Source organism: Streptomyces umbrinus (assembly GCF_030817415.1).
Taxonomy (GTDB): domain Bacteria; phylum Actinomycetota; class Actinomycetes; order Streptomycetales; family Streptomycetaceae; genus Streptomyces; species Streptomyces umbrinus_A.
This window is the reverse complement of sequence record NZ_JAUSZI010000002.1, coordinates 10,684,352-11,139,821: the sequence shown is the minus strand read 5'-3', so window position 1 is coordinate 11,139,821 and position 455,470 is coordinate 10,684,352. Positions and strand designations below refer to the sequence as shown.

406 protein-coding genes, 18 pseudogenes and 1 riboswitch (2 of these 425 cut by a window edge) are annotated in these 455,470 nt (G+C 70.7%); of the genes and pseudogenes, 200 read left to right on the top strand and 224 right to left on the bottom strand.

The window, feature by feature from the left end; all coding sequences use genetic code 11:
• Window positions 1–74, bottom strand: the start of a protein-coding gene (locus QF035_RS49465) for a CsbD family protein (RefSeq protein WP_189839150.1). The gene continues 100 nt to the left of window position 1, outside the view; only the first 74 of its 174 coding nucleotides appear in the window; its start codon is at window positions 72–74; its stop codon lies beyond the left edge, outside the window.
• A 229-nt stretch (window positions 75–303) separates the two neighbouring features.
• Between QF035_RS49465 and QF035_RS49460 the strand changes: the two genes are divergently transcribed.
• Window positions 304–684 (top strand): ANTAR domain-containing protein, encoded by a 381-nt coding sequence (locus QF035_RS49460; RefSeq protein ID WP_307529058.1) that lies wholly within the window; start codon window positions 304–306, stop codon window positions 682–684.
• A 182-nt stretch (window positions 685–866) separates the two neighbouring features.
• On the opposite strand, the pseudogene QF035_RS49455 reads toward QF035_RS49460, so the two are convergent.
• A pseudogene (locus QF035_RS49455) lies at window positions 867–1,652 on the bottom strand (RNA polymerase sigma factor SigF); the annotation flags it as partial.
• Window positions 1,653–2,018: 366 nt separating this feature from the next.
• On the opposite strand from QF035_RS49455, the gene QF035_RS49450 reads away from it, so the two are divergent.
• Together QF035_RS49450 and QF035_RS49445 are read left to right on the top strand one after the other, a co-directional pair.
• Window positions 2,019–2,456 carry a DUF6479 family protein gene (locus QF035_RS49450; RefSeq protein ID WP_307529056.1) on the top strand — a complete coding sequence of 146 codons (438 nt, stop codon included), beginning with the start codon at window positions 2,019–2,021 and terminating at the stop codon, window positions 2,454–2,456.
• A 117-nt stretch (window positions 2,457–2,573) separates the two neighbouring features.
• Window positions 2,574–2,944: pseudogene (locus tag QF035_RS49445) on the top strand (VOC family protein).
• A gap of 60 nt (window positions 2,945–3,004) precedes the next feature.
• On the opposite strand, the gene QF035_RS49440 reads toward QF035_RS49445, so the two are convergent.
• The 3 genes from QF035_RS49440 to QF035_RS49430 form a co-directional block, all read right to left on the bottom strand.
• Window positions 3,005–4,186, bottom strand: coding sequence for a DNA gyrase subunit B (locus QF035_RS49440; RefSeq protein ID WP_307529054.1), 1,182 nt, complete (start codon window positions 4,184–4,186; stop codon window positions 3,005–3,007).
• Between the two features lie 282 nt (window positions 4,187–4,468).
• A complete protein-coding gene (locus tag QF035_RS49435) occupies window positions 4,469–5,209 on the bottom strand; it encodes a DUF1963 domain-containing protein (RefSeq protein WP_307529053.1) in 741 nt (246 codons plus the stop codon).
• A 67-nt stretch (window positions 5,210–5,276) separates the two neighbouring features.
• Window positions 5,277–5,888 carry a dihydrofolate reductase family protein gene (locus QF035_RS49430; RefSeq protein ID WP_307529051.1) on the bottom strand — a complete coding sequence of 204 codons (612 nt, stop codon included), beginning with the start codon at window positions 5,886–5,888 and terminating at the stop codon, window positions 5,277–5,279.
• 161 nt (window positions 5,889–6,049) lie between these two features.
• On the opposite strand from QF035_RS49430, the gene QF035_RS49425 reads away from it, so the two are divergent.
• The gene (locus tag QF035_RS49425; RefSeq protein WP_307529049.1) at window positions 6,050–6,676 is read left to right on the top strand and encodes an alpha-ketoglutarate-dependent dioxygenase AlkB; all 627 of its coding nucleotides are present in this window, start codon (window positions 6,050–6,052) and stop codon (window positions 6,674–6,676) included.
• 40 nt (window positions 6,677–6,716) lie between these two features.
• Here the strand turns inward: QF035_RS49425 and QF035_RS49420 are convergent, their stop codons facing one another.
• The gene (locus QF035_RS49420; protein ID WP_307529047.1) at window positions 6,717–7,112 is read right to left on the bottom strand and encodes a DUF6114 domain-containing protein; all 396 of its coding nucleotides are present in this window, start codon (window positions 7,110–7,112) and stop codon (window positions 6,717–6,719) included.
• Window positions 7,112–7,804, bottom strand: coding sequence for a DUF6230 family protein (locus QF035_RS49415; RefSeq protein WP_307529045.1), 693 nt, complete (start codon window positions 7,802–7,804; stop codon window positions 7,112–7,114). Before QF035_RS49415 ends, QF035_RS49420 begins: the two co-directional genes overlap by 1 nt.
• A 685-nt stretch (window positions 7,805–8,489) precedes the next feature.
• On the opposite strand from QF035_RS49415, the gene QF035_RS49410 reads away from it, so the two are divergent.
• The gene (locus tag QF035_RS49410; RefSeq protein WP_307529043.1) at window positions 8,490–9,155 is read left to right on the top strand and encodes a Tat pathway signal sequence domain protein; all 666 of its coding nucleotides are present in this window, start codon (window positions 8,490–8,492) and stop codon (window positions 9,153–9,155) included.
• A gap of 73 nt (window positions 9,156–9,228) precedes the next feature.
• On the opposite strand, the gene chvE is transcribed toward QF035_RS49410, so the two are convergent.
• Both chvE and QF035_RS49400 read right to left on the bottom strand, forming a co-directional pair.
• Window positions 9,229–10,326, bottom strand: a complete 1,098-nt coding sequence (gene chvE, locus QF035_RS49405) for a multiple monosaccharide ABC transporter substrate-binding protein (RefSeq protein ID WP_373466859.1) — start codon at window positions 10,324–10,326, stop codon at window positions 9,229–9,231.
• Between the two features lie 544 nt (window positions 10,327–10,870).
• Window positions 10,871–11,692, bottom strand: a complete 822-nt coding sequence (locus QF035_RS49400) for an aminoglycoside adenylyltransferase family protein (protein WP_307529038.1) — start codon at window positions 11,690–11,692, stop codon at window positions 10,871–10,873.
• 339 nt (window positions 11,693–12,031) lie between these two features.
• Between QF035_RS49400 and melC1 the strand changes: the two genes are divergently transcribed.
• Both melC1 and melC2 read left to right on the top strand, forming a co-directional pair.
• On the top strand, window positions 12,032–12,403 hold the full coding sequence (gene melC1, locus QF035_RS49395) for an apotyrosinase chaperone MelC1 (protein WP_307529036.1): 372 nt from the start codon (window positions 12,032–12,034) through the stop codon (window positions 12,401–12,403).
• Between the two features lie 27 nt (window positions 12,404–12,430).
• A complete protein-coding gene (melC2, locus tag QF035_RS49390) occupies window positions 12,431–13,255 on the top strand; it encodes a tyrosinase MelC2 (protein ID WP_307529034.1) in 825 nt (274 codons plus the stop codon).
• 68 nt (window positions 13,256–13,323) lie between these two features.
• On the opposite strand, the gene QF035_RS49385 is transcribed toward melC2, so the two are convergent.
• Window positions 13,324–16,542 (bottom strand): amidohydrolase family protein, encoded by a 3,219-nt coding sequence (locus tag QF035_RS49385; RefSeq protein ID WP_307529032.1) that lies wholly within the window; start codon window positions 16,540–16,542, stop codon window positions 13,324–13,326.
• Window positions 16,543–16,621: 79 nt separating this feature from the next.
• Window positions 16,622–17,824, bottom strand: a complete 1,203-nt coding sequence (locus QF035_RS49380; RefSeq protein WP_307529030.1) for an FAD-dependent monooxygenase — start codon at window positions 17,822–17,824, stop codon at window positions 16,622–16,624.
• Window positions 17,825–18,014: 190 nt separating this feature from the next.
• On the opposite strand from QF035_RS49380, the gene QF035_RS49375 reads away from it, so the two are divergent.
• Window positions 18,015–18,290, top strand: coding sequence for a YkvA family protein (locus tag QF035_RS49375; protein WP_307529028.1), 276 nt, complete (start codon window positions 18,015–18,017; stop codon window positions 18,288–18,290).
• 61 nt (window positions 18,291–18,351) lie between these two features.
• Entirely contained in the window at window positions 18,352–19,098 is a 747-nt protein-coding gene (locus tag QF035_RS49370; RefSeq protein ID WP_307529026.1) for an MBL fold metallo-hydrolase, read from the top strand.
• A 5-nt stretch (window positions 19,099–19,103) separates the two neighbouring features.
• Here the strand turns inward: QF035_RS49370 and QF035_RS49365 are convergent, their stop codons facing one another.
• On the bottom strand, window positions 19,104–19,502 hold the full coding sequence (locus tag QF035_RS49365) for a MerR family transcriptional regulator (protein WP_307529024.1): 399 nt from the start codon (window positions 19,500–19,502) through the stop codon (window positions 19,104–19,106).
• Between the two features lie 64 nt (window positions 19,503–19,566).
• Here QF035_RS49365 and QF035_RS49360 point away from each other — a divergent pair, with 64 nt between their 5' ends.
• Window positions 19,567–20,772 (top strand): MFS transporter, encoded by a 1,206-nt coding sequence (locus QF035_RS49360; protein ID WP_307529022.1) that lies wholly within the window; start codon window positions 19,567–19,569, stop codon window positions 20,770–20,772.
• 129 nt (window positions 20,773–20,901) lie between these two features.
• Here QF035_RS49360 and QF035_RS49355 read toward each other — a convergent pair whose 3' ends face one another.
• The gene (locus QF035_RS49355; protein WP_307529020.1) at window positions 20,902–21,885 is read right to left on the bottom strand and encodes an aldo/keto reductase; all 984 of its coding nucleotides are present in this window, start codon (window positions 21,883–21,885) and stop codon (window positions 20,902–20,904) included.
• A gap of 61 nt (window positions 21,886–21,946) precedes the next feature.
• Window positions 21,947–22,882: an SDR family oxidoreductase gene (locus QF035_RS49350; RefSeq protein ID WP_307529018.1), complete on the bottom strand. Its 936-nt coding sequence runs from the start codon at window positions 22,880–22,882 to the stop codon at window positions 21,947–21,949.
• 120 nt (window positions 22,883–23,002) lie between these two features.
• Between QF035_RS49350 and QF035_RS49345 the strand changes: the two genes are divergently transcribed.
• The 5 genes from QF035_RS49345 to QF035_RS49325 all read left to right on the top strand — a co-directional run bounded on the left by QF035_RS49345 (window position 23,003) and on the right by QF035_RS49325 (window position 27,543).
• Complete coding sequence (locus QF035_RS49345) at window positions 23,003–23,683, top strand: TetR/AcrR family transcriptional regulator (protein ID WP_307529016.1); 681 nt, start codon at window positions 23,003–23,005, stop codon at window positions 23,681–23,683.
• 106 nt (window positions 23,684–23,789) lie between these two features.
• Window positions 23,790–25,337, top strand: coding sequence for a CAP domain-containing protein (locus QF035_RS49340; protein WP_307529014.1), 1,548 nt, complete (start codon window positions 23,790–23,792; stop codon window positions 25,335–25,337).
• Window positions 25,338–25,476: 139 nt separating this feature from the next.
• Window positions 25,477–26,481, top strand: coding sequence for a cation diffusion facilitator family transporter (locus QF035_RS49335; protein WP_307529012.1), 1,005 nt, complete (start codon window positions 25,477–25,479; stop codon window positions 26,479–26,481).
• 117 nt (window positions 26,482–26,598) lie between these two features.
• Window positions 26,599–27,033 carry a hypothetical protein gene (locus tag QF035_RS49330; protein ID WP_307529011.1) on the top strand — a complete coding sequence of 145 codons (435 nt, stop codon included), beginning with the start codon at window positions 26,599–26,601 and terminating at the stop codon, window positions 27,031–27,033.
• Window positions 27,034–27,105: 72 nt separating this feature from the next.
• Window positions 27,106–27,543, top strand: a complete 438-nt coding sequence (locus QF035_RS49325) for a helix-turn-helix domain-containing protein (RefSeq protein WP_307529010.1) — start codon at window positions 27,106–27,108, stop codon at window positions 27,541–27,543.
• Between the two features lie 45 nt (window positions 27,544–27,588).
• Here the strand turns inward: QF035_RS49325 and QF035_RS49320 are convergent, their stop codons facing one another.
• From QF035_RS49320 to QF035_RS49305, 4 genes are all read right to left on the bottom strand, one after another.
• On the bottom strand, window positions 27,589–28,197 hold the full coding sequence (locus QF035_RS49320) for a ClpP family protease (RefSeq protein ID WP_307529008.1): 609 nt from the start codon (window positions 28,195–28,197) through the stop codon (window positions 27,589–27,591).
• A gap of 1 nt (window position 28,198) precedes the next feature.
• Window positions 28,199–28,840, bottom strand: a complete 642-nt coding sequence (locus QF035_RS49315; protein WP_307529006.1) for an ATP-dependent Clp protease proteolytic subunit — start codon at window positions 28,838–28,840, stop codon at window positions 28,199–28,201.
• Between the two features lie 159 nt (window positions 28,841–28,999).
• Entirely contained in the window at window positions 29,000–29,752 is a 753-nt protein-coding gene (locus tag QF035_RS49310) for a GntR family transcriptional regulator (protein WP_307529004.1), read from the bottom strand.
• Window positions 29,753–29,805: 53 nt separating this feature from the next.
• The gene (locus tag QF035_RS49305; protein WP_307529002.1) at window positions 29,806–31,980 is read right to left on the bottom strand and encodes an alpha-N-acetylglucosaminidase; all 2,175 of its coding nucleotides are present in this window, start codon (window positions 31,978–31,980) and stop codon (window positions 29,806–29,808) included.
• Between the two features lie 175 nt (window positions 31,981–32,155).
• Between QF035_RS49305 and QF035_RS49300 the strand changes: the two genes are divergently transcribed.
• The 4 genes from QF035_RS49300 to QF035_RS49285 all read left to right on the top strand — a co-directional run bounded on the left by QF035_RS49300 (window position 32,156) and on the right by QF035_RS49285 (window position 36,050).
• Window positions 32,156–32,890: a sugar isomerase domain-containing protein gene (locus QF035_RS49300; protein WP_307529000.1), complete on the top strand. Its 735-nt coding sequence runs from the start codon at window positions 32,156–32,158 to the stop codon at window positions 32,888–32,890.
• Between the two features lie 54 nt (window positions 32,891–32,944).
• On the top strand, window positions 32,945–34,291 hold the full coding sequence (locus QF035_RS49295; RefSeq protein ID WP_307528999.1) for an ABC transporter substrate-binding protein: 1,347 nt from the start codon (window positions 32,945–32,947) through the stop codon (window positions 34,289–34,291).
• A gap of 98 nt (window positions 34,292–34,389) precedes the next feature.
• On the top strand, window positions 34,390–35,226 hold the full coding sequence (locus QF035_RS49290; RefSeq protein WP_307528997.1) for a carbohydrate ABC transporter permease: 837 nt from the start codon (window positions 34,390–34,392) through the stop codon (window positions 35,224–35,226).
• Entirely contained in the window at window positions 35,223–36,050 is an 828-nt protein-coding gene (locus QF035_RS49285; RefSeq protein WP_307528995.1) for a carbohydrate ABC transporter permease, read from the top strand. Before QF035_RS49290 ends, QF035_RS49285 begins: the two co-directional genes overlap by 4 nt.
• A gap of 61 nt (window positions 36,051–36,111) precedes the next feature.
• Here QF035_RS49285 and QF035_RS49280 read toward each other — a convergent pair whose 3' ends face one another.
• Together QF035_RS49280 and QF035_RS49275 are read right to left on the bottom strand one after the other, a co-directional pair.
• A complete protein-coding gene (locus QF035_RS49280; RefSeq protein ID WP_307528993.1) occupies window positions 36,112–36,345 on the bottom strand; it encodes a hypothetical protein in 234 nt (77 codons plus the stop codon).
• 124 nt (window positions 36,346–36,469) lie between these two features.
• The gene (locus QF035_RS49275) at window positions 36,470–37,630 is read right to left on the bottom strand and encodes an ROK family transcriptional regulator (RefSeq protein WP_307528991.1); all 1,161 of its coding nucleotides are present in this window, start codon (window positions 37,628–37,630) and stop codon (window positions 36,470–36,472) included.
• A gap of 164 nt (window positions 37,631–37,794) precedes the next feature.
• Here QF035_RS49275 and QF035_RS49270 point away from each other — a divergent pair, with 164 nt between their 5' ends.
• From QF035_RS49270 to QF035_RS49255, 4 genes are read left to right on the top strand one after another with little or no spacing between them, the layout of a single operon-like run.
• Window positions 37,795–38,763: a carbohydrate ABC transporter permease gene (locus QF035_RS49270; protein ID WP_307528989.1), complete on the top strand. Its 969-nt coding sequence runs from the start codon at window positions 37,795–37,797 to the stop codon at window positions 38,761–38,763.
• Between the two features lie 17 nt (window positions 38,764–38,780).
• Complete coding sequence (locus tag QF035_RS49265) at window positions 38,781–39,704, top strand: carbohydrate ABC transporter permease (RefSeq protein ID WP_307528987.1); 924 nt, start codon at window positions 38,781–38,783, stop codon at window positions 39,702–39,704.
• A 10-nt stretch (window positions 39,705–39,714) separates the two neighbouring features.
• Window positions 39,715–41,064, top strand: a complete 1,350-nt coding sequence (locus QF035_RS49260; RefSeq protein WP_307528985.1) for an ABC transporter substrate-binding protein — start codon at window positions 39,715–39,717, stop codon at window positions 41,062–41,064.
• A 44-nt stretch (window positions 41,065–41,108) separates the two neighbouring features.
• Window positions 41,109–42,311 carry a Gfo/Idh/MocA family protein gene (locus QF035_RS49255; protein WP_307528983.1) on the top strand — a complete coding sequence of 401 codons (1,203 nt, stop codon included), beginning with the start codon at window positions 41,109–41,111 and terminating at the stop codon, window positions 42,309–42,311.
• 52 nt (window positions 42,312–42,363) lie between these two features.
• Here QF035_RS49255 and QF035_RS49250 read toward each other — a convergent pair whose 3' ends face one another.
• Window positions 42,364–43,059 (bottom strand): L,D-transpeptidase family protein, encoded by a 696-nt coding sequence (locus QF035_RS49250; protein ID WP_307528982.1) that lies wholly within the window; start codon window positions 43,057–43,059, stop codon window positions 42,364–42,366.
• A gap of 231 nt (window positions 43,060–43,290) precedes the next feature.
• On the opposite strand from QF035_RS49250, the gene QF035_RS49245 reads away from it, so the two are divergent.
• The 3 genes from QF035_RS49245 (at window position 43,291) to QF035_RS49235 (ending at window position 45,783) form a co-directional block, all read left to right on the top strand.
• On the top strand, window positions 43,291–43,473 hold the full coding sequence (locus tag QF035_RS49245) for a hypothetical protein (protein ID WP_307528980.1): 183 nt from the start codon (window positions 43,291–43,293) through the stop codon (window positions 43,471–43,473).
• Window positions 43,474–43,734: 261 nt separating this feature from the next.
• Window positions 43,735–44,301 (top strand): hypothetical protein, encoded by a 567-nt coding sequence (locus QF035_RS49240; RefSeq protein ID WP_307528978.1) that lies wholly within the window; start codon window positions 43,735–43,737, stop codon window positions 44,299–44,301.
• 87 nt (window positions 44,302–44,388) lie between these two features.
• Complete coding sequence (locus QF035_RS49235; RefSeq protein ID WP_307528976.1) at window positions 44,389–45,783, top strand: pyridoxal phosphate-dependent decarboxylase family protein; 1,395 nt, start codon at window positions 44,389–44,391, stop codon at window positions 45,781–45,783.
• On the opposite strand, the gene QF035_RS49230 is transcribed toward QF035_RS49235, so the two are convergent.
• Window positions 45,770–47,032, bottom strand: coding sequence for an MFS transporter (locus QF035_RS49230; protein ID WP_307528974.1), 1,263 nt, complete (start codon window positions 47,030–47,032; stop codon window positions 45,770–45,772). The two genes, QF035_RS49235 and QF035_RS49230, sit on opposite strands and share 14 nt — an antisense overlap.
• Window positions 47,033–47,226: 194 nt before the next feature.
• Between QF035_RS49230 and QF035_RS49225 the strand changes: the two genes are divergently transcribed.
• Window positions 47,227–48,207 carry an SGNH/GDSL hydrolase family protein gene (locus QF035_RS49225; protein WP_307528973.1) on the top strand — a complete coding sequence of 327 codons (981 nt, stop codon included), beginning with the start codon at window positions 47,227–47,229 and terminating at the stop codon, window positions 48,205–48,207.
• On the opposite strand, the gene QF035_RS49220 is transcribed toward QF035_RS49225, so the two are convergent.
• The 4 genes from QF035_RS49220 to QF035_RS49205 all read right to left on the bottom strand — a co-directional run bounded on the left by QF035_RS49220 (window position 48,176) and on the right by QF035_RS49205 (window position 53,074).
• A complete protein-coding gene (locus QF035_RS49220; RefSeq protein WP_307528972.1) occupies window positions 48,176–48,442 on the bottom strand; it encodes an AMP-binding enzyme in 267 nt (88 codons plus the stop codon). The genes QF035_RS49225 and QF035_RS49220 overlap by 32 nt on opposite strands.
• Complete coding sequence (locus tag QF035_RS49215) at window positions 48,342–49,727, bottom strand: AMP-binding protein (RefSeq protein ID WP_307528971.1); 1,386 nt, start codon at window positions 49,725–49,727, stop codon at window positions 48,342–48,344. The genes QF035_RS49220 and QF035_RS49215 overlap by 101 nt, the downstream gene beginning before the upstream one ends.
• Window positions 49,724–52,069 carry a CaiB/BaiF CoA-transferase family protein gene (locus QF035_RS49210; RefSeq protein WP_307528969.1) on the bottom strand — a complete coding sequence of 782 codons (2,346 nt, stop codon included), beginning with the start codon at window positions 52,067–52,069 and terminating at the stop codon, window positions 49,724–49,726. Before QF035_RS49210 ends, QF035_RS49215 begins: the two co-directional genes overlap by 4 nt.
• 120 nt (window positions 52,070–52,189) lie before the next feature.
• The gene (locus QF035_RS49205) at window positions 52,190–53,074 is read right to left on the bottom strand and encodes an alpha/beta fold hydrolase (protein WP_307528967.1); all 885 of its coding nucleotides are present in this window, start codon (window positions 53,072–53,074) and stop codon (window positions 52,190–52,192) included.
• 51 nt (window positions 53,075–53,125) lie between these two features.
• Here QF035_RS49205 and QF035_RS49200 point away from each other — a divergent pair, with 51 nt between their 5' ends.
• Both QF035_RS49200 and QF035_RS49195 read left to right on the top strand, forming a co-directional pair.
• Entirely contained in the window at window positions 53,126–53,899 is a 774-nt protein-coding gene (locus QF035_RS49200; protein ID WP_307528965.1) for an IclR family transcriptional regulator, read from the top strand.
• A gap of 88 nt (window positions 53,900–53,987) precedes the next feature.
• Window positions 53,988–54,359, top strand: coding sequence for a hypothetical protein (locus QF035_RS49195; protein WP_307528964.1), 372 nt, complete (start codon window positions 53,988–53,990; stop codon window positions 54,357–54,359).
• Between the two features lie 51 nt (window positions 54,360–54,410).
• On the opposite strand, the gene QF035_RS49190 is transcribed toward QF035_RS49195, so the two are convergent.
• The 6 genes and pseudogenes from QF035_RS49190 to QF035_RS49165 all read right to left on the bottom strand — a co-directional run bounded on the left by QF035_RS49190 (window position 54,411) and on the right by QF035_RS49165 (window position 62,493).
• On the bottom strand, window positions 54,411–55,091 hold the full coding sequence (locus tag QF035_RS49190; RefSeq protein ID WP_307528961.1) for a TetR/AcrR family transcriptional regulator: 681 nt from the start codon (window positions 55,089–55,091) through the stop codon (window positions 54,411–54,413).
• A pseudogene (locus tag QF035_RS49185) lies at window positions 55,058–57,092 on the bottom strand (CocE/NonD family hydrolase). Before QF035_RS49185 ends, QF035_RS49190 begins: the two are co-directional and overlap by 34 nt.
• A gap of 205 nt (window positions 57,093–57,297) precedes the next feature.
• Window positions 57,298–59,055, bottom strand: a complete 1,758-nt coding sequence (locus tag QF035_RS49180; protein ID WP_307528959.1) for an ATP-binding cassette domain-containing protein — start codon at window positions 59,053–59,055, stop codon at window positions 57,298–57,300.
• The gene (locus QF035_RS49175; protein WP_307528957.1) at window positions 59,055–59,954 is read right to left on the bottom strand and encodes an ABC transporter permease; all 900 of its coding nucleotides are present in this window, start codon (window positions 59,952–59,954) and stop codon (window positions 59,055–59,057) included. Before QF035_RS49175 ends, QF035_RS49180 begins: the two co-directional genes overlap by 1 nt.
• The gene (locus QF035_RS49170) at window positions 59,951–60,907 is read right to left on the bottom strand and encodes an ABC transporter permease (RefSeq protein ID WP_307528956.1); all 957 of its coding nucleotides are present in this window, start codon (window positions 60,905–60,907) and stop codon (window positions 59,951–59,953) included. The genes QF035_RS49175 and QF035_RS49170 overlap by 4 nt, the downstream gene beginning before the upstream one ends.
• Window positions 60,908–60,909: 2 nt before the next feature.
• Window positions 60,910–62,493, bottom strand: coding sequence for an ABC transporter substrate-binding protein (locus QF035_RS49165; protein ID WP_307528955.1), 1,584 nt, complete (start codon window positions 62,491–62,493; stop codon window positions 60,910–60,912).
• Between the two features lie 225 nt (window positions 62,494–62,718).
• On the opposite strand from QF035_RS49165, the gene QF035_RS49160 reads away from it, so the two are divergent.
• Complete coding sequence (locus QF035_RS49160; protein WP_307528954.1) at window positions 62,719–64,491, top strand: ABC transporter ATP-binding protein; 1,773 nt, start codon at window positions 62,719–62,721, stop codon at window positions 64,489–64,491.
• A 122-nt stretch (window positions 64,492–64,613) separates the two neighbouring features.
• Here QF035_RS49160 and QF035_RS49155 read toward each other — a convergent pair whose 3' ends face one another.
• Window positions 64,614–65,096 (bottom strand): VOC family protein, encoded by a 483-nt coding sequence (locus tag QF035_RS49155; RefSeq protein ID WP_307528952.1) that lies wholly within the window; start codon window positions 65,094–65,096, stop codon window positions 64,614–64,616.
• Between the two features lie 322 nt (window positions 65,097–65,418).
• On the opposite strand from QF035_RS49155, the gene QF035_RS49150 reads away from it, so the two are divergent.
• Together QF035_RS49150 and QF035_RS49145 are read left to right on the top strand one after the other, a co-directional pair.
• On the top strand, window positions 65,419–66,657 hold the full coding sequence (locus tag QF035_RS49150) for an epoxide hydrolase family protein (protein ID WP_307528950.1): 1,239 nt from the start codon (window positions 65,419–65,421) through the stop codon (window positions 66,655–66,657).
• Window positions 66,654–67,454, top strand: coding sequence for a class I SAM-dependent methyltransferase (locus QF035_RS49145; RefSeq protein ID WP_307528948.1), 801 nt, complete (start codon window positions 66,654–66,656; stop codon window positions 67,452–67,454). The genes QF035_RS49150 and QF035_RS49145 overlap by 4 nt, the downstream gene beginning before the upstream one ends.
• Window positions 67,455–67,503: 49 nt before the next feature.
• On the opposite strand, the gene QF035_RS49140 is transcribed toward QF035_RS49145, so the two are convergent.
• Window positions 67,504–68,016: a hypothetical protein gene (locus QF035_RS49140; protein WP_307528945.1), complete on the bottom strand. Its 513-nt coding sequence runs from the start codon at window positions 68,014–68,016 to the stop codon at window positions 67,504–67,506.
• A 209-nt stretch (window positions 68,017–68,225) separates the two neighbouring features.
• Here QF035_RS49140 and QF035_RS49135 point away from each other — a divergent pair, with 209 nt between their 5' ends.
• Window positions 68,226–69,695, top strand: coding sequence for an FG-GAP-like repeat-containing protein (locus tag QF035_RS49135; protein WP_307528943.1), 1,470 nt, complete (start codon window positions 68,226–68,228; stop codon window positions 69,693–69,695).
• A gap of 21 nt (window positions 69,696–69,716) precedes the next feature.
• Here the strand turns inward: QF035_RS49135 and QF035_RS49130 are convergent, their stop codons facing one another.
• Window positions 69,717–71,027: a DUF6777 domain-containing protein gene (locus QF035_RS49130; protein ID WP_307528941.1), complete on the bottom strand. Its 1,311-nt coding sequence runs from the start codon at window positions 71,025–71,027 to the stop codon at window positions 69,717–69,719.
• A gap of 164 nt (window positions 71,028–71,191) precedes the next feature.
• On the opposite strand from QF035_RS49130, the gene QF035_RS49125 reads away from it, so the two are divergent.
• The gene (locus tag QF035_RS49125) at window positions 71,192–72,469 is read left to right on the top strand and encodes a streptophobe family protein (protein ID WP_307528939.1); all 1,278 of its coding nucleotides are present in this window, start codon (window positions 71,192–71,194) and stop codon (window positions 72,467–72,469) included.
• 30 nt (window positions 72,470–72,499) lie between these two features.
• Window positions 72,500–73,147, top strand: coding sequence for a class I SAM-dependent methyltransferase (locus QF035_RS49120; RefSeq protein ID WP_307528938.1), 648 nt, complete (start codon window positions 72,500–72,502; stop codon window positions 73,145–73,147).
• Between the two features lie 82 nt (window positions 73,148–73,229).
• Here QF035_RS49120 and QF035_RS49115 read toward each other — a convergent pair whose 3' ends face one another.
• The 4 genes from QF035_RS49115 to QF035_RS49100 all read right to left on the bottom strand — a co-directional run bounded on the left by QF035_RS49115 (window position 73,230) and on the right by QF035_RS49100 (window position 77,820).
• A complete protein-coding gene (locus QF035_RS49115) occupies window positions 73,230–74,228 on the bottom strand; it encodes a serine/threonine-protein kinase (protein WP_307528936.1) in 999 nt (332 codons plus the stop codon).
• On the bottom strand, window positions 74,228–74,968 hold the full coding sequence (locus QF035_RS49110; RefSeq protein ID WP_307528933.1) for a hypothetical protein: 741 nt from the start codon (window positions 74,966–74,968) through the stop codon (window positions 74,228–74,230). The genes QF035_RS49115 and QF035_RS49110 overlap by 1 nt, the downstream gene beginning before the upstream one ends.
• 19 nt (window positions 74,969–74,987) lie before the next feature.
• Window positions 74,988–77,324: an ABC transporter ATP-binding protein/permease gene (locus QF035_RS49105; protein WP_307528930.1), complete on the bottom strand. Its 2,337-nt coding sequence runs from the start codon at window positions 77,322–77,324 to the stop codon at window positions 74,988–74,990.
• Window positions 77,325–77,409: 85 nt separating this feature from the next.
• Complete coding sequence (locus tag QF035_RS49100) at window positions 77,410–77,820, bottom strand: hypothetical protein (protein WP_143633933.1); 411 nt, start codon at window positions 77,818–77,820, stop codon at window positions 77,410–77,412.
• A gap of 426 nt (window positions 77,821–78,246) precedes the next feature.
• Here QF035_RS49100 and QF035_RS49095 point away from each other — a divergent pair, with 426 nt between their 5' ends.
• Together QF035_RS49095 and QF035_RS49090 are read left to right on the top strand one after the other, a co-directional pair.
• On the top strand, window positions 78,247–78,630 hold the full coding sequence (locus tag QF035_RS49095) for a nuclear transport factor 2 family protein (protein ID WP_307528928.1): 384 nt from the start codon (window positions 78,247–78,249) through the stop codon (window positions 78,628–78,630).
• Between the two features lie 95 nt (window positions 78,631–78,725).
• On the top strand, window positions 78,726–79,013 hold the full coding sequence (locus QF035_RS49090) for a DUF1905 domain-containing protein (protein WP_189839064.1): 288 nt from the start codon (window positions 78,726–78,728) through the stop codon (window positions 79,011–79,013).
• A 49-nt stretch (window positions 79,014–79,062) separates the two neighbouring features.
• Here QF035_RS49090 and mgrA read toward each other — a convergent pair whose 3' ends face one another.
• Window positions 79,063–80,064: an L-glyceraldehyde 3-phosphate reductase gene (gene mgrA / locus QF035_RS49085; protein WP_307528926.1), complete on the bottom strand. Its 1,002-nt coding sequence runs from the start codon at window positions 80,062–80,064 to the stop codon at window positions 79,063–79,065.
• A 113-nt stretch (window positions 80,065–80,177) separates the two neighbouring features.
• On the opposite strand from mgrA, the gene QF035_RS49080 reads away from it, so the two are divergent.
• Entirely contained in the window at window positions 80,178–81,089 is a 912-nt protein-coding gene (locus QF035_RS49080) for a LysR family transcriptional regulator (protein WP_307528924.1), read from the top strand.
• Between the two features lie 68 nt (window positions 81,090–81,157).
• A complete protein-coding gene (locus QF035_RS49075) occupies window positions 81,158–82,654 on the top strand; it encodes a carotenoid oxygenase family protein (RefSeq protein ID WP_307528922.1) in 1,497 nt (498 codons plus the stop codon).
• 55 nt (window positions 82,655–82,709) lie between these two features.
• Here QF035_RS49075 and QF035_RS49070 read toward each other — a convergent pair whose 3' ends face one another.
• Both QF035_RS49070 and QF035_RS49065 read right to left on the bottom strand, forming a co-directional pair.
• The gene (locus QF035_RS49070; protein ID WP_307528920.1) at window positions 82,710–83,774 is read right to left on the bottom strand and encodes an adenosine deaminase; all 1,065 of its coding nucleotides are present in this window, start codon (window positions 83,772–83,774) and stop codon (window positions 82,710–82,712) included.
• 56 nt (window positions 83,775–83,830) lie between these two features.
• Entirely contained in the window at window positions 83,831–84,262 is a 432-nt protein-coding gene (locus QF035_RS49065) for a VOC family protein (protein ID WP_307528917.1), read from the bottom strand.
• 175 nt (window positions 84,263–84,437) lie between these two features.
• On the opposite strand from QF035_RS49065, the gene QF035_RS49060 reads away from it, so the two are divergent.
• Window positions 84,438–85,148 carry a dienelactone hydrolase family protein gene (locus tag QF035_RS49060; protein ID WP_307528915.1) on the top strand — a complete coding sequence of 237 codons (711 nt, stop codon included), beginning with the start codon at window positions 84,438–84,440 and terminating at the stop codon, window positions 85,146–85,148.
• A 100-nt stretch (window positions 85,149–85,248) separates the two neighbouring features.
• Here the strand turns inward: QF035_RS49060 and QF035_RS49055 are convergent, their stop codons facing one another.
• Window positions 85,249–86,346, bottom strand: a complete 1,098-nt coding sequence (locus tag QF035_RS49055; protein WP_307528913.1) for a winged helix DNA-binding domain-containing protein — start codon at window positions 86,344–86,346, stop codon at window positions 85,249–85,251.
• A 146-nt stretch (window positions 86,347–86,492) separates the two neighbouring features.
• Window positions 86,493–87,071 carry a DinB family protein gene (locus QF035_RS49050; protein WP_373466856.1) on the bottom strand — a complete coding sequence of 193 codons (579 nt, stop codon included), beginning with the start codon at window positions 87,069–87,071 and terminating at the stop codon, window positions 86,493–86,495.
• A 101-nt stretch (window positions 87,072–87,172) separates the two neighbouring features.
• Between QF035_RS49050 and QF035_RS49045 the strand changes: the two genes are divergently transcribed.
• Window positions 87,173–88,195: a helix-turn-helix transcriptional regulator gene (locus QF035_RS49045; protein ID WP_307528910.1), complete on the top strand. Its 1,023-nt coding sequence runs from the start codon at window positions 87,173–87,175 to the stop codon at window positions 88,193–88,195.
• Here QF035_RS49045 and QF035_RS49040 read toward each other — a convergent pair.
• From QF035_RS49040 to QF035_RS49025, 4 genes are all read right to left on the bottom strand, one after another.
• A complete protein-coding gene (locus QF035_RS49040) occupies window positions 88,183–89,547 on the bottom strand; it encodes an RICIN domain-containing protein (protein ID WP_307528908.1) in 1,365 nt (454 codons plus the stop codon). The two genes, QF035_RS49045 and QF035_RS49040, sit on opposite strands and share 13 nt — an antisense overlap.
• 178 nt (window positions 89,548–89,725) lie before the next feature.
• Complete coding sequence (locus tag QF035_RS49035) at window positions 89,726–90,610, bottom strand: glycoside hydrolase family 19 protein (RefSeq protein WP_307528906.1); 885 nt, start codon at window positions 90,608–90,610, stop codon at window positions 89,726–89,728.
• A 196-nt stretch (window positions 90,611–90,806) separates the two neighbouring features.
• The gene (locus tag QF035_RS49030; protein WP_307528904.1) at window positions 90,807–92,186 is read right to left on the bottom strand and encodes an aldehyde dehydrogenase family protein; all 1,380 of its coding nucleotides are present in this window, start codon (window positions 92,184–92,186) and stop codon (window positions 90,807–90,809) included.
• Between the two features lie 131 nt (window positions 92,187–92,317).
• Entirely contained in the window at window positions 92,318–92,764 is a 447-nt protein-coding gene (locus tag QF035_RS49025) for a MarR family winged helix-turn-helix transcriptional regulator (protein WP_373466855.1), read from the bottom strand.
• 203 nt (window positions 92,765–92,967) lie between these two features.
• On the opposite strand from QF035_RS49025, the gene QF035_RS49020 reads away from it, so the two are divergent.
• From QF035_RS49020 to urtE, 6 genes are all read left to right on the top strand, one after another.
• A complete protein-coding gene (locus QF035_RS49020; RefSeq protein ID WP_307528902.1) occupies window positions 92,968–94,083 on the top strand; it encodes a substrate-binding domain-containing protein in 1,116 nt (371 codons plus the stop codon).
• A 297-nt stretch (window positions 94,084–94,380) separates the two neighbouring features.
• Window positions 94,381–95,604 carry an urea ABC transporter substrate-binding protein gene (urtA, locus tag QF035_RS49015; RefSeq protein WP_307528900.1) on the top strand — a complete coding sequence of 408 codons (1,224 nt, stop codon included), beginning with the start codon at window positions 94,381–94,383 and terminating at the stop codon, window positions 95,602–95,604.
• Between the two features lie 72 nt (window positions 95,605–95,676).
• Window positions 95,677–96,573 (top strand): urea ABC transporter permease subunit UrtB, encoded by an 897-nt coding sequence (urtB, locus tag QF035_RS49010; RefSeq protein ID WP_055610439.1) that lies wholly within the window; start codon window positions 95,677–95,679, stop codon window positions 96,571–96,573.
• On the top strand, window positions 96,570–97,697 hold the full coding sequence (gene urtC, locus QF035_RS49005; RefSeq protein ID WP_307528898.1) for an urea ABC transporter permease subunit UrtC: 1,128 nt from the start codon (window positions 96,570–96,572) through the stop codon (window positions 97,695–97,697). The genes urtB and urtC overlap by 4 nt, the downstream gene beginning before the upstream one ends.
• A gap of 19 nt (window positions 97,698–97,716) precedes the next feature.
• Window positions 97,717–98,538, top strand: a complete 822-nt coding sequence (urtD, locus tag QF035_RS49000) for an urea ABC transporter ATP-binding protein UrtD (protein WP_307528896.1) — start codon at window positions 97,717–97,719, stop codon at window positions 98,536–98,538.
• Between the two features lie 7 nt (window positions 98,539–98,545).
• On the top strand, window positions 98,546–99,241 hold the full coding sequence (urtE, locus tag QF035_RS48995; protein ID WP_307528894.1) for an urea ABC transporter ATP-binding subunit UrtE: 696 nt from the start codon (window positions 98,546–98,548) through the stop codon (window positions 99,239–99,241).
• Between the two features lie 39 nt (window positions 99,242–99,280).
• On the opposite strand, the gene QF035_RS48990 is transcribed toward urtE, so the two are convergent.
• The 6 genes from QF035_RS48990 to ssuE all read right to left on the bottom strand — a co-directional run bounded on the left by QF035_RS48990 (window position 99,281) and on the right by ssuE (window position 104,836).
• Window positions 99,281–100,477, bottom strand: coding sequence for an RNA polymerase sigma factor (locus QF035_RS48990; protein WP_307528892.1), 1,197 nt, complete (start codon window positions 100,475–100,477; stop codon window positions 99,281–99,283).
• A 27-nt stretch (window positions 100,478–100,504) separates the two neighbouring features.
• On the bottom strand, window positions 100,505–100,858 hold the full coding sequence (locus QF035_RS48985) for a YciI family protein (RefSeq protein ID WP_307528890.1): 354 nt from the start codon (window positions 100,856–100,858) through the stop codon (window positions 100,505–100,507).
• A gap of 92 nt (window positions 100,859–100,950) precedes the next feature.
• Window positions 100,951–101,655, bottom strand: a complete 705-nt coding sequence (locus QF035_RS48980; protein WP_307528889.1) for a nucleotidyltransferase domain-containing protein — start codon at window positions 101,653–101,655, stop codon at window positions 100,951–100,953.
• A 157-nt stretch (window positions 101,656–101,812) separates the two neighbouring features.
• Window positions 101,813–102,958: an LLM class flavin-dependent oxidoreductase gene (locus QF035_RS48975; protein WP_307528888.1), complete on the bottom strand. Its 1,146-nt coding sequence runs from the start codon at window positions 102,956–102,958 to the stop codon at window positions 101,813–101,815.
• Window positions 102,959–103,046: 88 nt separating this feature from the next.
• On the bottom strand, window positions 103,047–104,279 hold the full coding sequence (locus QF035_RS48970; RefSeq protein ID WP_307528886.1) for an SfnB family sulfur acquisition oxidoreductase: 1,233 nt from the start codon (window positions 104,277–104,279) through the stop codon (window positions 103,047–103,049).
• A 2-nt stretch (window positions 104,280–104,281) separates the two neighbouring features.
• Window positions 104,282–104,836 (bottom strand): NADPH-dependent FMN reductase, encoded by a 555-nt coding sequence (gene ssuE / locus QF035_RS48965; protein WP_307528884.1) that lies wholly within the window; start codon window positions 104,834–104,836, stop codon window positions 104,282–104,284.
• 212 nt (window positions 104,837–105,048) lie between these two features.
• Here ssuE and QF035_RS48960 point away from each other — a divergent pair, with 212 nt between their 5' ends.
• Window positions 105,049–106,251, top strand: a complete 1,203-nt coding sequence (locus QF035_RS48960) for an IS110 family transposase (protein ID WP_307519482.1) — start codon at window positions 105,049–105,051, stop codon at window positions 106,249–106,251.
• Between the two features lie 66 nt (window positions 106,252–106,317).
• On the opposite strand, the gene sfnG is transcribed toward QF035_RS48960, so the two are convergent.
• Entirely contained in the window at window positions 106,318–107,454 is a 1,137-nt protein-coding gene (sfnG, locus tag QF035_RS48955; RefSeq protein ID WP_307528882.1) for a dimethylsulfone monooxygenase SfnG, read from the bottom strand.
• Between the two features lie 151 nt (window positions 107,455–107,605).
• Window positions 107,606–107,683, bottom strand: coding sequence for a putative leader peptide (locus QF035_RS55990; RefSeq protein WP_356543944.1), 78 nt, complete (start codon window positions 107,681–107,683; stop codon window positions 107,606–107,608).
• 143 nt (window positions 107,684–107,826) lie between these two features.
• Between QF035_RS55990 and QF035_RS48950 the strand changes: the two genes are divergently transcribed.
• Window positions 107,827–108,747 (top strand): LysR family transcriptional regulator, encoded by a 921-nt coding sequence (locus QF035_RS48950; protein ID WP_307528880.1) that lies wholly within the window; start codon window positions 107,827–107,829, stop codon window positions 108,745–108,747.
• Between the two features lie 48 nt (window positions 108,748–108,795).
• On the opposite strand, the gene QF035_RS48945 is transcribed toward QF035_RS48950, so the two are convergent.
• A complete protein-coding gene (locus QF035_RS48945; RefSeq protein ID WP_307531944.1) occupies window positions 108,796–108,984 on the bottom strand; it encodes a hypothetical protein in 189 nt (62 codons plus the stop codon).
• 162 nt (window positions 108,985–109,146) lie between these two features.
• Between QF035_RS48945 and QF035_RS48940 the strand changes: the two are divergent.
• Window positions 109,147–110,328, top strand: a pseudogene (locus tag QF035_RS48940) (DUF2867 domain-containing protein); the annotation flags it as partial.
• 54 nt (window positions 110,329–110,382) lie between these two features.
• Here QF035_RS48940 and QF035_RS48935 read toward each other — a convergent pair.
• Window positions 110,383–110,505 (bottom strand): annotated as a pseudogene (locus QF035_RS48935) (MerR family DNA-binding transcriptional regulator); the annotation flags it as partial.
• Between the two features lie 172 nt (window positions 110,506–110,677).
• On the opposite strand from QF035_RS48935, the gene QF035_RS48930 reads away from it, so the two are divergent.
• Both QF035_RS48930 and QF035_RS48925 read left to right on the top strand, forming a co-directional pair.
• Entirely contained in the window at window positions 110,678–111,451 is a 774-nt protein-coding gene (locus QF035_RS48930) for a sigma-70 family RNA polymerase sigma factor (RefSeq protein WP_373466854.1), read from the top strand.
• On the top strand, window positions 111,423–111,863 hold the full coding sequence (locus QF035_RS48925; RefSeq protein ID WP_307528878.1) for an SPW repeat protein: 441 nt from the start codon (window positions 111,423–111,425) through the stop codon (window positions 111,861–111,863). Before QF035_RS48930 ends, QF035_RS48925 begins: the two co-directional genes overlap by 29 nt.
• Window positions 111,864–111,947: 84 nt before the next feature.
• Here the strand turns inward: QF035_RS48925 and QF035_RS48920 are convergent, their stop codons facing one another.
• Complete coding sequence (locus tag QF035_RS48920) at window positions 111,948–112,766, bottom strand: ArsR/SmtB family transcription factor (protein ID WP_373466853.1); 819 nt, start codon at window positions 112,764–112,766, stop codon at window positions 111,948–111,950.
• 138 nt (window positions 112,767–112,904) lie between these two features.
• On the opposite strand from QF035_RS48920, the gene QF035_RS48915 reads away from it, so the two are divergent.
• From QF035_RS48915 to QF035_RS48895, 5 genes are all read left to right on the top strand, one after another.
• A complete protein-coding gene (locus QF035_RS48915; protein ID WP_307528877.1) occupies window positions 112,905–114,140 on the top strand; it encodes an aminoglycoside phosphotransferase family protein in 1,236 nt (411 codons plus the stop codon).
• Window positions 114,141–114,193: 53 nt separating this feature from the next.
• Window positions 114,194–114,754 (top strand): GNAT family N-acetyltransferase, encoded by a 561-nt coding sequence (locus tag QF035_RS48910; protein WP_307528875.1) that lies wholly within the window; start codon window positions 114,194–114,196, stop codon window positions 114,752–114,754.
• Window positions 114,755–114,809: 55 nt separating this feature from the next.
• Complete coding sequence (locus QF035_RS48905) at window positions 114,810–115,355, top strand: hypothetical protein (protein ID WP_307528873.1); 546 nt, start codon at window positions 114,810–114,812, stop codon at window positions 115,353–115,355.
• A gap of 84 nt (window positions 115,356–115,439) precedes the next feature.
• On the top strand, window positions 115,440–115,706 hold the full coding sequence (locus tag QF035_RS48900) for a GlsB/YeaQ/YmgE family stress response membrane protein (protein WP_190228400.1): 267 nt from the start codon (window positions 115,440–115,442) through the stop codon (window positions 115,704–115,706).
• Between the two features lie 169 nt (window positions 115,707–115,875).
• A complete protein-coding gene (locus QF035_RS48895; protein WP_307528870.1) occupies window positions 115,876–116,757 on the top strand; it encodes a GNAT family N-acetyltransferase in 882 nt (293 codons plus the stop codon).
• A 10-nt stretch (window positions 116,758–116,767) separates the two neighbouring features.
• Here the strand turns inward: QF035_RS48895 and QF035_RS48890 are convergent, their stop codons facing one another.
• The 5 genes from QF035_RS48890 to QF035_RS48870 all read right to left on the bottom strand — a co-directional run bounded on the left by QF035_RS48890 (window position 116,768) and on the right by QF035_RS48870 (window position 121,968).
• Window positions 116,768–117,553, bottom strand: a complete 786-nt coding sequence (locus QF035_RS48890; protein WP_307528869.1) for a GNAT family N-acetyltransferase — start codon at window positions 117,551–117,553, stop codon at window positions 116,768–116,770.
• Window positions 117,554–117,651: 98 nt separating this feature from the next.
• Window positions 117,652–118,371, bottom strand: a complete 720-nt coding sequence (locus QF035_RS48885; RefSeq protein WP_307528868.1) for a 2OG-Fe(II) oxygenase — start codon at window positions 118,369–118,371, stop codon at window positions 117,652–117,654.
• A 20-nt stretch (window positions 118,372–118,391) separates the two neighbouring features.
• Window positions 118,392–118,895 carry a methylated-DNA--[protein]-cysteine S-methyltransferase gene (locus QF035_RS48880; RefSeq protein ID WP_307528866.1) on the bottom strand — a complete coding sequence of 168 codons (504 nt, stop codon included), beginning with the start codon at window positions 118,893–118,895 and terminating at the stop codon, window positions 118,392–118,394.
• A gap of 106 nt (window positions 118,896–119,001) precedes the next feature.
• Window positions 119,002–120,309 carry an SGNH/GDSL hydrolase family protein gene (locus tag QF035_RS48875; protein WP_307528863.1) on the bottom strand — a complete coding sequence of 436 codons (1,308 nt, stop codon included), beginning with the start codon at window positions 120,307–120,309 and terminating at the stop codon, window positions 119,002–119,004.
• Between the two features lie 180 nt (window positions 120,310–120,489).
• Window positions 120,490–121,968, bottom strand: coding sequence for a sialidase family protein (locus QF035_RS48870; protein ID WP_307528861.1), 1,479 nt, complete (start codon window positions 121,966–121,968; stop codon window positions 120,490–120,492).
• Between the two features lie 179 nt (window positions 121,969–122,147).
• Between QF035_RS48870 and QF035_RS48865 the strand changes: the two genes are divergently transcribed.
• Both QF035_RS48865 and QF035_RS48860 read left to right on the top strand, forming a co-directional pair.
• Complete coding sequence (locus QF035_RS48865) at window positions 122,148–123,446, top strand: MFS transporter (RefSeq protein ID WP_307528859.1); 1,299 nt, start codon at window positions 122,148–122,150, stop codon at window positions 123,444–123,446.
• Window positions 123,436–123,903: pseudogene (locus tag QF035_RS48860) on the top strand (nucleoside deaminase); the annotation flags it as partial. The gene QF035_RS48865 and the pseudogene QF035_RS48860, both read left to right, overlap by 11 nt.
• Here the strand turns inward: QF035_RS48860 and QF035_RS48855 are convergent.
• A complete protein-coding gene (locus tag QF035_RS48855; protein ID WP_307528857.1) occupies window positions 123,903–124,856 on the bottom strand; it encodes an SDR family NAD(P)-dependent oxidoreductase in 954 nt (317 codons plus the stop codon). The pseudogene QF035_RS48860 and the gene QF035_RS48855 sit on opposite strands and share 1 nt — an antisense overlap.
• A 140-nt stretch (window positions 124,857–124,996) precedes the next feature.
• Here QF035_RS48855 and QF035_RS48850 point away from each other — a divergent pair, with 140 nt between their 5' ends.
• Window positions 124,997–125,635, top strand: a complete 639-nt coding sequence (locus QF035_RS48850) for a TetR family transcriptional regulator (protein ID WP_307528856.1) — start codon at window positions 124,997–124,999, stop codon at window positions 125,633–125,635.
• A 61-nt stretch (window positions 125,636–125,696) separates the two neighbouring features.
• Window positions 125,697–126,809: an acyltransferase family protein gene (locus QF035_RS48845; RefSeq protein WP_373466852.1), complete on the top strand. Its 1,113-nt coding sequence runs from the start codon at window positions 125,697–125,699 to the stop codon at window positions 126,807–126,809.
• On the opposite strand, the gene QF035_RS48840 is transcribed toward QF035_RS48845, so the two are convergent.
• Window positions 126,806–127,663 (bottom strand): GNAT family N-acetyltransferase, encoded by an 858-nt coding sequence (locus tag QF035_RS48840; protein ID WP_307528854.1) that lies wholly within the window; start codon window positions 127,661–127,663, stop codon window positions 126,806–126,808. The genes QF035_RS48845 and QF035_RS48840 overlap by 4 nt on opposite strands.
• A gap of 192 nt (window positions 127,664–127,855) precedes the next feature.
• Between QF035_RS48840 and QF035_RS48835 the strand changes: the two genes are divergently transcribed.
• Window positions 127,856–128,380: a GNAT family N-acetyltransferase gene (locus QF035_RS48835; protein WP_307528852.1), complete on the top strand. Its 525-nt coding sequence runs from the start codon at window positions 127,856–127,858 to the stop codon at window positions 128,378–128,380.
• Between the two features lie 345 nt (window positions 128,381–128,725).
• Here QF035_RS48835 and QF035_RS48830 read toward each other — a convergent pair whose 3' ends face one another.
• Window positions 128,726–129,496, bottom strand: a complete 771-nt coding sequence (locus QF035_RS48830) for a chaplin (RefSeq protein ID WP_307528850.1) — start codon at window positions 129,494–129,496, stop codon at window positions 128,726–128,728.
• A 285-nt stretch (window positions 129,497–129,781) separates the two neighbouring features.
• Between QF035_RS48830 and QF035_RS48825 the strand changes: the two genes are divergently transcribed.
• From QF035_RS48825 to QF035_RS48810, 4 genes are all read left to right on the top strand, one after another.
• Window positions 129,782–131,368, top strand: coding sequence for an alpha/beta hydrolase (locus QF035_RS48825; protein WP_307528848.1), 1,587 nt, complete (start codon window positions 129,782–129,784; stop codon window positions 131,366–131,368).
• Window positions 131,369–131,475: 107 nt separating this feature from the next.
• Window positions 131,476–132,573 (top strand): baeRF3 domain-containing protein, encoded by a 1,098-nt coding sequence (locus QF035_RS48820; RefSeq protein ID WP_307528846.1) that lies wholly within the window; start codon window positions 131,476–131,478, stop codon window positions 132,571–132,573.
• A gap of 146 nt (window positions 132,574–132,719) precedes the next feature.
• Complete coding sequence (locus tag QF035_RS48815; protein WP_307528844.1) at window positions 132,720–133,349, top strand: hypothetical protein; 630 nt, start codon at window positions 132,720–132,722, stop codon at window positions 133,347–133,349.
• 313 nt (window positions 133,350–133,662) lie between these two features.
• Entirely contained in the window at window positions 133,663–135,156 is a 1,494-nt protein-coding gene (locus QF035_RS48810; protein WP_307531938.1) for a PP2C family protein-serine/threonine phosphatase, read from the top strand.
• A 65-nt stretch (window positions 135,157–135,221) separates the two neighbouring features.
• On the opposite strand, the gene QF035_RS48805 is transcribed toward QF035_RS48810, so the two are convergent.
• Window positions 135,222–136,721, bottom strand: a complete 1,500-nt coding sequence (locus QF035_RS48805; protein ID WP_307528842.1) for a DNA-binding protein NsdB — start codon at window positions 136,719–136,721, stop codon at window positions 135,222–135,224.
• 233 nt (window positions 136,722–136,954) lie between these two features.
• Between QF035_RS48805 and QF035_RS48800 the strand changes: the two genes are divergently transcribed.
• Complete coding sequence (locus QF035_RS48800) at window positions 136,955–138,097, top strand: aminoglycoside phosphotransferase family protein (protein WP_307528841.1); 1,143 nt, start codon at window positions 136,955–136,957, stop codon at window positions 138,095–138,097.
• Window positions 138,098–138,398: 301 nt separating this feature from the next.
• On the top strand, window positions 138,399–140,384 hold the full coding sequence (locus tag QF035_RS48795; protein WP_307528839.1) for an N-acetylmuramoyl-L-alanine amidase: 1,986 nt from the start codon (window positions 138,399–138,401) through the stop codon (window positions 140,382–140,384).
• A 4-nt stretch (window positions 140,385–140,388) separates the two neighbouring features.
• Here QF035_RS48795 and QF035_RS48790 read toward each other — a convergent pair whose 3' ends face one another.
• Both QF035_RS48790 and QF035_RS48785 read right to left on the bottom strand, forming a co-directional pair.
• Window positions 140,389–140,751 (bottom strand): VOC family protein, encoded by a 363-nt coding sequence (locus tag QF035_RS48790; RefSeq protein WP_307528837.1) that lies wholly within the window; start codon window positions 140,749–140,751, stop codon window positions 140,389–140,391.
• Window positions 140,752–140,888: 137 nt separating this feature from the next.
• The gene (locus QF035_RS48785) at window positions 140,889–141,746 is read right to left on the bottom strand and encodes a (2Fe-2S)-binding protein (protein ID WP_307528836.1); all 858 of its coding nucleotides are present in this window, start codon (window positions 141,744–141,746) and stop codon (window positions 140,889–140,891) included.
• A 177-nt stretch (window positions 141,747–141,923) separates the two neighbouring features.
• Here QF035_RS48785 and QF035_RS48780 point away from each other — a divergent pair, with 177 nt between their 5' ends.
• From QF035_RS48780 to QF035_RS48755, 6 genes are all read left to right on the top strand, one after another.
• On the top strand, window positions 141,924–142,151 hold the full coding sequence (locus tag QF035_RS48780) for an iron chelate uptake ABC transporter family permease subunit (protein ID WP_307528834.1): 228 nt from the start codon (window positions 141,924–141,926) through the stop codon (window positions 142,149–142,151).
• A gap of 79 nt (window positions 142,152–142,230) precedes the next feature.
• Window positions 142,231–143,412, top strand: coding sequence for an ATP-grasp domain-containing protein (locus tag QF035_RS48775; protein ID WP_307528832.1), 1,182 nt, complete (start codon window positions 142,231–142,233; stop codon window positions 143,410–143,412).
• Window positions 143,409–145,268, top strand: a complete 1,860-nt coding sequence (locus tag QF035_RS48770) for an IucA/IucC family protein (RefSeq protein WP_373466851.1) — start codon at window positions 143,409–143,411, stop codon at window positions 145,266–145,268. The genes QF035_RS48775 and QF035_RS48770 overlap by 4 nt, the downstream gene beginning before the upstream one ends.
• Window positions 145,265–146,467: an MFS transporter gene (locus tag QF035_RS48765; protein ID WP_307528830.1), complete on the top strand. Its 1,203-nt coding sequence runs from the start codon at window positions 145,265–145,267 to the stop codon at window positions 146,465–146,467. Before QF035_RS48770 ends, QF035_RS48765 begins: the two co-directional genes overlap by 4 nt.
• On the top strand, window positions 146,455–148,278 hold the full coding sequence (locus QF035_RS48760) for an IucA/IucC family protein (RefSeq protein ID WP_307528828.1): 1,824 nt from the start codon (window positions 146,455–146,457) through the stop codon (window positions 148,276–148,278). The genes QF035_RS48765 and QF035_RS48760 overlap by 13 nt, the downstream gene beginning before the upstream one ends.
• Window positions 148,275–149,537: a type III PLP-dependent enzyme gene (locus QF035_RS48755; protein ID WP_307528827.1), complete on the top strand. Its 1,263-nt coding sequence runs from the start codon at window positions 148,275–148,277 to the stop codon at window positions 149,535–149,537. Before QF035_RS48760 ends, QF035_RS48755 begins: the two co-directional genes overlap by 4 nt.
• Before the next feature lie 46 nt (window positions 149,538–149,583).
• Here QF035_RS48755 and QF035_RS48750 read toward each other — a convergent pair whose 3' ends face one another.
• From QF035_RS48750 to QF035_RS48735, 4 genes and pseudogenes are all read right to left on the bottom strand, one after another.
• On the bottom strand, window positions 149,584–150,081 hold the full coding sequence (locus QF035_RS48750; RefSeq protein WP_055610485.1) for a hypothetical protein: 498 nt from the start codon (window positions 150,079–150,081) through the stop codon (window positions 149,584–149,586).
• 422 nt (window positions 150,082–150,503) lie between these two features.
• A pseudogene (locus tag QF035_RS48745) lies at window positions 150,504–153,502 on the bottom strand (ATP-binding protein); the annotation flags it as partial.
• A 110-nt stretch (window positions 153,503–153,612) separates the two neighbouring features.
• The gene (locus QF035_RS48740) at window positions 153,613–154,035 is read right to left on the bottom strand and encodes an ACT domain-containing protein (RefSeq protein ID WP_307528824.1); all 423 of its coding nucleotides are present in this window, start codon (window positions 154,033–154,035) and stop codon (window positions 153,613–153,615) included.
• Between the two features lie 9 nt (window positions 154,036–154,044).
• Window positions 154,045–154,638: a CGNR zinc finger domain-containing protein gene (locus QF035_RS48735; RefSeq protein WP_307528823.1), complete on the bottom strand. Its 594-nt coding sequence runs from the start codon at window positions 154,636–154,638 to the stop codon at window positions 154,045–154,047.
• Window positions 154,639–154,705: 67 nt separating this feature from the next.
• On the opposite strand from QF035_RS48735, the gene QF035_RS48730 reads away from it, so the two are divergent.
• Window positions 154,706–155,386: a pyridoxine/pyridoxamine 5'-phosphate oxidase gene (locus QF035_RS48730; RefSeq protein WP_307528821.1), complete on the top strand. Its 681-nt coding sequence runs from the start codon at window positions 154,706–154,708 to the stop codon at window positions 155,384–155,386.
• 209 nt (window positions 155,387–155,595) lie between these two features.
• On the opposite strand, the gene QF035_RS48725 is transcribed toward QF035_RS48730, so the two are convergent.
• The 5 genes and pseudogenes from QF035_RS48725 to QF035_RS48705 all read right to left on the bottom strand — a co-directional run bounded on the left by QF035_RS48725 (window position 155,596) and on the right by QF035_RS48705 (window position 160,054).
• Window positions 155,596–155,838: a DUF397 domain-containing protein gene (locus QF035_RS48725; protein ID WP_055617755.1), complete on the bottom strand. Its 243-nt coding sequence runs from the start codon at window positions 155,836–155,838 to the stop codon at window positions 155,596–155,598.
• 83 nt (window positions 155,839–155,921) lie between these two features.
• Window positions 155,922–157,088: a thiolase domain-containing protein gene (locus tag QF035_RS48720; RefSeq protein ID WP_055617756.1), complete on the bottom strand. Its 1,167-nt coding sequence runs from the start codon at window positions 157,086–157,088 to the stop codon at window positions 155,922–155,924.
• Window positions 157,085–158,150: pseudogene (locus QF035_RS48715) on the bottom strand (thiolase domain-containing protein). Before QF035_RS48715 ends, QF035_RS48720 begins: the two are co-directional and overlap by 4 nt.
• Window positions 158,151–159,092, bottom strand: coding sequence for a Zn-ribbon domain-containing OB-fold protein (locus tag QF035_RS48710; RefSeq protein ID WP_307528818.1), 942 nt, complete (start codon window positions 159,090–159,092; stop codon window positions 158,151–158,153).
• Window positions 159,093–159,253: 161 nt separating this feature from the next.
• Window positions 159,254–160,054, bottom strand: coding sequence for a crotonase/enoyl-CoA hydratase family protein (locus QF035_RS48705; protein ID WP_307528817.1), 801 nt, complete (start codon window positions 160,052–160,054; stop codon window positions 159,254–159,256).
• A gap of 187 nt (window positions 160,055–160,241) precedes the next feature.
• Between QF035_RS48705 and QF035_RS48700 the strand changes: the two genes are divergently transcribed.
• Both QF035_RS48700 and paaK read left to right on the top strand, forming a co-directional pair.
• Window positions 160,242–161,864, top strand: a complete 1,623-nt coding sequence (locus QF035_RS48700; RefSeq protein ID WP_307528815.1) for an acyl-CoA synthetase — start codon at window positions 160,242–160,244, stop codon at window positions 161,862–161,864.
• A gap of 199 nt (window positions 161,865–162,063) precedes the next feature.
• Window positions 162,064–163,359: a phenylacetate--CoA ligase PaaK gene (gene paaK / locus QF035_RS48695; protein ID WP_307528813.1), complete on the top strand. Its 1,296-nt coding sequence runs from the start codon at window positions 162,064–162,066 to the stop codon at window positions 163,357–163,359.
• A 77-nt stretch (window positions 163,360–163,436) separates the two neighbouring features.
• Here paaK and QF035_RS48690 read toward each other — a convergent pair whose 3' ends face one another.
• Both QF035_RS48690 and QF035_RS48685 read right to left on the bottom strand, forming a co-directional pair.
• Window positions 163,437–165,647 (bottom strand): sulfatase, encoded by a 2,211-nt coding sequence (locus QF035_RS48690; RefSeq protein ID WP_307528811.1) that lies wholly within the window; start codon window positions 165,645–165,647, stop codon window positions 163,437–163,439.
• Window positions 165,648–165,849: 202 nt separating this feature from the next.
• The gene (locus QF035_RS48685; RefSeq protein ID WP_307528809.1) at window positions 165,850–167,352 is read right to left on the bottom strand and encodes an acyl-CoA synthetase; all 1,503 of its coding nucleotides are present in this window, start codon (window positions 167,350–167,352) and stop codon (window positions 165,850–165,852) included.
• Window positions 167,353–167,637: 285 nt separating this feature from the next.
• On the opposite strand from QF035_RS48685, the gene QF035_RS48680 reads away from it, so the two are divergent.
• Window positions 167,638–168,993, top strand: coding sequence for an acyltransferase family protein (locus tag QF035_RS48680; protein WP_307528807.1), 1,356 nt, complete (start codon window positions 167,638–167,640; stop codon window positions 168,991–168,993).
• A gap of 48 nt (window positions 168,994–169,041) precedes the next feature.
• Here the strand turns inward: QF035_RS48680 and QF035_RS48675 are convergent, their stop codons facing one another.
• Both QF035_RS48675 and QF035_RS48670 read right to left on the bottom strand, forming a co-directional pair.
• Window positions 169,042–170,592 (bottom strand): acyl-CoA synthetase, encoded by a 1,551-nt coding sequence (locus QF035_RS48675; protein WP_307528805.1) that lies wholly within the window; start codon window positions 170,590–170,592, stop codon window positions 169,042–169,044.
• On the bottom strand, window positions 170,589–171,698 hold the full coding sequence (locus QF035_RS48670) for an NAD(P)H-dependent flavin oxidoreductase (protein WP_307528803.1): 1,110 nt from the start codon (window positions 171,696–171,698) through the stop codon (window positions 170,589–170,591). Before QF035_RS48670 ends, QF035_RS48675 begins: the two co-directional genes overlap by 4 nt.
• Before the next feature lie 208 nt (window positions 171,699–171,906).
• On the opposite strand from QF035_RS48670, the gene QF035_RS48665 reads away from it, so the two are divergent.
• Window positions 171,907–173,694 (top strand): serine hydrolase, encoded by a 1,788-nt coding sequence (locus QF035_RS48665; RefSeq protein ID WP_307528801.1) that lies wholly within the window; start codon window positions 171,907–171,909, stop codon window positions 173,692–173,694.
• A gap of 71 nt (window positions 173,695–173,765) precedes the next feature.
• Here QF035_RS48665 and QF035_RS48660 read toward each other — a convergent pair whose 3' ends face one another.
• A complete protein-coding gene (locus QF035_RS48660; RefSeq protein ID WP_307528800.1) occupies window positions 173,766–175,331 on the bottom strand; it encodes a phytoene desaturase family protein in 1,566 nt (521 codons plus the stop codon).
• Window positions 175,332–175,520: 189 nt separating this feature from the next.
• Entirely contained in the window at window positions 175,521–177,746 is a 2,226-nt protein-coding gene (locus QF035_RS48655; RefSeq protein ID WP_307528798.1) for a serine/threonine-protein kinase, read from the bottom strand.
• Window positions 177,747–178,281: 535 nt separating this feature from the next.
• On the opposite strand from QF035_RS48655, the gene QF035_RS48650 reads away from it, so the two are divergent.
• Entirely contained in the window at window positions 178,282–179,526 is a 1,245-nt protein-coding gene (locus QF035_RS48650) for an MFS transporter (protein ID WP_307528796.1), read from the top strand.
• Window positions 179,527–179,697: 171 nt separating this feature from the next.
• On the opposite strand, the gene QF035_RS48645 is transcribed toward QF035_RS48650, so the two are convergent.
• The 3 genes from QF035_RS48645 to QF035_RS48635 all read right to left on the bottom strand — a co-directional run bounded on the left by QF035_RS48645 (window position 179,698) and on the right by QF035_RS48635 (window position 182,110).
• A complete protein-coding gene (locus QF035_RS48645) occupies window positions 179,698–180,888 on the bottom strand; it encodes an acyl-CoA dehydrogenase family protein (protein WP_307528794.1) in 1,191 nt (396 codons plus the stop codon).
• Between the two features lie 197 nt (window positions 180,889–181,085).
• The gene (locus QF035_RS48640) at window positions 181,086–181,856 is read right to left on the bottom strand and encodes a CbtA family protein (protein WP_307528793.1); all 771 of its coding nucleotides are present in this window, start codon (window positions 181,854–181,856) and stop codon (window positions 181,086–181,088) included.
• A 29-nt stretch (window positions 181,857–181,885) separates the two neighbouring features.
• On the bottom strand, window positions 181,886–182,110 hold the full coding sequence (locus QF035_RS48635) for a CbtB domain-containing protein (protein ID WP_055611616.1): 225 nt from the start codon (window positions 182,108–182,110) through the stop codon (window positions 181,886–181,888).
• 37 nt (window positions 182,111–182,147) lie between these two features.
• Window positions 182,148–182,307, bottom strand: a riboswitch (cobalamin riboswitch).
• A 111-nt stretch (window positions 182,308–182,418) separates the two neighbouring features.
• On the opposite strand from QF035_RS48635, the gene QF035_RS48630 reads away from it, so the two are divergent.
• Window positions 182,419–183,045 carry a histidine phosphatase family protein gene (locus QF035_RS48630; protein ID WP_307528791.1) on the top strand — a complete coding sequence of 209 codons (627 nt, stop codon included), beginning with the start codon at window positions 182,419–182,421 and terminating at the stop codon, window positions 183,043–183,045.
• A gap of 73 nt (window positions 183,046–183,118) precedes the next feature.
• On the opposite strand, the gene QF035_RS48625 is transcribed toward QF035_RS48630, so the two are convergent.
• Window positions 183,119–183,511 (bottom strand): ferredoxin, encoded by a 393-nt coding sequence (locus QF035_RS48625; protein ID WP_307528790.1) that lies wholly within the window; start codon window positions 183,509–183,511, stop codon window positions 183,119–183,121.
• A gap of 277 nt (window positions 183,512–183,788) precedes the next feature.
• On the opposite strand from QF035_RS48625, the gene QF035_RS48620 reads away from it, so the two are divergent.
• Together QF035_RS48620 and QF035_RS48615 are read left to right on the top strand one after the other, a co-directional pair.
• Entirely contained in the window at window positions 183,789–184,934 is a 1,146-nt protein-coding gene (locus QF035_RS48620) for a right-handed parallel beta-helix repeat-containing protein (protein WP_373467027.1), read from the top strand.
• A gap of 192 nt (window positions 184,935–185,126) precedes the next feature.
• On the top strand, window positions 185,127–186,455 hold the full coding sequence (locus QF035_RS48615) for a glycoside hydrolase family 43 protein (RefSeq protein ID WP_307531935.1): 1,329 nt from the start codon (window positions 185,127–185,129) through the stop codon (window positions 186,453–186,455).
• Between the two features lie 87 nt (window positions 186,456–186,542).
• Here the strand turns inward: QF035_RS48615 and QF035_RS48610 are convergent, their stop codons facing one another.
• From QF035_RS48610 to QF035_RS48580, 7 genes and pseudogenes are all read right to left on the bottom strand, one after another.
• Window positions 186,543–188,723, bottom strand: coding sequence for an MMPL family transporter (locus QF035_RS48610; protein WP_307528788.1), 2,181 nt, complete (start codon window positions 188,721–188,723; stop codon window positions 186,543–186,545).
• A 6-nt stretch (window positions 188,724–188,729) separates the two neighbouring features.
• Window positions 188,730–188,945 carry a hypothetical protein gene (locus QF035_RS48605; protein WP_307528786.1) on the bottom strand — a complete coding sequence of 72 codons (216 nt, stop codon included), beginning with the start codon at window positions 188,943–188,945 and terminating at the stop codon, window positions 188,730–188,732.
• A gap of 152 nt (window positions 188,946–189,097) precedes the next feature.
• Window positions 189,098–189,768 (bottom strand): annotated as a pseudogene (locus tag QF035_RS48600) (response regulator).
• A complete protein-coding gene (locus QF035_RS48595; protein WP_307528784.1) occupies window positions 189,765–190,928 on the bottom strand; it encodes a sensor histidine kinase in 1,164 nt (387 codons plus the stop codon). The pseudogene QF035_RS48600 and the gene QF035_RS48595 overlap by 4 nt, the downstream one beginning before the upstream one ends.
• 137 nt (window positions 190,929–191,065) lie before the next feature.
• Window positions 191,066–191,686 carry a hypothetical protein gene (locus tag QF035_RS48590; protein WP_307528782.1) on the bottom strand — a complete coding sequence of 207 codons (621 nt, stop codon included), beginning with the start codon at window positions 191,684–191,686 and terminating at the stop codon, window positions 191,066–191,068.
• On the bottom strand, window positions 191,653–192,849 hold the full coding sequence (locus QF035_RS48585; RefSeq protein ID WP_307528780.1) for a hypothetical protein: 1,197 nt from the start codon (window positions 192,847–192,849) through the stop codon (window positions 191,653–191,655). The genes QF035_RS48590 and QF035_RS48585 overlap by 34 nt, the downstream gene beginning before the upstream one ends.
• 32 nt (window positions 192,850–192,881) lie before the next feature.
• Window positions 192,882–194,402, bottom strand: coding sequence for a carboxylesterase/lipase family protein (locus tag QF035_RS48580; RefSeq protein ID WP_307528778.1), 1,521 nt, complete (start codon window positions 194,400–194,402; stop codon window positions 192,882–192,884).
• 182 nt (window positions 194,403–194,584) lie between these two features.
• Between QF035_RS48580 and QF035_RS48575 the strand changes: the two genes are divergently transcribed.
• Window positions 194,585–195,943, top strand: coding sequence for an MFS transporter (locus QF035_RS48575; protein WP_307528776.1), 1,359 nt, complete (start codon window positions 194,585–194,587; stop codon window positions 195,941–195,943).
• Window positions 195,944–195,987: 44 nt separating this feature from the next.
• Window positions 195,988–196,272: a hypothetical protein gene (locus QF035_RS48570; protein WP_307528774.1), complete on the top strand. Its 285-nt coding sequence runs from the start codon at window positions 195,988–195,990 to the stop codon at window positions 196,270–196,272.
• 116 nt (window positions 196,273–196,388) lie between these two features.
• On the opposite strand, the gene QF035_RS48565 is transcribed toward QF035_RS48570, so the two are convergent.
• Both QF035_RS48565 and QF035_RS48560 read right to left on the bottom strand, forming a co-directional pair.
• Window positions 196,389–197,021, bottom strand: coding sequence for a hypothetical protein (locus QF035_RS48565; RefSeq protein WP_307528773.1), 633 nt, complete (start codon window positions 197,019–197,021; stop codon window positions 196,389–196,391).
• A gap of 126 nt (window positions 197,022–197,147) precedes the next feature.
• Window positions 197,148–197,960, bottom strand: a complete 813-nt coding sequence (locus tag QF035_RS48560; protein ID WP_307528771.1) for a class II aldolase/adducin family protein — start codon at window positions 197,958–197,960, stop codon at window positions 197,148–197,150.
• Between the two features lie 163 nt (window positions 197,961–198,123).
• Between QF035_RS48560 and QF035_RS48555 the strand changes: the two genes are divergently transcribed.
• The 4 genes from QF035_RS48555 (at window position 198,124) to QF035_RS48540 (ending at window position 202,260) form a co-directional block, all read left to right on the top strand.
• Window positions 198,124–199,728, top strand: coding sequence for a PucR family transcriptional regulator (locus QF035_RS48555; RefSeq protein ID WP_307528769.1), 1,605 nt, complete (start codon window positions 198,124–198,126; stop codon window positions 199,726–199,728).
• Window positions 199,729–199,761: 33 nt separating this feature from the next.
• Window positions 199,762–200,313, top strand: a complete 552-nt coding sequence (locus QF035_RS48550) for a GIY-YIG nuclease family protein (protein WP_307528766.1) — start codon at window positions 199,762–199,764, stop codon at window positions 200,311–200,313.
• A 101-nt stretch (window positions 200,314–200,414) separates the two neighbouring features.
• Window positions 200,415–201,275 carry a LysR family transcriptional regulator gene (locus QF035_RS48545; RefSeq protein ID WP_307528764.1) on the top strand — a complete coding sequence of 287 codons (861 nt, stop codon included), beginning with the start codon at window positions 200,415–200,417 and terminating at the stop codon, window positions 201,273–201,275.
• A 118-nt stretch (window positions 201,276–201,393) separates the two neighbouring features.
• The gene (locus tag QF035_RS48540) at window positions 201,394–202,260 is read left to right on the top strand and encodes an NAD-dependent epimerase/dehydratase family protein (protein ID WP_307528762.1); all 867 of its coding nucleotides are present in this window, start codon (window positions 201,394–201,396) and stop codon (window positions 202,258–202,260) included.
• A 78-nt stretch (window positions 202,261–202,338) separates the two neighbouring features.
• On the opposite strand, the gene QF035_RS48535 is transcribed toward QF035_RS48540, so the two are convergent.
• From QF035_RS48535 to QF035_RS48520, 4 genes are all read right to left on the bottom strand, one after another.
• Window positions 202,339–202,698, bottom strand: coding sequence for an ANTAR domain-containing protein (locus QF035_RS48535; RefSeq protein WP_307528760.1), 360 nt, complete (start codon window positions 202,696–202,698; stop codon window positions 202,339–202,341).
• Between the two features lie 39 nt (window positions 202,699–202,737).
• The gene (locus QF035_RS48530; protein ID WP_307528758.1) at window positions 202,738–203,094 is read right to left on the bottom strand and encodes a PRC-barrel domain-containing protein; all 357 of its coding nucleotides are present in this window, start codon (window positions 203,092–203,094) and stop codon (window positions 202,738–202,740) included.
• Between the two features lie 40 nt (window positions 203,095–203,134).
• Complete coding sequence (locus QF035_RS48525) at window positions 203,135–203,494, bottom strand: ANTAR domain-containing protein (protein ID WP_307528756.1); 360 nt, start codon at window positions 203,492–203,494, stop codon at window positions 203,135–203,137.
• A gap of 83 nt (window positions 203,495–203,577) precedes the next feature.
• Entirely contained in the window at window positions 203,578–203,856 is a 279-nt protein-coding gene (locus tag QF035_RS48520) for a hypothetical protein (RefSeq protein ID WP_307528754.1), read from the bottom strand.
• Between the two features lie 379 nt (window positions 203,857–204,235).
• On the opposite strand from QF035_RS48520, the gene QF035_RS48515 reads away from it, so the two are divergent.
• The 3 genes from QF035_RS48515 to QF035_RS48505 all read left to right on the top strand — a co-directional run bounded on the left by QF035_RS48515 (window position 204,236) and on the right by QF035_RS48505 (window position 205,455).
• On the top strand, window positions 204,236–204,445 hold the full coding sequence (locus tag QF035_RS48515) for a hypothetical protein (protein ID WP_307528752.1): 210 nt from the start codon (window positions 204,236–204,238) through the stop codon (window positions 204,443–204,445).
• Window positions 204,446–204,566: 121 nt separating this feature from the next.
• Window positions 204,567–204,731, top strand: a complete 165-nt coding sequence (locus QF035_RS48510) for a hydrophobic protein (RefSeq protein ID WP_307528750.1) — start codon at window positions 204,567–204,569, stop codon at window positions 204,729–204,731.
• 100 nt (window positions 204,732–204,831) lie between these two features.
• Window positions 204,832–205,455: a hypothetical protein gene (locus tag QF035_RS48505; RefSeq protein WP_307528748.1), complete on the top strand. Its 624-nt coding sequence runs from the start codon at window positions 204,832–204,834 to the stop codon at window positions 205,453–205,455.
• Window positions 205,456–205,522: 67 nt separating this feature from the next.
• Here QF035_RS48505 and QF035_RS48500 read toward each other — a convergent pair whose 3' ends face one another.
• From QF035_RS48500 to QF035_RS48470, 7 genes and pseudogenes are all read right to left on the bottom strand, one after another.
• Entirely contained in the window at window positions 205,523–206,653 is a 1,131-nt protein-coding gene (locus QF035_RS48500; RefSeq protein ID WP_307528746.1) for an HTTM domain-containing protein, read from the bottom strand.
• A complete protein-coding gene (locus QF035_RS48495; RefSeq protein WP_373466849.1) occupies window positions 206,643–207,368 on the bottom strand; it encodes a DUF5819 family protein in 726 nt (241 codons plus the stop codon). The genes QF035_RS48500 and QF035_RS48495 overlap by 11 nt, the downstream gene beginning before the upstream one ends.
• A gap of 139 nt (window positions 207,369–207,507) precedes the next feature.
• Window positions 207,508–208,242, bottom strand: a complete 735-nt coding sequence (locus QF035_RS48490; protein ID WP_307528742.1) for an ice-binding family protein — start codon at window positions 208,240–208,242, stop codon at window positions 207,508–207,510.
• A 44-nt stretch (window positions 208,243–208,286) separates the two neighbouring features.
• Window positions 208,287–208,367, bottom strand: a pseudogene (locus QF035_RS48485) (ice-binding family protein); the annotation flags it as partial.
• 35 nt (window positions 208,368–208,402) lie between these two features.
• Window positions 208,403–208,831: an ice-binding family protein gene (locus QF035_RS48480; RefSeq protein WP_307528740.1), complete on the bottom strand. Its 429-nt coding sequence runs from the start codon at window positions 208,829–208,831 to the stop codon at window positions 208,403–208,405.
• Window positions 208,832–209,498: 667 nt separating this feature from the next.
• Window positions 209,499–209,738 carry a hypothetical protein gene (locus QF035_RS48475; protein ID WP_307528738.1) on the bottom strand — a complete coding sequence of 80 codons (240 nt, stop codon included), beginning with the start codon at window positions 209,736–209,738 and terminating at the stop codon, window positions 209,499–209,501.
• Between the two features lie 166 nt (window positions 209,739–209,904).
• Entirely contained in the window at window positions 209,905–210,726 is an 822-nt protein-coding gene (locus tag QF035_RS48470; protein WP_307528736.1) for a hypothetical protein, read from the bottom strand.
• A gap of 619 nt (window positions 210,727–211,345) precedes the next feature.
• On the opposite strand from QF035_RS48470, the pseudogene QF035_RS48465 reads away from it, so the two are divergent.
• Window positions 211,346–213,110: pseudogene (locus QF035_RS48465) on the top strand (hydroxysqualene dehydroxylase).
• A 128-nt stretch (window positions 213,111–213,238) separates the two neighbouring features.
• On the opposite strand, the gene QF035_RS48460 reads toward QF035_RS48465, so the two are convergent.
• From QF035_RS48460 to QF035_RS48425, 8 genes and pseudogenes are all read right to left on the bottom strand, one after another.
• Window positions 213,239–214,021, bottom strand: coding sequence for a pectate lyase (locus QF035_RS48460; protein ID WP_307528735.1), 783 nt, complete (start codon window positions 214,019–214,021; stop codon window positions 213,239–213,241).
• Window positions 214,022–214,067: 46 nt separating this feature from the next.
• Window positions 214,068–215,060: a pectate lyase family protein gene (locus QF035_RS48455; protein ID WP_307528733.1), complete on the bottom strand. Its 993-nt coding sequence runs from the start codon at window positions 215,058–215,060 to the stop codon at window positions 214,068–214,070.
• Between the two features lie 282 nt (window positions 215,061–215,342).
• Window positions 215,343–216,302, bottom strand: coding sequence for an amidohydrolase family protein (locus QF035_RS48450; RefSeq protein ID WP_307528731.1), 960 nt, complete (start codon window positions 216,300–216,302; stop codon window positions 215,343–215,345).
• Entirely contained in the window at window positions 216,283–216,408 is a 126-nt protein-coding gene (locus QF035_RS48445) for a hypothetical protein (protein ID WP_307528729.1), read from the bottom strand. Before QF035_RS48445 ends, QF035_RS48450 begins: the two co-directional genes overlap by 20 nt.
• Window positions 216,405–217,434, bottom strand: a pseudogene (gene dmpG / locus QF035_RS48440) (4-hydroxy-2-oxovalerate aldolase). The gene QF035_RS48445 and the pseudogene dmpG overlap by 4 nt, the downstream one beginning before the upstream one ends.
• Window positions 217,431–218,418, bottom strand: a pseudogene (locus tag QF035_RS48435) (acetaldehyde dehydrogenase (acetylating)). The pseudogenes dmpG and QF035_RS48435 overlap by 4 nt, the downstream one beginning before the upstream one ends.
• Before the next feature lie 88 nt (window positions 218,419–218,506).
• The gene (locus QF035_RS48430) at window positions 218,507–219,295 is read right to left on the bottom strand and encodes a 2-keto-4-pentenoate hydratase (protein WP_307528727.1); all 789 of its coding nucleotides are present in this window, start codon (window positions 219,293–219,295) and stop codon (window positions 218,507–218,509) included.
• Window positions 219,292–219,924, bottom strand: a complete 633-nt coding sequence (locus QF035_RS48425; RefSeq protein WP_307528725.1) for a TetR/AcrR family transcriptional regulator — start codon at window positions 219,922–219,924, stop codon at window positions 219,292–219,294. Before QF035_RS48425 ends, QF035_RS48430 begins: the two co-directional genes overlap by 4 nt.
• A gap of 140 nt (window positions 219,925–220,064) precedes the next feature.
• Here QF035_RS48425 and QF035_RS48420 point away from each other — a divergent pair.
• The 3 genes and pseudogenes from QF035_RS48420 to QF035_RS48410 all read left to right on the top strand — a co-directional run bounded on the left by QF035_RS48420 (window position 220,065) and on the right by QF035_RS48410 (window position 223,204).
• A pseudogene (locus tag QF035_RS48420) lies at window positions 220,065–221,564 on the top strand (alpha/beta fold hydrolase).
• Window positions 221,561–222,574: a VOC family protein gene (locus tag QF035_RS48415; RefSeq protein WP_307528723.1), complete on the top strand. Its 1,014-nt coding sequence runs from the start codon at window positions 221,561–221,563 to the stop codon at window positions 222,572–222,574. The pseudogene QF035_RS48420 and the gene QF035_RS48415 overlap by 4 nt, the downstream one beginning before the upstream one ends.
• 114 nt (window positions 222,575–222,688) lie before the next feature.
• Complete coding sequence (locus QF035_RS48410) at window positions 222,689–223,204, top strand: DUF6174 domain-containing protein (protein ID WP_307528721.1); 516 nt, start codon at window positions 222,689–222,691, stop codon at window positions 223,202–223,204.
• Here QF035_RS48410 and QF035_RS48405 read toward each other — a convergent pair.
• The 5 genes from QF035_RS48405 to QF035_RS48385 all read right to left on the bottom strand — a co-directional run bounded on the left by QF035_RS48405 (window position 223,201) and on the right by QF035_RS48385 (window position 227,285).
• Window positions 223,201–223,809, bottom strand: coding sequence for an MFS transporter (locus QF035_RS48405; RefSeq protein ID WP_307528719.1), 609 nt, complete (start codon window positions 223,807–223,809; stop codon window positions 223,201–223,203). The two genes, QF035_RS48410 and QF035_RS48405, sit on opposite strands and share 4 nt — an antisense overlap.
• Window positions 223,810–224,052: 243 nt before the next feature.
• On the bottom strand, window positions 224,053–224,586 hold the full coding sequence (locus tag QF035_RS48400) for a hypothetical protein (protein WP_373466846.1): 534 nt from the start codon (window positions 224,584–224,586) through the stop codon (window positions 224,053–224,055).
• 218 nt (window positions 224,587–224,804) lie between these two features.
• Window positions 224,805–225,446 (bottom strand): DUF305 domain-containing protein, encoded by a 642-nt coding sequence (locus tag QF035_RS48395; RefSeq protein ID WP_307528717.1) that lies wholly within the window; start codon window positions 225,444–225,446, stop codon window positions 224,805–224,807.
• 85 nt (window positions 225,447–225,531) lie between these two features.
• The gene (locus QF035_RS48390; protein ID WP_307528715.1) at window positions 225,532–225,960 is read right to left on the bottom strand and encodes a DUF6153 family protein; all 429 of its coding nucleotides are present in this window, start codon (window positions 225,958–225,960) and stop codon (window positions 225,532–225,534) included.
• Between the two features lie 224 nt (window positions 225,961–226,184).
• The gene (locus tag QF035_RS48385; protein ID WP_307528713.1) at window positions 226,185–227,285 is read right to left on the bottom strand and encodes a DUF418 domain-containing protein; all 1,101 of its coding nucleotides are present in this window, start codon (window positions 227,283–227,285) and stop codon (window positions 226,185–226,187) included.
• Window positions 227,286–227,617: 332 nt separating this feature from the next.
• Here QF035_RS48385 and QF035_RS48380 point away from each other — a divergent pair, with 332 nt between their 5' ends.
• A complete protein-coding gene (locus tag QF035_RS48380) occupies window positions 227,618–228,283 on the top strand; it encodes a response regulator (protein WP_307528711.1) in 666 nt (221 codons plus the stop codon).
• Window positions 228,284–228,327: 44 nt separating this feature from the next.
• Entirely contained in the window at window positions 228,328–229,440 is a 1,113-nt protein-coding gene (locus QF035_RS48375) for a sensor histidine kinase (protein WP_307531932.1), read from the top strand.
• Window positions 229,441–229,478: 38 nt separating this feature from the next.
• Here QF035_RS48375 and QF035_RS48370 read toward each other — a convergent pair whose 3' ends face one another.
• Window positions 229,479–230,198: a DUF5134 domain-containing protein gene (locus tag QF035_RS48370; protein WP_307528709.1), complete on the bottom strand. Its 720-nt coding sequence runs from the start codon at window positions 230,196–230,198 to the stop codon at window positions 229,479–229,481.
• A 112-nt stretch (window positions 230,199–230,310) separates the two neighbouring features.
• Window positions 230,311–231,309 carry a hypothetical protein gene (locus QF035_RS48365; RefSeq protein ID WP_307528708.1) on the bottom strand — a complete coding sequence of 333 codons (999 nt, stop codon included), beginning with the start codon at window positions 231,307–231,309 and terminating at the stop codon, window positions 230,311–230,313.
• A 197-nt stretch (window positions 231,310–231,506) separates the two neighbouring features.
• On the opposite strand from QF035_RS48365, the gene QF035_RS48360 reads away from it, so the two are divergent.
• The 10 genes from QF035_RS48360 to QF035_RS48315 all read left to right on the top strand — a co-directional run bounded on the left by QF035_RS48360 (window position 231,507) and on the right by QF035_RS48315 (window position 242,474).
• Window positions 231,507–231,797 (top strand): heavy-metal-associated domain-containing protein, encoded by a 291-nt coding sequence (locus QF035_RS48360; protein WP_307528706.1) that lies wholly within the window; start codon window positions 231,507–231,509, stop codon window positions 231,795–231,797.
• 77 nt (window positions 231,798–231,874) lie between these two features.
• Window positions 231,875–234,133, top strand: coding sequence for a heavy metal translocating P-type ATPase (locus tag QF035_RS48355; protein ID WP_307528703.1), 2,259 nt, complete (start codon window positions 231,875–231,877; stop codon window positions 234,131–234,133).
• 96 nt (window positions 234,134–234,229) lie between these two features.
• The gene (locus QF035_RS48350; RefSeq protein ID WP_307528701.1) at window positions 234,230–234,586 is read left to right on the top strand and encodes an NADH-quinone oxidoreductase subunit A; all 357 of its coding nucleotides are present in this window, start codon (window positions 234,230–234,232) and stop codon (window positions 234,584–234,586) included.
• A complete protein-coding gene (locus QF035_RS48345) occupies window positions 234,577–235,866 on the top strand; it encodes a hypothetical protein (RefSeq protein ID WP_307528700.1) in 1,290 nt (429 codons plus the stop codon). The genes QF035_RS48350 and QF035_RS48345 overlap by 10 nt, the downstream gene beginning before the upstream one ends.
• A complete protein-coding gene (locus QF035_RS48340) occupies window positions 235,859–236,803 on the top strand; it encodes an NADH-quinone oxidoreductase subunit H (RefSeq protein WP_307528699.1) in 945 nt (314 codons plus the stop codon). Before QF035_RS48345 ends, QF035_RS48340 begins: the two co-directional genes overlap by 8 nt.
• A 32-nt stretch (window positions 236,804–236,835) precedes the next feature.
• Entirely contained in the window at window positions 236,836–237,396 is a 561-nt protein-coding gene (locus tag QF035_RS48335; RefSeq protein WP_307528697.1) for an NADH-quinone oxidoreductase subunit J, read from the top strand.
• Window positions 237,393–237,698 (top strand): NADH-quinone oxidoreductase subunit K, encoded by a 306-nt coding sequence (locus tag QF035_RS48330; protein WP_189838816.1) that lies wholly within the window; start codon window positions 237,393–237,395, stop codon window positions 237,696–237,698. The genes QF035_RS48335 and QF035_RS48330 overlap by 4 nt, the downstream gene beginning before the upstream one ends.
• Window positions 237,695–239,548: an NADH-quinone oxidoreductase subunit 5 family protein gene (locus tag QF035_RS48325; protein WP_307528694.1), complete on the top strand. Its 1,854-nt coding sequence runs from the start codon at window positions 237,695–237,697 to the stop codon at window positions 239,546–239,548. Before QF035_RS48330 ends, QF035_RS48325 begins: the two co-directional genes overlap by 4 nt.
• 5 nt (window positions 239,549–239,553) lie before the next feature.
• On the top strand, window positions 239,554–241,059 hold the full coding sequence (locus QF035_RS48320; protein WP_307528691.1) for a complex I subunit 4 family protein: 1,506 nt from the start codon (window positions 239,554–239,556) through the stop codon (window positions 241,057–241,059).
• Window positions 241,056–242,474, top strand: a complete 1,419-nt coding sequence (locus QF035_RS48315; RefSeq protein ID WP_307528689.1) for an NADH-quinone oxidoreductase subunit N — start codon at window positions 241,056–241,058, stop codon at window positions 242,472–242,474. The genes QF035_RS48320 and QF035_RS48315 overlap by 4 nt, the downstream gene beginning before the upstream one ends.
• A gap of 82 nt (window positions 242,475–242,556) precedes the next feature.
• Here QF035_RS48315 and QF035_RS48310 read toward each other — a convergent pair whose 3' ends face one another.
• The 4 genes from QF035_RS48310 to QF035_RS48295 form a co-directional block, all read right to left on the bottom strand.
• Complete coding sequence (locus QF035_RS48310) at window positions 242,557–245,778, bottom strand: glycosyl hydrolase family 95 catalytic domain-containing protein (RefSeq protein ID WP_307528687.1); 3,222 nt, start codon at window positions 245,776–245,778, stop codon at window positions 242,557–242,559.
• Between the two features lie 254 nt (window positions 245,779–246,032).
• On the bottom strand, window positions 246,033–246,929 hold the full coding sequence (locus tag QF035_RS48305; RefSeq protein WP_307528685.1) for a S1 family peptidase: 897 nt from the start codon (window positions 246,927–246,929) through the stop codon (window positions 246,033–246,035).
• 333 nt (window positions 246,930–247,262) lie between these two features.
• The gene (locus QF035_RS48300; protein ID WP_373466845.1) at window positions 247,263–249,635 is read right to left on the bottom strand and encodes a M4 family metallopeptidase; all 2,373 of its coding nucleotides are present in this window, start codon (window positions 249,633–249,635) and stop codon (window positions 247,263–247,265) included.
• Window positions 249,636–249,899: 264 nt separating this feature from the next.
• A complete protein-coding gene (locus QF035_RS48295; RefSeq protein WP_307528682.1) occupies window positions 249,900–250,799 on the bottom strand; it encodes a LysR substrate-binding domain-containing protein in 900 nt (299 codons plus the stop codon).
• Window positions 250,800–250,951: 152 nt separating this feature from the next.
• Between QF035_RS48295 and QF035_RS48290 the strand changes: the two genes are divergently transcribed.
• Entirely contained in the window at window positions 250,952–251,965 is a 1,014-nt protein-coding gene (locus QF035_RS48290; RefSeq protein ID WP_307528678.1) for an aldo/keto reductase, read from the top strand.
• Between the two features lie 48 nt (window positions 251,966–252,013).
• Window positions 252,014–252,445, top strand: a complete 432-nt coding sequence (locus QF035_RS48285) for an SRPBCC family protein (protein WP_307528676.1) — start codon at window positions 252,014–252,016, stop codon at window positions 252,443–252,445.
• Between the two features lie 23 nt (window positions 252,446–252,468).
• Here the strand turns inward: QF035_RS48285 and QF035_RS48280 are convergent, their stop codons facing one another.
• Window positions 252,469–253,005 (bottom strand): AAA family ATPase, encoded by a 537-nt coding sequence (locus QF035_RS48280; protein WP_307528675.1) that lies wholly within the window; start codon window positions 253,003–253,005, stop codon window positions 252,469–252,471.
• Window positions 253,006–253,166: 161 nt separating this feature from the next.
• Here QF035_RS48280 and QF035_RS48275 point away from each other — a divergent pair, with 161 nt between their 5' ends.
• Window positions 253,167–253,604 (top strand): ester cyclase, encoded by a 438-nt coding sequence (locus tag QF035_RS48275; protein WP_307528673.1) that lies wholly within the window; start codon window positions 253,167–253,169, stop codon window positions 253,602–253,604.
• A gap of 30 nt (window positions 253,605–253,634) precedes the next feature.
• Here QF035_RS48275 and QF035_RS48270 read toward each other — a convergent pair whose 3' ends face one another.
• Window positions 253,635–254,360, bottom strand: a complete 726-nt coding sequence (locus QF035_RS48270; RefSeq protein WP_307528671.1) for a TetR/AcrR family transcriptional regulator — start codon at window positions 254,358–254,360, stop codon at window positions 253,635–253,637.
• Between the two features lie 113 nt (window positions 254,361–254,473).
• Here QF035_RS48270 and QF035_RS48265 point away from each other — a divergent pair, with 113 nt between their 5' ends.
• Window positions 254,474–255,040 (top strand): cysteine hydrolase family protein, encoded by a 567-nt coding sequence (locus tag QF035_RS48265; protein ID WP_307528669.1) that lies wholly within the window; start codon window positions 254,474–254,476, stop codon window positions 255,038–255,040.
• Window positions 255,041–255,102: 62 nt separating this feature from the next.
• Here the strand turns inward: QF035_RS48265 and QF035_RS48260 are convergent, their stop codons facing one another.
• The gene (locus QF035_RS48260) at window positions 255,103–256,632 is read right to left on the bottom strand and encodes an MFS transporter (RefSeq protein WP_307531930.1); all 1,530 of its coding nucleotides are present in this window, start codon (window positions 256,630–256,632) and stop codon (window positions 255,103–255,105) included.
• 434 nt (window positions 256,633–257,066) lie between these two features.
• Between QF035_RS48260 and QF035_RS48255 the strand changes: the two genes are divergently transcribed.
• Window positions 257,067–259,055: a TerD family protein gene (locus QF035_RS48255; RefSeq protein ID WP_307528668.1), complete on the top strand. Its 1,989-nt coding sequence runs from the start codon at window positions 257,067–257,069 to the stop codon at window positions 259,053–259,055.
• A 78-nt stretch (window positions 259,056–259,133) separates the two neighbouring features.
• Here the strand turns inward: QF035_RS48255 and QF035_RS48250 are convergent, their stop codons facing one another.
• The 3 genes from QF035_RS48250 to QF035_RS48240 all read right to left on the bottom strand — a co-directional run bounded on the left by QF035_RS48250 (window position 259,134) and on the right by QF035_RS48240 (window position 263,770).
• The gene (locus tag QF035_RS48250; protein ID WP_307528666.1) at window positions 259,134–259,523 is read right to left on the bottom strand and encodes a hypothetical protein; all 390 of its coding nucleotides are present in this window, start codon (window positions 259,521–259,523) and stop codon (window positions 259,134–259,136) included.
• A 111-nt stretch (window positions 259,524–259,634) separates the two neighbouring features.
• The gene (locus QF035_RS48245) at window positions 259,635–261,572 is read right to left on the bottom strand and encodes an FHA domain-containing protein (protein ID WP_307528664.1); all 1,938 of its coding nucleotides are present in this window, start codon (window positions 261,570–261,572) and stop codon (window positions 259,635–259,637) included.
• Between the two features lie 242 nt (window positions 261,573–261,814).
• Complete coding sequence (locus QF035_RS48240) at window positions 261,815–263,770, bottom strand: serine/threonine-protein kinase (RefSeq protein ID WP_307528661.1); 1,956 nt, start codon at window positions 263,768–263,770, stop codon at window positions 261,815–261,817.
• 422 nt (window positions 263,771–264,192) lie between these two features.
• Here QF035_RS48240 and QF035_RS48235 point away from each other — a divergent pair, with 422 nt between their 5' ends.
• Window positions 264,193–266,163, top strand: coding sequence for a potassium transporter Kup (locus QF035_RS48235; RefSeq protein WP_307528659.1), 1,971 nt, complete (start codon window positions 264,193–264,195; stop codon window positions 266,161–266,163).
• A 151-nt stretch (window positions 266,164–266,314) separates the two neighbouring features.
• Here QF035_RS48235 and QF035_RS48230 read toward each other — a convergent pair whose 3' ends face one another.
• Entirely contained in the window at window positions 266,315–267,292 is a 978-nt protein-coding gene (locus QF035_RS48230; RefSeq protein WP_307528658.1) for a Ppx/GppA phosphatase family protein, read from the bottom strand.
• Between the two features lie 382 nt (window positions 267,293–267,674).
• On the opposite strand from QF035_RS48230, the gene dhaK reads away from it, so the two are divergent.
• From dhaK to QF035_RS48215, 3 genes are read left to right on the top strand one after another with little or no spacing between them, the layout of a single operon-like run.
• Window positions 267,675–268,667, top strand: coding sequence for a dihydroxyacetone kinase subunit DhaK (gene dhaK, locus QF035_RS48225; RefSeq protein ID WP_307528655.1), 993 nt, complete (start codon window positions 267,675–267,677; stop codon window positions 268,665–268,667).
• 59 nt (window positions 268,668–268,726) lie between these two features.
• Window positions 268,727–269,326, top strand: coding sequence for a dihydroxyacetone kinase subunit DhaL (gene dhaL, locus QF035_RS48220; RefSeq protein WP_307528653.1), 600 nt, complete (start codon window positions 268,727–268,729; stop codon window positions 269,324–269,326).
• Window position 269,327: 1 nt separating this feature from the next.
• Window positions 269,328–269,753 carry a PTS-dependent dihydroxyacetone kinase phosphotransferase subunit DhaM gene (locus tag QF035_RS48215; RefSeq protein WP_307531929.1) on the top strand — a complete coding sequence of 142 codons (426 nt, stop codon included), beginning with the start codon at window positions 269,328–269,330 and terminating at the stop codon, window positions 269,751–269,753.
• An 11-nt stretch (window positions 269,754–269,764) separates the two neighbouring features.
• On the opposite strand, the gene QF035_RS48210 is transcribed toward QF035_RS48215, so the two are convergent.
• Window positions 269,765–270,493: a glycoside hydrolase family 75 protein gene (locus QF035_RS48210; RefSeq protein ID WP_307528651.1), complete on the bottom strand. Its 729-nt coding sequence runs from the start codon at window positions 270,491–270,493 to the stop codon at window positions 269,765–269,767.
• A 360-nt stretch (window positions 270,494–270,853) separates the two neighbouring features.
• On the opposite strand from QF035_RS48210, the gene QF035_RS48205 reads away from it, so the two are divergent.
• From QF035_RS48205 to QF035_RS48195, 3 genes are all read left to right on the top strand, one after another.
• On the top strand, window positions 270,854–271,852 hold the full coding sequence (locus QF035_RS48205) for a fibronectin type III domain-containing protein (RefSeq protein WP_307528649.1): 999 nt from the start codon (window positions 270,854–270,856) through the stop codon (window positions 271,850–271,852).
• A gap of 81 nt (window positions 271,853–271,933) precedes the next feature.
• Window positions 271,934–272,875, top strand: a complete 942-nt coding sequence (locus QF035_RS48200) for a LysR family transcriptional regulator (RefSeq protein WP_307528647.1) — start codon at window positions 271,934–271,936, stop codon at window positions 272,873–272,875.
• Between the two features lie 199 nt (window positions 272,876–273,074).
• Window positions 273,075–273,635 (top strand): hypothetical protein, encoded by a 561-nt coding sequence (locus QF035_RS48195; RefSeq protein WP_307528645.1) that lies wholly within the window; start codon window positions 273,075–273,077, stop codon window positions 273,633–273,635.
• Window positions 273,636–273,729: 94 nt separating this feature from the next.
• On the opposite strand, the gene QF035_RS48190 is transcribed toward QF035_RS48195, so the two are convergent.
• From QF035_RS48190 to QF035_RS48180, 3 genes are all read right to left on the bottom strand, one after another.
• Window positions 273,730–274,284 carry a PadR family transcriptional regulator gene (locus QF035_RS48190; RefSeq protein WP_307528644.1) on the bottom strand — a complete coding sequence of 185 codons (555 nt, stop codon included), beginning with the start codon at window positions 274,282–274,284 and terminating at the stop codon, window positions 273,730–273,732.
• Between the two features lie 46 nt (window positions 274,285–274,330).
• Complete coding sequence (locus QF035_RS48185; RefSeq protein ID WP_307528642.1) at window positions 274,331–276,346, bottom strand: NADPH-dependent 2,4-dienoyl-CoA reductase; 2,016 nt, start codon at window positions 276,344–276,346, stop codon at window positions 274,331–274,333.
• A gap of 142 nt (window positions 276,347–276,488) precedes the next feature.
• Window positions 276,489–277,271, bottom strand: a complete 783-nt coding sequence (locus tag QF035_RS48180) for a putative protein N(5)-glutamine methyltransferase (protein ID WP_307528640.1) — start codon at window positions 277,269–277,271, stop codon at window positions 276,489–276,491.
• A 284-nt stretch (window positions 277,272–277,555) separates the two neighbouring features.
• On the opposite strand from QF035_RS48180, the gene QF035_RS48175 reads away from it, so the two are divergent.
• Window positions 277,556–278,014 carry a MarR family winged helix-turn-helix transcriptional regulator gene (locus QF035_RS48175; RefSeq protein WP_307528638.1) on the top strand — a complete coding sequence of 153 codons (459 nt, stop codon included), beginning with the start codon at window positions 277,556–277,558 and terminating at the stop codon, window positions 278,012–278,014.
• A gap of 106 nt (window positions 278,015–278,120) precedes the next feature.
• Here the strand turns inward: QF035_RS48175 and QF035_RS48170 are convergent.
• Together QF035_RS48170 and QF035_RS48165 are read right to left on the bottom strand one after the other, a co-directional pair.
• Window positions 278,121–278,841, bottom strand: a pseudogene (locus tag QF035_RS48170) (GNAT family N-acetyltransferase).
• Window positions 278,838–279,758 (bottom strand): NADP-dependent oxidoreductase, encoded by a 921-nt coding sequence (locus tag QF035_RS48165; RefSeq protein WP_307528636.1) that lies wholly within the window; start codon window positions 279,756–279,758, stop codon window positions 278,838–278,840. Before QF035_RS48165 ends, QF035_RS48170 begins: the two are co-directional and overlap by 4 nt.
• Window positions 279,759–279,968: 210 nt before the next feature.
• Between QF035_RS48165 and QF035_RS48160 the strand changes: the two genes are divergently transcribed.
• Together QF035_RS48160 and QF035_RS48155 are read left to right on the top strand one after the other, a co-directional pair.
• Window positions 279,969–280,574, top strand: a complete 606-nt coding sequence (locus QF035_RS48160) for a sulfite oxidase-like oxidoreductase (RefSeq protein ID WP_307528634.1) — start codon at window positions 279,969–279,971, stop codon at window positions 280,572–280,574.
• Window positions 280,567–281,358 carry a ferredoxin reductase gene (locus QF035_RS48155; protein WP_307528633.1) on the top strand — a complete coding sequence of 264 codons (792 nt, stop codon included), beginning with the start codon at window positions 280,567–280,569 and terminating at the stop codon, window positions 281,356–281,358. The genes QF035_RS48160 and QF035_RS48155 overlap by 8 nt, the downstream gene beginning before the upstream one ends.
• 44 nt (window positions 281,359–281,402) lie before the next feature.
• Here QF035_RS48155 and QF035_RS48150 read toward each other — a convergent pair whose 3' ends face one another.
• Window positions 281,403–282,290: a universal stress protein gene (locus QF035_RS48150; RefSeq protein ID WP_307528631.1), complete on the bottom strand. Its 888-nt coding sequence runs from the start codon at window positions 282,288–282,290 to the stop codon at window positions 281,403–281,405.
• Window positions 282,291–282,594: 304 nt separating this feature from the next.
• On the opposite strand from QF035_RS48150, the gene QF035_RS48145 reads away from it, so the two are divergent.
• A complete protein-coding gene (locus QF035_RS48145) occupies window positions 282,595–283,179 on the top strand; it encodes an Rv1733c family protein (RefSeq protein ID WP_307528629.1) in 585 nt (194 codons plus the stop codon).
• A gap of 33 nt (window positions 283,180–283,212) precedes the next feature.
• Here QF035_RS48145 and QF035_RS48140 read toward each other — a convergent pair whose 3' ends face one another.
• A complete protein-coding gene (locus QF035_RS48140; RefSeq protein WP_307528627.1) occupies window positions 283,213–284,571 on the bottom strand; it encodes an 8-oxoguanine deaminase in 1,359 nt (452 codons plus the stop codon).
• 112 nt (window positions 284,572–284,683) lie between these two features.
• On the opposite strand from QF035_RS48140, the gene QF035_RS48135 reads away from it, so the two are divergent.
• From QF035_RS48135 to QF035_RS48125, 3 genes are all read left to right on the top strand, one after another.
• Window positions 284,684–285,652, top strand: coding sequence for an acetylxylan esterase (locus QF035_RS48135; protein ID WP_307528625.1), 969 nt, complete (start codon window positions 284,684–284,686; stop codon window positions 285,650–285,652).
• Between the two features lie 10 nt (window positions 285,653–285,662).
• On the top strand, window positions 285,663–286,067 hold the full coding sequence (locus QF035_RS48130; RefSeq protein ID WP_307528623.1) for a nuclear transport factor 2 family protein: 405 nt from the start codon (window positions 285,663–285,665) through the stop codon (window positions 286,065–286,067).
• 189 nt (window positions 286,068–286,256) lie between these two features.
• Complete coding sequence (locus tag QF035_RS48125; RefSeq protein ID WP_307528621.1) at window positions 286,257–287,411, top strand: serine hydrolase domain-containing protein; 1,155 nt, start codon at window positions 286,257–286,259, stop codon at window positions 287,409–287,411.
• A 108-nt stretch (window positions 287,412–287,519) separates the two neighbouring features.
• Here the strand turns inward: QF035_RS48125 and QF035_RS48120 are convergent.
• Window positions 287,520–288,077, bottom strand: a pseudogene (locus QF035_RS48120) (MMPL family transporter); the annotation flags it as partial.
• On the opposite strand from QF035_RS48120, the gene QF035_RS48115 reads away from it, so the two are divergent.
• Window positions 288,066–288,428 (top strand): hypothetical protein, encoded by a 363-nt coding sequence (locus QF035_RS48115; protein WP_307528619.1) that lies wholly within the window; start codon window positions 288,066–288,068, stop codon window positions 288,426–288,428. The pseudogene QF035_RS48120 and the gene QF035_RS48115 overlap by 12 nt on opposite strands.
• 42 nt (window positions 288,429–288,470) lie before the next feature.
• Here QF035_RS48115 and QF035_RS48110 read toward each other — a convergent pair whose 3' ends face one another.
• Both QF035_RS48110 and QF035_RS48105 read right to left on the bottom strand, forming a co-directional pair.
• Window positions 288,471–289,445: a sensor histidine kinase gene (locus QF035_RS48110; protein ID WP_307528618.1), complete on the bottom strand. Its 975-nt coding sequence runs from the start codon at window positions 289,443–289,445 to the stop codon at window positions 288,471–288,473.
• 48 nt (window positions 289,446–289,493) lie between these two features.
• Window positions 289,494–290,381 (bottom strand): MEDS domain-containing protein, encoded by an 888-nt coding sequence (locus tag QF035_RS48105; RefSeq protein ID WP_307528616.1) that lies wholly within the window; start codon window positions 290,379–290,381, stop codon window positions 289,494–289,496.
• A 170-nt stretch (window positions 290,382–290,551) separates the two neighbouring features.
• On the opposite strand from QF035_RS48105, the gene QF035_RS48100 reads away from it, so the two are divergent.
• Window positions 290,552–292,624 carry an ATP-binding protein gene (locus QF035_RS48100; protein WP_307528614.1) on the top strand — a complete coding sequence of 691 codons (2,073 nt, stop codon included), beginning with the start codon at window positions 290,552–290,554 and terminating at the stop codon, window positions 292,622–292,624.
• Between the two features lie 122 nt (window positions 292,625–292,746).
• On the opposite strand, the gene corA is transcribed toward QF035_RS48100, so the two are convergent.
• The 4 genes from corA to QF035_RS48080 all read right to left on the bottom strand — a co-directional run bounded on the left by corA (window position 292,747) and on the right by QF035_RS48080 (window position 296,474).
• The gene (corA, locus tag QF035_RS48095; RefSeq protein WP_307528612.1) at window positions 292,747–293,829 is read right to left on the bottom strand and encodes a magnesium/cobalt transporter CorA; all 1,083 of its coding nucleotides are present in this window, start codon (window positions 293,827–293,829) and stop codon (window positions 292,747–292,749) included.
• 143 nt (window positions 293,830–293,972) lie between these two features.
• Window positions 293,973–295,310 (bottom strand): diaminopimelate decarboxylase, encoded by a 1,338-nt coding sequence (gene lysA, locus QF035_RS48090; protein ID WP_307528610.1) that lies wholly within the window; start codon window positions 295,308–295,310, stop codon window positions 293,973–293,975.
• A gap of 20 nt (window positions 295,311–295,330) precedes the next feature.
• The gene (locus QF035_RS48085; RefSeq protein ID WP_307528608.1) at window positions 295,331–295,714 is read right to left on the bottom strand and encodes an SAV_915 family protein; all 384 of its coding nucleotides are present in this window, start codon (window positions 295,712–295,714) and stop codon (window positions 295,331–295,333) included.
• Between the two features lie 346 nt (window positions 295,715–296,060).
• Window positions 296,061–296,474 (bottom strand): VOC family protein, encoded by a 414-nt coding sequence (locus QF035_RS48080; protein ID WP_307528606.1) that lies wholly within the window; start codon window positions 296,472–296,474, stop codon window positions 296,061–296,063.
• A gap of 195 nt (window positions 296,475–296,669) precedes the next feature.
• Between QF035_RS48080 and QF035_RS48075 the strand changes: the two genes are divergently transcribed.
• Together QF035_RS48075 and QF035_RS48070 are read left to right on the top strand one after the other, a co-directional pair.
• Window positions 296,670–298,709 carry an APC family permease gene (locus QF035_RS48075; RefSeq protein WP_307528604.1) on the top strand — a complete coding sequence of 680 codons (2,040 nt, stop codon included), beginning with the start codon at window positions 296,670–296,672 and terminating at the stop codon, window positions 298,707–298,709.
• Between the two features lie 158 nt (window positions 298,710–298,867).
• A complete protein-coding gene (locus QF035_RS48070) occupies window positions 298,868–299,431 on the top strand; it encodes a hypothetical protein (protein WP_307528601.1) in 564 nt (187 codons plus the stop codon).
• A 34-nt stretch (window positions 299,432–299,465) separates the two neighbouring features.
• Here QF035_RS48070 and QF035_RS48065 read toward each other — a convergent pair whose 3' ends face one another.
• The gene (locus QF035_RS48065; RefSeq protein ID WP_307528599.1) at window positions 299,466–300,194 is read right to left on the bottom strand and encodes a class I SAM-dependent methyltransferase; all 729 of its coding nucleotides are present in this window, start codon (window positions 300,192–300,194) and stop codon (window positions 299,466–299,468) included.
• Between the two features lie 137 nt (window positions 300,195–300,331).
• Here QF035_RS48065 and QF035_RS48060 point away from each other — a divergent pair, with 137 nt between their 5' ends.
• The gene (locus QF035_RS48060; protein ID WP_307528597.1) at window positions 300,332–301,927 is read left to right on the top strand and encodes an alpha-amylase family glycosyl hydrolase; all 1,596 of its coding nucleotides are present in this window, start codon (window positions 300,332–300,334) and stop codon (window positions 301,925–301,927) included.
• On the opposite strand, the gene QF035_RS48055 is transcribed toward QF035_RS48060, so the two are convergent.
• The 6 genes and pseudogenes from QF035_RS48055 to QF035_RS48030 all read right to left on the bottom strand — a co-directional run bounded on the left by QF035_RS48055 (window position 301,888) and on the right by QF035_RS48030 (window position 307,987).
• Window positions 301,888–303,387 carry an MFS transporter gene (locus QF035_RS48055; protein ID WP_307528595.1) on the bottom strand — a complete coding sequence of 500 codons (1,500 nt, stop codon included), beginning with the start codon at window positions 303,385–303,387 and terminating at the stop codon, window positions 301,888–301,890. The two genes, QF035_RS48060 and QF035_RS48055, sit on opposite strands and share 40 nt — an antisense overlap.
• 3 nt (window positions 303,388–303,390) lie before the next feature.
• Window positions 303,391–303,588, bottom strand: coding sequence for a hypothetical protein (locus tag QF035_RS48050; RefSeq protein WP_307528593.1), 198 nt, complete (start codon window positions 303,586–303,588; stop codon window positions 303,391–303,393).
• 49 nt (window positions 303,589–303,637) lie between these two features.
• Window positions 303,638–304,930, bottom strand: a complete 1,293-nt coding sequence (locus tag QF035_RS48045) for an RNA polymerase sigma factor (protein WP_307528591.1) — start codon at window positions 304,928–304,930, stop codon at window positions 303,638–303,640.
• On the bottom strand, window positions 304,927–305,268 hold the full coding sequence (locus QF035_RS48040; protein WP_055616712.1) for a YciI family protein: 342 nt from the start codon (window positions 305,266–305,268) through the stop codon (window positions 304,927–304,929). Before QF035_RS48040 ends, QF035_RS48045 begins: the two co-directional genes overlap by 4 nt.
• A gap of 114 nt (window positions 305,269–305,382) precedes the next feature.
• Window positions 305,383–306,622, bottom strand: a pseudogene (locus tag QF035_RS48035) (cytochrome P450 family protein).
• 135 nt (window positions 306,623–306,757) lie between these two features.
• Window positions 306,758–307,987 carry a flavin-dependent monooxygenase gene (locus QF035_RS48030; RefSeq protein WP_307528589.1) on the bottom strand — a complete coding sequence of 410 codons (1,230 nt, stop codon included), beginning with the start codon at window positions 307,985–307,987 and terminating at the stop codon, window positions 306,758–306,760.
• Between the two features lie 353 nt (window positions 307,988–308,340).
• Here QF035_RS48030 and rho point away from each other — a divergent pair, with 353 nt between their 5' ends.
• Window positions 308,341–309,483 carry a transcription termination factor Rho gene (rho, locus tag QF035_RS48025; protein WP_307528587.1) on the top strand — a complete coding sequence of 381 codons (1,143 nt, stop codon included), beginning with the start codon at window positions 308,341–308,343 and terminating at the stop codon, window positions 309,481–309,483.
• Window positions 309,484–309,608: 125 nt separating this feature from the next.
• A pseudogene (locus QF035_RS48020) lies at window positions 309,609–310,448 on the top strand (D-alanyl-D-alanine carboxypeptidase); the annotation flags it as partial.
• 62 nt (window positions 310,449–310,510) lie between these two features.
• Here QF035_RS48020 and QF035_RS48015 read toward each other — a convergent pair.
• The 12 genes from QF035_RS48015 to QF035_RS47960 all read right to left on the bottom strand — a co-directional run bounded on the left by QF035_RS48015 (window position 310,511) and on the right by QF035_RS47960 (window position 322,120).
• Window positions 310,511–311,908: a glycosyltransferase 87 family protein gene (locus QF035_RS48015; RefSeq protein ID WP_307528584.1), complete on the bottom strand. Its 1,398-nt coding sequence runs from the start codon at window positions 311,906–311,908 to the stop codon at window positions 310,511–310,513.
• The gene (gene mptB / locus QF035_RS48010; RefSeq protein ID WP_307528582.1) at window positions 311,905–313,314 is read right to left on the bottom strand and encodes a polyprenol phosphomannose-dependent alpha 1,6 mannosyltransferase MptB; all 1,410 of its coding nucleotides are present in this window, start codon (window positions 313,312–313,314) and stop codon (window positions 311,905–311,907) included. Before mptB ends, QF035_RS48015 begins: the two co-directional genes overlap by 4 nt.
• Before the next feature lie 131 nt (window positions 313,315–313,445).
• Window positions 313,446–314,378: a glutaminase gene (locus QF035_RS48005; RefSeq protein WP_307528580.1), complete on the bottom strand. Its 933-nt coding sequence runs from the start codon at window positions 314,376–314,378 to the stop codon at window positions 313,446–313,448.
• Window positions 314,379–314,712: 334 nt separating this feature from the next.
• Window positions 314,713–316,110, bottom strand: coding sequence for an aspartate ammonia-lyase (gene aspA / locus QF035_RS48000; protein ID WP_307528579.1), 1,398 nt, complete (start codon window positions 316,108–316,110; stop codon window positions 314,713–314,715).
• Window positions 316,111–316,167: 57 nt separating this feature from the next.
• Complete coding sequence (locus tag QF035_RS47995; RefSeq protein WP_307528577.1) at window positions 316,168–317,193, bottom strand: asparaginase; 1,026 nt, start codon at window positions 317,191–317,193, stop codon at window positions 316,168–316,170.
• Complete coding sequence (locus QF035_RS47990; RefSeq protein ID WP_143633531.1) at window positions 317,190–318,641, bottom strand: amino acid permease; 1,452 nt, start codon at window positions 318,639–318,641, stop codon at window positions 317,190–317,192. Before QF035_RS47990 ends, QF035_RS47995 begins: the two co-directional genes overlap by 4 nt.
• Window positions 318,638–319,381 carry a FadR/GntR family transcriptional regulator gene (locus QF035_RS47985; RefSeq protein WP_079053222.1) on the bottom strand — a complete coding sequence of 248 codons (744 nt, stop codon included), beginning with the start codon at window positions 319,379–319,381 and terminating at the stop codon, window positions 318,638–318,640. The genes QF035_RS47990 and QF035_RS47985 overlap by 4 nt, the downstream gene beginning before the upstream one ends.
• Window positions 319,382–319,470: 89 nt before the next feature.
• Window positions 319,471–320,301, bottom strand: coding sequence for an undecaprenyl-diphosphate phosphatase (locus tag QF035_RS47980; RefSeq protein WP_307528573.1), 831 nt, complete (start codon window positions 320,299–320,301; stop codon window positions 319,471–319,473).
• A 112-nt stretch (window positions 320,302–320,413) separates the two neighbouring features.
• Complete coding sequence (gene crcB, locus QF035_RS47975; RefSeq protein WP_307528571.1) at window positions 320,414–320,788, bottom strand: fluoride efflux transporter CrcB; 375 nt, start codon at window positions 320,786–320,788, stop codon at window positions 320,414–320,416.
• Window positions 320,785–321,174: a DUF190 domain-containing protein gene (locus QF035_RS47970; RefSeq protein ID WP_307528569.1), complete on the bottom strand. Its 390-nt coding sequence runs from the start codon at window positions 321,172–321,174 to the stop codon at window positions 320,785–320,787. Before QF035_RS47970 ends, crcB (QF035_RS47975) begins: the two co-directional genes overlap by 4 nt.
• Before the next feature lie 23 nt (window positions 321,175–321,197).
• Entirely contained in the window at window positions 321,198–321,674 is a 477-nt protein-coding gene (gene crcB / locus QF035_RS47965) for a fluoride efflux transporter CrcB (RefSeq protein WP_307528567.1), read from the bottom strand.
• Window positions 321,675–321,724: 50 nt separating this feature from the next.
• On the bottom strand, window positions 321,725–322,120 hold the full coding sequence (locus tag QF035_RS47960; protein ID WP_307528565.1) for a nuclear transport factor 2 family protein: 396 nt from the start codon (window positions 322,118–322,120) through the stop codon (window positions 321,725–321,727).
• Window positions 322,121–322,234: 114 nt separating this feature from the next.
• Between QF035_RS47960 and QF035_RS47955 the strand changes: the two genes are divergently transcribed.
• Entirely contained in the window at window positions 322,235–323,746 is a 1,512-nt protein-coding gene (locus tag QF035_RS47955) for an AMP-binding protein (RefSeq protein ID WP_307528563.1), read from the top strand.
• 70 nt (window positions 323,747–323,816) lie between these two features.
• Here the strand turns inward: QF035_RS47955 and QF035_RS47950 are convergent, their stop codons facing one another.
• Both QF035_RS47950 and QF035_RS47945 read right to left on the bottom strand, forming a co-directional pair.
• Entirely contained in the window at window positions 323,817–325,385 is a 1,569-nt protein-coding gene (locus QF035_RS47950; protein ID WP_307528561.1) for a glycoside hydrolase family 53 protein, read from the bottom strand.
• Between the two features lie 309 nt (window positions 325,386–325,694).
• Window positions 325,695–327,716, bottom strand: coding sequence for a beta-galactosidase (locus tag QF035_RS47945; protein ID WP_307528560.1), 2,022 nt, complete (start codon window positions 327,714–327,716; stop codon window positions 325,695–325,697).
• Window positions 327,717–328,027: 311 nt separating this feature from the next.
• On the opposite strand from QF035_RS47945, the gene QF035_RS47940 reads away from it, so the two are divergent.
• Genes QF035_RS47940 through QF035_RS47925 form a run of 4 tightly spaced genes read left to right on the top strand, consistent with a single transcriptional unit; the run spans window position 328,028 to window position 332,200 of the window.
• The gene (locus QF035_RS47940; protein WP_307528558.1) at window positions 328,028–329,350 is read left to right on the top strand and encodes an ABC transporter substrate-binding protein; all 1,323 of its coding nucleotides are present in this window, start codon (window positions 328,028–328,030) and stop codon (window positions 329,348–329,350) included.
• The gene (locus QF035_RS47935) at window positions 329,347–330,270 is read left to right on the top strand and encodes a carbohydrate ABC transporter permease (RefSeq protein WP_307528555.1); all 924 of its coding nucleotides are present in this window, start codon (window positions 329,347–329,349) and stop codon (window positions 330,268–330,270) included. Before QF035_RS47940 ends, QF035_RS47935 begins: the two co-directional genes overlap by 4 nt.
• Window positions 330,267–331,172 (top strand): carbohydrate ABC transporter permease, encoded by a 906-nt coding sequence (locus QF035_RS47930; RefSeq protein ID WP_307528553.1) that lies wholly within the window; start codon window positions 330,267–330,269, stop codon window positions 331,170–331,172. The genes QF035_RS47935 and QF035_RS47930 overlap by 4 nt, the downstream gene beginning before the upstream one ends.
• Window positions 331,169–332,200, top strand: coding sequence for a LacI family DNA-binding transcriptional regulator (locus tag QF035_RS47925; RefSeq protein ID WP_307528551.1), 1,032 nt, complete (start codon window positions 331,169–331,171; stop codon window positions 332,198–332,200). The genes QF035_RS47930 and QF035_RS47925 overlap by 4 nt, the downstream gene beginning before the upstream one ends.
• A gap of 10 nt (window positions 332,201–332,210) precedes the next feature.
• On the opposite strand, the gene QF035_RS47920 is transcribed toward QF035_RS47925, so the two are convergent.
• Window positions 332,211–332,621: an SseB family protein gene (locus QF035_RS47920; protein WP_307528549.1), complete on the bottom strand. Its 411-nt coding sequence runs from the start codon at window positions 332,619–332,621 to the stop codon at window positions 332,211–332,213.
• A gap of 356 nt (window positions 332,622–332,977) precedes the next feature.
• Here QF035_RS47920 and QF035_RS47915 point away from each other — a divergent pair, with 356 nt between their 5' ends.
• From QF035_RS47915 to QF035_RS47905, 3 genes are all read left to right on the top strand, one after another.
• Window positions 332,978–333,559 carry a TMEM165/GDT1 family protein gene (locus QF035_RS47915; protein WP_307528547.1) on the top strand — a complete coding sequence of 194 codons (582 nt, stop codon included), beginning with the start codon at window positions 332,978–332,980 and terminating at the stop codon, window positions 333,557–333,559.
• 170 nt (window positions 333,560–333,729) lie between these two features.
• Window positions 333,730–334,080 (top strand): VOC family protein, encoded by a 351-nt coding sequence (locus QF035_RS47910; RefSeq protein WP_307528546.1) that lies wholly within the window; start codon window positions 333,730–333,732, stop codon window positions 334,078–334,080.
• Between the two features lie 95 nt (window positions 334,081–334,175).
• Entirely contained in the window at window positions 334,176–334,610 is a 435-nt protein-coding gene (locus tag QF035_RS47905; RefSeq protein WP_307528544.1) for a MarR family winged helix-turn-helix transcriptional regulator, read from the top strand.
• Window positions 334,611–334,688: 78 nt separating this feature from the next.
• On the opposite strand, the gene QF035_RS47900 is transcribed toward QF035_RS47905, so the two are convergent.
• A complete protein-coding gene (locus tag QF035_RS47900; protein ID WP_269651301.1) occupies window positions 334,689–335,546 on the bottom strand; it encodes a LysR family transcriptional regulator in 858 nt (285 codons plus the stop codon).
• Between the two features lie 334 nt (window positions 335,547–335,880).
• Between QF035_RS47900 and QF035_RS47895 the strand changes: the two genes are divergently transcribed.
• The 9 genes from QF035_RS47895 (at window position 335,881) to QF035_RS47855 (ending at window position 345,008) form a co-directional block, all read left to right on the top strand.
• On the top strand, window positions 335,881–336,591 hold the full coding sequence (locus QF035_RS47895; protein ID WP_307528541.1) for a lysophospholipase: 711 nt from the start codon (window positions 335,881–335,883) through the stop codon (window positions 336,589–336,591).
• Window positions 336,588–337,460, top strand: a complete 873-nt coding sequence (locus QF035_RS47890; protein WP_307528539.1) for a sulfurtransferase — start codon at window positions 336,588–336,590, stop codon at window positions 337,458–337,460. Before QF035_RS47895 ends, QF035_RS47890 begins: the two co-directional genes overlap by 4 nt.
• A gap of 53 nt (window positions 337,461–337,513) precedes the next feature.
• Complete coding sequence (locus QF035_RS47885) at window positions 337,514–338,398, top strand: ABC transporter permease (RefSeq protein WP_307528537.1); 885 nt, start codon at window positions 337,514–337,516, stop codon at window positions 338,396–338,398.
• Between the two features lie 2 nt (window positions 338,399–338,400).
• The gene (locus tag QF035_RS47880) at window positions 338,401–339,198 is read left to right on the top strand and encodes an ABC transporter ATP-binding protein (RefSeq protein WP_307528535.1); all 798 of its coding nucleotides are present in this window, start codon (window positions 338,401–338,403) and stop codon (window positions 339,196–339,198) included.
• Window positions 339,195–340,175 carry an ABC transporter substrate-binding protein gene (locus tag QF035_RS47875; RefSeq protein ID WP_307528533.1) on the top strand — a complete coding sequence of 327 codons (981 nt, stop codon included), beginning with the start codon at window positions 339,195–339,197 and terminating at the stop codon, window positions 340,173–340,175. The genes QF035_RS47880 and QF035_RS47875 overlap by 4 nt, the downstream gene beginning before the upstream one ends.
• A gap of 87 nt (window positions 340,176–340,262) precedes the next feature.
• A complete protein-coding gene (locus tag QF035_RS47870; protein WP_307528531.1) occupies window positions 340,263–341,363 on the top strand; it encodes an LLM class flavin-dependent oxidoreductase in 1,101 nt (366 codons plus the stop codon).
• Between the two features lie 98 nt (window positions 341,364–341,461).
• On the top strand, window positions 341,462–342,466 hold the full coding sequence (locus tag QF035_RS47865) for an ABC transporter substrate-binding protein (protein ID WP_307528529.1): 1,005 nt from the start codon (window positions 341,462–341,464) through the stop codon (window positions 342,464–342,466).
• A complete protein-coding gene (locus QF035_RS47860; protein WP_307528528.1) occupies window positions 342,463–343,623 on the top strand; it encodes an acyl-CoA dehydrogenase family protein in 1,161 nt (386 codons plus the stop codon). The genes QF035_RS47865 and QF035_RS47860 overlap by 4 nt, the downstream gene beginning before the upstream one ends.
• On the top strand, window positions 343,620–345,008 hold the full coding sequence (locus QF035_RS47855) for an FAD-binding oxidoreductase (RefSeq protein WP_373466843.1): 1,389 nt from the start codon (window positions 343,620–343,622) through the stop codon (window positions 345,006–345,008). Before QF035_RS47860 ends, QF035_RS47855 begins: the two co-directional genes overlap by 4 nt.
• A gap of 142 nt (window positions 345,009–345,150) precedes the next feature.
• Here the strand turns inward: QF035_RS47855 and QF035_RS47850 are convergent, their stop codons facing one another.
• Together QF035_RS47850 and QF035_RS47845 are read right to left on the bottom strand one after the other, a co-directional pair.
• Complete coding sequence (locus QF035_RS47850) at window positions 345,151–345,558, bottom strand: SseB family protein (protein WP_307528527.1); 408 nt, start codon at window positions 345,556–345,558, stop codon at window positions 345,151–345,153.
• A gap of 121 nt (window positions 345,559–345,679) precedes the next feature.
• On the bottom strand, window positions 345,680–346,921 hold the full coding sequence (locus QF035_RS47845; protein ID WP_307528526.1) for an acyl-CoA dehydrogenase family protein: 1,242 nt from the start codon (window positions 346,919–346,921) through the stop codon (window positions 345,680–345,682).
• Window positions 346,922–347,146: 225 nt separating this feature from the next.
• Between QF035_RS47845 and QF035_RS47840 the strand changes: the two genes are divergently transcribed.
• Entirely contained in the window at window positions 347,147–348,412 is a 1,266-nt protein-coding gene (locus tag QF035_RS47840; protein ID WP_307528524.1) for an alpha-L-fucosidase, read from the top strand.
• Between the two features lie 25 nt (window positions 348,413–348,437).
• Here QF035_RS47840 and QF035_RS47835 read toward each other — a convergent pair whose 3' ends face one another.
• The 9 genes from QF035_RS47835 to QF035_RS47795 all read right to left on the bottom strand — a co-directional run bounded on the left by QF035_RS47835 (window position 348,438) and on the right by QF035_RS47795 (window position 360,666).
• Window positions 348,438–348,719, bottom strand: coding sequence for a metal-sensitive transcriptional regulator (locus QF035_RS47835; RefSeq protein ID WP_055616905.1), 282 nt, complete (start codon window positions 348,717–348,719; stop codon window positions 348,438–348,440).
• Between the two features lie 140 nt (window positions 348,720–348,859).
• The gene (locus tag QF035_RS47830; protein ID WP_307528522.1) at window positions 348,860–349,420 is read right to left on the bottom strand and encodes a cysteine hydrolase family protein; all 561 of its coding nucleotides are present in this window, start codon (window positions 349,418–349,420) and stop codon (window positions 348,860–348,862) included.
• Complete coding sequence (locus QF035_RS47825; RefSeq protein WP_307531925.1) at window positions 349,417–350,913, bottom strand: purine-cytosine permease family protein; 1,497 nt, start codon at window positions 350,911–350,913, stop codon at window positions 349,417–349,419. The genes QF035_RS47830 and QF035_RS47825 overlap by 4 nt, the downstream gene beginning before the upstream one ends.
• 128 nt (window positions 350,914–351,041) lie before the next feature.
• Window positions 351,042–353,261, bottom strand: a complete 2,220-nt coding sequence (locus tag QF035_RS47820; protein WP_307528519.1) for an NADP-dependent isocitrate dehydrogenase — start codon at window positions 353,259–353,261, stop codon at window positions 351,042–351,044.
• 121 nt (window positions 353,262–353,382) lie between these two features.
• A complete protein-coding gene (locus tag QF035_RS47815) occupies window positions 353,383–354,873 on the bottom strand; it encodes a hypothetical protein (protein ID WP_373466842.1) in 1,491 nt (496 codons plus the stop codon).
• A gap of 285 nt (window positions 354,874–355,158) precedes the next feature.
• Window positions 355,159–357,540, bottom strand: a complete 2,382-nt coding sequence (locus QF035_RS47810) for a bifunctional salicylyl-CoA 5-hydroxylase/oxidoreductase (RefSeq protein WP_307528517.1) — start codon at window positions 357,538–357,540, stop codon at window positions 355,159–355,161.
• Window positions 357,541–357,551: 11 nt separating this feature from the next.
• Window positions 357,552–359,231, bottom strand: a complete 1,680-nt coding sequence (locus tag QF035_RS47805; RefSeq protein WP_307528515.1) for an AMP-binding protein — start codon at window positions 359,229–359,231, stop codon at window positions 357,552–357,554.
• Window positions 359,232–359,272: 41 nt separating this feature from the next.
• A complete protein-coding gene (locus tag QF035_RS47800) occupies window positions 359,273–360,184 on the bottom strand; it encodes an acyl-CoA thioesterase (RefSeq protein WP_307531921.1) in 912 nt (303 codons plus the stop codon).
• The gene (locus tag QF035_RS47795) at window positions 360,184–360,666 is read right to left on the bottom strand and encodes a cupin domain-containing protein (protein WP_307528513.1); all 483 of its coding nucleotides are present in this window, start codon (window positions 360,664–360,666) and stop codon (window positions 360,184–360,186) included. Before QF035_RS47795 ends, QF035_RS47800 begins: the two co-directional genes overlap by 1 nt.
• Window positions 360,667–360,831: 165 nt before the next feature.
• On the opposite strand from QF035_RS47795, the gene QF035_RS47790 reads away from it, so the two are divergent.
• Window positions 360,832–361,251, top strand: coding sequence for a RidA family protein (locus QF035_RS47790; RefSeq protein ID WP_307528511.1), 420 nt, complete (start codon window positions 360,832–360,834; stop codon window positions 361,249–361,251).
• Window positions 361,252–361,348: 97 nt separating this feature from the next.
• Here QF035_RS47790 and QF035_RS47785 read toward each other — a convergent pair whose 3' ends face one another.
• The 4 genes from QF035_RS47785 to QF035_RS47770 form a co-directional block, all read right to left on the bottom strand.
• On the bottom strand, window positions 361,349–362,383 hold the full coding sequence (locus tag QF035_RS47785) for a hypothetical protein (protein WP_373467026.1): 1,035 nt from the start codon (window positions 362,381–362,383) through the stop codon (window positions 361,349–361,351).
• A 256-nt stretch (window positions 362,384–362,639) separates the two neighbouring features.
• On the bottom strand, window positions 362,640–363,074 hold the full coding sequence (locus tag QF035_RS47780) for a DUF7144 family membrane protein (protein ID WP_307528507.1): 435 nt from the start codon (window positions 363,072–363,074) through the stop codon (window positions 362,640–362,642).
• A gap of 52 nt (window positions 363,075–363,126) precedes the next feature.
• Window positions 363,127–363,591 (bottom strand): SHOCT domain-containing protein, encoded by a 465-nt coding sequence (locus tag QF035_RS47775; RefSeq protein WP_307528505.1) that lies wholly within the window; start codon window positions 363,589–363,591, stop codon window positions 363,127–363,129.
• A gap of 121 nt (window positions 363,592–363,712) precedes the next feature.
• Window positions 363,713–364,417, bottom strand: a complete 705-nt coding sequence (locus QF035_RS47770; protein WP_307528503.1) for an HdeD family acid-resistance protein — start codon at window positions 364,415–364,417, stop codon at window positions 363,713–363,715.
• Window positions 364,418–364,729: 312 nt separating this feature from the next.
• On the opposite strand from QF035_RS47770, the gene QF035_RS47765 reads away from it, so the two are divergent.
• Window positions 364,730–365,224 (top strand): potassium channel family protein, encoded by a 495-nt coding sequence (locus tag QF035_RS47765; protein WP_307528502.1) that lies wholly within the window; start codon window positions 364,730–364,732, stop codon window positions 365,222–365,224.
• 54 nt (window positions 365,225–365,278) lie between these two features.
• Here the strand turns inward: QF035_RS47765 and QF035_RS47760 are convergent, their stop codons facing one another.
• The 4 genes from QF035_RS47760 to QF035_RS47745 all read right to left on the bottom strand — a co-directional run bounded on the left by QF035_RS47760 (window position 365,279) and on the right by QF035_RS47745 (window position 370,786).
• Window positions 365,279–365,476, bottom strand: coding sequence for a hypothetical protein (locus QF035_RS47760; RefSeq protein ID WP_307528500.1), 198 nt, complete (start codon window positions 365,474–365,476; stop codon window positions 365,279–365,281).
• Between the two features lie 196 nt (window positions 365,477–365,672).
• A complete protein-coding gene (locus QF035_RS47755; protein WP_307528498.1) occupies window positions 365,673–366,191 on the bottom strand; it encodes a hypothetical protein in 519 nt (172 codons plus the stop codon).
• A 39-nt stretch (window positions 366,192–366,230) separates the two neighbouring features.
• A complete protein-coding gene (locus QF035_RS47750; protein WP_307528496.1) occupies window positions 366,231–367,859 on the bottom strand; it encodes an MFS transporter in 1,629 nt (542 codons plus the stop codon).
• Between the two features lie 230 nt (window positions 367,860–368,089).
• Entirely contained in the window at window positions 368,090–370,786 is a 2,697-nt protein-coding gene (locus QF035_RS47745) for a LuxR C-terminal-related transcriptional regulator (RefSeq protein WP_307528494.1), read from the bottom strand.
• Between the two features lie 525 nt (window positions 370,787–371,311).
• On the opposite strand from QF035_RS47745, the gene QF035_RS47740 reads away from it, so the two are divergent.
• From QF035_RS47740 to QF035_RS47715, 6 genes are all read left to right on the top strand, one after another.
• Complete coding sequence (locus tag QF035_RS47740) at window positions 371,312–372,082, top strand: response regulator transcription factor (protein ID WP_307531919.1); 771 nt, start codon at window positions 371,312–371,314, stop codon at window positions 372,080–372,082.
• Window positions 372,069–374,180, top strand: coding sequence for a sensor histidine kinase (locus tag QF035_RS47735; protein ID WP_307528492.1), 2,112 nt, complete (start codon window positions 372,069–372,071; stop codon window positions 374,178–374,180). Before QF035_RS47740 ends, QF035_RS47735 begins: the two co-directional genes overlap by 14 nt.
• 123 nt (window positions 374,181–374,303) lie before the next feature.
• Window positions 374,304–374,663 carry a hypothetical protein gene (locus tag QF035_RS47730; protein ID WP_307528490.1) on the top strand — a complete coding sequence of 120 codons (360 nt, stop codon included), beginning with the start codon at window positions 374,304–374,306 and terminating at the stop codon, window positions 374,661–374,663.
• Between the two features lie 131 nt (window positions 374,664–374,794).
• Window positions 374,795–375,433 carry a class F sortase gene (locus tag QF035_RS47725; protein WP_373466840.1) on the top strand — a complete coding sequence of 213 codons (639 nt, stop codon included), beginning with the start codon at window positions 374,795–374,797 and terminating at the stop codon, window positions 375,431–375,433.
• A gap of 229 nt (window positions 375,434–375,662) precedes the next feature.
• Complete coding sequence (locus tag QF035_RS47720; protein ID WP_307528488.1) at window positions 375,663–375,836, top strand: hypothetical protein; 174 nt, start codon at window positions 375,663–375,665, stop codon at window positions 375,834–375,836.
• A gap of 476 nt (window positions 375,837–376,312) precedes the next feature.
• Entirely contained in the window at window positions 376,313–377,710 is a 1,398-nt protein-coding gene (locus QF035_RS47715; protein WP_307528485.1) for an MFS transporter, read from the top strand.
• Between the two features lie 77 nt (window positions 377,711–377,787).
• Here the strand turns inward: QF035_RS47715 and QF035_RS47710 are convergent, their stop codons facing one another.
• The 4 genes from QF035_RS47710 to lnt form a co-directional block, all read right to left on the bottom strand.
• The gene (locus QF035_RS47710) at window positions 377,788–379,713 is read right to left on the bottom strand and encodes a helix-turn-helix domain-containing protein (protein ID WP_307528482.1); all 1,926 of its coding nucleotides are present in this window, start codon (window positions 379,711–379,713) and stop codon (window positions 377,788–377,790) included.
• A 58-nt stretch (window positions 379,714–379,771) separates the two neighbouring features.
• The gene (locus QF035_RS47705) at window positions 379,772–380,572 is read right to left on the bottom strand and encodes a 3-hydroxybutyrate dehydrogenase (RefSeq protein WP_307528480.1); all 801 of its coding nucleotides are present in this window, start codon (window positions 380,570–380,572) and stop codon (window positions 379,772–379,774) included.
• Between the two features lie 60 nt (window positions 380,573–380,632).
• The gene (locus tag QF035_RS47700) at window positions 380,633–381,106 is read right to left on the bottom strand and encodes an NUDIX hydrolase (protein WP_307528478.1); all 474 of its coding nucleotides are present in this window, start codon (window positions 381,104–381,106) and stop codon (window positions 380,633–380,635) included.
• Between the two features lie 77 nt (window positions 381,107–381,183).
• Window positions 381,184–382,797: an apolipoprotein N-acyltransferase gene (lnt, locus tag QF035_RS47695; RefSeq protein ID WP_307528476.1), complete on the bottom strand. Its 1,614-nt coding sequence runs from the start codon at window positions 382,795–382,797 to the stop codon at window positions 381,184–381,186.
• Between the two features lie 221 nt (window positions 382,798–383,018).
• On the opposite strand from lnt, the gene QF035_RS47690 reads away from it, so the two are divergent.
• Window positions 383,019–384,092 (top strand): O-antigen ligase family protein, encoded by a 1,074-nt coding sequence (locus QF035_RS47690; RefSeq protein WP_307531915.1) that lies wholly within the window; start codon window positions 383,019–383,021, stop codon window positions 384,090–384,092.
• A gap of 79 nt (window positions 384,093–384,171) precedes the next feature.
• On the opposite strand, the gene QF035_RS47685 is transcribed toward QF035_RS47690, so the two are convergent.
• The gene (locus QF035_RS47685; RefSeq protein ID WP_307528474.1) at window positions 384,172–384,729 is read right to left on the bottom strand and encodes a hypothetical protein; all 558 of its coding nucleotides are present in this window, start codon (window positions 384,727–384,729) and stop codon (window positions 384,172–384,174) included.
• Window positions 384,730–384,825: 96 nt separating this feature from the next.
• Window positions 384,826–385,611, bottom strand: a complete 786-nt coding sequence (locus tag QF035_RS47680) for a glutamate racemase (RefSeq protein WP_307528472.1) — start codon at window positions 385,609–385,611, stop codon at window positions 384,826–384,828.
• Window positions 385,612–385,669: 58 nt separating this feature from the next.
• Here QF035_RS47680 and QF035_RS47675 point away from each other — a divergent pair, with 58 nt between their 5' ends.
• Window positions 385,670–386,845 (top strand): glycosyltransferase, encoded by a 1,176-nt coding sequence (locus QF035_RS47675; protein ID WP_307528470.1) that lies wholly within the window; start codon window positions 385,670–385,672, stop codon window positions 386,843–386,845.
• Between the two features lie 33 nt (window positions 386,846–386,878).
• Here QF035_RS47675 and QF035_RS47670 read toward each other — a convergent pair whose 3' ends face one another.
• Window positions 386,879–388,174: a TerD family protein gene (locus tag QF035_RS47670; protein WP_307528468.1), complete on the bottom strand. Its 1,296-nt coding sequence runs from the start codon at window positions 388,172–388,174 to the stop codon at window positions 386,879–386,881.
• A gap of 306 nt (window positions 388,175–388,480) precedes the next feature.
• On the opposite strand from QF035_RS47670, the gene QF035_RS47665 reads away from it, so the two are divergent.
• From QF035_RS47665 to QF035_RS47650, 4 genes are all read left to right on the top strand, one after another.
• Window positions 388,481–388,915: a DUF6643 family protein gene (locus QF035_RS47665; protein ID WP_307528466.1), complete on the top strand. Its 435-nt coding sequence runs from the start codon at window positions 388,481–388,483 to the stop codon at window positions 388,913–388,915.
• Between the two features lie 45 nt (window positions 388,916–388,960).
• Window positions 388,961–389,785, top strand: coding sequence for an MOSC domain-containing protein (locus QF035_RS47660; RefSeq protein ID WP_307528464.1), 825 nt, complete (start codon window positions 388,961–388,963; stop codon window positions 389,783–389,785).
• A 161-nt stretch (window positions 389,786–389,946) separates the two neighbouring features.
• Window positions 389,947–390,552: an Rv1733c family protein gene (locus QF035_RS47655; RefSeq protein WP_307528462.1), complete on the top strand. Its 606-nt coding sequence runs from the start codon at window positions 389,947–389,949 to the stop codon at window positions 390,550–390,552.
• A 177-nt stretch (window positions 390,553–390,729) separates the two neighbouring features.
• The gene (locus tag QF035_RS47650) at window positions 390,730–393,165 is read left to right on the top strand and encodes a right-handed parallel beta-helix repeat-containing protein (protein WP_307528460.1); all 2,436 of its coding nucleotides are present in this window, start codon (window positions 390,730–390,732) and stop codon (window positions 393,163–393,165) included.
• A 58-nt stretch (window positions 393,166–393,223) separates the two neighbouring features.
• Here the strand turns inward: QF035_RS47650 and QF035_RS47645 are convergent, their stop codons facing one another.
• Window positions 393,224–395,617, bottom strand: a complete 2,394-nt coding sequence (locus QF035_RS47645; RefSeq protein ID WP_373466839.1) for a hypothetical protein — start codon at window positions 395,615–395,617, stop codon at window positions 393,224–393,226.
• 291 nt (window positions 395,618–395,908) lie between these two features.
• Here QF035_RS47645 and QF035_RS47640 point away from each other — a divergent pair, with 291 nt between their 5' ends.
• Together QF035_RS47640 and QF035_RS47635 are read left to right on the top strand one after the other, a co-directional pair.
• Window positions 395,909–396,745, top strand: a complete 837-nt coding sequence (locus tag QF035_RS47640; RefSeq protein WP_307528458.1) for a DeoR/GlpR family DNA-binding transcription regulator — start codon at window positions 395,909–395,911, stop codon at window positions 396,743–396,745.
• A 188-nt stretch (window positions 396,746–396,933) separates the two neighbouring features.
• Entirely contained in the window at window positions 396,934–397,416 is a 483-nt protein-coding gene (locus QF035_RS47635) for an SRPBCC family protein (RefSeq protein WP_307528455.1), read from the top strand.
• A gap of 94 nt (window positions 397,417–397,510) precedes the next feature.
• Here QF035_RS47635 and QF035_RS47630 read toward each other — a convergent pair whose 3' ends face one another.
• Complete coding sequence (locus tag QF035_RS47630) at window positions 397,511–398,644, bottom strand: PLP-dependent cysteine synthase family protein (protein ID WP_307528453.1); 1,134 nt, start codon at window positions 398,642–398,644, stop codon at window positions 397,511–397,513.
• 362 nt (window positions 398,645–399,006) lie between these two features.
• Here QF035_RS47630 and QF035_RS47625 point away from each other — a divergent pair, with 362 nt between their 5' ends.
• Together QF035_RS47625 and QF035_RS47620 are read left to right on the top strand one after the other, a co-directional pair.
• The gene (locus tag QF035_RS47625) at window positions 399,007–399,330 is read left to right on the top strand and encodes a hypothetical protein (RefSeq protein WP_307528451.1); all 324 of its coding nucleotides are present in this window, start codon (window positions 399,007–399,009) and stop codon (window positions 399,328–399,330) included.
• A gap of 227 nt (window positions 399,331–399,557) precedes the next feature.
• On the top strand, window positions 399,558–400,091 hold the full coding sequence (locus QF035_RS47620; RefSeq protein WP_307528449.1) for an ATP-binding protein: 534 nt from the start codon (window positions 399,558–399,560) through the stop codon (window positions 400,089–400,091).
• A gap of 179 nt (window positions 400,092–400,270) precedes the next feature.
• On the opposite strand, the gene QF035_RS47615 is transcribed toward QF035_RS47620, so the two are convergent.
• The 3 genes from QF035_RS47615 to QF035_RS47605 are packed head-to-tail and all read right to left on the bottom strand — an operon-like array spanning window position 400,271 to window position 403,975.
• Window positions 400,271–402,832 (bottom strand): ABC transporter permease, encoded by a 2,562-nt coding sequence (locus QF035_RS47615; protein ID WP_307528446.1) that lies wholly within the window; start codon window positions 402,830–402,832, stop codon window positions 400,271–400,273.
• 43 nt (window positions 402,833–402,875) lie between these two features.
• Entirely contained in the window at window positions 402,876–403,655 is a 780-nt protein-coding gene (locus tag QF035_RS47610; RefSeq protein WP_307528444.1) for an ABC transporter ATP-binding protein, read from the bottom strand.
• Window positions 403,652–403,975 (bottom strand): SHOCT domain-containing protein, encoded by a 324-nt coding sequence (locus QF035_RS47605; RefSeq protein ID WP_307528443.1) that lies wholly within the window; start codon window positions 403,973–403,975, stop codon window positions 403,652–403,654. The genes QF035_RS47610 and QF035_RS47605 overlap by 4 nt, the downstream gene beginning before the upstream one ends.
• Window positions 403,976–404,155: 180 nt before the next feature.
• Between QF035_RS47605 and QF035_RS47600 the strand changes: the two genes are divergently transcribed.
• From QF035_RS47600 to QF035_RS47590, 3 genes are all read left to right on the top strand, one after another.
• Entirely contained in the window at window positions 404,156–404,734 is a 579-nt protein-coding gene (locus QF035_RS47600) for a TetR/AcrR family transcriptional regulator (RefSeq protein WP_307528442.1), read from the top strand.
• 74 nt (window positions 404,735–404,808) lie between these two features.
• A complete protein-coding gene (locus tag QF035_RS47595) occupies window positions 404,809–405,393 on the top strand; it encodes a DUF4865 family protein (protein ID WP_307528441.1) in 585 nt (194 codons plus the stop codon).
• Window positions 405,394–405,488: 95 nt separating this feature from the next.
• Window positions 405,489–406,343 (top strand): phosphotriesterase family protein, encoded by an 855-nt coding sequence (locus QF035_RS47590; RefSeq protein ID WP_307528438.1) that lies wholly within the window; start codon window positions 405,489–405,491, stop codon window positions 406,341–406,343.
• 115 nt (window positions 406,344–406,458) lie between these two features.
• Here the strand turns inward: QF035_RS47590 and QF035_RS47585 are convergent, their stop codons facing one another.
• Together QF035_RS47585 and QF035_RS47580 are read right to left on the bottom strand one after the other, a co-directional pair.
• Window positions 406,459–407,700 (bottom strand): ROK family protein, encoded by a 1,242-nt coding sequence (locus QF035_RS47585; protein WP_307528437.1) that lies wholly within the window; start codon window positions 407,698–407,700, stop codon window positions 406,459–406,461.
• Between the two features lie 85 nt (window positions 407,701–407,785).
• Entirely contained in the window at window positions 407,786–408,436 is a 651-nt protein-coding gene (locus tag QF035_RS47580) for an alpha-ketoglutarate-dependent dioxygenase AlkB family protein (RefSeq protein ID WP_307528434.1), read from the bottom strand.
• Between the two features lie 75 nt (window positions 408,437–408,511).
• Here QF035_RS47580 and QF035_RS47575 point away from each other — a divergent pair, with 75 nt between their 5' ends.
• Entirely contained in the window at window positions 408,512–409,681 is a 1,170-nt protein-coding gene (locus tag QF035_RS47575; protein WP_307528433.1) for a methyltransferase, read from the top strand.
• Window positions 409,682–409,715: 34 nt separating this feature from the next.
• Here QF035_RS47575 and QF035_RS47570 read toward each other — a convergent pair whose 3' ends face one another.
• Window positions 409,716–410,492 carry an AraC family transcriptional regulator gene (locus QF035_RS47570; protein WP_307528431.1) on the bottom strand — a complete coding sequence of 259 codons (777 nt, stop codon included), beginning with the start codon at window positions 410,490–410,492 and terminating at the stop codon, window positions 409,716–409,718.
• Window positions 410,493–410,649: 157 nt separating this feature from the next.
• On the opposite strand from QF035_RS47570, the gene QF035_RS47565 reads away from it, so the two are divergent.
• Window positions 410,650–411,429, top strand: a complete 780-nt coding sequence (locus tag QF035_RS47565; protein ID WP_307528430.1) for a phytanoyl-CoA dioxygenase family protein — start codon at window positions 410,650–410,652, stop codon at window positions 411,427–411,429.
• Complete coding sequence (locus QF035_RS47560) at window positions 411,426–411,701, top strand: hypothetical protein (RefSeq protein WP_307528429.1); 276 nt, start codon at window positions 411,426–411,428, stop codon at window positions 411,699–411,701. The genes QF035_RS47565 and QF035_RS47560 overlap by 4 nt, the downstream gene beginning before the upstream one ends.
• Before the next feature lie 4 nt (window positions 411,702–411,705).
• Here the strand turns inward: QF035_RS47560 and QF035_RS47555 are convergent, their stop codons facing one another.
• Both QF035_RS47555 and QF035_RS47550 read right to left on the bottom strand, forming a co-directional pair.
• The gene (locus tag QF035_RS47555) at window positions 411,706–412,563 is read right to left on the bottom strand and encodes a class II fructose-bisphosphate aldolase (protein ID WP_307528428.1); all 858 of its coding nucleotides are present in this window, start codon (window positions 412,561–412,563) and stop codon (window positions 411,706–411,708) included.
• An 11-nt stretch (window positions 412,564–412,574) separates the two neighbouring features.
• Window positions 412,575–413,459 carry an SIS domain-containing protein gene (locus QF035_RS47550; protein ID WP_307528427.1) on the bottom strand — a complete coding sequence of 295 codons (885 nt, stop codon included), beginning with the start codon at window positions 413,457–413,459 and terminating at the stop codon, window positions 412,575–412,577.
• Window positions 413,460–413,640: 181 nt separating this feature from the next.
• Between QF035_RS47550 and QF035_RS47545 the strand changes: the two genes are divergently transcribed.
• Entirely contained in the window at window positions 413,641–414,420 is a 780-nt protein-coding gene (locus QF035_RS47545) for a DeoR/GlpR family DNA-binding transcription regulator (protein ID WP_307528426.1), read from the top strand.
• A gap of 19 nt (window positions 414,421–414,439) precedes the next feature.
• Here QF035_RS47545 and QF035_RS47540 read toward each other — a convergent pair whose 3' ends face one another.
• Entirely contained in the window at window positions 414,440–415,180 is a 741-nt protein-coding gene (locus QF035_RS47540) for a response regulator (RefSeq protein WP_307531911.1), read from the bottom strand.
• A 5-nt stretch (window positions 415,181–415,185) separates the two neighbouring features.
• Window positions 415,186–416,847, bottom strand: a complete 1,662-nt coding sequence (locus QF035_RS47535) for a sensor histidine kinase (RefSeq protein WP_307531909.1) — start codon at window positions 416,845–416,847, stop codon at window positions 415,186–415,188.
• Between the two features lie 286 nt (window positions 416,848–417,133).
• Here QF035_RS47535 and QF035_RS47530 point away from each other — a divergent pair, with 286 nt between their 5' ends.
• From QF035_RS47530 to QF035_RS47475, 12 genes are all read left to right on the top strand, one after another.
• The gene (locus QF035_RS47530; RefSeq protein WP_307531907.1) at window positions 417,134–418,120 is read left to right on the top strand and encodes a Bug family tripartite tricarboxylate transporter substrate binding protein; all 987 of its coding nucleotides are present in this window, start codon (window positions 417,134–417,136) and stop codon (window positions 418,118–418,120) included.
• A complete protein-coding gene (locus QF035_RS47525; RefSeq protein WP_200400258.1) occupies window positions 418,117–418,659 on the top strand; it encodes a tripartite tricarboxylate transporter TctB family protein in 543 nt (180 codons plus the stop codon). Before QF035_RS47530 ends, QF035_RS47525 begins: the two co-directional genes overlap by 4 nt.
• Before the next feature lies 1 nt (window position 418,660).
• The gene (locus QF035_RS47520) at window positions 418,661–420,154 is read left to right on the top strand and encodes a tripartite tricarboxylate transporter permease (protein WP_307528424.1); all 1,494 of its coding nucleotides are present in this window, start codon (window positions 418,661–418,663) and stop codon (window positions 420,152–420,154) included.
• A 213-nt stretch (window positions 420,155–420,367) separates the two neighbouring features.
• Window positions 420,368–421,135 carry a class I SAM-dependent methyltransferase gene (locus QF035_RS47515; RefSeq protein ID WP_307528422.1) on the top strand — a complete coding sequence of 256 codons (768 nt, stop codon included), beginning with the start codon at window positions 420,368–420,370 and terminating at the stop codon, window positions 421,133–421,135.
• An 81-nt stretch (window positions 421,136–421,216) separates the two neighbouring features.
• Complete coding sequence (locus tag QF035_RS47510; RefSeq protein ID WP_307528420.1) at window positions 421,217–422,362, top strand: FecCD family ABC transporter permease; 1,146 nt, start codon at window positions 421,217–421,219, stop codon at window positions 422,360–422,362.
• Entirely contained in the window at window positions 422,363–423,178 is an 816-nt protein-coding gene (locus QF035_RS47505; RefSeq protein WP_307528418.1) for an ABC transporter ATP-binding protein, read from the top strand.
• Window positions 423,175–424,182: an ABC transporter substrate-binding protein gene (locus QF035_RS47500; protein ID WP_307528417.1), complete on the top strand. Its 1,008-nt coding sequence runs from the start codon at window positions 423,175–423,177 to the stop codon at window positions 424,180–424,182. The genes QF035_RS47505 and QF035_RS47500 overlap by 4 nt, the downstream gene beginning before the upstream one ends.
• 71 nt (window positions 424,183–424,253) lie before the next feature.
• A complete protein-coding gene (locus QF035_RS47495; RefSeq protein ID WP_307531906.1) occupies window positions 424,254–425,357 on the top strand; it encodes a pyridoxal-phosphate dependent enzyme in 1,104 nt (367 codons plus the stop codon).
• Entirely contained in the window at window positions 425,354–426,631 is a 1,278-nt protein-coding gene (locus QF035_RS47490) for an ATP-grasp domain-containing protein (protein ID WP_307528415.1), read from the top strand. The genes QF035_RS47495 and QF035_RS47490 overlap by 4 nt, the downstream gene beginning before the upstream one ends.
• The gene (locus QF035_RS47485; protein ID WP_373466838.1) at window positions 426,628–427,899 is read left to right on the top strand and encodes an MFS transporter; all 1,272 of its coding nucleotides are present in this window, start codon (window positions 426,628–426,630) and stop codon (window positions 427,897–427,899) included. Before QF035_RS47490 ends, QF035_RS47485 begins: the two co-directional genes overlap by 4 nt.
• Before the next feature lie 211 nt (window positions 427,900–428,110).
• Window positions 428,111–428,722, top strand: a complete 612-nt coding sequence (locus QF035_RS47480) for a cinnamyl alcohol dehydrogenase (protein WP_307528413.1) — start codon at window positions 428,111–428,113, stop codon at window positions 428,720–428,722.
• 28 nt (window positions 428,723–428,750) lie between these two features.
• Window positions 428,751–431,057: a glycosyl hydrolase family 95 catalytic domain-containing protein gene (locus tag QF035_RS47475; protein ID WP_307528412.1), complete on the top strand. Its 2,307-nt coding sequence runs from the start codon at window positions 428,751–428,753 to the stop codon at window positions 431,055–431,057.
• Between the two features lie 104 nt (window positions 431,058–431,161).
• On the opposite strand, the gene QF035_RS47470 is transcribed toward QF035_RS47475, so the two are convergent.
• From QF035_RS47470 to QF035_RS47460, 3 genes are all read right to left on the bottom strand, one after another.
• Window positions 431,162–432,847 carry a thiamine pyrophosphate-binding protein gene (locus tag QF035_RS47470; protein ID WP_307528411.1) on the bottom strand — a complete coding sequence of 562 codons (1,686 nt, stop codon included), beginning with the start codon at window positions 432,845–432,847 and terminating at the stop codon, window positions 431,162–431,164.
• A complete protein-coding gene (locus tag QF035_RS47465; RefSeq protein WP_307528410.1) occupies window positions 432,844–433,629 on the bottom strand; it encodes a cyclase family protein in 786 nt (261 codons plus the stop codon). Before QF035_RS47465 ends, QF035_RS47470 begins: the two co-directional genes overlap by 4 nt.
• A gap of 70 nt (window positions 433,630–433,699) precedes the next feature.
• The gene (locus QF035_RS47460) at window positions 433,700–434,071 is read right to left on the bottom strand and encodes a hypothetical protein (RefSeq protein WP_307528408.1); all 372 of its coding nucleotides are present in this window, start codon (window positions 434,069–434,071) and stop codon (window positions 433,700–433,702) included.
• Between QF035_RS47460 and QF035_RS47455 the strand changes: the two genes are divergently transcribed.
• Both QF035_RS47455 and QF035_RS47450 read left to right on the top strand, forming a co-directional pair.
• Window positions 434,070–434,384 carry a hypothetical protein gene (locus QF035_RS47455; protein WP_307528406.1) on the top strand — a complete coding sequence of 105 codons (315 nt, stop codon included), beginning with the start codon at window positions 434,070–434,072 and terminating at the stop codon, window positions 434,382–434,384. The genes QF035_RS47460 and QF035_RS47455 overlap by 2 nt on opposite strands.
• Window positions 434,385–434,533: 149 nt before the next feature.
• Complete coding sequence (locus QF035_RS47450) at window positions 434,534–434,920, top strand: hypothetical protein (RefSeq protein ID WP_307528405.1); 387 nt, start codon at window positions 434,534–434,536, stop codon at window positions 434,918–434,920.
• A 52-nt stretch (window positions 434,921–434,972) separates the two neighbouring features.
• On the opposite strand, the gene QF035_RS47445 is transcribed toward QF035_RS47450, so the two are convergent.
• The 6 genes from QF035_RS47445 to QF035_RS47420 form a co-directional block, all read right to left on the bottom strand.
• Window positions 434,973–435,434 carry a DUF3662 domain-containing protein gene (locus QF035_RS47445; protein ID WP_373466836.1) on the bottom strand — a complete coding sequence of 154 codons (462 nt, stop codon included), beginning with the start codon at window positions 435,432–435,434 and terminating at the stop codon, window positions 434,973–434,975.
• 169 nt (window positions 435,435–435,603) lie between these two features.
• A complete protein-coding gene (locus QF035_RS47440; RefSeq protein WP_307528403.1) occupies window positions 435,604–436,767 on the bottom strand; it encodes an MFS transporter in 1,164 nt (387 codons plus the stop codon).
• Entirely contained in the window at window positions 436,745–437,350 is a 606-nt protein-coding gene (locus QF035_RS47435) for a GNAT family N-acetyltransferase (RefSeq protein WP_307528402.1), read from the bottom strand. The genes QF035_RS47440 and QF035_RS47435 overlap by 23 nt, the downstream gene beginning before the upstream one ends.
• Window positions 437,347–438,633 (bottom strand): type III PLP-dependent enzyme, encoded by a 1,287-nt coding sequence (locus QF035_RS47430; RefSeq protein ID WP_373466835.1) that lies wholly within the window; start codon window positions 438,631–438,633, stop codon window positions 437,347–437,349. The genes QF035_RS47435 and QF035_RS47430 overlap by 4 nt, the downstream gene beginning before the upstream one ends.
• The gene (locus QF035_RS47425; RefSeq protein ID WP_307528401.1) at window positions 438,567–439,886 is read right to left on the bottom strand and encodes a DUF6271 family protein; all 1,320 of its coding nucleotides are present in this window, start codon (window positions 439,884–439,886) and stop codon (window positions 438,567–438,569) included. Before QF035_RS47425 ends, QF035_RS47430 begins: the two co-directional genes overlap by 67 nt.
• Window positions 439,868–440,935: a phytanoyl-CoA dioxygenase family protein gene (locus QF035_RS47420; protein WP_307528400.1), complete on the bottom strand. Its 1,068-nt coding sequence runs from the start codon at window positions 440,933–440,935 to the stop codon at window positions 439,868–439,870. Before QF035_RS47420 ends, QF035_RS47425 begins: the two co-directional genes overlap by 19 nt.
• Before the next feature lie 535 nt (window positions 440,936–441,470).
• On the opposite strand from QF035_RS47420, the gene QF035_RS47415 reads away from it, so the two are divergent.
• Window positions 441,471–442,991 (top strand): glycoside hydrolase family 3 protein, encoded by a 1,521-nt coding sequence (locus QF035_RS47415; RefSeq protein ID WP_307528399.1) that lies wholly within the window; start codon window positions 441,471–441,473, stop codon window positions 442,989–442,991.
• A gap of 126 nt (window positions 442,992–443,117) precedes the next feature.
• Here QF035_RS47415 and QF035_RS47410 read toward each other — a convergent pair whose 3' ends face one another.
• Entirely contained in the window at window positions 443,118–444,311 is a 1,194-nt protein-coding gene (locus QF035_RS47410) for an epoxide hydrolase family protein (protein WP_307528398.1), read from the bottom strand.
• A 60-nt stretch (window positions 444,312–444,371) separates the two neighbouring features.
• Window positions 444,372–444,803 (bottom strand): helix-turn-helix domain-containing protein, encoded by a 432-nt coding sequence (locus QF035_RS47405; protein ID WP_307528397.1) that lies wholly within the window; start codon window positions 444,801–444,803, stop codon window positions 444,372–444,374.
• Between the two features lie 85 nt (window positions 444,804–444,888).
• Between QF035_RS47405 and QF035_RS47400 the strand changes: the two genes are divergently transcribed.
• Window positions 444,889–445,761: a class I SAM-dependent methyltransferase gene (locus QF035_RS47400; RefSeq protein WP_307528395.1), complete on the top strand. Its 873-nt coding sequence runs from the start codon at window positions 444,889–444,891 to the stop codon at window positions 445,759–445,761.
• Between the two features lie 27 nt (window positions 445,762–445,788).
• Here QF035_RS47400 and QF035_RS47395 read toward each other — a convergent pair whose 3' ends face one another.
• Window positions 445,789–446,703: an expansin EXLX1 family cellulose-binding protein gene (locus QF035_RS47395; protein WP_307528392.1), complete on the bottom strand. Its 915-nt coding sequence runs from the start codon at window positions 446,701–446,703 to the stop codon at window positions 445,789–445,791.
• Between the two features lie 401 nt (window positions 446,704–447,104).
• On the opposite strand from QF035_RS47395, the gene QF035_RS47390 reads away from it, so the two are divergent.
• Window positions 447,105–448,205, top strand: coding sequence for a M23 family metallopeptidase (locus QF035_RS47390; RefSeq protein ID WP_373467024.1), 1,101 nt, complete (start codon window positions 447,105–447,107; stop codon window positions 448,203–448,205).
• Window positions 448,206–448,257: 52 nt separating this feature from the next.
• Here the strand turns inward: QF035_RS47390 and QF035_RS47385 are convergent, their stop codons facing one another.
• Window positions 448,258–449,043, bottom strand: coding sequence for a carbonic anhydrase (locus tag QF035_RS47385; RefSeq protein WP_307528389.1), 786 nt, complete (start codon window positions 449,041–449,043; stop codon window positions 448,258–448,260).
• Between the two features lie 368 nt (window positions 449,044–449,411).
• Here QF035_RS47385 and QF035_RS47380 point away from each other — a divergent pair, with 368 nt between their 5' ends.
• The 6 genes from QF035_RS47380 to QF035_RS47355 all read left to right on the top strand — a co-directional run.
• Window positions 449,412–450,500, top strand: a complete 1,089-nt coding sequence (locus tag QF035_RS47380; protein WP_307528387.1) for a substrate-binding domain-containing protein — start codon at window positions 449,412–449,414, stop codon at window positions 450,498–450,500.
• A 145-nt stretch (window positions 450,501–450,645) separates the two neighbouring features.
• Window positions 450,646–451,734, top strand: a complete 1,089-nt coding sequence (locus tag QF035_RS47375) for a mandelate racemase/muconate lactonizing enzyme family protein (RefSeq protein ID WP_307528386.1) — start codon at window positions 450,646–450,648, stop codon at window positions 451,732–451,734.
• A complete protein-coding gene (locus tag QF035_RS47370; protein ID WP_307528384.1) occupies window positions 451,731–452,795 on the top strand; it encodes an ABC transporter permease in 1,065 nt (354 codons plus the stop codon). Before QF035_RS47375 ends, QF035_RS47370 begins: the two co-directional genes overlap by 4 nt.
• Window positions 452,792–453,865, top strand: coding sequence for an ABC transporter permease (locus QF035_RS47365; RefSeq protein WP_307528381.1), 1,074 nt, complete (start codon window positions 452,792–452,794; stop codon window positions 453,863–453,865). The genes QF035_RS47370 and QF035_RS47365 overlap by 4 nt, the downstream gene beginning before the upstream one ends.
• Entirely contained in the window at window positions 453,862–455,415 is a 1,554-nt protein-coding gene (locus QF035_RS47360; protein WP_307528379.1) for a sugar ABC transporter ATP-binding protein, read from the top strand. Before QF035_RS47365 ends, QF035_RS47360 begins: the two co-directional genes overlap by 4 nt.
• Window positions 455,412–455,470 carry the 5' portion of an L-rhamnose mutarotase gene (locus QF035_RS47355; RefSeq protein WP_307528377.1) on the top strand. 265 nt of this gene lie beyond the right edge of the window, so the window shows 59 of its 324 coding nt (coding positions 1–59); the start codon lies at window positions 455,412–455,414; the stop codon falls past the right edge of the window. Before QF035_RS47360 ends, QF035_RS47355 begins: the two co-directional genes overlap by 4 nt.

Below are 455,470 nucleotides of genomic sequence, written 5' to 3'. Positions count from 1 at the left end.
TCGCCCATCGCCCGGCCGGCGGTCTCCTTCATCTTGCCCTTCATCTGCTTGGCCTTGCCCTTTGACTTACCCATGGTTTCCGTCCTTCGATGAGGGTTGGACTGGCGTAACCACCCTGCGCCCTACACTCACCCTTCGCAATCCGTGAGCATTCCGTCACCACGTGTATTCAGGTGGATGCTGGGTAGGCGCCGCGCTGGCATGCGCCCGGTCGAGTGGTGACGATGGACTGGAGCCACGCAGTGACACAGAGAAGCGACGACGTAGAGCCCTTGTACGTGTTCCGACCTCGGAGGGGAACGGATGACCTCGGACGCCGGCTCGAAGGCGGAGGAGCCGGGGCGCGACCTGCCCGACCGGGCCGCGCCCGATGAGGACGCACCCCGGATCGCCGAACTGCAGGAGGAGATCGGCCAGTTGAAGGAGGCCGTGACCTCCCATGCCGTCGTGGACCAGGCGATCGGCATGATGGTGGCACTCGGGCGGGTGACGCCCGACGACGGCTGGGCCGTGCTTCGGGAAGTGTCCCAGCACACCAACATCAAACTGCGGAATGTCGCGGAGATGATCCTTGTCTGGGGGCAGAAAGGCGATCTCCCGCCGGATGTCCGAGCCACGCTGGAAGACACGCTCGACCGCTATGGGCCCACATCACTTCCAGAAGATTCTCCGCCACTGCGATGAGGGTGTTTTATTCAGCTCGCACTGGTTAGTTCGAGAGGTGGCAGTTGACTGGCAAACCGCTCCCGGGAGGGTTCGGCAGTGAGCTCGCCACTCAGCCGCCCGGCCCGGGAAGTCCCGTGACGGGCGGTTGAGTCACCAACTCCGCCTCCATCCGCCGCAACGACTTCTTCCGCTGCCACCACGGCCTCCGAGAGAGCTTCCTCGCGCACCTTGGCGCAGCAACCGTTGAGCAGCCGGGAGACGTGCATCTGCGAGATGCCGAGTTGCTCCGCGATGCGACTCTGGGTCATGCCACGGAAGAAGCGCAGGTAGAGGATGGTTCGCTCGCGTTCGGGGAGCGCCGCCAGGCACGGTTTCACGGCCTCCCGGTCGATGACGAGGTCGAACCCGGAGTCGGACTCCCCCAGGGCGTCCCCGAGCGCGTAGCCGTCGTTGCCGGGTAGCTCGGCGTCCAGGGAGAGGGCGGTGAAGCTGTCGAGGGCCTCGAATCCGGCGCGTACGTCGTCCTCGGTCATGTGCGCGTACGCGGCGATCTCGGCGATGGTGGGGTTGCGGCCCGGTGCCGTCTGTGACAGCTCCTTCACGGCGGCGCGGACCCGGTTGCGCAGGTCCTGGACCCGCCGCGGCACGTGGAGGACCCACATGTGGTCGCGGAAGTGGCGCTTGATCTCACCGGTGATGGTCGGGATCGCATAGCTCTCGAAGGCGTTGCCACGCTCGGGGTCGTAGCGGTCGACGGCCTTGACCAGGCCGAGAGCCGCCACCTGTCCGAGATCCTCGACGGATTCGCCGCGTCCCCGGTACCGCAGGGCGATGCGGTTCGCCATGGGCAGCCAGGCCTGGACCAGCTCGTCACGCAGGGCTTGTCGCTCGGGCCCGTCCGGCAGGGCGGCGAGGCGTACGAATTCCGCGGCCGAGTCGGGGGCGTCGTCGTGCGGGTGCTGCTTCGTTCTGACGGTGATTCGCATGGTGCGTCGCATCTTCCTCAGAGGGTGCTGACGGGACAGTCACCATGGGAGTGAGCGCGCGCACGGACCGTTCTGGACACACCCGCGATCTGGCGGAGCCAGCTCCCACGGACGTGCCTCCTGTCCGAAGCACTAATAAACAACTTCCCGCACTCGGACATTTCAAAACGAAGCACCGAATATTGGGGGCCCACAGCGACAATCAATAATCGACTGGTCGCGCAAAGTGACAAAGCGGCAGGTGGCGAAGCCGCGAAGTGAACCGCATCGGCGGGATACGAATTTCGGCGGGGTGCCGACGGAGTCGCCATGAAACACGCTCCCGTGAATTTGCCCCGCAGATATCAAAAACCGATTCGGGAAGGCATGCGACACGCGCGTACGGGCGGCGGCCGGGACCCTGTTTCGGTCGGCGGCGCCGGGTACTCGCCGGGGATGGACAACGACACGACACAACTGGCCCTCTCCGGCGCGGTGGTGGGCGGAGTGGTGCCGTTCCTGGTGGGCGTCGTCATCGTCGGCGCCCTGATCTGGGCCGTGTGGTGGGGCCGTCGGATCCGTGCCCAGGAGCCCGGCCCGCCCCGCCCCGAGGAACAGCCCCGGCTGCCCGATTCGGGCCCCGTGGGCGAGGTCCGCGAACGGCGCGACCCCGCCGAGATGCCCCGCGGCAACCATCGGCTGACCGCGCACCGGCTCCCGGGCCATGGAAACAGCCCGACCCGCCGCGCGGCGAAGCAGAAGCCCCCGGCCTGGAACGAGAACGACCGCGGAGGCTTCGACAGCGAAGGCCCCGGCCGAACCTGACACGGGCGACACGCAACGCACACCCCACCCCCACCCACGCCCACACGCAGCCGCAGCCGAATCGGGACGCCAAAAAAGAGAGCCCCCTCACCGGCAGACATCTGCTTCACTCGGCGCATGCTGAAGATCGGATCCGTGGTGTTGGGCGTGTGGGATGTGCGGCGTGCGACCGCGTTCTGGATGGAGGCTCTCGGGTACGTCCCGCGCGACGAGCCGGAGGACGACTGGGTGGTGCTGGTGCCCGCCCAAGGGACCGGCCCCCAACTGGCGCTCGGCCTGAGCGGGACACCGGTACAGGAGCATCCGCGCGTCCATCTGGACCTCTACGCCGGGAACGCGGCGGATCGGGCCGCCGAGGTCGACCGGTTGGTGTCTCTCGGCGCCCCCAACGCGTCGACTGGGACCTGTATCCCGACGACCCTGATTTCGTGGTGCTGGCCGACCCCGACGGCAACCGCTTCTGCGTCATCGACACCAGCCGGGAGTGACATCCTCGGCCGCTCCGAGTACAGGGCGAGGGCCGGCCGCCGGCAGGGTCGCCGAGCTGCTCAGTCCTCGTGGATGCCCCGGAGGATTCGGGCGACGAACTCCGCGGCCCGCTCCGGCTCCTCCTCGAACCAGATTCCGAGGTGTTCCCGGACAGCGTCCCCCACACAGTCCCGCACCTCGCTGTTGCCCAGCAGCCCGCGTGTGGCGCCGAGGAATTCGGGATGGTCGAGTTTCACCGACACAACTGCCGTGAGGCTCCTGCAGATCCGGTCGTCGCGGGGGTCAAGGTCCCTTGTCGGCAACCCTCGCTCCCGTGCGTACGCGATGACCGCGGCCGCCACTCCGTCGCGGAAGCCGTCCACGTGCGTGCCGCCCTCGCGAGTGGCCCGGCTGTTGGCGAAGCCGAGTATCCGTTCCTTGCGGGAGCCGGTCCACAGCAGGGCCACTTCCATCGTCCCCGCCATCCGCGGGTCCTCGTGCTCGAAGCCGATGACGTCCGGCTGGACGCCCGACCCCGTCTCCGCGTCAAGGGCGGCCACGAAGTCCCGAACTCCCTCCGGGAACCGGAACGACACCGCCCGGGCCCCGCCCGCCGGGCGTTCGTCGGTCAGCGAGATCCCCAGGCCCCGGTTGAGGAAGGCCACCTGCCGGAAACGCTCCGCCAGCACGGCGAACGAACACTGCGTCGTCTCGAAGATCTCACTGTCGGGCCAGAAGGTGATGGTCGTCCCGCTGCCGGTCGCCGGCTCCATGGCGGCTGGCGGGGCGACCTCGACGCCGCGCGCGTACTCATGGACCCGGCGGGCCTCCTCGCCCCGCGCCTCGGCCGTCAGCCGGCTCGACAGGGCGTTGACGACGAAGAGCCCCGCCCGGAACTGACCCACGTCCGTGATCTGCCGGCCACTGAGCTCTGGCCCGGCGTGGAAGCTGGTCAGCAGCGCTTCGAGGTCCGGGCCGCGTGCGTCCCCGGCGGCCTCGAAGGGACCCGCCGGCCCGTCGTCGGCGACCCGCACGCCGCCGTCGGGCGTGAGAGTGACATCGACGAAGCCGCTCCCACTGCCGCTGCCGCTGCCGCCGACCAGGACCTGGTTCACCGCCCGGCCGACGACCTCGAACACCATGTGATGCGGACCGCGTTCACCGGTCGAGCCGACCCACATCCCGGGCCGCTTCCGAACGGCTTCCCGCCCCTCCAGCACCTCGATGTCGGCAGCGTCGTACCCCGTGTTTTCCCCACTCACAAAGACCCCTCCCATGGCGTCCGGCTGACCTCCCCAGCGTAGGCGGAATCCAGGAAAACGCCAGGTCAGAGCCTTTCTGCCAAGGCCGCGGGCGGGCTGGTGAGGGCACATCCGGAGGCGGTCGACCCAGGGGCCGCGCACTACGCCCGGAACGCACCCGAGGGCTCACCGAAGCCGCGTACGACCCCGTTCACGGCGCCTCTGAGGCCCTCAATTCCGGTACGCGGGAAAGGAACTTGGAGCCCTGCAAGCCGGGGGGGATGCCCCACGTCCGAGGCTGCGTCAGCCGACCATGTCGAAGTGGGCCCGGGCCCGGTCGAATTGGCGGTCGGCCAGGTCGTCCCGGCGAATCACCCAGTGAACGACGCCCAGGTCGCCCTCGGTCACGCCCTCGCCCCCGACCTCCGCGAGCAGCACCCAGTCACCCGGTCCGTGGTCGTGGTCCGTGAGGGGATCCGCGTTCCAGACCCAGGGGCAGCCGCCCAACTGCACAGGTCCGTCCGTAGTCATCTCGCCGCAGGTCTTCCACCACACGGAGCCCAGCTCGCTGCCGTGCGGAAACTCCTCGGTGTCCGAACCGCGGTTGGGCAGCGAGGGCGTGATCGTCAGATGCAGATCCCGGGCCGGGCGGACCTCCGGCAGCCACTCGCAGCTCGAAGCGCGTTCGGAGACGGGCGTGCCGACCGGGACGTGGACGAGCCGGTGCCAGTCGTCGTCGCTCCACGGGTCCTCCGTGTCCGCGAAGAAGAGCAACGTGCCGTCCTCGGGCAGCGGGAGGTCCGTCGCACCCGGCGGGACGGCCGCGAGGTCGACCGAGGCGAGGAACGGCAGGTCCGGAACGGGCTCGTCATCGGGCATCGGCGGCAACCCGCCGAGCCGTCCGGCCGGCGGGTCGTCGGGCGGTGTCTCACCGGCGAGGTTCAGCATCGCGCTGCGACGGGCGGTGTCGAGCCACCGCTCGACCTCGTCCTCGGGTAAACCACGGCTGCGGGCTTCGTCGCGGAACGGATCCATCGATGTCATTCGCGGAGTATGCCAGGGTCGGTCAGCACGCCGGAGGGCTGCCAGGGGCCGCCTTGTCCGCGCCCGGTCACTTCACGAAGCGGTACTTCAGGTGGGTGGCCAGTGGCGTGGCGACCACGCTGACGGGCTCCAGGCGCCGCCCGGCACCCAGTCCCTCGAAGAGCCGCAGTCCGTCCCCGAGGAGCGCCGGCACCACGTGCAGCTGCAGCTCGTCGATGAGCCCCTCCCTGAGGTACTGCTGCACGGCGCCCGCCCCACCCGCGATATCGACGTTCCTGTCCCCCGCGGCTGCCTTCGCCCGGTCGAGCGCGCTGTGGATACCGTCGGTGACGAAGGTGAAGGTGGTGCCGCCCTCCTTGACGAGGGTCGGCCGGGGCCGGTGGGTGAGGACGAAGACCGGGGCCCGGAACGGTGGGTTGTCACCCCAGAACTCCTCGCCGGTGTCGTACATCATCCGGCCCATGACCACCGCTCCGGTGGCGTCGAACCACTCGCGCATCAGCTCGGAGTCGCGGTTCTCCTCCCCGCCTGTCATGCCCTGGCGCTCCCGCCAGCTCGCCAGGTTGTGGATCCACTCGAAGAGCGGCTCGGCGCCGTCGCCTCCCGGGTTGTCGATGGCGACGCCGGTGCCGGCGACGAAGCCGTCGAGGGAGATGGCCATATCCGCGGTCACGGTCACGATGGGTGCTCCTGAGTCCTGGAGGTGCTGCCTTCACCCTTACGTCGATCAGGGCCCGGCGCATTCGACAAGCTTCCAAAAGTCAGCGCGAGACACCCTGACACAGCCCGGCCACGAACCCACATAGCACACACATTCGAATATGTGGGTACCCTGGAAGCATGTCCACGCACCTCCAGGGTTCACTGTTCGACCAGACCGACGAGATCCGCCTCGGCCCGCTCGACGGGCGGCGCCGGACCGTGCTCGGCGACGGGGCGTGGATCGATCTGCTGCCCGGCTGGCTGCACGGGGCGGACGCGCTGTTCGCACGGCTGGCCCACGATGTGCCCTGGCGGGCAGAGCGGCGGCAGATGTACGAGCACATGGTGGACGTACCGCGACTGCTCGCGTTCTACGGTGCCGACGACGCACTGCCGGACCCCGTCCTGGACGAGGCCCGTGATGCCCTGTCCGCGCACTACGCCCACGAGCTGGGGGAGCCGTTCACCACCGCCGGGCTCTGCTTCTACCGGGACGGCCGGGACAGTGTGGCCTGGCACGGGGACCGGATCGGCCGGGGCGCCCGCGAGGACACGATGGTCGCCATCCTCTCCGTGGGCGCTCCGCGCGACCTGCTGCTACGGCCCAGGCGGGGCGGCACCCCGGTGCGGCGCCCTCTCGGTCACGGCGACCTGATCGTGATGGGCGGCTCCTGCCAGCGCACCTGGGAGCATGCGATCCCCAAGAGCGCCCGGGCGGCGGGTCCCCGGATCAGCGTCCAGTTCCGCCCGCACGGCGTGCAGTGACCCTCCGCAGGGGCGCCGCCTGTCACGGCGCCCCGACGCACTACGGATGAGGGACCGGCTCCTGCCGGCGACGCCGCCACGAGCGGGCGCGCCGCGGTTCCTGGTCCGGCAGCCAGCCGAAGGCCAGGCAGCTGCCGACGACTCCGAGGACGAGCCCGATGAAGAAGCCGCCCAGGTTCGAGGTGACCCAGGTCCCCAGGGAGAGCAGGGCACCCAGGATCGAGTAGAAGAGGCGCTGTGCGGGGTTGAAGAGGATCAGCAGGCCGAGGATCAGCATCAGGGTCGGCAGGAGGTAGCCGGCCAGGCCCTGCATGCCGATGTGCATGACGACCTTCAGTGACGCCTTCTCCGTGACCAGGATCTCCGCCCCGCCCAGGGCGAGCAGCAGCCCGCCCCAGAAAGGACGGGCCGCACGCCAGCGCCGGAAGGCGAGCATCAGCAGCCCTTGTCGCTGAAGCTCAGCTTCAGACCGGGAAGCTTGAACACCGCCGCCGTGGTGGCGTAGTTGGTCTGCCGCAGGTTGCCGATGTGGACGGTGTCGGCCTGCTGGCTGAAGACGCCCTTCGGGCCCTGCGCATGGGACTTGTCGAGCGTGCTGGCGTCGTTGCCGATCTCGATGTTGTCGAAGGACGCGTCGCCCGACAGTTCGGTGGAGTCGGTGGTGAGGTTGACCGCGGACACCTTCTGGCTGCCCTCGCCGGCCCTGATGAGCAGGTTCGTGCCGCCGAGGTCGACGCTCTGGCAGAGCTTGGTGAGGGTCGCCTTCTTGATCGCGGAGACCACCACCAGGACCTGGCCGCCGGTGTCACCCTCGTTGGGGCTGCCCGGGGCCATCTGGTCGAGACCGCCGAACTGTGCGAAGCCCTCGCCGTCGAGGTTGGTCGCGGTGACGGTGAACGGCATGCCGGAGATCGCGAACTGCACGCCCAGGGCCCCCTGAGCGGTCAGGATCATCAGGCCGGCCGCGACCGCGGTGGCAGGCACCGCCATCACCGCGGCGCGGCGCAGACGGACCCGCCCGCGTCTCTCGGAGCCGTCGGGGCTCTCCGGGATGGAACCGCTTTCCGACACTTCGGAGGGCTCGGGGGTGGAACCGGCTGACGAGGTGGCGTCCGAGGACGAGGCCATTTTCTGCTCCCAGGGGCATGTATCAGTGCGGGTAGGGCTTCAGTGGCACGTTGTCCTGGCGCGGACAGCGCATACGGCGCACGCCTCCTCACACCTCCCGGCGGGTGCAAGGGCTTTCTCGTTACGCAGCAGTAACCGCGACGGAAGTTACCCCCGGTAAGTGATGAGGGTCAAGCACCTTGTGGAAAAAGGAAGTCGGAGATGTGACGGAGCCGTGGAGGGCGGTCCCCACCGCCCGACCCAACGTCAACTGCCTTGCTGCGCAAGGGCATTGAATATTAGTCAACTTCCTTGCTGCACCTTGACGTTGAACATCACTCAGGTCTACAACTCTCCCTGGCTAGCACGGATCCGTGGCGCCGGATCCGTCCTGCGGCGCACGTCGACTCCCGGGCTCCATCCCGTCACACGGTCGGCAGGCCGGTCACGTGGTCGACAGACCCGACACACGACCGGCCGACCGCACGTGCGGTCCGCATCCACTCCTCCATGGCACCGGCACGGTCGCATCCCCCCTCCTGGGCCGCGTCCGGTCGCCCTACCGCCGGTCCCGCGCCGGAGGCCGTCCATCGACGCCTCCGGCCAATCTCCCGGCAGCCACCGCCGGTCCGTCGCGTACGGAGAAGGCGCGACGGGCCGGTGGCGGCCCAGCTCCCCCACCCCACTCTCGGAATGAGGCACCCGCATGCGCACTCGGACTTCCCTCGCACTGGCCGCCGCCGTCACGGCGCTCGCGCTCTCGGCGGCCGGCCCGGCCTCCGCGGCCGACGGCTCGGTCCTGACCACCGGCGGCGCCGGCGGCACGGCCGTCGCGAACGGGGCCGTACTCAACTCCTCGCTGGCCGCCGGCACCAGCGCCACGCTCTACTCCAGCAGCACCGGCACGAGCGGCCTCTCCTGCACGTCGTCGAAGTTCGTCGCCTCGGTCGTCGACAACCCGACGGCGCCCGGTACGGCCACCGAGTCGGTCACCGAGCACACCTTCGACAGCAGCAGTTGCACCAGCAACGTCGTCGGCGTGCTCGGGGTCACCAGCATCAAGGTCGACAACCTGCCCTACACCTCGGCCGTGGGCTCCGACGGCTCGGTCACCATCACGCCGGCCGCCGGCTCGTCCATCCAGACAACCGCCGTGCTGCGTACGCTCCTTGGCAGCATCACCTGTGTCTACCGGGCACCCAGCCTGTCCGGCACGGCCGACAACGCCGACAACAGCATCTCGTTCAGCAAGCAGCAGTTCACGAAGTTCTCCGGCTCGTCGCTGTGCTTCAGCAACGGCTACTTCACCGCCAAGTACGCCCCGGTCACGGACACGACGCAGGCCGACAGCCCGGCGGTCTTCGTCAACTGACGCCGGCCGGCAGCCTTCACACGAACGCCTGTGGGGCGGGGAGATCTCTCCCCGCCCCACAGGCGTTCACGGTTCACTTCAGGTCGCTCTTCTTCATGTAGCCCGAGTCGATGAGCACCTGCTCGTAGTTGCCCTTGTCGACACTCACGGGCTCCAGGAGGTACGCGGGCACGACCTTCTTGCCGTTGTTGTACGTCCTGGTGTCGTTGACCGCCGGCTTCTTGTCGTGGACGACGGAGTTGACCATGTACGAGGTGACCAGTGCCAGCTCGCGGGTGTCCTTGTAGACGGTCTGGGTCTGCTCGCCCTCCACGATCGACTTGATGGAGGGCGCCTCGGCGTCCTGGCCGGTGACGATGGGCAGCGGCTTCCCTGCACCTCCGTACCCGTGCTCCTTCAGCGCGTTGAGGATGCCGATGGACATTCCGTCGTACGGCGAGAGGACCGCGTCGATGGTCTGGCCGTTGTACTTCGAGTCGAGAATCTTGTTCATGCGCTTCTCCGCCGTGGGGCCGTCCCAGCGGAGGGTGGTGACCTGATCGAGATCGGTCTCCCCGGATCTGACGATCAGGTCGCCGTTCTGGATGTACGGCTTCAGCACTTCCATCGAGGCGTCGTAGAAGTAGCGCGTGTTGTTGTCGTCGGGCGATCCCGCGAAGAGCTCGATGGTGAACGGGCCCTTGCCGCTGCCGTTGACGAGTCCCAGCGACTCCACGATGAAGTCGGCCTGCTGCGAGCCGACCTTCACGTTGTCGAAGGACGCGTAGTAGTTGACGGCGTCGCTGCCGAGGATCAGCCGGTCGTAGGAGATCACGGGGATGCCGGAGTCCTTCGCCTTGCTCAGGACCTTGGTGAAGGCACGCCCGTCGACCGAGGCGATGACGAGGGCGTCCACGCCGTCGTCGATCATGGCCTCCACCTGCGCGACCTGGTTCTTCGGGTCGTTGTCGGCGTACTTCAAGGTGGTGTTGTATCCGAACCCCTTGAGCTCGTCGACCATGTTCCGACCGTCGTCGATCCACCGCTGCGACGTCTTCGTCGGCATGGCGATGCCCACGGATGCGGTCCCGTCACCGCTGCCGGCGTCGGAACCCTCACCGCATGAGGCGAGAGAGAGGGTCAGGACCGTGGATATGGCCGCAGCTACGGTGGTGCGGGCGCGCATGCTCATTGTTCCTCACTGGGTGACAGGCAGTCGGTGGGACTCGGCGGCCGCGTGTGCACCGGGCGGCCGCCGTCGACGCCTGCCGGAACGGCAGATCGTGAGGGAGACGTCCGCTGCGCACGGTTCCAGGGCGGAGGCCGTTGTGCGTTGTTCGGTGCCGAGGTCGCGCCGAGGCTGCCTTGACAAGGGGGTTCGGGGCGCCGCACCGGAAGGGCTCGTACTACGCGTACGTACCGGTGGCGGACGCCGGGGGTCGGCCGGTGCCCGGGCGCGTGGAGCCTTCCGGGATCGGCTGGTCTCACCGGGTCGCGGTGAGGGGTGGAGCGTCAGACCGGACGGTATGTCTCTCGCGTTTGGGCTCCGTTGAACCCGCACACGACAGACCGGGGATGACCGGCCTCCACGGGCGCGGACTCGAACGTGGGTGCGCGGGGAGCGTATCCCGGCGTACGCCCCCTGTGGCGCTCTTTCAGCACATTAGTTGCGACGGCGCACGATCGGCCTGGCCAGGCTTATCGCCACTTGCGACCTTATGTGGACGATCCGGTTCCTAGTGGCCGTCGCGCGCGGCTAGTTGCTCGATCGCGCGGACAACGAGATCGGCGTGCCCACGGACCTCCAGCATCTCACCGTCCCACGATTCGCTTCCGGGTGCTACGGAATCAGCGGGCTCCGCGAGGCTGTCCCGGCCCCCGAGATAGAGAGAACGCGCACGGGCCAGTACGGGCCGGTGCCGGGCGGGGAGGCGGTCGAGCGCCCAGGAGGCCGCCGCATCCTTGGAGGTGACGGTGCCGGTCGCGAGCGTCATCCAGACGCGGGCGAGGGTCAGCAGGACGTTGCGGGTGTCCGACTCGAGGCCGGCCAGTAGCTCTGGCACCCCGGCGACGGTCGCGCGCCGGAGGTCCTCGTGCGGCACGGGGTCGAGGAGTCGCGCGGGCGGCGGTCCGAAGAGCGGGGTGTCCCCGAGGAGCACCATCGTGATCACCGGCGCCAGATCGGGCATGACCGCCGGGGCGGGCACCTCTCCCCGCTCGAACTCCTCACGCAGCCACTCTCCGTAGAGGAACTCGCAGCGCGGCGGGTACCGCCAGGGCCGGACGTCACCCTGGGCGACGACGATCAGTTCGACCGGCCGGGCCGGCTCTCCGTTCCGGGCGCCGCGGCCGGAGATCCCCAGCAGGCCATGGAGCAGGTTCCGTCGCTCGCGGTCCGTCATGCGTCGCCGGGCGACGACGAACACATCGAGGTCACTGTCGGGCCGCAGGCCGCCGAGGACGGCAGAGCCGTGCAGACAGACGCCGGCGACCTCCGCGCCCAGCACGTCGTGCACCAGGCGGAGGACCTGGTCGAGCTGGGCTTGGTGGTCGCTCACGGCACGGATCGTAGACGGACCGAACGTGGGCATTCACGTCAGTTTCCGGGCGTGATCGACACCACGGGATGTGCGGGAACCCGCAAGATCGCCACCACAGGCCCCGTCGAGGATGCGAAGTTCCCTGGCACGAGCTTCCACAAGCCCTTTCCCCAGCAAGATCACCCTTGTTCAACCTTGTATGACATGTAGTCAATTGTCCGGATCACGGCCAACCAGGTCGCTGCGGTTTCCCCGCTCCGCCAAGGGCCCGATAGGCATACGAACCGTCAATTGATCCAATTCCGGCGGCATATGCGACACCGCATGCCGCAGGACCGAGTACGAGGACGTATCCGCATGCCCGATCCCACTCGCCGCCTCGCTCTGCGGGGCGCGGCCGGACTGGCCGTCACCGCCGGCGCGTTCACCGCGCTCTCGCCTTCGCCGGCCTCCGCCGCGGACCACCACGGCGGGCCCGCCCCCGCGCCCTTCGACTTCGACGAGGTCTACCGGGGTCGTCGAATACAGGGCCGGCCGTCCGGCGGAGGCCATCACCACGGCGCCGGTTACTCGGTGTTCGTGGACGGCGTCGAGCTGCACGTGATGCGCAACGCCGACGGGACCTGGATCAGCGTCGTGAGCCACTACGACCCGGTGCCGAACCCGCGCGCGGCGGCACGTGCCGCCGTGGAGGAGCTCCAGGGCGCACCCCTTATCCCGTTCAACTGACCTACACAGCACCGGAGTTCATCCGCAATGACCGTACGCAAGAACCAGGCGAACCTGACCGCAGACGAGAAGCGCAGGCTGGTCGCCGCACTGATCGAGCTGAAGCGCAGCGGCCGGTACGACGGCTTCGTCACGACCCACAACGCGTTCATCCTCGGCGACACGGACAACGGGGAACGGGTCGGCCACCGTTCGCCCTCCTTCCTGCCCTGGCACCGCAGATTCCTCCTGGAGTTCGAGCGGGCACTGCAGTCGGTGGACGCCTCCGTGGCGCTGCCGTACTGGGACTGGAGCACCGACCGCACCACCAGGGCCGCCCTGTGGGGGCCGGACTTCCTCGGCGGCACGGGCCGCTCCGTCGACGGACGGGTGACCGACGGTCCGTTCGCCGCGTCCACCGGCAACTGGCCCATATCCGTACGCGTCGACACACGCACGTATCTGCGCCGCTCGCTCGGCGGCAGCGGCCGGCAACTGCCCACCCCCGCCGAGGTCGAGTCCGTACTCGCCATGTCCACCTACGACATGGCGCCGTGGAACAGCGCCTCCGACGGCTTCCGCAACCACCTGGAGGGCTGGCGGGGCGTCAACCTCCACAACCGCGTCCATGTGTGGGTGGGCGGGCAGATGGCCACCGGCGTCTCCCCGAACGACCCGGTCTTCTGGCTGCACCACGCGTACGTGGACAAGCTGTGGGCCGAGTGGCAGCGCAGACACGCTGGCTCCGGCTATCTGCCCCTCGCGGGCACCCCGGACGTCGTCGACCGCGGCGAGACCATGAAGCCGTGGAACGACTCGACGCCCGCCGACCTGCTGGACCACACGAGGCACTACACCTTCGACACGGCCTGACCGCCGCAGCCTGACGACAGCGCGGGCCCGCCTCAGGCCTCACGGCACGGGCGGGCCCGCCGCGTCGGTCAGAAGCCCGGGTCGCAGCACCCGTCCCGGCGCATCAGGCGTCCGACGTCCAGCCAGTCGTCCTCGCCCGCCGCGTGGCGTGCCGCGCGCTCGGGGACCGGCTCGTATGCGGCGACGAGGTCGTCGGTCGTGTACGGCATCCCGCCCCGGAGTACGGAGACGGTTCGTACGAGCGTGTCGAAGTCCTCGAACGGGTCGCCGTCCACGATGGTCAGGTCGGCGAGTTTGCCGGGCTCGACCGTGCCGAGGTCGTCCTCGACACCGAAAAGGCGGGCGGGCAGCACGGTCACGGTGCGCAGGGCCGCCGCCGGGGACAGGCCGCCCCGGTGCAGCGCGCGCAGACCGATGTGGAGGGAGAGGCCCACGGCGACGAGCGGCTGGTCGGTGCCGAGGGCGACGATGCCTCCGGCGGCCAGGATCCGCCGGTAGATGTCGGTCTCCGTGCGCAGCGTGGCGAGTTGGGCCGGAGTCGGCGGCACGCCCGCCCCCTGCCGGACCAGAGCGGCGTCCCAGGGCGGCATCACGGCGGTGACCCGGGGGTCGTCGGCGAGCCCGGGGTCCGCGCCGAGGAGCGGTGCGGAGGTGAACGGCGTGGCGATCAGGCCGAAGTTGACGCCCCGCGCCGTGTAGATCTCCAGCAGGTCCTGGTAGGCACGCCCGGACGCGGTGATCGCGTGCCCGGACTCGTAGCGCTGGGTGGCCTGCAGATGGGTCGTCAGATCCTGGCCCAGTTGCACGCCGGGCGAGAGCAGATGGCTGCCCGAGCGCACGCCGAGCCGCTCGTGTCCGAACCGGGCCGCCTCCTCCATCACCCAACTCGGCGCCCGTACATAGGTTTTGACGAAGTCCCAGTCAAGTGCGGCACCCCGTTCCAGTGAGCGCCGCAGCCCGTCCCTGGTCCGGTGGGCGCGTCCCATGCTGTACGCGACCCGGGAGCCGTCGAGCAGTTCGCCGGTGGTCAGCAACCGGGGTCCGGCGAGCTGACCCGCCGTCACCGCCTCGCGGATCCGGGCCTGTTCGTAGGCGAACCCGCCGAAGGACACGGCGGTCGTGATGCCGTACGTGAGCTGGCCGACGGTCTGCCGGCCGCCGTAGGTGACCTGCCACGGGTGGGTGTGCGTGTCCCACAGCCCGGGCACGACGGTCCGCTCGGAGGCGTCGATCAGGCGGAACGCCGTGCGTCGGCGGTGCGGTTCGACGGCGGTGACGCGTCCGCCGCGTACGACGATGTCGACGTCGTCCCGTACGGACTCGCCCGTGCCGTCCCACAGTCGCCCGGCGTGCACCACCGTGTCGGCCGGTGCGGGTCTGCGCTGGTCGAGCGGCACGCGGACGGTACGGGCCGGGCCGCCGTCGACGCCGATGAGCCGCAGCTTGGTACCGGAGAGGTACAGCAGGGTCTTCGAGTCACCGGACCAGGACGGATGGTCGGCCGGTTCGGTCGTGAGGGTGCGCAGGGCGCCGCGCGGGGTTCCGTCGGGAGCGACGGGCAGCAGGCACAGCGCGGACTCGACGATCACCGCCATCCAGCGCCCGTCGGGCGACCAGACGGGCCCCGAGTCGTACCGGTCGGAGAGCGAGACATGCGAGCCGACCGTGTGCAGACGGTCCGTGCCGGTCGTGGTGTCGACGACACGGACGAGGTTGTAGCCCTCCCGGAAGCGGAGGTTGAGGCGGTTGCGGTCACAGAGGGCGAGGTAGCGGCCGTCCGGTGACCAGCTGGGCCGGCCGGGCAGACCGCCCCCTCCGAGCGGCGTCGCCAACACCTGTTCCGTACCGGCCGCGAGGTCTCGGACGACGAGCCGCCCGCTCATGTCGAGGCAGGCGAGCCGTCCCCCGTCCGGCGAGAGTGCCGGATGGACCCGGCCGCCGGTGGCGAGCGCAGTCTCCTCGCCGGTGGCCAGATCTCGCCGGTACACGCCGAGCAGCCCGTCACGGTCGTCCGCGTACAGCAGTGAACGTCCGTCGCGCGCCCACGAGGGGCCGAGCAGGTAGCCGGTGGGTGCCATCCGGCGCAGACGCTTCGGCGCCCGGCCTCCCGAACTGTCGGCCAGCCAGAGAGAGTTGAGGGCGGCGAAGGCGATCCTCCGCCCGTCGGGCGAGAGCGCGGGCAGATGAATGCCCTGCACCGGCCGCGCCCGTCCCGCCTCCCCCAGGTCGTACTCCTTGACCTGGTAGCGCGGCCGGTCCACGGGCAGTACGCCCTCGAAGGGGATCGCGTCCGCCTCGGCCGGCTTCTCCGGCCGCACGACGGTGAAGCGGCCGTCCACGGTGAGCAGCAGCTCGCCCTCCGGCGTCCAGCGGTGCGGCACCGGCGCGATGTCCCCGGCGACCGCGACGGGTTCACCGTCGACGACGAGCGTGCACGAACCGTTGGGTGACGCGGTGGTCCGCAGATACGCCAGGCGGCGGCCGTCCGCCGCGAGGGCGGGGGCCAGGATCTGGGCGGCCGCGGTCTCGGTGTGCTCCACGACGACCGGGCCCGCGCCCGAGGCGGGGACGGCGGCGACCGTCCGGGCGTCGAGGCCGAGGCCGTTTGCGGTGGTGACGCCCTTCGCCCGGACGAAGAGGATCCGCTTCCCGTCCGGCGACCAGGTGGGGTCGAAGTCCTCCCACACCCCGTCCTGCGAAGGACCCTCCTGGCCCGGCAGACCGGTCACACGGGCGATGTCACCGGTGCGCAGGTCCAGTACCTGGATGCGGTACGGACTGCCGGTCACCTGGTCGCCGCCGCGCTCGGAGGCGAAGGCGATCCGGGTGCCGTCGGGCGACCAGACAGGACCCCGGTCGTCCCAGGGCCCGTCGGTGCGCTGTCGTACGTCCGAGCCGTCGGGCCGCATCGTCCAGATGTGGAAGCCGCCGCCCCGGTAGGCGCAGAAGGCGACGAGCTTGCCGTCGGGGGCGTGCACGGGCCGGTTCGGTTCGAGGTCCGCGGAGGTGAGCGGGACGGCCTTGCCGCCGGTGCGCGGGAGGGACCAGAGCACGTTCTGGACCTCGGCGATCAGCCGGTCCCCGCCCGGCGCGAGGGTCGCCGAGCCGTTGGTGGCCGCCGTGAAGGACAGCGAGAGCTCGCCGGGCGGCTGCGCGGCGGCCGGCGCGGCACCTACGGCGGTGACGGCACCGGCGGCGCCCGCGGCCGCGAGGAGTTGACGACGGGAAAGGGAGAGGGGGAGGGAGAAGGCAGGAGTGAAGGCGGCGTTGCTCCGGTCACGGTCCATGACTCAGAACGCTCGCGCATCTCCCGGCGCGTGAGCAACACCGCCATTCTCGCCAAAAAGGTGGGATGTTGACGAGGCGTCAGCCCCGCTTGGCGTGCAGGGTCCGCGCGACCTTCGGACCCAGCCAGCGCTTGAGTCTGCGCAGCGCCTCGAGCTGCCCTGCCGCCCGGTCGATCCGGTAGTAGAGCTGCGGCGGGATGTACGGCAGCAGCGGGGAGTGCCGCTGGCCCAGGAGCGCGAACATCTGCGCCGGAGGCAGACCGATGTAGCGCGGCAGGCTCTCGTACCACTGGGCGCTGTGCCGGGCCGCGCTCTGCACGGACAGCAGCTCCGCCTTGCGCTTCTTCTCGTACGCGACGAGTGCGGGGGCCAGTTCGGGCTCCGCGCGCAGCGAGTGCGCGAGTGCGATGGCGTCCTCCAGGGCGAGGGTGGTGCCCGCGCCGATGGAGTAGTGCGTGGTGTGGGCTGCGTCGCCCAGCAGGACCACGTTGCCGTGGGACCAGGCGCGGTTGGTGAGGGTGCGGAAGTTCAGCCACTGCGCGCTGCCGCCGGTGTTCGCCCGGCCGATCAGCCGGTGGCCGTCCAGCAGCTTGACGAAGAGCTCTTGGAGGCGGACGAGGCCCTCCGTCTCGTCGGCCCGGTCGAGGCCGAGGCCCGTCCAGGTCTCCGGGGAGCACTCGACGACACAGGTGCTGTGGTCCGCGCTGAACCCGTAGGCGTAGCACCAGATCCAGCCGTGCGGTGTGTCCACGAAAGCGAAGGTGAACGCGTCGAAGACCTTCGTGGTGCCCAGCCAGATGTACTTGTTCCGGCCGAGCCCGACCTCCGGGCCGAAGTGGTCCGAGTGCCGCTCGCGCACCCCGCTGTGAACGCCGTCGCAGGCGACGACCAGGTCGGCGTCGGGCAGCCGGTCCCCGTCGGCGATCTCGTTCTCGTACTCGACGCGTACACCCAGGGACCGGGCGCGCTCGGCGAGGAGGTCCAGCAGCTGCCGGCGGCCGATGCCGAAGCCCTCGTCGCCGTGGTGCGTCGTCGTGCGGTCGCCGACGTGCGCGACCCCGTCGCTCCAGCGGACCGAGTTCTCCTTGACGGCGCGCGCCGACTCCGGATCACCCTCGTGCAGTTTGTCGAGCAGGCTCCCCCAGTACGTCACCCCCCATCCGTAGGTCGAACCGGCCGGGTTCCGTTCATGGACCGTGATGTCGTGGTCCGGGTCCTGAAGCTTCATCAGGATCGAGAAGTACAGACCGGCGGGCCCACCGCCGACGCAGGCGATCTTCACACGCGCACCCCACTGTTCACTCTGTTCGCTCCGTTCACCTGTTCGCTCAAGGTGATCAATCGACAGCACAGAGTAGGGGTCGACCGGACACGTCGGCGTCCCGCGCCGCGTGTCGGACCGGCTCGCCGGTGGTGAAGCGGGCGAACCTGGGCATTCGAAGAGGAGCAGCGGACGAGTCGGGGAAGGGCTGATGGACACCAACACATGGATTCTGGTTCTCGCCGTCGCGGCCGTGCTTGCGGTGGCCCTCGGGGCGGCGGTCGTACTGCTGGTCCGGCTGGTCCGTACGCGGCGGGACCTCCGCCGGGCCGGGCTGCCGACCGGTCCCCGCTGGGTCTTCTGGGGAGCGGTCGCCTATGTCGTGCTGCCGACCGATCTCATGCCCGACCCCGCCTATTTCGACGACATCGCCGTACTGCTCCTGGCACTGCGGTCGATGCGCGCTTCGTCCGACCCCCTGCGCTGAGGTGCCCGCGGATCTGCTTGGCTGTGTCCCATCAGGCAGGGACCTCCAGGTCGGGACGACCATGCAGGCAGACATCCATCAAGTCGCCGACGGTATCCATCTGGTACACGGCAGCAACACCAACTGGGTGATTCTCGCGGAAGGGGACGCCGTCACCCTCGTGGACACGGGCTACCCCGGAGACCGCGAGAGCGTCCTCGCCTCCCTGTCGGCCGTGGGCAGTACGCCCGAAGCGGTCGCGGCCGTACTCGTCACGCACGCCCACAACGACCACATCGGCTCGGCGGAGTACCTCAGCCGTACGTACGGCACGCCGGTCTACGCCCACGAGGCCGAAGTCCCGCACGCGCGCCGGGACTTCCTCCATCAGGTGACCATCGGCAAGGTGCTGAAGAACGCCTGGCGGCCCGGTGTGGTGACGTGGGCCCTGCACGCGCTGCGCTCCGGCGGCACCGCCCACGTCCCGGTCACCGAACCGCGGCCGTTCCCCGGTGAGGGCGCTCTCGACCTGCCCGGCCGCCCCGTTCCCGTGCACACCCCCGGCCACACGGCGGGCCACTGCGCCTTCCATCTGCCGGACGCGGGCGTCGTCATATCGGGCGACGGGCTGGTCAGCGGACACCCCACCTCACGCGCGAGCGGCCCGCAGTTGCTGCCCACGATGTTCCACCGGGACCTCCCCGGTGCGCTGTCCTCGCTGGACGCCTTCGAGGCGCTCTCGGGTGACGTCCTGCTGCCCGGTCACGGTCCCGTGCACCGCGGTTCCGTAAGCGAGGCGGCCCAGCGGGCCCGGGAACGGGCGGCCTGACCCGATCAGCCGTCTACGGACGACCGCCCGTCGTCCACGGACCGACCGTCGCCGCGTACCACTTCGAGGTACGCGGCGATCGCGTCCCGGTTGCGGGCGAGGCAGTCGATGCGCCGGGTCATGCGGTCGAGTTCGAGCTCCAGCGTGGTCAGCATCTGCGGGGTCGGATCGGGGAAGTGGATGGTGCCCGGTCCGTCGAGGCAGGGCAGGATCTGCTTGATGATCCGGGTCGGCAGTCCGGCGTCGAGCAGTCCTCGGATCTGCTGGACCCGGTCCACGAGGCGTTCGTCGTAGGAGCGGTAGCCGTTCTCGCAGCGCTCGGGCGTGATCAGCCCCTGTTCCTCGTAGTAGCGCAGCAACCGCCTGGGGATGCCGGTGCGCTCCGACAGCTCTCCGATCCGCATCCGACCGACCTCGCACTTCGCCGCTTGACCTTCACATCAATGTGAGGGTTCGAGCATACGCGGCATGAGCACCCACACCACAGAACCGACCGGTTCCTCCAAGGCAGCCGAGAGCCGCGGGCTCCCTCTCGCCGCGCTCCTCGCCCTGGCCACGGCCGTCTTCGTCACGAGCCTCGCCGAGACGCTGCCCGCGGGCGTCCTGCCCGCGATGAGTGCCGACCTCGGCGTCGGTGAGTCCGCGATGGGGCAGTCGGTCACCGTCTACGCGATCGGCACCGCACTCACCGCGATCCCCTTGTCCGCGGCCACCGCCGGATGGCGGCGCAAACGGCTGCTGCTCACGGCGATGGCGGGGTTCGCCGCCGCCAACACGGTGACCGCGGTCTCCACCGACTACTCCCTGACCATGGCGGCCCGGTTCGTCGCCGGTGTGGCCGCGGGCCTGGCCTGGGCGCTGCTCGCCGGGTACGCCCGCCGACTGGCGCCCGTCCGTCTGCAGGGCAGGGCGATCGCGATCGTGATGACGGGCATCCCAGTCGCATTGTCGCTGGGAGTGCCCGCGGGGACCTTCCTCGGCGAAGTACTCGGCTGGCGGGTGACGTTCACGCTGATGACCGTGCTCGCGGTCGCCCTGCTCGGCTGGATCGCGGCGGGCGTTCCGGACCAGCCGGGGCACCGGCGGGAGGGCCGGGACCCGATCCTGCGGGTCCTGACGGTTCCGGGGGTGGCACCGGTCCTGTTCGTCACACTGGTCTTCGTACTGGCCCACACGATCCTGTACACGTACATCGCCACGTTCCTGGACGGGCTGGGCATGGGCGGATCGACGGATCTGGTGTTGCTGGTGTTCGGCGTCGCGTCCCTGGCCGGCATCTGGTTCGTGGGTGCGCGCGTCGACCGGCGCCTGCGCGCCCTGACGCTCGCGAGCGCGCTGCTCGTCGCCGTGGCGGCCGCGCTGCTGGCCGTGCCGGCCGACAGCCCCGCACTCGTCTACACCGCGGTGGCGCTGTGGGGGCTCGGCTGGGGAGGCGCCCCCACGCTGTTGCAGACGGCCGTGACCGACGCGGGTGGTGACGCGGCGGACGCCGCGCAGGCCGCGCTCGTCACGCTGTGGAATGTAGCGATGGCCGGCGGCGGGGTGGTTGGGGGCGTCCTGCTCGACCACCTCGGCACGGGTTCGCTCCCGTGGAGCGTGCTGTTGCTACTGATTCCGGTGGTGATGGTGGTGGCCGCCCGGACCCAGGAGTTCCCTGCCGGGGGCGAGCGGTAGGTGCCAGACTGCGGGCCGTCCTGGGCTTGTCGCGCAGTTCCCCGCGCCCCCTACGGGGGCGCGTCCGCCGAGCCCCCTCAGGGGCGCGGGGAACTGCGCGACAAGCCACCGACGGCCCACAGCCGACAACTACCAGCGGGATTCCACCTGCTCCTTGATCCGCCGCTCGTAGAGGTCGGAGATCGCGGCCAGCGTCTCCGCGGAAAGCGGCGCCAGCTTGCCGGCCGCCGCGTTCGCGCGGGCCTGCTCGGGCGAGCGGGCGCCGGGGATGACCGTGGTCACGCCGGGCTGCTGGACGATCCAGGCCAGCGCCAGCTGGGCCGGAGTGACGCCCTCGGGGGCGAGCGCGGAGAACTCGGCGGCAGCCTCGACCCCGGTGGCGTAGTCGACGCCGGAGAACGTCTCGCCCTGGTCGAAGGCCTCACCGTGGCGGTTGAACGTACGGTGGTCGTTCTCCGCGAAGACCGTGTCCTTCGTGTACTTGCCGGAGAGCAGCCCGGAGGCGAGGGGTACGCGGGCGATGATGCCGACGCCGGCCTCCCGCGCCGCGGGCAGGACCCGCTGAAGGGGCTTCATGCGGAACGGGTTGAGGATGATCTGGACGCTGGCCACACCCGGCCGGGCGATCGCGGTCAGCGCCTCGTCACAGGTCTCGACGCTCACGCCGTACGCGGCGATCCGCTCCTCCTCGACCAGGGTGTCTAGGGCGTCGAACACCTCGTCCGACGAGTAGACGGGGGTCGGCGGGCAGTGCAGCTGCACCAGGTCGATGCGGTCGACACCGAGGTTGCGGCGCGAACGGTCGTTCCAGGCGCGGAAGTTGTCGAGTACGTAGTTCTCGGGGACCTGGTCGACCCGGCGGCCCATCTTGGTCGCGACCAGCACATGCAGGTCGGGCCTGCTCTGCACGAAGGTGGCGATGGTCTCCTCGCTGCGCCCGTCCCCGTACACGTCGGCCGTGTCGAAGAACGTCACGCCCGACTCGGCCGCGGCCTCCAGGACCGCGAGGGCTTCCTTGTCGTCCACGTCGCCCCAGTCGGCACCGAGTTGCCATGTGCCGAGTCCCACGACCGATGCCTGCTGTCCTGACCTGCCGAATACGCGCTCATCCATGGGGGCAGTCTGGCACCCGGTTCCGGATTCCTCGGACTCAGCCCCCGTACGGCGGACCCGTTCAGGCGACGGCCGCGGTGAGGGCGACTCCGGTGAGGCGTTCGGACTCGGCCCACAGCCGGCGGTTCGCCTCGGCGTCGAGGGCGCGGCGTGCGATGCGGGCGGTGATGGTCGGGCCGACCAGTCCGAACCTGCCGCCCGGGCCGTAGTACGCGCCCGCCGTGGCCTCGGGGCTCGTGGCGGCGTACAGCAGCGGTTCGGCGCCCTCCTCGACCTGCTGCTTGGGCAGGAAGTCGAGCGCGGTGAGCAGGGATCGCTTCGGCTTGTCACGGCCTAGGCTCGCGCCCGCGCTCTGGAGGTTGGTCACGGTGTAGCCGGGGTGGGCGGCCGTGCTCAGCAGGTTCCAGCCGCGCTCCGCGGCGATGTCGGCCAACTGCCGGGCCATCATCAGGTTGGCGAGCTTGGACTGGGCGTACGACAGGTTGGAGCTGTAGCGGCGACGCTCCCACTGGAGGTCGGCGTAGTGGATGCGGCCGTAGTTGGCCGTGCCGCTGCTCATGGTCGCCACGCGGGGCGCCGGTGCGGCGAGCAGGGCGGGCAGCAGCCGGACGGTGAGGGCGAACGGGCCGAGGTAGTTGCTGCCCATCTGGAGTTCGAAGCCGTCGGCGGTGGTCATCCGGGTGGGCGGAGCCATCACTCCGGCGTTGTTCACGAGCAGGTCGAGCGGGGTGCCGTCTGCCAGGATCCCGTCGGCGAACGCCTCGACGGAGGCCAGGTCCGCCAGGTCGACACGCCGGACCTCCAGCTGTGCGTGCGGGTGCCGGGCCAGGATCTCGGCGCGGGCCTGCTCGCCCTTGGCGACGGTCCGTACGGCCAGGACGACACGGGCGCCGGCCTCCGCGAGGCGACGTGCGGTCTCCTTGCCCGTGCCGCTGTTGGCGCCGGTGACGACGGCGAATTTTCCTGTCTGGTCGGGGACGACATATGAGGTGGCCACGATGACTCCTTCGGTTTGCGCACGGCACTCCCAGGGATAGGAGACCGGCGGTCTGTTGTATTTCAAGCTAGCAGACCGCCGGTCCGATAACAACAGACCGGGGGTCTGTAGACTGTGTGCATGGCAAACACCTTCCAGCGCGCCCGCAGCGAGGAGCAGCGCGCCGTGCGCCGCACGGCGATCCTGGACACCACGGCCGCGATGCTCGGCGAGATGCCCGTGGCGCAGGTGAGCCTCAACGAACTGAGCCGCCGCGTGGGGCTCGCGAAGTCGAACGTGCTGCGTTACTTCGAGTCCCGCGAGGCCGTCCTCCTGGAGCTGCTCGGCACCGCGTCGCAGGAGCTGCTGGAACACCTCGACACCGCGCTTCCCGAGGCCGTCGACGCCGACGCGCCGGTGACCGAGCGGGCCGACCGGCTCGCCGCGGTCATGACGGACGCGTTCGCCGAGCGTCCGGTGCTGTGCGACCTGATCAGCGCACAGGCCGCGGTCCTGGAGCGGAACGTGTCGACGGAGGTCGCCGCCCAGTACAAGCGCTCCTCCATCGCGCACGTCTTCGCCCTGGCGCAACGAGTCCGCACCCATGTGCCCGAACTCGACGAGCGGGACGCCGTACGGTTCGTCGCCGCCGCGCTCATGGTGGTCACGGCCGCCTGGCCGCACGCGCACCCGTCGCCCGCCGTGCTCGCGGTCTACGAGTCCGACCCCGAACTGGCGGTCCTGCGCCTCGACTTCGCCACGGTCCTGCGGGAGTCGCTCGAGGTCCTGCTGTCCGGCCTGCTGGCACGGGCGGCAGGCTGACAGAACCGGGGGCCGGGGCTCAGGAACCCGCGCGCACCCGTGGGACGTTGTCCGTGCAGCGCCCCTCGGGGCGGGCACAGTGACCAGCACCCCGACAGGCGGCACGATGAGCGAGTTGGTTCCCGGCGGCAATCTGCCCCTGCCCGGCGGCACCCTGACCCTTCATGTGCCCGGCCCGTTCGACGTGTCCGCGCTCATCACGGACGACAGCGGCAAGGTGCGCGGCGACGGCGACTTCGTGTTCTACAACCAGCCGACCGCACCCGGTGCGCGGCTGCACGGCGAGACGCTCACCGTGGATCCGCCCGCGCTGCGGACCGGGGCGAGCCGCGTCACCATCGTCGTCAGCCCCGCCGAGCCCGGCACCGCACTGGGCCGGCTGCCCGCTCCGACCCTGCGCGTGACCGGCCCGGGCGGCGGTGTGCTCGCCCGCTTCACCCCGCCGCGCCCCCAGCAGGAGACCGTGCTGCTGCTCGCCGAGATCTACCGCCGGGGGACCGCCTGGAAGCTGCGCGCCCTGGGTCAGGGGTACGCGGACGGCCTCGCCGGGATAGCGCGGGACTTCGGGGTCGAGGTGAGCGAGGACGCCGGCGCGGGGGCGGGGCCGGGCGGCGGGGCCGTTCCCGGGAGCGCTGGTGTCCCGGGATCCAGGGGTGCCGGTGTCTCGACGGCCCTGAACGCAGCGCGTGCCGGGCTCGGACGGCTCAGGGGCTCGGGTCGCACTCCGGCCGGGAGCTCCGGTCGCGCTCCGGCCGGGACCACGGGTCGTCCCCCGGCCGGGAGCACCGGGCGCACGCCCGCCGGGAACACTGCCTGGAACAGCGGCAGCGCTTCGCACGGAGGGGCCTCTGCCGCCGCTCCCGCCGTCGCAGGGCCCGCCCCCGACGGCTTCCTCCGTCTCGTGAACTCCGCGCGCGCCGCCGTCGGCGCCCCGCCCGTGTCCCTCGACGCCCGTCTGACCGCCGCGGCGCACACGCATGCCGCCGGCATGGCGGCGCGGGGCAGCCTGGGCTCCGAGGGCGCGGACGGGCTCTCGGTCTACCAACGCCTCACCGCCAGCGGCTACGCGTACCTCACGGTCGGCGAGCACCTGGTCTCCGGGCCGCGCGACGCCGCGGAGTTCGTGGAGTACTGCCTGTCCGGAGAGCAGTCCCGGCGCACGATCCACGACCCGGCGTTCACCGAGGCCGGTGTGGCGTACGTGCCCGACGGCCGCTCCGGCACCCTCTACTGGACGGCGCTGTGGGCCCGGCCCCTCACTCCCGGCGGGCTGGCGCAGACGGCCGCGGAGGTCGTGGCGCTCACCAATGCCGAGCGGACCCGGGCCGGTCTGCGACCACTGGCCGTGGACACCCTGCTCACCAATGCGGCGCAGGCGCACAGCGCGGACATGGTGACGCGCGCGTTCTACTCCCACACCTCCCCCGACGGCAGCGAGCCCTGGCACCGGGCCGCGGCCGCGGGCAGCACCCGCCGCACCATCGGCGAGAACATCGCGTGCGGCCAGCGCTCCGCCGCCGAGGTCGTGCAGGGCTGGATGGACAGCCCCGGCCACCGCGCCAACATCCTCAAGCCGGCCTTCACCCACATAGGCGTCGGCTTCGCGGGCGGCGGCTCGGCGGGCACGTACTGGACACAGCTCTTCGGCGCCTGACCCGACCCCGCCGCACATTCTTCGCCGCAGGTCAGAGGCCTGTTAACGATGATGACAACGGTCACCGGTGCAGCCTTTGCCGATCTCCGCGAGGTGCGCTTCACTGCGGGAGTCGGACACCGCATCGAGGGGGACACACATGACCAGCGCGCACCACGACCACCACGAGTCGGACGGGCACGCGGGGCACTCGCACGGTGTGTCGGCGGACGCGGACCGCCGCTGGCTCGCGATCGCGCTGACGCTGATCACCACGTTCATGGCGGCCGAGGTCGTCATCGGCATCCTCGCCCAGTCGCTCGCCCTGATCTCCGACGCGGCGCACATGCTGACGGACGCCGTGTCCATCGTGCTGGCGCTCATCGCGATGCGGCTGGCCGCGCGGCCGGCCCGCGGCGGCTTCACGTACGGCCTCAAGCGCGCCGAGATCCTCTCCGCGCAGGCGAACGGGCTCACGCTGCTGCTGCTCGGCACCTGGCTGGCGTACGAGGCGGTGCGGCGGCTGATCGACCCGCCCGAGGTGGAGGGCGGGCTGGTGTTCGGCACAGCCCTGGCGGGGATCCTGGTGAACATCGCGGCGGCCTGGTGCATCTCCAAGGCCAACCGCTCCTCGCTCAACGTCGAGGGCGCCTACCAGCACATACTCAACGACCTGTTCGCGTTCATCGGTACCGCGATCGCCGGTCTCGTCGTGGTGCTGACGGGCTTCGCGCGGGCCGACGCCATCGCCACACTGGTCGTGGTGGTCCTCATGTTCAAGGCCGGCTACGGGCTCGTACGGGAGTCGGGGCGGATCTTCCTGGAGGCGGCGCCCGCGCACCTCGCTCCGGACGACATCGGCGACCAGCTGGTCGCGCACCCCTCCGTCTCCGAGGTGCACGACCTGCACGTATGGACCATCACGTCCGGACAGCCCGCACTGTCCGCGCACATCCTGGTCGAGCCCGTCGCGGACTGCCACACGGTGCGCCGGGACCTGGAGAAGATCCTGCAGAGCGACTACGAGATCAGCCACACCACCCTCCAGGTCGACCACGCCCCCGCCGAGGTCCTGGAGGTCCGCACCGGAGCCGCCTACGACGACGGCTCCCACTGCGAGGCCCCGCACGGCCCGGTACACCGCGACGAGCCACACGCCCACTGAACACCGGGGGCGCGGGCGGGAGTTCACGAGGGCGGTGCCCCCGCGCCTGGGAAATCCGGTCGCGCCCGGCCGACGTGATCGTGCACGATGCCCGCATGACGTCGACCCGAAAGGGCCGTGCCGCGTAGGCGGCCCGGTGCCGTCCGCGCCGAGCGGTGGCAGCCCTCCAGACATGTGACCGTCCGCCGGATCGGCGGTGTCTCCTCGCGCACCCGGGCGGCCGTCCGCCGGGTGGAGGCGGAGCATCTGTGGCGCGACGCCGTCGCGAACGCGCTCGTCACATACGAGTCCGCCCTTCGCCTGCCCGGGCAGGACCTCGCCGCGTGGCTGATCGACGTGAACTGCCCCTGCTGCTGTCCGCTCGAAGCCAGGGACACACTGGAGGACGCCCTTTACCGGCTGCCGGCCGGCGCCCGCTCGGATCTCCGGCGCCGACTCGCCCGCGCCGACGAGGAGTTGGCTCGGCGGACCCTTCCCGAACCGCTCAGGCGCGAGACCCCTCAGTGGCAGCCGCCCGGAGCCTGGTGGCGGCAGCGGCTTCTGGAACGGTGAGGGGCCAGGGCTTCGCCGAGGGCAGAACGCGATGACCTCCCCGAATCGCGCCGCGCTTTCTAGGGTGGAGAGGTGAGCAGCCACGCGTCCGACGAAGCCCGTGTCATTCCCCTGCGACCCGTACCGGCCGCGCCGGCGAAGCCGGAGGAGCCGGCGCCCAAGGAGCCGTTGTGGCGTGACGTCGTGGGCGACGTCCTGCGGCGCGAGCGGCTCGCCCAGGAGCGGACGCTCAAGGACGTGGCCGACGCGGCCCGGATCTCGATGCCGTACCTCTCCGAGCTGGAGCGGGGCCGCAAGGAGGCCTCGTCCGAGGTCCTCGCGGCCGCCGCACACGCACTCGGGCTCGGCCTCGCCGATCTGCTCGCCCTGGCGCACGGCCGGCTCGCGCGACCGGCCCAGCCGCTCCGGTCCCAGCCCCTCACCTCCCAGCCCCTCAGGTCCGGGTCCCGCACCGCGCCCCGGCGCACCGAGGCGCGGTCCCGGCTGGGTGACATCCGGCTCGCCGCCTGAGGCCCGAGACTCCGAGCCCGCTGAGGCTCCGCGGCGGCGACACCGTCAGGCCGCCGCGGGCACCAGCCGTCGGCTGAGCACTTCGTCGGCCAGTCCGTACTCCACCGCCTCCCGAGCGGTGAAGACCTTGTCGCGGTCCATGTCGGCGCGCAGGGTCTCGACGGGGTGGTGGGTGTGCAGGGACAGGACCTCCTCGACCTGGGAGCGGATACGGATCATCTCCTTGGCCTGCAGGCTCAGGTCGGAGACCGTGCCCCGCGCGCCGCCGCTCGCGGGCTGGCCGAGCAGCACCCGCGCGTGTTCCAGGATGAAGCGCCGGCCGGGGTCTCCCCCGGCCAGGAGCACCGCGGCGGTCGAGGCGGCCTGGCCGACGCAGAACGTCGAGATGGGCGCGCCGACGTAGCCCATCGTGTCGTAGATCGCCATGAGTGAAGTGAAGGATCCGCCGGGCGAGTTGAGGTAGATCGCGATCTCGCGCTCGGGAGCGGACGACTCCAGGTGGAGCAGTTGCGCAATGACGACGTTGGCGACGCCGTCGTCGATCTCGGTGCCGAGGAAGATGATCCGCTCGGACAGCAGCCGGCTGTAGATGTCGTACGCGCGCTCGCCCTGCGGGGTGCGCTCGACCACGTTCGGGATCGTGTACTGGCTCATGTCAGAGTCCCATCCGTCGCTTCGAGGAGGCCGGGCGGACGTCGTCGAGGGACTCGACGACCCGGTCGACCATGCCGTACTCCCTGGCCTGTTCGGCCGTGAACCAGCGGTCGCGGTCGCCGTCGCGGCCGATCGTCTCCACGCTCTGGCCGGTGTGTTCGGCGGTGATCCGCTCGATGCTCTCCTTCGTGAACTGGAGGTTCTCGGCCTGGATGGCGATGTCGGCGGTGGTGCCGCCGATACCGGCCGAGGGCTGATGCATCATGATCCGCGCGTTCGGGAGCGAGTAGCGCTTGCCCGGGGTGCCGACGGTGAGCAGGAACTGCCCCATGCTCGCGGCGAAGCCCATGGCGAGGGTCGACACGTCGTTCGGGATGAGCCGCATCGTGTCGTAGATCGCCAGGCCCGCGTGCACCGATCCGCCCGGGCTGTTGATGTAGAGGCCGATGTCGGTGCGCGAGTCCTCCGCGGAGAGCAGGAGCAGCTGTGCGCAGACGCGGTTCGCGGAGACCTCGTCGACCTGCGTGCCGAGGAACACGATGCGCTGGTTGAGGAGTTGGGCGGCGAGGTGGTCGTCGAACCGGGACGACGGGGTGTCCCCCTCCTCGGCCCTGGGTTCCAGGGTGCTGCTGAATCGTGCCATCGCTCCTCCTTGTGGTGACGCGGCCAGGATCACCGCGGTGTCTCCACCCTCGGCCGGACGACGGCAGCGCGGAAGGAATCTCGGCCCGCAGCAGATTCGCCAACAGCAGAGCCGCCGCCGAGCCCGCCGAGGCCACAGAGCTCCCGGAGCGAGCAGGGGCTACTTCGTCACCACCAGCGAGAACTCGTACAGATCGCCACGGCACAACGACTCGCCGTACTCCACTACATGCCCCGTGTCGTCGAACGCCGTGCGTCGTACGAGCAGGGCGGCGGAGCCCTCCTTGACGCCGAGGAGGCGGGCCTGGCGGCCGGTCACGTTCACCGCCCGGATCTGCTGGGTCGCCCGGACCACCCTGACGCCGTGGGTGTTCTGCAGCGCTTCCGACAGCGAGCCCTTGAGGAGCGACTCGTCCAGGCTCGGGAAACGCTCGGCGGAGAGGTAGACGGTCTCCAGGCAGATGGGGAAGTCGTCGCCGAGGCGCAGCCGTTCGATGCGGTGCAGGGCGGTGCCGGGATCGACGCCGAGGGCCGTTGCGTGGTGCAGGTCGGCCTCGACGACCTCGGCGGCGAGGAGTTCGGCGCTGGGGTGGTAGCCGCGCGAACGCAGGTCCTCGGAGAACGAGGTGAGCGTCGACGTCTTGGTGATCTGGGGGTGGGAGACGAAGGTGCCCACGCCGCGCACACTGCGGATGAGGCCGTCCTCGCGCAGCGCCTGGAGCGCGCGCCGGGCGGTCGCCCTGCTGACGTCGTACCGCTCCGCGAGCTGCCGTTCGGTGGGCAGTGCCTCGTCGGGCCGCATCCGGGCGATGTCGGCCTGGAGCAGCCGCCGCAGCGCCTCGTGCTTGAAGGACTCCGTCTTGTAGGAGTCCGCGCCCGGGCCGTCGTCCCTGCGCCTGTCTTTGAGCGTCACAATCAGCGCCTGTCCTTGAGCATCACGATCACTCCGCGGTTCGCACGTGTCCGCTAGCCCCGAGAGGCGCGGTAACGGGGCATCAGCGTACGCACCACGGCCAGGGTCGCCCCGGCGGTGTCCTGGCCGGGCGTCGCCTGCTCACTCCGTTCGGTGGTCCAGCGCTCCTCCCATTCGATCAAGGACACCTCGAACTCCTGGGCCCGGTAAGGGGATCCGGTCTCGAGTGCCTCGGCGATGTACTCGTACCAGCGTCGCCAGCGCGGGAGGTAGAACGAACGGACCAGGCCGGCCCAGTGGCGGCCCGAGTAGTCGTGCAGCTCGCTGCGGGAGTGTCCCCAGACCGTGAGGATCCGTCGCGCGTCGGCCTCGTACAGTTCGGCCTCGGCGGGGGTGGACGCCCAGCTGCCGGTTTCGGCGAGCCAGGTGTCCAGCCGGTGCTCGGGGCGGGTGGCCAGCAGTGTGTCCAGGTCCTCGATGGTGGTGAGGAGTTCGCCGGCGGCGGCTCGGAAGCGGTCGGTGTCGCGTGCCAGGGCCGCGTCCGCCGCCCGCCGCTGCTGATCGCACGCCACGTGGGTGAGCACCTGCGCGGTGACGTCGCACAGGTCCCGGCCGAGCGGGCCCGCGCTGTCCTCCTCCGTCGCCTCACCGGCCAGGAGCGTCCACGCCTCGGCCAGACCGGGTGGCACGGACGGCGAGGGCGGCGCCGCCAGATGAACCGGCAGCTCCGGGCGCAGGTCGCCCTCCAATGTGGGGCGGCAGACGACGACGGAGCCCGGTGGTCCGGGGCCGTCCGCGTCGTAGACGGTGGCGTGGAGCAGTTCCCAGGCGCGCAGCAGGCCGGGGGTCCGGCGTCCGTACCGGGCCTCCGCCCAGTCTTCCAGCCATGCTCGTACGTCCTTGACCGAGCCGTTCCAGGCGACGTCGGCCAGCAGTTCGTACAGGACGGGGTCGCCGCCGAATGCCTCCATGCTCGCGCCGATTCCGGAGAGCGAACCGCCGCGTGCGTCGGCGCTGGCCTCGGCGGGGCCGGCGGCGATCTCGTCCAGCTTGCCGTAGAGCCCGGGCCGTCCGCCCAGGCTGTGGAGCATGCACCACACCCAGGGTTTTCCCCGGTAGCCGTCGGTCTGCCGCCAGACCGGCTTGTGCTCGGCCCACAGGTCCAGGATCAGCATGCGGTCGTCCGGGATGGCGTCGAGGAAGGCCCGGGTCCGGTCCGGTGTCCAGTAGTCGGATCGGTAGGAGAAGGGCCATGCCTGGAGCACCCAGGTGGCCTCGTCGTCCACCGCGGTCATGGCGCCGTGCACGGCGCGCGCGACCCGGGCGATGTCGGCGGGGTCGGTCACGGGCGGAATCGTCTCGATGAACGGATCGGCCGCGTAGAGGTGGTCGGTGCCGAAGAGGCGGGTCTGCTCGGTCAGCAGCGCGGCGCCGAACTCCGCGAACAGCGGGTCGCGCGGGTCCAGGACTCCGACTTCGAAGTCCCACCAGGGAAGGGTTGTCGAGCGGGTGCCCCGGTCCGCGATCAGTTCGCGGGGCACATGGCCGGAGAAGCCCTGGAGGACGGGGCGCATGCCGAGCGCGCGTTCCCGGTCCAGGATGCGGCGGCCCAGGTCCGCGTGACCGTCGATCCAGCTCTGCGGCAGTGGTCCGCCCCAACTGTCCAGCGAGGCCAGCCAGTTCCACGGGAGGTAGGCCGGGCCGCCGAGGAAGCGCCGGGCGGTCCCGTCGTCCAGGCCGGTACGCAGGAGGGCCTGTTGCCAGGCGGCCTCCGCGCCGGTCATCGCCAGCGGTGTCGTCACACCGTGCAGCGCCATCCAGTCGATGTGGCGCTCCCAGCGCGCCCAGTCCCAGAACGCCGTGGTGTAGCCGAAGGTACAGACGTTGAAGTGGTAGCGGTGGAGGTAGGGGGAGGTCGTCCGGGCGGCCGTGCCGGTGCGGGGCAGGCGGTCCGGCAGCCGGGGCACGGGGGCGTCCCAGGTGATCTGCGTCCGGCAGGCGGTCCGCAGGTACCAGCGCAGCGCCGAGGCGACGGCAACGCCGCTGGACCCGCGCAGCGCCACTCCGCCCGGCCCGGCGTCGACCTCGAACCAGTCGGGCCCGCCGACGTCGTGCCCGTCCCCGCCGGGCACGACGTCGGCGGTGAACTCCGCGGCCCTGTCCCCGAGGAGCCGCTGGAGGAGTTGTCGGGCGGTCTGGTTCTCCGATGCCTGTGGTCCGTACCACATGCGGCTCAGGTTAGGACGGGTGTGCGGGGTGGTCAAGGAACAAAGCTGTTGTGACAGCACACTTGTCCGGAGGGCTGGGCAGTCGCACGGCCCTCTGGTACGGTCCACAGCCACGCAGACGGCCCCACAGCCGTGCAAACGGCTCCCGCTCGACACCCCAGGTGGTCTCGACACGATGAACGCCGATCTCGCCTACTTCGCCGCTCTCCAGGAGAACCTCACCGCGCTGGCCACCGCCGAGCGGCCCGCGATGGAACGCGCCGCCGCTGCCATCGCGGACAGCATCGCCGCCGGGGGCGTCGTCCACTACTTCGGCAGCGGCCACTCGCAACTCGTCGCGATCGAACCGCTGTTGCGCGCGGGCGGCCTCGCGCCGGTCAACGTGATCGCCGACCCGGCGCTGTCGCCCGCCGCCCCTCGGCACGCGGGCGCGGCCGAGCGCGTCGGCGGTTACGCGGCGGCGATCCTCAGTACGACGGACATCCGGGACGGCGAGGTGGTGGTCGTCGTCTCCAACTCCGGCATCAACGCCGTGCCGGTCGAATTCGCCCTTGGCGTCCGAGCATTGGGTGCGACGGTCGTCGCCGTCACCAGCCGAGCCCACTCGCTGAGCGCCGAGTCCCGGCACACCGACGGGCGGCGCCTGCTGGACGTTGCCGACATCGTCATCGACACGCACGGCCGCCCGGGTGACGCGGTGGTGCCCCTGGGCGACCTCACCGTGGGCGCCCTGTCGACCGTCGTAGGGGCGGCGATCGTGAACGCCCTGACCTGCCGGGCGGCCGAGCTGCTCGTCGAACTCCACGGCCAGGCACCGCCGTTGATCGTCAGCCAGAACACCGGCGACGACGCCGAACGCCACAACAGCGCCCTGCTGGAGAAGGTCAAGGACCGCTGTCCGCGGGGCTGACGCACCGATCCGCACACCGAGACGCCGAGACGCCGAGATTACGCAAGGAGGCCGATGATGGAGAGGACACACCGGGTGCGCCGCCGCGTCGCGGCGACGGTCTGTGCCGCCGCCCTCGTGTTGCCACTCACCGCCTGCGACGCCCTGACCCCCGGGAGCGCGGCCGCGGTGCCCGGTCCGCGCAGTGTGCCGTCGTCGACCGCCGTGCCGGACGGGGACATCACCCTGCGTCTGCAGTTCGCCGACGCCCCGTTGATGGTCGACGCGCTGATCGCCGCGTTCGAGAAGGGCCATCCGAACATCACGGTCGAGCCGCAGTACAAGACGTTCTCGGACTACGTGCAGAACCTGAAGCTCACGATGACCTCGGACACCGCCCCCGACATCGCGCAGTACGCGGTCGGGATGACGGATCTCGCGGCGGACGGCCACATCCTCGACCTGGCGCCCTATCGGGAGGCGTACGGCTGGGACAAGGCCATTCCCCCGGTCAGCCTCGACCAGTTGACGGCGGGGCAGACCAGCGAGGCCACGGGCGGGCGTGCCCTGTTCGGGGTTCCGGCGGGTCTGTCGATGACCGGCATCTACTACAACAAGGAGCTCGCGCAGAAGGCCGGGATCGACGGTCCGCCCAAGACCATGGCGGAGTTCGAGGACCAGCTCGCCGCGGCCAAGGACGCGGACCTGACGCCGCTCGGCGTCGGTGCGCTCGACTCCGGTGGCCTGCACCTGTGGGCCGCGCTCCTCAACCAGCTGATGCCGACGGACGACTACTGGGACTGGGTCAACGGCACCAACGGCGCCACCATCGAGACGCCGGCCGCCGTCAAGGCCAGCAAGCTCGTCATCGACTGGGGCCGCAAGGGCTACTACAACGACTCCGCGAACGGCACCGCGCAGGTGGACTCCACCGCCCAGTTCGCCAAGGGCGACAGTGTCTTCCTCATCAACGGCAACTGGGCGGCCGGGCAGTTGGCGACCGTCATGGGAGACAACGTCGGCTTCTTCCCGATGCCGGGCGAAGAGGCCTCCGCCCCCACCGTGGCCTCGGGCTTCAGCGTCTCCTACGCCGTCGCATCCAGGACCGAACATCCCGAGGCGGCAGGCGCGTTCCTCGACTTCCTGACCACTCCCGAGGCCGGCCAGATCATCAGCGACAACGGCTTCATGCCACCCAACCCCGACGCCGTGAAGAAGCCGGAGGGCGTGCTCGCCGACATCGCGGAGGGCCACCGCAGGGCCGTCGCCGACGACGGGATCACGACGTTTCCCGACTTCGCAGCCCCCGCCATGCTCGACCGGCTGCGCTCCGGCGTCCAGAAACTCATCGCGAACCGCATAGATCCCTCGGACTACCTCGACTCACTTCAGGACGAGTGGGAGGAACACCATGCCGAGTAGGCCGCCGGTCCAACAGCCCCCGGACGTCCGGGTCCAGACGACGGACGTCCGGGGTCCAGTCCCAGGGCCCCCGCAGGCGCAGCCCGTATCGCGGCTACGTGTATGTGCTGCCCGCGTTCGCCGTCTACTTCTGCTTCGCGGTGCTGCCCGCCCTGCACACGGCATATCTCTCGCTGTTCGAGTGGGACGGCGTGACACTGGGCGACTGGGTCGGCCTCGGCAACTACCAGGAGATCTTCCAGGACTCCATCCTGCGCCGGTCCGTGCTCAACGCCCTGGTGCTGGTGGTGTTCTTCTCCTTCATTCCCATCGTGGTCGGTCTTGCGATGACCGGTCTGCTGGCCCGTTTCCGGCGGCCCGGTATGGGGGCGTACCGCTTCCTGTTCATGCTGCCGCAGGTCGTCCCGCTCGTCGCCGTCGGCGTGACCTGGCGCTGGCTGTACGGGGACGACGGGCTGGTGAACCAGACGTTCCGCGCGGTCGGTCTGGACGGGGTGACACGGGCGTGGCTGGGCGACTTCGGCGCCGCTCTGATCGCCGTGGGTCTCGTCGGCACCTGGGTGCTGAGCGGGCTGTGCATGATGCTCTTCCTCAGCGGCGTGCAGAAGGTGGATTCCAGCCTGTACGAGGCGGCCCGGCTCGACGGGGCAGGTCCCGTCCGGGAGTTCGTCTCCGTCACCCTGCCGCACCTGCGCGGCGAGATCGCCGTCGCGATGACCGTGACCACGGTGGCCGCGCTCGCCAGCTTCGACATCGTGTACGTCACGACGAACGGCGGCCCCGGCGAGCAGACGACGGTCCCGGGCCTGCTCGTGTACCGGCTGGCGTTCTCCGAGGGCAAGGTGGGGCTCGCCGCGGCCCTGGCCGTCGTCCTCGGCTGTCTGATACTCGGGATCGTCTACCTCATCAACCGTCTGTCGAGGTCGGAGTCATGAACACCGCGACGCGCCAGGAACGCTGGTCGGGTTACGCGCTGCTGACGGTCATGGCGATCGCCGTCGTGATCCCGTTCCTCAGTGTCTTCCTCGCCTCCCTGCAGCCCGCGGGCACGCCGGTGGTGGGACTGACCTGGCCGGAGCGGTGGAGCTGGGACAACTACGAGCAGGCGTGGTCGGTGGCAGGGTTCTCCGACCTGATCGGGCACAGCCTCACCATCGCGGTCGGTGTGGTCCCCGCCTCCCTGGTCCTGGCGGCGCTGGCGGGCTACGCGCTCGGCACGATGAAACTCCCGGGCGGCAACGCGGTCGCGGCCTTCTTCATCGCCGGACTCACCATCCCGGTCGAACTGATCGTGGTCCCGCTCTACTTCGACCTGCGGGGCCTCGGTCTGACCAACTCGTACCTGGGCGTGATCCTGGTGGAGATCGCGCTGTTCATGCCGTTCAGCGTGTTCTGGATGCGCACCCACTTCCAGTCCACCCCGCCATCGTTGGTGGAGGCGGCCCGGATCGACGGTGCCTCGTCGGCCACCATCCTGCTGAGGATTCTGCTGCCACTGGCCAGGCCGTCCCTGATGACGCTCGGGCTGCTGGTCTTCATGTGGTCGTGGAACCAGTTCCTGCTGGTGCTGGTGCTCATCCAGGACACCACCAAGCACACGGCGCCCGCGGGCCTCGGCTTCTTCGTCGGTCAGAACAGCACGGACATCCCCACGCTCGCGGCGGGAACGATCATCGTGATGCTGCCGATCCTGATCCTGTTCGTGATCTTCCAGCGCAGCTTCATCGCGGGCCTGCTCCAGGGGGCGATGAAGGGCTGACTGCCGACTTCGCCATCCCCCAGGCACGGCGCTCGGGAGGCGGCTCACCCGGTCAGACCGGTCAGGCGGCCTTCGACGAGTCCGTGCGCGAGTGGGCGGAGTCCGTGTGCGAGTGGGTGCGCGGAGAGGCCGCCGCCCACTCCAGGACGAGACGCTGGTACACCCGCCGCTGCTCGCCGCTCAGCGTCCCACCGCTCCGCAGCCACAGGGCTCGGATCTCCTCGTTGACCTCGGCGGCCGATCGCTTCGGCGCGACCGGTGCACGTCGGTGAGTGGTGGACATGCCGTGAATCATACGGGCCCCGGCGTGAAGACCATGTGAGGAGTCACTGTCAGCAGGACTACTTACCGGTAGCCATTCCATGACCCTGTCCGGCAGTCATCCAATAGCCATGTCCGACAGCCCTTCCACAGCCAGGTCAGGCCGCCCCCGCGCCGAGGACGAGCACCTGGATCGCCAGTACGGCGCCGCCCCGCGCCCAGTCGTGGAAGTCGGACACCTTGGTCTCCAGGTTGACCGGCTCGGCGTGCGGGTGACGGTTGGCGAGGATGGCCTCCTCGACGACCGGTCCCGCAACGTCCACCAGGCCCACGCCCTCGCCGGCCAGGACGATCTTCTGAGGGATGGCGAAGTTGGCGATCTGCGCGACGAGGGTGCCCAGGGCGCGGGCCGCCTCGCCGACGACGCGGGCGGCCATGGGCTCGCCCTCGGCGGCCAGCGCGAGGATCTCGTCGTACGCGATGTCGCGGCCGGTGGCGGCCCGGATCTGGTAGCGGATGCTGGGGATGGACAGCAGGGAGATGGCACTGCCACGCTCGCCGTCGGGGGTGAGCGGGCCGCTGGAGTTCACGATCCAGAAGCGGCCGACGCCCAGTCCGTCCTCGGGGGTCCCGACCCGCTTGCCGCCGCTCACCAGTCCGTAGCCGATTCCCGCGCCGATGGTGAGCACCGCGAACCGCTCCAGGCCTCGGCCGGCACCGAACCACCGCTCGGCCTCGACGAGCGCGGCCACGTCGTTGTCCACGACGACGGGCAGTCCGGTGCGCTCCTCGACGAGCCGGGCCAGGGGGACGTCGCGCCAACCGAGGAAGGCCGACTCGTCGACGACGGACCGGTCCGAGGCCCGGCCGCCCAGGCCGATGCCGATCCCGGCGAGACCGGGGAAGTCACGCCCGAACGCGCCGGTCAGCTCCCCCAGCACGTCCACCACATGGGCCGGGTCATGGCTGGTGATGGGCAGGTCGCGCCGGGCGACGATATCGCTCTTGAGGGTGGTGACGACGCCGTACACCATGTCCTGGGTGATCTTGAACCCGGCGAAGGTGCGGGACTCGGCGACGATGTCGAGCGGCTGTGACGGGCGGCCCTGGCGCACCTCTGGCAGCGCGGCACCCTCGGGGACCTCGATCAGCAGACCCGACTCTATGAGCGGCTTCGTCAGCCGGGTGAGACTGCCGGCGGAGAGGTCGAGCCGGCGGGCGATGTCGCTGCGCGACAGGGGGCCGTGTGTGAGCACCTCGATGGCGACGGCACGCTCACCGGGACTGAGCGGCAGCCAGCTGGCGGCACGTGCGGTCATGAACGAACCCCCACATTGTTTCTTTCGACGCAGAAGTAATGACACCACCCTATGTCATCGAACGTCCTCAGGAAAAGATGCGCGCACACCTCTTGACGGCCGGATTCTTTCGGCCCAAAAGTAAGTGGGGCCCGAGGACGAGCCGCAGACGAGGGAGTCTCCTGATGACCGTCGCCTCCAGCCCTCCGTCGCGTCTGCCAGTGCGCGACATCGAGGGGACACAGCCGAAGCCGAGAATCCGCGAGAAACGAGAACGTGACGGTGGCGGACGTGGTGACGGCGCCCTCGCGGCCCTGTTCATCGCTCCGGCCATGCTGGGCTTCCTGGTCTTCCTGCTGTGGCCGACGCTGCGGGGCATCTATCTGAGCTTCACCCGCTTCAATCTGCTGACCCCGGCGGAGTGGGTGGGCCTCGACAACTACGTCCGCATGGTCAAGGACCCGATCTTCTGGGACTCGTTGACGGTCACCGTCGAGTACGTCTTCATCAACATCGGCGTCCAGACGGTCTCGGCGCTCGCCATCGCGGTGCTGCTCCAGCGGCTCACCCAGTCGGCGATACTCCGCGGGATCGTCCTCACGCCGTATCTGATGTCGAACGTGGTCGCCGGCATCGTCTGGCTCTGGATGCTCGACACCCAGCTCGGCATCGGCAACGAGATCATCGCCGGGCTCGGCTTCGACCGCATCCCGTTCCTCGCGGACGAGACCTGGGCGATTCCCACGATCGCCCTGATCAACGTCTGGCGGCATGTCGGCTACACCGCCCTGCTGCTCTTCGCCGGGCTCCAGGCCATCCCCAGCGACATGTACGAGGCGGCCAAGGTGGACGGCGCGAGCGAGTGGCGGATGTTCTGGCGGATCACCATGCCGCTGTTGCGGCCGGTGCTCGCGGTGGTCCTGATCATGACGGTGATCGGTTCGTTCCAGGTGTTCGACACGGTCGCGGTGACCACCGCGGGCGGTCCGGCCAACGCGACCAACGTCCTGCAGTACTACATCTACGGCGCCGCCTTCGGCCGCTTCCAGTTCGGCTACGCGTCGGCGATGTCCGTGGCCCTGCTCGTGGTCCTGAGCGCGATCACCTTTGTCCAGTACCGGCTCACCCGGGCCGGCCAGACCGACCTCGGCTGAAGAAGGGAGCGACCGACATGACTGCCGTGACGGCAACGACGACGAAGGTACGGCGCACACAGCGCCCAAGGATCACCCCCGGGAAGGTCGTGGCCTGGACGGTGATGGCCGCGATGGTCCTCATCACCCTGCTGCCGTTCTACTGGATCCTGCGCACCGCGCTCTCCTCGAACACGGCGCTCGCGGCCCACCCCGGCGATCCGCTGCCCGTGGACCTGACGACCGGCGGTTTCGAACGGGCCCTGGGCCTGCAGTCCACCGAGGAGGCGATCGCTCAGGGCGGCTCGGGCGGCGGGCTCAAGTTCTGGCGCTATCTGATCAATTCGACGGTCGTGTCCACCCTGATCACCGTCTTCCAGATCCTCTTCTCTGCCATGGCCGCGTACGCCTTCGCACGGCTGCGGTGGCGCGGCCGGGACACGGTGTTCGGGCTGTTCCTGGCCGGGCTGATGGTGCCGACGATCTTCACACTGCTGCCGAACTTCGTGCTCATCAAACAACTCGGCCTGGTCGACTCCCTGTTGGGCATCTCCCTGCCGACGATGTTCATGACCCCGTTCGCGGTGTTCTTCATGCGGCAGTTCTTCATGAACGTGCCCCGGGAGGTCGAGGAGGCGGCCCTGCTCGACGGGGCCGGGAAGATCCGGATCTTCTTCCGCGTCATGCTGCCGATGGCATCCACCCCCATCCTCACGCTGGGCGTGCTGACGTACATCACCTCCTGGAACGACTACTTCTGGCCGCTGATGGTCTCCTACAGCGACAGCTCGCGCGTGCTCACCGTGGCACTGGCCATCTTCCGGGCGCAGACCCCGCAGAGCGGCTACGACTGGTCCGGCCTGATGGCGGCCACGCTCATCGCCGCGCTGCCGATGCTCGTGCTCTTCGGCTTCTTCGCGCGCCGCATTGTCAGCAGCATCAGCTTCACCGGCATCAAGTAAGGGGACGGGCATGCGAATTCGTACACGTACGGTCGTGGCACTGACCGGGGTGCTCGCGCTGTCCCTGGTGACGGGCTGCGCGCAGGGCGGGGCCGCCGGAGCGGGCTCGAACACGGTGACGTACTGGCTGTGGGACGCCAACCAGATGCCCGCCTACCAGGCGTGCGCCAAGGGCTTCGAGAAGCAGAACCCGGGCCTGAAGGTGAAGATCACCCAGATGGGCTGGGCCGACTACTGGACCAAGCTCACCGCCAGCTTCATCGCGGGCACCGAGCCGGACGTGTTCACCGACCACATCCAGAAGTTCGGGCAGTTCGCCGACCTGAACGTGCTCGAACCACTGGACGACCTGGACATCGACGACTCCGCCTACCAGCCGGGGCTCGCCGCCAACTGGACCGGCCAGGACGGCCACCGCTACGGCGCCCCGAAGGACTGGGACACCGTCGCCCTCATGTACAACAAGAAGATGGTCAAGGAGGCCGGGCTCTCCGCGGAGGAGCTCAACGGCCTCTCCTGGAACACGAAGGACGGCGGCACCTTCGAGAAGACCATCGCGCACCTGACCGTCGACAAGAACGGGAAGCGCGGCGACGAAGAGGGCTTCGACAAGAACAACGTCAAGGTCTACGGGCTCGCCACCGGCGGCGCGGGCGACAGCGACGGGCAGACCACCTGGAGCCCGTTCACCGGCTCGGCGGGCTGGAAATACACGGACAAGGCACGCTGGGGCTCCAAGTACCAGTACGACAGCAAGACCTTCCAGTCGGTGGTCGACTGGTACTTCGGTCTGGCGAAGAAGGGCTACCTCGCGCCCTTCACCGACTACACCGACGGCGCCAACCCGGCCAACGCCCAGGTCGCCTCCGGCCGGGCTGCAACCTCCTTCGACGGGGCCTGGATGATCTCCACCTACTACGACACCAAGGGCCTCGACGTCGGCACCGCCCCCACGCCGACCGGCCCGACCGGCAAGCGGGCCACCATGATGAACGGCCTCGCCGACTCCATCACCAAGAACGCCCCCAACAAGGCGGGCGCCAAGAAATGGGTCCAGTACCTGGCCTCCAACGAGTGCCAGAAGACCGTCGGCAGTTACGGCATCGTCTTCCCCGCGACCCCGGACGGCACCGAGGCCGCCGTGGCCGCGTACAAGAAGAAGGGCATCGACGTGTCCGCCTTCACCGAACCGGTCACCGACAAGAAGGATTCCACCACCTTCTCCTTCCCGATCACCGACTACGCGGCGGACGTGTACTCCCTGGTGCGCCCCGCGATGCAGGACGTCTACGCCAACGGCGCCCCGGTGAGCGATCTGACCAAGACCAACGACCAGGTCAACTTCATCCTCGGACAGTGAACCCCCGGACAGTCAGTCCCCGGACAGTGAAAGGCACACACTCCATGACGTTCTCCCTCGGCATCGTCGGCGCCGGCCAGTTCTCCGGCCAGTTCGCGAAGCTGTTTCTTGCCCACCCGGGCGTCGGCGAGGTCCACGTCACGGATCTCCTGCCCGAGCGAGCGGAGCAACTGGCCGCCGCCGAAGGCCTGACGGGAACCTTCCCCTCGTACGAGGCGATGCTGGAGTCGGAGGCGATCGACGCCGTCGCGATCTTCACGCAGCGCTGGACCCACGGCCCGCTGGTGCTCCAGGGGCTCAACGCGGGCAAGCACGTCTACTCGGCGGTGCCCATGGCGATCACCCGCGAGGAGATCGCGGCGATCATCGACGCGGTTCGGGCCACCGGACTGACGTACATGATGGGTGAGACCAGCCAGTACAACCCGGCGACCGTGCACGCCCGCAACCAGATCGCCGACGGCGCGTTCGGGCGGCTCTTCTACGCCGAGGGCGACTATGTGCACGACATGGACCTCGGGTTCTACGAGGCCTACCAGTACAGCGGCGGCGAGAACTGGAAGGAGACCGCCAGCTATCCCCCGCTGCTGTACCCCACGCACTCGGTGGGCGGGGTCCTCGGTGCCTGGCAGACTCACGCGGTGAGCGTGTCCGCGATCGGGGTCAAGGACGATCGCGGGGACGGGGTCTTCGACGAGGACGTCAGCCAGTTCGGCAACGACTTCTCGAACGCGACCGCGCTGTTCGAGGTCGCGGGCGGCGGCTCGTTCCGCACGAACGAGTTCCGGCGGGTGGGCTATCCCTCGCACATCCGGGAGTCGCGTTTCCGGTTCTTCGGGACGGACGCGAGCATGGAGCAGCTGGCGACGGTGGCCTTCTGGCAGGACAAGAAGGGGGTCAAGGACATCAGTGAACTCCTTGAGCCCAAGCCCACCATGTCTCCGGACGACCCGTCCCTCCAGCACATCGCGCCGGATCTGCGGGCCGCCTTCACCTCCGGCTCGGCACCGGTCCACGACCGGGCGAGGCTGCCCCGGGAGTTCGACAACCTGCACAACGGGCACGAAGGGAGCCACCACTTCCTGGTGGACGACTTCGTCACCGCGGTGAACACGCGCACACTGCCGTCGGTGAACGCGTGGGTGGCCGCCCGCTACACCCTGCCGGGCATCGTCGCGCACGACTCGGCGCGGCAGGGTGGGGCGAGGCTGGAGATCCCGGACTTCGGGGACGCCCCGGAGGCGTGACGTTTCTGCGCCGTCCGGTCGTTCTCAGGAGCGGCCGGACCGGCCGGCCCGGTCAGGTGCCCGGCTTGCGGCCGTACACGTAGACGTCGTCGTTCTTCTTCAGGAGCGACCAGTACTTCTTGGCGTCCGTCTTCGTCATGTTGACGCAGCCGTGCGAGCCGGGCGGGTTCCACATGCTCACGCCGACCGAGTGGAAGGCCTGGCCACCGTCGAAGAACTGGCTGTAGGGCATGGGCACGTCGTAGATCGTCGAGACGTGGTCGATGTTCCGCCAGTAGATCTTCTTCAGACCGGTGCGCGTCTCGTACCCGTTGCGGCCCGTACGGACCGGCACCGGACCGTACACGAGGGTGTTGCCGTCCTGGATCCAGCTGAGCTGGAGCGTGAGGTTCACACAGGCGATGCGGCCCTTGTTGACTGGGCATTTGCCGTCCTTGTTGGGGTTCTTCCCGACGGCCTTCTGCTTGTTCATCAAGTCCATCACGCCCCAGGTGACGGACCCGGCGTAGCCGATGTTCGGGGTGATGCCGTGCTTGGTCTGGAAGGCCTTGATCGCCTTGCAGTCGGCGGCCGACTGCCTGCCGTCCACCGGCCGGCCGAGGAACTTCTCGACCTTCTTCTGGTACGGGCCGGTCTGCGTGGTGCAGCTCGCCGCCTGGGCCGGACCCGCGCCCAGCGCGACGGCCAGCGGCGCCATCAGTCCGGTGACCCCCAGTACGACGGCTGCCCGTCTGCGTATGTCCCCCATGATCAGGCCTTTCTCGTTCGTTCCGGTCAATCTCTGCCAGCTAGACCCGCGCGGGGCGGCATGGGTTGTGGGGGTGGCCGGGCTGAGACGAAACGATGACATTCCATGCCTGGAGTACTTGACAGTGAGTAGCCGGGAGGTTCGACGCGGACGACGACGGGACAGGGCCCGTCCGGAAAGGGCGAGTGGTTCCCCGGGACCGAGGCGGCCGACGGACCGCAGGTCGCGGAGGTGGTGAGCCCCTTCGACGGGCGCGGGGTCGGCAAGGACGGGTCCACGGCGTACGCCACCGTCACCTACGGCGTGAAGGCCGACGAACTCACCGACGCGACCAAGATGAAACTGGGCGCCCGCGACCGCGCCCGACTGGTCGTCTTCGCCTACCGGTCCGGGCTCGTGCGGGCTCCGCGCTGAGACGTGACGGCGGGCCGATTCGTGACGGCGCCTTCGGGCTCGGTTCCGCACGGGGAGCCGCGCCCGGACCCCCTTGTGGTGGGCGCCACACTCGGGCCGTGGCGCTCCACCCGGCTGACGCCCGCAGCGGTCGCCGCCAGCCCTTTCCGCGCGCCGACACCCACGGCATCGGGTGCGTGGACGGCCCCGTAGCTGCCCAACTGCCGTATCAATCGGTCAAGTTCGGCCATTGTCGGGTGTGGCGGCGGCATGATGTGCGGCATGGACCAAGCCAACACGGTCATATGGGCGACCGCCCTCGGCATCGGGGGGACCTTGACCGCCGGGCTGACCGGACCGCTTCTCCATGCCAGGTCCTCGCGTCGGCAGGCACAGGAGCAGGAGACCATCCAGGTCCGGCACCGGCTGCGTGACGAGCGGCGTGCCGCCTTCGCGACCGTGCTCGACGAGTGTGAGGCGTTCCGGCAGAGCATCAACGCGGTGATCGAGGCCCGCGTGGCTCTGGAATGGCGGAGCGAGGACGAGCATCGGGGGCTGTGGGAGCCGACCATGGCCGCCCTGGGCGGGCTGAGCCGGGCGGCCACGAACGTCGCCATCACTGGCCCCGCGCCGATGGGCGAGCTGGCCGACACCGTCCACGCGGCGGCCGTCCGGCACGCGGACGTCTGGCGCATGCGGCTGGATCTCGACGACCGTCTCGTGCGGAACGGTCAGGCGGACAGTGACCTGATCGACGCCCGCAGACAGTTCATCGCCGCGGCGGAGAAGGTCCTGGCCCCGCCCGGCCGGGGCGCCCGGCAGCGGGGAGCGCTGCGGCGTTCGCGGTGACGGGGGTCCGACGAGGAGCCGACAAGGGGCCAGTCTCCCCCGACTGGACCGGGATTTCCGTGCGGCCGCCCGCCTACGCTGCGGCGCATGGACCGCGTACTCGCCGACGATCTCTCCCGGCTCCCCGAACTCCTCCAGTCCGCCCGTGACTTCGCCGCCCGTGAGGTGTCGGGGCTCGAAGCACGGCCCGTGGCCCACCTGGGCAAGGCTCCGGACGCTGAGCCGCTGCCGGCCGGGGGCGCGGGCGCAGAGGGCGCGCTCGCTCGGTTCGCCGAGCGGTGGGCGCCGGGGTTCTCCGCCTCCGCGGGCCCGCGCTATCTCGGCTTCGTGACCGGGGGCGCGACCCCGGCCGCGCTCACCGGGGACTGGCTGACCAGTGCGTACGACCAGAACGCCACCGGCTCCGGCGACTCGTCGGCGACCGCACTGGAGCACGAGACGCTGGGCTGGCTGCGCGAACTTTTCGGGCTGGGCGAGACGCACAGCGGCGCGTTCGTGACAGGTGCGACCGTCTCGAACACCGTCGGGCTGGCCCTCGCTCGGGAGTGGCTGGGCGAGCGTCTGGGCGTGTCCGTGTCCGAGGCGGGAGCCGCCGCCCTCGGACCGGTCGACGTGTTGTCCGGCAGCCCGCACTCCAGCATCCCCAAGGCCCTGTCCGTCCTGGGCATCGGCCGCGACCGGCTGCGTACGGTGCCCGTGCTGCCCGGTGGCCGGGAAGCCGTCGACGTGGCGCGGCTGGCCGAGGCGCTCGACGAGCTGGACGGGCGGCCTGCCGTCGTCGTGGCCAATGCCGGGACCGTGAACACCGTGGACTTCGACGATCTGCGGGCGATCGCGGCGCTCAAGGAGCGGTACGACTTCTGGCTGCACGTGGACGCCGCCTTCGGCGGTTTCGCCGCGCTGTCCCCCGAGCACGCGCATCTGACCGACGGCCTCGACGCCGCCGACTCGGTCTGCGTCGACCTTCACAAGTGGCTCAACGTCCCCTACGACGCGGCCGTGCAGTTCACCCGTCACCGGGACCTCCAGGTGCGGGTCTTCCACAACGCGTCGCCGTATCTCGGACTGCCCACCGGCGAGCCCGACTTCGTCCACCTCACACCCGAGAACTCACGCCGGCTGCGCGCGCTCCCAGCCTGGTTCTCACTCGCCGCGTACGGCCGCGAAGGACACCGGGAGATCGTCGAACGGAACATCGCGCTCGCCCGGCGCCTCGGCGACCGGATCACCGACGCACCGGGCCTGCGGCTGCTCGCGCCGGTCCGCCTCAACGTCGTCTGCTTCACGCTCGACGGGGACCCCACCCAGGAGCGGGTGCACGCGCTGGGCCGTGCCGTCGCCGAATCCGGCGAGGCGTTCATGACGCCGACCTTCTACGAGGGGACGCACGCGCTGCGGGCCGCGTTCAGCAACTGGCGTACGACAGAGGCCGATACGGACCGGGTGGCGGATGCCCTGGAGCGCGCGGTCAGCTCTTTGTGACGGCTACTGCCCTCAGGGGCTGCTCCTGGGGCAGTTCGCGGCGTCCGCGGACCGGCGAGAGGAACACCGGCAGGAAGGCCATGGCGAGCAGTCCGGCGCCGACCCACAACGTGGCGCGCACACCGGCCAGTTCACCGATCAGTCCCGCCACGGCCGCGCCGACGGCGAGGGCGCCGGTGAGGACGAACCTGAACGTCGCGTTCATTCGGCCGAGGAGCGCGTCCGCGGTCATCCGCTGGCGCAGGCTCACTCCGAGCACGTTGTCCACGCCCGTCTTGAACAGGACGAGGACTCCCCCGGCGCCCGCGAGCCACAGCCAGGGTCCGCGATCGATGAGCGGGACGAGCAGTCCGGCGGGCGCGAGGCACAGGCCCATGACGCCGAGGGTGCGGCCGTATCCGAGGCGCCCGGCGAGGGGGCGGGCGCAGCGGGCGCCGAGCAGGAGTCCGATGCCGCCCGCCGCCCAGTACAGGCCCAACGCGCTTGCGGGCAGGCCGAGTTCACGCACGAGCAGCACGGGGAGCATGGTGTTGATGATCTGCGAGCCCAGGTTGGTGAGGGCCGCGGTGAGCGCGAGGGCGCGCAGCTCCACGTTGCCGAGGACGTGGCGGACTCCCTCGCCGATCTGCTTGCGCAGTCCGACCGTCCGGCCGGGTGCGGGCGGCGCCTGATCGGGGCGGACCCTGGTGAGCTGGAGTGCGGAGGCCAGATGGCTCGCCGCCGTGCAGAGAACGGCCACCGGTGCCGTGAGGAACTGGACCAGCGCGCCGCCCGCGCTCCGGCCGGCCACGTTGCTCACGGCCATGAGGCTCATCATGGCGGTGTTGGCCTGTACGAGGGCGTCGCGTCCGACGAGTCCGGGCAGGGTGCTCTGCGAGCCGACGTCGAAGAAGACGGTGGCGCAGCCGTTCAGCAGCACCACCGTGTACAACTGGCCCAGCGTGAGCGCGTCCAGCCACCAGGCCAGCGGGACGGAGGCGAACAGCGCGGCCCGCGCCAGGTCGGCCACGATCAGCACCCTGCGGTGAAGCATCCGGTCCACCCAGGCCCCGGCGGGCAGGCCGATGAGGAGGAAGGCGAGCGTGCTCAACGTGGCCAGGGCGCCGACCTGGCCGGGGCTCGCGTCGAGTTCGGCCACGGCGATCAGCGGGACGGCGACATAGCTGACGTTCGTTCCGAGCTGGCTGAGCGCGGTCGCGCTGAAGAGCGTCCTGAAGTCGGCCGTCCGCCATGGGGAGTTGGGCTGCATGATCCACAACCGTGCCCGACCTCGACAGCGCAGCACAAGTGAAGAGTTCTCCACATTGCCTTAAGCAGAGCTACATTGTTGCGGTCCGGTGCAGTCAGTGTCCGGGCGGGCCGAGGCCTGAACGGCCCTTCCCCCTTGCCTCCCGCTGTGCTTGTCTGGGGGCCGTTTTCGGTGGCCGGGGCGGGAGTTGCCGTATGCGCAAGCCGTGGATGGTCGGGGTGGTGGCCGGGTTACTGATGCTCGGCGCGTGCGGGGACCCCTCGTCCGGACCCGGGTCCGGGGCGCCCGTCCCCTCGGCGCCCAAGGCATCCTCGACCACTCATCAGCGGCCGGCCGCCACGCCCGAAGCAGAAACCGACACCGAGGTCGAGCCCAACACCGAGGCCGACACCGGTACCGGGGCCGAGGCCGAGGCCGGGGTACCCTCACAGCGTTCCCGCCCCACCGTCCTCTATCTCGGCGACTCCCTCGCCATGGAGAACCAGAAGGTCCTCGGCGGCCTGATGCGCGACGAGTTGAAGGCGCGCTACACCAGCGCCCCCTACTCGGGAACCACCCTCTGCGACTACCTGGAGGGCACCGGCGAGGACTCCCTCGTTCCGCCGAAGGACAAGGCCGCCGCCCTGGTGCGTACGCTGCGGCCGGACTTCGTGGTGCTGCAGTTCTGGGGCAACGCGTGGGGCTACACGCCGTGCATGGACGGCATCACCCATGACAAGGCGCAGGACAAGTACTTCGCGCGGTACACCGCCGACGCACGGCGGCTGACCGACCAGATCGCGGGCGCGGCGGGCGGGGACCGGCCGAAGGTCGTCTGGGTGCTCCAGGGCCCCGACCCCATGACGCCCGACCGGGTCCGCCGCGTCAACGCCATCTACGAGCGGCAGGCCGCCGCCTCCGGGGACCTGCTCGCGGACGCCGGAAAGGCGGTGAGCCCGGCCTCGGCCCGCTACACCTGGAGCCAGTACCTGCCGTGCACCGCGTACGAACGCGAGCACACGGCGTACTGCACCCAGCCGGGCAGCGGCCGGACCGCCCTGCACATCGACGACGACTACCTGCACTTCTGCCTGGTCCCCACCACCACGACGCCCAGGCCCTGCCCGGTCCGCTCCCCCGGCATCCTGCGCATCACCCGGGCGATCACCCGGGCCGTGGCCGCGCAGCTGGACTGACCCCTGCGGTCCGGTCCCAGGTCGCGGCGGTGACGCCCCGTTCGCGCAGTACGGTCTTGCGGACCTTGCCGGTCTCGGTGAGCGGCAGTTCCGGGACGGTCTCGATGAAGCGGGGCACGGCGAAGGTGGGCAGCTCACGCTCGCAGTGACGTACCAGGTCGTGCGGGTCCAGGACGCTCCCCGGTCGCGGGAGCACCGCCACCATGACCTCGTCCTCCGCCAGTTCCGAGGCCACCGGAAAGGCCGCGGCATCGGCGACCGCGGGATGCGAACGGACCGCGGACTCCACCTCGAACGAGGAGATGTTCTCGCCGCGGCGGCGGATGACGTCCTTGACCCGGTCGACGAAGCGGTACGAGCCGTCGGGCTCGCGGATCACGCGGTCGCCCGTACGTCGCCAGGAGGCGGGGTGCCGTTCGGGATCTCCCAAGTAGCCGGTGGAGAAGGCGAATTGCCGATGGCTGCGGACGACCAAGCTCACCGGCCGTGCCGTCCGGGACGGGAGCGAGGTGTTCGTCGACCACGCGGGCGGAGAAGCCTTCACGCAACGTGCCGATGCGGCCCGGGCGTTGGGCTTCCGGGGTCGAGCCGATGACGAGGTTCGTCTCCGTGGAGCCGAAACCGTCGACGAGGGTGACGCCGAAACGCTCGCGGAACGGCTGCCACGCGGAGGCGGGCGTGGCCGGTGAGAGGCCGCGCCAGGCGCGGTGCACACGGTCGTGTCTGCCGGGTGGCTGCGCCAGGAGCATGGGCGCCATCGCGCCGAGCAGATACACGGCGGTGGCACCGGCCTCGGCCACCTGGTCCCAGTACCGCGTGGCGGAGAACCGCTCCCCGACGACGCAGGTGGCGCCCACGGTCATGGCGTGCGCGAGCGTGTTGAGGGCGTTCGTGTGGAACAGCGGGAGGCACGTGTGGAGCACGTCGTCGGCTGTGAGGCACAGCGAGTCCGCGACGTTGCGGCCCCACCAGACGGTCTGCGCGTGGGGGCAGAGCACGCCGCGCGGGGTCCCGGTGGTTCCCGAGGTGAACAGGACGAAGACGGTGTCCTCCGGGTGGGCGGGTGACGGCGGTACCGCGGGTGCCTCACCCGGACCCGGGACGTCGTCCCCGCCCACGACCCACAGCGTGCCGCGGAAGCCGGCCTCCACTGGCCGGTCCGCCGACTCGGCCTCCGCGAGCAGGAAGGACGGCTCCGCCTCGCGCAGGATGTGCCGGAGTCCCTGGCCGCGCAGGCCGGTGTTCAGCGGTATCAGGACCGCCCCGAGCCAGGCGCAGCCGAGGATCAGGTCGACGAACTCGATCCGGTTGCCGGCCATGACTGCGACCCGGTCGCCCGGCCGACAGCCGCGCGCCACGAGGGCTCCCGCCGTCTCGGCCGCCGCCCTCCGGGACTGCCGGTACGTCCGTGTCACGTCCCCCACACGCAGGAAGACCCGGTCACCGAACTCCTCGGCTGCCGCGGCCAGGAGCCCCGGCACGGTCATGGCATCCGCTGCGGCACCGGGGTGTCCGATCACCTCAACACACCGTCGGCGCGCAGGTGTTGGATCCGCTGCGGGGTCAGTCCCGCCACGTCGCGCAGTACCGCGTCGGTGTCGGCGCCGAGTACGGGCGCGGGCTCGCGGATGCCACCTGGTGTACGGGTGAGGGTGATCGGAACGCCCTCATGGAGGAAGGCTCCCGCGACCGGATGCTCCTTGCGCACGTAGAAGCCACGGGCACGCAACTGCGGGTCGTGTTCCACGAGTTCGCGGCCGTCCTGCACGGCTCCGGCGGGGATGCCGCGCGCCTGGAGCAGTTCGGCCGCGGAGTCGGCGGACATCGTGCGGGCCCAGGTGCCGAGTGCGGCGTCGACCAGTGCGGACTCACGCCTGCGGGCCTCGGCGGTACGGGTCCGCTCGTCGGTGGCGAGTTCGGGGCGGCCGATGACCTCGCAGAGGGCCGTCCACTCGGTGTCGTCGCGCACGCTGACGGCCAGCCAGCGGTCGGCGCCCAGGGATCGGTACACGCCCTGCGGGCTCCACTCCGAGTGGGTGTTTCCGGCCGGACCCACTTCCGTCCCGCGCAGGAGGCTGGTGCCCATGTGGGCCGCGATCGCCTCCAGTTGGGACAGGTCGATGTGCTGGCCGCGCCCCGTCTCGGCACGGTGTTCCAGCGCGGCGATCGTGGCGAGCGCCGCCTGGAGGCCCGCCACGATGTCTCCGTGGCCGTAGATCACCCCGACCACGTCGTCCGGTCCCCAGCCGGTCAGCCCGGTCAGCCCCGAACTCGCCGACACGGTGTCCGCGTACGACACCCAGCCGTTGCGCGGGCCGGTATGTCCCATGCCCGACATGCTGACGTACACGATGTCCGGGTTGATCGCGCGCAGTGCCTCGTATCCCAGACCGAGCTTGGTCATGACCGTGGAGCTGAAGTTCTCCACGATGACGTCGCTTTGGGCGATGAGGTCGCGGAGTACGGCGACGCCCTCCTCGGTGCGGGTGTCCAGGGCGATGCTCTGCTTGTTCCGGTTGACCTCGTTGAAGTAGCCGTTGGTGTTCGGGGCCGTGTGGGGGCCTCGGGACAGGTGCATGAAGGGTGCGAACCGCGTGGCGTCCGGTCGGCCCGCGGACTCGACTTTGATCACTTCGGCGCCGTGGTCGGCCAGGATCTTGGTGCAGTACGGGCCGGCCAGCACCCAGGTCAGGTCCAGGACGCGTACGCCGTCCAGGGTGGGCCGTACGGGTTCGTCGGCCGCCGGTTCCGGTTCCGGTGCCAAACGCTCCGCGCGGGGCGGGTCGTCGAGCAGGCCCTGGTCGTCGCCCAGGCCTGGTGCGACGAGTTCGGTCCTGCGGCGGCCCTCGGGGAACGCGAAGGGGAAGCCGAGGTCGGTCCGCTCCCCCTCGGGTGTCGTGACCCGGGTGAAGAAGTCGCGGGCGGCGAGCTGCGGGTTGTCGGGGAGTTCGTGGGGCAGGTCGACGGCGGCCCAGGGCAGCTTTCTGGCCTGTGCCTGCCGGGCGAACTCGGCCTTCGGCCGGGTGCCGACGAAGTCCTGGACGACCTTGAAGACATGGTCCTGGTGCTTCTTGCGTTCGACCGGGTCCTGCCAGCGCGGCTCGGCGAGGTCGGCGTCCGCCTTCTCCTCGCGCAGCCAGTCGAGCAGCACGTCCCACATGCGGGGACTCCCGCCGAGCCCTCCTCCGAGATGGCCGTCGGCCGCGCGGAACAGCCCGTGCGGCACCAGTGGATGCACGCTGCCCGGACGCGGCGGGACCCGGTCCTCGTGCAGGTAGGCGAGGGCTCCGGCCTCCAGAGCCGCGGCCACGCACGCCTGCGCGGAGACGTCGATGAGCTGCCCCGGTCCGCGGCGCCGGGCGCGCAGGCCGAGCAGTGCGGCGATCGCCGCGTTGACGCCCGCGAGTTGCTCGGCCTGGTTCTCCGGGAGCCGCAGCGGTGGGCCGTCGGGGTCGCCGACCTGCGCGAGCATCCCGCCCAGCGCGGCCACCACGAGGTCGGTGCCCTGCCAGTCGCTGCGGGGGCCCAACAGCCCGAACGGGGTGACGCGGACGTGCACGAGATGGTCGAGTCCCTCGGTGGCCGCCTCCGCGCCGTGCTCGGTGCCGTCGAGCAGGATGTCGGCGTCCCGCAGCAGTCGGCGCAGCTGCGCGGTTCCGTCGGGCGCGGCGAGGTCGACGGCCACCGAGCGCTTCCCGGCATGCCAGTGGACGAACGCGTCACCGCCCTGCTCGCGGCGGGTCTCGTCGCCTTCCGGGGGCTCGACCAACACGACCTCGTGACCGAGCCCGACGAGCAGCCGGCCCGCGAACCGGGCGAACGGGCTGGACAGTTCAACAACACGCGGAGCCGGCTCGGTCACGTTTCCTCCGGGAGAGTCTGTCGGATACAAAGCGGCCTGAGTGGAGTCGGCGCAGTGCCGGGCGCGCCCCGTCAGGGGCGCGGGGAACTGCGCGACCAGCCCCACCGGCCCGCAGATTCATCACTTCCCTTCCAGCGGAGCGCCGTGGCCCTGGTCGAGGAAGCCCGTGACCACGCTGTGGTAGTCGTACGGCCGTTCCTCCTGCGGATGGTGGGAGGCCTCGCTCATGACGTGCAGACTGCCCTTGGGGATCATGCGGGCCAGCATCAGCGGGTAGTCCGGGGTCAGGAACGCGTCGTACATGCCCCACAGGAAGAGTGTCGGCGCGGCGATGCGGCCGAGTTCGGCGGTGAGGTCCTGCCAGTCGCCGCGCGGGTTGTCGGAGGCACCGGCCAGCGCGGTCTCCTCGGGGTCAAGGCTCTGCTCGAAGCGGAGCGTCACCGTGCCGTCGGGGACGGCGTCGGCGTCGTACCACTCCAGGCGCGCGATCAGCTCACGCATCTTCTCCCAGGAGGGGCCGGTGCCGCCGTAGTAGCGGTCGCGGGCGTTGCGTCCGCGGCGGCCGCCTTCCGGGAGGGGGGCGAGCGGGCCGTGGAAGACGGGCATGCTGCCGGTGATCACCAACGACCGTACGCGCTCGGGGTACTTGGCGGCCAGGTTGAGCGCGATCGTGCCGCCCCACGAGTTGCACACGAAGTCGGCGCGCTCCACGTCGAGGGTGTCGAGAAGCGCCACGGTCTTTGCCGCGTGGTAGTCCCACATCGGGCCCTCGATGACGGGCTTCCCGGACTTCCCGTACTGCAGGATGTCGACCAGGAGGCACCGGCGGTCGGCGGCGAACAGCGGCGCCACCTGCCCGAAGTCGGACCATCCGGTGCACCCGGGGCCGCCGCCGTGCAGGAAGACGGTGGGACTGCCCTCCCCCAGTTCGACGTAGTGGTATTTGACGCCGTCCGCTTCCGCGTAGGTGCCCTCCGGGGGCGCCTGGATGTCCATGAGGTCCATCCCTCGATGGTGGGACAGCGGTGATGATCCGGCCACCATCAACGCGAGGACGTGGCCGAAGGAGACGGCGAGCCCCCCAAGACGGTCCTCGGCAAGGTCGGGCTCATCCTGGGCGCCTTCCGGGACAACGACTTCTCGCTCAGCCTCACCGAGCTGACGGCCCGCACCGGGGTCGCGAAGGCCACCGTCCACCGCCTCTGCCAGGAACTGGTCGCCGGCGAACTCCTGGAGCGCGAGGGCTCCCACTACCGCCTCGGGCTGCAGCTGTACGAGATCGGCCTGCGCGCACCCCGCCAGCGGACCCTGCGCGAGGCGGCACGGCCCGTCATCGAGAACCTCGCGCAGAGCCTCGACAACGCCATCACGCTGTCCGTGCCGAACGCGTCGGAACTGCTGTGCATCGAGAACGTCGGCGGGCACCGCAACCGGGCCAGGTCCAGCCTGACCGGGCGGCACATGCACCTGCACAGCACCGCCGCCGGAAAGCTGACCCTCGCCATGCTACCGGAGCAGTACCCACTGTCCGCGGTCGTGCCGCTGATGCTCCGCCGCACACCCCGCACCCTCACCGCCGCCCAGCTCCCCGACGAGCTGGCCCGCATCAGGGAGCAGGGCTACGCGACGGAGATCGAGGAGCACCGCCAGGGCTATCTCGCCGTCGCGGTACCCGTGCGGAGCACCGACCATCCCTATGTGGGTGCCCTGTCGGTGATCGCCCCCACGGCGGGCAGCAACATCGCCCGAATGCTGGTGGCGCTGACCACGGCATCTCACACGATCACTTCTCGGCTCACCGTCTTCCAGGCCTACCGCGCCCCGCTGTGACGACGTCGGTGCGCCGACGGGTCTGTTCCCGGCCCCGGCCCCGGACCCGGACCCGGACCCGGACCCGGACCCGGACGACAATGATCACGTGGACGAACAGAACGCGGCCTCGCGGGCGGACAACGGCATCGCCCGGCTCATCGACCCGCTGAAGACGAACATGCCCGAGGCCGGGGACTTCGGCTTCGAGGCGATCCAGCGGCTGGGGAACCCGGTGCCGATGCTGGTGCAGAACAGCGGCACGGAGCAACTGCAGCTGTGGCTGGAGCCGTTCGGGCAGGACTACTGGCTGAAGCCCGGAGAGGCCCTGACCGTCACCTCGTACGGGACATGGAACGACCACCCGTTCGAGACCGTCCACGAGGCCGACTGTCTCACCGTCTGGGCCACATCCTGGTTCACCACGGTCTCCGACCGCGACGGGAACGAGTTCCCGCCGGGCCGCAGGGACACCGCCTGACCTGCGGCCGCCTCCCCTGACGCGAACCGGAGTCAAAGACGCGCAAAGCGCCTACTGGCCGTCCTTCCGCAGCTCGGACTCGACCAGTCGGTACAGGTGCCGACGGGCGTCCTGCGTGCTCAGTTCGGGTGACTGGCGCAGTCGCTGGAGGGCCAGTCCGTCGGAGAGGGCGGCGAAGCGGACGGTGAAGCCGGCCGGGTCGGCGCAGACGAACTCCCCATCGGCGACGCCCCGTTCGACCAGGGCGCGGATCTGGCTGTGCCAGTCCTCGTACCGCTTGGCCTGGCCGCTCGCGAAGGCCTGCTCGGGGTCCTGGTCGCGGTCGCCCGCGCTCCAGTAGTCGAACCACATGCGCCAGTGCCGGTCGGTGTCCTCCGTGAACAGCGCGTCGATCAGCAGCCGCAGCGCCTCACCGCTGCCGGCCGCCTGCTCGGCGGCCTCGTTCAGCGCCGCGTAGTAGCGCTCGATGTGCAGCACCATCGCCTCGGAGAGGATCTCCTGCACACTGCCGAAGTGGTACGTGACCGTACCCACCGACACCCCGGCCGCGGCAGCGACGTCCCGCACTCCCACGGACGTGTACCCGCGCTCGGCGATGAGCGGGACGGCCGCCTCCACGATGAGCCGCCGGCGGACCTCGGTGGGCTGGCGGGTGCGGTCGGCGGCGGCGACGGCACGTCGGGGCGTCTTCGCGGCCTTCACGCCGACGTCCTCGGGGTGGTGCGGTGCCATGCGCGCTTGACCACTGTCTCTCCGTCCGCCCGTGTTTCCATGCGACTGTCCATGATGAACTCCGTGGCCGTGGCCCGCAGCTCCGTACGCGTCATGATCTCAGCGTCCCAGTCGTCGCCGCGCCGCAGTCGGATCGTCCACTCGGAGACGGCCCGCGCCGACAGCGGATCGTCGGCCCGTATCCGGTACGTCTCGCGGGCGCTCTCCTCGTAGCGCAGCCCGTCCGGGTAGACCCGCGATCCGCCGTAGTTTGGGGTCGACCTCCAGCGTCCACTCGCCCTTCGCGACATCGCAGGTGACCAGCCGCTCCGGTGTCGCCTCGGCGGACCGCTCGTAGGTGACGGGCAGCGGCGGGGCCTGCTCGGGCTCTTCGAACCGGATGGACCCCCGGCCCTCGCTCTCGTCCTTGTCCTCGTCCGACGCGGGATCCCGTACGGGCAGGAGCAGCGCGCTGTCGGCGGGCAGCACGGCCAACCGGCCGCGCTCGCCGTGCGGCCACACCCAGGGCCAGTACGTGTCCGAGACGGCGACCCTGATGCGGTGGCCGGGCGGAAAGGCGTACCCGATGCCGTTGAGCTCGAACTCCACGGTCTCGTACGTGCCCGGGGTCCACTCCACGGCCCGGTCGCGCCCGTGCCTGCTCAGCAGGTTGAGGACGCCACGGGTGACAAGGGTGGACGAGCCGTCGGGCGCGACGTCGCAGACACGGGCGACGACGTGGGCGCGCGGAGTCGCGCTGTCCAGACGGAGCCGGACGCGCGGACGCCCCAGGATCTCCACCCTCCCGTCCAGCGGCGCCGAGTCGAAGCAGACCGAACGGCCGTCCTCCTCCCGCTGATCGGGCGGCAGATCGCTCTCGTTGCCGAACGGGAAGAAGCGGCCGGCGTCGAGACCGGTGTGCTGCGGAGACCGTACGAGGACGGGGGTGCCACCACTCCCGAGCGGCCGCGCATCCCAACTGACCGAAGGCGAGGGCCAGTTGTCGTCGCCCACCCAGCGTCCGGGCATCTCGTCGTACGAAGTGGCGGGCGGGACCGGGTCGTTCAGCCAGGCACGGAGTTTGGGCTCGCGCATGACGCCGGTGTCCTCGCCCTTGAGGTGCTGGTCCCACCAGCGGAGGGTCTCCTGGAGGAACCCGATGGCCGGGCCGGGCGGCAGGCCGCGGTCCGGGTACTGATGCGACCAGGGCCCGACAATCCCCCGTACGCGGTCGTCGGGCAGGTGTTCCACGAGCCGCAGCACGGTGTCGCGGTAGGGGTCGTTCCAGCCGCCGACGGCCAGGACCGCCGCGTCGATCGCCGTGTAGTCCTCGCAGACGCTGCCGTGCCGCCAGTAGTCGTCGCGTTGCTGGTGTGCCAGCCAGGTGTGCAGGAAGGGGTCGAGCGCTTCGAGGCGCTCGCGCCACAGCGGCAGCCAGCGGTCCTTCCCGACACTCGTCGGGTCCGGCGGGCGGGCCGCGAACGCCAGCATCGTGCCCGCCCAGGCGAGCATGTCGATGCCGAGGACTGCGCCGCCCGTGTAGTGCACGTCGTTGTCGTAGCGGTCGTCCGTCGAGCAGACCGTGACGATCGCCTTCAGCGGTTCCGGGGCCAGTGCGGCGATCTGGAGCGAGTTGAAACCGCCCCACGAGATGCCGAACATGCCGACCTTGCCTGTGCACCAGGGCTGCTCGGCAAGCCAGTTGACGACGTCCACGCCGTCCGCGAGTTCCTGTGCGTCGTACTCGTCGCCGGGGGTTCCCTCGCTGTCGCCGTGGCCTCGGATGTCCACGCGTACGGAGGCGTAGCCGTGGCCGGCGTACCAAGGGTGGCGTTGGGCGTCGCGGGGCGCTGTCCAGTCGGTCTTGCGGTAAGGGAGGTATTCGAGGAGGGCGGGCACGGGGGTTGTCTCGGCGTCGGTGGGGCGCCAGACGCGGGCGTGCAGGTGCGTCCGCCCGTCCCGGGTCGGGATCCAGACATCCTCACGCGTGACCTGCCGGTCGAAGTGCTCGCGGTATTTCACGGGGCTCCTTGTATTTACGGCTTGCGGCGAGCGGTGGGTTGGGGTGGGGTTTTCGCCCCCGCCGCCCCTACCCGTTCCCGTCCCTTCTGGGGGCTCCGCCCCCAGACCCCCGCATCGGCCTGAACGGCCTCGTCCTCAAACGCCGGACGGGCTGGTAATTAGCCCCTCCGGCGTTTGAGGAGCGGGGGTTCGGGGGCGAAATCCCCTACCCCACCCCCTCCCACCGCCGAACCCGATGCCCATCCCCCCGGTCGATCCACAGATCGTCCGGCCCGGCGGCGTCAACCCAGTCCTCGACCCCGTCGACTACAGAACCCGCCCCCGGCGAAGGCTCAAGCACGGCAGCCATCAACTGCCTCGTATACGGATGCCCGGGCGCGGAGAACACCGCATCCGTGGGCCCCTCCTCCACCACAACCCCGTGCCGCAACACAACAACCCGATCGGCAAGCCCCCGCACGACCGCCAGGTCATGGCTGATGAAGAGACAGGCCAACTCCCGCTCCCGCCGCAGATCATCGAGCAGCCGCAGCACGTCGGCCTGAACCGACACGTCCAACGCGGTCGTGATCTCGTCCGCGATCAGCACATCCGGCTCACCCGCAAGCGCCCGCGCGATCCCGATCCGCTGCCGCTGCCCGCCGGAGAGCTGCGCGGGCAACCGCTCGGCGAGAGCAGGCTCCAGACGCACGTCGGAGATGAGTTGCCGAGCCCGGTCGACGGCCTCCGCCCGAGAACCCACGGTCCCGAAGAACCGCAACGGCCGCCGCACCGCATCACCCACCGAGCGACGCGGATTCAACGACGTATCGGCGTTCTGGAACACGAGCTGAACCCGCCGCCGGAGCGCCAACGGCCGCTTCCCGGCGGGCCGGGCGAGGTCGCCCGACTCACGATCACCGGACTTGAGGCCGCCCGAATCGTCGTCACCCGACTCATGGGTCATCGTGCCGCCGGACGGAGTCCGCAACCCCGCGAGGGTCCAGGCGAGCGTGGACTTGCCGCTGCCCGACTCCCCCACGAGGGCGAGGACTTCACCGCGCCGGACGTCGAAGGAGACACCGTCCACGGCACGCGCGGACCCGTAGTCGATCGTGACGTCCCGCGCGGAGACGGCGACGGGCGCCTCGTCGGACACGACGCCCTTCGGCCGCACCTCCCGCTCCCCCGCCGCACCCACGAGCGCCAGCCCCTCGTCATCGAGCCGCGGCACACTCGCCAACAGCCGTCTGGTGTACGGGTCCTGGGGCGCCGCGAACAACACAGCAGTGGGCGCGGCCTCCACCACCCGCCCTGCCCGCAGCACGGTCACCTCGTCGGCCATGTGCGCGACGACGCCGAGGTCATGGCTCACCAGCACTGCGGCGAGGCCGAGTTCGTCTCGGAGCGCTCCGATCAGATCGAGGACGCCACGTTGGGTGATGACGTCGAGTCCGGTCGTCGGCTCGTCGAGGACGAGGACCTTCGGACGGGCCGCGATGGCCATGGCGATGGCGACGCGCTGCTGCTGGCCGCCGGAGAGCTCGTGCGGGTAGCGGCGGGCGAGTTCCGCGGGGCGGGGCAGGCGGACCTGTTCGAGGAGATCCACGACGGGGACGTCGCCGCCCGCCTCCGCGATCTGCCGTCCGATCCGCATGGAGGGGGTGAGCGCCTGCCCCGCGTTCTGCGCGACCATGGCGACGGTCCCGCCCCGCAGGCGCCTCAACTCCCGGGCGGGCAGGGCGAACACGTCGGCCCCGTCGACCCGCACCGAACCGCCCGTCACGCGCGAGCCGTGCCGCAAGTGCCCCAGCAGCGTCGCCGCGACCGTCGACTTGCCGCTGCCCGACTCACCGACCAGCGCGTGGGTCTGCCCGGGCAGCACGTCGAGGGACACTTCACGCACCACGGGCACATCGCGTCCGCCGGAGCCACCCGAGCGATAGGCCACCGACAGCTCGGTGACGGAAACGATCGCGGTCATCAGGACCCCTCCCTGATCCGGTCGACGCCCCACGCCTTGGACAGGCCGTCGGCGGCGAGGTTGAGCCCGACCACGAGGGTGGCCAGGGCGATGATCGGTGCGAGGCTCGCCATCGGGACGACGGTGATGGCGGTGCGGTTCTCGGCGACCATCAGGCCCCAGTCCGGGGTGGGCGGATCGGCACCGAAGCCGAGGAAGGACAGCGAGGAGATCAGCAGCACGACCCAGGAGGCCCGCATGGCGAACTCGACGCAGACGACGTCGGTGATGTTCGGCAGGATCTCGCGCCGCAGGATCGCCCAGGTGGACTCGCCCCTGGCCCGCGCCGCGGTCACGTAGTCGGCGGGCACGACTGCCAATGCCGCGCCCCGCACGACGCGTACGACCTGGGGGACGTACACGACGGCGATCGCGAGGACGATGACCGAGGGGCCGGTGCCGAGAGCCGTGACGATGACCAGCAGCGCCAGCACCGACGGCACGGACAGCACCGCGTCGAGGACCCGGCCCAGTACGTCGTCGAACCAGCCGCCGCGCAGGGCCGCGGCGCATCCCACGACCGTGCCGATCAGCAGGGTCACGAGGGTGGCGGCGACGGAGACGCCGAGTGCGTAGCGGCCGCCGTACAGGACGCGTGCCAGGACGTCACGGCCGTACTGGTCGGTGCCCGCCCAGTGCTCCCAACTCGGCCCGAGCAGCGCCTGGTCGGCGTTGTTGGCGATGGGGTCGTGCGAGGTGAGGACCGGTGCGAGGAGTGCGATCACGACGTGCACGGCGACGATCGCGAGGCCGATCGTGGCCGCCCGCGAGGAGCGCACCGTGCGCCAGGCCCGGGCCGCTGCGGAGGGTGGTGCGACGGGGACGGCGGGGGCAGCCGCCGGGGTGTCGAGGGTGGTCATCGGGTCCTCCCGCGCGTACGGAGCTTGGGGTTGAGGGCCATGGCGCCGAGGTCGGCGGCGAGGTTGCAGACCACGTACACGACCGCGCTGATCAGTGCGATGGCCTGGATGACGGGCAGGTCCCGGTTCTGCACGGAGGCGAGCATCAGCTTGCCGATGCCGGGGTAGTTGAAGACGTTCTCGACGACCGCGACTCCGCCGGCCAGCCAGGCGACGTTCAGCGCTATGACGTGCAGCGTCGGGAGCAGGGCGCTGGGGAGCGCGTGCCGGGTGACGACGCGCCAGGTCGACAGGCCCTTGAGGCGGGCCGTGGTGACGTACTCGCTCGCCATGACGTCGATGACGGATGTGCGGGCCATCCGGACGATGTACGCGGCCATGACGACGGCGAGCGCGAGCGCGGGAAGCCATACGGCGGGCATGAGTTGGCCGACGCTCGCCTCGGGGCCGTACAGGACGACCGCCGGGAACCATGGCAGGGCGACCGAGAAGCAGAGCACCAGGACGGTGGCGACGACGAACTCGGGAACGCTCATCCCGATCAGGCTGACCGTGGAGATGAGGTGGTCCGGCCAACGGTCACGGTAGAGGCCCGCGAGGATGCCGAGGACGATCGAGCCGGTGACGGCGAAGAGGACGGTCACCAGGGCGATGAGTGCGGAGTTGCCGAGGTACAGGCCGACTTCGCCGCCGACCGCCTTGCCGGACACGAGGGAGAGGCCGAAGTCGCCGTGCAGGGCGCCGCCGATCCAGTCGATGTACCGCTCCCAGGCGGGCTGGTCGAGTTTCAGCTTCTCGCGGAGGGCGGAGACCGCGTCCGGGGTCGCGTCCTTGCCGAGGACCTGGGTGGCGACGTCGCCGGGCAGGGCCTGTACGGCGAGGAAGACGAGGACGGAGGAGAGGAACAGTGTGCCGACGGCGGCGCCCGCTCTGCGGGCTATGAAGGAGAACATGTTCAGGCCCCCTTCAGGCCGATGCCGAGGTAGTCGAACTCGAAGCCGTGCTCGGCGTATCCGCGTACCTTGCGCGATATGCCGACGAGCCGGTCGGCGAACATCGGGGTCATCGCCCCGCCCTTCTCGACGACGAAGGTCTGCGCCTCGCCGTACAGTTCGCGCCGCCGCTCGTCGTCGGTCTCCTGCCGGGCCCGGTCGAGCAGCGCGTCGAACCCCTTGTCCGACCAGGCGGTCTCGTTGTACGAGGAACCGCTGCGGAAGACCTGGGTGAAGAGCTGGTCGACGGGTCTGCCGGTGTACCAGTAGGTGGCCATGAGCGGCTTCTTCATCCAGATCTGCGTGTAGTACGAGTCCGCCGAGGCCGTCTTCACCCGGATCCGGATCCCGGCCCGCTTGGCCGAGTCCTGGTAGGCGAGGGCCATGGGCGTGAAGACCGGGTCGTACGAGGACGTGTAGAGGTCGACCGTCAGACCTTCGTGGCCCGCCTTCTTCAGCAGGTGCCGGGCCTGTTCCGGGTCGTGCTTCGGGTGCGCGGTGATGTGGGCGGGGTCGCTCGGCGGCACGGGGTTGTCCCAGCCGGCCGTGCCCGCGCCCTGCAGCGCGACCTTCACGACGTGCTCGGGGTCGTAGGCGAGCTTCATCGCCTGCCGGACACGTACGTCGGTGAAGGGCTTCTCCGTCGTCAGCATCGGCAGCACGTACCACTGGGCGTTCTCGACGCGGGCGATCGTGGCGCGGTCGGAGGCGGCGACGACACGGGCGGTCGCGAAGTCCAGGTTGGTCTGTGAGAGGAGGTCGACCTGCCCGGCGAGCAGGGCGTTGGAGCGGGCGGACATGTCGGCGACGGAGTAGAAGTCGATGGCGTCCAGGACCGGGCGGCCCGCCCAGTGGTCCTTGTACGCGGTGATGCGTCCCGGGCCCGCCGGCGTGAACGACTCCAGTTTGAAGGGGCCGGTGCCGACGCCCGTGCGGCCGATGCCGCGGGCGCTGCCGTCGGGGATGACGTAGCAGTTGTAGTGCGTGAGGAGGCTCGGGAACTCCGCGTTGGGGGTCTTGAGCGGCACCACGAGCGTGTGGGCATCGGGAGTTCGCAGCTTCTTCGTGTCGATGAGCGGGGCCAGGACGGCCGCCTGCGGGGACGCGGTCTCCTTGGCGAGGATGTGGCGCAGCGTGTACGCGGCGTCGGCGGAGGTGAGTTTCCGGCCGTCGTGGAAGGTGACGCCCGCGCGGATGCGGAAGGTCCAGGTGCGCGCCTTGGCGTCCGGCTCCCAGGACTCGGCGAGGTCGGGGACCAGGTCGCCGTTGGCGCCGACGCGGACCAGGCGGTTGTAGAGGGCGCCCAGGTACTCGTACGCGGACAGGGCACTCGCCGGGTCGAGGGTCTCGGCGTCGGAGGCGGGCGGCCGGGCGATGCGGAGGGTGCCGCCGCGGTCGGGGCTGCCACCCTTCGCGTCCATGGGCAGCGCGGGGGCGGCCGAGGCACCCGTGCAGCCGGTGAGCAGCCAGGACGCACCGAGCGACGCGGCGCCCGCCGTGGCCGCGGCGAGGACGGAGCGCCGTCCTGGGTGGTGGATGTCGGGCATGGACCGACCGTCCTTCTCGCTATTCGTTCAGTGGAACGATTGAGTGAAGTGCGTGAACGATAACCAGCCGACGGCTCCGCGCCAACCCTCGGAACGCGGAAATTAACCGGGGAAACCGAGCCGTTACGCGGCCCGGGGAAACCCGGCTGTGCCGGGTGTAGGCGATCGGGGCATGGGGAGAAAGCGCTTGCCACATCCGCCACTCCCTGGGGAGGGAAGGCCACCATGGCCTCGTGGGAGAAACCGCTCGACCACCGCTATCGCGGCGAGCACCCCGTCCGTACCCTCGTCTACCTGTTCCGCGCCGACCGCTGGAAGGTCGCCGCCGCGTTCGCCGTCTTCACCGTCAAGCACAGTCCGATCTGGCTGCTGCCGCTGGTCACGGCGTCCATCATCGACACGGTCGTCCAGCACGGACCGATCGGCCGGCTGTGGCTGAGCGCGGGATTCATCCTCTTCATCCTGCTGATCAACATGCCTTTGCACCTGCTGTACGTGCGGCTCCTCTACGGCAGTGTGCGCCGCATGGGCACGGCCCTCAGGTCCTCGCTGTGCACACGCATGCAGCAGCTCTCCATCGGCTACCACTCACGCGTCAGCGCGGGCGTCCTCCAGGTCAAGGTCGTGCGGGACGTGGAGACGGTCGAGCAGATGGTGCAGCAGACCGCCGAGACCGGGCTCGGCGCGGTCACCGTGCTCGCGGGCGGGCTCGTCATCATCGCGATCCGCACGCCCGAGTTCGTACCCGTGTTCCTGCTCGTGGTCCCCCTGGCCGCACTGCTCGTCGCGCGGCTGCGGACCCGGCTGCGCACGCACAACGAGGACTTCCGCCACGAGGTCGAGCAGCTGTCCTCACGCGTGACCGAGATGACCCGGCTGATCCCGGTCACGCGCGCCCACGGTCTGGAGGGCAAGGCCCTGCGCCGCATGGACGGCACGCTGCGGAAGGTGCTCAACTCCGGGCTGCGGCTCGACCTGCTCAACGGGCGCTTCGCCTCGCTGGCCTGGGTGTTCCTCAACGTGATCGGGGTGCTCTTCCTGACGGCCGCGGCGCTGGTCTCGTACTACGGCGTCTGGGGCGTCTCCCCCGGTGACGTCGTCATGCTCAGCGCGTTCCTCACCACGCTCACCAACTCCACGACCACCCTGGCGGGCCTCGCTCCGGTCATCACCAAGGGCCTGGAGTCCGTGCGGTCCGTCGGCGAGGTCCTCCAGGCACCCGAACTGGAGGAGAACGAGGGCAAGGCACGGCTCGACTCACTGCGCGGTGCCGTGGAGTTCGAGGGCGTGGGCTATGCGTACGAGGACGCCGGCCGCCCCGCCGTACGGGACTTCGGCCTGTCCGTCGCGCCGGGCGAGACCATCGCCCTCGTCGGTGCCTCGGGGGCCGGGAAGTCCACGGTGCTCAGTCTCGTCATCGGATTCATCCGGCCGACCTCGGGCCGGGTGCTGCTGGACGGGGCCGACATGAACACGCTGGACCTGCGGACGTACCGGCGCTTCGTGTCGGTCGTGCCGCAGGAGTCGATCCTGTTCGACGGAACCGTGCGGGAGAACGTGGCGTACGGCATGGACGACGCGGACGCCGACGAGGCGACCGTGCGTGCGGCGCTGCGGGACGCCAACGCGCTGGAGTTCGTCGACCGGCTGCCGCTCGGCCTCGACACCGTGGTGGGCGAGCACGGGGCGCGGCTCTCGGGCGGACAGCGGCAGCGGCTGGCCATCGCACGGGCCCTCATCCGCAATCCGCGGGTGCTCATCCTGGACGAGGCGACGTCCGCGCTGGACACGCGGTCGGAGGCGCTCGTGCAGCAGGCACTGGCCCGGCTCATGCGCGGGCGCACCACCTTCGTGGTGGCGCACCGGCTGTCCACGATCCGGAGTGCGGACCGGATCGTGGTGATGGGGGACGGTGCCGTACGGGAGATCGGGTCGCACGAGGAGTTGCTGGACCGCGGGGGTGCGTACACCGCTCTGCACAGCGGCCAGCTCACCTGAGTCGGTGGGGCACGGGGACTCACCGGAGCCGGTGGGGCGGGAGACCCCACCTGGGTCGGTGGGGCGCAAGGCCTCACCTGGGCCGGTAGGGCGTGAGGTGGCCGGCCGCCGTGCCGGTCGCCTCACTCGCCCGCGTAGGCCTTCTCCAGTTCGGCGACGTCGATCTTGTGCATCTTGAGCATGGCCTGCATGGCCCGATCCGCCTTCTGCTGGTCCGGGTCGCTGATCATCTCGACCAGCCTGGCGGGGGTGACCTGCCAGGAGACGCCGAACCTGTCCTTCAGCCAGCCGCAGGGGCCCTCCTCGCCGCCGCCCTCGGTCAGCGCCTTCCAGTAGTGGTCCACCTCGGCCTGGTCGTCACAGCGGACCTCGAAGGAGATGGCCTCGTTGAACTTGAACTGCGGGCCGCCGTTGAGGGCGTAGAACTTCTGGCCGTTGGCCTCGAACTCGACGGTCAGTACGGTGCCGGGCTCGCCGTGCCCTACCTCGCTGTAGCGGAGGATCGTGCCGATGCGGGAGTTCTTGAAGACCGAGACGTAGAAATTCGCGGCCTCCTCGGCCTGGCCGTCGAACCAAAGGCACGTGGTGAATCCGTCGGTGGTCATGGGTACCTCCTGGGGCGGGAACGCTGTCACCTATGTAGACGGATCCTCGTGCGAAAACTCATCGGTGGCCCGGAAAGCCGGTCCGGGTGGGTGACTCCGGGGGCCGGCGCCCGGCCGTCGCGGGCGGCCTTCACACGGGCGGCCCTGGCACGGAAAGGCCGGCACGGCCATGCCGCGGGAGTCGGCGCGGCCGTCACGACGAGGACAGGCGGGCGGCCCGCACGGCGAACCCGACTGCCTCCCTCGTGACCGCCCCACCGGCCGGTGACCACGGCTTTTAATCACGCGACCGGATGCCGGTGCCGAACTAGCATGGCCCGCCATGACCTCCCCGCACGACGACACGATCCGGCCTTTCGTCCTCGACATCCCCCAGTCCGACCTCGACGATCTGCACGCACGCCTCGACCTCACCCGCTGGCCGGACGAGCTGCCGGGCGTGGACTGGGAGTACGGGGTCCCGCGCGACTATCTGAAGGAGCTCGTGCGGTACTGGCGGCACACGTACGACTGGCGGGCGGCCGAGGCCCGGCTCAACGAGTGGCCCCAGTTCACGACGACGATCGACGGGACGAACGTCCACTTCGCGCACATCCGCTCACCCGAACCGGATGCGACGCCGCTGATGATCACCCACGGCTGGCCGGGCTCGATCGTCGAGTTCCTCGATGTGGTCGGGCCGCTGACCGATCCGCGCGCCCACGGCGGTGATCCGGCCGACGCGTTCCACGTGGTGCTGCCGAGCATTCCCGGGTTCGGTCTGTCGGGGCCCACGCGGGACACGGGCTGGGAGCTCAGGAGGGTCGGCGCCGCGTTCGCCGAGCTGATGGACCGGCTCGGCCACCGCCGCTTCGGCGTACAGGGCGGCGACTGGGGAGCGGGGATCTCCCGTGAGCTCGGCCGTGCCTTCCCCGACCGGGTGATCGGCGTCCATCTGAACCTCCTGCCGGGCGCCCACGCGAGCACCGAGCCCACCCCCGAGGAGCTGGCCGCGCTGAGCCCGCGGGAGCGTGAGAAGACGCTCGCCTCGTGGCGGCGCAACGAGGAGTGGACCCGCGAGCGGCTGGGGTACGCCGCCGTCCAGATGACCCGGCCGCAGACCCTCTCCTACGGGCTCACCGACTCGCCCGTCGGCCAACTCGCCTGGATCGTCGAGAAGTTCAAGGAGTGGACGGACTCGCACGAGCGCCCCGAGGACGCCGTGGACCGGGACCAGCTGCTCACGAACGTGATGCTGTACTGGCTGACGGGGACGGCGGGTTCGTCCGCGCGGATCTACTACGAGCGGGCGCACGCGGCCGGTTGGGGCGAACCCGTGCAGCCGTCGACGGCACCCACCGCGCTCGCCGTCTTCCCCCGGGACAACTTCATCCCGCTGCGGCACGTCGCGGACCGCACGGAGAACATCGTGCGGTGGACGGAGTTCGACCGGGGCGGGCACTTCGCGGCGATGGAGGAGCCGGATCTGCTCGTCGGGGATGTCCGGGCGTTCTTCCGCGGGCTGCGGCAGCACCGAAGTGACGGCGGCGACCGGAGCGTTCGGGTCGGCGGCACCGCATGACCCGTTCGCTGCGTGGCATCTTCGACGAGGACGCCGAGCTGTACGACCGGGCCCGGCCCTCCTATCCACCCGCCCTGGTCGAGGCGTTGGCCACCCGCGCGGGCCTCGACGCGGACAGCCGGGTCCTCGAATTCGGCCCCGGGACCGGCCAAATGACTGTGCCCCTCGCCGAGTTGGGCTGTCACATCACCGCCGTGGAGCTCGGTCCGTCGATGGCGGCGGTGGCGCGGCGCAATCTGCGAGCCTTCCCGCGAGCGCACATCGAGGTGGCCGAGTTCGAGCAATGGCCGCTGCCCCAGGAGCCGTTCGACCTGATGGTGGCCGCGACGTCGTTCCACTGGCTCGACCCCGCGACGCGCCTCACCAAGGTGGCGGACGCGCTTCGCCCGGACGGAACGCTCGCTCTCGTCATCACGCACCACACGGCGGGCGGCAGCCGTGACTTCTTCGTCGAGGTCCAGGACTGCTACGAGCGCTGGGATCCGGCCACACCCCCTGGTCTGCGGCAGTCGACCGACGCCGAAACGGCCACGGACACAAGGGAGTTCGAGGTGCTCGGCCGGGTCGAGTCGCTCCGGTTCCCACAGGAGATCACGTACACCACCCAGACGTACATCGACCTCCTGCTGACGTACTCGAACCACCGCGCACTGGAACCGACCGCCCGCAAGGGCCTGTTGGACGGCATCCGCAAGCTGATCGACACCCGCCACGGAGGCAGCGTCACGAAGCGGTACCTGCACGAGCTGATCCTGGTGCGGCGGGGCGGGGGCTCGCGGCGGGGCGGGCGCTACTGACCGACGCGTCCGTCGACGCGCGCGCTGGAGATCCGCCACCGCTTTCCGCTCACCGCGGTGAGCCGTCCGCCCGCTTCAACCCCAGCCGATGGTGCAGGGCCTCAGGGTCGGTGCGTCGCGCGACGGCGTACGCGTCCTCGAAGAACGGAAAGACCACGCTGCCACGCCGGGCGCACTCGGCCTGGATGTACGGCTCCAGAACCTCCCAGGTCCGCATCAGGCGGTAGTGCGTCAGGCTGGTCAGAATCTCGGAGTTGACGATCTCGAAGCGCATCATGACGGAGACGGCCTCGAAGACGAACGCGACGTTCCACGCCCGGTACTTGGCATCGTCCGGCAGCAGGTCGATCCCTTGGTCCGGGCTGTGCGCCGAGGCGAGCTCGAACAGGACCCAGCGCTGATCCCGCTGAAACTCGGGGTCGCGGATGTGCGTCAGCAGCAGTTCGGTCGTCATGGCGAGATCGCTGTCCGCCCGGGCCCGTCCGATCTGCCGGCTGACGCCCCACGTCGAAGCCGCCAGAGCCATGACCGACATCACGAGCGAGATGATGTTGAACACCATGAGCCGCCTCCCCGTGGCAGACCACACGGACACGCGTTCCTCCTTGATACGGCGGTCGGTCGGGCGCGTCCACCTCGTCCGGCACCTCCGCGAAATCCCCGTACAACCCTTGAGCCCCATCCGGTGTCAAACACGGCGCCGGACAAGGAACGGGCCCTTTCCGGACACCCCCGCGCTGCCCGGCCGTCCTTTTCGTCAGGAGCCGAATCATGCGCAAGAACCGTTCCGCCGCTCTGGCCGCGGCGTCATTTCTTCTCGTGGCCGGTCTGGGGATCGCCGCCGCCCCGTCCGCGTACGCCGGAACACCGGGCGGTACGCACGCCGACGACCGAAACAGCGACTTCAACGGCGACGGGTACGAGGACGTGCTGGTGGGTGCGCCCGGGGCGACCGTCAGCGGCAAGAAGGGTGCCGGTCTCGTGACCGTGCAGTACGGCTCGTCGACAGGCATCGGGACGAGCAAGGTGGCGCGGTTCAGCCAGTCCACGGCAGTTGTCGCGGGCGCCGCCGAGGCGGGTGACGGGTTCGGCAAGGCGGTCGCGACCGGTGACCTGGACGGGGACGGGTACGACGACGCCGTCGTCGGCATTCCGGGCGAGGACCTCGGGACCGTCGCCGACGCGGGTGGCGTGGCGGTCCTGTGGGGCTCGAAGGCGGGGCTCACCGGCGCCGCCAGCGACTGGCTGGAGACTCAGGAACCCACCGCGGGCGAGCAGTTCGGCGTCGGGCTCGCCGCGGCGCACTTCACGGACGAGACGCCGGGCGACCTGCTCGCCGTACTCGACCACGACGACCTGGAGCTGTTCGCCTACGACTCCGCGGCCCCCAGCTCGCTCAAGGAGCGGTCGTCGACCCGGCTCTCCGCACGGGCCGAACAGCGCCACATCCTGCCCAAGTCGCTCACCACGGGCGACTACGACAACAACGGCTACGCCGACCTGGTCGTCTCGGGGGTGACGATCGGCGAGGAGGAGCCCGGTCACGGCTGGTCCACGTACCTGTCCGGAAACGCCGACGGGCTGAAGTACGAGCGGGATCTGCGCGGCGGCCCGGTCACCGCCTCCGGGGACATCGACAACGACGGCTACGACGACCTGGTGACCGGCGAGCCCAACTCCCCCGACGACGGCGGCGAGACTCTCACCGGCGGGCTGGTCGGCGTGCGCTACGGCGGCGAGAACGGCCCCGCGGACGAGGTCCAGTGGTGGACGCAGGACTCACCCGGCGTCCCCGGCACCGCCGAGCGCGGCGACGGCTGGGGCACGGACCTCTCGGTCGCGGACACGGACGGCGACGGGTACGCGGACGTGGCGATCGGCGCCGCCGGCGAGGACATCGGCACGGTCGCCGACGCGGGCGCGGTGTGGGTGCTGCGCGGCGCGTCCGCCGGGCTGACCGCGACGGGCGCCAAGTCCTGGGACCAGGACTCCGCCGACGTGTCCGGCGTCCCCGAGAAGGGCGACAAGTGGGGCGGCCAGGTCCGTCTCACCGACCCCAACAGGGACGGCCGCTTCGGACTGCTGGCCTCGGCGCCCGGCGAGAACGCCGGTGACGGATTCGTCTGGGTGCTGTCGGCCGGCGCGGGCGGCATCACGGCCACGGGCTCGTGGACGTACGGCGCCGAGACCCTCGGCGCCCCCTCCCCGGGCGCCGCCTTCGGCGCGGCGATCGACGAGTAGGCCGTCGGAACGGACCGGCGCTCAGAGCCCCGGGGAGGTCGCGGCCGACTCCGGGGCACTGTTGCTGGCGGCCGACTCCGTCGTGATGTCGGCCGATTCCGAGTCGGAGGTCTCCGCCGACGGGGGCTCGGACGAGGGCGACTCGGTCTCCGGGGACGGTGACGAGGGTGTCGCCGAGGACGTCTCCGGGCAGGGGCTCGCCGAACCGTCGGGCGGCGCGGTCTCACCGGGAGGCACGGACACGCACGGCGACGCGGAGCTCGGCGACAGCGAACTCTCGGACGGCGAGGGCCGGTCCGTCGGCGGATCCGTCTTCTGGTCCTTGACCCCGGTGTCGCCCTTGTGCCGCTTGAACCAGTCGCCGCTGTCCGGGTCGTAGATCACGAAGACGTTGATGACCTGGGTCGCGGGCGCGACGACCACGACGTTCGACGCCCGGTACGACGGCCAGGAGTCGCCGGTCTGCTTGGGCGTGGACTTCAGCGCGACCGGCGGCGTCAGCGGGTTGCCGCACGCGCACCGCACCCTGGGCACACCGCGGTCGTCGACGAGTACGGCGGTGCCGGCCTGCAGGACCGCCTGGTAGCTGGTGGCCTTGCCGTCGCGGTAGCCGTGGTTGGTGACGCGGGTGTCCATCCGCAGCTGCACGGGGGTGAGTGAGCGCAGATACGCGGGCACGCCGGAGGGCTGGAGGCCCAGGACCGAGGCGAACGCCTTGTTCTTGGCCGGGGCCTTCTGGAGTGCGGAGATCTGCTTCTCGACGTCGCAGCTGGCCACCTTTTGCGTACCGCCGTAGAGGCCGGGCGCCGAACCCTCCACGCCGCGCGTGACGTTGCCGGACTCGGCGGTCTCCGTCGGCGAGGGCGTCACGGGCGGAGCGGAACTGTCCTCCGCGGTCGACTCGGTGAACGGGTCGGGGCCCGACTTGCCCGCGGCCTGGAGAAAGACCTCGCCGCCGCCCGCGCCCGAGGTGCCACCGTCCGAACGGGTGAAGACGACGACCAGGGTGACGGCGACGACGATCGTGGCGGCGATGACGGCGACGCGCGGGGCCGACTGCCACCAGGCCCGGTCGGGCCCCTTTCCGGGGCCCTGACCAGGTCCGTCCGGACCGGACGGACCTCCGGGACCACCTGGACCGTCACCCGACGGACCCGACGGACCTGAGGGACCCGACGGACCGCCGCCCGATCCGCCGCCCGAAGGACCCGAAGGCCCCGAGGGGCCCTGGTCGCCCGGAGGCGGCGGCGTGGAGCTCGGCTGGGTCGGCCCCGACAAGGGGCCGGAGGGCGGTCCTGTGGGGCGGCCGGACGACGGCGGTTCGACGCTCACGAGCTCTTCTTCCCGGCGTAGGGATCCCGCGGCACTTCTTACGTTTCATGCCGCTTTCTTCCACAACGTGCCCATTGTGTGCTCCTGTCCCGTACAGCTCGCAAGCCGACGCGGTCGGCCCTCTCGGCGGGCGCACCGCCGAAGGCCTGCTTAGCGTGGGCAGGGTGAGCCTCCAGACAGTCCCCGACCAGGCAGTGGCCCGCCACGGCTGGGTCCACGCCCTGGTGACGGTCCTGGCCGGGCTGATCGCCATGATCGTGGTCGCCGCGCTCGGCCTGTGGGCCGCCGGGGCCGCCGACCTGCCGGACGGCGCGTTCCCCCGGGTCGTCGCGGCCACTGTCGTGGTGGCGGTCGGCGGCTCGATCGAGCTCACGGGAGACGCCGGAGCGATCGCCGAGACCAAGGCGGGGATGTCGGTCACTCCCCTGTCGGTCACCCTTGCCGGAGTCCTGGTCGTCGCCGCCGGATTCCTCCGGCCACTGCGCCACCGGGCCGTCGCGGGCGCCCCCGAACTGGCCGGCTGGGCCGCGAGAATCGCCGTCCTGTGGCTCCTCGCGCTGGCCGCGCTGGCGCTGTCGGCCCGTCAGACCTTCGCGATCTCGCTCGGCGAGGGCACGCTCTCCGACATCGGTGACATCTTCGGGGCCTCGTCGCCCCGGGTCGGCTTCAAGGCCGACGTGCCCGTGACGCTGGCCTTCGGCCTGCTGTGGCTGGCGGGCGTCCTCGTCATCGCGCTGCTCGTCTCGCCCAGGGCCCCGCTCCCGGCCCGGCTGCTGCGTTTCCAGGAGTCGGTACGGCCGGCCGCGTACGCCATGGTCGTGCTGCTCCTCTCCTTCGTCGCCCTCGGCGTGGTGATCGCACTGGTGGTGGCGGTGACGCGCGGCCGTGCGCCGGAGACGCTCGCCGTGATCCTCCTGGGGCTGCCGAACCTCGTCTGGCTGGTCTTCACCATCGGTCTCGGCGCCTCCTGGGAGGGGCGCGTCGAGGGGCCGTTCGGGCTGCCGATGCCGCGCGTGCTGGACAGCGTGCTGCGGACGCCCGACCTCTCCACCCTCAACCTGCGGACGCTCTCCGAACAGGACGGCAGGGTGTGGTGGCTCGTGGTCGTCGACGCCGTGCTGCTGCTGGCCGTCGCGTTCCTGATGGCCAAACGCTCACCGGCCCGGACACGGGCCTGGCAGCACGCCGTGCACATGGCCGTGGCGCTCGCCCTCACAGTGCTCACGGTCTGCCTCATCGGCCGGATCGACGCGCACTACGGCTTGTCGCTGCTCGGTATCGGCGACGTCGGCGGCGGCCTGTCCGGCGAACTCTTCCTGCGGCCACAACTGTGGGGGGCGATCGGCTTCGCCCTGCTCTGGGGCCTGGTCACGGGCTTCGTGGGCGCACTGCTCGCCACTCGCGTACGCCACCGCGGCGAGGTGGAGAACCCGAAGGCCTGATGTCAGTGGGGCGTACTACGGTACGCACCCATGATCGAACCAGACTTCCTGCGCACCACCCGAACGGCCTACGACTCCATGGCCGCCCTCTACGCCGAGCTCTTCGCCAACGGTCTGGAGGAGCATCCACTGGACCGGGCCATGCTCATGGCGTTCGCCGACCTCGTGCGGGCGGACGGCGGCGGTCCGGTCGCCGACCTCGGCTGCGGACCGGGCCATGTGACCGGGTTACTCCACTCGCTCGGCCTGGACGCGTCCGGCGTCGACCTGTCGCCGGAGATGATCGCAATCGCCCGGGCGGCCCATCCGGAGCTGCGGTTCGAGGTGGGTTCGATGACCGCCCTGGACCTGGCGGACGGCAGCCTCGGAGGTGTCCTGGCCCGTTACTCGATCATCCACACCCCGCCGGAGCAACTGCCGCGGGTATTCGCCGAGTTCCACCGGGTCCTGGCACCCGGCGGCCGCCTGCTGCTCGCCTTCCAGGCCCACGACGACCCGTCGGAGCTCGCCGAGTCCTTCGACCACAAGGTGGCGCTCGCCTACCACTGGTCCCCCGACCGCGTCGCCGCCCTGCTGAGTGAGACGGGCTTCACCGAGACGGCCCGCCTACGACAAGTAGCCCCGCCGGATGCCAAACGCGACTTCCCGCAGGCTCACTTGCTGCTCAGCAAGGTCTGACATCGGTGCCCCGTCAGGGGCGCGGGGAACTGCGCGACCAGCCCACTACAACCCGCACGAACCCACCGGTCCAAGCAGACCCTCACCCCGCCGAGCCTGGAAACACGGGCCGGGCCCACCTCGGCGGCCCGGGCGGGGGCCCCGGACGCCGAGGCCCGTCCACGGCACGCATATCCACCTGCGTGGGCGCATGACCGACGGCCACGCCCGTCGCAGCCGCACGCAACGCGGTCACAAAGGCAAGACACGACTCGTACCGGTCATCGGGACTCTTGGCGAGGGCCTTCGCCAGGACCCCGTCGACCGGTTCGGCGAGTTCGGGCCGCTGCGAGGTCAGCGTGGGCGGCTGGTCGTACTGGTGGGCCCACAAGAGCGCCATGTCGTCGTCCCGTTGGAAGGGCGGATGACCCGTCAGGGTCTCGTGGACCACGCAGGCGAGGCTGTAGACGTCACAGCGGCCGTCGACAGGACGGCCGGAGATCTGCTCGGGCGCCACATAGTCGAGCGTGCCGACGAACTGGCCGACCGTCGTGAACCCGGTCAGGGACAGCGACTTCTTGGTGAGGCCGAAGTCGGTGAGGTAGACGTGCTCGGGATGGTCACTGTCCGTGCCCGCCGCGACCAGGATGTTGCCCGGTTTGACGTCCCGGTGGACCAGGCCGTGGTCGTGGGCGGCGTCGAGCGCGGACGCCACCTGGATGGCGATACGGGTGGCGTCCGCGATCGCCAACGGGCCCTCGCGGTCCAGGAGATGGCGCAGGTCGCGACCGGCGACGTACCGCATGGCGATGTAGAGGACGCCGTCGGTCTCGCCCGCCTCGAAGACCGGCACGATGTGCGGGTGGTCGATCGCGGCGGCCACCCGTGACTCGTGCGTGAAGCGTTTGCGGAAGGTGTCGTTGCGGGCCAGTTCCGGTGCGAGCAGTTTCAGGGCTACCGTGCGGTCGAGGCGCAGGTCCTTGGCACGGTAGACGACGGCCATGCCACCGCGGCCGACCTCGCGCTCGATCCGGTAGCCGGCGATCTGCTTGCCGATCAGGTCGGAGGGCCGCCCCGCGTACAGGCTCGTGTCGTGCGGCATCAGCCGTCACCGTCGCCCGTGACGAACCGGGTGGGGGCGTGACTGCGGTCTTCCCCGGGCTCAGGAGGTTCCGCACCCCTGTCGCCCACGATCCGTGTCGGTTCCGGATCCGTGTTGCCCACGACCTGCGTCGGTTCCGGCCCGATGCCCGGCACGATCTGAGTGGGCTCGGGGTCGCCCGCCGCGGGCGGCTCGGGCCGGGCCGCGGCGGGCGGCTCGGGGCCGGCCTCGTCATTGGGCCCCGGTCCGTCCTCGACCGGCTTGGGTGTCGCGTACGTGCTCAGCCGAGTGCCGTCGCAGTACACCCACCGCTCGTGCTCGGCCTCGTACAGCCACACGGCCTCCCCGTCGACGACAATCCCGACCCGCATGCCCTTCGTACGGCCGTGGAACTCCTCCCCGTCGAGGCGTCCGGCCGCCAGTTCCTCGACCGTCTGCCGGTAGCGGCCGACCGTCTCCTCGACGCGGGCGAGCAGGGGGCGCGGGTCGGCGGTACGGGCGAGAGGCTGTCCGGCGGCAGGCGGCTCCTGCGGTACGGCGAGCAGCAGACGCCCGTCCACCCACGCCGACCAGCCGTTGGCGCACAGGACGTGCCCCCAGTCACCGCGCCGCTCGACGAGACGGACCGGCAGGAGGGCGTCGAGCGGCACGGTGGGTCTGGTCGGGTCCGGGGCCTCCCAGGCCGGCAGGCCGTCCTGCGGGACCACGTGGGTGGGGCGGAAGTCCTCGGTCGTCGTCATCGCGCCTGCTTCCTGCGGGCTACTTCCGCATGACTTCGGGTTCGTGCCGCCTCAGCAGCCGGGCGACCAGATAGCCGAAGACGGCCGAGAGGACCACGAGCATGCCCATGTTGAGCAGCCACACGCCCGCCGAGTGCTTGAACAGCGGGTCGGCGGTCAGGTCGCCCGGGACGAGCCGGGCCAGGCCGATGGTGCCCGCCATGGCTCCGAGCGCCCAGCGGGACGGCACCAGCCAGGACAGCTGCTCGATGCCGGGGACGCCGTCGAGCTTCAGCAGCGCGCCGCAGAACACGACCTGGACGATGGCGAGGAGCACGAGCAGGGGCATCGTGACCTCCTCCTTGCGCACCAGGGCGGAGACGAGGAGGCCGAGCATCATCGCGGTGAAGGAGAGCAGGGCGACGGCGACCGTGATCTCGACGAGGGGCGGCATGAGCACGCCCTCGCCGCCGGGCGCGTTCAGGTCGACGCCGAGCAACGCCACCAGGGTCAGGACGACGGCCTGGAGGACGGTGATCGTGCCGAGGACGACGACCTTGGACATCAGGTACGCCGATCTGGACAGACCGACGGCCCGTTCTCGCTGGTAGATCACCCGTTCCTTGACCAGTTCGCGCACGGCGTTGGCCGCGCCGGTGAGGACTCCGCCGACGCAGAGGATGAGCAGCGCGTTCATCGCCGTCTCCTGCGTCAGCTTGCTGCCGGCCAGGGCCCGGGCCATGGCGCCCATCACGAACGGCAGGGCGATCATGATGGCGAGGAACGTCCGGTCGGCGCTGAGCGCGGCCGCGTACCGGCGCACGAGCGTGCCCAGCTGGGAGCCCCAGCTCTGCGCCTTGGGCGGGCGGGAAACCGCGCCAGGGGCCGGGGCGGCCTGGCCCATGTGCGGCTGGGCGGTGGAGTTGACGATGTACTGCCGGTGCTGGAGCGACGCCAGGTAGTCGCCGGCCCAGTCCCGTTCGCGGTCCCGCTCGAAGGCCTCGAACGCCTCGGGCCACTGTTCGTAGCCGAAGAAGGCGAGGGTCTCGTCGGGCGGCCCGTAGTAGGCGACCTTGCCGCCTGGTGCCAGGACGAGCAGCCGGTCGCAGACGTCGAGGCTGAGGACGCTGTGGGTGACCACGATGACGGTCCGCCCGTCGTCGGCGAGGCCGCGCAGCATGTGCATCACGGAGCGGTCCATACCGGGGTCGAGGCCGGAAGTCGGCTCGTCGAGGAAGAGCAGCGAGGGCTTGGTGAGCAGCTCCAGGGCCACGCTGACGCGCTTGCGCTGGCCGCCGGAGAGGCTGTGGATGGGCTGCCCGACGCGCTGTTCCAGTCCCAGCTCGCGCACGACCTCGTCGACCCGGGCCCGGCGCTCGGCCTTCGCGGTGTCCTGCGGGAAGCGCAGCTGGGCGGCGTAGGTGAGGGCCCGCCGCACGGTCAGCTGGGCGTGCAGGATGTCGTCCTGCGGTACGAGTCCGATGCGCTGGCGCAGCTCGGCGTAGTCGCGGTACAGGTCGCGGCCGTCGTACAGGACCGTGCCCCGGTCGGCGGGCCGCTGGCCGGTCAGGGCGTTGAGCAGCGTGGACTTTCCTGCGCCGCTGGGCCCGACGACGGCCAGCAGGCATTTCTCGCCGACGGGGAAGGAGACCCGGTCGAGGAGCGTCTTGCGGCCCTTGTCGACGGCCACCGACAGGTCCTGCACGTCGAGCGAGACCTCGCCGGTGTCGACGTACTCCTGAAGCTGGTCGCCGACCAGGCAGAACGCCGAGTGGCCGATGCCGACGATGTCGCCCGCGTCGATGGAGGCCCGGGTGACGGGCTGCCCGTTGAGGAACGTGCCGTTGTGGCTGCCCAGGTCGACGATCTCGTACGTCCCGTCCGGCTGGGCGCGCAGTTCCGCGTGCCGTCTGGACACGATCAGGTCGTCGACGACCAGGTCGTTGTCGCCGCCGCGGCCGATGCGGACCATACGGGCGGGCAGCGGGCGCACGGTCGTGGGCTGCCGGAAGGTGCCGGTCGCGGCGGGCAGGGAGACGGAGGAGGGGCGCTCGGGGGCTGGCGGGGGCCGGCCGGCGAGCACCGCGCTCGGGCCGTCGGCGGGGTTGCCGAAGCGGATGACGCTGCCGGGGCCGACGTCCCACTCGTGGACGCGGCGGCCGTCGGCGTACGTACCGTTCGTGCTGTTCTCGTCCCAGAGCGTCCAGTGATCGGCATTGGGCCGCAGGACCGCGTGGTGCCAGGAGACCCGGGCGTCGTCGATGACGATGTCGCTCAGCGGGTCGCGGCCGACGTGATAGTCGTGGTTCGGGGTCATCACCGTGGACCCCGTCTCGGTTTCGAGGACGAGTTCGGGCGCCACTGAACGCTCTCCCATGCCTGAATTCTAGCTATTCGTCCACATGTGCGCCTGCTGCGGGTCGGCGGGGGCCACGCCCGAGCGGTTCCGCCGGGATCGGGGATCAGGCGGCCGGCATGGACAGGAAGGGGAGGGTGCGCTGCATGCGCAGGGCGTCGACCGACTCCGCGAGCAGCTCGTACTCGGTGGTGTCGTCACTCGTGGCGATACGGACCAGATGCCCCGCGGCCAGCTCCTCGGCGGCCAGCTCCTGTTGGAAGATGTCGCCGCACCACGCGCGCAGCACGCCGGGCACGTCGGGGGCCGTGGCCGAGACGGGCATCATCGAGTTCGGCGGGAAGTACGGGGCGTCGGGGTTCGGATCGAGGCGCTCGGCCATCCATGACGCCCGGTCCCGTAACCACCACATGGCCAGCGCCAGGGTGGGCGCCCGGTAGGTGCCGAGCGGTACACCGACCCACATGCCCCCGCACACTCCGTACGCGGTGACATGGCAAAGGAATTCGTCGTGCACGATCGCTCCCCCATTGCATCCGCTTGCTGCCGGTCCGGCCTCTCTTTCCTGCGGCTCGCTGGTGGTGCACGATGGCGCTGTTCTTCGGTCGGTCCGCCGGGTGATCCCCTGGCAATTCCCGAGCCGTTCTCAGGGCTGTGAATAGCCCTAGCATTCAAGTATCGCCACTCCTGACACACTGTCACCATGCCATTCCAGCCAGTCTCCTGGCATATTCACCGCGGTGACTGGCTGAAATGACTCGGCCGTGGAGATCAGGGTCATCCGGGGGCATCACCCGAGAGGTGTCCGCGGGCATTACCCGAGGGGTAATCGACGGTTCCGGCGACGCCCGGCATGGTTGCGGTACCGGATCCCGACGACGTCCGATCCGGGCCCTGACCAGTACGTACGAGCACGTACGACCTCGATGGAGGCTGATCGCCCATGTCCGCGAACCAGGACCGCTACGAAACCGCCGTCGCCCGCTACTTCGAGGCCTGGAACGCGGGCGGGGAGGAGGCCCTGACGAAGGCCGTGACCGCCGCCTGGACCGCGGACGGCACGTACACCGACCCCCTGGCCGACGTCCGCGGGCACGAAGGGATCGCGGCTGTGATCGCCGGGGCCCACGAGCAGTTCCCCGGATTCGAGTTCCGGCTCACCGGTGCCGTGGACGGCCACCACGACCTCGCCCGCTTCGGCTGGGAGCTGGTCGCCGTCGCGGACGGCTCGGCGCCGGTCGCCGGCTTCGACGTGATCACCCTGAGCGACGACGGGCGGATACGGAGCGTGCACGGATTCCTGGACCGGATGCCCGCCGGGGCGTGACACCACGGCTGTCGCGATGAGTTTTGCCGCGCCCGGTGGTCTCGTATAGGAGAGACCACCGAGTGGGAGAGACCACCGGGACAGCGGAGGACATCATGAGCACGGGCACCGAATTGGACCAGCAATTCACCGCGGTACTTCTGAAGAGTCCCGAGAAGGGCGGCTGGACCTATCTCGTCTGGCCGGAGTCCGTCGGATTCTTCGGCACGCGCGGACTGGTCAAGGTCCGCGGGACGATCGACGGCCATCCCTTCCGGAGTTCGTTCATGGCCCTCGGCGACGGCACCCACAAGCTTCCCGTGAAGGCCGACGTCCGCAAGGCGATCGGCAAGGAGGCCGGGGACACCGTGACCGTACGACTGGAGGAACGCGTCACGGACTGACCCCCTCGCCCACGGCTCGGGGGTCGGTCCGTCGGTCCGTACCCGGCACTCAGGCCTTGGACGCCTGCCGCACGATCTCGTCGATGCGGGTGAGCTCGTCCTCCGAGAAGTCCAGGTTGCCCGTGGCAGCCACGCTGTCCTCCAGCTGCTGCGGGCTGCTCGCGCCGATCAGGGCGGAGGTGACCCGGCCGCCGCGCAGTACCCAGGCGAGCGCCATCTGGGCCAGGGACTGACCGCGGGACTTGGCGATGTCGGCCAGGGCGCGCAGGTTGCCGACGAGGTCCTCGGTCACCGTGTCGGCGCTCAGGAAGGGGCTGTCACTGGCGGCCCGCGAGCCCTCCGGGATGCCGTCGAGGTAGCGGCCGGTGAGCAGGCCCTGCTCCAGCGGCGAGTAGGCGATCGAGCCCACCTTCAGCTCGTCGAGCGCGTCCAGGAGCCCCTCCTCCGGGCGCCGGTCGAGCATCGAGTAGCGCGGCTGGTGGATGAGGAGCGGGGTGCCCAGCTCGCCCAGGATGCGGGCGGCCTCGCGGGTCTGCTCCGGCGAGTAGTTGGAGACACCGACGTACAGCGCCTTGCCCTGCTGGACCGCCGAGTGCAGCGCGCCCATCGTCTCCTCCAGGGGAGTCTCCGGGTCGGGGCGGTGGGAGTAGAAGATGTCGACGTAGTCGAGGCCCATCCGGCCCAGGCTCTGGTCGAGCGAGGACAGCAGGTACTTGCGGGAGCCCCATTCGCCGTACGGGCCCGGCCACATCAGGTATCCGGCCTTGGTGGAGATGACCAGCTCGTCGCGGTACGGGCCGAAGTCGGCCTTGAGCGCCTCACCAAGGGCCGACTCGGCGGCGCCGGGCGGAGGCCCGTAGTTGTTCGCCAGGTCGAAGTGGCTGACGCCCAGGTCGAACGCCCGGCGCAGGATCGCACGCTGGGTCTCCACGGGACGGTCGGGGCCGAAGTTGTGCCACAGGCCGAGGGAGAGCGCGGGGAGTTTCAGGCCGCTGCGTCCCGTGCGCCGGTAGGGCATGTCCGCGTAACGGTCGGTGTGTGCGGTGTACAACGCGTTCTCCAGAGGGGTCGGTACGGAGTGGACCGGTGTCCACTCTCGCCTGCCCGCTCGACAGCGGTCCAACAGGAGAATCGGATGGGATTCAGCGGATACGCTTCTCAATCATGGAATTGCGCCACCTGCAGCACTTCGTCGCGGTCGCCGAGGACCAGCACTTCACCCGGGCAGCGGAACGCCTGATGGTGTCCCAGTCCGGTCTGTCGGCATCGATCCGCGCGCTGGAGCGGGAGCTGCGGGCCCCGCTGTTCGTCCGCACGACCCGCCGCGTCACGCTCACCGAGGCCGGCCGGGCCCTGCTGACCGAGGCGGAACGGATCCTCGCGCAGGTCCGCGCGGCCCAGGACGCCGTGGCCGCCGTACAGGGCGTGCTGCGCGGCACACTCTCACTGGGCACCGAGCAGTGCATCGCCGGGGTGCCCGTCGCGCAACTGCTGGCCGCGTTCCGTCGGCAGCATCCGGACGTGGAGATCCGGCTGCGGCAGGCCGGCTCGGGCGCGCTCGCCGAGGACGTCGCCGCCGGCCGCCTGGACCTGGCCTTCGCCGTGACGACCCGCGCCGACACGGAGCAGCTCCGCTGTCTGCCCCTGACCAGCGAGCCGATGACCGTGCTCTGCCACCCCTCGCACCGGCTGGCGACCGGAGGGCCCGTCACCCCGGACGAACTGGGCGGCGAGTCCTTCGTCGACTTCCACCCCGACTGGGGGCCGCGCCGCACCACAGACGCGGCCTTCGCGGCGGCAGGTGTGCACCGCACGGTCGCCCTGGAGGTGAACGACGTGCACAGCCTCCTCGACCTCGTCGAAGAGGGCCTGGGCATCGCCGTCGTACCGCGCCACTTCGCCCACAAACGGCGGGCCCTGCCCGCACTCCCCCTCAAAGCCGACACCGAGACGCCGTACGAGACCGTCGCCATGCTCCCGCCCCCGGAGGCGACCAGTCCGGCCGCCCGGGCCCTGATGTCGCTGCTCGAAACAGGGGGCCTGGCACCACCCCAGGAGGGGCTCCAACACTCCTGACCCGGCCCGCTCCCCCGCCGCAGACTCGTGCACATCGATCACGACAACTGCGGCACGGGAGTGCGGAGATGACTGAGCACAGCCGACGGAACGTACTGCGCGGGGCGGCGGCCATCGCGGCGGCGAGCGGACTCGTAGGGGCGACGGGAGGACTCGCCGCAGGTGCTCCCGCCGCCTCGAAGGGGCGCCACTTCCCGTTCCTGGAAGGGGCGTTCGCACCGGTCACCGAAGAGCTGACCGCCTTCGGCCTCCCCGTCACAGGACGGATCCCGCGCGAGCTGAACGGCCGCTACCTCAGGAACGGGCCGAACGTCCTTGGCCTGGAGGACCCCCGGGCGCACCACTGGATGCAGGGCGACGGCATGGTGCACGGCGTCCGGCTGCGGGACGGCCGCGCCGAGTGGTACTGCAACCGCTGGGTCCGCTCCTCCCGCGTCGCCGAGAAGCTCGGCGAGCCCTACCCGGGACCGGTGCCGCCGGACGACTTCCCCTGCAACACCCACGTCATCGGTCACCGCGGACGGGTCCTGGCCCTCCAGGAGAGCGGTCCTCTGCCGTACGAACTCGACTACGAGCTCAACACGGTGGGCACGTACGACTTCCGCGGCACCCTGGAGGGCGCGTTCACGGCGCACACCAAGCTCGACGCGGAGTCGGGCGAGCTGCACGCGATCACGTACTACCCGACCTGGAACCACATCCGGCACCTGGTGGTGAACGCGGCGGGACGGGTCGTCAGGACCACCAGGATCCCGGTGTCGGACAGCCCGATGATCCACGACTTCGCGCTCACCGAGAAGTACGTCGTCATCTTCGACATGCCTGTCACCTTCGACCCGGCGGGCGCCGAGCGGGGAGACCTGGTGCCATACGTGTGGAACGACCGGCATGCCGCGCGAGTCGGTGTGCTGCCGCGGGCCGGCGGCCGGATCCGCTGGATCGAGGCGGAGCCGACGTACTACTCGCACACCCTCAACGCCTACGACGAGGGATCGTCGGTGGTCGTCGACCTCACGGCCATTGCGGCGCCCTTCTTCGTCGCGGGACGCGGCTCAGGCGGACCGTACGGGGCCGGGACCCCGCGGCTGCACCGCTGGACGGTCGACCTCGACCGGGGCCGCGTACGCACCAAGGTGCTGGACGACCGGCCTCAGGAGTTCCCGCGAGTCAACGAGTCGCTGGTGGGGCGGCGGCATCGGTACGGGTACTCGGCAGCCTCCGCCGAGCTGACGCTGGCGTATGTGACGCCCGACGGGAACCCGCCCGACCGCGTCTTCCGCAACGAGCTGATCAAGCACGACCTGATGCGCGGTACGACTCAGGCGCACCGGCTGCCCCGGCACGCGGCGGCCGGCGAGCCGGTGTTCGTGGCCTCGGACCCGGCGGACCGGAGGGCGGCCGAGGACGACGGCTACACGCTGGCGTACGTCCACAATCCCGACCGGGGCGCGGCCGATCTGCTGATCCTGTCCGCTCAGGACTTCACAGGTGAGCCGGTGGCCCGGGTCCAGCTGCCGGGGCGGGTGCCGCTGGGCTTCCACGGGAACTGGGTGGCCGACGCGTGAGAGCACGTGAGAGGCCGGCCGCAACCGCTGAGCGGTCCGGCCGGCCTCGGGGTGCTCAGAGCTCGTAGCCCGGCAGGACGACGTCCCGGATGAGGGCGGCCCGCTCGTCGAACGGGATGAACGCGCTCTTCAGGGCGTTGACCGTGACCGTGCGCAGGTCGTCGAGGGTCCAGCCCGCCTCGTCGACGAGCAGGGACATCTCGCGGGTCATGGTCGTGCCGGAGACCAGCCGGTTGTCGGTATTGAGCGTGACGCGGAAGCCCAGGTCGCGCAGGCGCGTGATCGGGTGGTCGGCGATCGAAGTGGCAGCGCCCGTCTGGAGGTTGGACGTTGGGCACATCTCCAGGGCGATGCGGCGATCGCGCACCCAGCCCGCGACGCGTCCGAGCTTGCCGTCCACGATGTCCTCGGTGATACGGACGCCGTGTCCGATGCGCTGGGCGCCGCAGACCTGGAGGGCCTGGTGGATGCTGGGCAGGCCGTGGGCCTCGCCGGCGTGGATGGTGAACGGGACGTTCTCGACGCGCAGGTGCTCGAAGGCGCCGAGGTGGTCGGCGGGCGGGAAGCCGTCCTCGGCTCCCGCGATGTCGAAGCCGACGACGCCCGCGTCCCGGAAGGCCACGGCCAGGTCGGCCGCCTCGCGGACCCGGTCGAACATGCGCATCCCGCACAGCAGGGTGCCGACCCGGACCGGGGTGCCGGCGGCTGCCGCCTTCGCCATACCGGCGGCCAGTCCCTCCTGCACGGTCTCGACGACCTCGGAGAGGGCCAGCCCGCCGTTGACCAGCAGCTCGGGGGCGTAACGCACCTCGCCGTAGACGACACCGTCCTCGGCCAGATCGAGCACGTACTCCTCGGCGGTCCGCAGCAGGCCCTCACGGGTCTGCATCACAGCGAGGGTGTGCTCGAAGGTGGCTATGTAGCGGACCAGGTCACCGGAGTTGGCGGCCTCGTAGTACCAGGCGGCCAACTCGTCCGGGTCCGTGGTGGGGAGCGTGTGGCCGACCGCGTCGGCGAGTTCGACGAGCGTGGCGGGGCGCAGGCCGCCGTCGAGGTGGTCGTGCAGGACAGCCTTGGGGAGCCGGCGGATGGTGTCGATGTCGATGCGGGACGCGGTCATGCGGTGTTTCCTCGGCAGGTTCTCGGTGGATGTCGTCTGTGGATGGGGAGTGCTGATCACTGGGCGGTCGCGTCGGGAGCGGCGGGCCGCGGGTCGGGCGCGGCGGGCTGCAGCAGATCCCACCGGTTTCCGTACAGGTCCTGGAAGACGACGACCGAGCCGTACGTCTCGTGCCGCGGCTCCTCCAGGAAGGTCACGCCCGCCGCGGTCATCCGTGCGTGGTCGCGGGCGAAGTCGTCGGTGTGCAGGAAGAAGCCGACACGTCCGCCGGTCTGGTCGCCGACCCGGCCGCGCTGGGCCTCGTCCTTGGCCCGGGCCAGCAGGAGGCCGGTGCCGTGCCCTCCGGTGTCCGGCTCCACGACGACCCAGCGGGACCCGTCGGGTCGCGGGCTGTCCTCGGCGAGCCGGAATCCGAGAGCCTCGGTGTAGAAGCGGATCGCCTCGTCGTAGTCGTCGACGACGAGGGTGACCAGGGCGACGCGTTTCATCGGAGCCTCTCGGGGAGTGAAGGGGCAGGACACGGGGCGGGTTATACGTAACACGCGAGGATACGGCATGGCGAGACACAGGGACTCCCGCCCCGGGGAAGGAGGGGCCGCGTGCCGTCGCCGTACCGGCCTCCTGCATGCTGGAGTCAAGATCAAGCGACAGGAGTGACACACCATGTCCGAGACGCCCAGGTCGACCGGAGCCCCCACCCACCAGAACGTCACGTTCCCGAGCGGCGGGACCACCGCGCACGGTTATCTGGCGCTGCCGCCCTCCGGACAGGGGCCCGGCGTCATCGTGATCCAGGAGTGGTGGGGCCTCACCGACCACATCGCGGACGTCACCGAGCGCCTGGCGAAGGAGGGCTTCGTGGCGCTGGCTCCCGACCTGTACGGCGGCAATGTCGCCCACGACAGCGCCGAGGCGTACCGCATGATGCAGGACCTGCCCGTGGCGCGCGGCGTCGAGCTGCTCTCCGGTGCCGTCGACCATCTGCTCGCGATGCCCGAGGTCACCTCCGGGACCGTCGGCTCGGTCGGCTTCTGCATGGGCGGCGGTTTCGTCCTCTACCAGGCCGCCACCGACCCGCGCGTCCACGCCGCCGTCCCCTTCTACGGCGTCATCCAGGGCGAGACCCCCGACTTCTCCGGCCTCAAGGCGCAGATCCTCGGCCACTACGGCGAGCGCGACTCGGCCATTCCCGTCGACTCCCTCGCCCCGCTCCGCGACACGATCCGCGAGCAGTCCGGCATCACCCCGGACTTCCGCGTCTACCCCGCCGACCACGCCTTCTTCAACGACGGCCGCCCCGAGGTCCACGAGCCCGAGTCGTCGGCCCTGGCCTGGCGGAGCACGGTGGACTTCCTGCACGCACAGCTGGGCTGACCGGAGCGGCGGTACGGCGGTGCCGTGACGCGGGTCGCGCATGGACCCGCGTCACTCACGGGTGGGGCGCTCCCAGCACTCCCGGCGCTCCTGTCGCTCCTCAGGAGGACGCGGCGATCCGTACGCGATCGCCTGCGCCGTCGGAGAGGAACGCGGCCAACTCCCGCCCCTGCTCGGCCACATCGGTGCGTTCGGCCCGGGAGAGGCGACGCAGCGGGGTGACCAGCACGGTGTCCGCCTCCACGTGCCAGGTCGCGGAGACCCGGCCGTCGACCAGGACGACGCGAGCCCCGGCGACCGACAGGCCGCGGTGAGCGTCGTCGATGATCCGGCCGCGGTCGTGGTACCCGAGGATCGCGTTGTCGAACGCGGGCAGGAACCGCGCCGGGGCGGGGGTTTCGGGGTCGGGGCGCAACGCGTCGGGAAGGTCCAGCAGTTCCCGTCCTCGCTCGTCGCGGAAGGTCACCAACTCCTCGCGCACGGCGGTGATCGCGGCCGGCAGTCCGGCGAGACCGCACCAGGCGCGCAGGTCGGCCGAGGCGGCGGGGCCGAACGCTGCCAGATAGCGCCGCACCAGGTCCTGACCCACAGGGTCGGAGCCGTCCGGGGCGGGCGGGTCGATCTCGCGCCCGAGCCAGGAGGAGAGCGGGGCGTTGCGCACTCCCGCCCGGGTGCGCCACAGTCCGCGCGGTGGCAGTTGCACCATCGGGATGAGGGCGGCGACCAGCATTTCGCCCAGTGGCCGTGGTCCCGGCTTCGGCCAGCGGTCGGCGAGCGCCCGCGCGAGTTCGCTCATCGAGCGGGGCTCGCCGTCGGCCATGACGGCCCGGCCCGCAGCTGCGAGCTCGTCGAGATCCACTCCGGCGAGTTCACCGCGGTAGACCCCGAGTACCCGTTGGCGCAGCATGGCGTCGTGGCGGGCCCGCCAGGCCAGGACGTCGGCGGCGGTGACGAGATGGACGGTTCGGCGCATGAGATGGGTGCGCACCACGCTCCGTCCGGTCAACAGGTCCGAGAGCACTGCCGGGTCGAACGCGCGCAGCCGCGACCAGAGCCCGACGAACGGCTCCTGCGGTTCCTGCGCCTGCAGACCGCCGAGGTGCGCGACGGCGTCGAGCACCGGTATGTCGGCGCGGTCGAGCAGCAACTGCCGTGCCAGCGTTGCCCTGTTGAGCGCCCGGGCGTCGAGAACGGTCATCGGGTCGCCCCCGGGGCCTGGCCGAACCTCATGGTGCGCTCTTCCCTTCGAATGCGTACTTCGAATACGTACTTCGAATATGTGCGGGATTCCGAGGTCGGGACCGGGTCGGGGCGGTGGCCCGACCCGGTCCGGATCCGTCTGCGTCAGGTCGACTTCCGCCCGTCGAGCGTCTCGCGCAGGATGTCCGCGTGCCCGGCGTGCTGGGCGGTCTCGGCGATGACGTGCGTCAGCACCCGGCGCACGCTGCGCACGGCTCCCGGCTCGTGCCAAGGCGCCTCCGGCAGCGGATGCGTCGCCGAGAGGTCGGGCACGGAGGCGATGATCTTCTCGCTGTGGGCGGCGACCTGGTCGTAGCGCTCGACGACACCGGCCAGCGTCTCGCCGGGCAGCATCAGGAAGTCGTTCTGGTGGTCGATCATCCACTGCGGGAACTCGCGTGCGGTACCGGCCGCGATGTCGGCCCAGGTGACGCCGTCGGGCAGGTCGTGGCGCAGCGCCGACGGGCCGTCGACCACGAAGCGCAGCCATCCCTCCTCGATGGAGGCGACGTGCTTGATCAGCCCGCCCAGGCACAGCGCGCTGACGGTCGGGCGTTCACCGGCCTGCTCGTCGGTGAGCCCGCGCACGGTGTCGGTCAGGGCTGTCCGCGCGGTCGCGAGCGCGGCGATCAGGTCGGCCCGCTCGGCGTCGGGAGTGACAGGGGGCGTGGTCATGGCGGTCACAGTGATCGGTCCTTCTGGTCGTTCCCGTTGTTCGGTACGAGAACGACAGTCGCAGCAGAAGCGGACAGGGAGTGTCCTCTTCTCGGGCCAGTATGGGTGTCATGCCGAAGACGTCAGCCCGACTGCTGTCCCTGCTCTCCCTGCTCCAGGCGCGCCGGGACTGGCCGGGGGCGCTGCTGGCGGAGCGGCTGGACATCAGTCCGCGTACCGTGCGCCGCGATGTCGACCGGCTGCGCGAGCTCGGCTATCCCATCGTGGCCTTCAAAGGGCCCGACGGCGGTTACCGGCTCGACGCCGGAGCCGATCTGCCGCCGCTGCTGTTCGACGACGAGCAGGCCGTCGCCCTCGCCGTCGCGCTCCAGATCGCCACGACCACCGGCGCCGGCATCGAGGAGGCCGCGGCGCGTGCGCTGACCACCGTCCGGCAGGTGATGCCGGCGCGGTTGCGCCGCCGGATCGACATGCTCCAGGTCACCGCCGTCGGGCGATCCGCGACCCGGCCGGAGTCGCGGGTCGACAGTGGCGTACTCATGGCACTCGGCACAGCCGTCCATGCCCGCGATGTGCTGCGTTTCGACTACGCCTCACCTCGCGGAGCGGGCGACGACGATCCGGCCATGACCGCACCGCGCCGGGTGCAGCCCCATCACCTCGTCACCTGGGGCGGGCGCTGGTATCTCGTCGCCTGGGACCTGGACCGCGAGGACTGGCGCACCTTTCGCGCCGACCGGATCACCCCGCGCGTCCCTACAGGGCCCCGGTTCACTCCGCGCGAGCTGCCCGGCGGCGATGTGGCCGCTTTCGTGGCGGGCCGGTTCCGGGGTTCCGACGGGTCCGGCGGCTCCGGCGACTGGCCCTGCCGCGGCGAGGTGATCCTCCGTCTCCCCGCCGCCGAGGTGTCCCGCTACTCCCGCGACGGAGTCGTCGAGGAGCTCGGCCCGAACCGCTGCCGGCTCGTCCTGGGTTCATGGTCGTGGCCCGGCCTGGCCGCCGACATCGGCAGGTTCGACGCCGACATCGAGGTCGTCGGCCCGGACGAACTCCGCGACGCCTTCGCTCAGTTGGCCCGCCGCTACGCGAACGCGGCGACGGGCCCACTCGGCGAGAGGCGTCAGTACGTGTAGCCGTTGAGCGTCGACACCGCGGCCGCCGGGTTCCCGAGGTCGTACCGGTCCACGGCGAGGAAGTTGGGCTTCTTGCGGGCGGCGGGCTGGCAGAAGCGCTGGGCCCGGTCGGTGAGTTTGGTGTTGTCGGTGGTGGCCGTGGAGGCGATCGCCGCGTCACGGAAGTGGTTCATGACGAAGAGCGGCCGGAACGGCGGTGCCGTGGAGGTGAGGGGCACGTTGGAGTTGGCGTCGTACCAGCGGCTGTAGCAGGACCAGTCGGAGACGCCGAGACCGGAGCCCATGGACCAGTAGTTCTCGACGGTCCACTCGCGCTGGTACATCACGCCGAAGCTGTCGCGGGTGAGGCCGGCGGACTGGTCGGCGGAGCGGCTGTGGTCGGTGAAGATGAGGAGCCGGTCGTTGGCCGCGATGAGCTCCGACATCTTCGGCCACCCGTTCGTGCGCACGCCGGTCCGGTCGGGGCGGTACAGCACGTCGGACAGGCCGTTCACCCGGGCCAGTTCGCTGCGCAGGACGCCCGGGTCGACGTAGTCCTCCAGGAAGACGGTGACGAACTCGTTCGGGTTCGCCCTCAGGTAGTCGACCATGCGCTGGATGTCCACCCACAGCGCGACCGGCCGACTGACGAGGGTGCAGCTGTTGTGGCAGAGGATCGCGCCGTCGGAGGTCTGGTGGATGTCCAGCATGAACCCGCGTACACCGTCGGTGAGTTGCTGGTTGATTCCCCGGCTCTGGTTCGGGACGAGGTTGACGAAGGGTGGCGCGAATCCGCCGTCGACGCCGTTCGCGTACGCGTTGTGGGACGTGAGGAACGTGACCTGGTCCAGGGTGCGTTGGTCAGGGGACGGCATCGGGGAGCTCGGGGACGTCGTGGGAGTCAGGTACCAGGAGGCCAGGTTCCCCGCCGTACCCAGGGCCAGTTGGGCCGGGTAGTTGGAGCCGGACGGCTTCGCGGCCACCGTCAAGTACTGGTCGGCGCCCGGGACTTTGAGCCGGTACTGGTCGGTCCCCGTCGCCGTGATCTCCCACGGGGCGTCGCCGCTCGTACAGGCAACGGTTCTCGCCTGACCGCCGGAGCGGCCGAGGCAACTGCCCGCCGTGTCGGTGCTCTCCAGCACGTACGAGGAACCGCTCGACCGGAGCGTCCACTGCTGTCGGTCCTCGTTGCCCTTGGGGTTTCGCTGGACGACCGCTCCCCCGCTGTCGGCGGCGTTCAGGCCGGTGACAGCGCTCTGCACGTAGAACACTCCCCCCGTCGGGACCGCCGCCGAGTGGGCGGGAGCGGCCATGACGGAGGTGAGTGCCGCTCCGGCGGCGGTGAGGGCGAGCAGGGGGCGATGCATCCGCATGTCGGTAGGGGTCCCTTTCAGCAGCGCGACGGCGCCGGAAGCGGCAGCCGGGAAATGGGGGGTCTGCGCGGGACACTCAATCGGCTTGGTATGTACTGGTCAATAGCCTGGACCGGCCGGACAGGGCGGCGACATCGAGCCGCCGCCCCACGGCCGCCGGGCGTACCCGGGCGGTACCTCAGCAGTACAGGTTGTTGCCCGGCGAGACTCCGAGGATCGAGGTGAACCGCTGGTAGTTGTTCACCCGGCTCTGCACCTGGGCGGGGTTCTTGCCGTCGCACTCCAGGGAGCCGTTGATGGAGCGGATGGTCTGGCCGAAGCCGGCCTGGTTGACCATGGCGTTGTGCGGGGTCATGGTGCCGGGGCCGTTCTGGGTGTTCCAGTACCAGAGGCCGGTCTTCCAGGCCACGGCGGCGTCGTTCTGCACGAGCCAGGGGTTGCCCAGGAGGTCGATGCCCAGCGCGTCGCCCGCGGCCTTGTAGTTGAAGTTCCAGCTGAGCTGGATCGGTCCGCGGCCGTAGTACGCGGCCTGGCCTGCCGGGCAGCCGTACGGCTGGCCCCAGTCGCAGTAGTGGGGGTAGTTGGCGGTGTTCTGCTCGACGATGTGGACCAGCCCGCCGGTCTCGTGGCTGACGTTGGCGAGGAAGGCGGCGGCCTCCTGCTTCTTCACCGTGTCGCTGCCGGTGTTCGCGAAGCCCGGGTAGGCGCTCAGCGCGGCCTTCAGCCCGCTGTACGTGTAGAACGAGTTCCGGCTCGGGAACATCTGGTTGAACTGCGCCTCGCTCACGACGAAGCCGGAGGGGTTGGTGCCTCCGTCGCAGGCGTACGGCTCCCAGTACCAGGTGCTGATGGTGGGGTCGTAGCCCGGGTTGTCGTGCTCGGCTATGTAGGCCTTGCCGTCGGTGTAGCGGACGATGTTGCCGGTGACGTAGGACTTGCCGGCCACCCAGCTCGGGTAGCTCGAACAGGCCGCTGCGGACGCGCTCGACGCCGGCAGGAGCACCGGCGCGGCACTTGCGAGCATGAGCGCGGCCACGAACGCGGAGATACGACGCCTCGACACAGGACCAACTCCTTCACGGAGCACGGCCGCGCCCGTACGCGGGCACAGCGGAGCGGAACCTTGTGCGCGCAGGCCGGTGTGACCGGCCACGGCGTACGGGGCGGCCGTGGTGGGGGGTGTGGAGGCACACTCAACTCCCTTGGTCTGGACCAGTCAAGGGTGTAGACCAGTCAACCCGCCCCGCGGCCGCTCCGATTCAGCCCAGCGGCTTCTCCAGAACCGCCTTGCGGTGACTGAACGTCTCGATGGAGTAGCGACCGTGATAGTTGCCCATGCCGCTCTCGCCGACACCGCCGAACGGCAGGTCGGAGACGGTGAGATGGGCGAGCGGCAGACCGAAGCCGAGGCCGCCGGAAGACGTTTCGGCAGCGAGCCGCTCGCGGGTGACGTCGGACTCGGTGAAGACGTACAGAGCCAGTGGCTTGTCCCGGTCGTTGATGAACTCGACGGCCTCGTCGAGCCCCGGCACGGTCACGATCGGCAGGACCGGGCCGAAGATCTCCTCGCCCATGACCGGCGAATCGGGGTCCACGTCGGCCAGAACGGTCGGCGCGATGTACTTGGTGGCGCGGTCGCTGTCACCGCCGACCACGACACGACCGGAGTCGAGCAGTCCACTGAGGCGGTCGAAGTGCCGCTCGTTGATGATCCGGCCGTACTCGGTGGAGGTGGCGGCGTCGGTTCCGTACAGGCCCTCGACGGCCTTGGCCAGAGCCGGTTCCAGGGCGCGGGCCGTCTCCGGGTCGGTGAGTACGTAGTCGGGGGCGACGCAGGTCTGTCCGGCGTTGAGGAACTTGCCGCGGGCGAGGCGGTCGGCGACGACGGTCAGGTCGGCGTCCCGGTCGACGAACGCCGGGGACTTGCCGCCCAGTTCCAGGGTGACCGGGGTGAGGTGCTGGGCGGCGGCGGTCATGACGATGCGGCCGACGGTGCCGTTGCCGGTGTAGAAGATGTGGTCGAAACGCTCGGCGAGCAGGGCCGTGGTCTCGGGGATGCCGCCCTCGACGACGGCGATCGCGTCGGTGTCCAGGTACTCCGGCAGCCACCGGGCGAGGAAGGCCGAGGTGGCCGGAGCCAGCTCGCTGGGCTTGACGACGACCGCGTTGCCGGCGGCGAGCGCACCGAGCATCGGCGCGAGCAGGAGCTGCGCCGGGTAGTTCCAGGGCGCGATCACCAGGACGACGCCGAGGGGGTCGTACTGCGTCCAGGCCGTGGCGTCCTCGCCGAGGTGCGCGGGGACGGGGGCGGACTCGGGGCGCAGCCACTCGCCGAGGTGCTCCAGGGTGTGGTCGATCTCCCGCACGACGAAGTCGATCTCCGTACGGAACGCCTCGGTGGAGCTCTTGCCCAGGTCGGCGTGGAGGGCCGCGGCCAGGCCCTCGCCGTGCGTGGTGAGCAGCTCGCGCAGGCGGCGCAGCTGGGTGGTGCGCCACACGACGGGCTTGGTGCGGCCGGAGCGGAAGGTGGCGCGCAGCCGGGCCACGACATCGGCGGGCTGCTCGGGGGTGGGCTGGTTCACGGTGCCTCGCTGGTCGGAGTGGGCCGGTGGCCCGCGTGCGGTGGGGTCGAGCGGCAAGCTCGATGTATATGCCAACCATTTATACGGCATCATGATTCCGCACCACGCGCAGCAAACGGCCATGAGCGTCACAGATCACACCGAGGGCGCAACGGCGGCTCGCGGCGAGGCCCCCCGGCGGCCGACACCTACACGGAGGACTCGGCCGCCGCCCCGTCGAGCGTGTCCGCCAGCCGGTGCAGGAGCCCCCGCAGCAGTTCGTCGTCGCCGTCGCTCAGGACGGGCCACTGGGCGCGGACCTCGCGGTCGACGCGCCGCCAGTGGTCCTCGCCGCGCGGAGTGAGGTGGGCGAGGATGCGGCGCCGGTCCAGGGGGTCGACGCGTCGGTAGACGAGGTTCTGGTCGACGAGCTGGTCGACCAGTTTGGTGAGGGTGGGGGGCGGCAGGAAAGCCGCTTCGGCGACCGCCGCCATCGGGTGCCCCTCACCGTCGGAGAGCAGGGAGAGCACACGCCAGGCGTCGAGCGAGCAGCCGTGTTCGTCCAGGGCAGCCTGGAGCCGGCGCGCCGCCAGTCGTTCGGCCCGCGTCAAGAGGTGCATGAGGTCCTGAGACCGACGCGGAGGTGGGGTCGGCATCCTTCTCCTCGCTCCCGGGGGTCAGCACATCGTACAAGTCCCGCTTCCCACAAGGATCTCCCACATCTGCCGCCGCACGCGCGCACCGCATGCCAGGGTCCGGCCGCCGCACACCCATCGAGTACAGGGTCCTGCCGCCCCGGGCGCGGACCGTACCCCGAGACGGATTGGAGTTCACCGGGTGTTCCCGGAATCATGCCCCCATGGTCCGGCTCGACCCGCCTCCGCTCGACTGGTTCACGGCCGACGACTCGGTCGTCAGCGTGGCGCTGGTCTTTCCCATGCAGGGCGCCGCGGGGATCTTCGGGCCCACGTGCGAGTTGTGCGCCCGCCTTGCCGTGGAGGAGGTCAACCGCTCGGGCGGGGTACTGGGCAAGGAGTTGCGGCTGCTGCCGGTCGACGGCGGCGCCGAGCCGCACCGCATCGCCGAGAACGTCGAGGCCCTGGTCGACCTCGGCATCGTGCAGGGCGTCACCGGCTGGCACATCTCCTCCGTACGCCAGAAGCTGGCGCCGCGGATCGCCCACCGAGTGCCCTACGTGTATACGGCGCTGTACGAGGGCGGCGAGGACACGGCCGGTGTGTTCCTGACGAGTGAGACCCCGAACGACCAACTGCGGCCCGCCATGAGCCTGTTGGCCCGTGAGCACCGGGTGCGCCGGTGGTTCGTCGTGGGCAACGACTATGTGTGGCCCCGCCGTACGGCCCGTGCGGCGCACCGATACGCGCGCGAGTCGGGCGGCGGTATCTGCGCGGAGGCCGCCTATCTGCCGCTCGGCACACACGACTTCGACGGGGTGCTGCGACGGATCGAGCGTTCGGAGGCGGACGGCGTGCTGATGCTGCTCGTGGGCAGCGACGCGGTCCGGTTCAACCGGGCGTTCGCCGCGTCCGGCCTCGACGAGCGGTGTCTTCGGCTCAGCACCCTGATGGACGAGAACATGCTGATGGCGAGCGGCCCCACGGCCACCACCGGCCTCTACAGCACGGCGGGTTTCTTCGCTTCTCTCGCCAATCAGGACACCCTCGACTTCCACGGCCAGTACGCGGGACGGTACGGAGTCGAGGCACCGGTTCTCGGCAGTCTCGGCGAATCGTGTTACGAGGGGGTCCTGTTGCTGGCCGCGCTCATCGACCGCGCCAGGACCCTCGACGTATCCGCGATCGGCGCGGCGGCGGACACCGTCTCGTACGAGGGGCCGCGCGGGCTGCTCCATCTGCGCGGCAGCCATGTCCGCCAGCGCATCTACCTCGCGCGGGCGGACGGTGTGGACTTCGACGTCGTGGCCCAGCTGGATCTTCACGAAACCCGGCCTTGACATGTCCGCGCATCCGCGAAGATACTTCCCGCAGGAAGTAATTAGAATGCCTCGGGCGAACTGTGAATTCATGCGAAGAATTCCGCCCCGGGCATTTTTTGTTTCCCGGTGAGAGCCGGAAGATACCGCCGGGAAAGTACCGCGAAACACCCTGGAAACAGGGTGACTTGAGGCTGTGGACCGCACTTCAGGAGGAGGTTGTCCTCCCAGCCCGAGGGGGTTCTTTTGTCCAGCGGTTCCAGCGGTTCCAGTCGTTTCAAGGGTTTCAAGGGGTCCGGTCCTTCCCGACGCCGGGTGATGGCGGGCGCCGCCGCGCTCACCGCCGTCGTCGTGCTCTCCGCGTGCGGCGCCAAGACCGACTCGGCGGGCGGCTCGTCCGACGCGGCCGCCAAGGCCGACACGAGCGGCGACACCGTCAAGGTCGGCCTGCTCAACTCGCTCTCCGGCACCATGGCGATCAGCGAGGTGACCGTACGCGACTCGCTGAAGCTGGCGATCGACGAGATCAACGCCTCGGGCGGAGTGCTCGGCAAGAAGGTCAGGCCGATCAGCGAGGACGGCGCCTCCGACTGGCCGACGTTCGCCGAGAAGGCGAACAAGCTCATCAAGGAGGACCGGGTCACGGCCACCTTCGGCTGCTGGACCTCCGCGAGCCGCAAGGCCGTGAAGCCCGTCTTCGAGAAGAACAAGTCCCTGCTGTTCTATCCCGTGCAGTACGAGGGACTTGAGGAGTCCCCGTACATCTTCTACACGGGTGCCACCACCAACCAGCAGATCGTCCCGGCGCTCGACTACCTCAAGAGCCAGGGCAAGAAGAGCATTTACCTCGTGGGCAGCGACTATGTCTTCCCGCGCACCGCCAACAAGATCATCAAGGCGTACGCGAAGGCCAATGGCATGAAGGTGCTCGGCGAGGACTACGCGCCGCTGGGTTCCACCGAGTTCAGCACCATCGCCAACAAGGTGAAGGCGTCGAAGGCCGATGCGGTCTTCAACACCCTCAACGGCGACTCGAACGTGGCCTTCTTCAAAGAGTACAAGTCGGCCGGCCTGACCGCCAAGAGCATGCCGGTGGTCTCGGTGTCGATCGCCGAGGAAGAGGTCAAGTCGATCGGATCGCAGTATCTGGCGGGCCAGTTGACGGCCTGGAACTACTACCAGACGACCGCGGGCGAGGCGAACACCAAGTTCGTGAAGGCCTACAAGGCCAAGTACGGCCAGGACAAGCCGACCAGTGACCCGATGGAGGCCGCGTACACCTCGGTCTACCTGTGGAAGGCGATGGTCGAGAAGGCCAAGTCCTTCGACCCGGAGAAGGTGAAGGCGGCCTCCGACGGCATCACCTTCGACGCTCCCGAGGGCGAGGTCACCGTGGACGGCGCGAGCCAGCACATCTACAAGACCGCCCGGATCGGGAAGATCGGCACCGACGGGCTGATCGAGCAGGTGTGGGACTCCGGCAAGGCGATCAAGCCGGACCCGTACCTGAAGGGCTACTCCTGGGCCTCCGGCCTCTCCTGACCGACCGTCACGCAGGAGCCGGCCCTCTGAAGAGAGGGCCGGTCCCGCGTCCCGCCTCCCCGGAGCCGCCGCATGACCGTGATCCTCGGTCAGACCTTCACCGGTATCAGCATCGGTGCCGTCCTGCTGCTCATCGCGCTCGGTCTCTCGCTCACCTTCGGCCAGATGAACGTCATCAACATGGCCCACGGCGAGTTCATCATGGCCGGCGCCTACACCACGTACGTCCTCCAGAAGTCCATCTCCAGCGCGGGCCTCTCGCTGCTCGTCGCGCTGCCGGTCGCGTTTCTGGTCGCCGGTGCACTCGGCGCGCTGCTCGAGTGGGTGCTCATCCGCCGGCTGTATCTGCGGCCGCTCGACACGCTGCTCGTCACCTGGGGTGTCTCGCTGATGCTCCAGCAGGCGGCCCGGGACATCTTCGGCGCGCCGAACGTGCAGACCCGCGCGCCCGACCTGCTCACCGGGAACATCACCGTCATCGGCGGCGACGATCCGCTGACCTTCGCCAACAGCCGTTTGTTCATTCTGGGGTTGGCGATCGCGGCCGTGGTCGCGCTGTCGCTGACCCTGCGGCTGACCCCGCTCGGCCGCCGGATCCGCGGGGTCGTGCAGAACCGGGATCTCGCCGAGGTGTCCGGCATCTCCACCTCGCGCGTGGACCGGACCGCGTTCTTCATCGGGTCCGGCCTCGCGGGCGTCGCGGGCGTCGCGCTGACCCTGGTCGGTCCGATCGGTCCGACGATGGGCACCAACATCATCATCGACGCGTTCCTGGTGATCGTCGTCGGCGGCATCGGACAGCTCAAGGGAACGGTCATCGTCGCCTTCGTCCTCGGTGTCCTGCAGTCCGTCCTCGAATACTCCACCACCGTCAGCGTCGCGAAGGTGCTCGTCCTCGTGGCCATCGTCGCGTTCCTCCAGTGGCGGCCCCAGGGGCTGTACACGCTGCGTACGAGGAGTCTCGTATGACCCTGCTGCCCCTGCTCAAAGGCCGGTCGGCGCGCGCCTGGGCCGGATTCGCCGCGGCCGCGCTCGCCCTGTTCGCCGTAGCCCCGCTGGCCCTGTCCGACTTCCGGCTCGGGCTGCTCGCCAAGTACCTGTGCACCGCGATGGTCGCCGTCGGCATCTGCCTGGCCTGGGGCCGCGGCGGACTGCTCACCCTCGGGCAGGGCGTCTTCTTCGGGCTCGGCGGCTACGCCATGGCGATGCATCTGAAGATCGCCGACGCGGGTCCGGGCAACCTTCCCGACTTCATGCAGCTGTACGGCACGGCCACCGAACTCCCCTGGTGGTGGCGGCCGTTCGAGAACCCGCTCTTCGCGCTCGCCGCGACCGTGCTGCTGCCGATGGCCGTCGCCGCGATCCTCGGCTCGTTCATCTTCCGCCGCCGGGTCAAGGGCGCGTACTTCGCGATCCTCAGCCAGGCGCTCGCCGCGGCCTTCGCCATCTGGCTGATCGGCCAGCAGGCCACGACCGGCGGCACCAACGGACTCACCGACATCCAGGGCTTCTTCGGCTACGACCTCAACGACCCGGTCAACCAGCGGATGGTGTACTTCATCATCGCCGCCGCGCTGTTGCTGCTGATCGCCCTCGCCCGGCAGCTGATCCACAGCCGATACGGCGAACTCCTCGTCGCCGTACGGGACTCGGAGGAGCGCGTGCGCTTCCTCGGGTACAACCCGGCGAACGTGAAACTCGTCGCGTACGTCGTGGCGGCCGGCATGGCAGGGCTCGCGGGCGCGCTGTTCGTGCCCGCGGTCGGCATCATCTCCCCCGCGATGATCGGCATCGTGCCGTCGATCGAGTTCGTCATCGGTGCCGCGGTCGGCGGCCGGGCGAGCCTGGTCGGCGCGGTGCTCGGCGCGGTCGGCGTGGCGTGGGCGAAGACGGCGCTGTCGGAGGAGTTCCCGGCCGCCTGGACCTACTTCCAGGGGCTGCTGTTCATCGTGGCCCTCGCGTTCCTGCCGGGTGGTCTCGCCTCGCTGGTGGGGATCGTACGGCGGCGCAGGTCCTCGCGCGAGACCGGCGACGCGGCCGGCGACGGGACCGGGGAAAAGACGCCTGCCCTTCCTCTTGGAGAAGCAGCATGAGTGCTCTTGGAGAAGCAGCATGAGTGAACTCTCGGGCCTTGAGATACGCCGACTGCGGGTGTCCTTCGACGGGTTCACGGCCGTCGACGGGGTGGACCTCGACGTGCGGCCGGGCGATCTGCGCTTCCTGATCGGACCCAACGGCGCGGGCAAGACCACGCTCGTCGACGCCGTCACGGGCCTCGTGAAGGCCGAAGGCTCCGTGCTCTTCGGCGGCACGGAGCTGCTGGGGCGGAGCGTGCACACCATCGCCCGGTCGGGGATCGGCCGTACGTTCCAAACGGCCACCGTCTTCGAGGAGTTGACGGTCCTTCAGAATCTGGACATCGCGGCCGGTGCCGGACGCGGCATGCTGACGATGCTGCGGCGCCGCAAGGGCGTGCCGGAGCCCGTCGCGCGTGCGCTGGAGACGGTCGGGCTCGCGGAGCTGGCCGACTCCCCGGCCGGGACGCTCGCCCACGGGCAGAAGCAGTGGCTGGAGATCGGCATGCTGCTCGTGCAGGACGTACGGCTGCTGCTGCTCGACGAGCCGGTCGCCGGGATGAGCCACGACGAACGGCAGGCCACGGGTGAGCTGTTGGAGCGCATCAGCGAGGAGCGGACCGTGGTCGTCATCGAGCACGACATGGACTTCATGCGGTCCTTCGCGCGCAGCGTCAGTGTGCTGCACGCAGGCAAGGTGCTGAGCGAGGGAACGGTCGCCGAGGTTCAGGCCGACCCCAAGGTGCAGGAGGTGTACCTCGGACACGCGGCGGTCCAGGACGCCGAGTTGATGCTGCCTGAAGAGCCCGAGCCCGCGAGTGGCGCCGCCGCGCCGAGTGCGGCCGTACAGGAGGCGTGAGGCCGACATGAAGCTGGAGATCGACGACATCCGGGTCGGCTACCACCGCAGCCTGGTCCTGCACGGAGTCTCCGTGGAGGTGCCGGACGACGGCGTCGCCGCGGTGCTCGGGCACAACGGCGCGGGCAAGAGCACGCTGTTGCGGGCGGCCGTGGGGCTCCTCACTCCGTCGAGCGGTGCGATCCGTCTCGACGGCGAGGACATCGGCCGGCGCAAGCCCCACGAGCGCGTGGCGCGCGGCATGGCGTACGTGCCGCAGGGCCAGCAGGCCTTCCCCCATCTCACGACGGCCGAGAACCTCCAGCTCGTCGCGGACGGCCGCAGGCGCGGCAGGGCGGCGATCGACGAGGCTCTGGACCTGTTCCCCGCGCTGAGGACTCTGTCGGGGCGGCGGGCGGGGCTGCTCTCCGGTGGCCAGCGGCAGCAACTGGCCATCGCCCGGGCCCTGGTGACGGATCCTCGGATTCTCCTGCTAGACGAGCCGACCGAGGGCATCCAGCCCTCCGTCGTGGCCGAGATCGAGGAGACGATCCTCGCGCTGGCCGCCCGCGGCGGGCTCTCGGTGCTCCTCGTCGAGCAGCACGTCGGCTTCGCGATGCGGGCGGCGCAGCGGTACTACGTCCTGGAGGCCGGCCGGGTCACGTCGTTCGGCGAGGGCGGGCAGGAGGCGGAGCGGTCGGTGCGCGAGGCGCTGAGCGTGTAGCGGTTCACGCCGGGTTCACGCCGCCTGGAACTCCCAGGGCTACTCCCCCTGGAGTTCCGTCCTGCGGCGCTCCAGGGGGGCGCGCTCGGCCGGGTTCTCGGTGAGTGCGATGGCCGCTTCGTACGCCGCCGCCGCTTCCGTCGGCCGCCCGGTGCGCCGCAGCAGCTCGGCCCGTACGGCGTGGAAGGCGTGGTAGCCGTCGAGATCGAGGGCGTCGACGAGGGCGAGGGCCGTGCGCGGGCCCTCGGTCTCGGCGACCGCCACCGCGCGGTTGAGGGCGACGACCGGGCTCGGGGCGAGAACCATCAACTGGTCGTAGAGCGCGAGGATCTGACCCCAGTCGGTGGCGGCCGCGATGGGCGCGTCGCTGTGGACGGCGTTGATCGCGGCCTGGATCTGGTAGGGGCCGGGCTGGTTGCGGCGCAGGCAGCGGCGCACGAGGGACTGTCCCTCGGCGATCAGGTCACGGTCCCAGAGGCGGCGGTCCTGGTCGGAGAGGAGGACCAGGTCTCCGTCGGGGGTCTCCCGGGCCGGACGGCGTGCCTCGATCAGGAGCATCAGCGCGAGCAGCCCGAGGACCTCAGGCTCGTCCGGCATCAGCTCGGCGAGGACACGGCCGAGCCGTACGGCCTCCGCGCACAGGTCCTCCCGGCCCCCGTATCCCTCGTTGAAGATGAGGTAGACGACGGCCAGCACTCCCCTGACCCGTTCCGGGAGGTCGGCGTCTCGCGGGACGCGGTACGGGATACGGGCGTCGCGGATCTTGGCCTTGGCCCTGACCAGGCGCTGGGCCATGGTGGGCTCGGGTACGAGAAAGGCGCGCGCGATCTGTGGCGTGGTGAGCCCGCCGAGGAGTCGCAGGGTGAGGGCGACCTGGGCCCGGGTGGCGAGCGCGGGGTGGCAGCAGGTGAAGATCAGACGGAGCCGGTCGTCGCGCACGGGGCCCTCCTCGGGCGGTGCGTCGGGGGCGTACAGCTGGGCCGCCTCGGCGTGCCGGGCCTCACGCGTGGACTCGCGGCGCAGCCGGTCCACGGCCCGGTTCCGGGCGGTGGTGATGATCCACCCGGCCGGGCTCGGCGGGATCCCCGTCTCCGGCCACTTCCGCACCGCCGTGGCGAACGCGTCCTGGACCGCTTCCTCGGCGAGGTCGATGTCGCCGAGGAAGCGGACGAGGACGGCGACCGCGCGGCCGTACTCCGCACGGAAGACGGCCTCGATGCCGGCCGTCGAGGTCATCGGTCCTCAGTCCTCACTCCCCTGCCCTCAGCCCTCGGCCTCGCCCATGAAGGGCCGCACCTCGATGGGGAGCGTGGTCGCGACCGTCGCCTTGCGGCCCCATTCGAGCGCCGCGTCGAGGTCGGGTGCCTTGATGAGACAGATCCCGCCGAGGTACTCCTTGCTCTCGGTGTACGGGCCGTCGGTGATCAGTACGTCCCCCTTGTCGGCCCGCAGCACGGTGGCCGTCTCGGGCCCGTGCAGTCCCCCGGCGAACACCCAGGCGCCGGCCTCCTTCAGCTCGGCGTGGAAGACCTCGAGGTTGTGCATGATCCCTTCCAGGACCTCGGGCTCGGGCGGCTCCCCCACCGGCTGCATCACGCTCAACAGGTAGTGCTTCATGACGTGTCCTCCTTGGTGGTCTCTCACTGACTACACGAAGGGGGAACCGCCGGATCGACACACGCCACGACATCCACGGGAGATTTTTTCGGTCACCGCCCCGGCACACCCGCCGGCGTGTAGTAGTGGGCGCGAACGCGGCGCAGCCACGCCTCGACGGGAGCCTCGTCGGGCTGTTCCGGCAGGGCGCTCCGGGTCTCGTCGAAGGCCGCCTCGTACCGCTTGAGCAGGGGCAGCGCGGCCATGGCGTCGGCTGCCACCTGTTCGCCGAAGCGGTGGTACTCCTCCGGGTTCTCGACACGGATACTCACTCGGCCGGTGGCGTACAGCTCGAAGCCCTGGTGGCACAGGCGGCGCAGATGTCGGGCGTGTTTTGCGGTCCGCTTGCGGGTGTCCGCGGAGAAGGAGCTGTCGCCGCGGTCGTAGAGGCGCTTGAACTGCTGGGTGGCGTAACCGAGATAGGCGTCGCGGACACGCTTCGCGGACAGCAACGTGGTGCGGATGCCGATGAGCTCGTCGCCCAGCGGCGTACGGACCTCGTACAACTCGTCGGGCAGCCACACCAGTTCGGTGACCGTCGGATTGCCGCGCAGGGCGAGTCGGCACCACTTGGCCGCTTCGTGGAGCGTGCTGTCGGGCTTGGTCGTGACGTGGGACTCCTTCGGCGGGTGCAGGCCGTGGAGGTCATCGGTGGGGGCGGCGAACATGCCGAGGCGGTCCACGTCCGAGCCCTCGTGTGCAAGACCGTAGGCGGTGGAGCCGACGATGCCGGACAGCAGGATGTTCGAGGTCGTCACAGCCGTCCCCCTTACCTGTGTGAGTTCCCTTGTGCGAGCCGGGCGGCTCGCACAAGGTCATCACCCGGGAGGCGGCCGCGTACAGCCATTTTCCGCGGGGCGGGGCGAGGGCGGCGGCATTCCGGGGGCGCCGGGTAACGACTGCGCCCCCGGATCCTCAGCTCGCGAACGGCACCTGCGCCGCGGGGGCCGGACGCTCGGCGAACGGGTGCCGCCACAGGCCCTGCGCGGCGAGCCGGGGCAGGACGCCCTCGCCGAACCAGTACGCCTCCTCCAGGTGCGGATAGCCGGAGAGCACGAACTCGTCGATGCCGAGGCGGTGGTACTCGGCGATGCGCTCGGCGACCTCGTCGTGGCTGCCGACCAGGGCGGTGCCCGCGCCGCCGCGCACGAGTCCGATGCCGGCCCAGAGGTTGGGATGGATCTCCAGGCCGTCGCGGTTGCCGCCGCCGTGCAGGGCGAGCATCCGCTGCTGGCCCTCGGACTCGCTGCGGGCGAGACCGGCCTGTACGGACTTCACGGTCTCCGGGTCGAAACCGGCCAGCAGCCGGTCCGCCTCGGCCCAGGCCTGCTCGGAGGTGTCCCGGGTGATGACGTGCAGGCGGATGCCGAACCGGACGCTGCGCCCCTCCTTCTCCGCCAGCGCGCGGACCCACGCGACCTTCTCGGCGACCTGCGCGGGCGGTTCGCCCCACGTGAGGTACACGTCCACGTGCTTGGCCGCGACCTCGCCCGCGATGGGCGAGGATCCGCCGAAGTAGACCTCGGGGACCGGGTCGGGCACACGGGCGAGCTTGGCGTCCTCGACCTGGAGGAACTCGCCGGACAGGTCGACGGTCTTGCCCTCCCACAGGTCCCGGACGATCTGCAGGAACTCGCCGGTACGGCGGTAGCGGGCGTCCTTGTCGAGGAAGTCGCCGTAGGCGCGCTGCTCGTGGCTCTCGCCGCCGGTGACGACGTTGAGGAGGAGCCGTCCGCCGGACTGGCGCTGGAAGGTCGACGCCATCTGCGCGGCGAGCGTCGGGGAAACGAAGCCCGGCCGGAAGGCGACCAGGAACTTCAGCCGCTCGGTGTTCTGGCTGACCATCGCGGTGGTCAGCCAGGCGTCCTCGCACCAGGCGCCGGTGGGCGTGAGCGCGCCGACGAAGCCCAGGTCCTCGGCGGCGCGGGCGATCTGGCTGAGATAGGCGACCGTCGGCGGCCGGTCCCGGCCGGACACCGTGGCCGGGGTGCCGTGGCCGCCGCCGACGACATGACGGCTGTCGCCGTTGGTGGGCAGGAACCAGTGGAAGGTGAGGGACACGGGTCCGTTCTCCGATCGGGGGATGCTGGTGGGGTGCCTGGGCGCTTTTCCGGGTCTCGGAAGAGTCCGGTCTCGGAAGAGTCCGGTCTCAGAGGAGTCCGTGCCGTGGGGGCAACGTGCCGTTCAGTACATACCGGCCGATGTGCTGGATCTTCCAGCGGGCCGGGTCGTGCAGTGTGTGGGTGCGGGCGTCGCGCCAATGCCGGTGCAGATTGAGGGAGTTGAGGGCGGACCGGGTGCCGGACACCTCGAAGAGCGCGCCCGACACCTCGACGGCGGTGCTCGCGGCGTGAGCCTTCGCCGCGGCCACGGCGATGGACGCCTCGGCCGCCGACGCCTCCGTCAGGTCGGCGCGGGCCGTGTCGACCGCCCGGGCCGCCGCGCCGAGCAGCGCCTCGGTGGCCCGCACCTGAATGGCCAGCTCCCCGAAGCGCTGGATGAGCAGCGGATCCTCGACGGCGGTCTCGACACCGCTCTCGAACCACGGTCGGCTCTTCGTGCGGACGAACTCCGCGGCCTCGGCGAGTGCGCCCGCCGCGATCCCGGCGTCGATGGCGGCGTGCAGCAACTGGGCCACTGCGCCGTGGAGTTGGGGGCCCCGGAAGGTGAGGTGGTGCGGGAGGACCCGGTCGGGGGGCACGGGTACGGCGTCGAGCCTGACGGTGCCGCTGGCGGTGGTGCGCTGGCCCATGCCGTCCCAGTCGTCGACGACCGTGAGGCCTTCGGCGTCCCGGGGTACGTACGCGACGTGCAGGTTGTCGTCCTCGGCGCGGGCGAGGACCGGAATCCAGTCGGCGAAGAGGGCGCCCGTGGAGTAGTGCTTGACGCCGGTGAGGACGTACGAACCGTCCGAGGCCGGCTCCAATCGGGTGCGGATGTCCTGGACGTGCTTCGTGCCGGCCTCCGACTGGGCGTTGCCGAAGCGGCGCCCGGCCAGCACCTCGCCGAAGAAGAACGTCCGCTGCTCCGGGGTCCCCTGACGGCGGATCACATTGACATAGACGAAGTGGCTCTGCGGGATCTGGGCGAAGCTGGCGTCGGCCGAGGCGAGGAGCCGGAAGATCTCGGCGAGAGTCTCCTGCCGTACGTCGGCGCCACCGTGCTCGGCGGGCACGGTGACGGCGAGCAGGCCGGAGTCGGAGAGCCGGTCCAACTCCTCCCGGGGGAGCCCGCGTTCGGCGTCCCGCCGGGAAGCCCCGGCCCGGAACTCGTCGGCCAGTGCGGCGGCGACGGTCAGGGCCTCAGCATCGTCGGCGATGAGCTTGGCGGCGCCCCGGACGGAGGTCTGCGCGGAGACCTGGGTAGAGGCCTGTGCGGACACGGTCAGCTCGCCGCGGCCAGGACCGGCGTACGGCCCAGGGCCTCGGAGAACTGGTCGAGCACCTGGGTCAGCGCCTCGGCGGCCGCGGGTGCCACCGTGAGTCCGCCGTCCTCGCCCACCGCGATGTCCTTGTCGAGGGTGAACCAGCCCTGGACGATGTGCCGGGCGCCCATGGAGCTGAGCACCGGGCGCAGGGCGTAGTCGATGGCCAGCACGTGCGCGGTGGTGCCCCCGGTCGCCAGGGGCAGCACGGTCTTGCCGGTGAGGGCGTACTGCGGAAGCAGGTCGAGCAGCGCCTTGAGGACGCCGGAGTAGGCGGCCTTGTAGACGGGGGTGCCGATGACGATGCCGTCGACGCGGGCGAAGAGCGCGGTGGCCTCGACGATCGCCGGATGCCTGAAGTCGGCGCCGAGCAGGGCCTCGGCGGGGATCGTACGGACGTCGAGCGGGATCACCTCGTGACCCTGCGCGGTCAGCCGGTTGTCCAGGTGGCGCAGGAGTCGGTTGGTGCGGGAGGAGGCGGAGGGGCTGCCGGAGACGGACAGGACGGTGGCCATGGGTTTCTCCGTAAGTTGTTAGGCGGCCCGGGAGGGCCGGGTGTGGCTTATGGGTTCTTGCCTTCAGTGGCTTCGAAGGAGTGGCCGCCCGGCTCTCCGGGGCGCCCTGGCTGCTGATTGAGATGTGCGCGCTTCGTGCGGTCGCTGATTACGGAGATGACAGCGGGGTGTTCCTCGGGCCGACGGCATGCCGAACGGCGCGAGGAGGGCGAGTGAGCAAGCGGAGGGCCCAGCTCTGGGCCGGTGTCGACGCGGGCAAGGGCCACCACTGGGCGGCTGTGGTCGATGAGACCGGCGCCACGTTGTGGTCGAAGAAGATCGACAACGACGAGTCGGCGATCCTGGCCGCGCTCGGCGAGATCCTCGATCTGGCGGACGAGGTTCACTGGGCGGTGGACATCTCCGGCACGTCCTCGGCTCTGCTGTTGGCCCTGCTCGCGGCCCACGGCCAGCGGGCCGTCTACGTGCCTGGCCGCACGGTCAACCGCATGTCGGGTGCCTACCGGGGTGAGGCGAAGACCGACGCCCGCGACGCCTACGTCATCGCCGAGACCGCCCGCCACCGCAACGACTTCACCGCCATCGACGTGCCCGCCCAGCTGGCCGCCGACCTCGCGCTGCTGACCGCCCACCGCTCCGACCTGGTGGCCGACCGCGTGCGGATGATCAACCGCCTGCGCGATGTGCTGACCGGCGTCTTCCCCGCGCTGGAGCGGGCCTTCGACTACAGCTCGCACAAAGGCGCGCTGGTCCTGCTGACGGGTTACCAGACCCCGGCCGCCATCCGCCGCCGCGGCCGGGCGAGGCTGACAGCCTGGCTGGCCAACCGCAGCGTGCGCAGCGCCGACGAGGTCGCCGCGACCGCACTGGAGGCGGCACAAGCCCAGCAGACCGCGCTGCCCGGCGAGGACGTCGCCGCGCAGATCGTGGCCGACCTGGCCGGGCAGATCCTGGCCCTGGACGACCGGCTCAAGCGGATCGACAAGCAGATCCGCGACACGTTCCGCGGTCACCCGCAGGCGGAGATCATCGAATCCCTGCCCGGGATGGGCCCGATACTCGGGGCCGAGTTCGTCGTGTCCGCCGGCGACTTGTCGGCCTACGCCGACGCCGGCCACCTGGCGTCGGCGGCCGGGCTGGTGCCCGTCCCGCGTGACTCCGGCCGGCGCACCGGCAACCTTCACCGGCCCAAACGCTACAGCCGCCGCCTGCGACGGGTGTTCTACATGTCCGCGCAGACCAGCATCATCCGCGAGGGACCGAACCGGGACTTCTACCTCAAGAAGCGGGGCGAGGGCTGCAAACACGTCCAGGCCGTCATCGCCCTGGCCCGCCGACGAGCGAGTGTGTTGTGGGCTCTGCTGCGTGACGGACGGGTGTTCACCTCCGCTCCGCCGGTCACGCAGGCGGCTTGACTTCGTCATTGAGACTCTTTCGGGACGGGGGATGCCTCCGCGCGGGAGGCGCCCGGGGACGGGCGGTCAGGCGTGGACGGGTGCGGACTCGGGCTCGGTGTCCGGGAGTTGGGCTTCCAGTTCGCGTACGAGCGGCAGCACGCGGCGGCCGAAGTACTCGACCTCCTCGTGGTAGTGGAGGAAGCCGAGAAGCAGGAGGTCGACGCCGAGGCGCTTGTACGCGACGATCCGTTCGGCGATCTGCTCCGGGGTGCCGATCAGCCCCGTACGGAAGCCGTCGTTGTACTGGACGAGGTCCTCGAAGGAGGAGTCCTGCCACATGCCCTTGCCGTCCGCGGCGGATTGTCCGGCCTGCTTCACTGCGGCGCCGAATCCCTCGACGGCCTCGCGGTCGGCGTGGGCGACGATCTCGCGGAGGGTCTCGCGGGCCTCGGCCTCGGTGTCACGGGCGATCAGGAAGCCGTTGAGGCCGAACTTCGGTGCCGTACGGCCCACTTGGGCCGCTGATGCCCGTACGTCCGCGAGCTGTTCGACGACCCCGTCGAAGTCCTTGCCGTTGGAGAAGTACCAGTCGGAGACCCGGCCGGCCATCGCGCGGGCGGCGGTGGAGTTGCCGCCCTGGAAGATCTCCGGGTGGGGGCGCTCGACGGTGTTGAGGGGCTTGGGCTTGAGGGAGAAGTCGCGCAACCGGTAGAAGTCACCGGCGAGTTCGGTGTGGTCCTCGGTCCAGATCTGACGCAGGGCCTGGATGAACTCCTCGGAGCGGCGGTAGCGCTCGTCGTGCTCCAGCCAGGGCTCGCCGAGGGCGGTGAACTCGCCCTTGAACCAGCCGGAGACGACGTTGACGGCGAAGCGGCCGTTCGACAGGTGGTCGGCGGTGGCGCCGAGTTTGGCGAGGACGCCCGGGTGCCAGAGGCCGGGGTGGACGGCGGCGATGACCTTCAGACGCTGGGTGGCGAGCAGCAGGGCGAGGCTGAAGCTGGTCGACTCGTGCTGGAACTCGGCGCCGTAGCTGGCCATGTAGCGGACCTGGCTGAGGGCGTAGTCGAAGCCGTTGTTCTCGGCCAGGACGGCGAGTTCGCGGTTGTACTCGTAGCCCCAGTCGGTGCGCTGCTCGATCTTGCTGGTGACCAGGCCGCCGCTGACGTTGGGCACCCAGTAGGCGAAGCGGACGGGGTCTGCGGACGGGTTTTCGGCAGGCATGCGGAACTCCTGTTGCGGGGAATTCAGGCAGGCCGAATTCGGCGGGTGGCAGTGCATTGCCGAATTCGGGCGGCGGAAAGCGACTCACGGCTTTACGGCAGCCGTGGGCGTCGGAAGAAGAGGGGGTGCGAGGCGCAGCGGATCCGGTGGATCAGGCCACGGAGCAACAGGCGGCGCTGGAGACACGCGCGAGGTCGACGTGGCGTCGCCGCGTGAGGTCCAGTCGCATCATCATGTTCTCGATCGTGGCAGCCGTCGGTCCTGACCGTCAAGGAATACCCGATCGGTCTCGCATCGCGGACCGGCGAATTTCACGAAGGCGTGACAGGGCAGCCCTTGAACAGGGCGTTGCGGGCACCGCATTCTGCTGGGGTGCGAATAGAGCAGCTGGAATACATCACGGCGGTCACCCGGCTCGGTTCGCTGCGCCGCGCGGCCGAGGAACTCCACCTCTCCCAGCCCGCGTTGAGCGAGACCGTGCGGAATCTGGAGCGGGAACTCGGGGTCGACCTCCTGGAGCGCAAGCGGACCGGCGCGAAGATGAGCGCGGAGGGGCGGGAGCTGCTGCCGCACATCATCAACGTCCTCGATGCGGTGGACCGGCTGCGGGGCGCCGCGGGCGAGCAGCACCGCATCAGTCGCATGGTGCGCGTCGGCACGGTGAACGCGGCGACGGTGCCGCTGCTCATTCCTGCCGTACGGGAGTTCCGCGCCACGCATCCGGCGACGCAGGTGGAGGTCGTCGGCGCCCAGCAGTCGGAGATCCACCGGACCCTGTTGGAGGGCGGCTTCGACCTCGGTCTGGTGAATCACCTGGAGGGTGACGACGTGGCCGCCGACTTCGACTCCACGGAGCTGCTGCGCGGGCGGCCGGTGGTGTGCGTGCGGCCGGACAGTCCGCTGGCGTCGCTCCCGGTGGTGTCCGTGTCCGACCTGCTCGCGGAACCGCTCATCGCGATGCGCTCAGGCTATGTGATGCACCGCTACGTCCACCGGCTGCTGGGCGACCGCGAGCCGTCCTTCTCCTACTCCACCGACGGTGCGGAGATGGGCAAACTGATGGTGGCGGAAGGGCTGGGGGCCACGGTGCTGCCCGACTTCAGCGTGATCGACGATCCGCTGGAACGGCAGGGCTCCATCCTCTGCCGTCCGCTGGCCGACGACTCGACGCGCGTGCTGTTGATGCTGCAGCGGCGCAAGGCGGACTCGGTGCCGCGGGCCGCCCACGATCTGCACGAGGCCTTCGTGCACCGGGCGGCTGCACTCGGGGGAACGGTGACCGGCCGGCCGTGACGCGGCGCCTGTCCGGCTCGCCCCGGAGCGGCGCCCGCCCGTGCGGGATCAGTGCTCGTCGCGCGCCGGGACCACCACGAGGAAGGCGTCCGACTTCAGGTCCATCACGACCGCCGCGGGCTGTCCTTCGGCGCGACGCCGTGCCGCGTACTCCTCCGCGGGCCACGATCCGCGCGGGGCTCCCGCGGGAAACCGCTCCAGCACCTTCGCGCCCATGACGGCAGCCACCTCCAGCATCCACCAACGACTCTGCTGCACGTCGTCTGCCCCCGATCTGCGAAAACATGTGCCGACGCCCGCGACCCGGATGGCCGCAGTGGCCCGGTCGGCGCATCCAAAGGGGCCTTCACCAGGGAAGTGATCGGGAGGGGGGACACCGACACGGAAGGCTGAGAACTCATGAGCGGTGACGTCTCCGAAGGCGGACTGCGGTGCCTGGTGACGGGCGCGACGGGATACATCGGCGGCCGGCTCGTCCCGAAGCTCCTCGCCGCGGGCCACCGGGTGCGCTGCATGGCCCGCTCCCCCGGCGCTCTCCGCGACCATGAGTGGGCGGGTGACGTCGAGGTGGTGCGCGGGGACGTCACCGACCCCGAGTCCGTCGCCGGGGCGATGCGGGACATCGACGTCGCCTACTACCTGGTGCACGCGCTCGGCACGGGCAAGGGCTTCGAGGAGACCGACCGCAGGGCGGCGCGCACCTTCGGGGAGCGGGCCCGCGCGGCGGGCGTACGCCGGATCGTCTATCTGGGCGGGCTCACCCCCGCCGGGGTGCCGGAGAAGGAGCTGTCGCCGCATCTGCGGTCCCGGGCCGAGGTCGGCCGCGTCCTGCTGGACTCCGGGGTGCCGACGACCGTGCTGCGCGCGGCGGTCATCATCGGTTCGGGTTCGGCCTCCTTCGAGATGCTGCGCTATCTCACCGAGCGGCTGCCGGTGATGGTCACCCCGAGCTGGGTCCATACGCGGATCCAGCCCATCGCGGTACGGGACGTGCTGCGCACGCTGGTGGGCGCCGCACGGATGCCGGACGACGTCAGCCGGGCCTTCGACATCGGCGGCCCGGAGATCCTGACGTACCGGGAGATGATGGTCAGATACGCGGCGGTCGCGGGCCTGCCGCGCCGCCTGATCGTGCCGGTGCCGGTGCTGACGCCCCGGCTCTCCAGTCACTGGGTCGGACTGGTCACGCCCGTACCGAACTCCATCGCGCGCCCGCTCACCGAGTCGCTGCGCCACGAGGTCGTCTGCCACGAGCACGACATCGCCCGCCTTGTGCCCGACCCGCCGGGCGGGCCGATCGGCTTCGAGGAGTCGGTGCGACTGGCCCTGCGACGCGTCCGGGAGGCGCGAGTCGCCACGCGCTGGTCGTCCGCCTCGGTACCGGGTGCCCCGAGTGACCCGCTGCCCACCGACCCCGACTGGGCGGGCGGCAGCCTCTACACGGACCGGCGCGAGCTGGCGGTCGACGCCCCGTCCGAAGCCCTGTGGCGGGTGATCGAGGGCATCGGCGGTGACAACGGCTGGTACTCCTTTCCCCTCGCCTGGGCGGTGCGCGGCTGGCTGGACCGGCTGGTCGGCGGGCGGGACCCCGGCGGAGGTCAGCCGGCACATCGCCTCCAGCATCGCGACGTCCCGGGTCGTCCAGCGGCGGTGGCGCCCGTCGGCGCGGACGGCGGGGCCAAGGCCGTAACGACGGTCCCACGAGCGCAGCGTGGTCGGCGACACCCCGAGCCGACGGGCCACTGCCCCGGTCGTCATGCCCGTATCGGCCGCCTGGACCGCTTTCGGAGGGGTGTCGTCCGGGCGGTTCCGACCGCCCGTCGGCTCGTACATGGGCCGACTGTACGACGCAGAATCGATGCGGATTGATCACCTCACGGCCCTGCTCCGACGATGGCCGCACCGGGGCACGACGTGAGGAGCCATGGCCATGACCGGACATGCGATGCCCGAACCGCCGGTGGTCACGGCGGAGGGTGACACACCCTCAAGGGTTCGTTCGAAGGAGCCGCTCACCGACGAGGCATTGGCCCGCGGCCTGGCCGACGGCGACGAGGCCTGCCTGACCGCCGCCCACCGCAGGTGGTCCGCGCTGGTCCACACGCTCGCCTGGCGTGCGCTGGGCGACACGAGGGAGGCGGAGGACGTCACCCAGCAGGTCTTCCTGGGGGTGTGGCGCGGCCGTCACGGTTACCGGCCCGAACGCGGCGCGGTCGCGGTCTGGATCGTGGGCATCACCAGACGCAGGATCGCCGACGCCCTGGCGGCCCGGACGCGCCACGCGGAGCTCATCGCCCGGGCGGGATCCGTCCTGGTACTCGGCGATCCAGTGGACGAAGGGCCCGAAGCCGTCCTCGACCGGATCCTGATCCGGCGGGAGATGGCCAGGCTGCCCTCCGCCCAGCAGCGGGTCCTGCGGCTGACGTTCTACGAGGACCTCACCCAGGCCCAGATCGCCCAGCGCACCGACTGGCCGCTTGGGACGGTCAAGAGCCACGCCCGACGCGGGCTGTACCGGCTGCGTCGCTGTCTGCGTGCGGACTACGCAACTCCTGCCTCCTCCGACCCGCCCACCTCTACACATAAGGAAGAAATAAGAGCAGAATGTACATACGCGGCGTCTACCGCATACCGCACAGTCGCGGTCAGGCCTGCAGAGACAAAGGAGTCGAGTCATGGCCAACGTCTCGAACACCAGAGGTGACATAGCCAGCCACCCTGATGTGCCCGAAATGCGGGATCGCTACGCCCGCATGCTCGGTGGTCGCGATGTGGCGCTCGTGGACGGACCGGTGTTCCTGCTCGGTCTGTACTGCGCCACCTCCCCGTGGATACTCCACTACACGACAAGCCAGCCCGCGCTCGTGACGCACAACCTCATCATGGGCATCGCAATAGGCGTTCTGGCCCTCGGATTCACCACCAACCCGACCCGGATGTACGGCCTGAGCTGGGCCATGTGTGCCATGGGTACGTGGATGATCATCTCGCCGTGGATAGTCGGCGAGAGCCCTGACGCGGGCGTCGTGCTGAACAACATCATCATCGGCGTTCTCGCCGTGGTGCTGGGGTTCCTGTGCGCGGCCACGTCCGCGAAGAGCACATCACAGACGTAGCAGGACGTCTGCGCCGATGAGGACCGTCGACCGGTCCGCGCGCCCACACCGCGGGCCGGCCGACGCACGCCGGGCCGGTCGGCACTACGGCACCAGCCACGGCTCCTGCGGGAGCGGGCTGCCGGTCTCCAGCAGCGACTTCAGATTGGCCAGGACGGCGGGCCAGCCGGCCGACACCTCCTTGACCGCGGTCCCGTCGGCGAGGTCCTCGTGCGTGACGGTGAGCCGGACGATCCCGCCGTGCGGCCGGATGTCGTAGGTGACCTTGGAGTACTTGTCCTCCTGGCCCTCGTCCTCGGGCGAGGCCCAGGTGGTCACCAGCCGGGCGGGCCGCTCGCTCTCCACGACCGTGCCGACCACGTCGGCGATCCCCGATCCGTCGATGCGCCGGTGCTCCCACCGGGATCCTGGGCGCCAGTCCTCGGAAACGTTGCTGTGACCCCAGTACGAGGCGGTCAGGTCGGCGTCGGTGAGCGCGTCCCAGACCTTCTCGGGCGTGCTGGCGATGTAGGTGACGTACACGAATGTCGGCTTGTCGCTCATGTCTTCCTCGGCTCGTCGTTTGACCGCGCTCAGCGCGCGCAGGCGCGGGCGCTCGAACTTGTCGATCCAACGCTCCTGGATCTCGTGGAGCGGTACGGGGTTGAGGTAGTGCAGCTTTTCCCGCCCGCGCCGCACCGTGCTGACCAGGTTGGCCGCCTCCAGGACGGCCAGGTGCTGAGTGACCGACTGGCGGGTCATGTCGATGTGCTCGCACAGCTCCCCCAGCGTCTGTCCGCTGTGCTCGTGCAGCCTGTCGAGCAGCCGTCTGCGCGTCCCGTCGGCCAGGGCCTTGAAGACCCGGTCCGTCTCCGCGCCCCTGCCCGGCACTGGCCCACTTGGCTGTTCCTCGTCCGATCGCACACTCAACGTTATGCAGGCAATTACCTGCATGTCAACCGTCCGGGGCTGTCCGCCATCCCCGTCCGGTGCCGTCTGCCATCCGGGGTACCCCGGCGATATTCGCTGGCAGCGGCCGGGCGGCTCGCTCAGACTGTCGCGGTGAGCCGAACTTTCAGTGCGTGGGTGACGTCGGGTGAGGACTTTCTCGGCGCCGTCGGCCCCTTCTCCGTCGACGTGCCGTGGTGGTCCGAGGTCGAGCCGGTCGTCCGGCGTCTGCAACAGGCGCTCGGAGTACGGGTGTTGGTGGTCCGTCTGCTGTCCGTGGACGGCGGGGAGGGCGGGCGCGACGGCCATGTGACGTACCACGTCGAGGCGTTGGAGCGTCCAGGCATGCTGCTCCAACTCCCGGCGGATCCAGGGATGTTGTACGGACTCGATCCGCTGCGGGCTCCCTGGGCGCGGCTCGACGGACTCCGGGAGCTGCTCGACTGGTCGACCCGCACGCTGGCAGGGAGGGGCCGGCCTGTGACCGGGCCGGTGGAGCAGCGCCGCACCTGGAACCTGGCCGGGCTCTTCCGGCTGCCCACCGACCGGGGCCCGGTCTGGCTCAAGGCCACTCCGCACTTCGCCTCGGACGAGGCGGAGGTCATCGCCGCGTTCGCCCGCGTCGATCCGGGCCTGGTCCCGACCGTCCTCGGCTCGGCCGGCGGGCGCATTCTGATGGAGCACATCCCCGGCGAGGACTGCTGGAAGGCGTCGGCGGACACCGCCGCCTCCGGAGTGCGGCGCTTCGTCGCGGCGCAGGCGGCCCTCGCCCTGCGGCCGGAGGAACGGCCCGCGGGCCTGCCCGACCGTCATACGTCCGTCTTCGCCGAGCGGGTCCGGGAGTTGCTCGACGGCCCTGTCTCCGGCGAGCTGACCGCCCATGAGCTGGACGTGGCACGGGAGTTGACGGACCGTTGGCGGCTGCTCGACGAGTGCGGTCTGCCGGACACCGTCGTGCACGGCGACTTCCACCCCGGCAACTGGCGCAGCGACGGCGGGCCGCCGGTGGTCGTCGACTTCGCCGACGCCCACTGGGGCAACCCGGTCCTGGACGCGCTGCGCGTGCACGACTTCCTTGCCGAGGACGTACGCGCCGGTGCCGCCCGCGTCTGGGCGGACGCGTGGCTGGAGCAGGTGCCGGACAGCGATCCCGCCCGTGCCCTGGCCGTCGCCGAGCCTCTCGCGCATCTCGCGTACGCGGTCCGCTATCAGGAGTTCCTGGACGGCATCGAGCCGTCGGAGCGGATCTATCACCAGGACGATCCCGTGTCGGTGATCCGCGAGGCCGTGCGCCGCGCGACCGCTCCCGACCAGGGGCTGGCCGATCTGGAGCGCTCCGTCGTGCGGTGAGCGACGCTCACGCGCCCTTGGCCGCCCGTCCACGCGCGAGGCAGGATCGCCTCATGGACAGCCCGCTGACACTCGCCCCGCCTCCGTACCTGCGGCTCGAAGGAGAGGGTATTCACCTGCGCGAATGGTCCGAGGAGGACATCCCCGCCCTGGTCGAGCTGTACGACGACCCGGAGATCGCCCGCTGGACGCCGGTGGCCTCGCCCTTCGACACGATGGCCGCGCAGGTCTATCTCACCGAGGCCCAGGAGGCCCGGGCGCAGGGACGCAAGGTGCAGCTCGCGATCACCACGGACGGGGTCCTGCCCCAGGGCGAGGTGCTGCTGTTCCGCAGCAAGGCCGACGAGCGGGACGTCGAGATCGCCTACGGCGTGGGAGCCGCCCACCGGGGCCGGGGTCTTGCCTCCCGGGCCGTCCGCCTCCTCTCCGAGTACGCCGTGCGGCACACGGGGGCGCGGCGCGTGGTGCTGTGCATCGAGGAGGACAACGCGGCCAGCATCGCCGTCGCCCGGTCCACCGGCTTCACGCTCACCGACGACGAGCCCGTCCTGCGGACATCACGGGGGCGGCCGATAACCCTGCGGACGTGGAGCCTGACCGGTGGCGCCGCGTAACCCTTCGGGCGGTTCTCGATCGCGGGAGCCCGCCCCTGGCTGGCAGGCTGCTCCCATGGATCATGCGGAGGTTCTGCTCATCGGTGGGCGCGCGGGTGTCGGGAAGTCGACAGTGGGCTGGGAGGTCTCGGCCCGGCTGCGGCGGGCGCAGGTCGCCCACGCCGTGCTGGAGGGCGACTTCATGGGGCAGGTGCATCCGGCGCCGGAGGACGATCCGCACCGGGCAGCGATCACCGAACGCAATCTGGCGGCGGTGTGGGGGAACTTCGCCGAGCTCGGCCACCGGCGCCTCATCTACACGAACACCGTGAGCGTGCTGACCGAGGCCGCGGGCATGTTCGAGCGGGCGATGGGCGAGGACGTACGGCTCGTACGGGTGCTCCTGACCGCCTCCGACGCCACCGCCGCCAAGCGGCTGAAGGGGCGGGAGCTGGGCTCCGAGCTGGAACAGGAGCTGCGGGGCAGCGCGAACAAGGCCCGCCTGCTGGAGGAACGGGCGCCCGCGGACACCGTACGGGTGGTCACGGACGACCGCGAGGTGATCGACATCGCGCGCGAGGTGCTGGGAGTCACCGGCTGGACCGGAAACGGCGTCGACTGAGGAAAACCGCCCGGACTGCACTCACGCCGACGGGGCACTTGTAGAGGTAAGGAGTATGACGAAGAGGGGCGAAGAGGGGCTGAGATGGAGATCTCGGGCATCATCAGTGCCATCGTGATCGGCATCATCATCGGTGTGCTGGGCCGGCTCGTTGTTCCGGGCCGTCAGCGCATCGGCATTCTGTGGACGATCGCGGTCGGCATCGTGGCCGCGCTCATCGGTTCGGCGCTGGCCAACGCGTTCGACGTGTCCGACACCAACGGAGTGGACTGGATCGAGTGGCTGATCCAGATCGGACTCGCGGCGCTCGGTGTCACGGCCCTGGACCGGTCGAAGGCAGGGCGCCGCTGACCGGGACAGATCGCGGCGCACCGCGCACCGGGGCTCCACGAGGTGTCCACCGTCCACCGCATGGCGCGTCAAAGTACGAAAAGCTGTTGCAGGTCGTTCTCCGTCACGGCTAGCGTCTGCGGGTTTCCCCCCGCAGCCCGCACCGCACCTCAACCGTGACGGAGACACCTTGCCGCACCGCATCACCGCGCTCACCGACCCCCAGCCCAGCGCGTCGAGCCGCCGTCTGGCGTGGCTCGCGTCCGACGACGAGGGGGCGCCGGTCGGATCCGCCTTCCTTCGGCTGTTCACCAAGGGAGGGCAGGAGCATCTCGCCGAGTTGGAGATCGCCGTACACCGGGCGGAGCGCCGGTGCGGTGTGGGTGGTTGCCTCCTGGACGCGGCCGTCGCGGCGGCACGGGACGAGGGGCGCCGCTCCGTTCTCGCCCAGGCCGAGGCCGGTTCCCCCGGAGACCTCTTTCTGGCGGCGCGCGGTTTCCGCAGGGTGCTGGCGCTGACGTACGCCCGGCTCCCGCTGGCCGACGCCGACCTCCACCGCATCGACGAGATCGTCGAACAGCCCCATGAGGGCTACCGGTTGATCCAGTGGGAGGGCGCGGTGCCGCCCGAACTGGCCCTCTCCTTCGCCCACTCGCGCCGGGCCATGGACGACATGCCGATGGACGGGACCGACTACGGCACGGTCGTCTGGGACGTGGACCGGGTGCTCTCGGCCGCCGAGGCGATCGCCAAGCGGGGCGAACTCCTGCACACCGTCGCCGTGGTGGACAACGCGAACGGTTCGGTCGCCGGCTTCTCCGAGCTCGTGGTTCCCGGCGACGGCAGGGGAGACGCACAGCACTACGGGACCGGTGTGCTGCCCGAACACCGAGGCCACGGTCTCGGCCTCTGGATGAAGGCACAGGCCATCCGCCAGGCCCGCGCACACCACCCGGAACTCGGCGGCCTGCTCACGGACACGGCCGACAGCAACGCGCACATGCGCGGCATCAACGACACGCTCGGCTATCTGCCCACGCACAAGGCGGTGGAGTACCAGCTCGATCTGTGAGGCGGCGTCGTCACACCCGTGCGATGGGGTGCACGTACGGAGTGGTCGTCGTCAGTGGGGCGAAGCCGAGTCGTTCGAGGATGGGGCGGCTCTCGTCGGAGGCGTCGACCTGGAGGTAGCGGTAGCCACGGTCCGCGGCGATACGGGCGCGGTGGGCGACCAGTGCGCGGTAGATTCCGCGGCCGCGCCAGGCCTCGACGGTGCCGCCGCCCCACAGTCCCGCGAACCGTGTGCCGGGAATGAGTTCCATGCGGGCCGAGCTCACCGGCACGTCATCGGCGAGGGCCACGACGGCGACCACGGTGTCCGGTTCTCCGGCCAGCTGGGTGAGCAGCAGGTGGCGGAGCCGGGAGCTGTCCGTGCCGAAGGCCTGCTCATGGACGTCGGCCACGAGGTCGACGCCCGCGGCGTCGGCGACGGGCCGCAGCTCGATGCCCTGCGGCGGCCGGACGTCGAGGTCCAGCTCGCCGACCTCGGCGATCATCAGCGTCTCCTCGGGTTCGGCCGTGAAGCCGGCCGCGCGCAGCCGTCGGCCCAGATCGACGGGCCGGTCGTGCGCGTACAGCTTCCACTCGAACTCCAGGCCCAGGCTCCCGAAATGGCGCACCTGCTCGGCGATCGCCGCGTCCGCGTCGGCCTCCGAGAGGTCCGACCAGAGCACCCCGTTCCAGCCCTTCTCGGGTCCGACGTGCCGCACCACCGCTCCGACGCGCTCCACCACGGAGTCGAGGCCGAAGGGGCGCGCGCCCTCGCGCATGTCCCGGTCGAACAGTGCCAGTACCGCTGCGTGATCCATTACGCCACTCCAGCATCCGTCGGACGGGCGGGCAACGGAGTTTCGGGCGAGTGGGTGTTCCGGGGCGCCGACCGGGTGGTCATTTGGCGTCCTGGCCGTCATCTGGCGTCGTGGAAGACCAGCCCGAGCGTGCGTCGCCGCCCGGAGCGGACCGTGCTCACGCCGTGCCGCATGGGACCGATGGACCAGCCCCGCCTGGAGGCCACGGGCCGGTCGCGGGTGGTGAAGATCAGGCCGTGGCCCTGGGGCAGGGTCGTGGACGATCCCCTGGACTGGGCGCGCGGGCGCTGCTCGGTCATGATGAACTCGCCGCCCGTGAAGTCGGCTCCCGGGGCGTCGAGACCGATCACGACCTGGAGCGGGAAGAGCAGGTCGCCGAACACGTCCCGGTGCAGGGCGTTCCAGTCGCCGGGCCCGTAACGCAGCAGGATCTGGGCGGACTTGGACTGTCCGGCCGCGTGGCACCGCTCCACCCACTCCCCCAACGTGTCGGGCCAGGGCGCTGGTTGGCCCAGCCTCTCGGCCCAGTCGCGGGCAACGGGCAGGAGCCGCGGGTAGAACGCCTCGCGCAACTCCCTGACGGCATCCGGCAGTTCATGCGTGAAGTAGCGGTACTGGCCGGAGCCGAAGCGGTGGCGGGCCATGTCGATGGTCGCGCGGAATCGGTCGTCCTCGTCATAGAGGGCGGCGATCTCGTGGCACTGCCCGGGGGTGAGGAGCTGTCCGGTGAGCGCGTTGCCGTGCTCGTCGAGTTCGTCGGTCAGGGCGGCCCAGTCCTGCGCCTCGACGCGGGCCGCCAGATCTGTGGTGTGGTTCATGGTGAGAGGTGCCTCAGGGGTCAGAGGAGGGTGAGCTGCAGGACGCCCTCGTGGGTGAGGAGCTGGATCTTGTGCTCCACGCCGCCGGCGTAGCCGCGCATGGTGCCGTCCGCGCCGATCACCCGGTGGCACGGGCGCACCAGCAGCAGCGGGTTCGCTCCGATCGCCGCCCCCAGCGCCTGGATCCGCTCGCGGGGCACACCGAGCCGCTCGGCAAGCGCGCCGTACGTGGTCGACGTGCCGTACGGGATCTCCTCCAGCGCATGCCACACGCGCTGCTGGAAGTCCGTGCCACCCGGGGTGAACCCGATGTCGAACTCGGTGAGTTCACCGGCGAAGTAGGCCGTCAGCTGCCGGGTGACGTCCGCGAAGCGGTCGGGGTCGCGCCGCCAACCGGGCGTTATGGCAGGGGCGTTCCGCTGCCCCGGCATGGACAGCGACGTCAACATGACGCCGTCCGGGGTCTCTTCCCCGACCAGTAGCAGTGCGCCCAGCGGGCTGTCGGTCGTCGTACAGGCGGTCATCGTGGCCTCCCTTTCATGCGCTTTCGTTCCACTCCTCATACTGGGGTGTCCCGATCACGGATGCTGGCGGGATTCGGACGCCACGCTGCGCCGTCAGTGCCGGTGCTCACTTGAAGAAGCGCAGCGGCACCGCTCGTGCCATCGCCTCCCGGCCCGCGTCGTTGGTGTGCAGGTGGTCGCCGCTGTCGTAGGCGGCGAGGAGTCGCTCGGGATCGGCCGGGTCGCGCAGCGCGGCGTCGAAATCGATCACACCGTCGTACTCTCCGCTCGTGCGCAGCCAGTGGTTGAAGGTCTGCCGCGCCGCCGCGTTCTCGGGCGTGTAGAAGCCGAGCGTGTCGTTCTTGAACGGCGTGATGGTGGCTCCGTAAATCCGCAGTCCGCGCTCGTGGGCGCGGGCGATGAGCTGCCGGTGGCCGTCGATCAGGTCCTGTCCGGTCACCTTCTCGGAGAGCGGGGCGATGGTCCCGGGGTGGCCCAGGTCGTTCACGCCGAGCAGGACGAGGACATGGCGGACTTCTGGCTGGGCGGCCACATCGCGGTCGAAGCGCTTGAGTCCGCTCTCGCCGAAGTACGCGGCGTACGCCTCCGCGGGGTGGCCTGCGGGCGGGTTGGGGTCGTGGAGCAGGCGGTTGCCGCTGATGCCCTTGTTGAGGACGCCGACGGGGTGGCGGGGGCCGCCGGGGCCTTGGAGACGCTGGGCGAGGTAGTCGGTCCAGCGGTGGTTGGTGCCGAGGGTGGTGTCGGCCGTGATGGAGTCGCCGAGTGCGACGGCGGCCGATGCCCTGCCCGTGGCGGCAGGCCCTGCGGAGGTGGCTCGGACGCTCACGCCGGTCAGGAAGTACCAGCGTTCCGTGACGGACTGGGGCTCGATCTTGGTCTCGCCCGTCACATTGCCCGCCGCGATGTAACTGCGCTGAGCTGCAAAGGAGTTGACCGTCGATCCCGGAGTGCTCTCGGGCAGGTGGAGGCTCACGACGAGGTCGGAACGAGCGGGCACGCGGAGCGTGACGGGATCGCTGAGGACGGGCGCTCCGGCGGGGGTCGTGACCGAGGACTTGCCCGAGAAGGTCAGTTGGCGGTCCGTGGCGGGGTCGATGATCGGCTCGTCCGTGCCCGGCGCCCGGCGGGCGACGTGCACCTCGCCGATCTTCAGTGGCTGCTTGCCGAACTCGTTCGAGAGGCGGATGCGCAGGGCTGTTCCGGCGATGCTGGTGTGGACGACCTGGCGGATCGTCTGGTCGTGGAAGGTCGTGGTGTCCGTCTTGGGGATGGTGGTGGGGGCCGTGCCCCAAGTGCCGGTCCACGTGGTTGGTGCGGGCGCCTGGGCAGAGGCTGGAGAAGTGAGAGCGGCTCCCAGCAGGAGGGCTCCGGTGAATAACGCGGCGAGTCTCTTGCGAACAGTCAGGCGTTCCATGTGCGGCTCCTCGTCGTCCGGAGGAAGGGTTGGCACCCCTGGCGGGGGCCGTCGAGGCCCGGCCTCCGACAAGGGAGGCCGGGTCTCGAACAGGCAGGCATGTGTGAAAGTTTCGGGGAACTTTACGAATGAGCGGACGTGACGATAGAGACGGCTGTAACTCCCGTCAAGACGTGGGCGTCAGGGCGTGGAGACGTGCACGGCGGCCCTGCCCGGGGCGTCCGGTACGGCCCACGCCGCGGTGAACCCGCGCCCGGTGGCGACCAACCCCATGCGCTCGCCCAGGAAGTAGCCGCGCGGACTGGCCTCGTCGGGGATCCCCGGCGCCCGCCGCATGTCGTACGACGTCGGGGTCAGCCGGGTCTCCCGCCAGGTCGCCGCATCGCTCGTACAGTCGGCGGGCTCCGGCCGGCAGCGCACCAGCCAACGGTCCGTCAGCAGTGCCTCGCCCGTGTCGTTGTGCCGGAAGTCGGAGTGGGAGACGGCGACCGTGCCGTCGTCACCGACCGCCAACGCGACGGTGAAGGCCTGCTGGTTGGGCAGCGGAATGCCGCTCGGCGTGCGGTTCACCTTCCCCGGCGTGGACCAGGTGCGGCCGCCGTCGTCGGAGGCGGCCACGGCCACGGAGTCGACGGCGCCGTCGGTGAACCGCGAGTCCTGCCAGGCCACATGGATGCGCCCGGTGCGGCGGTCGACTGCGGTGTCGGAGAGCAGGCTGGTGGTGTGCGAGACCTGTTCACCGGATTCGGGGTCCTGGAACAGGAACCTGGTGCGCAGGTCGGCCACCTTCACGGGCTCGGACCAGGTCCGGCCGGCGTCGGTGGACCGTACGGCCTGAAGGGTGAGCCGGTTGGTGATCGGCCCCTCGCCGAAGCGGACCAGGGTGTGGACGTCCACCAGGGTGCCGTCGTCGAGCACGGTCAGCCGGTGGCCGGAGACGAGGTGCCGGTCGCCGGCGTCCACGACCAGGGTGGGCGGCTGCCAGCTGCGGCCGCCGTCGGTACTGCGGCTGATCCAGGCGTCGTTGCGGGTCCGCTCGGCCGCTGGGAAACGCGGGGTGACGACGTACAGCACGTCCGGATCGCGCGGGTCCGCGACCGCCGGGCCCGAGGCGACGCCGCCCCGCGCCGGATCGGTCTCCTCGATGATCACCGCGGGGCGTGTCCAGGTCCGTCCGCCGTCGTCGGAACGTATCGACAGGCCTGCACTGGCGGAGCCGTCGGCCATGGCCAGACCGCCGGTGACCAGCAGCGCGCCGTCCGCTGTGAACGTCACGGCGGGTTCGTCGGCGTAGTCGTAGCGGCCTCCCGAGCATCGGGTCAGGTGTGGAACGACGGTGCGTTTCCAGGACGTTCCGCCGTCACGCGTGACGGCCAGCACCACGCCGCGCTGGCGGTCCTGCGGCCACACCGCCGCGATACGACGGGGGTCGCCCGGGTCGGCGGCGAGCTGCGGCTCGATGGCACCGTCGGCCATCTTGCCGTCGAGCGCTCCTGGGGCGCAGCCGGCGAACGGACTGGCTCCGGAGAGCCGCACGGGTTTGTGTCCGTGGCCGTCGGGCGTCGCGCCGGCCGAGGTGCCGGACAGTGCGAGCGCCGGCAACAGGACAGCCGTGAGCGCGGTCAGGGAACGAAGGCGAGAGGGCGGGGCAGAGCGCACGGAAGGCCCCTTCCAGATGGTTGCCACCATCCTCGGAAGGCGCTCCTGCCCTGTCGTCGTACGCGTGGCGCTGTCGCCCCTACCTCCTCGGGAGTAGCCGGAGCGTCGCGGCGCGGGCCCGCCTCGGCCGCCCGGCGGGCTTGCCCTCACACTGATGTGAACGTTTCAGCATGGGCCGTATGACGCCCGCACCGATCGCCGAACAACCCGGCACACCCACGTCCGAACCCACGCTCCCGTCCGAGCCCACGTCCACGTCCGCCGAGCCCGGTCTGCCCCTCTCGGGGTTGCTCGCCCTGTCCACGGCCGCCTTCACCGCCGTACTGACGGAGCTTCTTCCGGCGGGTCTGCTGCCGCGGATGGCACCGGATCTCGGGGTTTCCGAGGCGCGGGTGGGCTTCCTGGTGACCGGCTACGCGGTCGCGTCGTTCCTCGCCGCGATCCCGCTCACCGCCGCCCTGCGCGGACTGCCACGGCGGCCCGTCCTCCTCGGCGCGCTGCTGGGTTTCGCGGCTGCCAACGCCGTCACCGCACTGTCGTCGTCGTACGGGCTGACGTTCGCGGCACGGCTCGTGGCCGGGGTGATGGGCGGGACGCTGTGGGCGATGCTCGTGGGGTACGCCGCCCGGATGGTGCCCGCCGAGCGGCGCGGCCGGGCCATCGCGATCGTGCTGGCGGGCATCACACTCGCGCTCTCCCTGGGGCTTCCCGCGGGCTCGGCGCTGGCCGACGCACTCGGCTGGCGAGCGGCCTTCGCCGTCCCGGCGCTGCTGGCCGTGCCGCTCGTGGTGTGGATACGACGCCGGGTGCCGGGCTTTCCCGGTGAGGCACGGGGCGAGCGCGTGCCGTTGCCTCGCGTCGCCGCACTGCCCGGCATCGGCACGGTCCTGTCCGTCACGCTGACGCTGCTCGTCGGCCATCAGGTGATGTACACGTACGTGGCACCGTTCTCGGAGCACGCGGGCTTCGGCCGTACGGGGCTGGTGCTGCTGGTGTTCGGTGCCGCGACCGTCGTCGGGATCTGGCTCACCGGACTGCTGATCGACCGGCATCCGCGCCGGACCCTGCTGGGTGCGCTCGCCCTGCTCGCGGCCGCGATGCTCGCGCTGGGCACGTACGCCGGTCATGGAGCCGTACTGATGGCCTCGGTCGCGCTGTGGGGCATGGCGTTCGGCGGCGCGCCGACGCTCATCCAGACCGCGCTGGTCGACGCCTCCGGTCCCGCGAACGCCGATGTGGCCACCTCGCTGCAGACCACGGTCTACAACGCGGGCATCGCGGCCGGTTCCCTAACCGGCGGTCTGATCCTGAGCAGATCGGGCGCAGACGCCCTCCCATGGACGACATTTCTGCTGGTCACGGCGACGCTCGCGATCGTGGCCGCGGGGCGCCGGCACGCCTTTCCCTCGCGGCGCCGCACGGAGTTGAGTACGGTCGGTCCAAGGTCGGCAGGAGGGCGGGTACGGCATGCTGAGTGAAGCCGAGCTGAAGCATCTGCGCCGCTGTGTGGAACTCGCGACCGAGGCGCTGGACTCCGGTGACGAGCCGTTCGGGTCGGTGCTGGTGGGCGCGGACGGCACGGTCCTGGCCGAGGACCACAACCGCGTGGCCTCCGGTGACCGCACCCGCCACCCGGAGTTCGAGCTGGCCCGCTGGTCGGCGGCGCATCTGACACCGGAGGAGAGGGCCGCGGCGACCGTCTACACCTCCGGCGAACACTGCCCGATGTGCGCGGCGGCACACGGCTGGGTCGGTCTCGGACGCATCGTGTACGTGGCGTCCTCCGAGCAACTGTCTGCCTGGCTCGGAGAGTTGGGCGTCCCCGCCGCCCCGGTCCGTCCGCTGCCGATCCAGGACGTGGCCCCCGGAGTGCTCGTCGAGGGACCGGTCCCGGAGTTGACGGACGAGGTGAGGGCTCTGCACCGGCGGTTCCATCACGCGGGCGGACAGGCCCCCTTGGCGGCGACCAGCCGTTCCAGTTCCTCCCAGAGTTCGGCCTCGCGGGCGGGGTCGTACGACGCGGGCGAGGACCGGACGGGACGGCCGCGGTCGAGATAGCTCCCGGACGGGGCGACCGGCTCGGCGACGGCCGCCTGGGCGAGTTTGCGTCCGGACGCGCGCGGGTTGGTCGAGCTGGGATGGACGCGGGTGAGGTGCAGCAGGCTGTTCCAGGCGAGGCGGTCCAGCGGTCCCGCCTCGCGGACGAGGCCGGTGCCCGGCATCAGACCGGGATCGAAGGTGTAGACGCCGATGCCCTCGGGGGTGCGGCGGTCCAGCTCGTGCGCGAGGTGCACGGTGGCCAGCTTGCTCGCCGCGTAAGCGGACCGGCCCGCCCTGACGGTTCCGGCGTCCGGGGTCGTCCAGGGCAGCGCCAGCTCGGCGACCGGAGCGGTGCGCGGCGGCGGAACCAGCCCCCAGGAGTGCCGGAAGTCCCCGAAGTGCGTGCCGCTGCCGACGAGGACTACGCGCCCCGGCGCCGTCAGCCGGTCCTGAAGCCGCCGGATCAGCTGATGGTGCCCGAGGACGTTGGTGCCGAAGGTGGTTTCGAAGCCGTCGGCCGTCCGATTCATGGCAGTGACGGCCTGCGTACCCGCGTTCGCCACCACGGCACGCAGCGGCGGGAGTTCTCCGGAGTCGAGCAACTCCCGTACGGAGTCGGCCGCCTGGCGTACGGAGTCGAGTGAGCCCAGGTCGCAGGCGACACCGCGCACCTTCGATGAGCCGGTCTCGGCGGCCAGCCGCTCCGCGAGTCCGTCCGGGTCCGAGCGGACTGCGACGAGGAGATGCAGGTCGGGACGGTCGCGCAGGAGCGTCAGGGCGGTGGCGCGCCCGAGACCGCGGCCCGCGCCGGTGAGGAGGACGGTTCCGGGAGAGGGGATGGCAGACATGGCTTGCTCCGGCCGTGTGAGAGGGGTGGGGCACGAGCAGACGGAGAATCGATCCACCCGCAAGCAAATCGGTTCTCGATACCAAACGGTACTCGATACCATTATGGATCGGGTACCCCGTGGCCCGATACCCTGGCCCCATGGACAACGGCAAGCCGCTGAGCAGCGACGACGAGATCCCCCTCCGGGAGCGCAAGCGGCTGCGGACCCGTGGGGCCCTGATCGACGCGGCCATGGAACTCTTCGTCGAGCACGGCTTCGAGGCGGTCACGGTCACCGACATCGCCCGCCGCGCCGAAGTCGGCCGGACGACCTTCTTCCGCTACTTCACCGACAAGCAGGAAGTGCTCTTCGCGGACGAGGACCAGCACCGCGAGGCGCTCATCTCAGCCGTCGACGACGCCGCCGCTGCCCTTGCCCCCATCGGCGACTCACTCGACCGCGCGCTGGACGCGGGCCGTGCGGGCATGAGCGCGCTCGTGGGCAGCATCGCCGAACACACCACATGGCTCGCCGAGCGCGAGCGCCTGATCAACGGGGATCCCGCACTGCTCGCCCGCAGCCTGCTGAAGCAGCGCGCATACGCGGCCGCGGCGATCGACGTGCTGGAGCGCCACGGGGCCGGCCGGGAGACGGCCGTGCTCGCCGCCGCCGTCTGCCAGGCCTGCTACGAGGCCGCCGTCGCCCTGACAGGCGCGGACCCGGACCGGCTGCCGGGCGCCATGATGGCCACTTTCGAACGGCTGTCCGCGAGGCGCGCGAACGTACGCGACGACTGAGCCGTACGAGAGGGGGCAGGCGGGACGGATCGGTTGCCCGCCCCGGAGGCCAGGAGATGTGGTGTCGCAAGACTTGTCAGCCCCCGCGCCCGTAGCTCTGCGGGAACGCCTGCCGGAAAAACGGGCCAGGCCGGCGCCCGCCCGCAGGGACCCGTACTTCGACAACGCGAAGTACCTCACCATCGTGCTGGTGGTCTGCGGTCACGCGTGGGAGCCGCTGACCCACGGCAGCAGAGCCGCGACGGCGGCGTATCTGACCGTGTACGCCTTCCACATGCCGGCGTTCGCGCTCATCTCCGGCTACTTCTCCCGGAGTTTCGACATGGCGCCGGGCCGGGTGCGCCGACTGCTGACGAGTGTCGTCGTGCCGTACTTCGTCTTCGAGACCGCCTACACGCTCTTCTACCGCTGGGCGCAGGACGATCCGGGCTATCCGTTCAGCCTGCTCGATCCCTGGTACGTGATGTGGTTCCTGGTCGCGCTGTTCATCTGGCGGCTGACGACCCCGATCTGGCTGGCGCTGCGCCACCCGGTGCCGGTCGCGCTGGGCTTCGCCGTACTCGCCGCCGTCTCACCCGACCTGGGCGGGGACATCTCGATCCAACGGACCTTGGGGTTCCTGCCGTTCTTCGTGCTCGGACTGACTCTGCGCGCCGAGCACTTCGAGCGGCTGCGCACCTGGCGCGTACGGCTGCTCGCGCTGCCGGTGGCCGCGGTGGCCCTCGGTGCCGCGTACGCGGTGGCGCCCTGGTTCAGCGCCGGGTGGTTCTACCACCGTGGCAGCGTCACGGGCCAGGGCGCGCCGGCTTGGGCGGGGCTGTTCACCACTCCGGCGCTGTTCCTGCTCGCACTGGTCCTGACCGGCTGTTTCCTGGCCTGGGTACCGGGCCGGCATCTGTGGTGCACCGCTCTGGGCGCCGGGACGATGTACGGCTATCTGCTGCACGGCTTCGTCATCAAGGCGTCCCGCTTCTGGGACTGGTACGACCACGCATGGGTACGTACGCCGCTCGGTGAACTGGCCGTCACGGCGGCCGCCGTGGGACTCATCACGGTGCTGTGCTCGGGCCCGGTCCGTTCGGTGTTCCGGTTCGTCGTGGAGCCTCGCATGGCATGGATGTTCAGCCATCGCGGCGAGACCACGACGACGGCCGACAGACGTCCCTCCGGCTAACCCAGTTCGAGTGTCGTGACCCCGAAGACCCGGTCCGTGGCGTGCGGGCGGACGGGCCCGGTGTACATCCGGGCGGTCTCGAACGACGGGGTCAGACCGTACTCCTCGGCCAGGGCGACGCCCGCCGCGCTCGTCTCGGGGATGTCGACGGAGACGGGGCGGCCGTCGGCCTCGGCGGCCAGTGCGGCGAAGAGGGCGCGGGCGTCCTCGGCGGTGTCGGCGAACAGCGGTCCGATGCGCAGCGAGGTGAGCGCGGGCCGGATCACGCCGTAGCCGGTCAGCCGCCCGTCGACGATCCGGACCAGGGCGCGGTGCCCGGGCCCGTTGATCCAGTGCTCTACGAAGCGTGCCCGGTCGGCGGGGTAACAGGCGCTGTCGTAGGCCGTGATCGCGTCGAGGTCCGCCGCCTCGGCAGCCCGGACGCCGGTTCCGGCGGGCTCCCCCGCGGCCGGGACGCCTCCGAACCGGAAGGTCTTGTAGGCGAGTTCGAACCCCGACCGGCGGTAGTTCCCCTGCTGCGCGACCACCCCGTCGAGCCCGACCGTCCGGCCGCCCGCGTGGGCGAGGGCCGTCTTCCAGGTGGTGAGGCCGTAGCCGCGACCCCGTACATCGGGGCGTACGAGGTAGCAGCCCAGGAAAGCGTAGTCGGCGCCGTAGTTGACGACGGAGATCGCGGAGACCGGCTCCCCGTCGATCCTGCCGAGGAAGAACCCCTCGGGATCCTGGGCGAAGAAGCACGCGCCGTCCGACTCCCCCGGATCCCACCCCTCGTCCGCCGCCCACCCCTTGATCACCGGCCAGTCGTCGAGCGAGGCCTGCGTGACGACGAGGCCTTCGGCGCTCGGAGGGGTCATCTGTGCGCTCCATTTCGTTGGAATGCCGGAAGGGGGGGCGGAAGGGAGTCGGAACACGGCAAGCGGAATGCGGTGATCAGCCGCGCCCGCGCAGCATCCTTCCCGATGGCCGAGGTGCGTGGCGCGGCAATGAGCCAGTGTCCTTCGCAGGGGGGAGTACACGGCCGATGGCCGCGCCTAGGGTGGCCGTTCATGGATCACGTGACACTGCGCCCGGTGGACGAGGACGGCCTGACCGTGATGGAGCGGTTCCTGATCGACCCGGAGGAGGCCTCGCCCTTCCAGTGGTACGGCTGGTGGGACACCGGACGCTGGCGACGGCAGTGGGCCGAGACCGGCCTGATAACGGATGAGGCAGGCCATCTGATCGTGGAGCTCGACGGGGAGGCGGTGGGGTTCGTGGCCTGGCGCAAGATCGTCGCCACCCGCACGTCGTACTACTGGAACATGGGGATCGCCCTGCTGCGGGAGGCCCGTGGCAAGGGGGTGGGTACGCGGGCGCAGCGGCTGCTGGTCGAGTACCTGTTCGCGCATACGCAGGTGGTCCGGATCGAGGCGGACACCGAGGTCGAGAACATCGCCGAGCAACGGGCCCTGGGGAAGGCGGGATTCACCCGCGAGGGCGTGCTGCGGAGTGCGGGGTTCCGCGATGGGCGGTGGCGGGACGGGGTGCGGTACAGCGTGCTGCGCGACGACGTGACCCCGGCCCACTCCTGAGCGCCGGACCGTGAGGTGGGACTCCCAGGCATGAGGGGCGTACGGACGCTGTCAGAAGGAGACCCCACCGGTTGTTGTGCCCGGTGGGGTCTTCCGTCCTCGGAGGTGTCACTCGGCTGAGAATCGACGCGGTCTGCTGCCGTGGCGCGACTCAGCGCACTGCCGAGGGGGCGGTACGCGGAGGACCGTGGGTACGGGTCCGTCCGCGACCGGGACCACGTCCGCGGACCCGGTCCGAGTGGGCGACCGCGGGCCGGGGCGAGGTACGGTCACCGGTTCGGGCCCGCGACTCACCGGTCCGGCCCGCGACCGGCCGAGAGCCAGGCGGACCGACCGCGGCTCGGGTCAGGAGCCGTCCGCGGACTCCGGCCCACCCGCACCGGCGTGCCCGGACCGGGGCGCGACAGCCGTCCGGAAACGCCGGTACAGTGCGGCGCCACCCAGCATCAGCGCGGCGCTGGCCGCGACCGTCGGGCCCATCAGGTCCGTGCCGGTCTGGGCGAGGGACGCTCCGGGCCCCTGCGGAACGGCCCGCGGCGCCTCGGGCTCCACCGGCTCAGCCGGCTTCGCCGGTCGCTCCGGCTTCTTCGGCGGCTCCACCGGCTTCGGGGCCGGGGGCGACACCGGGTTGTCCGGGTGGTGCGGCCGCTCCCTCGACGTGTTCGTGGACTCGTTGCCGATGGCGGGATTGCCGATGCCGACGACGCTCACCGAGTTGCCGGTGACGTTCACGGGGAGCTGGACCGGGAGTTGCACGCCGTTGCCGGAAATCACACCCGGTGAATCCTTGGCCCCTCCCTCGGCGACCGCGCCGGCGGAACCCGCATGGGCACCGCCCTTGCCGTCGCCGCCCTTGCCGTCGCCCTTGCCGTGGCCGCCCTCGTTGGCGCAGCGGTTGCCCGCTGCGGGGTTGAGGAGTCCGACCACGTTCACCGTGTTCCCGCACACGTTCACCGGAACGTGCACCGGGAGCTGAAAGGTGTTGCCGGAGATCACCCCCGGCGACTTGGCCGTGCCGCCGTCCGCCGCGGAGTCCGCGTACACCGGCATCGTCACGGCCACGGCGCCGGAGGCGGCGGCCGCGATGATCAAACCATTTCGGGCAACCCATTTCATAGGTTCCCTGCCTTCCAGACATGGACGCGGGCACTCACCCGCACCGGATAAGACACCGGTGGGCGATGCGGGTTAGTGGGTTGCCGATTTTTCACCCCATCGGGCGGTGCCCCACTCGAACTGCCCGGCGTGAGGTCGTGACACCGCGCCGTGGTGGGGCGCGCGGAGCGCAGAGTAAGGCCTCCGGCGCAGGTCCGCCCGCCCGGAGGCGTGGCCGGGGGCGCCCCCTTATCGTGATCGAGGGGGAATCCCCGGCTGCGCGCCGGGGCGTTCCGGGAGGCCTTCATGCTGTCCACGCATCAACGCCGCGCGTTCACCGGCGCCGTGACGCTGGCCCTGCTGGGAGGCGGGCTGCCGACGGTCGCAGCGGCGGACACCGACCGTCCCGATCTGTCCCGCTTCTACGACCAGCGGATCAAGTGGTCCGCCTGCGAGGGCGACAGCCTGCCCAAGGACCTGCAGTGCGGGAAGGCGACTGTCCCGGTCAACTACGCGAAACCCGCCGACGGGACACTCGACCTCGCCCTGGCCCGTATCCGCGCGACGGGGAAGTCCAGGGGTTCTGTGGTGCTGAACTTCGGCGGCCCGGGCGGGCCCGGAGTCAGCGAACTCGCCGCGGGCGGCGAGGACTTCATGGGCCTGACCGACGGCTACGACGTGGTGACCTTCGACCCGCGCGGCGTCGGCAGAAGCTCCCCGGTCAGCTGTGGCGAGGGGACGGGCGAGGCCGTGGACGAGGCGGATCCCGACGCGGACGACGGCGACGGCCCCCGGGCCGCTCTCGACCTGCTGCGCAGGGCCGCCGACGAGTGCGCCGAGCACTCCGGGCCCGTGCTGTCCCACATAGGCACGGTCAACGCCTCGCGCGACCTGGACGTGCTGCGCGAGGCCCTGGGCGACAAGAAGCTCAACTACCTCGGTTTCTCGTACGGAACGCGGCTGGGCGCGGTGTACGCGGCCCAGTTCCCCAAGAAGACGGGCCGGTTGGTGCTCGACGGCGTGGACACTCTCACCGAACCGCTGAGCGAACAGGGCATCGTCGGCGCGCAGGGCCAGCAGACAGCCCTCGAGGGCTTCCTCGACTGGTGCACCGAGGACATCAACTGCGCGTTCGGACAGGACAGGCGCACCGCCCGGCAGGACGTGGTCCGGCTGGTCGATTCGCTGGACGAGGACCCGGTGCCGGGAGACTTCGGCGAACCGTTCTCCGGCCAGGACCTGGTGGGCGCCATCGTTCAGGCGCTCTACAGCAAGGAGCTGTGGCCGGCCCTCTCGCAGGCGCTGACCTCGCTGGTCCAGGACGGCGACACCCGGGGCATCATGCGGTTCGCCGGCGGCGGCATCTCCCTGCCCGGCGGCATCACGGTTCCCGGCGACGGCGGGCTCGCCGAGGACGGGGAGGGGGACCTGGTCGACGAGGGCGACATTCCCGTCGACAACCTCCCGGCCGCGCTGATGGCCGTCAACTGCGCCGACGACCCCGACCGGCCCACCGCCGGCCAGATCACGGAGAACATCGACCGACTGCGCGCCGAGTACGAGGCGGCATCGCCGGTCTTCGGCGAGTACCGCCTCACACAGGTCCTGATGTGTTATGGCCGCCCGAAGGGCACTACGTACATCCGCGACAAGGTCCGCGACGTGGACACCCCGAAGCTGCTCCTCGTCGGCACCCGCGGCGACCCCGCGACACCGTACCGCTGGACCACCGAGACGGCGGACCGGCTCGGCTCGTCCGCGGTCGTCCTCGACAACAAGGGCGAGGGCCACACCGGGTACGGGTCCTCCAAGTGCGTGCACCGGAAGGTCGACGACTTCCTGCTGTACGGCTCATTGCCGGCCGACGGGAGCTCGTGCGGGGCGGAGGACTGAGGATCGTGACGACCACGGCGCCCACCTCGCACCATTGGCCCGATCCGATCCGATCCGGTTCCGTTCCTCCGCATGCCCGTTCACCCATTCGGTCATATGGTGCATATATGGAGCATGTTCTGAGCCCCACCACCCTCACCGAACTGCGCCGCCCGCGGCCCTATCCGGCCGTGTCGGTGCTCACTCCGACCCATCGCCGCGAGCCCGACAACGCACAGGACCCCGTCCGGCTGCGCAATGTCCTGGCCGAGGCGAAGAAGCAGCTGGAATCCGATCCCGCGGTCACCCGTGACCGGCGGATGGATGTCGTCGGGCAACTGGAGCAGGCGCTCGCGGAGGTCGATCTGGCGCACGCCGAGGACGGCCTCGCGATCTTCGCCGCCCCCGGGGAGCACCAGGTGTGGTCGCTGGCCCGGACCGTGCCGGAGCGCGTCGTCCTCTCGGACACCTTCCTGACCCGCAACCTCGTCGCCGCACAGGCGGCCGAGCGTCCGTTCTGGGTGCTGGCCGTCTCCGCGGACCGGATCTCCCTGTGGAGCGGCGGCGGGGGACATGTCGTCGAGTCCGAGGCGGCCGGCTTCCCGCTGACGCGGAGCCTGGAGGACCCGGACGCCGAGCGCAAGGAACGTATCGGCGACCTGCCGAGCACCTTCCGCGACGAGCAGACGCGCCACTTCCTGCGAGACGGCGACACCGTCCTCGCCAGCGTTCTGCGCGGCGACCCGCGACCGGTGTACGTCACCGGCGAGCAGGCCGCACTCTCGCTTCTCGACGAGGTCGGCACCATCACCAAGGACGCCGTCCACGTCGCGCACGGCGGTCTCGCGCACGCGAGTGCCGACGCCGTGTGGCAGGCGGTCAGCCCCCTGGTCACGGCCGAGGACCGCAAGAGCGCCGAAACCGTGGCACGGGAACTCGAAACGGCCAAGGGCCGACGGGCGTTCGCGGCCGGTGTCGACGAGGTCTGGCAGAACGCGACCGCCGGCCGGGTCCGGCTGCTGGCCGTCGAGGAGAACTACCGCGTGACCGTACGCGACGACGGCGGCGACCATCTCGTCCCGGCCGACACCGACGACCTGGACGCCCGCGACGACATCGTGGACGAGATCGTCGAACAGTGCCTGGACACCGGCGCGCAGGTGCGCTTCGTCCCGGACGGCGCGCTGAGCGACGCGGCGGGCATCGCGGGAGTGCTGCGCTACTGACCGCGGAAGCGGCAGACCCGGTACTGGGCGAGTGACTGCGGGCCCGGCCGACCCGAAATGCCTTGCCGGAATTTCCGACATAAGGTTCATTTCGTCGACCGACCCGGCAGTGATCGACCAGGCACCGACAGCAAGGACAGCGCGCGATGAACACACCGCCGCCCCGTGGCCCCCGCCGGCCGGGCAGGACTCGTTCGGCCGCCGTCGCACTGGCGGCGGTCGCCGCGGCCATGAGCACGCTCGCGGCGTGCAGCACCGACAGCGACTCCGGGGATTCCGACCCGTCCTTCAGTGAGCGGCCGTCCCCGCCCGACACGGCGTCCTTCTCGGGTACGGCCCCCTCCGTCAACGAATCGGCCGTCGAGTCCGCACGCGCCCGGGCCTCGGCGGCGGCTTCCTCCGCCTCGGCCGCGGCGTCCTCCTTCGAGGCGTCCGTATCGGCGGAGGTCGCCCGTGCCAACGAGGCGGCGGAGAACGAGCTCAAGGACGTCGACGGCCAGGGCAACGCGATGTCCGACGTCTCCATGACCGGCAAGCCCAGGGCCGAGACCGGTGGCCTGCCGGCCGTCGTCGTGAGCATCACCAACAAGACCGACGCGCAGGCCTCGTACGCCGTGCAGGTCGACTTCCTCGATTCCTCCGGCAAGACGGTGGAGACGAGATTCGTCGGCGCCGAGGACCTCGCCCCGGGTGAGCGCGCCCAGCCCCTCGCCATCAGCCGCAAGCCCGCCGAGCCGATGCTGACACCCAAGCTGGCCAAGGCCCAGCGATACTGACGCAGGGCAGAGCGGCACCGAGGCGGCGAAACCTCGATCGAGCACCGCACACACGCTCGCCGAACATACGATTGAGTGAGTCGCGGCCACTGCCGTCACTCCATCAACTCGCCTATCCTGTCTACGACTTGATCGACCGGTCCACGTACTGAATTCGCCCCGCCCGCATCCTCCGCGAGGACTGCGACATATGCCAGAGGCACCACCGGGTCGTGTGTTGCCAAATCCCTTACAGGGCGTCGCAGGCTGTGCGACAGTCGTAACCGGTCCTTCCTTCAGCCTTGGTCGTACCGTGCCTGTATCGGAGTACGTCATGCCGTCCCACCTCTCGGCGGACCACCCTGCCGCCCAGCCGCCCCCGCGCGGCTCGGTCGACGCGCTCATTTCGCAGACGCGCCGGCTGCGGGGCGAGGTGGACGCCGTACGGCGTGACGCGCCGGCCGACGGCACGGATCCGGAGGGACGCTGGCAGCGCGCCCTGTGCGATCTGGCGATGCATCAACTGAGCGACCTCGACGAGCACTTGGCACAGCTGAGGGACGGCCCGCCGGCCGCTCCCGTCGAGCACGAGGCGGCGGCTCCCACCGTACGAGCCGTGCCGACCGCACCCCGGCACGGCTCACTGCTCAGCCGGGTCGGCAGCGCCGAGTGGAACCTGCTGACGGACGAGGCGACCTGGTCCGGCGAGCTCTACCAGATCCTCGGCCGTGACCCCGCCGCTCCCCCGCTCACCCTCGACGAACTGCCCTCCGTGGTGCTGGAACAGGACCGGCCGAGGCTGACGGCGATGGTCACGGACTGCCTCATCGACGCCAAGCCGATCGACGGCGAGTTCCGTATCGTCCGGCCCGACGGCGACGTACGGACCGTGCACGTGATGGGCGAGCCCGTGCTCGACACGGACGGCAGCACCGCCTCGATGTGGGCGGTCCTGCGGGACGTCAGTGAGCTGCGCCGCAGCCAGCGGACCGTCAGTGAGACCCGTGACTCCCTTCAGCACCAACGGCACTTCGCGCAGACCGAGCGCCGGCTCGCGGTCGAGTTGCAGGAGGCCGTGCTGCCGCCGTGGCGCGGTTCCCTGCGCCTCCCGCGCCAGGGACCGGAGACGCTGGACCTGGCCGCCCGCTATCTGCCCTCCTCGACGAGCGAGCTGATCGGCGGCGACTGGTACGACGCACTCGAACTGACCGGCGGGGACACGCTGTTGAGCGTCGGCGACCTCACCGGCCGCGGTGTGACCGTCACCTCGGGCATGGCGATGATGATCGGCGCCCTGCGCGGTATGGCCGTGGCGGGCACCGAGCCCGGACAGCTCATGGCGTGGCTCAATCAGTTACTCGACGCCTCGGTCCAGCCGGCCCTGGGCAGCGCGGTGTGCTGCCGCTACCGGCCCGAGAGCCGCACGCTGACCTGGGCGCAGGCAGGACACCCCGCCCCACTGCTGTTCCGCAACGGGAAGGGGCGCATGCTTGCGCCGCCGGACGGCGTCCTGCTCGGCGCCACTTCCGGCGCTGTCTACGGACAGGCCGAAGAGACGCTCGAACCGGGCGACCTGCTCCTCCTGCACACCGACGGGCTGGTTCCTCGGCGATGGGTGTCTCCCCGGTCCCAGTCATGGGAGTCCCACGACTCGAGCGAGGTCGAGGGTGGAGGCGACACCGCGGCCGTCGGCCGTCTCCTGGGCCTGGCCCCCCGCTTCGGCGAGGCACGCGCCGCACAGGACTGCGTACGGATGGTCGTGGAGGAGTTCGGCGAGACGGAGCGCGAGGACGACGCCTGCGTACTCGTCGCCAGGGTTGCCACCTGACGCGGGCACAGCCCGAGCGCACATGAGCACAACCCGGCAGGGGTGAAACCAGCCGCACAGGCCCCCTATGCCCGTGCGCTGTTGCCGCCCCTGGCCTTCAACGAGCCCTTGGGCAGCGCCAGTTTGATCTCCTCACGCAGATCGTTGATCTTCGGATAACTGGAGTACTGCCCCGTCAGCCGGTACATCTCACGCAGCCGGTCCCAGGTGCGGTGGGAGGAGTTCGAGCCCATCGACGTCAGGGCCAGGCGTGCGTACCGGTCGGCCTGTTCGGGGTCGTCGGCGATGAAGCAGGCGGACGCGAGCGAGATGTGGTCGAAGATCTTCGACCGGTCCCGGCCCTTCTCCCGCAGCTCCAGTGCTTCCTTGGCGTGGCTCTGTGCGACGGCGGCCGCGGACGGGTCGTGCTCCGCGAGCGTCCGGTAGGCCAGGGCCTGCATCCCGTGCATGTCGGCCTCGTCGAACAGCTGCATCCAGCTCGGCGGCGGCACGTCACCCTTGTCCGAGACGAAGAGGTCCTCCGCCTCCCCCAGGGTGCGCCGCATGGCCTGGCCTTTGCCCAGCGACGCCTGCGCCCAGGCCTCGATGGTGTAGAGCATGGCCTGGGTGCGCGGCAGGACCTCGTCGCCCGATCCCGATTTGGCGAGCTTCATGAGGTCGAGCGCGTCGTCGGGCCGGCCCAGGTGCACCATCTGGCGGGCCGCTCGGGAGAGCGCCTCGCCCGCGCGGGGCCGGTCACCACCTTCTCGGGCCGCGTGCGCGGCGATGATGAAGTACTTCTGGGCCGTGGGCTCCAGGCCGACGTCGTGCGACATCCAGCCCGCGAGGACGGCGAGGTTGGCGGCGACGCCCCACAGGCGCCGCTGCAGATGGTCGGGGTGTCGGTAGGAGAGCATGCCTCCCACTTCGTTGAGCTGTCCCACGACAGCCTTGCGTTGCAGTCCGCCCCCGCGGGCCGCGTCCCAGGCCCGGAACACCTCGACCGAGCGCTCCAGTTCCTCGATCTCCTGCGACCCGATGGGGGCGGCCTCGTAGCGGTCGAACCCAGCGGGGTCGGCGTGCAGGGGATCGTCGATGTCAGGGGCGTCGGCCGCGAGGGCCGGATCGGAGTGCAGCCAGTCCTGCATGGCGCTGCTGATTGCGGATCCGGCGGCGAGCGCGGCGCCCGCGCCCACCAAGCCGCGTCGGTTGAGCATGAGGTCCATTCCCGTGAATTCGGTGAGGACCGCGGCAGTCCGCTCGGGCGCCCACGGCATACCGTCGGGATGTTCCACACTCCCGGCGCCCTGCCGTTTCCCCGTGCGCCCGTGCCGGACCAGACCGAGATCCTCGATGGTCACGACACGGCCGAGACGCTCGGTGAACAGTGCTGCCAGCACCCGCGGCACCGGATCTCGCGGGATCTCTCCCGTGTCGATCCACCGCCGCACCCTTGAGGTGTCCGTCGCCAGCTGGGGGTGGCCCATGGCCGCCGCCTGCCGGTTGACCATCCTCGCGAGTTCCCCCTTGGACCAGCCGGCCAGGCCGAACAGGTCCGAAAGGCGGGTGTTGGGTTGTCCGCTCACGTCAAGCCCCCAGGTTCTCGGCTGAGTTGACACTAACCGTCTGTCAGTTGCTGAGCGACTATTCGCCAGGGTTCGCCAGGGCACGCCAGATGGTGTGCCACTGGGCATCGGGTGTCAGGTAGGAAAGCGCCACCCCGACCCGGTCGCCGAAGGGACACTCCCCAGGGTGCACCAGAGCGGCCGGGGCGGGTAGCGCAGCAACTCGCAGGCACACGAAGGGATCTGTTTCGCCCATGTACGCAGCATCGTCCTCCGTGTCCGCTCCGCCCCGGTCACTGCACGCCCGCCCGGTCGGCAGCGGCCCATATCTCGACCCCGCACGCCCGGGCGCGGCTCCCGTGCTCGGTGCCGGTAGGTCACGGCGCGTGCCGGGGCTCGGCACCCAACCGCTCAGCGGGAGACTCGACTTGTCCGGCCCCCAGGGGGCGCAGCTGCGCACGGCGATCGCGTCGGTGCACCGGATCTGTCCGGAGTTCGCTCCGGTGCAGGTGCTGCGCCGCAGCGGCCGCTCCGTGCTCCTGGTCGGCACGACAGGGCGCAGCACCGCCGTCGCCAAGTGTTTACTTGACCACTCCCCGGTGTGGACCGAGCGGATCCGTCATGAAATAGCGGCGTACCGCTCGTTCGTGCGGCACCGGCCCCCGGTGCGGGTGCCGCGCCTGATCGCGGCGGACCCGGACAACTGCACACTGGTGATCGAGCGGATGCCGGGACGGGTGGCGGCGCTGCAGCGGCACCCGGCGGAGTCCCCGCCCCGCGCGGACATCAGGGCGGCGCTCGGCGCGATCTGTCGGCTCAACGCGTGGCGGCCGCCGGCGGGGACGTTCGACGCCCCGCTGGACTACGCGGCCCGGATCTCCCGGTATCACGAGCTGGGGTTGCTCACCGACCGGGACATGGGTGATCTGCAGAAGCTGGTGCACGGCATCGCGCACTCGGCGGGCCGCCAGGGCATGGGCCAGTTCTGCCACGGCGACGCTCTCCTGTCCAACATTCTCCTGTCACCGGCCGGTCCAGTGCTGGTGGACTGGGAGCATGCGGGCTGGTATCTGCCGGGGTACGACCTGGCGACGCTGTGGGCGGTCCTCGGGGACGCGCCCGTCGCCCGGCGGCAGATCAGCCAGCTCGCGCAGTCGGCGGGACCCGCGGCGCGCGACGCGTTCCTGGTGAACCTCATGCTCGTCGTCACCAGGGAGATCCGTACGTACGAGACGGCCGTGCAGCGGTCGATGCACGAGACGACCCCGGCGGCACCGGGACCGGCCCACCCGGGTGCTGCGCCGTCCGGCGAGGAACAGCGGCTGCTGCTGAGGCGGCTGCACGACGACTGCCAGATGGCCCGCAAGGCCGTCCGAGCGGCGGTCGGCACTCGCTGACGGGGATGGTGGTCCGCGGTGTGCCCGGTACAGGGCGCATCGCGGACCTTCGTCATGTCGGGCCGTCGCTCGCGCCCGGCACTCCTCCATCGAGGAACGTTCACCCGAACAGGCCACAGGTCCACTCCACTGACGCCTCGCAGGCCGGGTCGCCGTCGCCGCGAAACCCGCGACACCCGCCGCTGACGTGGGAAATCAACTGCCTCTGGGCATGATTGACGGATCGTCGGGGAGCCGGTACCACTGACGCACGCCCGGCCCCGCACGCACCATCGCGACCGATCGTCCCAGGAGGCCTGCTTTGCGAGGATCCCCCACCGACTCCAGCCCCTCCACCGGGCACAGACGCGCACGAAGGACGGCCGGTGCCGTCGCCTCGGCGGCCCTGCTGCTGCCACTGCTCGGCGCCGCCCCGTCCGACAGCGGCGCCCAGGCGTCCTCCGCACGTCTGCAGAGCGCGTTCGCCGACGCGGCCGCCCAGTACCACGTACCGCGGAATGTGCTCCTCGCCGTCTCCTATCTGCAGTCCCGCTGGGACGCGCACGGCGGGGCGCCGAGTGTCACCGGCGGCTACGGCCCCATGCATCTGACGGACGCCCGCACCGCGATCGCCCGGACGGTGGCACCGCACCACAGCGAGGGCACGGAGGACGCACGCGGCGACGACTCACGCGCGCCGCTGCTCCCCGACACCCAGGTCCCGGAGAACACCCAACTCCCCGCCCGTCTCAAGACGTTGACGAAGGCGGCCGATCTCACCGGCATCCCGGAAGAGCGGCTGCGTACGGACGCGGCCGCCAATGTGGCCGGGGGTGCCGCGCTGCTGGCCGCCGCACAGAAGCAGCTCGGTGAGCCGCTCAGTGACGACGCGGCCGACTGGTACGGGGCGGTGGCACGCTACTCGGGCGCCGACGACACGGCGACGGCGGCGACGTACGCCGACGACGTCTTCGACGTGATCCGCCGCGGGGAGCACCGCACGACGGACGCGGGCCAGCAGGTCGCCCTCGCTGCTCAGCCTGAACTGCGTCCCGTCACAGGGCAGTTGGGCGAGACGGGACTGCGGGCGGCCCGCGCGGCCGGCACCGAGTGCCCGGCGACCGTGTCCTGCGAGTGGATTCCGGCACCGTACGAGGAGTTCGGCGACGGCGACTACGGCAACCACGACCTCGGCGACCGGCCCAAGTCCCAGAGCATCAAGTACATCGTCGTGCACGACACGGAGGGCGCCTGGGAAGGCGTCCTCAACATGGTGCAGGACCCGACCTATGTGTCGTGGCAGTACACCCTGCGCTCCACCGACGGGCACATCGCCCAGCATGTGAAGGCCAAGGACGTGGCCTGGCACGCGGGCAACTGGTATGTGAACGCCAAGTCGATCGGTCTGGAGCACGAGGGGTTCCTCGCGGCGCCGGACGCCTGGTACACGGAGGCGATGTACCGGTCGTCGGCGCGGCTGGTGAAGTATCTGGCGAAGAAGTACGGCATCCCGCTGGACCGGCAGCACATCCTCGGCCACGACACCGTCCCGGGAACGACGACGGCGAACATCCCAGGGATGCACACGGACCCGGGCCCGTACTGGGACTGGCAGCACTACTTCGCCCTGCTCGGCAAACCGTTGCGCGCCGTCCCGGGATCGAACGGCGGGCTCGTGACCGTGCTGCCCCAATTCGCCAAGCACAAGCCGAAGTTCACGGGCTGCGTCACGAAGGGCGAGCCCTGCGCGGCGCACGGTTCGAGCGCCGTACGGCTGCACACGCAGCCGCGCTCGGACGCGCCGCTCGTCAAGGACATCGGGCTGCGGCCCAAGGGCGAGGACTCCACGATCGATGTGAACGACGTGGGTTCGCGTGTGTCCACAGGCCAGCGGTACGCGGTCGCCGGGCGCGACGGCGACTGGACCGCGATCTGGTACCTCGGCCAGAAGGCCTGGTTCAAGAACCCGGCGAAGCAGCCGACCGCGGTGAGCGCGACCGGGCCGGTCGTGACACCGAAGGCCGGACTGACCGAGATCCCCGTGTACGGACGCGCGTACCCGGAGAAGGCGGCCTACCCGGCAGGCGTGCCCGTCCAGGAGATCTCGCCCCTGCCGTACAAACTGCTCAAGGGGCAGAAGTACTCGGCGGGCGACAAGGTGCCGGGCGAGTACTTCTACGCGCCGACCTTCGACACGACGCCGCACCGGGTGGTGCGCGGCAAGGACATGTACTACGAGATCCAGTTCGGGCACCGGGTGGCGTACGTACGTGCCGCCGACGTACGGGTGGTGCCGTCGGCCTCGTAGAGGGTCACTTCGGCGGCTCGTGGAGTCCGAAGGCGGAGCCCTGGTCGTCGCGGCACAGCTTGAAGCGGCCGAACCGGGCGGCCGACTCCTCGCTGTCGCCCCCGTCGCCCAGGTCCTCCACTGTGCCGCCCAGTTCACGGACCCGGGCGACGGCGGCGCCGAGGTCGTCCACCCTGAAGAAGAGATAGGGGGAGGCTCCGGCGTCGCCGCCGTGCATTCCGCCCGGCACTCCGTCGGTGGTGATGGCGAAGCCGCCGCCTTCTGACGTGCCGGGTTCGAAGGTCCAGCCGAGGAGGGATCCGTAGAAGGCGCGGCCCCGCTCGGGGTCGGCCACGCCGATTTCGAAGAAGGTCGGTTCGCCGCTCATCGCGCGTCTCCTGTCGTGAGACATGTGTCGGCCGCCCTCAAGCCACCGTACGCGGGACGGAACGCGGGCGCCCGCCGTGCCGGTACCGCTCGTGCGGCGGAGAGCCGCCGTATGACGGAGTCGGCGCGTGACGATGTTCAGCCCTCCTCGATCCGGCGCAGCCGTTCGGCGTCGCAGGTTCGGGGGCAGGTGGCGCAGGCCTCGGCGGGGCGGATCGTGTAGTAGAGGCAGCAGCCCATACGGGTGCGGGTCGTGTGCTGCCGTCCGTCACTGCCGATGAGCCGGCGGAACTCCGCTCCGCCCGGGAAGGGTGCGACGGCCGAGGGCAGGAGCGCGGTGGCCGCCCGGACGGCGTCGGGTTCCTGGCCGAGCATGCGGCCGAGGTACGAGATGCCGGAGACAAGGTCGTCGGTGACCATGCCCCACAGGGCGCGCGGGCCGCGCCGGATGTGCGGGGCGATCGCGGAGAGCAGCGGTTCCATGTGATCGGCAACGGCTGCCCTCAACTCGGCACGCAGGGCCTCCTCATGAGGAACCGTAAGAGTGCCGGGAAGTGCGGCGGCCGGATCGTCCGGGAGGCACGTCAGGTCCGGGCGGGGGCTGATCTCGAACACGCCGGTCGTCAGGTCGAGCCGTACGTCTTCGGGGTGGATACGCGGCACCCGGCCCGTGAGGTACCAGACGCCGCTCATCAGCAGCCCCACGGACCAGGCGTAGTCGTGAAGGGCTCGCGAGGCGGCGACGTCCCGGCGCGGGGTGTGGTCGTAACGGTCCTGGATGCGGGCGGTCTCGGCCAGGAGGAAGGCGTCCAGGGCCTCCTGATCCTTCGTCAACTCAGCCCAACTGACGCCCATTTGGGTGACGTCCGGACCCGGGTCGGCGACTCGCACGGTCAACGCCTCGCACACCTCGCCCAGTTGCCGGTACGTGCCCACGAGCAGGTCGGACACGGGCGTGCCCGCACCGGTCGACAGAGTCTCCGCGGCCACGGTCATTGGTACTCCTGTGCATGGGGGCAAAGCGAGTGAAGCAGGTAAGGCTTACCTTAGTATAGAGATCACCGACAGCAGCGCGTGACCGCACCCCTGGAGCAACGATCAAGGGAGGCGCACGTCACAGCCCCTCCATAGCTGGTTGAAAACCAAAACATGCCTAACTTAAGCTCACGTACCGTGACTGTGTCCCAACGGGCCGCACCAATGGGTGTGCCACCGCGCGCCCTGCGGCCGCCGTGTACCGCCCTCGGGCTCACGGTGGATACCGCGCTCCCGGGCCCCGGTGCAGTCGCACAGGGCATCACGCGCGATCCACCGGCCTCGCCGGCGACCCTCGGCATCAACGCCTGTGCGGGCTTCGCGGTCGCGGCGAAGGCCACCGGCTTCGAGCTCCCGAGGAAGTAATTCCCACCGCCGGGGGCGTGCCCGGCATCTCGAGCACGCCCCTCAACACTCCACCCACGAGCGGAAGTTGTCGTCGCGCATGCGTATGTATCTACTGGCCCTCAACCCGACCGACTCCGTCACCGAAGGATTTCTGCCCGCCGCGGCGCGGCTCGGCCTGGACGTCACGCTCCTCACCGACCAGCCGGACGCCCACCGGAGCGTGTATCCGGACATCGAGATCCTGGAGTGCGACGTGCGCGACTTCCGTGCCGTCGTCACCCGGATATCGACTCATCACCGACCCGACGCGGTCTTCACCAACAGCGACCATCTGCAGACCCAGGCCGCTCTGGCCGCCGATTACTTCGGCCTGTCGGGCAAGGACTGGTGGGTCACCCTGCGCACCAAGGACAAGGCCGAGATGCGCCGCCGTCTCGCCTCCGTCGGCGCGGACACGGTGTGGTCGACCGAAGTCACGGATCTCGCGGGCCTGGCCGGCCTCGACCCTCCTTACCCGTGTGTCGTCAAGCCTCGTGAGGGCGTGGCCAGCGAGGACGTCGTCCTCGTCGACGGTCCCGAGGAACTGGTGGCGCGCTGCACGGAGATCCAGAGCCGTCGCCCGGGGGCCGCCCTGGTCGTCGAGGAGTACCTGCCGGGCGAGCTGTACACCCTGGAGACGCTCGGCGACGGTCATGTCCGCCATGTCCTGGGCGGTTTTCACACCACGGTGTCACCACCGCCGTACTTCATCGAGGAACGGCTGACCTTCGTCGCGGCCCATCCCGAGCCGGTCGCCGACCAGGTGCTGGCCCAACTCGACGCGCTCGGCGTGGGATTCGGCGCCTGCCACACCGAATTCGTGGTCCACGAGGGCCGGGCGCGAATCATCGAGGTCAACTACCGCGCCATCGGCGACCAGTGCGATCTGCTGCTGGCACGCCTGCTGGAGATCCCGCTCTTCGAGCACATACTGCGTACGCACCTGGGTGAGCGTCTGCCGACGGACCTGGGCGCACGGGGAGACGGCGCGGCACGGCTGGAGTACCCCTGTGCCGAGAGCGCCGGGACGCTGACCGTCGCCCCCGCGGCAACCGAACTGACCGTCGACGGAGTGCAGTTGACGTATCGCCCGCTTCGGGAGGTCGGCGAGCGGCACGACGTGTATCACACCAATCGCGACTTCCTCGGCGTGCTGCGGGCCATGGGAACCGACCAGGAGGCCGTGGACAAGGCCGTGGCCGAGTTCCTGGACGGGCAGCGGTGGGAGATCCAGCGGTGACGGGCCCGACTGCGACGACCGGCGGCTCCTTCGACGCGGACGACACGGGCGGCGGGCACGGCGTACGGACGGAGACCGACCCCACTGAGGGCGAGTTGGTGATCCGGGTGCTCAGCGCTCTGCTGCGTGAGGACGTGGTCGGCCTGCGTACGCGCAGCACGCTCGTGCAGCGGCCGGACGGCGCGTGGCTGCAACGGGCCGACGGGCAAGGGGGTTTCCTTCTGCTGCCCGTCGTCCAGGACGGGTTCCAGTGTGAGTTCACGGCCCGGCTGCCGCTGCTCGTCGGGGAGTTCGAGGAACCCGCGCACGTCCCCGTCCCGTATGAGACGTGCGACGAGATCCTTGGCGCACTGCGGGCCCTGGCCGATCCCCTCGACCAGGGCGGGTTCGACGCTTTCGCGGAGGAGTGCCGTCAGACGCTGGCCACCATGCGGCTGCACGCCTCGTTCCGGCCGGAGGCCGCCGAGCGGCTGACGGACCGTCTTGGTGCGGACCCGGCCGACTGGACCGGACTGACGGCCGGGCCGGCGTTCGACACCCTCGCCGCGCATCTCGACCATCCCGTCTACCCCACGGCACGCGGCCGGTCCGGGCTCACCGAGGAGCAACTGCGGGCGTACGCACCGGAGTTCCATCCGCACTTCTCGTTGCGCTGGCTCGCCGTGCCCCGGGATGCGGTCACCGGCACCCTTCCGGACGACTGGCCCACGCCCGGACTGATCGGACTGGGGGAGCTCGACCGTACGCATGTGGCCCTGCCCGTGCACCCGTTGACCGTCGGTGCCCCGCTGGAAGGGGCCCTGCGTGCCACCGGTCTGGCGGGGCGCGCGGTGCTCGCCGACCGCGCCCACCTCGAAACCGTGCCCACGCTGTCGATGCGTACCGTGGCCATGTCCGCCGACCCACTGCTGCACGTCAAACTCCCCCTGGCCACCGCCACGTTGGGCCTGCGCAACCGGCGGACCATCAAGCCCGGCACACTCGTCGACGGAGCCGCGGGACAGCGTCTGATCGAGCGGGTCGTCGCCCGCGAGCCCCGCTTCCAGGACACGATCCTGCATGCCGACGAGACCAGGTACGCGCACGCGGGGCACGAACTGCTCGCCGCGCTGTTCCGGCGTTACCCCGCCGGTCTCCAGGACTCCGTCGTCGTGCCGATGGCCGCGCTGCTCGCCGAAGCACCCGGTGGCCGACTGGTCATCGACCACCTGGCCGACCGCTTCTACGACGGCGACCCGCTCGCCCTGTTCGACGCCTGGCTCACGCTGCTCTTCGACTGGCAGACCACGCTGTTCGGCTATGGGATCGCGCTGGAGTCGCACCAGCAGAACATCTCGCTCGTCCTGGACGGGCGAGCCGACGGCCGCACTCGGCTGCGGCTGTTGTTCAAGGACAACGACGGGCCGCGTATCAACTCCGCGCGGCTGCGCGAGCGGTTGGGTGAGGGATTGGGTGAGCGGTTGGGAAACAACACCACCATCCCGCATGACTTCGACGATGCCCGGACCTTCACCGAGAGCGACCAGCCGGTCGTCGACCTGTTCACCACCATCCCGGTCCATCTGTGCGCGGGCGCCTACGCGTTCGGGCTCGCCCGGCACGGTCGCGCTCCGCTTCCGGTGCTGCTGCGGCTCGTACGCGACCGGCTCGCCGAGGCTGTCGAGCGGCTCGGGACGGGAGCGGGCGAGCCCGGTGCCGTGCTGCGGGCCCAGGTGCTGGACGCGCCCCGCCTGCCCGTGAAGGCGATGGTCACCGCGGGAACCCTGCTCACCAAGGACCGTTCGGGCGCGGCGGACATCAACAAGCACTACACGACCGGCCCCAACTACCTTCTACTCACAGCGAATTCGGCATGACGGCCGATGTCCTGCGGATGCCCCGCCCCGGGTTCGGGCCCGGGCACGTGCACGCCGTCGCGGGCTGCTACTTCGTGGCGTCGTTCGCGGCACTGGGGCTGCCGCCGTTCCTGACCGAGATCCTTCCGGAGCTCGGCGACCGGACGGCTCGCTGGGCGGGTCTGCTGTATGTCGTGCCCACCGTGTTCGGCGCGCTCGGTGCCCCTGTGTGGGGTCGGCTCGCGGACCGCTTCGGGCGAAAACGGCTGTTGCTGCGCGCCCAGTTGGGGCTCGCCGTCACCTTCCTGCTCGCGGGGTGGGCCGATTCGCTCGGCACCTTCACCGCGGCGCTGGTGTTGCAGGGCGTCCTCGGCGGCACGTTCGCGGCGTCCAACGGCTATCTCGGTGCCGCGCTGGAAGGAACCCACCTGTCCACGGCACTCACGCTGATGCACGGCAGCGCGCGGGCGGCCCTGGTCGTCGCCCCGATCGTCGTCGGCTTCCTGTCGACCTGGCTGTCACCGCATCGCCAGTACGCACTGCTCGCCCTTCTCCCCCTGGCCGCCGCCCTGTTGCTCGCCGCACTGCCCGAACCACAGGCGGAGGAGGCCGACTTGACGGAGATGGCGCAGACTTCCGAGCCCGCCCCGGCTGGGGCCCTGCGCTCGCTGTACGCGCTCGAGTTCGCCTTCGTCTTCTCCACGGTCATCTCCTTCCCCTACCTCATCTCCCTTGTCGAGGAACGAATACCGGGCGCGTCACCGACGCCGGCGGGCGTGCTGTTCGCCGTGCCCCACCTCTGCTACCTCATGGCCGCCATGCCCGTACACACCGCCTTCCGGGACCGTGCCCGGGCCGGGATCGTGTTCGGATTCGTCTGCGTCGCGATCGGACTGGCCGGTCACAGCGTGGCCGACTCCCTCGCCACCCTGATCGGCGTACGGCTGGTCCTCGGCGTGGGGCTGACGCTCGGCCTGGTGTGTCTGTCGGTGCTGACCGCCGACTGCGTCAAGGGCCGTTCCCCCGGCGGGCTGTTCGGCTCGCTGGAGTTCTTCTCCAAGGCCGGCGCGGTCGCCTCCGGCGTGGCCGCGGCGGCGGGCAGCGCCCGCTACGGCCCGACCGCACCCTTACTCACCGGCGCGGCCGTCGCACTGATCACCGTATGCGCGACCATCCTCCGCTCTCTTTGCACCCGCTGGAGCCACACATGCCCTCGCTGACCGAGTCGCTCGGTAGCACCCCCGCCGCCACCGCCCCCACCGCGACGACCGAACTCCCGTCCCCCGACGAGGCCGTGGCGCACACCCTCCTCAACTGTCTGCTGCGCGAGGTGTCGGCGCCCGAACGCCAGACCGCCTTCACCGATGGCCGTCTGCTGCTGCGGCTCCCCCGCCGCGGCGTGCTGCTGCGCGTCGCCCTGCGCCGTACGTCGCTGCTCGGCGCACACCGCTTCGCGGGCCCGGTGAGCGAGCAGACGGCCGACGGTGGCTGGCACGTGGTCGGATGGCGGCGGCTGGCCGAGTACACGCAGGACGAGCTGTCCCTGCGTACCGGTGTGCGCAACGAGGAGTTCCTGGAACAGATCGACTCCAGTCACCGAACCATCGCCGCCTCTCTCGCCGTACGAGCGGGGACCGATCCCCACGCGATCCCCGTACGGGCCGGGAACGACTCGGTGCCGGCGGACACGCCCGTCGCCGCCTATCTCGTGTCCGAGCAGTCGCTGCTGTTCGGGCACCGCTTCCATCCCACGCCCAAGGCGCGCACCGGGGAGGCGGACTCCTGGCTCGCCTACTCGCCGGAGGCCGGCGCGGCCTTCCTTCTGCGCCACCTGGCCGTACGCGAGCACCTGATCGCCGAGGAGGCCGCGGAGCCCGGCGCCCTGGACGTGCTCGACCGACGGGACCGACGGGACCGGCAGGACCGCGAGGGCGGTGCCGACGTGCCCGACGGCTACCGACTCCTGCCCGCCCACCCCTGGCAGTACGCGATGCTCCACGAGCACCCGGCGCTGCGCGCGGCCCTCGGGCGCGGGGACATCCTCGACCTCGGCCCGGGCGGCAGGCCCTTCGCCGCCACCGCATCCGTGCGGACGCTGTACGACGGCGAGTCGTTCCTGAAGTTCAGCCTGAACGTCCGGATCACCAACTGCCTGCGCAAAAACGCGAGTTACGAGCTCTCCGGCGCCGTCGCACTCACCCGTGCCCTGGGACCGGCCCTGGCCGACCTCGCCGAGCGCTTCCCCGGCAGCGCGGTGCTCCGCGAGCCCGCGTACCGCAGCCTCGCCCTGCCCGGGCCGGACGGCGCCCCGGACCGCGAGCTGCTCGAAGGCTTCGGCGTCATCGTCCGCGAGGGCCTGACCCGGCACCTCCTGCCCGGCACCACCCCGCTGCTCGCGGCGGCCGTCGCGGACGAGTACCCGACGAGTCCCGCGCACGTCTCCCACCTCCTCGACGGGGCCGGTCCGCAGGCCGCGCTCGACTGGTGGTCGGCCTACCTCAGGCTGCTCGTGCCGCCGGTCCTTGCCGCCTGCTTCGACCACGGTCTGGTGCTGGAACCCCACCTGCAGAACGTGCTGATCTGCGTCGACGGCGACGGCATGCCCGCCCAGGTCCTCTTCCGCGATCTGGAGGGCACCAAGCTCGTGCCCGAGCACCACGCCGAGACCCTCGCCGCGCTGCCGCCCGAGGTCGCGGGCCCGATGACGTACGACGCGCAGCGCGGCTGGGACCGGGTCGTCTACTGCCTGCTCGTGAACCACATCGCCGAGCTGCTCGCCGCGCTCGCCGACCTGCACCCCCATGCCGAGGCGGCTCTGTGGGCGGAGGTCCGCATCACCCTCCAGAAGTACGCCGACCGGCACGGCTGCCCGCCTCCGCTGGCCGCGCTGCTCGCCGGAGTGCCCCTGCCCGCCAAGGCGAACCTCCTCACCCGCTGGGAGCGCAAGGCCGACCGCGAGGCCGGATATGTCCGCCTCTCCTCTCCGCTCGGCGAGGACATTCTGCGCCACACGACCGGGAGCACCCGATGACCATCCCCGCCGCAGTCGTACGGGACCGTGTACTCTCCCTGCCTTCCGGCGAACTCCCCGCCTACGTCTACGACTTGGCGGCACTGCGCGAGCACGCCGCGAACGTGCGGGCCGCCCTGCCCGCGCGCGTCGAGGTCCACTACGCGGCCAAGGCCAACCCCGAGCCGGAGATCCTGGCCGCGCTGGGTCCGTACGTGGACGGCTACGAGGTCGCGTCGGGCGGCGAACTCGCCCATGTCGCCAAGGCGGTTCCGGGCCGCCCTCTGGCCTTCGGCGGTCCGGGCAAGACGCCCGCCGAGATCACGGCCGCGCTGGAGCTGGGCGTGGAGCGTTTCCATGTGGAGAGCGAGTACGAGCTGCACATGCTGGCCGAACTGGCCCGGCAGGTCGGGCCCGACAGCCGGGTCGCGGTCCTGCTTCGCTTCAACCTCCCCGTGGCGTCCGGCTCGTTGGCCGCGAGCTCGCTGGCGATGGGCGGCCGTCCCACACCCTTCGGCCTCGACCCGTCCGAGGCGGACACGGTCGTGCGCCTGCTCACCGACGGCACGTATCCACACCTCGAACTCCGGGGCGTTCACGCCCACTTGGCCAGTGGGCTCCGGGCTCCGGAGCAGCTCGCGGTGGCCGAGTCCATCGTGAGGTGGGCCGTGGGGCTGGTCGAACGGCACGACGGGGTGCGCCTCGCCGAGGTGAATGTCGGTGGGGGCATGACGGTCGACTACGCCGCTCCCGAGGACCGTTTCGACTGGGTCGCGTACGGCGAAGGGCTCGCCGAACTCGTCTCCCGGTACCCGGATCTGACGTTGCGTATCGAACCCGGGCGGGCGCTGACGGCGTACTGCGGCTGGTACGCCACCGAGGTGCTGGACGTGAGGCAGAGCCACGGCGAGGAGTTCGCCGTGGTGCGCGGCGGGACGCACCACATGCGCACTCCCGCGACCAAGGGGCACGACCAGCCCTGCACCGTCCTTGCGGTGGAGGACTGGCCTCATCCCTGGCCGCGTCCGGTCGCGAGACGTGAACTGGTCACGCTCACGGGCCAGTTGTGCACTCCGAAAGATGTCCTGGCTCGGAACGTCCCGACCCCGGGGCTGAAGGCGGGCGACCGCGTGGCGTTCGCACTGGCGGGCGCCTACGCGTGGAACATCTCCCACCACGACTTCCTCATGCACCCGCGGCCCGGGTTCCACTTCCTGGACGAGGTGGACACCGAATCAGTCGCGGGTGAGAAGGAGCGAGGCCAGGGGTTCGCACACTGAACGTGGTCTCGTCGTCCGCCGACGGTTCGCTGCGGACGGCGGGGGTTCAGCCCTGCTGGAAGAGCTCCGCGGGCAGGGGCTTCAGGAGCGCGTACAGGTCGTCGGTGATGGGGCGGTCCCACGCGGCGATCGTCACCAGGACGTTGTCGCTGCGGTCGAACTGGACGCAGGAGATCCGCGTCTCGGAGAGCTTGAGGCGGCGCACGATGAGGAGATTGTCGCCCTGCATCACCGGCATGTCCTCCGCCCCGACGACCGTGACCTCTTCCTCGTTCTCCAGCGCCAGCAGCAGCTGCGCGACCTCGAACGGGACCTCTCCCTCGGCGACGTCCCGGGCCGGTGACCCCTCCGGCAGATTGCCGATGATCATCGCGGGGCCACGGCCACCGAACAGGTCGTAGCGCAGGAACACGCCCTGGCAGCTTCCATCGGGCGCGGGCAGCAGGCCCGCGCCTAGATTGCCGGGCCAGTCGCCCGGGTCCATGGCCAGAACGTCGAATTCAGGCCCGGCGGGAGTGGCGCTGCGGCGGCGGAGGAAGGACATGCCGCAATGGTACGTGCCCCGAGGGGTGGACGGGCGTGGGGTCGACGGCCGTTGGCCGGCGAACGTTGGCCATCACGCGTTGGCTGGGGCCGGTCCACCGACGGGCGTTGACCGTCACGTGGCGACTTCGAGCCGTTTCCGTCACCAACTGTTTGCCAACGCTCGTTGCCCCGGCCCCGACACACACCACCGAGCGTTTGCCAACAAGCGTTGGCTTTCCCTCCACCCGCTGCCCCACGCTCGTGGGCCCACGCCTGTTGGCCAACGCCGGTATGCCCCCGCCTCCGGGTCGGCACCTGTCTGCCTACCGGCGTAGGCCCACACCCGTTGACTAGCCCTTCGCTTCCGCCCCCGCGCCCGATCCCTCTCCCCCTGTGTCCACTCTCTCCGCTGCCCCCGCCTCCCCCAACGCCGCCCCCAGCCCCCCCCCGGTCCGTGCCCACCTTCCGATACACCGCCGACAGCAGTCGCACCACCGCCGGCTCCTCGGTGTGCAGCTCCTCGGCGATGCCGGCCAGGGTGCGACCGCGCGCGGTGAGTGCCGCGGCCGCGCGTTCGCGGGCGGTGAGCGTGTCCGTCTCGGTGCTGTGGAGACGGCGCGGTCGCAACCCGGCGGCGGCCAGTTCGTCGCGCGCGGCCTCGACAAGCCCGTCGGCACCGCACTGCGCCGCCGCCTCCAGCCCCCGGTAGAGGTGCTCGGAGGCTTCCTTGCGGCCCGCGCGCCGCAGCTCCGTGCCGAGGGCGACGAGGGCGCAGGCCAGTTCGTACGCGGCCGGCGAGCTCTCCAGATGACCTACGGACTCTTCGAGGAGTTTCACGCGGGCCGGGCCCGAGGAGACGTCGGCCGCGGCACGCAGTGCCTGGCCGATCGCCGACGGCGCACCGAACAGCCGAGCCCGGCCCACGGCCTCGAACGCCGTGGCCACCGCCCGCTCCGGGGCATCGTGGCTCTCCGCGCGGGCGAGGTGCAGCTGCCAGGGGCACCAGGACGGATTCCGCATGCCGCGCGGGTCGAGGCGGCGCCCGGCCGCGGCGAGTTCGACGGCGGCGTCCTTCGTCAGCCCCCTGGCCAGCAGCAGCTCGCCGTACACGGTCTGGGCGTCGGGGAAGACGACGGCGGCGGGGAACGGCTCCCCGAAGGCGTACTCCTCGGCGGTCTGGGTCGCCTCCGTGATCCGGCCGCGGGCGAGCAGGATGTCGATGAGGGTGCCGACGGCGTACCAGTGGGCGGGCGTGCCGGGCCCGACGCGTTCGGCCAGCCGGAGCCCCGCGCGTACGAAGTCCTCGGCCTCGGCGAGACGGCCGCGGCGGAAACGTACGTACGCGAGGAGGGTGTAGCCGAAGGAGAGGTGGGCCCCGTGCCAGCCCTGCCGTTCGAAGTCGGCGATCCCGGCGGCGAACAGTTCTTCGGTGCGCCCCGGCCGGTCCGCGTACATGAAGGTGAGGGCGACCAGGACGGGCACCTCGAAGCCGCGGTCGGCCTCGGCCCAGCCGAAGCCGCCGGCAAGGGCGCGTTCGGCGTGCCGGATCGCGATGTGGGCGGGTTCGCCGCGCAGGGTGGCGTCCCAGGCGCGCAGGCCGATCACATAGCGCTCGGTGAGGTCGCGGCCGGTCAGCCGGTCGGCGAGCCGGGCGAGGCGGCGGGAGCGGGCCGGTGAGTCGGGCTCGTCGGCCCGGAAGGCGTCCCACATGAACTGCTCGGACTGCATGCGCAGCCGTACGCGGGCGTCGCCGGTCACCTTGATCTCGCGGGAGAGGGCGTCGGAGGCCTCGGCGAGGCGGTCGCTGTGGGCGAGTACCTGGGAGAGCCGGTAGACGATGTTGTGCCGCAGCTCGGTGTCTGCGATGGGTTCTTCGAGTGCGGCCCGCAGGTGGTTGACGGTGGTCGCGGGTTCGGTGAGCAGGGAGGCGCTGCCGAGCTCGTACAGCACGGCGGCCCGTTCCCTGGCGGGCGGGGGTTCGCGCAGCGCGCGGGCGAGGTGGCGGCGGGCCGCGTCCGGGGCTCCGGCGCGCAGGGTCTCGCGGGCGGCGGCGCGCAGCTGCTGGACGACCCAGACGTCGCCGTCGGGGTGGGTCTCCATGAGGTGCCGGGCAGCGGCGGCGGAGCCGAGGCCGGCGTCGACGACGCACCAGGCGGCCTGGCCGTGCAGGGCCACCCGTACGCCCCGGGGAATGGCCCGGTAGACGGCGGTGGCGATGAGCGGGTGGACGAATTCCAGGGTGTCGGCGCCGGTGAGGATACGGGCGCCGCGCAGGGCGTCCGCCGCGTCGGCGGCCTCCTCCGAGCCGAGGCCCGCCACGGCCGCGGCCAGCACCGGAGGGATCTCGGTGCCGAGGACGGCGCAGGCCCAGGCGAAGCGGACGGTGGAGGCGCCGAGGCGTTCGAGTCGGGCGACGAGTCCGCTGCCCTTGACCGCGGCGGCCAGGTCGCGCAGCAGATGTGCCCCGGCCTCGGTGGGGTCAGACCCCGGTCGCGTACCTTCGCGGTGAGTTCGACGGCCTCGAACGGGTTGCCCGCGGTCACGGCCCAGCATTCGCGGCAGAACGCGTCGTCCGCCTGTGTGCCGAGGGATTCGCGCACCAGATGGGCGACGGCGACCGCGCTGAGCGGTTCCAGGTCGAGGGGGCGCCCGCCTGCGCGGCCGGGCAGACCCCTGAACGGCTCGGCGTGGTCCGGGAGTTCGTCGGGGCGGTAGGCCACGACGAGCAGCAGGGGCAGTTCCTCGGCGCGGGGTGCGAACGCGGCGAGCCACTGAAGTGACTCGGCGTCGGCCCAGTGCGCGTCGTCGAGGACCAGCACCATCGGCGCGCGCCGGACCGCGAGATGCGTGAGCACCCAGTCGAGGCCGTCGCGCAGGCCCTGTTGGTCGGGCGGTGCGCCCTCGGCGGGGGCGCACAAGCCGAGTGCGGGGCCGACGATGGAGTACCAACTGCCCAGCGAAGCACGGAGTTCGGCCTCCGGGATGCCCGCGAGCTGGGGCTGCAGAAGCTGGCGTGCGACGTGGAAGGCGACGCGCTGCTCCTGGTCACCGCCGCGCGCGGACAGCACGGTGCAGCCCATGGCGGTGGCGCGGCGGCGTACTTCGGCGAGAAGGGTGGTTTTGCCGATTCCGGCGCGTCCGGCGAAGGCGAGCAGGCCGCCGCGGGGCCGGTCGTACGGTTCGGTGACGTCCTGACCGGGGCCGATGCCATCCCGACGAGGGCCGATGCTGTCCCGACGAGGATCGGTGGCGTCCCGACGAGGACCGGTGCCGTCCCGACGAGGGCCAGTGGCATCTCGGCGAGGACCGGTGTCGTCCGAACGCGTACGTCCGTCGTCCGTTCCCAGCCCGGTGACCTCGGCCAACGCCTCGTCCACAGCCGCGAGTTCACTCTCGCGCTCGAAGAGCGTCCTTCTGCTCCGCATGCCGCGCTGACCCATGCCGCACCCCCTGCCACGGTGGTGCGACCGGCGCGGGGAGACGGTGCGCTCCGTGACCTACAGGCACCTCAGCGTACGCCCGGAGCCAGTGCCGTGGACCCGATCGGCCGTTACTGACCGGAGCGGTCGGCCAGCTGTTCCAGAAGGGCCACGGCCTCGGCGGCGCGCTCGTGCGGCACGAAGAGGTGATCGTGGTGGAAGCCCGCGACGACGTTGCAGCTCAGGCCCGCTTCGGCCAGTGCCTGGGCGACGGCGGCGGTGAGGCCGACGGCGTCCAGCGCGGAGTGGATGCGCAGGGTGATCCAGGCGGCCACGAAGTCGTACGTCAGACGCGCGGCGTCGGCGTCCTCCTGCTCGACGACGAGGGTGAGGCCCTCGTCCTCGACGACGGTGACGACCGGTGAGAGTCCTGGGGGCGCAGTGGTCCCCGGGACGGTGGTGAAGACGAAGCGGCCGGGATGCAGGGCGGGTGCCATACCGCTCAGCAGTCGACCGAGATCACGTTCCGCGCTCTTACCGCCAGGACCGCCCATACCCGAAGGCTATGCCGTCTTCTTGTGTCGTTCGTGGTGGCGGGCGACACGGGCACGGTTGCCGCACGAGGGCTTGCACCATTCCTGCCGGGGATGGTCCTTGAGGAAGTAGCGCACACAGCGCGGCGCGTGGCAGGCGCGCAGCCGCTGCCGGTCGGGGCTCGCGAGGAACGCGATGGCCGCGCGGGCGAGGGACGCGGTGAGCTCGGCGTCGCCGTGCGCGGGTTCCTGACGTACGAGAGGGTCGGCGCCGTCCGTCCACGACAGTACGGGGACGGTCGGGGTCAGGGCCGCGCGGGTGTTGAGCCGCTCGACGGCGTCCCGTACGGGCATGAGCCGGGCGGCGTCGGCCGGGCTCGGATCACCGGGGAGCACGGCGCGGGCGAACAGGGCACGGACAGCGGCGCGCACGTCCCGTACCGCGGCCAGCTCCGTCTCGTCGACCTCGAAGCCGTGGGCGCCGGTCTCCGGACGCTCGCGCACCCAGGTGGTGAGGCCCTCCACGGTGGCGAGATCGTCGGCGACTCCGCCGTGGCCGTCGTGGCGGATGGTGAGGGCGAGATCCAGGGCGAGACGTGCGTCCGCGCCGATCGAGGCGTTCATGGGCTAATGATACGGTCAACCGCATCCATTAGCGCACGGGCACTCTCCTCGTCGCCCGAGCGCGTCCATGAGCACCCGAGCGGGGAGTGTGTCGGTGGAGGATCTGCGTCAACTGCTGCGCGGCCTGGAGGTGTTCGCGGGCGAGCTGCCCGTGTTCGACCCGTCCCAGGCCCCGGACACGCCGACGGAGCTGTTCGCCGAGTGGCTGCTCGCCGCCGTGGACGCCGGAGTGCGCGAGCCGCACGCCATGACGGTCTCCACGGCTGGTGCCGACGGGAATCCCACGGCGCGGACCCTGATCCTCAAGGGGCTGGGTCCGGACGGCTGGCGGTTCGCGTCGGACGGCGGCAGCGTCAAGGCCCGAGATCTGGCGGAGCGGCCCTATGCGGCGCTCACCTTCTACTGGTCGCCGCTCGCACGGCAGATCCGGGTACGTGGACCGGTCGCGCCGGAGAGTCCCGAGGACAGTGCGGCCGACTTCCTGGCACGGAGTGCCGGTGCCCGCGCGGAGGCTCTGCTCGGCCGTCAGTCGCGGCCCCTCGCGGACCTCGCCGAGCGCGACACCGTGGTGAAGGAGTCGCTGGCCCGGCTGGAGGCCGAGCCGGATCTCGTGGCACCCGGCTGGACGCTGCACTCGGTGCGTCCCGAGTCCGTCGAGTTCTGGCAGGGCGACAAGGAGCGACGGCACACGCGGCTGGTGTACGTGCGCTCCGGGGAGGGCTGGGACAAGCAGTTGCTGTGGCCCTGAAGGAGACGGCTGCCGCATGGACAGCCGTGACGAGACGGCCGGCGCATGGCCGCGGCCGGGCCGAGCGCCCGCGAACGGCCCGTCGGTGACCTCGGTTTCCCGGGGCCGGCCTCGCTCAGGCCTCACCCCGGGAAACGGCCGAAGATCGCGTGGCCCGGACAGGGGCGGAACAGCACCCCTCTCGTCGGATCAGGCTCCCCCACGTCCTCTCACGTGAGGTCGAACTCCCCTTCCCGCGCCCCCGACACGAACGCGCCCCATTCCGCGGGCGTGAAGATCAAGGAGGGGCTTTCCGGGCGGCCACTGTTGCGCATCGCGATGAAGCCTTCGACAAAGGCGATCTGGACATCCCCCTGCCCTCGGCTGCTGGAATGCCAGTCGGCGCTGCTGAGGTCAAGCTCCGGCTTGTCCCAGCCCGCGAGCGGGTGCTGCTGGATGGTGCTCTCGGCCACGTCCGTGCTCCTCCCGGTTCGTCGTCCGCGGCCAGCCTAGCTTTCGCCCACTGCCCCGCACAGGCCACGTGAGGGGGACAGCTTCAGGAGGTCGGCGGCGTGGCTCCGACCAGCCACATCGAGAAGAACTGGGACCCGCCGCCGTAAGCGTGTCCGAGGACCCGGCGGGCACCGTCGACCTGGTGTTCTCCGGCCTGTCCACGCACCTGAAGTGCGGCTTCCGCGAAGCGGATCATTCCGGAGGCCCCGATCGGGTTGGTGGAGAGCACCCCGCCCGACATGTTCACCGGCAGGTCCCCGTCGAGTTCCGTGACCCCGGATTCGGTGAGTTTCCACCCCTCGCCCTCCGCGGCGAAGCCCAGGTTCTCCAGCCACATCGGCTCGTACCAGGAGAACGGGACGTACATTTCCACCGCGTCGATCTCGCGGCGGGGGTCGGCGATGCCGGCCTGCCGGTACACGTCGGCCGCGCAGTCCTTGCCGGCCTGCGGCGAGACGAAGTCCTTGCCCGCGAAGAGCGTCGGCTCGCTGCGCATGGCGCCGCCGTGCATCCAGGCGGGCGGGCGCGGCGAACGGGCCGCTCCCGCACGGTCGGTGAGGATCATCGCGCACGCGCCGTCGGAGGACGGGCAGGTCTCCGAGTAGCGGATCGGGTCCCAGAGCATGGGCGAGGCCTGGACCTTCTCCAGCGTGATGTCGTGCTCGTGGAGATGCGCGTAGGGGTTCTTGAGCGCGTTGCGGCGGTCCTTGTACGCGACGAGCGAGCCGACCCCGTCGGGGGCGCCGGTCCGTCGCATGTAGGCGCGCACGTGCGGGGCGAAGAAGCCGCCCGCGCCGGCGAGCAGGGGCTGCTGGAAGGGGATCGGCAGGGACAGGCCCCACATGGCGTTCGACTCGGACTGCTTCTCGTAGGCGAGGGTCAGTACGGTGCCGTGGACGCGGCCCGCGACGAGGTTCGAGGCGACGAGCGCGGTGGATCCGCCGACCGAGCCCGCCGTGTGGACGCGCAGCATCGGTTTGCCGACCGCGCCGAGGGCGTCGGCGAGGTAGAGCTCGGGCATCATGACGCCCTCGAAGAAGTCGGGCGCCTTGCCGATGACGACGGCGTCGATGTCCGCCCATGTCAACTCGGCGTCCGCGAGAGCGCGTTGGGCGGCCTCGCGGACAAGTCCCGCGATCGACACGTCCCTTCGGGCCGCGACGTGCTTGGTCTGGCCGATCCCGACGACGGCCACGGGCTCCTTGCTCATCGCGGGTCTCCCTCCAGTACGGCGACCAGGTTCTGTTGCAGACACGGGCCCGAAGTGGCGTGCGCCAAAGCCCTGTTGGAGTCGCCTCGCTGGATCCGGGCGGCCGCCTCCCCGATGCGGATGAGCCCCGCGGCCATGATGGGGTTGGCGGCGAGCGGTCCCCCGGACGGGTTGATGTCGACGCTGTCGTCCAGCCGCAGGGCTTTGCGCAGCACCACCTCCTGCGAGGTGAACGGAGCGTGCAACTCGGCGGTGTCGACGGGCCGTTCGAAGGCTCCGGCCCGTTCCGCCGCCAGTCGCGAGGACGGCGAGTCGGTCAGATCGCGCACGCCGAGACCGTGTGCCTCGATGCGGTGGTCGATGCCCCGGATCCAGGCGGGCCGTTCGCACAGATCACGGGCCCGCTCCCCCGCGGCGAGGATCACCGCGGCCGCCCCGTCGCCGATGGGCGGGCAGTCGCCGGTACGCAGGGGACGTACGGCGTAGTCGCCCCGCGGCACCGAACCCCTCAGCTGGGCATGGGAGTTGTCGGCGGCCGAGGCACGGTTGCGGGTGGCGACGGCGGCCAGCGCGGGTTCGTCCGTGTCACCCGCGTCGATGAGGGCCTGAGCCTGCAGAGCGGCCAGGGCTATGGAGTCCGGCCACAGGGGCGCCACGTAGTAGGGGTCGAGTTGCCGCGTCAGCACGTCCCTCACCGACCCGGGGGACGACTTGCCGTACGCGTACACGAGCGCGGTGTCGGCCTCGCCGGTGAAGGAGCTTCGTCCAGGCCTCGTACAGCGCCCACGCCCCGTCCATCTCCACGTGCGACTCGGAGATCGGCGGCCAGGCGCCGACACCGTCGAGTGCCATCGTGAAGGAGAAGGCACGGCCCGCCAGATAGTCCGTGGAGCCCGAGCAGGTGAAGCCGATGTCACTGGTCTTCAGCCCGGTCTGCGCCAGCACCTCGTGCAGGACGGGCATGAGCATCTCCACCTCGGAGAGCTCGTCGGAGGTGCGCAGATGGTCGGTCTGGGCGAAGGCGACGACGGCGATGTCCCTCAGCGGCCTCGGCGCGGGCATCTACACCAGCTCCTTGTACGTGTCGTAGTCCGCGTCGGGTTCGCCGGTGGGCCGGTAGTGGTCGGGGAAGCGGCCCCCGTCCGTCCATACCGGCTCGACCCGCAGACCCATCCGCACCTGGTCGTAGGGGATGCCGCCGATGCGGCCGTGCAGGGCGAGATCGGCGCCGTCCAGGGCGATGTGCCCGTAGACATAGGGCACTTCGATGTCGAGGTTCTTCGCCTTGATGTTGACGATGCAGTACGTGGTGAGCGTGCCGCGCGGCCCCACCTCGACCTGTTCCGATGTGGCCACACCACATGTGGGGCACGCGCCCCTCGGCGGGACGTACACCTTGCGGCAGGACGGGCACCGCTCGCCGACGGCCCGCCGGTCGGAGAGCGCGTTGATGTAGCCGGACTGGGCGCGGCCGGGCGAATAGGTGTAGTCGAGGCGGGCGGGCGCGACGATGCCGGTCACCATGTCCTCGAACCGGCCGTCGCTGCCGGTGAGTTCGGCGCTGTCACCGTCGTACGGTTCGAAGCAGGCGATGTCCGTGATGGCCCCCGAACGCTCCTCGGCCCACCGGACCCGCACCCGCATCCCGGTGTGTACGGCGTCGGGCCCCGGGGCGTCGAGGGCGTGCAGCAGCCCGGTGTCGGCGCCGTCCAGTTTCACCAGCACCCAGGCGAACGCCGCGTCCAGCGGCTGGCCCCGGCGGGGTTCGTGGTTCCAGGCCCATGTGGTGACGGTCCCGGTGGACCCGACCTCGACCAGCTCACCGAGATCTTCGGAGGTGACGGGGTCGTACTCGACGGGCGGCACCAACGTCCGCCCGTCACGGGTCTTCACCCCGAGCACGACCCGCTCCCGCAGCCCGGTGAGAAACGCACTCTGGACGGGCCCGAGCGAGCGAGTGAAGGGGAACTCGACAACCAGGGGAGCTTTGAGAACTTCAGGCACGGCATCTCCTCGCGAAACGGTTGGCCGCGCCCCGACAGGGGCGCGGGCTGTGGCACCTGCGGCGCTGTCGCATGGGCACGACCGGCGCCCCTTCAGGGGCGCGGGGAACTGCGCGACCAGCCACAACGAGCCCGCAGCTTCAAACCGGCCGCACGCGAACATCACTCCCTCCGAAACACCGGCGGACGCCGCTCCGCAAAGGCCCGCGAACCTTCCTTCGCATCGGCCGTATCGAAGATCGGCCACCCCCGCTTCAACTCGGCCGCCAGCCCGTCGGCCTCGCTCATCTCGGCGGCCTCGTACACGGACGCCTTCACGGCCTCGACGGCGAGCGGCCCGCAGTCGTTGATCTGCCCGGCGATCGCCAGGGCCTTCTCCAGAGCCGTCCCGTCGGGGACGACATGCCCGATCAGACCGATGTCGGCGGCCTCCCGCGCCGAGTACGGACGGCCGGTGAGCAGCATCTCCAGCGCATGCGTCCGCGGAATCTGCCGCTGGAGGCGGACCGTCGAGCCGCCGATCGGGAACAGCCCGCGCTTCACCTCGAAGAGCCCGAACGTGGCGGACTCCCCCGCGACCCGGATGTCGGTCCCCTGAAGGATCTCGGTACCGCCGGCCACGCAGTAGCCCTCGACCGCGGCGATCACGGGCTTGCGGGGCCGGTGATGCCGCAGCATCGCCTTCCAGTGCAGATCGGGGTCGGCCTTGAGGCGGTCCCGGTACTGCTGGCCCTCCATCCCCTTGCCCGCGAGGGCCTTGAGGTCCATGCCGGCGCAGAACGCGCCGCCCGCGCCGGTGAGGATGATCGAGCGGATGGCGTCGTCCGCGTCGGCCTCGACCCAGCCGTCGTACAGGCCGACCAGCATCGGCAGCGAGAGCGCGTTCTTGGCCTCGGGCCTGTTGAGCGTGAGCACCAGTGTGGCGCCTTCGCGCTGCACGGTGAGGTGTTCCGTCCCACCCATTGCCGTCCTCCCGTCTCAGGAACGAGAACAGGTTGCAGGAGCGGAGGGGCCAGTTCAAGGGTTTTCTGACAGTCAGTCAGATTTCTTGTGCGCGGACCCTTCACAGTTGTGGCGGGCTTTGCTCTGATGACCGGCGAAGCGATGACGCACGTCCGATCGTCGAAGCTTGCCGGGGTCAGGAGGAGCGGTGGAGTACAACCTTGCCGACCTGTTCGAGTCGGTCGTCGACGTGGTCCCCGACCGCGAGGCGCTCGTCTACATCGACCACCCCGGCACGGGTGCGGAGCGCCGGCTCACCTACGCTGAGCTGGACGCGGCGGCCAATCGCGTCGCCCACCACCTGATCGACAGCGGCATACGCCCCGGTGAGCATCTCGGACTGCATCTCTACAACGGCATCGAGTATCTCCAGACCGTACTCGGCTGCCTCAAGGCCCGGATCGTTCCGGTCAACGTCAACTACCGCTACGTGGAAGAGGAGTTGGTCTACCTCTACCGGGATGCGGACCTGGCGGCACTGGTCTTCGACACGGAGTTCACCGAACGGGTCGCGGCGGCCATGCCGCGCACGTCGGCGCTGCGGCATCTCGTACGGGTCGGCGCCCCGGCCTCTGACGCACCCGTGCTGCCGACGGTGGTGGACTTCGCCGACATCGAGGCCTCCGGATCGTCCGAGCGCGGCTTCCCGCCCCGCTCCCCCGACGACCAGTTCATCATCTACACCGGCGGCACGACCGGGATGCCAAAGGGTGTGATGTGGCGTCAGGAGGACCTGTTCTTCTCGGGGTTGGGCGGCGGCGCCCCGACCGGTGAGCCGGTGAAGACGCCGGAGGAGCTCGCCGAGCGGGTCGCGGCCGGCGGCGAGGGGATCACCTTCTTCCCCACGCCCCCGCTGATGCACGGCACCTCGACCCTGACCGCGTTCATCGGCTTCAACTTCGGCCAACGCATCGTGATCCACCGCAAGTTCGTGCCCGAGGAGGTGCTGCGGACCATCGAGAAGGAGAAGGTCACCAGCATGTCCCTGGTCGGCGACGCGATGCTGCGGCCCCTCATCGACGCGCTGAACGGACCGATGAAGGGCACCGACACCTCGTCCATGTTCAGCGTCTCCTCCTCCGGCGCGATCATGTCGGAGACGGTGCGCGCCCAGTTCCAGGCGCTCATCCCGAACGTCACGCTCCTCAACAACTTCGGTTCCTCCGAGTCCGGCTTCAACGGCACGGCGACGGACGACTCGGGTCCCGACCGCGGGTTCCGGATCCGCGTCAACTCCCGTACGCAGGTGGTGGATCCGACGACGTACGAGCCGGTCCCCGTCGGCGAGGTGGGGCGCGTCGCCCAGCGCGGCCATGTGCCCCTCGGCTACTACAACGACCCCAGGAAGACCGCCGAGACCTTCTTCGAGAAGGACGGCGCTCGCTGGGTGCTGCTCGGCGACATGGCGACCGTCGACGAGGAGGGGGTCGTCACCGTCCTCGGGCGCGGTTCGCAGTGCATCAACACCGGCGGCGAGAAGGTGTATCCGGAGGAGGTCGAGCAGGCGCTCAAGTCGCATCCCGATGTGTACGACGCACTGGTCGCCGGGGTGCCCGACGAGAAGTGGGGCAACCACGTGGCGGCCGTGGTGCAGCTGCGCACGGGCGCCGGGCAGCCGTCCCTGGACGACATCCAGAACCACTGCCGCACCCATCTCGCGGGCTACAAGATCCCGCGCCAGCTGGTGATCACGGACTCCATCCAGCGCTCGCCGAGCGGCAAGGCCGACTACCGGTGGGCACGCTCGGTGGCGGCGGAGGCCGCCCGGTAGACCTGCTGAGAACAGCAGAGCATCAGGACGGTACGGCGGCCGCTCCCTCCGCCGTACCTCCGCGCACCGGACCCGCCGCCCCCTCCCCGTGGCCGCCTCATGTCTTGACGACGGCCCGTACCCCTGAATTACTGATCCGGAGCAGAGCGACCGAATGATCGGTCGCCCGTAATGGATCGTTTGGTGAGGGAGCGGCCCCATGGCGGATTCGACGGACCTGCTGGACGAGGGCGAGCGGCTCGACGCGGAGGGCCTGCGCGCGCTCCAGCTGGAGCGGCTGAGGGCATCGCTGCGACACGCGTACGAGAACGTGCCCTTCTACCGGGACTCCTTCGACAAGGCGGGGCTCCGGCCCGAGGACTGCCACTCGCTCGCCGATCTGGCCCGCTTCCCCTTCACCACGAAGGCGGACCTGCGCGAGAACTATCCGTACGGGATGTTCGCCGTGCCGCAGGACCGTATCCGCCGTATCCACGCGTCGAGCGGTACCACCGGGCGGCCCACGGTCGTCGGCTACACCGAGAGCGACCTTTCGATGTGGTCCGACATGGTGGCGCGCTCGCTCCGCGCGGCCGGCGCCCGGCCCGGTGACACCGTGCATGTGGCGTACGGCTACGGGCTGTTCACCGGTGGGCTCGGCGCCCACTACGGCGCCGAACGGCTCGGCTGTACGGTGATCCCCGCGTCCGGCGGCATGACGGCCCGCCAGGTGCAGCTGATCCAGGATCTGAAGCCCGGGATCATCATGGTGACGCCCTCCTACATGCTGACGCTCCTCGACGAGTTCGAGCGGCAGGGCGTGGACCCGCGGCACACCTCGCTCCGGGTGGGGGTCTTCGGTGCAGAGCCCTGGACCGAGGAGATGCGCCGGGAGATCGAGGACCGCTTCGCGATCGACGCGGTCGACATATACGGGCTGTCGGAGGTGATCGGCCCGGGAGTCGCCCAGGAGTGCGTCGAGACGAAGGACGGCCTGCACATCTGGGAGGACCACTTCTACCCGGAGATCGTCGATCCGATCACCGGCGAGCTGCTGCCGGACGGCGAGGAGGGCGAGCTGGTCTTCACCTCGCTCACCAAGGAAGCCATGCCCGTGATCCGCTACCGGACCCGGGACCTCACACGGCTGCTGCCCGGTACGGCCCGGACCTTCCGCCGGATGCAGAAGATCACCGGGCGCAGTGACGACATGGTCATCCTGCGCGGCGTGAACCTCTTCCCCACTCAGATCGAGGAGATCGTCCTGCGCACACCGGGCGTCGCCCCGCACTTCCAGCTGCGGCTGACCCGCGAGGGCCGCCTCGACGCGCTCACCGTGCGCGCCGAGGCCCGGGCCGGCGCCACGCCCGAGATCCGCGACGAGGCCGCGCGCGCCATCACGGCGGCCGTGAAGGACGGCATCGGCGTCTCGGTCACTGTCGAGATCGTCGAACCGGAGTCGCTGGAGCGGTCGGTGGGGAAGATCAAGCGGATCATGGACCTGCGCCCGCGCTAGGCCGCCCGTCTGCACAGGCACAGGCCCCGCGGTCCGGGACCTGTGCCTGGGCCTGGGCCTGGGCCGACTGCAACGCCCTACGGCTTGGGAGTGGAACCGTACGCGGTCAGGAAGCGGTCGCGGAACGAGTCCATCCGCCACACCGGCGCGGACTTGTCGGGCTTGATGCCGTCCGTCCAGCCCCAGTCGTCGATCTTGTCGAGTACGGACTTGTCGTGGGCGACGATCGAGACGGGCACGTCCCGGCTGGCGTTGCTGCCGCTGACGCTGGCGAGCGGCTGGTGGTCGCCCAGGAAGACGAGGACGGTGTTCTTGCTGCCGTACTTCACCACGTAGTCGATGAGGGAGTTCACCGAGTACTGGATGGACTTGCCGTACTCCTCCTTGACCTTCTTGGAGTCGTAGAACACGTCCGCGGGGTCCTTGCCCGCCTTCTCGATGCCCTCGTAGACCGAGCCGTCGCCGACCTGGTCCCAGGGGATCATCTTGGGGATCGGGGCCCAGGGCTGATGGCTGGAGGTCAGGATGATCTCCGACATCAGCGGCTTGTCGCGCTTCTTGCCGTGCTCAAGGCGCTCGAAGGCGCTCAGGGCGTACTGGTCGGGCATGGTCGACCAGCTGAACTTCGGGCCCTCGTAGCCGAGTTCCCGGGAGTCGTAGACGTTGTCGAGGCCGTAGAACTTGCCCTCCGGCCAGTTCTTCTGGACGCCCGGCATGACGCCCACGGTCCGCCAGGCGCCGGTGCGCTGGAAGGCGCCGGTGAGAGTCAGGTGCTCGCCCGCGGTGACGGTGCGATAGCGGTTCTGGTTGTTGATCCACAGGCCCGACAGGAAGGTCGAGTGGCCGAGCCAGCTGCTGCCGCCGTACGTCGCCGAGGTGAGCCAGCCGCTCTTGGCGGAGTAGCCGGCCTTGGTCAGTGCCTCGTTCTTGGCCGTGAGCGTCGCGTCGACGCCCGCGGCGGTGGCCTCGTCCTCGATCGCGCTGCGGCCGTAGCTCTCGATGAAGGCGATCATGACGTCCTTGCCGCGCAGATCGGTGAGGAGCTGGTCGCCCGGGGTGCCGCCGAAGGCGTCCTTCTTGGCCTCTTTGGCGAACGCCGCCTCGTCCTTGAGGGTCGCCTGCACCCGGTTCACGCGGTCCTCGACGCGGGCGACCGTGGTCCTGGCCGCGATCCCCGGACCGGACAGCTGCAGGCCGAGCGCCGCGCAGGTGACCCAGGCGGTCCCGACCACCAGTGTGACGCGGCTGGCCGCGTCACGGTTGCGGGTCATGACGTTGCTCACCCGGAGCACCGCCAGGGTCATCAGGACGAGCACGATGAGGACGAGGGCCACGACGGCGATCACGGCGCCGATCGCACCGCCGTTGCCCATCGTGTCCTTGAGGTAGGACTGCGCGTCGTCGAACAGGACCCAGTCGAGGACCACGTTGAATCCACGGCCGAGGAACATGTTGAAGCCGACGTCGAGAAGGTTCAGGACGGTCAGTACGCCGAGGATCGCGCCGGACAGGATCGCCACCGCTATCCGTGGCCTGCGCGGCAGGACGATGAGGACGGCGGCGCCGAGGACCGCCTCCACCGGGATGCGCAGGAACACGCCGGGCGTGAACTTGGGGGCGGAGGTCGGCATGAGGAGCGCGAAGCAGACGAGCAGGAGGGACAGGCCCGTGACGGTCCATCCCACGTTGCGCGCGGCGACCGGGTGCCGGTCGCGCCACTTGCGGGGGGCGACGGGCTCGTCCGGGGGCTCGACGGGGCCGTCGCCCTCGGAGGTGCCTTCGTCGGTGACGGAGGTGTCTTCAGCGGCGGTGTTGCCCTCGTCTGCGGGGTCCTTCTCGGCACTCACGCTCTCCTCTACCGCAGGAGCCTTTTCGGCGCTCACGCCCTCCTCGACCGCAGGAGTCTTTTCGGAGGGCGTGTTCTTCTCCACCGCAGGAGCCTCTTCGGAAGGCACTTCCTCCTCCGCCCCGGAAGCCTTGTCAGAGGCCGTGTCCGTGTCGATGTCGACGGCGGGCTTCTCTTCGGATTCCCCTTCGGAGGCGGTGACCCCCTCTTCTGCAGGCACCGCCCCTACGGACACCTCTCCTGCAGGCGTCTCCCCCGCAGGCCCCTCCTCGGCGGCGGTGGCCTCCTCCGCACCGTCCCGCTCAGAGGAAGCGGCATGCTCGGCCGCAACACCCTTTGCTGGGGCGGTCTCTTCGAGAGGGGTGCTGTGCTGGATGTCGTCGAGCGTGTCCGCCGGAGGAGCCTCCGGCGTCACGTCGGGCTCCGGGGTTGTCCGGTCCATGTCCGGCAGCTGGCGAGAGTTCGTGGTGCGCGACAACCCGAAGGTCCTTCCGTGCGAAACCCGGTGGTGATGCGGCGGGCCGGGCTCGGGTAGCCGGGCCGCCGTTACTGGTACGGCTCTCCGGCGGATTCAGTTCACCGACCGAGGATCCGACCACCAGGGATTCAACCACCGGGAGTGCAACCGTCACGCCCGGCCAAGGTCAAGCCTCTCCCAACCGGTCCCGCAGCTCCCGCTTGAGGATCTTCCCGCTGGCGTTGCGCGGCAGTTCGTCCACGAACAGCACCCGCTTGGGCGCCTTGAAGTGGGCGAGGTTCTCGCGCGCGTGGGCGACCAGTTCGTCCTCCGTGACCGTGCCGCGGGGGACGACCACCGCGGTCACGGCCTCGATCCAGCGGTCGTCCGGAAGCCCGATCACCGCGACCTCGGCCACCCCGGGATGCGTGTAGAGCGCGTCCTCGACCTGCCGTGAAGCGACCAGGACGCCCCCGGAGTTGATGACGTCCTTCACCCGGTCGACGACGGTGAAGTATCCCTGCGCGTCCCGCACCACGAGATCGCCGGAGTGGAACCAGCCGTCCCGGAAGGCCTCGGCCGTCTCCTCGGGCTTGTCCCAGTAGCCCTCGCACAACTGCGGTGACCGGTAGACGACTTCGCCGGACGTGCCGTCGGGCACGTCCTTGCCGTTCTCGTCGACCACTCTCGCGTCCACGAACAGCACCGGACGCCCGCAGGAGTCCAGGCGTGCCTTCCGGTGCTCGTTCGGTGCGAGGACCATGGACAGCGGGCCGATCTCGCTCTGGCCGAAACAGTTGTAGAAGGCCAGCTTGGGAAGCCGTTCCCGCAGCCGTTCGAGGATGGGCACCGGCATGATCGACGCCCCGTAGTACGCCTTGCGCAGCCCGCTCAGGTCGCGGGTCGCGAAGTCGGGGCGGTTCGACAGGCCGATCCACACGGTGGGCGGCGCGAAGAGGCTGTCCGCGCGGCCGGCCTCGATCAGGTCGAAGAGCTGCTCGGCGTCGGGCGCGTCGAGGATGGTGTTCTGCGCGCCGACCGCGAGATACGGCAGCAGGAACACATGCATCTGCGCCGAGTGGTAGAGCGGCAACGAGTGCACGGGCAGGTCGCCCGCACTCAGGTCGAGCGCGGTGATCGCACTCAGGTACTCGTGCACCAGCGCGCGGTGCGTCATCATCGCGCCCTTGGGCAGGGCCGTCGTACCGGAGGTGTAGAGCAGCTGCACCAGATCCTCGGTACGCGGCTCCGGACCGTCGTACGGAGGAGTCGAGTCCAGCCGCGCGAGCAGCGAGTCGTCGGCGTCGCGCAGCGGCATCACCCGTACGCCGTCGGGGAGTCGGTCCGCGAGGTCGGGGTCGGCCAGGACGAGCGTGCTGCCGGACTGGCCGACGATGTACGAGAGGTCGTCGCCCGTCAGGTTCTGGTTGACCGGCACGTGTACGAGCCCGGCCCGGGAGCAGGCCAGGAAGCCGATGAGGTACGCGTCCGAATTGTGGCCGTAGGCGCCGACGCGGTCGCCGGGAGCCAGGCCCGAGGAGGTCAGCACCTGCGCCGCGCGGGAGACGCCCTCGTCGAGTTCGGCGTAGGTCCAGGAGCGGTCGCGGTAGGTGACCGCTGTGCGCTCGGGAGTACGTCGGGCACTGCGCCGCAGCACCCCGTCGACCGTGCTGCCGTGTCCAGGCGTCATGACACATGATCCTCGTTCCGTTCCGCGAGCGGGGTCAAGTCCCGTACCAGGAGGTCAGGCCCCAAGCGCGTGCGCGTCGTACACCGTTGTCACGCTCGGCCACCCTCAAGGCGTGGGACCACACGCATGCGCACCGGCCCCGAGCCGTCGTTGACCATCAGCGACAAAGGGCGCGTAATGGTAGTTATGGACATCAGGCCCACAATCAGGCCTTCAGCCCTGGAACGGTCACCCTGCGTATCCGAACCACTACCCACACCGCGGACATCGGCCGGTCCACGACGGTTGGCCTGGCTGGACGCGCTGCGTGGCATCGCGGCACTCGTCGTGGTGTTCGAGCACGCGTCGTACTCCTTCATGGCGGAGTTCCGACAGGACCTGATGCCCCAGTTCAACACCGGCCGGTACGGCATCCTGGTGTTCTTCCTGGTCAGCGGCTACATCATCCCCGCGTCGCTGGAGCGCCGGGGCTGCGTCCGGACGTTCTGGATCGGGCGGGTGTTCCGCATGTACCCGCTGTGGGCGACGGCCGTCGCCGCCGTCCTCGCCGTCAATCTTCTGGGCTTCTCGGACATGCGCGACTTCGGTGGCCAGAGCGCGGCCACGGTGTCCGTCGCCCATGCAGGACTGCTTCAGGAGCTGCTGGGGACGCCCAGTGTGCTGCTCGTCCTGTGGACGCTCTCGTACGAGATGGCCTTCTATCTGCTGGTCGTCGCGCTCTTCACGGTCCGCCTGCACCAGCGGTCGGCGGCGGTCGCCGTCACCCTGGCCGTGCTGGCCGCCGTGAGCGTGGCGGCAGGCGTCACGCTGCAGGCCTCCGCCCTGTCCGACCTGGTCGGCACGGGCCCGCTGATCGGGCTCGCCTCGGGCGCCCTGGTGGTCGCGATCTGCTGTGCGAGCTCCGGGTCACCCGCGGTCCGCGTGTTCGGCGGGGTACTCGGCGGGGTACTGGCGCTCGTCCTGGTCCCGTTCAACGGCACGGTTCCGCTGTGGGAGGGCCTGATCATCCTCGCCGTGATGTTCCTCGGCACCGCCGTCCACCGGGCCGAGAAGGGTCAGAGCACCTGGTGGCGGGCAGGCTGCACGGCCGCGGTGGTGGTCGCCTGCGCCGTGGCCAGCGCTTACTGGAACAGCGACGAGGCCCCCTTCACCAGGCAGGGCTGGATCGTGGCGTTCCTGCTGGCCGTGCTCACCTTCGGTGTCGCGCTGGCGCTGCGCCACCGGCGCATACCGCGCGGACTGATCTGGCTGGGCATGATCAGCTACTCGGTCTATCTGCTGCACCCAGTGCTGCTGGCGGTGAGCGACGGCACGATCGGCCGGTGGCCGCGGGACAATCCCGTACTCGTCCTGGCCTTCTTCGCCCTGCTCCTGCCGCTGTGCGCGCTGACCTATCAGTACATCGAGGCTCCGAGCCAGGCGTGGGGCCGGAAGCTGGCCCGCCGCGTCGCCCCGTCACGACGAGCCCCCGTGGAGCACGTACGCCCCAGGAAGCCACAGGTACGTCCCGAAAAGCCGCAGGTACATCCCGAGAAGCCGACCGATCCTGAGACAGAGACAGCTCATGAGACCGCGGCAGAGCCTCGGACCGAGGCAGCACGCGAGACCGAGGCAGAGGCCGAGACGCATGCGCCAGTCTGAAGGCGCTCGCTTCCCGGCCTCACCCACGTCCCGTCCGGCCCACCCGCCTCACACGGGCCTGGTCCGCCCCTCCCAGTACGGGTCCCGCAGCCGCCGCTTGTACAGCTTCCCGTTGGGATCGCGCGGCATCGTCTCGATGAAGTCGACACTCCTGGGCCGCTTGTACCCGGCCAGTTGCTGCTCGCAGTGCTCCAGGATCGCGGCGGCCAGGGCCTCGCCCGCCTCGAAGCCGGGGGCCGGTTCGACGACGGCCTTGACCGCCTCGCCCCAGTCGTCGTGCGGAATCCCGAAGGCGGCGGCGTCGGCGACGGCGGGGTGGGTGAGCAGGGCGGCCTCGATCTCGGCGGGGTAGATGTTGACCCCGCCCGAGATGATCATGTCGATCTTGCGATCGCGGAGGAAGAGGTAGCCGTCCTCGTCGAGATACCCCAGGTCACCGACGGTGAAGAAGTCCCCGATACGGTTCTTCTTCGTCTTGCTCTCGTCCTTGTGGTACGAGAATCCGCCCGTGCTCATCTTCATGTAGACGGTGCCCAGTTCACCGGGTGGCAGCCTGTTCCCGTCGTCGTCGAAGACGGCCAGCTCACTGATGGGCCAGGCCTTGCCGACCGTGCCGGGCTTCTTCAGCCAGTCCTCGGCGGTGGCGAAGGCACCGCCGCCCTCACTGGCCGCGTAGTACTCCTCGACACTGTGGCCCCACCACTCGATCATGGCCCGTTTCACATGGTCCGGGCACGGGGCGGCGCCATGGATGGCATGCCGCATGGACGACACGTCATAGGCCGCCCTCGTTCGGTCCGGCAACGCGAGCAGGCGGTGGAACTGGGTCGGGACCATATGGGTGTGCGTGCACCGATGGGCGTCGATGAGCCGCAGCATCTCCTCCGGCGTCCACTTGTCCATCAGCACCAGCCGGTGTCCGATGTGCAGGGACGCGCCCGCGAACTGGAGGACCGCCGTGTGGTAGAGCGGCGAGCACACCAGATGCACGTTGTCGTCGAACGCCTTGATGCCGAAGATGCCGAGGAAGCCGCCGAGGTAGGTCTCCTCGGGGAGCTTGCCGGGCAGGGGGCGCCGGATACCGCGCGGGCGGCCCGTGGTCCCCGAGGTGTAGTTCATGACCCAGCCGAGCGTGCGGTCCTCGGGCACCGACTCGGGCTGCCCGTCGAGGAGTTCGCCGTACGGCCGGAAGCCCTCGACCGCGCCGACCGCGTACCGCCGCTCCTCGGGGAGCTTCGCCTCGTCGGCCGCGTGGCGTGCGGCGTCGGCGAACCGCTCGTGCGCGACGAGCACCTTGGCGCCGGAGTCGGAGACGATCCAGGCGATCTCGGGGCCGACGAGGTGGTGGTTGACGGGCACGAGATAGAAGCCGGCCTGCGAGGCTGCAAGGTACGCGGTGAAGAACTCGACGCCGTTGGGCAGTACGACGGCGAAGGCGTCGCCTCGTTCGAGCCCGGCGGCACGCAGTCCGTGCACCAGCCGGTTGGTCTCGGCGTGCAGGCGTCCTGCGGTCCACTCCTCGCCGTCGGTCGCGATGAGCACGGTGCGCTCGGGGTCGGCGGTGGCCTGGGCCCAGAAGCCGTTGGGGGGCTGGCTCACTCGTGGCTCCTTCCGGCGATGCGGTTGAGTCGGTCGACGGCCTTCTCGAAGTCACGGGTGAGGTCGTCGAAGACTTCCTGGACGCTGCGTTCGCTGTTCATCCGGCCGACGATCTGTCCCACGGGTGTCCCGAGCAGCGGTTCGACCTCGTGCCGCTGGATCCGCGAGACCGCGTCGGCGACCAGCAGCCCCTGCAGGGGCATGGGGAGCGTGCCGGGTCCATTCGGGTCGTCCCAGGCGTCGGTCCATTCGGTACGCAGCTGGCGTGCGGGTTTCCCGGTCAGCGCGCGCGAGCGGACCGTGTCGCCCGACCCGGCGGCGAGCAGCTTCCGGGTCAGGGCGCGCGAGTGCATGTCGGCCTCCGTGACGGTCAGCCATATGGAGCCGAGCCACACACCCTGGGCGCCGAGAGTGAGCGCGGCGGCCATCTGCTGTCCGCTGCCGATGCCGCCGGCCGCGAGCACGGGCAAGGGGTCGACGGCCTCGACGACTTCGGGCGTCAGGACCATCGAGGCGATGTCACCGGTGTGGCCGCCCGCCTCGTAGCCCTGCGCGACGACGATGTCGATGCCCGCCTCGGCGTGCTTGCGCGCGTGCCGGGCGCTGCCCGCGAGCGCGGCGACGAGCACGTTCTGGTCGTGGGCGCGCTGGATGACATCGGCGGGCGGCGACCCGAGCGCGTTGGCCAGCAGCTTGATCGGGTAGTCGAAGGCGACGTCGAGTTGATTGCGGGCGACCTGTTCCATCCAGCCGGTGATACGCCAGCCGGAGGCCTCGCCCTCGGCTAGTTCGGGCACCCCGTACTTGGCCAGAGTGTCCTTGACGTACTGGCGGTGTCCCTCGGGGATCATCGCCTCCACGTCCGCCTCGGTCACGCCCTCGACCTTCTTGGCCGGCATGACGACGTCCAGTCCGTACGGCATCCCGTCGACGTGCGCCTCGATCCAGTCGAGGTCGCGTTTGAGGTCGTCGGGGGCCGTGTAGCGGACCGCGCCGAGCACGCCGAACCCGCCGGCCCGGCTGATGGCAGCGGCGACGGCGGGGAATGGCGTGAAGCCGAAGAGGGCGTGCTCGACTCCCAGTTTCTTGCTCAGCTCCGTCTGCATGGGCGCAGGATGCCGCAGTCCTCCGGACGAAGGAAGACCTTTTCTGATGGACCGTCAGTTTCCATGGATTTTCCCGAACCGGGACCGGTCAGGACGGCACCGTTGACACGCCCCCCGTCTGACACAAAAGTTTCACCGAGCACAGCGAACTCGGAAAGATACTTTCAGGCGGCCACAGCGGCACAGCGTCTCAACGGAAGGCTCCTCGATGACGGACAGAGCGGGCGGCGGGCCGACCCGTCGTCAACTGGGCCGGGGTTTGACGGCGTTGGGCGGCGCGCTGATGCTCGCGCCCCTCCCCGCGGCGTCGGCGGCGCCCGGCGCAGACGCGAGCAACGACGACGCCCACGGCCGACCGACCCTGCGCCACGGCTCCGCCGAACGCGCCGGGCTGCTCCCCGCCCAGCTGCGCCAACTCGTCACCGACGCCGAGGCGTTCCTCGGCCCCTCCCCCAAGTACCCCTGGTACGCGGGCGCCGTGCTGCTCGCCGGGCGCGGCGGCACGGTCGCACTGCACCACCCGATCGGGAAGGCGGTGCGCTACTCGGCGTACGGCGAGAAGACCGACACCCCCGTGGAGTTCCCCGCCGACCAGCAGATCGCGATGGCCAAGGACACGGTCTTCGACCTCGCGTCGGTGTCGAAGCTGTTCACGTCGATCCTCGCCGTGCAGCAGATCGAGCGCGGCGAGTTGGAGCTGGAGGGGAAGATCGCCTCCTACCTCCCGGACTTCGGCGGCGCGGGCAAGCAGGACATCACGATCCGTCAACTGCTCACCCACACCTCGGGGTTCCGCGCCTGGATCCCGCTCTACAGCGCGCCGACGTACGAGGAGAAGCTCCAGCTCATCTGGAAGGAGGCGCCGCTCAACCCGCCGGGCACCAGGTACCTCTACTCGGACCTCAATCTGATCTCGCTCCAGCTCGTCCTGGAGAAGATCACCGGTCGCGCCCTGGACACCCTGCTGCGCAGCGAGATCACCGACCCGCTCGGGATGCGCCGCACCCGCTTCAACCCGCCCGCCTCCTGGAAGCCGAAGATCGCCGCCACCGAGGACGCCCGCAAACCGTGGTCGGGGCTCGACCGCGGCCTCGTATGGGGCGAGGTGCACGACGAGAACGCGTACAGCCTCGGCGGTGTGGCGGGCCACGCCGGTGTCTTCTCCACCGCGTGGGACCTGGCGATCCTCGGCCGGGCGCTGCTCAACGGCGGTGTGTACGGCAGGGCGCGCATCCTGGAGCCCGAGTCCGTGGAGTTGATGTTCACCGACTTCAACACGGCCTTCCCTGGCGATGAACACGGCCTCGGCTTCGAGCTCTACCAGCACTGGTACATGGGCGCGATGGCCACACCGCGCACCGCGGGACACACCGGCTTCACCGGCACCTCGCTCGTCCTCGACCCTACGACCGACTCGTTCCTCATCGTGCTCGGCAACTCCGTCCACCCCGTGCGCAGTTGGCGGTCGGGTTCCGCTCCACGGGTGGCCGCCGCCAACAACCTCGCCCGCGCAGTGCCGGTCCGGCCCGCGCGAGGACGTACGGCCTGGTTCTCCGGCATGGCGACCGCCACGTCCGCCACGCTGACCCTGCCCGCGCTGGACCTCGGCGCGGGAGGCCGTCTGCGGTGCGCCCTGTGGTGGGACACCGAACCGCAGGCGGACGCCCTCTTCCTGGAGTCCTCGACGGACGGCGGCACGACGTGGCTGCCGGTGCCGTTCACCACTGTCCGGCAGGGCGAGGCCGCCCAGGATCATCCCGCCGGTTCCGTCACCGGCTGGTCGGGCCGGGCCTGGCACCGGCTCTCCGCGGAACTCCCCGAGGCCCGGCGACTCGTCCTGCGCTGGCGGTACGCGACGGACCGGCTCTACGTGGGCCGAGGCGTGTACGTGGACGCGCAACGGGTCGCGGACGGCGACCGGGTGGTGTTCGACGAGGCCAGGCCCGCGGACGCGGCACGGATCGAGGCGGTGGGCTGGACGGCGGCCAAGGACTGACCGACGGCGACGGCGACGGCGACGGCGACGGCGACGGTGTGAACGAGTCGCCGCCGGGCGCTACTTGGCGGTCACAGAGACTCCTCCATCACAGCCATGGCCGCGTTGTGTCCCGGCACTCCGCTCACCCCGCCACCGCGCACCGCGCCCGCGCCGCACAGCAGGACGTTCGCGTGTGCGGTCTCCACGCCCCAGCGGCCCGTGCCCTCCTGCGCGTAGGGGAAGGCGAGGTCGCGGTGGAAGATGTTGCCGCCGGGCAGCCGCAGGTCGCGCTCCAGGTCGAGCGGTGTCTTGGCCTCGATGCAGGGACGGCCGTCCGCATCGGTCGCCAGGCAGTCGGCGAGCGGTTCGGCGAGGTGCGCGTCCAGTTGCGCGAGCGTCGACTTGAGCAGTTCCTCCCGTACGCCGTCGTTGTCGTGGGCGAAGAGCCGGGCGGGTGTGTGCAGGCCGAAGAGTGTGAGCGTGTGGTAGCCCTGCTGCACCAGGTCCGGGCCGAGGATCGTCGGATCGGTGAGCGAGTGGCAGTAGATCTCGGAGGGCGGCGCTTCGGGCAGCGCACCGGACGCGGCCTGGGCGTGTGCGGTCGCCAACTGCTCGTATCCCTCGGCGATGTGGAAGGTCCCGGAGAACGCCTCGCGCGGATCGACGGACGTGTCGCGCAGCCGGGGCAGCCGCTTCAGCAGCATGTTCACCTTGAGCTGGGCGCCCTCGGCGGGGGCGGGCGGCTCGTCACCGGTGAGCCGGGCGAGTTCCTGCGGGGAGGCGTTGACGAGGACGTGCCGGGCCGAGACCGTCCGCTCTCCTTCCGCGGTCCGGTACGTGACCTCGGCGGCCCGCCCATCGGTCTGCACGCGGACCGCCTCGTGGCCGGTGGCGACGACCGCGCCCGCGGCGCGCGCGGCTCCGGCGATCGCGTCGGTGAGCGCGCCCATGCCGCCGACCGGCACGTCCCAGGCTCCCGTGCCGCCGCCGATCACGTGGTAGAGGAAGCAGCGGTTCTGCCGCAGGGAAGGGTCGTGGGCGTCGGCGAAGGTGCCGATGAGCGCGTCGGTGAGGACGACACCGCGTACGAGATCGTCGCTGAAGTTGTCCTCGACGGTCACCCCGAGCGGCTCTTCGAAGAGGATCCGCCAGGCCTCGTCGTCGTCGATGCGGCCGCGCAGTTCGTCACGGGTGGGCAGCGGTTCGGTGAGGGTGGGGAACACCTTCTTGGCGACGCGGCCGGTCATCCCGTAGAAGCGCTGCCAGGCCTGGTACTCGCCGGCCGACCCGGTCAGCCGGGCGAAGGCCTCCCGGGTGCGCCGTTCTCCACCGCCGACGAGCAGTCCGGTCGGCCGCCCGTCACGCTCGGTGGGGGTGTACGAGGACACCGTGCGGCCGCGGACCCGGAAGTCCAGGCCGAGGTCCCGCACGATCTTCCGGGGCAGCAGGCTGACCAGGTACGAGTACCGCGACAGCTGGGCGTCGACACCGGCGAACGGCCGGGTCGACACGGCCGCCCCGCCGGTGACTCCCAGCCGCTCCAGAACCAGCACGGACTTCCCGGCCCGCGCCAGATAGGCAGCGGCGACCAGACCGTTGTGTCCCCCGCCGACAATGACGACGTCCTGCTCCCGGTATCCCTCGAATGCACCCATGTCTCTAGGTAACACGCGATGATCCAGATCAGCCAGACCTGGTCGGCAGCTGGCCGAGTAGCAGACGGCGCCCTACAGGGGCGCGGGGAACTGCGCGCCCAGCCACAACCAATCCGCAGCCGAGAAACGACCGCGGCGGGGGTTCGGGGGCGCAGCCCCCGTCTCGAACCGGCGCACCCCAGCGGAGCGTCACCGCTGTTGACGCAACGCCGCCACCCTCCGATACAACTCCACCGCCTCCGCACCACGTCCCAACTGCTCCAGACAGTGCGCTTCATCATTGCGGCTGGCCAGCGCGTCGGGATGGTCACCGCCCAGCACCCGCTCGCGCGCGGCGGCCACCTGGCGGTACTCCGTGAGCGCGTCGGCCCACCGTCCGAGCCAGCCGAGCCCGACGGCGACCTCGCGCCGGCTGACCAGGGTGTCCGGGTGGTCGGGGCCGAGCACGCGCTCGCGGATCGCGCACACGTCACGGGACTCGGCGAGGGCCTCCTCCCACCGGCCGAGCCGGCCGAGGTTGACGCCGAGGCCGTGCCGGGCGCGCAGGGTCTCGGGGTGGGCGGGACCGTGGACGCGGGTGCGGTCGTCGATCAGGGCGCGGTACAGCTCCAGTGCCTGGGCGCTGCGCCCGAGCCGGCCGAGGCTGATGCCGACCTCGTAGCGCGCGGCGAGCGTGTCGGGATGGTCGGGGCCGAGCGCCTGCGCCCGCGCCTCGGCGACCTCCTGGTACGTCTGCAGCGCCTCCGGCCAGCGGCCCAACTGCCCGAGTGCGTAAGCGACTTCGTACCGGGTGACGAGCGTGTCGGGATGGTTCGCGCCGAGCACCCGGGCGCGCGCCGCGGCCACGTCGCTCGCCATCCGGTACGAGTCCTCCAGCCGCCCGAGTCTGCTGAGGTTGAAGGCGAGGTTGTGGCGGCAGCGCAGGGTGTCGGGGTGCTCGGGCCCCATGGCGCGTTCCCGGACCGCCAGTACGGCCGTGTAGACCTGATGTGCTTCGAAGTGGCGGCCCAACTGGCCGAGTACATAGGCCATTTCCTGGCGGGCGGCCAGGGTGTCCGGGTGGTCGGGGCCGAACACGTGCTCCCTGTTCTGGGCCACGTGCCCGTATTCGCGCAGCGCGTCGGCGGGGCGGCCGGTGCGGCTGAGGGTGAAGCCGACCTCGTAGCGGCTGGCCAGCGTGTCGGGGTGGTCGGGGCCGAGGGCGTGTTCGCGTTCGGCGGCGACCGCGCGGTGCACCTCGCCCGCCTCCGCCCAGCGGCCGAGCCGCCCCAGGCTCAGTCCCGCGTTGTGCCTGCCGGTGAGGGTGGTGACCAACTCCGGTGACGGTGTGGGCCGTTCGGCGGTCCCCGGGTCCTGTGTGCCGCGCGTGTCGGTGCGGGCGATCCAGTCGCCGGTGAGGCCCGCGGCGGCGTCGGGCGGTGTGGTGCGCAGGCCCGCGCCCGTCGCCTTGTGGCCGGTGGTCATACCGCGGGTCCAGGAGGGAAGCCGCTCCTCGCGGGCGGCGGGCCGCTCGGGCGCCGCGGGCCGCACCGGGGGCGACACCACGGTCGGCACGTACGCCGGAGCCGTGCGGCCCGCGCCGATGCGGCGGCCCAGCTCACGGGCGTCGTGCGGCCGCTGCTCGGGTTCCTTGGCCAGCAGGTCCAGGATGATCCGGTCCAGGAACTCGGGGAGCTCGGCGCGATGGCGGCGCGGCGGCTCGGGAGCCGTGTCCCGGTGGCCGACCAGGACCGCCCACGCGTCGTCGAGGTCGAACGGCGGGGCCCCGGTGGCGATCTCGTACAGCACGCAGCCGAAGGAGTAGAGGTCACTGCGGTGGTCGACGTGGTCGCCGCCGATCTGCTCCGGCGACATGTAGTGCGGGGTGCCCATGGCGATGCCGGTACCGGTGAGTCTGGAGGTGAAGCCGATGTCGTGCCCGAGGCGGGCTATGCCGAAGTCGCAGATCTTCACCGTGCCGTCGCCGAGCCGCATGATGTTCGCGGGCTTCAGATCCCGGTGCACGATGCCCTGTTGGTGGGTGTACGCCAGAGCGGCGGCCGCCTGCTCGCCGATCTCCACGATGTCGGCGACGGGCAGCGGATGCTGTTTGTTGTCCTCCAGGAGCTGACTGAGGTTGCGCCCGTCCAGCAGCTCCATCACCAGATAGAGCACACCGTCCGACTCACCGAAGTCGTGGACGACGGTCACCCCGCGGTGCTGGAGGGCCGCCGCCACCCGCGCCTCGCGGCGAAACCGCTCCCGCAGGACACGGGTGAACGAGTTGTCGTGGTGCTGTCCCAACGGTTTGAGGCACTTCACGGCGACCTGTCTGCCCAGCGACTCGTCCCGGGCACGCCACACCTCACCCATCCCCCCTCGACCGATCAGGTCGAGCAACCGGTACCGGCCCTGGATCAGCCTGGTGTCCCCCATCTGCTGCGATCGCCCCCGTTGTTCGGCCCCGCCCTCCCCTGGCCCGTCCAGTATGGCGAGCTGTCGTCCGACTTTGTACGGGGCCACGCGCGAGCCGGGTCCGAGCCGTGACATCGCGCGGATAATGTGTTTGGGCGGCAGTTGCCGACATGGACGTGCGGGAACGCAGTGCCACACGGTGCCGGTGAGTCGCGGTTGCCGCGGCACCGTGCCGGGTGACCGTACGGATCTTCCGTACAACTCATGGGCGTACGGCGGCAGTGAGGCGTACGCCACCTGCGCCAGCCGCCGCCGCAGGTAGCCGTCGACGTCCGGCGTCCCGGCCCCGCGGCCGGCTCGGGGTCGGTCGCCGTGAGCATCGTGTGAATCTTCCGCACGCGCGCACCGGGTCTCTCAACGGTCTCGTTCGTCCCGTAGGTGACGACCGGCAGACCCGCGCCCAGGGCATCAGCGGTCGCCGGGGGTGGCCCCGAAGTCCCCTGCACGGCCCCCGGCGCCCTGCGTTCGCCCGTCCGCGCGTGGCTACGGTCTGGGCATGTCCCTCAGTGCCGCAGGCCGGGCGGAGGCCGGGCGTCCCACGTCCAGGGCCGGCGCCCGAAGGGTCGCGACCCTCGCGTTCGCCGCGCAAGGTGTGTCCGTCGCCGCCGTGTACACGACCGTCCCCGCCGTCACCGAACATCTGAAACTGGCTCCCCTGCTGACGACCGCCTTGATGGTCACGGTGGCGCTGATGGCCGGGGGCGGCAGCTTCCTCGGTCTGGCCGCGGTCCGCCGCGCCGGTCCCGTGGCCACGATGCGCGGAGCCCTGCTGACGGCCGCCGCCGCGCTGACGCTGATCGGGTGGGCCCCCGGCAAGGCTGCGGTCGGCTGCGCGTACATCCTCTTCGGGATCGCTGTCGGCGCCCTCGACGTCGGGAGCAACACCCGGGCAGCGGCGATCGAACGCGCCTACGGCCGCAGTGTCTTCGGCTCCTTCTACACGGCGTGGAGCGTGGGTGGCGTCGTCGCGGCCCTGCTCACCGCCGGGGCGGCCCGGCTGGAGTGGCCGGTGGCGGACGGACTGAACCTGCAGGCGGGCGTCCTGCTCGTCCTGGCCCTCTGTATCCGCACGCACGCCCTGCCCGCCTCCTCCGAAGAGCCGTCGGACACTCCGGCGGAGCCGCCCCTGGGGCGCCGCGTGTGGATCCGGCTCCTGCCCTTCGGCCTGGTCCTCCTCGTCGTCTACGTCGTGGACTCCACCGTCTCGGCCTGGTCGGCCGTCTACCTGCGCCAGACCCTCAGCGCGTCACTCACGGTCGCGCCGATGGCGTACGCGGCCTACCAGGCCGGCACGGTCGTCGGCCGCGCGGCCACCGACCGCCTCGTGCAGCGGATCGGAGCGGTCGCCGTCGTCCGCATCGCCGCGCTGTTGGTCGCGGGCGCCCTGGCGGGCATGGCCGCCGCGCCCAGCTGGCCGTTCGCCGTACTCGCGGCCGGCGCGGTGGGCCTGGGGGCGTCCGTCCTGGCCCCGCTGTGTCTGGCCTCCGCCGCACGACTGCGCCCCGCCGCCTCGGAGGCGATCCTGGCCCGCCTGAACCTCTTCAACTACGCGGGCGTCGTCACCGGCGGGGCGGTGAGCGGGCTCCTCGGCTCCACCGGCGATTTCCGGCTCGCCTACGCGGCACCGGCCGCCCTGGCGGTTCTTCTCCTCGCCTGCGCCCGCCATTTCACCCGGCCGCCGGGCCCGGCGCCTACCGGATCTCCGCACGCCGCGACGAGCGCCGTTCCACCGAAGGGTTGAACGGGGTGCGTGCTTATGGGCGATGCGTCGACACGCGCCGCGGCCGGAGACTCGTCTCGCCCGCGGTTGCCCCGGATCGAAGCCGAGGCCGCGACGTGCGAGACCCATGCCCAGCGGGCGGAGAAGGGACCCACTCCACTCATGTCCAGCAACATCAACAGGCACCTCGGGCTATCGCCGCACCCTCGGCATCCCCAGACCGATCCACGAGATGATCTCGCGCTGGATCTCGTTGTTGCCGCCGCCGAAGGTGAAGATAACGGCCGAGCGGTAGCCGCGCTCCAGTTCGCCGTGGAGTACGGCGCCCGCGGAGCCCTCCTTGAGGACACCGGCGACGGCGACGACCTCCATGAGCCAGGCGTAGGCGTCCCGGCGGGCCTCGGAGCCGTACACCTTGACGGCGGAGGCGTCCTGCGGGGTGAGCGTGCCCTCCTGGACGGCGTTCACCATCTGCCAGTTGAGGAGTTTCATCGCGTCGAGCTTCGTGTGGGTCTGGGCGAGGCGGCGGCGCACCCAGGGGAGGTCGACGACGCGGCGGCCGTCGGCGAGCTTGGTCTCCATGGCCCAGCGCTGTACGTCGTGCAGCGCGCGGATGGCCATCGTGCCGTGTGCGGCGAGGGTGACCCGCTCGTGATTGAGCTGGTTGGTGATCAGCCGCCAGCCCTTGTTCTCCTGGCCGACCCGGCGGGACGCGGGGACGCGGATGTTCTCGTAGTAGCTCGCGGTGGTGTCGTGCGAGGCGAGCGTGTTGATGATCGTGCAGGAGTAGCCGGGGTCGGAGGTCGGCACGAGGAGCATGGTGATGCCCTTGTGCGGCGGGGCGTCCGGGTCGGTGCGGACGGCGAGCCAGACCCAGTCGGCGGTGTCGCCGTTGGTCGTCCAGATCTTCTGGCCGTTGACCGTGTAGTGGCCGGTGTCCTCCTCGCCCTCCCTGACCGCCTTGGTCTTCAGGGCGGCCAGGTCCGTGCCCGCGTCGGGTTCGCTGTAGCCGATCGCGAAGTCGAGCTCGCCGGAGAGGATCTTCGGCAGGAAGTACCCCTTCTGCTCGTCGGTACCGAACTGCATGATCGTCGGCCCGACCGTGTTGAGCGCCATCAGCGGCAGCGGTACACCGGCCTGGGCGGCCTCGTCGAAGAAGATGAACTGTTCCATCGGGGACAGACCGCGCCCGCCGTACTCCTTCGGCCAGCCCACGCCGAGCCAGCCGTCGGAACCGAGCCGGCGGATGGTCTCGCGGTAGAAGCGCTTCTGCGCCGCCGGGTCGCCGTAGCGGGCGTACACGTCGTCGGGGACCAACTCGGCGAAGTAGGCGCGCAGTTCGGTGCGCAACCGCTGCTGCTCCGGCGTGTATTCGAGATGCACGGCGCCTCCTGGCTCCCACTGGCCCGCTCGTTCGGCCACCCGGACCTGACGGCGCACACCGTAGAACGTGTTCCAGAAATTGGGAATGCCGGTGACGTACGCACCTGACGGACGGACTCATGCGCACTCATACGAAGGGGCCCCGGGAATGTGCTCCAGGGGCCCTTCGGTGTGTGAGCGCTCAGCGTCTGAACGGGTCAGTGCGCGACGGGAGTTGCCCGTCCTTCGGCCGCCTTGTCGTCCTCGGCCCGGGCCGGCTTGGGAGCCAGCACGCGCTCCGCGAGCAGCCCGAAGACCAGGCCGTACGCGGTCCACAGGGTCACCTGGATGGCCAGGGTCGCCAGTCGGTACTGCCACAGCAGGGTCGCCGGGAAGCCTTCCGGCGCCTCGTTGAAGGACGGCAGGAACGCGTACGCCAGGCCGACGGCCAGGACGAAGAACCCGCCTGCGGCGAGCGTGGCGTTCCAGTTGCCCAGGCGCGGTGCGAGGCGTTTGCCGAGGATCACCGCGGCGACGGCCAGCAGCACGCTGAGCACGATCATCAGGAGGAACAGCGCGGTGCGCTGGTTGAGGGTGTCGGGGTCGCCGACGGCGGGCGGGTTCGCCGGGTACTTGAGGAACGGCACCAGGTAGACCGCGACCAGACCGGCGCCCGCCAGCAGCAGCGCGCTCGCGCGCGGCCCGAAGCGGCCGATTCTGCCGAGCGCGAAGCAGTACGCGAGAGCGGCGATGCCGCCGAACGCGACCCCGTAGACGAGGACGCCGGTGGACAGACCGCCGGTGGACTGCATGGCACGGGTCACGAGTTCCTCGCCGCCGTGTTCGTGGGCGTGGGCCTCCTCGAACGCGATGGCCTCGTCCACGCGGGGTTCCCCCAGGAAGTAGGCGACGACCAGGGCGAGCACGCCCGCGGCAAGACCCGCGAGCATGCCGCGCACCAGGAGATTTCTGACGGTGACGGAGTTCATTGGGTTGTCCTGTCGGTTCTTTGTCGCCGTCAGTGGCAGGGGAAGCCGAGCAGGTGGCGGGCGTCGTGCACCCACTCGTGCACGCCTTCGCCGGAGACCAGGGAGGTGGCGCCCTGTTCGGCGCCGACGAAGTAGAGCAGCACCAGCATCAGGATGCCGAGGAAGACCGCCCAGGGGGCGATCGCGCCGATCGGCAGCTTTGCGGGTACGTCGGGGGTGGTTACGGTCGGCTGAGCGACGGCGGACTGCGCCATGGCAGGACCTCCTGGGGGAACTCGCGTCCCATCTCGGTGGTGCACAGGACGACGGCCACGGGTCTGACTTGCTCGACCTCCGCCTCCCCTGGCGGGGGGCGGTTGTGCGGGGCTTACAGTGGCGCGACCGTGCCGGATTCTCACCGGCTTCCGTCGTACCGTCGTCAATATCGACGAGAAGGTACCGCGAAGCAGAGGCGCGGCCAAGGGCGCACGGAATGCCGGGGGCGCGCCGGTGCCCTGGTCACGCCCCCAATTCCCGGTACGGACAGGGGTGTTGAGCACGTGTGGAACGCGAGGGCGGGCCGATGACCAGCCGAGTGATGTTGATCTCACCAGCGATGAGCGCGGCGTTGCGGGAGGCACGTTTCGACGACGGATGCCCCCTGGACCCGGCCGGGCTGCGGCTCGCCGAGGCCGCCGCGGGCTCGCTGCCGGCCGCCGACCAGGTCCTGGTCTCGCCCACCGTTCGCTGCCGGGAGACGGCGGCGGCCCTCGGGCTCGACACCCTCGCCGTCACCGAGCCGCCGGAGCTGTCCGGCCTGGACGTGGGCCGCTGGCGCGGGGCCACGCTCGCCGAGGTGAGCGCCGACGAGCCGGAGGCCGTGGGGCGCTGGCTGACGGACCCGTCGTCCGCCCCGCACGGCGGCGAGTCGGTGGCCGGGATGTGCGAGCGCGTCGCGAAGTGGCTGGAGACGGCGGCGGATCCGAGTTCCGGGGCTTCAAGATCTGGCTCAGCCGAGGGTTCAGGAGCAGGCTCCGTGCGGATCATCGCCGTCGTCGAGCCGGAGATCGTACGCGCCGGGGTGGTGCGGACGCTCGGGGCCCCGGACTCGGCGTTCTGGCGTGTCGACGTGCCGCCGTTGGTCGTGACGGAGTTCAGCGGGCGGGCCGGGCGCTGGAATGTACGAGTCGGGAGAGCCCTCGGAGAGTGAGGCCCCGACGGGCGCCCGCCTGAACAGCTCTCCGGGACCCGGCACCTCGGAGCGGGTGGCGTTCCACGGAGCCTCACCTCAGCAGGGCGAGGAACTCCGTGCAGGCGCGTGCGCAGTCGCGGCAGGCCTCGGCGCCCTTCTCGGCACCGCGGCTCCGGTCGAAGACATCGGCGGTCTCCAGGCAGACGGCACGACACCACTCCACCTGGGCGCGCATCCCGGCCTCGGCCTGCGTGGTCTGCTCAGCCAGGGCGCGGCAGGTCGCGTCGCAGACCTCCGCGCAGAGGATGCCCTTGCGCCTCAACTCCTGCTGGTCGTCGGGGCCGTCGAGTTCGGCGAGGCTCGCGCGCAGGGCGCAGATCCGTGCGCACTCGGTACAGGCCTGCGCACAGGCGAACCGGTCCTCGAGGAAACGAACGAGTTCCTGTTGCTCTGTTAGTGACACGCCGTTCGGGTAGCCGGGCATCGCCAGGCCAAACCCGCCTGCGCACCGGACCGCGGAGCCAGAAGTGGCTGAGCGTGTCGAAGTTATTGACGTGGTCACGGCCGCACTCTACGTTCTGACCGGTTTACCGAACTGCGTTCGGTATATCGATCCGTCGTGGCGGGTGCGCACACCCCGGCAACCAACCCGGTGTGTGCGACCACTCACCCGCGACAACCTTCGGATCGGCAGACAAGGAGGCCTCGTGCGCATCGCGGGCAGGCTCACCGGGACAGTGTTGAGTGCCGTGTTGGCGACGATGGTGCTACCGACCCCGGCAGCCGCGGCGTCGACCGTCGTCGTGGCCGTCAACGGGAACGACTCGGCCGCCGGAACTCTCGACCAACCGCTGCGGACCGTCCAGAAAGCCGTCGACAGGGCGAAGGCGGGCGACACCATCCTTGTACGGGGCGGTACTTACGCCCTGACCGACAACATCACGATCACCACCTCGGGCACGGCGACGCAACCGATCTCCCTCGGCTCCTACCAGGGCGAGCGCGTCGTCATCGACGGCGAACAGCTCCCGGCCAGCCACACACCGGTCGGCGGCAGCATCCCTCGTGCCGAGCGCGGGGCCGTCCACCAGGAGGCCTCCTACTGGAGGGTCTCCGGTCTGGAGATCGTCAACGGGCCGTACGGCTTCTACTGCGACGGCTGCAACAACAACGTGTTCTCCCGCCTCTCCACCCACGACAACTACGAATCCGGCTTCCAGCTCCAGGGCGCCTCCGCGGGCAACCAGATCCTGAACCTGGACAGTTACGGCAACCGCGACCCGCGCAAGAACGGCGAGAGCGCGGACGGGCTGGCCATCAAGGAGGGCAGCGGGAGCGGAAACGTCGTGCGGGGCGCGCGGCTGTGGAACAACGTCGACGACGGTTACGACGCCTGGAAGTTCGCCTCGCCGATCGTCGTCGAGAACACGATCGCGTACGGCAACGGCTTCAACCGGTGGAGCTTCCCGGACTTCGCGGGCGACGGCAACGGCTTCAAGCTGGGCGGCGGGAGCCCGGCACCGGCGGTGGCCCACACCCTGCGCAACTCGCTCGCGTACCGGAACGCGGCGCACGGAGTCACCGACAACGGCAATCCGGGCGCGCTCGCCCTCAGCCGCACCACCACGTTCCGCAACACGGGCACGGGCTTCGACGCCGACGGCTCGGGCGGAAAGGCGGTCCTCACGGCCAACCTGTCCGTCGCGGACGCGCGGCCCGCGGCACTCGGCTCCGGCACCACGTCCACGGGCAACTCATGGGATCTGGGCGGGACTTGGAACGACTCGTCGGTCGTGAGCACGAACACGGGCGCCATCACAGGACCGCGTTCGACCGACGGCTCCCTGCCGCCTGCCCGGGACCTGCTCGTCCCGAAGAACGGCGCGGCCGTCGGAGCCCGCTTCTGAACCACCCCGTGGGCCCCGGGACGGACGACCCCGGGGCCCACGGGACTGGCACAACCAGCAGCACCAGAGCAGTCCCAGCGAGGAGAGCCGCACATGATCACGCCAGAAAACCCCTACAGACCCGTCACCTCCGCCGACGCGACCGGCGCTTCGGGCCCCTTCGCGCCCTCCCGCCGGAGCCTGTTGCGGGCGATGGCCGCGCTGCCGGTCTCGGCGCTCGTCGTGGGCGGACTACCCGGCCTGCTCGGCACGGCCTCCGCAGCGGCGCCGCCCCGCGGATCGGCCACCCGCTACACCATCGTGCCGTTCCTCAACAGCAACGACGGCACGGTGAACGTCTACCAGTCGGACGACGCGACGGACTTCCGGCTCCTCAAGGCGTCCGCGTACACGCCGCCCGCGGGCCGCATCCGCGACGCCAGCGTCTTCAAGCACACCGACGGCTACTACTACATCACCTACACCACGCACACCTGGCAGGACACCAGCACCACCATCGGCTTCGCCCGCAGCTCGGACCGCAGCAACTGGACCTTCCTGTACGACTACACCGTGCCGATCGCGAACCTGTCGCGCGCCTGGGCACCGGAGTGGTTCGTCGACAGCGACGGCAGCGTGAACATCATCGTGTCCTGCTCGGTGACCAGCAACGAGTGGATCTTCACCCCGTATCTGCTCAAGGCCACCAACTCCGCGCTCACCGCCTGGACTTCACCGGTGGCGCTGTCCGGCATCGGCGCCAACCACATCGACACGTTCATCGTGAAGATCGGCTCGACGTACCACGCCTTCACGAAGAACGAGACGTCCAAGTACATCGAGTACGCCACCAGCACCGCGCTCGCCGGCCCGTACACGATCAGCAGGACGGGGAACTGGGCGGGCTGGGGCGGCACTCGGGAGGGCTCCGCGCTGATACAGCTCGACAACGGAGCATGGCGGATCTTCTTCGACGGATACGGCGACGGCAGCTACTACTACAGCGACAGCTACGACACCTTCGCCACCTGGAGCGCGCCGAAGGCACTGCCGTCCATCTCGGGGACGGCACGCCACTTCACAGTGCTGAAGGAGACGGTGTCCGGCGGCGTGACCCTGCCGACGGGCGTGACCCGCTACCTCCAGTCGGGCAACTTCACCACCCGCTACTGGCAGGAGCAGTCCGCCCTGCTCAACCTCCCCGTGCTGACCAGTTCCAGCACGACCGCGGAGAAACAGGCGTCCACCTTCACGATCGTGGCGGGCCTCGCCGACGCGAACGGCTACTCGTTCCGCAACGCGGCCGGCAACTACCTGCGGCACTGGGACTTCCGGGGCCGCTTCGACGCGAACGACGGCTCGTCGACGTTCGCCAGGGACGCCACCTTCATCGCCCGCACCGGCACCTCCGTACGCCTGGAGTCGTACAACTACCCCGGCTACTACCTGCGCCACTACAACTACCAACTCCGCGTCGACCCGTCGAACGGCACGGACCTGTTCCGCCAGGACAGTTCGTTCGTGGCGGTGACGCCCTTCTGAATCCGACGTGTGCACGGGACCCTGCCGGGCAGGGTCCCGTGCACATCGCGGGCGCCCGCAGAGCACTCGGCTTTCCAGGGTCGGTCGTCAGCTTTCCCTGGGGCTTTCGAGCGCCACCTTGGGCAGTCGCCGGGCGAGCGGGGCGGGCAGCCACCAGGCCCGCTTGCCGAGCAGTTGCAGGACGGCGGGGACGATCAGGCAGCGAATGACCAACACGTCCACCAGGATCGCCACGGCGAGGCCCAGCCCGAACTGCTGGAGCATCCGGTCGGGGCTCAGCATGAAGGCGCCGAACACCACGATCATGATGGCTCCGGCAGCCGTGATCACCTTGCCGGTGGTGGCCAGTCCTTCCCGCACCGCGAGGGAGTGGTCCTTCGTGCGCTCCCACTCCTCGTGGATCCGCGAGACCAGGAACACCTCGTAGTCCATGGACAGTCCGAACACGATGGCGAAGATCAGCACGGGGAGAAAGGCTTCGATCGGCCCCTGCTGCACCCCGAACCAGCCGTACTGGAACACCAGGGTCATGGCGCCGAGCGCGGCGGAGATCGAGAGGAGATTCAGCAGTGCTGCCTTGACGGGGATCCACACCGACCGGAAGACCAGCATCAGCAGCAGCGACGACATGCCGACGACGACGGCGACGAACAGCGGCAGCCGCTGAGCGACCGTGTCCGCGAAGTCCTGGGAGGCGGCGACGGAACCGCCGACCAGGATCTCGGCGCCGGTGTCGCGCTCCAGCCGCGGGGCCACGTCATCGCGCAGGTGATGCACAAGATCGGTGGTTCCTTCGTCCTGCGGCGCCGACTTCGGGTAGATGAACACCGTGGACAGGGCGCCGTCCTCGGAGGGCATCGCAGGGCTGGCCGTGGCCACGCCCTCGGCCTTGGCCAGCTCGGACCGGACGCCCTGGCCTGCGGCCTCGTCGCCCTGCACCAGGACGATCAGCGGACCGTTGAAGCCCGGGCCGAAGCCCTCGGCGAGCAGGTCGTACGCCTGCCTGGAGGTCGTGGTCCTCGGGTCGTTGCCCGCGTCGGCGAAGCCGAGGCGCATGCTCAGTGCCGGTGCGGACAGGGCCAGCAGGGCGAGGACGGCGACGAGCAGTGCAGGGAGAGGACGGCGCTGCACGGCTGCGGCGAGGGCCCGCCAACGGCGGCCTTCGACTTTGCCCTTGGCCGTGGACCTGGCCGCGTGCTTCAGCACGTGACGCTGGATGCGCCGGCCGAAGAGCGCCAGGAGTGCGGGCAGCAGAACCAGCGAGGCCGCCATGGTGGTCAGCACTGTCAGTGCCAGAGCGAGGGCCACTCCCTGCAGCGAGCCGAGGCCGAGTGCGACCAGGCCGAGCAAGGCGATGATCACGGTGCAGCCGGCGAAGAAGACCGTACGACCGGCGGCGTCCAGGGCCTTACGGCCGGCTTCGGCCGGTTCGACGCCGTCGGTGAGTTCGTGCCGGAAGCGGTAGAAGATCAGCAGGGCGTAGTCGACACCGACGCCGAGTCCGACGAGCATCGTGATGGGCGGTGTGAAGTCGGCGATGGTGAAGACGTGCGAGGCGAGAACGATCAGGCCGACGGCGGCGCCGACCGCGAAAAGGGCGGTGATCAGCGGTACGGCGGCCGCCACGACAGAGCCGAAGAGCAGCCCGAGGATGATCACGGCGGCCAGGATGCCGGCGAGTTCCGCGGTCGGGCTTCCCTTGTCCTCGGCTCCGCGCACCGCATCACCACCGAGCTCGACCTGGAGCCCGTCCGCCTCGACGCCCTTGGCGGTGTCGATGATCGCGGTGACGTCCTCCTTGGGCACTGCCTCCGCCTTGCCGTCGAGTGTCACGGTGGCGTAGCCGATCGTGCCGTCCTTGGACACGGCGGAGGCTTCGGTGTACGGGCTGCGTACGTCGGCGACGCCGGCCAGCCCCTTCACCTCCGCCAGCATCCTTTCGACGGCGGCCTTGCGGCCATCGATGCCCTGGCTGTCCTTCAGTACGATCTCGACGCTGTCGCCGGCCTGGGCGGAACCGTGTTCCTTGAACAGGTCGGTGGCAGCCTGGGAGTCGGTGCCCGGCAGGGAGAAGTCGTTCTTGTACGCGGAACCTGCGGCCCCCGAACCCAGCGTGACGGCGGCCAGGACGGCCACCCAGAGCAGCAGGGCGGCCCAGCGGTGACGCTGCGCCCAGTCGGCCAGGGCGCCGAACCGGCCGCCGCGCGGCCGATGCGGTGTGGGTGGGGGCGGGGCGATGGACGCGGCTGTGCCGCGGGTGGGAGACATGGATGACTACCTCGGATTCGAGCGGGAGTTGCCTGGCGTGAGAAACGCGCCCACCACGGCGCCGCTGAGCGTGGGCACGCCGATCCCCAGGGCGGCAGGCACGCCGCCGACCTTCACGGCCAGGGCCCCGGCGGCTGTGACCAGCAGAATTCCGGCGGCAGCTCCGACAAGCGCGCCGACGAGTGCGGTCGTGGCCCGTCGGTGAAAGCGGGGTGCGTTCATGCCCTTGAGCGTGCACGCGAGGCAGGGGCGGGGTCGTCAGTCTCCAGCCGACACCGGGCGTACCCCAGCGGATGTACGCTGCCGCCGTCTCGTACCCCAGGGGTTGCCGGGGCCGGCGGCCCATGGCCCGCCGGTGAAGCCGCCCGCCCTGCCTATTGCGCCAGCCAGCCCGGGCTGACCATTCCGGACTCGTAGGCCAGTACCACCACCTGCGACCTGTCCCGTGCCCCCAGCTTCGACATGATCCGGCTGACATGCGTCTTCGCCGTCGACGGTGACAGCACCAGCCGCGCCGCGATCTCGTCGTTCGTGAGCCCCCCGGCCACCAGCTGCATGACCTCACGCTCCCGGCCGGTGAGGGCATCGAGCCGAGGGTCCGGCCGAGGGCCTTTCACCCGCGAGCCGCGAACTCGGCGATGAGCCGCCGTGTGACCGACGGGCTGATCAGGGCATCGCCCCGGGCGGCGACCCGCACCGCCTGCAGCAGTTCCTCCGGCTCCGTGTCCTTCACCAGAAAGCCCGTCGCCCCGGCGCGCAGCGCCCCGTACACGTAGTCGTCCAGATCGAAGGTCGTCAGGATGACCACCTTCACCGATGCCAGTCGGTCATCCCCGGCGATCACCCGGGAGGCTTCCAGACCGTCCGTCCCCGGCATCCGGATGTCCATCAGGACCACGTCCGGCCTGAGTTCGCGGCAGGCCGAGACCGCGGCTTCCCCGTCCCCTGCCTCCCCCACCACCTCGATGTCGTCCTCGTCCTCCAGGATCGACCGGAACCCGGCCCGCACAAGCCGCTGGTCATCCGCCAGCAGGACCCTGATCATCGCTCACTCCGCTTCATCGGCTCTCCTGTGATCCCGTACGGCAGCCGGGCCCGCACGGCGAATCCGCCCTCCGGCCGCGGGCCCGCGTCCAGCTCGCCACCCAGTGCTCGCGCCCGCTCTGTCATGCCGACGATCCCGCTGCCACCACCCGCCCCGGCCGGGCGGACCGCCGAGCCCAGGCCGTCGTCCTCGACGACGAGGGTCAACTCCCTTTCCCCGTAGGCGATCCGGACCGTGACCCGTCCGGCGCCGCTGTGCCTGGCGGCGTTGGTCAGGGACTCCTGCACGATCCGGTACGCGGCCAGGTCGACCGGGGCGGGCAGCGCGCGTTCACCCCCGGTCCGCTCGATGCGCACCGGGAGCCCCGCCAGCTTCGCCGAGTCCACCAGCTCATCCGCCCGGGCCAGCCCCGGCGCCGGTGCCGTGGGCACCTCCTCGTCGACCTGGCGAAGGACTCCAAGGGTGGCCCGGAGCTCGCGCAGGGTCTCCCGACTGCTCGACTTGATTGCGCCGAGCGCATGCTCGGCCTGGGCAGGATCCTTCTTGAGCCGGTGCAGTGCCGCACTCGCCTGCACGTTGATCATCGAGATGTTGTGCCCGATCACGTCGTGAAGTTCGCGGGCGATGCGCAGCCGCTCCTCGGTGGCCCTCAGCCGCGCCTCCTCCTCGGCGTAGGCCACCCGGCCGTGCCGCACGCTGCCGAGGGCCACGACGGCGACCAGCCAGCCGGCCAGCATGAACACCACCGTGCCGTTGACATCTCTGTTGCCCACGAAGACGCCCGCGGCCACGCCGATCACCATCGCCGCCGCCATGGCGGCGGCCGCCTGCATCCGGCCCTGGGCCGCGATGGCGTACAACACCACGATCGGAACGATCACCAGCGGGCCGTCGATGGAACTCAGCAGATAGTAGGCACCCGTGGCCAGCACCGTGAACCAGCCCACCGTCACCGGATACCGGCGCCGGAACAGCAGCGCTCCGCACACCGCCAGAATCAGCAGCCAGGACGCGATCAGCGACGGCACCGGGTCCCCGCCGTATCTCAGCCGCTGCCCTTCGGCGCCGAGCGCCACCAACACGAACACCCCGCCGGCCAGCACGGCGTCGGCGCGGGCGCCACGAGGCAGCCGGACACGGATCTGGTCAAAAGGCGGCACCGGTCCATCATGCCCGCGACGCCGATCAGAGGAGGAGTACGGGCGCCGGCCGAGTGGTGGGGACACGGACCGGGCCAGGAGGGCGTGCCGCCTGCGGGTGGGGGCCGGTGCCCCGTCCGGCCTCGCCGGTGGGTGGGTCACTTGGGGTGGACGCCGGCATTCTTCATGACCCGCTTGGCGCCGCGGGGCCAGTCGTCGTCGGTGACGACGACGGTGCCGGTCACCCTGTTGCCGCGCATTCCGTCGCTGAGGCTGATGGAGCCGTTGCTGGTCCAGTTGTCCGTGACCGTCAACGCGCCCGTGTTGTTGGTGGCGTTGGAGTTCTCGTGGTCCCAGTCACCGGTGTCGCGGAAGACGTTGTTGACGTCGGTGTAGTTGCGTGATCCCTCGTCGTGGTAGATGCCGTAGTGGCCGTTGTTCTCGGCGCAGTAGTTGCGGTCGATCAGGGTGCCCTGGCCGTCGGAGAGCGTGTAGATGCAGGCACCGTCGTCCATCGTCCGCATCACGTCGTGCAGGTGGTTGCCGGTGACCCTGACGTTCTTCAGGGTGGTGGGGGTCGTGTAGACGGTCTGGAAGTCGTACAGCCCGCGGTTGACGTAGTCCTGGCTGCCCCCGGGGTCGTTGGTGCCCCAGCCGTAGCCGATCGCGATGCCCGTGTAGGGCATGTCGTAGATCTCGTTGTGGGAGACGGTGGCGTTGGTGGCGTAGGTGACCCGCACGGCCGTCATGTCCCTGTAGTCCAGGGCGAGATCGTGCATCCCGTTGTTGCTGATGGTGATGTTCCGGTTGGTCGTGCGACTGTCGCCGGGGTGGTGGGTGTCGGCCTGGAGACCGCCGACCACGACTCCGCCGCCCACGCCCTGGCTGAACACGTTGCCGGTGTCGGCGCCGAGCCCGACTCCGTGGCGTGCGCGTTGGCGTCGTTGCCGATGCCGAGGGCCACCTGGCCGAGCTGGGTGAACCGGTTGCCGGTGAAGTCGATGTGGGAGGCGGCCGACTCCTGGACGGCGGCCGGCATCTGGTGCCAGTGCGGGCGGGTCGCCTCGAAGAGCCTGCAGCCGTACTGGCAGGAGTCCAGCGCCTCGGACGGGCGCTCCCAGGTGCCCTGGACGAACGCGCCGGTCTGCTGGTTGGCGTACCCCTGGCCGGTGGACGGCTGCAGCCAGCTCGTGTGCGAGAACTGCAGTCCGGAGAAGGTGATGTGGGTCGCCGAGGCACCGTACGTGCCGCCGACGGAGAGGAGCGACTCCAGCCTCGGCATCTCCACATCGGCGGTGGACATGTCCTGGCTGGGGAGGGGCTTGCAGTACAGCGTCCCGGTGCGGGTGTTCAGGCACCACTCCCCCGCCGAGTCGAGGAACTCGTACGCGTTCTCGATGTACAGCGGTCCCTTGCGGAAGGGGTTGCCGATGGTGTCGTACCCGAAGGTGTTGTTGTTCCGGGCCGGCTGCTTCATGGTGATGACGCCGTCACGGATCCCCGCCACCGGGGAGTAGCGGTTGGTGAAGGAGCCGAGGTCGTCGATCTCGGTACGGCCGGGATCGGCCAGGCTGTTGAGGTACTTCAGCGCGCCGCTGGTGAAGGTGTAACCGTTGGCGTCGGCGGTCAGGTCGGCGCGGTCGAGTTGGGTGCGGGCTCGGGTGGCCTGGACGCCGCCGACGTACAACTGCCGGATGTCGAACCCGGTGCCGACCTTGGCCTTCCAGATGTTCCTCGCGGGGTCTCCTGCCGGGTCCAGCCGGTGGCCTTCCGCGCGCCCCGAGATGACGGGGCGGGCGCCCGGCGCGGCCTGCAAGACGACTCTGTGCCCGTTGCTGGCGGAGTCGGCCCGGGTGAAGGACAGCGGCGCGGCCAACCAGTAGGTACCGCCTGCGAGTTGGACGACGATATCGGCCCTCGTCTTCGAGTTGAGGGTCCGCACTTTCGCCTTGGCCTGTGTGACGAGATACCCCGTTACGGCGTCACCAGCGGCAGCGCGGAGAACGTGTGCTGCTCCCACAGTCGGCGGGAGGCCTCCTCGGGATAGGCGGCCGTGGTCGGTTCGGTGTCGAGCAGGTGGACGAGGCGCCGCCCGGTGTCGTACGGGGACCAGCCCGGGTCGCCCGTCCTGGCGAACGCGGTCCAGGCGGCGCGGACATGGGCGGACAGCGCCTCGGTCTCGGGGGAGAGCTCGGGGCCGATCAGCATGCCGCCGAGTCCGCCGGGGACGCCGAAGGCCAGGGGCACGTCCAAGCCGTGACAGGCGCCGAGGGCACCGCCGTCGGCCGGGGCGGGCCAGGTGAGTTCGTACAGATGGGCCTGGCCTCCGCCGGCGGTCTGAGCCTCGGCCAGGTGCAGCGAGGGCATGCGGAACAGCCAGTCGGACTGGACGAGTTCGAAGAGGTACTCCGCGGAGGCGTCGGGGAACGCGGCGCGGTAGGACCGCTCGGCGTCCGGTGTCGGTCCGAAGAGACCGAGGGCCATCGACGCGAGGCCCTCGTCGACCCGGCCGAGCAGTCCACCGAGCAGGAGGAAGAGCCGGTACTCGTCGCGGTTGTGCCCGGCGATCAGTTCGACGTTCCGTGCGGTGCCGTTCGCCAGCGCTTCCCACGGCGTGGTGGGCAGGACGTCACCGTCGACGACGGGTGAGAACGGGGTCGGGGTGAGCGCGACCGGGCCCCAACGGTGTACGTACTCGCGCATCTTGGCGGTCAGCGCAGCGCCTGCCTCGGGCAGCTTGCGCGGCTCCACGGCGGACAGGTCGGCGACCGTCGGGCGCAGTCCCAGCTCACCCGCGACGGACTCGGCGATGTCGGCGGCCAACTCGTTCGAGAAGAACGTGCCCGGCACGCTCTGCGCGATGGCCCGCCGGAACAGCCCCCGCGCCCGGGGCATGGACATCAGCGCGGCGATGGACCCGGCGCCCGCCGACTCGCCGAAGGCGGTGACCTGGTCGGGATCGCCGCCGAAGGCGGTGATGTTGTCGCGCACCCATTCCAGGGCGGCGACCTGGTCGAGCAGGCCTCGGTTGGCCGGCGCTCCCTCGATCTGGAGGAACCCCTCGATGCCGACTCGGTAGTTGAGGGTGACCACGACCAGCCCGCCGTCGCGGGCCAGGCGATTGCCGTCGTAGGCGGGATCGTCGGCGGAGCCGAACTTGTAGGCGCCGCCGTAGATCCACACCATCACCGGGCGGCGGGCCGCCGGATCGGCGTCCGGCGTCCAGACGTTGACGGTCAGCCAGTCGTCACCGGGCGGAGGACCGTCGGCCAGGGCGGGCGCGGGGCCGAACGGCTCCTGCGGGGGCGGCGGGCCGAATGCGAACGCCTCCCGGGCCCCGTCCCAGCGGTTCACCGGCCGTGGCGCCACGAAACGTGCCTCGCCCACCGGGGGTTGGGCGTAGGGGATGCCGCGGAAGACCGCCAACCCGTCCTCGCGGCGGCCGCGGACCGTGCCGACCGCGGTCGTGACTTCGGGAAACTCGTCATTGCTCATGATCACTCCTCAACCGGGCCACCGCTCGGCGGCCGACCGACGCATCCTGTGGAACACCCTCGCGCCGCACCATTGACACTCGTCCCACCCCGACCCGAGACTCGCAGCAGCAGTGAATCATATTTCACCTGACGAACACACCGCTCACGTTCCAAGGTTCCATCACATCTCCAAGGACGAAGATGAACTCCTCCCACTCGTCTGCCGCGCCCCGTTCCCCACACACGTTCCGCACGGTCTTCCCCGTCCTGGCCCTGTGCTGGCTGGCCGTGTTCTTCGACGGCATGGACGTCAACATCTACGGCGCCGTCATGCCCCACATGCTCGACGACAGCGGACTCGGGCTCACTCCGGCCACGGCCGGCACCATCGGCAGCTGGACCACGTTCGGCATGCTCATCGGCGCCCTCACCGCCGGGAACCTCACCGACTGGCTCGGCCGACGGCTCATGCTCGTCGCCAGCGTGACGCTGTTCTCCCTCGGTTCCGCGATCTGCGCCGTGGCCCCGGGCGTCGGCCTCTTCGGGGCCGGCCGTTTCGTCGCCGGCCTCGGCCTCGGCGGGCTCATGCCGCTGTGCCTGGCCATGGTCATGGAGTTCGCGCCACCGCGCCGGGCCGCGCTGACCACCGGGCTGCTGATGACCTCGTACCACTTCGGGGGCATGGCAGCGACCGGGCTCGGGCTGACTCTGGCCCCGGCCGCGGGCTGGCGCTGGGTGTTCTGGGCGGGCGTGCTCCCGGCCGTGGTCGCTGTACCACTGCTGCTGAAGCTGCTGCCCGAGTCGCCGGGCGTGCTGCTGGCGCACGGCGAGCGAGACAAGGCCGACGCCGTCGCCGACCGGTACGGGCTCCCCCGGCCCACCGAGGTCGCCGCTCCGGCCGCCGGTGCGGCCGGCCGCCTTGCCGCCATACGGGCGCTGTTCCGCCCGGAATCCCGCTGGGCGACCCCGCTGCTGTGGCTGGCCTCCTTCAGCGGACTGCTCCTCGTGTACGGCGTGAGCACCTGGCTGCCGCAGATGATGCGAGCCTCCGGCTACGGGCTGAACTCGTCCATCAGCTTCCTGATGGTGATCAACGCGGGCGGCATCGTCGGCCTGCTGATCGCCGGCCGCGCCGCCGACAGGTTCGGCGCGGTACGGGTGTCGGCGATCTGGTTCGTGCTGACGGCCGCCGGAGCCCTGCTGCTCAAGTCCCAACTGCCGCTCGGCGTCACGTACGCCGTGGTCGCCGTCACCGGTGTGTTCCTGTTCAGCGCGCAGGTCATGGTCTACGCCGCCACCAACACCGTCTACCGCGACAGCGAACGCGCGGCGGGCCTCGGCTGGGTCACCGGAATCGGCCGCACCGGCGCCGTCGTCGGCCCGTGGCTGATCGGCGTACTCGCCACCAACGGCAACCAGAGCTGGGGCTTCACCACCTTCGCCCTGGCCGGACTCGTCGGCGCCGTCGCGATCGCCCTCGTACCCCTGGCCCGGCGAATCGGACGAAGCGACGCCTCGGCCACCCCCGCGCCCGTCGCGGCCACGGCGGGCCTCAGCTGATCAGCTTCCACACACCTCCGATACGACGTGTCGGGTACGCACGTGTGCCACTGGGCACTCGTCAGGTCGGCGCCGCCGGCGCGGGCGCAGATCCGGGAGCCGGCCCGGGTGGGGCCGACGGTGTAGCTCTGGAGTGGGACCTGGACACCGGCCGCGTGGACGATGTCGACGCCATGACTCGCATCCACGTCAGGCAGACCGCCGCCGCTCTGCGCTCCAACAGGGACCTCCCCCCGCTCGTGGACAAGGGCGATCTCACCGTGGTCAGCGCCTATTACTCGCTCGACACAGGCCGGGTGGAAGTCCTGACCGGCGCGCCGCCGGCGTGACGGCCTGACCGGCCGAGGAAGCCGAGGCACCGAGGGCGCCTGCCCTGGCCGCGGATGGCAGACCGCCGCGAACAGCGGCCTGACCACCCGACCGGGCAGGCTCCCCGGTCACGGCACTAGCCGATGTTGAAATCGAGATTGGTCACGTACCAGGCGTCATCGATCTTGGTGGACTCCATGTTGACGTCCAGCTGCCCTTCCTCCACCCCGGTGGAGTGGGACAGGATGATCTTGTCGAGGGTCTTCCCTTCGACCGTGACCTTCTCTGCGGGGACCACCGCCTTGTCACCGGTGGGCTGGACGGTGGCGACGTCCACCTTCGGGTTGTCCGTGGGCGGCTCGGGCATGAACGACGTACGCATCTCTCCGAGGTTGTCCTGCATCTGCCGGACCTCGGGATCGTCGCTGTTGCACCTCTCGGCGGTGCCGGCCCGGGCGGGCGACGAATCTGTGGCCGGCTCCCCCATCAGCAGGCACGCCTGCTTCGGCTCGCCCTTGATGACCGCGGTGACCCACGCGGCGACCGCACCTTCGGCTGTGGACTGGCCGCCCGCCGAGGGCTGCGCCGACGAACCGTCCTTCTGCTTCCCCTTGTCCGCGTTCTTCGCGTCGGCCGCGGACGAGCTGCTTGCGGTCGGCTCCTTGTCCGCGGCCGGGTCCGAATCGCTGGAGCACCCCGTGACACCCGCGAGCGTCGCCGCCAGCGCGCCTCCGGCGATCCAGCCGACGGTCCTTTTCCTGTGGCTCACTAACACCGTTCCGGCAGTCCTTTCCCTGGACGTACAAGTGCCTCGTCGGCACCACTGGGCATCTCACGTCGAGGTGCCATATCGAACATGGAGACGAGTTGGGCAGCGGAACGGTTCGCCTTCGGGTCAGTCCTTGTAGTCGGGGGCGACGCGCTCGACCAATCGGAGCAGCGCCGACCAGGCGAGTTCGTATCCCATGTCGTCCTGGAGATCCGAACTGTCGTCCTCGCCCGTGAGTTGACGTGCGGTCAGTTCGCAGATGTCGGGACTGGGGATGACGAGGCCGGTTCCCGCGGAGGTGGCCGCGATCTGGATCTCGCACGCCTTGTCCAGGTAGTACATGCGCAGGAACGCCTGGGCGGGGGTCTCGCCGACCGTCAGCAGGCCGTGGTTGCGAAGGATCATCGCGGGGTGACCGCCGAGGTCGGCGACGAGGCGCTGCTGCTCGGCGAGGTTGAGGGCGACGCCCTCGTAGTCGTGATGGCCGAGCCTGCCGTGGAACTCCATGGAGATCTGGTTGAGCGGGAGCAGCCCGTGTTCCTGGGCCGCGACGGCACACCCGGCCTTGGTGTGGGTGTGCAGGACGCAGTGGGCGTCGGCGCGGGCGGCGTGGATGGCGCTGTGGATGACGAACCCGGCGGGGTTGACCGGGTGGGGCGATTCCTCGACGGGACGGCCGGTCAGGTCGATCTTGACGAGGTTCGACGCGGTGATCTCCTCGAAGAGGAGGCCGTAGGGGTTGATCAGGAAGTGCTGCTCCGGGCCGGGGAGCCGGACGGAGATGTGCGTGAAGATCAGGTCGGTCATCCTGAAGTGCGCCACGAGCCGGTAGACCGCGGCGAGTTCGCGACGCAGGCGCAGTTCCTCGCCGGCAGCCGCGGCCGCCGCCGTCGGAGCGGTCGGAGCGGTGCGGTCGGGGCGCAGGGACAGCTCGGCCATCGGTGGCTCTCCTTCCGGCGTGGGGCCGGTGGTTGGTGGGTGACACGACGCTATCGAGGGGTCGGGCTGGCGCCGAAGTGGCGGTTCTGTCCAATATGGAGTCACCCATTGGATGATTCCGGCAGTCCCGCGTGCTGCCGCCGGGCCGGGAGGATGTCTCCTCATGACCGAGTCCGAGCAGCCGTCCGTGCCGCTTAGCACGTTGCTCGCCGACCCCGCACTGGGTCTGCGCCGGATCGCGGGCCCCGCCGGGGCGCACCGGGTCCGCGTCAGTACGGTCGGCATGACGGAGGTCGAGGACCCGACGCCGTATCTGGCGGGCGGCGAACTGCTGCTCACCGCGGGCGTGCGTCTCCCCCGGGACGCGGAGGGCATCGACACGTACGTACGACAGGTCGTCGCCGCCGGAGTGAGTGCGCTCGGATTCGGTGTCGCCCCCGTGCACGAGGAGGTCCCGCCCGAGCTCATCGCCGCCTGCGACCGCCATGGGCTCCCACTCGTGCGACTGCCCCCGGCCACCCCTTTCGTGGCCGTCGGGCAGGCCACGTACGCGGCGATCGCCGAGGCCCGCAACCGTGAGCTGCGCGAGATCTCGCGAGCACAGTCGGCGCTGGCCACGGCCGCCGCCCGGCCGGATGCGCTCCGGGCCGTGCTTGCCCAGCTCAGCGCGCACACCGGTGCCTGGGCGGTTCTCTACGACGCCCACGGCACCGAACTGTTCAGCGCCGGTCCCCGACCCGCGTCCCCCACGCCGGGACGCGTACGCGACCTCGCCGTACGCACCACCGCCCGCGTCCGCGCCCGTACAGGCCCAGCCGGACGCTCCGGACCGGCCGCGGCGGCCGATCACCAGGGCGGAACCCATCTGACCGTCCACACGCTGCCCGGAGCGGACGGCACCACCACGACGCTCGCCCTCGGACAGGCCGCCACCACGGCCCCGACCCTGGTCCACCGGCAGGTCACCAGCACGGCGACCGTGCTGCTCGCCCTGCTCACCAGCCCCCGGCACGCCCTGGGCACCGACACCCACAGCGCGGGCGCCCTCGTACGGCTCATGCTCGGAGCCGACCCGGCGGAGGTCGCACCTGCCCTCTCGCCCTCCGACACGACGGAAGCCGAAGACAACTCCTGGGTCGTGGTCCACGGCCGCCGTATGCCCCCACGCGCCACGCAGGCACCCAACCCGGGCGACGACCCCGCGCATCTGGCCACCCTGGCCACCGCCCTGCGGACCCCCTACCTGCACGTCGACGGCGCCGACCTGAAAGCGCTGGTCCCCAATGCAGCGGACACCCGCCCCGAGGCTCCCGCACAAGCGGCCGGCCTGGGGTGGGTCCTCGGTTTCAGCACACCCGCACCGGCATCGGACCTCCCTCATGCCGATCGTCAGGCCGAACGTGCCCTCCGACGCGCGATCGCCGCCGAAGTACCCGCCGTCGTCCACACCGAGGACCCGCTCACCGTGCACGGGCTCGTCCCCGCCGCAGACGCCCGGGATCTGGCCCGCGCCCGCTTCGCCCCGCTCGACCGGGCCGGCGCGCCGGGTGCCCCGGTCCTCCTCGACACCCTGCGAACCTGGCTTACCCTGCACGGCAGTTGGGACCGCACCGCCGCGACCCTCCACGTCCACCGCAACACCGTGCGCCACCGCCTGGCACGGGTCGGCGAACTCCTCGCAGTCGACCTCCAGGATGCCGGCGTACGCATGGAACTCTGGTTCGCCCTGCGCTGGTTGCCCGGCGAGGCGGACGCGGCCGACGAGTAACGCACGTGCCGTACGTGGCCTAGGGTGCGGCCCATGCTTGATGACGCAGCCCTTCGTCAGGTCACGGCGGCCCTGCTTGCCACGCCGCGAGCGCTTGACGCGGCGGCCACCGCGCTGCCCAGGACCTCGGGGTTGTACGCATGGTGGGCCGCTCCGAGTGTCCTTGCCTCACTCCCGGGACCGGCCAACTCCGTTGACCCCGAACGGCGGTTGCTGTACCTCGGCAAAGCGACCCGGCTTCGTACCCGCATCACCGGAAACCATCTGAGGCACTCCGGCGGATCAACCCGGCGCCGCACCCTGGCCGGGCTGCTCATGCCGGCCGAGGGCTACCGGACCACCTGGACCGACCGCGTCATCCTGGTCCCGGACGACGAGCAGCGCCTCACCGGGTGGATGCATCGCCATCTCACCCTCACCTGGGCCGAACACCCTGATCCCGTCCCGTTGGAGGCCGCGCTCATCTCCAGCCTGTCTCCGCCCCTGAATCTCGATGGCGCGAGGCACGGCCCCGCACGGGACCGAGTCCAGGAGGCACGGAACACGTACTACGCGAGTGCCGGCCCACGCTCGGCCAAGGCGTAGGCACCGGGGCACAGGCGTGCTCGCGGCACCAAATGATCTCCCCGACGACACCGCCCGGAGGAACTGGGCTGGAACACGGCGTCCACACAGTGGGAGAAGTCGTGGATGTCGATCTGCGCAAGCTGCGTTACTTCGTGGTTGTGGCCGAGGAGCTGCACTTCGGGCGGGCCGCCGAGCGGCTGCACATCACGCAGCCGGTGCTGTCCCGGCAGATCCGTGCGCTGGAGCAGGAACTGCGCACGCAGTTGTTCAGCAGGTACGAGCAGACCACCGAGTTGACGACCGCCGGCCGTCAACTGCTGGAGGACGCGCGACCCCTGCTGGCCGCCGCGCAGGCTCTGCAGCGCCGGGTGCAGCAGGCCACGCACGGATCTTCGGTGTTCACGGTCGGCTTCATTCCGGGGATCACCGTGACCGGCTCGGTGCGTGCCTTCTCGGCCAGGCATCCCGAGCTGAGTGTGCAGGTGGTGCGCACTTCCTGGGGCGACCAGGTCCAAGGGGTGCACGAGGGCCTGCTCGACGTGAGCTTCGTACGGCTGCCCGTCGATCATCGCGGCCTGAAGCTGCGCCCCCTCTTCCGGGAGCCCCGGGTGGCCGTACCGCCGGCAGGCCACCGGCTGGCGGGCAAGGAGTCCGTCGTCATCGCGGATCTGGCGACCGGACGGCTGCTGCAGGACCCCGACGCCGTCCCCGAGTGGCGTGACCTCCCCGAGCGGACCGGCGGCGAGGAGGCAGGGCCGCGGCCCTCGTTCGCCACCGTCGAGGAGAAGCTGGAACACGTCGCGACGTCCGGGGGCGTCCTCGTCCTTCCGCTGTCCACCGCGGCGTACTACACCCATACCGATGTCGCGCATGTGCCCATCGACGACATCGGCCCGGGCGAGGCCTGCCTTGCCTGGAGCGCGGACCGCCGCTCCCCTCTGCTCCCGGAGTTCGCCGACATCGCCGCTGCCCAGCACTGATGTCCTGGGGCATCAGCGCTGACAGAAGAGGTCTTGGACGCCGGCTGCGGCACGGGCTCAGGGTGGAGGAGCGGCGGGGATCTCCGCCGCTCCTCCACCCACAGGGACCGTGAGAGCGATGCAGATCTTCATCACAGGCGGCTCCGGCTACATCTGCCGCTCCACCATCCGGGCGCTGACCGGGCACGGCATCGCCGTGACGGCGCTGGCGCGCAGCGAGCACGCGGCGCGCACCGTGTCGGACCTCGGTGCCACCCCGGTCGCGGGCGCGCTCACCGACACGGATGTCCTCCGCGAGGCGGCCGGCCGGGCCGACGGGGTCATCCACCTCGGGGTGGACTACGCCGAGGGCACCGCCGACGTCGACCGCGCGGCGGCGGAGGCGCTGCAGGACGGCGTGGGAAGCGGCCCGTATGTGCACACGGGCGGGGTGTGGGTGTACGGCGACACCGACGGGGTCGCCGACGAGGACGCCCCGCTGAGCCCGCCGCGCATCACCGCCTGGCGGCTGGAGAACGAGAAGCGGGTGCTCGCCCGGGCCGCCACCGGTGGGCACCCGGTGGTGGTGATGCCCGGGCTGGTCTACGGCCGCTCCGGCGGACTGGCGCAGTCGTTCTTCGTCGAGCCGGGGCGCACCGCGGGTGCCGTGCCCTGCGTCGGGGACGGCACGAACCACTGGGCTCTGGTCCATGTCGACGACATCGCCGAGCTGTACGTCCTGGCCCTGAACGCCCCGGCCGGTTCCGTCTACGCCGGGGCCGGCGGCCAGAACCCTCCGCTGGCGGACATCACCCGGGCCCTCAGCCACGCCGCCGGATGCCCGGACCGGATCGCGTCGCTGACCATCGAGGAGGCCGTACGGCGGATGGGCCCGATCGCCGAGGCATTCGCCCTCGACCAGCAGTTGAGCGGCGCCCGGGCACACCGCGAGCTCGGCTGGACACCCACCCGTCTCGAAGCCCTGACCGAACTCGCCCAGGGCTGAACCACCAGGGCGGGGAATCCGAGCGCCGCCGGGCTCAGCGGCCTCGGTCCCCCCAGTTCGGTCTCTGCTCCTGAGCCGTCACCGTCGCTCCGGCGCGTGAAGTCGCCGCAACGCGCGATGCCACTCGCGCCGCAGCGAGTCCGGGAGTTCCTGGCCGTTCGTGGTGGCGACCAGGGCCGCAGCCACGTCGCGGAGTTTGACGTTGGAGTGCTGCGACACGTCCACGAGCAGGTCCCAGGATCGGTCACTGGAGCACGGCGCCAGAACCATGGCCATGCCGCGCGCCTGGTCGATCACCGCACGACTCACCAGTGCCTGGCTCAACTGCTCATTCTTGGCACGCAGTTCCAGAACCTCGCCAGCCAGTGCCTCGTCCCCCGTCGACGTCCCGACCGTCGACAACGGCTGTACCTCGCGGTGCGTGGTCACTTGATGCATGCTGCGTATCTCACAACGCGGCCATCCTGTCCAAGGTGGTCAGCGGCGCGCCAGTTGCCGCTCGCCGGCCGCACCGGGCTTGTAGGCCAGTCCGTAGTGCTTGAAGATCGCTTCCTCCTGTTCGGCGGGCAGTACGTCGTCGGTGCCGATCGAAGGAGCCTGCTTCACCAGCGTCTTGACGTAGCCGACCTTGAGGTAGCCCGGCCCGACGATCGCGTCATCGAGAGGGACGAACACCAGACGGTGCCGGGTGGGCAGACCGGTCCGTACCGTGGCCATGGCCGGCTCGTCGGTGGTGGTGTCCACATACACCGCTTCGAGAACACCGATCTTGTGGGAATCCGAGTCGACGACGTCGAGGGCGCGCCATTCCCGGACATCAGCCGTGTGAATCATGGTCTCTCCCTCCAAGGGACTTGCCTGGTCGGCGTGAACCTCATCGCAGGTCCGCCGTATGCAGCCGCCGCAGCGCACGGCGCAGCGCCCGCTGGATATGCTCCGGGAGCGGCTTTCCCTCGGAGGTGGCGACCAGAGCCGCAGCCACTTCCCGGAGTTTGAGATCGCACTGTCGTGAGACATCCACCAGCAGGTTCCTGGCCGCCCCGCGTCGGCAGGGGGTCAGGGCCATCACCATGCCGCAGGCCTGGTCGACCACCACACGGCCGGACAGGGCCCGCCGCAGTTGATCGTTTTCGGCGAGCAGCGCGACGACGTCCTGCCCGACCGGCGCGTTCCCCCACGAGACCTCGGCCTTCAGATCCCACCACTCTTCTTGGATCACGCTGGTGCGTGGCATGGCGTGTACCTCTCCAGGCTCTCGACGTGTCCGGCCCGTGTGAAGCCGTTCCGGATTCGCTGGCTGCTGGGTCGCTTCACGGGTCACCTGCCGCGTTCGCGGTCGCGCCGCTCCTCGCGCCTCCACCGCGCTCGGTGCCGGCGGGTGTAGCGGCGGTCCCAGCGGTCCTGACGATCCCGGCGCTGCTCATAGACCCGGTAGTCCCCGAGGTCGGACCTGTTGCCACGGCCCGGGCTCCCGCCACGATCGCGGCTGTAGTGGGCGGCGCCGAAGACCAGCACCGCCGCGGCCACCCACCAGACGGGATCGAGGAAGCCAAGGCCGAACAGGACCAGGATGAGGACGAGTAGCAGGGCGAACACGGAGGGCCTCCCCGGGAGCGGGACACAGCATCGATACCGGGGACTCGGGCCTCATTCCACAGCGTAGTCCTGCCAGAAGGTTGCGGATACCGTGCGACGCAACTGCGTACGGCCCGGTATGGATGGCTGCTTGACATCTATCCGGGAATTGCGGGGAGGGCTAGCGTGCGTCGTGCCGCCCCGGCCCCCGGCAGCGTCGCACCGCCATCGCGCTCCCCAGGGGGCGCACCCTGCGCATCGGTTCCGGAACCTGCCGCGTCACGAGCGAGGCCGTTCCCGCACGCGCCCGTCGTCCTGTGATCCCGGCGCGGCCCCGATGCGCTCCGCGCGGGCAACGATCCGTTGCCCGACGCGTCGCACGCATCCCAACAGGCGGTACATGTACGCGCTGATCGTTCCGGTTCTGACTCCCTTCGTGCTCGCCACCGTGCTGGGCCTGTCCTGGTGGGAGGACCATGTCCTGCCGCCTCCGCCCATCGAGCCGACCGAAGCCCCCGTCGAGGCTCCGTTCACCCCACCGGCCCCTGCCCAGCTCCCAGAACTCCCCGGTGTCGAAGCTGCGTTGACAAGGGGGGTTGCCGGGCGTTGACTGACGGCAGGCGTGGGGCCACAGCGCTCCGGAACTCTCCGGGCGAGGCCTTCCACCTTCCGCTTCGCCCTGACCCCGCGGAACGCAGGAACTGTCCCTGTGACCGCGTGGAGGCTCGGCCATGCTTCTCTGGATTCTTCTCCTACTGCTGATCCTCGTGGTGTTCGGAATCGGCTTCACCATGCAGACCCTCTGGTGGCTCGCTGCCGTACTGCTGGTCGTCTGGATCGTCGGTTTCACGAGGCGCGGGCGCGGCGGCGGCAGGCGCCGGTCCGGCCGCCGGTGATCCACAGCACGGAGGCAGGGCCGACCGCTCTCCGAAACTCTCAGGAATTGACGGCAATGATGCAGACCCATCGGCGAACCAAGAGCCAAAGAAGGCAGCCATGTTCACCGTCGTGATCATTGCCATGATCGTCATCGGCTTGGCCACCCTCCTCTACCTCGGACGCGGAAGAGCCCGGGGCAACGGCGGACGCGGGCTGAAGAGGCACTTCGGCCCGGAGTACGACCGTGCCCTCGCCCGCCACGACGGCGACGTGAGGGCGGCCGAGCGTGAGCTCGATGAGCGCGTGCGACAGCACGGCTCGCTCAGGGAGCTGTCGCTGTCGCCCGAGGCCCGCGAGCACTACGTGACTGACTGGGCCGCGGTTCAGGAGCAGTTCGTGGAGTCACCGCAGAAGGCCGTCTCCGAGGCGGACGCGCTGCTGGCGCGCCTGGCGATGGACCGCGGTTTCCCTGACAGCGAGCAGTTCGAGGAGCAGGTGGCTGCCCTCTCCGTCCACCACGCCTACTTCGTCCAGGGCTACCGCAGCATGCACAGGGCGGCCCGTGATCAGAGCGGCACGGAGGAGATGCGGGAGGCCATGGTCGAAGCCCGGGGTCTCTTCGAGGCGCTGGTTACCGAACAGTCGGCCAACCCGGACCGGCGTCGCCCGTCGGCCCCCGACGACCAGGGGCGCGCGCCGTGGCCGCTGACCGGACGTCACGCGAAGGGAAGGAACACGTGATGGCGCTCGGAGTTCCGCCGTCGGCGGCAGCGAGTCCCATGCTGTCGCCGTACGGACCACAGGGGCCTCAGTGGCCCGATGGTGCGGGCTGCGGCGGGACGAGTGCCGACTCTCCGCGGGGCGAGACGCCCGCCTCCCCGACATGGGCCGACCGGCCGATCCGCCGAAACAACTGCCCCAGGCTCCGATAGAAGCCGTCGGGCAGGAACACGGCGTCCGCCACGATCATCGCGCCGGAGAAGAGCGGAAGTCCCATGAGCACCGCGATACCCAGGTGCATGCCCAACAGCATGGTCAGAACCGGGTACTTGAGCCGTCCGAACAGGACGAACGGGAACGCGACCTGCAACAGCACCGTCAGATAGCAGGCGATGGCGATCAGTACGTCGTGCTCGTCGGCCAGGAGCGAGAGCTCGGGCCAGGGCCGGAACGGGTCGAGGTTCAGGACGTAGTGGAGGGCGGTCCCGTTGCCCCAGGTGCCGCCCTGCACCTTGTAGAGACCCGCGGACCCGTAGAGGAAGCAGACCTGGGCCGCGATGACGAACATGCCGCAGTTGTGGAGCACCGCCGTCAACGTCCGGAGGGATGGGCCCAGTTGATGCCGGAGCTCGCCCGCGCTCATACCCGCCGAGCCGCTCTTCGCCTTCCCCGCAGAGGCTCGTAGCCTGGCCCTGCGCGCGTCCAGGGACCAGCGTCGACCGCACGCGGTGAGGACGAGGTACATGGCCATGAGGAGGATGAGGTTGTCCCCTCCGTCGGTCATGAAGATCGCCCTGGCGTGGAAGGACGCGACCATGACCGCGAAGAGTACGGACATCACTCTGGTCCGCCAGCCCAGCATGAACAGGGCGGACGTGAGGAGGGCTGCGACGTAACAGGCCTCGAAGTACGGCCGACTGTCGGACAGCCTGAGGATGCTGGCCCACCCCGTCTGGTCGAAGAGTTGCCCGGCCAGCTCGGGGGTCCACGGTGATCCGGGGCCCCAGATCTCGTTGCGGTGCGGAAACTCACGCAGCAGGAAGGCGAGATAGAGAAGTCCGTAGCCGATGCGCAGCACCGCCGCGGCGTAGAGGGAGACCGGCCGCTCGGTCAGGACGGTGAGCCACGCTCCGATCCGATACGGTGCGCGGCGCGGCACGCCTGCGTCCGCCCCATCAGGGATCCGCCCGCGCGGCGAGCGTGTCTGCTCAGTTTCCATAGGAGTCCACCTTCCACCAGGGCAGATACCGCGTATCGGCAGGCGTCGGCGCGACGGTGGCCGAACCGGGCCCGCCGGCTGCGGCAGGAGCGGCGGACGCGGCGATGGGCACGGTCATCACCCGTAGCTGGACGGATTCGAAGGTGCCGCCACGGTGGCCGGAGATGCGATCCGCCGCGATGTTGGTCAGGTACTGCTGGATCATCAGCGCCCGCTGCGAGCGAGGCTGATCGTCACTGCCGTGGGTTTCGAGATACGAACTCCAGGCCCGCCGCAGCATGTTCTGCGCCGTATGACTGGGAAAGGCCTGGTGCCTCACCGCGGAGTTGTCCACGCCCGTCAGATCAAACCAGTCACTCACCTGCACACTGCCGTCCGGGGCGGTGTGCATGGTCCTCGCCGAGATCTGCCGGTTGACCGATTCCGGATCCGGCGCGAAGAGCCGCCAGTTCTGTTCGAACAGCGGGAAGACCCACGCGTTGACCTGGCGGCTGTACTGCTGAGAAAGGGGGTTCGGGGGTGCCACGTGCAGAAACACCAGGAGCACATGGACCAAGGACATCGCCAGACAGAGGACCACGGCGGCTCCCGTGCCCGCCTTCAGGACCTTCGCAGGGAGGGGCCGATGGCCCGAAACCCCTTGGGACGCGACGGGTCTTCCGCCCTTGTCCGGGGCCGGCCCGGCGCCGGGCCAGTCCGCTTCGTCGACATACACCGTTTCAACGCCGCCTTGCACGGCCCCACCCGGCCTTTCCATTCCGGCTTCTCCGCTTCTCCTGAGATTCGACCGACGGCGCGCGACGGAATCGATGACGATCCGCCGCGCGCCGCCCGTCCTGCCCGCTCACATGGAGCTAGGCAGCCTTCTGGTCGTGATCTCCGTGATCGCCGTCATGTCCCTCGTGATTCTCGGGCTTGCCGTGATCGTCGGGCTTGCCGCCGTGACCGTCGTGGTCGTCGGGCCTGCCGTACTCGTCGGGCTTCCCGCCGTGATCGCCATGGTCGTCGGGCCTGCCGTGATCATCGGGCTTCCCGCCGTGGTCGTGGTGACCGGGCTTGCCGGGCTTCTCGCCATGATGGTCGTGGCCGTTCCCACCGGTCGCGCCGCCGTTGCCGCCACCCGTGGAGCCGCCTGGGGCACCGCCCGAAGTGGCGCCCGCGACGAGGCCGCCCAGAGCGCCACCAGTGGTTCCGCCGGACGTCAGGACACCGCCGAGAAGACCGCCCAGGGCACCGCCGGTTCCGCCGCCCGTCGGCACACCGCCGATGACGCCGACCGTGGTGCTGCCCGAGGTGCCACCGTTCGTGGCACCAGCGATCACACCGCCCGAGATCAGACCACCGGTGGTACCGCCGGTCCCGCACGGCCCCTGGAAGATCCTGTTGGAGTCCAGCGTCACGGCCCCGTTACCGCATCGGCCCGCATCGGCCCGCAGCCGGCCGTTGATGGTCGCCCCCGTGGTGGCGGTGATCGATTCGTCGGCCATGATGGTGCCCACGAACGAGGTGTGGGGACCGAGCGTGGCCGAGCTGCCGACCTGCCGACCTGCCGACCTGCCGACCTGCCGACCTGCCAGTACACGTTGCACGGCGAGGCACCGTTGACGAGGCTCACCGTGCTGTTCTCGGCTGCCGTCGTCAGAGTCGAACCGATCTGGAACACCCAGACGGCATTGGGGTCACCCTCGGCGTCCAGGGTGAGTGTGCCGGTGATCGCTGCGGAGCTGGCCGCCTTGTAGAGGCCCTTCGTCAGCGTCTGGCCACCGAACTCGTGGGGGCGTTGTACACCGCGTCCGTCTGAGTCTGCCCGCCGGCCTGGTTGTACGCCGCGGTCAGGTCCTCCTTGGCTTGGCCCGCGTGGTCATCGGTAGTGTGCAGAGCCCCGGGCGGGGTCACGATGCCGGGCCCTCCGTCGGACGCGGCGAACCCGACGATGGCCGGACCGGGGCTCACGCCGACGTTGAGACCGTTGACCACGGTGGGGCCGGTGTTGGTGACCGTCGCACCACCCAGCACTCCGTAAGTGGCTGCCGTGCCCAGATTCACGGGGGTGGCAGCGGCATTTGCGCGTGTCGGCGTCGCCGCGATTACGGCCGCGGCGATTGCCACGGACGTGACCGCGGCGATCCACACCGACATGGTGCGCCGTAGGGGCGCGTCAGGGATATTCAGCGTCATCGAGGGTCCAACTCCTGTGAGGGGATGGCGCCTGCTCGGCGGTTCTCGGTCGCACCGAATCGCCTATACCTGTCGCTGGCATATTACGCAGGAGAGAAATCCGGTTTCGCTTTTCCGGAGTTCCCCACGTTGGAATCGGCGAGCAAATTGCGAAATACATAGAAATGCTTAATGGGCCGGATGGCGTCGATTTCCCACTCCTGCGGGCAAGAGGGACACTCACCCCTGGGCGACCTCGCCCAAGGGGGACAGCCAAGCACCGCCGACGGAACAGGCAGGCGCCACAAGAAGATCGCGCAGACCCCTGCGCGGGACCACCGAAGTCAATCGCCTCAGGCGCTTCACCAGGAGCGAACCCGTTTGGCGATCCTGCGCGCAGCGCAAGCGTGGACGAGTCGCAGCGGAATATATGCCTGCCGGAGTCGCGCTGCTGCGCCAAGATATTCGACACGTGGAGGACCAAGAAAAGCGCGGGTTGCTACGTCGCGCGAGCACACTCAAAGCCGCACTGACCGTATTAATATCGAATGCACGGTGGTTCACCCGCACGCACAGCCGTCCACAAGAAGCGACCCCGGCGTGTTTCGCCGGAGTCGCTGCATCGAATGCCGACACGGCACAGGAGACGCTTCAGCATTTACGGGGCCGACACGAACCGTCGTCCTGCTCAGGCCGCCCATCCGCCTTCGCCCCATTCGCCTCCAACGCTCACCTGAAGCCCGTTGGAAGGTCGCTGCTCAGCCCCGGACGAGTCGTCGGCGAGCACCCAGAGCACGACCATGGCGAGGAAGCCAACTACGAGAAGGGCCGGCAGACCCAGGATGAGGGCGACCACCCACCACCTGGTCCGGCCCGGGGGGACCTGGATGTCGTCGTGCCCCACCGACCGGTCCCGCGTCGTTCCCATGAGATCCACCCTTCGTCTGCCTGCTGCTACCGGCCGCGCTTGTCAACTGCCGCGTAGGAGTTCACGCGATCTTGCATCCAACCAGACGCTTCGCCTCTTCCCGCAGCAAGACGCCTGCCAACTCGGCCTGCGCCTAGCCAGGTTGAAGGGCAGCCCCTCCGGCGCGTCACCGCTCATCAGCCGTGGCGTCGGAACTGCTCAGGGCACCGCCGCTGGACGGCACGGACGACACCGAAGCGCTGGAACTGGAGCTGGGACTGGGCTTGGCGTTGGGACCAGGGCTGGTCTCCGGCGCCGAACTCTCTTCCGGCGAGGCAGAGATGCTCCTCTGCGGCGCCGTGCTACTCGACGCGTCCGGGGCGGGTGTGCCGCTGTCGGCGGGAGCGGGGGTACCGGCCGTGCCGCCGCCCACCGAAGTTCCCCTGCCCGGCTCGTTCTTGACGACAGCCGCTACCGGCTTGCCCATGATCAGCTCGACCGCGGTCACGGTGACCATCGCCAGTGCGAAGACCAGGCCCGTCGCCAGGGCGTACTTCTTCCATCCGATGGACTTCCGGACCGAGCCACCCCGATAGGTGGTGACGGACTCATCTTCGGAGGGCGTTTCGGCGGGCGTGTGGGGCGTTGTCGCGTCGGCGACCGAGGCGTCCGCCGGTAACGCGAACGCCGCCCGGGCGTCCGCGCGGTGTTCCTCCCGATCCTCGCCCGGCGTCCTCGGCACTCCTACGGGCGGCACCCGGCCACGGATCCCCTCGCCCGTCCGTCGGAACGCATGCGAGAAGACCGCGGCGCCGGTGGTCGCGCTGGTGCTGACCACAGCGGCGCCGATGATCGTCCCGGTCACGCCCAGCAGGGACGCCAGCACCGCGCCCACGACAGTGGCGAGGGCGCTCGCCACTACCTGCACAACAGTCAGGTCGAGCACCTTGCGCTTGGGCGCCCGTTCCTCTTCGTCCCTGGGATTTCTGAGACTTCTGAGATTCCCCATCAATGTCCCTTGGTAGTTCCGGAGTCCCGCAGTCACTGCGTGACGGCCGAACTTGTCCCGCTCACAGCGGGGTTGACGCGAGGTTTGATGGAGGTCCGCGGGCGATTCGCGGAGGCGCTCTGGTCTTGGCCCTGCGGAAGCGCGGAGACATGTGAGGCTCCTTCAGTGAGGCCGACGCACCACGGGACGACTGCCCCGCTGACGGTGTTTCATCTGCGAGCAGTGACCGCAGCCGGTGGACGTCAGCCACCCGCGCATGGCACTCATCCGGTGCCGCCCTCAGCCGAGCGGCCCAGCCCCTTGTCGGAGGCGGCGCTCACACAACAGACATGGCGACGAAGCCGAATCGCCGACCGCGTCGGTGGGCAGCACATTGAGCGTGTCACACGGACCGGCGGCCACCACCCACCCGTGCCCAGAGCAGGAGGCATCGGAGCCGCCCGACCAGCGCCGTGATTCCGCCGAGGGTGACAGCCGAGGACTCGTGGGCTCGTACTCGATGCCGCCGACGTGATGCGGCATCAAGCCAAAGTGACGCAGGCTTCGTCGGTCGCCTTCCGAGATCGGTGCGGCGCTCGTATCCTCGTGCGCCAATAGTTACCGACGGTAAGGGGGAGCAGTGGGCGGTACCACGCGCAGAGGGTTCCTGGGCACGGCCGCGGCAGCCGGGGGCGGGGTCGCTCTGGCGGCTCCCCAGCGGGCCGCGGCCCAGAACAGCGCCGCCCCGCAGACCGTGGCCGTACTGGGCGGTGGCGTCGCCGGTCTCACGGCCGCGCACGAACTCGCCGAACGCGGCTTTCGGGTGACGGTCTACGAGCGCAAGACGCTGGGCGGCAAGGCCCGCAGCATGGACGTACCGGACAGCGCCACGGGCGGCCGCGGGCCCCTGCCCGGGGAACACGGCTTCCGCTTCATCCCCGGCATCTACCACAACCTGCCCGACACCATGCGGCGCATCCCCTTCCCCGGCAACCCCAACGGTGTTCACGACAACCTCGTCGCCCCCAAGGAGATGCTGTTCGCCCGGTCGGGCGGTCGCGAGGACATCCGGATCCCACTCCCCTGGCCCGGCAACACCCCGGCCGAACTCACCCCCGACGAGATCCGCCGCGCCCTCACCTCGGTCCTGGACACCGCCTTCAACCTCCCCCTCCACGAGGCCCTCTACTTCGCCAACCGCTTCCTCGTCTTCCTCACCAGCTGCGACGACCGCCGCGACGAGGTCTGGGAGCAGATGCCGTGGTGGGAGTTCGTACGGGCCGGGCGGATGTCGTACGACTACCAGCGGATCCTCGCCATCGGGATCACCCGCAACATCGTGGCCACCAAGGCGGAGGAGGCCAGCACCCGGACGGTCGCCACCCTGTTGGAGGCCTTCGCCTTCAACATCCTCGGGCGGGGCGCGGACGGACCGTTGGACCGGATCCTCAACGCGCCCACCAACGAGGCGTGGATCGACCCCTGGGTGACGTATCTGAAGTCGCTCGGGGTCGAGTTCAACATCGGCTGGACCGTACGGGACCTGACCCTGGACGCGGGCCGGATCGCCGGGGCCGTCATGGAGGACCCGGGCGGTGCCCGCCGGACCGTCACCGCCGACCACTACATCTCGGCCATGCGCGGTCGAACACGCGCGCCGCACCTGGAACTCCGCCGTACGCGCCGCCGACCCCCAACTCGCCGAGTGCGACCGGCTGGAGACGGACTGGATGACCGGCATCCAGTTCTATCTGACGGAACGTACGCCGATCCTGCACGGCCACCTCGACCTGATCGACTCCCCCTGGTCGCTGACCGCGATCGCCCAGGCCCAGCACTGGCCGGGCCACGACTTCCCCAAGGACTTCGGCGACGGCACGGTCGCGGACTGTCTGTCCGTGGACGTCTCCGAATGGGACCGGCCGGGCATCCTGTACGGCAAGACCGCCAAGCAGTGCACCCGTGCCGAGGTCGCGCGCGAGGTGTGGGCGCAGTTGAAGGCGGCGCTCAACGACACCGGCCGTACGGTCCTCAAGGACTCCGTGCTGCATTCCTGGTTCCTCGACCCGGCCGTGGACGGACTCGGCACCCCGAACCCGGTCAACGAGGAGCAATTGCTCATCCATCCGACGGGGACCTTCCACCACCGTCCGCGGTCGGCCACGAAGATCCCCAACCTCTTCCTGTCCGGCGACTACGTGGCCGTGCCCATCGACCTGGCCACCATGGAAGGCGCCAACACTTCGGCCCGGCAGGCGGTCAACGCCCTTCTGGACAGGGTCGGTTCGGCCGCCGAACGATGCACCGTCACCCCGCTGTACCGGGCCCCGGAACTCGAGGCCCTCAAACGCCACGACCGCACCCGCTACCTCCTGCGACTGCCGAATCTCTTCGACGTCGGCTGACGGCATTGGGCCCGACGGCCGGGCGAACCTCCTTGGGAGTAAAGGAAGTTCGTCCAGCCGTCGGGCCCTGGCTCACCCGTGTCGGCTCACCTGAATCGGCTCACCTGGGTCAAGTCACCCGTCACGGCCTACCTGTAGGTGATGTCCGAGGCGGCGTACAGGCAGTTGGTGCTGTCGGGGCCCGTACCGACCGCGGTGTTGTTGTTGTACTTCTGGCAGGGGATGACCTTCCGGCTGGAGTCGTTCAGGATCGTGATGCCCCGAAGCGTCGCCACGTCGTTGCGATTGACGTTGATGCCGACGAGCCGCGCGGTGGATCCCGTGCCGGTCACCTCGATGTTGCTGAGGTTCACCTTGCGCGTGTACTGCGTGGAGCAGTCGCCGCAGGAGCGGTACAGCGTCTTGAACTCGCTGACGGCGAAGTTGGAGATGTTCAGGGTGCCAGGCCCGTTGTGCTGGAAGACCTTGTCGGCCGCCTTCTTGGCGCCGCCGCCGGTCACGGTGTACGTCGAGCCGCCGCGGAAGGTGGCGGCGTCCTCGCCGACGTCCTCCCACCACACGTTCTGCAGGGTGCAGTTGCCCTCGCAGTGGATGCCGTCGGCGCCGGGCGCGCCGATGATGACGTTCTTGAGGGTCGCGCCGGCGGCGAGCTTGAAGATCGGGTCCTGCCCCTCCTCCTGGCCGTCACCGGCCAGATCTCCGCTGCCGTAGTACCGCACCATGCCGCCGTCCCTGACACCCGAGACGGAGATGGTCGAACTCACGCCCTGGCTGCTGGACGGCGTCGGCCAGGTGGCGGCACTCGCCGGCGGCGCTCCGACTGTCGTGATCATGACAGACGAAAGGCCGAGTGCGGCCAGGGTGCCGGTCAGTGCGCGCCGACGGGCGCGCGGGATCGCTGGAGAAGTCATGTCCCTGTGCCTTCTTCCGGTTGTGGGGGTCGGTCTGCGGGATCGGTCAGAGCTTTCCGGCGCCCGCGCCACTCGTCACCGAGGAGACGACGGAGGAGGCGGGCTCGGCGGAGTAGCCGTACGGCGGACTGGTGAAGGTGCCGGTGCGGGAGATCTCGGTGGCGGCTCCCCCGAGGTCGTTGCCGCGCAGGTTGGCGTACCCGTCCACGTCGCTGCTGCGGTTCGTCGTGACCGCGATCTTCGTCGTACGGAAGACGTTGTTCTCGACGAGCATCTGGGCGCCCATGCGTGAGTGCACGGCGGTGTCGGCACCCTCGACGTAGTTGTCGTAGAAGTGCCCGGTGCCGAAGCGCAGGCTGGGGATGCGCGAGTAGACGTTGCTGAAGTGGTTGTGGTGGTACGTGATCTTCAGGTGACCGGTGTCCTCGCTCGCGTTGTTGTCGCTGTGACCGGCGAGCGAACCCTTGAAATGGTCCTTGAAGGTGTTCCAGGACACGGTGACGTTGTCGGAGCCGTGATTGATGTCGAGCAGACCGTCGTAGTAGTCCTTGTCGTGGTCGCGGTCCGCCGAGAAGGAGTTGTGGTCGATCCAGACCTTCGTGGACTTCTGCACGGTGACGCCGTCGGAGGGCGCGAGCGGCTTGCTGATGTTGAGGTTGCGGATGACGACGTTCGTCACTTCTTTCAGCCGCAGCCCGCCGCCGGTGAACCCGGACGCCGAACCGACGCCCAGAACCGTGGTGTTGGACCCGATGTCGACCTGCCCGGTGAGCGAGATCAGCCCGCTGACCCGGACGACCTTGGCGGTGTTGCCGGTGACGGCCGTCTTGAACGCGGCGAGCGTGGAGACGGTGACGGCACTCGCACCGCCGCCGCCCGTGGTGCCGGCGCCGAAGCCGATGGGGGAGGTTTCGGCGGCACCCGCGGACTGCGGCAGAGCGACGGCGGTGGTGACGGCGAGAGCGGCTGCCGCGACCGTGGAAACGACGAGTCTCCGCGGACGGAAGCGTGGGGGGAGAGGTGGGGGGAGAGTACGCATGCGGGTGCGTCCCTTCGAGAGCGTCCATTTTTCATGTACGTGAACGATGTTCACCATTTGGATCGCCTTGCGGACGCAGCGCCCCCACGCGAGGCTAGCGGCGACATCCTGGAGAGTGCACGTCCCCAGGCCATAACGCCTCCGGCATCTGGCATCTCATATACGAGATGCCATCGGCGGGTCACGCTGCTGAACGGGAAACGTAAGGGGCAAGCGCTTTCTAGTCAACGCTTCTCGCAGAACGCATCCGGCCAACTCCCGTATCGGGCAACGTCGTGCTGCTCAATGGGGACGCGTGTCTCGACCGGTGCCGGGCTGGACGAGTTTGAAGAGGAGGCGGGCGGCGGCCCGTTGAGCCGACTGCCTCAGGCGCATCGGGGCCGGGCGGGCAGCGATCGGCGCGGCGGTGCCGGCCAGGCGCGGGAAGAAGGCTTCGGCGTTGGTTCGGTTGACGGTCCGGAGGACGGCGGGATCCACACCGCTGTCGAGGCCGTTGGCGAAGTACTGGCCCGCGATGGCGGGGGCGAACGGCCAGTCGCTGCCGAACAGGACGCGTCCGGGACGGGCGAAGGCGAGCAGCGTGGGCAGGGCGGCGGGACTGGAGGACAGCGCGGTGTCGTAGTAGAAGCCGCGGAAGTCGTCCAGCACGTCCAGGGGGCTGCGCCCGGTGTCGGCCGCGATGGCGGTGGCCATGCGATGGGAGGTGTAGGGCACGAAGCCGCCAGCGTGGCTGAGGACGAACCGGATGCGCGGGTGGCGCCGGACGACTCCGTTGCGTACGAGGAGGTAGGCGGCCCGGGTCGTGTCCAGCAAGAAGTCGGCGGCGAACGGGGGGATGTTCTCGACCGCCGGAGCCGGGAGGTCGGCGGGGTGGACGAAGACGACGGCACCCCGGTCGCTCAGCGTCTGCCACAGTGCGTCCTGGCCGTACGCGCCGAGGTAGACGCCCTGGTTGTTGGCCAGGAGGGTGACTCCGGCGGCGCCCAGATCGTCCAGGGCCCGGCGGGCCTCGGTCGCGGAAGCGGTGGTGTCGGGCATGGGCAGGGTGGCGAAGTAGCCGAAGCGGGTGGGGTGTTCGGCGGCGAGGGACGCGGAGAAGTCGTTGAGCCGTCGGGCCAGGTCGGCGGCCTCCTGCGGGTCGGTGAGGAAGGCGGTGCCCGGGGTGGAGACGGACACGATCGCCGTGTCGGCGCCCAGCAGGTCCATCACCTCCAGTGCCGCATCAGGGCTCCAGTCCGGCATCGCCGAGGCCGCCGGCCTCGGCGATGCCCGAAGCGACGAGACGGTCCCGGTAGAAGGCGGGGACGATGTGCTGGTGGACGTCGATGCGGCCCGTGGCGGCGGTCATGAGGTGGCCTCCGGGGCCTCTCGTGCCTCTCGGGCGGTGAGCAGGTCGAGCGCCACGTCGGTGATCATGTCTTCCTGGCCGCCGACCATGCCCCGCCGTCCGACCTCGACGAGCAGGCTTCGGGCGTCGATGCCGTAGCGTGCCGAGGCCGCCTCGGCGTGGCGCAGGAAACTGGAGTACACACCGGCGTAGCCGAGGGTGAGGGATTCGCGGTCGACGGGGCGGTCCTGCAGCGGCCGTACGAGGTCGTCGGCGGCGTCCTGGAGGGCGAACAGGTCACAGCCGTGCTCGAATCCGAGGCTGTCGGCGGCGGCGACGAACACCTCCAGCGGGGCGTTGCCCGCCCCCGCGCCCATCCCGGCGAGGGAGGCGTCCACGCGGTGGGCCCCGTGCTCGACGGCGACGATCGAGTTCGCCACGCCGAGGGAGAGATTGTGGTGGGCGTGGATGCCGATCTCCGTGGCTGGGTCCAGGACTTGCCGCAGGGCGTCGACGCGTTCGGCGACGTCCCTCATGACCATGGCGCCGCCCGAGTCGACGACGTACACGCAGGTGGCGCCGCAGCTCTCCATCAACTTGGCCTGGATGGCGGGTCTCTGAGGACCCGTCATGTGGCTCATCATCAGGAAGCCGACAGTGTCCATGCCCAACTCCCGCGCGGCCGCGATGTGCTGGGCGGAGATGTCGGCCTCGGCGCCGTGCGTGGCCACGCGGACGACGGACGCACCCGAGCTGTGGGCGTCGTGCAGGTCGTGCACGGAACCGATGCCCGGCAGCAGCAGGGTGGCGACCCGCGCGGGTGACGGCGGAGGCGACGGCCTCGATCCACTCCAGGTCGGTGTGCGCACCGAAGCCGTAGACGCAGGAGGAGCCGGCCAGGCCGTCGCCGTGCGCGACCTCGATGGAGTCCACTCCGGCCGCGTCCAGGGCGGTGGCGATGGCGACGGCCTGGCCGACCGTGTACTGGTGGCGGACGGCGTGCATGCCGTCCCGCAGGGTGACGTCGCTGATGTAGAGGCGGCTCATCGGAGGACTCCCGCGGTGGTCTGCGCGTCCTGAGCATCATCCTGGGTGTGCTGGGCGTGCTGGGCGATCCGCTCCGCGGCGGCGACGGCCGCGGAGGTCATGATGTCGAGGTTTCCGGCGTACGCGGGCAAGTAGTCGGCGGCACCGGTGACTTCGAGCATCACCGTCACCTTGGTGCCGGTGAATTTGCCCGTCTGCGGAATGTGCAGGGGGTTGTCCGGTCCGTACGTGTCGAACTGGACCCGCTGCTTGAGCCGGTAGCCGGGCACATATGCGCGCACCTCCTCCGCCTTGGCCAGGACGCTGTTCTCGATGGCGGTGTGGTCGCGGTCGCCCTCGACGAGGCAGTACACGGTGTTGCGCATCAGCAGCGGTGGCTCGGCCGGGTTGACGACGATCACCGCCTTGCTGCGCCGGGCACCGGCCACTTCGCGGAGCGCTCGTGACGTGGTCTCGGTGAACTCGTCGATGTTGGCGCGGGTGCCGGGCCCGGCCGATCCGGCGGCGATGGAGGAGACGATCTCCGCGTACGCGACGGGGGCGACCTGCGCGACGGCGGCGGCGATGGGGGCGGTGGCCTGTCCGCCGCAGGTGACCATGTTCAGGTTCGGGGCGTCGAGGTGGGCGTCCAGGTTCACCACGGGCACGCAGTACGGGCCGACGGCGGCCGGCGTCAGATCGAGGACCCGTACGCCGGTGGGCTCAGATTGGCCCAGTTCGCCCGGTGGGCGGTGGCGGAGGTGGCGTCGAAGACGAGCTCGATGTCCGCGAACTCGGGCAGGTCGAGGAGTCCGTCGACGCCGTCGGCGGTCGTGGCTATGCCCAGTCGGCCGGCGCGGGCCAGGCCGTCGGAGGCGGGGTCGATGCCGACCATCGCTCCCATCGTGAGCGCGCCGGAACCGCGCAGGATCTTGATCATCAGGTCGGTGCCGATGTTGCGGAGCCGATGACGGCGACCGGCCAGGGCGCGGGTGCAGGGGGCATGAGGGGGTGCTCCTTGGGGCGGAGGTTCTCTGGTCGGGATCCTCAGATGTACGGAGTCGGCCGATGTACGAGGTCGGCGGATCAGCCCTCAGACGAAGGTCACCGACACCAGGCCGAGGGCACTGAAGCGGGCCTCGATCCGCTGGCCGGCGCGGACGAAGGGGGCGGTGGTCATGGTGCCGGGGAGTACCACGTGTCCCGGCTCCAGTGCGGTGCCGAAGGCGGCGAGCGTGTTGGCCAGCCAGGCGACCGCGGCGGCCGGATGTCCCAGTACCTCCTTGCCGCTGCCCGTCGCGACGGCCTCGCTGTCCACGACCAGTTCGGCGGTGACGGTGGCGAGGTCGGGTGCGTCGCCCAGGGGTGTCCAGGGGCCGCAGACGAGACCGGCCGCGCTGGCGTTGTCGGCGACCGTGTCGGCGAGGGTGATCTTCCAGTCGCGGATCCGGCTGTCGACGATCTCCAGCGCCGGGGCGACCGCCTCGGTGGCCTCCAGGACGTCCTCGACGGTGACGTCGGGGCCGCGCAGGGGCCGGGCGAGGCGGAAGCAGATCTCCGGTTCGATGCGCGGCAGGCAGTAACGGGCCGCGGGCACCGTGCCGCCGTCGCGGTGGACCATGTCGTCCAGGAGGTGGCCGAAGTCGGGCTCGTCCACGCCGAGCAGCTGCTGCATCGCGGCCGCGGTCAGGCCGACCTTGTGGCCGACGACGGTGGCTCCGGCGGACAGGCGCCGGGCGATGTTGCCCCTCTGGACCGCGTAGGCGTCGGCCACTTCCAGGCCTGGCAGCAGGTCCGACAGCGGGTCGATCGGCGCCACGCGCCGCTCTGCCTCGCGCAGGAGCCGACAGGCTTCCTCACGCTGTGGTGCGGTGAGTGTCATCCATTGCTCCTCGATGCCAGGCGCGTCGCCGCGTCGTGGATCAGCTGTGCGTGCAGTTCGAGCAGCGCCACCAGGTCGACGGCGTCGCCGTTGATCTCCCGGTGCACGAACAGGCCGTCGGCCCCGGCGACGGCGTAGGTGGTCAGGGTGTGTACGGACTCGTCGTCCAGGTCCGGGAACAGGGTCCCGACCACCTCGGCGATCTTCCGGGCGGCGATGTCACGGACCTCGAGGAACACCGTGCGGCCCCGGGGTTCCACGGGCCGCCGCTCCAGCGCGAGCATCAGGCCGAGACGCAGGAAGTCCGGCGCGTCGACCAGCGACCTCGCCACGCTCGCGGCCATGACCGTGACCCGCTCAAGCGATGTGCCGGTCTCCTCCCGCGGGAGCTCGACGGCCGCCAGCCAGGTCTCGAAGCTGCGCTCGATGACCGCGGCGATCAGGTCGTCCTTGTCCTTGAAGTGCCAGTAGATCGAGCTGGCGGGCAGCCCGCACTTGGCGCTGACCGCCGCGATGGACGTGCCCTCGTAGCCACGCTCGCCCGCGATCTCCACCGTGGCGTCGAGGATGCGCTGCCTCGACTCCACCCCGTTCGCACGCTTCCTGCGCGCCGTCTGCGGCTTGGTCATGGAGTGCGCCCTTCCTCGTCGTCCCGGCACTTGACCGTCCTCTGCACCCACCTTACCGTAGCGGTCATTCCAATTGGAGTAAACGCTACAGCAATGAGTTCGCAACACATCGCGAACAGGGACGACAGCGAGGTGGCCTGGTGAGCGGAGTCAGTGGCGAGGGCGGCGACTACGACGTGGCGGTGATCGGCTACGGGCCCACGGGCGTGACCGCGGCAAACCTGCTGGGCGCGATGGGCCTGCGGGTCGTCGTACTGGAACGCGACGCCGAGATCTACACCCGGGCCCGGGCCATCTCCACCGACGAGGAGGTCATGCGCATCTGACAGCGCGTCGGTCTGGCCGAGCGGCTGGCGCAGGACATGCTGACCGAACGGCCCCTCGACTTCGTCGACGCCCGCGGCCGCCCCTTCCTCTGCGCGCACCCGACCCCGCGCGGCCACGGGCATCCGCCACAACTGTTCATCTACCAGCCCGCGTTGGAGCAGGTCCTCCGTGACGGCGTCGCCCGCCACCCGAACGTCGAGGTGCTGCTGAGGCACGAGTGTCTGCGGCTGCGCCAGGACGCCGGGGGCGTCGAACTGACGGTGGTCGGCACGGCCGACGACTCCGTGCACCGGCTGCGCGCCTCGTACGTGATCGCGGCCGACGGCGGCTCCAGCCTGATCCGCTCGCAGCTGAACGTCGGCTACGAGGGGCGCACGTACGAGGACCGCTGGGTGGTGATCGACACCGAGATGATCAAGCCGTGGCCGGACCACGACCGGCTGCGCTTCCACTGCGACCCGGCGCGGCCCGCCGTGGACTGCCCCACCCCGCTCGGCCACCACCGCTGGGAGTTCCCGATCCTGCCGGGCGACGACGAGACGCACCTGACGACCGACGAGGCGGTGTACGCACTTGTGGCCCGGTACGGAATCAGCCGGGACAGCATCAGGAGCCTGCGGGCCACCGTCTACAGCCACCATGTGCGCTTCGCCGCGCGCTTCCGGGTGGGCCGGGTCTTCCTGGCCGGTGACGCCGCCCATGCCATGCCGCCGTGGATCGGCGACGAACTCGGCCTGGAACGAGCCCACTTGGTCGGCAACTCCTACGGCGGTGCCTGTGCACTGCGCCTCGCGCTGGACACGCCCGGCCGGGTCGACCGCATGGTGCTCATGGGGCCCGGCGGTATCGGCACCACCCGCTCGCTCCCGACAGCGGGCCTGAACAACCTGGTCAACTACTACGGCGGTGACGGGCCTTCCCGGCTGAAGCTGGAGACGTTCATCCGCCAGTACCTGGTCTTCAACGCCGCCGACGTCCCGGACTCGGCGAGCGACGAGCGCTACCGGGCCAGCATCGACCCGGAGGTCATGGCTGCCCCGCCGTTGCGCCGCCCGTCAGGCCCGAACGCGCTGCGCACGCTGTGGAAGATGGACTTCACCCGCGACCGGCGTCTGGACCGCCTCCCCGTGCCCACCCTGGTGCTGTGGGGCGCCGAGGACCGGGTCAACCGGCCCGGCGGTGGGTGCATGCTGGCCGACCGGATGCCCGACTGCGACCTGTATGTGGTCGCCAACACCGGCCACTGGGTGCAGTTCGAGCGGGCCGAGCTCTTCGACCGGCTGTGCGCCGACTTCCTGGCAGGCCGACGATGAACACGCCTGGCAACGCGTCGGTGTTCGGTGCCGTCCACCTCGGCTACATCGTCATCGAGACCAACCGCTTCACCGACTGGCGCCGCTTCGGCACCGATGCCATCGGCATGCACCACGACGCCCTCGACACGGACTTGACGCGCTTCCGTCTCGACGACCAGGAGTGCCGCTTCCTGCTCCGGCGCGGCCCGGCCGAGGATGTCGTCGCCACCGGCTGGCACGTCGACGACCACGCCACCTTCGAACGGATCGAAGCACGCATACACGCCCACGGCGTTCCCATGGCCCACGGCACCGCCGACGAAGCCGCCCTGCGTGGCGTCGAGCGTCTGCTGCGTTTCCCCGGCCCCAAGGGCATCACCCAGGAGATCTACACGAACCCGCTGAAGTCGGCGGAGCCGCTGCGCATGCGGGCCTCCGGGTTCGTCACCGGTGACTCGGGGATGGGGCATGTCGCGATCACCTCCGCCAAACCGGCCCAGCTCCGGGGCTACTTCGACACCGTCTTCGACGCCCGCCTGACCGACTGCATCGACGAGACCATTAACGGCGTCAAGCTCAAGATCCGCTTCCTGCGCGTCAACGAACGCCACCACTCCATCGCCGTCGCCGCCGTCCGGGGCCTGCCCGTCGACCCGGTCCGCACCCGCGTCCAGCACCTCAACATCCAGGCGGCCAGCCTCGACGACGTCGCCCAGAGCTACCGGCGCGTGTGCGAACTCGGCTTCGACATGGCCCTGTCCGTCGGACAGCACACCAACGACAAAGAGCTGTCCTACTACGCCCGTACGCCCTCGGGCTTCGAGTGGGAGGTGGGCTGGAACCCCGTCGTCGTCGACGAGACCACCTGGGAGCCCAGCACCCATCAGGGCATCAGCATCTGGGGCCACACCGCCGTCGGCCGGACCATCGTCGGCAAACTCGACCAGTTCCGGCTCGCCGCCCGCTCCCTGGCCCGCCGGGAGGACACCGTCCCCGCCCTCAGCGGCACCGGCATCCCTGACAACTGACCGGGCTGCCGCCCTTCGGGAGGTCGCGATCGGTCGTCCACGGCATGGGCACTGCCCCCGAACGTTCCGGGACCGGTCGGCGTCATAGCGGTAGCCGTCCCCGAGGGAGCCACCATGACCGACGTTCGCATGACCACCTTTCACTCCAGTCGTCGTCTTGTGTCCGTCGCGGGACTGGTCGGAGGGCTGTTGTGGGCGACCGTCGCCTGCGGCACGGAGTCGTCCTCGGGATCCGGATCCGCCCGGGTGGGCAACCCCGAGCCCGCGACGTCCCCGAGCGGGACAACCTGGCGGGAGCCCGGCTCGTACGTCTACACGCTCAAGTCGACCGAAGGGGAACGGAGTCTGATCGGCACCTTCCGGGTGACCGTCCGCGACGGCAAGGTCGCCGAGGCCGTCGGTCTCGACGCGGACAGTCGGCGAGTGGTGCGGCAGTTGCCCGGTGAAGTACCCACCATCGGCGAGCTGTTGGACGAGCTGGAGCAGGCGCGGCGCGACAACGCCGACACGGCCGAGGCGGAGTACGGGTCCGACGGTCACCCCGTGCGGATCTCGCTGGACTGGGACGAGAACGCGGTCGACGACGAAGCCCTTTATGTCATCAGCGCCTACGCACCGACCTCCGGTTAGCGCGCCGGCCCCTTCACGGGTGACTCCGCGTCGGCGTGACCGGCGTCGTCGGCCGCGTTCGCCGGAGCCTCGCAGGACGACTCGGAGGGCTCTGAGGCCTCGGCCGGCTTGGACGACTCGGACGGCACGGTGAGGCGGGCGTGGCGGAGGGCCGGGAAGGCCGCGGCGACCACGAGGGTGGCTGCGACGCAGAAGAGGCCGCCCATGACCACGGCGGCGCGGGCGCCGGTCAGTTCGGCGAGGAGGCCGACGGCGGCGTTGCCCAGGGCGGGCGAGACGGTCGCCTGCACCATCCACAGGCCGCTGACCCGGCCGCGCAGGTCGTCGGGGGTGCCGTGCTGGAGGAGGGCCGAACGCAGGGTCTCGGAGATCAGGTCGCCCAGTCCGGCGAGGGCCGGCAGGACGAGCGCGAGCGGAAGGTAGGAGGTCGAGCCGAAGCCCGTCAGTGACAGCCCTGATCGGATTCTTCGAGGCCGCGGGGCTGTCCTTGCAGGACGCCTACCGCGCGTGCATGGAGACGATCCGGCTCGTCGCGGGCTTCGTCGAACTGCAGGACATCGTGTACGACCGTCCGCCCGCCCACGTGAACCCCGCGGACCTGGCACAGCTGCCGCCACCGTGGCTGCGCCCCAAGGGCCCTGAGGACTCCGAGGGTTCCGGCAGCTCCCATGCCTCCGAGGGTTCCGAGCCGGTGGGAGATCTGCCGCATCTGGCACGGCTCGGCGAGCTGGAACCCGACTCCCCCGACACCCTGTTCGCGTTCTCCCTGGACATCCTCGTCGAGGGGATCGCGGCCCGCGCGGCACGCCCCGGGGAGTTCGGTGACGCGAACAGGTGCGGGGCTGCCGCTATGACGAGCTCGGCTCGGGCCCGTACTTCGACGAACTCTTCGACGAACTCGGGGAGGGCTTCGTCGCGTGCATGGCCTCCAGGTCCTGGATGGTGCCGCCGACCTTCTTGCGCAGCGGGCCGAGCATCTTCGGCTTCGCGCTGATGGCCCAGCGCGGACCGACGAGGTACTTGCCCCCGTAGATGGCGGCACTGTCCAGCCAGGTCAGCTTGTACTTCTCCTCGGGAAAGGTCGTGATGAGGTAGTCGCCCTCGGGGGTGTGGCAGACACCTTCGCGGAGTTCGTCCGCGTCGGTCCGGATCTTGACCTTGCAGCCGGTGAGGTTGGCAATCACCTCGACCTTCGCCGGCGCCACGACGGCGGCCATGGCAGCGGTGGACGGCTTGCTGTCCCCCGCGGGCTTGTCGTCGCCCCCGCCGCTGCAGGCTGTGGCCAGGGGAAGTAGGGCGAGGCTGCCGATCAGGGCGGCGCGGCGCGCCCCGCGGGCGGTGAAAGTGCGGCCGGTCCGTCCTCGCTGTGGCTGCTGTGACACGTACCTCTCCGAATCCGGGCTGTTCCCGTCCGCGCGAGCGGCCAGGCGTACGACAAGGGGTACGGGTGAACGCAGGTGGCCGTTCACCCGTACACGAACGAAGGTCGCGCTCCGCACGACGAGATCGCCGAAGGAGCGGGCGGGGCGCGGGAACGCCTGCCGCCCGAGTGGGCCGACGAGGCTCTCACCCCGTCGGCCCACCGCCTTCTGACGAGACGTCAGCTCTTGCCGAGCATCTTGTTCATCTGCTTGATCTCGGCGGTCTGGGCCGTCACGACGGCGCCCGCGAGCTTCGTGGCGGGACCGTACGTGCCGTCGGCCTTCTCGGTCTCGGCCATCTCGACGGCGCCCTCGTGGTGCTCGACCATCATCGTGAGGAACATGGTGTCGAACTCGGCGCCGGACGCCTTCTCCAGCTTGTCCATGTCCTTGCCGCTCATCATGCCGGGCATGGCGGACGACATGTCGTGGTCCATGGCGCCGGACATCTCCTCGGGTACGTCCTCGCCCCACGAGGTGAGCCAGCCGGACATGGTTTCGATCTCCGGGTCCTGTGCCCCCTTGACCTTCGTTGCCAGGTCCTTGACCTCCTGCGAGGAGGCGCGGTCGGCGGCCAGTTCGGCCATGTCGACGGCCTGACGGTGGTGCTGGATCATCTCCTTGGAGAAGTCGACGTCCGCGTCGTTGTGGTCGCCGGCCTTGGCGGAGGCGGTCGCGGTGGGGCTGGAGTCGGACTCCATGGACCCCATGTCGTGTCCTCCGCTGCCGCTGTCACTGCCGCAGGCGGCGAGGAGGAACGCGGCCGCTCCCGCGGTGACGGAGAGGGCGGTACGGCGGACGAGTGTGCGTTGCGCGGTCATGGTGGAACTCCTGGGATGGCTGGGGTGAAGGGCATGCCGGAGCGCGGCGCCGCGCCGGATGGCGTGCGACGCCTCGCGGGCCGCTCTAGATCCGCAGGAGTTGGAGTTCGGAGAGTGAGGGCGGCGCCCGGCCGCCGTCGGGGCCACTGCCGGTCGAAGCGGTACCGGCCCGTGGCACTCCGGCGCAGGCGGCCACGTCGGGCAGCAGCACCGGCACCATCGCGGGCGAACCGGCGACCGACGCGGACGCGCACGTCGGATCCGCGTGCTGGGCGTGGCCCGTGCAGCCACCTTCGCCGTGATCGCACGCGCCCGGCATCGACGCCACCACGCTCATGGGCGCGGCCACCGGCATCGGGTCGTGACCCGAGCCCATGGGAAGCGGCCCCAGGCCGTGCATACCGACCAGGCCGAGGAGCAGCGCGCTCACGAGCAGCCCGGCGAACCGCGACGTCGATCGCGGTCGAACGAGCTGTCCGAGGCGGTTCACCGCCTCGTCGCGGACACTGGCCATGGATCCCTTGCGTCTCAGGTGCCACCGGAGTGGATACGAGGGGATGATACCTACCCAGGGTATTGCACCGTGCCGCGGGGTCCGATGTCCGGCCAACTCACCGGGAGCACCGGGTGACGGACGAGGAGGTCTCCGCCCTCCGCAAGGCCCTGAGCACCCGTGCCCATGCCGCCCGGTCGGGCCGGGCGGCACGGGGGGCACGGGCATCCGCGCCGATCCGGGCGTCACTTGATGTGGCGGGTGACGCCTGTGGTGGCGTGGAGCAGGTACTCCAGAGGGCCTCGGCGGAACCGTCGTGTCCAGGCGGCCGCCAGCAGCATGGCGGTCGCGATGAAGGCGAGCAGTGCGACCAGGGCCGGGACGGTCTCGTCCTCCATGCCGACCACGTAGATGGCGAGGATGTGCAGGACGTAGGCGGTCAGGGAGATCATGCCGACCGCGGCGACGGGCGTGGCCAGGCGCGTGACGCGGGGCATCCGGGCCGTGACGGCGACGCACGCGGCCACCACGAGGAGCGCGACGCCCGTGTTGCCGAGGATGGAGAAGGTTGTCTGACTGTGCGGCGCGGCCACCAGCAGCCAGGCGGCCGGGGTGCCGTCCGTGAGGTAGCCGACGGTGTCGGACCACCAGGCCGAGGCCGCCGAGTCTCCGTCCGTGGCCGCCGCGACGGTGGCGTGCGCGTGCGGGACGAGGCGCAGGGCGAGCCAGGAACCGCCGTAACCGAGGACGGCCGACCCGCCGCCGGCCAGGGCGAGTCGGGCGCGGACCTTGACCCGGCCGAGGTCGAGCCGGGCCACCACCATGCCGACGATCATGAACGGCATCCAGGTGAGCACCGGGTACTCACCGGTGAACAGCAGCTCCACGAGACCGTCCGTGTCGCTGATCCGCGCCAGCGGGTCCCAGCGGACGACGGTGTCGGCCCAGTCCCCGTTGTCGATCGACTGGCGGACCACGTGGAGGAGTTGGGGCATGACCAACGCGCACGCGGCGCCGACTGCCGCGAGCGTCCGGACCCGCAGCCGGTACAGCGGGAGCACGACGAGGAAGGTCAGTCCGTAGAACGCGAGGATCACGTCGACGTCGGTGTCCAGCGCGGTCAGGGCGAAGCCCAGCACGACCAGGACCACGGAGCGGATGAGGATCCTGCCCACGGCCTGCCGTCCGGCCCGACCGGTGCGGGGGTGCGGGCGGCCGGTGATGAGGACGAGCGAGAAACCGGCGAGCAGGGCGAAGAGCGCGGAGGAACGCCCGCGCGCCAGCTCAAGGACGAAGCCCAGCGGCCCGCCCACCGAAGGGTCCGGGCCGACATGGGCCGCGTACATGCCGAAGACCGCGAGTCCGCGGGCCAGGTCGATGCCTGTCAGCCGCCCCGTCGACGGCGCGCGGAGCGGTGATGGGGGCGGTGGTGGGAGTGCTGCCTTGTTCCGAGGCAGGCGCCGGGGACAGAGCCGTTGAGACCGATGGCGCGTCGTGTGTCATGTGCTTCAGGATCGGGTGCGTGCGGGCTCCGACCCATCCGGCAGGTGGCCGGAGTTGCCCCGCCGACCGGCCGGAGCCGCCCCCGTCTCCCGGCGAGCGCCGACGCGACGGAACCGGAGGAGGCTCCTGGGCGTCGTAGGAGTCCATTGGCGGCCCCGGGGCGAGGGGAGCGCAGGTGATCCGGGTACTGGTGGTCGACGACGAGGCTCTGATCCGTACGGGCTTTAGGCACATCCTCGACTCCGCGGACGGCCTCGAGGTCGTGGCGGCGGTCCCCGGCGGCCAGGCCGTCCACTCGGCACGGGAGCTGCGTCCCGACGTCGTGCTGCTCGACATCCGGATGCCGGACGTGGACGGGCTCACCGTCCTGGCCGAGCTGCGCCGGCTGCCGCAGCCGCCCACGGTGGCCATGCTCACGACGTTCGACATGGACGAGTACGTGGCGACGGCACTGCGCTCGGGGGCGGCCGGGTTCCTGCTCAAGGACACCGATCCCGTGCAACTGCCGCTGCTGGTACGCAGTTTGGCCGACGGCGGGGTCGTCCTGTCGTCCCGGGTCACCCGCACCGTGGTCGACGGGTATCTGGACAACGGTCCCCACGAGGAGGCCGCCCGTTGCGTGGCCCGGCTGACCGAACGCGAGCGTGCCGTTCTCGTCCTCATCGCCGAAGGACTGTCCAACACCGGTATCGGCACACGGATGCATCTGAGCATCGGCACGGTCAAGGACCATGTGAGCGCCGTCCTCGCCAAGTTGGAGGTGGGCAGCCGCGTCCAGGCGGCCCTGCTCGCCGAACGCGCGGGTCTGCTCAGGCCACCGCGGGACCCGGAGGACGGATGAAGCCCCTCACGGGACTCGCGGGACTCACGGGACCGGAAGCGCGGATGAGGCACCGCCCCGTGCCCGCCCCGCTCATGGACGCCATGCTCGTCGCCGTCTGCCTGATGGACGTCTGGATCCACTACGACAGCGAAGAGCCGCTGCGCATGGCCTGCGCGCTGCTCGCCGCCTTCTCTCTCGTACTCCGGCGCCGTCTGCCGCTGTTGACCTTCCTGCTCGCCCTGCCGGCCACCTTGGTCAGCGACGCGGTACTCGCCACTCTGATCGCGCTCTACACCCTCGCCTCCCTCAGCCGTCGTCGCGTGCTGCTGGCCCTCTGCGCGCTGGCATGCTCGGCGAGTGACCTCACCTGGTGGTCGTGGCCGTCACCCGAGTTCTCCGACCTGTCGGACTCCTCCGACCTGGTCACCGTCACCTACAGCCTGGCGACGGCGGCCGCTCCCGTCTTCCTCGGCCAGCTCGTCCAGACCGGACGCGAGCTGTCCCTGCGGCTGTCCGAGATATCCGAGGCGCGGGAGCACGAACGCCGGCTGCTGGCCCAGGGCGTACTCGCGAAGGAACGCGCGCAGCTCGCACGGGAGATGCACGACGTGGTCTCCCATCAGGTCAGCCTGATCGCCGTACGCGCCGGAGTGCTCCAGGTCGCCACCCGGGACCCGGAAGCGAGAGAGGCCGCGGCCACGATCCGGCGGCTCAGCGTGCAGACCCTGGACGAACTGCGGCACATGGTCGGCGTGCTGCGCGCCTCCGGAAGCCGTCCCACGGAACTGACTCCCCAGCCGTCCCTGGCAGACCTCCAGCGGCTCGTCGACACCAGCGGCATCGAGGCCGCGCTGCGCACGGACCTGCCCGACAACCTCTCACCGTCCGTCCAGCGCGCCGTCTACCGCACCGTCCAGGAAGCACTGACCAACGTACGCAAGCACGCCCCCGGGGCCACCGCCACCATCCACGTCCACCACGCGGACGACACCGTCCACGCCACCGTCACCAACGCCTCCCCCACCCGCCCCGCGCTCCCCCTGCCCGGCGCCCACCACGGCCTCGTCGGCCTGCGCCAGCGGGCCGAACTCCTCGGCGGCACCGTCACGTCCGGCCCCACGGCCGACGGCGGATACGAACTCCGGTTGCGCCTCCCGGTCCAGGACACGCCATGACGTCAGGGCCGTCTTCAGACAACTATCAGTGGCCGTCCTCAGGCGGCCATCATCAGAAGCATCGTCGCCATCGAGCCGCCCATTCCGACATGACCGGCCAGGCGCGCGTTCGGCACGGTGAGCAGCGAGGGACGCCGTCGGGCGTGACGGTGGCGGGCCCGCGTACCGGCGGCCACGGCCGGCCGCGACCCGTCCCTGCCGCGCAGGCGGGCGCGGACGGCCAGAGCCATGAAGATCACGAAGTACGCGGCCAACGCCCAGAAGGCCACACGCCAGGCGAGCACGCCTCCAGAGGAGCCGGCCGCCTCGGCCAGACCGCCGTGACCGTGGGCGCCCACGCTCTCCATACCGGCCATGCCCGCCATCCCTCCGTGCCCGGAGGAACCGGCCAGCGCGAGAGCGGGTGAGGACGTCGTTCCGGACATGGCCAGCGTCATGAGCACCATGGCGGCACTGCCGATCACGACGTGGCCGCCATGACGCAGATACCGCAGGCCGCCCCATACGGCATGCCGTACGGACAGTGCCACGCCTCCCAGGCAGAAGGCGGCGAACACCGCGGCCCACCAGGTGCTGTACGTGCCGTAGTGGGCCGCCGTCGGCGGCGCGGCCATCACGGCCATTCCTCCGCCCATCACGGCCTCGGCCGCCGCTTCGAACCGGGCCCAGCCTCTGACGAGAGCCATACGAAGCAGGTTGCCGCCGGCCACGCCGACGCCCAACACCACCAACATCCAGCCCAGAAGCGGTCCCGTCATGACGCCACCCTTCGGGGGAGCCGGGCCCGTTCTCCGGCTCACCGATCGCCGACCCTACGTACCCGCTCAGTACGTGGCGTTCGACGATCCGACTCAGAACGGAGGGTCCTCTTCAGTGCCCGTGCCCGTCCGAGGTCCCCTCGGTGGCCTCTTCTGCGGCCTCACTGTGATCGCCGTTTCCGCCCGACGTCTCACCCGCGTGAACGGTGAACGCGGCGGTCCTGACCACGCCTTGGTGCTTGAAGTCGAGGAAGAGGCGGTACGCGCCCGGGCTCGGCACGGTGGCCGTGAACGAGATGCCGGGGCCGGACTTGGTCTTCCCGTCGCCGGGTTCGCCGTTGGGGTGGACGTGGAGGTACGCGAGGTCGCCGGAGCGCAGGGCGACCAGGTGGCCGTAGGCGCCGAGATAGGGCTGAAGGTCGGTGACGGGCTTTCCGCCGCGGGAGACGTTCAGCTCCACCTCGCCCGCCGCGCCCGGTCGCAGACCGCCCGCCAGCTTGACCTCGTACCCGTCGACCTTGGCCGTCGTGCTCGCCGCCGGCAGCCCCTTCGGCTCGTACGGGCCTGCGGCCGCGAGGTCGGCGCCGAGAGTGAGGTTCTCGGCCCCCTGCTTCGCCGGGGTGAAGTCGGCGAAGACCCGGTACCCGCCCGCCCGGGGCAGCTCGACGGGGATGCTCCAGGTGCCGTCGGCGGCCCGGGTGGGGTGCAGATGGCGATAGGTGACCAGGTCGCGCGAGGCCACGATGAGGTGGAGTTCCTTCTCGTGTTCGCGCTTGTACGAGGTCACCGCGCGACCCTTCTCGTCCTGGATGGTGAAGCGCAGGTCGGCGCGCTGCCGGGCTTCGATCCGGGAGGTCTTCAGGTCGAGCGTGTAGCCGTTCTCGGAGATCTGCAGTCCGCCGGCCGGGAGCGACTGGCCCTTCTGCGCCGATTCGTGCTCCGCGTGACCCCCGCCCCCTTCCGGCTCCGGTGACGGTTCGGCGTGGGTGTCGTGACTCGCGGGCTCGCGGTCCGCGACGACGGGGTCGATGCCCTGGCCCACGCCGTAGGCCGTGCCGAAGGTCGCGGCGAGTGCGGCGGCGAACGCGGTGATCTTCACTCCGGTATGCATGGCCATCTCCTGAGGGACGGGGGCCGATGACTGGGAGGCGAGGCCCCTCCATGCACTTCAACATACCCCTAGGGGGTATAAAGTCAAGGCGACCGCACCGCTTGCGTCAGATACCCTACAGGGGTATACAGGTTCTCGACACGAATACCCCCACCCCGTATCGATGACCGACCGGCTGTACTCACCAGGAGGAACCCATGTCCTCGTCCTGCTGCTCCACCGACGGCTCCTGCTCGACCGCCACCACCGACCGCGCGACGGCCACCGAGGCCGTCACCGTCACCACGACCTACGCCGTCTCCGGCATGACGTGCGGCCACTGCAAGGCCACGCTCACCAAGGTCATCGGCGAGCTGGACGGCGTGACCGGGGTCGACGTCGACCTCGACACCGGTCGCGTCACGGTCGTCGGCGCCGCCGAGCCGGACGACACGCTGATCGCCGAGGTCGTCGACGACGCCGGCTACGAGCTGACCGGCCGGGTCTGACCCCGGGCACTCCCCCGCACCGGCCGGGGTCCGCGCATCGCCGGGTCCCGGCCACCCACCCCGTACGAGGAGCAGCCATGACCACCACGACGACCGGCGCCGAGGTAGAGCTCGCCATCGGCGGCATGACCTGCGCCTCATGCGCGGCGCGTATCGAGAAGAAGCTCAACCGCATGGACGGAGTCACCGCCACCGTCAACTACGCCACCGAGAAGGCCAAGGTCGCCTACGACGGTGACGTCTCCGTCCAGGATCTGATAGCCACCGTCGAGAAGACCGGGTACACCGCGCACGAGCCGGCGCCCGTACGCAGTGAGCCCGAGGGTGACGACGAAACGGCGGGCGCCGACGACGAACTGCGGCCGCTGCGCGAGCGGTTGATCACCGCGGTGGTGCTGGCCGTTCCCGTCGTCGCGATGGCCATGATCCCGGCCCTGCAGTTCGAGTACTGGCAGTGGCTGTCCCTGACGCTTGCGGCGCCGGTCGTGACGTACGCCGCCTGGCCGTTCCACAGGGCCGCGTTCACCAACGCGCGGCACGGCGCGGCCACCATGGACACGCTGATCTCGGTGGGCACCTCGGCCGCGTTCCTGTGGTCGCTGTGGGCCTTGTTCCTCGGCACCGCGGGCACGCCCGGCATGACGCACCCCTTCGAGCTGACGATCGCCCGGGGCGACGGCGCCGGGAACATCTATCTGGAGGCGGCCGCGGGCGTGACCGCATTCATCCTGGCCGGCCGGTACTTCGAGGCCCGCTCCAAGCGGAAGGCGGGCGCGGCGCTCAAGGCACTGCTGGAGCTGGGCGCGAAGGACGTCACCCTGCTGCGTCCCGACGGCCGCGAACAGACGGTCCCGACCGCCGAGTTGAAGGCCGGCGACCGCTTCCTCGTGCGCCCGGGCGAGAAGATCGCCACGGACGGGACGGTCGTCGAGGGCTCCTCGGCAGTTGACGCCTCGATGCTCACCGGTGAGTCCGTGCCGGTGGAGGTCTCCACGGGCGACCCGGTCACCGGAGCCACGATCAACGCGGGCGGACGGCTGGTCGTCGAGGCCACCCGGGTCGGCGCCGACACCCAACTCGCCCGGATGGCCCGGCTGGTGGAGGACGCGCAGAACGGGAAAGCCGCCGCGCAACGCCTCGCGGACCGCATCTCCGCCGTGTTCGTGCCGGTCGTCATCGCGCTCGCGCTGGGCACCCTCGGTTTCTGGCTGGGCAACGGGTCCGGGCTGACGGCCGCCTTCACCGCCGCGGTCGCCGTACTGATCATCGCCTGCCCGTGCGCCCTCGGTCTGGCCACCCCGACCGCGCTCATGGTCGGTACCGGCCGCGGCGCCCAGCTCGGCATTCTCATCAAGGGCCCGGAGGTCCTGGAGTCCACCCGCAAGGTCGACACCATCGTGCTCGACAAGACCGGCACCGTCACCACCGGCCGTATGACCCTGCTGGCCGTGCACACCGCCGACAGCACCGACGAGGCCGAAGTCCTGCGCCTGGCAGGCGCGTTGGAGCACTCCTCCGAGCACCCGATCGCCCGCGCGGTCGCCGACGGGGCGCTTGAGAAGCTGGGTTCGCTGCCCACCCCCGAGGACTTCGCGAACGTACCCGGTCTCGGTGTGCAGGGCATCGTCGACGGCCACGCCGTTCTCGTGGGCCGTGAGCGGCTGCTCGCCGACTGGGCCATGGAACTGCCCGAGGAGCTGACGCGGGCCAAGGCCGAGGCGGAGGCGGCGGGACGCACCGCCATCGCGATCGCCTGGGACGGCGAGGCACGGGCGGTCCTCGAAATCGCCGACGCCGTGAAGGAGACCAGCGCTGAGGCGATCACACGACTGCGCGCGCTCGGCCTGACGCCGATCCTGCTGACCGGCGACAACCGGGCCGTGGCCGAGTCGGTCGCCCGCGAGGTCGGCATCGCGCCCGAGGACGTCATCGCGGAGGTGCTGCCGCAGGACAAGGTCGACGTCGTCAAGCGGCTTCAGAACGAGGGCCGTTCGGTCGCGATGGTCGGCGACGGCGTCAACGACGCGGCCGCCCTCGCCCAGGCCGACCTGGGCCTGGCCATGGGCACCGGCACGGACGCCGCGATCGAGGCCGGCGACCTGACGCTCGTGCGGGGAGATCTGCGCGCCGCGGCCGACGCCATCCGGCTCGCCCGTCGCACCCTCGGCACCATCCGGTCCAACCTCTTCTGGGCCTTCGCCTACAACGTGGCCGCCCTGCCGCTCGCCGCGGCCGGTCTGCTCAATCCGATGATCGCCGGAGCGGCCATGGCCTTCTCCTCGGTGTTCGTCGTCGGCAACTCCCTGCGGCTGCGCTCGTTCCGCGCGGCGAACTGACCGGAGGCAGGTGTCGTGCGTTCCTTACACCCCTGGCTGCTGACATGCTGCCTGCCGTGGTGACCGTCCGAGAGCGATCGTCGGGAAGGAGCCCATGTGGCGACATCGGACTGGCAACCGGTACTCGTACTCCTCGTACTGATCGTCGCGGCCGTCGTACTCCTCCATGCCCTGTCCGTCGTACTGCGGGCGGTCCGGGAGCCCGTGCACACCGGCCCGTTCAGCGGGGGCCTCGAACCTCAGGAACACCCGCTCTCCCGGTTCCACGTGCGCTGGTACCCCGTCACGATGGTCTTCCTCGCCTTCGACATGGAGATGCTCTTCATGTATCCGTGGACGAAGGTCGTCTCGGCCGTCGGCACGAGTGCGGTCGTCGAGATGTTCCTCTTCCTGGGAATCCTGCTCGCGGGCGTCGCGTATGCCTGGCGCGAGGGGGCGTTCCGGTGGAGCTGAGACGCGCACTCGTGCGGGCGGCCGTGGCGCGGCCGGGCGTCCTTCTCGCGGTCTCCCCCGGCGCCACGCGGCAACGGCTCGCAGTGGAAGCGGAGTTGGCGCTTCGCGGCTGGCCGTGTGCGAGCGGACCGGCGGAGGCCGATCTGCTCGTCGTCGTCGGCGATCGTGAAGGCCAGGGCGAGGGAGAGGAGAGCGACTGGCTCGCTGGTCTGTGGCGCGGCATTCCGGCGCCCAAGGCCCGGGTGTGGGTCACTGATCCCGAGCGGGCCGCCGACGCTCTGGCCAGCGGGCTGGCGGACCTTGTGCGCGGAGAACACGGGACCGATCACGCCCCCGACGCTCACCACGAGCACCACGAGCACCACGAGCACCACGAGCACCACGAGCACCAACAGAACGATGGCACCGCTGCACATTCGGACCACAGCGGGCACGACATGCACGGTGGGCATCACGGTCACGCAGGCCACGACATGGGCCTTATCGAGGGACTACCTATGGCGGACCGGGCCGATGACCGCGACGGTCTGCGGCTCGACGTGCTGCACGTGCCCCTGGGACCCGTACTCGCCGACTGGCCCGCGGGGCTCATCCTGCGCCTGGCCCTCCAGGGCGACATCGTTCAGGAGGTCACCGTCGAACCGGTGGCCACTCCCCCGTCCCCGCGTCCGCCCTTCTGGGACGAACCGTGGCTGCGCGCGGCCGGCGGCGAGCACGTCTCGCGGGGCGACGCGGCGCGACGGCTGTGCGCGGCCCACCTGGACAGCCTGGGCAGGCTCTTCGCCGTGGCCGGTTGGGACGACATGGCCGCGCGCACCCGACACGTACGGGATCGCGCCCTCGCCGGAGCCGCTGCCGTCGAACTCGCCTCCCTCGTACGCCCGTTGATCCGTCGGGCCGAGCGCTCGCGGACGCTGCGGTGGCTGACGACAGGGCTCGGAACGCTGACCGCCGAGCAGGCGCGTCAGCGTGGGGTGACAGGACCGGCCCTGGTCGCGGACGGGGACGCGTACAGCCGCATGCGCGTGTGGCTCGACGCGGTGGGTCGGAGTGCGGCGGTCTGCGATGTCACCGAGGCGCTGGACCCCGCCGAGGTCGTCGGACCTCGCGGGCGGCTCGACACGCCGGTGCCTCCGTCGAGGGCGCTGCTGGACAGTCTGCCCCGGCTGCTCGTAGGAACGGAGTTCGCCTGCGCGCGGATCATCGTCGCGAGCCTGGACCCGGACCTCGACGAGCCGACTCACGTGCCGGCGCCCAGGACGGTCCACAGCCATGGGTGAGCGCACTCCGCTGTGGGCGGTGTTCGTGCTGCCCGCTCTGCTGGTCGGGGCGGCCCTGGTGACAGCCGGGTTCGACGCCGTGCTCGCGGCCGGGGCCCGGCGCGGACGGCCCGGATCGCTGCGAGAGACGGCGGTCCGCGCGGCGGAGCCCGGTCGCCAGGTCCTCCGGCATCTCGTCCAGCAGCCTCGTCGGACCCGGGCGTCGGACCTGCCCCTGGCCCGCATCGGAGCCGGTCTCCTTCCTGTCGCCGCCGTCCTGGCCGCGGTCGTACTGCCGCTCGGTTTCCGGTCGGTGAGCGATCTGCCGGAAGGGATCGTCTGGTTCAACGCGATGGAGGCGCTGGCGTGGGCGGCGGTCTGGCTGGCGGGCTGGGGACCGAACTCGACGCTCTCGCTCATCGGCGGCTACCGCTTCCTCGCACAGGGGCTGGCGTACGAGCTGCCGCACATGCTGGCCATCACCACGGCCGCGCTGGGCGCCGAGTCGCTCCGGGTCGGTGAAGTCGTGGACGCCCAGGCCGGGTTGTGGTTCGTGGTGTGGATGCCGGTGGCCTTCGTGATCTATCTGCTGAGTGCCATGGCGATGGCGTTCTGGGGGCCGTTCGACCAGCCCGCCGGTCGTGACGTGGCGGGCGGCGCGGGCGGCGAGCTGTCGGGCGCGGACCGGGTGCTGTTCCTGGGCGGCCGCTGGCTGTTGCTGGTCGTGGCCGCGGCGTTCAGTGTGCCGCTCTTCCTGGGCGGCGGGCACGGACCGCTGCTGCCGGGCTGGGCCTGGACCGTACTCAAGACCGCCACCGTCCTGGCCTTCCTGGTGGGGGTCCGGCGCGCGATTCCGACCGTGCGCATTGAGCGCTATCTGGAGCTGGCCTGGGTCGTGTTGACCCCGCTGGCGATCGTGCAGGCGCTGGTCGTGGCCGTGGTGGTGCTGAACCGGTGAGTTCCCTGACGGAAGCGAGGTGACGTACGGCGATGGATGTCGCGGTCTTCTGGGTACTGGCCGTCCTCGCGGTGGTCTGCGGAGTGATGGTGTTCCGCTTCGACTCCATGGCGCGGGCGACGTTCTCCCTGCTCGCTTCGCTGCTGTGCGTGGGCGGGCTGGTCGTCCTGCTGGGACTGGACTACCTGGGCATCGTCATCGTGCTGATGATGACGATCGAGATGGCCATCATGGCGGTCTTCATGGTGATGTACATGATGAACCCGGCCGGGCTCATGCCGATGACGATGATCCACAACAAGAAGGGCGCGGCCGTCGTCTGCGGCCTGGTGTTCGCGCTGCTGGCCGCCGGGATCCTGCTCGCGCCCTGGCCCGCCCGCCGGGGGAAGGCACCCGCCGATCCGACCATGGACCTCGGCATGTCCCTCATGGGCCCGCAGATGCTCACCATGATGACCCTGGGCATGGCCCTGTTCGCGACGATCGTCGCCACCGTGGTGCTGGCCACCCGCCGGGGACGGTACGACCGGTTCGGAGACGATCTGCGGGCCCGGCGCGCGGACGACCCCGTACGGGGTGGTGTCGGCCGATGAGTCTGGAACTGTTTCTGCTGCTGGCCGCCGCGCTGTTCAGCGTCGGCCTGTTCGGTGCCCTCACCCAGCAGTCCATCGTGATGCTGATGATGGGTCTTGAGCTGATGCTCGGCGGGGTCATCCTGGCCGCCGCGGCCGCGTGGCACTACATCGCTCCGGCGGCGGCCGAGGGGCAGGTCCTGATCGTTGTGGCGGTCACGGCGATGGCCCTGGAGATGGCGATCGGGTTCGCCGTCGTCACCGCCCTGTTCCGGTCGCGGGAGATCGACATGACCGACATGGCCGCGGAGTTGAAGGAGTGAGCGCTCTGCTGTGGGCGCTGGTCGCCCTGCCCCTCGGCGCCGGTGTGCTGCTCCTTGCGGTGGGGCGGCGGGCCGATCGTGCGGCACCGGGCATTGCGCTCGCGGTCGCGGCCGCCGCGCTGGGGCTCGCCGTCACCACGGCGTTCCGGCACCCGAGCGCGCGAGCACCGTTCCTCGACGGTCTGCCGATGCGACTCACGGTGGACGGCCTCTCGGGGCTGCTGGCGGTCACGGTCACCGCGGTCACCCTCGTCGTACTCCTCTTCAGCGCTACGGAGTTCGGCTCTGGAGAGGCGCGGGCGCGGTTCTTCGGGCTGATGCTGCTGTTCGCCGGGAGCATGCTCGTCACGGTCACCGCCGCCACTCTCCCGGTCCTGCTGATGGGATGGGAGGTCATGGGCGCCACCTCTTGGGCGCTGATCGGCTACTGGTGGCGGGATCCGGAGCGTACGAGTGCGGCCGACACCGCGTTCCTCACCACCCGCACCGCGGACCTCGGCCTCTATCTGGCGGCGGGCGCGGCACTCGCGAGCGGCAGCGGCCGGAACTCGTCACTCTCGCTCGACGGCCTCGCACGGGCCGAGGAGCCGTGGCTGTCGTTCATCACCGCGGGCGTGGTCGTCGCCGCCCTCGGCAAGTCGGCCCAACTCCCCTTCAGTTTCTGGCTGTCGAAGGCGATGCGGGGCCCGAGTCCGGTCTCGGCCCTGCTGCACTCGGCGACGATGGTCGTCGCGGGCGCGTACCTGCTGCTGCGGACCGGACCGCTGCTCGACGCCTCCGGCTGGGGCGACGACGTGGTCGTGTGGACGGGTGCGGCCACGGCCGTCCTTCTCGGGCTGGTCGCGGTCGCGCAGACCGACCTCAAACAGCTGCTGGCCGCGTCGAGTTGTGCGCAGATCGGCTTCATGGTCCTGGCGGCCGGGGCGGGCGCCACGACCGGCGGCACGCTTCAGCTCGTCGCTCACGCGGCGGCGAAGAGTCTGCTGTTTCTCGCGGCGGGCGCCTGGCTGACCGCGCTGGGCACCCAACAACTGCCCGCGCTGCTCGGCGCGGCCCGCCATCACCGTACGGTCGGCACGGCCTTCACCGTGGCCGCGCTCTCCCTGGCCGGACTCCCGCCGCTCTCGCTCTGGGCCGCCAAGGACGTACTGCTGGCCGGTGCCCTGGAGCGCAGTCCCTGGCTGTACGCGGCCGGGCTCGCCGGGGCCCTCCTGTCGGCGGTCTACAGCGCCAAGGCGTTGTGGTTCGTGTGGCGTCCGGCGGTGGCGCGCCCCGACGCCGGCCGCATCCCGGCCGGTGCCGTGGGGCCTCTCGTCCTGCTGGCCTTCGCGTGCGTGGCGTTGGTGGCGCCGGCCTTCCCTCCGATGCTCGACAGCGTGGACCGTGTCCTCGCCGCGTCGGGTCAACCCTCCCCGCATGTCTGGGAGTTCGCGCTCTCCGCCGGTCTGGCTCTCCTGGCCGCCGCGGTCGCCTGGGGCTGGGGCGCGCGCCCGCTGCCCTTGGCCGCACGGGTGAAGTCGGGGTTCGCCGACTGGCTGGGCCTCGAACGCGCGGCCCATGTCCTGCTGGTCGCGCCCACGATGCGACTGGCGCGCGCCGCCGCGGCGTTCGACGACAAGGTGCTGGACCGTGCCGTCGACGGCTCGGCCTCGGCTGCCGTCCGGCTCGCCCGCTGGACGGACGACGTCGTGGAACGTTCCGTCGACGGCACGGTCGGCGCGGTCGCCGCCGGAACCCGTGCCCTCGGCCGCTGGGCCCGCCGCCCGCAGACCGGACAACTGCACCAGTACCTCGCCCAGGCGGTCGCCGCCTTCACCGTCCTCGCCGTCGTCCTCGTCCTCGTGAGGTGATCCGCTTGCTGACCGCCCTCGTCTTCGCGCCCACGGCCGTCGCGCTGCTGTTGTTCGCGCTGCCCCGCCGTACGGCACCGGCCGTGTTCCGCTCGGTCTGGGTGACGGCGTCCGCCGTCGAACTGGCCCTGGTCATCGTGGTGTGGGCAGGGTACGAGCCGGGCGGGGGGATGCAGTTCGAGGAACGCGCCCGCTGGATTCCGGGCGCGGGGGTCAGTTACCACGTCGGCGTCGACGGCCTGTCGCTGCCGCTTCTCGCCCTGACTTGTCTGCTGTTCCTCGCCTGCGCCCTCTACTCGCTGCGCGAGAACCGCCGGATCCGTGAGTTCGCGGCGCTGTTCCTCTTCCTCCAGACGACCTGCCTCGGGCTCTTCGTCGCCCTCGACCTGATCCTCTTCTTCGTCTTCTTCGACCTGTCCATCGTGGCGATGTACTTCGTCATCGCCGGTTGGGGCCACCGGCAGGCCGCCCGTGCCGCGCTGAAGTTCTTCCTCTACACGTTCATCGGGTCGCTCGCCCTGCTGCTCGGCTTCATCGGCCTGTACCTCGCCGCGTCGCCGCACACCTTCGACATCGTCGAGCTGACCGAGCAGAACCCGCTCGCCGGGCGGTCCGTCTACGGGGCCCTGGTGCTGCTGGCCGTCGTGGTCGGTCTGGCGGTGAAGACCCCGACCGTGCCGTTCCACACCTGGCTGCCGCCGGCCCATGTCGAGGCGCCCGCGGCCGGTTCGGCGATCCTGGCCGGGGTGCTTCTGAAGATGGGCACGTACGGATTCGTACGCATCGCCATGCCGATCCTCCCCGAGGCCTGGCGGCGGTACGCCCTCGTGCTGGTCGTCATCGGTGTGGTCTCGGTCCTCCACGGGGCGCTGGTCGCGCTCGCGGAGACCGACTTCAAGCGGATGGTCGCGTACACCTCCGTGAACCACATGGGATACATCGTGCTGGCCCTCGGCGCGGCCGCCGCGACGGCGGACAGCTCCGAGCAGGCGCGCTCCCTCGCCGTCACCGGAGCCGTGACCCAGATGGTGAGCCACGGGCTGCTGACCGGCGCGCTGTTCCTCCTCGCGGGGGTGCTCCACGAACGCGGACGCACCTACGACATGGGCGCCTACTCCGGACTCGCCGCCGTGGCGCCCGCGTTCGCCGCCATGACGGGCGTCGCGGCCTTCGCCTCGCTCGGGCTTCCGGGCTTCTCCGGCTTCATCGCCGAGTTCCAGATCTTCACGGGCAGTCTCGGGCCACAGCCGCTGGCCACAGCTCTCTCCGTGCTCGGCATCCTCCTCACGGCCGGGCTGTTCCTGCGGGCGCTGCGCCAGGTGTTCACGGGGCCGTTGCGGCTGCCCGACGCGCCCGGCACACCGCGAGCCTTCCCCGACATGCGGGGGCACGAGAGCCTCGCCGTCGTTCCGCTGCTCGCCTTGGCCGTCGTCCTCGGCCTGGCACCGCGCTTCCTGCTGGATGTCGTCGAGCCGGCCTCCCGCTCGGTCCTGGAGTTGCTCGCCCGATGACCGAGATGAACGAGAACCCGCTCGACCTGCTGCCCGAAGTGCTGCTGGCGGCCTCGGCCGTACTGGGGTTGCTGCTCGGCTCCTGGCTGCCGCGCGCCCGGCAGTGGGCCGTCGGACTACTGGCGGTCGTCGCGTGCGTGGCGGGGATCGTCGCGGCGTCGGTGGCCGCCGCCGAGCCAGCCACGACGGCTTTCGGCGAGGCCTTCGCCGTCGATCCCGTGACCGCCGCGTCCCGGATCGTCGTGCTCGGCGGCACGCTCCTCGTCCTCGGTGTCTCCTTCCGCCCCCTGCGAGGCGATCCCCGGGAGAGCGAGTTCTACGTCCTGGTGCAACTCGCCGCCCTGGGCGCCCTGATGATGGCCGGGACCCAGGACCTGCTGCTGTTCGCCGCCGCCTATCTCCTGGCCAGCATCCCCGCGTACACGCTCGCCGGGTTCCGCAAGGACGGGCCGGGAACCGAGGCCGCCCTCAAGTACTACGTGGTCGGCGCCCTGCTTGGCGTACTCCTGCTGGCCGGTGTCACCGTCCTCTACGCGGCCGGGCGCGCGACCTTGTATCCGATGCTGGGTGACGCGCTGCGCGACGCCCCGGAGCCGCTGGTCGCCGTCGGCGCGATCGGGCTGCTGGCGGGTGTGCTGTTCAAGGCGGGTGGCGTGCCGGCGCACTTCTGGGTGCCGGACGCCGTGCAGGGCAGCAGTGCGCCGGTCGCCGCGCTGCTCACCACGCTGCCCAAGATCGGGGCGCTCGCCGCGCTCTTCCGTGTCGGTGGCGCGGTCTTCGCGGGCAGCCCGCTGCCGTGGTCGGCACTGATCGCCGTACTCGCCGCCGTGTCGATGACGCTGGGCAACCTCGGCGCGTTCTTCCAGCAGGACGTGAAGCGGCTGCTCGCCTACTCGACGATCAGTCAGGTCGGTTACCTGCTCCTGCCGGTGGCCGTGGTGGACCGCTCGGATCTCGCACAGCAGGCGTTCCTGTACTACCTCGCGGCCTACACGGTCACCAACCTCGGGGCGTTCGCGGTCGTCTGCGCCCTCCCCCGGGCCCACACGCTGGACGACTACCGGGGGCTCGCGAAGGACCGCCCGCTCCTGGCGGCGAGCCTGGTCGTCTGTCTGCTGGGCCTCGTCGGGACCCCGCCCACCGCGGTCTTCCTCGGCAAGCTCCAGGCGTTCAGTGCCGTGTTCGACGGTGGCTACGCGTGGCTCGCCGTCCTCGCCGCCGTCAACACCGTGGCGTCCCTCTTCTATTACCTGCGCTGGATCGTGCCCGCGGTCTCCCGCGGCGATTCGCCTGGTCCCGCCGAGGGGGACCGCACGGCACGCGTCGTCGCGTACGCGGCCACGGTCATCTCCGTCGGACTCGGTCTGGCGGGAGGACCGGTCCTCGACGCGCTGGCCGGGCCGATGAGCCCGTGACCGACGGCGGGCGGCGGACGGCGGACGGTCGTCCGCCGCCCGCCGTCGGCCTGGCCGCCGCGGCAGCGGTCCGGTGCCCTCGTCAGGGCTTGACGGGCGTCACCTTCTTGTCGACGCCGTTCACCCGCACGGTGACGTTCCCCCGGTTCCGCGCCCGGTCGGCCACGATTCGGTAGGACGTGACCTTCCCGTTCCGCCACTCGCAGTCGATCTCGTAGCCGCCGCGGGCGCGGAGCCCGGTGAAGGACCCCTTGGCCTTCCAGCCGTCCGGCAGGGCGGGCAGCAGGTGGATGACGTCGTCGTGGCTCTGCAGGAGCATCTCCGCCACGGCGCCCGTGATGCCGAAGTTGCCGTCCATCTGGAAGGGCGGGTGGTTGCCGAACATGTTGGGCAACGTGTTGTAGGTCAGCAGTCCGCGCAGCATGATCTGGGCGCGGTGCCCGTCACCGAGACGCGCGAAGAGGGCCGCCCGCCAGGGCCAGGTCCACGAGCGGCGGCTGTCGCCCGACACCGTCCCGGCCGTGAACGGGACGCCTTCCTTCTCGCCGCAACGGGCCTTGAGCGAGACGAGGGCGGCGGCCGCGAGCTCCGGTGTCTTCGGCGTGATCTGGCGGCCCGGATAGACCGCGAAGAGATGCGAAGTGTGGCGGTGGATGTCGGTGGGGTCGTCCAAGTCCTCCTGCCACTCCTGGAGTTGACCCCACTTGCCGATCTTGTTCGGCGCGAGGCGTGCTTGCATGTCCGTGACCTTGGCCCGGTAGGCGGGGTCCGCCTTCAGCGCCGCCTCGCAGTCCAGGTAGTTCTGGAACAGGTCCCAGATGATCTGCTGGTCGTACATGACGCCGTCCTCGCGCGGCCCGTGCTCGGGGGACCAGCCGTTCGGTGCGACGAGGAGTCCGTCCTCGCGCTCCTTGAGATGGTCCTCCCAGAACTCGCAGATCTCCTTGATCATCGGGTGGGCGACGGTACGGAGGTAGCCCAGGTCCTGGGTGAACGCCCAGTGCTCGTACAGGTGTTGGGCGTACCAGGCACTCGCGACGGTGTTCCACTCCCACGAGTTGCCGCCGAAGATGCTCTGGCTGGTGCGAGCGGTCCAGCCACGCGTGTCCTTGCCGAAGGCGTTGCGCGTCGCCACGCGGCTGGGCACCGCCACCTGCTCGATGAACCGGACGAGCGCCTCATGGCTCTCGGGGAGGTTCGTCGTCTCGGCTCCCCAGTAGTTCATCTGGATGTTGATGTTGGTGTGGTAGTCCGAGGCCCACGCCGGCTGGTTGCTGTCGTTCCAGAGGCCCTGGAGGTTGGCGGGCAGGCCGTTCGGGCGGGAGGAGCTGATCAGCAGGTAGCGGCCGTAGTCGAACATGGCCTGCTCGAGTGTCGGGTCCTCGCCGCCCGCCGCGTAACGCGCGAGCCGGGCGTCGGTCGGCAGGGCGACGACGGCGTCGCCGGAGATACCCCAGGCGACCGAGACCCGGTTCATGAGGGCGCGTGTCTCGGCGGTGTGCTCGTCGCGCAGCTTCTTGTAGGACCGGGAGGTCGCCTTGGCGAGCGTCCTGGCGACGACCGGTGCCGGATCGGCCCCGCGCCACCCGGCGGCGGCGTCGAGCTTGTAGTCGGTGCGGGCGTCGAGGAACAGGGTCAGGGTCGTACAGCCGCTGAACCGGAGCACCGACCCGTCGGCGCTGAGGTCGCCGTCGGTGTGCACGGCCCGGACGGTGCATGTGTGCTTGAGTCCGTTGCCCATGACACCGCTGAAGGCGATCCGCCCGGCGCCGGCGTCGACGGTCGTCGGGGCCTCGTCCTGTCCGGACGTCAGCGAGATCGCTCCGGAGAGTTCCCGGGCTTCGTCGGACGTGTACCGGAAGACCATGACGTCCGCGGACCGGCTGGCGAAGGCCTCGCGCAGGACGCGCCGTCCCGGCGCGCCGAAACGGGTGACGTGGACACCGTCCACGAAGTCGAGGCTGCGCTGGTAGTCGACGACCGACCGCTGCGTACGCGTGTCGAAGCCCACGCCCTCCAGCGCGATCTCCGCGATCTGGAAGCCGTTGGAGGACGCACCGGGGGTCAGAGTGAGCCGATACGCGCGGTAGGCCGTGGTGTTGGCGATCCGGAAGGTCCGGGTCTTCCCTCGGTCGGCGAACGGTGCTCCGGGGTTCTGCGTGTCGAGGGTCGTCCAGGCACGCCCGTCCTGCGACGCCTCCAGTACCCAGCGCCGGGGGTCGTCCCGCGGACGGTCCGGGGCGGCCGTCAGCGCGTACGAGGTGACGGCGACCGCGCGGGGCAGTTCGGCCTGCCATACGACCGTCGGCGCGTCGGCGTCGACCCGCCAGACCGTGGCCGGATCGCCGTCCACCGATCTGGAGATGTCCGTGCCACGGGACTTGGCCCCGGAACTGGAACCGGAACCGGCACCCTTGGAGTGCCCGCTCGGTGACGACAGATAGATCGAGCCGCTCCCGCCGAGGTCGACGCCGGACAGGCCGATCTCGCTCAACTGGAAGTGGCTGACGCCTGACTTGGGGACGAAGTCGAACCGGTAGAAGCGGTAGGCCGCGGTGTCGGCACAGGTGAACTCCTTCGTCTGGAAGCGGCTCTCGAAGGGCGCCTCCAGCGTGCGGCTGTCCACCGTGGTCCAGGTGGTGCCGTCGGCGGAACCGGAGAGCTTCCACTCCTGCGGATCGCGCTCCGGCACGTCGTTGGCACTCGTCAGACGGTAGGACGCGACCTCGACGGGTTCGGGGAGCTCGACCTGCCACTGCACCTTCGAACCGGGCCCATCGATGCACCACTTGGTGCTCGACTCACCGTCGTACGACTTGTCGACACCCTCCGACGAGGAGCTGCTGTACGGTCCGCCCGGGGCCGTGATCTTCGGTCTCGCACGGGGAGCGAAGGTGACGACGACGTCGCCGAAGTTCCGGTACGAGCCGAAGCCGGTCATGCCGGTGTCGAAGTCGCTGTCCGGCTTGCCGGCGAGCGCGTTGTCGTAGTTGTTGACCCCGCCCCACAGGCTCTGTTCGTTGAACTGGATGTGCTCCTCGTAGGGATCGGCGAAGAGCATGGCGCCGAGTCGGCCGTTGCCGATCGGCAGGGCCTGCGACTGCCAGTCCAGGGCGGGTACGGAGTACTTCAGCGCCTTGCGCGACAGGGTCGGCCACTGGACACCAGCCGGCGCGCCGGTCCCCGCGGCGACGGCCTGTCCCGCGGGGGTTCCGCCGGTCATCTGAGTGATCAGGGGCGCAAGGGCGAAGGCTCCGCCGAACTTGAGGACGCTTCGTCGCTGCGGTTGGGATTCATTGATCACGGTGAGGTCTCCCGGCCCATTCATCGGCTCTATCGCAGAGGAGGTCGCAGCCGCATCGACACCTGTCGAGGGCGCGATCATCGTCGCCGGGGAATAGATCGGATGTCTAGAGGTGTGCAGCAGTTGACGAAGCGGTCATGGAGAAACGGCCTTGGGCTGGTCTTCCGCCCGCCCAAGGCCGTTTGACATACCTGGCTCTCCACCTGCTCCGGTGGCTGCCCCGGTGGGTGCTGCGAAGCGCGTCCGGCGCCTCGTCAGTAGACGGACAGGCCGTAGGCGCTCAGCACTTCCTGGATCGGCTGGTAGTAGGTGGTCCCTCCCGAGGTGCAGTTGCCTGAGCCGCCGGAGAGAATGCCGATGACCTTGTCGCCCGCGTAGAGCGGACCGCCGCTGTCACCGGGCTCGGCGCAGATGTTGGTCTGGATCAGCCCGTAGACGACGTCTCCGCTCCCGTAGTTGACGGTCGCGTTGAGCGCGGTGACCCTGCCGCAGCGGACACCGGTGGTCGATCCCCGACGACAGACGCTCTGGCCGACGTAGGCGGTCGCGGTTCCTGTGACGTCGACGGTTCCGATGGTGCCGGGGTGCGGCACGGCCGGGTTGGAGTACCGGACGACGCCGAAGTCGTTGCCGGGGAAGCTCGTGCCGGTGGTGGGGCCGACCATCGTGGTGAGGCCGGAACTGGTGTACCAGGTGGGCAGGCCGTCGGTGCAGTGGCCCGCGGTGACGAAGTAGTAGGTGGAGCCGCTCTGCACGTTGACCCCCACCGAGCAGCGCCAGCTGGAGGTGTAGATGGCGTCACCGCCCGACAGGAGGGTGCGCAGCCGGCCATCGACCCGTTCCACGGTCGTGGCACCGGCGAAACCGCCGGCGGTCCGACGGACAGCGGCCAAGTCCGCTTCCCCGACCGTGGAGTCGGCGAGCACCCGCAGCTTCCCGGTCCGCTCGTCCACGGCCCAGCTCGTCCCGGCGATCCCCAGGGATTCGACGGCCGATGCCGCGCCGGACAGCGAGGCGGCGGACGGTGTGGCGGCGGCCGTGGGCGCCGCGGTCGCGTTGGTGCCGGACACCGCCAGGGCGGCCACGACGAGCAGGCTCAACACCGAGGCGGCGAGCCGGGAACGTCTGATGGTGGTACCGCGTGCTCTCATCACCCGAATCTCCCCGAAGACGGTCGGTCAGGTACAAGCCCGCCCGACCGGTCGCCGGGCGTGCCGTGCTTCCGTGCCGTGATGCTGGTGCCGTGATACCGGTGCGTGCGCGGCTACGAAGGGCGCGTCCGTGCCCCCGACATCCCATCGGGGACACGTGATGGCTCGCGGCCACGGTGTGACCGACGAGGCCCGGTGGAAGCCGGCCAACGCCTCATTGTCCCCGGCGGCGCCCGACGGGGGTAGGCCGTCTCCGGCCGTAAGGCCCGCGCGCCGCCACACCCGTCCCCGGGTCTGCGGTGCCCGCCGGCACCACAGACCCGGGAGCGTGGATCAGAAGGCCAGCTTCCAGCTGTCGATGTAACCCGTGTCGACCGAGTAGCGGTCCTGGACGCGGAGCTTCCAGGTGCCGTCGGCCGGTTCGGCGGAGGCGTCGACGGCGTACGTCGTGTGTACATCGTCGCCGTCGTCGTCGGAGACGTCCTTCAGCCGGTACGTCGTGCCGCCGGGGCCGACCAGATCGATCACCAGGTCGCCGCGGTAGGTGTGGACGATGTCCACCGAGACCTGGAGGGTGCTCGGTGCGTTGCCGGTGCGGCCGGTCACGATGAGCGGGGACTCGACCGGATCGCCCGCGTCGGGGATCCGCACATTGCCCGGGTTGACGAAGAAGTCGCCGCCGGAGGCGATGACGTTCCAGGCGAAGCCCGCCTCGGCTCCGGATCCGTCCGCGGCGCTCACCGTAACGGTCGGGGTGAACTCCCCCGTTTCTGCCGGGATTCCGGAGATCAGACCGGTCTCGTGGTCGATGGCCAGGCCGTCGGGCAGGCCGGTGGCCTCGTAGGTGAGGCCGCCCGGACGGCTGGTGTCCGCCGTGATCCTCAGCGTGGCGGGCTGGCCGGTCGCCGATTCCTGGTCGGCGGGCGCCGTCAGCGCGACGTGGTTGACGAAGCGCGGGCCGACGTTCACCGCCGCCCAGGTGTTGCCGACGGCCTCGTACGCCTCGCTGGACCGGCCGAACAGGTCGGCGGCGGCCTGGAGGGTCGCGACGCGGGCGCCCGCGTAGTCGGTGGTGGACGTCATGTACGTGGTCAGCGCCCGGTACCAGACGTTCGTGGCGTTGTGCAGGCCCAGGCCGGGGACCGGCTCGCCGTCGTGGGTCGGGCTGTCGTAGCCGACGCCGTTGACGGTCTTCTGTCCGCTGCCCTCGGCGAGGAGGTAGAAGAAGTGGTTCGCCACGCCGGAGGAGAAGTGCGGGTCGAGCCCTTCGGTCTCGGTCGACCAGAAGTCCTGGGACAGGCCGTCCTTGGAGGGCTGGTCCATGTAACGCAGCGGTGTGCCGTCGCCGTTGATGTCGATCCGCTCGCCGACCTCGTAGTCGGGCACGTCGTTCGGGTTGTTCGTGAAGAACTCCACGGCGGCGGCCATGATGTCGCTGCTGCCCTCGTTCAGACCGCCGGACTCGCCGTTGTAGTAGTAAAGGTCCGCCGTGGCGCTGGTGACGCCGTGGGTCATCTCATGGGCGGCGACGTCGAGCGCGGTCAGCGGGTTCGCGTTGTCCTTGCCGTCTCCGTAGAGCATGCAGAAGCAGTCGTCGTCCCAGTAGGCGTTGACAACGTTGTTCCCGTAGTGGACCCGGGAGGACGCGCCGACACCGTCGTTGGCTATGCCGTTGCGGCCGAACTGGTCGTGGTAGAAGTCCCAGGTCTTCTGCGCGCCGTACGCGGCGTCCGCGGCGGCGGTCTCGCGGTTGGCGGGGTCGCCGTCGCCCCAGATGTCGTCGGCGCCCGTGAAGAGCGTGCCGGTGCCACTCGTGGCGCCGCCCAGGTCGTACGTCTTGTGACCGCCGCGCTGTGTGTCGGTCAGTTCGAAGACGTCTCCGTTACGTGTGCTGCCGAGGTCGACCTCACCGCTGAACTGGCCTTTGCCCACACCGGGGTGGACGGTCTCGAACTCCCGCAGCTTCTTGCCGCTCTTCGCGTCGGTGACGACATGCACCTCGCGCGGAGAGCCGTCGTCCTCGACGCCGGTGACCACTGACTCCCAGGCGAGGGCGGGCGCGCCGTCGGCCGCCCACACGACCAGTCGCGGTGTTCCGTCCGCCTTCACCTGCCCGGTGCCGTCGGCCTTGGCGGCGGCGAGCGCCGACTTCTTCGCCGTCGAGGCGGCGACCGTGGCGTCGGTCGTCGATACGGACACCGGGGCGTCGGTCGCCCTGGTGACGGTCCGGCCGGTGGCGCGCTGATGGACCACCAAGTCACCGCCGAGGACGGGCAGTCCGGCGAAGGTGCGCTCGTAGCGGGTGTGGACGGTGCCGTCGGCGTCCTTGATGACGTCCTTCGGCAGCAACTTCTCCTTGGCGTCCAGCTTCAGGGCGCCGGCGGTGACTTTGGCGGAATTCGCCGCGGACTTCAGAAGGCCGGCACGCTGGGAGGGGGTCAGCGGGACGGGAGCCGCGCCCGCCCTGGGCTCCGCGGCGATCCGGGCCTGGGCCACCGGGACCTGGCTCGGCTGGGCGGACGCTCCGGTCGCCGGTGCGGCCGCGGCGGCGATGAGGGCGGTCACGACGACCAGCGCACCTCCTGTGGCGCGCCGGGGACTACGAGACAGTCGGGGCCTGCGGGGGCGTAAGGATCTCGGCACTCCTGCTCCTTCCGGCCGCTCGATGGCAGCCGTGTGGGAAGACCGGATGGCGGTGTCGGCCATCCGGGGAGAACGTGCGATGAGTGCCGCGCGGCGTGAAGATCTTCACACTGAAAGGTCGTCAGTGTCATGGCCCGAACAGACAGTTGTCCGGAATGAGGTCTTGCCGTTCACGTCCGAACGGGCATGGGGCGAGGTCGACATGCGCCTTTACACGACGTAAACAATTGCTCCACAGGTGACTCCTCGGCCACATCAGTCACCGAGTTGCACAGAGCGGGGGATGAACCGGCCACGCTCCGAGTCACCCCGTACGTACGCCCTCGCTCAGGCGGCCCCCCGGCCCGCGAGGACCGTTTCGCGGAACGAGGCCACCACGGGGCGGAGATCGACCCGGTGCCAGGCCGCCCACAGTTGAACAGACCCTCCGTGCCAGGGCAGTTCGCGTACCGCGACGCCGTCGGTCGTGCCGCGCATCATGCTCTTCTGGATGAGCGCGAGACCGAGACCGGAAGCGACCAGGCCCAGTGCGGTGAGTGGATCGGCCGCGTCGAGACGGATGTCCGGCGTGAAGCCGGAGGCCACGCACGACGCGACGAACGTGTCGCGCCAGGCCGGGTCGTGTGAGTCGCCCACCGCGATCCACGGCTGCCCGTCGAGGTCCTCGGGGGTCAACTCCTCCTGCCCCGCGAGGCGATGCTCCGCGGGCAGCGCGAGCAGCAAGGGATCCCGCAGCAACGGGACCGTACGCAGGTCCGGGTCGTCCTCGGGAGGCGGCGTGCGCACCAGAGCGATGTCCAGGCTGCGCTGACGCAGGCCCTCGAACTGCTCGGCCGACTCCTGGTCGTACAGCGCGACGTGAATGCCCGGGCGTTGATCGCGCAGTGTGCGCAGGGCGGTGGGCAGGATGCCGGTGTGCATGGCGTCGGCCACGTAGCCGATGCACAGGCCGCCCTCCTCGCCACGGCCGAGCCGCCGGCCGAGGTTCTCCAGCCGGTCCGCGTGGCGGAGCAGGGCGTGCGCCTCGGTCAGGAAGACGCGGCCGTCGGAGGTGAGCCGGATGCGCTGTTGGCTGCGTTCGAAAAGGGTCAGGCCCAGGTTCTTCTCCAGCTGGGCGATCTGCCTGCTGAGAGGCGACTGGGAGATGTGCAGCTGCTCGGCGGCACGGCCGACGTGTTCGGCCTCGGCGACGGCGACGAAGTAGCGGAGTTGACGCAGGTCAAGCATGTAGGACCTCGGAGGACTCAAGTACGTCCAAGCAAGTCTTGGACAGTCTCATCCATGGATCCTAACCTCGAACACGCAAAGTCGACGGATCGCATATTCAGTGACGAATCCGCATCAACCGGTATCACCCTCGCTATCGCAAGGATCCCCCCATGAGCATCAAGCCCCTCCTGCCCGGCGCCCTCGGCTTCGGCACCGCACCGCTCGGCAACATGTTCCGCGCCATCCCTGACGAGGAGGCCGCGGCCACCGTCGAAGCCGCCTGGGACCAGGGCATCCGCTACTTCGACACCGCGCCCTTCTACGGCGCCGGCCTCTCCGAGATCCGGCTCGGCGAAGTACTGGCGCAGCACCCGCGCGACGAGTTCGTCCTCAGCACGAAGGTCGGCCGCGTCATCTTCGACGAGATCGAGGACCCGGCCGTACGCGACCTCGGCGAGAAGGGCGGCCTCTTCGAACACGGCCGCCCGAACAAGATGGTCAACGACTACACGGCCGACGCCACCCTCCGCTCCATCGAGGACAGCCTCAAGCGCCTGCGGACGGACCGCCTCGACATCGTGTGGGTGCACGACGTCGCCCAGGACTTCTACGGGGACGAGTGGCTGGCCGCCTACGAGAGCGCCCGCACCGGCGCGTTCCGCGTCCTGCAGAAGCTGCGCGAGGAGGGCGTCATCAAGGGCTGGGGCCTGGGCGTGAACCGCGTGGAGCCCCTGGAGCTCACCCTCGACCTGGACGAGCCGAAGCCCGACGCCTTCCTCCTCGCGGGCCGCTACACCCTCCTCGACCACGACCGGGCCCTGCAGCGGCTGCTGCCTGCCGCTGCCGCCCAGGACGTCGACATCGTGGTCGGCGGCCCCTACAGCTCGGGCATCCTCGCCGGAGGAACGCACTTCGAGTACCAGCAGGCGCCCGCGCACATCATCGACAAGGTCGAGCGGATCAAGGCACTCGCCGAGCGGCACGGGGTCGGCATCAAGTCCGCCGCGCTGCAGTTCTCCCTCGCCCACCCGGCGACGGCGGCCGTGATCCCCGGGGCCACCAAGCCCAGCCGCATCGCCGAGGACGTCGCCGCTCTCGGCGAGACGATCCCGGCCGCCTTCTGGACCGATCTGCGCGAGGAGCGGCTGACAGCGCAGGACGCTCCCGTACCCGCCGCGGCCTGACCCGTCACCTCGTACCCATACACACCCCGCACGCCCCTGGAGGATCCCGTGGTCAGGACCGCCGCATCCCTCGACATCCCCGCCTCGCCCGACCGCGTCTGGCAGCTCATCGGCGGCTTCGACTCACTGCCCGACTGGCTCCCGTACATCCCCGCCGGCGAACTCAGCGACGGCGGACGTGTCCGCAGTCTCCGCAACGAGGACGGAGGCGTGATCGTCGAGCGCCTCGAAGCCTTCGACGACAAGGCCCGCACCTACAGCTACTCCATCCTCCAGGCGCCCTTCCCCGTCACCGGCTACCTCTCCACCCTCACGGTGCACGAGATACCCGGGCAGGGCACGGCCCGCGTGGAGTGGTCCGGCACCTTCACACCGGACGGCGTCAGCGACGACGAAGCCATCACTCTGTTCCACGGCATCTACGCGGACGGCCTCGCCGCACTGAACGAAACGCTCGCCCGTCACAACCATCCCGCATAGCCACGACCACCGCCGTGGAGGTGTCAGTCGGCGGTGGGGTGAGGCCGACCGCCCAGCCACGCGGTCGCCTCTCGCGGGGAACGCAGGTGGATGACGTTCAGGGGCGCGAAGCGTGGGTCGGTCGTGCGGCGGTCGATCTCGGCGCGGCGGGCCGCGTGCTGGGTCCAGGACGACCACGCGGGATGGTCGCCGCTGAACCAGGAGGACAGCGTCTCCACGTTGCCGCCGAAGACCCGTTCACGCAGCAGGGTCCGCCGCAGGGATCTGCGCAGTACGCGCGGCATGACGAGGGCCCTGGGGTAGTCGAGCCAGATCACGGTGTCGGCGTTGGTCCACAGCAGGTCGCGGACCTCCGGGTAGCCGAAGGAGTCGAAGATCCAGGCGGGGGTGGCTGCGATCTTCGCGACCTGTCGGTGAAAGTCGGGGTCGACCGCCCAGCCGGGGCCGGTGAACACGAGCGAGTCCATCTCGTGGAACGGCAACTGGAGCCGGGCAGCCAGGGCTTGCGCCATGGTGGTTTTTCCGGCTCCGGTGATGCCGGCGACGAGGATGCGTTGCACGCGCGGATGCTACCGGCGTCGATCAGCCTTCCGCGAAGCCGTTTTCGCTGAGCCTCGGGCCTTTCTTGACCTTGACGCAACGGCAGGGTTTCTACTGAGAGCCATACGGATCGGAGTGATCACCGCGCTCGTCGGGGCGATCCCCTGGAAAGGACACCGAGATGGCCGAGACCAACACCACCACCGACAAGAACCTGGCCCTGCTGCACACGGCCTACAAGACGCTGGAGCGCGGCGATCTGGACGCGTGTGTCGAGATGCTGACGGAGAACTTCATCGCCAACGTCCCCGGGGTGCCCGACCCGCTGCACGGTCCGGAGATCTGGCGGCTGGGGGCTCAGGCCATGTGGGAGGCCTTCCCGGACCTGCGGATCAGCGTCGAGGACATGTTCGCCGCCGACGACAAGGTGGCCGTACGGGTCCACTTCCGTGGAACGCACCGGGGCACCTTCCAAGGGATCCCGGCGACGGGCCGAGAGGTCAGCTTCCGGAGCGTCGAGCTCTACCGCATCGAACGCGACAAGATCGCCGAGGAGTGGGTCGCCCCGGACATGATCAGCCTCATGCAGCAGATCTCGCCCGCGCCGGCCGACCACTGACACCGGCTCTCCAGCGACGTCAGGGCGGGATCAATCCGTGCGGGGCGCGAGCAGGCCGTCGACGACGTCGCGGAGCGGACCGAGGAGCTCGTCCGATGTCGCGTCACGCAAGGGTTGCAGGCCCACGGCGGAGCGTACGACGGCGACGCCGACGCCGAGTGCGACCAGCAGTTCCGCTCTCAGCAGGCGTTCGTCGTGGTTGTACGGCAGGCGTTCGCCGTTGTGCGCCGAGTGTTCGCCGTCGTGCGCCGGGTGTTCGTCGTCGTTGTGCGGCACCGGCGCACCCGAGGCTTCGAGCACTTGACGGCTGAACTCCTGCAGGGCCTGCCTGCGCAGTTCGTCCACCTGCTCGTCGCCGGTGTTGCGCAGCAGCATCAGTACGGGGTGCTCGCCGAAGTCCGGCCAGGCGCCGGCCGCCAGTTGAAGGCTGAGTGCCTCGGCGAGCGTGGCCCGGTCCTGGGGGAAGTCGCCGTCGCGTCCGAGGAACCGGGGCGCCGACGCCAGCGACGCCTTGAAGAGACCCTCCTTGGAACCGAAGTACCGCTTGATGAGGGCGAGGTTGACCTCCGCGTCCGCGGCGACGTCGCGCAGTGTCGTGCGTTCGTACCCAAGGCGGATGAACCGGCTTCGCGCGGCCTGGAGCAGCGCCTGCCGCGTGGCTGCCGCGTCCCGCCGCCGACGCTGCCCGGCAGCCGGCTCGGCAGAGCGTCCGTCAGCCTCGTCGTCCGGCGATGTGCCGGTTGCTCTCGTCGCCATCGGAGACCTCTTCCCTCAAGTAATCGCTCGTTGACAAGATCCCGGAGCAGGCTTACGTTTTCAAGTAATCAACTGATGACTTATTGCGCGGCGCGCCGCGGGAAAGCACAGCGATGACCCAGCAGGCGCTTCTCGTCATGGATGTCCAACAGGTGGTCGTCGATCGCCACCCCGATCCCGACTACCTGCCACGCCTGCGGAAGGCGGTCGACGCCGCCCGCGCGGCCGGCGTTCCCGTGATCTACGTCGTGGTCGGGTTCCGTCCCGGGTATCCGGAGATCAGCGCGCGGAACAAGATGTTCGGTCGACTCGCCGGCGCCTCGGCGGCGGGCGGTGCGGGCGCTGGTGGCGAGGAACTGGCCACCCGTGTCCATCCGGACGTGGCCCCCGGGCCGGGCGAGGTCGTCGTCACCAAACGGCGCGTCAGCGCCTTCTCCGGCAGCGACCTCGATGTGGTTCTGCGGGCCGGCGACATCAGCCACTTGGTCCTGACGGGCATCGCCACGAGCGGCGTCGTTCTGTCCACCCTCCGGCAGGCGGCCGACCTCGACTTCGGCCTCACCGTCCTGGCCGACGGCTGCCTCGACAGCGACGCGGAAGTGCACCGGCTCCTCACGGAGAAGGTGTTTCCTCAGCAGGCGGAGGTCACGACCGTGGCCGACTGGACGGCTGCGCTCTGACGGTGCTTCCGCCTGTTCACTGAGGTCGGCGTCAAAGTGGCCGGGCCGGGCGGAAGTTGTGCTCAATGATGTACGGGGGACTGCGCGGGCGTCTCCTCGGCCCCAGCCGCCTGACCGCCGGGATGGCGCAGGGCGCAGAGGTAGCCGATGCCGAGTGCGACGGCCATGCCGTAGAACACCCACTGGTTGGCCTCGGCGAAGTCCATGCGGATCGAGGACATCGCATCGCGCATGGTCGTCGCGACCGGGCCGTCGCCGGTGGGCGTGCGGGCGTCCGCCTGGCCCGTGATCGACTGCGTCACGTCCTCGGCGACGGAGTCCACCTGGTCCGGCGGTACCCCGCGCTTCCGGAGGGTGTCCACGACGTTGTCCGTCATGGTGTGCGCCAGCACGGTGCCGAAGACGGCAAGTCCGATGCTGGCCGCGTAGTTGCGTACGGTCTGGGTGATGCCGGTGACTTCGCCGTAGGAGGCGTCGATCGCCCGGTTGACGGCGTCCGTCGAGGCCGGGGCGAGGATGAACCCGATTCCCGCGCCGGCGAGGGCGACGTACGGCCACTGGTCGTGCATGGACAGGTCGGTCAGTTTGCCGGCCCACAGCGCGAACCCGACGGCTCCGACCACGCAGCCGATCTTCAACGTGGGGCGGGCGCCCCGCTTGTCGAGGATGCGGCCGCCCCACTGGGAGGCGATGGCGAACCCCACGAAGAAGTACAGCAGGTACAGGGCGGCCTGGTTGGCCGAGGCGCTGAGGGAGACCTGGGCGTAGACCGAGGCGAAGAAGAACACGGGGACGAACGCCAGCATGGCGAAGAAGAGCACCAGTGAGTCCACCGTAAAGGCGCGGTCGCGGAAGACCGACAGGTTGATCAGGGGGTGGCGGGTGCGCAGTTCGTAGCGGCAGAACACGTACAGAACCGCGAGGCCGCCGGCGATGCAGGCCCACGTCGCCGCGCTGTCCCAGCCCCAGGCCGCCGCCTGCTGGAAACCGAGCACACTCGTGCCCATGCCGACGGCGATCAGCACAGCACCCTTGACGTCCAGCGGTTCGTCGCGTCGCCGGTCGGAGATGTGGGCGAGCGCGGTGAGGACCAGCGCGACGACGGCGACAGGGACGTTGACCCAGAAGATCGCCCGCCAGGTCCAGGTGGTCAGCCAGCCGCCGAGCAGCGGTCCCACCGCGGTGAGGGCACCGGTGAGGCCGAAGAACAGGGCCAGGGCGCGCCCCCGCCGCTCGATCGGGAACACCGCCACGACGACCGCGAGCGCGGCGGGGAAGAGCAGCGCCGCCCCGAGTCCCTGGGTCGCGCGGAAGGCGACGAGCCACGTCAGCGCGTGGTCCCCGTCGGGTACGCAGCCGCACATCGCAGAGGAGACGACGAAGATCAGGGTGCCTGCCACGACGACCCGACGTGGTCCCCACAGGTCGGCGAGGCGCCCGCCGACGGCGAAGAACGCGGCCAGGGACAGCAGATAGGCGTTGACCACCCACTGCATGCCCGAGGCGGACAGGCCGAGTTCGGAGACGATGTCGGGCGCCGCGATCGACACGATCGTCTGGTCGATGAACGTCATCGCCACCGCGAACATCATCGCCGCGAGCGCCAGCGGCTGGGAGGCCGCCCGTCCGGCACCGGATGTGCTCTCGTTGCGTTGCGCGTGCGTACGCCTCACCAGGCCAGTCTGCGTCCGAACCGGTACCGCCGCACCCGGAGCACGTCCTCAACGGCGCACGAGCAAGGCGTGGCTGCCGAAACGCCGCGCACCCGGCTTCCCGGGCGATGAGGACGGCGATCTGCGGGCGGACGCGTCTTGGACGGATACGTCCCTGGTCCGGTGGACGGGGTGCCGCCGTGGACGCACCGGGGCCTGACGACGCCCCGCGACCAGCTCTACGACCGGACCACGCCGCTGGTGCGTTCTCTCGGCCGCGGGCCCAACACAGCGGCCCCGTAAGGATGTTCCAGACGGTGGTAAATCGGCATACGGCTTGAAGGAGGGCTGTATGTCGGATCATCCTTGGCGCCATGAGTCTCGCCTCCGCCTCTTTCGACGTGCCTGCTACGGACGACTACGCCCGCGACTGGGCGTTGGTCGACGTGGAAACCTCAGGGCTCGTGGCCCGGCGGGATCGGGTGCTGTCCGTCGCCGTAGTGACGATCGGTCCGGACGGCGAACAGACCGCGGAGTTCTCGACACTGCTCAATCCGGGGTGCGATCCGGGGCCGGTGCATGTGCATGGGCTGACCGCCGAGCGGCTGCGGGGCGCGCCGACCTTCGACCAGGTCGCCGGCCGGATCGGGGCGATGCTCCAGGACCGGGTTCTGGTCGCCCACAACGCGCAGTTCGACTACGACTTCCTGGCCCACGAGTTCGCCCGCGCGCGAATGTGGCTGCCGGTGTCGCAACGCCTGTGCACGCTGGCCCTGAACCGCCAGGTGGATCCGCCCACGGAAGACATGAAACTCGGCACCCTCGCCGCTCACTACGGCGTTCCCCAGCAGCACGCACACGATGCGCTGGACGACACCCGGGTGCTGGCCGGGATCCTGCGGGCGTCGCTGCGCCAGGCAGCTCAGCTCGATCTGCCCTTGCCACTCGTGGCCTGCCCGCCCCGTGCGGAGTCCCAGTTCACGCCTCAGCCGCCCAAGACCCCCTGCGCCTACCGCAACCCGGGGCGGCTGGCTCCCGGCGGGCCGCTCCAGCAGGGGATGAAGGTCGCGATCACCGGGGACACCGCGCACGCCCGGGCGGAGCTGGTCGGGCGTGCGGTTGCCGCCGGGCTGAACATGATGGCCTCCGTGAGCCGGCACACCAGCGTGCTGGTCACCAACGAGCCGACGTCCGATTCGGCGAAGGCCCGACGCGCACTCGCCGAACGTGTGCCGGTCATCGACGAGCACACCTTCCTGCGGCTGCTCGCCGACGTACGGACCGGAACGGCGCACGAGGCGACGGCCGCGCCCGCCGTGACGATCGCGCCGGCGGTACCGGCGACGGCTCCGGCTCCGGCTCCGGCTCCGGCTCCGGCTCCGGCTCCGGCTCCGGCTCCGGCTCCGGCTCCGGCTCCGGCTCCGGCTCCGGCTCAAGTCCAGGTCACCGAGCTCGAATCCACCACGGCGCCGGTCCCGGAAGTGCCCGTCCTGCCGTCGCCCTCCCCCCGCACAGCCGTCCCCGTGCCGCGCCAACCCGGCGACTCGGTCGGCTCTTTGGACAAGCCGCTGTCAGGCCACCGGGTACTGGTACTCGGTGGTGTCCACGCCGACGCCGCGGCGGCCCGTACCCGCGTCGTCGAACTGGGCGGTTCCGCGGCCATCAACCTGTCGGCCAGCGTCACCGACGTCGTCCTTCTCGCCCGCGGCGAGCAGGACCGCCGCATGAGCCGCATCACCACCCTTGAACTCCCCGTGCACGAGGGGCCTTGGCTCACCGCGCCGTCGGCCACCGAACAGGGCACGGCGGCCGTCCGGGCACAAGAACCACGGGTGTTGCCGAGGGGCGGCGTCACCGACCTGCCCGTGCCGCACGGCAGACCCGCGCCCGACTGGTACATCACGGCCAGCTGGGCTCCGCAGGCCGACTGCGAGATCGACGTCGTCGCGTTCCTCCTCGACGAGGACGAACAGGTCACCTCCGACGCGGAGTTCATCTTCTACGGCGCCCCGGAGAGCCCCGCCGGCACCGTACGGCTCCTCACCGGAGGTCCGGCCGAACAGACCATCGCCGTCGATCTGGCATCCCTGCCGCCCGCGACCCGCAAGGTCGTCGTCGCCGCGGCCATCGACGGTGTCACCACCTTCGGGACGGTCGGCGCGATCCAGATCGGTGCGGCCGCCGGCAACAGCGGAGCACCCGTCGCCCGGGCGACCCTGGACGCCGCCACGACCGAACGCACCATGCTCCTTGCGGAGATCTACCGCAGAGGTCCCCTCTGGCGCCTGCGCACCGTCGGCCAGGGCTACGACCACGGCCTGGATGCCCTCGCCCGCGGATACGGGGTCGACATCGCCGACTGAACGACGCGGCAGGCGCCTCGGATCAGCATCTCCGTGCCGTCGGCGATCGGCTTCCGCGGCACGCCGTGCACGCGGGACTCAGGGGCTGTCCCCGCCGACGGACTCGTCATCCGGGTCCTCGGTCACGTACAGGGCAGGGCCGAGGCGCGCGGCGAGGCTGTCTCCCGGAATGTGTGTCCGGGTCACCATTCCGTCGTCGCCCGGCGTCAGCTCCGCGTAGTACCCCACGTCGATCCAGTCCATCGGACGGTGGAAGAAGAACTCGACCGTGTCGTCTGGGTACTCGGCGCGGAGCATGGGAATCACCGTCTCCAGATCGGACCCGGCGCCCTCACCACTGATCACCACAGACACCTGATCCGCCTTCGTCCGCCACACCCGCACATGCGCGTGACCCTGCCAGCCTTGGAGGGACTGCCAGGGATCCTCATCGCGGATCATCTCGGGATGGACTCGTTCAACGGCCATACCGGAACACCTCTCTCCGCACTCGAAGTCGCGCCAGGACCACCCGCCGGGCCCCGTCTTCTGGCGACGGGACAGGATGGAACCCGGCGTCTCAGGGCCGAAGTGCCCGTATCACGCCGGGTCGAGCACCCCTGGCTGCCGCGGTCCCGCCGGCTGGCCGGGGACGCGCGGATCGATGGGGCGGCCGACGAAGACCGGGGCGTCCGACTGGTAGAAGATGTCGATGTCGGCCTCCTCGCCGCCGACGATCAGGGTGTCCCAGGCGCCGCTCTCCTGCAGGGACCGCAGGGTCGACGGAGCGAGGGTGGACAGGTGGCTGCGCAGCTCCTCGTCGCTGGGCATTCCGGGGAGGCGGGGAGCGAGGCGCTCGCGGATCGCCCGCATCCTGTCCAGCAGGAGGTCCAGATCGGACTGCTCGGCGCCGGGTCCTGCGACGGCCCTGTCGCCTTCCATGCTGTCGGCGATGATGTCCTTGATGGCGCGGGTCACGCCGCGTTCGTCGGTGGTGACCATGGCGTTCCAGGCCCGGCTCTTGTGCCGGTACTGGAGCATGGACATCGCCGCCTCGTGCCGGATGAAGTCGGCGTCGCGCAGCGGTCGGCCCTGCCAGACCCGGCTGAGGGAGCGGGCGAGGGAAACAGCCGAGGCGAGGCCGCTGTTGAGGCCGCGCCCGGGCCAGAAGTGGATGGCGTTGGCCGCGTCGCCCAGCAGGAAGCCGTAGGTTCCGGGGCTCGTGGAGGTAGGACGGCTGAGCTGGGCCGTGAACCGGGGGCGCTGCACCATGTCCAGCCGGAACGAGGTGATGGCGGTGAGATCGTCCGCGGCGACGCCGAACAGCCGCAGGCCCTCCTGGATCCGCTTCCACAGCGGCGAGCTGCGCAACAGGGCGGGCAGGAACAGGGTCCCGTGGGTCGGGCAGACGAACTCGTTGTCCTCGTGGCGGCTCATCAGGCAGGGCCGAGCCGCCACGCACTCCTCGAAGACCTGCCGGACCGGGTCGATGCCGATCACGGCGCCGGCCTCCTCGCGGGTCAGCCTCATGTTGAGGAACCCCTCACCACGCAGCGAGTTGAGCAGGAACCGGTTCTGCGCCACGGTCAGCAGGACGCTCATGGGGTCCGAGAGCTGGGACTTGACCCGCAGTCCCAGCACCAGGTCCTGAAGGTGCTCCCCGTCGAGGGAGTAGATCGAGGAGTCGGCCGCGCCGAAACGGTCCTTGAAGTGCTCCCGGGTACGCGACCCACCGCCCTCGGCGATCACCAGGACGTGTTCCTGGGAGAGCCGGTTCTGCTGCTCCGACGGATCGAATCGCTTCGGCACCAGACGGATCGCGGACTTGGCGTTGGCCAGTTCCAGCAGCTTGTCCTCGATGTAGGCGATCCGGATGTTGCGCGGCGGGCGGCCCTCCACGGAGTCCGGCCCCAGGGGCCACATCTCCGAGAACCCATCCCCGTCGAACAGCGCCGACTGCATCTCGTCCGTGAGCGCGAGGTACTGACGGCTCTGGGCGGTGACGACCTGCATCCGGCGGACGTTGCCCTGTGTCTCGTCCTTCCAGACCACGGTGGAGCCGTTCCTGACCCACCGGCCGTCGTAGACGGTGATGGCCGCCTTCCCCGGCAGGGCGTTCTCCAGCAGCAGGGCGAAGGCGAGACCGACCGGGCCCCCTCCGCTCACCGTGACCCGCAGTTCGCCGGGGTTCGCCGAGGCGTTGGCGCGCGGCAGGTCGAGCTGGGAGAGGTCCATGACCGTCTCCACCGCTTCCTGCGTCTCGAACAGGAAGGTCTCGTCGCCGATGCGTATGGAGTCGCCGGGCACGAGCACATGCCGGGTGACGCGCTGGTCGTTGACGAAGGTTCCGTTCCTGCTGCGGTCGTGGAGGACGAACGCACCGTCCTCCTCCACGATCTCGGTGTGCAGGCGGGAGGCGCTGACACTGACGATGATCACGTCGTTGTCGCTCTTGCGCCCGAATCGCAGCGGGGCGCTGCCCAGAACCACACTCTGACCGGCGAACGGACCCGTGCGTCCCACGATGACCGACGTCACAGAAACTCCTTGTGAAAGTCGGGTGCGGGCAGAGGAACCGCACCCTGCGGTTGATCCGCTACGGGTGGGAGTCGTACGTCACTCCCACAGAACTCCGGTCCAGCGGGGTTCTCTTGACCGATGATGCCCGAATCGGGCCGACATCGGCCCAACTCGTACCGATTGAAGTATGGACCATGCGCAGGAGGTAACTCGCCTACCCGGAGCCGACGTTGACGCCCCGTTGACCAGCCGCCGGTCGACTAGCCGCCGTTCGTCGAGGCGCATGTCACCGAGAACGGCACCGAGTTGGACACCGCCTCGAACGGAGAGCGGATCTCCACCGCCATCTCGCTGCGGAGAGTTCCCGACCGCGCGTACGTCGACAGCCGCACCGTCTCCTTGTGGGTGCGGGGGCCGCCGTCCGGGAACGACAGCGTCCGCCACTGCCGGTCGATCACGGACCCGTTCGTCGAGACCCACCGGTAGGAGAACTGGAAGGGCAGATCGGACACCGTGAAGGTCGCGGTGAACCAAGGAGCCTGCGAGTCCGCCGGAGGGCAGTCCCCGACGTACGTGGTCGCGCCCCCGGTCGCGGTGACCGACACGGGCTGCTCGGCGGTGTCGTCCGACCCACTGCTCGCCGTGGCGGAGGCGGTGGCCTGTGCCTGCCCCGTGGGCGAGCCGGTGTCCTTGCCGCTCTCACCGCCGTCGCCACCGAGCACATAGCCCAGGCCGCCCACGAGCAGCGCGAGCACGGCCACTCCCGCCCCGGTCAGGTACCCGATGCGCCGTTTCCGCTTCGTGGGGCCGTGGCCGGACGTTTCGCCGCCGTCGTTCGCTGCCTGCGAGGCAAGCACCGCGGAACCGGCTGTGGGTTCGGGCCCCGATACCGGGTCCGCCCATACGGTGGGCGAACCGGCGATACCCGAACCCGAGGCGGCCTCCGGCGCGGGACGTGGCGGGGCGGGAGAAGCGGGGACGCCGAGGCTGACCACGGTGGGCGGGAATGCCTCATCGACGGGCGAGCGGGGAGCCGGGGCGGCCGACTCGACGGTGATCTCAGGTACGGCACCGGGAAGTGGGGGCTGCGCCTGGGCGGCGGGGGCATCGGGGTGTGCCGCGGTCGTGGGTACGTCCACCGCGGCGGTTGGTATGTCGCCCGTGGGTACGTTGGCCGCCGCAGTGGGCGCCTCGCCCGTGGGTACGTCGACCGCCGCCCCGGATGCGTCCACCGTGGCCGCCGTCCCCGCTTCGGATGCGGCGATGGCCGTAGGCGCCGTCTCCCCGAGCGGGGACTCGGCGGTGGGCAGGTCGTCGGTGGCCGCTGCGGGCGTCGGGGCGGACGGCGTGGCCGTGTCGGCGCCGGAAGTGCCGTCAGCGCCGGCCAGGCGCAGCTCCTGCTCGGCTTCTTCGGCCGACATGCGCTCGTCGGGGTCCTTGCGCATCAGGCCTTCGATGACGGACACGAGGGGTCCGGCCCGATGCGGCGGGGGCAACTCGTCGTCGACGATGGCGCGCAGAGTGCTCAGCGGGGAGGTCCGACGGTAGGGCGAACGTCCCTGGACGGCCGCGTAGAGCAACGCTCCGAGAGACCACAGGTCCGACGCGGGACCGGGGTTCCGGCCCAGCGCCCGCTCCGGCGCCAGATACTCAGGAGAGCCGACGAGCTCACCGGTCATCGTCAGCGCGGAATCCCCCTCCACGGTGGCGATGCCGAAGTCGGTGAGCACCACCCTGCCGTCGTCCGCGAGCAGGACGTTGGCGGGTTTCACGTCGCGGTGCAGCACTCCGGCGCCATGCGCCGCGCGCAGTGCGGCCAGCACCTCGGCACCTATGCGCGCGGCCTCCCGCGGCGCGAGGGCACCCTGGGAGCTGATCGCGTCGGCCAGCGACCGGCCGCGGACGAACTCCATGACGATCCAGGGTCGGCCGTCGTCGGTGACGACGTCGTGGACGGTCACCACACCGCGAGCACTGATGCGCGCCGCCGCCCAGGCCTCCCGCTCCAGACGGGTGTACATCCGCTCGACCTGCGCCACTCCCAGTCCGACGGGAGCGCGTACCTCCTTGACGGCGACCTCTCGGTGCAGTACCTCGTCGCGGGCCCGCCACACGGTGCCCATACCGCCCTCGCCGAGAACGGACAGCAAGCGGTAGCGACCGGCGACCAGCCGTTCGGCACCCGCGTCCGGCGACGCCGTGTTCTGCTGTGGCATGAGGGCCCGCACTCCTTAGTCCTTTGCGAACGGCCGAGGAGTGGCGACGCCCCCCGTCCGATCCGTGATCTGCCGGGACACCGCCTTAGGTTCGGCAACAGCCCTACGTCCCACCGGACTTCACCTTCCAGGCCCGGTGTACGACGCGGAAGGACCGGCGACGCACCACGCCGCTGACCGCCAAGGACACAGCCCCTGGACAGTATGATCAAACGCCTGATGTTCGTGAAGTCCGGACCTGGACAAGTGCTTGACCTACCGCTCACTGTGCGGAAGTTGTGACACACCTGTCGTAGGCCACTTCGGCAGACGCCGCTCGAAACGAAAGCGGCGCCCCTCCCGACGGTCACACCAGAGGGTCGGTATCGTCCGCCCGGATGACCCGGTCTGCGGCTCAGCGGACGGCACGGAGGAGGAGCACCATGGCCGATCGCCGGCAGGGAACCGCGTCGGACGACGGTTCCGCCTCGCCGGGAGAGGAGGCCCGTCGGGCGCGCACTCACGACACGGTGCGGCTCGCGGTCGTCATCGGTGCTCTCGGCGTGGTCTTCGGCGACATCGGGACCAGCCCGATCTACACCCTCCAGACGGTGTTCAACCCCGACGACCCGCACCCCGTCCCGGTCACCACGGACAACGTGTACGGGGTGGTGTCGCTGGTCTTCTGGTCGGTGATGGTCGTCGTCACGCTCACCTATGTGCTGCTGGCGATGCGCGCCGACAACGACGGTGAGGGCGGCATCATGGCGCTGATCACCCTGCTGCGGCGTTGGAGTTCGCAACGCGGGCGTCGGGCCACCGTCGTACTGGCCGCGCTCGGCATCTTCGGTGCGTCGCTGTTCTTCGGTGACAGCATGATCACCCCGGCGATCTCGGTACTGTCCGCGGTCGAGGGACTCAAGGTCGTCGAGCCGTCGCTGGACAGCGCGGTCGTGCCGATCACCGCGGTGATCATCGTGGCGCTGTTCCTGGTGCAGCGCCGGGGAACCGCGGCGGTGGGCCGGGTGTTCGGACCGGTCATGATCGTCTGGTTCACGGCCATCGGCGCGTGCGGCGTCGCCGGTATCGCCGACCACCCGGACATCCTGAGGGCACTGTCACCGACGTACGCCCTGGACTTCCTGTTCGGCCATTGGGGCACGGCCTTCTTCGCCCTGGCCGCGATCGTGCTCGCGGTCACCGGCGCCGAGGCGCTCTACGCCGACATGGGGCACTTCGGCCGCCGGGCCATCACCCGGGGCTGGCTCTTCCTCGTACTGCCCGCCTGCGTCCTGAGCTACCTGGGCCAGGGCGCGCTGATCCTCGACGATCCGGACAACATCAGCAGCCCGTTCTTCCTGCTCGTGCCCGAGTGGGGACGATGGCCGATGGTCCTGCTGGCGACGGCGGCGACCGTGATCGCTTCCCAGGCGGTGATCACCGGCGCGTACTCGGTCGCCTCCCAGGCCGCCCAGCTGGGCTATCTGCCGAGGCTGCGTATCGCGCACACCTCCGAGTCCACCATCGGTCAGATCTACGTCCCGTGGATCAACTGGCTCCTGATGGTCTCGGTCCTCACGCTGGTCTTCGCCTTCCAGAGCTCCGCGGCGCTGGCCTACGCGTTCGGCATGGCGGTCACCGGCACCATCACCATCACCACCCTGCTCTTCTTCTACGTCGCCCGTCACAAGTGGGGTACGCCCCCCTGGCTGCTCGCCATCGGCGCGGGCGCGCTCCTCCTCGTGGACCTGCTGTTCGTGGCGGCCAACATGACCAAGCTCGTCCACGGCGCGTGGCTGCCGCTGCTGATCGGCCTCACCGCGTTCACGGTCATGACGACCTGGCAGCGCGGCCGCCAACTGGTCACCGAGGAACGAGCACGCCAGGAAGGGCCGTTGCCCGAGTTCGTCGAACACCTCCGCACAGGGCAGGAGCCGACGATCCGCGCGCCCGGCACGGCCGTCTTCCTGAACCGGGACAAGGAGACCGCGCCCCTGGCCATGCGCGCCAACGTCGAGCACAACCACGTGCGGCACGAGCAGGTCGTGATCCTGTCCATCGGGACCGAGCCCGTGCCTCGCGTCCCGGCCGACCAGCGGATCGTCGTCGACGACCTCGGGTACGCCGACGACGGGATCATCCACGTCACCGCCCGGTTCGGCTACATGGAGACGCCGGACGTGCCCGGCACGCTGGCCATGCTCGACCCGGCCGAGACCGAAGGGCCGCTGCAACTCGACCAGGCGTCCTACTTCCTGTCGAAGATCGAGCTCCGGCGCGGGAAGGCACCGACGATGGCGCCCTGGCGCAAGCGGCTGTTCATCGCCACCTCCTACATCACGGCCGACGCCGCCGAGTACTTCAGCCTGCCCCGCGACCGCACGGTCATCATGGGGTCGCAGATCGAGGTGTAGGCCCGCAGTACCGCCCGAAACCGACGCACCGCGCGACGCCGGCAGCCATGGGTTGCCTGTGCGCAACAGGCCTGTTCGGCGCGCGCGGACGGTCAGTTGCGTTCGACCGCATGCCCCACCAAGGAGGCGGAACCCCCGGGCAAGCCTCGGGTCAGCCGACGAGAGGGAGGTCGTGCCGCGGTGCCGCGGAGACCGCTCCGAGGTGCTCCAGCAGAAGTCCTTCTCTGGTCGACCACGGGGAGATGACGACCTTCTCTGCCTCACACGCCGTCAGGAGCGCCTCGGCGACGAGCGCGCCGGCCAGTGCCTGACCCGCGCGGTGCCGGGAGATGCCCGGCAACCGGGTCCGCCGGGCGGGACCTGCTCCGGCCAGCACCGGGATCCACCGCCGCAACTGGGACAGCGTCAACTGCCGCCCGGTATGGGGTTTTCTGCGCCTGGACGGAGTGCCGGCCAGGCGGGCGAGCTGCTCGAAGGTCTTGGAGCAGGCGACGACGCTCCCGTTCCGTGCGGCCACCGGCAGGCCGGGTGCCGTACTCAGGGCATGGCCGAGGAACTCCCGGACCTCCTCCAGACGTGCCGTGGACGGAATGGCGCCGCCGGGGAGCCAGTCACGGGTGACGCGCCGGGCGCCCAACGGCAGCGAAAGCACGCTGCGCGGCTGCGCTCCCCGGCCCGAGGCGATCTCCACGGTGCCGCCACCGATGTCCAGCATCAGCAGCGGGCCGCTCTCGGAACCCGTCCACTGCCGGGCCGCCACATAGGCCAGGCGCGCTTCCTCCTCACCGGGCAGGACCCGCAGCCGGGTGCCGGTGGCACGGGCCACCTGCGCGATCACCTGTTCCCGGTTGGGTGCGTCCCGGATGACCGAGGTGGCGAAGGGGAACACAGTCGGCGGGCGGCGGACCCGGACGGCGGCCATCGCTTCGGCCACGGCGCGCTGCACACTGGTGATCCCGACCTCGCGCAGGCGACCTCTGCGGTCGAGCGCCTCGTGCAGCCGTAGCCGTACCTTGTACGAGAAGACCGGCTCGAGCCCTGCGCCCGGCCGCCGTCGGACCACGGTCAGCAGTGCGCTGTGGCACCCGACGTCCAGTACCGCGGCCTGTTCCGGCCTTCCCCGCCCCATCTCGCCGTCTCCCCCGTCTCCACCCGCTCGATCACGTCCGGTCGGCAACGACCGCTGCGGCTGCCTGCGGGAAAGCACACGCTCATACGACCCTAACCCGTGCCGCGTACGCGCCAGGCTGTTCCTGACGCATCGCTGATCCCCACGAACCGCCGCTCTGCGGACGTTCTGCGAGGAGTGCCGCTACAACTTCATCACTCGGCCCGGAACAGTCGTCGCCCCCCGGTCACGTCGTCCGGTCTCGGTGGCCCTGGCACGCCCAGGAGCGTCCGCGCACGTGACCTACGCTGCCGCAAGGTCGATACTTCCGACAGAAGCGCTCACTCCGACCAGCGGGAACACAGGCAATATGCTCGCCTGTTCGGCTCACCAGGAGGTACCCATGAAGATGCTCATCAACGTCGCGGAAACCGTTGTCGCGGACGCGCTGCGGGGCATGGCGGCCGCCCATCCCGAGCTGACCGTGGATGTCGAGAACCGGGTGATCGTACGGCGGGACGCTCCGGTGCCCGGGAAGGTGGGGCTTGTTTCGGGTGGTGGTTCGGGGCACGAACCGCTGCACGGCGGGTTCGTGGGCCCCGGGATGCTGTCGGCGGCCTGTCCCGGCGAGGTGTTCACGAGCCCGGTGCCGGACCAGATGGTGCGGGCGGCGGCCGCCGTGGACAGCGGGGCCGGTGTGCTGTTCATCGTGAAGAACTACACGGGTGACGTGCTCAACTTCGACATGGCGGCGGAGCTGGCCGAGGACGAGGGCATCCAGATCGCCAAGGTCCTCGTCAACGACGATGTGGCCGTGACCGACAGCCTCTACACGGCCGGCCGCCGCGGCACCGGCGCGACGCTGTTCCTGGAGAAGATCGCGGGCGCGGCGGCCGAGGAGGGCCGGCCGCTGGAGCGGGTGGAGGCGCTCGCCCGGCAGGTCAACGAGAACTCGCGCAGTTTCGGCGTCGCGCTCAGCGCCTGCACCACTCCGGCCAAGGGCAGCCCCACCTTCGATCTGCCGCCCGGGGAGCTGGAGTTGGGCGTCGGAATCCACGGCGAGCCCGGCCGGGAGCGACGGGCCATGATGACCTCGCGGGAGATCGCCGACTTCTCGGTGAACGCGATCCTGGAGGACATGAGCCCCCGCAACCCCGTCCTGGTCCTGGTGAACGGCATGGGCGCCACACCGCTCCTGGAGCTGTACGGCTTCAACGCGGAGGTGCAGCGGGTGCTGACCGAGCGCGGTGTCCCGGTGGCGCGCACGCTCGTCGGCAACTACGTCACGTCGCTCGACATGGCCGGCGCCTCGGTGACCCTGTGTCAGGTCGACGAGGAGCTGCTGCGGCTGTGGGACGCACCGGTGCGTACGGCGGGCCTGCGCTGGGGCATGTGACGCTCCCCCGGCCTGTGCCAGTGCGACCGGTCAACTCCCTTACCAAGCAAGGAGATCCAGTGCTCGACGCCGACTTCTTCCGCCGTTGGATGACGGCGACCGCCGCGTCCGTGGACCGAGAGGCGGAACGGCTGACCGCCCTCGACTCGCCGATCGGCGACGCCGACCACGGCAGCAACCTGCAGCGCGGCTTCAGGGCCGTGGCGGCCACGTTGGAGAAGGAGGCACCACAGACGCCCGGCGCCGTCCTGATGCTCGCCGGACGGCAGCTGATCTCGACGGTGGGCGGCGCGTCGGGGCCGCTGTACGGGACGCTGCTGCGCCGCACGGGCAAGGCACTCGGTGACGCGGCCGAGGTCGACGAGCAGGAGCTCACCGAGGCGCTGCGCACCGGTGTGGACGCGGTGATGCAGCTCGGCGGGGCCGCGCCCGGCGACAAGACCATGATCGACACGCTGGTGCCCGCGGTCGACGCGCTCGGCGAGTCCTTCGCGGCGGCACGGGCGGCCGCCGAGGAGGGCGCCCTGGCGACCACGCCGTTGCAGGCCCGCAAGGGCCGGGCGAGTTACCTGGGCGAGCGCAGCATCGGACACCAGGACCCCGGTGCCACCTCCTCGGCGCTCCTGATCGCGGCGCTCTCGGAGGCGGCCGGTGAGTGACGTGCCGAGCACTGCGGGAGGTGACGAGAAACTGGTGGGCATCGTGCTCGTGTCGCACAGCGCTGCCGTGGCCGCCTCGGTCGCCGAACTGGCGACGGGGCTCGCCGGCGGCGGTACGACCGCTCCGGTGGCACCTGCGGGCGGCATCGAGGGCGGCGGCTTCGGCACCAGTTCCGAGCTGATCTCGGCGGCCGCCGCAGCCGTGGACCGGGGCGCCGGTGTCGCCGTACTCACCGATCTCGGCAGCGCGGTCCTCACCGTGAAGGCCCTGTTGGCCGAGGGCGACGAACTTCCGGCGGGCACCCGTCTGGTGGACGCCCCCTTCGTCGAGGGCGCGGTGGCGGCGGTCGTCACGGCGTCCACGGGAGCCGACCTGGCGGCGGTGGAGGCGGCCGCGGCGGACGCGTACAGCTATCGGAAGGTGTGAGGCGGGCGCCCTCAGCGGGCCTCGTTCCGCCGGATGAACTTCCGGGCCAGTCGCTCGCCCTCGGCGACGGCCGCCCGGGGGTTCTCGATGGGAGACGCGTCGGAGCCCTCGAAAAAGATGTACGTGACTCCGGAGGCGGCCCCGCCGCCCTGCGGGTCGGGGCGGATACCGAGGCCCCGGGCCGTGGCGTACGACGCCTCGCCGACGAGGTCCTCGGGGCCGAGGTCGCCGACGACCGCGTACTGCACACGGTCGCCGTGGATCACGGCGGCGACGGTGCCGCTGCGGACGCCGTGCTCGTAGTGGTTCCAGATATGGCTCGCGGCGGGCACGACGACGTACGGAAGGGTCTCGGCGCTGAGGTACTTGCCGTCGGACTGCCGAAAGGCGGTGGTGTCGGCGAAGAACGGGTCGGTGGTCTCGTTGCAGTACGGGCCGGGGCGGCCGTCGCAGTCGATGTCCAGGTCGGCCTTCCAGAAGACCGCGCCGCGCTTTCCGCAGACGGGGATGTCCGCGGGCGCCCCGTCGTCGGCGCGGTAGAGGCCGCGGGAGACGGGCACGCAGTCGCGCACCGCGGCCAGCAGGTCGGCGGCCCGGACACCCCTTGCGGCATTCCCAGGGGGGCCCGCGTTCCCCGCGCGCTCGTGCACGGCATCGGGCAACGGAGCGACGTCGGAGATCGTGGTGGGGGCGAGCAGGGCAACGCCGGCCGCGGCCAGCGTCAGCGACTGGGCACGCACGATAAGAGACCCTCTCCTGGGCGGGCACTGACGAACACTCAGCCCAATCTGGTGGGGGTTCGATCATGCGGCCACCGCTGGGGGGCCGTACGGAGCACGCCCGGTGACGTCTCGTCGGGGGCCGGGCGGCCGGAGCCGATGTCGGCTCCGGCCGCCCGGCCGCCCTCGCCGGCGCGGGATCAGCGACGACAGCGTTCCGCACCGTGGGCATGAACTTCCCTACGACAAGGGCTAGTTCAGCCGCGAAGAGCATCAGCATACGTAACGTCCGATCGATATCGCGAACACGGCCCTCTTGATGTGGTCACGCCCACCAGGTCATATTGGTCCGGACCATTCCCGTCGAGGGAGGGCAGGGCTGTGCGACGCGTACTCCTGCGAGCCGCGGTGGCCTGCGGCGCGTTGCTCATGATGGCGTCCTGCGGCTGGGGCGGTGAGGGCCCGGGCAGCGACCGGCCGCCGGCGGCTCCGGCGGGCGTCACCGCGGCGGCGGGCAGTTCCACCAGCGTGCACGTCATGTGGAACCGGGCCTCCGGGAAACCCGAGGTCGCCCACTACGAGGTGTATCGCGGCACCACGATGGTGAAGGAAGTGCCGGGTTCGGACCACATGGTCGACATCACCAGGCTCAAGCCGTCGACCGCGTACGCCTTCTCCGTACGGGCGAGGGACGCGGACGGGCGGCTCGGACCGCCCAGCGAGCGGGTACGGGCCACCACTCCGGCCGCGACCGCCGCCGACGGGCGGGCCCCGAGCACGCCGGAGCGCCTCCGCGGCAAGGCGGCCGGGAGCCGGGCCGCCCAGTTGTCCTGGGACAGGTCAACGGACAACCGGGGCGTGGCGTCGTATGACATCTATCAGGGCGACTCGAAGATCCACAGTGTGGGCGGCTCACAGTCGGCGACCGTGGTCACGGGGCTTCGGCCGGGCACCCGGTACTCCTTCACCGTCCGGGCGCGGGACGCGGCGGACAACGTCTCGCCCGCGAGCGCGGCGGTACGGATCACGACTGCCGCCGGTACAGGGGACGGAAAAGGCACCGGCCTGGCCCCGACCGCCGTCCGGGCCACGACACACCGCACCGACGGGGCGTACTACCTCGACCTCTCCTGGATTCCGCCGGACGCCGAGACGATCGACGGGGTGATCACCGAGTACCAGATCCAGCTCGACCGGCAGCCCGCCACCTCGCTCGTCTGGGGCGGGACCGCCCCGCGCGACAAGGCCACGTACAGCTTCTACGTGGGACGCCAGGACGGGGTCACCCAGCGGGTGCGGATCAGAGCGAAGCTGCCCGACGGGACATGGAGCGGCTTCTCGGCGGAACGGACGGTGACGACGGGAGCGGCGCGGCCGTAGGGCGGAACGGTGCAGTGGTACGGCAGGGGCGGCAGGTGCCCGAAGGCGGTCCGCCCATAGACAGAGCCTAGGATCCTCCGTATGCCCCATAGGGAATCCAATGGCACCGCCGCGTCCGCCGCCCCGCTCGATCTCTCGCTGCTGCGGACCTTCCTCGCCGTGCACCGGACGGGTTCGTTCACCGCGGCGGCGCGGCTGCTGGGGCTGTCGCAGCCGACGGTGACCACGCAGATCCGGTCCCTGGAGGACCAGTTGGGGCGTGAGCTGTTCGAGCGGCGGCCGCGCGGCGTGGTGTCGACCTCGGTCGCGGACGAGCTGGCCGCGCAGGTCGCGGCGCCGCTGGACGCGCTCGCGACGGTCACGGACCGCGGCGGGTTCGGTGCGGACGTGGTGCCGGAGCCGGTCCATGTGGCGGGTCCGGCGGAGCTGCTGTGCACCCGGGTGCTGCCCGCTCTCGCCCCGCTGACCGGGCAGGGGGTGCGACTGCGGGTCACCACCGGACTGACCGACGGTCTGCTGGAGGGGCTGCGCGGCGGCCGCTTCGACCTGGCGATCGCCACGTCACGGCCGCGCGGCCGCACACTGAGGGCGGTGCCGCTGGCGGACGAGGAGTTCGTCCTCGTGGCCGCGCCCGCGTGGGCCGAGCGGATCGGCCGGAACCGGGTCGCCGCCGAGGGGCCCGCGGCGCTGCACGGGGCGCCGCTGATCTCGTACGCCGAGGATCTGCCCATCGCGCGGCGCTACTGGCGGCACGTCTTCGGCGTACGGCTGACCGGTCAGGCGGCGATCACGGTGCCGGATCTGCGCGGCGTCCTCGCGGCGGTGGTGGCGGGCGCCGGAATCTCGGTGCTCCCCCGCTATCTGTGCCTCGACGAGCTGGCCTCCGGCGCGCTGGTCACCCTGCTGGACCCGGAGGACCCGCCGATCAACACCGCGTATCTGGTGCGGCGCCCGGGGGTGTCGGACAGCCCGCATGTCGCGCTCGTCGGGGAACGGATCCTGGCGGCCGGCCGGACCTGGTGACGGCCCGCGGAGAGTAGCGGACCGCCCGGGACACGCCACCGGCGGTCGGCCGGACGAAGGAATTCGTCACCTGCCCGGTCCCGGCCCGCATGCGGAACCGGTGATCTTCGCATTGGCTCGGTCCGAAGGCGCACGGGCGTTCCCAACCCTCGGCGGCGCATGGGATGTACCGCCAACCGTGCTGTCGGAGGGCAGTTCTATGCGTATGACCCAGATGCTCGTCCGCTCCGGCCTGACCGTGGCGGCCGCCGCCGCGCTGCCGCTGACCCTCACCGCCACGCAGGCCGTCGCGGTGAACACGGCCATCAATGTGACCACCAGCGGCACGACGGTGCAGGTGACCACCAGCGACTGCGCCACCAGGTCCAACGGCTCCATGGGGAATGCCTCACTGCTCTCCAGCGGTCAGGCCAACTTCGCGCAGGGGCGCCAGGCGACCTTGTCCGGGACCAGCACCAGCCAGGCCGCGGCCTGGTCCAGCGTCACCACCGGCACCTACACCGTCATCGTGGTCTGCGCCGACGGCACGACGGCGGGCACCCAGGCCGTCACCGTCTCCCCCGTCTCCAGCCCCACGATCTCGGCGACGGCGACAGCCACCTCGTCGGCATCACCGTCGCGCGGGGTCATGGGCGGGATGGGCGGCGGTACGAAGGACTACGGCGCCGCCACCTACGCGGCGGGCGGTGTCCTGGTGGCAGCGGGAGTCGGGGCCACGGTCTGGGTCCTGCGCCGGCGCGCCAAGCCGCACCGGCTGTGAGCACGGCGGCGGCCCGGAACCCCGATCCCGATGGCCGGAACCCCGGTCTCGACGAGGAGGCCGGGCCGCCGCCGACCACCGGACACCCGGCCCGTCAGGACGCCGGGTCCTGCGCGGGAAGCCGTTCGAACTCCTCCAGCGCGTGTGTCAGCCAGCCCGTCCAGAAGGTCTCCAGGTCGATCCCGGCCCGCAGGACGAGATGCTGAAGGCGGTCCTGGGCCGCGTCCTTGCCGGGCGGGAAGTCCCGCTCCTGGATCTCCTCGTACTCCGCCAACTGCCGCTGGTGCAGGTCTAGATGGCGTCGCAGATCCGCCTCGATGCCCTCCGTGCCGACCACCGCCGCGGCGCGCAGCCGCAGCAGCATCGTGTCGCGCAGCGGCTTCGGGGCCTGGGAGGCAGCGGTCCACCTGGCCAGTTCGGCGCGGCCCGCGGGCAGGACCTCGTACCGCTTCTTCTGTCCCCGGGCCGGCTGCTCCGTCGGGAGGGCCCTGATGTGTCCCTCGGCCTCCAGTTTTCCCAGCTCGCGATAGATCTGCTGATGCGTCGCCGACCAGAAGTAGCCGATCGACCTGTCGAAGCGACGGGTCAGCTCCAGCCCCGAAGACGGCTTCTCGAGCAGGGCGGTGAGGATCGCGTGCGGGAGTGACATGGAGTCATCCTAGGGACGGGCGCCACGTCCCCCGGTCCATGTCGGCCTACAGCGCCGCCGCCAGCTCCGTGCCCTGCTTGATGGCCCGCTTGGCGTCGAGTTCGGCCGCCACGTCGGCGCCGCCGATCAGGTGCACGCTGCGGCCGTCGGCGCGCAGCGCCTCGTACAGGTCGCGGCGCGGTTCCTGGCCGGTGCAGAGCACGATCGTGTCGACGGGGAGGACGGAGGCCCGACCGTCGACGGTGACGTGCAGGCCCGCGTCGTCGATGCGGTCGTACTGGACGCCCGGGACCATGGTGACGCCGCGGTGCTTGAGCTCGGTGCGGTGGATCCAGCCGGTGGTCCTGCCGAGGCCTCCTCCGACCTTGGACGCCTTGCGCTGCAGGAGGTGGACGGTCCGCGGCGGGGCGGGTCGCTCGGGGGTGCCGAGGCCGCCGGGCGCGCGGTAGTCCATGTCCACGCCCCAGTGCCGGAAGTACGTCGCCGGGTCCTCGCTCGCCTTGTCGCCGCCGTCGGTCAGATACTCGGCGACGTCGAAGCCGATGCCGCCCGCGCCGAGGATCGCGACACGGTCGCCGACGGGCGCGCCGTCGCGCAGCACGTCGAGGTAGCCGACGACGCTGGGGTGGTCGACGCCCGGGATCTCGGGTGTGCGCGGGCTGACTCCCGTGGCGACGACGACCTCGTCGTACGCGGAGACGTCCTCGGCGGTGACAGGGGTGTTCAACCGCACGTCCACGCCGTGCAGTTCGAGCTGCGTACGGAAGTAGCGGATCGTCTCGTCGAACTCCTGCTTGCCGGGGACCCGTCGGGCGACGTTGAGCTGGCCGCCGATCTCGTGCGCGGCGTCGTAGAGGGTGACGTCGTGGCCGCGCTCGGCGGCGCTGACCGCGCAGGCGAGTCCGGCCGGGCCCGCGCCGACCACCGCAACTCGCTTGCGCCGCTGGGTCGGTGAGAGGACGAGCTCCGTCTCGTGGCAGGCCCGCGGGTTCACCAGACATGACGTGATCTTGCCGCTGAACGTGTGGTCGAGGCAGGCCTGGTTGCAGCCGATGCAGGTGTTGATGGCCTCGGGGCGCCCGGCTTCGGCCTTGGCCACGAAGTCCGGGTCGGCGAGCATCGGGCGGGCCAGCGACACCATGTCGGCGTGGCCCTCGGCGAGCAACTGCTCCGCGAGGTCAGGGGTGTTGATGCGGTTGGTCGTCACGAGCGGGATCGACACGGCACCCATGACCTTCTTGGTCACCCAGGCGTACGCGCCGCGCGGCACCGAGGTCGCGATGGTCGGGATCCGGGCCTCGTGCCAGCCGATACCGGTGTTGATGATGGTCGCCCCGGCCGCCTCGACGGCCTTGGCGAGCGTGATCACCTCGTCGAACGAGGATCCGCCCGGGACCAGGTCCAGCATCGACAGCCGGTAGATGATGATGAAGTCCTCGCCGACCGCCTCCCGCACCCTGCGGACGATCTCGACCGGGAACCGCATGCGGTTCTCGTACGAACCGCCCCAGCGGTCTTCGCGTTTGTTGGTCTGCGCGGCGATGAACTCGTTGATGAGGTAGCCCTCGGAGCCCATGATCTCGACACCGTCATAGCCGGCCCGCCGCGCGAGACGGGCGGCCCTGGCGTAGTCGTCGATGGTCCGCTCGACCTCGTCGTCGGTGAGCGCGTGCGGCGGGTACGGGCTGATCGGCGCCTGGAGCGCGCTGGGGGCGACCAGGTCCTGGTGGTAGGCGTACCGCCCGAAGTGGAGGATCTGCATCGCGATCTTCCCGCCCTCGCGGTGCACCGCGGCGGTGATCCCGCTGTGCTGCTCGGCCTCCGCCTCGGTGGTGAGCTTGGCCCCGCCCTCGTACGGGCGGCCCGCCTCGTTGGGGGCGATGCCGCCGGTGACGATGAGGCCGACACCGCCGCGCGCCCGGGCGGCATAGAACTCCGCCATGCGCTCGAAGCCCCGCTCGGCCTCTTCCAGGCCGACGTGCATGGAGCCCATGAGCACACGGTTCGCCAACGTGGTGAAGCCCAGGTCGAGCGGGTTCAGCAGATGCGGGTAACGGCTCATGGGCCCCTCCGTACGCGGTGTCGTCATGTCTTTGTAGACGACGGAGAGGGCTTTTTGCAACTAGTTGCACAATGGCGACCCCAAAGGGGTGCGGGGAACTGCGCGACCAGCCACGAACAACCCGCACCGCAATCCCGCAGCCTCAGCCGCCCGTCACGCCCGTCACTCCAATCACGACGTTCGCGTAAAGCTCCTCCGAGACCTCCAGCCTCGGTGTCAGCCCAGCACCGGCAAAGATCTCGACAGCCGGCCCCGCCTGGCGCTCACTCGTCTCGACGAGAAGACTCCCCCCGGGCGCCAGCCACCCCGGCGCCTCCACGGCGACACGACGCAGGACATCGAGCCCGTCCCCACCCCCGTCGAGCGCCACAAGAGGTTCATGGTCACGGGCCTCGGGCGGCAGCAGCCCGACCTCGCCACTCGGAACGTACGGCACATTGGCAGCCAGAATGCCGATGCGACCACGGAGACCACGAGGCAATGCCTCGAAGAGATCCCCCTCATAAACATGCGCACCCGCACCCACGTTCCGCCGAGCGCACCGCACCGCGGCGGGATCGACATCGGCGGCGTACAGCTCGACGCCGGGAAGCGCGGCGGCGAGCGCCGCACCCACCGCACCCGAGCCGCAGCACAGATCCACGACGACGGGGGCCTCGGGGGCGAGCGCGACGGCCTGTTCGACCAGGAACTCGGTGCGTCGACGGGGCACGAAGACACCGGGTTCCACGGCTATGCGCAGACCCCTGAACTCGGCCCAGCCCAGGACGTGTTCGAGGGGCAGGCCCGCGACCCGGCGGTCCACCATCACGGTGAGTTCGGCGGGCGTACGAGCGGTGGAGAGGATCAGACGCGCCTCGTCCTCGGCGAAGACACAGCCCGCGGAGCGGAGCGCGGTGACGACATGTGCGTAAGAAGGTGGCATGGAAGCCGAGAGCCTTTCGGGAAGCCGAAGGGCACCCTCCAGGTCACCTGATGACGGTGAGGCCCTGAGGCGAGAGCACCCGAGCTGACACAGCGGTAATGGGGCTCACCTCCTCGGTCCGTTCGCGGCTGGGGCGGTCCGCAGCCGGACGGCAACATTACACGGCACGGACTCCGGCCGGGACCCGGATCCCGCCCCTCCTCGCCCTGCACCCCGAGGCTCCTCTAGTTGTATTAGGCAACCACTTAGTTGTACGATGCAACCAGAAGAGGAAGGATGAAACCGTGAACGCAGCCGACGTGTCCATCGAGACGATCCACCACGAGCTGACGGCCTTCGCCCGCCGCGCCCGGGCCTCGGCGGGACGTCTGCACCCAGAGCTGTCCCTGGTCTCGTACACGCTGCTCGGCCACCTGGAGGACGTCGGCGGCTGCCGGTCCACCGACCTGGCCGCGCACTACGCCCTGGACAAGTCCACCGTCAGCCGCCAGGTCTCGGCCCTCGAACGGGCCGGGCTGGTCGAGCGCCGGGCCGATCCGCAGGACCAGCGCGTCCAGGTGCTCCGCGTCACCCCCGCCGGCAAGGAGATCCTCGCCCAGGTGACCGCGAGCCGCCGGGTGGCGTTCCGCGAGCGGCTCGCGGGCTGGCCCGAGGAGGACCTGGAGCGGTTCGCCGGGTATCTGCTGCGGTACAACGCGGCGGCGGGCGGAGTGACGTTCAGGGCCGCGCCCGCGAGCGACTGAGAACGTCGGGCACGCGAGCGCGCAGGCCGCGCGATCCGTCCCTCTCCTGAGGCCCGCCACACCACCATCGTTCAAGCCCGCTGCGGCCCGACGCCCTCCCCCGCCGCTAAACGACCCCCGACGTCTGCCGGTCACCGAGCAGTTCGGGCACCCGCGCCCCCACGAACCTCGTCCTGCGCCGCAGCCGGAAGCCCATCTCCTCGTAGAGCCGGATGGCGGTGGTGTTCTCGGCGGCGGCGTGCAGGAACGGGGTCTCGCCCCGGGCGCGGATGCCGTGGGCGACCGCCAGGGTCAGCCGGGTCGCGAGGCCCTCGCCGCGGAAGTCCGGGTGGGGTGCAGACCGCGCTGATCTCGGTCCAGCCCGGTGGATGCAGCCGCTCCCCCGCCATGGCGATCAGAGTCCCGTTCCGACGAATGCCGAGATACGTGCCGAGTTCGACGGTCCGGGGCAGGAACGGGCCCGGTCTGGTGCGCTCGACCAGGTCCAGCATCTCCGGTACGTCGGCGGGACCGAGCGGTACGGCCTCAGGTTCGGGCGCCGTGGCCAGGCCGTCGTCCACGAGCTGTACGCCGTCCAGGCTGAACGTCACTTCCCAGCCGTCCGGGATACCTCCGTCGAAGGCGGGGAGCCCCATCTCGCCGCCGGGGCCGACGAGCGACGCGAGGTCGGCCCAGTCTTCGGCGCCCGGCTCGTCGGGCAGCGCCAGCCAGGGCGACACGTCGACGGGGTAGCGCAGCACGCGCCCGTGCCGCTCGGCGAAGTGGGCGTGCGGGCCGGTCAGCGAGCCGAGCGCCGGGTTGTCCAGCGGGTGACGCGCCCCGCTCATATGGCGACCTCGATCACGACCTTGCCGCGCGTGTGGCCCTCCTCGACGGTACGCAGCGCCTCCCCGGCCTGTTCGAGGGGGAAGGTCTGCGTCACCAAGGGGTCCAGCCTGCCGTCGGCCACGAGCTGCGCCACCTGGTCGAGCACCGCGGCGGTACGGGCCCGCGCGACGGGCGAGCCGCCGAGGCGCTCCACGATGTCCTTGCCGCCCGCGGTGATCAGCTTCGTCCGGTCCGCGACCAGCTCGGCCGCTCCTTCCAGTACCTCACCGCCGACCACGTCGTAGACGGCGTCCACGCCGTCGGGCGCCACGGCCCGTACGCCGTCGGCGAAGTCGGGGCCCGACGGCACATGCACGGCACCGAGCGACTCGACCAGGTCCTTCTTGCCCGCGCTCGCGACGCCGATGACGTTCAGTCCGTCGGCGCGCGCGATCTGGAGCACCGAGACGCCCACACCGCCGCCCGCGCCCGTGACCAGCAGGGTCGAACCGGCCGGAAGGTCCAGTTGGCGGACTCCGTCGTACGCGGTCGCCGCCGCGACGGGCAGGGCCGCGGCGTCCGTGAAGGAGACACCGGCGGGCTTGTGGGCGGTGACCGCCACAGGGAGCAGTACGTACTGGGCGAACGCCCCGGCGACCGGGTTGCCGAAGACCTCGTCCCCGACTGCGAAGTCCGTGACGCCCTCGCCGACCTCCTCGACGACTCCGGCGGCCTCGTTGCCGAACACGGCGGGCACCGCGCGCGGCTGCTGGCCGGGGCGCTGGTAACCGGTGCGCTGCTTGGAATCGACGGGGTTCACGCCCGCCGCCCGTACGGCGACCAGCAACTCGCCGGGTCCGGGGCTCGGACGGTCCTGGTCGACGAGGGCTTCGGTCTCAGGGCCGCCGTACTGGGTGAAGACGTACGCCTTGGGCATTGCTCCGTCACTCTCCTTCGCACCGGGGTGGGTATCAACCGGGGTGGGCACTAGCGGCAAGGTGGATCGCGGGGTTGCTATTCCCGGGCCGCCGGACTGTTCATGCGGCCGCAACGATCCGGGGCGGGGCTTCCCGGCGGGCCCGGTACCGTGGAGGGCGTACGCAACGATCAAGGGCCGCCGTCCGGCAGGCCTGGAGGCACCTCCCGCATGAACGTCACCCGAGGCTTCACCGGGCGCCCGCGCGTCCGCAACGACGGGCTGCCGCCCGGCCAGTACGACGCGGGCGACGACTGGCCCGTCCTGTCCGCGGAGGTCACGCCGGACCTGGCGCCCGAGGAGTGGACGTTCACCGTCGACGGCCTGGTCGCCGAACCGCGCACCTGGACCTGGGACGAGGCGCACGCGCTGCCGCCGTCCGCGTACGAGGGCGACATCCACTGCGTGACGAGCTGGTCGAAGTTCGGGGTGCGCTTCGGGGGCGTGTCGCTCGACGCGTTCCTCGACACGGTCCGTCCGGCACCGGAGGCCACGCACGTCGTCGCGTTCTCGCACACCGGTTACACCGCGAACCTTCCCCTCGCGGACCTCACCGGCGGGCGCGCCTGGATCGTGTGGGAGTACGGGGACGGGCCGCTGCCCGCCGAGCACGGTGGCCCGGCGCGGCTGATCGTGCCGCATCTGTACTTCTGGAAGAGCGTCAAGTGGATCGCGGGCCTCCGGTTTCTCGACCACGACGAGCCGGGCTTCTGGGAACAGAACGGCTACCACCACCGCGGCAACCCCTGGGAAGAGCAGCGCTACTCCGGTGACTGAGACCACCCTGTCCGCCACGGACTCCACGCCGTCGGCCGGCTTCACGCCGCCGACGCGCTTCGCCGTGCCCGGCCGGATCTCCGTGAACAACCTCACGGCGGCCACCTGGCAGCGCGCCACACTCACCGACGTCCGCCGGGAGACCCCGCACGCGGCTACCTTCCGGTTCGCCGTGCCGGACTGGGAGGGCCATCTGCCCGGGCAGCACCTGATGCTGCGGCTTCGGGCGGAGGACGGCTATGTCGCCCAGCGGCACTACTCGATCGCCTCGCCGCCCGACGACACCGGGCACATCGAGCTCACCCTCGACCATGTCGACGGCGGTGAGGTGTCCGGCTGGTTCCACACGGTCGCCAAGCCCGGCGACGAGGTGGAGGTGCGCGGCCCGCTCAGCGGCTTCTTCGCCTGGCCGGGCGACCGGCCCGCCCTGCTCGTCGGCGCGGGCTCCGGCGTCGTACCGCTGATGTCGATGGTCCGCCACCATCGCGCGCGGGGGCTGTCGTTGCCGCTGCGTCTGCTGGTGTCGGCGCGCAGTCCCGAGGAGCTGATCTACGCGTCGGAGTACGGGGCCGAGACCACACCCGTGTTCACGCGCACCGCGCCGGAGGGTGTGCCCGTGGGACGTGTGTCGGCCGCACATGTGGCGGCGCTCCTGGCCGACCGGCCCGAAGGTGGGTGGGAGGCCTATGTGTGCGGCTCGAACGGGTTCGCCGAGCATGCCTCGCGGCTGCTGGTGGACGCCGGCCAGCCGGTGGACCGTATCCGGATCGAGCGCTTCGGCTGATCGGCCCGAGGCGTGTGGTCGGCCCGACTCGCGCCTGGCCTCTCTCAGGGATGGGGCACCACGGCGACCGGGCACGTGGAGTGGTGGACCAGGGAGCGTGCCGCGCGGCCCAGGCCCGGGCCGGCCGAGGCGCGGCGGCCGATGACCAGCAGTCCCGCCCGGGCGGACGCCTGGAGCAGATGGTGCCCGGCGTGCCCGCGGGCGACGCGCTCGGTGACCTCGGTCTCCGGGTACTTGTGGCGCCATGGCCCCAGCGTCACCGCCAGGGAACGGCACTTGGCGTCCTCCTGCTCGGCCGTGTCACCGGGCGTCCGCCCGCCGTCGAGGTAGCCCCGCCGCGGTGACGGCGTCCAGGCGTACACGACGTGCAGCGGCGCCGAGCGGACGGTGGCGGTGTCGAAGGCATGGCCGATGAGGTCGTCCGCGGGGTGGGCGAGGTCGAGGCCGAGGACCACCGGCAGGTACGGGGCCCGGGCCGGCGGGGTGGTCCCGTCGACGGGCATCCGCTCGTCCTCGGGGAGCTCGCCCGCGCGCACCAGCACCACCGGGCGTTCGGCCCGCGCGGCCACGGCGAGCGCGACCGAGCCGACCAGGAATCCGGCGAAACCGCTGAAGCCCCGCGAGCCCAGGACCAGGGTCTCCGACTCCGCGGCGGCGGCGACCAGCGCCGGGACGGCGGGGATGCCGGTGCGGCGGGCGATGATGTCCAACGCCGGGTGGCCGTAGGAGAGTTGGACGGCTGCCCGGTCGAGTGTGGTGCGGACGGGCGCGCCGCCCGGGGGCCGTGCGGGTGCGGCGGGTTCGTCTCCGGCGTGCAGCAGCCGCAGGGCGACTCCGCGTCGCTCCGCCTCGCGGGCCGCCCAGTCGGCGGCGTCGAGACTCGCGCGGGAGCCGTCGATGCCGACGGTGACGGTCCGGGTGTCCTTGTTCATGGCTCGTACCTTTCGAAGCTCATGCCTCCTGCCTTTCGCCCGCGTGTCTCGGGGTACCCCTCTCGCGCGTCTCGCGGATGCCTTCGCGGTGATCACCGCCCCGGTCGCACACGGCTTCCCGGTCACACACACGACGCGGGTTCCACACCGGGCGCGGATCAGTCGTGCGCGGCTGGCGAAGACGCCCGACGAAGAGCACGGTGGAAGGTGGGCGGTGTACGCCGGTGAGCGTGTGACGAGAGGCGGTAGCGGTCACGAGCGGTGCCGAGAGGCGGGAGCGGTCGCGCGGTGAGGAGGCCGGGACATGCGGACACGGATTCGGGGCTGGCGATGGCGGCGCAATCCGCTGCGGCGCCGCTCGGACGTGGTGGAGGCGTGGACCGCGCTGTGCGTCGCGGTCCTGCTGTGCGTCGGCGGCCCGCTGGCCGGGATCGCCGCGGGCTGGTGGGCGTACGACGGAGCGCGGACCAGAGCCGAGGAACAGCGCTCCCAACGGCACCGGGTGCCCGCCGAGGTCACCGAGCACGCGCCCGCCGCGGTGCCCACCTCGGAGGGGGAACGGCAGCCGACCTACCGGGTGACCGTCCGCTGGACCGAGCCGGGCGAGCCGCCGCGTACGGACAAGGCCCGGGTACCCGCCGGCACCCGGAGCGGCGACCGCGCGTACATCTGGCTGGACGACCGGGGCCGGGTCGTGCCCGCCCCCGCGGACGGCACCGCCGTGTGGCAGCACACGCTGTCGGCGGGCGCCTGCGCCACGGGCCTGTTCGCGGGCGGCGTCCTGGGGACGTACGCCGTCGTACGACGGGTCGCCGGGCGCCATCGCCTGGCCGAGTGGGAACAGGAGTGGGCGTACACGGGGCCCGAGTGGCGGCGTCACTGCACCTGAGCGGATCCGCCCGTGATCAGCCCTCGGCGGGCGTCAGCCGAGTCGCTGCATGCTCCGCGCGATGCGCCCGTGCTCCCGCAGCGCGTCACGCAGCCCGGGCAGCACCGGCTCGCCCCGGTCGACGAGGACGCGGCCGCCGACCACCGTGGTCCAGGCGCGGCCGGGACCGCAGCGCAGCCAGGCCTCGACGGGGTCGCTCAGCGCGCCCGCGCGCGCGACCTCGTGCAGGTCCCAGACGACGAGGTCGGCGCAGGCGCCCGGCCGCAGATGCCCCAACTCGTCGGCGCGGCCCAGGCATTGGGCGGAGCCGCGGGTCGCGATGTCGAGGGCGTCACGGGCGGTCATCGCGCCGGGGCCGCCCCGGTATCGGCCGAGCAGGAGCGCGCCGCGGGTCTCCATCCACAGCGAGGCGTGGTCAGTGGAGGCTGAGCCGTCGCAGCCGATGCCGACCGGCAGACCCAGTTCGCGCATCTCCCGCACGCGGGCCGTGCCGCCCCCGATGAGCATGTTCGAGCTGGGGCAGTGCGCCACGCCGACCCCGGCCCCGGCGAGGCGCCGCAGTTCGGCGTCGTTCGGGTAGATGCAGTGCGCGACCCAGCTGCGGTCGCTCAGCCAGCCCGTGTCCTCGAAGTACTCGACGGGCCGGCAGCCGTACGTCTCCAGGCAGTACGTGTCCTCGTCGCGGTCCTCGGCGAGATGCGTGTGCAGGCGAACGTCGTACCGTTCGGCGAGTTCCGCGGTCGCCGTCATCAGTTCCTTGGTGACCGAGAACGGCGAGCAGGGGGCGAGCGCGACCCGGACGAGCGCACCCGGCTCCGGGTCGTGGTGGGCCTTGATCAGCCGCTCGCTGTCGGCGAGGACCTCCTCCTCGGTCTGTGTGACGCTCCTCGGCGGCAGTCCCCCGTCCTCCACGGACCGGGTCATCGAGCCGCGGGTGGCGTGGAAGCGGAACCCGATGTCCCGCGCGGCGCGGATCTCGGCGTCCACGAGACGCGGGCGCGGATGTACGTAGAGGTGGTCCGAGGAGGTCGTACAGCCGCCCATCAGCAGCTCGGTCATGCCGACGTACGCCGATACGTACACCGCCTCCTCGTCGAGCGCGGCCCACAGCGGGTACAGCGTGGTGAGCCAGTCGAAGAGGGAGCCGTTCACCGCGGGCGCGTAGGAGCGGGTGAGGTTCTGGTAGATGTGGTGGTGCGTGTTGATCAGTCCGGGGGTGACGATCCGGCCGGCCGCGGACACCTCCGAGCGGGCCTCCGGCTCGGCCCCGGGACCGCCCACGGCGGCGACCCGGCCGTCCCTGACGGCCACCCAGCCGCCCGGGATCTCCCGTTCCCCGTCCACTACCAGCAGTTCGGCGTCCTTGACCAGCAGGTCCACGGCAGGCGGCATGGCGTCATCGTAGCCAGGACGGCCCGGCCCGCGGAGGAGGTCTGGCGGCCCTCCGGCCACCCCCGTACGGTGTGATCATCCGCACCCTTATTCGTAGCAAAGGCGGTCTTCCATGGCCTTGTTCGACCTTCCTCTCGATCAGCTCCGGAACTACCGCAGCGCGTCCGTCGAGCCCGAGGACTTCGACGCCTTCTGGGGCAAGACGCTTCAGGAGGCGCGCGAGCACGGTCTGGACGCCCGCTTCGAACCCGTCGAGGCGCATCTGAAGAACGTGAAGGTCTTCGACGTCACGTTCGCCGGGTTCGGCGGCCACCCGGTGAAGGGCTGGCTGACGCTTCCGGCCTGGGCGAACACACCGTTGCCGACGGTCGTCGAGTACATCGGCTACGGCGGCGGACGCGGCCTTCCTCATACGCATCTGCTGTGGGCCTCGGCGGGCTTCGCGCACTTCGTGATGGACACGCGGGGGCAGGGCGGCGCGTGGGGCGGCGGCGGTGACACGCCGGACCCGGTGGGCAGCGCGCCCGCGTATCCCGGCTTCATGACGCGGGGCGTCGACGCTCCCGAGAACTACTACTACCGGCGGGTGTTCACCGACGGGGTACGGGCCGTGGAGGCGGCCCGCTCGCACGAGTTCGTCGACTCCGAGCGCGTCGCGGTGGTCGGTTCGAGCCAGGGCGGCGGCATCTCGATCGCGGTGGGCGGACTGGTGCCGGACCTCTCGGCGGTCGCGCCGGACGTGCCGTTCCTGTGCGACTACCCGCGCGCGACGACGCTCACGGACCGCGATCCGTACCGGGAGATCGGCAACTACCTCAAGACGCACCGCGGTCGCACCGAGCAGGTCCTGCGCACGCTCTCCTACTTCGACGGCGTGCACTTCGCCACGCGGGGCAGGGCGCCCGCCCTGTTCTCGGCGGCTCTGGAGGACCAGACCTGCCCGCCGTCGACGGTCTTCGCGGCCTTCAACGCGTGGGGGCACGACGACAAGGCGATCGAGGTGTACGACTTCAACGACCACGAGGGCGGCGGCCCGTTCCAGGAGGCCGTGAAGCTGGCCTGGCTGCCCCAGCGCTTCTGAGGCGGCCGGAGTGGAGACGCGCGAGGCGGCCGAGCGGTTCGTCCGGGTGTGGGAGCGGGCCTGGGCGGAGCACGACGTGGACGCGCTGCTGGCGCTGTACGCCGAGGGGTGCGTCCACCGGTCGATGCCGTTCCGCGAGCCGCATCGCGGGCGGGACGAACTCGCCGCGTATCTTCGCTGGTCGTTCGCCGACGAGCGGGTTGTCGATGTGCGGTTCGGGGCGCCGGTGATCGGCGGACACGGTGTGGCTGTCGCCGAGTTCAGGGTCTTCGCCGAGGAAGGCGAGGGTCCGTCGACGCTGGCCGGGTGTGTCTTTGTGCGCTTCGACGCGGAGGGCTTCGCCGTGGAGGCGCGGGACTACTGGCACTCCGTGCCGGGGCATCAGGAGCCGGCGGGATCGCTGTTTCTTGGCTGAACGCCTCGGGGGGGGTTGTCAGGTTGTTGGGAACCTGCGGACCGGCTGTGGCTGGTCGCGCAGTTCCCCGCGCCCCTGACGGGGCGCTGTTCTCCCCGACCACTTCCCTCCAGTCCGACCAGTCGGTACGTTCAGGGAAGCCGGGCGGTCGTGTCACGCCCTGCGTTCCCGGCGGACGACGGAGGAGCCATGTCCCAGGTTCAGGGTCGGTGCGAGACGCGCTTCGAGGCGGTGCGGGCCGCGTTCGAGGAGAACTTCCGGGAGCGCGACGAGCTGGGCGCGGCCGTGGCCGTCACGGTGGACGGCGAGACCGTGGTCGACCTGTGGGGAGGCTGGGCGGACTCGGCCCGGACGCGCGCGTGGGAGCGGGACACGCTGGTCAACGTGTGGTCGACCACGAAGGGGCCGACAGCGCTGTGTGCGCACATCCTGGCCGACCGCGGGCTGCTCGACCTGGACGCGCCGGTGGCCACGTACTGGCCGGAGTTCGCCACGGCGGGCAAGGAGACCGTGCTCGTACGGCATCTGCTGTCGCACCGGGCGGGGCTGGCCGGACTGCGGGAGCCGCACTCGCTGGAGCAGCTCTTCGACTGGGAGCTGACCACGAAGCGGCTCGCTGCGACGGAGCCCTGGTGGGAGCCAGGTACGGCGTCGGGCTACCACGCGATGACGTACGGCTTCCTGGTCGGTGAAGTGGTGCGGCGCGTCTCGGGGTTGCTGCCGGGCGCGTTCCTGGAGCGGGAGGTGACCGGGCCGCTCGGCATCGACTTCACCATCGGGCTGCCGGAGAAGGAGGCCGGGCGCGCGGCCGAGCTGGTGCACCCACCGGCCGCCTCGTCCAGTGAACAGGCCGCGATCTTCAGCCAGTTGACGCCGGTGGCACTGGCCGCCCTGGCCAATCCCCTGACGGGCGCGGCCGGGGCCAACACGGCGGCGTGGCGCGCCGCGGAGATCCCGGCCGCCAACGGACACGGCACGGCCCGCGCGGTCGCCGCGCTGTACGGGATCTTCGCCGGGCATGGCTCGTACGGCTCGCAGCGCGTCCTCTCCGCGGAGGCCGCCGAGCGGGTCCGTGAGGGGCAGGGCGCATGCCGTGACCTGGTTCTCGGGACCGGTTTCGAAAGCGAGACGGAGATTGGCCTGGGCCTCTGGCTCAGCGGCCCCAACCATTCCTACGGCCCGAATCCGAGGGCCTTCGGTCATGACGGCTTCGGCGGTTCCTGCGGTCTCGCCGACCCGGAGACGGGCGTCTCGCTGGGCTACGTCATGAACCGCATGGGCCCGCACATCGCCGACGACCCACGGAAGATGGCACTCATCGACGCGCTCTACACCGCGCTCTGAAGGCAGGGCGGGACTGGGCGTTGCGGCGGCGCGCCCGCCTCGGAGCCGGGCGTACATCACGCCTCGGCGCCTGGGCGGGCGCGGCCGGTTGTCCCAACTGCCTTCGGCTCAGCGCACGGCGGCCTCGCGCTCCTCACGGTGTTCGCCGTCGGCCCCACCCTCGCGGTCCTCGTGGCCTTCGCGATCCTCGTGGGCTTCACCATCCCTCGTCGCAGTGGCGCGCTGTGGCAGTTTCGCGCCCTCGATGTCGACGTCCGGGGTGATGCGGTCGAGCCAGCCGGGCAGGCCCCAGGCGCGGCGGCCGAGCAGGGCCATGGCGGCCGGGACGAGGGTCATACGGACCACGAAGGCGTCGATGAAGACACCGAACGCGAGCGCGAAACCGATGGACTTGATGATCGGGTCGTGGTTGAAGACGAACCCTCCGACGACCGCGACCATGATCAGCGCGGCGGCGCTGACCACCCGGCCGCTGCGTACCACGCCGTGGGTGATGGCCTCGGACGCGCTGCCCGTGTGCTCGTAGTGCTCTCGCATACGGCTGACGAGGAACACCTCGTAGTCCATGGCCGGCCCGAAGAGGACACCGATCAGGAGCACGGGCAGGAAGCTGGTGACCGGTCCTGCCGACGGGATGTCGAGGACGCCGTTCAGATGGGCGCGCTGCGCAGGCGGGAGGAGGACTGGACGATCCTGGACGCGCTGGAGCACTGGCTGCGCGACGAGATCTCCAGCAGGGGCGAGCTGGACGACCTCGCCGACACCATGCTCGAACTCAATCCGCAGCTCCGCGCGGTCGCCGGAGCCCGGCTGGCGGAGGTCATCCAGGACGGCGCCCGCATCCTCGCCGAGGAGCAGGGCACCGATCCCGACGACTTCGGCCCGCGCATGGCGGCGGCAGCGGCGGCAGCGGTGATCGCCGAGGTGTGCCACCGGCCCCAGGAGGCCGACATCGAGGCGGCGATGGCCTTCCTGCGCGCCGGCCTCGCGACACTGCCGGCGGCCCCACAGCCCTGACGGTCCCGATGGGCGCGCCTCAGGACAGCGGTCCCGCGCCCGTCACAGGGCTGCCCTCCTCCTGAAGTACAGGCGAACGACAGAGCCCGCGGGGTCCAGCGTCTCGGTGGCCAGGTCGCTCAACTGCCGTACCACCCACATCCCTTGGCCGCTCGCGGCGCGCGGGTCGGGTGGCAGGTGGCCCGGGAACGGCGGTGGCGTGGGCGGTGACGCAGCCGTTGGGCCGGTGTCGGAGATCTCGCAGATCACGTGGCCGGAGTCGCTGCGCAGCCGCAGTACGCCCCGACCGCCCCCGTGGCGCAGGGAGTTGACCACCGCCTCGTGCACCGCGGTCACCATGTCGTGCGTCAGCTGATCGGGCACCCCGAGGCCACGGGCGTACGCGGAGAGTGCGCGCCGTACGTGCGCCGACCGGCCACGCGCGAAGGGAACGTCGTCGTGGCCCGCGGGGAGCGCCGGCGGCCGTGTCGCGTCGCACTCGGCGTAGAAGTCGGCCGGGTCGACATAGCGGCCGCAGTGCGCCGACTGCCGTGGTCCCAGGGCGAGTTCGGGATGGGTGCGGACCGCCGAGCGGATGATGCCGACCGGGAGGGCGCGGGTGTCGTACGGGCAGAGGATCCAGTGTCCGGTACCCGCGAAGGCGATGTTGAGCAGGGACTCGTAGCGCATCCACTCTCTGACCTCGAAGGCCGTACGGTCCGACCAGACGGGCTCGCCGATGACCCGGACCCTGCGCTGGCGGCCGGTCTCGTCCGTGTCGTGCGCGGCGCAGTAGGCGTTGTAGCGGCCCAGGGTGCGGGACGGACCGCCGTACCAGTCGTCCGCGTCGACGAACTCGACCTCGTCGCAGCGATGGCCGAGCGCCTCGTCGAGGAGGCCGATGTTGTGGGACGTGACGACGGCGAGCACGGTGTCGCCGGCGTCCAGGCCGTCGCGGGCGAAGGTGAGCGTGCCTTCGAGGAACTCGTCGTCCGAGCCGTAGCAAAGCGCCTGGTGGACGAATCGCGTACGGCTCACGGGCGCCGCTCCTTCCGCCGAGTCCTCTTACAGGTCCCCTTGTTCGGCCTACCGGTCCCCTTGTTCAACGAGCAGTCCTGGTACCCGGTCCCAGCCGGTGACCCGCATCAGCCGCTGGATGTGCGGGGCGACGCCGTGCAGGACGAGGCTGCCGCCGGACGCGGCCAGGGCGCCCCCCGCGAAGACCAGCAGCCGCAGCGCACCGACGTCGATGAAGCGCAGGTCGCTCAGGTCGATCCGGGTGCGCACCCCGTTCACAGGGCGGGCGCGGGCACGGGCCGTCTCGGCGTGCAGGGCGCGGGCCAGGGCGGTCACGTTCGTGTCGTCGACCTCTCCGGCGAGCGCGAGACCGGGCGGGGCGAAGGTGCGGGTGATGGAGAGCAGTTCGTCGTGCCAGACGAGGTCGGCGGCGACCCGGCCGTGGTGCAGTCCGTCGAGAGGGGCCAGCTCGCCCTCGTCGAAGACTCGGCGGTCGTACTGGCAGATGCCGAGGACCGGCAGGGACGCGAAGACGGGTTCGAGGAGGAGTTCGCTGTCGTGCAGTGTCTTGAGGCCCTTGCCCGCCTGGCCGCGCATGACCTCCATGCTGACGCGCAGGCCGAGGTAGCCGTCAGCGACCGCGCGGCGCGTCTCGCGGCGGATCACCTCGTCCAGGTCCCACAGGCCGTCGGGGGTCGCGAGGTGCGGGTCCACGGTCAGCCGTCCGGCGGCGAGTTCGTCGTCGACGGCGCAGCCGCGGGACTCCAGGAAGGTGAGGGCGAGGTCGGCCGGCAGATCGGCCGGGCCCAGCAGCAGCCCGCGGTGACCGCTGGCCAGCCCGTCCAGGAGGAACGCGGCGACCACGGTCTCGCGTTCCTCGTCCGCTTCGTAGCCCAGGAGCAGATGGTCTCCGGCGCGCATCTCTCCGACTGCTCTGGGTGCGGGCACGGTGTCCATCCCCCGCACCTCCCAAGGTCACCACTCGGCGTGCCGGGACGCATCCACGCTACGCCCAATAGGGCCTCGGTGTGAGGGCGAGGGCCCGAATACCGGTCACCCGGACAGGGGTCGGACACGGGCGTTCCCGGGCGTTAGGGTGACCGCCATCGGTCGGGTGAGGGGGAGCGATGGCGGCCTCGGTGCGCAACGGCAGGACCGGCAATCTCCCCGCCGAGTCCAACGCCTTCATCGGCCGCAGATCCGAACTGGCCGAAATATCCGCCCTGTTGGGGACCGCGCGGCTCGTCACCCTCACCGGCCCCGGAGGCGTCGGCAAGTCACGGCTGGCGCTGCGGGCCGCGCACACCGTGCGGGCCGCCTTCCCCGGCGGGGTGTGGCTGGTGGAACTGTCCGACCTCAAGAACCCCGACCTCCTCACGAACGCCCTCGCCGAGGCGACCCGGCTGACCGAGCAGACTCTGCGCCCGCTCCTGGAAGCCGTCTACGAGCATCTCGACGACGGACCGCTGCTGCTCGTCCTGGACACCTGCGATCACGTACTGGACGAGTGCGCGCGTGTCGTACAGGAACTCCTCGCGCACGTACCGGAGTTACGGGTTCTGGCCACCAGCCGTCAGCCACTGGGCGTGGCCGGCGAGCATCTGCTGTCCGTGACGCCGCTGCCGCTCGGTGAACGCGACGACGCGGTGGCGCTGTTCGCGGCCCGCGCCGCGGCCGCCGTGCCGTCGTTCGCTCTGACCGACGCCAACCGGGCGAACGTGGCGGCGGTCTGTGCCCGCCTCGACGGGATCCCGCTGGCCCTGGAACTGGCCGCGGTGCGGCTGCGGGGCTTCGCCCTCGAACGGCTTCTGGCAGGCCTGGACTCCCGGTTCGACCTGCTCGTCTCCCCCGCCCGGCCGCGGCTCGCCCGGCACCAGACGCTGCGTACGGCGATCGGCTGGAGCCATGAGCTGTGCACTCCGCTGGAGCGGCTGCTGTGGGCCCGCCTCTCGGTGTTCGCGGGCGGCTGGGACGTGGAGGCGGCCGAATTCGTGTGCCATGGCGGCCCGTTGGACGCCGAGGAGATCCTGGCGCTGCTCGCGTCGCTCACCGAGAAGTCGATCGTGACGCGCGAGGGCGACGGGGTGGCCGGGCGCTACCGCATGCTCGACACGGTCCGTACCTTCGGTGCCGAGTGGCTCGAAGGCCTCGGCGAGCAGGACACCGTACGCGGCCGTCACCGTGACTACTTCCGCTGGATCGCGCGCCAGGGCCAGGCCGAGTGGCTGGGCCCGGGCCAGCGGATGTGGGCCGAGCGGCTGCGCGTGGAGCACGCCAACCTGCGGGTCGCGCTGGAGGATTCCCTGGCGGCGCCGGAGCCCGAGACGGCACTCGAACTCGCGGGCACGCTCTGGTACTTCTGGTTCGCCTGCGGCTTCGCCGAGGAGGGACGCGGCCATCTGGAGCGCGCGTTGCGACGGGCACACCACGGCGGTCCCGAGCACACCCTGGCGACCTGGGCACACCGCCTGGTCACCGTCGTGCCGGACGACCTGGACGCCGCCGAGTCGGTGAGCGCGGCCTACGTGTGGCTCGCCGAGGAACGTCAACTGCCCGTGCCCGCACTGCCGTTGACCGGTGCGAGTCTCGCGGTGCGCGGCGAGTCGGCACGGTCCGCGCTGCTGTACGGCAGCAGCACCCAGGGGCCGGGCGGCGGGGGCGGAGCGGAGTTCTTCCAGCTCCTCACGCTGGCGCTGCAGGCGTATCTCCTGGCGGGCCAGGGCGCGTTCGAGCGGTGTGCGGCGGTGGCCGAGCGGCTGCGCGCCGACTGCGCGAAGCGCGGTGAGCTGTGGATGCGGGCCTGGGGCGACTTCTTCGTCGCCCTCGCCGGGATCGGGCTAGGACGGCCGGAGGACGCGCTGGTCTCCGCGCGCGAGGCGCTGACCGCCAAGTGGCGCGTCCACGACCGGCTCGGCGCCGCGGCCGTCGCCGATCTCCTGGTCGCCGCGGAGGCCTCCCGCGGCGAGCCTGAACGCGCCGCCCGCCTCCTGGGCGCGGGTACCCGCCTCTGGCACGCGGCCGGACTCCCCCAGCTCGGCGACACCGGCACGACCGTCTTCCGCCGGGAGTACGCACGCCACCTCCGCAAGACCCTCGGCGACACCGCGTTCACCGAAGCGGTGTGCGAGGGACGGGAGTTGAGCCCGGAGGCGGCGATCCGGCTCGCGCTGGACGGCGCACTCGACGAACCGGATCTCTGAGCGACACCGGTCCGCGACCGCAGTCGGGTGACAGATGGCAGGCGGGAGTCGTGTGACGGATGGCAGGCATGCCGGACCCCCTGTCCCGTCCTTCTTGGGCGGCGGGCGCGGCCGTCCTCGGCTCAGAGCCAGCCGTTGCGCCTGAAGCCCCGGTGGATGACGAAGCAGAGGGTGGCGATGACGCCGAGGACCAGGGGGTAGCCGTACGTCCAGCGCAGTTCGGGCATGTGGTCGAAGTTCATGCCGTAGAGACCGCAGATCATGGTGGGGACGGCGACGATGGCGGCCCAGGCCGTGATCTTGCGCATGTCCTCGTTCTGGGCGACCGTGACCTGCGCGAGGTGGGCCTGGAGGATCGAGTCGAGCAGCCCGTCGAAGGCGTTGATCTGCTCGGTGACGCGGGCGAGATGGTCGGCGACGTCGCGGAAGTACGGCTGGATGTCCGGGGAGAGGGCCGCCGGCGGCTCGTGGGCGAGGATCTGCAGAGGGCGGGCCAACGGGACCACGGCCCGTTTGAGCTCCAGGAGTTCCCGCTTGAGCTGGTAGATCTGGCCGGCGTCACCGCGTGCGGTGTGCTCGGCGAAGACGGCGGTCTCGACGGCCTCTATGTCGTTCTGTACGGCGTCCGTGACCTCCAAGTAGTCGTCGACCACATGGTCCGCGATGGCGTGCAGGACGGCGGAGGGCCCCTTCGTGAGCTGCTCAGGCAGGCTCTCCAGGGCTTCGCGGAGCGGGCCGAGGGAGCCGTGACTGCCATGCCGGATGGTGATCACGAAGTCGCGGCCGATGAAGACCATCAGCTCGCCGGTGTCCACCACCTCGCTCGTCGCGGTGAGCTGCTCGTGCTCGACGTAGCGCACGGTCTTGAAGACGGCGAACAGCGTGTCGTCGTACCGCTCGACCTTCGGCCGCTGATGGGCGTGCACGGCGTCCTCGACGGCCAGCGGATGGAGGCCGAAGAGCTTGGCGAGGCCCGCGAACTCCTCGTCCGTGGGCTCGTGCAGTCCGATCCAGACGAAGCCGCCCCTGCCCTTGCGGGCCCGCCTGATGGCCTCGGCCGGTGCCCAGTCGCCGGGCTGCCGTCCGCCCTCGCGGTAGACCACGCAGTTCACCACCGCGCTGCCGAGCGGGGAACGGGCGGGATGGCTGAGGTCCACGGTGTGGCGGTAGGCGCGGCGCACCGCTCTGCTCAGGTTGCTGATCATGGGCACGGGTCGGTCTCCTTCGGTGACCGGGTCAGTGTGCCACCGAATTCCGTTCACTCCGCGTATGGGTCACCGGGCCGCTGACCGGGGCGAACACCTCCGGGCGAGGACGGGCCGTCACCCGCCCGGAGGTGGGTCCTCGCCTACAGGCCGACGTCGCGGCTGCGGATGTCCTCCAGCGACTCCCGGCGGACGAGGAGCCGGGCGTGACCGCGGTCGACGGCGACCACGGGCGGGCGTCCGACCAGGTTGTAGCCCGAGGCCATGGAGAGGTGGTACGCACCGGCCACCGGCACCGCCAGCAGGTCGCCCGGGTGTACGTCACCGGGCAGCCGCACGTCCGAGGCGAGGATGTCGCCCGCCTCGCAGTGCCGGCCGACCACGGTCACCGGGGACGGCTCCGCGGTGGAGTGGCGTCCGATCAGCCGGGGCGCGTACCGCACGCCGTACAGCGCGGGGCGCGGGTTGTCGCTCATCCCGCCGTCCACCGCCACGAAGGTGTGCTCGGCGGTCCGCTTCACCGCGAGCACGTGATAGAGGGCGAGGCCCGCCGGTCCGGCGATGGCGCGCCCGGGCTCGATCAGCAGCCGCGGCACCCGCAGCCCGGCGGCGGCGCAGCTCTCGACGAGTCCGGCGCGCACCTTGCGGGCCAGCGTCGTGAGGTCGAGCGCCTCCTCCCTCGGCCGGTAGGCGATGCCGTGGCCGCCTCCCAGGTCCAGTTCGGGCAGTACGACACCGTGGGCGTCGCGCAGGCGGGCCATCAGCCCCACCATGCGTCGTACGGCCGCGAGATACGGCTTGACGCTGGTGATCTGCGAGCCCAGGTGGCAGTGGAGGCCGGTGAGTTCCAGTTGGGGCTGGTCGAGGATGCGGGCGATGGCGTGCTGGGCGTAGCCGTCGGTGAGGGTCAGGCCGAACTTCTGGTCGTCCGTGCCCGTCCGGATCTTTTCGTGGCCGCCGGCGCCGATGCCGGGGACGACCCGCACCATCACCCTCTGGTGTCCGCCGGGGCCGACCGCCGCCGCGAGCCGCGCGATCTCCGACGGACTGTCGATCACGATGCGACCGACGCCCAGGCGCAGCGCGCTCGCCAGGTCGTGCGGCGACTTGGCGTTGCCGTGCAGCACGATCCGCTCGGGCGGGAAGCCGGTGGTGACGGCGAGTTCGAGCTCACCGGCGGAGCACACGTCCAGGCCGAGGCCCTCCTCCTCGACCCAGTGGGCCATGGCACGGCACAGGAACGCCTTGGCTGCGTAGAGGACTTCGGCCTCGGGGAAGGCGTCCCGGTAGGTGCGGCAGCGTGCGCGGACCTCGCCCTCGTCGAGTACGTAGACGGGGGTGCCGAAGCGGTCGGCGATCTCGGTGAGGGGTACGCCGCCGACGGCGAGCTCTCCCCGGTCGCGCCGGGCGGTGGAGGCGGGCCACACAGACAGGTCGTCGGCGGCGCGGGGGGTGACGGCGGGCTCGTGCAGAGTGGTCATCGCGGGTTCCCTTTCCGGCCTCAGACGGTCCGTACGGCCCGTACGGCGCGGGTGTTCGCCCCGCTCGCGCGCGGCACCTCGGCGGCCCGCGGATCCCATGCGCGGGGCGCTGGTCCGGCCAGGGGGGCGGAGAACTGGGGGTCCACGGTGACTGTGGTGACGCCGAGCGGTTCGGTGAGGGCGCGGAGCACGGGCTCGGCGAGCCGGATCCAGGCCTGACCGTCGCCGAGGGTGGCGGTCAGCCGCTCACTGCTGGTGAAGCCGACGGCTGTCCGGGCTCCGAGGGGTGTGCGGAACAGCCGGGTCGAGCATCCCGCTGGTCCCGGCCGGACGGGTACGTACAGGGGCCCGGCCGGGAACCGTTCTGAGGGCTCGGGGTCTTCGGCGCACGCGAGGTCTGTCATGGGATGCCTCCTGGAGGATCCGGGTGGTGGGGCGTGACGCCGCCCCGGCGCGGGGAGACGAACCCGGGGCGTGCCACGAAGGTATGCCCGCTCCCCCGACTCCCTCGGCCACCGGCGCGCTTCATGACGGGATGCTGACGGAGAACGGCCACGGACTGACGGGACGCTGACGCGAGGGACCCCGGAGTAGGGCCCTCGTCCCTGCTTCACGGGCCGCCCGGCCCTGCTTCACGGGCCGCCCGGCGCCGGTGGCGGCCGCGACGGCGGATACGGCGAGGTCCCGCCGACCGACGGTCGGCGGGACCTGGGACGGGCCTCCGGGCCCGGTTTCCTGCGGGTGGCCGGCTCAGGCCTGTGTCTCGCTGATGTTGACCATCCAGGGGATACCGAACCGGTCCGTACACATGCCGAACACGTCGCCCCACATCTGCTTCTCGAGCGGGACGGCCACCGTGCCGTCGGCGGACAGCTTCTCCCAGTAGCCACGCAGTTCGGCTTCGTCGTCACCGCTGAGGCTCACCGAGAAGTTGCCGCCCGGGGTGTACTTCATGCCCGGCGGGGTGTCGGCGCCCATCAGCGTGAACCCGCTCGGGGTCTCCAGCATGCCGTGCATGATCTTGTCCGCTTCGGGGCTGTCCGCCATACCGGACTCCCCGAAGGTGTTGAGCGCCAGTGTGCCGCCGAGGATCTCCTTGTAGAACTCCAACGCCTGCCGGGCGTCACCGTCGAAGCTGATGTACGGATTGAGGCGCGAGGCCATGAAAACCTCCCAGATCGGGCCAAACAATCAGATCTGCGCAGACTAGCGCGGCCCACTGACAACGGCCCGTCGTGGCTGATGGGCGCCCCGGCTCTTACGCCATCCGTAGCGATCTCGCCGAACCTGACGCCGTCCTGACGCCCTGCCGGGCCGGGCTCCCCGGGTTCGGACCGCTTCCGCGCTTACGCTCGCGCCGTGTTCAACGTGACGGGTCTGCTGAAACGCCTGGTGATCGGCCGGGCCAGGCGCAGTGAAGAGCTCCAGGGGACACTGCTGCCCAAACGGCTCGCCCTGCCGATCTTCGCCTCCGACCCGCTGTCGTCGGTGGCGTACGCGACGCAGGAGATCCTCCTCGTGCTCACCCTCGGCGGGCTCGCGTACCTGCACTTCACACCGTGGATCGCGGTGGCGGTCGTGTCGCTGATGACGGTGGTGGTGCTCTCGTACCGCCAGGTGGTGTACGCCTACCCGAGCGGCGGTGGCTCGTACGAGGTGGTTTCCACGAACCTCGGCCCGTCGGCCGGTCTGGTGGTGGCGGCCTCGCTGCTCGTCGACTACGTGATGACGGTGGCCGTCTCCGTCGCCTCGGGGGTCGACAACATCATCTCGGCGATCCCCCAACTTGCCGATTACCGCGTCCCGTTGGCGCTGGCCTTCGTGGCGATCCTGACCGCCATGAACCTGCGCGGCACCCGCGAGTCGGGGAACGCCTTCGCGGCGCCGACGTACCTGTTCATCGGCGGCGTACTGATCATGGTCGGGACCGGTCTGATCCGTTATCTGCTCGGTGACGCGCCGGTCGCGGAGAGCGCGAAGTACGGCGTGACGCCGGAGCCCGGGGACGTGAATCTCGCCGGGCCGGCGCTGCTGATGCTGGTCCTGCGCGCGTTCTCGTCCGGCTGTACGGCGCTGACGGGTGTGGAGGCGATCTCCAACGGCGTACCGGCCTTCCGCAAGCCCAAGTCGCAGAACGCGGCGGCCACGATGGTGGCGATGGGAGCCATCGCGATCGTCATGTTCGTCGGTGTCACCACGCTCGCGATCGTCTCCAAGGTGCACATCACCGATGACTCCTGCCGGCTCACCGGCCTGGACGGCAACTGCGACAGTCACACGCAGCGCACGGTCATCGCACAGATCGCGGCCGCCGTGTTCGGCGGTGAGAACAGTGTCGGCTTCTACTTCATCCAGGCGGCCACCGCGCTGGTGCTGGTCCTCGCCGCGAACACCGCGTTCAACGGCTTCCCGCTGCTCTCCTCGATCCTCGCCCAGCACCGCTATCTGCCGCGTCAGCTGCACAACCGCGGCGACCGGCTCGCCTTCTCCAACGGCATCCTGGCGCTCGCGGTCGTCGCCGGTCTGCTGCTGTGGGGGTTCCAGGCGAACGTCACGAACCTCATCCACCTCTACATCCTGGGCGTGTTCACCTCGTTCACGCTGTCGCAGACGGGCATGGTCCGGCACTGGAACCGTGAGCTGCGTGCCACGACCGACCGGGCGCCGCGCCGACGCCACCACTCGGCGCGCGTGATCAACGCGCTGGGCGCGGTGGTCACCGGCCTCGTCCTGGTGATCGTGCTCGCCACGAAGTTCCTGGAGGGCGCATGGCTGGCGGTGCTCGCCGCGATCGTGCTGTGGGTGATGATGCGGGGCATCCGCCGGCACTACGACGCCACCTCCGCGGAACTCGCCGTGACGGACCCGCGCGAGGAACTCGTCCCGCCATCAAGGGTGTTGGGCATCGTGCTGGTCTCGACACTGCACAAGCCGACGCTGCGGGCACTGTCGTACGCGCGCGCCCTCCGGCCCGACCGGCTGGAGGCGCTGACGGTGTCGGTGGACCGCGATGCGGCCCTCGCGCTGCGGGAGCGCTGGGAGGAGTACGGCATCGACGTGCCCCTCAAGGTCATCGACTCGCCCTATCGCGAGGTGACCCGGCCGGTGGTCGAGTATGTGCGCTCGCTGCGGCGTGAGAGCCCGCGGGACGTCGTGGCGGTGTTCATCCCCGAGTACGTCGTCGGCCACTGGTGGGAGAACCTGCTGCACAACCAGTCCGCCCTCTGGCTGAAGAGCCGTCTGCTGTTCACGCCCGGCGTGATGGTCACCAGCGTTCCCTGGCAGCTGAGCTCCTCGGCACGCGCCGACCATCCCACCGCCCGGGCACCGGGCTCGGTCCGCCGCGGCGAGCCCGCCTACACGAGGGCGCGCGAGGACAGCGACCTGAGCAGGCACTGACCGGCGCCCCCGCACCGGCGAAAGGGCGACTACGAACGGTGACTCGTGGTTGCATTCCGGACGGGCGCCGTACGACACGCGTCATTTTCGTCGGCCGGAGAGTCAGCGAAGCATCAAGTCACTCCCACGGCGTGACGCGCGTGCCTACCGTCGCCGCCATGTCTCGACGTATCGAGGGACCCGCGTCCGGTCGTTTCCCCGATGTGCCGGCGTACGACGACGGCACATGGGTCCACGACCGCGCGTGGGCGGGCGAGGCGCGCTCGGCCGTGGGCTGTGCCGCGCTGATGCTGGGGCTGTCGCTGGTGTTCGACGCGGGTTCGGGACGCCTCACGGCCTTGCGGTTCCTGCTGTGGGCGGCGCTGGCCTTCGTCCTGTTCGCCGTGCTGCTGCCCGCCCGCGTGTCCGCGCGCGAGGGCGAGTTCGTGTGCCAGGGCCTGTTCGGGCACCGGTCCGTGTACACGGACCGGCTCGTCGCGGTGTGCCGCTCGGACGGAGTGGCCCAACGCCTCGTCCTGCGCGACGAGTTCGGCGGACGCGTCGAGTTCGATCCCCGGGTCCTGGTCGACAACCCCGCGCTGTGGCGGCTCCTGGACGAGGGCGCGCGGGCCTCGGCGGCGGGCGGCTCGCTCGTCTGCGGTACGACGGAGCTGCGGCGGCTGTCGGAACGGCTGGACCGGGAGACGGCACGGACGGTGTTCCGGATCTCCGGGCTCGAGTAGCCGCTCGGGGAGCCCCGCCGGCAACTACCCCGCACTACCCCGGCTTCGTCGCCACCACCATCCGGCAGCGGGGGCTGCCTTCACTCCTGCGCCCGAACTCGGGGAGGGCGTACAGCTCCACCGAGAAACCGGCGCGGACGAGTTCCCGTCGTACGTCGTCGAGGCGGAACTCCCGGTAGTACATGACGAACGGGGGACGCCACACGGCGTTCCGAACGCGCATCGCCGCGTCGAAGCCGAGCAGGGCCCAGTAGCCGCGTGAGCCGGGGCGGGCGGGGGCACCGATCGGGAAGGCGAACCGTCCGCCGGGCCGGAGCACGAAGTGGACCTGCGCGAACAGCCCCGGCAGTTCCCTGGGCAGGAAGTGCCCGAACGCCCCGAAGCTCACCACCAGGTCGAAGGCCGGGCCGAACGGCAGGGCGCGGGCGTCGCCGCGTACCCAGGCGGTCGGCGGCCCGCCGGGGCGTGCCGCCCGTTCCCGGGCCACGGCGAGCATGCCGATGCTGATGTCGACGCCGGTGACCTGCTCCCGGCACACCGACCGCAGCACGTCCATGCCCGCGCCGGTGCCGCAGCACAGGTCGAGTCCGCTCTCGAACGGACCGATCCTCCTGAGTGCCCGCGCGACGGACCGCAGTACCGAGTCCGGCGTACGGAAGGGGGTGTGGTCGAACTTCGGTGCGAGGAGGTCGTAGCCGTGCTCGACGGACGACAGCGCCTGTACGGCGAGTTCGCGGAACGTGGGGCCTTGCGGGGTGAACATGGCTGCTCAGCGTAGGCGTTCCACTGGGGTGCGGTTGGTCGTCTGCGGGTTCGTTGTGGCTTGTCGCGCAGCTCCCCGCGCCCCTTCGGGGCGCTGCCCACTTTCCCGTGCATCGGTCGCGCTGTCACCCTCCACCTATGAACTCCTTCCGTCCCGCGCCCGCCTGGCTGGCCGATGCCGTGTTCTACCAGATCTATCCGCAGTCGTTCGCGGACTCGAACGGCGACGGGATCGGTGACTTCGACGGCATCGCCGAGCGTCTCGACCATCTGGCCTGGCTGGGGGTGAACACGGTCTGGCTGAACCCGTGCTTCGTCTCGCCGTTCGGTGACGCGGGGTACGACGTCGCCGACTATCTGAACGTGGCTCCGCGCTACGGATCCAACGACGACCTGGCGAAGCTCGTCGACCGGGCGGGCCGCCGCGGCATCCGCGTACTCCTCGACCTGGTCGCCGGACACACCTCCGCCGAGCACCCGTGGTTCAGGGCCTCGGCGAACGATCCGGACGACCATCGCTACATCTGGGCGCCGGAGGGCCAGTCAGGGGTCACGCCGGAGGGCTTCGTGGCCTCGCCGGGGAGTCGGCCTGGCGCGTATCTGCCGAACTTCTTCGACTTCCAGCCGGCCCTCAACTTCGGTTACGCAAGCGAGAATTCGGCCGAGCCGTGGCGGCAGCCGGTGGACGCGGAGGGTCCGCGCGCCAACCGGGAAGCCCTGCGCACGGTCATGGACCACTGGCTGAGCCTCGGCCTCTCGGGCTTCCGTGTCGACATGGCCGCCTCGCTCGTCAAGGACGACCCGGACAAGGCGGAGACGAGCAGGATCTGGACGGAACTGCGCCACTGGCTGGACCGCACGCACCCGGACGCGGTGCTGCTCTCCGAGTGGGGCGAACCCGAAGTCTCGGTGCCGGCGGGGTTCCACACGGACTTCTTCCTCCACTTCGGCGGCCCCACCGACGGCCTGGCGCTGCGCTCGCTGTGGAGCAACGGCACCGGCACCGTCAATGACACCTGGGACCCGCTCGATTGCTTCTTCGACCCGAGCGGCCAGGGCTCGCCCCGCCCCTTCGTCGAGGCCTGGCAGCGGGCTTCGTCAGCCCTGGGTGACAGCGGCTTCATCTCCCTGCCCACCGCCAACCACGACTTCTCGCGCCTCAACTGCGGCCCCCGCACGGCCGAACAACTCCCCGCCGCCTTCGCCTTCCAGCTCACCTGGCCCACGCTCCCCGCCATCTACTACGGCGACGAGATCGGTATGCGCTACATCCCGGACCTCCCCGACACCGAGGGCAGCGTGCTCGGCCCGCGCTACAACCGGGCGGGCTCCCGCACTCCCATGCAGTGGGACGACGGCCCCAACGCGGGCTTCTCGACGTCCGACCACCCCTACCTCCCGGTCGACCCCGCCCCGGACCGCCCCACCGTCGCCGCCCAGCGCGCCGACGACACGTCCCTCCTCCATCTCGTACGCCGTCTCATCGCTCTCCGCACGACGACCCCGGAACTCGGGGCGGGCGGCTCAGTGGAGGTCCTGCACGCCGGATACCCGTTCGTGTACGTACGCGGCGGACGGTATCTCGTGGTCGTGAACCCCCAGCAGGGGCAGGCGAGTCACCGCCTCGACGGCATCCGGCCCGGCCGAGCCCTGGAGGCGTCCGGTGTCGGCACCGACGGTGACACCGTCACGGCTCAGGGCTTCGGGTTCGGGATCTTCGACGTGCTCGGGTAGTCCGGCCCCGGTCGGGCAGGGCTGCGCCCGGCAGGCCGTCGCCTCCGGCCGAGGAGGACGAGTGCGACGGCCGTCCCGACCACCGCGAGGACGACACACGCGACGAACGCGGCCCGGTAGCCCGCGGTGAGGGCGGCGAGCCGGTCTGCCCCGCTCGTGTACGACACCGCGACCGAGGAGACGACGGCGACGCCGAAGGCACCCCCGATCTGGAAGGCCGCGGTGTTGATCCCGGAGGCCACCCCCGACTCCCGCTCCCCCACTCCGGTCAGCGCGGCGATGGAACCGGCGACCGCGCAGGCACCGAGCCCCAGCCCGAAGACCAGCAGCCCGGGGAACAGGTCGCGCACGAACCCGCCGTCCACCGGCACCCCGGCCAGCAGCAGGCTGCCCACGCCGACCAGCGTGAGCCCGCCGACCGCGACCGGACGCGGGCCGACACGGGTGACCAGGGCCTGTCCGGCGTACGAGCCGATCACGGCCGTCACCGGCATCACGACGTTGTAGAGGCCGAAGCGCAGCGGCGAGTAGCCGAGAACGCCCTGCCCGTACTGGGAGAGCGTGTACGACATCCCGAAGGCGCTGCCGCCGAGCAGGAACACCACGAGGTTCCCGCCGCTCACCCCACGGGAGCGCAGCAGTCGCAACGGTACGAGAGGCGCCTTCGACCGGGCCTCGACACACACGAACAGCAGCGTCAGTACGGCGGAGGCGGCCAGCAGGCCGAGCGTCTGCGCCGACAGCCATCCTGCCCGGGGCGCCTCGACGACGGCGTAGACACAGGCGAGGAGCGCCGCCGTGACGGCCAGGGCGCCGGCCGGATCGTACGAGCGGGTCCGTGCCTCGGTGCGGCTCTCGCGCAGCAGTACCGGGCTCAGGGCGAGCAGCACCAGCGCCACAGGCACGTTCAGGAAGAACACCCACTCCCAGCCGAGGACGTCGGTGAGCGGGCCGCCGATGAGCAGCGCCGCCGTGGCGCCGAAGCCGCCGCTGCCGGACCAGAGGGCGAGGGCCTTGTTGCGCTCGGTCCCCTCTTCGAAGGTGTTCAGGAGGATGGATAGCGCGGTGGGTGCCATGACGGCGGCCGACACGCCCTGCACGGCACGGGCGGCCACCAGCACGCCGGCCGTCCAGGCGAACCCGCAGAGCAGCGAGGACAGCGCGAAGAGCAGGGTGCCCGTCATGAAGACGCGGCGGCGGCCCAGCAGGTCGGCGATCCGTCCGCCGAGGAGCAGGAGCCCGCCGAAGCTGAGCAGATAGGCGCTCATCACCCACTGGGCGCCGGCCGCGGTGAACCCGAGTCCGTCGGCGATGGAGGGCAGCGCGAGGACAACGATCTGTGCGTCGAGGATGACCATGAACCCGGCCACGCAGAGCAGGGCGAGGGCACGCCAGCGGCGCGGATCGGGGGCGGGGCCGGGGGTCGTGAGAGACCGGGCTTCTGGTGTCGTGGCGCCCATGGCTCAGCTCCCCAGCCTCAGGCCCGCGAGCCAGACGTCCGGGCCGCTGTCGGGGCCGCCGCCCGGGCTGTGGTTGATCGAGGGTTGTGCCGCGTGGGACACAGGCCGCCGACGGCGCGGTGAGAGCAGCGCGAGGAGCTTGTCGGTGCGCCGGCTGGGGGCGGCGGGGACAGCTGGGACGGTCGGAACGGTGGCGGTCATCGGAACCTCCGGTGTCGTCGGGTGCTTTCGCCCCACCGACGAACTGTTCCTACGCCGATCGACACTCCGCGAGCCGCTTTTCCAGAAATCGCCGCTCGGCGTCGTTCTCCACCAGCTCCAGCGCCTTCTCGTACGCCTCGGCCGCCTCGCTCATGCGCCCCGAGCGCCGCAGGAGGTCCGCCCGGGTGGCCGGCAGCAGGTGGTATCCCGCCAGATCGCCCGCCTTCTCCAGCTCCGCCACCAGGGCCAGACCGGCCTCGGGGCTCTCGGACATGCCGACGGCCACCGCGCGGTTCAGCCTGACCACGTCGGACGGCACGTGGCGTGCCAACTCCCCGTACAGCGCGGCGATGTCGGCCCAGTCCGTCTCCTCGGCGGTGGCCGCGGTGACATGGCAGGCCGCGATGGCTGCCTGGATCTGGTACGGCCCCGGCCGCCCGCGTCGCAGTGCCGTCTCCAGCAGGGCGGCGCCCTCGTCGGCCTCCGCCCGGTCCCAGTCCGTACGGTCCTGGTCCTCCAGGGTGACCAGGTCACCGGCCGCGTCCACGCGGGTGTTCCGCCGGGCGTCGTGCAGCAGGAGGAGCGCGAGCAGGCCGAGGACCTCGGGCTCGTCGGGCATGAGCCGGGCCAGCACCCGGGCGAGCCGGACGGCCTCCGCGCAGAGGTTCGTCCGCAGGAGTTCGGCGCCGGACGTGGCCGCGTACCCCTCGTTGAACAGCAGGTACACCACTCCCAGCACGCCGGTCGTCCGCTCGGGCAGCAGATGCGCGGGCGGTACGCGGTACGGGATCCCGGCGTTGCGGATCTTCCGCTTGGCGCGCACGAGGCGTTGCGCCATCGTCGCCTCGGGCACGAGGAAGGCGCGGGCGATCTCGGGTGTGGTGAGGCCCGCGAGGGTGCGCAGGGTCAGAGCGACCCGGGCCTCGATGGGCAGCGCGGGATGGCAGCAGGTGAAGAGCAACCGCAGTCGGTCGTCCGTGACCCCGCTGTCGTTGTCGAAGTCCGGGTCGTGCGGGTCGAACGGTCCCCCGTCCCGTGCCAGCACCGCCACCTCCCGCAGTTTCGCCGCGCCCACGGCCTCCCGGCGCAGCACGTCCATGGCTCGGTTGCGCGCGGTCGTGGTCAGCCAGGCGCCGGGGCGGCGCGGTACTCCGTCGCGCCGCCACCGGTCGAGGGCCTGGGCGAAGGCGTCCTGCGCGCACTCCTCGGCGAGGTCCCAGTCGCCGGTCACCCTGATCAGGGTGGCGACGACCTGGCCCCATTCCTCACGGAAGGCGGCGGCGACGGCCTCCTCGACGCCGTCCGCGCCTTCGATGCCGTCCGCCCCTTCGTTCTCGTTCACTCCCAGACCGGCCTCACCTCCACCGAACCGCCGCCGAGCGCGGCGGGATGCCTGGACGCCAGCGCGATGGCCTCGTCGAGGTCGGCGACCTCGATGATGTCGAAGCCGGCAACATACTCCTTGGACTCCACGAACGGCCCGTCGCTGAGCAGGACTTCGTCGCCCTGGACGCGCACGGTGGTGGCGTCGGTGGCCGGCCTCAGCCTCGCGCCGCCCTTCACCACGCCGCTGGTGCGCACCTCGTCGATGTACGAGGTGAAGCGGGGATCGTCGGCGATCTCCTCGGGGCTGAGCTCCTCGCCGCCGACGGGGGTGCAGATGAACATCACGTACTTCATGACCGGTCCTCCTGGGTTCCCGCAGTTCGTGCAATTCAGGTGTCCCTGCACCCCACCGACGAACGGACCGGCGCCGGATCGACACATCCCCATGATTGTTCGGGCGAGCGGACTTCACACCCGCGGCGACACCCGCGATGCCACCCGTACGGGAAGCGCCCGGACGCTGTTGCCCACGAAGCTGGAGTGACGGGCGAGGTCCACCTCGGGCAGGTCCAGGTCGAGGCCGGGGAAGCGGGCGAACAGCCGCTCCAGGGCCATGGTGGACTCCAGACGGGCCAGCGGGGCGCCGAGGCAGTAGTGGGCGCCGTGGCCGAGGGACAGATGCCTGGTGGTGCCGGGCCTGGCGGGCCTGGTGACGTCGAAGCGGTCGGCGTCGGACCCGTGCGCGGCCGGGTCTCGCCCGCCGCCGAGTAGCCGGAGAGGACGGGCGTGCCCCTAGGAATCACGGTCCCGTCGACCGTCAGGTCCCGCACGGGATAGCGGAAGGGGAAGTAGCTGACGGGCGCGTCCCAGCGCAGGGTCTCCTCGACCACGTCCGACCAGCTCGCCTCGCCGTTCGTGACCCGCCCAAGCTGGTCCCGGTGGCCGCACAGGGCGCGTACGGCGTTGGTGATGAGGTTCAGCGTGGTCTCGTGCCCGGCGATGATCATCAGTACCAGGGTGCCGATGAGTTCCTCGTGGGTGAGCCGGTCGCCGCCCTCGTCCCGGGCGGTGATCAGCGCGCTGGTGAGGTCGTCGCCCGGCCGCTCGGTCCGGTCCGCGACCACCGCGCCCAGCACGGCCACCAGCTCCCTGTTCGCGGCGAGGGCCTTCTCGGGGCGAAAGTCGGTGGCGACGACCTGGTTCGAGAGTTCGAGAGGTGGTGCAGCCGGTCTCGGTACTCGGCGTCGACGCCGAGCAGTTCCCCGATGACGCCCATCGGCAGCGGCAGCGCGAAGTGCTCGCGCAGATCGGCCACTCCCCCGCCCTGTTCCGCCGCGCGGTGCAGGTCGTCGAGCGGTCCGTCCGTCAACTCCTCGATCCGGGGCCGCAGTTGCTCGACCCGCCGGGCGGTGAACGCCTTGCTGACCAGTGAGCGCAGCCGCCGGTGGTCGTCGCCGTCCGCGGTCGTCATCCCTCGTACGGTCGCGAAGGTCGTCAAGGGCCATCCCTTGGCTATCCGCCCCTCCCTCAGCGCTGTGAAGTGCCCTGCGTCCTTGGCGACTTCGGGGTGGGCGAGGAACTCCTTGAGCGCCTCGTGCCCGAGGACCGCCATGCCCTCCACACCGCCGGGCAGGACGACCGACGCCACGGCGCCGCGCGTGAGGAGGCGCGCGTTGTCGGCGTGCGGGCAGCCGCCGGCCGGGTCCATCCGGTGCGGCGGGACGACAGGAGTGGGTATTGCAGGGGTGTGCATGGCAGGAGTGCTGTCCAACCGATTCTCCTGACTGTCGTCGGCGAGCCGCCCTCGCCGCCGTCCGTGACCGCACGTGACCGCCCGTGACCGTCAGAGGAAGGGGGTGCCCGGGTCGACTCCCGACAGCACGCGGCCGTAGATCTCCAGGTTGGTGGCCGGGTTGACGAAGGAGTGCAGGGACAGGGCGTTGATGTCACGGGCGATGCGCTGCATGGGCACCTCCCGCTGGAGCGAGGAGGCACCGGCGGCGGAGGCGAGCAGATCGACGGCCTCCTTGCAGAGGCGGGTCAGATAACCACTCTCGGCACGGATCCTGGCCCGCTCCGCCAGGGTGTACGGGGAGCCGTCGCGGGCCTTGGTCTCGATCTCGGCGGTCAGCCGGGCGGCCACCAGCTCGGCGCTGGAGATCTTCATCTCGGCCTCGGCCGCCTGGAGATGGGTGACGGTGGCCTCGTTCTGCCGCTCGTGGAAGGTGTACGTGATGCCGCGCCGGTGGATGCGCTCGCCGAACTCCGTCATCGCCGCCCGCGCCAGGCCCAGTGCCACTGGCGCGGCCCAGGCGCAGAACAGCAGCAGCACGGGCATGCGGTAGAAGGGGTCGTCCGCGTTGGCCTTGGACGGGATCTGCCCGGCGAGCATCGGACCGACCGGAAGCACGCGATGTGCGGGGACGGGAATGTTCCGGGCCACGACGGTGTTGCTGCCAGTACCGGCGAGACCTGTGACATGCCAGTCGTCCAGGATCTCCAGCTCGGACATCGGCACCGCGGCCCAGATCATCTCGGGCGGCCCGTCCGGCGGCGAACCGTCGGCGGGCGTGACCGCGGCGGTCAGCAGATGCCAGTCCGCGTGATGACAGCCGGTCGCGAAGGCCGAGGCGCCGTCCACCCGAAAGCCCCCGTCGTACGGCACCGCCGTGGCGCCGGGGACGAGCGTGCCGCCGATCCTCGCGTCGGGCCCGTTCGGGCCGGTGAAGAAGTCGTCCTGCGCCTCGTCGAGGAAGAGCGCCGCGATGTACGAGACCCCCGCCTGACTGAGTGTCATCCACGCCGTGGAGCCGCATTCGACGGCGATCTCGGCGAAGGCGTCGACCTGTGTGCGCAGAGGGGTCTGATAACCGCCGTAGCGGCGCGGGACGTTCATCCGGTGGATGCCGGTGCCGGTCAGCGCGGCGACCACCTCGTCGGGCACGCGCCGTTCCCGCTCGGCCCGAAGCGCGTTCCGCCGGATCAACGGCCGCAGTTCCCTTACGCGTTCGACGATCCCGGCATCGACCATGCCGACCACCGTGACGCGAGGCATCTCCCGTGTCAACGCCATGGGATCCGGCCATCCGGCCCTCGCCGGAGGGAGTAGTGCTACAGTGCCATCAGCACTTGTGTACGCCCCTTTCTCGGGCGCCGGTGCTGAAGTACCTCTCATCCAGCTGAACCGCCCGTCCCTTCCGACCGGCGAAGCAGCTTCTCCGCACCACCTCTCCTCGTACGGGCACAAGGCGTGCGAGTCGTGCGACTTCTACGGCGTGTCCGGCCACGGGTCTTCCCGTCCGCCGTACGCGGCGCGGCACGAGAGGTGATGTCTCCGCCGAGCCGGGGTGTGTCCATACCGCCCCCGATCCGGCCTCTCCCCCATCCCTCATGACCACATGAACCGTCCGCGAAAGGACACCCACCATGACCACCACACTCGAACGCCCGCCCACTCCCGTCACACAGGAGCAGGCCACCGGCGTACTCGACATCACCTCGAACGGGCAGGGCCACCTGCGCGCCCAGAGCCTGCTTCCCGGGCCCTCCGACCTTCAGGTCTCCTCCGCGCTGATCCGCCGACACGGACTGCGCAAGGGCGACCTCGTCGAAGGCGTACGCGGCAAGCAGCGAGCCCTCACCGAGATCCAGCGGGTCAACGGCCGCCCGGCGGAAGAGCTCCGCGGCCGCCCGCACTTCCATGATCTGACCCCGCTGCACCCGCGTGAGCGGCTGCGGCTCGAACACCCGGCGGGCGGTGCGACCACTCGCCTCATCGACCTGGTCGCGCCGATCGGCAAGGGCCAGCGCGGCCTGATCGTCGCCCCGCCCAAGACCGGCAAGACCGTGCTGCTCCAGCAGATGGCCGCCGCCGTCGCCGGCAACCACCCCGAGGCCCATCTGATGGTGGTACTCCTCGACGAGCGGCCCGAGGAGGTCACCGACATGCGCCGTTCCGTAAGGGGTGAGGTGCTCGCCTCCACCTTCGACCAGGCTCCGAAGCAGCACATCGCGCTCGCCGAGCTGGCCGTGGAGCGCGCGAAGCGGCTGGTCGAGGCGGGTCAGGACGTCGTGATCCTCCTCGACTCGCTGACCCGGCTGTGCCGGGCGCACAACAACGCGGCCGCCACCAGCGGCCGCACTCTCAGCGGTGGTGTCGACGCGGCCGCGCTGCACGGGCCCAAGCGGTTCTTCGGGGCCGCGCGCCTCACCGAGGAGGCCGGCTCGCTCACGATCATCGCCACCGCCCTCGTGGAGACCGGCTCCCGCGCCGATGACTACTACTTCGAGGAGCTCAAGAGCACCGGCAACATGGAGCTCCGCCTGGACCGCGGCCTCGCGTCCCGACGGATCTTCCCCGCTGTCGACATCACCCCGTCCGGCACCCGCCGCGAGGAACTCCTCGTCCCGGCCGCCGAGTTGGGGGCCGTACGCGGTTTGCGACGCGCCCTGCTCTCCCGCGGGGACCCGCAGGCCGGCCTTGAGACGCTCCTGGACAAGCTGCGCCGGACCCCGGACAACACGACGTTCCTGCGGCAGGTCCAGCCGACCGTGCCCATGGGCGAGTAGAGGTGGACCTCACGGGCCCGCCCCGGACCGGGCAGGCCCCGGGTCACTGCGGCATCCGGGTGCTCGATGCCGCCGCCCGGCCCGGGCAGCCGGGGATGTGACCTGCGCGTTCCTAGGTTGGCAGTATGACAATCGGACTTCCTTCGCGTGCGGCCGTCTGCTGCTCCGCCGCCTGTGTGGTGGGCGCGCTGGCCTTCGCGCCGAAAACGGCCGCCGCCCACGACGGAGCCGCCCCGGTCACTCCCCACGTCTCCGCGTCGAAACCCGCCACCGCGCGGCCCTCGGCGCTGGACCGGCCCGGGACCCAGGTACGGCCCCGGGCCGGGGCACCCAGGGTGCCGCAGGACGTCTCCGCGCGGTCGTGGGTGGTGGCCGACGCCGGCACCGGCGAAGTACTCGCGGCACACAACGCCCATCTCAAGCTGCCGCCCGCCAGCACCTTGAAGACCCTCTTCGCGCTCACCGTGCTGCCGGTGCTGCCCGCAGCGGTCCGGCACACCGTCACGGAGGAGGAACTGGCGGGCGTCGGTCCCGGCAGCAGTCGGGTCGGAATCGCCGCGGGGCGTACCTACAACGCCGCCGACCTGTGGCGGGGCGTCTTCCTGAACTCCGGCAACGACGCCGTGCACGTACTGGCCGAGATGAACGGCGGCTGGCGCAGCACGGCCGCCCAGATGCAGGCCAAGGCCCGGTCCCTGGGCGCCCGCGACACGCGGGTCGTCTCGCCCGACGGGTACGACACGCCGGGGCAGGTGTCGTCCGCGTACGACCTGGCGGTCTTCGGGCGGGCCGGGCTGCGCAACGCGGACTTCGCGCGGTACGCCGCCACCGTCCGCGCCAAGTTCCCGGCCGGCGGCTGGTCTTTCGAGATCCAGAACACCAACCGGCTGCTCACCGGCGCCGACGGGGTCGCGCCCTACAAGGGGCTCGTGGGCGTCAAGAACGGCTACACCTCGCAGGCGGGCAACACGCTCGTCGCCGCCGCGCGCCGGGACGGGCGCACCCTCGTCGTCACGGTGATGGCTCCTCAGGCGGGCGGCTTCGCCGTGTACGAGGAGGCGCGCTCGCTGCTCGACTGGGGCTTCGGGGCCGCCGGGCGTGTCGAACCGGTGGGCTCGCTCCTGCCGCCGCGCCGCGTGTCCACGGCGGGCCCGACGGCCGTGCCCGCGGCCATGACGGGCGGAGACAGTTCGGTCGGCTGGCTGGCGGAGGCGGGGACCCTCGCGGGCGCCGCGGGACTGGGCGCGGGTGCGGTGTCGCTGGTCCTGCGCCTCCAGGGCGGGCGGTTCACCCGTGCCTGACCGACGGGCAGCCCGAAGAGCAGGCCCAGGGTGATCCACACGTAGGTGTTGCTGCCGACGAAGCCGTCGATGCCGGACGCGTCGTCGAACCACAGCCACACCACACTGCTGCACAGCAGGGCGTACAGACCCCCCGCGATCCACAGCAGCCGCCTGCGCCTCAGCCCCTCCCCGAAGAGGATCGCGAGCGACGGCAGCAGCCAGACGAGGTGATGCACCCAGGTGATCGGGCTGAGGAGACAGGCGGCGAGCCCGGTGAGGGCGAAGGCGCCGAGGAGGTCGTCCGAGGCCAGCGCCCGGCGCGCGCGCCACACCCACACACCGAGCACGGCCAGCGCCGCCAGCGCCCAGGCGGCGCCGCTCGGTTCGGCGGGGTCGGCGAGCCGGGCCAGTACGCCTTGCAGCGACTGGTTGGAGACGTAGTCGAGGCGGCCGATGCGGGTGGTGTCCCAGACCGCCTCGGTCCAGTAGAAGCGGGAGGCCTGGGGCATGACCCAGGCCGCGAGCGCGGTGGCGGTCGCGGCGACGCCCACCGCGGTTCCGGCGGCCCGCGGACGTCTGGCGAGCAGCAGCAGAACGATGAAGATCGCGGGCGTCAGCTTGATCGCAGCGGCGAGCCCGATTCCGACGCCGGCCCAGCGCTCACGGCCCGTCGACAGCAGCCAGGCGTCCCCCAGGACGAGGGCCAGGAGCACGAGGTTGACCTGGCCGAAGCTGAAGGTGTCGCGGACCGGTTCGAGAAGGGCGAGCAGACAGACCGTGACGGCGAGCCCGAACCAGCCGTGCCGGCGCAGCCTTTCCCCCGCCAGGACGTGCAGAACGAAGGCCGTCGCGGCGAGGTTGAGCAGCAGCCCCACGGCGATCGCCGCGTGCAGTGCGAGCAGCGCCATCGGCAGCATGCTGACCGCGGCGAACGGCGGATACGTGAAGCCGTACTCCGTCCCCGGCACCCGGTAGTCGTAGACGCTGCCGCCGTGGTGGATCCAGGCGTCTACGGCCCCGTGATAGACCCGCAGGTCGAACCAGTCCCGCAGGAGCGGCACGGTCGCGGTGAAGACGGCCACGGCGGTGGCGAGGGCGAGCACGAAGAGGATTCGCCCGCGATCTGTGCCGGTCAGCCTCATGCGGTCCGCCCCAGGACGGGTGCGTTCGTCGTCTGGTGGGCCTGCCAGAGCACGACCAGCGCGAGCATCCCGCCGGACACCGCCAGGGCCAGCTGCTCGGCATCGGGCGGACCGCCGCTGGGCAGGACCGCGAGCGCGAGGGCCCCGGTCACTGCGGCGACCCGGTGGCGTACGGAGGTGCTGGGCGCGGCCGCGGCGATGAGGAACAGCCCCCACAGCGCGTACCAGGGGCGGATGGCCGGGCCGAGCACGGCCACCGTCGCCAGGCTGAGGCCCAGCGCGTAGACGGGGCTGAGGCGGGGGCTGCGCAGCCATATGGCGAGTACGGCGACGGCGGTGGCCACGAGGCCGAGGGCGTGCCAGGCGGGCAGCGCGAAGGGAGCGAGGTCGCTGCCCAAGCCCTGGAGAAGGGCACCGGTGGCACGGCCGAGGACGCTGGTGGGCGAGAGATTCTCCGGCGACACGGGCGTCTTCAGGGCGCCGATCCAGCCGTATCCCGTACCGGCGGCGGCCGTTGCGGCGACGGTGGTGGCCACTGCGGCGGCCGCGGTCGTGGCGACGGCTCTCGCCATACTGCGGCCGGCCCGCACCTGGAGGGCCACGACGGCCGCGAGGCCGAGCAGGGCAGGGACCTTGACGAGGGCGGCGAGGGTGACGAGCACGGCGCCCAGGACGGGCCACCGGCCGAGTGCCGCCACCAGTCCCGCGCCCAGCAGGCCGAGCATGATGGCGTCGTTGTGCGCTCCGGCGACGAGGTGCAGCAGCACGAGCGGGTTGAGCGCGCCGAGCCACAGCGCGGCGGCCGGATCGGCGCCGCTGTGCCTGGCCAGTCTCGGCAGCGCGGCCGCCATCAGCGCCACGCCGAGCAGCGCGACGACCCGCATCCCGAACAGCCCGGCGGGCACCTCGCCCCGGGTCAGCCCGGACAGCGCGGAGGAGACGGCGAGGAAGACAGGTCCGTACGGTGTCGCGGTCCGCTGCCACACGGGGGCGACCTCGTCCGCGAGCGGTCCGCCGAGGATGGCGGGGCCGTGCGTGTAGACGTCGATGTGCGCGTCGACCATCGCGCCCTGTGCGAGATAGCTGTAGACGTCGCGGCTGAAGAGAGGTGGCGCGAGGAGCAACGGCGTGGCCCATACGGCGAGTACGACCAGGAGCGCTCGCGGGCTCGGCGGCTCGGGCCGCCCCCGGATCGTGCGTCCCAGCAGGGCCCAGGCCGCTATGAGCAGCACCACTCCGAAGTACACGCCGACCAGCCCGAGCGCCGCCCGTCCCGACGCGAGGGCCGGCAACTCCCTTACAGGCAGCGCTCCGGCCGTCTCGCCTCCCAGCGCGAGGACGACCGAGCCCGTGAGCCCGAGCAGTTGACAGCGACGCAGATCGACGGAGAAACCCTTGGCCAACACTCGGTCAGCGTGTCAACGCGGGGTGGCCGGAAGGCGACGCCTCTCCCTCTGAGCGGCAGCCGCAGCGTGTCCGCCGTCTTACCGGGCGGCGGTCGGCCGTTCTCGGCCGTCGGACGTTCCCGTCGAACCGGCTAGAACACGGACACGCCTGTGAGGGTCGTGAAGCGGTCCAGGGCTGTTACTCCCGCCACCGAGTTGCCCCGCTCGTCCAGGCCGGGGCTCCAGACGCAGAGCGTGCAGCGGCCGGGGACGACGGCGATGATGCCGCCGCCGACGCCGCTCTTGCCCGGCAGGCCGACGCGGTAGGCGAAGTCGCCCGCCGCGTCGTACGTGCCGCAGGTGAGCATGATCGCGTTGACCTGTTTGGCCTGGCTCTGGGTCAGCAGGCGCGTGCCGTCGGAGCGGATGCCGTGGCGGGCGAGGAAGCCGGTGGCGAGGGCGAGGTCGGCGCAGGATGCCTCGATGGAGCACTGGTGGAAGTACTGGTCCAGGAGGACCGGGACCGGGTTCTCGATGTTTCCGTACGACGCCATGAAGTGGCCCAGCGCGGCGTTTCGGTCGCCTCGGGTGGCCTCGGAGGCGGCCACGTCCTTGTTGATGGCGAGTTGTTCGTTGCCGCTCTCCGCGCGCAGGAAGTCGAGGAGTGTGCGCGCCGCGTCGCCGGTTCGGGTGTGGAGGCGGTCGGTGACGACGAGGGCGCCCGCGTTGATGAAGGGGTTGCGGGGGATGCCGTTCTCGTACTCCAGCTGTACGAGGGAGTTGAAGGGGTTGCCGGAGGGTTCGCGGCCGACGTGTTCCCAGAGTTCGTCGCCCTCTCGGGCCAGGTCCAGGGCGAGGGTGAAGACCTTGGTGATGGACTGGGTCGAGAACGGCTTCCGCCAGTCGCCGACGCCGTACACCGTGCCGTCCAGCTCCGCGACCGCCATGCCGAACCTGTGCGGGTCGCATACCGCGAGCGCCGGGATGTAGTCGGCCGGGCGGCCGCGGTCTGGGGCGGCGGCGATCTCTTCGGCGATTCGCTGCAGGACCGGCTGGAAGGTCAGGGGCGAGCTCATGATCACCATTGTGACGGAGTGGGGTGGTTGCTGTTCGGTGACGGGTGCGGGTTGTTTGTGGCTGGTCGCGCAGTTCCCCGCGCCCCTGAAGACGCGCCTGCCGTTTGTCGTCGGGTCGGGGCCGCGACGGGGCATCCGATCGCAGCTGTGTCATCCCGCACCGATTGGTTGCCCATCAGAGGTCGTGCTGCGATCGGAAACCCCGACACGACCCCTTCGGCCGGAGGGCGACTGCCGGAGGGTGGGGGCGGGCCCCTTCAGGGGCGCGGGGAACTGCGCAGTCTTTTGCCTTTAGGGGCGCGGGGAACTGCGCGATCAGCCCCCGCCGATGACCCCCGCTCCCTCAGCCCCGCTGGGAGCCCGCCAAGACCTCCGGGCGGAGCAGCGCTGCCAGGCGGTCCGCCGGGAGGAGGCCCTTTTCCAGGACCAGTTCGGCGACGCCGCGCCCGGTCGCGAGGGCCTCCTTCGCGATGTCCGTCGCGGCGGAGTACCCGATGTGGGGGTTCAGCGCGGTGACCAGGCCGATCGAGTTCTCCACGGTCACACGCAACGCCTCCGTGTTCGCCGTGATCCCGGACACGCACCGCTCGGCCAGCGTCACGCAGGCCGCCCGTAGATGCGTCAGGCTCTCGGACAGTGAGTGCAGAATGATCGGCTCGAACGCGTTGAGCTGGAGCTGGCCGGCCTCCGCCGCCATGGTGATCGTGACGTCGTTGCCGATCACCTCGAAGGCGACCTGGTTGACGACCTCGGGGATCACCGGATTCACCTTGCCGGGCATGATGCTCGAACCGGCCTGCACGGGCGGCAGGTTGATCTCGTTCAACCCGGCCCGCGGCCCCGACGACAGCAGCCGCAGGTCGTTGCAGCTCTTGGAGAGTTTCACCGCGATCCGCTTCAGCACCCCGGACATCTGGACGAACGCGCCGCAGTCCTGGGTCGCCTCGACCAGGTTCGCCGCCGTCACGAGCGGCAGCCCGGTGATGTCCGCGAGGTGCCGGCGCGCCGCCTCGGCGTATCCGGCGGGCGCGTTGAGCCCCGTACCGATCGCCGTCGCACCCAGGTTGATCTCGTGGATCAGCTCGACGGCTTCGGCGAGCCGGCTGCGGTCCTCGTCCAGCATCACCGCGTACGCCGAGAACTCCTGCCCGAGCGTCATCGGCACGGCGTCCTGCAACTGCGTACGCCCCATCTTCAGGACGTCGCGGAACTCCAACGCCTTATCCGCGAAGGCGTCCTGGAGCACGGCCATCGCCTTGAGCAGCTCGCGCACCGCGAACACCGTGGCGACCTTGACGGCTGTCGGGTAGACGTCGTTGGTCGACTGCCCGAGGTTGACGTCCTCGTTCGGGTGCAGGAACTCGTACTCGCCCTTGGCGTGACCGAGTAGCTCCAACGCCCGGTTGGCGACCACCTCGTTGGCGTTCATGTTGGTCGAGGTGCCGGCCCCGCCTTGTATGACGTCCACGACGAACTGGTCGTGCAGCTTCCCCTCCCGGATCTCCCGGCAGGCCGCCACGATCGCGGCCGCCTTGCGGGGCTCCAGCAGCCCAAGGTCCTCGTTGGCGCGGGCGGCGGCCTCCTTGACGGCGGCGAGCGCCTCGATCAGATGCGGGTACGCGGAGATCGGCATCCCGGTGATGGGGAAGTTCTCCTTGGCACGCAGGGAGTGGACCCCCCAGTACGCGTCGGCGGGGACGTCACGGTCGCCGAGCAGGTCGTGCTCACTGCGGACGGTCATGTCGGTGCGGCTCTTCCTTCTGGAGAGGGTGGGGCGAGGCTGTGCACGGCACACGGCTTACTCCGCGAGCGGGTCGAGTGCCCTCGCCGGCCGGATGCTTCCAACCACCGCGCCGCCGCCGAGGAGTGGTGCTCCGGCGAACTCGGTGAGTGCGGCCGGGTGCACGCCGCAGCGGGCGAGTGCCGCCGCGGTGACCGGTACGCGGGCGCGGTCGGCGCCGTCCGCGATCTTCACGGCGACGGCCCGGCCGTCGGGGAGCGCGGCGACCTGTACGCCCTCGAAGCCGTCCTTGGTGAGCAGACCCGGTACGGCCCGCATCAGCGCGGCGACGTCGCGGCCGGTGCCGGACGCCATCTCGGCGTGCTCGCGCATCGCGTCGGCGACCCGTGCCTCGGGGGTGCCGGGCGGGGCCGTCGTGATCCGGGCGGCCGCGCGGGCGAGCCCGTGCAGCGAGACGGAGAACAGCGGGGCGCCGCAGCCGTCGACCGTGACACGGGCGATGGCCTGGCCGGTCAGGTCCTCGACGATCTCCGCGATGGCCTGCTGGAGCGGATGCGCGGGGTCGAGGTAGTCGTCGAGCGACCAGCCGTTCAGGCGTGCCGTGTAGAGCATCGCGGCGTGCTTGCCCGAGCAGTTCTGCGCGAGCCGGGACGGCAGTCGCCCGGCGCGGATCCAGTCCTCGCGGACGACCGGGTCGAAGGGCAGGTCCGTGACGTTGCGCAGATCGTCCTCGGCGAGTCCGGCGAGCTCCAGGATCCGCCGGGTGCCGGCGAGATGGCGTTCCTCGCCGGAGTGGCTGGCGGCGGTCAGCGAGAGGAGATCGCCGTCGAGCGGCAGTCCGGCCCGCAGCATGGCAACGGCCTGCACCGGCTTGAGGGCCGAGCGGGGGTAGAAGGCCGCCTCGATGTCACCGATCTGCAGCTCCACGCTGCCGTCGGCGGCCAGCACGACCACCGACCCGTAGTGGATGCCTTCGATGACTCCGCCGCGTACGAGGTGGGCGACTGGCGCGTGCAGCGGTTCCCTGATCGAGGGCGCCGCGGCGAGCGAGCAGCCGTAGTCGGCAAGGGCGTTGGGGCTCATGCGTCCACCTCGGGCTTGCGTATGGACTCGACCCGGCGGCGTACGCCGTACCAGCCGGCGACCAGCGCCGCCACGATCAGCGGCAGGCAGAGGACTGTGGTGCGGCCCGCTCCTCCGTCCGCGTACATCAGGACCAGTACGGAGGCGAGGAAGAAGAGAGTCACGAGTTCGGTCCAGGGCGAGCCCGGGAGGCGGTAGCTGGGGCGGTCCAGCTCGCCGTCCTCCGTCTTCCGCCAGAACTGCAGGTGACAGATCATGATCATGCCCCAGGTGGCGAGGATGCCGATCGCCGCGAAGTTCAGCACGATCTCGAACGCGTCGGCGGGAACGACGAAGTTGAGTCCGACGCCGAGTACACAGATACCGCTGGTCAGCAGGATTCCGCCGTACGGGACCTGGCTGCGGCTCATCACGGAGGTGAACTTCGGCGCCGAGCCGGACATCGACATGGAGCGCAGGATGCGGCCGGTCGAGTAGAGGCCGGAGTTGAGGCTGGACATGGCGGCGGTCATCACGACGAGGTTCATCACGCCGCCGGCGGCCGGGATGCCGATGTTGGAGAGGACGGTGACGAACGGGCTCTCTCCGGAGGTGTACTTGTTCCAGGGCAGCAGCATCGACAGCAGCAGGACCGAGCCGACGTAGAAGAGACCGACGCGCCACATGATCGAGTTGATGGCCTTCGGCATGATCTTCTCGGGGTTCTCGGTCTCGCCCGCCGCGACGCCCACCAGCTCGACGGAGGCGTAGGCGAAGACGACCCCCTGGACGATCAGCAGCATCGGCAGGAGGCCGTTGGGGAAGAGGCCGCCGTTGTCGGTGATCAGCGAGGGGCCGGGGGTTGTCCCGTCCACGGGGTTCTGGGTGACCAGCAGGAAGATGCCGATCAGCATGAAGGCGACGAGCGCGCCGACCTTGATGATCGCGAACCAGAACTCCAGCTCGCCGAAGATCTTCACGGAGATGAGGTTCACGGTCAGCACGACCGCGAGCGCGATGAGGGCGATCACCCACTGCGGGATGTCGGAGAACATGCCCCAGTAGTGGGTGTAGGTGGCGACCGCGGTGATGTCGGCGATGCCGGTGGTCGCCCAGTTGAGGAAGTACATCCAGCCCGCGGTGTACGCGCCCTTCTCGCCCAGGAACTCCCGGGCGTAGGACACGAAGGCGCCGGACGAGGGCCGGTACAGGACGAGCTCGCCGAGGGCGCGGACGACCAGGAAGGCGAAGACACCGCAGACGGCGTACGCGATGAAGAGCGAGGGTCCGGCCTCGGCGAGACGGCCTCCCGCGCCGAGGAAGAGACCGGTGCCGATGGCCCCGCCGATGGCGATCATGTTGACGTGCCGGGACTTCAGGGACTTGCTGTATCCCGCGTCACCGGCGTCGACGTGAACGGCGGCTTTCCGTGTCTGCCCTGTCTCTTTTTCGAGGGACTGCTCGCTCACGCTTCTGGTCCGCCTTCCGTGGGGGTGTCCGCGCCGTCCGTGTGCTCTGAGCGCACGATCGCGGTGAGGGTCGTCTCGACGCGGTCGAGGTGATGTGCCATCGCCTCGGTCGCGTCGTGTGCGCTGCCGTCGATCAGGGCCTCGACGATGGCGCGGTGCTCGCGGTTGGACTGCTCCCGGCGGCCGCCGAGCTCGTTGAGGAACGCCGACTGGCGGGCCAGCGCGTCCCGGATCTCCTCGATCACGCGGCGGAAGACCGGGTTCTGGGCGGCCTGCGCCACGGCGAGATGGAAGAGCGTGTCCATGGCCACCCACGCGGTGGTGTCGGTCTCGCGCTCCATCCGCTCCAGCAGGTGGGCCAGGTGGTCGAGGTCCTCAGGCGTCCGGCGTGCGGCCGCGTATCCGGCCACGGGGATCTCGACGTGCCGCCTGACCTCCAGCAGGTCACTGGCCGCGTAGTCGCCGAAGGTGGGGTCCTCGACAGGCCCGTTGGACAGGACGAAAGTGCCCTTGCCGGTCCGGGACACGGTCAGCCCCATCGTCTGCAGGGCCCGGAGCGCCTCCCGCAGCACGGGCCGGCTGACCTCCAGCCGCCGGCACAGCTCCGCCTCGGAGGGCAGCTTGTCCCCCACGGCGTACTCACCGCGCTCGATGGCACCACGAAGGTGCCCGAGCACCGCTTCCATGGCGCTGATACGCCTCGGCACCGAGCCAGCTGTCTGGCTGTCTGACAGGTTCACGGGGGTGATCCTGCGGGGAACGGGAGGTGACTGTCAAGGGCGGGCCCGGGGCGTGAGACGGGGCCCGCGGGCCCCGCCCGCCCGGACGATCAGAGGACCCCGGCGCCCAGCAGTCCGAACAGCAACAACCCGATGATGATCCGGTAGATCACGAACGCGTTGAAGGAATGCTTCGCCACGAACCTCAGCAGCCACGCGATCGAGGCGTACGCCACCAGGAAGGACACTGCCGTCCCCACGGCCAGCGGGAGGGCGCCGGTGCCCGTACCCAGGGCGTCCTTCAGTTCGTAGAGGCCTGCGCCGGTGAGGGCCGGGATACCGAGGAAGAAGGAGAGGCGGGTGGCGGCTACGCGGTCGAGGTCGAGGATCAGGGCGGTGGACATGGTGGCGCCGGAGCGGGAGAAGCCGGGGAAGAGCAGGGCCAGGATCTGTGAACCGCCCACCAGCATCGTGTCCTTGAACGCGGTGTCGTCCTCGCCTCGCTTGTGCCGGCCCATCTGGTCCGCCGCCCACATCACCCCGCTGCCGACGATCAGGGAGCCCGCTACCACCCAGAGCGAGGCGAGCGGGCCTTCGATGAGCGGTTTGGCGGCCAGGCCGACGGCCACGATCGGGATCGTCGCGCAGATCACCCACCAGGCGAACCTGTAGTCGTGGTGGTAGCGCTCGCCGGGGTCCCGCAGGCCCCGGAACCAGGCGGAGACGATCCGCACGATGTCCTTGAAGAAGTAGACGAGCACCGCGGCGATGGCACCGACCTGGATGACGGCGGAGAAGCCGACGACGGCGTTGTCGTCGACGGGGATGCCCATGAGCCCCTCGGTGATCTTGAGATGGCCGGTGGAGGAGACGGGGAGGAACTCGGTCACCCCCTCGACGGCTCCGAGGACGACGGCCTGACCGACGGAGATGGCGCTCATGGGATCCAGTTCTGGTGGGCGGGCGTGCGGACGACTGCCGCGGCACGGGCGGGCAGCCGTACGTCGGCCGCGGCGGAGCCAGTCCTACTACGCCCAGGTGTGACGCCGAGGACTACGCCCAGAGGGCCTCGGCCACCGAAACGCCCGCAAACGCCGCACCGAGTCCCGCGACCACGCTCGCGATCACGTTGGCGGCGGCGTAGAGACGGGCCCCGTCCTCGGTCAGCCGCAGGGTCTCGAACGAGAACGTCGAGTACGTGGTGAGCGCTCCGCACAGGCCGGTGCCGAGCAGCAGCTGGAGGTGCGAGGAGGCCGCTCCGGCCACGGCAGCGCCGGTGAGAGTGCCCAGAATCAGACAGCCGACGACGTTCACCGTGAAGGTGCCCCAGGGGAAGACCGTGTCGTGGCGGGACTGCACCGCGCGGTCGGTGAGATAGCGCAGCGGCGCACCGACCATGCCGCCGACGATCACCAGCACCCAGTTCACAACGGCTTCTTACCTTTCCCGCCCGTGTCACCGGGTTCACCGGCGGGCTCCTCCCGGCCGACGTAACGGATCACCTCGCAGCTGTCGAGGATCACCATCCCCTCCCCCACCAGCTCGTCGAGCTCCGGCAGGAAGGCTCGTACGCGCTCCTCCGTGTCCACGATGACGACCGCCACCGGCAGGTCCTCGCTCAGCGACAGCAGCCGCGTGGTGTGGATCAGCGAGGACGCGCCGAAGCCCTCGATGCCCCGGAACACGCTCGCTCCGGCGAGTCCCGCCGCGCGAGCGCGGTGCACGATCTGCGAGTACAGCGGCTTGCGGTGCCGGGTGTCGTTCTCGCCGATGAAGACGGTCACCCGCAGGGCCTTGCCCGTCAGCCTCGTCATCGCCGCCTCCATGTCCGTGGCGTTCATCGGCGCCGCCGCCACGCCAGGACCCGCCGCACGGCCGTCACCGCGAGCCAGACCGCCGCGAGCGCCGCCACCAGGGTCGCGGCGAGGTAGGCGAGGCCGGTGCGGGGATGGCCCGTGTCGACCAGTCTCTGGATGTCGACGGCGTACGTCGAGAAGGTGGTGAAGCCGCCGAGCACTCCGGTGCCGAAGAACGGTCGTACCAGCCGGTGGGCCGCCCACACCTCGGTGATCACGACCATGAAGACGCCGATCACGAAACATCCGACGACGTTGACCCAGAACGTGGTCCACGGGAAGCCGCCCGTGTGCGTGGGCCACAGGAGCGAGGCCCCGTAGCGCGCCGAGGCGCCGATCGCGCCGCCCACCGAGACCGCCACCACGGCCGGCCCCTGCCCCCGCCAGACCGAGGGCCGCCGGGCGGGCGCGCGGAGTTCCGCCGGTTCGTCCACCGTGTCGGAATGGGGGGTGGTCATGGGCGTACGTCTCCTGGTCGTGGCAGGAGATCAGGCTAAACCCCGGCTGGTCAGGACGCGCCCGACGCCTGCTTCTCGACGGACTCGAACCGGGCCGCCATCGCGGCCTGGAGTGCCTGGGCCGCCGACAGCGGGCGGACCATGACGGTGAGCTCGTCGACGTGGCCGTCCTCGTCGAAGTGCAGGATGTCGCAGCCCTGGAGTGCGCGGTCGCCCACCCGTGCCTCGAAGACGAGGACGACGTCCCGGCCGTCCGGGTTCTCGATCTCGCGGATGTAGTGGAAGTCCTCGAAGACCTCGATGACCGCGCCCAGGATCGCCGCGGTGATCGGCTTTCCGGCGTACGGCTTGAACACCACGGGGCTGGTGAACACGACGTCCTCGGCGAGCAGGCCGACGACGGCCGCGTGGTCGCCGTCCTCCACCGCCTTGCGGAAGGGATTCATCTGCCACCTCTTAGGTAACTAATTGATTAGCCACTTTGGACAGTAGTGGCCGCTGGTGGCATTGCGCAACGCCGGGGTAGGTACGTATGCATCACCGACCCCGGAGGTGCTGTCGTGTACTACCCGCTGACCGTCCGTGACTTCCTCGACCGTGCGGCCCACGTCTATCCGGACCGCGTCGCCGTCGTCGACGAACCGGAGCAGCCGGGGCCGAGCCTCGGCGAACCCACCTACCGGGAGCTGGCGGCACTCGCCCGCGCCCAGGCCGCCAAGCTCGACCAACTGGACGTACCCGTGGGCGGCAGGGTCGCGGTGATCTCGCAGAACTCGGCGCGGCTGCTCACCTCGTTCTTCGGCGTCTCCGGCTGGGGGCGCGTCCTGGTGCCGGTGAACTTCCGGCTGACCCAGCCGGAGATCGACTACATCGTCCGGCACTCCGGCGCCTCGGTCGTCTACGCGGACGCGTCCTGCGCGGACGTGCTCGACACGCTCGACGTCAAGCACAAGTTCGTCCTCGGCGACGACGAGGACCTCTTCCTGCGCGACACGGAACCGCGGGACTGGGCCGCACCGGACGAGAGCGCGACGGCCAGCGTCAACTACACGTCCGGAACGACCGCCCGCCCCAAGGGAGTTCAGCTCACGCACCGCAATCTGTGGCTCAACTCGACCGTGTTCGGGCTGCACACCACGATCAGCGACCGTGACGTCTACCTGCACACGCTCCCGATGTTCCACGCGAACGGCTGGGGCATGCCGTACGGCGTCACGGGCGTCGGCGGCCGGCACATCGTGCTCCGTCAGATCGACGGCGCCGAGATCCTGCGGCGCGTCGAGCGGCACGGCGTCACCCTGATGTGCGCGGCGCCCGCCGTCCTGAACGCCGTGCTCGACGCGGCCGCCGACTGGGAGGGCGAGATCCCCGGCCGCGACCGGGTCCGTATCGTCTGCGCGGGCGCGCCGCCACCGACCCGCACGATCGAGCGGGTGATGGGCGAGCTGGGCTGGGAGTTCATCCAGATCTACGGGCTGACCGAGACCTCACCGCTCGTCACGGTCAACCGCGGGCGCGAGGAGTGGGACGACCTGGAGCCCACCGATCGTGCGCGGCGGCTCGGGCGGGCGGGGGTGCCCGCGCTCGGCGTACGCGTCGATGTGGACGTCGACGGTGAGGTGCTGACCGCGTCGAACCACAACCTGGACGGCTACTGGGACCAGCCCGAGGAGACCGCGAAGGCGCAGGCGGGCGGCTGGTTCCACACCGGGGACGGCGGATACCTCGACGACAAGGGCTACTTGGTGATCTCCGACCGCAAGAAGGACGTCATCATCTCGGGCGGCGAGAACGTCTCGTCGATCGAGGTGGAGGACGTGATCACCTCGCATCAGGCCGTACGCGAGGTCGCGGTCATCGGGATCCCGGACGCCAAGTGGGGTGAGTTGGTGACCGCGCTCGTCGTGACGGACGGATCGGGCGTCACCGCCGAGGAGTTGATCGCGCACTGCCGTACACGGCTGGCCGGTTTCAAGACGCCCAAGCGGGTCGACTTCGTGGAGTCGCTGCCGCGCACGGCGACGGGGAAGCTGCAGAAGTTCAAGCTGCGGGAGCCGTTCTGGCGGGAGTGAGGCCGCGAGCGGTGAGGGGGTGGTGGAAGCGGGACCGCTTCCACCACCCCCTCACCACGACTTCAGACCGTCACCGGTGGCTGAACCACGCCATCGCCGGCAGCGCCCTGTCGTCGTAGCCGAACAGGGCCTGGTTCTCCCAGCCGTTGCCGGAGGAGGGGTCGGTCGGGTCCCAGCCGTTGCCGGTGACCGCGGTCCAGGTGGACTCCCAGTAGAAGATGCCGAGGCCGCGACCGTTCGGTACGGCCTCCACGATGCTCGCCACGTCCTTCATCCACTGCGTCTGACCGGCCGTGGAGGCCGGGTAGCCGGACACCAGCTCGCTGCTGAGGTCGATGATGTTCTCGTGCGAGTCCTTGCTGTCGAGGCGGAAGGGGTAGGCCGTCTCGGCGAGGTACACCGGCTTGCCGTAGCGGGTCGCCGCGTCGTCCAGGGTCGTCTGGAAGTCGGCGAGCGTGCCGTGCCAGTAGCCGTAGTAGGACAGCCCGATGACGTCGAACTTCACGCCGTTGGAGACCGCGCTGTCGAACCACCAGCGGGTGCCCGCCAGATCGCCGCCCTTGGCGAGGTGCAGGGCCACGGTCGTGCCGGAGTTGACCGCCTTGACCGCGTCGTAGCCGGAGTTGAGCAGCCCGGCGAGCTGCGACCAGTTCGAGGTGGAACCCTCGTTCCAGAGCATGCCGCCGTTGATCTCGTTGCCGACCTGCACCATGTCGGCCGTGGTGCCCTGCGCCTTCAGCGCGTTCAGCACGTCGTACGTGTGGTTGTAGACGTCGGTCTTCAGCTGGCTGTACGAGTGTCCGGCCCAGGCGGCGGGCTTGGACTGCGCGCCCGGGTCGGCCCAGGTGTCCGAGTAGTGGAAGTCGACGAGGAGCTTCATGCCCTGCGCCTTGACCCGCTTGGCCGTCGCCAGCACGCGTGTCTTGTTGTTGTAGCCGTCGGCGGGGTTCACCCACACCTTGAGGCGGGCGTAGTTCTGCCCGGCGGACTTGAGGATGGCGAGCGCGTCACCGGTCGCGCCTGAGCTGTACTTGTAGACGCCGCCCTTGGCCTCGCTCTTGGCGAGCGACGACACGTCGGAGCCCTTGATGGGCAGGCCCGCCGTGCCGGAGGTGAAGGTCAGGTCGTCGACGTTGATCCAGTTGCCCGCCTTCGCATCGGAGTTGATGCTGATCGTGCACTGGTTGTTCGTCACGGCGACGGGGGTGACGATCCGTATCCAGCCGCTGGACGAGACCGGGATGTCGGTGCGCTGTTCCGCACCGCCGCAGTTCTTCAGTGCGAGGTAGGCGGAGTTCTGGCCGCCGCCCGAGCGCACCCAGGCGGTGAGCTTGTAGTTGCCGTTGGTGAGGCCCGAGAGGTACTGGTACGTCTCCACCTTGTAGGCCGAGGCCGAGTAGTGCGTCAGGCGGTAGCTGCCGCCGTGGCCGCCTGCCTCCGTGAAGGAGGCCGCGGTCTGGCCTCCCGCGGAGTAGGTCGACCAGCCGGTCGGGGTCGTGGTGCCTGTGCCGTTCGACTCGAAGCCCGCGTTGGTGAGAGTGCTTGCGGCGTGGGCGCTCTGCGCGGGCAGGGCGGTGAGGGCCAGGCCGGCTGCCAGCGGTAGCAGCAGGGCCCTGAGTGTGCGTCTGGGATGGAACATCGTCGTCCGTCGTCCCTTCGACGTGATGATGTGGATGTTTGCCCCGGAGGGGGCTGAGGGGGGGGTGGGCGTGGGGTTCTTCGCCCCCCGCCGCCCCTACCCGTTCCCGTCCCTTCTGGGGGCTCCGCCCCCAGACCCCCGCTATCGGCCTGAACGGCCTCGTCCTCAAACGCCGGACGGGCTGAGTGTGTCGGCCCGGGCTGCGAACTCTTCAGCCCCTCCGGCGTTTGAGGAGCGGGGGTTCGGGGGCTGGCCCCCGAGTAGTGACGGGAATGGGTAGGGGCGGCGGGGGCGAAAACAATGGGCCGATCAATCGTCGAGGCGCACAACCCGGACGCCCCCCGCGGGCACCGCGAGCCGCCCCGCCGCCCGTTCACCGGTGAGCAGCTCAGTACCGTGCGCCTCCAGCGCAACCTTCGCATCGACACCGGAGTGGTTGATCACGAACAGGAACGCCCCCGACTCCCCCACCCGTCGCACCACTTCGACATCCCGAGGCAGATCGGCACGGGGCGCGATCCGCGCGTCATCGGCGGCCCGGCCGACAAGCGCGTCGAGCCCCTGGGCTCCGAGCCGCGTGGACACGTACCAGGCGGACCCCTCACCGAGCCGGTGACGGGTGACGGCCGGATGCCCCTCGGTGAGTCCGTCGGCGTACGTCCAGACGGTCTCGGCACCGCGCGGCACGACGAACTCGGTCCAGACGTCCCCGGCGAGTTCGGATCCGTCGGGTCCGGTGATGCGGACCTGGTCGCCGGCGAGCAGCGGCGAGAACTCCTCGACGGTCAGGCCGAGTACGTCCCGCAGCGGGCCGGGGTAGGGGCCGTCGTGCACGGCGTCGTGCTCGTCGACGATGCCGGAGAAGTACGAGACGACGAGGGTGCCGCCGTTCTCGACGTACTCCGTGAGGTTCTGTCCGGCGGCCTCGGTCATCAGGTAGAGGGCCGGTACGACGACAAGAGGATAGGCCGACAAGTCGGCTTCGGGGTGGGCGAAGTCGACGGTGAGGTGGCGGTCGTAGAGGGCTTCGTAGAAGGCGTCGGCGCGCTCGCGCGGGTCGTGGTCCTCGCTGGGGCGCCACTGGAGGTTCTGCGCCCACCAGGAGTGCCAGTCCCACAGGACGGCGGCGTCGGCCTGGGTGCGGGTGCCGCGGATCGTACTCAACGAGTCGACGGACGCGCCGAGTTCGACGACCTCGCGCCACACGCGCGAGTCCGTGCCCGCGTGCGGCAGCATCGCCGAGTGGAACTTCTCCGCGCCGCGCCGTGACTGCCGCCACTGGAAGAACATCGCGCCGTCGGAGCCGCGGGCCACATGGGCGAGGGAGTTGCGGGCCATCTGGCCGGGAGCCTTGGCGGGGTTGCGGGTCTGCCAGTTGACGCCCGAGGTGGAGTGTTCGAGCAGCAGCCAGGGGGCGCCGCCGGCGACGGAGCGGGTGAGGTCGGCGGCCATCGCGAGGTTCACATGCGTACGGCGGCCGTCGGTGATCAGGTAGTGGTCGTTGGTGACGAGGTCGACCTCGCGACCCCAGGCCCAGTAGTCGACGGAGTCGCACTGGCTGAGGGCGGTCATGAAGTTGGTGGTGACGGGGATGCCGGGCGCGAGGCGGTGCAGGATGTCCCGCTCGGCTACGAAGTTCTCGCGCATCGTGTCGTCGGCGAACCGCTTGTAGTCGAGCGCCTGGGCCGGGTTGCCGACCGTCGGGGTCGCCCGGGGCGGGTTGATCTGGTCGAGGTCCGCGTACCGCTGGCCCCAGAAGGCCGTGCCCCAGGCCTCGTTTACGGCGTCGACCGTGCCGTACGTCCTGGCGAGCCAGCGGCGGAAGTGGGCGGCGCAGCTCTCGCAGTAGCAGGCCGAGACGGGGACGCCGTATTCGTTGTGGACGTGCCACATGGCGAGCGCGGGGTGCTCGGCGTACCGGGTGGCGAGCGTGGTGGTGATGTCCGCGGCGGCCGAGCGGTAGTGAGTGTTGCTGTGGCAGATGGCGCCGCGCGAGCCGAACTCGTAGCGGGTGCCGTCGGCGGCCACGGGCAGGGCTTCGGGGTGCTCGCGGTAGAACCAGGCGGGCGGCGCCACCGTCGGCGTACCGAGGTCGGCGCGTATCCCGTTCTCGTGGAGCAGGTCGAGGAGCCGGTCGAGCCAGCCGAAGTCGTGGTTCCCGGGCTCTGGCTCCAGCAGCGCCCAGGAGAAGATCCCGACGCTGACCATCGTGACGCCGGCCTCGCGCATCAGCCGGACGTCCTCGGGCCAGACGGTTTCCGGCCACTGCTCGGGGTTGTAGTCCCCACCGAAGGCGAGCCTCGAGAGGCCCTTGGGGGTGGTCTCCGGCATGGATTGTCTCCCGGTCGATCGATCATTTGGGAACGTGCACACACAGCGCCAGCGGCGCGGGGCCAACATAACCGCACAGCAACAACCATTGACAAGTGTCCTGGATGTTTCTCTACTGTGAACGCTCACAGAAGCAGCACGGGCGAGCCGGAGGGGCGAGCCGGTGTCGAGGGCGCGAGCGCGCGGAGGCCCGAAGGGCTGAGCACGGTCGTGCTCTCGACACCGGCTGAAGCGCCCCGGAGGCGAGCCGCACAGGAAAAAAGGGGCAGGCCTCCGCAGCAGGCGGAGACCACGGTCAGGGAGATAGATCCATGCCACACACGAAGCTGCGTCGCCTCGTGACCATCTCGGTCGCCGTCACGCTCGGCGCCACCGCACTTGCCGCCTGCGGCTCCTCGGACGACAACGACAGCGAGGCCGACTCGGGCCCGGTCTCGCTGACGTACTGGTCCTGGACACCGGGCATGGACAAGGTCGCCGACCTGTGGAACAAGGGCCAGGGCAAGAAGGACCGGATCACGGTCACGGTCAAGAAGCAGGCGTCCGGCGACACGCTGGTCACCAAGATCCTCACCGCGCACAAGGCCAAGAAGGCCCCGGACCTGGTCCAGGCCGAGTACCAGGCCCTGCCGACGCTGGTCAGCAATGACGCGCTCGCCGACATAGCCGGCGACGTCGACGGCGTGAAGGACAAGTTCGCCGACGGCGTCTGGCAGCAGACGACGCTGGGCTCGGACGCGGTGTACGCGATCCCGCAGGACTCCGGGCCGATGATGTTCTACTACCGCCAGGACCTGTTCAAGAAGTACGGCCTCGAAGTCCCGCAGACCTGGGACCAGTTCGCCGAGACGGCCCGCGCGCTGAAGAAGAAGTCGCCGGAGACGGACCTGACCACCTTCTCCGCCAACGACTCCGGTCTCTTCGCGGGTCTCGCCCAGCAGGCGGGCGCCAAGTGGTGGACGACAGAGGGCCAGAAGTGGAAGGTCGGCATCGACGACGCGGCGACGCAGAAGGTCGCCGACTTCTGGGGCGGCCTCGTCAAGGAGGGCGCGATCGACAACCAGCCGATGTACACCCCGGCCTGGAACAAGGCGCTCAACACCGGCAAGCAGATCGCCTGGGTCAGCGCGGTCTGGGCACCCGGCACCCTGACCACCGCCGCCCCCGACACCAAGGGCAAGTGGGCGATGGCTCCGCTGCCGCAGTGGTCGCAGGGCGACAGCGTCACGGGGAGCTGGGGCGGTTCGTCCACGGCCGTCACCACGGACTCCAAGCACAAGTCCGCCGCCGCGAAGTTCGCCGCCTGGCTGAACACGGACCCGAAGGCGCTGACCGCGCTCGCGAAGGAAGGCGGCATCTACCCGGCCGCCACGACCGCGCAGACCAGTGACGCGTTCACCGAGCCGCCGGCCTTCTTCTCGAACCAGACGGACTTCTACACCCAGGCCGCCGACATCGCGAAGACCACGGCTCCCTCCGCGTGGGGCCCGAACGTGAACGTCGCGTACACCACGTTCAACGACGCGTTCGGTTCCGCCGCCAAGAACAAGTCGGACTTCGGCGCCGCCCTGAAGACGATGCAGGGCGAGACCGTCGCCGACCTCAAGAAGCAGGGCTTCGAGGTCGCGGAGTGACGAGCGCACGCCGGAAGTCGTACGGGGTCAAGGGGGCCCCGTATGCCTTCCTCCTCCCCGCGACGATCCTGTTCGCCCTCTTCTTCGCGCTGCCCATCGGCTACGCGGTGTGGCTCAGCCTGCACAAGGTCCAGGTCAAGGGCCTCGGCCTGGGCGCGGGCGCCCGCGAGGAGGTCTGGGCGGGCCTGGAGAACTACACCGACTCCCTCACCGACTCCCAGCTGCTCGACGGAGCCGTGCGCGTGCTCGGCTACGGCGCCATCGTGGTGCCGGTGATGCTCGGGCTCGCGCTGCTCTTCGCGCTGATGCTCGACACCGACCGGGTCCGCCTCGCGCCGGTCACCCGGCTCGCGATCTTCCTCCCGTACGCCATTCCGGGTGTCGTCGCGGCGATGCTGTGGGGCTTTCTGTACCTGCCGGACGTCAGCCCCTTCTACTTCGTCCTCGACAAACTGGGCATGCCGCAGCCTGACCTGCTGGACGGCGGGCCGCTGTATCTCGCGCTGTCCAACATCGCGGTGTGGGGCGGCACCGGCTTCAACATGATCGTCATCTACACCGCGCTGCAGTCCATCCCGGCCGAGGTGTACGAGGCGGCGAAGCTGGACGGGGCCACCCCGCTGCAGATCGCGGTCAGGATCAAGATCCCGATGGTGGCGCCCTCGCTGGTGCTGACCTTCTTCTTCTCGATCATCGCGACGCTCCAGGTGTTCAGCGAGCCGACCACCCTCAAACCCCTGACCAACTCCGTGTCGACGACCTGGAGTCCGCTGATGAAGGTGTACCAGGACGCCTTCCGCAAGGGCGACATCCACTCGGCGGCGGCGACCGCGGTGATCATCGCCGTCGTCACGCTGGTCCTGTCCTTCGGCTTCCTGCGGGCCGCGAACTCCCGTAACAAGCAGGAGGCAGCACAGTGAGTTCTCTTGCCGTCCGCAAGGCGTCCGCGGCCGCCGGCACGACGCCCGGCACCGCCCAGGGGCCGCCGCTGCGCCGCCGGATCGCCTTCGTCCCGACGGTGACGCTGCTGATCGGCGCGATCTACTGTCTGCTGCCGGTGGCCTGGGTGGTGATCGCGGCGACCAAGTCGGGCAGCGAACTGTTCTCGACGTTCACGTTCCTGCCGGGCACAGGCTTCACCGACAACGTCACGGACCTCAACGCCTACCGCGACGGCGTGTACTGGAAGTGGATGGGCAACTCCGCCCTCTACGCGGGCCTGGGCGCCCTCCTGTCGACCGTCGTCTCCGCGTTCAGCGGCTACGCCCTCGCGATCTACCGGTTCCGCGGCCGCGAGACCATCTTCAACATCCTGATGGCGGGCGTGCTGATGCCGCCGGTGATCCTCGCGATCCCGCAGTATCTGCTCATGGCCAAGGCCGACCTCACGGACTCGTACGCGTCCGTCCTGCTGCCGCTCGTCCTGTCGCCGTACGGCGTGTACCTCGCGCGGATCTACGCCGCCGCGGCCGTGCCGGGCGATGTCGTCGAGGCGGGGCGGATGGACGGGGCGAGCGAGCTGCGGATCTTCACACGCATCGCGCTGCCGATGATGGTGCCCGGACTGGTGACGGTGTTCCTCTTCCAGTTCGTGGCCGTGTGGAACAACTTCCTGCTGCCGTACATCATGCTCAGCGACGACGAGAAGTTCCCGATCACCCTCGGTCTGTTCACCCTGCTCGAACAGGGATCCAACACCCCGGCCCTCTACACACTGGTGATCACCGGCGCGCTGCTCGCGGTCATTCCGCTCATCGCCCTGTTCCTGGTCATCCAGCGGTTCTGGAGCCTCGATCTGCTGTCGGGAGCCGTAAAGTCGTGACCATGAGCCAATCGGGGGGCCGGCGCAAACCGCCGACGATTCACGATGTCGCGCGCGAGGCGGGAGTCTCACGAGGGACCGTCTCGCGCGTGCTCAACGGCGGGCACTACGTGAGCCCCACGGCCCAGGAGGCGGTCAACGCCGCCATCCGCAGGACGGGTTACGTCGTCAACCGGCACGCCCGCTCACTGATCACCGGACGCTCGGACTCGATCGGCTTCCTGCTCACGGAGCCGCAGGAGAAGTTCTTCGAGGACCCCAACTTCAACGTCCTGCTGCGGGGTTGTACGCAGGCACTGGCGGCGCACGACATCCCGCTGTTGCTGATGCTGGCGGGCACCGAGGACGAGCGGCGCCGGATCACCCGGTACATCACGGCGGGTCATGTCGACGGGGTGCTGCTGGTCTCCAGCCACTCCGGCGATCCGGTCGCCGAGCAGCTGCGCGAGGCGGGGGTGCCGCTGGTGATGTGCGGCAAGCCCATCGGCGTCGGCTCCAAGGTGAGTTACGTGGCCGCGGACGACCGGGACGGTGCCCGTGACATGGTGCGCCATCTGGTGTCGCTCGGCCGTCGCCGTATCGGCGTGGTGACCGGTCCCCTGGACACGCCCGGCGGTGTGGAGCGGCTCGCGGGTTACCGGGAGGTGCTCGCCGAGTCGGGCATCGACTTCGACGAACGGCTCGTCGTGTCCGGTGACTACAGCCGGGCCAGCGGCGAGGCGGGCGCGGAACGGCTTCTGGGCCAGTGCCCGGACGTGGACGCGGTGTTCGTAGCGTCCGACCTGATGGCTCAGGGCGTACTCACCTCACTGGAACGGGCCGGGCGCCGCGTCCCGGAGGACGTCTCGGTGGGCGGCTTCGACGACTCCTCGGCCGCCCTGGCCGCCCGCCCCCAGCTGACGACCATCCGGCAGCCCTACGACCGGATCAGCGCCGAGATGGTGCGGGTGCTGCTCGCCCAGATCGGCGGAGAGGATCCGGCGGCGGTGATCCTGCCGACGGAACTGGTGAAGCGTCAGTCCACCTGAGACCGGCGCCTCATGCCGCTTTCAGGGGTGGGCCCAGCAGCAGGTGCACGCCCTCCGCCGACAGCGTCACGGCCTCGGGTGAGCCGGGGTCGATGACGAGCGTCAGGCCGCGCACGGGCCAGTGGGCCGGAATCATGCCCAGCGGTACGAGGTGGTAGCACTGGACGTCCGGCAGGGCCTGCGCCATACGCTCCTCGGACGTGAAGACGAGGACGGCCCGGCCGATGACCGGCAGGATCAGTTTCCGCGTCTCCGTGTCCGAGGCCGGCACCAGCACCTCGGTGCCGGCCAGCCGCGTCCGCGCGTCGCCGTCCAGGCCGTTGTGGGCCAGGACGCTCAGCGCGCGCAGGATCACATCGGACGCGTCCGACGCCTCTGACGCGTCTTCGGAGATTGTCGTTTCGTGAAGTGAGCCGTTCATGAGGGTTCCGCTCGTGAGTCGCGGGCGGGACCATCCCTTGCCCGTCCGCGTCGAGTGTTCTTCGCATACCCCCGCCCCGCACTCTCATGCGAGACCCGTATGGGTGTCCTGTACACTGAGTGACTGCGAAGGGGAGTAGTTCTGCGAACCGGTCGTCGACACACTGGAGCCCTCGGGTTCCCGGTGGCCGGGCCCGCGTGATCACACGGGTGGACGAGACCTTCGGCCAGGCATTGATGTGCCCGCGAGTCCTTGCGGCGCACCCGTCATGCCGGGCCGATCGGTTCTCCCGTCGCCCGAGTCGAGGGCGCTTCGCGAAGATCCGGGGGCCCGGTCCCCACAGAAAGCCACCCGGAATGCATCTCGACCCTCTGGCGATCCTCACCGCCTTCGGGCTGATCTTCCTCGCCGAGCTGCCGGACAAGACGATGTTCGCGTCGCTGGCCATGGGCACCCGTATGCGACCGCTGTACGTGTGGTTCGGTACGTCCACCGCGTTCGTCGTGCACGTCGCGATCGCCGTCGGCGCCGGAAGCCTCATCGGTCTGCTGCCAGACTGGACGGTCAAGTCGGTCTCGGCCGCGCTCTTCGCGTTCGGCGCCTTCATGCTGCTGCGCAGCGGAGGGGACGACGAGGAGGACACCGGAGGCCGGACCGTCACCGGCTTCTGGCCCGTCTACACGACCGCCTTCATGGCCGTCTTCATCAGCGAGTGGGGCGATCTGACGCAGATCACGACCGCCAACCTGGCGGCCACCAACGGCGTCGCGTCCGTGGCCGTCGGATCCGCGGCCGCCCTCATGTCGGTCTCCGCGCTCGCGCTGCTGGCCGGGCGGTTCATCGCCAAGCGCGTACCGCTGAAGACCGTGCAGCGCATCGGCGGGCTGTGCATGCTCGGGCTCGCCGTCTGGTCGGTCGTGGAGATCTTCACCGGCTGACGAGCCGCGCTCCGGGGCGGCCGGTCAGGAACGGACCGGCCGGATCCTGACCGGTCAGGAACGGAGAAGCGTGCTCCCGCCCCTCGGCCATAGCGTGATTCCACCGGAGAGAAACCGGTCCGAACCGGTGACGACCGCCGGTGGAAGTCACGACAGCGGAGGAGCCCGTCATGTCCGAAGGCCTCAGGACCATCACCTATCCCGTCAAGGACCTCGCCCGCGCCAAGGCCCTGTTCGGCTCGCTGCTGGGGGTGGAGCCGTACGTGGACGAGGCGTACTACGTGGGCTTCCGGGCCCCCGGCGGGCCGGAGGTCGGGCTCGACCCCAACGGTCACGCGAGGGGCCTGACGGCGCCCCTCCCCTACTGGCACGTCGCCGACATCAAGGCGAGCCTGGCCGGTCTCGTCGACGCGGGCGCCGAAGTCGTCCAGGACATCCAGGACGTCGGGGGCGGCACGCTGATCGCCTCCGTGAAGGACGCGGACGGCAACGACGTCGGTCTCATCCAGGAGGCGTCCTGAGCAGGGCGGGCAACCCCGTAGCAAGGTGAGCAACTCCATGCAACTGCACTAGTTGCATGGTAAACAATGGCCGTATTCTCTGTTACCGTGCGGATATGGCAGCAGAGAAGGTCGCTCCCCGGCTGGAGGACCAGTGGCGGGACATCCTGTCGGTGCACGCGCGCACCATGTGCGAGATCGACCGCGAGCTCCATCCGCACGGCCTCGGCGCCAGCGACTTCGAGGTGCTCGACATCCTCGCGTCGACCACGACGACCACGGGCCCCGACTCCGACTCGGTTACGAGCACGGGCTCGGGCCCGGTCGAGCAGTGCCGGGTGCAGAACATCGCCGACCGCGTCCATCTGAGCCAGAGCGCCCTCTCCCGCCTCATCGGCCGCCTGGAGAAGGAGGGCCTGGTGGAGCGGAGCGTCTGTCAGGAGGACCGCCGCGGGGTCTGGGTGGCCCTCACCGGCAAGGGCCGCGACCTGCACACCGAGGTACGTCCGCTGCAGCGCGCCGTCCTCGCCCGCATGCTGGCCAAGGGCTGAGCCGCCCCGGCAGGAGCCGAGTCACCCGGCGACCGCTGAGCCACCCCGCAAGAGCCGAGTCCTCCGCCGGCGGCTGAGTCATCCCGCCGGGCGGAGCAGGTCCCGTACGGCCTCGAACGCCGCCGCGACCGTCGCCGGGTCGGCGCCCGGCCGCGCCAGCGCGCTCATCGGGATCGGTGTGACCGACGGCAGTCCGTCGTACGGGCTCAGTCCGTCCGGCGCGGGCCCGACCGCGGCGAGGAGCGCCACGCCCACGCCCGTGCGTGCCACGTCGAGGACCCCCGCGAGATAGCCGGCGTCGCCGACCACCGTGGCCGCGACGCCGTGCGCGGCGAGAGTCGCGATGGCCCGGCGGCGGATCGCGCACGGGTCCTCGATGGCCACCAGCGGCACCGGGGCGGGCGCGGGCGGCGGCGCCCAGCCGGGAGTGGCGTGCCAGGTCAGCGGGAGGCCGCCGACCGGGGTCCCTTCGGTGGCCGCCGCCTCCGTCACGTACACCGCGACGTCCACGCTGCCGCGCTCCACGGCCTCGACGAGCCGTGCCGAGCGGTCGATGCGAAAGCGCACCCGGCAGCCGGGCCGCACCTCCTGGACGGCCGCGGTCAGCCTGGGCAGGAACTGGTCGGCGGCGTGCTCGGTGGACCCGATGGTGACGGTGTCGCCCTCGGTGTCGAGCAGCACCCGCACGGCCTCGTCGTGGACGGCGAGAATGCGGCGGGCCTGCTCCACGAGGAGCCGCCCCTCCGGGGTGAACCGGGTGCCCCGCCCCTCACGTTCGACGACCGGGCTCCCCAGCGTCTTCTCCAGCCTGCGCACATGCTGACTGACCGCGGACTGGCTGAGGGCGAGGGAGTGGGCGGCGCGGTGGAAGCCGCCGCAGTCGGCTATCGCGGTCAGGCTGCGCAGGGCCACGATGTCCAGGACAGGTTGGGGCATACGGCGACCGTAGCCCGTCGCCGTCATCGATCGCGATAGCCGATCGATTTCGATGCGGAATCGTCGTTGGACGGAATCCGCCCCGGCCGGTCATGATGAACCCATGGTTCCCACGACCGCTTCCGCTGCCCTTCTGACGCAGCGCCGAGTCATCGACTTCGGCGTGGCGTGCAGCGCGCGCTGTCGTTGATTCCCCGCCGGTCACCGGCGTTCCCGCTCGGCCTCCACTGATCGTGTCTCCCCTGTCCTGACACGTGTCGGCACGCTGCCGCGCCTCCCTCTCGCTCCTGCGGTCCTCCTTTCCCCCTGCCCTGAACAAGGGAGTTGCTTCCTCATGCCCTCCTCGCTGCCCACCTCCTGGGACGAACCCGAAGGCCTCGCCGCCCGCGGCACGCTGATCGTGCTGGCCGGCCGGGGCGAGCACGGTGGTGTGTACGAGCGGTTCGGCCGCCGTCTCGCCTTCGACGCCTATCGCGTACGTGCCCTCGGTGACCCGGTCACCGATCCGTCCGCGCTCGACGAGGCGGCCAAGCTCCTCGCCGACGAGTCCCTGCCCGGCCCGAAGGTGCTGGTCGGCTCGGACACGGGTGCCCTGTACGCCGCCCGGCTCGCCGCCGAGCAGACCCCGGGGATCGACGCGCTGATCCTGGCCGGCCTGCCCACCGCCCCCTGGGCGTCCGGGAGTTGGGAGGCCGAGGTCGAGGCACGCACCGCCTGCCCCACCCACCAGGCACGCCTCACGAACGACCCGGGCTTCCGGCGCGGGGCACTGGACACGGCCCCTGAGCTGCCCGAGCCGAGCCTGGATCTCGTACGGGTTCCCGTGCTGGCCCTGCACGGCGCCGAGGACGCCGTCAGTCCACTCGCCGACGCGCTCAGCGCCTACGAGGGGCACCCCGACGTACGGACCGTGACCTTCAACGGCGGCCGGCACGACGTGCTCAACGACGCGCTGCACCGCACCGCCGCCGCCACGGTCGTGCTCTTCCTGGAACGGCTGCGCCTCTCCCCCGAGCTGCCCGCGATAGCGGAGGGCCTCGCATGAGCGCCCGGGTGACGACAACGGTCGCGGAACTGCGCGAACTGATCGACTCCGGGCAGCCGCCCGTCCTGCTCGACGTGCGCTGGGCACTGGGCGACCCGCACGGCCGGGACCACTACGAGGCCGCTCACATCCCGGGAGCGGTGTACGTCGACCTGGACCGCGAACTGGCCGGTCCGCCGAGCCCGGAGGACGGCCGCCATCCGCTGCCGGACCTCGCGGATCTGCAGGTGGCTGCACGGAGTTGGGGCCTCAAGGAGGGGAGACCGGTCGTCGTGTACGACGACCTGGGCAACACGGCAGCGGCCCGCGCCTGGTGGCTGCTGCGCTGGGCCGGAGTTCCGGAAGTGACCCTGCTGGACGGGGCGTTGGGCGCATGGCGGGCGGCGGGGCTGCCGTTGGAGTCCGCTCCGGCCGCAACAGAGCCGGCTGCGAATGCGCCGGATCCGGAGCCGGGCGACGTCGTCCTCAGGCCGGGCGGACTGCCGGTGACGGACGCGGACGGGGCGGCCCAACTGGCAGTAAACGGGCTGTTGTTGGACGCCCGTGCCGGGGAGCGCTATCGCGGTGAGCAGGAGCCGGTCGACCCTCGCGCGGGCCACATCCCGGGCGCGGTCTCCGCCCCGACCGGCGAGAACCTCGCCGCCGACGGGACGTTCCTGCCGCCCGAGGAGCTGCGCAAGCGGTTCGAGGACCGCGGTGCCGGTGAAGCGGCCGTGATCGGCGTGTACTGCGGGTCCGGTGTCACCGCGGCCCACCAGATCGCCGCCCTCGCGATCGCCGGGTTCGACGCGACGCTCTTCCCCGGCTCCTGGTCGGCCTGGTCCGCCGATCCCGCCCGCCCAGCCGCGACCGGTTCCCTGCCGTCCTGATGCGCACCGAGCAGTCCCGAACCGCCTTCGGCCGTCCCGAGAGGAAGACCGCCATGCCGACGAAACAGATCGGGGTGACAGCCCCCGTACTGGAGAAGCCCGAACCGCCCGCCGAGCCCTCACCCGCCCGCGTCACCATCCGCGGTACGGCACATCTCCCCCGCCGCCGCCTGTCCGTCCCCCGTTCCGTACGCCGGGCCGCCGGGCCGGTCGGGCTCGTGGTCCTGTGGTTCCTGGGCTCCGTCACCGGTGTGCTCCCGGAGTCCGTGCTCGCGTCGCCCGTGGACGTCGTACGCCAGGCCGTCGAGCTGACGAAGACCGGCGAACTGCCGGACGCCATCGCCGCGTCCGGGCGCCGGGCGGCGACCGGATTCCTCATCGGAGGAACGGTCGCGCTGTCGCTGTCCCTGCTCGCCGGGCTGTTCCGGCTCGGCGAGGACGTCATCGACTCCTCGATGGGCATGTTCCGGGCGATCCCGTGGGTCGGTCTGATCCCGCTGTTCATCGTCTGGTTCGGCATCGAGGAGACCCCGAAGATCGCGCTGGTGGCCCTCGGCGTGACCTACCCGCTGTACTTCAACATCTACGGCGGCATCCGCTCCACCGACTCCCAACTCGTCGAGGCCGCACGGATGATGGGGCTCGGCAGGCTCGGTCTCATCCGGTACGTCATCCTGCCGAGCGCGCTGCCCGGTGCCCTCGTGGGACTCCGGTACGCCCTCTCCACCGCCTGGCTCGCCCTCGTCTTCGCCGAGCAGATCAACGCCGACGCCGGGCTCGGCTATCTGATGAGCAACGCCCAGCAGTACTTCCGTACGGACGTCATCGTGCTGTGCCTCGCCGTGTACGCACTGCTCGGCCTGGCCTGCGACTTCGCCGTACGAGTCCTCTCGCGCCGCCTGTTGAGCTGGCGTGCCTCCTTCGACGGCGAGGCGTGACCATGACCACGAACACCGTGAAGTCCCGGCCGGCGCCCGCGACCGCGACGACAGCGGCGAACAGTGTCGAGATCCGGGGGCTGTCCCGCGCTTTCGACGGCAACACCGTGCTGCACGAGCTCGATCTCGACATCCGTGAGGGCGAGTTCGTGGCTCTGCTCGGCCACAGCGGGTGCGGCAAGTCGACCCTGCTGCGCATCCTGGCCGGGCTCGACGACGAGATCGGCGGCGAGGTGACCGTGCCCGCCCGGCGCAGCGCCGCGTTCCAGTCGCCGCGGCTGCTGCCCTGGCTGAAGGTGTGGCGCAATGTCGTCCTCGGGCTGCCGGGCCGGCCCGACCGGGCGCTGGCCGACAAGGCGCTGGACGAGGTCGGGATCGCCGAGCGGGCCACCGTCTGGCCCAAGACGCTCTCCGGTGGTCAGGCACAGCGCGTCTCGCTTGCCCGTGCCCTGGTCCGTGAGCCCGAACTCCTGCTCCTGGACGAGCCGTTCGGGGCACTGGACGCGCTGACCCGCGGCAAGGTGCAGCAGCTCGTCGCCGAGCTGTGGGAGCGGCACGGCTGCGCGATCCTCCTGGTCACGCACGACGTGGAGGAGGCGCTGCTGCTCGCCGACCGCGTCCTGGTGATGGACGAGGGGCGCATCGCCCACGAGGTGACCGTCGAGCTGCCCCGCCCCCGCGATCTGACCGCCCCCGAGTTCGTCACGCTCCGCGCCCGCCTGCTCGGCTGGCTCGGCGTCACCCACACCGGCACCTCCGACGTCCCCAACTCCCGTACCCCCGAAGGGAACCCCTCGTGAAGCGCACCATCTTCCGTACGCTCGCCGCCGCTCTCGGTCTGAGCGCCCTGCTGACGGTGACGGGCTGTGGAGGGGACTCCGCCGCGGACACGGCGGGCGGCTCCTCGGACGTCACGCTCACCATCGGCGACCAGGCCAAGACCCTCCAGACGATCCTCGCCGGCTCCGGTGCCCTCAAGGGGGCCGACTACAAGGTGAAGTGGGCCGAGTTCGAGGGCGCGGCCCCGCTCTTCCAGGCCGTGCAGGCGGGCGCAGCCGACACGACGTACTCCGCGGACCTGCCCGCGCTGCAGGCGCTCAGCGGCGGGGTGAAGTTCAAGAACGTCGCCGCGCTGAAGAACGACGGGCACCACACCGGAATCGTCGTCCGCAAGAACTCGGACGTGAAGAGCGTCAAGGACCTCAAGGGCAAGAAGGTCGTGGTGTCCTCCGCGAAGGGCAGCATCGCCGAGTACCTGCTCGCCAACGTGCTTCAGCAGAACGGCCTCAAGTACTCCGACGTGAAGGTGCAGTACCTGCTGCCGACCGACGCGCAGGCCGCCTTCTCCTCGGGGAAGATCGAGGTCTGGGCGACCTTCGGGGTCTACCAGGCGGTCGGCCTCCAGCAGGGCGGCAGGCTGCTCGTCGACGGCGCCGACGGACGGATCAGCGGCTACGGGTTCATCGGGGCTTCCGAGAAGACCCTCGCGGACAAGGCTAAGAAGGCCGCGCTCGGCGACTTCCTGAAGCGGCTCGGTACGGCCCTTAAGTGGACCAGCACCCACCAGGACGCGTACGCCGACGCCATCGTCGAGCGCAACGGCGCCGACCCCGCGATCGCGAAGACCCTCGCCTCGGCCGCGTACAGCAAGGTGCTGCCGGTCACGCCCGAGGTGAACGGGACCGTCCAGGACGTGGCCGACCTGATGCACGGCATCGGTGTCCTCGACCCGAACGTCGACGTGGCGAAGTCCGCCGACGCCTCCGTCCTCAAGTAGCGGCCCTCGAGCAGCAGCTCTCAAACAGCAGGCCTCAAGCAGCGACGGAAGCGCTCTCACGTCGCTTGCCAAGCAAAGGAGTTCACCATGCCTGTCGAGTTCATCAGCGCCGTGCACACCGACTCCGGGGCGTCCGGTCCGGCCGCGGCGAGCCGTACGGGTCTCGATGTCGACCATCTGCGCAGGTACGCCCGGGCGTTGGACGACGGAGGTTTCGACCACACCCTGGTCGCCTACCACTCGGCCTCGCCGGACGCCTTCCAGATCGCCCAGTTCGTGGCCACGCACACCGAGCGGGTGCGTCCGATCCTGGCGCACCGGCCGGGCGTGATCTTCCCGACCCATGCGGCCCGGGCTCTCGCGACCCTCGACCGGATCAGCGACGGCCGGCTGACCGTGCACATCATCTCCGGCGGCAGTGACGAGGAGCAGCACCGCGAGGGCGACTACCTCGACAAGAGGGAGCGGTACGAGCGCTCTGACGAGTACATCCAGATCCTGCGGAAGGTGTGGCAGGCCGACGGACCCGTGTCGCACGAGGGCACGTACTTCAAGTTCGAGGGCTACTACTCCGACGTGAAGCCGGTGAACGGCCTGGTCCCGATCTCGGTCGGCGGGTCATCCCAGGACGCGTACCGCGTGGGCGGACAGCAGGGTGACATCTTCGGGCTGTGGGGCGAGCCGCTGAAGGAGACGGCCGAGCAGATCGCCGCCGTGAACGCGGTCGCGGACGCCGCCGGGCGCCCCCGTCCCCGTATCTGGGTGTCGTTCCGCCCGATCATCGCGCCCACCGACGAGCTGGCCTGGGAGAAGGCGCACCGCACCCTGGGCGTGCTGAAGGACCAGGCGCAGAACACCGAGCTGCTGCGCCACTACAAGACGAGCGGCCGCCCCGCCAACGTCGGTTCGCAGCGGCTGCTCGACATCGCTGAACGGGGCGAGGTGCACGACCGCTGCCTGTGGACGGCCCCGGCGGTCGCCACCAACGCGGCCGGTGCCTCGACCGCACTGGTCGGCTCCCCCGAGACGGTCGCGAAGGCACTGCTCGACTACGTGGACATCGGCTGCGACCTGCTGTCGATGCGCGGCTACGACCCGCTCAACGACGCGATCGACTATGCCCGTTACGTCCTGCCGCTGGTCCGGCAGGAACTGGCGCACCGCGCCGCGGCGGACCGGGCCGCCTGACTCTTCACGCACCCACGCGCGCTCTCGCCCCTCCTCCCCTCCCTCTCCTCCGTCCGTCCTCCGTCCTCGTCTGAATCGATTCCTCTCATGGAGACTCCGTGTTCCGTCGTACCCTGCTCACGTCCACCGCCGCGCTCGCGCTGCTGCTGCCGCTCGCCACGGCCTGCGGAGGCGACGCGGAGGCCGAGTCCTCCTCCGGCCTCTCCTCCGTGACGCTGGCCGTCGGCGCCACGGGCTGGAAGAACGAAGAGGCCGTCCTCAAGTTCGCCCACCTCGACGACACCCCGTACAAGGTGAAGTGGAGCCTGTTCCAGGGCGGTGACCAGCAGCTCCAGGCCGTCCGGGCCGGAGCGCTCGACCTGGCCTCCTCCAGCGAGATCCCGCCGATCTTCGCGGCAGCCGACGGCAGCCCGAACTTCAAGGTCGTCGCCGTGCAACGCGGCACGACCCTCAACCAGGAGGTCATCGTCCCCAAGGGCTCCAAGGTGACGGACATCGCGGGCCTGAAGGGCAAGAAGGTCGGCTACGTCCAGAACACCACCGCCCACTACTTCCTGTACGAGCTGCTGCAGCGGGCGGGCCTGAAGTGGTCGGACATCGACGCCAAGCCGCTCCTGCCCAACGACGGGCTCGCCGCCCTGAACGGCGGCGGCATCGACGCCTTCGCCTCCTACGGCACGTCGGTCATCACCGCCCACCAGCAGGGCGCCGTCACGGTCGGCTCGGGCAAGGACGTACTGTCCGGCAACTTCCTCTGGTCGGCCCGCGACAACGTCCTGAAGAGCGCCGGCCGGCGGGCCGCCGCGGCCGATCTGATCGCCCGGATCACCAAGGCGTACGCGTACATCCGTGACGGCCGCGAGCACGAGTTCGCGAAGGTCGTCGCCAAGGCCACCCACCAGCCCGTGGCCCAGGCGGAGAAGGACTTCCGCGACGCGCAGGCGCAGCGACCGACCCAGGCCAGGACGGTCGGCGACGACACCATCGCCTCGCAGCAGAAGGTCGCCGACGCCTTCACCGAACTGGGCGCCCTCAAGGGGAAGCTGGACGTGAAGTCCTTCTGGAGCCGCGCACTCGACACCGATCTGGAGAAGGCCCTGTGACCGTGAACCCCCCGGTGAGCCCGGACGTGAGCCCGGATGTGAACCCGGCCCTGACCGCGCGCCTCGCCGAACTCGCCGTGGGATACGACCGGTCGGGCGCCTTTCCCGCCCGGTCGATCCAGGTCGTGCACGAGGCCGGGCTGCTCACCGCGACCGTCGGGGAGCGGTACGGCGGCCGGGGCGCCCGGGTGGAGGAGACCGCGCGCATCCTGCACACACTCGGCCGGGGCGATCCGTCCGTGGCCCTGATCACGGCGATGACCCTCAACACCCACGCCCGCGAGGCCGTACGACCGACGTGGCCCGAGGAGCTGTACGCGCGCGTGCTCAAGGAGTCCGAGCAGCGGCCGGTTCTCGTCAACCACGCGCGCGTGGAGCCCGAACTGGGTTCCCCCGCGCGGGGCGGACTGCCCGCAACCGTCGCCCGGCGCACCGCGGACGGCTGGTCGGTCAGCGGGCGCAAGCGGTTCGTGACGGGCGCGGAGGGGCTGGACTGGTTCCTGGTGTGGGCGACCACCGATGAGCCGGAGCCGCGCGTGGGCACCTTCCTGGTGCCCGGCGCCTCGCCCGGCATCGAGATCACCGACCGCTGGGACCAGTTGGGGCTACGGGCGAGCGGCAGCCACGACGTGACGTTCCGGGACGTGGAGGTCCCGTACGAGCATGTCGTCGGACTCGGCCCGCACGGTCCCGCGAGCGAGCAGGACAACCGGGCGGGCGCCTCCCTCCACCTCCCGCTCGCCGCCCTGTATGTGGGGGTCGCGCGTGCGGCGCAGGCCTTCTTCCACACCTTCGCGCACGCGCGCGTGCCCGCCAATCTGGGTCACCCGGTGGCCCGGACCGAGCGCTTCCGGCGGACGGCCGGGGAGATCGAGATGCTCCTCGCCACCGCCGAGCAACTGCTCTTCGACGGGGCCGCGCGGGTCGATGCCGAGGACCCGGCCTACCCGCCGGAGCAGGCCCTCGGCGCGCGTGTACTCGCCGACCGGCACGCGGTACGGGCCGTCGAGCTGGCCGTGCGGCTGCTCGGCAATCCGGGCCTGGCCCGCGGCAATCCTCTGGAGCGGCACTTCCGTGACATCCAGTGCGCGCCCGTGCACGCGCCCCAGGAGGACATCTCCCTGCTCGCCATCGGAACGAAGGCACTCGACCTGTGACCGCTCCCGCGACGACCGCTCTTGAGTCCACGAAGGCCGCTGAGCTGCTCGGGCTGCTGGCCCGTGACCTGGCACCCGACCGGCTGGCCACCGATCCGCGCACGGTGGCCGCGCACGCCACCGACCGTTCCGGCGCCCGGTCCGACGGCAGTCCCCTCGTTGTCGTCCACGCCCGGCGCACCGAGGACGTGACGGTCACCCTCCGGCACGCGCATGCCCTGGGTGTGCCAGTCGTGCCGCGCGGCGCGGGCACCGGTCTGTCGGGTGGCGCGACCGCGGGCGAGGGCGTACTGGTCCTCGACCTGTCCGGCATGAACCGGATCCTCGAACTGTCGGCGGACGACCAGCTCGCGGTCGTCGAACCGGGTGTGATCACCGCCGAGTTGGACCGTGCGGCCGGCGCCCACGGCCTGCGGTACGCGCCGGACCCCGCGAGCGCCGCCCTGTCCACGATCGGCGGGAACATCGCGACCAACGCGGGCGGTCTGCGCTGCGCCAAGTACGGCGTGACGCGGGACAGTGTGCTCGGTCTGGAGGCGGTGCTCGCGGACGGCACGGCGATCAGGACCGGCCGCCGTACGGTGAAGGGCGTCACCGGCTACGACCTGACCGCCCTGCTCACCGGCTCCGAGGGCACCCTCGCGGTGATCACCTCGGCGACGCTGCGGCTGCGGCCCGTCCCCGTGGCGACGGCCACGCTCGCCGCGTACTTCCCGTCCTTCGAGGCCGCGGCCGAGGCGTCGTACGCGATCGGCCGGGCCGGGATCGAACCGGCGCTCGCGGAGCTGGTCGACGGGCCCGTGCTGCACGCCATCGACCCCGAACTGCGGGAGCGGGGCGCGGCGTTGCTGGTCGTCCAGTGCGACGGGGCGGGGGCGGCCGTGGAGGCGGCGGTGGTCGCGCGACTGCTCACGCCTCTCGCGACGACCGTCGAGGTGACCGACGATCCCGCCGAGGCCGAGTCGCTGCTCGCCGCGCGCCGGCTGGCCCTGCCCGCTCTCGAACGGCTGGGCCGGCCGCTGATCGAGGACATCGCGGTACCGCGCTCGCGGCTCGCGGAGGCGGCTCGTTCGATCCGTGCCGTTTCCGAACGCCATGGCGTCCCGATTTTCACCATCGCGCACGCTGCCGACGGGAATCTGCATCCGATCATCGTCGTGGATCCGGCTCTGGACCGGCTCCCGGATGCCGCGTGGGAGGCGGCGGGTGAGATCTTCGCGCTGGCGTTGCGGCTGGGGGGCACGCTCACGGGGGAGCACGGCGTGGGTGTTCTGAAGCGGCAGTGGGTCGCGGAGGAGTTGGGCCCTGCGGCGCACGCGTTGCAGCGGCGGCTCAAGGAGGCGTTCGATCCTCGGGGGATCCTCAACCCCGGCAAGAGCCTCTGAGCACCGGCCGCTCCCTGTTCTCTGTCGGGTGCGGGTTGTGTGTGGCTGGTCGCGCAGTTCCCCGCGCCCCTGAAGACAAAAGCCGAGAACGAACGAGGGGCGCGGGAGCCAAAGGCATCCCGCGCCCCAGAACGCGCCCCGCTCAGGCCTGAGGTCGAGCCAACAGCGCGCGCACACCCTGCGAGCTGAGTGTCAGCCCATGCGGAGCACTCGCGTCGATGCTCAGCGAGACCTCACTGGTGGGCCACTGCGCGGCAAGCGCACCGAGCGGCACCAGGCGGTAGCGCGAAACCGACGGCAGCAGCTCTGCCATCCGCACCTCCGAGGTGAACACCGGAACCAGCGGGTCTCCGCCCGGCTGCTCGATCACGGGCAGGGCGACGACGGAGGGATCACCGGCCGCCTCGTCATCGGCGTCGTCCGGCACCGGGACCAGCACGTCACTGCCGGCCAGGGTGTCCAGGGCATCGCCGTCCTCGGCGTTCTCGGCCAGCACGGTAAGCGCTCGCTCAGCCTCCGCCGTGACGTTGTCGTTCGAGGAAATCTCCATGGCACATCCCGACGTAGTAACGAAAACAGGCCGCCCGGGCCAGGTTCCGACCCGGGCGCGGCTGGTCGCGTACCCGTCGCGGGATGTGCCATGCGTGTCTCACCCGGACGTCACCGAACGCTCACGGAATCAGCGGGATGTCGTGCGAGGGCAGCCCGAGCCGGTCGCAGCCGACGCGCCGCGCGAGCGGCTCGGCCATGCTCGGCCCGATGTGCGTCCAGTACGTGGCGGCGTCCCGGAAGTAGCGCTGCATCCGCTCGCCGTCGCGGGCGTGGCGCGAACCCGCCGTGCGGAAGAGGATGCTCTGCGTGACGTCCCAGGCCATGCGGCCCGCCGTGAGGAAGACCAGCGCGAGCCGGTTGTCGTCGGCGATGGTGAAGGCCGCTTCCCCGGAGACATTGCGACGGCAGGTCTCCATGTAGTCCTCGGCATTGCGCTGGAGAGCCGCCTCGGCGGTGTGGATCGCACCGAGTGCCTCGCCCAGGTGGCGCTGGTAGTCGTGGAGCTCGGCCCGCGTGCGGTCGGGTTCCAGGGTCAGCGGCCGCTCGGCGACGATCCGGGCGTACTCGTCGGCGGCCGCGTACGCGGTGCCGACCATGATTGCGGCCAGTTCCCCGTGGTAGAAGCTGGGGGCGCGGCCCGCGTACAGCGCGTTGCCGTGCAGCTTCGATCCGGGTGTGCCGCCCTCCACCGGCAGGTCGAGCAGGCTCGCCTCCCGGGTGAGGTACTCGGGGAGCCGGGCCTGATCCATGCGGATGCTGTTGGAGCCGCTGCCGCGCAGCCCGAGGACGCCGTGCCAGTCGTCGAGCAGCGTCCACACGGGGCGCGGCGCGACGAACAGCACCAGCGGTCCGGGCGGGTCGCCCGGTTTCTCCGGGGCTCGCAGGGTCTGGCCGACGTAGTGGGTGGAGTACGGCGATCCGGAGGCGTACGGCCAGGTTCCGTCGAGGACGACATGCCCGTCGCCGTCCGGGCGGGCCACGCCGACCGGCAGGACGGTGGACGCGGCGCGGAACTCGCCGTCGTCACCGAAGATCTCGTCCTGTGCCCGCTCCTCGAACTGTGCCGCGACCTGGAGCACATGGGCGGCGGTCAGGGAGAGCGCCCAGCCCGTGGAGGGGCAGCCTCGGGCGATCTCGGTGACCACGCGGTAGAAGGTCGGCAGGCCGAACTCGTATCCGCCGTAGCGGCGCGGCTGCAGGATCCGGTAGAAGCCCGCCCGCAGAAAGTCGTCGTGCGTGTCCTTCGGATAGCGCGTCAACCGCTCGGTCTCCGGCTGGCGTTCGAGCAGTGCCGGCCGCAGTGCGACGGCTCGGTCGATCAGTTCGCGTTCGGTCAGTCCGGGCTCGGGAGCGGCGATCACGGTGCCTCCTGACGTGTGGGGCCGTCCGTATGTGTCGCGATACAGGTGATTGAACACGCCACGGGCACCTGCTGTACCCACCGGAAAGCGCCAAGTAGTTCCGCACGGGAGTGATGCGGTGGCGCATGGAGGGATGCCACCGCATCCGGATTCCAGGGTGAAAACGGACCAGTAGTGGTGACCGTCGCCCACGCGTCGAACCTGGCGCGCGCCTAGCGTGGAGCCATGCCGATGCAACCCTGGTTTCCCGATGCCAAGCTGGGCATCTTCATCCACTACGGCATCTACGCCGTGGGCGGCGCCGCCGAGTCCTGGTCGTTCTACACGGGCGAGATGACGCACGAGCAGTACATGAAACAGCTCGACGGCTTCACCGCGTCGCACTACGACCCGGACGCCTGGGCGGAGTTGTTCGCCCGGGTGGGCGCGCGGTACGCGGTGCTCACCGCCCGGCACCACGACGGTGTCGCGCTCTGGGACACCGACCACCGCAATCTCGACGTGGTGCGGGACACTCCGGCGGGGCGCGACCTGGTCACCGGCTTCGTCGACGCGCTGCGCGCCCGGGATCTCAAGGTCGGCCTCTACTACTCGCACTCCGACTGGAACCACCCGGACTACGCGAGTCAGCGGCACCCCGGGCCGGTCATCGTGCCGCCCAACAAGTACTCGCACGCCGAGCCCGGCAAGGAGGACCCGGCGGCCTGGGCGCGCTATCTCGCGTACCGCGACGGCCAGGTCGGCGAGCTCGTCGAACGCTTCCGGCCCGACGTCCTCTGGTTCGACGGGGAGTGGGAGCGCACCGAGGAGCAGTGGCGGATGGGCGAGCTCGCCGAGCTGATCCTCTCCGGCAATGCGGACACCATCCTCAACGGCCGCATGCTCAGTTACGGCGACTACGCAACGCCGGAGCAGGGCACCCCGCTGCGGGCCCCGGACGGCCCGTGGGAGCTGTGCCTCACGATCAACGACTCGTGGAGCTTCCGGCCGCAGGACCGCGATTTCAAGTCGGTGCGCCAGTTGGTGCGGTACTTCACCGAGACGATCGGCATGGGCGGCAATCTGCTGCTGGGCGCCGGGCCCCGCGAGGACGGGACGATCCCCGAGGAGCAGATCGAACGTCTGGAAGGCCTCGGCGCGTGGATCGCGCGGCACTCCGACGCGGTGTACGGCACGGTCGCCGGACTGCCCGCCGGGCACCACTACGGCCCCAGCACCCTGTCCGCCGACCGGCGCACCTTGTACCTGGTGTGCTTCGACGCTCCCCGCGACTCCGTCTCGATCCGCGGCCTGCGCAATCCCGTCCGGCGGGCCACGGTCCTCGGTACGGGCGCGGAACTGGGCCACCACGTCACCGGCGGTCTCGACACCGTTCCCGGTGTGACGTGGATCGACGCGCCCGCGGCCACCGATCTGGACGAGCAGGCGACGGTGATCGCCGTCGAACTCGAAGGACAGCTGGACCTCTACACGGGGGCGGGGCGCCTCTGACGACGGCCTTTCCGGAAGGGGTGCGTCAGGCGAGGGACAGGAAGAGCTTCTCCAGTCGCGCCCGCATCTGGTCGCGGTCCAGATCCTGCTCGCCGCCCTCGTCGGTCATGCAGTGCTGGAGCCCGGTCGCGATGATCGCGAACCCGGCGCGGTCCAACGCCCTTGAGGCCGCTGCCAGTTGGGTGACCACCTCTTCGCAGGACCGCCCCTGTTCGATCATGTTGATCACGCCCGCGATCTGCCCCTGGGCCCGCTTGAGCCGGTTGATCACGGACTTGAGCTCGTCGGCCGCCATCTGCAGTTCCATGTGGAGCGCTCCCTCGGTATATACCCCACCCGGTATGGTACGCCTCGCCGGATGGGGCCTGGGGTGCCTTCCGGGGCCTGCGGTGCTCGGGTGCTCACGCGACCGGTGCTGGGGTACTCACGCGACCCGTGCTCAGGCGCTCACGCGACCCGGGCGAGCGCCTCGGCCACGGTGACGACCCGGATCAGCGGCCGGTACAGGTCCATGATCTGCAGGGCCTTGGTGTGCGAGGCGTCGTCCGCTCCCGCGCAGGCGTCGGCCGCCACCCACACCTCCACTCCGGCGTCGGCGGCGGCCAGCGCGGTGGAGAGCACACAGCAGTCCGTACTGACTCCGGCGAGCACCAGACGGCCCTCGGGACCGACCCGCTCGGCCAGTTCCGGAGTCCATTTGCCGAAGGTCGGGGCGTCGACCAAGTGCCCGGCGTGGGGCGCGAGTTCGTCCACCAGCTCCCAGAGACGGTCCTCCGGCGGCCGCAGCGCGAAGGGCCACTGTTCGTAGTACGCCCGCCAGGCGCCGGCGGGCTTCTCGGGTGCCAGGAACCGGGTGAAGGTGACGCGTTCCCCGAAGGCCGGCAGCAGGCGGCGTACCCCGTCCACGGCCTCGGTGAAGCGGGGCGCGGCCCAGGGGCTGTCCGGCTCGGCGAACACGCGCTGCATGTCGATGACGGCCAGCAGGCCTGGTGATCCCGGTCGGCTCATGCGCCCGGCACCTCCACGTCCAGCGGCAGACTCGGGGGCCGCGCCTCCTGCGTACGGACCCTGCCGCGGCCGAGTGCGAGGGTTCCCAGGAAGCCGAGGGCGAGCGCGGCGAGTACGCCGAGGTTGGCGTAGGCCCAGGAGCCGTCCTTGCCGCCCAGGCCCAGCGGGCCGAGCAGATAGCCCTGCCACTCCAGCCAGCCGGCGGCCGTGTTGGTGACGAGACCCCAGCCGATCGCGGTGGCGCCGAGGGTCAGCAGCAGCGGGAGCGGTTCGACGTCGCCGTAGCGGCCGCGGGTGCGGAACAGGTCCGCCTCGTCGTAGTCGCGGCGCCGCAGCGCGAGGTCGGCGAGCATCACACCGCACCAGGCGGCGACGGGCACGCCGAGTGTGGTGAGGAAGCCGATGAACTGGCCCAGGAAGTCGTCCGTGAGGAAGACGATGTAGATCGAGCCCGCGATCATCAGGACGCCGTCCAGCAGGGCGGCCAGATAGCGCGGCACCCGCAGGCCCGCCGCGAGCAGGGCGAGGCCGGAGGAGTAGATGTCGAGGACCGCGCCGCCGACGAGACCCAGTACGGCCACGGCGGCGAAGGGGATCAGGAACCAGGTGGGCAGGATCGTGGTCAGCGCGCCGATCGGGTCGGCCGCGATGGCCGTGTTGAGCTCGGTGGACGAGCCGGCGAGCAGCAGGCCGAAGACCAGCAGGAGCAGGGGTGCCACCGAGGCGCCGAAGGTGGTCCAGCCGACCACGCCCCGGCCGGAGGAGTCGCGCGGCAGATAGCGCGAGTAGTCTGCGGCGGCGTTGACCCAGCCGAGGCCGAAGCCGGTCATCATGAAGACCAGTGCGCCGATGAACTCCTGCGCGGAGCCGGACGGTACGGCGCTGACCGCCGACCAGTGGATGTGGTCGGCGACGAGCCCGATGTAGACGACGGTCAGGACCCCGGTGACGACCGTGATCACCGTCTGCAGCCGCATGATCAGGTCGAAGCCCATCACTCCGCCGATCACGACGAGCGCCCCGACGACGATGAGGGCGACCACCTTGGTCCCGGTGCCGCCGCCCCAGCCGAGCCGGTCGAGAACGGTCGCGGTGGCCATCGTCGCCAGGGCCGTGAGCACGGTCTCCCAGCCGACGGTGAGCATCCAGGAGACGACCGAGGGCAGCCGGTTGCCGCGTACGCCGTAGGCCGCCCGGCTGAGCACCATCGTCGGCGCGGATCCCCGCTTGCCCGCCACCGCGACGAACCCGCAGAGCAGGAACGAGAAGATGATCCCGATCACCCCGGCGGCCAGCGCCTGCCAGAACGAGATCCCGAACCCGAGCGCGAAGGACCCGTAACTCAGGCCGAGGATCGACACGTTGGCGCCGAACCAGGGCCAGAAGAGCGTGCGCGGTGTCCCCTTGCGCTCGGCATCGCCGATCACATCGAGCCCGTGCGTCTCCACCTGGAGCTGCCGAGTGCCTGCTCCTCTGTCGGAAGAGTCCGTCATCATCGACCTGCCTGTCTGGGGTCGGGAGTTTCGGAGCGGCTACAGACCCCACGCCCCAAAGGGGCGCGGGGAACTGCGCGACCAGCCACGACGGACCCGCAGACAACGCGCCGGGCCCAGCAGAGCGATCAGGCCAGAGTGGCGAGCGCCGCGTTCAGCGTCGCAGACGGCCGCATCACGGCCGCCGCCTTGACCGGGTCGGGCTGGTAGTAGCCGCCGATGTCGGCCGGCGACCCCTGCACCGCGATCAGCTCGTCGACGATCGTCTGCTCCTGCGCGGTCAGCGTCTCGGCGAGCGGGGCGAACGCCTTGGCGAGCGCCGCGTCGTCGGTCTGCCTGGCCAGCTCCTGCGCCCAGTAGAGGGCGAGGTAGAAGTGGCTGCCGCGGTTGTCGATGCCACCGAGGCGACGGCTCGGCGACTTGTCGTTCTCCAGGAACGTGGCGGTCGCGCGGTCGAGCGTGTCCGCGAGGACCTGGGCACGCGCGTTGTCCGTGGTCTGCGCGAGGTGCTCGAAGCTGGAGGCCAGCGCGAGGAACTCGCCCAGGCTGTCCCAGCGCAGGTAGTTCTCCTTGACCAGCTGCTGCACGTGCTTCGGCGCGGAGCCGCCGGCACCGGTCTCGAAGAGGCCGCCGCCGTTCATCAGCGGGACGACCGAGAGCATCTTGGCGCTAGTGCCCAGCTCCAGGATCGGGAACAGGTCGGTCAGGTAGTCACGCAGGACGTTGCCGGTGACCGAGATGGTGTTCTCGCCACGGCGGATGCGCTCCACGGAGAGCTTGGTCGCCTCGACCGGGGCCAGGATCCGGATGTCCAGGCCCTCGGTGTCGTGCTCCGGCAGGTACTGCTTCACCTTCTCGATGAGCACCGCGTCGTGGGCGCGGCTCTCGTCCAGCCAGAACACGGCCGGGTCGCCGGTCGCGCGGGCGCGGGTGACGGCGAGCTTGACCCAGTCCTTGATCGGGTCGTCCTTGGTCTGGCAGGCGCGGAAGATGTCGCCGGCGGAGACCGTCTGCTGGAGGACGACGTTGCCGGCCTGGTCGACGAGGCGGACCGTGCCGGTGGCCGGGATCTCGAAGGTCTTGTCGTGGCTGCCGTACTCCTCGGCCTTCTGCGCCATCAGACCGACGTTCGGGACCGAGCCCATCGTCGACGGGTCGTAGGCGCCGTTGGCGCGGCAGTCGTCGATGACGACCTGGTAGACGCCGGAGTAGCTGCTGTCCGGGAGGACCGCGAGGGTGTCGGCCTCCCCGCCGTCCGGGCCCCACATGTGGCCGGAGGTGCGGATCATCGCCGGCATGGAGGCGTCGACGATGACGTCGGACGGGACGTGCAGGTTGGTGATGCCCTTGTCGGAGTCGACCATGGCGAGCGCGGGGCCGTCGGCGAGCTCGGCGTCGAAGGACGCCTTGATCTCGTCGCCCTCGGGCAGGGACTCCAGGCCCTTGTAGATGCCGCCGAGACCGTCGTTCGGGGTCAGACCGGCGGCGGCGAGCGTCTCGCCGTACTTCGCGAACGTCTTCGGGAAGAAGGCGCGCACCACGTGACCGAAGACGATCGGGTCGGAGACCTTCATCATCGTGGCCTTGAGGTGCACGGAGAACAGCACGTCGTCGGCCTTGGCGCGGGCGATCTGCGCCGTGAGGAACTCGCGCAGCGCGGCGACGTGCATGACGGACGCGTCGACGACCTCGCCCGCGAGGACGGGTACGGACTCGCGCAGGACCGTGGTGGAGCCGTCGTCGCCGACCAGCTCGATGCGCAGGGAGCCGGCCTCGGAGATCACCGCGGACTTCTCGGTGGACCGGAAGTCGTCGACACCCATGGTCGCGACGTTGGTCTTCGACTCGGAGGTCCAGGCACCCATGCGGTGCGGGTGGGCCTTGGCGTAGTTCTTGACCGACGCGGGGGCGCGGCGGTCGGAGTTGCCCTCGCGCAGCACCGGGTTCACGGCACTGCCCTTGACCTTGTCGTAGCGGGCGCGGATGTCGCGCTCCTCGTCGGTCTTCGGGTCGTCCGGGTAGGCGGGCAGCGCGTAACCCTGCGCCTGAAGCTCGGCGACCGCGGCCTTCAGCTGCGGGATCGACGCCGAGACGTTCGGCAGCTTGATGATGTTGGCCTCGGGCGTCTTGGCCTGGTCACCGAGCTCGGAGAGGGCGTCGGGGATGCGCCGGCCCTCCTCCAGGAACTCGGGGAAGAGGGCGATGATCCGTCCGGCCAGCGAAATGTCACGGGTTTCCACAGTGACACCGGCCTGCGACGCGTACGCCTGGACCACCGGCAAGAACGAATAGGTCGCCAGGGCCGGGGCCTCGTCAGTGTGCGTATAGATGATGGTCGAGTCAGTCACCGGGTGCTCCGCTCCACGTCTGCAACATTGCTCGACATCAAGATATCTCCTGATCGGACCTGACCGGACAGGAGGCCGCACAAGTACGTCACAGTCCGGCCGGAGGCCGTCTGCGGCGGGCTCAGCGCGCGGAGGGCGCCACGTGGAGGAGCAGGCCGGCGACCCGATGCCGTTCCCAGGTCCGGGCGAAGTCGGGCGGCTGCCCCTTCGGTGTCGTGAGGGCGGCGACCGGCAGCCGCTCTGCGGCTCCGACGATGTCCGCCGGAGTGGTGTTGTTGTTGTGCCCCTGGGTCTGGACGGAGCGGCAGCCCGCGTAGAAGGCGATCGGGATGGCCAGGTGCCCGGTCAGCAGACACGGCGGCCGTACGCCGAGTCGGTGCAGCTCGGCCGCCGTGCGCGCCCAGTCGCGGTGTGAGGCGGTGGTGCGGTCCACCGTGCGGGTCAGCACCGTGTACTGGACCGCCAGATGCCCGGCGAGACCGAGCGCCACCAGGGCCGCGGCCACCGGTCGCCGTTTGCGGATCGACGCGGTGACGAGGTGGATGAGCGCGGCGGCGACCGGGATGGCCAGCAGCGCGTAGTAGGGGAGCAGGAAGCGCGGCGCGGCGTATCCGATCATGAACAGGTACGGGATGCCCGCCGTCGTGGCGCAGGCCAGCGGCAGGAGGGCGCCCGCCGTACGCCGGGCCCTGACCGCGACCGCCAGCCCGACGGCGGCGAGCAGCGGCAACACGAACCACCACACGATGATCGGTGTGGCCGGAATCGATCCGGCGCACGGGCGGCACAGGCTGCGTCCGCCCAGGGTGCGCAGCTGGTCGAGGACGGCGATGTTCCAGCCGAGGCCGCCCTGGATCCCGGAGGCGTCGGCGAGCCGCTCGCTCAGGCCGCCGAACCCGACGTACGCCTCGACGACCCACTGCACCGCCCCGGTCGCCAGCCCCACGACGAGCGCCGCCAACACGCGCGGTCGTCGCCAACGAGGGAGGCACACCAGCACGGCGAACAACGGCAACGTGACCCAGACGGCGTCGGTGGGCCGCATCCACGCCATCAGCGCCGCGCTCGCGCCGACGCCCCACAGGGCCGCCCGGTCGTCGGGGTCGGCCTGGGCGCGCAGGAAGTGGCCGACACCTGCCAGGGCACCGATCGCGACCCAGTAGTTGGGCATGGCCTGAGGACCGTAGAACACGGTCACCCACAGCGTGGCGAACAGGGCACCGCCGGCGCCGAGCACCCGGGCGGGGAAGAGTCCGCGCCAGGCACGCAGCGCCAGGAAGAGGCCGAGCCCGGACAGCAGGGCCAGATAGACCCGCAGCAGTTCCGTGGACGACGACCACGAGGCGATCGGCGCGACCAGCAACGACACACCGCGGGCGCGCGGGGCGCTGAAGAACGCCGCCGGGGAGTGACCGCTGACCTGACTGACGTACACCGACTCGTCCCAGCCGAGGCCCATCCCGGGGCGTACGAGCGCCAGTTGGGCCAGCGTGAAGGCGGCCGCGACCGCTGCCGGCCAAGCCCTGCCTCCGGTGCGTAAACCGACGCGGGCGGTCCGCGTCGATCCGTGGCGCTCGGCCGGGACGAGCGTGTCGTTCAAGGTCTTGGCCATCGCCCACCCTTCGTCCCCGCGCGAGCGCGGGGCCTCTTCCGTCTCCGCCGAGGCAGGCAGGACGAAAGGTGTGATCCGGTGAAAACATGGCCAAATTAACGCGTGATCTTCGAGGGCGCAGTGCGACGGGAGGGAGACGTTCCGCTGTCCGGAGCAACGCTCCGGCCCAGACCACGGCCGGCGGGCGTGACGCACGAAAGCCGTGCGGCGCGCTCATCGGCTGCGCCGCACGGCTCACTGCGTGGGGCTCACTGCTTGGGTTTCGGAGAGGTGCCCTCCGTCGGCTCAGGTGACCGTCGCCGGTTCGCGGGGCGGGGTCCAGCGCAGGTGGACGTTCTGGTCGGAGTCGTCGGCGCGCAGCAGCGAGAGGCGGGGGCGTACGGCGTCGGTGCGCGAGGTGGGCGGCTTGCGGCTGCCCGCCCCGTACTGGACCGGCCACTGGCTCGCGGCGCCCCGGTACTCCTGCTCGGCCGCCGCGTGCAGCGTCCAGTGCGGGTCGTAGAGGTGGGTGCGGCCGAGCGCGCACAGGTCGGCGCGGCCCGCCAGGAGGATCGAGTTCACGTCGTCGTAGGACGCGATCGCCCCGACCGCGATGACGGCGGTGCCGGTCGCGGCGGTGACCTCGTGGCGGATCCGGTCCGCGAACGGGGTCTGGTACGAGCGGCCGTACGCGGGGTCCTCGTCCCTGGTGACCTGTCCCGAGGAGACGTCGATGGCGTCCGCGCCATGGGCGACGAAGGCGCGGGCGATACCGACGGCGTCGTGCTCGGTGTTGCCGTCAGGCACCCAGTCGGTCGCGGAGATACGCACGATCATCGGCCGCCCGGCCGGCCAGACGGCCCGGACCGCGTCGAAGACCTCCAGGGGGAACCGGAGCCGGTTCTGCAGCGAACCGCCGTACTCGTCGGTGCGGTGGTTGGCGACCGGCGAGAGGAAGGAGGACAGCAAGTAGCCGTGCGCGCAGTGCAGTTCGAGCAGATCGAAGCCCGCCTCCGCACCCCGGCGGGCGGCTGCGACGAAGTCGGCGGTGATCCGGTCCCTGTCGGCGCGGGTGACCTCGCGCGGGACGGCCGACCCGGGGCCGTACGGCAGTGGCGACGGGCCGACGGTCTCCCAGTTGCCGTCCGGCAGCGGATCGTCCATGCCCTCCCACATCAGCCGTGTGGAGCCCTTGCGACCCGAGTGGCCGAGCTGGAGGCCGATGCGGGCGTTGCTGCGGTCGTGGACGAAGGACACGATCCGCGCCCAGGAGTCTCGCTGTTCCTCGGTCCACAGCCCCGTGCAGCCGGGGGTGATACGGGCGTCGGGCGAGACGCAGACCATCTCCGTCATCACCAGTCCGGCCCCGCCCATGGCCTTGGAGCCGAGGTGGACGAGATGGAAGTCGCCGGGCACGCCCTCGACGGCGGAGTACATGTCCATCGGGGAGACGATCACCCGGTTCTTCAGCTCCAGCTCCCCGAGCCGGAACGGCTGGAACATCGCGGGCGCGACCTCGTCGAGGCCCTGCGACTCGGCGAAGGCGGCGTCGACGCGGTCGGCGAACTCCTGGTCGCGGGTGCGGAGGTTGTCGTAGGTGATGCGACGCGAGCGCGTGAGCAGGTTGAAGCAGAACTGGGTCGGCTCCTGGTGGACGTACATGCTGATGTTCTCGAACCACTCCAGCGAGGCCTGCGCCGCCCGCTGCGTGGACTCGACGACGGGTCGCCGTTCCGCCTCGTAGGCCGTCAACGCCCTCTCGGTTTCCGGGTGTTCGTGCAGACAGGCGGCGAGGGCCAGCGAGTCCTCCATCGCCAGCTTGGTGCCCGAACCGATCGAGAAGTGCGCGGTGTGCGCGGCGTCGCCGACGAGGACGAGGTTGCCGTGGTGCCAGCGCTCGTTGCGTACGGTGGTGAAGGCCAGCCACTTCGAGTTGTTGGCGAACACCTGGTGGCCGGCGAGTTCCTCGGCGAAGAGGCCGCGGACGCGCTCCACGGCCCGCTCGTCGGAGGCGCCCGGCGGAAACTCGGTCTCCTCCGTGTCGTCGAAGCCGGCCCGCCGCCAGACGTCCTCGTGCATCTCGACGATGAAGGTGGAACCGCTCTCGGAGTAGGGGTAGCCGTGGACCTGCATGGTCCCCCACTCCGTCTGCCTGACGAAGAACTGGAAGGCCTCGAAGACCCGGTCGGTGCCGAGCCACATGTATCTGTTGTGCCGCCGGTCCAGCGAGGGGCGGAAGACGTCCGCGCGGGCCGCCCGGACCTGGGAGTTGAGGCCGTCGGCCCCCACCACCAGGTCGTACGAGGCACTCAGGTCGTCCACCGGAGGGGCGAGCGTCGAGTAGTGCACGGAGACACCGAGTTTGCGGCAACGTTCCTGCAGCAGCCGGAGCAGGTCCTTGCGGCTCATCGCGGCGAAGCCCTGGCCGCCGATCGTGTGGCTGCGGCCCCGGTAGTGGATGTCGATGTCGGTCCAGCGGGCGAACCGCCGCGCCATGGCGTCGGCGAACTCCGGGTCGGCGTTCTCGATGCCGCCGAGCGTCTCGTCGGAGAAGACGACACCGAAGCCGAACGTGTCGTCGGGGGCGTTGCGTTCCCAGACGGTGATCTCGTGGGCCGGGTCGAGCTGTTTCATGAGAGCAGCGAAGTAGAGGCCGCCGGGGCCACCGCCAACGATCGCGATCTTCACGGGAGTTCCTCTCACTGCTCGACGGCGGCCGTGGCGGCCTGCTCGTCCTCGACGATCCTGCGGAGTGCGAATCGCTGCAGCTTGCCGCTGGCGTTGCGGGGCAGCGCGTCGCAGAACCGCACGTCACGCGGGTACTTGTAGGGAGCGATGACCTGTTTGACGTGGTCCTGGATCTCCCTGGCCTTGGCGGCATCGCCCGGCACGCCCTCGCGGAGCACGACGAACGCGCAGACGACGAAGCCGCGTTGGGCATCCGGTTTGCCGACGACGGCGGACTCCAGCACATCGGGATGGGTGTCCACGGCGGCCTCGACCTCGGGCCCGCCGATGTTGTAGCCCGAGGAGACGATCATGCTGTCGCCGCGGGCGTGGTAGTGGAAGTAGCCGTCCTCGTCCCGGTGGAAGACGTCACCGGTGACGTTCCAGCCGTCCACGACGTAGTCCTTCTGGCGTTCGTCGTCGAGGTAGCGGCAGCCGACCGGGCCGATGACGCCGAGCCGTCCCGGCTCGCCGGGTCCGAGCTCCGAGCCGTCCGGGCCGAGGATGGTGGCGCGGTAGCCCGGCGCCGGCTTCCCAGTGGCTCCTGGCCTGATGTCGTCACCGGCGGCGGAGAGGAAGATGTGCAGCAGCTCGGTGGCGCCGATCCCGTCGACGATCCGCAGCCCGAGCCGGTCCCTCAGCTGCTCCCAGACTGCCTTGGGTATGTGTTCGCCGGCCGACACCCCGACGCGCAGCCCGGCGAGCCGCTGTTCCTGCCCCTCCCGCAGGATCGCCTGGTACGCCGTGGGGGCTGTCGCGAGCACGGTGACGCCCAACTCCTCCACGTACTGGGCGAGTTGGAGCGGTGTGGCGGCCTCGGTCAGCAGGGCGCAGGCGCCGGCCCGCAGCGGGAAGACGACGAGCATGCCGAGGCCGAAGGTGAAGGCGAAGGGGGCGCTGCAGGCGACCAGGTCGTCGGGGAGCAGGCGCAGCACATGGCGGCCGAAGGTGTTGTCGATGGACAGGATGTCGCGGTGGAAGTGCATGGTGATCTTCGGGACGCCGGTGCTGCCGGACGTCGGCGCGAGGAGCGCCACGTCGTCGGCGGCGGTGTCCACGGTGGTGAACTCGCCGGATTTGGTACTGGCCCGCGCCACGAGGTCGTCAGGCCCGTCGCCGCCGAACTCCACGACCGTCAGCGCCGACGGACCGGCGTCCCGGAGGGCGTGCACGTCCTCGGCGAACCGCTGGTCCACCAGCGCGACGGAGGGGCGCGTGCGCTCGACGATCGGGGCGATCTCGCGGGCGCGCAGCGCGGCCATGACGGTGACGACCACTCCCCCGGCCTTGAGTACGCCGAGCCAACTCGCCACGGCCCAGGGGTTGTTGGGAGACCGCAGCAGGACCCGCTGTCCGGGGACCAGCCCCAGGTCCTCGGTGAGCACCTGGGCGACCTGGTTGGCCCGGGACCGCAGCTCGCCGTAGGACCAGGTCTGCCCGGCCGGTGTACGTAGCGCCGGACGGTCGGCCCCGAACGTCGATACGGGGATGTCGATGAGCTCGGCGGCGGCGTTGAGCCGGTCCGGGTACCGCAGCTCCGGTGTGCTGAACTCGATCGTCGGCAACAGGTGCGCGGGAGGCAGGTGATCGCGCGTGAAGGTGTCGAGGTGCGCGGAGATCGCGGATATCGGGAGAGGCGACGGAGGAGTCAACGCGGGAGTCCTTCCGGGAGCCCACCGGTGGAGGCGGCGGGTCAGGTGGGGCGGATCATGCCCTCCTGGACGACGGTGGCCAGGTGACGGTGGTCTCGGGTGAAGAAGCGACCCGAGCCGAGACCGCGGCCCGCGTCGGCGGCGCCGGCTTCCTGGAGGTAGAGGAGCCAGTCGCCGACGGGTTCGGGGCGGTGGAACCACATGGCGTGGTCGAGGCTGGCGGTGACGAGCCCGGGTTTGGCCCAGGCCAGGTCGAGTACGCGCAGAACGGGTTCGAGGATCGTGTAGTCGCAGACGTAGGCCAGCGCGGCCAGGTCCCGCTGGGCGTCGGTGAGCCCCTCGACGGGCCGGAGCGGGTCGAACGGCTTGAGCCACACGGCCTGTTGGGGGACCTGCTTGCCCTCGACGGTGAGGTAGACCGGGCCGGGCACGTGCCGCATGTCGAAGCCGCGGCCGCCGGACCAGTAGGCCTTCGACTCCTCGGTCATGGAACCGCCGCTGAGGTCGGTGAGATACGCCGCCGAGCTGGGCAGTTCCTCGGGGTCGGGCAAGTCCTCGGCGAGTTCCGGGAGTTCGGCCTCGAAGGTCTGGCTGGGCTCCCCCGCGGCGAAGTTGGCCAGGCAGACGTAGAGGGTCTTGCCGTTCTGGTAGCCGCGTACCTGCCGGGTGCTGTAGCCGCGGCCGTCGCGCAGCACCTCCACCTCGTAGCGCACGATCGCCCCGATGTCGGCCGGGCGCAGGAAGTAACTGTGCATGGAGTGCAGGGACTTGCCGTCGGTCACCGACCGCATGGCCGCGGCGGCGGCCTGGGCGACCAGGTCTCCGCCGTACGCCTTGGGCCACGGACAGGGCTGGGTGACGGCGGTGAAGGCCAGGTCGAAGTGCTCGGGCTCGGCCGGTGTCAGCGCGACGGCCGCGGTGAAGATCTCCGAGGTGGGCGGGGTCCCGTTCATCATCGGTCCAGCCAATCCCGCAGGTCGGCGTCCGCGATGTCGGGCAGATTGACGACGATGTTCTCCGGCGTCCGGGTGGTCATCCACGTCAGCGGTTTGTTGCGCGAGAGGTTGCACTCGATGTGCGGCATGAACGGCGGCACGAAGACCCAGTCGCCCTCCCCCATGTCGACGTAGTCCTCGAACTTCTCGCCGAAGTAGATACGGGCCCGCCCCGACAGGACGTAGCCGCCGGTCTCCGCCTCGCCGTGGTGGTGGGTGACCGAGCGGTAGCCGGGTTCGTTGCTGACCTTGCCGAACCAGAGCCGCCGGGCCGGGGTGTGCTGGGCGCTGACGCCCGAGACCCGAACGGCCCCGCCGGAGTCGGCCGTGTTCGCGCTCTCGGAACCGGCCCGGGTCACCACGGGCGCGACGAGGCCGCTCGGCAGCCGGTACATCGAGTTGTCGCCCTCAAGGCGGTATTTGCTGAGGTCGGGCTCCATCGAGGGGGCTCCGTTCCAGTCGTGACGGCTCGGACGACTTCAGTTCAGAGGACTTCAGTCACGTTCGCGCTATCTCGTTTTTTTCACGACCGTCATTTACTGTCAATACATGCCACTGTACGGATCGTCGGATCGGACCGCGACCGACCTCGAACCGGAGGCCGTATGAAGCACATCCCCGTGAACCCGGCTGCCCTGCCGACGCCCAGCGGTTACTCCCACGGAACCCTGGCGGGGAACACCCTGCATCTCGGCGGGCAGACAGCCCTCGACGCCGATATGAAGATCGTTCCTGGGGGGATCGTCGAGCAGTTCCGCCAGGCGTTCGGCAACGTCCTGACGACGCTCGGCGAGGCGGGCGGCCTGCCTGAGGACCTGGTGAGCGTGACGATCTACCTCACCGACATCCCCGACTACCAGGCGCACGGCAAGGAGATCGGCAGGGTCTGGCGCGAACTGGCCGGGCCCGTGTACCCGGCGATGGCCGGCATCGGCTGCACCGCCCTGTGGCAGCCCGAAGCGATGATCGAGATCCTCGGCGTGGCCGTGATCCCGGAGGAACGGCTCGTTCGGCCGAGTCGGTGAACCGTGGCGGGTCGGCGAGCCGCACGACTGAGGCCTCGGTGGCCGCCCCTCCGTCGGGGCGGCCACCGAGGCCTCAGGTCGATCGCGGGACGCTCGGTCAGTTCCCGGGGGCGGCCTTCCGCAGGGCCGTGATGCACATGCCGACGGCCTGCTGGAGTTCCTCAAGGCGCTGGAGCATGTCGTCCTCGTAGATGGTGTCGAGGTCGTCCACGTCGTCGAAGGTCAGTTCCTCGAAGACCTTCGTCGCCTTCTGCAGGCTGCTGTAGAACTTCGTCCGGCGCTCCTGGAGGCGGAGTTCGGGGTTGGCCTGGACGGTCTGGGCGACGAGGTCCTTGACCGTGTCGTAGGCGTCGGTGGCCCACTCGCCGGTGTCCTCGTCCTCGCCGAGTTCGTCGATGAGGGACAGGTGGCGCTCGGCCTCGGCGCGGAGTTCGGCGGAAGCGTCGATCGTCTGCCCGGCGGGGGTCTTGACCTGGCCGTTCTCGACGATCTGGCGGACGTAACCGATCCGGCTCGCTGCCTGCGTCTCGGTGGCGACCGCCTTCTTCAGATCGTCGGTACGGGCGATGTCACGCGCCAACTCGGTCTGCAGGGACGGGTCTTCCTTGAGCCGGTCCAGGAGCGCGGCGCGGGCCGCCTTGGCGGTGGAGGGGTCGGCGAGGATCGCGGCGCGCAGCGCGGTGGGGTTCTCGGCGACCTCCAGGGCCTTGGTCGGCCGGATGCCCTCGGCCTCGGCCGCCGCGGCGATCGCGGTGCCGCGGTCGGAGGCGGCGCTGGAACGGGAGATGTAGTACGAGTGCCACACGTCGGAGTCCGGCAGCTCCACGTCCTGGCCCGGGGCCAGCGCCTCGAAGTACGGGACGAGCCCGTCGTCGGCCGCCTTGTCCCACGCCTTGTAGTAGCGCATGACCCGCTCCGGCGAGCATCCGGCCAGCTCGGCGAACTCCTTCGCGGAGATCTTCGGCGTCTCTCCCGCGGCCTCCCCGCCGGGCCGCACGCTGCGGGCGACCTTCAGCGCGAAAGCCCAGCCGCCGGCCCGGACGTACGCCCCGAAGTCACGGGCGTCCTGCGCCACCTCGTCGTTGGGAGTGCCCTGCGCCACCGCATCGCCCGCGGTGGCCTGCGCCACGATGCCGTGCGCGGAGACGGCCGGATCCCCGTCGTCGGACGCTCCGGGCTCCTCCCAGAAGGCCTCGTCCGCGGGCGTTCCTTCTCCGGGTGTCTCGTCGGCGGACTGGACGGCCGGTGCGGGCTGAGCGATCTCCACGGTCACTGAGCGACTCTCCTGGGGAAGGTGGTACGGGCTGCAACGGACAGAGCGTGCAGCCTATATGAGCCTGCTCATGACGCTTCGAACACTCACGTCGAACACTCGCGAGCGGTCGTACTCAGGAGTGGTCGAACTCGCCGGAGCTGTCCTGCCGGACCACGCACAGCGCCCAGATGATGAACCCGGAGAAGGCGATCATCACGATCGACCAGACCGGGGAGTACGGCAGGGAGAGGAAGTTGGCGATGATGATGAATCCGGCGATGGTGACGCCCGCGACGCGCGCCCACAGCGACGCCTGGAAGAGTCCCATACTGACCAGCACGGCGACGGCGCCCAGGATGAGGTGGATCCAGCCCCAGCCGGTGAGGTCGTACGCGAAGACGTAGTCGCGTGTCGTGACGAAGACGTCGTCCTCGGCGATCCCCATGATGCCCCGGAAGATGTCGAGTACGCCGGCGATCATGAGCATGACGGCTGCGAAGACGGTCAGGCCCTCGGCCCACGGCCGCTTGGCCGACTGCGGGTGGTGCGTGGTGTGTGTGGCGGTCATCGTGCTGCCTCGTTTCAGTCTCGTGCGGTGCCCCCGACCAGTGCGAGTGCCGTCAGCTGTCGGCGGCGGAGCTGCCCGCGCGTTCCGACGGGCCGTGGCCGCTCAGGACCAGTTCCTTCGCCCTGCGGAACTCCTCGTCCGTGATGTCGCCACGGCCGCGGATCTCGGACAGTTTGGCGAGTTCGTCGGCACTGCTGGGCCTGCCGTCGCCGCCCTTGGCGGTCTCCCGGACGTAGCTCGCGAAGGCCTCCTGCTGTGCGCGCGCCTGCGCGGCCTCCCGGCGGCCCATGTTCTTGCCACGGGCGATCACGTAGACGAAGACGCCCAGGAAGGGCAGGACGATGGTGAACACCAGCCAGCCGGCCTTGGCCCAACCGCTCATCTTGTCGTCACGGAAGATGTCGACGACGATCCGGAAGAGCAGAACGAACCACATGATCCACAGGAAGAACACCAGCATGGACCAGAAGACGCTCAGCAGGGGATAGTCGTACGCGAGGTACGTCGACCCGCTCATCTCTTTCCTCCGTCCCGGGCATTCGCCCGGCGGCTGTTCTCTGTCGCCTCCAGCCTGCCCATGGCGGCCACCTGGCGGCCTCACCCGAGGCGGGTGAGAGGAGACGGTCCGGGCGGGGGCCTCAGGCGGTCCGGGCGGGGTCGTGCGACCCCGCGATACCGGCCCTGCGGAGTGCGGCGCGCCAGGCGAGGGCGAGGGCCACCTCGGCCACGCCGAGCAGGACGAGCCACAGTCCGAGCAGCCGGGTCAGTGCCCGGGTGGACTCGGAGGGCAGGGCCAGCACCACGATCCCCGCGACGATGCCGATCACCGCGATACCGAGGACGAAGCCCCGGTGGGGCAGGTCCCGGGCGGCGAGGGCCGTGTAGAGGGTGAGGATGCCGGACACCACCCAGACGATCCCGACGATCAGTGAGAGCGCGGCGATGGTCTGCAGCGGGTTCCTCAGGCACAGCACCCCGCCGAGGACGTACAGCACGGCGAGGAGCAGTCCGGGCAGCCGTTCGCCGTGGTCCTCCCTGGCGAAGGTCCCGACGAACCGGAACGCCCCGGTCACGAGCAGATACAGGCCGATGAGGACCGCCACGACGTGCAGGGTCCCCTCCGGCCAGACCAGGATCAGGATGCCCGGCACGAGCGTGGCGATCGCGGAGCCCAGGACCCACGTCCAGGAGCGCCCGAGTTTCTCCAGCACCGCCGCGGGGTCGGCGGCGGGGACGGGGGCCGCCCCGTAGGGCATGTGGTCCGGCCCGTCGGACGCATGGGCCGGTCCGTCGGGCGTGTGTGCCGGTCCGGTGCCCGGTGCCGGATCACGCGACACGGTCATGGCTCCTCCTCGCGCGATCGGGACGGTCGTTCCCGGACCGCCGACGAGGCGGCACACGGGGATCGCACGGCCAGCGTCCCGCCCGACACCCGCCACCGGGTCACCCCCGGCGGGTGATCCGTGCGGGCCGCCGGAGCGATGAGGTGGGGGCCGGAGGACACGCGCCGACGTGCGGCGCGCGGGACGAAGAGACACGAGATGGATGATCGAGCGGCTGCCCGGAGCGATCCCGCGGCCGCCCCGACGGAGTCCGCCCGGTCCGAGCAGGCGGCGTACCGGGGACGACCGGGTCCGGGGCGGCGGGAGACAGCCGTGTCCGTCGTACGAGCCGTGGGCATCGCGGCGGGTCTCGTCACCGCGTACTACCTGCTGCCCCTGGACGGGCGCGGCACGGCCCGCACCGCGACGCTGCTCACGTGCGGCCTGCTGGCGGTCGTCCTGGTCTTCCTCTGGGAGGTAAGGGCCATCGTGCGCTCGACCTCGCCCCGTCTGAAGGCCGTCGAGGCACTGGCCGTCACGCTGGCGCTGTATCTGGTGCTGTTCTCATCCGCCTACTACCTGCTGGACCATTCCTCCCCGGGCTCCTTCAGCGAACCGCTGACCAGGACCGACGCGCTGTACTTCACCCTGACCACCTTCGCCACCGTCGGGTTCGGCGACATCACGGCCCTGTCCCAGACAGGACGCGTGGTGACGATGCTCCAGATGCTCGGCGGACTGATCCTCGTGGGCATCGCGGCCAAGGTGCTCGCGGGCGCGGTCCGCGCGGGCCTGCGACGGCAGGGCCGGGAGCCACCGCCGGAGTAAGACGCACGAAGGACGGGCAAGGACGACTCAAGGAGCGGGCTTCCGGCGGAGGGCTCACTCCGGCAGCTGGCGCATCTCCAGGACCCGTAGTCCCAGCGACCGGCAGCGGGCCAGCAGCCCGTACAGGTGTGCCTCGTCGATGACGGAGCCGTACAGGACTGTCTGCCCGGACATCAGCACGTGATCCAGCTCCGGGAAGGCACCCGTCAGCGTCTTCGACATGTGACCGTCGACGCGGATCTCGTAGCGCATGAGCTGCTCCCGCGGGTGGCCTGGGACAGGCGGGCTGCGGCCTTACCCTGCGATCCTCCGCCTCGGCGGACCGCCGGGGCTCACCCCGTAGAGGTGATACGGCGGTCGGCACGCGCTTCACCTGCGTCGATGCTCCCCGCTCCCCGAGGCGGGGCTTCTCGCGCCAACGCCGTCAACGCGTCAATGCGTCAATGCGTCAATGCGTCAGGTAGATCTTGAACGCGATGATCAGCAGCCCGAGCAGCAGGTTCACCGAGGCGGTGGTGGCCACCAGGCGCCAGGAGGCGCCGGCCCGCCGTGCCGCGGCCGCCGACCAGCCCACCTGGCCCGCCACAGCGACCGCGAGGGCCAGCCACAGCGAGCCCGGCAGGTCGAGGCCCAGGAGGGGGCTGACGGCCAGGGCGACGGCAGGAGGGACGGCGGCCTTGACGATCGGCCACTCGTCACGGCACACCCGCAGCACGATCGCGCGGTCCAGACTCAGTTCCGCCAGGCGCGCCCCGAACAGCTGTGCGTGCACATGCGCGATCCAGAACGCCACGCCGGTGAGCAACAGCAGCAACACCAGTTCCAGCCGTGGGAACTCGCCCAGCGAGCCGGCGCCGACGATCACCGAGGCGGCGAGCATGGATCCGTAGACGCCACCCGTGTAGTCGGCACGCTCCCGGCGCTCGGCACTGCTCGCTCGGGCCGCTGTGCGCTCGGCCTCGGACATCGCGACCTCCCTCGGAGTCAGCCGGCCGGAGCCGATCGGTCAGCCGGTCGAGCCGATCGACCCGGTGGGCGCGCCGGCGTCGGGCTGCTTCGGACGGCCGGCCCCTCGGGTCGGCAGATGAGGCGTGACCAGGAAGCTGGCGAGTGTGATCCCGCCGGTGGCGAGGATCGCCGCCTTCAGACCGTTGAGCTGCGCCGACGCGTACGAGTCGCCGATGGCGTCGACCTCGGACGGCGGCAGCCCGGCGCGTTCGGCGGCCGAGCGCACCTGGTCGGTGGGCACGAAGGTGATGCCCGACTCGAGGGCGACTCCGGTCTGCTGCCGAGTCTCCTCCGACAGCTGCGGGTTCTTCTCCACCTGAGTGGTGAAGGCATGGGCCAGGGCGCCGATGAGCAGCGATCCGATGAGGGCGGTGCCGAGTGCGGAGCCCAGGTTCTGGGCGGTGAACTGCAGCCCGCCGACCTCGCTGCGTTCCTCGTCGCCCACGCTGGACTGGACGACATTGCCCAGCTGCGAGGCGAGCAGCCCCATGCCCACTCCGAGCAGGGCCATGGCTCCGGCGAACTGCGCGTCGTCGATCACCGGGTCGATGGTGGCAAGCAGCCATACGACGGCGCCGACCAGGGTCGCCAGGGCCAGCCGGACCACCCGGCGCGGTCCGGCCGCCCGACCGAGCCGGGCGGCGACCATGGAGGCCGCGAGCATGGTGATGGACACCGGGAGCAGTCTCAGACCTGTCTGGAAGGCGTCGAAACCCTGCACCACCTGCAGATACAGCGGGATGGTGAAGAACAGCCCCAGCAGGATGAGGTTCTGGCTCACCAGTGTCATCAGGCCGGATCGCAGCGCGGGCTTGCGCAGCAGGGGCAGATGCACCAGGGGCTCGGCGCCGGTCGCCTCGCGTCGTTTCTCCCAGTGCACGAAGGCGGCCAGCACGGCCACCCCGGCGGCGACGACGAACAGCGTGGGCGCGAAGCCGAAGACGGTGAAGGGCGGATTGCGGGGCTGCACCCATCCCCAGGAGCCGCTCTGCAGCACGCCGAGGACGCCGAGCGCGAGCCCGGTCGCCGAGAGCGCGGCACCCACTCCGTCCAGTCGGGGGCTCGGACCGGTCCTGGGTTCCTCCGTGATCGCCCGGTGGAAGCAGAGCACGATCAGGACGACCACGACCTCACCGGCGAACACCAGCCGCCAGGTGAGGTACGTCGTCACCCAGCCGCCCAGCAGCGGGCCGACCGCGATTCCGGCTCCGGCGAGTCCGCCGATGACGCCGTACGCGACGGCCCTGTCCCGCCCGCGGTACGCCTCGGCCACGAGGGCCGCCATGGCGGGCAGCACCAGCGCGGCGCCCAGTCCTTCGATGACCGACCAGCCCAGCGCGAGGACCCACAGGGTCGGGGCCACGGCGGTCAGGGCCGACCCGGTGGCGTAGACGACCAGCCCGAACAGGAACAGGCGACGGCGTCCGAAGATGTCTCCGAGCCGGCCGCCGATGATCATGAAGGCGGCCATGACCAGCGCGTACAGCGTGATGACGGCCTGGATCGCGGTGACCTCGGTGTCGAAGTCCTCCACCAGCTGGCTGATGGACACGTTCATGACGGAGGTGTCCAGAACCATCAGGAACTGGGCCGTACCCAGGACCATCAGCGCCCGCCAGTGCCTCAAGGTGCCCACCTCGCCGAGTCGCCCCGGGGCCCGGCGGAGTCCACCGGGCAGCGGCCGGCCGATGCCCTGCCGCCACCCCCATCGCACCCGAAGAACCGGCCCCGCGCCTCACCCCGCACGGGCGAGCCGGGCGCGGTGCGAAGGCCCTCCGCGGGACATGGGCACCCGGCTGGGCACGGGCCCCGGCAGGAGTCCCCGGCCGGGCAGGCTTCGAAGGCACAGCCACCTGCTCACAGCAGCCGCAGCTCCCGTGCGCGATGCACCGCGTCGTGGCGCCGGTTCACCGACAGCTTCCGGTAGACGCTCTTGAGGTGCGTCTTGACCGTGTTCACCGACACATACAGATCGGCGGCGATCTCCTCCGTCGACATCATCTGGGCGAGCCGTTCCAGTACGTCGTGCTCGCGCCCGCTCAGCTCCTCCACGACCGGTGCCGGCGGCTGGTCTCCAGGGCGAGCCCGCTGCGCGTCGCACGGTGGCGGTCCGGGGGTGAGCCAGCCCTCGGCCAGCCCGCGCAGCGGCACCGTGCCCAGCAGGGGCCGGATCCACGGTCCGGCTTCGAGGAAGGGGCGCCGCAGCCGTTCGCGCCGAGCCTCGTGGAGGGCATGGGCGACGAGTCTGCGCGCGGTGGCGGAGTCCCCGGCCCGGTCCGCGGCCTGGGCCCGCACCAGCGAGGCCCGGACGGTCACCGCGGGACCCGTACGGCTCTCGGGCCTCACTCGGTCGAGCAGGTCGAGCGCCTCGCCGGGCCGGCCCGCGGCGAGCTGGGCCCGTGCGGCCCCCACGACACACACCGGCTGGTCGCCGGGGACCTCCTGCAGCAGCTCGGCGGCCGTCTCCGGCCGGCCCTCCGCCAGGTGCGCGGCCGAGGTCACCAGCGCCTGGTGCGCCTCCGACCAGGGGGAGACCACGTCGGCGGCGACGCCCGGTTCCGCCGCTTCGAGCGCGGCGTGCGTCTCGCCGCGGGCCAGGAGCAGCCGCGCGGTGGCGAGGGCCCGCCCCGCGCGCATCACCGGGTCCCGCATCGCGTGCTGGGAGTCGGCCGCCGTGTCGAGGAGGGCCTGGGCCCGGTCGAGTTCGTTGCGGTCGACGGCCACGGCGGCCAGGACGAGCAGCTCGATGCCGGAGCCGGACTCCTCCCTCAGACCGAACCGGTCGGTCTCGGTGACCGCAGCCAGGGCCTTGCGCTCCGCCCGGCCGGGCCAGCCGTTCAGATAGTCGATCAGGGCCAGATGGCCGAGGGACTCCTCGCGCGGAAGGGCCGTCGAGGCTCCCCCGGAGCAGGCGACCGCCGTGCTCAGGGCGTCACGTGCGTCCTCGAAGCGCCCGGCCCACAGCCGCGTCGAGCCGAGATGGGTCGACAGCAGGGCGGCGACTTCGGGATGGGCGTCCAGGAGCTGGGCGGGCACCTCCTGCTGGAGTTCCTCGGCGGTCTCCGCCGCCGTCTCCGCCCTCGCCGGCGAACCGGTCAGCCGGGCGGCCAGGGCTTCCAGCAGGGCGCAGCTCAACCGGGCCGCCGCGAGGCCGGGAGGAGCGTCCCCGGCCGGTATCCGCTCTTCCTCCGCAAGGCTCTGCTCGGCGTGCCGCAGGTGGGGCAGACCATGGTCGAGGTCGCTCCGTGCCAGCTCACGGGCTGCCCGGACGAGATCCGTGGCGGTGCTCGTGGCCTCGGGGCCCATCCCCGAGAACAGCTCGGCCAGATGGTCCGAGCGGAGACCGGTGAAGAGCTGGCCGATGGCGAGGTCGTCGACGAGGGCGCCGGCGGTGAACTCCCAGTCGCCCGCGGCGGCACCGTGGCCGAGCGTCTCCGCGAGGGATCCGGAGTCCCGCAGCCAGGTCGCGGCCCGTCGGTGGAGTTCGGGCTCCAGACCGGGAGAGCGCATGCGCAGATGGGCGTGGAGGATCTCACCGAACAGCGGGTGGAGTCGGTACCGGTCGTGCCCGAGGTACTCGACGAACGCGTTCTCGCGGTGCAGCCCGGCCAGGACGGACTCGGCATCGGCTCGCCCGGTCAGCGCGTTCGCCAGCTCGGGACCGAAGCGGTCGAGGACGCTGACCCGCAGCAGGAGGTCCTGCGCCTCGGGGCTCTGCCGCTTGAGCACCTCCGCCAGCAGGAAGTCGGCCACCGTGGTGCGATCGACCTCGAACTCCTTCAGATACGTCTCCGGATCCGGGCTCTCCTGCGCGGCCAGGGCACACAGTCGCAGTCCGGCGGCCCATCCCCGGGTGCGCTCCACCAGGGTCCGCGCGGCGGACACCGGAACGCGCAGCTCGTGCAGCTCCAGCAGCGCGGCCGCCTCCTCGGGGGTGAAGGCCAGCTCCGCGGCCCTGATCTCGGTCATGTCTCCGACCGCCCGGTAGCGGTGCAGCGGCAGCAGGGGCTCAGTGCGGGTGACGAGGATCAGACGCATGCCCCGTCCCGCGTGGTGCAGGACGAATTCCAGCTGCTCCGCGATCTCCGGCGCCGTCACACGGTCGTACTCGTCGAGCACCACGATCACGGGCCGGTCCCGGTCGCTCAGACCTGCGGCGAGTCGCGTCAGCAGCGTCTGGTCCACGCGGCTCGCGTCGGCGGGGGAGCCGACCTCGGCGGGCGGCGGCACACCGGAGGCGCTCAGGGCCTGGAGGAAGTACGCCCAGAACATGCCGCAGCCCTGGGCCGTGGCGTCGTTGGTGAGCCAGGCGACGGGCCGGTCCCCTCGCACGGCCCAGTCGGCGGCCAGCAGGGTCTTGCCCGCGCCCGCGGCCCCGCTGACCATGGTCAACGGCGTCCGCAGAGCCTGGTCGAGGTGCCTGACCAGCCGTTCCCGTCGCAGGAACGTCGCGGGACGTGCCGGTATCGCGAACCGCGTGTGCAGGAACGGGTCTCCTTGGGGATCGGCGCACGATGTGGTCGGTTCCGGACCGTTCTCCTCCAGCCCAGCCATGGCGCTCACCACCACTGCTCGTCAGGTCATGGGCAGCGCTCCCCGTCAGCATCCCGCGGTTCCTGCACATGTGCACGCCAAACGGACGCCAGTGGTTTCTCCGAGGGCGGCAACGGCCTCCACCGCCGAGTCCTGTGGGTTCGTACGAGGCCGGTGCCCGCCCGCATCGCCCGCCTGGTCCTCGATCGGCTGGACGCCTGCGGTCAGGCCAAGCGTGTGAAGGCCCGCGGCTCGCTCCCCTCGGGCCGATCTTCTCTGCGACCCGGCCGACGTGATTGGTGTAGGCAGGCATCTCGTCGACGGCGTACACGGTCGGGCCGCGCCGTCCCTCCTGCACAAGCGCGTGGACGTACGGGAAGCCGCGCCGGGAGAACGTGCCGGCCGTCGGCCGACGGGGGCCTCGCCGAGACCGCGCCGACGCGGTCCGACGTCATGACGGTGGCCTGAACTCCCCGCCCGAAAAGGTCACTTGCCACCGTCCCCGGCTCCACGGTCGTTACGCTCTCCGGCGTGTGCGCAAACATCATGGTCGCTGAAGACGACACGAAGCAGGCCGAACTGGTGCGCCGTTATCTGGAGCACGAGGGACACACGGTCACGGTGGTGGAGGACGGCCGGACGGCTCTTGAGCAGGTTCGGCACCGGGAACCCGACCTGCTCGTCCTCGATGTGATGATGCCCCGGGCCGACGGCCTCGACGTGGTGCGGATCCTGCGCGCCGAGGGCCGCGAAGTGCTGGTGATGATGCTGACGGCCCGCAGTACCGAGGACGATCTGCTGCTCGGTCTGGACCTCGGTGCCGACGACTACGTGACCAAGCCGTTCAGTCCTCGTGAGCTGGTGGCCCGGGTGCGTACGCTCCTGCGCCGCAACCGGAGCTCCGAGGGGACCGCCCCCTCCGCCCCCGACCCCACGCCCGGCGCCGCCGGGGACGGGGCGCTGTCGGTGGGCGCTCTCAGAGTCGATCCGGCCCGGCACGAGGTGTCGGTCGGGGGGACGCCGGTCGTGTGCACGCCCGGCGAGTTCCGCATCCTGGCCGCGATGGCGGCGGAGCCCGACCGGGTCTTCACCCGGCAGCGGCTCCTGGAGGAACTGCACGGCTTCGACAAGTACATCAGCGGCCGCACCGTCGACGTACACGTCATGAATCTGCGCAAGAAGATCGAGCGCGCACCCCGGCGGCCGGACCGGCTGCTCACCGTTTTCGGCGTCGGCTACAAGCTGACGGATCCCGCGAGGACCAAGAGGACCGACACGAGTACCAACGCGAAGAGCGTGCGCCGTGCGTCGTCGTGACGAGCGGGCGCGGCTGCCGCTCCGCAAGAGCCTGCTCGGGCGCCTGCTGACCGTGTCGGCACTGGTGGCCTCGTGCTCGGTCGCCGCCACCGCCTGGCTCGCCGTGCAGACGACCTCCGGCGCGATCCGCCAGGAGCAGGGCCAGAACCTCAGCGCCGATGCCGAGATCTACAACACCCTGCTGGGGTACGCGGCGACCCACCCGGGCTGGGAGGGCGTCGACGGCACCGTGCGCAAACTGGCCGGGAAGTCCCAGCGCCGGATCGTGCTGACCACCCAGGACAAGCGACCCCTCTTCGACTCCTCCGACGACTCGAACGGCACCTCCTCCACCACCGCCCCGCTGCCACCGCAGGCCTCGGCGGTCGTCGACCCGCTGTCCGTCGACACCGTGCTGGTGCCCGACACCGCCTCCGCGGGCGCTGACCGCGTCGATCCACGTGCGGTGGGGCCGTTCCTGCTGCCCGCGCAGGAACGTACGCTCCTGCGGAAGGCCAGCGCCGACAGCGCGAAGTGCCTCGGTGCGGCGGGCATCGCCGCGGACGTCGTCGAGAGTCCGAGCGGGCGGTCCCGCGTCCAGTTCGTGAGCAGTGAGACCGACCGCTCCATGGAAGTGAAGTGCCTGACGTCCTACGCGTCCGGCCCCACGCCGACCGAGAGGAAGGCCCTGCGCGCGCTCAACCAACTGACCGACGCCTGTCTGAAGCGGCAGGGCCGCACGGGCGTGAAACTGAACCTGGACCTGTCCTGGGACCGCGGATACGGGACGGGAGGCACGGACACCGGCATACCGGCCGCGCTTCCCACGACCGGCCTCAGCAAGCAGGAGGCGGACGCCCAGCAGCGGGCCGCGGAGCAGAAGGCGGTCGAGGAGAAGGCGGCGCTGGCGAGGGCGGCCAAGGAGAAGGCGACCGATGACGGGCGCGTGCCCGCGGCTCACAGCAGCAAGCACGACCGGGCCATAGCCGCCTGCGTCGGCAGCGCCCGCCGCGAACAGCTCACGTCCTATGTCGCCGCGCCCGCACTGCTGTTCATCGACAGCACCGACGCCGCCGGCGTGCCCGGTTTCGACCTCTCACCGGCCAACACCGCACGCATCGCCGGGGTCACCGCCCTGGTCCTCGCCCTCACCGTCGGCGCCTCGGTGATCGCCGGAGCCCGGCTCGTACGCCCGTTGCACGCGCTCACCGGCGCCGCCCAGCGGATGCGGGACGGCATGGACTCGGCGCCCGTACCGGTCGGCTCGGACAACGAGATCGGACGGCTGGCGGCGGCCTTCAACGACATGGCCGCACACCGGGCGCGGCTGGAGGAGCAGCGCAAGGTGATGGTCAGCGACGTCGCCCATGAACTGCGTACTCCGCTGAGCAATATCCGCGGCTGGCTGGAGGCGGCGCAGGACGGTCTGGCCGAACCCGACCCGGCGTTCGTCTCCTCACTGCACGAGGAGGCGGTACAGCTTCAGCACATCGTCGACGATCTCCAGGACCTGGGGGCGGCCGACGTGGGCGCGCTGCGCCTGCATCTGGAGCCGGTGCGTGTGGACGACCTGCTCGGCCAGGTCGCCGCGGCGCACCAGGGGCTGGCCGAGACCGCGGGTGTCACCCTGGCGGTCCCCGCGGCGCCGCCCGACGCGCCCCGACCGCCGCTGCTCGACGCCGACCCCGTACGGCTGCGGCAGGCCATGAGCAACCTGGTCTCCAACGCCGTACGCCACACACCGTCCGGCGGCAGGGTGACGATGCGCTCGTACGTCACCGCTTCCGGGGACCAGGTGGCCGTAGAGGTGGCCGACACCGGCAGCGGCATCCCCGCGGACGACGTCCCTCATGTGTTCGACCGCTTCTGGCGGGCGGAGAAGTCCCGCAACCGGAGCACCGGCGGCAGCGGCCTCGGCCTGGCGATCGTCCTCAAGCTCGCCGAGGCCCACGGTGGCACGGCGAGTGTCGTGAGCACGGAGGGACAGGGCTCGGTCTTCACCCTGTGGCTGCCGGTCACCCGGGACGAAACAACCTCCACCGGACCGGAGAACGGACCGGAGGGGGCTGCGAAGAACCGCGGAATTCCGGGGGCCGGTGAGGCCCCTGGACAGCCCTGATGCGATGACCATGAGCTTCTGACAGCTTCTTCACAAGTGGGCGCAAGTGTGGGGCCATGCCCGGAACCTGGTGCGGCTCGCCAACCAGGTACCACCAAGGCCGGGCTGGAACTGGAGCGATACATGTCCCGCCAACGCACCCTGCGTTTCGCCGTTCTGACCGCCGTCGCGACCGGCGCGATGCTCGTCCCGGTCGGAGCGGCCGTCGCCGACGACCCGACGCCCACGCCGAGCGCGGTCACGGGAGAAGACAAGACCGCGGCCGAGAAGAAGGCCGAGGACGCCAAGAAGGCGAAGGAGCTCGAAGCCAGGAAGGCCGCGGCCGCCAAGGACCTTCCGAAGGGCGGCGTCGCCGCGGGCGAGGCCCCGGCCGAAGACACCGGCACCGCCACCCTCGTCGGTTCGGCCACCGGCGCTCTGCTGCTCGCGGGCGCCGGCACCATCGTCCTGCGCCGCCGCGCCGCGGGACGTCACAACGGCTGACGCTCGGCACAGCCCCACCGGGCACAACAGTGGCGCCGCCCGTCTCCGGGCGGCGCCACCGCGTGTGCGCCTGGTCCCGTAAGCCGTTCAGGTCCTCTGCCTCTGCCCTTGGTTCTGCTCTGGAGTCCGTTGTGTCACCTGCACCCCATCCGGCACGGCGCTTCGGCACGTTGCCGGCCCGTGCCCGCCTCGCCGTCGTCGTACCCGTGGTCCTCGCCGTGCTCACCGGCTGTTCGTCGGCCGCCGACAAGCCCGCCCCGGCCGCTCCCAACACCCCTGCCGCCGCCGGCAGTACCGCCTCGCCGGGCGCTCCGGAGGCCACACAGCCGGCCGTCCCCACCGAAGTCGCCATCCCCTCGGTCGGGATCACCAGTTCCCTGATGGAGCTCGGTCGCAACACGGACGGGACCGTGGAGGTCCCCCCGGCCGAGAAGGGCATGACCGCCGGCTGGTACATCGGCGGCTCCGTGCCCGGTGAGGTCGGTCCCGCCGTGATCATCGGCCACAACGACACCCGCTTCGGCAAGGCCGTCTTCCACGACCTCAAGAAGATCACCAAGGGTGCGGACATCACCGTCACCAACGACCGCGGCGAATCGGCGCACTTCACGGTCACGGACACCGAGAGCGTCAGCAAGGACTCCTTCCCGACCAAGAAGGTCTATGGCCCGACGAAGGACCGCGCCCTGCGACTGGTCACCTGCGACGGCGACTTCGACGCCCAGGGCCATCCGGTGAACAACCTCATCGTGTACGCGACGTTGGCGTGAGGCCTGAAGCCTTCTCAACCAGGAGTAGTTGTTCCCTTTCGTGCGGTAATCACAAAACACCGGCCAGAGGCACACCCACACCGGTACGGTGCCTACCAGATGGGGAGTGACGCACCTATCCCGGATTCGACGGGACGAATGGTGCCACTGTGCGACTGGGGGACCAATGTCGAACATTTCGACGGCAATCGACGCCCTGCTGCAGGCCCGGCTGCAGTAGTTACCCGAAGTGCAACGCGAAAGCGAGCGCTGGCACACGCTGGGCGAACACCTCGCCGAATTGGACGACGCACTCGCCGATCTGCGGGCGCACACCACCATGGACGCCGAATTGGCGACGGCCCTGCCGGCGCGACGGCCTGCGGCAGCCACTGCCGCACGGGAGACGGCAGATGACCGGTGAGACACAGCAGCCCGCCCACCAGCCCCGTCACCCACAGCACCTCATGCATGGGGCGGACGCCGGGCGGACCGGTCCACCCCCGCGAGAGCCCTGACGGATGACCGTTGACGGACGCGGGCCGAAGCGTGACGCCCATGCGGACGCCCGGCGCCGGGCAGGAGAGTCGATGAATGGGGTGACATGCTCACGACCCTCCCGATGTCACTCGCACAGGACGACGCCCTCGCAGACACGGACAAACCTGAGCGATACGTGTTTCGCGCCCAACCGGCTCCTGTTTCCCACCAGTAACGGCTCTCGCCGGCAACGGGACGGATCGTCAGGAGCCGGCGCGCTGAGGCCGCGGCGCCCTCATGGTGGTCGCACGCATTTCCCCACCCAGAACTATGGTGTCCCACCACATGTGCCGTGGACATGCGCCTTTCTAGGTTGTGCCGACACGTACACGTCCCCGCAACTGTCCGGAAGTGGTGCACATGGCCTCCGCAGCAACCGCTCCCCCACCCCCCGCCAGCCTCAAGCGCATCGTCGCCGCGAGCCTCATCGGCACCACCATCGAGTGGTACGACTTCTTTCTGTACGGATCCGCCGCCGCGCTCGTCTTCAACAAGCTGTTCTTCCCGGGCTCCGACCCGCTCGTCGGCACGTTGCTGTCGTTCCTGACGTACGCGGTGGGATTTGCCGCGCGGCCGCTCGGGGCGCTCGTGTTCGGGCACTACGGCGACCGGCTCGGGCGTAAGAAGCTGCTGGTCCTGAGTCTGCTGCTGATGGGCGGGGCGACCTTCGCGATCGGGCTGCTGCCCACGCACGCGACCGTCGGTACGGCGGCACCGGTGCTGCTGACCGTGCTGCGCCTGGTGCAGGGCTTCGCGCTGGGCGGGGAGTGGGGCGGCGCGGTGCTGCTCGTGTCGGAGCACGGGGACGCGCGGCGGCGCGGGTTCTGGGCCTCGTGGCCGCAGACCGGGGCCCCCGCCGGGCAGTTGCTGGCGACGGGCGTACTGTCGCTGCTGACCGCCGTGCTGTCGGACGCCGCCTTCACCTCATGGGGCTGGCGCATCCCCTTCCTGCTGTCGGGTGTGCTGGTGATCGTCGGTTTGTGGATTCGTCTGTCTGTCGATGAATCGCCTGTCTTCAAGGCGGCCCTCGCACAGGCCGAGGCGCGCAAGGCGACCCAGGACGGTGCCGCCGAGAAGCTGCCGCTGGTCTCCGTACTGCGCCACCACTGGCGGGACGTCCTGATCGCCATGGGCGCGCGCATGGCGGAGAACATCAGCTACTACGTGATCACCGCCTTCATCCTCGTGTACGCCACCACCTCGGCCGGTCTGTCCAAGCAGACCGCGCTGAACGCGGTGCTCATCGCCTCCGCCGTCCACTTCGCGGTCATCCCTCTGTGGGGCGCCCTGTCCGACCGCGTGGGCCGTCGGCCGGTGTATCTGCTGGGCGCGGCCGGTATCGGTCTGTGGATGTTCCCGTTCTTCTCGCTCATCGACACGGGGACTTTCGGGAACCTGATCCTCGCCGTGACCGTGGGTCTGGTCCTGCACGGAGCCATGTACGCGCCCCAGGCCGCCTTCTTCTCGGAGATGTTCGCGACCCGCATGCGCTACTCCGGCGCTTCGATCGGCGCCCAGTTCGCGTCGGTCGCCGCCGGCGCGCCCGCACCGCTCATCGCGACCGCGCTCCTCGCGGACTACGACAGCTCCACGCCGATCTCCCTGTACGTGATCGGGGCGGTCGTGCTGACACTGATCGCGGTGGGCGTGGCGAAGGAGACCCGGCACCGCGACCTCGCCGACGTGGCGGGCGAGACCGGCCCCGACACGGAGGCCGCGAAGACGTCCGCCCGCACCGCGGACGCCCGTACGGTCTGACTCGTCCGGTCCGAGTCGGTGGCCCCGGATCCGACCCCCGTGCGCCCGCGCGTACGGGGGTCATCCGCGCGCGGGGGTCAGTGCTGTCCGGTGGACGTCAACCGGTGGAGCCGCAGGGCGAGCTGGATCTCCAGCGCCCGGGCCGGGCTCTGCCAGTCGGGGCCGAGCAGGCGGCCCACCCGCTCCAGGCGCTGCGCGACCGTGTTGACGTGGACGTGCAGCTCGTCCTTGGTGCGCGCGGGGCTCATGCCGCAGGCGAAGTACGCGTCCAGGGTGTGCAGGAGATCGGTGCCGCGCTTCTCGTCGTACGTGACGACCTGGCCGATGGTGCGCTCGACGAAGCCGGAGATGTCCCTGCTCCCGGCGAGCAGCAGCCCCAGGAACCCGAAGTCCTCCGCGGCGGCGCCGTCCCCGGTGCGGCCGAGCAGCCGCAGCGCTTCGAGGCATCGCTGCCCTTCGGTGTAAGCCTCGGCCACGGTGTCCGGGCGGGCGGCGAGGTCGTGGACGGGCGCGGAGGCGCCGACGGTGACCGCCTCGTGCACGGCGGTGCCCAGCTCCTTGGCCGTGCGGCGGGCCAGCTCCGTCGCGGTGTCACCGGGGCTCAGGGGCAGCAGCAGGACGGTGCCGCCGTCGCGTGCGGCGGCCAGTCCGTGCCGGGTGGCGGCGAGGTGGGAGGCGGCGGACCATAGCCTGCGGCGGGCGGCGGCCTCGTGGTCGGCGTCGGCGGCCGTGGCGTCCAGGCGGGAGGCCAGCACCACGTGGGTGGCGTCGAGGTCGGCGTCCAGCCGGGCCGCGCGCTCGCGCAGCAGCCGGGGATCGCGGTCCCGCGCGTCGAGCAGATCGTCCAGCAGCTCACCGCGGACGCGCTGTTCGGCCTCGGAGGCCGAGCGCCGGGCGAGCAGCAGGAGCGAGGTGACCATGGCCGCCCGCTCCAGAGTGCGCTGGTCGACGGGGTCGAGCCCCGGATGGCCGCGCAGCACCAGCGCGCCGAGCAGTTCGCCGCCGGCGGTCACGGCCGCGACCCAGTCGTCCCCGTGCCGGACGGCGTGTCCCTCGGCCCGTGACACCTCCAGGGCGTCACCGGGTGCGGCACCGGCGTCGGCGAACTGCACGCTGCCGTCGAGGATCTCGGAGACCGCGGCCGACACGTCGTGGACCCCGCCTCCCCGCAGCACCAGCTCGGCCAGCCGGTCGTGGACGTCGGAGGCCCGCTCGATGACCCCGCTGCGGTCGCGGATGATCTCGTTGGCCCGCTCCAGGTCCGACAGTGCCTCGCGGGTCTCGGTGAGCAGGTTCGCGGTGTCGATGGCGGCGGCCGCGAGGGCGGCGAACGAGCCGAGCAGCGCGATCTGTTCCCGCTCGAAGACCCGCGCCCGGCGATCGGCGGCGAACAGGACGCCGATGACATGTGGCCCGAGCATGAGGGGCACGCCGAGGATCGCCACCAGCCCCTCGTCCCGTACGCCCGCGTCGATGGTCGAGGTGTGCTGGAAGCGGTCGTCCTGGAAGTAGTCGTCGGTGACATAGGGGCGGGCCGTCTGGGCGACGAGTCCGCCGAGGCCCTCCCCCATGCCGAGCCGCAGCTGCTGGAAGCGTGCCGCGACCGATCCCTCGGTGACCCGCATGTACGTGTCGCCCTCGGCCGGGTCGTTCAGGCTCAGGTACGCGACGTCCGTGCCCAGCAGGGAGCGGGCGCGCTGCACGATCGCCTGGAGCACGGCGTCGAGGTCGCGCAGGCCCGCCAGGTCGTGGGCCGTCTCGAAGAGCGCGGACAGCTCGGCCTCGCGTCTGCGTCGCCCCTCCATCTCCGAGCGCACGCGCAGCGCGAGGAGCTTGGCGCGCTCCAGAGCGGCGATCCGGTCGGGCGGCAGCCCGTCCGCGCGGGCGAGCAGGACCGGCTGCTCGTACGCGTCGGCGGACGCGCCGCGGGCCAGCAGCTCCAGGAACGGCGCCTCGGCGCTCGCCTCGGAGCGCTCGGCGGACTGCAATTGATCGCGAGACATGTCCACCAGGATTACCCGTCGCACCGACAGCCTGACCAGCCCTGTGGACAACTCGTGCTCAGTGCGCGGTCCAGCCGCCGTCGAGGACCAGTGAGGTCCCGGTGACGAAGGACGCGGCCGGGCCGCACAGGTATGCCACGGCCTCGGCGACCTCGTCCGGTTCGATGAGGCGCTTGACCGCGCTGTCCTGCAGCAGGATCTCGCCGAGCACCCGCTCCTCGGGGATGCCGTGGGCGGCGGCCTGGTCGGCGAGCTGCTTCTCGACCAGTGGGGTGCGCACATAGGCGGGGTTCACACAGTTCGAGGTGACTCCGTGGGGGGCGCCCTCCAGGGCCGCGGTCTTGGAGAGGCCCTCCAGCCCGTGTTTCGCCGCCACATACGCCGACTTGAAGGCAGAGGCGCGGAGCCCATGTACGGACGACACATTGACGATACGGCCCCAGCCCTGCCCGTACATGTGCGGGAGCGCCCCGCGGATCAGCCGGAACGGGGCCTCCAGCATCACGGTCAGCACGGTGTGGAAGGTGTCGGGCGGGAACTCCTCGATGGGGCGCACCAGTTGGAGCCCGGCGTTGTTGACGAGGATGTCGGTGCCGGCCGCGGCGGACTCCGCGGCGTCCAGGTCGGTGAGGTCGAGGACATGCGGTGCGACCGTGCCCGCGAGGCCGCGGGCCTGTTCGGTGAGGGTGTCCAGTCCCCCGGCGTCCCGGTCGACCGCCCGTACCTTGGCCCCGGCCGCGGCGAGCCGCAGTGCGCAGGCACGGCCGATGCCACCCGCGGCGCCGGTGACGAGGGCGATACGGCCGCCGAGGTCGAGGGACGGGGCGTGGGGGCCTGCGAGGGCGCTGGGCGCGGTCATGCCCCGACCCTAGGCAGCGGCCACGCCCCGACCGATGTGGTCGCAACCCACACTTCGCGCTCAGGGCATGGGTTCGAACCACGTGGGCTCGTCGGACAGCGCCTGCTTGATCCGGAACAGTCCGTGCTCGGTCAGCTCCGGCAGCGCGTCCACGTCGAACCAGCCCACCTCCAGCGATTCGTCGTCGTTGACGCGGGCCTCCCCGCCGACGGCCCGGCACCGGATGGTGATGTCCATGAACTGGCAGACGTCGCCGTTCGGGTACGTGGTCGGCGTCAGGGCCTGTACGAGCACGACGCGCTCGGTGACACACCGGACGCCCGTCTCCTCGTACACCTCCCGCACGGCACAGGCCGCGGGCTGCTCCCCCGGGTCCGACATTCCCGCGATGACAGCCCACTTGCCGGTGTCGGCCCGGCGCCCCAACAGCACTCTGCCCTCGTCGTCGAAGACGACGGCGGTGACTCCGGGGAGCCAGAGCAGTTGTTGGCCGGCGGTGGCCCGGATCGTACGAATGAAGTCAGGAGTAGCCATGGGCCGACCCTAACGGCCCGGTTTCGCCGGCTCGGCGCATTCCGGACGCGCACTGGCAGCGCACTGCGGGCGTACGGCTACGCGTCACCGGCGCGTCGTGCGCGTACCGCTGACGTCACGGCCCAGCCGAGGCCGCCCGCGGCGATCAGTACCAAGAGCATTTCCGGCGCGATTCCGACCCGCGTGGCGGGCGTCTCGGAGGAACGCAGCGGCACCTTCTGGACGAGGGAGTCCGCCACGAACATGCCGGTCCGCTGGGTGATCTTCCCGTCCGGCATGATCACGGCGCTGACGCCACTGGTCACCGGGACGGTGACGGTGCGGCTGTGCTCGACCGCGCGGATCCGGGACATCGCGAGCTGCTGGTAGGTCATCTCGCTGCGGTCGAACGTGGCGTTGTTGCTCGGCACCGAGATCATCTGTGCGCCATGGGTGACGGTGTCGCGCACGGCCCAGTCGAAGGCGGCCTCGTAGCAGGTCGCGAGGCCGACCTGGGTGCCCGCCATGGTGAACACGCCCGGCTCGGTGCCGCGGCTGAAGTCCTGGCGGACCATGGAGGTCCAGTTGTCGTTGATGGCTCCGATGAGGGACCGCAGGGGGAGGTACTCGCCGAACGGCTGGACCTGCCGCTTGTCGTAGGTGGCGCCGGGTCCCTTCTGCGGGTCCCAGAGGATCTGCTCGTTGTAGAGCTTGCCGTTCTTCTCGACGACACCGCCGACCGAGATGGGCGCGCCGATCGCCTTGGCCGCCTTGTCGATCACGGCGTAGGCGTCGGGGTTGCGGAACGGGTCGATGTCGGAGGAGTTCTCCGGCCACAGCACGAAATCGGGCTGAGCGACCTTGCCCGCCTTGATCTGCGCGGCGAGGCGCTCGGTCTCCCGGGCGTGGTAGTCGAGGACCGCGCGCCGCTGGGAGTTGAAGTCGAGGCCCGCGCGCGGCACGTTGCCCTGGATGACGGCGACGGTCGCGGTGCCGTTCTCGGCCTTGTCGCTGACCAGGGGCCGTGCGGCGAAGGCGCCGAGTACGGGGAGGAGGAAGCTGAGCAGGGCCACCGCGGCGGCTCCGCGGCGTACGGCACGGGTCCGCCGCGTCTCGACGACCAGGCGGACGATCTCGTAGAGGCCGAAGCCGCACAGGACGACCGCGAATCCGAGCACCGGGGTGCCGCCCAGCGCCGCGAGCGGCAGGAAGACGCCGTCCGCCTGCCCGAAGGCGATCTTGCCCCAGGGGAAGCCGCCGAACGGGGCACGCGCGCGTGCCGCCTCGCCGGCGATCCACAGGGCGGCGGCCCACAGGGGCCAGCCGGGCAGCTTCGACACGACCGCGATACCGGCGCCGACGAGCGCGACGTACACCGCCTCGATGACGACCAGCGCGATCCACGGACCGGGCCCGACCTCCACGCCGGTCCACACGAGCAGGGGCAGCAGGAAGCCGAGGCCGAAGAGGTAGCCGAGACCGAGGCCCGCCTTCCAGGTGCGGCCGCGCAGCAACCAGCCGAAGACCGCGAAGGCCGGCAGGGCCAGCCACCACAGTGTGCGCGGCGGGAAGCTGACGTAGAGCAGCACTCCGGAGAGTGCCGCGGTGGCGGCCGGAGCGAGCCGCCGCATCAGCCCGACCACGCGCGAAACGGGCCGGGCCTGCGGTTCGAGCTGTTCCGGCTCGTCTACGGAGGTTGCTGTGACGGTCACCCCCGGAGTGTACGGCGGGTGGTCACGACGCCGACAGCGCGGCCCTGGTCACCTGCCCGGACACTCCCCCTCCCACCTGCTGCATCGTTTCTGCGCAACTCGTCCACAAACCGGCGCATCACCCGTTACGGTGTGCCGGAGCCTCTGACGTACGGGCCGCGGCCGGCCGGGCGGTCGGGGCCCTTCACAGGTCGGGGGGCGACGGGGTGGGGTCCACAGGAATGGCGTCGGCGGCCGGTCCGGCGTCGGCTCACGAGAGACGCAGCGCGTCGGACGCGGTGGGCGTCGTCGTGCTGGGAGCCTGCGCGGCCTGGTCCCTGATCACGGCCGCGGCACACGGCGGACGCCCCGAAGGCGTGCTCCTCGCGGTGCTCGCCGTCGCCGCCGGTTATGCCTCGGGGCGGATCTGCGGAGAGCTGCTGCCGGTCGCCGCACCCTGCGCGGGAGCGCTCGCCGGACTCGGCCTGGCGGTGGCCTCCCCGCACACCACCCAGGGGCCGCAGGTGATCTCGCCGCTCGGGCAGACCGGCGCCACCGCCGCGCTGCTGGCCATCTCCGCGGGGTCCGCGTGCTGCGCGGCCTGGGCGGCCCGCCCGCCGGGACTGCGGCTCGTTCTCCGCCTGCTGGCCGCCGGTATCGCGGCGACCGCGGCCGTCCTGGGGTCGACGTCGGGCTTCGCGGCCTGTCTGGCGGTGCTGCTGTGCTCCCTGGCCGCCGACCGTATGCAACACCGTGGGCTGGGGCTCGGCGGTCTCGCCCTGGCCGCGGTCCTGGTGACCGGGGCGACCTGGGCGGTCGCCGAGAACGTGCTGCCGGACGGTCTCACCACGTCGCTCGAAGGGCAGCTCACCCCGCACCGCGTACTGCTGTGGCAGGACGCGCTCGACATGGCGGGCCGTGAGCCGGGGCTGGGCGTGGGGCCCGGCCGGTTCTCGGAACTGAGCCCGACCGTCACGCAGTCGCTGCTGCCCGACGGCAAACCCCACTCTGCGCCCTTCCAGCAGGCGGCCGAACAGGGCGTGGTCGGTGTGGCGCTGCTGGCCGCGGTCTTCTGTTGGGTCCTGTACGCGCTGTGGCGGTCGCCGCGCCCGACACCGGTCGTGCTCACGGCGGGTGCGGCCCTGACGGCTCTGGCCGCGATCTCGGCGGTCGGCAACGCGCTGAGCTTCACCACGGTGACGGCGGGCGCGGGCCTGCTCGCGGGCCTCGCCACGGCACGTCCCATGCTCGAAGAGGTGCCGCAGAACACGATGGAGCCCGGTGGACGTGCTCGAAAGGACCCGCTGTCCCCGTGATGGCCGCGGAGAGCCGAACCCCTTGCCGCGGGACGCCGAACCCCTTTTCGCAGTCGGCGGGGCGGGATCTGTTCCGCCGTCAGCGGGTCGTGCCCGAGGCGGCCGCCTTCAGCCGGCGACGGATGTCCCGTACGGCCGCCTCCGCGTTGTCCACCGTGATCGTGAACGTATGGCCGTCGCCGAGCCGGAGCACCAGGCCCTCACCGCGCCGGACGACCACGGCGGTCCCCTGTTCGGGCCGCCAGCGGTAGCCCCAGCCGCCCCACTGCCGGGGCGTCACCCGGGGCGCGAACTCGGCGCCGATGATGTGCGACAGCGGGATGCGGCGGCGCGGGAGGCCCATGTGGCCGCAGCGCACCTCCAGGCAGTCCTTGTCGACCTTCACGGCGACGTGCACGAACGCGAGGGTTCCGAAGAGCACCAGGAGTCCCGCGGCGATGCAGCCGACGACGGACATGACGAGGGGGGCGACGCCGGACGTCCAGGTCGAGTCGACGGCCAGCTCGATACCGAGCGCCAGACAGGCGGCGCCACCACTCGCGAGCAGCCACTGCACACGATTGGAAGCGCGGCCGTGCCACACCTCGGGGTGCGGGGCGTCGGCAGCGCCCGGTTCGCCGTGGGGGTGGTCCCTCATGTCAGAGAGCGTACTCAGGTTCCGCGGTGCGGGCACCAGGTTGCGGGCTGTTACTGCTCCGGGTGGACGCGAAGTTTCCGCTTGGTGGCGGGAGGCTCAGCGGGCGGGGCTCATGGCCTGCAGCAAACGGCCCTCGTCGTACGTCAACGCGGTCTCGGGCAGCGTCCCCTCGCGTCCGCCGAGCAATACGGTGAGGCTGCCTTGCGCGGGCGCCTCCGGGGCCGGGTGCTCTCCGATCCGGCGCAACGCCTGGGCGGCCACCGCGCCTGCGGAGCCATGCAGGACGAGCGGGGGGACACCGGGCCGTTGCACGGCCGAGCGGATCCGCTCGGCGACCAGTTCGTAATGGGTGCAGCCCAGGACGACGGCCCTTACATCGTCGGGGGTACGCGCCGCGGCCGCGGCGATGGCCGCGTCGATGCCGGCCTGGTCCGCGTGCTCCACGGCGTCGGCAAGGCCGGGGCAGGGCACCTCGGTGACGGTCACCCCGTCGGCGAACTCCCGGATGAGGCCGCGCTGGTAGGGGCTGCCGGTGGTGGCGGGCGTGGCCCAGATCGCGAAGGGTCCGCCGCCTGCCGCGGCCGGCTTGATCGCCGGGACCGTGCCGATGACCGGCACCCCCGGCTCAAGGCGGTCACGCAACGCGGGCAGGGCGCGCACGGAGGCGGTGTTGCAGGCCACGATCAGGGCGTCGGGCCGGTGTGCGGCGGCCGCCTCGGCGACGGCGAGGGCGCGGGCGGTCACGTCCTCGGGTGTACGGGGTCCCCACGGCATGCTGCCCGGGTCCGAGGAGAGAACGAGCTCCGCGTCGGGCCGCAGACGGCGTACCGCGGTGGCCGCCGCGAGCAGTCCGATTCCGGAGTCCATGAGCGCGATCTTCACCCGGTCACCATAGACGATCCGCCTCGGCGGGCCTCCGGGGTGGGGCAGACTGCGACGGGTGAGCGCCCTTGTGTGGACCGCCGTCGGATCACTCGCCGCCTGGCTGTGGCTGCTCCTGGGCCAGGGCTTCTTCTGGCGTACGGACATGCGGTTGCCGCCGTGCCGGGAGCCGGACGACTGGCCGTCCGTGTGCGTCGTCGTACCCGCGCGGGACGAGGCCGCCGTGCTTCCCGACAGCCTCCCCTCGCTCCTCGCGCAGGACTATCCGGGGCGGGCCGAGATCTTCCTGGTGGACGACGGCAGTTCGGACGGCACCGGGGAGCTGGCCCGTGAACTGGCGCGGCGGTACGGCGGGCTGCCGCTCACAGTCGGCTCGCCCGGGGAGCCGCCCGCGGGCTGGACCGGCAAGCTCTGGGCCGTACGCCACGGCATCGGTCTGGCACGCGCGCGTGCACCCGAATATCTGCTGCTGACGGACGCCGACATCGCGCACGCGCCGGACAGCCTGCGGAAGTTGGTGGCCGCGGCCCGTGCCGGGGGTTTCGATCTCGTGTCCCAGATGGCCCGGCTGCGGGTGGAGAGCGTCTGGGAGCGGCTCGTGGTGCCCGCGTTCGTGTACTTCTTCGCCCAGCTGTATCCGTTCCGGTGGATCGCCGTGAAGGGGTCGCGGACCGCGGCCGCGGCGGGCGGCTGTGTGCTGCTGCGTACCGAGGCCGCCGAGCGGGCGCGGATTCCGGACGCCGTCCGGCACGCGGTGATCGACGACGTCGCGGTGGCGCGGGCGGTGAAGGGCTCCGGAGGGCACATCTGGCTGGGGCTCGCGGAAAACGTCGACAGCGTGCGCCCCTACCCGCGGCTGCACGATCTATGGCGGATGGTCTCGCGCAGCGCGTACGCCCAGCTCCGGCACAACCCGCTGGTGCTGGCCGGGACGGTGGCCGGTCTCGCCGTGGTGTACCTGGTGCCGCCCGTGGCCCTGTTCGCGGGCCTCGCGGCCGGCAACGCCGGTGCTGCGGTGGCGGGCGGGCTCGCGTGGCTGCTGATGACCCTGACGTACCTGCCGATGCTCCGGTACTACCGCCAGCCGCTCTGGATCGCCCCGTCGCTCCCGGTCACCGCGTTCCTGTACCTCCTCATGACGGTGGATTCCGCGGTGCAGCACTACAGGGGGCGAGGTGCGGCCTGGAAGGGCCGCACCTACACCCGCCCCGACGCGGCGCCCGAGCAGCCCTGAGCTGTCACGCTCGGTGCGGACGGCTCCCGCCGGTCACTTCCTGCCGGGCGTCCAGTTCATGCCCCACCCGTACGCGTAGTCGACGGTGCGCTGCGGGCTCACTCCGCGATCCGGGACGAGGAAGCGGGCCTCGCGCTGGACGACGAGGTCGCTGCCGGTGTTGGTGATGAGGGCGAGCGCGCACACCGTCGAGGGGACCGTGCACTCGCCGAGCGAGAAGTCGACGGGCGCCCCGTGCAGCGGCTGCAGGGTCACCGTCGCGTCCAGGTCCGCGAAGGAACGCGCCCCTTCGTAGATGGTCACGAAGATGAGGACGCGACGGAAGTTCCGTGTGTGGTCGAGGTTGATGCTGAGGTTCTCGCCGCTCGTCGAGGCCCCGGTGCGGTCGTCGCCGTCGAGATGGATGAACGGCGGCTGATGCAGTGCTCCGAAGGCGTTGCCCAGGGCCTGGACGACTCCCTTGCTTCCGTCGGAGAGCTCGTACAGGGCGCACAGGTCGAGGTCGAGGTCCGCGTGCATGGCGACGGCCCGGCCCAGCTTGGCCTGCCACCCCGAGAACTGCTTGCGCACCTGCCAGTTGAGGTTCACCCGCATCACACCGGAGGTGCCGCCCTGCTTGGTCAGCGAGACGGACGGGGCCTCCTTGGTGAGCGTGACCTTGGTCAGGCGTACCGGGGCCGTGGGCGGGGCGGGCGGTGCGGGTGGGGCGGGCGGCGGTGTCACCGGCGCGGCTGTGACCGGCGGGACGGTGACCGGCGGCGCCACGGGGGCGGGCGGGGCAACGGGAGCCGACGCCGCCTGCTGCGGTTCGTCCACCGAGATCCCGAAGTCGGTGGCCAGTCCTGCGAGACCGCTGCTGTAGCCCTGCCCCACGGCGCGGAACTTCCAGGCGCCCTGGCGGCGGTAGAACTCCCCGAGCACGAAGGCCGTCTCGACGCTCGCGCCCTCGCTGTCGAAGCGTGCGACCTCCGTCCCCTGCTGAGCGTCGAGGACCCGGATGTAGAGCCCGGGCACCTGCCCGAACGTGCCGCCGTCCGAGGACGCGGCGAGCACCACCGTCTCGATCGCGGGCTCCACGCGCGCGAGGTCGACGAACAGCGTGTCGTTCACCTGACCACCGGCATTCCGCTTGCCCTCGTGCCGCACGGCGCCGGAGGAGTGGTTCGCCTGGTTGTAGAAGACGAAGTCCCCGTCGGAGCGGACCTTCCCGGAAGCCAGCAACAGGGCCGAGGCATCGGCGTCGGGCACGCCCGGGCCCGCCTGCCATCCCAGCTCGACTCGCAGTCCGGTCGTCGGCACCGGAACGTTCGATCCCTTAGGCATTGACATGTCCGCCCCCATCGGGTGTCTCCGCGCACGACCGCGCCTCGTCACGTTCAGTTCATTCGGTTCGTTCAGCCGTTCTGCGCCAACCTAATCCCCCGAGCGGCGAACGCCCATCACCCGGTGCCGGAGATCAACGACCAACCCACGAGTAACCCGCCCGGAACTCGGCTTTTACATGAACTGAGTATCGACCGCCGCCCCTTTTCGCCAAGTTCGCTCGCATTGACGATCCCGCGTCACTGCCGACACGGAAAACAACCCTCTTATCGGTCTCCCCAACCAGCACATCGTGGGCTTAACTTATGTGCCATGACCTCCCCCCGCTCCACCTATGGCGGCGGTTACTACTCCGCCTCCTTCCCGGACACTCCGATCTACGACTCTCTCGTGGCCGAGCGGGGAACCCCGCAGATCGCCCCGATCCGGGTCCCCGCGGCCTATGACACGGGCAGTCACCTGCCCGCGCTGCCGTCAGCACTGCCCGCACTCCCTGCCGGACCCTCCCAGCAGGCTCCTTCGTACGCCTACCCGCAGGCCCAACAGCCCTCGCCGCTGCAACAGGCCGCGCCTTACATCCCTCAGCAGGCCGGTGCGCCGCGCGGCTACCCGGGCCCGCAGGCTCCCCAGCCGCAGCGTCCGATGGCGGGCGGTACGGGCTACGAGGCGATGCGCCCCGCCGCCCCGCGTCCCGCCCCGGCCCCGTACCAGGAGCCCTACAACAACCAGCAGTACCGCGGTTACTGAGGAAAATCGGCCGAGGTCGTCCGTGTCCGCTGGCACGATGACCTCATGTCGAAGCCGCTGCTGCACTCGATCCACGTCTATCCGCTGAAGGCGGCCGGGGGTCATGCCCTGCGCGAGGCCGTCGTGGAGCCGTGGGGTCTGGCGGGTGACCGACGCTGGGTGCTGATCGACAAGAACGACAAGGTCGTCACCCAACGTCCACAGCCGCGCATGGCGTTGTCCGCCGTCGAGCAAGGGCCCGACGGCGGTATTCTGCTGTCCGCGCCCGGCCGTGAGCCGCTCGCCGTCCGCGTGCCCGAGCCGGCCGGCACGACGACGGTGGAGATCTGGAACGACAAGGTGGAGGGTGTCGCCGCCGACGCCTCGGCGCACGCCTGGTTCAGCGACTATCTCGGCATCGGCGTGCGTCTCGTACACCTCGACGACCCCGCCGTGCGCAGGCCCATCGACCCGGAGTTCGCCCGGCCCGGCGAGACGGTCAGCTTCGCCGACGGCTATCCCCTGCTGCTCACCACGCTCGGCTCGCTCGACGCCCTCAACGCGCTGATCGCCCGGGGCGACCGGCCCGGCGAGGGCCCGCTGCCCATGAACCGCTTCCGGCCGAACGTGGTGGTCGAGGGCACCGCCCCCTGGGCCGAGGACGACTGGTCCCGGATCGCCATCGGCGAGGTCACCTTCCGGGTCGCGAAGATGTGCGGGCGCTGCGTCGTGACCACCACCGACCAGAGCACCGCCGAGCGCGGCAGGGAGCCACTGCGCACCCTCGCCCGCCACCGCCGGTTCGGCGACAAGCTCGTCTTCGGGCAGAATCTCGTGCCGGAGTCCCCCGGATCGGTCCGCGTGGGCGATCCGGTCAGGCTCCTCGATTAGGCCGCCGCCCCGGGAACACCGACGCCCGGCATGCCCGTTGAGCCTGTGTGAGAAGTTCATGAGAGGCCGGGCGCGAGAGGTGACTTCGCTCTCTCTTCGCCGGCACCGCGCGTGAACGACTCCGGTGGGGGTTATCACGGACGCGGAAGGGGGTCGGGACGTTGCGGGCCATCAGGGGACTCTGGCGCTGGCGGCACAACCCGCTGCGGCGTACGACGGATCTCGCCGAGGCATGGCTTGCGCTGGGGGCACTGCTGCTGATCCTCGTCGCGGCACCCCTGGTCGGTGTCCTGATCGGCGGGCTCGCCCAGGACGCCCTGCAGCAGTCCGTGCGCGAGCAGCGGCTGGACCGCCATCCGGTGACGGCGACCGTCGTCAAGAAGGCGGACCGCACCCCGCTCGACCCCGATCCCGAGACGTCCTCGGGGCGTGACTCGCACACCCGTGTCATCGCCGACTGGAAGGCCCCCGACGGCACCACGCAGCGCGACACGGTCATGGCGGCCCTGAACTCCCCGCAGCGCGGCGACCACTTCACGGTCTGGACGGACCTGCACGGTCGAATAGTCGGCCGGCCGCTGGACACGGCGACGGCGGCGACGCATGCGGTCCTTGCCGGGTTCGGTACGGCCGTCGCCTGCGCGGGACTCGTCGAGGGTTCCCGGCGGCTGGTGGTGTGGCGCATGGTGCGGCGCAGGTACGACCGCCTCGACCAGGCATGGTCGCAGGCAGGCCCGGACTGGGGCAGGACGGGCACGGGCAGCTGACGGCCTCGCAGCTCCGGTCAACCGGCCGGCTCCGCGCACGCTACGGTGGACCGGCCGAGATGTTCGGCACCGTCGTGAGAGGCTGTTCTCGTTCCCCGTGCGCGGAGTTGACGCGGCCGGGTGTCGGGAAGAGCCTCTCAGGGCCCGCGTACGACGAGGTGGGGGCACAGCAGCGCCATGGCACAGGGCACGGTCCAGGTGACGCACACCGGTACGTCGAGGTGGCGGCGCCGCACGGGTGAGTACGCATCGCTCGCCGCCGCCCTGGAGGCCGCGGCCGACGGTGACGTCCTCACCGTCGCCGCCGGAACCTACCGGGAGAACCTCGTCGTCCAGCGGGCGGTGACGCTGCGCGGCCCCGAGGGCTCCCCCGGTTCCGTGCGCATCGCTCCCGTCGACGGGGTACCGCTCACCGTGCGCGCCTCCGCCGTGGTCCAGGACCTGCTCGTGGAAGGACAGGACTCGGCCGCGCCCGCCCTGCTCGTCGAGGAGGGCACACCGGAGCTGATGGACATCCGGATCGTCACCCGGTCCGCGGCCGGTATCGAGGTGCGCGGCGGCGCTCGTCCGACGGTGCGGCGCTGCACCGTCGACAACCCCGCGGGTGTCGGTATCGCCGTACTGGACGGCGGGGGCGGGGTGTTCGAGGAGTGCGAGGTCGTGGCGGCCGGCCAGTCGGGCGTCTCCGTGCGCGGCGGCGCCCATCCGCGTCTGGAGCGGTGCCGGATCCACCACACCTCGGGCGCGGGCCTGTCGGCCACCGGCGAGCAGTCCGCCCTCGAAGCCATCGGCTGCGAGGTGTACGAGGTCAGGGGCAGCGGCGTACAGGTCACCGCGCGGGCCACGGCACATCTCACCGACTGCGATGTGCACCGTACGACGGCGGACGGCATCACGCTCGACACGGACGCCGTCCTGACGCTCGCCGACTGCCGCATCCACGACATCCCGGAGAACGCGGTCGACCTGCGGTCCCGCTCGGTCCTCACCATGACCCGTTCCACCGTGCGGCAGTTCGGGCGCAACGGCCTGTCGGTCTGGGACCCGGGCACGCGCGTGGACGCCAACCAGTGCGAGATCCACGACAGTACGGGCGACTACCCCGCGGTGTGGGTCAGCGACGGCGCGACGGTCGTACTCGACTCGTGCCGGGTGCACGACGTGCCGGACGCCCTGTTCGTCCTCGACCGCGGCTCGCGCGCGGACGTCGTCGACAGCGACATCTCTCAAGTCCGCAACACCGCCGTGTCGGTGAGCGACGGCGCGACCGCGCAGCTCGACGACTGCCGGATCCGGGACGCCGCGACGGGCGCCTGGTTTCGCGACCACGGCAGCGGCGGCACACTGAACGGCTGCACCGTGGACGGCACACAGACGGGCGTGATCGTCACCAAGGGCGCCGACCCCACCATCGAACGGTGCACGGTCACCTCGCCCGCGGAGGCCGGCTTCTATGTGTCGGCGGGCGGCCGCGGCAGCTTCCACGGTTGCCGGGTCACGGACAGTGGCGGCTACGGCTTCCATGTACTCGACGGCTGCCGTACGACGCTGAAGAAGTGCCGTACGGAGCGATGTGCGCGCGGTGGTTACGAGTTCGCGGACGCGGGCGGCGACCAGGCGTCCGGCACGGGTCCCGTGGTCGAGGACTGCACGAGCGACGAGAGCGCGAGTGTGCGGCCTCCGGCGCGGGAGACCGCCGTACAGACCACGAGTCAGTCCCCCGGTCTGCTGGGGGCGATCCCGGGGCAGCGCATCACCGAGCAGGAGCCGCTCGTCGCTCCCCAGGAGCCCGAGCAGCCCGCGCGCTCGTCGACGGCCGTGCTCGGTGAACTGGACGCGCTGGTGGGCCTGGAGAGCGTCAAGCGCGAGGTGCGGGCCCTCACCGACATGATCGAGGTGGGCCGCCGCCGCCAGCAGGCGGGCCTCAAGGCGGCCTCGGCGCGACGCCATCTGGTCTTCACCGGCTCCCCCGGCACCGGCAAAACGACGGTCGGCCGGCTGTACGGCGAGATCCTCGCCTCGCTCGGGGTCCTGGAGAAGGGGCATCTCGTCGAGGTGTCCCGCGTGGACCTGGTCGGCGAGCACATCGGCTCCACGGCCATCCGTACGCAGGAGGCCTTCGACCGGGCGCGCGGCGGTGTGCTGTTCATCGACGAGGCGTACGCACTCTCGCCCGAGGACTCGGGGCGTGACTTCGGCCGCGAGGCCATCGACACGCTCGTGAAGCTGATGGAGGACCACCGGGAGGCGGTTGTGGTGATCGTCGCGGGGTACACGGCCGAGATGGACCGCTTCCTGACCGTCAACCCCGGTGTGGCGTCCCGCTTCTCACGGACCATCACCTTCGGCGACTACGACTCCGAGGAGTTGCTGCGGATCGTGGAGCAGCAGGCCGAGGAGCACGAGTACCGGATCGCGCCGGGTGCGGGCGAGGCGCTGATCAAGTACTTCACGGCGATCCCGAAGGGGCCCGCGTTCGGCAACGGCCGCACGGCGCGGCAGACCTTCGAGGCGATGGTGGAGCGGCACGCGGGGCGGGTCGCCCAGCTCCCCGAGCCGAGCAAGGACGACCTCACCCTGCTGTACGCGGAGGACCTGCCGGAGCTGCCCTGAGGCCCTGCGTGCATCGCCCGGCTCACACGGGCGATGCACACCTCGCCGTCGAGCCTCCTCACATGGGCGTTGGCTCCAGCCGGGACTCCTGAGGCTCCTCGGGCCCGCTGTCCTCCCGTGGCCCCGGGACCTCCGGCCTGAGCCGTGCGAGCAGCTTCTTCCGCTCCTCGGCGAAGGCGGGGTCGGCCTGGTAGTCGGAGTGGCCGAGGATCGGCGCGGGGAGCGGGTGGTCCTCCGTGCGGCCGTACGCGAGAGGGTCCTTGAGCGCCTCCCGGTCGACTTGGGGGCCGCAGTCGCCGGGCAGGCGCATGGGGCCGCCTATGGGGTCGGTGGCCCGGTGCAGGTTGCGCCAGCAGTCGACCTCGCGGTGCAGCCCGCTGAGCGCGTCGGGCCCGAAGTGGGCCGGGAACCAGCGCCCGTAGAGCCGCTCCAGGGGCGAGCCGTACGTCAGCAGCGCGACCCGCTTGCGCACCGACGGCTTGAGCTGCCAGGCCGCGGCAGCCGCGAGGACACTGCCCTGGGAGTGGCCGGAGAGGACGAGCCGCCGGCCCTCGGTGGCACTGGTCCAGGTCGCCATGCGCCAGGTCAGGTCGGGCACGGCGCGCTCGGCGTAGCAAGGGGGCGCGAAGGGGTGTGCCGCGCGCGGCCAGAACGTACCGACGTCCCACAGGATGCCGATGGTGCGCCGGGCCGAGGGGTCCTTGTAGGCGCGCCGGCCCCAGGTGACGAACAGTATGAAGCCGACGCCGATCAGCCAGGAACCGAGCGCCTGCGCGGCCTCCGCCGCTCCCTGTATGACGGCGTACGAGCCGTGCGCGGCCTCGCCGGGAGTCTCGTCGGTGGTCATGGCGCCCACCAGGGCCAGCGCGCCCAGGAGCAGGGTCACGATGGAGGTGATGCCGATGATCCGGGGTGCCCGGTCGGTGAGAGCGGCCATGGCGCGCATGCGGGCGATGCGGTTGGTGCGCTCGGCGTCGGCGGGCTCGTCCTCGTAGTCGAGTTCCACCGCGGCCGTCTCGATGCGGCGCAGCTGTACGGTACGCCTGGCCAGCCAGCCGACGAGGGCGAGCAGGACGATCAGCAGCGGCGGGATGACTGAGGCCTGCCAGGTCAGCAGGACGGGCGGGCCCTCGATCGTTCCTCCGGTGCCGTCCAGCCAGTCGGCGACGCGCTGGGCCACCCCGCCGGACATCACGCCGCCCAGGGCACAGGCCAGCATCGCGACGGCGGGCCCGGCCAGGCCACGCATCGCGGTACGGGGGTCCGGATGGGCGCGGTACAGGAGGTGGGCCACCACGCCGAGCACGATCACGAGCAGGCACTGGACGAGTGCGATGCCGCCGAAGATCGCGTCGCCACCGGGCAGTTGGCCGTCCGACCGCCACTGGGGGCGCGACCAGCCGGCGTACAGGAGGGTGAGGCCGAGCAGGACGAGTGAGCCGATGGGCAGCCAGCGCACCAGGGCGGCGTCGAGGTGCCGGTCGAGCCGGTGCTCGCTGCGGCCACGGCGGCAGACCACCCACACCACGACGACCCCGCCCACCACGAGCGACGCCTCCACGATCCGGCCGAGCGCCTCCAGGACGGGAGGCCCGCCGGGCTCGCGGTCGTAGCGCGCGGCGGAGGTGCCGACCGCCGCGACGATCGTCAGCAGACCCGCGGCGGTGTGCGCCGCGCGGAGCCGGGCGACCAGCCGACGCCCGTACCAGAAGCCCGGGCGCCCGAGACCGGCCCGGCCGGTCTCATCGTCGGACTCGGATCCGTACTCGATCGGCGGCTGGGACTCGTACGCGCTCCAGGTGCGGTGCGAGAGATACCAGAGGAGGACGGTGAGGGCGGCGGGCACCAGGGCGGCGAGGGCGAGCCGGCGGCCCGGCAGGCTCCACCAGCCGGCGTCCGGGCGGGCCGGGGAGAGGAAACCCAGCCAGGAGTGCTCCTGGGCGCACCCGCCGGTGCCCGCGCACTGCCAGGCGGCCAGGTCAAGGGCTACCTCGCAGGCGGCGGCGACCAGCAGCACCGTGAGGGTCAGGCCGGCCAGGCGGACGAGTAATCCGTAGAGCCGCACCATGCGCTTCCGGTTGTCCCTGACCGTGGGGCGCATCCAGTGGGCGAGGTTGACCACCATGAACGGCAGGAGCAGCAGCCACAGGGCGCGGGAGCCGTTGCCGGAGGTGAGATTGCACCAGACGTACGCCTCGGGGACCGGTTTGCCCGGGTCCTCGTCGAGTCGCTTCGCCGCCTCCTTCTCCGCTTCGACGTCGTCGGCGCGGCGGAAGACCGCGGCCGTGTCGTCGCCGGTGATCCGGACGGTGCGCGGATCGTTGAGCATCTCCTGGGGCGTCGTACCGCCGACGCCGTGGACCAGGAGTTCGAGTGCGGTGTCGGCCTCCGCGGGCCGCGGCTCGGATTCGTGCGCCTCATGCGGCGAGGCATGCCTCTGTGGACGCTCCACTGTTCTGCTTCCCCCGTGATGCCCGTACGGCACATGTCATGTTCAGGTACAAGGATCCCGCCTCCGGGTTCGTTGCGCACCACTCGTCACGGAATCTCCCCGATCCGTGTGACAGTGACGTACGGAAGATGGCAGCGTGACGTGTGCGCGTCGCCACAGGCAGTGGCGCGACCTGCGGTGACCCATGCGAGTATGGGGCATCCCATGGACCGGAGGTGAGGGTGAATGTCCTTGTCGGAGGGGGTTCGGGGACCTGCCGGACGTGTCGAGGCGAAGGGAACCGGAGCGGACGTGAGTGAGAATCAGAACCTCCTCGCGGAGCAGCGGCGCGCTCTGATCCTCGACGAGGTCCGGCGGCGCGGCGGTGTCCGCGTCAACGAACTCACCAGGAAACTAGGCGTGTCGGACATGACGGTCCGCCGCGATCTCGACGCGCTCGCCCGCCAGGGCGTGGTGGAGAAGGTGCACGGCGGAGCGGTCCCGGTGGTCGAGGCGAGCACGCACGAGCCGGGCTTCGAGGCCAAGTCGGGTCTTGAGCTGTCCGCCAAGGAGGACATCGCTCGAGCCGCCGCGGCGATGGTCGCACCGGGCACGGCGATCGCCCTGTCGGGCGGCACGACGACCTACGCGCTCGCCCACCAGCTGCTCGACGTGCCGGATCTGACGGTCGTGACCAACTCGGTGCGGGTGGCCGATGTCTTCCACGCGGCGCAGCGCACCTCGGGACAGCGGCAGGGGGCGGCGACGGTCGTACTGACCGGTGGCGTGCGCACGCCGTCGGACTCGCTGGTGGGGCCGGTCGCGGACCAGGCGATCGCGGCGCTCCACTTCGACGTGCTGTTCCTGGGTGTGCACGGCATATCGGTGGAGGCCGGCCTGTCCACGCCGAACCTGGCGGAGGCCGAGACCAACCGGCGGCTCGTCCAGTCGGCACGGCGTGTCGTCGTGGTCGCGGACCACACCAAGTGGGGCACGGTGGGTCTGAGTTCGTTCGCCGCGCTGGAACAGATCGACACTCTGGTCACGGACGACGGGCTGCCCTCCGGGGCGCGCGCGGAGATCTCCGAGCATCTGCGGCGGCTGGTGGTGGCGGGCGAGCTCGAGGACGAGAGCGAGACGGACGCCTGACGGAGACGGACGTCTGACGACTGACGACTGCGGACGTCTGACAGCGGCGGGGCATCGGTGGGCGGTACAGACAGCTGACGGGCCGCCAGCTATGGTGACGATGCCTCGTCAACCGCCGCGTTGCGGGGCTGCGTTCGGATTGGTTCCCCGTCTGTTCCCGCGAGTTGTTCCCGCGAGGGGGTCCGTACATGGCACACCGACTGCGTCCGGTGGGACTCGACTTCGTCGAGACCGCTCCCCTGCGCCTCGTGTTCGCGAGAGGGATCGCCTCGTCCCCCGAGACCGTCTATCGCGCGCTGGCCGAGGACGTGGCCGACTGGCCCGAGTGGTTCTCTGCGGTGAGAACGGCCCGCCCGACCGAGGACGGGACCGGGCGGCAGGTCCGGCTGAAGGGCGGAACACGCTTCGAGGAGACGATCCTCGCGGCCGAGCCCTCCGAGGTCTACACGTACCGCGTCGACGTGACGAACGCTCCCGGCACCCGCGCCCTCGTCGAGGAGTGGCGCCTCACCCGGGACGGCACGGGTACGAGAGTCCAGTGGACCTGGGCCGCCGACGGAACCGCCCCGTTCCGCTTCGCGATAAAGCTGGGCCGCGCGGGCCTGGGCAGGGCGTTCCGCGACGCGGTGACGAAGCTGGACCGGAAACTGAGCTCCACGCACGCGCCCTGAAGGGGCGCGGGGCTGTTACATCATGCGGCTCCGCCGCGTGGGCGCGACCAGCCACAGACAGCCCTCAGACGCGGTTGCACGCCCAGCGAACTCCTCAATCCGGCCAGACCCCCGTGGCCAACAACGACTCGATCGCGGCAGCGTACGGCTCGATGTCCAGCCCCTGACCGGCCACCCACTCATCCGAGTAGTACTTGTCCAGATACCGATCCCCGGGGTCGCACAACAGAGTCACCACACTCCCCGTCCGCCCCGCACCCACCATCTCCGCCACGATCTTCAGCGCACTCCACAACCCCGTCCCGGTCGAGCCCCCCGCCTTGCGTCCGATGGCCGCCTCCAGCGCCCGCACGGCGGCCACACTCGCCGCGTCCGGCACCTTCATCATCCGGTCGATGGCTCCCGGCACGAAGCTCGGTTCCATCCGCGGTCGGCCGATGCCCTCGATGCGCGACCCGCAGTCGGTGGTGACGTCCGCGTCGCCCGTGGTCCAGCCCTCGAAGAAACAGGAGTTCTCCGGATCGGCCACACAGATACGGGTGTTGTGCTGCATGTAGTGCACGTACCGGGCGATGGTCGCCGACGTACCGCCCGTGCCTGCCGTGGCGACGATCCAGGCCGGCTCCGGGTAGCGCTCCAACTCCAACTGGCGGTAGATCGATTCGGCGATGTTGTTGTTGCCGCGCCAGTCGGTGGCCCGCTCCGCGTAGGTGAACTGGTCCATGTAGTGCCCGCCGGTGTCGGCCGCGAGGGCCGCCGACTCCTCGTACATCGTCCGCGGGTCGTCCACGAAGTGGCACTGTCCGCCGTGGAATTCGATCAGGCGGCATTTCTCGGGGCTGGTCGTGCGGGGCATGACAGCGATGAAGGGCACCCCGATCAGCTTCGCGAAGTAGGCCTCGGAGACGGCGGTGGAGCCGCTGGACGCCTCGATGACGGGGCGGTCGCGGCGGATCCAGCCGTTGCACAGGCCGTACAGGAACAGTGAGCGGGCCAGGCGGTGCTTGAGGCTGCCGGTGGGGTGGGTGGACTCGTCCTTGAGGTAGAGGTCGATGCCCCACTTCTCGGGCAGCGGGAAGCGCAGGAGGTGGGTGTCTGCCGATCTGTTCGAGTCGGCCTGGACCTTCCGTACGGCTTCTTTGAGCCAGTGCCGGTACTCCGCGTCGCTGTGATCGACATCGAGCGTGGCCATCGGCTCATGGGTGCGGGCCTGCTGTGGGGTGGTCACGGCGGGGCTCCTTCGGTTGTGCCGACGCCGGTTCACGCGATCGGACACCTCGATCATATGCACCTTCCGCACGCTTCTCACCTGCATAAACACACCTTTGAGCACCTCAAAGGAACCCCTGGCGCAGCCCGCGTCGGGCGATGGGGGGGCGCATTCGCGCGAGTGCGCCGGAGAGCACCCGTGACGTCGTCATGCGCACTGGTGCTCGACACCGAAGGCGGGCAGACTGCACCGCATGGGACGCCGCTCCGGGCGGGGACGCACACTGGAGCGGGATCCACCCGGGTCGCGGCGTGGCCGGACCGAAGCAGGCCTGGCAGGACCGAAACACACGGGCCGAAGCGCACAAGGGGGCGGGGCACATGGCGGAGCCGGAGTTCACGGCCACGGGCGTGCGGATCGGAAAGAGGCTGCGTTCGCTCACCCGGGCCGGACAGGTCCGGATCAGCGACGGCAGGCTGGAGTTGCTCACCAGTTACGGCAGCGAGATCGACAGCGCGCCGGTGCAGGCGGTCCGGGCGTCGAAGCCCTGGTTCGCCCATGACGACCGGGCCATGGCGGACGTCAACGGCACGCGCTATCTGCTCACACTGAGGGACCACGACCCGGCTCCGGGGGAACCGGGTCCACCGGCTGCCAGCCGGTTCATCGAGGCCGTGCGCAAGGCGGCGGGGCGCGGGCGCTGAGCGCCCTCCCGTTGCCGGGCCGGTCACCAGGGACACCGCCGCGGACACCGCGAGTTGCGAGACCGCACCTCCTGCGTCACGCTGTTCTCACGTCACTCTGGGTTTACCGGCGATAACGCTGCGAACCAGCCCGCCGGGCACCAACCGCGGGCGGTCGTTTGCACTCAGGCCGCCCGCTGGATCCGTACTCCGTCTTCTTCCGGACCTCAATTCGGGGAGTCGCAGCCGTGATCAGCCAGCCAAGCAGGCATTGCACGGTGGAGCTCCAAGCCCTGCCGTCGCGGATCGGCCAGGTCCGCAGAATCGTATCTGCGCAGTTGCGCTACTGGCATCTCGATCCGTTGATAGACCGGGCCGCGCTCGGTGTGACGGAGCTGTTGACCAACGTCCACCGGCACGCCGTGCCCGACAAGCTGTGCACCGTGGAGATCGAGCTGCTGCTCGACCGGCTCACGGTCTCGGTGCACGACAACGACCCGCGCCTTCCCGAGGTGCGGGAGGCCGACTCCTCCGCGACCTGCGGACGCGGTCTCGCGATGGTCGCCGCGTTCAGCGAGAGCTGGGGTGTGCGGCCGGACGGCGAGTCGGGCAAGGTCGTGTGGTTCACTCTTCCGGCCGCCTCCGCCACGGCGGGTCTGCCGGCCTGTCCTCCGTACGGCGCGGCCGCCGAGTCGCCCGCGCGCAGTTTCGCGGAGGTGGAGCACGCCGCCGGCACGCTCAGCACCGGACACGCTCCCGCCCGGTCGGCCGTTGCCGGCTGACCGGGCGGTGACCGGGGCCTCCTGCGCCGATCGTTGGCGAAGGTCCGCCGCTCGGTGGCGAAGGTCCGCCGATCGTTGGCGAAGGTCCGCCGCTCGGTGGCGAAGGCCCGTTGTTCGGTCCACTCGGTGGCGAGGGCGTACCGGTCCGTCCATGCGACGGAGCCGGCACGCCCACCCGTCTACTCGGTGGCGATGGCGCGCAGTACGTCGAGGCGTGCCGCCCGCCGGGCCGGGCGCAGGCCCGCGAGGGCTCCGGCCGCGACCCCCACGAGGGCCACCACGGTGAGCTGGAACGGCGGCATCGCGAAGGCGAAGGCGCTGTCGGACGCTCCGTCGGATGCCTTGACGAGCACCCACCCGAGGAATCCGCCGAGTGCGAGTCCGCCCACCGTGCCGAACGCGGCGACCAGCACTGACTCCCAGCGGACCATGGCCCGCAGTTGCGCCCTTGTCTGCCCGACGGCCCTCAACAGGCCGAGTTCGCGGGTGCGTTCGTGGACCGCGAGGGTCAGCGTGTTGGCGATGCCGAGCAGTGCGATGAGCACCGCGAGCGCGAGGAGCGCGTAGACCAGGGTGAGCATCATGTCGATGCCGCCGGCCGAGGACTGCGCGTACTCGTCGCGGGTCTGCACCTCCGGATTGCCGTACGCCGTCGCGACCTTCTCCACCGCCGCCTTCCCGTCGGCCGCGCTCACGCCGTCCTTGAAGGTGACGGCCACGAGCGTGTCGGAGTCCTGGGTGCGGTGCGGGGCCCAGGCGTCGCGGGTGATGACGTAGTCGCCCGCGAGCTCGGACCGGCCGTAGACCGCGCGGACCGTGAAGGTCTGCTTCTTGCCGTCGGTGAAGGCCAGTCGGGCGGTGTCGCCGGTCTTGAGGCCCTGCTTGTCGGCCTCGTTCTCGGTGATGGCGATGCCGTCGTCGCCGAGGTCGCGCATCGAGCCCTGTACGTCGCCGAGGTCGAAGGTGCGCTCCAGCGCGACCGGGTCGGTGACGGTCAACGCCCGCCCCTTGCCGTCGACTTCGGCGACACCGCGGCCGAGTCCGACCGCCGTGTCGACCTCGGGCCGCTCGGCGATCGCGGGGGCGAGCCGCGGGCTCAGTCCGCTGCCGCCCGCGCCGAACGACGGGGTGCTCACCGCGACGTCGCCCGCGAAGGACCGGGACACCGTCTGGTCCATGGTGGCCTTCAGCGAGGCGCCGAAGACGGTGAACAAGGAGACGACGGCGACGCCGATCATCAGCGCGCTGGCCGTGGCCGCGGTCCGCTTGGGGCTGCGCAGGGCGTTGCGCCTGGCCAGGCCGCCGGTGACTCCACGCAGCCTGTCGAGCGGGCTGCCGAGGACACGTACGGCGGTGGTCGAGGCGACCGGGCCGAGGACCACGAAGGCGGCGAGCGCCAGGATCGCGCCGATTCCCGCGAGCCACAGGGACGGGCTGACGATGACGCCGGTCAGCGTGACGGCGACCGCCAGCGCCGCGAGACCGGTGCCCACCACGGCGCGGGTGCGGGACGCGCCGGACTGGTCGACGGCCGTCTCCCGCAGGGCTGCCAGTGGTGCGGTGCGCCCGGCGCGTACTGCGGGCAGCAGCGCGGAGCCGATGCAGACCACGATACCGACCGCGAGCGGAAGGGTCATGGACAGTCCGCTGATCACCAAGTCGCCCTCGGGGAACGGGAATCCGATGGCCGGGAACAGTGCCTGGAGTCCCGCCGCGATTCCGATGCCGCCCGCGAGCCCAGCGGCGGACGCGACCACGGCGACGACGCTCGCCTCGACCAGGGTCGACGCGGTGACCTGCCGGCGTGAGGCGCCGAGAGCGCGCAACAGGGCGTTCTCGCGGGTGCGTTGGGCGACGACGATCGCGAAGGTGTTGTGGATGGAGAAGGTCGCGACCAGCAGCGCCACACCGGAGAACACCAGCAGGAAGGTGGTGAAGAGCGACAGGAACTGGCCGGAGATCATGTCGGTGTTCTCCGCGGCCAGCTCCTGGCCGGTGATCGCCTCAACCCCCTTGGGCAGTACGGGAGTCAGGGCGTCGACGAGTTCCTGCTGACCGGTGCCGGGCCCGGCCCGCACCAGGATGCTCGCGGCCTCGCCGGGCTTCGCGGTCAGGTACTTCTCGGCGTCGGACCGCGTCATGCCGGTGTAGGTCACCTGGGCCATGCCGTCCTCGCCACCGAAGGTCGCCAGGCCGACGATGGTCACCTTGACCGGGTCGGGCGTCCGCAGGGTCGTCGTGTCGCCGATCTTCAGGTCGCCCTTCTCGGCGGCACCGCGGTTGACGACGACCTCGCCGGACTTCGATGGGGCGCGGCCTTCGGCCAGTTGGTACGAGTTGAGCTTCGGGTCGTCGATCCAGTTGCCCGCGAGGGTGGGCGGGCCCTGGCCGCCGATGGGCTTGCCGTTGGCGCCGACGAGCTGTCCTGCACCCTGGATGTCGGGCTCGGCGGCCGCGACCCCCGGAGCCTTCTCGACGGCCGTCGCCAGGTCGGTGTCGACGGGCTGCCGTACGCCCTGGTTCTCGCCCGGCGTGGTGATGGTGCCGGCACTGCGGACGACGGCGTCGGTGCCGCTCGTGGCGTTGCCGAACATCGTGTCGAAGCTGGCGCGCAGGGTGTCGCCCATGACGAGGGTGCCGGCCAGGAAGGCGACACCGAGGAGCACCGCCAGGAACGTACCGGCGAAGCGGCGCTTGTGGGCGCGCAGGGACGAGACGCTGATGCGCACGGAGGCGTTCATGACGACTGCGCTCCCTTGCTGTTGCTGTTGCTGTCGAAGGCGTTCATGACGGCGGCGCCCCCTTGCTGTCGAAGGCCTTCATGCGGTCCAGGACCTTGTCGGCCGTGGGGGCTTCCATCCGGTCGACGAGTCGGCCGTCGGCGAGGAAGACGACCTCATCGGCATGTGCGGCGGCGACCGGGTCGTGGGTAACCATGACGACCGTGCGGTCCATCTGGCGTACGGCCCGGCCGAGAAGGTTCAGGACCTCCTCGCCGGAGCGCGAGTCGAGGTTGCCGGTGGGCTCGTCGGCGAAGACGACGTCGGGCTGTCCGGCGAACGCCCTTGCCACGGCCACGCGTTGCTGCTGGCCGCCGGAGAGTTCGGAGGGCCGGTGGTGCAGCCGGTCGCGCAGTCCGACGACATCGACCAGCGCGTCGATCCACTCCTGCGACGAGGCGTCGCCCCGGCGGCCCGCGAGGTCCATGGGCAGCGTGATGTTCTCCGCGACGGTCAGCGTCGGTACCAGGTTGAAGGCCTGGAAGACGAAGCCGATGCGGTCGCGCCGCAGCAGTGTGAGGCGGCGGTCGTCGAGGCTGCTCAGTTCGGTGTCGCCGATGAACGCCGCGCCCGAGGTGAGGGTGTCCAGGCCGGCCGCGCAGTGCATCAGGGTGGACTTGCCGGAGCCCGAGGGCCCCATGATCGCGGTGAAGCGTCCGGCCCGAAAGGTGACGCTCACCCCGTCCAGGGCCCGGACGGCGGTGTCGCCGCTGCCGTACACCTTCACGGCGTCGGCGACACGTGCCGCGGTCCGCGTGGCCTTCGTGGCGGTCGCGGTGCTCATGCCGCACCGCCCTTGCCCATACCCGTACGACCGAGGTCGGTGCGTCCGAACTGCTCGTCCAGGACGGAGAGCCGACGCCAGTACTCGTCCTCGTCGATCTCGCCGGAGGCGAAGCGCCGGCCGAGCATCGCGATCGGCGAGTCGCCGGTCGGGCGGACGTCCATCGCGGTGCGGTCCATACCGCGCCACGGGCCACGACGGCCGCGCCAGACGGTACGGCGGAGGACGGTCACGACGCCGATCACGACGGCCGCCCAGATCAGCGGGAAGAGAAGGATCCACGGGCCGGGCCCGCCGTCCCAGTGCGCCAGGGTCTGCATCTGAAGTCATCTCCTCGGTGGGTGTTCCGGTGATGCTTCGAGACTCGCGCCGGGAGGGGGTCCGGGTCGTCGTACGGCCAGCGGCAGTACGCGTACCTCCGCGGGAGTAGGAACGGGGTGCTCCGCTGCTCCCTCGGCTGCCCTCTCGATTCTGTACCTACTAGTATGTACAGTGATTTCATGAGCACTCCGGAGCGGTTGATCGAGGCCACGCGCGAGCTGTTGTGGGAGCGGGGGTACGTGGGCACGAGCCCGAAGGCGATCCAGCAGCAGGCCGGGGCGGGGCAGGGCAGCATGTACCACCACTTCGCGGGCAAGCCCGATCTGGCACTCGCCGCGATCCGGCGTACGGCGGAGGAGATGCGCGCTACCGCCGAGGGAGTACTCGGCGGCCCGGGTTCTCCGTACGAGCGTGTCGAGGCGTATCTGCGTCGTGAGCGCGATGTCCTGCGCGGCTGCCCGATCGGGCGGCTGACCATGGACCCGGACGTCATCGCGAGCGAGGAGCTGCGCGCGCCCGTCGACGAGACGCTGGACTGGCTGCGCGAGCGGCTCGCGGGGCTTGTCGAGGAGGGGCAGGAGCGGGGCGAGTTCGCGCCCTCGCTGGACGGCGAGGAGATCGCCGCGACGATCGTCGCCACGGTCCAGGGCGGCTATGTGCTGGCGCGCGCCTCCGGCTCGACCGCCGCGTTCGACACGGGAGTTCGCGGACTGCTGTCGCTGCTGGCCCTCAACTCCCCTGCACCTACGGACGGTTAGAGCCGACGAAAGCCGGTTGCGGCCGTTGAACCGTCAACCCGTGAGCCGTCAGCCGTGAGCCGTTGGAGGCATCGATGCACGCCATGCAGTACGAGATAAACCTGCCCGCCGACTACGACATGGACATCATCCGCGGCCGGGTCGCCCGCGTCGGACATCTGCTCGACGGCTGGGACGGACTCGGCCTCAAGGCCTACCTGCTGCGCGAACGCGGAGTGCACGGCTCCCAGGTCAACCAGTACGCGCCGTTCTATCTGTGGCACACGCCGGAAGGCATGAACTCCTTCCTCTGGGGGCCGGGATTCCAGGGCCTCGTGAACGATTTCGGGCGCCCTGAGGTGCAGCACTGGACGGGTCTCGCGTACGAGGACGGGAACGCCGCCGGTGCCACACCCGAGGTCGCGGTGCGTCGGCGCGTGAGCATTCCGGAGGGGGCACCGCTCGCCGAGGTGACGGAGGAGGCGATGCGGGTGACCGGGCGGCTGGCCTCGCTGGACGGAGTCGTCTGTGCCGCTGTCGCCGTCGACCCGCGTCACTGGGAGGTCGTGCACTTCTCGCTCTGGGCCCATGACCCGCCCAAGGCGGCCGGTGAGGTGTACCGGGTGCTGCATCTCTCGGCGCCGGAGCGTGACCGGCTCCGGCGGGGGCGGCAGTGGTGAACACGACGCCTGCGGCGGCGCCTGGGGCGCGTCCGGTCCGTGCGGCCGGTACCGTGCGGACGGTTCTCGGTGACGTCCTCCCAACGGAGTTGGGGGTGTGCGACGCGCACGACCATCTCTTCCTCAGCAGTCCGCGACTCCCTGGTCAGGAGTTGCGTGACGCGTCCGCGGCGACGGCCGAGCTGGTGGCGTTCCGCGAGGCGGGCGGCGGAAGCGTCGTGCAGTGGACGCCGTACGGGCTGGGGCGGCGGGCCGCCGATCTTCCGCTGCTCTCCCGCGCCACCGGGGTCCACATCGTGGCCGCCACCGGACTGCACCAAGCCGCCCACTACGCCCCCGAGTTGATCGACCGACTACGGAACGGTCTCGCGCACCTCTTCGTGGCCGAGCTGACGGAGGGCCTGGCCACGTCAGGGGTCCGGGCGGGGTTCATCAAAGTCGCCGGCGGCTTCCACGCCCTCGACGCGCACGCCCGCTGGACGATGACCGCGGCGGCCGAGGCGCATCACGCGACGGGGGCGCCCATCGCCGTACATCTGGAACTCGGTACGGGCGCGCTCGACGTACTCGACCTGCTGTGCGGTGAGTTGGGGGTGCCGCCGGACCGGGTGATCCTCGGGCACCTCAACCGCTCGCCTGATCTGATGGTGCACCGGCAGGCCGCGGAGGCCGGTGCCTATCTGGCTTTTGACGGGCCCTCACGGGCGAACCACGCGACGGACTGGCGGATGCCCGATGCCGTACGGGCCCTCGCCGAGGCCGGGTTCGGGGATCGGCTGCTGCTCGGCGGGGACACGACGACGGCCGGGGCCCGATCGGTCGACGGCGGCCCCGGCATGCCGTATCTGCTGCGTCGGGTTCGCCCTCGGCTCGAACTCGCCCTGGGGGCGGCGTTGGTGGAGCGGGTTCTGACGGTCAACCCCGGACTGGCCTTCGCTGTCGAGTGGTGAGGGGTCCGCTGCGAGTGTGTTCGTGCGAGCGCGGGTACTGCGTGTGCGTTCTTCGGCTGCGGACTGGTTGCGGCTGGTCGCGCAGTTCCCCGCGCCCCTGAAGGGGCCACAGGTGTCACACCTGGGCCAGCGCCGCGATCGGGTCGTCGAGGACCGGCTGCCACGCCAGCTCGGCCGCTCCCACCAGGCTGTTGTGGTCCAGCGTGCAGGCGAGGATCGGGACGCCGCCGCTCTGGCCCCACAGGCTCCGGTCGGCCACCACGGCGCGCAGCCGCTCGGGGTCCGCGTCGAGGAGGGTTCGGTGCAGCCCGCCGAGGATGATGCGGTCCGGGTTGAGGATGTTGACCAGGCCCGCGAGGCCCAGGCCGAGCCGGTCGATGAGGGCCTCGACGGCCGTGCGTACGGTCGGGTCGGCGTACTGGTTGCGGATCAGGTCGTTGGACTGCTGGAGCAGCGACACCTCGGGGCCGGGGTCGCGGCCCGCCGCCGTCAGGAACGCCAGCGGGTCCGCCTCGACGTCCAGGCAGCCGCGACTGCCGCAGTGGCAGGGGCGCCCCTCCGGATTGACGGTGAGGTGTCCGACCTCCAGCGCGAGCCCAGAACTGCCCATGTGCAGACGCCCGTCGAGGACGAGCGCGCCGCCGACTCCTCGGTGTCCGGTCGCCACGCACAGCAGGTCGCGGGAGCCGCGGCCCGCGCCGTGGCGGTGCTCGGCGAGTGCGGCGAGGTTGACGTCGTTGGCCGCGAACGCCGGCCCGGTGATCCCGGCGGCGCGGACGCGCTCCGCGAAGATCTCCCGTACGGGTGCGCCGGCGGGCCAGGCCAGGTGGAGGGGGTTGAGGGCGGTGCCCTCGGGTTCGGCGACGGCCGACGGTACGGCGAGGCCCGCGCCCACGCAGCGGCGTCCGGTCTCCCGGAGCAGTTCGGCGCCCGCCTCGACGACCGAGCCGAGCACCTTGGCCGGGTCGGCGTCGACTGTCTCGCAGCCGGGGGCGGTCGCGACGAGACGGCCGCCGAGGCCGACCAGGGCGGCGCGGAAGCCGTCGGCGTGCACCTGGGCGGCGAGGGCCACGGGGCCGTCCTCGGCGAGTTCGAGACGGTGCGAGGGGCGGCCCTGCGAGCCGGCGGCCGCGCCGGGGCGCGCGTCGACGTGGATCAGTCCGAGCGCTTCGAGTTCCGCGGCGACCGCGCCTGCGGTCGCTCGAGTGACGCCGAGCTCTGCGGTGAGTACGGCCCGTGTGGGCGCGCGTCCGGTGTGCACGAGTTCCAGGGCGGGCCCCAGCGCACCCCGCCCCCGGTCCAGGCGTGTCCTGGTGCTTCCTTCTCCCGCCGCTCTGGGGGCCGCATTGCCGCTCATGAGGGCGAGTCTCCCATGATCCGGTCGTCCCGTGGCCAGGGCAACGACCTCAACGAAGCCGGACGAGCCGGATGAACCCACCGGCCTAGAGGCCACTCACCCGCAACGTGACGTTCAGGCGGCCGGTCAGGCCCAACTCTGGTGGCGCCGTGCCCGCGTGCACGCGCGGCACCCCGTGGTACGCGAGCCGGGCGGCGCCGCCGAACACGAACAGGTCGCCGCTGCGCAGTTCCACGTCGGTGTAGGGGCGGGTCCGCGACCCAGTGTTGCCGAAGCGGAAGACGCAGGTGTCGCCGAGGCTCAGCGACACCACCGGGGCGTCGGATTTCTCGTCGCTGTCGCGGTGCATGCCCATGCGGGCGTCGGCGTCGTAGAAGTTGATCAGTGCGATGTCGTACGCCGCCGTCGTGGCCGCCTCCGGTCCGAGCGCGTCGGTGGCTGCCCGGCGCCCCAGCTCCCCCAGCCACTCGGGGAACTCCTTCACCGGCGTCCCGTCCCCGTCGACGACCGCGCGCGCGTACCCGTACGGGTACCAGTGCCAGCCGAGGCAGACCTGCCGGGACGTCATCGTGCCGCCGCCCGGTGTGCGGACCGTGCGCAGCCCCGCGGGCGGGAGTGCCCAGGCACGGCAGGCGTCGAGGAGCTCGCTCTGGCGCGCGGGACTCAGCCAGTCCGGCAGGTGCACGGCGCCCGGCGCGATCTCCGTACGGGCGCGGGGGAACAACTCGGCGTCCATGGCTCCCATCCTCGCGCACGGCCCCCGATGGACGCCGGGAACCCCCTGAGCTGCGCCTCGGATAGCCTGGACTCAATGACCGACCGTATGACGACCCCCTCGGCCGAGCTGCAGCTGGCCCGCTTCCCCGAGGACTCCCGTGACCAGCTCCGAGCGTGGGACGCCTCCGACGAGTATCTGCTGAAGCATCTCGCGGACGGCGACCAGGCACTCGACGGCACGGTGGTCGTGGTCGGCGACCGGTGGGGTGCCCTCACCACAGCCCTTCAGGCGCACCGGCCGGTGCAGATCACCGACTCGTTCCTCACCCGGGAGGCGACCCGCGCCAATCTGGCGCGCAACGGCGCGGACCAGGACTCCGTACGCCTCCTCACCACCCAGGACCCGCCGGTCGACCGCGTCGACGTGCTGCTGGTGCGGGTGCCTAAGAGCCTCGCGCTCCTGGAGGACCAGTTGCTGCGCCTGGCGCCCGCCGTGCACGAGGGGACGGTCGTCATCGGCACCGGCATGGTGAAGGAGATCCACACCTCCACGCTGAAGCTCTTCGAGCGGATCATCGGCCCCACCCGGACCTCGCTGGCCGAGAAGAAGGCCCGGCTGATCTTCTGCACGCCGAATCCGGGGATCACCAGACAGGCCAACCCGTGGCCGCACAGCTACACGCTGCCCGAGGGAATCGGTCCCGCCTCCGGCCGTAAGGTCGTCAACCACGCGGGCGTCTTCTGCGCCGAGCGACTCGACATCGGCACCAGGTTCTTCCTCCAGCACCTGCCGTACGAGGGCGGGGCCGAGCGCGTCGTGGACCTGGGCTGCGGCAACGGAGTCGTCGGTACGGCGATGGCGCTGGCGCGGCCTCGGGCCGAGACGCTGTTCCTGGACGAGTCGTACCAGGCGGTGACCTCGGCGGAGGCGACGTACTGGGCGAACACCGACGACACGGTGGAGTACGGCAAGGCGGAGTTCCGCGTCGGCGACGGGCTGGAGGGCGTTCCGGACGCGAGCGTCGACCTCGTACTCAACAATCCGCCCTTCCACTCGCACCAGGCGACGTCCGACGCCACCGCCTGGCGGATGTTCACCGGGGCACGCCGGGCGCTGCGGCCGGGTGGCGAGCTGTGGGTCGTCGGCAACCGCCATCTCGGCTACCACGTGAAGCTGCGCCGTCTCTTCGGCAACAGCCGACTGGTCGCGAGCGACGCGAAGTTCGTGGTTCTGAAGGCTGTCAAGGAGTCCGCGGAGTCCTGAGGGGCGTTCGCAGGCGGCAGGCGCGCGATGGGGCTCAGGCGGCGCTCGGCTCGCCGCGCAGGGCTCGCGGGGACGCTCCCAGTTCTCGTCGGCACGCCTTGTTGAAGGCCTGGAGGTCGGGGATGCCGACCGACGCGGCGACCGCCGGGATCGACAGGGTCGAGGCCCGCAGCAGGTGGTGGGCGCGGTCGAGCCTGCGGCGCCGGATGTACGCGACGACGGTGCCTCCCGTGGTGGCGCGGAAGAGCCGGGTCAGGTGGTTGTGCGAGACGCCCGCGGCGTGGGCCACGGCGGGCACGGTGAGCGGGGCGGCGAGGTTCGCCTCGACGTAGGCGATCGCGGCGGTGACGGCGGGGTGCGGTCCGGGCCGCTCGGCCGCCGGAGCGAGATGGGCGATGCGCCACAGGGCGGTCCAGATCTCCGCCCTGGTTCGCTCCGGCTCGCCCGGCACGGAGGCGACCGCCTGGAGCAACAGCCCGGTCAGCATGGGCAGTTCGGGTCCGGCGTCCTGCATCACGGGCACGGTGCGCGGCGACCCTGCGGGGGCGATGCGCAGATGCGCGTACAGGTGTTCCGAGCGGCCCCGGTAGCGGTAACGGACCGTCGCGCCGGGCGGTACGAGGCTGACTCGGCCGGGGCGGATGACGTGCGCCGTGCCGTCGACGGTCAGCTCGGCCTCGTACTGGTACAGATGCAGTTGCCACAGCTCCGGCAGCCGGAAGACGTCCGTACGGCTCGCGACGCCGTGCACGCCGACGCCCGCGTTGGCGACGACGGGCGGCTCCCCGAGGTGGATCTCCGTCTCCCGCATGGTGAAAAACTACCAGCGGTGGTGAAACGGGCCAACGCGCCGGACGGGCCCCGCTCCGTACGTTCGGACCATGACGAATCCCGAGCATCCCCCGCCGCCTCTCCCTCCCGCCGCCCTTGCCCCTCTCCCTGTCCCTCCGCTGTTGAGCTCGGTGCGGATGGCGCATTTCGTGGCCCACGGTTCGTTGCGCCTCGACGCGGTGGTGCCGGCGGAGATGAACGCCGAGGCGATCGGGTTCCTGGGTCGGGGCGTCCCGGGCGTGCCCTACGGCAGCGCGGTGGCGGACGCCTACCCCGAGGGCTCCTTCGCCCGGCGGCTCCTCGACATCCCGGCCGTGGCCGGGGCCCTGCGCAGCCTCGTCGGACCGGACCCGCGCGTCGACCACCACGCGGTGCACGTCCGTGAGCCCCGCGAGGGGGCGGCGCAGCCGCTGCACGGCGACGCGATCATCGACGTACGCACCGATGCCTTCGACGTCCAGCTGATGTACTACCCGCAGGACGTGACCCTCGACATGGGCGGCACCCTCAGCGTGCCGGGCAGCCATCTGCGGCGCACGAACGAAACGGACACCGGCCGCTATCAGAACCTGCTCGGCCAGTCCCGGCTCGTCTGCCCGGCCGGCACCGTGGTGTTTCTGCACCACGGCCTGTGGCACGGCGGGCGGCGCAACGACAGCGACGCGGTGCGGTACATGTTCAAGATCCGCTTCAATCCGACCGTACGGCAGCGACGGCTCTGGGACACCTCGGCCCTCGGTGATCCCCGGGTGGCGGAGGAGCTCTCGACGACCTTCCCCTGGTACGAGCCCGCCACCGGCCGGCTGGAGATCTACAACCGCGTGCTGCTGTGGCGGTCCCTGACCGGCGACGAGTCCTTCGACCTGGAGCACTGGGTGACGCGCGTCTCCAACCGCCCTCAGGAGAGGGTCGCATGACAACCCGTCAGCAGGTTCTGGTGCTCTATCTCGCCACGTCGGCACTGGACTCGCCGGTGGTCGGCTGGTCGGTGTACGACGGCACGGGGCGCACGTCGCCCACCACCGGCGACAGTGACGAACCCCCGTACAAGTCCGGGGTGGACGCCCTTCGGGACGGCTGGCGGCTGTTCCAGGCGGCCCAGTTGATCCCGCCGTACCCGGGGAGCGAGTACGACGTGTCGTTCCTCAAGCACGAGTTCTTCTTCGAGAAGCTCGTGGACGCGGGCTGAGGTGTCAGCCGGTGGTGCCCAGGACTCGGATGATCCGGGTCACCGTCTCCGCCATCGCCGCCCGTCCCACGGTCAGGTACTTGCGGGAGTCGACCGCCTCGGGATGGGCGGTGAGGTAATCCCTGATCGCACCGGTCATCGCGATGTTGAGCGCGGTGCCGACGTTCACCTTCGTGATGCCGCCCGCGACGGCCGCTCTCAGCTCGGCGTCCGGCACACCGGACGAGCCGTGCAGCACGAGCGGCACGTCGAGGGCCGCGGCGAGACGTTTGAGGAGGTCGTGGTCGAGGGCGGCGGTGCGGGTGGTCATGGCGTGTGTGCTGCCGACGGCCACGGCCAGGGCGTCCACGCCGGAGTCGGCGACGAAGGCGCGCGCCTCGGCCGGATCGGTACGGGCACCCGCCGCGTGGGCGTCCAGCGGCGGCTGCCCCGTCTTGCCGCCGACCTCGCCCAACTCGGCCTCGATCCACAGTCCTTGGGCATGCGCCCAGTCGGTGGCGGCCCGGGTGGCCGCGAGGTTCTCGGCGTACGGGAGGCGGGCCGCGTCGTACATCACGGAGCTGAAGCCGGCGCCGGCCGCCTGCCTCAGGAGCTCGTCGCTCTGGACGTGGTCGAGGTGCAACGCGACGGGTACGGAGGCGTGTTCGGCGGCGGCGCTCGCGGCGTGGGCCAGCGGGAGCAGCCGTCCGCCGCGGAACTTCACCGCGTTCTCGCTGACTTGGAGGATGACGGGCGCGTCCGCGACCTCGGCTCCGGCGACGACGGCCTCGACGTGTTCCAGCGTGATGACGTTGAACGCCGCGACGGCGGTGCGGGACGCGGCCGCCCGGGCGACCAGCTCTCCGGCTGCTGCGAGAGACATGGACTCCCCCTTCAGGGCGTGGTGAGGATGACCGAGCGGGTGAGGTGGCGGGGCTGGTCGGGATCGAGGCCCCGGGCCGCGGCGACGGCCACGGCGAGGCGCTGGGCGCGGACGAGTTCGGCGAGCGGGTCGAGCGTGCCCCCGACCCACAACGCGCCCGTGTCACGGACCTGTTGGGCCAGCCCCTCGGGTGCGTCGCCGAGCATCCAGGTCGCGGTTCCCGCGGTGGTCACGCTGATCGGCCCGTGCCGGTACTCCATCGCCGGATAGGCCTCGGTCCACGCGAGCGAGGCCTCACGCATCTTGAGCCCGGCCTCGTTCGCGAGCCCCACGCTCCAGCCGCGCCCCAGGAACGTGAACTGCGTGCAGTCGACGAGCCCCTCGGGCAGCGGCTCCGCCAGCGCGGTACGAGCGTCGGCGACAACGGCGTCGCCGTGCAGCCCGAGGTGCGCCCGCAGCAGGGTGAGCGCGGTGGTCGCGAACCGCGTCTGCACCACGGACTTCTCATCGGCGTAGTCGAGCACGGCGATGTCGTCCGCCGCCTCCATCACGGAAGTTCGCGGATCAGCGGTGATCGCGACCGTCCGCGTACGCCCCTTCAGCCGGCCGAGCAGTTCGAGCACCTCGGTGGTGGTGCCGGAGCGGGTCAGGGCGACCACCCGGTCGTACGCGCGGCCGTGCGGGAACTCGGAGGCGGCGAAGGCGTCCGTCTCGCCCTGCCCCGCCTGCTCGCGCAGCACCGCGAAGGCCTGTGCCATGAACCACGACGTGCCGCAGCCGACGACGGCTACCCGCTCCCCGGCGGCGGGTAGCACGTCCCCGCGGAGCGCGGCCTCCCCCGCGGCCCGCGCCCAGCACTCGGGCTGGCTCTTCAGCTCGTTCTCCACGTGGCTCACGCCGTGACCTCCCTGTCATGATGATTGTTCGTGCAAGATATAGCCAGCTTTCGAGCACAATCAAGCATTCCTGGGTGAACGGTGTGCGTTAGGGTCGCCGAAAGATCAGGGAACGGCCGCTGCACGGAGCGACGCACGGATCGTTCGGATCAATACGCGGATCGACGGACGGAGAGTGCGGATGTCGCGCGACGCCCGCTGGCAGGCACTGCTGGAGCTGCTCGTGGAGCGGGGCCGGCTGGACGTCGAGGAGGCGGCGGCCGAGCTGTCGGTGTCGGCGGCCACGATCCGGCGCGACTTCGACCAGCTCGCCGAGCAGCAGATGCTCGTACGCACCCGGGGCGGCGCGGTCGTGCACGGCGTCTCGTACGAGCTGCCGCTGCGCTACAAGACGGCCCGCCACGCCTCCGAGAAGCAGCGCATCGCGAAGGCGGTGGCCGACCTCGTCGCGCCCGGCGAGGCGGTCGGCCTGACCGGCGGCACAACCACCACCGAGGTGGCCCGCGCGCTGGCCGTACGCAGTGATCTCGCGTCCGGATCGCCCGCCCTGACGATCGTCACGAACGCCCTCAACATCGCCAACGAGCTGGCGGTGCGGCCCCAGTTCAAGATCGTGCTGACCGGCGGCGTCGCCCGCCCCCAGTCCTACGAGCTCGTCGGCCCCCTGGCCGACGGCGTGCTCGGCCAGATCACCCTCGACGTGGCCGTCCTCGGCGTGGTCGCCCTCGACGTGACCCACGGCGCGGCGGCGACCGACGAGGCGGAGGCCGCGATCAACCGCCTGCTCTGCGAGCGGGCCGAACGCGTGATCGTCGCCGCCGACTCCAGCAAGCTGGGGCAACGGGCCTTCGCCCGGATCTGCGCGACCAAATCCGTGGACACGCTGGTCACGGACGTGGCGGTGAGCGGGGACATGGTGCGACGGTTCGAGGAGGCGGGCGTCACGGTCGTCGCCGTCTGACGCACCACACCGGAACCGGCTACCTCTGGAACCGATACCGCCGCTCGGGCCGCCCCGCCGCCCCGTACCGCAACGTCACGTCCGCGCTGCCGATGGTGTGGAAGTGCTCCAGGTAGCGGCGGGCGCTGACGCGGGAGATGCCGGCCAGGGTGGCGCACTCGGCGGCGGAGAGGGTGCCCTCGGCGGTGCGGAGGGTGCGTTCGATCAGTTCGGCGGTCTCGACGCTCATGCCCTTGGGGAGGGTGCCGGCGGCGGAGGCCGGGACGGTCGCTCCGGCCAGGACCCGGTCCACGTCGGCCTGGCCGTGCACGACGGTGGCGAGCAGGCGGCCGCGCTGGACGGCGTAGCGCTCCAGGCGGGCGCGCAGGTCCTCGAACTCGAACGGTTTGAGGAGGTAGTCGACGACGCCGTGGCGGACGGCGCCGCGGACCGTGTCGGCCTCCCGTGCGGCGCTGATGACCATGACGTCGCAGTCGTGGCCGGAGGTGCGCAGGCGGGGGATGACGTCGAGGCCGAAGACGTCCGGCAGGTAGAGGTCGAGCAGGACGAGGTCCGGGTGCAGTTCGTCGACGGCGCGGGTGGCCTGCTCGCCGGTGTTGGCGACACCGACGACCCGGAACGGCTCGACGCGTTCGACGAAGGTGCGGTGGACTCGGGCCACCATGAAGTCGTCGTCGACCACGAGCACGTCGATCGTGTCGGTCGCGACGGACGTTCCCGGCCCACGGGGCGTTTCCGGCCTGCCCGACGTGCCTTTCATCCCCTTCATCGGGCCGCTCCTTCCGCCACCGCGTCGGTGAGGTGGCTGACGGTCATGCGTGCGGTGAACATGGCCCCCTCGGGGGTGTTGGTCACCGAGATCTCACCACCGTGACGCTCGCAGACCAGCCGGGTGAGCGCCAGGCCGATACCCCGCTCGCCCTCCTGGGCCGCCTTGGTGGTGAAGCCGTGCAGGAAGACCTCCCGGGCGAGTTCCGGGGCGACGCCGGGCCCGGAGTCGCGGACCACGATCTCCACGCTGGAGGCGTCCTGCCTCAGTTCGACCTCGACCCAGGCCTCGTGGCCGTCCGCCTCGCCCGCGACCCCGGCGACGGACGCGGCGTCCACGGCGTTGTCGACAAGGTTGCCGACCACGGTCGCCACATCGGCGGCGTCCTCGGGAACGAGCCGGTCGAGCGCGGTGCTGTCGGAGATCCGCAGCCGCACCTTCCGTTCGGCGGCCAGTGACGCCTTCGCCATGAGCAGGGCGGCGACGGCGGTGTCACGGACTCGGCGGCTGAGGGTGACGTCCAGCGACTGGCGGCGCTGGTTCAACGCGCGGATGTAGCACACGACTTCGTCCTCCTCGCCGATCTCGATCAGCCCGGAGATGGTGTGCAGCTGGTTGGCGAACTCGTGGGCCTGCGCGCGCAGTAGCTCGGACGAGCTGCGGAAGGAGCCGATCTCCCGCTCCAGCCGCGCCAGTTCGGTCCGGTCGCGCAGGGTGGTGACCGAGCCGAGCGGGCGGCCGTCCTTGGTCACGGTCATCCGGTTCATCACCAGCACCCGGCCGTGCCTGATCACGACCTCGTCGCGCTCGTGGGGCGCGCCCTTGCGGTCGCCCACCAGGACGTCCCGCAGCCGTCCCTCGATGCCGAGCTCGGCCAGGCTCTGGCCCACGCAGTCCTCGGGAAGGTCGAGCAGGCGCAGACCCATGTCGTTGGCCAGGGTGAGCCGGTGCTGCGGGTCCAGGGCGATCACGCCCTCGGCGATCCCGTACAGCATCGCCTCACGGTGCTCGGCAAGGCCGGCGATCTCGCGGGGTTCGAGGCCCAGGGTCTGCCGTTTGACGCGTCTGGCCAGCAGCCAGGAGCCCACCAGGCCGAGTCCACTGGCGATGCCGAGGTAGGCGAGCAGGTACGAGGACGCGCCGTTGAGCCGCTGCCACACGGTCGGGTCGGCCTCGCCGATCATCACCGTTCCCAGGTACTGACCGAGGTTCTGCTGTGTCGCGCCGAGTACCGGCACCTGGGCCACGAGCTGGCGGCTGCCGTCCAGGGTCAGCGAACCCGACCAGCCCCGGCCCTCGGCGGCGCCCTCGCCGAGCGCCAGTCGGTCGCCGAGCGCCGTGGGGTTCGTGGAGCTGACGATCCGGCCGTCGGCGTCGGTCACCGTCACGGAGGTGACCCCGGACTGGGTCTGTGTGGAGTTCACCAGCGGGGCGAGGGCCTCCAGCGGCGCGGGCCGTACGAGCTGGCTGCGGACCAGGGGGTTGGCCGCCAGCTGCTCGGCCAGCGCGGCGACCCGGCGGCCCTCCACACGGTTGAAGGTCGCCTCCGACTGCGCGAGGGACACCGCGGCGACGGCCAGCAGCACCACCACGACGATGGCGAGCTGGAGCACCAGCATCTCGCCCGCGAGGGTCTGACGGCGGAAGGTGGCGACCACGACGTACTCAATCTCTCGGGCCGACACGGCGTTGGGCGGCTCGTCCTGGGGTCGCACCATCATGGACCCCTCCCGTGGCCGGGAAAAGGGGTGAGCAGGGAGCCGGGACAGGCGAGGCACCCTACGATCCGTGCACGTGACCCACGCCGGTGGCCACAAAGACCACAACCTCCGTTGGTTCCGGAAGAGAGACAGACGTTCGACGTACAGGCAACATGTGGCCCACGTCACCCTCCCCACAGGGCTTCCCCCGACCTCATCGACGTACCGACAGGTGGTGGCATTCGTGCGCCTGCGCACCCTCCTCGCCCTGTTCGGGGCCGCCGTGCTCGTGCTCGTGGGCCCTCCGTTGCTCACGGCGGGCAGCGATTCCGCGACGGGCACGCAGATCCCGGGCCTGCGCTTCATGGTCCCCAACACGCCCGGCGGCGGCTATGACATCACGGCCCGTACGGCCGCGAAGAACGCCGAGGACGCCGAACTCACGCACAACATCGAGGTGTTCAACCTTCCCGGCGCCGGCGGCACCGTCGGACTGAGCCGGCTGGTGAGCGAGCACGGCAACGGCAAGCTCGCCATGTCGATGGGCCTCGGTGTGGTGGGCGCGGTCCGCTCCAACGACGCGCCCAAGACTCTCGCCGACACCACCCCGATCGCCCGGCTCACCGAGGAGCAGGACGTCGTGGTGGTCGGCAAGGACTCCCCGTACAAGACGATCGACCAGCTCGTCGAGGCCTGGAAGAAGAACCCCGGCAAGCTTCCGGTGGGCGGCGGTTCCTCGCCCGGCGGGCCCGACCACCTCGCGCCCATGCTGATGGCGAAGGCCGCCGGTATCGCCCCGAAGGACGTCAACTACGTGCCCTTCGACGGCGGTGGCGAGCTGCTCGCCTCGATCCTCGGCAACAAGGTCGCCTTCGGGGTGTCGGGTGTCGGCGAGTACCTCGACCAGATCAAGGCGGGCGAGCTCCGGATTCTCGCGGTCACCGGCCCGGAGCGGGTCGACGAACTGTCCGAGGCACCCACGCTCAAGGAGTCCGGCTACGACGTGGACTTCACCAACTGGCGGGGCATCGTGGCCCCGCCCGGCCTGTCCGACGCCGAGCGCGACAAGCTCGTACGCCTCGTCGAGGAGCTGCACGACTCCCCCGAGTGGCAGAAGTCGATGCAGCAGAACGGCTGGGACGACGCCTTCCTCACCGGCGAGAAGTTCGGTGACTTCCTCGACGCCCAGGACAAGCGCGTGGTTTCGGTACTGAAGGAGCTGGGACTGTGACGACGCCGACCACCGAAGCCTCCCCGACGCCACCCGCGGACGAACGGCGCTCGTGGCTGCGCGACCACTCCGAACTGGGTGTCTGCGTCCTGCTGTTGGCCCTCGGCGCACTCGTCCTGGGCGACGCGCTCACCATGGACGTCGAGATAACCCAGCGCGGTCCCGTCGGGCCGAAGACCGTGCCGATCGTGGTCGGCATCGGGCTGCTCGTCATCGCCGCCCTGCTCGCCGTCGACGTACTGCGCGGCGGCCGTGGCGAGGCCGAGGGCGGTGAGGACATCGATCTGTCCGAACCGGCCGACTGGCGCACGGTGTTGCTGCTCGCCGGGGTGTTCCTGGGCGCGGCCGTCCTCATCGAGCCCGCCGGTTTCCCCGTCGCGGGTGCGCTCCTCTTCTGGGGAGCGGCCTTCGCGCTCGGCAGCCGCCGCTTCGATCGGGACCCGCTCATCGCGGCCGTGCTCTCCCTCGTCACGTACGTGATCTTCAACAACCTGCTCGGAGTACCGCTGCCCGGCGGCCCGCTGATGGGAGTGCTGTGACATGGACGCCCTCAACTCCCTGATGGACGGGTTCGGTACGGCGCTCACCCCGATCAACCTGCTGTGGGCCGCCATCGGCGTGCTGCTCGGCACGGCGATCGGTGTGCTGCCCGGTATCGGCCCCGCGATGGCGGTCGCCCTGCTGCTGCCGGTGACATACGGCCTGAATCCGATCGGCGCGTTCATCATGTTCGCCGGGATCTACTACGGCGCGATGTTCGGCGGCTCGACCACCTCGATCCTGCTGAACACGCCGGGCGAGAGCGCGGCCGTGGTCGCGGCCATGGAGGGCAACCCGATGGCCAAGTCGGGGCGCGGCGCGCAGGCGCTCGCGGCCGCCGCCATCGGCCACTTCGCGGGCGGCCTGATCGGCACGATCCTGCTGGTGATGCTCGCGCCGACGGTGGCCGAACTGGCGGTGGACATCGGTGCGCCGGACTACTTCGCCATCATGGTGCTCGCGTTCATCGCCGTGACGTCCGTGCTGGGCTCGTCCCGTATCCGGGGTCTCGCGTCCCTGCTGATCGGGCTGACGATCGGGCTGGTCGGCCTCGACCAGATGACCGGGCAGCAGCGGCTGACCTTCGGCTCGCTCCAACTCGCCGACGGCATCGACGTGGTGATCGTGGCGGTCGGTCTCTTCGCGATCGGCGAGGCCCTGTGGGTGGCGGCGCATCTGCGGCGCAGCCCGGGCGAGCCGATCCCGGTGGGCCGGCCCTGGCTGGGCAAGGCCGATGTGCGGCGGACCTGGAAGTCGTGGCTGCGCGGACCGGTCATCGGGTTCCCGTTCGGCGCGATCCCGGCAGGCGGCGCCGAGATCCCCACCTTCCTGTCGTACGTCACGGAGAAGCGCCTGTCGAAGCACAAGGACGACTGGGGCAAGGGCGCGATCGAGGGTGTGGCGGGACCGGAGTCGGCGGCGTCCGCCTCGGCGGCGGGCACGCTGGTGTCCATGCTGACCCTGGGACTGCCGACCACGGCGGTCGCGGCGGTCATGCTGGCCGCCTTCCAGCAGTACGGCATTCAGCCCGGACCGCTCCTCTTCGAGCGCGAACCCGACCTGGTGTGGGGCCTGATCGCCTCCCTCTTCGTCGGCATGGTGCTGCTGCTCGCGCTCAACCTGCCTCTGGCGCCGGTGTGGGCGAAGCTGCTGCGCATCCCGCGGCCGTACCTCTACGCGGGGATCATGTTCTTCGCGGCGGTCGGCGCGTACGCGGTCGGCGGCGAGGTCATCGACCTGGTGATCCTGCTGATCATCGGCCTGATCGGCTTCGGTATGCGGCGCTACGGGCTTCCGGTGCTGCCGGCCGTCATCGGCGTCATCCTCGGCCCGAACGCCGAACAGCAGCTCCGGCGTGCCCTGCAGATCAGCGACGGCAGCGTCTCAGGACTGGTCAACACGCCTTTCTCGGTGACCGTGTACGCGGTGATCGTGCTGCTGCTGGCCTGGCCGCTCCTCAAGAAGCTGGTGATGCGCGGCCGCGCGGAGGCCTGATCGATCCGTCCACTGTGCCCGTCGGGAGGGGACGAACCATCCGCCCCCGACGGGCACAGTCGTGTCCCCCTTCTCCGAGTTGGTCTCCGGCTCGTCGGGAACTCCAGGGCATCCCCGTCCGACCACTGCAACAACAAGCCCCGCACCGACGAGGCCGTTGCGCTGTGGTGTGGTGTGCGGCTCGTCCGGCCCCTGGATCGAGGTTGCAGCTGTATGCACTGGTACGAGGACGACGGATTCTGGTCGGACTTCTCCGAGACCATGTTCTCCGGGCGCAGGCGTACGGAGACGGAGTCCGTCGTCGCCAAGTCGCCGCTGCTGGAGTTCCCGCCCGGGAGCCGGGTACTGGACCTGTGCTGCGGGCCAGGTGTGTATCTGGTGCCTCTGACCCGTCGTGGATACGCGGTGACAGGGGTGGATCTCAGTCCGGTCATGCTGGAGCGGGCCGGTGCCGTGTGCGAGGAGGCCGGGGCCGAAGTCCGGCTGGTACGGGCGGACATGCTGACGCATGTCGAGCCCCGGTCGTACGACGTGGTGCTCAACGTCTTCACCTCGTTCGGCTACTTCGACGCCCCGGACGACAACGAGCGGGTGCTGCGCAACGCGTACGACTCGCTCGTGCCGGGTGGCCAGTTGCTCGTCGACGTGATGGGCAAGGAGGTCCTCGCGGGCTGGATCGGCCGACCCCAGGTCGTCGAGCTCGACGGCGGCGCGTACGTGGTGCAGCGCGACACCGTGCTGGACCACTGGACGCGGCTGCGCACCGACTGGACGCTCGTGCGCGACGGGATCGCACGGGAGGCGTCGATCACCTCCTTCCTCTACAGCGCGGCCGAGTTGCGCGCGATGTTCGAGGCGGCCGGCTTCACCGACGTGTGCTGTTACGGCGACTTCGGCGGCGGTCCGTACGACAACCACGCGAAGCGGCTGATCGTGCGCGGGACCCGGCCTGAACTCTCCGCCGATACGCGGGAACTCTGAGGCGGTCGCGGCCGACTACTGGTGAGCGGGCGGCGTTTGGGGCTGCCCGCGCCCGAACTGCCGTACGGACAAAGGGACTTCATGGCCGAAGCCGTATCCGGGACACCCTCCGCCGAGCCCGGAACCACCGCACCCTCGCGGGACGAGACGCCTCACGAGGAGCCGCGTCAGGAGCCGGACGGTCGCGGTGCGGGTCGCGGCAGACTGCTGACCGCGCTGGTGGTGCTCTCCGTGACGCTGGTGGTCTCCGTCCTGGCCGGTATCGCCCTGGGGCCGACCGTCGTGCCGCCGGCCGATGTCGTGCACTTCCTGTGGGCTGCCCTCACCGGCGGCGGCATCGGGGCCGACGAGGTCACCGGGTACTCCATCGTCTGGCATGTGCGCACCCCGCGGGTGCTGCTCGCCTCGGTCGTGGGAGCCGGGCTGGCCGTCGTCGGAGTCGCCATCCAGGCGCTGGTGCGCAACGCCCTCGCGGACCCGTTCGTGCTGGGCATCTCGTCCGGCGCGTCCGTCGGGGCGACCGCCGTGGTGGTGTTCGGGGTCTTCGCGAGCCTCGGGGTCCACGCGCTGTCGGCCGCGGCCTTCCTCGGCGCGCTCGGCGCCACGCTGCTGGTGCATCTGGCCGCGCTCGGCCCGCTGGGGCTGACACCACTGCGGCTGGTGCTGACCGGAGTGGCGCTGGCGTACGGCTTCCAGGCGCTGATGAGCGTCCTGGTCTTCCTCTCGCCGAACGGCCAGGCCGCACGGACGGTGCTGTTCTGGCTGCTGGGCAGTCTCGGGGCGGCGTCCTGGGAGTCGTTGCCGCTGGTGACGGCGGCGGTCCTGGTGGCGATCGTGGTGCTGCTGCGGCAGAGCCGGTCGCTGGACGTGCTGGCGCTGGGCGACGAGACCGCGGCCAGCCTGGGCGTGGACGCGGACGCGCTGCGGCGCGGGCTGTTCCTGCTCACCGCTGCCGTCACCGGGCTGATCGTCGCGGTCAGCGGCGCGATCGCCTTCGTCGGTCTCGTCCTGCCCCACGTGGTGCGGATCCTCGTCGGCTCCACGCACCGCAGGGTGCTCGCGGTCACGCCGCTCGCCGGGGCCTGCTTCATGGTCTGGGTCGACCTGGTGGCCCGTACCGCCTTCGCGCCCGAGGAACTGCCGCTCGGGGTGATCACCGCGCTGATCGGGGTGCCGGTGTTCATCACGCTGATGCGCCGCCGCGGCTATCTGTTCGGAGGCCGGTAGATGGTCCTCTCCCTGCGTGACCTGTCGGTCGAGGCGGCCGGGCGTGCCCTGGTGGACCGGCTGAACATCGACGTGCAGGCCGGCCGGATCGTCGGACTCGTCGGTCCGAACGGCAGCGGCAAGTCGACCGCCCTGCGCTGTGTCTACCGGGCGTTGAGGCCGACGTCCGGGGCCGTCCTGCTCGACGGCACCGACCTGACGTCACTGAAACCGCGGGACAGCGCCCGGTCGATCGCCGCACTGACCCAGGAGAGCCAGACCGAACTCGACTTCACCGTCGAGGAGGTGGTGGCCCTGGGCCGCGCTCCGCACGCACGGGGCAATCACCCTCTCACCGCCCGCGAGCGCGCCCTGTGCCGGCAGTCGATGGAACGGCTGGACGTCACCCACCTCGCGGACCGCAGTGTGCTCACTCTCTCCGGCGGGGAACGCCAACGCGTGCTCGTCGCACGCGCTCTGGTCCAGGAACCGCGTGTCCTGGTCCTGGACGAGCCCACCAACCACCTCGACGTACGGCACCAGGTGGAGCTGCTGTCCTTCCTGCGCGGCTCCGGACTGACCGTGCTCACGGCCCTGCACGACCTCAACCTGGCGGCCGCCGCCTGCGACCGGATCGCCGTACTGAGCTCCGGCTCCCTGGTCGCCACCGGCAGCCCCGCGGAAGTCCTGACCCCCGAGCTGGTCCGCAAGGTGTTCGGCGTCGACGTCACGGTCGTCCACCATCCGCGCACCGGGGCACCCCACCTGATCTACGACCTGACCGCCACGGCACCTTCCGCACTCCCCGACGCCCCACCAGAAGGACGGCACTCATGATGCGACCACCGCTGCCCCGGACCCTGGCCGCCGTACTGCTCGCGGCCGGGCTCCTGACCACCGGCTGCGGCGCCGAGGTCGAGTCCGCGGCGAAGAACAAGAAGGACGACACCGTCACCGTCTCCAACTGCGGCGAGGACGTCACGTACACCCGCCCGAAGCGCGCGGTGGCCTACGACGTCAGCGGCGCCGAGAAGATGTTCTCCCTCGGGCTGGCCGACCGGATGCGCGGCTACGTCATGAACAAGCTCGGCGACCCTGCCATCAAGGGTTCGCCCTGGCGCGAGGACTACACCGGGGTCGAGCGGCTGGGCACCGAGCGGATCACCCGGGAGATCGTCGTCGACGCCAAGGCCGACTGGGTGCTGGCGGGCTGGAACTCCGGCTTCAGTGAGGAACGGGGCATCACACCGGCCCTGTTGGAGAAGGTCGGCGTCGACAGTTATCTGCACACCGAGACCTGCTGGGACTACGGCGACAAGAGCGTCGACGTGACACCGCTGGACGCGCTCTACACCGACCTGGAGAACCTGGGCCGGATCTTCGACGTCGAGAAGCGGGCCGCCGAGCTCGTCACCGACCTCAAGGACCGCGCCGCCGCGCTGAAGAAGACCTGGCCCGAGAAGGGCGACCCGGCCAAGGTCTTCGTCTACGACTCGGGCACCGACCAGCCGTTCACCGCCGGCCGCCATGCCGCACCGAACGACATCATCACCGCCGCCGGAGCGACCAACGTCTTCGACGGGCTCGACAAGGGCTGGACGACGGTCGGTTGGGAACCGGTGATCGAGGCGAAACCCGAAGTGATCGTGATCGTCGACTACGCCGACCAGCCCGCCAAGGACAAGATCGCCTACCTCAAGTCGCTCAAGAGCCTGAAGTCGGTACCGGCGGTGAAGGACAACCGCTTCTTCGTGATGTCGTACGGCGACGCCGTCAGCGGTCCCCGCAACGTCAAGGGCGCCGAGGACCTGGGCCGTTACCTGCGCTCGGTCGGGCGGTGACGGTGACTCCGACGCGTACCGCACCCGCACCGTCACCTGCTCCCCCGGTCCACGAGCACATCACCGACGCGATGAAGGCCCCCGACCTGCTGCGGCTGTCCGACAACGTGGTGCTCGCCCGCTTCGAGACCCTGAAGGTCTACGCCGCACTGGGCGCGGTCCGTACGCTGCTGGAGCGCGGGACCGTCCAGCCGGGCCAGACCCTGGTCGACAGTTCCAGCGGCATCTACGCGCTGGCCCTGGCGATGGCGTGTCACCGGTACGGGCTGAACTGTCACATCGTCGCCTCCACCACCGTCGACGCCGCGATGCGCGCCCAGTTGGAGATCCTCGGGGCGACCGTGGACCAGATGCCGCCCTCACAGAATCTGAGACTCGACCAGGAACGGCGGGTGCGCCGGGTGCGGCAGTTGCTGGCCGAGCGGCCCGGTCTGCACTGGATGCGGCAGTACCACGACGCCGTCCACTACACGGGCTACCGCGAGTTCGCCGACCTGGTCGACCGTGCGCTTCCCGACACCCCGCTGACCGTCGTGGGCGCCGTGGGCACGGGGTCGTCCACCGGCGGTCTGGTGGATCCGCTGCGCGAACGCGGCCGGGGCGTACGGCTGTTGGGGGTGCAGCCCTTCGGGAGCGTCACCTTCGGCAGCGAGGGGTTCAGCGACCCCGAGGCGATCATCGCGGGCATCGGCAGCTCGATCCAGTTCGACAACGTCCGCCACGACCTCTACGACACGCTCCACTGGCTCGACTTCCGCCACGCCATGGCCGGTGCCGTCGGCCTGCTGCGGGAACACGCCGTGTTCGCCGGCCTGTCCACCGGCGCCGCCCACCTCGTCGCCGGCTGGGAGGCCGCGCGGCACCCCGAGCGGGTGCATGTGGTGATCGGCGCCGACACGGGACACCGCTACACCGAGCGCGTCTTCGCCCGCCACCAGGAGGCCCTCGACCCGAGCGTCCTCAAGCCCCACCAGATCACGGGGCTCGCCGATCTCGCCCCGCCCTGGTCGGTGATGGCATGGGAACGGCGGCGCTACGACGTACGCCGGACCGCCGTGCCCGCACAGGTGCCGGCACCTCTCGCCGCGCCGACCGCCACACCGACCGACGTATCGACCGACGTTTCGGCTGACATATCGGCCGCCTCAACGAACAAGGAGGACCGGGCATCGTGACCATCGCCGCCCTGGAAGCACTCACCTTCGGACTGGGCCGCCTGGCGGAAGCGGCCGGCGGCGCCGGGCACCGGCTGTGCCTGCTCACCGGGGACCGGGCCGTCTACCGCCACGAACTCGCCCACCTCACGCCCGAAGCGCTCGCGGTGCTCGACCTCGTCGACGTCGACACGTTCGACGAGTCCGCCTGCGCGGCCGCGCTGGCCGCAGTGCCCGACCTTCGGGGGCTCGTCAACTCGACCGACACCTGGAGCGTTCCGGGCGCCGATCTGGCCGCCAGACTCGGCCTCCCCGGGCCGGACCCGGCCGCGGTCCGGCTGCTGCGCGACAAGAGCCGGGTGCGTACTCTCCTGCACGAGCGCGGTCTGAGCCGTGGCCGCGCCTTGACCGTCCCCATCGATCCCGCCGATCCCGCCGATCCCACCCGTGCCTCCGTGGCCTTCGCGGCCGCCGAGATCCTCCGCGAGATCGGCCTGCCCGCGGTCCTGAAGGACTCGGCGGGCACCTCCTCCCGCAACGTCTGGCCGGTACGCGACGAAGAGCAGCTGCACGCCGCCCTCGCCGAGGCAGCCCAACGCGCCTTCGCCGGGCGGCTGTTCGCGGAGCCCTTCTTCTCCGGCCCCGTCTACAGCGCGGAAACCCTGAGTTGGGAGGGCGAGACAAGGCTGCTGGGCGTCCTCAGCCGCCAGATGTCCCCCGAGCCGTCCGTCCGGGAGGAGGCCGCGGCGTTCCCCGTGGCCTTCCCGGATCCCGAACTCGGCCTGCTCCAGGACTGGGTGGGGCGAGTGCTGGTGACCGCCGGCCATGACTCCGGCTTCGCGCACGTGGAGTTCGTCCTCACCGCCGAGGGACCGGAACTGGTGGAGATCAACCGCCGTATCGGCGGTGCGCTCGTCGGCGAGGCGCTGTGCCGGGCCCTGGGCACCAATGTCTACGAGGCCGTGGTCGACACGGCTCTCGGCCGCCGCCCCGCACTGCTGGACAGCCCGGTCGATTCCGCCTCCGGTCCCGCCACCGGCTTCGTGCTCGTCCACCCGGACCGGCGCGGCACGCTCACCGGCTGGACCGGCCTCGACACCCTGTCCGCCTTCCCCGGCTCGCCCGAGTGGTATCCGACGGCCGTCCCGGGCCGGCGTGTGGAACACCTGGCTGACCAGCGAGGCTGCACGGGGATCGTGCTGGCCGAGGCCGCGACGGCCGAACTGGCCCTGCACCGGGCGCTCAGCGCGGCCGGGAGCGTACGAGCGGTCGTCGCGGCCGACGGGGAGGGGTGACACCGCCGACCGAGCCGCCCGGCCGACTGCGGTCCCGCCCGGCACGGCTCACCGGGCTGAAAGGCCTCAAAGGGCTGACCGGCCTCAGCGGTCCGCAGTACTTCCTGCTGGCCGGATCGTTCCTCATCCCGCTGGGCAGCTTCGCGGTACTGCCCTTCATGTCGGTACTGCTGCACCAGCAGTTGGGGATGGGCCTCGGCGCCGTCGGCGTGGTGCTCGCCATCGCCTCGTTCGTACAGTTCGCCGGCGGTGTCGTGGGCGCGGTGGTCGCCGAGCGCATCGGGCTGCAACGCACCATGCTGCTCGCCCTGGTGATCCGTACGGCGGGCTTCGCCGGATTCGTGCCGGGGCTCGCCCATCCCGCCGCGGCCGTCACCGCGCTGTTCCTCGTCTCCTGCGGCGCCGCGCTCTATCTGCCGGCCAACAAGGCGTATTTGGTGCACCGCGTCGCGGACGAGCAGCGCCCGCTGCTGCTGTCCGCGAGCGGCTCCGCCCTCAACGCCGGTATCGCACTGGGTCCGCTCGCCGCCGCCCCCTTCGTACTCAGCGCCTCCACAGGGCTCTTCACCTCGGTCGCCGTACTGTTCGCGGCCATCACCGTGGGCCATGCACTGCTGCCCGTCGAAGCCCCGGACCACCACCCGGAAAAGGAAGGCATCGACCCCCAACACCCGCCCCGCCACCAACAGAAGCCATTCGCCGGACTGCCGGTCCTGCCCTTCGCGGTCACCGTCCTGAGCGTGTACGTCTTCATGTTCTTCCAGCACTACCTCGCGGTGTACGCCGTGCCCCGGACCTCGACGGAGTTCTACGGTCTGGTCCTCGCCCTCTACGCCGTGCTCCTGGTGGTGGCCCAGCCACTCCTGTCGGGCCGGATAGCCCGCATGCCGTACGCCCGTGCCCTGCGACTCGGCTTCGCCGCGATGGCCGTCGGCATGGCCACGCTCGCTTTCGGCCATCCCGCCGCCCTGCTGGCCGGAGCCCTGCTCATCTGCCTCGGCGAGATCGTCCTCTTCCTCAAGAACGACCTCGAAGCCCTGGCCCGGTCTCCCCGCGCCCCCGCCGTCGTCTTCGGCCACCAGCGGCTGGCCGCCGGAATCGGTGCGTTCGCCAGCGGCATCGCGGGAGGCGAGGGCTACGGACTGGCCGAGCGCTCGGGCTACCCCGGTCTCTTCTGGGCCGCAGTCGCGGTTCAGTGCGCGCTGCTGCCCCCGCTGCTGATCCACACACTGCGCCGCCTCAGCCCCGGTCCCAAGACCGACAACTGAACCCCTTCACATCGGATCTATCTTCGACCCATCACCATCATTGACGCCTCAGGCGGCCAGTTCTACCCTTCGACAGGCAATAGATCCGATGAATCGCTCGTATCGCGCGTGTATCCGCTTCGAGGATTGGATTGGCATGCCCCCATCAAACCCATCGAGACGTACCGTTCTCGCCGCCGGAGGCTTACTCGCCGGAGGGGCCGCCTGGGCGATGACTCCGTCGACGTCCTCCGCCGCCGCCTCCTCCGCGTCGCCCACGGACGGCTGGAACAAGACCGCCTTCACGTACGGCATGCAGAAGCCGTGGAACCTGGACCTGGGCGACCGGTACAGCAACAGCGGCGGCGTCCACCGCATGTGGGTCTACGACAGCGACGAGCCCATGTCGCAGGGCAGTTCCACCGACCCGCGCACCGAGATGCGCTGGAGGCAGGAGTACACGTCCGGACAGCACATGTGGGACGCCGACGTGTACCTTCCGTCCGGCACGAACGGCGCGACCTTCGTGCAGATCCTCCGTGTGATCCACCCGTCGGGCACGCCCGCGACGGACTTCATGCTCAACGCCTACAGCGCGAGCGGCGGCACGGTGAGGGCGTACGACAGCACGGTCCTCAGGACGAACGCCTACAACACGTGGTTCAACGTCAAGCTCGAACACAACGCCTCCAGTCGCAGCGTCAAGGTCTACTTCGACGACGAACTGGTCCTGACGACCCAGGACCGGGGGCCCGCCACCCGCCACTTCAAGAACGGTGTCTACCACCACGGCAGCGGCCGGGCCGAGGCACGCTTCCGCAACCTCACGTACTGGACTCGGTGAGCCGTGTCGCATCTTGGAGGCACCCGCAATGACCTCTAGAAGAGTTGTGCTCGGTTCGGTGCTGGGCGGCACGGCTGCCGCCGCGCTGCCAGGAGTCGCCGAGGCGGCGCCCGCCCAAGTCCCGGACGCAATGGGCGCGGACCTCACAGCCTGGTCCACCGGCGGCCGTTGGAAGCTCCGCAACCGCATGGGCTCGGACGGCGCGTGGACCGACTTCCTGCGCAAGCAGGACCTGGTGTGGCACAGGATGCCCACGCTGTGGCACGAGGGGCCGTTCCTCGGTGACGGCCGGCTGGGCAGCATGGTCTACAAGGAGCCGGGTGCGAACAGCGTCCGATTCACCGTCCAGCACGGCGAAGTGCAGGACCACCGGCCCGAGTTCGGCAGCGGCTGGGGCACCTGCCGACTGCCCGTCGGGCATCTGACCCTCGATCCGGTCGGCACCATCGGCACGGTCGACTGGCGCCTGAGCCTGTGGAACGCCGAACTCACCGGCACCATCACCACCGACAAGGGCACCCTGACGCTCTCCGCCCTCATCCACGACGGAATCCTCGCCGCACGCGTCACGGCCGACGGCGACGAGGAGGTGCGCTGGACGTTCCACCCCGAGGAGGCCGTCAGCCCCCGGAAGATCAGCGAGGCACCGCCGACGGGTTACGTCGCCAACCCGCCCTGGACCACCCGCACCACCGGTGACGTCGAGCAGGTGCTCCAGCCGCTCGTCGGCGGCGGCCAGACCGCGACCGCCTACCGCCGCACCGGCGACACCCTGCTGCTCAACGTGGCCCACAGCCACCCCTCGGACACCCGGGCCGGGGAGGCCTCGCTCAGGAAGATCCAGCGTGCGGCTGCTTACGGAGCGCTCCGCAGTCAGCACACCCGCTGGTGGCACGCGTTCTACCGCCGGAGCTTCGTCTCGATCCCCGACGAACGGCTGCAGAGCTTCCACTGGATCCAGCTCTACAAGATCGCGTCGGCCAGCCGCGAGGGCGGCCCCCCGATGGCCACCTGTGGGCCCTGGCTCGAACCCACCCCCTGGCCCGCCGTGTGGTGGAACCTCAACATCCAGCTGGAGTACTGGCTCATCCACGGCTCCAACCACCTGGAACTCGACTCGCTCGCAAGCACGCTGAGGCAGAACCAGGAACAGCTGATCGCGAACGTGCCCGCCGCGTACCGGGCGGACAGTGCCGGAGTGGGCCGCAGTTCCGACATGTTCGCCAACCGCGGTGTCCCCGTGCCTGGCAGCGGGGGCGAGGCGGGCAATCTGACCTGGGCCCTGCACAACGTATGGCTGAGCTACCGCCACAGCATGGACGAGGATCTGCTGCGCGACACGGTGTACCCGCTGCTGCGCCGCGCGATCAACTACTACCTGCACTTCCTCCAGCCGGGCGACGACGGCAAGCTGCATCTGCCGTCGACGCTGTCCCCGGAGTATCCGGTGGTCCCGCCGAAGGACACCAACTACGATCTGGCGCTGATCCGTTGGGGCTGCGGCACGCTGCTGGAGGCGTCCGAGCGCCTGGGTGTCGACGACCCGCTCGTGCCGCGCTGGCAGGAGGTGCTGGCCAGGCTGACGCCGTATCCGGTGGACGGCAACGGCTTCATGATCGGCGCGGACACGCCGTACGCGCAGTCACACCGCCACTACTCGCATCTGCTGATGGTCTATCCGCTGTATCTCGTGAACTGGGAACAGCCGGAGCAGCGCGAGCTGATCGAGAAGTCGGTCGTCCACTGGCACGCGCTGACCGGCTCCCACCGCGGCTACAGCTATACGGGCGCCGCGTCGCTGTACGCCATGATGGGCCGCGGCGACACGGCTCTCTCGTACCTGAAGAAGTTCTTCGACACCACAACCCGCTACCCGTGCCGGGCCAACACCCACTACACCGAGGCCGGGCCGGTCATCGAGACACCACTGTCGGCGTCGCAGTCCCTGCACGACATGCTCTGCCAGAGCTGGGACGGCGTCGTACGGATCTTTCCCGCCGTGCCCGACTCCTGGGCCGATGTCACCCTGCACGACTTCCGCACCCAGGGAGCCTTCCTGGTCAGCGCGGTCCGCAGCGGCGGCGTCACCCGCTTCGTACGCGTACGAAGTCTGGCGGGCGAACCGCTGCGCCTCCGGCACGGTCTGACCGGCGGGCGGGTGACCGCGGTCCTGGACGACGGCACCCCGGCCCGTACCCACACTGCGGACGACGGCGTCCTCGCCGTCGAACTGCCCAAGGGACGCGAGGTGTTGTTGTACGCGGGCAGGCGACCCGACCTCGTCATCGCCCCGGTCACCCCGAGCGAGCCGGGACAGCCCTGGGGACTGCCGTAGGCGGTTCGGCGTGGCCGGGCGGCCCGCGAGGAGCAACGCCGCTGCCCGGTCACGCCGATACCCATATGTGTCGGCTGCACCCCCGGCCGACAACCGGCCGTCGTTCAGTGTCCGCGGAACGCCTCCTCCAGCCACCAGGCGCCTCGGTCCGCGACCACCTTGGCGTCGATGAGCAGGGGCGCGGAGCGTGGCCCGGCGAGCCAGTCCTCGACGGCCTTCAGATCCACCCGCGTACGTACGGTGACCGCGTCGAAGCCGTAGCCCCGCGCCACGGCGGCGATGTCCGTCGGCGGGAACTCGACGGTGTCCAGCGGATGCCCGTCCGGCCCGAAGTGGTGGACCTCCGCCCCGTAGGCGTCGTCGTTGTAGACGACGACCACCATGGGCAGTCCGAGCCTGCGTACGGTGTCGAGTTCCGCGGCGCCCATCATCGCGCCGCCGTCCCCGAGCGCGGCCACGGGGAGCCGGTCCGACCGTGCCAGTGCCGCGCCGATCGCGGTCGCAAGGCCCAGGCCGATCGACTGGAACGCCTGGGTGAAGCACAGGCCGTTCTCGTCCGGCACCGACAGGTACATGCTCGGGTAGCCCATGAAGTTGCCGGAGTCCACGCCGATCACCCGCTCCGCGGGGAGGATGTCGTCGAGCGCGATGCTCAGTGTGCGCGGGTCGATGCGCTCGCGGGTGCTCGTGTCCTCGTACGGCACATCCCGCCAGCGCACGCGTGCGGCGATGGCCGCGCCGATGTCGGCGGTCCGAAAGCCCTGCCGGGACTGTTGGTCTCTCTGAGCCTGTGGACCTTGCTGGGCCTGCCGGTTCGCGTCGTCCGTCTCCAGCGCGCGCCGGGCCGTGAGTTCCACGTCGCCGGTGACTCCGAGGTGCACCTCCCGGTGCACGCCGAGGGCCGACGCGTCGTCGTCGACCTGTACGACCGTGGTGTCCGGGCCGATCAGCCGGCCGTGCCGCATGGTCCACATGTTCAGCGCACAACCCCAGCCGACGATCAGGTCGGCCTCCTGGATCAGTTCGGCCGCCAGGGGCGAAGCGAAGCCTCCGGACACGTCGAGTGACCACGAATCGCCGTGGAACAGGCCGCGGGCCACGGCCGACGTCGCCAGCAGCGCGCCATGGCGTTCGGCGAGCGCCGCCAAAGCGTCCCGGGCACCGGGCGAACGCGCTCCCCGGCCGGCCACGAAGACCGGTCGCCGGGACTTCTCCAGCACCCGCGCCAGCGCCTCCACTTCGGCGAACTCCGGCTCCACAGGCGCCCGTTCGGGCGGCGCGACGGCGAGGGTCGACACGTCGTCGGGTACGTCGAGGGCCTGTACGCCCAACGGGAGGTTGAGCAGAACGGTCCGCCGCTCGCACGCGGCTCGGCGAACAGCGTCGAGGGCCTGTGTGACCGCGTCCTCCGCCGACGTGACCCGCGCCGAGACCGCGCCCACCGATCGAGCCAACGCCTCCTGGTCGACGTAGAAGTTGGACCGCGGCTCGGTCACCTCGGCCGCCAGCACGAGCAGCGGCGTACGGCTCTTGGCCGCCTCGGCGATACCGGTCATGGCGTTCGTCAGGCCGGGTCCCTGATGAACGCTGAGCGCGGCCACCGTCCCGCTCATCCGGGCGTACGCGTCGGCCATGGTCGCCGCGCCGCCCTCATGACGTGCGGCCACGAACCGCGAGCCCGCCGCGACCATGGCATTGGTGAGATGGAAGTTGCCCGAGCCGACCACGCCGAAGACCTGACCGACCCCGGCCGCGTACAGCGCCCGTCCGACGGCCTCGGCGACCTTCACGAACGTTCCACCAGGGCGAGCACCCGCGCGGGAGACCCGGATCCCGTGACGATCGGCAGCGGTCCCGCGACGACGACGGAGCCGGTCACGGGCAGCGCCGCCAGGTTCTGCAACTGGGTCAGCCCGTACTTGTCGCTGCCCATGAGGTACGAGTGACATGGGAAGGCCGGGTCGAACGAGTGCGCCCCACCGGCGTCGGTGCCCACCGTCTCGACCCCGAGGCCGATGACCGGCGACTCCTGTGCCACCCAACGGGCGCATTCCGACGACAGGCCGGGGGTGTGCGGGCCGTTCTCGTCCGCGTTCAGGAACGGCTCCTGCGCATGCGAGCGCGTGTCCCAGCCGGTGCGCACCAACAGCCAGCCGCCGTCGGGCAGCGGCCCGTGCTTCGCCTCCCATGCCTTCACATGGTCGACCTCCACGAGGAAGTCCGGGTTCTCCTCCGCCTCCGCGGTGAAGTCCAGCACTGCGGCGGGTGCGACCAGCCGGTTCACCGGTACGGACGCCACGTCGGCCAGGTCCTTCCCGGTCACCCAGTGGTTCGGGGCGTCGAAGTGGGTGCCGGTGTGCTCCCCGCTGCGGAAGTTGTTCCAGTACCAGGCCGGTCCCCGGTCGTCGTACCTGCTGATCTCGTCCAGCTCGAACACCGCCGTCTGGCCGAACTCGGGCGGCAACTGGAGTACCGGCGTCGACGACGACAACGGCGCTGTCAGGTCGACGACTTCGATCGCCCCGCTCCGCAGCGCGGACACCAGCGAGGCGAGGACGGACGGCTCGGGCATGAAGACCTCCATGAGGCAGCGCGGAACTGACAGCATGGCACCGGACATGACGATTGCGGTTCCGTGGTACTCACAGTCCGGTTGAGTCGGGCGACGGTGACGGGCGGGGCACGATGTTCGGAGGGCGTACGGCCGCGATGGCGGCGTCGGTGATCGCGGTCGGGGTACTGGGACTGACCGGCTGCACGTCCGGGTCGGGCGGCGATTCGGCGGAGTCGCCGGATGCGGCGGGAACGGCAGGCACGGCGAGTACTGCGGTCAGTACCGCGCCTCCTTCCTCCGCCTCGCCGCCGGACTCACCCACGCCCTCCCCGTCCGATTCGGCTTCGGCTTCGGCTTCGGCTTCGGCTTCGGCTTCGGCTTCGGCTTCGGCTTCGGCTTCGGCTTCGAGGAGCCCGTCTCCGGTGCCCGTCACCGGGCCCAAACAGAAACTGGTGACCATGACGGTCACCGGTGGCTTCGCGGGGGTCAACCAGAAGGTGGTTCTCCGGGGCGACGGCACGGTCCTCGCCGAGGACAAGGGCGACCCCGTCGTGCGCCGGACGAGCAAGGACCAGTTCACGGAGCTGCGCACGCTGCTCGGCGATCCGGCCCTCGCCGATGTCCCCGAGTTCACGATCGACACGGGGGCGGCCGACATGTTCCAGTACGCGCTGCAGTTCAACGGACGCACGGTCATGACGGACCGCTCCGCGGAGCAGCCCGCGCTCGACCGCCTCATCGACGCGCTCAGCGAATGGCTGCCGGGGCACTGACCTCGCAGGCCGAGCGAGGCAGGGGGCTCACAAGCGAGGCAGGCGTTGGGCGCAGGGGCACGTAACTCGTGATCATGCCCCTCGTTGGTCCGGCCGGACATCGAACACGACGCCCGTCGGGCCCGGAAGACTGCTTGAGGTCGCTTCACATGCGCAGCATCACCAAGAAGATCACTGCGGGAATCGGAACCCTTGCCGCGGCACTCGGCTGTGTCGTCGTCGCGGGGCCGCCCGCGGCGGCGGACGGCAAGTGGTGCAACAACTCCGTCTGCATCAAGACGTACGACACGGGCACCTACCTGGGCCGAGTCGAGGTGTCGGTCACCAACACCAACCAGCCGCACCCCATCAGCGCCCGCGTCTGGACCACCAGCGGCTGGGCCGCCAACACCAAGGTGGAGGACGTCTCCGCGTTCAGGACCTACCGGGACCAGGCCTACCCCCAGCGCCACTTCCCCGCGGGCACCCGGCTCTGCGCGGAGGGCTTCCGCGGCGGCGCGAGCGTCGGCCTGCCCTGCGTCACCCTCACGAACTGACGGGCGGACACCCCGGCCGAACGCCTCGGGCCGGACGCTCCCGGACCGGGGGTCAGTGGTGGAACGATTCGGCCCGTACGTGGCGCATCACGCTGCTCGTCACCCGGTACCGGCCGTTCGGCACGGAGGGCGACCGGGTGACATGCACCGCGAGAGGTCCGGCCCATGCGTAGCCCCGGCTCTCGCCGTGCCGGAGCAGGCTGTCGGTGAGCACCTGGTCGACGCGACCGCCGTTCCGCTCCAGTTCCCGATGAACGGACTCGGGCAGTTCGACGCCGTAGGCGTTGGGGACGACGACCAGGCTCTCGCTGCACACGACGGCGTGGTCGTCGCACTCCCTGCGCAGAGCGGCGACCAGTTCCACCGGTTCCTTGTGGCGGAACTGTGCGAGCAGCGACGCTCCGAAGCGCTCCATCGCCCGTTCCAGACCGGTGAGTCTGCTCGCGGTCTCGGGCTGCTCGGGCACCGGGGCGCTGTTCTCGGTCCTGTGACGTTTCTCTTCGGGGACGGTCACGGCGGGCGGGACTCCTGGGTCGTGTGAGTTCGTGTCGTTGTGCTCCATTCGTCTCCAGGTTCCCCGTAAGCGGAGAACGACTCGTCCCCGGCACATGCCGGGGCAGGTCTCGCAGGCGGCACTGCCTACGGGACCTGTCCATGACTGAATCGACGACCGGCGTATTGGGTCAGCTGCTGACCGGTGTCCAGCGGATCCGGGTGCTGCACAGGGACACCACGACCGCCGCGGCCGCGACCACCCCCAGCCCCCACACCAGGCTGCTGGCATTCGCCACGAAACCGATGAACGGCGGGCCGGCCAGCAGGCCCGCCGTGCCCGTGGCGGCGACAAGAGCCAGCGCGTCCGAGCCCTGTTTGGCGGCGGCCACGTAGACACAGGGCGTCACGGCCGCGCATCCCAGTCCGACGCAGGCGAACCCGATGAGGGCGGGGACCACTCCCCCGCTCACCAGGGCGAAGGCCAGCCCGGCGGCGGCCAGCGCGCTGCCGAGGAGAACAACACGTCCGTCACCCCAGCGGCTGCGCCAGCCGTCGGCGAAGAGTCGGGCCAGCACCATCATCCCCGACACCACGGCGATGCCCATGGGCGCGAGTTCCGCCGACGCCTTGGCGACGTCCTTCATGTAGAGGGCGGACCAGTCCGTCATGGCACCCTCGGTCAGGGTGCCGAACACCATGGCGCAGCACATCCACAGCGTCATACGGGACGGAAGGTTCCAACTGCCGCGGATCTTCTGCTCCTTCTCCTCGGCGGGCGCGTCCTCGGCGAGAAGCCCGGGGCGCGCGGCGGCGGTCAGCAGGACGAGGATCACGGCCGCCACTCCGAAGTGCGCCGCCACCGACGACGTCGCCGCGTTCATGCCGGAGGCGAGGAGCGCCGCGAGCAACGAGCCACCGCTGAAGGTCGCGTGCAGTCTGGCCATGGTGTTGCGTTCGTGCCGCGACTCAAGGGCCGCGCCCTGCGCGTTCATGGCGACGTTCAGGCATCCCACGAAGATGCCGTCCGCGCACATGACCAGCAGGGCGACCGGATAGTTCGGCGCGGCGGCCAGCGCCAGGAGCAGGAGGGTCAGGCAGAGGGCCGACAGGAGCGCGAGCCGCGCCGAACCCAGCCGCTTCATGAGCACCGGGACCACGGGGAACGACGCCACCGCGCCGATCCCGGCCGCCATCAGCAGCACACCCACCTCGGCCGCGGTCAGGCCGAGGTCCGCCTTGATGGCCGGGATCCGCGCGGCCCAGGTGGCGTACTGGAAGCCGAGGGAGCAGAACAGCGCGGCGATCGCCAACTGGCTGCGAAGGAAGGGGTCATGGACACGGGACACGCGCATCAGCTCGCTTCGTCGGGACGGAGGGGCCGCGCGGCACCACGCCGGTCGGCTCAGGCTGTGCACCCAGGTCGGTCGGCACCGCCTTGGACATGTAGACGGCGTTCGCGCCGTAGCCGCCGGGCGAGATCCCCGGGTGTGCGGTGTAGCCGCGGGCCGACCAGAACGTGTCGCTGCGGCCGACGGCGATCAGCGAGATCCGTTCGTACCCGCGCGACCGGGCCGTCAGGGTGAAGTGGTGAAGAAGGCGCTGCCCCAGTCCCCTGCCGCGAAGGCCCTCCGCGACAACGATGTCGTGCAAGTGGATATTGCGGGAGGCGGATGCAGGAAGCGGCGGGACCACCGCCTCCTCGGCCCGTTCCAGGTCCGGGTAACTGAGGGCCGGATAGGGCAACGCCAGGAGGTAGCCGGCCGGTCCGGACCCGACGTCCAGGACGAAGCACGTACCCGGCGAGATCTCCGCCCGCGACCGAAGTGCCGCGCGGCCCTCCGACAGGCCGAGTCCGGCGTACGCACGGGACTCGATCGCCACGATGCCGTCCCAGTCGGCCTCGGTGATGTGGCGTATGTGTACGACGTCGGTCACGGCCGGCCCGCCCTCGTCGAGGTGTACGGGAGCGGATCGAAACCGTTGAAGCCCTGGGTCATGTAACTGATCGCGTAGGCACCGCTGGACATCACCCAGACCGGATCCCCCGACGCCAGGTCCTTGGGTACGTGGACGAGACCGCCGTGTTCATGGAGGTAGGCGTCGTCGCTGTCGCAGGTGGGACCCGCCACGACGGCGGGAACGTACTCGGCGTCGTGGTGCGTGGGAAACACGAGCCGGTACTGCAGGGCGTCCATCTCGTAGAGGCCGTTGAACTTGCCGCAGCTCAGATAGAGCCAGTGCTGCCGCTCGCCGTCCGGTCCCCGCCGCTCTGCGAGCCGGGCCACATGGGCCCGGATGGCTCCCTGGTCGGCGACCAGATGGCGTCCGGGCTCCATGACGAACTGGAGGTGGTCGCCGTGAACGCCCCTCAGGTACCGCATCCCCTCGCGGATCACGGCGAAGATCTTGTCCATCGGCGGATCCAGGGGCATGCCGAACCTGTCGAGGTATCCGAGGGCCGGGAGACCGCCGCCGAGGTTGACATGGTCCAGGGACATCCCGCGCCGGCCCAGGGCGGTCAGGACGTCCGCCAGGGACTCGACGGCGCTGTGCCAAGCGTCCGCCGTCATCTGCTGGGACCCGACGTGCACGGACAGACCCGACGGTGTCAGTCCCTGTGCCCGTGCCGCCTCAAGCACCTGTACGGCGTCGGCGGGTGAGCAGCCGAACTTGTTGCTGAGGCCCCACAGCGCCCCTTCACCGCTGGTCGTCAGCCTGCAGAACACCCGGGCACCCGGGGCATGGACGGCGATGGCCGCCACGTCCTCCAGGCTGTCGGTCGCGAAGTCCCTGACGCCGAGACGATGGGCGTCGGCGATGTCCCGGTCTGACTTGACGGTGTTGCCGTAGTGCATCCGGTCGAGCGGCACCCCCGCCCGCAGCGCCTGCTCCAGTTCACGCGGGCTGGCCCCGTCCACTCCGGCGCCCTTCGCCGCCAGACACGCGAGCACTTCGTCCACCGGACAGGCCTTCATCGCGAACCGCACCTGGACTCCGGGCAGTTCGCGCCGCAGCGTCTCGTAGCGGTCCTCGATGCCGGTCAGGTCGAAGACGATCCGGTCCCCGTCGGCGGCCGCCAGCGCGGCGAGCAGGGCCTCGGACTCATGTGTTGCCGGCTCAGGTGTTGCTGACTTGCGCGTCGTGGCCGCCCTCACCCCGGCCGCCCCGGTGAGGTGTGTACGGGGGTGTGCCGGGCCGCGTGCACCAGCGGCCCCCATGCCTCGGTCAGGAGGGCGAAGTCCTCCATGTCGCTGCGGGCCTCGTCGAGGAGCTGTTCGCGGCGCGTGGCCAGGTGGTCGGCGAACTTGGCGTACGCGCCGCCCAGTTTCCGGTACGCCGTGTCGAGGGCGTCCAACCGCTGGACGTTCTCCATGCGGTCGAGCCGCGTGCTCTCGGTCACCAGCCGAGCGACGACGGACGCACGCACCTGTCCCCGCTCGTCGGTCAACTCCGGGCCGGCCTCGGCCATCCCGTCGTAGACGACGTTGAAGTAGAGCATCGACAGCAGGAACTTGACGTAGCGCATCTGGTACGCCGTGAAGCCCGCGTCCGTTCTGCGTTCGCCGGTGTAGAAGTTCACGATGTTCCGGTTGTGCAGCACCCCGGGCAGCGCGGCGTCGTGGACCAGGTGGATCAGGAAGTAGTCGCTGCCGATGGTGTCGGTGGCCGGTGGCAGCGGCACGTGTTCGTGCACCCCGTGGAAGCTGATGTTGCACATGTCCACGCGCATGGGGTCGACCAGGGCGAGCGTCGAGTGGTCCCGGGCGAACGGGTCCGTGCCCGCGCCGCGGAAGGACTCGTCGACGAGTTCCCTCTTCTGCTCGGCCGACCAGTGGCCGGGTGCCCAGAGGCTGACCAGGTCGTAGTAGACGTCCGGGTCGATCCGGAGGATCGAGCCGATGTCCACGGACAGTTCGCCCACGAAGGAGCTGCCCACCATCGCGACCCGCTTGTCCGCGTGCTGTGTGGCCAGGGCGTTCTCGGTGACGTCGTGCGCGGCGTCGGCCGCGCGTCGGCCGAGCGAGGTGAGTTCGTGATGGATGGGGAAGACGGTCTCGCCGTTCACGACCTGGTACCGGCTGTCGGAGTCCCTGCGGTGCACGGACTCGCAGCCGAGCGCGGCACCGATGAGGAACGCCCGGTTGGTGCAGGCACCGTAGGAGAGGCCCGCGGGGAGCATCATTTCCAGCAGGAGGTCGGGCTTCGTGGCCCCGGCCCGGCCGATCGCCCGCTGGAGGAAGTCCCGCTGCCGCGCCTCGTCGAGGTGGTGTACGACGATCCGCGGGCCGACGGGGAGGCGGCGCACGGTCTCGGCGTGTTCCGCGTGGGCGGGTGCGTCGCAGGAGTCCAGGATCAGCAGGTGCACCTCGGTGTCGAAGTGCTCGGCCGCGTAGGCCGCTTCCTCACCGATGGCCTCGATCGTCGCGGAACAGGGCCTGTTGGTGGGAAGGGTCAGACATATTCTGCGCATGCCGCTTCTCCGACCGGCTCGTCCAGTTCCGGACCGTTCCAGGACGCGAGTCCCAGCAACTTGGCGCCCAGGTCGCTGAGTTCGGCCCTGCCGTACCTCAGGGACTCGTGTCGCGTGGCGTCGCCGAGCAGGGTCGCGTTCCAGTCCGGTGTGCTGAGGGTGCGCCATGACTCGACCCGTGAGTCCCTGAGGGTCCGGTGGGTCTCCAGCGCAGGCATCATCGACAGGTACTGCACCGCCCGCACGCCGTTGCGGGTGGAGGTGTTGGGGGCCACTCCGTGTGCCAGGAGGCCGTTGAAGATCAGCAGGTCGCCGGCTTCGAGTTCCGGTCGTACGACGGGGAATTCGGCCTTGTCGATCCTGGGCCGGATCGGGTCACGGTCGTCCGGCTGAAGTGCCTTCCACCGGTCCAGTTGCCGGAACAGCTCGGGGCAGCACTGGAAGCCGCCGAGTTCCGGACTGGTGTCGTTGAGCGCGATGATCCCCTGGACCCGCTGCGGCGGTATGCCGAGCGTGGTGTCGACGTCCCAGTGCAGCTCGATGTCGAAGCCCTCGTCCGTACGCGGGATGAGGGCCCGGTCGCGGTTCTTGATGTTGGGCGGGTTCAGGTTGAGCCGGTCGAGGGTCACCCACAGTTCTTCGCAGTCCCATACGTCGACGAAGGCGTCGTAGACGCGCTGCGCCTGGCGGCTGTCCCAGAGGAGTTGGTGCTGGTAGGCCTCGACGAACCCGTAGATGTGCAGGTCACGGTCCAGGTCCGAGCGGTACTCGCGATCCTCGTACCAGGTGTCCGGACGCTCGGGGTCGAGTCCTTGGAAGTCCCAGCTGAAGTCCAGCAGGCTTCGGGCAGCGGAGGCGGGGATGGCCTGCTTCACCACGACGTAGCCGTAGGTCTGCCATAAGGCCAGGTCTTCCTCGGACAGCACCCTGAGCGGGACTGTCTTCTTGAGGTCGCGCAGCGGGGTCTGCGCCAGATAGGTCTCGCCGTCCGAACTGAAGTAGGGGACGCGAGACGCGGCTCGATGGAGATAGTCGTCAGGCATGGGCATGCAGTGCTCCGGACCTCGGGATTCCCCGCCGACGGAGAGGTCGACGGGGACGGAAACGCGGTCACCGGTGGCTCGCGGCACGTGAATCGCGTGGATCCGGACGGGCGGCGGTCTGCGCAGCCCGCTTCCGGACGCGCACCGGCGCTGTACGACGACGCCGAAAGCAGCGCACGTCGCACGGCATGAGGAGGGACGGCCGGCCTGCAGGGTCACTGCATCGGGTGCCGCGCCAGCCCCCCTCGAACTCGCGTGCCACTAACCTGGACTAGACCAACCGTCGTGTCAAACATGGTCGTTGACTGCGCGTCGCACCCAAATCACCTGCCCCGAAGACCGATTGAGAGCACCCACGAGGCGGACCACCTGGCACAACAGCCCCAGGACACCACCTACGCGGCGACCCAACACACCTCTTGACACAAGCGGTTAGCCTGAGCGGAGACTCATTGGTCTGTACCAAGCCGTGTCGTGGTGTCGATGCGTCGTCATCGGCGGCACCGACGCGCGGGACCTACCCGAAAGGCGAACGCACTCGATGGTCTCCAGCAAGCACAGCAAGGAGTTGCGGCGGCTGGCGCTCTCCGTCCTGCAGCCGGGGTTCGTGGGCACCGAGGCACCGGACTGGGTTCTGCGCGAGATCGGCGACGGGCTCGCATCCGTCGTGCTCTTCTCCCGCAACATCGTCTCACTGGACCAGGTCGCCCGACTGACCGCGCAACTGCGCGCGGAAAACCCCGAGTTGATCATCGCCATCGACGAGGAGGCCGGCGACGTCACCAGGATCGAGTCCGCGACCGGCTCCACCCGGCCGGGCAACTTCGCCCTCGGAACCGTCGACGACACCGAGCTCACCGAGTCCGTCGCCGCCGGCCTCGGCCGCCAACTGCGCGCCATCGGCGTGAGTCTCGACTACGCGCCCAGCGCGGACGTCAACTCCAACCCCGACAACCCGATCATCGGGGTCAGGTCCTTCGGCGTCGACCCGAAGGTGGTGTCCCGGCACACCGCCGCATGGATCCGGGGACTCCAGTCGGCCGGCGTCGCCGCCTGCGCCAAGCACTTCCCCGGCCACGGCGACGTCGCCGTCGACTCCCACCACGGCCTGCCCACGTACGGTGCCGACCGCGACGAGATCGCAGCCCAGGCCCTGCCACCGTTCCGGGCCGCCCTGGACGCGGGTGTTCGCGCGGTGATGAGCGGCCACCTCCTGGTCCCCGCGTACGATCGCGACCTGCCCGCCACGCTCAGCCCGCGCATCCTGGGCGACCTGCTCCGCGGGGAGCTCGGGTTCGAGGGGATGACGGTCACCGACGCCATCGAGATGGGTGCCGTCGCCGACCTCTACGGGATCGACGGCGCCACGGTGAAAGCGGTCGCCGCCGGTGCCGACGCGGTCTGTGTCGGCGGCGAGAACGCCGAGGAGGCCACCGTCGGCCTCCTCGCCGGCGCCCTCGCCGACGCCGTGGCCTCCGGTGACCTCACCCGGGAGCGGCTGGAGGAAGCAGCCGGGCGGGTACGGGCGTTCGCCGACTGGTCGGCCGGCCTGGTCAAGGCCGACACCGTCGACGCGATCAGCAACGACATCGGCTTCACGGCCGCCCGTCGCGCCATCCGGCTGGCCGGAGCGGCACGGGACGCCCTGCCCCTGTCCGCCGCGCCGCACGTGGTGGAGTTCGTGGCCACCACCAACCTGGCCATCGGCAAGGAGACCCCCTGGGGTGTCGCCGCCCCGCTGAGCGAACGGCTGCCCGGCACGACCACAGTCCGGGTGCGGCACCAGGAGTTGGACTCACACCCCGCCGCCATGAGCGCCCTGAAGACCTGCGCGCTGGAACCGGCCGCCGGGCGCCCCCTCGTCGTTGTCGTCAGGGACGCCTCCCGGCACGAGTGGATGGCCCGCGCCCTCGCGGACCTCATCGCGGCGCGTCCCGACGCGATCGTCGTGGAGATGGGTCTGCCGAGTGCCGCTGTTCCGGGGGCGGTTCAGATCTTCACGCATGGCGCCACCGCTGCTTCCGGGGTGGCCGCCGCGGAGGTGCTGGCGGGGGCGCGGTAGGTCGTTGGGCGGGGCTGGTGGGCCGTGGGGCCTGGTAGTAGGCCGTGGCTTCTCGGGAGGCCACGGCCTGTCCGCGTACGGGGGCAGGCCGGTGTGCCGGCGTGCGCTTTGCGGCGGCACACGCCCTCAGCCCGATGCGGCTGCCGCTGCCGTCGCCGCTGCCCGGAACGGGCGGAAGAACGCGCGCACCTCTTCCGCGTACGACTCGGGTTCCTCGAACGGTGCGAAGTGCCCGCCGCGCGGGGGTTCGGTCACGCGTACGGCGTTCGTGGTGCGTTCGAGCCAGGCCCGCGGTGGGCGCACGATGTCGCCGCGGAAGAGTGAGAAGCCGGACGGTACCTCGACCCGGCGGGCGAGTTGCGCGGGCGGGATCGCGCCGTTCGCGTTGTACATGCGCATCGACGAACCGATCGTCCCCGTAAGCCAGTAGAGCGTGACGTTCGTGAGGATCTCGTCCTTGGTGAACGCCCGCTCGATGTCACCGTCGCAGTCGCTCCACGCCCGGAGCTTCTCGACGATCCACGCGGCGAGCCCGGCCGGCGAGTCGGTGAGCCCGACGGCGGCGGTCTGGGGCTTCGTGCGGTGCATGGCGGCGTAGGCGCCTTCGATCGCGCTCCAGGCAGCGACGCCCTCGATCCAGGCGCGTTCCTCGGGCGCGAGGTCCGCCGGGTCTCCGGTGTATACGGGCAGGCCGCCGTCCATACGGTGGACGGCCGCGACCCGGTCGGGGTGGTCCAGCGCGAGGTAGCGGCTCACATGGCTGCCGATGTCCCCGCCCGCCGCACCGAACCGCTCGTAGCCGAGGACACCCATGAGCTCGGCCCACAGTCCGGCGACGGCGATGGAGTCGAGCGGCGGGCCCGTGGGACGGTCGGAGTACCCGAAGCCCGGCGCGTCGGGAACAACCACGTCGAACGCGTCGGCAGGGTCGCCGCCGTGCGCGCCGGGATCGGTGAGGAGCGGGACGACCTTCGTATAGCGCCAGAACGAGTCCGGCCAACCATGGCTGAGGACGAGCGGCAGGACGGGCCCGGTCGGCGCGACTGCCCGGGCGTGTACGAAGTGGATGCCCAGGCCGCCGAGCGGGACGCGGAAGCGGGGCAGTCGGGCGAGCGCCGCCTCCTGCGCGGGCCAGTCGAACCCGTCCGCCCAGTAGGCGGTCAGCTCGCGGAGGTAGGCGATGTCGGTGCCGAGCGACCACCCGGCGTCCTCGGGCGCATCCGGCCAGCGCGTCGCGCGCAGCCGCGTACGGAGGTCTTCCAGCACCGCGGGATCGGTGTGTGGTGTGAACGGCTCGGGGCGGGGCGAAGCGTCCGACATGGGACGCACCCTACAAGCCGCGCCCCGGCGTGTTCGCGCTGCCTACGCTGGGTACCGGGGTCACGGTGGCCCCGGAGCCCGTTTCCTCGGGACTCCGACGACGCCGGAGACGGCGGCCTTGAGAATGCGGCGGAAGGTGGGGCACTCCATATGGCTCGGCGCGGGACAGGCGGCGGCGTGCCGCAGGGAATCGCGCAGGACGCCGAGTTCGCGGATCGTCCTGTCCAGCTCCTCCGCCTTGTCCGTGAGCATCTGCCGGTCGATGCGTGGCTGCCCGTCGGGCGCGATCATGAGCGCGATCTCGTGGAGCGAGAACCCGGCGGTCCGCCCCAACGCGATCAGCGCCAGGCGCTCCAGTACGCCGGGATCGTACTGACGGCGCAGGCCCCGCCGGCCGGTCGGGGCGATGAGCCCCTTCTCCTCGTAGAACCGCAGCGTCGAGGCGGGAACCCCGGCGCGGTGCGCCACCTCGGAGATGTCCAGGTCTGTCATTCTCTTGACCTCAAGTCGACTTGAAGTAGCACGCTCTCACCGAGGCCCGTTGAAGGCAAGCAGAGGACAGGCAGAGGAGACGGACATGGACGCCACGCACAGGACCGATGACGAGCAGGCGGCACGCTGGAACGGGCCCGCCGCCAGTGCCTGGGTCGAGGCGCAGGCACTGGTGAACGGCGTGCTCAAGCCCTTTGAGGACCTCCTCGTCGAAGCGATGTCCGCCGATCAGGAAGGCCATGTGCTCGGCGAGGGAGGCCGTGTGCTCGACGTCGGCTGCGGCACCGGCTCCACCACCCTTGCCGTGGCGCGGCGGCTAGGTGCGGCAGGGCACATCGTCGGCGTCGACGTTTCCGAGCCGATGCTCGCCGCGGCCCGTGCGCTCGCCGAGCAGACGGATACGTCGGCGTCCTTCATCCACGCCGACGCGCAGGAGTACGCGTTCGAGCCCGCCACCTACGACGCGGTCATGTCGCGCTTCGGCGTCATGTTCTTCAAGGACTCCGTCCGGGCCTTCGCGAACCTGCGGCGTGCCGCGAAGGACGGGGCCGCGCTCCGGTTCATCGCGTGGCGCGGCCCGGCGGAGAATCCGTTCATGACGACGGCCGAACGCGCCGCGGCACCGCTCCTCCCGAACCTCCCCGCCCGCCGGCCGGACGAGCCGGGGCAGTTCGCCTTCGCGGACGCGGACAGGGTCCGGCGCATCCTGGCGGAGGCCGGCTGGACCGGGATCGACATCCAGCCGAAGGACGTGACCTGCACGCTCCCCGAGAGCGAGTTGATCCGCTACTTCTCCCGGTTCGGTCCACTCGGCCTGATCCTGGGCGAGGCGGACGAGCAGACCCGCGCGCGGGTCGTCGAAACGGTCCGCGCCGCCTTCGACCCTTTTGTGCATGGCACGGAAGTCCGCTTCACCGCCGCCAGTTGGCTGGTCGGAGCCCGGGCATCGTCCGAGTGAACGGGGTGGTCGGAAGGCCGGCCCGGATCAGTGCCTGGCGAACTGAGCCCCGGTCGACTGCACGGCGTTCGCCGTCAACGCGACCCCGTTGAGCGTGAGTTGCTCTCCGAAGATGTCCGTGACCCTGATCGCCCCGCCGCACCCGGTGCCGTCGTCGGAGATGAAGTAGTTGTATTCGGCGCGAGACAGCTGACGCCAGCCGCTGCCCGCGCGTACTTCGAGCCGGGCCACCGGATTACGGTGACCGATGACCTGGATGCCACACCAGTAGCGGCTGGACCCGGTCTTGTACCGGACCGAGACCGTGCCGGCGGCACTCGGGCTCGCCAGCGTCCAGGTGATCGGGATCTTGCCGGCCGAGGGCTGGGCGAGTTTGGCGAAGGCCTCCGCGCTGAGGTCGATCTGACCGGGTGCGCAGTCCCCCGGGCATTCGTTGGTGATGCGAACCGTGACGGAGGCCCCGTCGGCCGCGCGGACGAGTACGTACGCCCCGCACGCCTTGGCGGTTTCGTAGTCGGTGCTGTTCATCGCCGCGGTCATGACGTCGCCGCTCGCGTCGTACATGCAGGCGCCCGAACCGTCCGCGTCGTAGAACGTGGCGACGCCTCGGTACGTGGCACCCGGCCGTATGCGTCCCGCCAACGGAGCGGCGGCGGACCCGGCTCGCGAGGTGTCCGCGGCCGAGGGCTTCGCCGACGTGGCGGTCGGGCGGGCGGACTCCTTCCGCGGAGTTCTCTTGGCCGACGGCTTCGCCGACGCTCCGGTCGCACTGACGGACGCGGTCGGAGACACGGTCGCGGGCGGGACATCCGCCTGGGTGCCGGCAGCGGGCTTGGCCTCGGCGTCCCCGGTATCGCCCTTGTGGTCGACCAGCAACCCCACGATCAAGGAGGCGACGATGAGCACCCCGGCCACCGCAATGAACAGCCACCGTCTGTGCACCGGACCTCCTTGACTGCCGCGACCTGTTGTCGCGATGTGTTGCCGCGGCGCGGGGCCAGCGATCGTCGCAGACCCGGAAGCACGGCGGCAAGCCTCGCAGAACTGCCCCTTCGGGCAGGCCGATGTGCCTCGATGGCCGGTGACGTGCGGTCGAAGGACCGTTAGCGTCCGAATGTGAGCATGAACATTCCGTCGAGACCACTCCCAGCCTCACTACGTCTGCGCAGCCAGCCCGGCACGTGACCGAGGAGAGGGAAGGCGCGGCAGTCGTCCACAAGGCGGCGGGCACGGCCGAACGAGCAGGTGACGACACCGCGTTCAGTGGGCACCGGACACGTACGGAGTCGGCGGATCATGCCGGGCCGGACGGACCGACGGGTGCCACGGCGCCCGAGGACGTCATCGACGATGAACCACCTCAGCATGAACACCCGTCGACGACACCGACCACGGACGAGAAGCCACGGCCGCGGCGCCGCGGTCCCGGCCCCTTCGCCCTGATCGTGGCGCCCAGTCTGGTGGCGCTGATCGGGGTTTCGGGATACCTGGCTCTGACCGGCGGGCTCTCTCCCGACCAGTCCGAGGGGCCGGATCCGGCACAGACATCCGTCGCCAATGTCGATGCCTCGTACGTCCCTTGGCTGCGCAAGGCGGCCGATGCCTGCACGGTCGTCACTCCCTCACTGCTCGCCGCACAGATCGATCAGCTCTCCGGGTGGAGCAACGACGGCGCGAGCCTGTCTCAGCAGGGGATCGCAGGCTTCACGGACGCCCAATGGCGGACCTGGGGTCGGGACGACAACTCCAACGGCCGTTCCTCGCCGCGCGATACGGAGGACGCCATCATGGCCCTCGGCAGGCAGGACTGCTCCCTCGCCGAGAAGGTCACCGACCTCAGGACCGAGGGAACGGTCAGCGGCAACCTGGTGGACCTCACTCTCGCCGCGTACACGGTCGGGACGGACACCGTGAAGCGGGCGGGCCGCGTGCCCGCCGACGCTCGCACGTTCCTCAAGCAGGTCAAGGCGCGGCTTCCGCGGTACGACGCGCTCGTCCGTCGAACCCCCGAGCAGAACGGCGGCCAGAACGCCAGCGCCGTACTGACCCACCCCGTCAGCACACTCACGGTCACCTCGTCCTTCGGATCGCGTACGCATCCGCTCACCGGGGTCACCAAGCTCCACACGGGAGTGGACTTCGGCGCACCTCAAGGGGCACAGGTCTCCGCCGCGCGTGACGGCCGGATCGAGTTCGCGGGCACGACCTCGGCGTACGGGGTCCGTGTGGTGATCGACCACGGCACGACCGATGGCAAGCGGCTGCAGACGACCTACAGTCACCTGTCGGCCCTCCAGGTCACGGCGGGCCAGACCGTGACCACCGGGTCCCCGATCGGGCTCGTCGGCTCCACCGGCCTGTCCACGGGACCCCACCTGCACTTCGAGGTCCTCCTCGACGGCCAGTACATGGACCCGCTGACCTGGCTGAGCACCGCCCGCTGACCTTCACGCAGGGGGCGACCGCGGCGCGGTCGCCCCCCCGTGTGGACGTCGCTCAGCCGATGCGGTGCACTCGCTGGGTGGTCAGTTCGTAGCGGGCACCGACGATGGCCAGCGCGCCCGAGTCGACCTTGGCGGCGAGGTCGGGCTCCGCCGCGAGGCGTGACCGTATGAGCCGTATGTTGGCGTCGATCGTCGCGTCGATGCGCGCGTCGCCCTCCTTGGTGCGGTCGATGGCCGGGCTGATCTGATCGGCCAAGTACTGAATGTGGGCGGGCAGTTCCTCACCCGACTCGTCCGCCTGGACCGTGGCCTTCACGGCCCCGCACGACTGGTGGCCGAGCACCATGAGCAGCGGGATCCCCAGTTCGAGCACCCCGTACGCGAGGCTGCCGAGCACGGCCTCGTCGAGGACCTGGCCCGCGCTGCGTACGGTCATCAGGTCGCCGAGGCCCTGGTCGAAGACCAGCTCCGGAGGCACCCGGGAGTCGATGCAGCCGAGCAGGAGGGCGAAGGGGTGCTGAGCGGTCGTCAGCGACTGCCGGACGGCGGGAGACTCGTCGGGATGCCGCTCACGGAACGTGCTCCAGCGGCGGTTGCCCGCCGCCAGCTCACGCAGGGCCTCCTCGGCGGTGGTGGGCCGCTTGCGCGCGGGAGCGGTGGGGGGTGCGGCGGCCGCGGGCGCGGCGCCCACGGCCAGGCCGGCGCCGAGGACCGCGGTCCCGGTGAGCGCGGCGCGGAGGAGGGAGCGCCGGGCGGGAGGTGTCGCGCCGGAGAGCGGGGCGACGGAGGCCGTCCGCGACTGGCGGACAGCTCTGTGGGGTGCTGGGTCAGAGATCACGGACGGGAACGTACGTCCGACTCAACACCCCTTCGTACAGCTTGCCGAATCATGGACGAGCATTGATGAACCATGATCAAGTGTTGAACCGCTCTTGGGTACTCCGAGGCACTTCCTTGGCCATGGCTCGGGCGCCGACCTCAGGCACGGCTACTCCAGTTTCCTATATGATTTTGCAGGCACCTCGACCTGCCGGGAAGCGCGAGCACCACGCCCTCCGCGGTCGCCCTGCAGCCAGCCATATCCGCGACTTAGCAGCGTAAACCTCCCCCTTGCGCCACCGGCCCGTGCCGCAAGTCTTGACGCGCCGGCGTTCCTGTCCCACGATCTCGGCATCGATTTCCTATCTGATTCTTCAGGGGTGGGGCATGCTCTTCCCAACCAGATCCGTCCTGCCCGGAGTTGTCGCGGCCGTGGTGCTGGCCTCGGGGACAGCGGCCTGTACCTACAAGAACTCGGGCACCGAGTCCGGTGGTCAGGCCGCGCCGGCCGCACGGACGGGCGGCGCCGAACTCGTGGACGGTTCCGGGACCAAGGTCGCCCTCGTGCCCGGCGGCGCCCACCCGTACTTCCAGCCCTGGAAGGCGGCGGTCACCAGCGCGCGAAAGACCTACGGCCTCGGGGCCGTCACCTTCGACGAGACGGCGGAGTGGGACCAGCAGAAGCAGAACAACCTGCTGTCCACGCTGGCGGCGCGCGGCTACAACTCCTTCGGGGTGTTCGGCGTCTCCCCCACCGACATCAATTCGACCTTCGCGGACCTCAAATCGCAGGGCTTCCCCGTGGCGTCCCTGGGTTCCTGCCCCTCCGGAGACAAGGACGAGGCCGACTTCTGCCTCTCCACCGACGTCGAACTCGCCGCCCACAAGGCCGCGAAGGCGGCGATCGAGGCCATGGGCGGCCGCGGCACTCTGGTCCACCTGACCGGCAACAACGTCGACGCCAATACGCAGTTGAGGATCAAGGGTGTCGCTCAGGCCGTGAAGGAGTCGGGCGGCAAGGTGAAGCTCCTGCAGACCATCACCGACATCGACACGGACCTGCAGACCGCGCAGAAGGCGGTGTCCGACCTGCTGGCGGCCAAGGGCGACAGGATCACGGGCATCGTCGCCACCGCCTACAACCCGGCGGTCGCCGCCGCGGACGCCGTCAGCACGTCCGGATCGAAGGCGAAGGTCATCGCCATCGACGACGACGCCAAGATCCTGGGCGGCATCGAGCAGGGCACTGTCACGGCCACCGTGGTGCAGAACCCGGTCGGTCAGGCCGAGGTCGGAACGTGGGCCCTGGCGCTGCTGCAGACGAAGCAGTGCACCGTGCGCTATCCCGGGGTGGAGGTGGACTCCGGTTCGTTCGTCGTCGACAAGGCGAACGTCTCCGCCTACGACAAGGCGCGGCAGAAGAAGACCGCGCAGCTCAAGACGGAGTTCGCCGACAAGATCCTCTCGTGCGGCTGACCTGTGCGGCTGACCGGCTCCCCCGACAGCAGAACCACGACGGACCCTCGACCGACTCCCGGCTGACCCACCGCCGCCCCGCCCCCGTCCCACGGCCCACCCACGGCCGACCTCGACGGACCACGACAGAAATCGGATTCGCTGGATGAGCATCATCACGACCGCGACCGCCCGGCTGGCCGACATCGCCGTCGAGCAGGACCGTACCGACGCGGTGCAGTCCTTCGTCAAACAGGAGACGGTCCTGGTCGACCTGGAGACGGCGGAATGCGTCGCGGGAACCGGCTACACCTACACGATCGGCACCGGCGGCACGTCCGTACTGGCGCTGCTGCGCGACCATCTGCTGCCCGCCCTCGTCGGACAGGACGCCCGCAACATCGAGGCGCTGTGGCAGCGGTTGTTCGCCCTGACCCGGGCGACCACCACGGGAGCCATCACCTCGCTCGCCCTCGCCGCCGTGGACACCGCCCTGTGGGACGTGCGGTGCAAGCGTGCGGGCGAGCCGCTGTGGCGGCTGGCCGGCGGACACCGCCGACAAGTGCCGGTCTACGACACCGAGGGCGGCTGGCTCCATCTGAGCGCCGAGGAGTTGGTGAAGGGCGCCCTGCGGGCCCAGGAAGCGGGGTGGGCGGGCGTCAAGATCAAGGTGGGCCGTCCGCATCCCGCCGAGGACGCGGAACGGCTGCGCGCGGTACGCGAGGCCGTGGGCCCCTCACTGCACATCATGACCGACGCCAACCAGTCCCAGACGGCGTCCTCCGTCCTCCGGCTGGCGGCCGCGCTGGAGCCGTACGACCCGTACTGGCTGGAGGAGCCGCTGCCCGCGGACGACATCAGCGGTCACGCCCGTCTCGCGGGCGCGACGCGGATTCCCGTCGCCGTCGGGGAGTCCATGTACTCGCTCATGCAGTTCCGCAGCTATCTGGAGGCCGGCGCCGCCTCCGTCGTGCAGGTCGACGCCGCCCGGATCGGCGGCATCACACCATGGCTGAAGGTCGCCCACCTGGCGGAAAGTCACAACGTCATGGTCTGCCCGCACTTCCTGATGGAACTGCATGTCAGCCTCGCCGCCGCGGTGCCCAACGGCCAATACGTCGAGTACATACCGCAGTTGCGCGCCGTGACCCGGACCGAGTTGTCCATCCGCGACGGCATGGCCGTGGCCCCGGACGTACCGGGCATCGGCATCGACTGGGACCTGGACGCCCTCGACGACCGGAGGGTGGCGTGACGACCTCCATCAGCCCGCCGGACACCGTCCCGGAGGAGAAGGCGACAGGTCACCGCATGCCGTTCTGGGTCAACCAGCGGCTCGGCCTGCTGGTGCTGGTCATCGGCCTCAGTGTCCTCTTCGGTGTGCTGCGGCCGGCGTTCCTCGACCAGCGCCTGGTGCTCTTTCCGCTGCTGCGGGACGTCGCCACGCTGACCGTTGTGGCGCTCGCGCAGATGGTCGCCCTGTCGGTGGGGCACATGAATCTCGCGGTCGGGCGGATGGCGGCCTTCGGGGCCATGTTCGCGGGCCTCGGGTACGACCGGCTCGGACTGCCGATGCCTGTCGGGCTGTTGCTGTGCCTGGCCGCCGGTGCCGCCATCGGCGCCGTCACCGGCTGGCTGATCGCCCGTACCGGCGTGAGTTCCTTCGTCGTCACGCTGGCGATGGACTTCGCCCTGCTGGGTCTGGTGTCCCTGCTGTACTCGGCACTCACCGAGGACGCCGCGTTCACCACCCGGCCGTCCCGAATCGACGAACTGCGGTCCTACTCGCTCGCCGACATCTGCGCAGGGCCCATCTGCGGCTCGCCCGCCATACCGCAGATCGCACAGTTCACCGTGCTCGCCATGCTCGGCCTCGGTTTCCTGTACGGGTGCACGCGCATCGGCAGGGAACTGCTGCTCACCGGTGCCAACCCGGCTGCCGCTGAGCTGTCCGGCATTCCCACCGGGCGCCGTGTCCTGCTCGCGCACACGCTCTCCGGGCTGCTCGCCGCGCTCGCCGGATTCATGGCCGCCGCCGGCACGGGAACGTTCCGCGCCTCCATCGGCAACGACTTCATGCTGCCCTCCTTCCTGGGTGCGGTGCTCGGGGGCACCCTGCTCACCGGCGGGGTGGTATCCGTACTGGGCACGCTGCTCGGCACCGCCCTGGTCGGCGTGATCCGCAAGGGCCTCGACCTGCTCGGCGTCGGCCTGGAAAGCCTGAACATCCACCTCGGCTGCGTCCTCCTGCTGGCCCTGTCGGCCGACCGGATCCGCACCGTGGTGTCCTGTCGCAAGGTGGTGCGCTCGACATGAACCGCTTGAACGCGTTGCGCGATCGGGGGAGTTGGGGCGGCGCGTCGCTGCGCCGGTTCTCCCGTTCCACGACGGCGATGCTGCTGTGCGTGGTCGTGGCGGGATACGTGGCCCTGGGTGTGGCCTCGTCGGGCGCCTTCTTCGAGGGCCCCTCGGTGCGTGTCTTCCTCCAGTACCTGGCCACCCCCATCCTCATCGGCCTGGCCCAGATGGTGGCACTGTGCGTGGGGCAGCTCAATCTCGCCGTCGGCGCCCTGGGCGGCTTCACCGCCTGTCTGACGGGCGTCCTCATGGCCGACCACGGCGTGCCCGCCGCGGTCGCCGTGATCGTGGGCCTGCTCACTGCGACGGCCATCGGTCTGGCGACCGGCCTCGCCATCGTGGCCACCCAGATCAACGGATTCATCGTCACCCTCGCCACGATGACGATCCTCCTGGGAGCGCAGTACCGGCTCACCGGCACCCGTACCGTCGACGGCTACTCCCCCACGCTGCGCGACCTCGGCACCGCGGCGCCGCTGAACATCCCCCTCGTCTTCGTCACCGCGCTCGTCGCGGCGGCCCTGCTGGCCGCCTTCATGTACCGCACGGTCGCGGGCCGGCGGCTCCTCGCCGCGGGCGGCAACCCCCTGGCAGCCCGGCTCTCCGGTATCTCCACCGACCGGCAGATCGTCGTCGCACACACGCTGTCCGGGCTGCTGATCGGTGTGGCCGCCGTGACGGCCACCGCCTCGCTGCCCGGCGTCAACCGCAGCGTGGGCGGTGACTGGCTGCTGCCGAGCTTCGCCGCGCCCATCATCGGGGGTGTGGCACTCACCGGCGGTTCGATCGCCGTGTTCGGGACCGTCCTTGCGGCCTTCGTGACGCGGCTGATCGATGCCGCGCGAGCGCAGTTCTCGCTGGACCCGAGCTGGGTGAACCTCCTCATCGGCCTGGTCGTCCTGGGTACGGTCGCCGGTGGCCGCCTGCACCAGACCCGGCTGGGGAAGACGGGTGGCACAACAGCCCCACCGGCGGAGGGCGGCAAGCAGCCGCCCGCCGTCCTGCCGCAGCCGGGAGGTGCCCGGTGAGTACGCTCCTTCTCGAATGCCACGACCTGCTCAAGGTCTTCCCGGGTGTGCGGGCGCTGGACGGTGTCGGGCTGCGGCTGACCGCCGGCACCGTGCACGCGCTCCTCGGTGAGAACGGCGCGGGCAAGTCCACTCTGATCAAGGTCCTCACCGGGGTGCACTCCCCCGACGGCGGCCGCCTCACGTGGTGCGGCGAACCGGTGCACCTGCGCTCGCCGTTGGAGGCGACCCGTACCGGCATCGGTGTCGTCCACCAGGAACGCAACCTGATCCCGGGCTTCTCGGTGGCGGAGAACATCACCCTGCAGAAGCCTCCCTCGAACCGCGGGCTGGTCGACCGCGAGGCCATGACCGAACCTGCTCTGGCCTGCCTCGCGGAGCTCGGTGTCGACCTCGATCCGCATCAGCCCGTACGTGAACTGTCCGTCGCACAGCAGCAGCTGGTGGAGACGGCCAAGGCCCTCTACACCGAGAGCCGGGTCCTGCTGCTTGACGAACCCACCGCTTCCCTCTCCTCGCAGGAGACGGAGCGGCTGTTCGAGGTGATCCGGCGGCTGGCCGCCCGCGGCGCCTGTGTCGTCTTCGTCAGCCACAAGCTGGAGGAGGTCTTCGCCGTCTGCGACACCGTCACCGTGCTGCGCGACGGGAAGTCGGTGCTGGAGTCCGCGCCGCTGGCCGACCACACCCACGACGACATCGTCGGCCTCATGGTGGGCCGCGCCCACGCGGCGACCGAGATGCGCCCACGCACGGTCGACCGGTCCGCCGTGCCGACGCTCGCGCTGGACGCGGTCTCCACGGCAGGCGGACACCGTGACGTCAGCCTGGAGGTCCGGCCCGGCGAGATCGTCGGCCTGTACGGACTGGTCGGCGCCGGGCGGAGCGAACTGGTCAAGGCAGTGCTCGGCCTGGACCGCATCACCGGCGGCGAGGTCAGGGTGCACGGCAGGCCGGCCCGGATCACCTCGCCGCGCCAGGCCCTGCACAAGTTCGGCATCGGATACGTCACCGAGAACCGCAAGGAGGAGGGCGTCTTCCTGGAACAGCCCATCGTCCGCAACATCACGGTGACGGTGTGGAAGAGGCTCGCCAGGGCACTCGGGTTCGTCTCGGCACGCGAGGAGCGTGACGTGGCGCAGGACCTCGTCGAGCGGCTCGGCATCCGCATCGCGGGGCTCGGGCAGAACGCCGGTGAACTCTCCGGCGGCAACCAGCAGAAGGTCAGCCTCGCCAAGTGGCTCGCCGCCGACACCCGGCTGCTCGTCATCGACGAGCCGACGGTGGGCGTCGACGTCCGCACCAAGCACGCCTTCCACGAACTGATCTGGGACCTGGCCCGCGACGACCTGCCCATCCTGCTGATCAGCAGCGACCTGGCGGAGATGGTCACCCTCGCCGACCGGATCGTCGTCATGACGAACCACCGCGTCCGCGGCGAGGTCGACAACGACCGGGACTACGACCACATGAGCGGCCGGGTCATCCGCCTGATCCACGACCGCACGGACTCCACCGCCGATGCGGCCGACGCGAAGGCGGTGAGCGGATGAAACGCGTGGCACAGGTCATCGCCGTACGGCCGGAAAAGCTCGACGAATACCGGGA

What these genes read in the sequence shown, in the direction of transcription:
- QF035_RS47710 (WP_307528482.1), bottom strand. Translation starts at nt 379,713, where the DNA reads ATGTCTCGCGATCAATTGCAGTCCGCCGAGCGCTCCGAGGCGAGCGCC.
- QF035_RS47450 (WP_307528405.1), top strand. Translation starts at nt 434,534, where the DNA reads ATGCGCAGCATCACCAAGAAGATCACTGCGGGAATCGGAACCCTTGCC.
- QF035_RS47685 (WP_307528474.1), bottom strand. Translation starts at nt 384,729, where the DNA reads ATGAGGGACCACCCCCACGGCGAACCGGGCGCTGCCGACGCCCCGCAC.
- QF035_RS48290 (WP_307528678.1), top strand. Translation starts at nt 250,952, where the DNA reads ATGAGCATCAAGCCCCTCCTGCCCGGCGCCCTCGGCTTCGGCACCGCA.
- QF035_RS49420 (WP_307529047.1), bottom strand. Translation starts at nt 7,112, where the DNA reads ATGCTCGCCTTCCGGCGCTGGCGTGCGGCCCGTCCTTTCTGGGGCGGG.
- QF035_RS48730 (WP_307528821.1), top strand. Translation starts at nt 154,706, where the DNA reads ATGAGCACCCGAGCGGGGAGTGTGTCGGTGGAGGATCTGCGTCAACTG.
- QF035_RS47570 (WP_307528431.1), bottom strand. Translation starts at nt 410,492, where the DNA reads ATGCGGGAGACGGAGATCCACCTCGGGGAGCCGCCCGTCGTCGCCAAC.
- QF035_RS47690 (WP_307531915.1), top strand. Translation starts at nt 383,019, where the DNA reads ATGGCGTCGGCGGCCGGTCCGGCGTCGGCTCACGAGAGACGCAGCGCG.
- QF035_RS48605 (WP_307528786.1), bottom strand. Translation starts at nt 188,945, where the DNA reads ATGAACGCACCCCGCTTTCACCGACGGGCCACGACCGCACTCGTCGGC.
- QF035_RS47960 (WP_307528565.1), bottom strand. Translation starts at nt 322,120, where the DNA reads ATGAATCCCTTCCGCAAGGCGGTGGAGGACGGCGACCACGCGGCCGTC.
- urtB (WP_055610439.1), top strand. Translation starts at nt 95,677, where the DNA reads ATGACCGTGATCCTCGGTCAGACCTTCACCGGTATCAGCATCGGTGCC.
- QF035_RS49255 (WP_307528983.1), top strand. Translation starts at nt 41,109, where the DNA reads ATGACGTTCTCCCTCGGCATCGTCGGCGCCGGCCAGTTCTCCGGCCAG.
- QF035_RS48890 (WP_307528869.1), bottom strand. Translation starts at nt 117,553, where the DNA reads ATGGATCACGCAGCGGTACTGGCACTGTTCGACCGGGACATGCGCGAG.
- QF035_RS47400 (WP_307528395.1), top strand. Translation starts at nt 444,889, where the DNA reads ATGGACGCCACGCACAGGACCGATGACGAGCAGGCGGCACGCTGGAAC.
- QF035_RS48810 (WP_307531938.1), top strand. Translation starts at nt 133,663, where the DNA reads ATGCCGTCCCACCTCTCGGCGGACCACCCTGCCGCCCAGCCGCCCCCG.
- QF035_RS48875 (WP_307528863.1), bottom strand. Translation starts at nt 120,309, where the DNA reads ATGGAACGCCTGACTGTTCGCAAGAGACTCGCCGCGTTATTCACCGGA.
- QF035_RS48165 (WP_307528636.1), bottom strand. Translation starts at nt 279,758, where the DNA reads ATGCCCAAGGCGTACGTCTTCACCCAGTACGGCGGCCCTGAGACCGAA.
- QF035_RS49115 (WP_307528936.1), bottom strand. Translation starts at nt 74,228, where the DNA reads ATGCCGCACGACACGAGCCTGTACGCGGGGCGGCCCTCCGACCTGATC.
- QF035_RS48505 (WP_307528748.1), top strand. Translation starts at nt 204,832, where the DNA reads ATGTTCACCGTCGTGATCATTGCCATGATCGTCATCGGCTTGGCCACC.
- QF035_RS48655 (WP_307528798.1), bottom strand. Translation starts at nt 177,746, where the DNA reads ATGGGGGACACCAGGCTGATCCAGGGCCGGTACCGGTTGCTCGACCTG.
- urtE (WP_307528894.1), top strand. Translation starts at nt 98,546, where the DNA reads ATGAAGCTGGAGATCGACGACATCCGGGTCGGCTACCACCGCAGCCTG.
- QF035_RS48200 (WP_307528647.1), top strand. Translation starts at nt 271,934, where the DNA reads ATGCCCCATAGGGAATCCAATGGCACCGCCGCGTCCGCCGCCCCGCTC.
- QF035_RS49205 (WP_307528967.1), bottom strand. Translation starts at nt 53,074, where the DNA reads ATGGACCTCATGGACATCCAGGCGCCCCCGGAGGGCACCTACGCGGAA.
- QF035_RS49410 (WP_307529043.1), top strand. Translation starts at nt 8,490, where the DNA reads ATGCGCACTCGGACTTCCCTCGCACTGGCCGCCGCCGTCACGGCGCTC.
- QF035_RS48300 (WP_373466845.1), bottom strand. Translation starts at nt 249,635, where the DNA reads ATGGCCGACACCGCCATCCGGTCTTCCCACACGGCTGCCATCGAGCGG.
- QF035_RS49365 (WP_307529024.1), bottom strand. Translation starts at nt 19,502, where the DNA reads ATGCGGATCGGAGAGCTGTCGGAGCGCACCGGCATCCCCAGGCGGTTG.
- QF035_RS47670 (WP_307528468.1), bottom strand. Translation starts at nt 388,174, where the DNA reads ATGTCAATGCCTAAGGGATCGAACGTTCCGGTGCCGACGACCGGACTG.
- QF035_RS49360 (WP_307529022.1), top strand. Translation starts at nt 19,567, where the DNA reads ATGAGCACCCACACCACAGAACCGACCGGTTCCTCCAAGGCAGCCGAG.
- QF035_RS49095 (WP_307528928.1), top strand. Translation starts at nt 78,247, where the DNA reads ATGTCCGCGAACCAGGACCGCTACGAAACCGCCGTCGCCCGCTACTTC.
- QF035_RS48625 (WP_307528790.1), bottom strand. Translation starts at nt 183,511, where the DNA reads ATGCCCGGCTACCCGAACGGCGTGTCACTAACAGAGCAACAGGAACTC.
- QF035_RS47910 (WP_307528546.1), top strand. Translation starts at nt 333,730, where the DNA reads ATGTCCGAAGGCCTCAGGACCATCACCTATCCCGTCAAGGACCTCGCC.
- QF035_RS49345 (WP_307529016.1), top strand. Translation starts at nt 23,003, where the DNA reads ATGGCAAACACCTTCCAGCGCGCCCGCAGCGAGGAGCAGCGCGCCGTG.
- QF035_RS49295 (WP_307528999.1), top strand. Translation starts at nt 32,945, where the DNA reads ATGATGGAGAGGACACACCGGGTGCGCCGCCGCGTCGCGGCGACGGTC.
- sfnG (WP_307528882.1), bottom strand. Translation starts at nt 107,454, where the DNA reads ATGCCTGCCGAAAACCCGTCCGCAGACCCCGTCCGCTTCGCCTACTGG.
- QF035_RS48030 (WP_307528589.1), bottom strand. Translation starts at nt 307,987, where the DNA reads ATGGCGTTGACACGGGAGATGCCTCGCGTCACGGTGGTCGGCATGGTC.
- QF035_RS48055 (WP_307528595.1), bottom strand. Translation starts at nt 303,387, where the DNA reads ATGGGCGCCACGACACCAGAAGCCCGGTCTCTCACGACCCCCGGCCCC.
- QF035_RS49170 (WP_307528956.1), bottom strand. Translation starts at nt 60,907, where the DNA reads ATGTTCTCCTTCATAGCCCGCAGAGCGGGCGCCGCCGTCGGCACACTG.
- QF035_RS47905 (WP_307528544.1), top strand. Translation starts at nt 334,176, where the DNA reads ATGGCAGCAGAGAAGGTCGCTCCCCGGCTGGAGGACCAGTGGCGGGAC.
- QF035_RS48365 (WP_307528708.1), bottom strand. Translation starts at nt 231,309, where the DNA reads ATGCATACCGGAGTGAAGATCACCGCGTTCGCCGCCGCACTCGCCGCG.
- QF035_RS48825 (WP_307528848.1), top strand. Translation starts at nt 129,782, where the DNA reads ATGCTGTCCACGCATCAACGCCGCGCGTTCACCGGCGCCGTGACGCTG.
- QF035_RS48390 (WP_307528715.1), bottom strand. Translation starts at nt 225,960, where the DNA reads ATGGCCAGTGTCCGCGACGAGGCGGTGAACCGCCTCGGACAGCTCGTT.
- QF035_RS47495 (WP_307531906.1), top strand. Translation starts at nt 424,254, where the DNA reads ATGAAGGCCCCCGACCTGCTGCGGCTGTCCGACAACGTGGTGCTCGCC.
- QF035_RS47835 (WP_055616905.1), bottom strand. Translation starts at nt 348,719, where the DNA reads ATGGAACTGCAGATGGCGGCCGACGAGCTCAAGTCCGTGATCAACCGG.
- QF035_RS49435 (WP_307529053.1), bottom strand. Translation starts at nt 5,209, where the DNA reads ATGACATCGATGGATCCGTTCCGCGACGAAGCCCGCAGCCGTGGTTTA.
- QF035_RS47790 (WP_307528511.1), top strand. Translation starts at nt 360,832, where the DNA reads ATGAAGCACATCCCCGTGAACCCGGCTGCCCTGCCGACGCCCAGCGGT.
- QF035_RS49280 (WP_307528993.1), bottom strand. Translation starts at nt 36,345, where the DNA reads ATGATTCACGGCATGTCCACCACTCACCGACGTGCACCGGTCGCGCCG.
- QF035_RS48115 (WP_307528619.1), top strand. Translation starts at nt 288,066, where the DNA reads ATGGGCGCGCTGCGCAGGCGGGAGGAGGACTGGACGATCCTGGACGCG.
- QF035_RS47715 (WP_307528485.1), top strand. Translation starts at nt 376,313, where the DNA reads ATGGCCTCCGCAGCAACCGCTCCCCCACCCCCCGCCAGCCTCAAGCGC.
- QF035_RS47430 (WP_373466835.1), bottom strand. Translation starts at nt 438,633, where the DNA reads ATGGGGGCCGCTGGTGCACGCGGCCCGGCACACCCCCGTACACACCTC.
- QF035_RS49175 (WP_307528957.1), bottom strand. Translation starts at nt 59,954, where the DNA reads ATGACCACCCTCGACACCCCGGCGGCTGCCCCCGCCGTCCCCGTCGCA.
- QF035_RS48905 (WP_307528873.1), top strand. Translation starts at nt 114,810, where the DNA reads ATGGATCATGCGGAGGTTCTGCTCATCGGTGGGCGCGCGGGTGTCGGG.
- QF035_RS47650 (WP_307528460.1), top strand. Translation starts at nt 390,730, where the DNA reads ATGGCACAGGGCACGGTCCAGGTGACGCACACCGGTACGTCGAGGTGG.
- QF035_RS48040 (WP_055616712.1), bottom strand. Translation starts at nt 305,268, where the DNA reads ATGAAGTACGTGATGTTCATCTGCACCCCCGTCGGCGGCGAGGAGCTC.
- QF035_RS47770 (WP_307528503.1), bottom strand. Translation starts at nt 364,417, where the DNA reads ATGACCGTGTCGCGTGATCCGGCACCGGGCACCGGACCGGCACACACG.
- QF035_RS47380 (WP_307528387.1), top strand. Translation starts at nt 449,412, where the DNA reads ATGCTCTTCCCAACCAGATCCGTCCTGCCCGGAGTTGTCGCGGCCGTG.
- QF035_RS48530 (WP_307528758.1), bottom strand. Translation starts at nt 203,094, where the DNA reads ATGATTCACACGGCTGATGTCCGGGAATGGCGCGCCCTCGACGTCGTC.
- urtA (WP_307528900.1), top strand. Translation starts at nt 94,381, where the DNA reads ATGGCGGGCGCCGCCGCGCTCACCGCCGTCGTCGTGCTCTCCGCGTGC.
- chvE (WP_373466859.1), bottom strand. Translation starts at nt 10,326, where the DNA reads ATGAGCATGCGCGCCCGCACCACCGTAGCTGCGGCCATATCCACGGTC.
- QF035_RS47420 (WP_307528400.1), bottom strand. Translation starts at nt 440,935, where the DNA reads ATGCCCATGCCTGACGACTATCTCCATCGAGCCGCGTCTCGCGTCCCC.
- QF035_RS49460 (WP_307529058.1), top strand. Translation starts at nt 304, where the DNA reads ATGACCTCGGACGCCGGCTCGAAGGCGGAGGAGCCGGGGCGCGACCTG.
- QF035_RS48105 (WP_307528616.1), bottom strand. Translation starts at nt 290,381, where the DNA reads ATGGACACCGTGCCCGCACCCAGAGCAGTCGGAGAGATGCGCGCCGGA.
- QF035_RS47375 (WP_307528386.1), top strand. Translation starts at nt 450,646, where the DNA reads ATGAGCATCATCACGACCGCGACCGCCCGGCTGGCCGACATCGCCGTC.
- urtC (WP_307528898.1), top strand. Translation starts at nt 96,570, where the DNA reads ATGACCCTGCTGCCCCTGCTCAAAGGCCGGTCGGCGCGCGCCTGGGCC.
- QF035_RS47830 (WP_307528522.1), bottom strand. Translation starts at nt 349,420, where the DNA reads ATGAGCCGACCGGGATCACCAGGCCTGCTGGCCGTCATCGACATGCAG.
- QF035_RS49335 (WP_307529012.1), top strand. Translation starts at nt 25,477, where the DNA reads ATGACCAGCGCGCACCACGACCACCACGAGTCGGACGGGCACGCGGGG.
- QF035_RS48750 (WP_055610485.1), bottom strand. Translation starts at nt 150,081, where the DNA reads ATGTCCTTCCTCCGCCGCCGCAGCGCCACTCCCGCCGGGCCTGAATTC.
- QF035_RS48635 (WP_055611616.1), bottom strand. Translation starts at nt 182,110, where the DNA reads ATGGCGCAGTCCGCCGTCGCTCAGCCGACCGTAACCACCCCCGACGTA.
- QF035_RS48145 (WP_307528629.1), top strand. Translation starts at nt 282,595, where the DNA reads ATGCGGACACGGATTCGGGGCTGGCGATGGCGGCGCAATCCGCTGCGG.
- QF035_RS48775 (WP_307528832.1), top strand. Translation starts at nt 142,231, where the DNA reads ATGCGTATGTATCTACTGGCCCTCAACCCGACCGACTCCGTCACCGAA.
- QF035_RS47950 (WP_307528561.1), bottom strand. Translation starts at nt 325,385, where the DNA reads ATGTTCCATCCCAGACGCACACTCAGGGCCCTGCTGCTACCGCTGGCA.
- paaK (WP_307528813.1), top strand. Translation starts at nt 162,064, where the DNA reads ATGGCGGATTCGACGGACCTGCTGGACGAGGGCGAGCGGCTCGACGCG.
- QF035_RS47970 (WP_307528569.1), bottom strand. Translation starts at nt 321,174, where the DNA reads ATGACGAGGCTGACGGGCAAGGCCCTGCGGGTGACCGTCTTCATCGGC.
- QF035_RS48555 (WP_307528769.1), top strand. Translation starts at nt 198,124, where the DNA reads ATGACCGAGTCCGAGCAGCCGTCCGTGCCGCTTAGCACGTTGCTCGCC.
- QF035_RS48015 (WP_307528584.1), bottom strand. Translation starts at nt 311,908, where the DNA reads ATGAGGCTGACCGGCACAGATCGCGGGCGAATCCTCTTCGTGCTCGCC.
- QF035_RS48455 (WP_307528733.1), bottom strand. Translation starts at nt 215,060, where the DNA reads ATGCGTACTCTCCCCCCACCTCTCCCCCCACGCTTCCGTCCGCGGAGA.
- QF035_RS48540 (WP_307528762.1), top strand. Translation starts at nt 201,394, where the DNA reads ATGCAGATCTTCATCACAGGCGGCTCCGGCTACATCTGCCGCTCCACC.
- QF035_RS49080 (WP_307528924.1), top strand. Translation starts at nt 80,178, where the DNA reads ATGGAATTGCGCCACCTGCAGCACTTCGTCGCGGTCGCCGAGGACCAG.
- QF035_RS49110 (WP_307528933.1), bottom strand. Translation starts at nt 74,968, where the DNA reads ATGACGACGACCGAGGACTTCCGCCCCACCCACGTGGTCCCGCAGGAC.
- QF035_RS49155 (WP_307528952.1), bottom strand. Translation starts at nt 65,096, where the DNA reads ATGACCACCGACGGATTCACCACGTGCCTTTGGTTCGACGGCCAGGCC.
- QF035_RS48550 (WP_307528766.1), top strand. Translation starts at nt 199,762, where the DNA reads ATGCTTGATGACGCAGCCCTTCGTCAGGTCACGGCGGCCCTGCTTGCC.
- QF035_RS49340 (WP_307529014.1), top strand. Translation starts at nt 23,790, where the DNA reads ATGAGCGAGTTGGTTCCCGGCGGCAATCTGCCCCTGCCCGGCGGCACC.
- QF035_RS48235 (WP_307528659.1), top strand. Translation starts at nt 264,193, where the DNA reads ATGGCCGATCGCCGGCAGGGAACCGCGTCGGACGACGGTTCCGCCTCG.
- QF035_RS47915 (WP_307528547.1), top strand. Translation starts at nt 332,978, where the DNA reads ATGCATCTCGACCCTCTGGCGATCCTCACCGCCTTCGGGCTGATCTTC.
- crcB (WP_307528567.1), bottom strand. Translation starts at nt 321,674, where the DNA reads ATGACCACCCCCCATTCCGACACGGTGGACGAACCGGCGGAACTCCGC.
- QF035_RS49040 (WP_307528908.1), bottom strand. Translation starts at nt 89,547, where the DNA reads ATGCGGATGCATCGCCCCCTGCTCGCCCTCACCGCCGCCGGAGCGGCA.
- QF035_RS48640 (WP_307528793.1), bottom strand. Translation starts at nt 181,856, where the DNA reads ATGAACTCCGTCACCGTCAGAAATCTCCTGGTGCGCGGCATGCTCGCG.
- QF035_RS47740 (WP_307531919.1), top strand. Translation starts at nt 371,312, where the DNA reads ATGGTCGCTGAAGACGACACGAAGCAGGCCGAACTGGTGCGCCGTTAT.
- QF035_RS49425 (WP_307529049.1), top strand. Translation starts at nt 6,050, where the DNA reads ATGTCCACGCACCTCCAGGGTTCACTGTTCGACCAGACCGACGAGATC.
- QF035_RS48575 (WP_307528776.1), top strand. Translation starts at nt 194,585, where the DNA reads ATGAACTCCTCCCACTCGTCTGCCGCGCCCCGTTCCCCACACACGTTC.
- QF035_RS49375 (WP_307529028.1), top strand. Translation starts at nt 18,015, where the DNA reads ATGGACACCAACACATGGATTCTGGTTCTCGCCGTCGCGGCCGTGCTT.
- QF035_RS47795 (WP_307528513.1), bottom strand. Translation starts at nt 360,666, where the DNA reads ATGGAGCCCGACCTCAGCAAATACCGCCTTGAGGGCGACAACTCGATG.
- QF035_RS48070 (WP_307528601.1), top strand. Translation starts at nt 298,868, where the DNA reads ATGTCTCGACGTATCGAGGGACCCGCGTCCGGTCGTTTCCCCGATGTG.
- QF035_RS49120 (WP_307528938.1), top strand. Translation starts at nt 72,500, where the DNA reads ATGATCGAACCAGACTTCCTGCGCACCACCCGAACGGCCTACGACTCC.
- QF035_RS48760 (WP_307528828.1), top strand. Translation starts at nt 146,455, where the DNA reads ATGCCCTCGCTGACCGAGTCGCTCGGTAGCACCCCCGCCGCCACCGCC.
- QF035_RS49105 (WP_307528930.1), bottom strand. Translation starts at nt 77,324, where the DNA reads ATGGGAGAGCGTTCAGTGGCGCCCGAACTCGTCCTCGAAACCGAGACG.
- QF035_RS47625 (WP_307528451.1), top strand. Translation starts at nt 399,007, where the DNA reads ATGGCGGAGCCGGAGTTCACGGCCACGGGCGTGCGGATCGGAAAGAGG.
- QF035_RS48785 (WP_307528836.1), bottom strand. Translation starts at nt 141,746, where the DNA reads ATGACCGTGGCCGCGGAGACTCTGTCGACCGGTGCGGGCACGCCCGTG.
- QF035_RS47635 (WP_307528455.1), top strand. Translation starts at nt 396,934, where the DNA reads ATGGCACACCGACTGCGTCCGGTGGGACTCGACTTCGTCGAGACCGCT.
- QF035_RS48615 (WP_307531935.1), top strand. Translation starts at nt 185,127, where the DNA reads ATGGCCGCGCTGCCGGTCTCGGCGCTCGTCGTGGGCGGACTACCCGGC.
- QF035_RS47480 (WP_307528413.1), top strand. Translation starts at nt 428,111, where the DNA reads ATGACTCCGTCGACGTCCTCCGCCGCCGCCTCCTCCGCGTCGCCCACG.
- QF035_RS47560 (WP_307528429.1), top strand. Translation starts at nt 411,426, where the DNA reads ATGACAACCCGTCAGCAGGTTCTGGTGCTCTATCTCGCCACGTCGGCA.
- QF035_RS47410 (WP_307528398.1), bottom strand. Translation starts at nt 444,311, where the DNA reads ATGTCGGACGCTTCGCCCCGCCCCGAGCCGTTCACACCACACACCGAT.
- QF035_RS48535 (WP_307528760.1), bottom strand. Translation starts at nt 202,698, where the DNA reads ATGCATCAAGTGACCACGCACCGCGAGGTACAGCCGTTGTCGACGGTC.
- QF035_RS49140 (WP_307528945.1), bottom strand. Translation starts at nt 68,016, where the DNA reads ATGGTGTTCAACATCATCTCGCTCGTGATGTCGGTCATGGCTCTGGCG.
- QF035_RS47920 (WP_307528549.1), bottom strand. Translation starts at nt 332,621, where the DNA reads ATGAACGGCTCACTTCACGAAACGACAATCTCCGAAGACGCGTCAGAG.
- QF035_RS48755 (WP_307528827.1), top strand. Translation starts at nt 148,275, where the DNA reads ATGACCATCCCCGCCGCAGTCGTACGGGACCGTGTACTCTCCCTGCCT.
- QF035_RS48125 (WP_307528621.1), top strand. Translation starts at nt 286,257, where the DNA reads ATGTCCCAGGTTCAGGGTCGGTGCGAGACGCGCTTCGAGGCGGTGCGG.
- QF035_RS47425 (WP_307528401.1), bottom strand. Translation starts at nt 439,886, where the DNA reads ATGCGCAGAATATGTCTGACCCTTCCCACCAACAGGCCCTGTTCCGCG.
- QF035_RS47510 (WP_307528420.1), top strand. Translation starts at nt 421,217, where the DNA reads ATGGCCGAAGCCGTATCCGGGACACCCTCCGCCGAGCCCGGAACCACC.
- QF035_RS47365 (WP_307528381.1), top strand. Translation starts at nt 452,792, where the DNA reads ATGAACCGCTTGAACGCGTTGCGCGATCGGGGGAGTTGGGGCGGCGCG.
- QF035_RS49275 (WP_307528991.1), bottom strand. Translation starts at nt 37,630, where the DNA reads ATGACCGCACGTGCCGCCAGCTGGCTGCCGCTCAGTCCCGGTGAGCGT.
- QF035_RS49265 (WP_307528987.1), top strand. Translation starts at nt 38,781, where the DNA reads ATGACTGCCGTGACGGCAACGACGACGAAGGTACGGCGCACACAGCGC.
- QF035_RS48250 (WP_307528666.1), bottom strand. Translation starts at nt 259,523, where the DNA reads ATGGCCGTTGAACGAGTCCATCCCGAGATGATCCGCGATGAGGATCCC.
- lysA (WP_307528610.1), bottom strand. Translation starts at nt 295,310, where the DNA reads ATGACCACTCTGCACGAGCCCGCCGTCACCCCCCGCGCCGCCGACGAC.
- QF035_RS47980 (WP_307528573.1), bottom strand. Translation starts at nt 320,301, where the DNA reads ATGAGCGCCATCTCCGTCGGTCAGGCCGTCGTCCTCGGAGCCGTCGAG.
- QF035_RS48510 (WP_307528750.1), top strand. Translation starts at nt 204,567, where the DNA reads ATGCTTCTCTGGATTCTTCTCCTACTGCTGATCCTCGTGGTGTTCGGA.
- QF035_RS48665 (WP_307528801.1), top strand. Translation starts at nt 171,907, where the DNA reads ATGACGGACAGAGCGGGCGGCGGGCCGACCCGTCGTCAACTGGGCCGG.
- QF035_RS47775 (WP_307528505.1), bottom strand. Translation starts at nt 363,591, where the DNA reads ATGAGCGGGTCGACGTACCTCGCGTACGACTATCCCCTGCTGAGCGTC.
- QF035_RS47940 (WP_307528558.1), top strand. Translation starts at nt 328,028, where the DNA reads ATGCCACACACGAAGCTGCGTCGCCTCGTGACCATCTCGGTCGCCGTC.
- QF035_RS47415 (WP_307528399.1), top strand. Translation starts at nt 441,471, where the DNA reads ATGGTCTCCAGCAAGCACAGCAAGGAGTTGCGGCGGCTGGCGCTCTCC.
- QF035_RS49160 (WP_307528954.1), top strand. Translation starts at nt 62,719, where the DNA reads ATGGCCTCGTGGGAGAAACCGCTCGACCACCGCTATCGCGGCGAGCAC.
- QF035_RS48335 (WP_307528697.1), top strand. Translation starts at nt 236,836, where the DNA reads ATGGATGTCGCGGTCTTCTGGGTACTGGCCGTCCTCGCGGTGGTCTGC.
- QF035_RS48590 (WP_307528782.1), bottom strand. Translation starts at nt 191,686, where the DNA reads ATGCACGATCTCGCCCTGGACTACAGGGACATGACGGCCGTGCGGGTC.
- QF035_RS48240 (WP_307528661.1), bottom strand. Translation starts at nt 263,770, where the DNA reads ATGCCACAGCAGAACACGGCGTCGCCGGACGCGGGTGCCGAACGGCTG.
- QF035_RS48515 (WP_307528752.1), top strand. Translation starts at nt 204,236, where the DNA reads ATGTACGCGCTGATCGTTCCGGTTCTGACTCCCTTCGTGCTCGCCACC.
- QF035_RS47610 (WP_307528444.1), bottom strand. Translation starts at nt 403,655, where the DNA reads ATGAGCACCGCGACCGCCACGAAGGCCACGCGGACCGCGGCACGTGTC.
- QF035_RS49235 (WP_307528976.1), top strand. Translation starts at nt 44,389, where the DNA reads ATGGACCGCGTACTCGCCGACGATCTCTCCCGGCTCCCCGAACTCCTC.
- QF035_RS48340 (WP_307528699.1), top strand. Translation starts at nt 235,859, where the DNA reads ATGGGTGAGCGCACTCCGCTGTGGGCGGTGTTCGTGCTGCCCGCTCTG.
- QF035_RS47460 (WP_307528408.1), bottom strand. Translation starts at nt 434,071, where the DNA reads ATGGTCACCAGTTTCTGTTTGGGCCCGGTGACGGGCACCGGAGACGGG.
- QF035_RS48355 (WP_307528703.1), top strand. Translation starts at nt 231,875, where the DNA reads ATGACCACCACGACGACCGGCGCCGAGGTAGAGCTCGCCATCGGCGGC.
- QF035_RS49075 (WP_307528922.1), top strand. Translation starts at nt 81,158, where the DNA reads ATGACTGAGCACAGCCGACGGAACGTACTGCGCGGGGCGGCGGCCATC.
- QF035_RS47585 (WP_307528437.1), bottom strand. Translation starts at nt 407,700, where the DNA reads ATGAGCGGCAATGCGGCCCCCAGAGCGGCGGGAGAAGGAAGCACCAGG.
- QF035_RS48005 (WP_307528580.1), bottom strand. Translation starts at nt 314,378, where the DNA reads ATGGTGATCATGAGCTCGCCCCTGACCTTCCAGCCGGTCCTGCAGCGA.
- QF035_RS48305 (WP_307528685.1), bottom strand. Translation starts at nt 246,929, where the DNA reads ATGAGAGCACGCGGTACCACCATCAGACGTTCCCGGCTCGCCGCCTCG.
- QF035_RS48275 (WP_307528673.1), top strand. Translation starts at nt 253,167, where the DNA reads ATGGCCGAGACCAACACCACCACCGACAAGAACCTGGCCCTGCTGCAC.
- QF035_RS49250 (WP_307528982.1), bottom strand. Translation starts at nt 43,059, where the DNA reads ATGGGGGACATACGCAGACGGGCAGCCGTCGTACTGGGGGTCACCGGA.
- QF035_RS48990 (WP_307528892.1), bottom strand. Translation starts at nt 100,477, where the DNA reads ATGACCTCGACGGCCGGCATCGAGGCCGTCTTCCGTGCGGAGTACGGC.
- QF035_RS47575 (WP_307528433.1), top strand. Translation starts at nt 408,512, where the DNA reads ATGACCGACCGTATGACGACCCCCTCGGCCGAGCTGCAGCTGGCCCGC.
- QF035_RS49165 (WP_307528955.1), bottom strand. Translation starts at nt 62,493, where the DNA reads ATGCCCGACATCCACCACCCAGGACGGCGCTCCGTCCTCGCCGCGGCC.
- QF035_RS48630 (WP_307528791.1), top strand. Translation starts at nt 182,419, where the DNA reads ATGACCAGCCGAGTGATGTTGATCTCACCAGCGATGAGCGCGGCGTTG.
- QF035_RS48470 (WP_307528736.1), bottom strand. Translation starts at nt 210,726, where the DNA reads ATGGGGAATCTCAGAAGTCTCAGAAATCCCAGGGACGAAGAGGAACGG.
- QF035_RS48060 (WP_307528597.1), top strand. Translation starts at nt 300,332, where the DNA reads ATGAACTCCTTCCGTCCCGCGCCCGCCTGGCTGGCCGATGCCGTGTTC.
- QF035_RS48820 (WP_307528846.1), top strand. Translation starts at nt 131,476, where the DNA reads ATGGAGCATGTTCTGAGCCCCACCACCCTCACCGAACTGCGCCGCCCG.
- QF035_RS49060 (WP_307528915.1), top strand. Translation starts at nt 84,438, where the DNA reads ATGTCCGAGACGCCCAGGTCGACCGGAGCCCCCACCCACCAGAACGTC.
- QF035_RS47465 (WP_307528410.1), bottom strand. Translation starts at nt 433,629, where the DNA reads ATGCCCGAGCCGTCCGTCCTCGCCTCGCTGGTGTCCGCGCTGCGGAGC.
- QF035_RS49240 (WP_307528978.1), top strand. Translation starts at nt 43,735, where the DNA reads ATGGACCAAGCCAACACGGTCATATGGGCGACCGCCCTCGGCATCGGG.
- QF035_RS48855 (WP_307528857.1), bottom strand. Translation starts at nt 124,856, where the DNA reads ATGTCTGCCATCCCCTCTCCCGGAACCGTCCTCCTCACCGGCGCGGGC.
- QF035_RS47850 (WP_307528527.1), bottom strand. Translation starts at nt 345,558, where the DNA reads ATGGAGATTTCCTCGAACGACAACGTCACGGCGGAGGCTGAGCGAGCG.
- dhaK (WP_307528655.1), top strand. Translation starts at nt 267,675, where the DNA reads ATGAAGATGCTCATCAACGTCGCGGAAACCGTTGTCGCGGACGCGCTG.
- QF035_RS47945 (WP_307528560.1), bottom strand. Translation starts at nt 327,716, where the DNA reads ATGCCGGAGACCACCCCCAAGGGCCTCTCGAGGCTCGCCTTCGGTGGG.
- QF035_RS47665 (WP_307528466.1), top strand. Translation starts at nt 388,481, where the DNA reads ATGACCTCCCCCCGCTCCACCTATGGCGGCGGTTACTACTCCGCCTCC.
- QF035_RS49065 (WP_307528917.1), bottom strand. Translation starts at nt 84,262, where the DNA reads ATGAAACGCGTCGCCCTGGTCACCCTCGTCGTCGACGACTACGACGAG.
- QF035_RS49415 (WP_307529045.1), bottom strand. Translation starts at nt 7,804, where the DNA reads ATGGCCTCGTCCTCGGACGCCACCTCGTCAGCCGGTTCCACCCCCGAG.
- QF035_RS48500 (WP_307528746.1), bottom strand. Translation starts at nt 206,653, where the DNA reads ATGGAAACTGAGCAGACACGCTCGCCGCGCGGGCGGATCCCTGATGGG.
- QF035_RS48560 (WP_307528771.1), bottom strand. Translation starts at nt 197,960, where the DNA reads ATGGCCGAGCTGTCCCTGCGCCCCGACCGCACCGCTCCGACCGCTCCG.
- QF035_RS47605 (WP_307528443.1), bottom strand. Translation starts at nt 403,975, where the DNA reads ATGCAGACCCTGGCGCACTGGGACGGCGGGCCCGGCCCGTGGATCCTT.
- QF035_RS49190 (WP_307528961.1), bottom strand. Translation starts at nt 55,091, where the DNA reads ATGGCACCGCACCACCCCGAGGACGTCGGCGTGAAGGCCGCGAAGACG.
- QF035_RS48080 (WP_307528606.1), bottom strand. Translation starts at nt 296,474, where the DNA reads ATGGCCTCGCGCCTCAATCCGTACATCAGCTTCGACGGTGACGCCCGG.
- QF035_RS48620 (WP_373467027.1), top strand. Translation starts at nt 183,789, where the DNA reads ATGGTGCTACCGACCCCGGCAGCCGCGGCGTCGACCGTCGTCGTGGCC.
- QF035_RS47520 (WP_307528424.1), top strand. Translation starts at nt 418,661, where the DNA reads ATGGACGCCCTCAACTCCCTGATGGACGGGTTCGGTACGGCGCTCACC.
- QF035_RS47760 (WP_307528500.1), bottom strand. Translation starts at nt 365,476, where the DNA reads ATGCGCTACGAGATCCGCGTCGACGGTCACATGTCGAAGACGCTGACG.
- QF035_RS48475 (WP_307528738.1), bottom strand. Translation starts at nt 209,738, where the DNA reads ATGGGAACGACGCGGGACCGGTCGGTGGGGCACGACGACATCCAGGTC.
- QF035_RS48185 (WP_307528642.1), bottom strand. Translation starts at nt 276,346, where the DNA reads ATGAGCCGTTACCCGCATCTGCTGAACCCGCTCGACCTGGGCTTCACC.
- QF035_RS48925 (WP_307528878.1), top strand. Translation starts at nt 111,423, where the DNA reads ATGGCCAACGTCTCGAACACCAGAGGTGACATAGCCAGCCACCCTGAT.
- QF035_RS47900 (WP_269651301.1), bottom strand. Translation starts at nt 335,546, where the DNA reads ATGCCCCAACCTGTCCTGGACATCGTGGCCCTGCGCAGCCTGACCGCG.
- QF035_RS49230 (WP_307528974.1), bottom strand. Translation starts at nt 47,032, where the DNA reads ATGCAGCCCAACTCCCCATGGCGGACGGCCGACTTCAGGACGCTCTTC.
- QF035_RS47890 (WP_307528539.1), top strand. Translation starts at nt 336,588, where the DNA reads ATGAGCGCCCGGGTGACGACAACGGTCGCGGAACTGCGCGAACTGATC.
- QF035_RS47540 (WP_307531911.1), bottom strand. Translation starts at nt 415,180, where the DNA reads ATGAAAGGCACGTCGGGCAGGCCGGAAACGCCCCGTGGGCCGGGAACG.
- QF035_RS47995 (WP_307528577.1), bottom strand. Translation starts at nt 317,193, where the DNA reads ATGAGCCCCAACGCCCTTGCCGACTACGGCTGCTCGCTCGCCGCGGCG.
- QF035_RS48900 (WP_190228400.1), top strand. Translation starts at nt 115,440, where the DNA reads ATGGAGATCTCGGGCATCATCAGTGCCATCGTGATCGGCATCATCATC.
- rho (WP_307528587.1), top strand. Translation starts at nt 308,341, where the DNA reads ATGACCACCACACTCGAACGCCCGCCCACTCCCGTCACACAGGAGCAG.
- QF035_RS49070 (WP_307528920.1), bottom strand. Translation starts at nt 83,774, where the DNA reads ATGACCGCGTCCCGCATCGACATCGACACCATCCGCCGGCTCCCCAAG.
- QF035_RS47595 (WP_307528441.1), top strand. Translation starts at nt 404,809, where the DNA reads ATGCACGCCATGCAGTACGAGATAAACCTGCCCGCCGACTACGACATG.
- QF035_RS48740 (WP_307528824.1), bottom strand. Translation starts at nt 154,035, where the DNA reads ATGGGCGGTCCTGGCGGTAAGAGCGCGGAACGTGATCTCGGTCGACTG.
- QF035_RS48735 (WP_307528823.1), bottom strand. Translation starts at nt 154,638, where the DNA reads ATGAACGCCTCGATCGGCGCGGACGCACGTCTCGCCCTGGATCTCGCC.
- QF035_RS49315 (WP_307529006.1), bottom strand. Translation starts at nt 28,840, where the DNA reads ATGGCACGATTCAGCAGCACCCTGGAACCCAGGGCCGAGGAGGGGGAC.
- QF035_RS49135 (WP_307528943.1), top strand. Translation starts at nt 68,226, where the DNA reads ATGCGCAAGAACCGTTCCGCCGCTCTGGCCGCGGCGTCATTTCTTCTC.
- QF035_RS48790 (WP_307528837.1), bottom strand. Translation starts at nt 140,751, where the DNA reads ATGAGCGGCGAACCGACCTTCTTCGAAATCGGCGTGGCCGACCCCGAG.
- QF035_RS49020 (WP_307528902.1), top strand. Translation starts at nt 92,968, where the DNA reads ATGGTCCGGCTCGACCCGCCTCCGCTCGACTGGTTCACGGCCGACGAC.
- QF035_RS48985 (WP_307528890.1), bottom strand. Translation starts at nt 100,858, where the DNA reads ATGAAGCACTACCTGTTGAGCGTGATGCAGCCGGTGGGGGAGCCGCCC.
- QF035_RS47440 (WP_307528403.1), bottom strand. Translation starts at nt 436,767, where the DNA reads ATGCGCGTGTCCCGTGTCCATGACCCCTTCCTTCGCAGCCAGTTGGCG.
- QF035_RS48445 (WP_307528729.1), bottom strand. Translation starts at nt 216,408, where the DNA reads ATGACCGCCGCCACGGGCCGCATCGACGTCCACCAGCACATCGTCCCC.
- QF035_RS48260 (WP_307531930.1), bottom strand. Translation starts at nt 256,632, where the DNA reads ATGATGTTCGCGGTGGCGATGACGTTCATCGACCAGACGATCGTGTCG.
- QF035_RS48375 (WP_307531932.1), top strand. Translation starts at nt 228,328, where the DNA reads ATGAGGCACCGCCCCGTGCCCGCCCCGCTCATGGACGCCATGCTCGTC.
- corA (WP_307528612.1), bottom strand. Translation starts at nt 293,829, where the DNA reads ATGATCAGCAACCTGAGCAGAGCGGTGCGCCGCGCCTACCGCCACACC.
- QF035_RS47600 (WP_307528442.1), top strand. Translation starts at nt 404,156, where the DNA reads ATGAGCACTCCGGAGCGGTTGATCGAGGCCACGCGCGAGCTGTTGTGG.
- QF035_RS47455 (WP_307528406.1), top strand. Translation starts at nt 434,070, where the DNA reads ATGACGGTCACCGGTGGCTTCGCGGGGGTCAACCAGAAGGTGGTTCTC.
- QF035_RS48255 (WP_307528668.1), top strand. Translation starts at nt 257,067, where the DNA reads ATGAGTCTCGCCTCCGCCTCTTTCGACGTGCCTGCTACGGACGACTAC.
- QF035_RS49090 (WP_189839064.1), top strand. Translation starts at nt 78,726, where the DNA reads ATGAGCACGGGCACCGAATTGGACCAGCAATTCACCGCGGTACTTCTG.
- QF035_RS48450 (WP_307528731.1), bottom strand. Translation starts at nt 216,302, where the DNA reads ATGCCGGACTGGAGCCCTGATGCGGCACTGGAGGTGATGGACCTGCTG.
- QF035_RS47475 (WP_307528412.1), top strand. Translation starts at nt 428,751, where the DNA reads ATGACCTCTAGAAGAGTTGTGCTCGGTTCGGTGCTGGGCGGCACGGCT.
- QF035_RS47885 (WP_307528537.1), top strand. Translation starts at nt 337,514, where the DNA reads ATGCCGACGAAACAGATCGGGGTGACAGCCCCCGTACTGGAGAAGCCC.
- QF035_RS55990 (WP_356543944.1), bottom strand. Translation starts at nt 107,683, where the DNA reads ATGCGACTGGACCTCACGCGGCGACGCCACGTCGACCTCGCGCGTGTC.
- QF035_RS47755 (WP_307528498.1), bottom strand. Translation starts at nt 366,191, where the DNA reads ATGTCCGAGGCCGAGCGCACAGCGGCCCGAGCGAGCAGTGCCGAGCGC.
- QF035_RS48395 (WP_307528717.1), bottom strand. Translation starts at nt 225,446, where the DNA reads ATGACCGCGCAACGCACACTCGTCCGCCGTACCGCCCTCTCCGTCACC.
- QF035_RS49305 (WP_307529002.1), bottom strand. Translation starts at nt 31,980, where the DNA reads ATGTGGTACGGACCACAGGCATCGGAGAACCAGACCGCCCGACAACTC.
- QF035_RS48910 (WP_307528875.1), top strand. Translation starts at nt 114,194, where the DNA reads ATGGACAGCCCGCTGACACTCGCCCCGCCTCCGTACCTGCGGCTCGAA.
- QF035_RS49450 (WP_307529056.1), top strand. Translation starts at nt 2,019, where the DNA reads ATGCGACACGCGCGTACGGGCGGCGGCCGGGACCCTGTTTCGGTCGGC.
- QF035_RS48840 (WP_307528854.1), bottom strand. Translation starts at nt 127,663, where the DNA reads ATGACCCCTCCGAGCGCCGAAGGCCTCGTCGTCACGCAGGCCTCGCTC.
- QF035_RS48480 (WP_307528740.1), bottom strand. Translation starts at nt 208,831, where the DNA reads ATGACGCTGAATATCCCTGACGCGCCCCTACGGCGCACCATGTCGGTG.
- QF035_RS48835 (WP_307528852.1), top strand. Translation starts at nt 127,856, where the DNA reads ATGGATCACGTGACACTGCGCCCGGTGGACGAGGACGGCCTGACCGTG.
- QF035_RS48460 (WP_307528735.1), bottom strand. Translation starts at nt 214,021, where the DNA reads ATGACTTCTCCAGCGATCCCGCGCGCCCGTCGGCGCGCACTGACCGGC.
- QF035_RS48230 (WP_307528658.1), bottom strand. Translation starts at nt 267,292, where the DNA reads ATGGGGCGGGGAAGGCCGGAACAGGCCGCGGTACTGGACGTCGGGTGC.
- QF035_RS48525 (WP_307528756.1), bottom strand. Translation starts at nt 203,494, where the DNA reads ATGCCACGCACCAGCGTGATCCAAGAAGAGTGGTGGGATCTGAAGGCC.
- QF035_RS48430 (WP_307528727.1), bottom strand. Translation starts at nt 219,295, where the DNA reads ATGACACTCACCGCACCACAGCGTGAGGAAGCCTGTCGGCTCCTGCGC.
- QF035_RS47580 (WP_307528434.1), bottom strand. Translation starts at nt 408,436, where the DNA reads ATGGACGCCGAGTTGTTCCCCCGCGCCCGTACGGAGATCGCGCCGGGC.
- QF035_RS47555 (WP_307528428.1), bottom strand. Translation starts at nt 412,563, where the DNA reads ATGTCTCTCGCAGCAGCCGGAGAGCTGGTCGCCCGGGCGGCCGCGTCC.
- QF035_RS49055 (WP_307528913.1), bottom strand. Translation starts at nt 86,346, where the DNA reads ATGACCGTTCTCGACGCCCGGGCGCTCAACAGGGCAACGCTGGCACGG.
- QF035_RS48580 (WP_307528778.1), bottom strand. Translation starts at nt 194,402, where the DNA reads ATGAGCAATGACGAGTTTCCCGAAGTCACGACCGCGGTCGGCACGGTC.
- QF035_RS47515 (WP_307528422.1), top strand. Translation starts at nt 420,368, where the DNA reads ATGCACTGGTACGAGGACGACGGATTCTGGTCGGACTTCTCCGAGACC.
- QF035_RS47780 (WP_307528507.1), bottom strand. Translation starts at nt 363,074, where the DNA reads ATGACCGCCACACACACCACGCACCACCCGCAGTCGGCCAAGCGGCCG.
- QF035_RS48085 (WP_307528608.1), bottom strand. Translation starts at nt 295,714, where the DNA reads ATGACAGACCTCGCGTGCGCCGAAGACCCCGAGCCCTCAGAACGGTTC.
- QF035_RS48670 (WP_307528803.1), bottom strand. Translation starts at nt 171,698, where the DNA reads ATGCAGACGGAGCTGAGCAAGAAACTGGGAGTCGAGCACGCCCTCTTC.
- urtD (WP_307528896.1), top strand. Translation starts at nt 97,717, where the DNA reads ATGAGTGAACTCTCGGGCCTTGAGATACGCCGACTGCGGGTGTCCTTC.
- QF035_RS49180 (WP_307528959.1), bottom strand. Translation starts at nt 59,055, where the DNA reads ATGACCGCGATCGTTTCCGTCACCGAGCTGTCGGTGGCCTATCGCTCG.
- QF035_RS48180 (WP_307528640.1), bottom strand. Translation starts at nt 277,271, where the DNA reads ATGCCACCTTCTTACGCACATGTCGTCACCGCGCTCCGCTCCGCGGGC.
- QF035_RS49025 (WP_373466855.1), bottom strand. Translation starts at nt 92,764, where the DNA reads ATGCCGACCCCACCTCCGCGTCGGTCTCAGGACCTCATGCACCTCTTG.
- QF035_RS48690 (WP_307528811.1), bottom strand. Translation starts at nt 165,647, where the DNA reads ATGGACCGGACAACCCCGGAGCCCGACGTGACGCCGGAGGCTCCTCCG.
- QF035_RS48720 (WP_055617756.1), bottom strand. Translation starts at nt 157,088, where the DNA reads ATGAGCAAGGAGCCCGTGGCCGTCGTCGGGATCGGCCAGACCAAGCAC.
- melC1 (WP_307529036.1), top strand. Translation starts at nt 12,032, where the DNA reads ATGCCCGATCCCACTCGCCGCCTCGCTCTGCGGGGCGCGGCCGGACTG.
- QF035_RS47825 (WP_307531925.1), bottom strand. Translation starts at nt 350,913, where the DNA reads ATGACGGACTCTTCCGACAGAGGAGCAGGCACTCGGCAGCTCCAGGTG.
- QF035_RS48270 (WP_307528671.1), bottom strand. Translation starts at nt 254,360, where the DNA reads ATGGCGACGAGAGCAACCGGCACATCGCCGGACGACGAGGCTGACGGA.
- QF035_RS48195 (WP_307528645.1), top strand. Translation starts at nt 273,075, where the DNA reads ATGCGTATGACCCAGATGCTCGTCCGCTCCGGCCTGACCGTGGCGGCC.
- QF035_RS48765 (WP_307528830.1), top strand. Translation starts at nt 145,265, where the DNA reads ATGACGGCCGATGTCCTGCGGATGCCCCGCCCCGGGTTCGGGCCCGGG.
- QF035_RS48315 (WP_307528689.1), top strand. Translation starts at nt 241,056, where the DNA reads ATGACCGAGATGAACGAGAACCCGCTCGACCTGCTGCCCGAAGTGCTG.
- melC2 (WP_307529034.1), top strand. Translation starts at nt 12,431, where the DNA reads ATGACCGTACGCAAGAACCAGGCGAACCTGACCGCAGACGAGAAGCGC.
- QF035_RS47500 (WP_307528417.1), top strand. Translation starts at nt 423,175, where the DNA reads ATGATGCGACCACCGCTGCCCCGGACCCTGGCCGCCGTACTGCTCGCG.
- QF035_RS48330 (WP_189838816.1), top strand. Translation starts at nt 237,393, where the DNA reads ATGAGTCTGGAACTGTTTCTGCTGCTGGCCGCCGCGCTGTTCAGCGTC.
- QF035_RS49225 (WP_307528973.1), top strand. Translation starts at nt 47,227, where the DNA reads ATGCGCAAGCCGTGGATGGTCGGGGTGGTGGCCGGGTTACTGATGCTC.
- QF035_RS48265 (WP_307528669.1), top strand. Translation starts at nt 254,474, where the DNA reads ATGACCCAGCAGGCGCTTCTCGTCATGGATGTCCAACAGGTGGTCGTC.
- QF035_RS47505 (WP_307528418.1), top strand. Translation starts at nt 422,363, where the DNA reads ATGGTCCTCTCCCTGCGTGACCTGTCGGTCGAGGCGGCCGGGCGTGCC.
- QF035_RS47565 (WP_307528430.1), top strand. Translation starts at nt 410,650, where the DNA reads ATGGCGCATTTCGTGGCCCACGGTTCGTTGCGCCTCGACGCGGTGGTG.
- QF035_RS48885 (WP_307528868.1), bottom strand. Translation starts at nt 118,371, where the DNA reads ATGAACCACACCACAGATCTGGCGGCCCGCGTCGAGGCGCAGGACTGG.
- QF035_RS48385 (WP_307528713.1), bottom strand. Translation starts at nt 227,285, where the DNA reads ATGTACGCGGCCCATGTCGGCCCGGACCCTTCGGTGGGCGGGCCGCTG.
- QF035_RS49270 (WP_307528989.1), top strand. Translation starts at nt 37,795, where the DNA reads ATGACCGTCGCCTCCAGCCCTCCGTCGCGTCTGCCAGTGCGCGACATC.
- QF035_RS47870 (WP_307528531.1), top strand. Translation starts at nt 340,263, where the DNA reads ATGCCTGTCGAGTTCATCAGCGCCGTGCACACCGACTCCGGGGCGTCC.
- QF035_RS47615 (WP_307528446.1), bottom strand. Translation starts at nt 402,832, where the DNA reads ATGAACGCCTCCGTGCGCATCAGCGTCTCGTCCCTGCGCGCCCACAAG.
- QF035_RS48945 (WP_307531944.1), bottom strand. Translation starts at nt 108,984, where the DNA reads ATGCTGGAGGTGGCTGCCGTCATGGGCGCGAAGGTGCTGGAGCGGTTT.
- QF035_RS48360 (WP_307528706.1), top strand. Translation starts at nt 231,507, where the DNA reads ATGTCCTCGTCCTGCTGCTCCACCGACGGCTCCTGCTCGACCGCCACC.
- QF035_RS49150 (WP_307528950.1), top strand. Translation starts at nt 65,419, where the DNA reads ATGACCTCCCCGCACGACGACACGATCCGGCCTTTCGTCCTCGACATC.
- QF035_RS48830 (WP_307528850.1), bottom strand. Translation starts at nt 129,496, where the DNA reads ATGAAATGGGTTGCCCGAAATGGTTTGATCATCGCGGCCGCCGCCTCC.
- QF035_RS48425 (WP_307528725.1), bottom strand. Translation starts at nt 219,924, where the DNA reads ATGACCAAGCCGCAGACGGCGCGCAGGAAGCGTGCGAACGGGGTGGAG.
- QF035_RS47815 (WP_373466842.1), bottom strand. Translation starts at nt 354,873, where the DNA reads ATGGCCAAGACCTTGAACGACACGCTCGTCCCGGCCGAGCGCCACGGA.
- QF035_RS48410 (WP_307528721.1), top strand. Translation starts at nt 222,689, where the DNA reads ATGACCGACGTTCGCATGACCACCTTTCACTCCAGTCGTCGTCTTGTG.
- QF035_RS48930 (WP_373466854.1), top strand. Translation starts at nt 110,678, where the DNA reads ATGACCGGACATGCGATGCCCGAACCGCCGGTGGTCACGGCGGAGGGT.
- QF035_RS48880 (WP_307528866.1), bottom strand. Translation starts at nt 118,895, where the DNA reads ATGACCGCCTGTACGACGACCGACAGCCCGCTGGGCGCACTGCTACTG.
- QF035_RS49370 (WP_307529026.1), top strand. Translation starts at nt 18,352, where the DNA reads ATGCAGGCAGACATCCATCAAGTCGCCGACGGTATCCATCTGGTACAC.
- QF035_RS47730 (WP_307528490.1), top strand. Translation starts at nt 374,304, where the DNA reads ATGTCCCGCCAACGCACCCTGCGTTTCGCCGTTCTGACCGCCGTCGCG.
- QF035_RS47700 (WP_307528478.1), bottom strand. Translation starts at nt 381,106, where the DNA reads ATGGCTACTCCTGACTTCATTCGTACGATCCGGGCCACCGCCGGCCAA.
- QF035_RS48865 (WP_307528859.1), top strand. Translation starts at nt 122,148, where the DNA reads ATGACGCCCGCACCGATCGCCGAACAACCCGGCACACCCACGTCCGAA.
- ssuE (WP_307528884.1), bottom strand. Translation starts at nt 104,836, where the DNA reads ATGGCCACCGTCCTGTCCGTCTCCGGCAGCCCCTCCGCCTCCTCCCGC.
- QF035_RS47745 (WP_307528494.1), bottom strand. Translation starts at nt 370,786, where the DNA reads ATGGCTGGGCTGGAGGAGAACGGTCCGGAACCGACCACATCGTGCGCC.
- QF035_RS48100 (WP_307528614.1), top strand. Translation starts at nt 290,552, where the DNA reads ATGGCGGCCTCGGTGCGCAACGGCAGGACCGGCAATCTCCCCGCCGAG.
- QF035_RS49355 (WP_307529020.1), bottom strand. Translation starts at nt 21,885, where the DNA reads ATGGATGAGCGCGTATTCGGCAGGTCAGGACAGCAGGCATCGGTCGTG.
- QF035_RS48160 (WP_307528634.1), top strand. Translation starts at nt 279,969, where the DNA reads ATGAACGTCACCCGAGGCTTCACCGGGCGCCCGCGCGTCCGCAACGAC.
- QF035_RS47705 (WP_307528480.1), bottom strand. Translation starts at nt 380,572, where the DNA reads ATGACCGCGCCCAGCGCCCTCGCAGGCCCCCACGCCCCGTCCCTCGAC.
- QF035_RS49300 (WP_307529000.1), top strand. Translation starts at nt 32,156, where the DNA reads ATGAACGCCGATCTCGCCTACTTCGCCGCTCTCCAGGAGAACCTCACC.
- QF035_RS48190 (WP_307528644.1), bottom strand. Translation starts at nt 274,284, where the DNA reads ATGTCACTCCCGCACGCGATCCTCACCGCCCTGCTCGAGAAGCCGTCT.
- QF035_RS48050 (WP_307528593.1), bottom strand. Translation starts at nt 303,588, where the DNA reads ATGACCGCCACCGTTCCGACCGTCCCAGCTGTCCCCGCCGCCCCCAGC.
- QF035_RS48135 (WP_307528625.1), top strand. Translation starts at nt 284,684, where the DNA reads ATGGCCTTGTTCGACCTTCCTCTCGATCAGCTCCGGAACTACCGCAGC.
- QF035_RS48815 (WP_307528844.1), top strand. Translation starts at nt 132,720, where the DNA reads ATGAACACACCGCCGCCCCGTGGCCCCCGCCGGCCGGGCAGGACTCGT.
- QF035_RS48610 (WP_307528788.1), bottom strand. Translation starts at nt 188,723, where the DNA reads ATGTCTCCCACCCGCGGCACAGCCGCGTCCATCGCCCCGCCCCCACCC.
- QF035_RS47880 (WP_307528535.1), top strand. Translation starts at nt 338,401, where the DNA reads ATGACCACGAACACCGTGAAGTCCCGGCCGGCGCCCGCGACCGCGACG.
- QF035_RS48415 (WP_307528723.1), top strand. Translation starts at nt 221,561, where the DNA reads ATGAACACGCCTGGCAACGCGTCGGTGTTCGGTGCCGTCCACCTCGGC.
- QF035_RS48065 (WP_307528599.1), bottom strand. Translation starts at nt 300,194, where the DNA reads ATGTTCACCCCGCAAGGCCCCACGTTCCGCGAACTCGCCGTACAGGCG.
- QF035_RS48150 (WP_307528631.1), bottom strand. Translation starts at nt 282,290, where the DNA reads ATGAACAAGGACACCCGGACCGTCACCGTCGGCATCGACGGCTCCCGC.
- QF035_RS49385 (WP_307529032.1), bottom strand. Translation starts at nt 16,542, where the DNA reads ATGGACCGTGACCGGAGCAACGCCGCCTTCACTCCTGCCTTCTCCCTC.
- QF035_RS48660 (WP_307528800.1), bottom strand. Translation starts at nt 175,331, where the DNA reads ATGGGTGCATTCGAGGGATACCGGGAGCAGGACGTCGTCATTGTCGGC.
- QF035_RS48685 (WP_307528809.1), bottom strand. Translation starts at nt 167,352, where the DNA reads ATGACGCCTGGACACGGCAGCACGGTCGACGGGGTGCTGCGGCGCAGT.
- QF035_RS47545 (WP_307528426.1), top strand. Translation starts at nt 413,641, where the DNA reads ATGTCGCGCGACGCCCGCTGGCAGGCACTGCTGGAGCTGCTCGTGGAG.
- QF035_RS49285 (WP_307528995.1), top strand. Translation starts at nt 35,223, where the DNA reads ATGAACACCGCGACGCGCCAGGAACGCTGGTCGGGTTACGCGCTGCTG.
- QF035_RS48140 (WP_307528627.1), bottom strand. Translation starts at nt 284,571, where the DNA reads ATGCCGCCTGCCGTGGACCTGCTGGTCAAGGACGCCGAACTGCTGGTA.
- QF035_RS48850 (WP_307528856.1), top strand. Translation starts at nt 124,997, where the DNA reads ATGGACAACGGCAAGCCGCTGAGCAGCGACGACGAGATCCCCCTCCGG.
- QF035_RS47840 (WP_307528524.1), top strand. Translation starts at nt 347,147, where the DNA reads ATGCCGATGCAACCCTGGTTTCCCGATGCCAAGCTGGGCATCTTCATC.
- QF035_RS47800 (WP_307531921.1), bottom strand. Translation starts at nt 360,184, where the DNA reads ATGAACGGGACCCCGCCCACCTCGGAGATCTTCACCGCGGCCGTCGCG.
- QF035_RS49260 (WP_307528985.1), top strand. Translation starts at nt 39,715, where the DNA reads ATGCGAATTCGTACACGTACGGTCGTGGCACTGACCGGGGTGCTCGCG.
- QF035_RS48370 (WP_307528709.1), bottom strand. Translation starts at nt 230,198, where the DNA reads ATGACGGGACCGCTTCTGGGCTGGATGTTGGTGGTGTTGGGCGTCGGC.
- QF035_RS48705 (WP_307528817.1), bottom strand. Translation starts at nt 160,054, where the DNA reads ATGGGTGGGACGGAACACCTCACCGTGCAGCGCGAAGGCGCCACACTG.
- aspA (WP_307528579.1), bottom strand. Translation starts at nt 316,110, where the DNA reads ATGACCGTCCGCAGTGAGCACGACCTGCTCGGCGACCGTGACGTCCCC.
- QF035_RS48295 (WP_307528682.1), bottom strand. Translation starts at nt 250,799, where the DNA reads ATGCTTGACCTGCGTCAACTCCGCTACTTCGTCGCCGTCGCCGAGGCC.
- QF035_RS49320 (WP_307529008.1), bottom strand. Translation starts at nt 28,197, where the DNA reads ATGAGCCAGTACACGATCCCGAACGTGGTCGAGCGCACCCCGCAGGGC.
- QF035_RS48650 (WP_307528796.1), top strand. Translation starts at nt 178,282, where the DNA reads ATGTCCCTCAGTGCCGCAGGCCGGGCGGAGGCCGGGCGTCCCACGTCC.
- QF035_RS47405 (WP_307528397.1), bottom strand. Translation starts at nt 444,803, where the DNA reads ATGACAGACCTGGACATCTCCGAGGTGGCGCACCGCGCCGGGGTTCCC.
- QF035_RS47895 (WP_307528541.1), top strand. Translation starts at nt 335,881, where the DNA reads ATGCCCTCCTCGCTGCCCACCTCCTGGGACGAACCCGAAGGCCTCGCC.
- QF035_RS47660 (WP_307528464.1), top strand. Translation starts at nt 388,961, where the DNA reads ATGTCGAAGCCGCTGCTGCACTCGATCCACGTCTATCCGCTGAAGGCG.
- QF035_RS49045 (WP_307528910.1), top strand. Translation starts at nt 87,173, where the DNA reads ATGCCGAAGACGTCAGCCCGACTGCTGTCCCTGCTCTCCCTGCTCCAG.
- QF035_RS49145 (WP_307528948.1), top strand. Translation starts at nt 66,654, where the DNA reads ATGACCCGTTCGCTGCGTGGCATCTTCGACGAGGACGCCGAGCTGTAC.
- QF035_RS48800 (WP_307528841.1), top strand. Translation starts at nt 136,955, where the DNA reads ATGTACGCAGCATCGTCCTCCGTGTCCGCTCCGCCCCGGTCACTGCAC.